Origin of the sequence: uncultured Pelagimonas sp. (genome assembly GCF_947498515.1) — a bacterium.
In the GTDB taxonomy this organism is placed as follows: Bacteria; Pseudomonadota; Alphaproteobacteria; order Rhodobacterales; family Rhodobacteraceae; genus Pelagimonas.
In genome coordinates this window covers 1-365845 of record NZ_CANMKO010000004.1, presented here as the reverse complement: position 1 = coordinate 365845, position 365845 = coordinate 1, and the positions used below count along the sequence as shown (strand labels likewise).

At 55.1% G+C, this 365845-nt stretch carries 325 protein-coding genes, 3 tRNA genes, 1 pseudogene and 1 riboswitch; of the genes and pseudogenes, 192 read left to right on the top strand and 137 right to left on the bottom strand.

Going from position 1 to position 365845, the window contains the following annotated elements; genetic code table 11:
- Window positions 1–47 precede the first annotated feature (47 nt).
- Together Q1A43_RS10485 and Q1A43_RS10480 are read right to left on the bottom strand one after the other, a co-directional pair.
- Window positions 48–227, bottom strand: coding sequence for a hypothetical protein (locus Q1A43_RS10485; protein WP_299930108.1), 180 nt, complete (start codon window positions 225–227; stop codon window positions 48–50).
- A 113-nt stretch (window positions 228–340) separates the two neighbouring features.
- A complete protein-coding gene (locus tag Q1A43_RS10480; protein WP_299930108.1) occupies window positions 341–520 on the bottom strand; it encodes a hypothetical protein in 180 nt (59 codons plus the stop codon).
- Window positions 521–916: 396 nt separating this feature from the next.
- Between Q1A43_RS10480 and Q1A43_RS10475 the strand changes: the two genes are divergently transcribed.
- Window positions 917–1720 carry a lytic transglycosylase domain-containing protein gene (locus Q1A43_RS10475; protein WP_299934833.1) on the top strand — a complete coding sequence of 268 codons (804 nt, stop codon included), beginning with the start codon at window positions 917–919 and terminating at the stop codon, window positions 1718–1720.
- Here Q1A43_RS10475 and Q1A43_RS10470 read toward each other — a convergent pair whose 3' ends face one another.
- From Q1A43_RS10470 to coxB, 10 genes are all read right to left on the bottom strand, one after another.
- Complete coding sequence (locus tag Q1A43_RS10470; protein ID WP_299934817.1) at window positions 1721–3133, bottom strand: FAD-binding oxidoreductase; 1413 nt, start codon at window positions 3131–3133, stop codon at window positions 1721–1723.
- Window positions 3134–3315: 182 nt separating this feature from the next.
- A complete protein-coding gene (locus tag Q1A43_RS10465; RefSeq protein ID WP_299930114.1) occupies window positions 3316–3903 on the bottom strand; it encodes a GNAT family protein in 588 nt (195 codons plus the stop codon).
- Window positions 3903–5165, bottom strand: coding sequence for a pitrilysin family protein (locus tag Q1A43_RS10460; protein ID WP_299934814.1), 1263 nt, complete (start codon window positions 5163–5165; stop codon window positions 3903–3905). Before Q1A43_RS10460 ends, Q1A43_RS10465 begins: the two co-directional genes overlap by 1 nt.
- Window positions 5162–6550, bottom strand: coding sequence for a threonine synthase (gene thrC, locus Q1A43_RS10455; RefSeq protein ID WP_299934811.1), 1389 nt, complete (start codon window positions 6548–6550; stop codon window positions 5162–5164). The genes Q1A43_RS10460 and thrC overlap by 4 nt, the downstream gene beginning before the upstream one ends.
- Window positions 6551–6554: 4 nt before the next feature.
- Window positions 6555–7226, bottom strand: coding sequence for an SURF1 family protein (locus Q1A43_RS10450; RefSeq protein ID WP_299934808.1), 672 nt, complete (start codon window positions 7224–7226; stop codon window positions 6555–6557).
- Window positions 7227–7311: 85 nt separating this feature from the next.
- Entirely contained in the window at window positions 7312–8118 is an 807-nt protein-coding gene (locus Q1A43_RS10445; RefSeq protein ID WP_299930125.1) for a cytochrome c oxidase subunit 3, read from the bottom strand.
- Between the two features lie 19 nt (window positions 8119–8137).
- On the bottom strand, window positions 8138–8722 hold the full coding sequence (locus Q1A43_RS10440) for a cytochrome c oxidase assembly protein (RefSeq protein WP_299934806.1): 585 nt from the start codon (window positions 8720–8722) through the stop codon (window positions 8138–8140).
- The gene (locus tag Q1A43_RS10435; RefSeq protein WP_299930131.1) at window positions 8712–8879 is read right to left on the bottom strand and encodes a cytochrome C oxidase assembly protein; all 168 of its coding nucleotides are present in this window, start codon (window positions 8877–8879) and stop codon (window positions 8712–8714) included. The genes Q1A43_RS10440 and Q1A43_RS10435 overlap by 11 nt, the downstream gene beginning before the upstream one ends.
- Window positions 8876–9811: a heme o synthase gene (gene cyoE, locus Q1A43_RS10430; protein WP_299930134.1), complete on the bottom strand. Its 936-nt coding sequence runs from the start codon at window positions 9809–9811 to the stop codon at window positions 8876–8878. Before cyoE ends, Q1A43_RS10435 begins: the two co-directional genes overlap by 4 nt.
- An 88-nt stretch (window positions 9812–9899) precedes the next feature.
- Window positions 9900–10766, bottom strand: coding sequence for a cytochrome c oxidase subunit II (gene coxB, locus Q1A43_RS10425; RefSeq protein WP_299934804.1), 867 nt, complete (start codon window positions 10764–10766; stop codon window positions 9900–9902).
- A 181-nt stretch (window positions 10767–10947) separates the two neighbouring features.
- On the opposite strand from coxB, the gene tldD reads away from it, so the two are divergent.
- On the top strand, window positions 10948–12369 hold the full coding sequence (gene tldD / locus Q1A43_RS10420) for a metalloprotease TldD (RefSeq protein WP_299934801.1): 1422 nt from the start codon (window positions 10948–10950) through the stop codon (window positions 12367–12369).
- 191 nt (window positions 12370–12560) lie between these two features.
- Window positions 12561–13766: a DNA-processing protein DprA gene (dprA, locus tag Q1A43_RS10415; protein ID WP_299934798.1), complete on the top strand. Its 1206-nt coding sequence runs from the start codon at window positions 12561–12563 to the stop codon at window positions 13764–13766.
- 2 nt (window positions 13767–13768) lie between these two features.
- Here the strand turns inward: dprA and Q1A43_RS10410 are convergent, their stop codons facing one another.
- Entirely contained in the window at window positions 13769–14212 is a 444-nt protein-coding gene (locus tag Q1A43_RS10410) for a hypothetical protein (RefSeq protein ID WP_299934796.1), read from the bottom strand.
- Window positions 14213–14377: 165 nt separating this feature from the next.
- Between Q1A43_RS10410 and topA the strand changes: the two genes are divergently transcribed.
- On the top strand, window positions 14378–17086 hold the full coding sequence (gene topA, locus Q1A43_RS10405) for a type I DNA topoisomerase (RefSeq protein ID WP_299934795.1): 2709 nt from the start codon (window positions 14378–14380) through the stop codon (window positions 17084–17086).
- Between the two features lie 40 nt (window positions 17087–17126).
- On the opposite strand, the gene Q1A43_RS10400 is transcribed toward topA, so the two are convergent.
- Both Q1A43_RS10400 and Q1A43_RS10395 read right to left on the bottom strand, forming a co-directional pair.
- The gene (locus Q1A43_RS10400; protein ID WP_299934792.1) at window positions 17127–17504 is read right to left on the bottom strand and encodes a DUF6768 family protein; all 378 of its coding nucleotides are present in this window, start codon (window positions 17502–17504) and stop codon (window positions 17127–17129) included.
- Complete coding sequence (locus Q1A43_RS10395) at window positions 17497–18039, bottom strand: sigma-70 family RNA polymerase sigma factor (protein ID WP_299934790.1); 543 nt, start codon at window positions 18037–18039, stop codon at window positions 17497–17499. The genes Q1A43_RS10400 and Q1A43_RS10395 overlap by 8 nt, the downstream gene beginning before the upstream one ends.
- A 262-nt stretch (window positions 18040–18301) precedes the next feature.
- Here Q1A43_RS10395 and Q1A43_RS10390 point away from each other — a divergent pair, with 262 nt between their 5' ends.
- Window positions 18302–19006: a CoA transferase subunit A gene (locus Q1A43_RS10390; RefSeq protein WP_299930158.1), complete on the top strand. Its 705-nt coding sequence runs from the start codon at window positions 18302–18304 to the stop codon at window positions 19004–19006.
- A complete protein-coding gene (locus Q1A43_RS10385) occupies window positions 19006–19632 on the top strand; it encodes a CoA transferase subunit B (RefSeq protein WP_299930161.1) in 627 nt (208 codons plus the stop codon). Before Q1A43_RS10390 ends, Q1A43_RS10385 begins: the two co-directional genes overlap by 1 nt.
- 59 nt (window positions 19633–19691) lie before the next feature.
- On the opposite strand, the gene Q1A43_RS10380 is transcribed toward Q1A43_RS10385, so the two are convergent.
- The 3 genes from Q1A43_RS10380 to phaC form a co-directional block, all read right to left on the bottom strand.
- Window positions 19692–20054, bottom strand: coding sequence for a hypothetical protein (locus Q1A43_RS10380; protein WP_299934788.1), 363 nt, complete (start codon window positions 20052–20054; stop codon window positions 19692–19694).
- Between the two features lie 217 nt (window positions 20055–20271).
- On the bottom strand, window positions 20272–20712 hold the full coding sequence (locus Q1A43_RS10375; protein WP_299930231.1) for a phasin, PhaP: 441 nt from the start codon (window positions 20710–20712) through the stop codon (window positions 20272–20274).
- Window positions 20713–20835: 123 nt separating this feature from the next.
- A complete protein-coding gene (phaC, locus tag Q1A43_RS10370) occupies window positions 20836–22638 on the bottom strand; it encodes a class I poly(R)-hydroxyalkanoic acid synthase (protein ID WP_299930166.1) in 1803 nt (600 codons plus the stop codon).
- 132 nt (window positions 22639–22770) lie between these two features.
- On the opposite strand from phaC, the gene phaZ reads away from it, so the two are divergent.
- Window positions 22771–24063, top strand: coding sequence for a polyhydroxyalkanoate depolymerase (gene phaZ, locus Q1A43_RS10365; RefSeq protein WP_299930169.1), 1293 nt, complete (start codon window positions 22771–22773; stop codon window positions 24061–24063).
- A gap of 112 nt (window positions 24064–24175) precedes the next feature.
- Here the strand turns inward: phaZ and Q1A43_RS10360 are convergent, their stop codons facing one another.
- The 5 genes from Q1A43_RS10360 to Q1A43_RS10340 form a co-directional block, all read right to left on the bottom strand.
- Window positions 24176–24715 carry an adenine phosphoribosyltransferase gene (locus tag Q1A43_RS10360; protein WP_299930172.1) on the bottom strand — a complete coding sequence of 180 codons (540 nt, stop codon included), beginning with the start codon at window positions 24713–24715 and terminating at the stop codon, window positions 24176–24178.
- Between the two features lie 102 nt (window positions 24716–24817).
- A complete protein-coding gene (locus tag Q1A43_RS10355; RefSeq protein WP_299934786.1) occupies window positions 24818–25441 on the bottom strand; it encodes a LysE family translocator in 624 nt (207 codons plus the stop codon).
- Between the two features lie 3 nt (window positions 25442–25444).
- Window positions 25445–26086, bottom strand: coding sequence for a DUF2927 domain-containing protein (locus Q1A43_RS10350; RefSeq protein ID WP_299934784.1), 642 nt, complete (start codon window positions 26084–26086; stop codon window positions 25445–25447).
- A 32-nt stretch (window positions 26087–26118) separates the two neighbouring features.
- Entirely contained in the window at window positions 26119–27003 is an 885-nt protein-coding gene (locus tag Q1A43_RS10345) for an S-methyl-5'-thioadenosine phosphorylase (RefSeq protein ID WP_299930182.1), read from the bottom strand.
- 135 nt (window positions 27004–27138) lie between these two features.
- Window positions 27139–27588 (bottom strand): helix-turn-helix domain-containing protein, encoded by a 450-nt coding sequence (locus tag Q1A43_RS10340; RefSeq protein WP_299934782.1) that lies wholly within the window; start codon window positions 27586–27588, stop codon window positions 27139–27141.
- Between the two features lie 50 nt (window positions 27589–27638).
- On the opposite strand from Q1A43_RS10340, the gene Q1A43_RS10335 reads away from it, so the two are divergent.
- Window positions 27639–28145, top strand: coding sequence for a DUF2938 family protein (locus tag Q1A43_RS10335; RefSeq protein ID WP_299930189.1), 507 nt, complete (start codon window positions 27639–27641; stop codon window positions 28143–28145).
- Here Q1A43_RS10335 and Q1A43_RS10330 read toward each other — a convergent pair.
- The gene (locus Q1A43_RS10330; protein WP_299934780.1) at window positions 28114–28434 is read right to left on the bottom strand and encodes a hypothetical protein; all 321 of its coding nucleotides are present in this window, start codon (window positions 28432–28434) and stop codon (window positions 28114–28116) included. The genes Q1A43_RS10335 and Q1A43_RS10330 overlap by 32 nt on opposite strands.
- A 3-nt stretch (window positions 28435–28437) precedes the next feature.
- Window positions 28438–28683, bottom strand: coding sequence for a hypothetical protein (locus Q1A43_RS10325; protein WP_299934778.1), 246 nt, complete (start codon window positions 28681–28683; stop codon window positions 28438–28440).
- 178 nt (window positions 28684–28861) lie between these two features.
- On the opposite strand from Q1A43_RS10325, the gene Q1A43_RS10320 reads away from it, so the two are divergent.
- Window positions 28862–30496: a SulP family inorganic anion transporter gene (locus Q1A43_RS10320; protein WP_299930198.1), complete on the top strand. Its 1635-nt coding sequence runs from the start codon at window positions 28862–28864 to the stop codon at window positions 30494–30496.
- 53 nt (window positions 30497–30549) lie between these two features.
- Here Q1A43_RS10320 and Q1A43_RS10315 read toward each other — a convergent pair whose 3' ends face one another.
- Together Q1A43_RS10315 and Q1A43_RS10310 are read right to left on the bottom strand one after the other, a co-directional pair.
- Window positions 30550–31191, bottom strand: coding sequence for a CatB-related O-acetyltransferase (locus Q1A43_RS10315; protein WP_299934775.1), 642 nt, complete (start codon window positions 31189–31191; stop codon window positions 30550–30552).
- A gap of 154 nt (window positions 31192–31345) precedes the next feature.
- Window positions 31346–31927 carry a flavin reductase family protein gene (locus Q1A43_RS10310; RefSeq protein ID WP_299934773.1) on the bottom strand — a complete coding sequence of 194 codons (582 nt, stop codon included), beginning with the start codon at window positions 31925–31927 and terminating at the stop codon, window positions 31346–31348.
- 87 nt (window positions 31928–32014) lie between these two features.
- Here Q1A43_RS10310 and Q1A43_RS10305 point away from each other — a divergent pair, with 87 nt between their 5' ends.
- Both Q1A43_RS10305 and Q1A43_RS10300 read left to right on the top strand, forming a co-directional pair.
- Entirely contained in the window at window positions 32015–32512 is a 498-nt protein-coding gene (locus Q1A43_RS10305; RefSeq protein WP_299934830.1) for a GNAT family N-acetyltransferase, read from the top strand.
- Between the two features lie 50 nt (window positions 32513–32562).
- On the top strand, window positions 32563–33342 hold the full coding sequence (locus Q1A43_RS10300) for an EcsC family protein (RefSeq protein ID WP_299934771.1): 780 nt from the start codon (window positions 32563–32565) through the stop codon (window positions 33340–33342).
- A gap of 367 nt (window positions 33343–33709) precedes the next feature.
- On the opposite strand, the gene ptsP is transcribed toward Q1A43_RS10300, so the two are convergent.
- The 6 genes from ptsP to Q1A43_RS10270 form a co-directional block, all read right to left on the bottom strand.
- Window positions 33710–35950, bottom strand: coding sequence for a phosphoenolpyruvate--protein phosphotransferase (gene ptsP, locus Q1A43_RS10295; RefSeq protein ID WP_299934769.1), 2241 nt, complete (start codon window positions 35948–35950; stop codon window positions 33710–33712).
- A gap of 205 nt (window positions 35951–36155) precedes the next feature.
- Window positions 36156–37391 carry an aspartate kinase gene (locus Q1A43_RS10290; protein WP_299930216.1) on the bottom strand — a complete coding sequence of 412 codons (1236 nt, stop codon included), beginning with the start codon at window positions 37389–37391 and terminating at the stop codon, window positions 36156–36158.
- A 175-nt stretch (window positions 37392–37566) separates the two neighbouring features.
- Window positions 37567–38214, bottom strand: coding sequence for an SDR family NAD(P)-dependent oxidoreductase (locus Q1A43_RS10285; protein ID WP_299934766.1), 648 nt, complete (start codon window positions 38212–38214; stop codon window positions 37567–37569).
- Window positions 38214–38672, bottom strand: coding sequence for a DUF1178 family protein (locus tag Q1A43_RS10280; RefSeq protein ID WP_299934763.1), 459 nt, complete (start codon window positions 38670–38672; stop codon window positions 38214–38216). Before Q1A43_RS10280 ends, Q1A43_RS10285 begins: the two co-directional genes overlap by 1 nt.
- 70 nt (window positions 38673–38742) lie before the next feature.
- On the bottom strand, window positions 38743–39933 hold the full coding sequence (locus Q1A43_RS10275; RefSeq protein WP_299934760.1) for a glycosyltransferase N-terminal domain-containing protein: 1191 nt from the start codon (window positions 39931–39933) through the stop codon (window positions 38743–38745).
- Between the two features lie 1003 nt (window positions 39934–40936).
- On the bottom strand, window positions 40937–41350 hold the full coding sequence (locus Q1A43_RS10270) for a VOC family protein (RefSeq protein WP_299934757.1): 414 nt from the start codon (window positions 41348–41350) through the stop codon (window positions 40937–40939).
- A gap of 543 nt (window positions 41351–41893) precedes the next feature.
- Here Q1A43_RS10270 and Q1A43_RS10265 point away from each other — a divergent pair.
- Entirely contained in the window at window positions 41894–44977 is a 3084-nt protein-coding gene (locus Q1A43_RS10265; RefSeq protein ID WP_299934754.1) for a PAS domain-containing protein, read from the top strand.
- A 37-nt stretch (window positions 44978–45014) separates the two neighbouring features.
- Here the strand turns inward: Q1A43_RS10265 and cls are convergent, their stop codons facing one another.
- On the bottom strand, window positions 45015–46424 hold the full coding sequence (gene cls / locus Q1A43_RS10260) for a cardiolipin synthase (RefSeq protein WP_299934751.1): 1410 nt from the start codon (window positions 46422–46424) through the stop codon (window positions 45015–45017).
- 516 nt (window positions 46425–46940) lie between these two features.
- Window positions 46941–47015 (bottom strand) — tRNA-Thr (locus tag Q1A43_RS10255).
- 151 nt (window positions 47016–47166) lie between these two features.
- Here Q1A43_RS10255 and Q1A43_RS10250 point away from each other — a divergent pair.
- From Q1A43_RS10250 to Q1A43_RS10185, 14 genes are all read left to right on the top strand, one after another.
- Window positions 47167–47340 (top strand): hypothetical protein, encoded by a 174-nt coding sequence (locus Q1A43_RS10250; protein ID WP_299927777.1) that lies wholly within the window; start codon window positions 47167–47169, stop codon window positions 47338–47340.
- A 5-nt stretch (window positions 47341–47345) separates the two neighbouring features.
- A complete protein-coding gene (gene murA, locus Q1A43_RS10245) occupies window positions 47346–48617 on the top strand; it encodes a UDP-N-acetylglucosamine 1-carboxyvinyltransferase (protein ID WP_299934748.1) in 1272 nt (423 codons plus the stop codon).
- Window positions 48614–49093 carry a DUF2948 family protein gene (locus tag Q1A43_RS10240; protein WP_299927771.1) on the top strand — a complete coding sequence of 160 codons (480 nt, stop codon included), beginning with the start codon at window positions 48614–48616 and terminating at the stop codon, window positions 49091–49093. The genes murA and Q1A43_RS10240 overlap by 4 nt, the downstream gene beginning before the upstream one ends.
- Window positions 49090–49584 (top strand): GNAT family N-acetyltransferase, encoded by a 495-nt coding sequence (locus tag Q1A43_RS10235; protein ID WP_299934745.1) that lies wholly within the window; start codon window positions 49090–49092, stop codon window positions 49582–49584. Before Q1A43_RS10240 ends, Q1A43_RS10235 begins: the two co-directional genes overlap by 4 nt.
- 50 nt (window positions 49585–49634) lie before the next feature.
- Window positions 49635–50936, top strand: coding sequence for a histidinol dehydrogenase (gene hisD, locus Q1A43_RS10230; RefSeq protein WP_299934743.1), 1302 nt, complete (start codon window positions 49635–49637; stop codon window positions 50934–50936).
- Window positions 50937–51052: 116 nt separating this feature from the next.
- Window positions 51053–51532 carry a UPF0262 family protein gene (locus Q1A43_RS10225; RefSeq protein ID WP_299927763.1) on the top strand — a complete coding sequence of 160 codons (480 nt, stop codon included), beginning with the start codon at window positions 51053–51055 and terminating at the stop codon, window positions 51530–51532.
- A 4-nt stretch (window positions 51533–51536) separates the two neighbouring features.
- Window positions 51537–51980 carry a low molecular weight phosphatase family protein gene (locus Q1A43_RS10220; protein WP_299934741.1) on the top strand — a complete coding sequence of 148 codons (444 nt, stop codon included), beginning with the start codon at window positions 51537–51539 and terminating at the stop codon, window positions 51978–51980.
- Window positions 51981–52149: 169 nt separating this feature from the next.
- Window positions 52150–52368 carry a translation initiation factor IF-1 gene (gene infA / locus Q1A43_RS10215; RefSeq protein ID WP_005620785.1) on the top strand — a complete coding sequence of 73 codons (219 nt, stop codon included), beginning with the start codon at window positions 52150–52152 and terminating at the stop codon, window positions 52366–52368.
- A gap of 160 nt (window positions 52369–52528) precedes the next feature.
- Entirely contained in the window at window positions 52529–53119 is a 591-nt protein-coding gene (locus tag Q1A43_RS10210) for a nucleoside triphosphate pyrophosphatase (RefSeq protein ID WP_299934738.1), read from the top strand.
- A complete protein-coding gene (locus tag Q1A43_RS10205) occupies window positions 53116–54159 on the top strand; it encodes a ribonuclease E/G (RefSeq protein WP_299927749.1) in 1044 nt (347 codons plus the stop codon). The genes Q1A43_RS10210 and Q1A43_RS10205 overlap by 4 nt, the downstream gene beginning before the upstream one ends.
- An 8-nt stretch (window positions 54160–54167) precedes the next feature.
- Entirely contained in the window at window positions 54168–54350 is a 183-nt protein-coding gene (gene yacG, locus Q1A43_RS10200) for a DNA gyrase inhibitor YacG (RefSeq protein ID WP_299927746.1), read from the top strand.
- Between the two features lie 98 nt (window positions 54351–54448).
- Entirely contained in the window at window positions 54449–55192 is a 744-nt protein-coding gene (locus Q1A43_RS10195) for a carboxyltransferase domain-containing protein (protein WP_299934735.1), read from the top strand.
- A complete protein-coding gene (locus Q1A43_RS10190; RefSeq protein WP_299934733.1) occupies window positions 55189–56193 on the top strand; it encodes an urea amidolyase in 1005 nt (334 codons plus the stop codon). Before Q1A43_RS10195 ends, Q1A43_RS10190 begins: the two co-directional genes overlap by 4 nt.
- Window positions 56193–56972, top strand: a complete 780-nt coding sequence (locus Q1A43_RS10185; protein WP_299934731.1) for a 5-oxoprolinase subunit PxpA — start codon at window positions 56193–56195, stop codon at window positions 56970–56972. Before Q1A43_RS10190 ends, Q1A43_RS10185 begins: the two co-directional genes overlap by 1 nt.
- A gap of 38 nt (window positions 56973–57010) precedes the next feature.
- Here Q1A43_RS10185 and Q1A43_RS10180 read toward each other — a convergent pair whose 3' ends face one another.
- Window positions 57011–58054, bottom strand: a complete 1044-nt coding sequence (locus tag Q1A43_RS10180) for a zinc ABC transporter substrate-binding protein (RefSeq protein ID WP_299934729.1) — start codon at window positions 58052–58054, stop codon at window positions 57011–57013.
- 97 nt (window positions 58055–58151) lie between these two features.
- Between Q1A43_RS10180 and Q1A43_RS10175 the strand changes: the two genes are divergently transcribed.
- The 3 genes from Q1A43_RS10175 to Q1A43_RS10165 are packed head-to-tail and all read left to right on the top strand — an operon-like array spanning window position 58152 to window position 60174.
- Complete coding sequence (locus tag Q1A43_RS10175) at window positions 58152–58631, top strand: Fur family transcriptional regulator (RefSeq protein ID WP_299927732.1); 480 nt, start codon at window positions 58152–58154, stop codon at window positions 58629–58631.
- On the top strand, window positions 58628–59392 hold the full coding sequence (locus tag Q1A43_RS10170; protein WP_299927729.1) for a metal ABC transporter ATP-binding protein: 765 nt from the start codon (window positions 58628–58630) through the stop codon (window positions 59390–59392). The genes Q1A43_RS10175 and Q1A43_RS10170 overlap by 4 nt, the downstream gene beginning before the upstream one ends.
- On the top strand, window positions 59392–60174 hold the full coding sequence (locus Q1A43_RS10165; RefSeq protein ID WP_299927726.1) for a metal ABC transporter permease: 783 nt from the start codon (window positions 59392–59394) through the stop codon (window positions 60172–60174). The genes Q1A43_RS10170 and Q1A43_RS10165 overlap by 1 nt, the downstream gene beginning before the upstream one ends.
- On the opposite strand, the gene Q1A43_RS10160 is transcribed toward Q1A43_RS10165, so the two are convergent.
- The gene (locus Q1A43_RS10160; RefSeq protein ID WP_299927723.1) at window positions 60171–60641 is read right to left on the bottom strand and encodes a GNAT family N-acetyltransferase; all 471 of its coding nucleotides are present in this window, start codon (window positions 60639–60641) and stop codon (window positions 60171–60173) included. The two genes, Q1A43_RS10165 and Q1A43_RS10160, sit on opposite strands and share 4 nt — an antisense overlap.
- Window positions 60642–61139: 498 nt before the next feature.
- Between Q1A43_RS10160 and Q1A43_RS10155 the strand changes: the two genes are divergently transcribed.
- Window positions 61140–62123, top strand: a complete 984-nt coding sequence (locus tag Q1A43_RS10155; RefSeq protein WP_366944257.1) for a murein L,D-transpeptidase catalytic domain-containing protein — start codon at window positions 61140–61142, stop codon at window positions 62121–62123.
- Between the two features lie 342 nt (window positions 62124–62465).
- Window positions 62466–63146 (top strand): ATP-binding protein, encoded by a 681-nt coding sequence (locus Q1A43_RS10150; RefSeq protein WP_299934727.1) that lies wholly within the window; start codon window positions 62466–62468, stop codon window positions 63144–63146.
- On the opposite strand, the gene Q1A43_RS10145 is transcribed toward Q1A43_RS10150, so the two are convergent.
- Entirely contained in the window at window positions 63111–65306 is a 2196-nt protein-coding gene (locus Q1A43_RS10145; RefSeq protein ID WP_299934724.1) for a methyl-accepting chemotaxis protein, read from the bottom strand. The genes Q1A43_RS10150 and Q1A43_RS10145 overlap by 36 nt on opposite strands.
- 705 nt (window positions 65307–66011) lie before the next feature.
- Between Q1A43_RS10145 and Q1A43_RS10140 the strand changes: the two genes are divergently transcribed.
- The gene (locus Q1A43_RS10140; protein WP_299927714.1) at window positions 66012–66656 is read left to right on the top strand and encodes a L,D-transpeptidase; all 645 of its coding nucleotides are present in this window, start codon (window positions 66012–66014) and stop codon (window positions 66654–66656) included.
- A gap of 27 nt (window positions 66657–66683) precedes the next feature.
- On the opposite strand, the gene Q1A43_RS10135 is transcribed toward Q1A43_RS10140, so the two are convergent.
- The gene (locus Q1A43_RS10135) at window positions 66684–66929 is read right to left on the bottom strand and encodes a hypothetical protein (protein ID WP_299927785.1); all 246 of its coding nucleotides are present in this window, start codon (window positions 66927–66929) and stop codon (window positions 66684–66686) included.
- Window positions 66930–67130: 201 nt separating this feature from the next.
- Between Q1A43_RS10135 and Q1A43_RS10130 the strand changes: the two genes are divergently transcribed.
- From Q1A43_RS10130 to manD, 8 genes are all read left to right on the top strand, one after another.
- Window positions 67131–67472, top strand: coding sequence for a hypothetical protein (locus tag Q1A43_RS10130; RefSeq protein WP_299934721.1), 342 nt, complete (start codon window positions 67131–67133; stop codon window positions 67470–67472).
- Between the two features lie 204 nt (window positions 67473–67676).
- Window positions 67677–68411, top strand: a complete 735-nt coding sequence (locus Q1A43_RS10125) for a glycosyltransferase (RefSeq protein ID WP_299934718.1) — start codon at window positions 67677–67679, stop codon at window positions 68409–68411.
- Window positions 68412–68417: 6 nt separating this feature from the next.
- Window positions 68418–69737: an LssY C-terminal domain-containing protein gene (locus Q1A43_RS10120; RefSeq protein WP_299934716.1), complete on the top strand. Its 1320-nt coding sequence runs from the start codon at window positions 68418–68420 to the stop codon at window positions 69735–69737.
- Window positions 69738–69763: 26 nt separating this feature from the next.
- The gene (locus Q1A43_RS10115; RefSeq protein WP_299934713.1) at window positions 69764–71161 is read left to right on the top strand and encodes a ferric reductase-like transmembrane domain-containing protein; all 1398 of its coding nucleotides are present in this window, start codon (window positions 69764–69766) and stop codon (window positions 71159–71161) included.
- Complete coding sequence (locus tag Q1A43_RS10110; protein WP_299934710.1) at window positions 71142–71819, top strand: response regulator transcription factor; 678 nt, start codon at window positions 71142–71144, stop codon at window positions 71817–71819. The genes Q1A43_RS10115 and Q1A43_RS10110 overlap by 20 nt, the downstream gene beginning before the upstream one ends.
- Entirely contained in the window at window positions 71800–73128 is a 1329-nt protein-coding gene (locus Q1A43_RS10105) for a HAMP domain-containing sensor histidine kinase (RefSeq protein WP_299934708.1), read from the top strand. Before Q1A43_RS10110 ends, Q1A43_RS10105 begins: the two co-directional genes overlap by 20 nt.
- Window positions 73129–73203: 75 nt before the next feature.
- Window positions 73204–73395 carry a hypothetical protein gene (locus Q1A43_RS10100; protein WP_299927693.1) on the top strand — a complete coding sequence of 64 codons (192 nt, stop codon included), beginning with the start codon at window positions 73204–73206 and terminating at the stop codon, window positions 73393–73395.
- 212 nt (window positions 73396–73607) lie between these two features.
- Complete coding sequence (gene manD, locus Q1A43_RS10095) at window positions 73608–74834, top strand: D-mannonate dehydratase ManD (RefSeq protein WP_299934706.1); 1227 nt, start codon at window positions 73608–73610, stop codon at window positions 74832–74834.
- Between the two features lie 348 nt (window positions 74835–75182).
- Here manD and Q1A43_RS10090 read toward each other — a convergent pair.
- Window positions 75183–75266: transfer RNA gene (locus Q1A43_RS10090), tRNA-Tyr, on the bottom strand.
- A gap of 129 nt (window positions 75267–75395) precedes the next feature.
- On the opposite strand from Q1A43_RS10090, the gene rlmB reads away from it, so the two are divergent.
- The 5 genes from rlmB (at window position 75396) to nusB (ending at window position 78963) form a co-directional block, all read left to right on the top strand.
- On the top strand, window positions 75396–76181 hold the full coding sequence (gene rlmB / locus Q1A43_RS10085) for a 23S rRNA (guanosine(2251)-2'-O)-methyltransferase RlmB (protein WP_299927687.1): 786 nt from the start codon (window positions 75396–75398) through the stop codon (window positions 76179–76181).
- A 208-nt stretch (window positions 76182–76389) separates the two neighbouring features.
- Window positions 76390–76716, top strand: coding sequence for a hypothetical protein (locus tag Q1A43_RS10080; RefSeq protein ID WP_299927685.1), 327 nt, complete (start codon window positions 76390–76392; stop codon window positions 76714–76716).
- 86 nt (window positions 76717–76802) lie between these two features.
- Complete coding sequence (gene ribB / locus Q1A43_RS10075; protein WP_299927682.1) at window positions 76803–77930, top strand: 3,4-dihydroxy-2-butanone-4-phosphate synthase; 1128 nt, start codon at window positions 76803–76805, stop codon at window positions 77928–77930.
- On the top strand, window positions 77930–78481 hold the full coding sequence (locus tag Q1A43_RS10070; protein WP_299927679.1) for a 6,7-dimethyl-8-ribityllumazine synthase: 552 nt from the start codon (window positions 77930–77932) through the stop codon (window positions 78479–78481). Before ribB ends, Q1A43_RS10070 begins: the two co-directional genes overlap by 1 nt.
- Complete coding sequence (gene nusB / locus Q1A43_RS10065; RefSeq protein WP_299934703.1) at window positions 78478–78963, top strand: transcription antitermination factor NusB; 486 nt, start codon at window positions 78478–78480, stop codon at window positions 78961–78963. The genes Q1A43_RS10070 and nusB overlap by 4 nt, the downstream gene beginning before the upstream one ends.
- Window positions 78964–79123: 160 nt before the next feature.
- Here nusB and Q1A43_RS10060 read toward each other — a convergent pair whose 3' ends face one another.
- The 3 genes from Q1A43_RS10060 to Q1A43_RS10050 all read right to left on the bottom strand — a co-directional run bounded on the left by Q1A43_RS10060 (window position 79124) and on the right by Q1A43_RS10050 (window position 82715).
- Window positions 79124–79546, bottom strand: coding sequence for a PaaI family thioesterase (locus tag Q1A43_RS10060; protein ID WP_299927673.1), 423 nt, complete (start codon window positions 79544–79546; stop codon window positions 79124–79126).
- Between the two features lie 86 nt (window positions 79547–79632).
- Complete coding sequence (gene pdeM, locus Q1A43_RS10055) at window positions 79633–80298, bottom strand: ligase-associated DNA damage response endonuclease PdeM (protein WP_299934700.1); 666 nt, start codon at window positions 80296–80298, stop codon at window positions 79633–79635.
- Window positions 80295–82715 (bottom strand): ligase-associated DNA damage response DEXH box helicase, encoded by a 2421-nt coding sequence (locus Q1A43_RS10050; RefSeq protein ID WP_299934696.1) that lies wholly within the window; start codon window positions 82713–82715, stop codon window positions 80295–80297. Before Q1A43_RS10050 ends, pdeM begins: the two co-directional genes overlap by 4 nt.
- A 184-nt stretch (window positions 82716–82899) precedes the next feature.
- On the opposite strand from Q1A43_RS10050, the gene Q1A43_RS10045 reads away from it, so the two are divergent.
- Complete coding sequence (locus Q1A43_RS10045; RefSeq protein ID WP_299934692.1) at window positions 82900–83982, top strand: CaiB/BaiF CoA-transferase family protein; 1083 nt, start codon at window positions 82900–82902, stop codon at window positions 83980–83982.
- On the top strand, window positions 83979–84647 hold the full coding sequence (locus Q1A43_RS10040) for a nitroreductase (RefSeq protein WP_299934688.1): 669 nt from the start codon (window positions 83979–83981) through the stop codon (window positions 84645–84647). Before Q1A43_RS10045 ends, Q1A43_RS10040 begins: the two co-directional genes overlap by 4 nt.
- Before the next feature lie 10 nt (window positions 84648–84657).
- Here Q1A43_RS10040 and Q1A43_RS10035 read toward each other — a convergent pair whose 3' ends face one another.
- Window positions 84658–85590: an aldo/keto reductase gene (locus Q1A43_RS10035; protein ID WP_299934685.1), complete on the bottom strand. Its 933-nt coding sequence runs from the start codon at window positions 85588–85590 to the stop codon at window positions 84658–84660.
- Window positions 85591–85735: 145 nt separating this feature from the next.
- On the opposite strand from Q1A43_RS10035, the gene Q1A43_RS10030 reads away from it, so the two are divergent.
- Window positions 85736–86386, top strand: coding sequence for a VWA domain-containing protein (locus tag Q1A43_RS10030; protein ID WP_299934682.1), 651 nt, complete (start codon window positions 85736–85738; stop codon window positions 86384–86386).
- Between the two features lie 366 nt (window positions 86387–86752).
- Here Q1A43_RS10030 and Q1A43_RS10025 read toward each other — a convergent pair whose 3' ends face one another.
- From Q1A43_RS10025 to xdhA, 10 genes are all read right to left on the bottom strand, one after another.
- A complete protein-coding gene (locus Q1A43_RS10025) occupies window positions 86753–87502 on the bottom strand; it encodes a sulfite exporter TauE/SafE family protein (RefSeq protein WP_299927652.1) in 750 nt (249 codons plus the stop codon).
- A 72-nt stretch (window positions 87503–87574) separates the two neighbouring features.
- Window positions 87575–89725 carry a response regulator gene (locus Q1A43_RS10020; protein ID WP_299934679.1) on the bottom strand — a complete coding sequence of 717 codons (2151 nt, stop codon included), beginning with the start codon at window positions 89723–89725 and terminating at the stop codon, window positions 87575–87577.
- Window positions 89726–89913: 188 nt separating this feature from the next.
- Window positions 89914–90987: a BMP family ABC transporter substrate-binding protein gene (locus Q1A43_RS10015; RefSeq protein WP_299927647.1), complete on the bottom strand. Its 1074-nt coding sequence runs from the start codon at window positions 90985–90987 to the stop codon at window positions 89914–89916.
- Between the two features lie 4 nt (window positions 90988–90991).
- Window positions 90992–91735 carry an ion transporter gene (locus tag Q1A43_RS10010; RefSeq protein WP_299927644.1) on the bottom strand — a complete coding sequence of 248 codons (744 nt, stop codon included), beginning with the start codon at window positions 91733–91735 and terminating at the stop codon, window positions 90992–90994.
- A 9-nt stretch (window positions 91736–91744) separates the two neighbouring features.
- Window positions 91745–92668: an ABC transporter permease gene (locus tag Q1A43_RS10005; RefSeq protein WP_299934676.1), complete on the bottom strand. Its 924-nt coding sequence runs from the start codon at window positions 92666–92668 to the stop codon at window positions 91745–91747.
- Window positions 92669–92759: 91 nt separating this feature from the next.
- On the bottom strand, window positions 92760–93845 hold the full coding sequence (locus tag Q1A43_RS10000) for an ABC transporter permease (RefSeq protein ID WP_299934673.1): 1086 nt from the start codon (window positions 93843–93845) through the stop codon (window positions 92760–92762).
- On the bottom strand, window positions 93832–95355 hold the full coding sequence (locus Q1A43_RS09995; RefSeq protein WP_299934671.1) for an ABC transporter ATP-binding protein: 1524 nt from the start codon (window positions 95353–95355) through the stop codon (window positions 93832–93834). The genes Q1A43_RS10000 and Q1A43_RS09995 overlap by 14 nt, the downstream gene beginning before the upstream one ends.
- Window positions 95322–96260 (bottom strand): xanthine dehydrogenase accessory protein XdhC, encoded by a 939-nt coding sequence (xdhC, locus tag Q1A43_RS09990; RefSeq protein ID WP_299934669.1) that lies wholly within the window; start codon window positions 96258–96260, stop codon window positions 95322–95324. Before xdhC ends, Q1A43_RS09995 begins: the two co-directional genes overlap by 34 nt.
- The gene (xdhB, locus tag Q1A43_RS09985; protein WP_299934667.1) at window positions 96250–98574 is read right to left on the bottom strand and encodes a xanthine dehydrogenase molybdopterin binding subunit; all 2325 of its coding nucleotides are present in this window, start codon (window positions 98572–98574) and stop codon (window positions 96250–96252) included. The genes xdhC and xdhB overlap by 11 nt, the downstream gene beginning before the upstream one ends.
- The gene (xdhA, locus tag Q1A43_RS09980; RefSeq protein WP_299934664.1) at window positions 98571–100052 is read right to left on the bottom strand and encodes a xanthine dehydrogenase small subunit; all 1482 of its coding nucleotides are present in this window, start codon (window positions 100050–100052) and stop codon (window positions 98571–98573) included. Before xdhA ends, xdhB begins: the two co-directional genes overlap by 4 nt.
- 499 nt (window positions 100053–100551) lie before the next feature.
- Between xdhA and dnaE the strand changes: the two genes are divergently transcribed.
- Together dnaE and Q1A43_RS09970 are read left to right on the top strand one after the other, a co-directional pair.
- Window positions 100552–104052 (top strand): DNA polymerase III subunit alpha, encoded by a 3501-nt coding sequence (gene dnaE, locus Q1A43_RS09975; RefSeq protein WP_299934661.1) that lies wholly within the window; start codon window positions 100552–100554, stop codon window positions 104050–104052.
- Between the two features lie 117 nt (window positions 104053–104169).
- Complete coding sequence (locus Q1A43_RS09970; protein ID WP_299934658.1) at window positions 104170–105312, top strand: MFS transporter; 1143 nt, start codon at window positions 104170–104172, stop codon at window positions 105310–105312.
- Window positions 105313–105357: 45 nt separating this feature from the next.
- Here the strand turns inward: Q1A43_RS09970 and Q1A43_RS09965 are convergent, their stop codons facing one another.
- Entirely contained in the window at window positions 105358–106521 is a 1164-nt protein-coding gene (locus Q1A43_RS09965) for an alpha-hydroxy acid oxidase (RefSeq protein WP_299934656.1), read from the bottom strand.
- 158 nt (window positions 106522–106679) lie between these two features.
- On the opposite strand from Q1A43_RS09965, the gene Q1A43_RS09960 reads away from it, so the two are divergent.
- Both Q1A43_RS09960 and Q1A43_RS09955 read left to right on the top strand, forming a co-directional pair.
- Entirely contained in the window at window positions 106680–107225 is a 546-nt protein-coding gene (locus tag Q1A43_RS09960; RefSeq protein ID WP_299934653.1) for a heme NO-binding domain-containing protein, read from the top strand.
- Window positions 107226–107227: 2 nt separating this feature from the next.
- Window positions 107228–108577: an ATP-binding protein gene (locus Q1A43_RS09955; protein ID WP_299934651.1), complete on the top strand. Its 1350-nt coding sequence runs from the start codon at window positions 107228–107230 to the stop codon at window positions 108575–108577.
- Here the strand turns inward: Q1A43_RS09955 and trpA are convergent.
- On the bottom strand, window positions 108565–109356 hold the full coding sequence (gene trpA, locus Q1A43_RS09950; RefSeq protein ID WP_299934648.1) for a tryptophan synthase subunit alpha: 792 nt from the start codon (window positions 109354–109356) through the stop codon (window positions 108565–108567). The genes Q1A43_RS09955 and trpA overlap by 13 nt on opposite strands.
- Window positions 109357–109539: 183 nt before the next feature.
- On the opposite strand from trpA, the gene ppk2 reads away from it, so the two are divergent.
- Window positions 109540–110568 (top strand): polyphosphate kinase 2, encoded by a 1029-nt coding sequence (gene ppk2 / locus Q1A43_RS09945; protein WP_299927612.1) that lies wholly within the window; start codon window positions 109540–109542, stop codon window positions 110566–110568.
- Window positions 110569–110583: 15 nt separating this feature from the next.
- Here ppk2 and Q1A43_RS09940 read toward each other — a convergent pair whose 3' ends face one another.
- Window positions 110584–111228 carry a TIGR02453 family protein gene (locus tag Q1A43_RS09940; protein ID WP_299934645.1) on the bottom strand — a complete coding sequence of 215 codons (645 nt, stop codon included), beginning with the start codon at window positions 111226–111228 and terminating at the stop codon, window positions 110584–110586.
- A 121-nt stretch (window positions 111229–111349) separates the two neighbouring features.
- On the opposite strand from Q1A43_RS09940, the gene Q1A43_RS09935 reads away from it, so the two are divergent.
- The 4 genes from Q1A43_RS09935 to Q1A43_RS09920 all read left to right on the top strand — a co-directional run bounded on the left by Q1A43_RS09935 (window position 111350) and on the right by Q1A43_RS09920 (window position 117236).
- Complete coding sequence (locus Q1A43_RS09935) at window positions 111350–112711, top strand: MATE family efflux transporter (RefSeq protein WP_299934642.1); 1362 nt, start codon at window positions 111350–111352, stop codon at window positions 112709–112711.
- A gap of 54 nt (window positions 112712–112765) precedes the next feature.
- Entirely contained in the window at window positions 112766–113863 is a 1098-nt protein-coding gene (gene ychF / locus Q1A43_RS09930) for a redox-regulated ATPase YchF (protein ID WP_299934639.1), read from the top strand.
- A gap of 154 nt (window positions 113864–114017) precedes the next feature.
- Window positions 114018–116132 carry a calcium-binding protein gene (locus tag Q1A43_RS09925; protein WP_299934636.1) on the top strand — a complete coding sequence of 705 codons (2115 nt, stop codon included), beginning with the start codon at window positions 114018–114020 and terminating at the stop codon, window positions 116130–116132.
- Between the two features lie 126 nt (window positions 116133–116258).
- Window positions 116259–117236 carry an SLAC1 anion channel family protein gene (locus tag Q1A43_RS09920; protein ID WP_299934633.1) on the top strand — a complete coding sequence of 326 codons (978 nt, stop codon included), beginning with the start codon at window positions 116259–116261 and terminating at the stop codon, window positions 117234–117236.
- Window positions 117237–117240: 4 nt separating this feature from the next.
- Here Q1A43_RS09920 and Q1A43_RS09915 read toward each other — a convergent pair whose 3' ends face one another.
- Both Q1A43_RS09915 and Q1A43_RS09910 read right to left on the bottom strand, forming a co-directional pair.
- Window positions 117241–117915 carry a GntR family transcriptional regulator gene (locus tag Q1A43_RS09915; protein WP_299934630.1) on the bottom strand — a complete coding sequence of 225 codons (675 nt, stop codon included), beginning with the start codon at window positions 117913–117915 and terminating at the stop codon, window positions 117241–117243.
- A 103-nt stretch (window positions 117916–118018) separates the two neighbouring features.
- Window positions 118019–118636, bottom strand: a complete 618-nt coding sequence (locus Q1A43_RS09910) for a TetR/AcrR family transcriptional regulator (RefSeq protein ID WP_299934627.1) — start codon at window positions 118634–118636, stop codon at window positions 118019–118021.
- 106 nt (window positions 118637–118742) lie between these two features.
- Between Q1A43_RS09910 and Q1A43_RS09905 the strand changes: the two genes are divergently transcribed.
- Together Q1A43_RS09905 and Q1A43_RS09900 are read left to right on the top strand one after the other, a co-directional pair.
- On the top strand, window positions 118743–120311 hold the full coding sequence (locus tag Q1A43_RS09905) for a trimethylamine methyltransferase family protein (RefSeq protein WP_299934624.1): 1569 nt from the start codon (window positions 118743–118745) through the stop codon (window positions 120309–120311).
- A gap of 11 nt (window positions 120312–120322) precedes the next feature.
- Window positions 120323–122368, top strand: a complete 2046-nt coding sequence (locus tag Q1A43_RS09900) for an NADH:flavin oxidoreductase (protein ID WP_299934621.1) — start codon at window positions 120323–120325, stop codon at window positions 122366–122368.
- A 27-nt stretch (window positions 122369–122395) separates the two neighbouring features.
- On the opposite strand, the gene Q1A43_RS09895 is transcribed toward Q1A43_RS09900, so the two are convergent.
- Window positions 122396–122968, bottom strand: a complete 573-nt coding sequence (locus Q1A43_RS09895) for a TetR/AcrR family transcriptional regulator (RefSeq protein ID WP_299934618.1) — start codon at window positions 122966–122968, stop codon at window positions 122396–122398.
- Window positions 122969–123162: 194 nt separating this feature from the next.
- Here Q1A43_RS09895 and Q1A43_RS09890 point away from each other — a divergent pair, with 194 nt between their 5' ends.
- The 6 genes from Q1A43_RS09890 (at window position 123163) to Q1A43_RS09865 (ending at window position 129384) form a co-directional block, all read left to right on the top strand.
- Window positions 123163–123636 carry a nuclear transport factor 2 family protein gene (locus tag Q1A43_RS09890; protein WP_299934616.1) on the top strand — a complete coding sequence of 158 codons (474 nt, stop codon included), beginning with the start codon at window positions 123163–123165 and terminating at the stop codon, window positions 123634–123636.
- Between the two features lie 10 nt (window positions 123637–123646).
- Window positions 123647–124264: a pyridoxamine 5'-phosphate oxidase family protein gene (locus Q1A43_RS09885; protein ID WP_299934613.1), complete on the top strand. Its 618-nt coding sequence runs from the start codon at window positions 123647–123649 to the stop codon at window positions 124262–124264.
- Between the two features lie 28 nt (window positions 124265–124292).
- Complete coding sequence (locus Q1A43_RS09880) at window positions 124293–125255, top strand: alpha/beta hydrolase (RefSeq protein WP_299934611.1); 963 nt, start codon at window positions 124293–124295, stop codon at window positions 125253–125255.
- A 63-nt stretch (window positions 125256–125318) separates the two neighbouring features.
- Window positions 125319–126155 (top strand): PhzF family phenazine biosynthesis protein, encoded by an 837-nt coding sequence (locus Q1A43_RS09875; RefSeq protein ID WP_299934608.1) that lies wholly within the window; start codon window positions 125319–125321, stop codon window positions 126153–126155.
- A gap of 127 nt (window positions 126156–126282) precedes the next feature.
- On the top strand, window positions 126283–128091 hold the full coding sequence (gene nhaA, locus Q1A43_RS09870) for a Na+/H+ antiporter NhaA (protein WP_299934605.1): 1809 nt from the start codon (window positions 126283–126285) through the stop codon (window positions 128089–128091).
- A 57-nt stretch (window positions 128092–128148) separates the two neighbouring features.
- On the top strand, window positions 128149–129384 hold the full coding sequence (locus Q1A43_RS09865) for a glycerate kinase (protein WP_299934602.1): 1236 nt from the start codon (window positions 128149–128151) through the stop codon (window positions 129382–129384).
- Between the two features lie 3 nt (window positions 129385–129387).
- Here the strand turns inward: Q1A43_RS09865 and Q1A43_RS09860 are convergent, their stop codons facing one another.
- Genes Q1A43_RS09860 through ltnD form a run of 5 tightly spaced genes read right to left on the bottom strand, consistent with a single transcriptional unit; the run spans window position 129388 to window position 133340 of the window.
- Window positions 129388–130155, bottom strand: a complete 768-nt coding sequence (locus Q1A43_RS09860; RefSeq protein WP_299934599.1) for a TIM barrel protein — start codon at window positions 130153–130155, stop codon at window positions 129388–129390.
- On the bottom strand, window positions 130152–130802 hold the full coding sequence (locus Q1A43_RS09855) for an aldolase (protein ID WP_299934596.1): 651 nt from the start codon (window positions 130800–130802) through the stop codon (window positions 130152–130154). Before Q1A43_RS09855 ends, Q1A43_RS09860 begins: the two co-directional genes overlap by 4 nt.
- Window positions 130799–132070, bottom strand: a complete 1272-nt coding sequence (otnK, locus tag Q1A43_RS09850; RefSeq protein WP_299934594.1) for a 3-oxo-tetronate kinase — start codon at window positions 132068–132070, stop codon at window positions 130799–130801. Before otnK ends, Q1A43_RS09855 begins: the two co-directional genes overlap by 4 nt.
- Window positions 132067–132444, bottom strand: coding sequence for a methylglyoxal synthase (locus tag Q1A43_RS09845; RefSeq protein ID WP_299927558.1), 378 nt, complete (start codon window positions 132442–132444; stop codon window positions 132067–132069). Before Q1A43_RS09845 ends, otnK begins: the two co-directional genes overlap by 4 nt.
- A 2-nt stretch (window positions 132445–132446) precedes the next feature.
- Window positions 132447–133340 (bottom strand): L-threonate dehydrogenase, encoded by an 894-nt coding sequence (gene ltnD, locus Q1A43_RS09840; protein ID WP_299934591.1) that lies wholly within the window; start codon window positions 133338–133340, stop codon window positions 132447–132449.
- A 105-nt stretch (window positions 133341–133445) separates the two neighbouring features.
- On the opposite strand from ltnD, the gene Q1A43_RS09835 reads away from it, so the two are divergent.
- The 10 genes from Q1A43_RS09835 (at window position 133446) to Q1A43_RS09790 (ending at window position 147817) form a co-directional block, all read left to right on the top strand.
- Window positions 133446–134429, top strand: a complete 984-nt coding sequence (locus tag Q1A43_RS09835) for a LacI family DNA-binding transcriptional regulator (protein WP_299934588.1) — start codon at window positions 133446–133448, stop codon at window positions 134427–134429.
- 141 nt (window positions 134430–134570) lie between these two features.
- Window positions 134571–135911: an NAD(P)-dependent oxidoreductase gene (locus tag Q1A43_RS09830; protein ID WP_299934585.1), complete on the top strand. Its 1341-nt coding sequence runs from the start codon at window positions 134571–134573 to the stop codon at window positions 135909–135911.
- Complete coding sequence (preA, locus tag Q1A43_RS09825; protein WP_299927546.1) at window positions 135911–137215, top strand: NAD-dependent dihydropyrimidine dehydrogenase subunit PreA; 1305 nt, start codon at window positions 135911–135913, stop codon at window positions 137213–137215. Before Q1A43_RS09830 ends, preA begins: the two co-directional genes overlap by 1 nt.
- 542 nt (window positions 137216–137757) lie before the next feature.
- Complete coding sequence (locus tag Q1A43_RS09820) at window positions 137758–140610, top strand: S8 family serine peptidase (protein WP_299934582.1); 2853 nt, start codon at window positions 137758–137760, stop codon at window positions 140608–140610.
- A 445-nt stretch (window positions 140611–141055) separates the two neighbouring features.
- Window positions 141056–141451, top strand: coding sequence for a hypothetical protein (locus Q1A43_RS09815; protein WP_299934580.1), 396 nt, complete (start codon window positions 141056–141058; stop codon window positions 141449–141451).
- The gene (locus tag Q1A43_RS09810; protein ID WP_299934825.1) at window positions 141447–142196 is read left to right on the top strand and encodes a hypothetical protein; all 750 of its coding nucleotides are present in this window, start codon (window positions 141447–141449) and stop codon (window positions 142194–142196) included. The genes Q1A43_RS09815 and Q1A43_RS09810 overlap by 5 nt, the downstream gene beginning before the upstream one ends.
- Before the next feature lie 799 nt (window positions 142197–142995).
- A complete protein-coding gene (locus tag Q1A43_RS09805) occupies window positions 142996–143763 on the top strand; it encodes a hypothetical protein (RefSeq protein ID WP_299934577.1) in 768 nt (255 codons plus the stop codon).
- Between the two features lie 105 nt (window positions 143764–143868).
- Window positions 143869–145209 carry a radical SAM protein gene (locus tag Q1A43_RS09800; protein WP_299934575.1) on the top strand — a complete coding sequence of 447 codons (1341 nt, stop codon included), beginning with the start codon at window positions 143869–143871 and terminating at the stop codon, window positions 145207–145209.
- Window positions 145210–145763: 554 nt separating this feature from the next.
- Window positions 145764–146552 (top strand): hypothetical protein, encoded by a 789-nt coding sequence (locus Q1A43_RS09795; protein ID WP_299934572.1) that lies wholly within the window; start codon window positions 145764–145766, stop codon window positions 146550–146552.
- 803 nt (window positions 146553–147355) lie between these two features.
- Window positions 147356–147817, top strand: coding sequence for a hypothetical protein (locus tag Q1A43_RS09790; RefSeq protein WP_299934569.1), 462 nt, complete (start codon window positions 147356–147358; stop codon window positions 147815–147817).
- A gap of 244 nt (window positions 147818–148061) precedes the next feature.
- Here Q1A43_RS09790 and Q1A43_RS09785 read toward each other — a convergent pair whose 3' ends face one another.
- Together Q1A43_RS09785 and Q1A43_RS09780 are read right to left on the bottom strand one after the other, a co-directional pair.
- Window positions 148062–149807, bottom strand: a complete 1746-nt coding sequence (locus tag Q1A43_RS09785) for a hypothetical protein (RefSeq protein ID WP_299934567.1) — start codon at window positions 149805–149807, stop codon at window positions 148062–148064.
- Window positions 149808–150269: 462 nt separating this feature from the next.
- On the bottom strand, window positions 150270–150788 hold the full coding sequence (locus Q1A43_RS09780; protein ID WP_299934565.1) for a hypothetical protein: 519 nt from the start codon (window positions 150786–150788) through the stop codon (window positions 150270–150272).
- 199 nt (window positions 150789–150987) lie between these two features.
- On the opposite strand from Q1A43_RS09780, the gene Q1A43_RS09775 reads away from it, so the two are divergent.
- The 3 genes from Q1A43_RS09775 (at window position 150988) to Q1A43_RS09765 (ending at window position 155142) form a co-directional block, all read left to right on the top strand.
- On the top strand, window positions 150988–151362 hold the full coding sequence (locus Q1A43_RS09775) for a hypothetical protein (protein WP_299934562.1): 375 nt from the start codon (window positions 150988–150990) through the stop codon (window positions 151360–151362).
- 161 nt (window positions 151363–151523) lie between these two features.
- Complete coding sequence (locus Q1A43_RS09770; protein ID WP_299934560.1) at window positions 151524–152219, top strand: HNH endonuclease signature motif containing protein; 696 nt, start codon at window positions 151524–151526, stop codon at window positions 152217–152219.
- Between the two features lie 301 nt (window positions 152220–152520).
- Window positions 152521–155142, top strand: coding sequence for an AAA family ATPase (locus Q1A43_RS09765; RefSeq protein ID WP_299934557.1), 2622 nt, complete (start codon window positions 152521–152523; stop codon window positions 155140–155142).
- 174 nt (window positions 155143–155316) lie between these two features.
- On the opposite strand, the pseudogene Q1A43_RS09760 reads toward Q1A43_RS09765, so the two are convergent.
- The 5 genes and pseudogenes from Q1A43_RS09760 to Q1A43_RS09740 all read right to left on the bottom strand — a co-directional run.
- Window positions 155317–156534: pseudogene (locus tag Q1A43_RS09760) on the bottom strand (transposase); the annotation flags it as partial.
- A 197-nt stretch (window positions 156535–156731) separates the two neighbouring features.
- Window positions 156732–159776, bottom strand: a complete 3045-nt coding sequence (locus Q1A43_RS09755; RefSeq protein WP_299934555.1) for an efflux RND transporter permease subunit — start codon at window positions 159774–159776, stop codon at window positions 156732–156734.
- Window positions 159777–159786: 10 nt separating this feature from the next.
- Entirely contained in the window at window positions 159787–160833 is a 1047-nt protein-coding gene (locus tag Q1A43_RS09750; RefSeq protein WP_299934552.1) for an efflux RND transporter periplasmic adaptor subunit, read from the bottom strand.
- The gene (locus Q1A43_RS09745) at window positions 160830–161297 is read right to left on the bottom strand and encodes a MarR family transcriptional regulator (protein ID WP_299930520.1); all 468 of its coding nucleotides are present in this window, start codon (window positions 161295–161297) and stop codon (window positions 160830–160832) included. Before Q1A43_RS09745 ends, Q1A43_RS09750 begins: the two co-directional genes overlap by 4 nt.
- A gap of 38 nt (window positions 161298–161335) precedes the next feature.
- Complete coding sequence (locus tag Q1A43_RS09740; RefSeq protein WP_299934550.1) at window positions 161336–161857, bottom strand: hypothetical protein; 522 nt, start codon at window positions 161855–161857, stop codon at window positions 161336–161338.
- On the opposite strand from Q1A43_RS09740, the gene Q1A43_RS09735 reads away from it, so the two are divergent.
- Window positions 161835–162989, top strand: coding sequence for a glycosyltransferase family 4 protein (locus tag Q1A43_RS09735; protein ID WP_299934547.1), 1155 nt, complete (start codon window positions 161835–161837; stop codon window positions 162987–162989). The genes Q1A43_RS09740 and Q1A43_RS09735 overlap by 23 nt on opposite strands.
- Before the next feature lie 16 nt (window positions 162990–163005).
- Here Q1A43_RS09735 and Q1A43_RS09730 read toward each other — a convergent pair whose 3' ends face one another.
- Together Q1A43_RS09730 and Q1A43_RS09725 are read right to left on the bottom strand one after the other, a co-directional pair.
- A complete protein-coding gene (locus Q1A43_RS09730; protein WP_299934544.1) occupies window positions 163006–163671 on the bottom strand; it encodes a sulfotransferase family 2 domain-containing protein in 666 nt (221 codons plus the stop codon).
- A 3-nt stretch (window positions 163672–163674) separates the two neighbouring features.
- On the bottom strand, window positions 163675–164358 hold the full coding sequence (locus tag Q1A43_RS09725) for a hypothetical protein (RefSeq protein ID WP_299930510.1): 684 nt from the start codon (window positions 164356–164358) through the stop codon (window positions 163675–163677).
- A 224-nt stretch (window positions 164359–164582) separates the two neighbouring features.
- On the opposite strand from Q1A43_RS09725, the gene Q1A43_RS09720 reads away from it, so the two are divergent.
- From Q1A43_RS09720 to Q1A43_RS09700, 5 genes are all read left to right on the top strand, one after another.
- Entirely contained in the window at window positions 164583–165281 is a 699-nt protein-coding gene (locus Q1A43_RS09720) for a hypothetical protein (protein WP_299934541.1), read from the top strand.
- A gap of 289 nt (window positions 165282–165570) precedes the next feature.
- Complete coding sequence (locus tag Q1A43_RS09715) at window positions 165571–168465, top strand: hypothetical protein (RefSeq protein ID WP_299934538.1); 2895 nt, start codon at window positions 165571–165573, stop codon at window positions 168463–168465.
- Entirely contained in the window at window positions 168465–170114 is a 1650-nt protein-coding gene (locus Q1A43_RS09710; protein ID WP_299934536.1) for an SWIM zinc finger family protein, read from the top strand. The genes Q1A43_RS09715 and Q1A43_RS09710 overlap by 1 nt, the downstream gene beginning before the upstream one ends.
- 331 nt (window positions 170115–170445) lie before the next feature.
- Window positions 170446–172344 carry a reverse transcriptase family protein gene (locus Q1A43_RS09705; protein ID WP_299934533.1) on the top strand — a complete coding sequence of 633 codons (1899 nt, stop codon included), beginning with the start codon at window positions 170446–170448 and terminating at the stop codon, window positions 172342–172344.
- Between the two features lie 252 nt (window positions 172345–172596).
- Window positions 172597–174687, top strand: coding sequence for a PAS domain-containing hybrid sensor histidine kinase/response regulator (locus tag Q1A43_RS09700; RefSeq protein WP_299934530.1), 2091 nt, complete (start codon window positions 172597–172599; stop codon window positions 174685–174687).
- 78 nt (window positions 174688–174765) lie between these two features.
- Here the strand turns inward: Q1A43_RS09700 and Q1A43_RS09695 are convergent, their stop codons facing one another.
- Window positions 174766–177414 carry an SH3 domain-containing protein gene (locus tag Q1A43_RS09695; RefSeq protein WP_299934527.1) on the bottom strand — a complete coding sequence of 883 codons (2649 nt, stop codon included), beginning with the start codon at window positions 177412–177414 and terminating at the stop codon, window positions 174766–174768.
- A gap of 911 nt (window positions 177415–178325) precedes the next feature.
- Between Q1A43_RS09695 and Q1A43_RS09690 the strand changes: the two genes are divergently transcribed.
- The 9 genes from Q1A43_RS09690 (at window position 178326) to Q1A43_RS09650 (ending at window position 191052) form a co-directional block, all read left to right on the top strand.
- Window positions 178326–180347, top strand: coding sequence for a Hint domain-containing protein (locus Q1A43_RS09690; RefSeq protein ID WP_299934524.1), 2022 nt, complete (start codon window positions 178326–178328; stop codon window positions 180345–180347).
- Between the two features lie 640 nt (window positions 180348–180987).
- A complete protein-coding gene (locus Q1A43_RS09685) occupies window positions 180988–181716 on the top strand; it encodes a FadR/GntR family transcriptional regulator (protein WP_299934521.1) in 729 nt (242 codons plus the stop codon).
- 88 nt (window positions 181717–181804) lie between these two features.
- The gene (locus Q1A43_RS09680) at window positions 181805–182941 is read left to right on the top strand and encodes a sugar ABC transporter substrate-binding protein (RefSeq protein WP_299934518.1); all 1137 of its coding nucleotides are present in this window, start codon (window positions 181805–181807) and stop codon (window positions 182939–182941) included.
- 27 nt (window positions 182942–182968) lie between these two features.
- Window positions 182969–184525 carry a sugar ABC transporter ATP-binding protein gene (locus Q1A43_RS09675; RefSeq protein WP_299934515.1) on the top strand — a complete coding sequence of 519 codons (1557 nt, stop codon included), beginning with the start codon at window positions 182969–182971 and terminating at the stop codon, window positions 184523–184525.
- Complete coding sequence (locus Q1A43_RS09670; protein ID WP_299934512.1) at window positions 184522–185565, top strand: ABC transporter permease; 1044 nt, start codon at window positions 184522–184524, stop codon at window positions 185563–185565. The genes Q1A43_RS09675 and Q1A43_RS09670 overlap by 4 nt, the downstream gene beginning before the upstream one ends.
- Window positions 185562–186518 carry an ABC transporter permease gene (locus Q1A43_RS09665; protein ID WP_299934509.1) on the top strand — a complete coding sequence of 319 codons (957 nt, stop codon included), beginning with the start codon at window positions 185562–185564 and terminating at the stop codon, window positions 186516–186518. Before Q1A43_RS09670 ends, Q1A43_RS09665 begins: the two co-directional genes overlap by 4 nt.
- 43 nt (window positions 186519–186561) lie before the next feature.
- Window positions 186562–188355, top strand: coding sequence for an IlvD/Edd family dehydratase (locus Q1A43_RS09660; RefSeq protein WP_299934506.1), 1794 nt, complete (start codon window positions 186562–186564; stop codon window positions 188353–188355).
- Window positions 188356–188391: 36 nt separating this feature from the next.
- A complete protein-coding gene (locus tag Q1A43_RS09655; protein ID WP_299934503.1) occupies window positions 188392–189534 on the top strand; it encodes a fumarylacetoacetate hydrolase family protein in 1143 nt (380 codons plus the stop codon).
- An 18-nt stretch (window positions 189535–189552) separates the two neighbouring features.
- A complete protein-coding gene (locus Q1A43_RS09650; RefSeq protein ID WP_299934500.1) occupies window positions 189553–191052 on the top strand; it encodes an aldehyde dehydrogenase (NADP(+)) in 1500 nt (499 codons plus the stop codon).
- Window positions 191053–191081: 29 nt separating this feature from the next.
- Here the strand turns inward: Q1A43_RS09650 and Q1A43_RS09645 are convergent, their stop codons facing one another.
- The 3 genes from Q1A43_RS09645 to Q1A43_RS09635 all read right to left on the bottom strand — a co-directional run bounded on the left by Q1A43_RS09645 (window position 191082) and on the right by Q1A43_RS09635 (window position 194969).
- A complete protein-coding gene (locus Q1A43_RS09645; protein WP_299934498.1) occupies window positions 191082–192002 on the bottom strand; it encodes an SMP-30/gluconolactonase/LRE family protein in 921 nt (306 codons plus the stop codon).
- 340 nt (window positions 192003–192342) lie between these two features.
- Window positions 192343–193620, bottom strand: a complete 1278-nt coding sequence (locus tag Q1A43_RS09640; protein ID WP_299934495.1) for a ribulose-bisphosphate carboxylase large subunit family protein — start codon at window positions 193618–193620, stop codon at window positions 192343–192345.
- Window positions 193617–194969, bottom strand: coding sequence for a four-carbon acid sugar kinase family protein (locus tag Q1A43_RS09635; protein WP_299934492.1), 1353 nt, complete (start codon window positions 194967–194969; stop codon window positions 193617–193619). The genes Q1A43_RS09640 and Q1A43_RS09635 overlap by 4 nt, the downstream gene beginning before the upstream one ends.
- Window positions 194970–195100: 131 nt before the next feature.
- Between Q1A43_RS09635 and Q1A43_RS09630 the strand changes: the two genes are divergently transcribed.
- Both Q1A43_RS09630 and nanR read left to right on the top strand, forming a co-directional pair.
- A complete protein-coding gene (locus tag Q1A43_RS09630; RefSeq protein ID WP_299934489.1) occupies window positions 195101–195928 on the top strand; it encodes a phosphogluconate dehydrogenase C-terminal domain-containing protein in 828 nt (275 codons plus the stop codon).
- Between the two features lie 85 nt (window positions 195929–196013).
- Window positions 196014–196739: a transcriptional regulator NanR gene (nanR, locus tag Q1A43_RS09625; RefSeq protein WP_299934486.1), complete on the top strand. Its 726-nt coding sequence runs from the start codon at window positions 196014–196016 to the stop codon at window positions 196737–196739.
- 5 nt (window positions 196740–196744) lie between these two features.
- On the opposite strand, the gene Q1A43_RS09620 is transcribed toward nanR, so the two are convergent.
- The 6 genes from Q1A43_RS09620 to Q1A43_RS09595 all read right to left on the bottom strand — a co-directional run bounded on the left by Q1A43_RS09620 (window position 196745) and on the right by Q1A43_RS09595 (window position 203763).
- Window positions 196745–198478 (bottom strand): hypothetical protein, encoded by a 1734-nt coding sequence (locus tag Q1A43_RS09620; protein ID WP_299934484.1) that lies wholly within the window; start codon window positions 198476–198478, stop codon window positions 196745–196747.
- Window positions 198475–199491 (bottom strand): Gfo/Idh/MocA family oxidoreductase, encoded by a 1017-nt coding sequence (locus Q1A43_RS09615; protein ID WP_299934480.1) that lies wholly within the window; start codon window positions 199489–199491, stop codon window positions 198475–198477. The genes Q1A43_RS09620 and Q1A43_RS09615 overlap by 4 nt, the downstream gene beginning before the upstream one ends.
- A 9-nt stretch (window positions 199492–199500) precedes the next feature.
- Window positions 199501–200562 carry an ABC transporter permease gene (locus Q1A43_RS09610; protein WP_299934477.1) on the bottom strand — a complete coding sequence of 354 codons (1062 nt, stop codon included), beginning with the start codon at window positions 200560–200562 and terminating at the stop codon, window positions 199501–199503.
- Window positions 200562–202100 (bottom strand): sugar ABC transporter ATP-binding protein, encoded by a 1539-nt coding sequence (locus Q1A43_RS09605; protein WP_299934474.1) that lies wholly within the window; start codon window positions 202098–202100, stop codon window positions 200562–200564. Before Q1A43_RS09605 ends, Q1A43_RS09610 begins: the two co-directional genes overlap by 1 nt.
- Entirely contained in the window at window positions 202100–202750 is a 651-nt protein-coding gene (locus Q1A43_RS09600; protein ID WP_299934471.1) for a DUF2291 family protein, read from the bottom strand. The genes Q1A43_RS09605 and Q1A43_RS09600 overlap by 1 nt, the downstream gene beginning before the upstream one ends.
- Window positions 202751–202815: 65 nt before the next feature.
- Window positions 202816–203763 carry a D-ribose ABC transporter substrate-binding protein gene (locus Q1A43_RS09595; protein WP_299934468.1) on the bottom strand — a complete coding sequence of 316 codons (948 nt, stop codon included), beginning with the start codon at window positions 203761–203763 and terminating at the stop codon, window positions 202816–202818.
- A gap of 514 nt (window positions 203764–204277) precedes the next feature.
- On the opposite strand from Q1A43_RS09595, the gene Q1A43_RS09590 reads away from it, so the two are divergent.
- Window positions 204278–204562, top strand: coding sequence for a hypothetical protein (locus Q1A43_RS09590; RefSeq protein WP_299928848.1), 285 nt, complete (start codon window positions 204278–204280; stop codon window positions 204560–204562).
- Between the two features lie 362 nt (window positions 204563–204924).
- On the opposite strand, the gene Q1A43_RS09585 is transcribed toward Q1A43_RS09590, so the two are convergent.
- From Q1A43_RS09585 to Q1A43_RS09565, 5 genes are all read right to left on the bottom strand, one after another.
- The gene (locus Q1A43_RS09585) at window positions 204925–207393 is read right to left on the bottom strand and encodes an EAL domain-containing protein (protein WP_299934465.1); all 2469 of its coding nucleotides are present in this window, start codon (window positions 207391–207393) and stop codon (window positions 204925–204927) included.
- A 307-nt stretch (window positions 207394–207700) separates the two neighbouring features.
- Window positions 207701–208675, bottom strand: a complete 975-nt coding sequence (locus tag Q1A43_RS09580; protein WP_299934462.1) for a glycosyltransferase family 4 protein — start codon at window positions 208673–208675, stop codon at window positions 207701–207703.
- A gap of 21 nt (window positions 208676–208696) precedes the next feature.
- On the bottom strand, window positions 208697–209683 hold the full coding sequence (locus Q1A43_RS09575) for a glycosyltransferase family A protein (RefSeq protein ID WP_299934460.1): 987 nt from the start codon (window positions 209681–209683) through the stop codon (window positions 208697–208699).
- 24 nt (window positions 209684–209707) lie between these two features.
- A complete protein-coding gene (locus tag Q1A43_RS09570; RefSeq protein ID WP_299934458.1) occupies window positions 209708–210628 on the bottom strand; it encodes a glycosyltransferase in 921 nt (306 codons plus the stop codon).
- Window positions 210629–210630: 2 nt separating this feature from the next.
- A complete protein-coding gene (locus Q1A43_RS09565; RefSeq protein WP_299934455.1) occupies window positions 210631–211869 on the bottom strand; it encodes an oligosaccharide flippase family protein in 1239 nt (412 codons plus the stop codon).
- A gap of 189 nt (window positions 211870–212058) precedes the next feature.
- Between Q1A43_RS09565 and Q1A43_RS09560 the strand changes: the two genes are divergently transcribed.
- Window positions 212059–213282: a polysaccharide biosynthesis/export family protein gene (locus Q1A43_RS09560; RefSeq protein WP_299934453.1), complete on the top strand. Its 1224-nt coding sequence runs from the start codon at window positions 212059–212061 to the stop codon at window positions 213280–213282.
- On the opposite strand, the gene Q1A43_RS09555 is transcribed toward Q1A43_RS09560, so the two are convergent.
- The 3 genes from Q1A43_RS09555 to Q1A43_RS09545 form a co-directional block, all read right to left on the bottom strand.
- Window positions 213275–215824, bottom strand: coding sequence for an ATP-binding protein (locus Q1A43_RS09555; protein ID WP_299934450.1), 2550 nt, complete (start codon window positions 215822–215824; stop codon window positions 213275–213277). The two genes, Q1A43_RS09560 and Q1A43_RS09555, sit on opposite strands and share 8 nt — an antisense overlap.
- Before the next feature lie 27 nt (window positions 215825–215851).
- Complete coding sequence (locus Q1A43_RS09550; protein ID WP_299934447.1) at window positions 215852–216340, bottom strand: molybdopterin-dependent oxidoreductase; 489 nt, start codon at window positions 216338–216340, stop codon at window positions 215852–215854.
- 101 nt (window positions 216341–216441) lie between these two features.
- A complete protein-coding gene (locus Q1A43_RS09545; RefSeq protein ID WP_299934444.1) occupies window positions 216442–217851 on the bottom strand; it encodes a sugar transferase in 1410 nt (469 codons plus the stop codon).
- A 248-nt stretch (window positions 217852–218099) separates the two neighbouring features.
- Here Q1A43_RS09545 and Q1A43_RS09540 point away from each other — a divergent pair, with 248 nt between their 5' ends.
- From Q1A43_RS09540 to Q1A43_RS09530, 3 genes are all read left to right on the top strand, one after another.
- A complete protein-coding gene (locus tag Q1A43_RS09540) occupies window positions 218100–218714 on the top strand; it encodes a response regulator transcription factor (protein ID WP_299934441.1) in 615 nt (204 codons plus the stop codon).
- A gap of 110 nt (window positions 218715–218824) precedes the next feature.
- Complete coding sequence (locus Q1A43_RS09535) at window positions 218825–220294, top strand: hypothetical protein (protein ID WP_299934438.1); 1470 nt, start codon at window positions 218825–218827, stop codon at window positions 220292–220294.
- The gene (locus tag Q1A43_RS09530) at window positions 220291–221553 is read left to right on the top strand and encodes an O-antigen ligase domain-containing protein (protein WP_299934436.1); all 1263 of its coding nucleotides are present in this window, start codon (window positions 220291–220293) and stop codon (window positions 221551–221553) included. The genes Q1A43_RS09535 and Q1A43_RS09530 overlap by 4 nt, the downstream gene beginning before the upstream one ends.
- A gap of 345 nt (window positions 221554–221898) precedes the next feature.
- Here the strand turns inward: Q1A43_RS09530 and Q1A43_RS09525 are convergent, their stop codons facing one another.
- Both Q1A43_RS09525 and Q1A43_RS09520 read right to left on the bottom strand, forming a co-directional pair.
- Entirely contained in the window at window positions 221899–222300 is a 402-nt protein-coding gene (locus Q1A43_RS09525; RefSeq protein ID WP_299934433.1) for a hypothetical protein, read from the bottom strand.
- A complete protein-coding gene (locus Q1A43_RS09520) occupies window positions 222297–222728 on the bottom strand; it encodes a DUF1489 domain-containing protein (protein WP_299934431.1) in 432 nt (143 codons plus the stop codon). Before Q1A43_RS09520 ends, Q1A43_RS09525 begins: the two co-directional genes overlap by 4 nt.
- A gap of 157 nt (window positions 222729–222885) precedes the next feature.
- Here Q1A43_RS09520 and Q1A43_RS09515 point away from each other — a divergent pair, with 157 nt between their 5' ends.
- Entirely contained in the window at window positions 222886–225174 is a 2289-nt protein-coding gene (locus tag Q1A43_RS09515; protein ID WP_299934428.1) for an adenosylcobalamin-dependent ribonucleoside-diphosphate reductase, read from the top strand.
- Between the two features lie 249 nt (window positions 225175–225423).
- On the opposite strand, the gene Q1A43_RS09510 is transcribed toward Q1A43_RS09515, so the two are convergent.
- Window positions 225424–225681 carry a helix-turn-helix transcriptional regulator gene (locus tag Q1A43_RS09510; protein ID WP_299934425.1) on the bottom strand — a complete coding sequence of 86 codons (258 nt, stop codon included), beginning with the start codon at window positions 225679–225681 and terminating at the stop codon, window positions 225424–225426.
- A gap of 195 nt (window positions 225682–225876) precedes the next feature.
- Here Q1A43_RS09510 and Q1A43_RS09505 point away from each other — a divergent pair, with 195 nt between their 5' ends.
- The 3 genes from Q1A43_RS09505 (at window position 225877) to Q1A43_RS09495 (ending at window position 228373) form a co-directional block, all read left to right on the top strand.
- Window positions 225877–226299 (top strand): hypothetical protein, encoded by a 423-nt coding sequence (locus Q1A43_RS09505; RefSeq protein ID WP_299934422.1) that lies wholly within the window; start codon window positions 225877–225879, stop codon window positions 226297–226299.
- Window positions 226300–226319: 20 nt separating this feature from the next.
- Window positions 226320–226889, top strand: a complete 570-nt coding sequence (locus Q1A43_RS09500) for a metallophosphoesterase (RefSeq protein WP_366944255.1) — start codon at window positions 226320–226322, stop codon at window positions 226887–226889.
- Window positions 226890–227530: 641 nt separating this feature from the next.
- Window positions 227531–228373 (top strand): IS5 family transposase, encoded by an 843-nt coding sequence (locus tag Q1A43_RS09495; protein WP_299934418.1) that lies wholly within the window; start codon window positions 227531–227533, stop codon window positions 228371–228373.
- 351 nt (window positions 228374–228724) lie between these two features.
- On the opposite strand, the gene Q1A43_RS09490 is transcribed toward Q1A43_RS09495, so the two are convergent.
- A complete protein-coding gene (locus Q1A43_RS09490) occupies window positions 228725–229171 on the bottom strand; it encodes an SRPBCC family protein (RefSeq protein ID WP_299934415.1) in 447 nt (148 codons plus the stop codon).
- Window positions 229172–229283: 112 nt separating this feature from the next.
- Here Q1A43_RS09490 and Q1A43_RS09485 point away from each other — a divergent pair, with 112 nt between their 5' ends.
- Complete coding sequence (locus Q1A43_RS09485; RefSeq protein WP_299934413.1) at window positions 229284–229976, top strand: YafY family protein; 693 nt, start codon at window positions 229284–229286, stop codon at window positions 229974–229976.
- 293 nt (window positions 229977–230269) lie between these two features.
- Here the strand turns inward: Q1A43_RS09485 and Q1A43_RS09480 are convergent, their stop codons facing one another.
- Entirely contained in the window at window positions 230270–231226 is a 957-nt protein-coding gene (locus Q1A43_RS09480) for an RES family NAD+ phosphorylase (RefSeq protein WP_299934410.1), read from the bottom strand.
- 1026 nt (window positions 231227–232252) lie between these two features.
- On the opposite strand from Q1A43_RS09480, the gene Q1A43_RS09475 reads away from it, so the two are divergent.
- The 9 genes from Q1A43_RS09475 to murD all read left to right on the top strand — a co-directional run bounded on the left by Q1A43_RS09475 (window position 232253) and on the right by murD (window position 242904).
- Entirely contained in the window at window positions 232253–232771 is a 519-nt protein-coding gene (locus Q1A43_RS09475; protein WP_299934408.1) for a hypothetical protein, read from the top strand.
- An 862-nt stretch (window positions 232772–233633) separates the two neighbouring features.
- The gene (gene mraZ / locus Q1A43_RS09470; RefSeq protein WP_299934405.1) at window positions 233634–234152 is read left to right on the top strand and encodes a division/cell wall cluster transcriptional repressor MraZ; all 519 of its coding nucleotides are present in this window, start codon (window positions 233634–233636) and stop codon (window positions 234150–234152) included.
- A 4-nt stretch (window positions 234153–234156) separates the two neighbouring features.
- Window positions 234157–235146 carry a 16S rRNA (cytosine(1402)-N(4))-methyltransferase RsmH gene (rsmH, locus tag Q1A43_RS09465; RefSeq protein WP_299934402.1) on the top strand — a complete coding sequence of 330 codons (990 nt, stop codon included), beginning with the start codon at window positions 234157–234159 and terminating at the stop codon, window positions 235144–235146.
- A 1-nt stretch (window position 235147) separates the two neighbouring features.
- A complete protein-coding gene (locus Q1A43_RS09460) occupies window positions 235148–235498 on the top strand; it encodes a cell division protein FtsL (protein ID WP_299934399.1) in 351 nt (116 codons plus the stop codon).
- Entirely contained in the window at window positions 235495–237285 is a 1791-nt protein-coding gene (locus Q1A43_RS09455) for a penicillin-binding protein 2 (protein ID WP_299934396.1), read from the top strand. The genes Q1A43_RS09460 and Q1A43_RS09455 overlap by 4 nt, the downstream gene beginning before the upstream one ends.
- A gap of 45 nt (window positions 237286–237330) precedes the next feature.
- Window positions 237331–238821 (top strand): UDP-N-acetylmuramoyl-L-alanyl-D-glutamate--2,6-diaminopimelate ligase, encoded by a 1491-nt coding sequence (locus Q1A43_RS09450; protein ID WP_299934393.1) that lies wholly within the window; start codon window positions 237331–237333, stop codon window positions 238819–238821.
- Window positions 238818–240236, top strand: a complete 1419-nt coding sequence (murF, locus tag Q1A43_RS09445; RefSeq protein ID WP_299934390.1) for a UDP-N-acetylmuramoyl-tripeptide--D-alanyl-D-alanine ligase — start codon at window positions 238818–238820, stop codon at window positions 240234–240236. The genes Q1A43_RS09450 and murF overlap by 4 nt, the downstream gene beginning before the upstream one ends.
- 11 nt (window positions 240237–240247) lie before the next feature.
- Window positions 240248–241330 (top strand): phospho-N-acetylmuramoyl-pentapeptide-transferase, encoded by a 1083-nt coding sequence (gene mraY / locus Q1A43_RS09440; RefSeq protein WP_299924092.1) that lies wholly within the window; start codon window positions 240248–240250, stop codon window positions 241328–241330.
- 179 nt (window positions 241331–241509) lie between these two features.
- Complete coding sequence (gene murD / locus Q1A43_RS09435; RefSeq protein ID WP_299934387.1) at window positions 241510–242904, top strand: UDP-N-acetylmuramoyl-L-alanine--D-glutamate ligase; 1395 nt, start codon at window positions 241510–241512, stop codon at window positions 242902–242904.
- Window positions 242905–242918: 14 nt separating this feature from the next.
- On the opposite strand, the gene Q1A43_RS09430 is transcribed toward murD, so the two are convergent.
- Together Q1A43_RS09430 and Q1A43_RS09425 are read right to left on the bottom strand one after the other, a co-directional pair.
- On the bottom strand, window positions 242919–244103 hold the full coding sequence (locus Q1A43_RS09430; RefSeq protein WP_299934385.1) for an NAD(P)/FAD-dependent oxidoreductase: 1185 nt from the start codon (window positions 244101–244103) through the stop codon (window positions 242919–242921).
- Between the two features lie 39 nt (window positions 244104–244142).
- The gene (locus Q1A43_RS09425; RefSeq protein WP_299934382.1) at window positions 244143–244691 is read right to left on the bottom strand and encodes an XRE family transcriptional regulator; all 549 of its coding nucleotides are present in this window, start codon (window positions 244689–244691) and stop codon (window positions 244143–244145) included.
- 101 nt (window positions 244692–244792) lie between these two features.
- Between Q1A43_RS09425 and Q1A43_RS09420 the strand changes: the two genes are divergently transcribed.
- From Q1A43_RS09420 to recN, 19 genes are all read left to right on the top strand, one after another.
- On the top strand, window positions 244793–245515 hold the full coding sequence (locus Q1A43_RS09420; protein ID WP_299934379.1) for an AzlC family ABC transporter permease: 723 nt from the start codon (window positions 244793–244795) through the stop codon (window positions 245513–245515).
- The gene (locus Q1A43_RS09415; protein WP_299924076.1) at window positions 245512–245808 is read left to right on the top strand and encodes an AzlD domain-containing protein; all 297 of its coding nucleotides are present in this window, start codon (window positions 245512–245514) and stop codon (window positions 245806–245808) included. Before Q1A43_RS09420 ends, Q1A43_RS09415 begins: the two co-directional genes overlap by 4 nt.
- A gap of 105 nt (window positions 245809–245913) precedes the next feature.
- On the top strand, window positions 245914–247080 hold the full coding sequence (gene ftsW / locus Q1A43_RS09410) for a putative lipid II flippase FtsW (protein ID WP_299924073.1): 1167 nt from the start codon (window positions 245914–245916) through the stop codon (window positions 247078–247080).
- 100 nt (window positions 247081–247180) lie between these two features.
- Complete coding sequence (locus tag Q1A43_RS09405) at window positions 247181–248305, top strand: UDP-N-acetylglucosamine--N-acetylmuramyl-(pentapeptide) pyrophosphoryl-undecaprenol N-acetylglucosamine transferase (RefSeq protein ID WP_299924070.1); 1125 nt, start codon at window positions 247181–247183, stop codon at window positions 248303–248305.
- A gap of 56 nt (window positions 248306–248361) precedes the next feature.
- On the top strand, window positions 248362–249759 hold the full coding sequence (murC, locus tag Q1A43_RS09400; protein ID WP_299924141.1) for a UDP-N-acetylmuramate--L-alanine ligase: 1398 nt from the start codon (window positions 248362–248364) through the stop codon (window positions 249757–249759).
- Window positions 249760–249969: 210 nt separating this feature from the next.
- A complete protein-coding gene (locus Q1A43_RS09395) occupies window positions 249970–251145 on the top strand; it encodes an amino acid permease (RefSeq protein ID WP_299934377.1) in 1176 nt (391 codons plus the stop codon).
- Between the two features lie 11 nt (window positions 251146–251156).
- Window positions 251157–251393 carry a hypothetical protein gene (locus Q1A43_RS09390; protein WP_299934374.1) on the top strand — a complete coding sequence of 79 codons (237 nt, stop codon included), beginning with the start codon at window positions 251157–251159 and terminating at the stop codon, window positions 251391–251393.
- A 64-nt stretch (window positions 251394–251457) separates the two neighbouring features.
- Entirely contained in the window at window positions 251458–251718 is a 261-nt protein-coding gene (locus Q1A43_RS09385) for a DUF2484 family protein (RefSeq protein WP_299924061.1), read from the top strand.
- A gap of 144 nt (window positions 251719–251862) precedes the next feature.
- A complete protein-coding gene (locus Q1A43_RS09380) occupies window positions 251863–252129 on the top strand; it encodes a hypothetical protein (protein ID WP_299934371.1) in 267 nt (88 codons plus the stop codon).
- Between the two features lie 138 nt (window positions 252130–252267).
- Complete coding sequence (locus tag Q1A43_RS09375; protein ID WP_299934369.1) at window positions 252268–253824, top strand: hypothetical protein; 1557 nt, start codon at window positions 252268–252270, stop codon at window positions 253822–253824.
- A gap of 415 nt (window positions 253825–254239) precedes the next feature.
- Window positions 254240–255166 carry a UDP-N-acetylmuramate dehydrogenase gene (murB, locus tag Q1A43_RS09370; RefSeq protein ID WP_299934366.1) on the top strand — a complete coding sequence of 309 codons (927 nt, stop codon included), beginning with the start codon at window positions 254240–254242 and terminating at the stop codon, window positions 255164–255166.
- Window positions 255167–255309: 143 nt separating this feature from the next.
- Window positions 255310–256224 carry a D-alanine--D-alanine ligase gene (locus tag Q1A43_RS09365; RefSeq protein ID WP_299924052.1) on the top strand — a complete coding sequence of 305 codons (915 nt, stop codon included), beginning with the start codon at window positions 255310–255312 and terminating at the stop codon, window positions 256222–256224.
- Window positions 256212–257096: a cell division protein FtsQ/DivIB gene (locus Q1A43_RS09360; RefSeq protein ID WP_299934364.1), complete on the top strand. Its 885-nt coding sequence runs from the start codon at window positions 256212–256214 to the stop codon at window positions 257094–257096. Before Q1A43_RS09365 ends, Q1A43_RS09360 begins: the two co-directional genes overlap by 13 nt.
- Before the next feature lie 6 nt (window positions 257097–257102).
- Entirely contained in the window at window positions 257103–258431 is a 1329-nt protein-coding gene (ftsA, locus tag Q1A43_RS09355) for a cell division protein FtsA (protein ID WP_299924047.1), read from the top strand.
- A 152-nt stretch (window positions 258432–258583) separates the two neighbouring features.
- Complete coding sequence (locus Q1A43_RS09350; protein WP_299934361.1) at window positions 258584–259744, top strand: calcium-binding protein; 1161 nt, start codon at window positions 258584–258586, stop codon at window positions 259742–259744.
- 399 nt (window positions 259745–260143) lie between these two features.
- The gene (gene ftsZ, locus Q1A43_RS09345; RefSeq protein WP_299924041.1) at window positions 260144–261796 is read left to right on the top strand and encodes a cell division protein FtsZ; all 1653 of its coding nucleotides are present in this window, start codon (window positions 260144–260146) and stop codon (window positions 261794–261796) included.
- 334 nt (window positions 261797–262130) lie between these two features.
- On the top strand, window positions 262131–263060 hold the full coding sequence (gene lpxC / locus Q1A43_RS09340) for a UDP-3-O-acyl-N-acetylglucosamine deacetylase (RefSeq protein WP_299924038.1): 930 nt from the start codon (window positions 262131–262133) through the stop codon (window positions 263058–263060).
- A 132-nt stretch (window positions 263061–263192) separates the two neighbouring features.
- Window positions 263193–264047: an outer membrane protein assembly factor BamD gene (locus tag Q1A43_RS09335; protein ID WP_299924035.1), complete on the top strand. Its 855-nt coding sequence runs from the start codon at window positions 263193–263195 to the stop codon at window positions 264045–264047.
- Between the two features lie 37 nt (window positions 264048–264084).
- A complete protein-coding gene (gene recN / locus Q1A43_RS09330; protein WP_299934358.1) occupies window positions 264085–265737 on the top strand; it encodes a DNA repair protein RecN in 1653 nt (550 codons plus the stop codon).
- On the opposite strand, the gene Q1A43_RS09325 is transcribed toward recN, so the two are convergent.
- Together Q1A43_RS09325 and Q1A43_RS09320 are read right to left on the bottom strand one after the other, a co-directional pair.
- Window positions 265734–266249, bottom strand: coding sequence for an anthrone oxygenase family protein (locus Q1A43_RS09325; RefSeq protein ID WP_299934355.1), 516 nt, complete (start codon window positions 266247–266249; stop codon window positions 265734–265736). The genes recN and Q1A43_RS09325 overlap by 4 nt on opposite strands.
- The gene (locus Q1A43_RS09320) at window positions 266246–266605 is read right to left on the bottom strand and encodes a hypothetical protein (RefSeq protein WP_299934352.1); all 360 of its coding nucleotides are present in this window, start codon (window positions 266603–266605) and stop codon (window positions 266246–266248) included. The genes Q1A43_RS09325 and Q1A43_RS09320 overlap by 4 nt, the downstream gene beginning before the upstream one ends.
- 80 nt (window positions 266606–266685) lie before the next feature.
- On the opposite strand from Q1A43_RS09320, the gene Q1A43_RS09315 reads away from it, so the two are divergent.
- Window positions 266686–267279 carry a TetR/AcrR family transcriptional regulator gene (locus Q1A43_RS09315; RefSeq protein WP_299934349.1) on the top strand — a complete coding sequence of 198 codons (594 nt, stop codon included), beginning with the start codon at window positions 266686–266688 and terminating at the stop codon, window positions 267277–267279.
- Window positions 267280–267284: 5 nt separating this feature from the next.
- Here the strand turns inward: Q1A43_RS09315 and Q1A43_RS09310 are convergent, their stop codons facing one another.
- Window positions 267285–268658 (bottom strand): FAD-linked oxidase C-terminal domain-containing protein, encoded by a 1374-nt coding sequence (locus Q1A43_RS09310; RefSeq protein WP_299934346.1) that lies wholly within the window; start codon window positions 268656–268658, stop codon window positions 267285–267287.
- Between the two features lie 82 nt (window positions 268659–268740).
- Between Q1A43_RS09310 and Q1A43_RS09305 the strand changes: the two genes are divergently transcribed.
- Window positions 268741–270420, top strand: coding sequence for a chloride channel protein (locus tag Q1A43_RS09305; RefSeq protein ID WP_299934823.1), 1680 nt, complete (start codon window positions 268741–268743; stop codon window positions 270418–270420).
- A gap of 6 nt (window positions 270421–270426) precedes the next feature.
- Here the strand turns inward: Q1A43_RS09305 and Q1A43_RS09300 are convergent, their stop codons facing one another.
- The 8 genes from Q1A43_RS09300 to cobS form a co-directional block, all read right to left on the bottom strand.
- Window positions 270427–271065, bottom strand: coding sequence for an SH3 domain-containing protein (locus Q1A43_RS09300; protein ID WP_299934343.1), 639 nt, complete (start codon window positions 271063–271065; stop codon window positions 270427–270429).
- Between the two features lie 251 nt (window positions 271066–271316).
- Window positions 271317–271661: a DUF427 domain-containing protein gene (locus Q1A43_RS09295; RefSeq protein ID WP_299924014.1), complete on the bottom strand. Its 345-nt coding sequence runs from the start codon at window positions 271659–271661 to the stop codon at window positions 271317–271319.
- 61 nt (window positions 271662–271722) lie between these two features.
- Window positions 271723–273489 (bottom strand): aminopeptidase P family protein, encoded by a 1767-nt coding sequence (locus Q1A43_RS09290; protein WP_299934340.1) that lies wholly within the window; start codon window positions 273487–273489, stop codon window positions 271723–271725.
- 151 nt (window positions 273490–273640) lie between these two features.
- Window positions 273641–275518, bottom strand: coding sequence for a cobaltochelatase subunit CobT (cobT, locus tag Q1A43_RS09285; protein ID WP_299924009.1), 1878 nt, complete (start codon window positions 275516–275518; stop codon window positions 273641–273643).
- Between the two features lie 45 nt (window positions 275519–275563).
- A complete protein-coding gene (locus tag Q1A43_RS09280) occupies window positions 275564–275968 on the bottom strand; it encodes a hypothetical protein (protein ID WP_299934337.1) in 405 nt (134 codons plus the stop codon).
- A 115-nt stretch (window positions 275969–276083) separates the two neighbouring features.
- Entirely contained in the window at window positions 276084–276491 is a 408-nt protein-coding gene (locus Q1A43_RS09275) for a hypothetical protein (RefSeq protein WP_299924002.1), read from the bottom strand.
- 161 nt (window positions 276492–276652) lie between these two features.
- On the bottom strand, window positions 276653–276973 hold the full coding sequence (locus Q1A43_RS09270) for a hypothetical protein (RefSeq protein ID WP_299934334.1): 321 nt from the start codon (window positions 276971–276973) through the stop codon (window positions 276653–276655).
- A gap of 65 nt (window positions 276974–277038) precedes the next feature.
- On the bottom strand, window positions 277039–278025 hold the full coding sequence (gene cobS / locus Q1A43_RS09265) for a cobaltochelatase subunit CobS (protein ID WP_299923996.1): 987 nt from the start codon (window positions 278023–278025) through the stop codon (window positions 277039–277041).
- A gap of 96 nt (window positions 278026–278121) precedes the next feature.
- On the opposite strand from cobS, the gene Q1A43_RS09260 reads away from it, so the two are divergent.
- The 12 genes from Q1A43_RS09260 (at window position 278122) to Q1A43_RS09205 (ending at window position 288632) form a co-directional block, all read left to right on the top strand.
- Window positions 278122–278670 (top strand): sigma-70 family RNA polymerase sigma factor, encoded by a 549-nt coding sequence (locus tag Q1A43_RS09260; RefSeq protein ID WP_299934332.1) that lies wholly within the window; start codon window positions 278122–278124, stop codon window positions 278668–278670.
- A complete protein-coding gene (locus Q1A43_RS09255) occupies window positions 278667–279011 on the top strand; it encodes a hypothetical protein (RefSeq protein ID WP_299923990.1) in 345 nt (114 codons plus the stop codon). The genes Q1A43_RS09260 and Q1A43_RS09255 overlap by 4 nt, the downstream gene beginning before the upstream one ends.
- Window positions 279012–279142: 131 nt before the next feature.
- Complete coding sequence (locus Q1A43_RS09250; protein ID WP_299923987.1) at window positions 279143–279577, top strand: hypothetical protein; 435 nt, start codon at window positions 279143–279145, stop codon at window positions 279575–279577.
- 159 nt (window positions 279578–279736) lie between these two features.
- Entirely contained in the window at window positions 279737–280519 is a 783-nt protein-coding gene (gene rpiA / locus Q1A43_RS09245) for a ribose-5-phosphate isomerase RpiA (RefSeq protein WP_299923984.1), read from the top strand.
- Window positions 280520–281305: 786 nt separating this feature from the next.
- Window positions 281306–281728 (top strand): hypothetical protein, encoded by a 423-nt coding sequence (locus Q1A43_RS09240; protein WP_299934330.1) that lies wholly within the window; start codon window positions 281306–281308, stop codon window positions 281726–281728.
- A 205-nt stretch (window positions 281729–281933) separates the two neighbouring features.
- Window positions 281934–282299 (top strand): hypothetical protein, encoded by a 366-nt coding sequence (locus Q1A43_RS09235; RefSeq protein ID WP_299934328.1) that lies wholly within the window; start codon window positions 281934–281936, stop codon window positions 282297–282299.
- 154 nt (window positions 282300–282453) lie between these two features.
- Window positions 282454–283815, top strand: a complete 1362-nt coding sequence (gor, locus tag Q1A43_RS09230) for a glutathione-disulfide reductase (RefSeq protein WP_299923974.1) — start codon at window positions 282454–282456, stop codon at window positions 283813–283815.
- 68 nt (window positions 283816–283883) lie between these two features.
- Entirely contained in the window at window positions 283884–285038 is a 1155-nt protein-coding gene (gene hflK / locus Q1A43_RS09225) for an FtsH protease activity modulator HflK (RefSeq protein WP_299923971.1), read from the top strand.
- Window positions 285038–285922 carry a protease modulator HflC gene (locus tag Q1A43_RS09220; protein WP_299923968.1) on the top strand — a complete coding sequence of 295 codons (885 nt, stop codon included), beginning with the start codon at window positions 285038–285040 and terminating at the stop codon, window positions 285920–285922. The genes hflK and Q1A43_RS09220 overlap by 1 nt, the downstream gene beginning before the upstream one ends.
- 10 nt (window positions 285923–285932) lie before the next feature.
- Window positions 285933–286121: a DUF2065 domain-containing protein gene (locus tag Q1A43_RS09215; RefSeq protein ID WP_299924136.1), complete on the top strand. Its 189-nt coding sequence runs from the start codon at window positions 285933–285935 to the stop codon at window positions 286119–286121.
- Window positions 286122–286146: 25 nt separating this feature from the next.
- On the top strand, window positions 286147–286986 hold the full coding sequence (locus Q1A43_RS09210; RefSeq protein WP_299934326.1) for a hypothetical protein: 840 nt from the start codon (window positions 286147–286149) through the stop codon (window positions 286984–286986).
- A gap of 176 nt (window positions 286987–287162) precedes the next feature.
- Window positions 287163–288632, top strand: coding sequence for a DegQ family serine endoprotease (locus tag Q1A43_RS09205; RefSeq protein ID WP_299923962.1), 1470 nt, complete (start codon window positions 287163–287165; stop codon window positions 288630–288632).
- A 73-nt stretch (window positions 288633–288705) separates the two neighbouring features.
- On the opposite strand, the gene Q1A43_RS09200 is transcribed toward Q1A43_RS09205, so the two are convergent.
- A complete protein-coding gene (locus Q1A43_RS09200; protein ID WP_299923959.1) occupies window positions 288706–289218 on the bottom strand; it encodes a peptidoglycan-binding protein in 513 nt (170 codons plus the stop codon).
- Window positions 289219–289262: 44 nt separating this feature from the next.
- Window positions 289263–289631 carry an OB-fold nucleic acid binding domain-containing protein gene (locus Q1A43_RS09195; RefSeq protein WP_299934324.1) on the bottom strand — a complete coding sequence of 123 codons (369 nt, stop codon included), beginning with the start codon at window positions 289629–289631 and terminating at the stop codon, window positions 289263–289265.
- A 136-nt stretch (window positions 289632–289767) separates the two neighbouring features.
- On the opposite strand from Q1A43_RS09195, the gene Q1A43_RS09190 reads away from it, so the two are divergent.
- The 4 genes from Q1A43_RS09190 (at window position 289768) to Q1A43_RS09175 (ending at window position 293657) form a co-directional block, all read left to right on the top strand.
- Window positions 289768–290091, top strand: coding sequence for a 2Fe-2S iron-sulfur cluster-binding protein (locus tag Q1A43_RS09190; protein ID WP_299923954.1), 324 nt, complete (start codon window positions 289768–289770; stop codon window positions 290089–290091).
- 65 nt (window positions 290092–290156) lie between these two features.
- The gene (locus Q1A43_RS09185) at window positions 290157–290891 is read left to right on the top strand and encodes a VCBS repeat-containing protein (protein WP_299934322.1); all 735 of its coding nucleotides are present in this window, start codon (window positions 290157–290159) and stop codon (window positions 290889–290891) included.
- Between the two features lie 86 nt (window positions 290892–290977).
- Entirely contained in the window at window positions 290978–291790 is an 813-nt protein-coding gene (locus Q1A43_RS09180) for a TIGR00282 family metallophosphoesterase (RefSeq protein WP_299934321.1), read from the top strand.
- A gap of 88 nt (window positions 291791–291878) precedes the next feature.
- A complete protein-coding gene (locus Q1A43_RS09175; RefSeq protein ID WP_299923945.1) occupies window positions 291879–293657 on the top strand; it encodes an SLC13 family permease in 1779 nt (592 codons plus the stop codon).
- Window positions 293658–293758: 101 nt separating this feature from the next.
- Here Q1A43_RS09175 and Q1A43_RS09170 read toward each other — a convergent pair whose 3' ends face one another.
- Entirely contained in the window at window positions 293759–294493 is a 735-nt protein-coding gene (locus Q1A43_RS09170; RefSeq protein WP_299923942.1) for a glutamine amidotransferase, read from the bottom strand.
- 147 nt (window positions 294494–294640) lie between these two features.
- Here Q1A43_RS09170 and Q1A43_RS09165 point away from each other — a divergent pair, with 147 nt between their 5' ends.
- Entirely contained in the window at window positions 294641–295384 is a 744-nt protein-coding gene (locus tag Q1A43_RS09165) for a YebC/PmpR family DNA-binding transcriptional regulator (RefSeq protein WP_299923939.1), read from the top strand.
- A 71-nt stretch (window positions 295385–295455) separates the two neighbouring features.
- Here Q1A43_RS09165 and Q1A43_RS09160 read toward each other — a convergent pair whose 3' ends face one another.
- The 3 genes from Q1A43_RS09160 to Q1A43_RS09150 form a co-directional block, all read right to left on the bottom strand.
- Window positions 295456–295911, bottom strand: coding sequence for a hypothetical protein (locus tag Q1A43_RS09160; RefSeq protein ID WP_299934320.1), 456 nt, complete (start codon window positions 295909–295911; stop codon window positions 295456–295458).
- Window positions 295908–296819, bottom strand: a complete 912-nt coding sequence (locus Q1A43_RS09155) for an alpha/beta hydrolase (RefSeq protein WP_299934319.1) — start codon at window positions 296817–296819, stop codon at window positions 295908–295910. The genes Q1A43_RS09160 and Q1A43_RS09155 overlap by 4 nt, the downstream gene beginning before the upstream one ends.
- A gap of 238 nt (window positions 296820–297057) precedes the next feature.
- A complete protein-coding gene (locus Q1A43_RS09150; RefSeq protein ID WP_299934318.1) occupies window positions 297058–297402 on the bottom strand; it encodes an SH3 domain-containing protein in 345 nt (114 codons plus the stop codon).
- Window positions 297403–297560: 158 nt separating this feature from the next.
- Here Q1A43_RS09150 and Q1A43_RS09145 point away from each other — a divergent pair, with 158 nt between their 5' ends.
- Window positions 297561–298316: a hypothetical protein gene (locus Q1A43_RS09145; protein ID WP_299934317.1), complete on the top strand. Its 756-nt coding sequence runs from the start codon at window positions 297561–297563 to the stop codon at window positions 298314–298316.
- Here Q1A43_RS09145 and Q1A43_RS09140 read toward each other — a convergent pair.
- Window positions 298307–299188: a LysR family transcriptional regulator ArgP gene (locus tag Q1A43_RS09140; protein WP_299934316.1), complete on the bottom strand. Its 882-nt coding sequence runs from the start codon at window positions 299186–299188 to the stop codon at window positions 298307–298309. The two genes, Q1A43_RS09145 and Q1A43_RS09140, sit on opposite strands and share 10 nt — an antisense overlap.
- 87 nt (window positions 299189–299275) lie before the next feature.
- On the opposite strand from Q1A43_RS09140, the gene Q1A43_RS09135 reads away from it, so the two are divergent.
- The 11 genes from Q1A43_RS09135 (at window position 299276) to Q1A43_RS09085 (ending at window position 310215) form a co-directional block, all read left to right on the top strand.
- On the top strand, window positions 299276–299869 hold the full coding sequence (locus tag Q1A43_RS09135; protein ID WP_299934314.1) for a LysE/ArgO family amino acid transporter: 594 nt from the start codon (window positions 299276–299278) through the stop codon (window positions 299867–299869).
- 77 nt (window positions 299870–299946) lie between these two features.
- On the top strand, window positions 299947–300840 hold the full coding sequence (locus Q1A43_RS09130) for a DMT family transporter (RefSeq protein ID WP_299923918.1): 894 nt from the start codon (window positions 299947–299949) through the stop codon (window positions 300838–300840).
- Window positions 300841–300954: 114 nt separating this feature from the next.
- Entirely contained in the window at window positions 300955–301152 is a 198-nt protein-coding gene (locus tag Q1A43_RS09125) for a hypothetical protein (protein ID WP_299923915.1), read from the top strand.
- Between the two features lie 259 nt (window positions 301153–301411).
- Window positions 301412–301984, top strand: a complete 573-nt coding sequence (betI, locus tag Q1A43_RS09120) for a transcriptional regulator BetI (RefSeq protein WP_299923912.1) — start codon at window positions 301412–301414, stop codon at window positions 301982–301984.
- Window positions 301981–303486, top strand: a complete 1506-nt coding sequence (gene betC, locus Q1A43_RS09115) for a choline-sulfatase (protein WP_299934312.1) — start codon at window positions 301981–301983, stop codon at window positions 303484–303486. The genes betI and betC overlap by 4 nt, the downstream gene beginning before the upstream one ends.
- 88 nt (window positions 303487–303574) lie before the next feature.
- Window positions 303575–304216, top strand: coding sequence for a glutathione S-transferase family protein (locus tag Q1A43_RS09110; RefSeq protein ID WP_299934310.1), 642 nt, complete (start codon window positions 303575–303577; stop codon window positions 304214–304216).
- Window positions 304213–305682 (top strand): betaine-aldehyde dehydrogenase, encoded by a 1470-nt coding sequence (gene betB, locus Q1A43_RS09105; RefSeq protein WP_299934308.1) that lies wholly within the window; start codon window positions 304213–304215, stop codon window positions 305680–305682. Before Q1A43_RS09110 ends, betB begins: the two co-directional genes overlap by 4 nt.
- A gap of 217 nt (window positions 305683–305899) precedes the next feature.
- Window positions 305900–307552: a choline dehydrogenase gene (gene betA, locus Q1A43_RS09100; protein ID WP_299934306.1), complete on the top strand. Its 1653-nt coding sequence runs from the start codon at window positions 305900–305902 to the stop codon at window positions 307550–307552.
- A 54-nt stretch (window positions 307553–307606) separates the two neighbouring features.
- Entirely contained in the window at window positions 307607–308284 is a 678-nt protein-coding gene (locus Q1A43_RS09095) for a thermonuclease family protein (RefSeq protein WP_299934304.1), read from the top strand.
- A gap of 100 nt (window positions 308285–308384) precedes the next feature.
- A complete protein-coding gene (locus tag Q1A43_RS09090) occupies window positions 308385–308621 on the top strand; it encodes a YdcH family protein (protein WP_299923896.1) in 237 nt (78 codons plus the stop codon).
- Window positions 308622–308916: 295 nt separating this feature from the next.
- On the top strand, window positions 308917–310215 hold the full coding sequence (locus tag Q1A43_RS09085) for a flagellin (RefSeq protein WP_299934302.1): 1299 nt from the start codon (window positions 308917–308919) through the stop codon (window positions 310213–310215).
- A gap of 28 nt (window positions 310216–310243) precedes the next feature.
- Here Q1A43_RS09085 and Q1A43_RS09080 read toward each other — a convergent pair whose 3' ends face one another.
- From Q1A43_RS09080 to Q1A43_RS09070, 3 genes are all read right to left on the bottom strand, one after another.
- The gene (locus Q1A43_RS09080) at window positions 310244–312058 is read right to left on the bottom strand and encodes a M3 family oligoendopeptidase (RefSeq protein ID WP_299934300.1); all 1815 of its coding nucleotides are present in this window, start codon (window positions 312056–312058) and stop codon (window positions 310244–310246) included.
- A gap of 173 nt (window positions 312059–312231) precedes the next feature.
- Window positions 312232–313194 carry an alpha/beta hydrolase gene (locus tag Q1A43_RS09075; protein ID WP_299934297.1) on the bottom strand — a complete coding sequence of 321 codons (963 nt, stop codon included), beginning with the start codon at window positions 313192–313194 and terminating at the stop codon, window positions 312232–312234.
- Window positions 313194–313481 carry an SCP2 sterol-binding domain-containing protein gene (locus tag Q1A43_RS09070; protein ID WP_299923884.1) on the bottom strand — a complete coding sequence of 96 codons (288 nt, stop codon included), beginning with the start codon at window positions 313479–313481 and terminating at the stop codon, window positions 313194–313196. The genes Q1A43_RS09075 and Q1A43_RS09070 overlap by 1 nt, the downstream gene beginning before the upstream one ends.
- A 282-nt stretch (window positions 313482–313763) precedes the next feature.
- Here Q1A43_RS09070 and Q1A43_RS09065 point away from each other — a divergent pair, with 282 nt between their 5' ends.
- The 5 genes from Q1A43_RS09065 (at window position 313764) to Q1A43_RS09045 (ending at window position 318535) form a co-directional block, all read left to right on the top strand.
- A complete protein-coding gene (locus Q1A43_RS09065) occupies window positions 313764–314129 on the top strand; it encodes a tetratricopeptide repeat protein (protein WP_299923881.1) in 366 nt (121 codons plus the stop codon).
- Between the two features lie 28 nt (window positions 314130–314157).
- Window positions 314158–316977 carry a helicase-related protein gene (locus Q1A43_RS09060; RefSeq protein WP_299934295.1) on the top strand — a complete coding sequence of 940 codons (2820 nt, stop codon included), beginning with the start codon at window positions 314158–314160 and terminating at the stop codon, window positions 316975–316977.
- Between the two features lie 26 nt (window positions 316978–317003).
- Complete coding sequence (locus Q1A43_RS09055; RefSeq protein WP_299923875.1) at window positions 317004–317372, top strand: RNA-binding S4 domain-containing protein; 369 nt, start codon at window positions 317004–317006, stop codon at window positions 317370–317372.
- A gap of 51 nt (window positions 317373–317423) precedes the next feature.
- Window positions 317424–317762 (top strand): ferredoxin FdxA, encoded by a 339-nt coding sequence (gene fdxA, locus Q1A43_RS09050; protein ID WP_299923872.1) that lies wholly within the window; start codon window positions 317424–317426, stop codon window positions 317760–317762.
- A 263-nt stretch (window positions 317763–318025) separates the two neighbouring features.
- A complete protein-coding gene (locus tag Q1A43_RS09045) occupies window positions 318026–318535 on the top strand; it encodes a CarD family transcriptional regulator (protein ID WP_299923869.1) in 510 nt (169 codons plus the stop codon).
- 128 nt (window positions 318536–318663) lie between these two features.
- Here the strand turns inward: Q1A43_RS09045 and Q1A43_RS09040 are convergent, their stop codons facing one another.
- Window positions 318664–320544, bottom strand: a complete 1881-nt coding sequence (locus Q1A43_RS09040) for a cation:proton antiporter (RefSeq protein WP_299934293.1) — start codon at window positions 320542–320544, stop codon at window positions 318664–318666.
- A gap of 120 nt (window positions 320545–320664) precedes the next feature.
- Entirely contained in the window at window positions 320665–321510 is an 846-nt protein-coding gene (locus Q1A43_RS09035) for an alpha/beta hydrolase (RefSeq protein WP_299934292.1), read from the bottom strand.
- A gap of 502 nt (window positions 321511–322012) precedes the next feature.
- Between Q1A43_RS09035 and Q1A43_RS09030 the strand changes: the two genes are divergently transcribed.
- The 7 genes from Q1A43_RS09030 to Q1A43_RS09000 all read left to right on the top strand — a co-directional run bounded on the left by Q1A43_RS09030 (window position 322013) and on the right by Q1A43_RS09000 (window position 330982).
- The gene (locus Q1A43_RS09030) at window positions 322013–322429 is read left to right on the top strand and encodes a rhodanese-like domain-containing protein (RefSeq protein WP_299934290.1); all 417 of its coding nucleotides are present in this window, start codon (window positions 322013–322015) and stop codon (window positions 322427–322429) included.
- A 19-nt stretch (window positions 322430–322448) separates the two neighbouring features.
- Entirely contained in the window at window positions 322449–324659 is a 2211-nt protein-coding gene (locus Q1A43_RS09025; RefSeq protein WP_299934288.1) for a methyl-accepting chemotaxis protein, read from the top strand.
- 394 nt (window positions 324660–325053) lie between these two features.
- Window positions 325054–325131, top strand: a riboswitch (SAM riboswitch).
- A 44-nt stretch (window positions 325132–325175) separates the two neighbouring features.
- The gene (metZ, locus tag Q1A43_RS09020; RefSeq protein WP_299934286.1) at window positions 325176–326354 is read left to right on the top strand and encodes an O-succinylhomoserine sulfhydrylase; all 1179 of its coding nucleotides are present in this window, start codon (window positions 325176–325178) and stop codon (window positions 326352–326354) included.
- 101 nt (window positions 326355–326455) lie between these two features.
- Window positions 326456–327511 carry a GTP cyclohydrolase FolE2 gene (gene folE2, locus Q1A43_RS09015; protein ID WP_299934284.1) on the top strand — a complete coding sequence of 352 codons (1056 nt, stop codon included), beginning with the start codon at window positions 326456–326458 and terminating at the stop codon, window positions 327509–327511.
- Between the two features lie 160 nt (window positions 327512–327671).
- Window positions 327672–327899 carry a hypothetical protein gene (locus Q1A43_RS09010; protein ID WP_299923849.1) on the top strand — a complete coding sequence of 76 codons (228 nt, stop codon included), beginning with the start codon at window positions 327672–327674 and terminating at the stop codon, window positions 327897–327899.
- Between the two features lie 45 nt (window positions 327900–327944).
- Window positions 327945–329396: a TrkH family potassium uptake protein gene (locus Q1A43_RS09005; RefSeq protein ID WP_299923846.1), complete on the top strand. Its 1452-nt coding sequence runs from the start codon at window positions 327945–327947 to the stop codon at window positions 329394–329396.
- A complete protein-coding gene (locus tag Q1A43_RS09000) occupies window positions 329396–330982 on the top strand; it encodes a thiamine pyrophosphate-binding protein (RefSeq protein ID WP_299934283.1) in 1587 nt (528 codons plus the stop codon). The genes Q1A43_RS09005 and Q1A43_RS09000 overlap by 1 nt, the downstream gene beginning before the upstream one ends.
- A 150-nt stretch (window positions 330983–331132) precedes the next feature.
- On the opposite strand, the gene Q1A43_RS08995 is transcribed toward Q1A43_RS09000, so the two are convergent.
- Complete coding sequence (locus tag Q1A43_RS08995) at window positions 331133–334207, bottom strand: valine--tRNA ligase (RefSeq protein WP_299934282.1); 3075 nt, start codon at window positions 334205–334207, stop codon at window positions 331133–331135.
- Window positions 334208–335378: 1171 nt separating this feature from the next.
- Window positions 335379–335597, bottom strand: coding sequence for a DUF1127 domain-containing protein (locus tag Q1A43_RS08990; protein WP_299934280.1), 219 nt, complete (start codon window positions 335595–335597; stop codon window positions 335379–335381).
- Between the two features lie 223 nt (window positions 335598–335820).
- Between Q1A43_RS08990 and Q1A43_RS08985 the strand changes: the two genes are divergently transcribed.
- Window positions 335821–336882 carry an Mrp/NBP35 family ATP-binding protein gene (locus Q1A43_RS08985; RefSeq protein ID WP_299923835.1) on the top strand — a complete coding sequence of 354 codons (1062 nt, stop codon included), beginning with the start codon at window positions 335821–335823 and terminating at the stop codon, window positions 336880–336882.
- A 233-nt stretch (window positions 336883–337115) separates the two neighbouring features.
- On the opposite strand, the gene Q1A43_RS08980 is transcribed toward Q1A43_RS08985, so the two are convergent.
- The 4 genes from Q1A43_RS08980 to Q1A43_RS08965 form a co-directional block, all read right to left on the bottom strand.
- A complete protein-coding gene (locus Q1A43_RS08980; RefSeq protein WP_299934278.1) occupies window positions 337116–338228 on the bottom strand; it encodes a DNA polymerase III subunit delta' in 1113 nt (370 codons plus the stop codon).
- Window positions 338225–338863: a dTMP kinase gene (tmk, locus tag Q1A43_RS08975; RefSeq protein ID WP_299934276.1), complete on the bottom strand. Its 639-nt coding sequence runs from the start codon at window positions 338861–338863 to the stop codon at window positions 338225–338227. The genes Q1A43_RS08980 and tmk overlap by 4 nt, the downstream gene beginning before the upstream one ends.
- Window positions 338860–340029, bottom strand: a complete 1170-nt coding sequence (locus tag Q1A43_RS08970; RefSeq protein WP_299934274.1) for a D-alanyl-D-alanine carboxypeptidase family protein — start codon at window positions 340027–340029, stop codon at window positions 338860–338862. Before Q1A43_RS08970 ends, tmk begins: the two co-directional genes overlap by 4 nt.
- A gap of 133 nt (window positions 340030–340162) precedes the next feature.
- The gene (locus Q1A43_RS08965; RefSeq protein WP_299934821.1) at window positions 340163–341035 is read right to left on the bottom strand and encodes an SPOR domain-containing protein; all 873 of its coding nucleotides are present in this window, start codon (window positions 341033–341035) and stop codon (window positions 340163–340165) included.
- Between the two features lie 220 nt (window positions 341036–341255).
- On the opposite strand from Q1A43_RS08965, the gene Q1A43_RS08960 reads away from it, so the two are divergent.
- From Q1A43_RS08960 to Q1A43_RS08935, 6 genes are all read left to right on the top strand, one after another.
- Window positions 341256–341345 (top strand) — tRNA-Ser (locus Q1A43_RS08960).
- 867 nt (window positions 341346–342212) lie between these two features.
- Window positions 342213–344027 (top strand): caspase family protein, encoded by a 1815-nt coding sequence (locus Q1A43_RS08955; protein WP_299934272.1) that lies wholly within the window; start codon window positions 342213–342215, stop codon window positions 344025–344027.
- Window positions 344028–344040: 13 nt separating this feature from the next.
- Window positions 344041–344925, top strand: a complete 885-nt coding sequence (locus Q1A43_RS08950) for a hypothetical protein (protein WP_299934270.1) — start codon at window positions 344041–344043, stop codon at window positions 344923–344925.
- Complete coding sequence (locus Q1A43_RS08945) at window positions 344925–346319, top strand: S8 family serine peptidase (protein WP_299934268.1); 1395 nt, start codon at window positions 344925–344927, stop codon at window positions 346317–346319. The genes Q1A43_RS08950 and Q1A43_RS08945 overlap by 1 nt, the downstream gene beginning before the upstream one ends.
- 108 nt (window positions 346320–346427) lie before the next feature.
- The gene (locus Q1A43_RS08940; protein ID WP_299924124.1) at window positions 346428–346982 is read left to right on the top strand and encodes a rhomboid family intramembrane serine protease; all 555 of its coding nucleotides are present in this window, start codon (window positions 346428–346430) and stop codon (window positions 346980–346982) included.
- A gap of 48 nt (window positions 346983–347030) precedes the next feature.
- The gene (locus Q1A43_RS08935; RefSeq protein ID WP_299934266.1) at window positions 347031–347597 is read left to right on the top strand and encodes a YdeI family protein; all 567 of its coding nucleotides are present in this window, start codon (window positions 347031–347033) and stop codon (window positions 347595–347597) included.
- A gap of 30 nt (window positions 347598–347627) precedes the next feature.
- Here the strand turns inward: Q1A43_RS08935 and Q1A43_RS08930 are convergent, their stop codons facing one another.
- The 3 genes from Q1A43_RS08930 to Q1A43_RS08920 form a co-directional block, all read right to left on the bottom strand.
- Window positions 347628–347999 carry a hypothetical protein gene (locus Q1A43_RS08930; RefSeq protein ID WP_299934264.1) on the bottom strand — a complete coding sequence of 124 codons (372 nt, stop codon included), beginning with the start codon at window positions 347997–347999 and terminating at the stop codon, window positions 347628–347630.
- A gap of 28 nt (window positions 348000–348027) precedes the next feature.
- The gene (locus Q1A43_RS08925) at window positions 348028–348576 is read right to left on the bottom strand and encodes a YaeQ family protein (protein WP_299934262.1); all 549 of its coding nucleotides are present in this window, start codon (window positions 348574–348576) and stop codon (window positions 348028–348030) included.
- A 249-nt stretch (window positions 348577–348825) separates the two neighbouring features.
- The gene (locus Q1A43_RS08920; protein ID WP_299923691.1) at window positions 348826–349251 is read right to left on the bottom strand and encodes an Lrp/AsnC family transcriptional regulator; all 426 of its coding nucleotides are present in this window, start codon (window positions 349249–349251) and stop codon (window positions 348826–348828) included.
- Between the two features lie 146 nt (window positions 349252–349397).
- Between Q1A43_RS08920 and ctlX the strand changes: the two genes are divergently transcribed.
- The 9 genes from ctlX to Q1A43_RS08875 all read left to right on the top strand — a co-directional run bounded on the left by ctlX (window position 349398) and on the right by Q1A43_RS08875 (window position 358724).
- Window positions 349398–350333 (top strand): citrulline utilization hydrolase CtlX, encoded by a 936-nt coding sequence (gene ctlX, locus Q1A43_RS08915; protein WP_299924121.1) that lies wholly within the window; start codon window positions 349398–349400, stop codon window positions 350331–350333.
- On the top strand, window positions 350330–351259 hold the full coding sequence (gene rocF / locus Q1A43_RS08910; RefSeq protein ID WP_299934260.1) for an arginase: 930 nt from the start codon (window positions 350330–350332) through the stop codon (window positions 351257–351259). The genes ctlX and rocF overlap by 4 nt, the downstream gene beginning before the upstream one ends.
- Before the next feature lie 10 nt (window positions 351260–351269).
- A complete protein-coding gene (locus Q1A43_RS08905; RefSeq protein ID WP_299934258.1) occupies window positions 351270–352319 on the top strand; it encodes an ornithine cyclodeaminase in 1050 nt (349 codons plus the stop codon).
- A gap of 73 nt (window positions 352320–352392) precedes the next feature.
- Window positions 352393–352911, top strand: coding sequence for a DUF2478 domain-containing protein (locus Q1A43_RS08900; protein ID WP_299934256.1), 519 nt, complete (start codon window positions 352393–352395; stop codon window positions 352909–352911).
- A 216-nt stretch (window positions 352912–353127) separates the two neighbouring features.
- A complete protein-coding gene (locus tag Q1A43_RS08895) occupies window positions 353128–355665 on the top strand; it encodes an ATP-binding protein (protein WP_299934254.1) in 2538 nt (845 codons plus the stop codon).
- A 221-nt stretch (window positions 355666–355886) separates the two neighbouring features.
- On the top strand, window positions 355887–356120 hold the full coding sequence (locus Q1A43_RS08890) for a hypothetical protein (protein WP_299923674.1): 234 nt from the start codon (window positions 355887–355889) through the stop codon (window positions 356118–356120).
- A gap of 67 nt (window positions 356121–356187) precedes the next feature.
- Complete coding sequence (locus tag Q1A43_RS08885; protein WP_299934252.1) at window positions 356188–356793, top strand: carboxymuconolactone decarboxylase family protein; 606 nt, start codon at window positions 356188–356190, stop codon at window positions 356791–356793.
- 203 nt (window positions 356794–356996) lie between these two features.
- Entirely contained in the window at window positions 356997–357827 is an 831-nt protein-coding gene (locus tag Q1A43_RS08880; protein ID WP_299934250.1) for a MaoC family dehydratase N-terminal domain-containing protein, read from the top strand.
- A gap of 135 nt (window positions 357828–357962) precedes the next feature.
- Entirely contained in the window at window positions 357963–358724 is a 762-nt protein-coding gene (locus Q1A43_RS08875; RefSeq protein WP_299923665.1) for an SDR family NAD(P)-dependent oxidoreductase, read from the top strand.
- Between the two features lie 75 nt (window positions 358725–358799).
- On the opposite strand, the gene Q1A43_RS08870 is transcribed toward Q1A43_RS08875, so the two are convergent.
- The 6 genes from Q1A43_RS08870 to Q1A43_RS08845 all read right to left on the bottom strand — a co-directional run bounded on the left by Q1A43_RS08870 (window position 358800) and on the right by Q1A43_RS08845 (window position 365725).
- Window positions 358800–360209 carry an exonuclease domain-containing protein gene (locus Q1A43_RS08870; protein ID WP_299934248.1) on the bottom strand — a complete coding sequence of 470 codons (1410 nt, stop codon included), beginning with the start codon at window positions 360207–360209 and terminating at the stop codon, window positions 358800–358802.
- Window position 360210: 1 nt separating this feature from the next.
- Window positions 360211–360711, bottom strand: a complete 501-nt coding sequence (locus Q1A43_RS08865; protein ID WP_299934246.1) for a hypothetical protein — start codon at window positions 360709–360711, stop codon at window positions 360211–360213.
- Window positions 360712–360833: 122 nt separating this feature from the next.
- Window positions 360834–362657 (bottom strand): DUF294 nucleotidyltransferase-like domain-containing protein, encoded by a 1824-nt coding sequence (locus tag Q1A43_RS08860; RefSeq protein ID WP_299934244.1) that lies wholly within the window; start codon window positions 362655–362657, stop codon window positions 360834–360836.
- A 220-nt stretch (window positions 362658–362877) separates the two neighbouring features.
- Complete coding sequence (locus Q1A43_RS08855) at window positions 362878–364662, bottom strand: sodium:solute symporter family protein (RefSeq protein ID WP_299923654.1); 1785 nt, start codon at window positions 364660–364662, stop codon at window positions 362878–362880.
- A 5-nt stretch (window positions 364663–364667) separates the two neighbouring features.
- Window positions 364668–364955 (bottom strand): DUF4212 domain-containing protein, encoded by a 288-nt coding sequence (locus tag Q1A43_RS08850; protein ID WP_299923651.1) that lies wholly within the window; start codon window positions 364953–364955, stop codon window positions 364668–364670.
- An 86-nt stretch (window positions 364956–365041) separates the two neighbouring features.
- Window positions 365042–365725, bottom strand: coding sequence for an adenylate kinase (locus Q1A43_RS08845; RefSeq protein ID WP_299924119.1), 684 nt, complete (start codon window positions 365723–365725; stop codon window positions 365042–365044).
- Window positions 365726–365845 lie beyond the last annotated feature (120 nt).

The following is a 365845-nucleotide window of genomic DNA, read 5'->3' as shown; positions in this document are numbered from 1 at the left end:
CATGGCCCACTCGCCCCGGATCACGCGGCCCTCAGGACCGCATCAACTTAGAAGTCGTTTTCAGCCGCAACTGCGCCGCCTGCAGCGGTGATCAGGGTTGTGGCGTTTGTCTCGATGGTCGAGTAGGCAGCGATGGCCAGGCCAACAACAGCGGCTGTCAGAACAACCCAGTCAACGGTTACTGCGCCAGCTTCGTCTTTGCGGAAGTTTTTGATGAACTTGATCATTGGATTTTCTCCGGTTGCCCATTCTGGGCGGTATAAGGGAACGTCTAGGTCAGGAGGCGCGCGGGGCTAGACCCACGCGCCGGTCTTGTAAGCGGCCTTAAGACCGCACCAACTTAGAAGTCGTTTTCAGCCGCAACTGCGCCGCCAGCAGCGGTGATCAGGGTTGTGGCGTTTGTCTCGATGGTCGAGTAAGCAGCGATGGCCAGGCCAACTACGGCGGCTGTCAGAACAACCCAGTCAACGGTTACGGCGCCAGCTTCGTCTTTGCGGAAGTTTTTGATGAACTTGATCATGGTCTCTCTCCAGAGTTTTCGTGTTTCACTCACCGCCTTGAACGTTGTGGGCCTCTCTCACTTGCCCCGTCCGCTGCGGTATGAACACGTTATCGACTTGCATTGGGGCGAGAATTTGACCCGAATGCAGTGATTTTTGGCTTTCCAAGAAAATTGAAAAATTTCTGAGTAACGTGCTGAATAAAAAGGATTAAAAAGTTAACGATAGTTAAATCTTTAGCTTTCACCTATCCATTTGGGTATAAGACTATGGCGGAATGTTCACAGTTCAGAGACACAGATGGATTTTGACCCCGGATTGTGCCATATATGGAAAAAACACACCCTAAATAGGGGACGAGCAGACCCATGTTTTTCAGATTTATTTCTGTCGCATTGATTGCGACGGCGGTTTTTATGCCGATTCCGGTAACGGCTCAGGCGGATTCGACGGGCTTTTCAGCGAAAAGGGTTAAACCGCCAAAGCCCGGAGCGCGCCGGATCACTGTTCAGGTGGCCCCTCGGGCGAATCCAGCGGTCCCACCGCCGCCAAAATCCAAAGCAACGCCCGTTGTTGCGGCTCCAAAAGCGCCAAATGCGGATGGGGCAGTGGTGGAAGCGAAACCAAAATCGCGCTATTCATGGTATTGGGATCAAGTGTCACCAAATCTTGCTTCGGCTGGGGCAGGGCGTCTTGAACCAGCTTTGGTGAGCCTGACCAAAGGGCCCTCTGGCCAATCTGTGGCCGCCCCTCGTTTGCAAGCGCTTCAGGAAATTGCCGCAAAACATGGTCGGGCGATTTTGCAATCAACCGTTGGAACGCGTGTATCACCGGCGCTGGCGCTCGCCGTCATTTCCGTTGAATCATCTGGCAAGGCGGACGCAGTGAGCGGAGCCGGGGCACAGGGGTTGATGCAATTGATGCCAGCCACTGCCGAACGCTTTGGCGTGACCGATAGCCTTGATGCCACTCAAAACATCAAAGGCGGGGTGAAGTTCCTCGACTTTTTGATGGAGAAGTTCGAAGGCGATCCGATATTGGTTCTGGCCGGATATAATGCCGGGGAGAATTCGATTGGCAAACATGGTGGCGTGCCGCCCTTTTCAGAAACCCGAGACTATGTGCCCAAAGTTTTGGCCGCGTTTCAGGTCGCGAGCGGCCTATGCCTTACACCACCGCAATTGGCATCGGATGGCTGCGTCTTTCGCATCTCGCAGTGATCAGCGTAAAACAGCGCCGGGGTTCATAATGCCGAGCGGGTCAAGCGCGGCTTTGATGGCGCGCATGGCCGACAGCTTGGCCGGGTCACCATAACGTTCCAGATCATCAACCTTAAAACGTCCAATGCCATGTTCGGCGCTTACCGATCCGTCTAACGCATGGACGAGATCGTGAATGCAGGTTTTGATCGTGTCACGCTGCTCATTATATATATCGCGATCTCGGTCTTTCGCGGGGAAGACATTATAATGCAGATTGCCGTCCCCCAAATGACCAAAGCAATTGACGCGGAAGGTGCCAATTTGGTCCAGCGCCGCTCCGGCTTGGTCAATAAAGGTCGGAAGGGCCGAGAGTGGGACAGAGATGTCGTGACTTGAGATTGACCCAATCACCCGATTGGCTTCGGGGATGTGTTCCCGCATGTCCCAAAAGCTTTGCGCTTGGGCCAAAGATTGCGCGATAAGCCCATCGCTTACCAAATCGGCCTCAAAAGCTTGGGTCAGAATGTCTTCTAGTACGGTTTGAGGAGATAAGCCCGAGGGCAGGCTTATTTCCATCAAGACGGACCATTCCGGGGCCTGCGCCCAGGGTTGGCGGACGTCTGGCAGGCAGTCTGACAAAAAGTCAAAGCCGGTGCGATGCATGAGTTCGAACCCGGTAACCGTGTCACCGAGCCTGTCCCTAGCTATGGCAAGCAGCGAAAGCGCCGCCTTGGGCGAGGCGACCGTCAAAAGCGCGGTTCCAACGGCGGCAGGACGGGGGAACAGTTTGAGACTGGCGGCGGTGATGACACCCAATGTCCCTTCGGAGCCAAGCAATAGGTGGCGGAGGTCATAGCCCGTATTGTCTTTGCGCAGGCGTTTCAGACCATTCCAGATTGATCCATCGGGCAAGACGGCCTCAAGCCCAAGCACGAGATCGCGGGCATTGCCATAGCGCAGAACATTGGTGCCCCCGGCATTGGTGGCCAGCAACCCGCCAATGCGGGCCGAGCCTTCGGAGGCAAGCGACAGGGGGAAGAGCCGATCTTGGCGTTCGGCGGCGGTTTGGACATCGGATAAGATTGCTCCGGCCTCAACCAATGCGACGTTTTCCAAGGGGTAAATGTTGCGGATAGCGGTCATGCGTTCGAGGGAAAGCAGGAGCGGAGCCGGGCTATCCGGGGCAACTTGACCACCCACCAAACCAGTTCCGCCGCCATACGGAAGCACGCCAACCCGATTTTGCGCGCAGGTTTTGACAATTGTCGCCACCTCTTGGGTGTTGCGCGGCAGAGCGACCCAATTGGAACAGCCATGCCAGCGGCCACGTGGTTCTTCGAGGTAACGTGGTTCGGTGCGACGCAACGTGTCAGGTGGGAGGTCAGCCGAAAGGCGTTCGGCGAACGGGGCATCTGCGGCGGATAAATGCATTGGGCATCCTGGGAGCGCTAGGAGTGTTTAACAAACTGATAGCCGTGCCTGTCGCAGAACCCAAGGGGGTGGTGCCCAAAAGGAACGCCGTGTCGGCGTGCTTGGTGTTGGCCCCCTAACCTGTCCTTCCCCCTTGGGGGGAAGGGAGCTTGGCGCAATCGACCCCGGAACGAGCTGTTTGGTTAGAGACCGGCGTTGCTTTTGCCGCGGCGATCCATACGCAGGGCGGCGTAAAGAACATGGGTGCGCCAGCGGCCGTTGATTTGCAAATAGCTCTGCGCGACGCCTTCATATTTGAATTGCGATGCTTCGAGTAACCCGCGTGAGGCGACGTTTTCGGGCAGGCAGGCCGCTTCGATCCGGCTTAGCCCGAGTTTTTCGAAACTGTGATGGACAACGGCTGAGATGGCTTCGCGCATATAGCCGTGGCGCGCATAGGGTTCGCCGATCCAATAGCCCAAGGTTCCGGCCTGCGCGGGGCCGCGTCGGATATTGTCGAGGGTGATGGCTCCCAATAGCGCGCCATCGTCACGGCGGGTCAGGAACAGCGGAACGGCGGTGCCACCGGAAACCGACCGCGAGGCCCAATACACGCGGTTGGTAAAGGCGCGTCGGCTTAGGTGGTCAGCGGACCAGCTGGGTTCCCATGGGGCAAGGAAATCGCGGCTTTGAGAGCGTAGGGCAGACCACGCCGCATAGTCACCATGCACCGGCAGGCGTAGGGTCAAGCGCTCGGTTTCGAGCTTTAACTTGCGCCGTAGTCCTAGCATTAGGCGACCCTACGAGCCTGTAGATCTGCCAACGTTGGGGCGTTGGATACCGGACCGTAAAGCGCCAGAGATGGGGATGCGCTTGCCGCTTGGGCCTGCGCAAAACGCAGAACATCGTCCAAGGTGACCGCGTCGATGCGGGCGACGGTATCTTCGATCGGTGGAACACGATCCCAAATTTGAACCATCCGGGCCATACGTTCAGCACGGCTTGCCGGGCTTTCCAGCCCCATAAGCAGACCGGCCTTCATCTGAGCGCGGGCGCGGTCGATCTCGGCTTGGCTCATATCGTCGGCGGCGCGCTTCATCTCGTCGATGGTTAGCATTGCCAAATCACCAAGTTCTTCACCGCTGGTGCCAGCGTAGATCGTTGTCATGCCGGTGTCGGCATAGGCCCCGCTTTGGGCAAAAATCGTATAGCACAACCCGCGCTTTTCACGAATTTCCTGAAAGAGCCGCGAAGACATACCGCCGCCCAAAGCGCTTGAATATATCTGGGCGGCATAGAAATCATCGTCTCGATACCCCGGACCTTCAAAGGCCAAGGCCATATGCGCCTGTTCCAGATCTTTGAGTTCACGGCTTTCGCCACCATGATAACGCGCTTGATCATAGGCGGGGGCGGTGCGGGCCGGGATATGACCAAACAGTGTCTCGGCCTGAGCAACCAGAGTGTCGTGATCCACGGCACCGGCGGCGGACAAGATCATCTGACCTGGGCCATAATGCTCGGAAATAAAGGTCGAGAGATCATCGCGCCCAAAGCTACGCACCCGATCTGCTTCGCCCAAAATTGTGCGGCCAATGGGTTGATTGGGATATGCCTTTTCTTGCAACCAATCGAAAATCACATCGTCCGGTGTGTCGCGAGCCTGACCGATTTCCTGAAGGATCACGTGTCGTTCGGTTTCAATTTCGCTTTGATCAAAAACTGGATTGAGCAGGATATCAGCAATCACATCCATCGCCAGAGCCGTATCGGCGCGCAACACGCGGGCGTAATAGGCGGTCACTTCGCGCGATGTATAGGCGTTGATATAGCCGCCTACATCTTCGATCGCTTCGGCAATTTGCAGCGCGCTGCGGGTGTCCGTTCCCTTGAACGCCATATGTTCAAGAAAATGCGCCACGCCGTTTTGTTCAGGGCGTTCATGGCGCCCGCCAGCGGTGACCCAGATGCCAAGGGCAGCGGATTGCAGCCCCGGCATGTGTTCGGTCACGATACGAAAGCCATTGGATAGCGTGGCGAGTTGGACGGTCACTTGGCAATACGCTCCTGAATGAGGGTTTCGAGGGCTGTCAGGTCATTGGGAACCCGGGTCACCCGTTCGGACCGCTCATAAAGGTCTGCCATGCGATTGGGAAGAGGCGGGCGAATGCCAGAGGCGTTTTCCACCGCGTCGGGGAATTTCGCCGGATGGGCAGTAGCCAATGAGACCATAGGTGTCGCCGGATCGCGGTTGTCTTCGCCGATTTTGGCAGCAATTGCAGAATGCGGGCAGAGCAACTCGCCCATTGTGGCGTTGGCTTCTTTGATAAAGGCCAAGGTTTCGTCCTCAGAGACACGGCCCGAATCAAAATCTTCGCGCAGGGCTTGCAGTGCGCCTTGAGAGACAGAGAAGCCCCCATTGGCCAGCTCATCCATCAGTTGCGCCACGGCGGCACCGTCTTTGCCATAGGCAAAATACAGAGCGCGTTCGAAATTGGAGCTGACCTGAATGTCCATCGACGGGCTGATCGACGGCGCGACATCGCCTTTTTCATAGGCTCCGGTCTTCAAGCAGCGATCCAGAATGTCGTTTTGGTTGGTGGCGACCACCAAACGATCAATAGGCAGGCCCATTTGTTTGGCGATATATCCGGCAAAGATATCGCCAAAGTTGCCGGTGGGGACCGTAAAGCTGATCTTGCGATCTGGTGCGCCGAGGCTGGCGGCGGCGGTGAAATAGTAGACGACCTGAACCAACACCCGCGCCCAGTTGATCGAGTTGACCCCGGCCAGTTTCACACCGTCGCGGAATTCGAAATGGTTGAACATATCTTTGAGGCGGGCCTGACAATCGTCAAAATGCCCGTCCATCGCCAGCGCATGGACGTTGGACTCTGGTGGAGTGGTCATTTGACGGCGCTGCACTTCGGACACGCGACCATGGGGGTAGAGGATAAACACATCCACCGCGTCCAGACCTTTGAAGGCCTCAATCGCCGCAGAACCAGTATCGCCAGAGGTCGCGCCAACGATGGTCACGCGCTCGCCTCGTTTCGAGAGTTCGACCTGAAACAGTTGGCCGATCATTTGCATCGCAAAGTCTTTGAAGGCCAGCGTCGGACCGTGGAACAGCTCCAACAGGAAATGATTGGGAGCCAGTTGCACCATCGGCGCGCGGGCATTGTGGCCAAACCCGGCATAAGCGCGTTCAATGCACCCGCGCAATTCGTCGTCGCTAAAGCTTTCTCCGACAAAGGGCTGGATCACGCGAAAGGCGGTTTCCTCATAGCTTAACCCTTGCAGGGCGCGAATGTCATCGGCGCTCATCTGTGGGATTTCAGCGGGAACATAAAGCCCGCCGTCACGGGCCAGCCCGGTCAACATGGCATCGGCAAAAGTGAGTTCCGGCGCATTGCCACGGGTCGAGACGTATTTCATCAATTCAGCCTTTGTGCATCAGGCGCCGTATCCAGACGCCAGTCATCAAAATCCATATCCCGGCCAGAGAGAACCAGGTTACGGCGTATTGCAAGTGATCGTTGGCCACGCCGGAACTGTCGACGGGCAGGGGCGTCATCCCCTTGTCCGCGGGTGATAATTCACGCGTGATGACCAAGAGAGGTTCGGTGTCGAGGGTTTCAGCCATTTGCTGAATATCGCGGGCGAACCATGTGTTGTTGGGTATGTCGTTGTCCGGGGTCGAGCTGTTGCGGTCGTCCGGCCAATGCATATTGCCAAGAACCGTTGCCGGACCAGCCGCCAAAGGCGCGTCCTTGGCATCGGTTGGAACAAAGCCCCGGTCGAGCAAAACCCTGCGTCCATCATCCGTTGTGAAAGGGGAAATCACCCGCCAACCCGGACCGCGCCGTTTTACAGAAACCAACACGAAGAGCGCGCCGTTTTCGATGGTGCCGGCCATGGTCACCGGCATGTAACGCTGTTCCGAGGGAGAGATCACCCGGGGCAGGGGCTGTGGGTCACCGGCAATCTTTTGATCGATCTCGGCAAGGATGTCTGACTTCCAGCTTAGCCTCTGGATCTGCCATGTGCCCAGAGCCACCAAAATGGCGGCTCCGATCAGGCCAATCAACAAAGGGGCAATCAGACGTTTCACAGCAGGTCCTATACAAAAGGCGCGCCGTTGCGGGCGCGCCTTGTTTTTTCATTCCATGGGTTGGGGTGCAACCTCAAACGTCAGCTTAGCCGCCCCAGACGTAGACTGCGACAAACAGGAACAGCCAAACAACGTCCACAAAGTGCCAGTACCAAGCCGCGGCTTCGAAACCGAGGTGGTTGGTCGGCGTGAAGTGGCCGCGATAGACGCGCAGCAGGCAGATGAACAAGAAGATGGTGCCGACGATGACGTGGAAACCGTGGAAGCCGGTCGCCATGAAGAAGTTCGCGCCATAAATGTTGCCGCCAAAGCCAAAGGCCGCGTGGCCGTACTCATAAGCCTGGAATACGGTGAAGATCAGGCCAAGGCCGATTGCAAGGATCAAGCCGGATTTTACGTCTTTGCGGTTATCTTCGTGAACCAAGGCGTGGTGAGCCCAAGTCGCAGCCGCACCAGAGCACAGCAGGATCAAGGTATTGATCAGCGGCAGGTGCCATGGGTCAAAGGTTTCGATACCGACTGGGGGCCAAACGCCATCAATCGCCGGGCTCAACCCGTCGGGATGCATCGGGTACATCGCGTGCTTGAAGAAGCTCCAGAACCACGCAAAGAAGAACATGATTTCCGACATGATGAACAGGATGAAGCCGTAGCGCAGGCCAATCAGGACAACCGGTGTGTGATCGCCAACTTGGTTTTCCGCGATGGTTTCCGACCACCAACCAAACATGACGTACAAAACGCCAACAAGCCCGATGAAGAACATCCAAGGGCTGTCGTTGGCCATCCACATGACGGCGCCGAAAAGCATGATGAAACCTGCAACCGAACCCAACAGGGGCCAGATGGAGGGGTTCAGAATGTGATAATCGTGGTTCTTGGCGTGGGCCATATTCTGTCCTCGTTTCGCGTTAGTTCAAAGACGTTTTGACGTCTGTTTTGGGTGTCAGAGCGGCTTGCGCATTATCGGGCAGGTCGATCTGGTAAAAGGTGTAGGAGAGCGTGATGTGACCGGTGTGTTTGGCATCGCTGTCATTGATGATGTCAGGATCAACAAAGAACACGACCGGCATTTGCACCCGCTCACCGGGCAACAGCACCTGCTCGGTAAAGCAGAAGCAATCGATTTTGGAAAAGTAACCGCCCGCCGAATAAGGGGCGACGTTGTAAGACGCCTGACCGGCAACGGGTTTGTCGGTTGGGTTGTAGGCTTCGTAAAAGGCCATGCCTTCTTCGCCGATGCGCAGGGTCATTTCACGCTGCATGGGTTTGAATTCCCATGGCATGTCGCGTTCCAGAGACGCATCAAAACGGACCTTGATGGTTTGCTCTAGAATTTCACCGGCGGGCCCTTCGGCCACGTTTGTCGTGCCGCCAAAGCCCGTGACCCGGCAGAACCAGTCGTAAAATGGCACCGAGGCCCAAGCAAGCGCACCCATGGTGGCGACAACGCCAACCAACTGCAGCACCGTTTTGGTTTTCGGATCAGTTGCCATTTGCACCCTCCGCTGCGGGCATCCGGAATTCCGGGCTGGTTACTTTGACAACGGTCAGGCCCATGATAATCGCCACAAAGGCGGCCAGTGTCAGGCCGAGGCCAACATTGCGGCCTTTGCGGCGCGCATGTAGCTCGTGTTGTTTGGTCAGGCTCACAGCGATGCTCCGAATTTATCCAGCCCAGCTTCGATCAGAATGGCACCGAAATGCGCAAAGAGATAGAGCAGCGAAAGCTTAAAGAATTTACGCTCAACGGCAAAGTTATCCGCTTCGGACATGGCTTCGTCGCGGCGATAGATGTCATAGGCCCCTTTGAGGAACAGCGCGTTGAGCACAAGCGCAACGCTAAGATAGACCCAGCCGCCAACTTGGGTAAAGCCAAGCGCAATCGCCAAAGTGGCAAGCATAACAGTGTAGCCAAGGATGTGGCGACGGGTGGCCGGGCGGCCATGAGTGACGGTCAGCATTGGCACGCCAGCATCGTCATAATCGCTGCGCATAAAGAGGCACAGCGCCCAGAAATGAGGAGGGGTCCACATGAATGTCAGGCAGAACATCAAGGTGGAGGCCATCGAAATCTCACCCGTGGCAGCGGCCCAGCCGATCATCGGAGGGAAGGCCCCGGCGGCCCCGCCAATCACGATGTTCTGCGGTGTCAAACGCTTGAGCCACATGGTGTAGATCACGACATAGAAGAAGATAGTAAAGGCCAGCAAACCACCGGCGAGCCAGTTGGTGGCAAGACCAAGGAAGACGCAGGCAAAGACCGACAGGGTCAGGCCAAAGGCAAAAGCCTCTTGGCGGGTAACGCGGCCTGATGGGATCGGACGACCCTTGGTGCGCTTCATCACCGCGTCGATATCCGAATCGTACCACATGTTCAGCGCACCAGACGCGCCGCCGCCAATGGCGATGAACAGGATCGCGCAAAAGCCAACAAAGGGGTGGATCGGGGTCGGTGCGGCAAGCAGGCCAACAAAAGCGGTAAAGACCACAAGCGTCATCACACGTGGCTTGAGCAGGGCAAAGAAATCGCCGAACTGTGCCTCGTTTTCGATGGGCTTGCTTTCAAAGCTGGCGTCGCTCATGTGGTGTGTCCGCTTAGGTCAGAGAAGGAAGAGGGCGCGAAATCCGCGCCGCTCGTTTGGTATCGGTGGGGCAGGGCCCCGGCCAAGATCAGTTGGTCAGGAAGGTGTTGACGTCGACATAGTCAGCGCCGCCTTTGTTGGCCTCAACCCACTGTTCGTAAGCGGCTTCGGACACAACTTTGACCGTGATCGGCATGTAGGCGTGGGCAATGCCGCAGAGTTCGGAACACTGACCGTAGTAGATGCCTTCGCGCTCAGGTGTGAACCACAGCTCGGCCAAACGGCCAGGAACAGCATCCTGTTTCACACCAAAGGCCGGGATGGTCCAAGAGTGGATCACGTCCGCACCTGTAACCTGCATCACAACTGTTTTGCCGATGGGCACAACAACGGCGGTGTCGGTGGCCAAAAGGAAGTCTTCCTTGCTGTAGCCAGCTTCGACAAGCTCGGCTTCGACTTCGGGTGACATGCGGTTGTCACCAGCGCCAATCATGTAGCTTTCAAAGGCCAGCTCGTCTTGATCAACATACTCGTAACCCCAGTACCACTGGTAACCGGTTACTTTGATGGTGATGTCACCCTCGGGAATTTCTTGCTGTGCGAAAAGCACGGGAAGCGAGAAGGCGCCAATCACAACGAGAATCGCGATTGGAACGATTGTCCATGCGATTTCGAGTGGCGTGTTGTGGGTAAAGTTGGCGGGGGTTGGGTTGGCGCGGCGGTTGTGACGGACAATCACATAAGCCAGTAGGCCGGTCACAAACAATGTGATGATGGTGATGATCACCAACAGCAGATTGTCGAGGCCTTGCAGCTGCTCAGCTAGGCTAGTTGCCGCAGGCTGCCAACCCATTGCGCCATCAACGGGTTTCCCCACGACTTCGAGCTCTTGTGCCAGCGCGGGTGCGGCCAGGAAAGTGGCCGCCAGGCCCGTCAGCGTCGTCTTCAGTTGCATATCTCACCCTGATCGGTTGCGAATTCTATTACTTACGGAAAAAGGAGGGCCTCGGTAAAACCGACTCCCTCACCTCCCATTGCGTTCTGCTCTGTTTAAAATCATATTCTGATGCACCTATAAAGTACCCCCCTTGCGGCAAAGCGCCGCTTTTTTTGATCCAGATCAAATCGAGGCCCCCATGAGTGACGCACCTTTCCGCCCGTTTGAGACCCATCTAGACCTCGACAAGAGCACCGCTTTGTTGCGCGATGCCTTGGCCGGGGCCGAGGATGGCGAGCTGTTCCTAGAGCGTAAGCGCTCGGAATCATTGGTGTTTGACGACGGTCGGGTCAAAACCGCCAGCTATGACGCCTCAGAAGGGTTCGGTTTACGGGCCGTAAATGGCGAGGTCGCGGGCTATGCCCATGCGACCGAGATTAGCGAATCCGCGCTGAAACGTGCCTCAGAAACCGCGCGGCTTGCCGTCGGGCAGGGCGGCGGTGTTCTTGCCCCGCCCCCTGCGGGCACAAATCGGCGCCTCTATACGGACAATGACCCGATCGCCGGGGCGGATTTCCCAGTGAAAATCGCAACTTTGCGTGAAATCGATGCCTTTGCTCGTGATCTCGATTCGCGTGTGGTCCAAGTCACGGCCACCATCGCCGCGTCCTTGCAGGAGGTGGCGATTCTGCGACCCGAAGGCGGATTGGTCACCGATGTGCGCCCGATGACGCGGGTGAATGTGTCGGTCATCGTTGAAAAAGATGGTCGGCGCGAATCCGGAACCGCCGGGGGTGGCGGTCGTGTTTCTTTGGATGGGTTGCTGGACCCGCAAGATTGGCAATCAAAAGCCCGCGAAGCCTTGCGCATTGCTCTGGTCAACCTCGAAGCGGAACCGGCTCCGGCTGGTGTGATGGACATCGTGCTTGGCCCGGGTTGGCCGGGCATTTTGCTTCACGAAGCCATTGGACATGGGTTGGAAGGCGATGCCAACCGCAAGGGTTCGTCGGTTTTTGCGGGCCTTATGGGCCAACAAGTGGCGGCCAAAGGCGTCACCGTTCTGGACGACGGGACCATCCCGGATCGCCGCGGCTCGATCTCAGTTGATGACGAAGGCACCCCGTCGGGCAAAAACGTGTTGATCGAAGATGGGGTTTTGGTCGGCTATATGCAAGATCGCCAAAACGCCCGTTTGATGGGCGACACACCAACGGGCAATGGTCGGCGCGAAAGCTATGCCCATGTGCCGATGCCGCGCATGACCAACACCTATATGTTGGGCGGCGATGCCGATCCGTCGGATATTGTCGCCGATCTCGAAGATGGGATTTGGGCGGTGGGTTTTGGTGGCGGTCAGGTTGATATCACCAACGGCAAGTTCGTGTTTTCCTGTACCGAAGCCTACCGGGTTAAAAACGGTAAGGTTGGCGCGCCAGTGAAGGGCGCGACATTGATCGGAGACGGGTCCAATGCGTTGAAGCGTATTCAGGCGCTTGGCAACGATATGGCGCTTGATCCGGGCATGGGAAATTGCGGCAAAGCGGGGCAGTGGGTTCCGGTGGGTGTTGGCCAGCCAACTGTGCGCATTGGTGGTTTGACGGTGGGCGGAGCAGGAACGTGATGGTTTGCTAGCGTTCGATTCGGCGGTTTTTAGGTGCAAAGCAGGCATTGTCTTCGCGAGCGTTTTTGATTTGTTCTCAAAAACAGCGAAAATTCAACGCTTTGTAACTAAAACTGCGGAAACTTGCGGAGGTTTACCTGCGGTTAACCCTCTTCGCGCTACCTCTATAGGTGCAAGACGACGGGGCTAAGATGCGCGACCACAGCTACTCTTCCACTCACCCCCCACTCCCACCCACCACGGAAGATGATCGGGTGTCGTGGCTCCGTCTCTTGCGGTCACGCCGCGTAGGGGTTTCAACCTTTTGGCGTTTGCTTTCCGAACATGGTGATGCACAGACGGCGCTTGATGCCCTTCCCGATGTGGCGCGGTCCGCTGGCGTTCAGCGCTATGAGGCTTGCCCGGAAGGCGTGGTGTTGGCCGAGCTCAAAGCCGCCCGCGCACGTGGTGCTAAGTTGGTTTGCCACGGTGATCCTTTTTACCCCATAGAATTGGCGGCTCTGTCCGATGCGCCGCCCATGCTTTGGGTTGTCGGCGATCCCGCCGCATTGAAACGGCCGATGGTGGCGCTGGTTGGTGCCCGCAATGCCTCTTCTTTAGGTCTTCGAATGGCCCGTTCCTTAGCTGGCGGATTGGCACAGGCCGGGTATCAAGTCGTGTCGGGCTTGGCGCGTGGGATTGATACCGCTGCGCATGTCGAAACAGTTGACACAGGCACTGTGGCCGTCATGGCGGGGGGCGTAGATGTGCTCTATCCATCTGAAAATACTCGGTTGGCCGAGGAGATAGCGCACAAAGGCGGCGCTTTGGTGAGTGAACAACCCATCGGGTTGCAGCCCATGGCGCGGCATTTCCCAATGCGCAATCGCATCGTCTCGGGCCTGTCGCGTGCCGTCGTCGTCGTCGAGGCGGCGGCTAAGTCAGGGTCCCTTATCACGGCACGATACGCGCTGGATCAGGGTCGCGAAGTGTTGGCCGTACCCGGTCACCCAATGGATGCGCGGGCCAGCGGTTGTAACATCTTGATCCGAGATGGCGCGCGTTTGGTTCGCAATGCCGAAGATATTCTCGAGGCTTTGCCACCACGTGAACCAGATGTGCAGCCTGACCTTCCTGGCTTTGAAGAACCGGCTGGGAATTCAGCCGTTACCCCAGAAGTCGCTGAAGGGCCGCCACCGCCGCAACGCAGCTTGCGCGAAACCGCTGCCCTGCATTTGCAAATCCTTGAACGGTTGGGGCCGTCGCCCGTGGCAGAAGATCAACTGATACGCGACCTTGGGGCGACGTCTGGGCGTGTCTCCCCCGTTTTGACGGATCTCGAACTTGACGGCAAAGTTGAACGCAAACCGGGTGGGTTCCTATCACTGGTGCCGGATAGTGATGGCACCCGGCATTAAGGTCAATTGGCGCAAACTTCGGGAATTACACTGTGCCATTTGGGGCAAAACTGCGGATCGGCCCACCAGACGTCGGTCGCACCAAAGGTTTGATGAGTGGCCACCCATGTACGGCCCTGAAGTTCATATAGAGCCTGCATGTCGGCCCCGCCCCAAAAGTCACGATCTTCATACGATTGATAGGCTGGAGACAAATCATCAAAACCGATCTCACCGCCACCGGGGCGCACCGGTCTCAGCATTGCAAAGGCGACATCGCCGTGAACACGCAGGTCATCGACAACAAAGACCACTGGAGCACCAAACACCGCTTCGGCATGTGGCCGCATGGCATCCATCAAATCAGCGCGAAGCTCACTGCCACGTTTCGGGACCTCCCATGCAAATGCTTGGAATGGCAGTGTTGCAGTCATCGCAATAGTGGCAACAAGTGTCCGGAATCGCATTGGAAACTCTCCTTATCATTCGGCCATTTTTACAGCGTTCTTGTAAATCTTTCCACGCGGCTTAGTTGCCCACATTGACAATTCCCCCTTGCGCCCCTCACTCTGCGCCGCCATATGCGGCCCGAAAAGAGGCCCAACGAATTTTACGAAGAGGTTCAGAGTTATATGCCAGTCGTTGTTGTGGAATCCCCGGCTAAGGCCAAGACAATCAACAAATATCTCGGCTCCGACTATACGGTTCTGGCCTCTTATGGGCACGTGCGGGATCTCCCGCGCAAGGGGACTGCGGTCGACACTGAGCAAGACTTTGAGATGACGTGGGAAGTCCCCACCGATTCGCGAAAACACGTTGCGGCGATCGCAAATGCGCTAAAAACCGATGATGAACTGATCCTCGCGACTGACCCTGATCGCGAAGGAGAAGCGATCAGTTGGCACCTCAAAGAGGCGTTGACAAAACGCCGCTCGATCAAAAAGTCCACCCATGTTAGCCGCGTGACGTTTAACGCGATCACCAAAGCGGCGGTGACCAAAGCCATGGCCGAACCGCGCGACATTGATATGCCGCTGGTTGAGGCCTATCTGGCGCGTCGTGCGCTGGATCGTCTGGTTGGGTTTGGCCTGTCGCCTGTGTTGTGGCGCAAACTTCCCGGTGCCAAAGCCGCAGGTCGGGTGCAATCGGTTTCACTTCGACTGATCGTTGAGCGCGAGATGGAGATCGAAGCCTTCAAGCCGCGCGAATACTGGACGATCAAGGCCCAGCTGACCACGCCACGTGGTCAAAGCTATGAAGCACGTCTGACAACATTGGCGGGCAATAAGCTCGACAAATTTGACATCGACAACGTCACACAGGCCGAAATGGCGGTCCAGGCGATCACGTCTCGTAGCCTGTCGGTCACTAAAGTAGAAGCCAAACCGGCCAGCCGTAATCCATCTGCGCCGTTCATGACTTCGACGCTTCAGCAAGAGGCGAGCCGCAAATTTGGCATGGGTGCGCGTCAAACGATGAACGCTGCGCAACGTTTGTACGAAGCCGGCCACATCACTTATATGCGGACGGATGGCATCGACATGGCCCCAGAGGCCGTGACCGCTGCGCGGGACGCTATTGCCGATCGTTACGGTGCCGAATACGTCCCCGACAGCCCGCGTGTTTACAAAAACAAAGCCAAGAACGCCCAAGAGGCGCACGAGTGTATTCGCCCAACCGATATGACGCGTGACGCGTCGAGCCTGAAGCTCTCCGAAGATGATCAGCGCAAGCTCTATGACCTGATCTGGAAGCGGACATTGGCCTGTCAGATGGCCAGTGCCAAACTTGAGCGAACCACCGTCGAAGTTGGCAGTGAAGACGGTCAAGTTGGCTTGCGCGCCAGTGGTCAGGTTGTGCTATTTGACGGCTTCCTCAAGGTCTATGAAGAAGGCCGCGACGAACCTGTTGAAGACGACGACAAACGCTTGCCACAAATCATGATGGGTGAGGCGGCTGGCTTTGGTGCGGGTGCCCTTCAGGCGGCCTATGAAAAGGCATCTGGAACCGGGGGCGCATTGGTCGACGATGGTGGAATGCAGCGGTGTGATGCCGCCGTCATGTCCGAAGATGCAGCAGTTTTGGCGCTGCAAAGCTTTACCCAACCGCCGCCCCGTTACACCGAAGCGACCTTGGTCAAACGCATGGAAGAATTGGGCATTGGTCGCCCGTCAACCTACGCCTCGATCCTGACACGCCTCGAAGACCATGCCTATGTTCGCAAAGAACAAAACCGTCTCTTCCCCGAAGAGCGCGGTCGCATTGTTACGATCTTCTTGCTCAACTTTTTCAAGCGCTATGTGGAGTATGATTTCACCGCGGCCCTAGAAGATGAGCTTGATCACGTGTCCTCGGGTGAGACCGAATTTGTTGAGGTTCTCAGCAAATTTTGGCGCGATTTCAAGGTTGCTATCGAAGAGACAACTGAGCTTCGGGTTTCTGAAGTTTTGGATGTTCTGGACGACGCTTTGGCACCACAGTTGTATCCACCACGCGAAGATGGCTCCGACCCGCGGATTTGTCAGAAATGCGGGACCGGCCAGCTGCACCTAAAAACCTCGCGCACCGGCGGGTTTGTTGGCTGTGGGAACTACCCCGAATGCACCTATACCCGTCCGATTGCGGGCGAAGGGGCAGAAGGCGAAGAGAAGCTTTTAGGCGAGGATCAGGGCGATGAAATCTGGCTGAAGGATGGGCGCTATGGCCCCTATGTTCAGCGCGGCGAAGTTACGCCTGAAAACAAAAAGCCAAAGCGGACATCACTGCCGCTTGCCCGCAATGGTGGCTGGCCAAAAGAGGAAACCACGCTTGAGCAAGCGGTTCAATTGCTGAGCCTGCCGCGCCATGTTGGCGATCACCCCGAGGGCGGCAAGATCAGCGGAAATTTGGGGCGGTTTGGCCCCTATATCATGCACAAAATGCCCGGCGATGAACGCCCGGTTTATGTGAATTTCAAGACCTACCCTGAGATGCTTGACGTTGGCATGAACCACGCGGTTGAGCTTTTGGCGCATAAACGGGCTAATCCGGGGCGTGGCCGAGGAGCCGCCAAAAAACCGCTGCGCGAGCTTGGCGATCACCCGGATGGTGGCGCGATGAACATCTTGGACGGGTCCTATGGGCCTTATGTGAAGTGGGAAAAGGTCAATGCGACCATTCCCAAAGGCACAGATCCCAAGGATGTGACGGTTGAAATGGCGATCGAGTTGATTGCCGCTAAGACCAAAAAAGCGCCCAAAAAGAAAGCGGCCGCCAAAAAGGCCCCGGCGAAAAAGACAGCGGCAAAGAAGACCACGGCGAAAAAGCCAGCTGCTAAGAAAAAGGCTGCAACTGACGAGTAAGCCAAAAGGCCCGGCCAAAAAGTCGGGCCCTTTCGTTAGCCTATTCGCCTTTGGCCGCAATCATCAGTTGCAGTCGCTTCACCTCTCGGATCACGCGGTCAGCTTGGATTTGGGGCATGAGGCTTAGCTTTATTTGCAACGCGCCAAGCATCAAAACAGACGCGCTAAAGCCCCATTTTAGGGCGGGCATGACGTCCGTGGCGCCAAAAAATTTGATGGCGCACCAGATTGCGGCGACGAACATCAGGGTCTGGACGACCATCAAGACCCAAGTCACCCAGCCCAATTTACCGCGAAATTGCTTCAAACCCAACTGAAACCACCCAAGCTCTTGGGTTGCATCCAATATTTCGCGATCTTGTTCAGTAAGGGCGGCTTTGATCTGGGCATCCAGATCCTTTTCGAATGAGTCAGACATCGGTTTCTCCTTCCAATGCGGATTTCAAGTTTTTTCGGGCCTCTGATAGCCGTGATTTGATTGTTCCAACCGGGACATCTAAGGCGATGGATACTTCGGTTAGGCTCAAGTCTTCGATATAGAACAGCGCGATTGTTGCGGCCTGAGCGGGGGGCAAGGCGGCAATGGCACGGGCGAGGTCACGTGTCTCGGCAGGTGCCGGTTCCATGTATTCCAAGCTGTCTTCGGCAAAACTGGCGGTGATCGACCTGTCACGTTGTTTGCCTTTTATGAGTGCCGCGCATTTTCGCGTGACAATCCTAAGCGCCCAGACGGGAAAAGCAGCGTCGCTGCGCAGCGACCGCAACCCTTTGAAAACATCGACCCAGGCGTCTTGAACGGCGTCTTGCGCCTCCTCATGATTCCCCAAAAGCCGGGTCGCATGGAGCAATAGCCGTGGGCCACGCAGCTCGACCAAGGCAATGGCTGCTTTTTGATCGCCTGCTCGGGTGCTTGCGACCAAGAACTCTTCATATGCGCGTCTGGCGTCGCTCATTTTATCTCCTAACGTGATGTTACAGAGTGCGCGCGGAACTGCAAAAGGTTCATTTTGTTCCCAAAAGAGTTATAATTCAACCAATAAGGGATTATGAAAAGTGAATTACCCTTCTATAAAATGGGAGCTAAAATGCACCGCAAGAAATGCAACTTAAGCGAAAGTATTACAGCGCGTGTGCTGCAATGCGGCGAAACAGTTGACAGGTTAAGTAACCTCAGGTCACAACCCCTGTCATCCAAGTGTTCCAAGGGAGGACATCATGAAAAAAGTTTACGGCTCGGCCGCAGAAGCGCTAGACGGCGTGCTTCAGGACGGGATGTTGATTGCAGCGGGCGGTTTTGGCCTCTGCGGCATTCCGGAGTTGCTTCTTAACGCGATTAAAGAGAGCGGCGTTAAGGATCTGACATTTGCGTCCAATAATGCGGGTGTCGACGATTTCGGTATCGGAATTCTTTTGCAAACCAAACAAGTCAGCAAAATGATCTCTTCCTATGTTGGTGAAAACGCAGAGTTCATGCGCCAGTATCTGAGCGGAGAGCTTGAGCTTGAGTTCAACCCACAGGGCACCTTGGCCGAACGTATGCGTGCAGGTGGTGCGGGGATCCCCGGTTTTTATACCAAAACTGGCGTTGGCACAGTCATTGCCGAAGGCAAAGACCACAAAGAGTTCAACGGTGAAACCTTTATCATGGAAGAGGGCATCTTTGCCGATCTGGCCATTGTAAAGGCTTGGAAAGCTGACGAAACCGGTAACCTCGTGTTCCGCAAAACCGCCCGAAACTTTAACGCTCCGGCGGCCACATGTGGCAAGCTTTGCGTGGTTGAGGTCGAAGAGATTGTCCCAACCGGCTCGCTTGACCCCGACAACATTCACCTGCCTGGCATCTATGTGCATCGCATCATCAAAGGTGATCACGAAAAGCGCATTGAGCAGCGCACTGTACGTCAGAAGGAGGGTGCATAATGCCTTGGGATCGTAATCAAATGGCGGCGCGCGCCGCTCAGGAATTGCAAGACGGTTGGTACGTGAACCTCGGCATTGGCATTCCAACATTGGTGTCGAACTACATCCCCGAAGGGGTTGAGGTGACACTGCAATCTGAGAACGGCATGCTTGGCATGGGGCCTTTCCCTTACGAGGGCGAAGAAGACCCGGACCTGATCAACGCAGGCAAGCAGACCATCACTGAATTGCCGCAGACCGCTTATTTCGATAGCGCCCAATCCTTTGCGATGATCCGCGGCGGCAAGATCGCCATGGCGATTTTGGGCGCAATGGAAGTGGCCGAGAATGGCGATCTGGCGAACTGGATGATCCCGGGCAAGCTTGTCAAAGGCATGGGCGGAGCCATGGATCTGGTCGCGGGTGTTGGCCGAGTGGTTGTCGTGATGGATCACACCAACAAGCATGGTGTCTCCAAGGTTCTCAAGGAATGCACCTTGCCACTGACCGGACAAAAAGTTGTGGACCGGATCATCACCAACCTGGGTGTGATGGATGTCGTTGAAGGTGGTTTGAAAATCGTTGAACTGGCCGACGGTGTCAGCGAAGACGAGTTCCGCGCAGCTACCGAGGCGACGTTGGTTTAAAACCGATCTGAGTTATTGTGATTGGGCCGCCGGGGAAACCTGGCGGCCTTTTCTATTGGTTAGGGGAGGTCGATCGGCCCGCCGATCCGACCGTCTTCGAGCATCACTTGCAGCCCTGAAAGTGGACCGGTGCACAGAGCTCCACCCGGGCTTGGTTCGGTTCCATCCGGGCAAGTTTCAGCGGCTTTGGGACAGGCACACCCCGCTTCTCGCACGGTACAGCCCGCTTGGCAGGCCTGAGGTGATACGATCAAACTCAACGCTCGCATTCCTTGTAACTCAAACCCAGAGGCCTGAAGCTTTTGCAGGACGGCGTCGGTGGTGGTCGGATCAAGGTTTTGCCAGCGCAGCACCCGATCTTGCGCCGAAGCGGGGAGGGTTGTGAGCGTTAGGATCGACATGAGGGCAATCAGGCGAAGCATGTTCTGCCTCCGGTGTTGTGGAGATCACCGTGATTAGAGCATCTCAAAACGTCCGGCGCAAAATGGCATGATTGTTGGTCAGCCATTCCTTACCTTTGCGCGAAACCCATCGCGCAAAAGAAAAGGCAGGCTCCGTTAGGAACCTGCCTCTAGGAAATTGCGCCAGATTGGGAGGAGGGGCGCAATTATCCTGATCAACCCATCCGGGTTGGTATTCTTAAGCAGCCGCTTTTTTGGCAGCTTTGGTCACGTCGTCAGTTGCTTTTTTGACGGCGGCAGTTGCATCTTCCTGCAGGTCTTTGCCAGCAGCCATCAGCAGCTCAACTGTGTCCATCTGAACTTTTTTCGCGATTTCAGCGAAAGCGGCCATGTTTTCAGCAGCAACTTCAGCCTGAGCCGATGCGAAATCGGTTGCGGCTTTGGCGTAGTCAGCAGGCTCTGCTTTTACGGTGGACATCTCGGCCAGTTTGGCGAGAGTGTCTTTGGTCCAAGTTGCGGACAGTTCGGTCGACTTTTCAGCAGCTTCCAGCGCAACGCCGGCCAGCTTTTCGTTCATGGTCGCTTGCGATTTGAACGCATCTTCCATGGCTTTGGTGTCAACGGGGAATGCACCCAGAACGTCTTTGAGTACAGCGGTGAAATCTTGTGCTTGTGCCATCTTACAAATCCTTGTTTCCGCTGCCTCCGGGCCCACCCCGTCTGCTGCAGCTGCAAACAATATGCATGCTGCATCGCAGCATTTCAAGTGAAATTTCTGCGACGCAGCATGAAAATGGCTAAGTTACTGTTTTTGCTTCACAGCTTTTATCTGAACATAGGTTCCAGGTGCCGGGGCGAGTGATTTGTAAGACGAATCACCCGGAACGCGAGCCGTTGTTTTCTTGCCTGAACGCTTCTTCAACCAAGCTTCCCATTGCGGCCACCACGATCCGTCATGCCGCGTTGCAGCATTTTTCCACTCATCAAAGTCCAAGCTGAGGTCATCATGAAGGAAATGGCCGTATTTGACCTTGGTCGGTGGATTTACAATTCCAGCAATATGCCCCGATTCCCCCAAGACATAGGTTTTGGACCGTGACCCCATCTGCTGCACACCGCGATATACGTCCCGCGCGGCGGCAATGTGGTCCGTTTCCGTTGCAATAGACATCAAAGGAATGTCGACATCCTTGAGAGACAGGGTTTCGCCAAAGAGTTCGAACGTGCCCTCGGCAAACTCATTACGCTGACACAAGCCGCGCAAATACTGCATGGTCATCTTGCCGGGCAAATTAGCCCCGTCACCATTCCAATAGAGCAGATCAAAGGCAGGAGGGGTTTCGCCCATCATGTAGCTTTTGATCGCGGGACCATAGATCAAATCATTGGATCGTAAGAACGAAAAGGTCCGTGCCATGATAAAGGAGGACAGCATACCCTTGTTATCGATCTCTTCTTCGATGCCGTCGATGAAATCGTTCTGCAAGAAGGGGGTAAACTCGCCCTGATCGCTGAAGTCGGTCAGAGTGGTGAAGAAGGTCGCGGACTTAACGAGCTTTTGTTTGCGCTTTTTGAGAAGCGACAAGGTCAGCGACAAAGTTGTGCCAGCAATACAGTAGCCAACGGCGTTAACCATTTCTGTGCCACAAATCTCCCGCGCGACATTCATCGCCGTGAGGTAACCTTCCTCGATGTAATCTTCCAGTCCAACTTGGCTATAGGCGTCATCGGGGTTGATCCAGCTGACCACAAACAAAGTGTAGCCCTGATCGACGATCCAACGGATTAGACTGTTTTTCTCTTTTAGATCAAGAATGTAGAATTTATTGATCCAAGGCGGGAACAAAACGATGGGTAGCTCATGTACCTTTTCGGTCGTGGGCGAATACTGGATCAGCTCCATCATCCGGTTCCGAAAGACCACTTCGCCTTTGGCGGTCGCAATGTTTCCACCAACTTCAAAGGCGCTTTCATCCACTAGGCGGACAATCAGTTCACCTTGATTGGCCTCAACATCGGCAACCAGATTTTCTAACCCTTTGACAAGGCTTTCACCGTCGGTCTGAATGGCCTTTTCCAGCGCATCAGGGTTTGTGGCGAAGAAGTTGGTCGGGGCCATCATGTCGGTGATTTGCTGTGCGAAATAACGCAGGCGACGTTTTTCGGTCGCGTCGAGATCATCAATGCTCTCGACAGCCTTGCGAATCGCATCGCCATTGATCTGGTACTGTTGCTTGATGAAGTTGAAGTAAGGATTGGTTTCCCAAAGCGGGTTTGAAAACCGCCGATCTTTTGGCCCCGGATTTTCGGGTGCCTCCATTTTGCCGCCTGAAAAGGCTTTCTGGGCCTCGGCAAAATGCTGCATTGTTTGGCCCCAATACTGAACTTGCTGTTCAATCAATTTGGCCGGATTTTGCAACGCCTCCTGCCAATAGGCTTGACTTGCCTTTGCGTAAAGCGTGGCCTCCGGCCCATTCAGTGAGGTTGGAGTTTGTTGCTTCTTGGTTAATGCCGATACAAGGCGCTGTTGAAGCTCCTCGATTTTAGACAAATTTGCTTCCATTCGAGCGCGGCTCTGGCCTGCGTCAACGTCGTTCGTTGTCATTGATGCAAATTCCCCCTATCTTCGCATCTGCAGAATAGCGTCGTGATGCCTATGCGGCAAAGCGACGAATTGGCTCGGGGCGAATGGCGCGGCAAAAATGCGCCACCTTTGACACGGTAAGGAGTGGCATGCATGCGCTATATGGCGACCTATGATCTGATGGAAACGGTCCGCAACACCAATCAATGGCTGGGCGCGACGGCCAAGACCATGGCGTCTTATCCGATGTTTTCGGTGTTTCCGAACCCGGCGTTGGAATGGGCTGCGGCCTGGGGTGAGGTGACCGAGCGCACCTTTGAGCGGATGGTGGTTAAGCCCGATTGGGGCATCCGGACCTTTACGTGTGAGGATGGCAAAGACCATCTGGTCAATGTTGAAACCGTTGTTGAAAAGCCTTTTGGTGACTTGATCCATTTCGATGTGTCCGGCCGCAAAGAGCAACCGCGCAAAATCTTGATTGTTGCACCGATGTCTGGTCACTACGCGACCTTGCTGCGGTCAACGGTTAAGTCGCTGATTGTAAACTGTGAAGTTTACATCACTGATTGGCATAATGCGCGGGATATTCCGGTATCGGCGGGTAAATTCGATGTCGAAGATTACACGCTTTATTTGATGGAGTTCATGAAGGAGATGGGGCCAGATACGCATGTGATTGCGATCTGTCAGCCAGCGCCTTTAACCTTGGCCGCGACGGCCTATTTGGCAGAGCTCGACCCAGATGCTCAGCCACGCACATTGACGTTGATCGGTGGACCGATTGATCCCAATGCGACCCCAACCGAGGTGACAGACTTTGGTCATCGCGTAACAATGGGGCAGCTTGAGGAAACGATGATCCAACGGGTTGGCTTCAAGTTCAAAGGCGTGGGCCGGATGGTTTACCCGGGGCTGCTTCAATTGGCCTCGTTTATGAGCATGAATGGCGACCGTCACAGCCAAGCATTCCGTGACCAGATCATGCGGGTTTGCCGTGGCGAAGCATCAGATCACGATGCGCACAACCGATTCTATGATGAGTATCTGGCGGTTATGGATATGCCAGCCGAATTCTACCTGTCGACGGTTGAGCGGATCTTTAAGAACGGTGAAATCGCCGCCAATGAGTTTGTGGTGGATGGTCACAAGGTTGATATTGGTGCGATCACCAATGTCGCTGTGAAAACCGTTGAAGGGGCCAATGACGATATTTCGGCACCAGGCCAATGTGTGGCGGCGCTGGATCTTTGCACCGGCCTACCTGATGACATGAAGGCGTCGCATCTGGAACCGGGTGCTGGGCACTACGGTATCTTTGCGGGCAAAAGCTGGCGCAACAATATCCGCCCGCTGGTGTTGGACTTCATTGATTCCAATGCGGGACCCAAAAAACCTGCGCCTAAGAAGAAGGCCAAGCTTAAAGCGGTGAAAACCGACGCGGCCTAATTTGCAAGGTCAACGCTGTTATAAGGGGCGCGCCATCGGCGCGCTCTTTTTGTTTCGTCCGATGCCTTCGGCATCGTCCTCAGGCTGTCATCCAGCCTGAGTCAAGCGCGGCTTACAAGCCTTCGAATTCGCAGAGAACATGGACATCCATGCCCATGTCTTCAAGTTTTTTGCGGCCGCCAAGCTCTGGCAGGTCAACGATAAATGCGCAGCCAATGATTTCGCCGCCCAAACGTTCGATCAGCTTGATACCGGCTTCGGCAGTGCCACCAGTTGCCAGCAAGTCATCGACCACAAGCACCTTTTCACCCGGCTGGATGGCGTCGTCGTGGATTTCAACAATGGCCTCGCCGTATTCGAGTGTGTATTCTTCGGAAATGACGGCGCCGGGCAGTTTGCCCTTTTTGCGGATTGGGACAAACCCCGCTGAGAGCTGGTGCGCCACCGCTCCTCCCAAAATAAAACCACGTGCCTCGAGGCCAATCACCTTGTCAAAGCGCACGCCAGCATAGGGGTGCAGCAATTGGTCAATAGCCATGCGAAAACCGCGTGGGTCGGCAAAAAGCGTGGTAACATCCCGGAACAGAATGCCTTCGTGGGGGAAATCCACGATGGTGCGGATGTAGTCTTGGACTTCGGGCTTTTTGGGCATTGCAGCCTCCTCGCGGTGAATGGAGCCGCTCTGCAATGTCTTAGGGAGGGTGGCATTTCAAGGGGGCGCGGGGTCGCGGTTTTGAGTTGTGGCTATGGAGTGTCAGGTTGCACGGCGCAAAGTGGCGGTGAGAACGCCCATGGCGATCAAGACAATTCCACCGGCGCGGGTGATCCAAGTGATGACGGAAGGGCGTTTTATCACGCTGCGCAAGCGGTCGGCGGCCAGCGCGTAAACCAGCGCGTTGATTGTCGCCAGTGTGACAAAGGTCGTGATCAGAATGGTGAATTGCGGCAGCAACGGCGCGGCATCGTCAACAAATTGTGGAACAAAGGCGATAAAGAACGCGATGCTTTTGGGGTTAAGCGCCGTAACTGCGGCGTTGTGGGCAAAGATGCCTTTGGCCGAGACGTTGGCTTCGGGGAGGTCAAGCCCTTGAGACGGGGCGGAGCGGATCAGTTTGATACCGAGATACACCAAGTAGATGGCCCCAACCCATTTCAACACGGTGAAAAGCGTGGCGGATGTGGCGACCAAAGCCCCCAAACCTGCCAGGGACAAGCTCATGGCGATGAAATCTCCAACGGCGACCCCGGCGGCCGAGGCCACAGCAACAGAGCGGCCTTTGCTTAGGGCGTAACTTAGTACCAAAAGGATCGTTGGGCCGGGGATCATCAGGAGAAAAATGGTTGCTGCACAAAAGGCGAGCCAAAGGTCGAAACTCATGACTTACTCCGTTGGATAGTGGCGTTGCAGTGCGATAATGTCCTGCGGGCCAAGGGTTTTTGAGGCATTGCTGTCTTGTGAAAAGATCGAAACAGAATCGTAGGCAGGGTTGCGAATATCGGTCAACAGGCCAAGCGCCTGGGTCAGTTCCTCGAGCATGGCGCTTTCGTAGCTGCGGATATGCAATCGGGTGCCAAAAATGATCGTGCTACGGTTGATAATGCCGTTTTGGGCCCAGACGGACACGCGCGCGCCATGAACGGTTTGGCCATCGACACCGCTGATGTTTGTTCCGGTAATAGGAGTGCTACCATCGGTGTTAACGAAATAGATGCGGATGTCGGCGTCAAGCTCTGGGGCAACCTGAACTAGCGACAGATTCATGTCGACACGGTTCAAATGTTGGAGCGCCCGGACCAAAGCGGCGCGGGCTCGCTTTTGTTTTCCGCCTAAAAACACGGGGGCAAGCGGTTCTAGGCTAACCCTCAGGGTTGCACCAAGCGGCCAGTGCAACTGCTTTTTCTGGCAAGGGTTATTTGGCGGTGCGGCGCAGGAGACCAGACGATAAAACTCTTTGTCGCTCAAGGTGCCGCTGGTTTCGACAAACTCTTGTGCGGTCGCAGACAAAGGGAAGCAAAGAATCATACAGAACCAACGCCACATTTAACCTCGCGAGCTTAGCCCGCCTCCCTAAGGACACGTCCGGCCACGGCATCCAGTTTGGCCACCAAAACCGGGTCACGTTTGTCGGGGGCCGTCATCACAGCAAATTCCAAGGCTCGATCACAACCGTGTTCGCACAGTGCGCGGTCGCGCCCCAAAAGGGCAGGAAGACGACGCACCATATCGCGCCCTTTTTCAGAATTGCCCATCAATGTTTTGATGATGTCATTGACGTCGACCTCACCATGATCCGGGTGCCAGCTGTCGTAATCGGTGACCATTGCGATTGAGGCGTAGCAAAGCTCGGCCTCTCGCGCCAGTTTGGCTTCGGGCATATTGGTCATGCCAATTACATCCGCGCCCCAGTGTTCGCGATACATCTTGGATTCAGCCAAAGTTGAGAATTGCGGACCTTCCATGGCAAGATAGGTGCCGCCCTTGTGAATGGTTATTCCCGCGTCCAATCCGGCTTGGAAACAGGCCTCACCCAATCGCGGGCAGGTCGGGTGCGCAACGCTGACATGTGCCACGCAACCCGTCCCAAAGAAGCTTTTTTCGCGTGCGAATGTCCGGTCAATGAACTGATCGACAACGACAAAATGCCCGGGGGCATATTCCTCTCGAAAGGAACCACAGGCGGAAACTGAGATCACATCCGTAACGCCAAGGCGCTTGAGCGCATCAATATTAGCGCGATAGGGCACGGTGGTTGGGCTATGGACATGGCCACGCCCATGGCGCGGAAGAAAGGCCATTTTAACACCGTTCAATGACCCGGTCAGAATTTGGTCAGATGGTGTTCCCCAAGGGCTATCTACATCGACCCAGGTCGCCTCTTCTAGGCCGTCGATGTCATAGAGTCCCGAACCGCCAATCACGCCGATCATTGTGTGTGTCATGTTTTGTTCTGCCTTTGTCTGAGCGGGCTTTGATTGACGTTAAAGTTGCACAAGGAGAGGGGAAAAGAAAAGCGTCCGCTGTTCTATACGCTTACATTGGCGGTGATTTTTCCGATCACGTTCGCGTTTTTGACATCAGCCATGCTTTGTCCTGCTTTCCAGCTTTCCTGCCGCATGGTCACTTGAGGTTAACTCTTCCAACGTGGCGCGAAAGGATGGGCATTCTGCATGGCTTGGCGCATCGCAATTGGCAATGTGGCGTAACATTTGGCTTAGTTTTTGTAGATCTGCGATTTGCGTGTCGATGTCATCGGCGCGGGCCGTAATCGTTTGACGATCCAAGGTGAAATTGGCTTCTGACGGCAAAAGAGCGGCGGTTTGTTCCAATGTGAACCCCGCCGTTCGACACAGTCGGATCAGAGCAAGGCGCGGTAACACCGATGCCTCATATTGGCGACGCAACCCTTTGCGCCCCAAGGCCTCAATCAACCCACGCTTTTCATAGTATCGCAGCGCAGACGGCGTAAGGCCCGAATGCGTGGCCACTTCGGCAATATCGAGAAATTCCACGTTGACCTCAATCATGGTTCAAGTGGCAGTTTGCCTGTTCTTCGCGAAAGGACAAGGAGTTTGAAATGGATTGGATTGTGTTGGCAGGCGTCGGCGTGATGGCAACGATGTTTATGGATGTGGTCGCGTGGATGCGCATGCGAATTTGGGGCATTGCCGGGCTCGACTATGCCTTGGTCGGACGTTGGTTAGGGCATCTGATGGTTGGGCGCATATGTCATCGAACGATAATCACATCGCCAACAGTTGTAGGAGAACGCGTGCTTGGTTGGTTTGCCCACTATGCGATTGGCGGTGGGTTGGCAGTTGGGCTTGGGCTGTTGGTTGGGCCCAAGGTCGCTCTGTACCCCTCTGCGCCAATACAAATTGGATATGGCGCGACGACCGTGTTGGTACCTTTTCTGCTGATGCTACCGTGTTTTGGATTTGGTTTTTTCGCCCGTAAAACTCCAAACCCAGCCTTGGCACGTTGGCGCAGTGTCATCGCGCATGGCAGTTTCGGCACCGGGCTGTTTTTGTCTGTTTTAGTCGTGGATTGGCTTAGGAAATTGCCTGAGGTTCAACCGGTTTGAAGCTGCTTCTATCGAGCAAATCTGGGTTTCGTTCCAGAAACTGAGCTGCACCTTCGTCACCAGACATCCGACTGGCGATCAACGCCATGGCACGAGCTGTTATCGGGGCGCTGAATTTTTCGGGGACTCCGGCGCGCTCAGTCAGTGCTTTGAGATGGCGTGTATAGATGGCATTTGCTTCGGTCAGCGGGTGGCGTTTTAGTATCTCAAAACCAACGATGACATGGGCGCGATGATCAAACTCTTCGGGTTGGATCGTATCGCTGAGAAATGCGTCTAGTAGGGGCAAGGTCTAGTCCACTTCCTGAGTTGTGTGGCTATCGGCTGTGGTTAGGTCAAGGTCATAAACCGCGCGCAGCATCTCGATTTTGGCGCGGGTTTCCGGTGAAAAAGGCGCTTTTCCCTCAAATGCATGCAAGGCTATGGCTTCGATTAACTCGGCAGTTGAAATGTCGAGATGCTCGGCCAGAGCTTTGAGAACTTTCAGCAGCCGTTTTTCCAGCCGAAGGCCGGTTTGGATTCGTTCAATTTTGGTCATGCGTCGTACCTAGGTACCAAGGTTTGATTCGTCAACAACCCATCAAACGAGAAAGGTGAGGTGCCATTGCCCCAATGGGCGGTGTTTCGCTACGAAATAGAAACCAAACTGGCATAACACTGGTCTTTCGAGCGTTAGTGCAGTAACGCGGCCTGCGCGACCATGAACAGGAAACCCTATGAAACGCTCTTTGTTGGCGGCCTTGTCGGACCGTTTTGCCATGCCTGACCTAAGCCTGATGCCCAAAGAGGGGCTGACCGTTTCGCGAATGCGGATCGAACTCTTGGCGGGTCTGACTGTCGCTTTGGCCTTGGTGCCCGAGGCAGTGGCCTTTGCCTTTGTGGCTGGGGTTCACCCGTTGGTTGGGCTCTATGCGGCCTTTATGGTTGGCCTTGTCACGGCCCTATTTGGCGGGCGGCCGGGGATGATTTCCGGTGCGACCGGCGCTTTGGCCGTTGTCATGGTGTCGTTGGTTGCGCAGCATGGTGTTGAATACCTCTTCGCAACGGTTGTCTTGATGGGCTTCTTGCAGGTTTTTGCCGGCGTGATGCAGTGGGGCAAGTTCATCCGATTGGTACCGCATCCGGTTATGTTGGGCTTTGTCAACGGCTTGGCGATTGTGATCTTTCTCGCGCAAATGGCGCAATTCAAAGTGCCCGGATCGATCCAACAGACCGCAGAAGGCATGACCAGCGGTGAATGGCTCTCGGGCTTGCCGATGTTTCTGATGCTAGGCCTGACCGTGCTGACCATGGCGATTATCTGGGTCATGCCCAAGATTAGCCGGGTCGTCCCGGCACCGTTGGCCGGGATTGGCATCGTTGCCGCGCTGGTTATTGGCTTTGGGATAGACGTTCCGCGCGTGGGTGACATGGCGTCGATCCAAGGCGGCTTGCCTCCGTTCCACATTCCTCAGGTTCCGCTGACGTGGGAAACCCTTCAAATCATTCTGCCCTACGCGGTCATTCTGGCGGCGATTGGCCTGATCGAATCGCTTTTGACGCTGAACCTTGTGGGTGACATGACCGGTGAACGCGGCGGTGCGTCACAAGAGTGTATCGCCCAAGGTGGGGCCAATATCCTAACCGGTTTCTTTGGTGGTATGGGCGGTTGCGCGATGATTGGTCAGTCGATGATCAACGTGAAATCCGGGGCCCGCACCCGCATTGCCGGGATCGCAGCCGCGCTGTTCTTGTTGATCTTTATCCTCTTTGCGTCACCTCTTATCGAACTCATTCCTTTGGCCGCATTGGTTGGGGTGATGTTCATGGTTGTGATCGGCACCTTTGCTTGGAACTCGCTTACCATCCTGCGTAAAGTGCCTCTAACCGATGCCTTTGTTATCTTGCTCGTGACCGTTGTCACCGTCATGGAAGACCTTGCGGTTGCTGTTGTGGTTGGCGTGATCGTTTCCGCGCTGGCCTATGCATGGCAGAACGCGACACGCATTACCGCAACCAAACGCGAATCTAAAACAGAAGAGGGCGCGCAGGTTTACGAAATCCACGGGCCGTTGTTTTTTGGGTCGGCGGATGGGTTCACCGAACTATTTGACGTGGCCATCGACCCCGAGGTTGTGATCATTGATTTCGCCGATAGCCGTGTTGCGGACCAATCAGCGTTGCAAGCAATCGAGGCCGTAGCCGGTAAATACGAAATGGCGGGTAAGAAAATCCAACTGCGCCACCTCAGCCGTGATTGCCATCAGCTTCTGAACAAAGCCGGGCATCTTATGGTCGATAGTGACGATGACCCCGACTATCAGATTGCGGCCGATTATAGCGTTAAGACCGGCATTCTCGGCGGTCACTAAACCCTTGCGAAATAGGTCCGGCGTGCACGCCACGCCGGATCCTTAGGCCTTCGTTATTGCGGGGCAAACACCTTCAAATCATTGACTGATCCGGCTTCCAGCGCGGATTTAGCCATGGCAATGCGCTCCGGTGGCCAATCCCACCATGCCAAGGCCAAGAGGTCTGAAATCTCTTCTGCGCTATAACGCATGCGAACGACGCGAGCGGGATTCCCAGTGACAATTGCATAGTCCGGAATTGATCCGCGCACGACGGCACCAGCCCCGACTATCACGCCATTCCCAATGGTTGCCCCCGGTAAAACCTTGGCTTCAAAACCAAGCCAGACATCATTTCCAATGGTCATGTCGCGTGTGTCCGGTTGATAGCCAAGCATAGTATCGGGTTCAAACACCGCAAAAGGAAAGGTGCTTGGCCCCTTGGTTTCATGGTTGCCGGAGCTGCCAATAAAACGGACGCCATGGGCGATTTGGCAGAACTTTCCGATGCTCAAAAGCTCTTTGCTAAACGGAAAAAGATAGGGGGCCAGCCGAGCGGCCCAATCGTCGGGCGGATCAAAATCCGACGCATAGGTGTAATCCCCAATATGCATGCGCGGATGATCGATGACTCGATTCAGAAAAACAGTGCCCTTGTGGGCGGACCCATCAGGCAAGGTGATGGGATAGGTGCGTGTGGGATCAGGCAAAGACATGTCGCCTCCTTCGAAATCTGTTGGTGTCAGGGTTTCAAAGGGTCTGATCCATCATGGCCTCCATCGGTTATGAGGCCAGCCTAGCGGTCTTCAGGTATCGCGTCCAGTTCGGTTTCTCCTGACCGGACGCGATTCAAATAGGTGATGCCTCAGCTTACTCGCCCGGCCGTTTCAAGCTGAACACGTCGCGTACTGTTGCGAAATCTCGATAGCCAAGACGAGATACGGGGTTGAAACTAAGCACATCAAAGATGCCATCGCGCAGGCAATCATCACGCAAATGGACCCCGGTGACTTCGCCGAAAACGGCAAAATTGGCCTCTCCAGGTAGGTCAAGAATTTGCGTCAGCTTGCATTCCAAAGCAGCAGGCGCATTGGCAACACGCGGAGCATCGATGGTTTCACATTCGGCTTTTTCGATTCCAACATGCGCGAATTCATCGGTGCCACGGGGGAGGGCCGCTGAGCTGTCGTTCATTTGCTCTTTTAGGGCTTCCGACACAACGTTTACGCAAAACACGCCGGTCTCTCGGATGTTGGCAAGGCTGTCTTTGGCGCTTGTCGAAGAAAACATCACTTGCGGCGGAACATATGCAACGGCGTTAAAGAACGAGTAGGGTGCGATATTGTCGCCCTCAGACCCTCGTGTGGATATCCACCCGATGGGGCGGGGGGTGACAATGGCGTTAAATGGATTGTGGGGGAGGCCATGGCCATTTTCGGGTCGATAGAACATCCGGGCTTCTTCCTGTTTGCGCGAGGATTTCTGCCGTGATACGCCGCTTTGCGCCAGAATGCACATCAGATTGCCCGAGAGACAGAATTGTTTACGCTTCGCCCCGAAACACCAGATGATTGGTGGGAGGTCGAGAACCTCTATGACACCTGCTTTGCGCCGGGGCGTTCGGCCTTGTCGTCCTATCGGTTGCGCGACGAAGTTCCCCCGGTCGAGGGGCTTTGCGTTGTTGCGCGCGACGGCGATGGCATCTTGGGGGCTGCGATCCGGTATTGGCCGGTTTTGGTTGGCGCGGACAAGGCGTTGTTGCTTGGTCCTATTGCCGTCCACCCAACTGCGCAGGGCGAAGGGCTCGGCTCATCTTTGATCCGCGATACCTTGGCACGTGCGGCGGAAGCCGGGCACAAACGGGTGATTTTGGTCGGTGACGCCCCCTATTATGCTCGCTTTGGGTTTAAGCCATTGCAGGGGGTTGTCATGCCTCCGCCGACTAACCCGGATAGGGTTCTTGGCGTCGAATTGGTTTCCGGTGCGTGGCAAAATACAAAAGGGCCTGTTTCCAAAGTCGAAACGCCTAAGGGTTGAAATATGCCTTTCACGCTCACATCTTTGTGAGAGCGCTAAAGGAGATTTTCATGAGTGAACCCACATTGCCAACACGTTCGTTGCCCGCCGAGATCGCCGTCTTGGCCGAGCGACACAGGGCTGCGAACTCAGCTGGTATCCAAGTTTTGAACCTTTTGGGCAGCCAAGCTGATAGCTTGCTTGATCGTTTGCCAGTTGGTGTGAAATCCGGCTTGGAAGAAGCAACCCGTGGGGCGTTAAATGTTGCCTTTCACACGGCGCGTTATTCGCGCAGCAAGGTCGGCGACAAACGTGGCTGGTTGAACACGGCCTTTGCCACAGCCATGGGGGCCGTGGGCGGAGCAGGTGGCGTTGTGACGTCTTTGGGCGAGTTGCCGGTCACCACAACTGTTTTGATGCGGGCGATCCAAGGCATTGCCGTCGAACATGGATTTGATCCGGACGAGCCGGAGATTGCGAGAGAATGCTTAACGGTCTTTGCCTCGGCGGGTCCCTTGGAAAAGGATGATGGTGCCGATATCGCGTTTCTATCCGCGCGCTTGGCCCTGACGGGATCTACGGCACAGCGTGTGATCGCAGCCATTGCGCCGCGTATGTCAATTATTATGGGACAAAAATTGGCCACGCAGGCGGTCCCTGTTATCGGGGCTGCAGCGGGTGCTGCGGTGAACTTTGCCTATACCAGCTATTATCAGCAAATGGCGCATGTGCATTTCGGCCTGTTGGCTTTGTCGCGTGACACAGGTGCTCCAATGGTCACCCTTGTCGGCCAATTGCGCGATGAGCTCGAAGACGAGACTAAAAAATCTAAAAAGACCGAAGACGCTTAAACAAATTTTAGGGGAATTGACCTAGCTTTGTAATTGCAAAGAGGAAACCAAGTCCTCTGTTTTGAAGAGGTCTGATCTTGGGCCAAATCGCGCCTCCGGGGCAGAACGGAAAAGCGCATCGCCCAAGGTGAAAACAGACCTGAACCGCGTAGAAAAGCGCGACATAGTGCCTTTGGCCAGAATGGTAGAGGGTGCAGACGTAAAGTCATCGACTTCACGCCCGGCTGTTGGAAGTACTCCGCAGCCGGGTGTTTTCATGTTTCAACATATGAATGATTTTAAACGCGCGTTGCTCGCGCAACCAAAACTCTTGCAAGAGTTTTACAATTTCCGTGCGCGGAAATTGGGCGACCGTCTCACACAACGATCACCCGTTTTCGCGAAGATAATCCATAACAGCTGCGCGCACGGATTGTTCTCCTCTTGCGCCCGCGTCTTCGATCACGTTGCGGATTTCCGTCAAACTGTACCGCATTAGCAAACTCTTGACCGGGCCAATTGAGGCTGGTCGCATCGACAGGTTCCGGATTCCCATCGCTGCAAGGCAGAGAGCTTCAACCGGGCGTCCGGCGTCTTCACCACAAAAGCTCAGGTGTGTGCCCGATCCTTCGCAACGCTCAACAACTCCTTCAAGAAAGCTCAGAAAGGACACGCTAAGCGTATCATAACGCCGTCTCACACGTTCGTTTTCCCGATCCGCCGCAAAGAAGAACTGCTTGAGGTCGTTGCCCCCAATCGACAGAAACTCAACTTCGTCAAAGAATTTCTGGGGTGCGTAGGCCAACGAGGGTGTCTCCAACATTGCACCAATTTCGAGGCTCTCGGGAACGGCATGCCCAAGGCGTTTTTCGCGTGCCAAGACGGTGTCGACCTCATTGCGCGCCTGCTCGTACTCGCTATATTGGGCGATAAACGGGAACATCACGGTCAAAGGTCGCCCTTCGGCGGCGCGCAACAAGGCCTGAAGCTGCATGCGCATCACACCCGGTTTGTCCAAAGCAACACGAATAGCCCGCCAGCCCAAGGCCGGGTTGGGCTCGTCCTGCGGTTTCATATACGGCAGAACTTTGTCTGACCCGATATCCAATGTGCGAAACACAACGCGCTTGCCATGTGCGGCGTCTAAAACGCGCTTGTAGAGCGCTGCGAGTTCAGTTCGCCGAGGCATTTGATTGCGAATGAGAAATTGTAGTTCGGTACGGAACAGCCCGACGCCTTCAGCGCCTGAACTGTCTAGAGACGGCAGGTCCGCCATCAATCCGGCGTTCATATGAAGGTGGATTTGTTGATTGTCAGCCGTGATACAGGGGGTGTCACGGATCGACGCGTAGCGTTCTTGTGCCTTGGCCTGCATGGCCATTTTATCCCGAAACGCGCTGACAACTTGTTCGTCGGGGCGGAGGTGAACAATGCCTTGATCGCCATCAACCAAAATCTGGTCACCGGTGAGCGCCTCATTGGTGATTCGCTCTGCATGGATAATCAACGGGATCGCAAGAGCACGGGCAACAATAGCCGCATGTGAGCCAACCGAGCCTTCTTCTAGGATAACTCCTTTGAGCCCGCGCCCATATTCAAGCAACTCAGCCGGGCCGATATTGCGGGCAATCAAAACGGGATCAGACGGCATTTCAGACCCGGTTTCACGCCCTTGGCCCGTCAGAATTCGCAGCAGGCGGTTAGAGAGGTCATCGAGGTCATGGAGCCGTTCGCGCAGGTAACCGTCGGTGATTTGACGCATGCGCGCACGGGCCTGCGATTGTTCTTTCTCGACCGCCGCTTCGGCCGACAAACCACGCGAAATATCCTCTTCCATGCGCCGCATCCAGCCTTTGGAATTGGCAAACATCCTGTAAGCTTCGAGCACTTGCATTTGTTCGGTATCCGCCGAAGCACCCGCGAGCATTTGATCAACCGAGACCCGCAATGTGTCGACGGCCTCATGAAGGCGCTCTCGTTCCGAAGCGGGATCATCTGCCACCAGATTTGTCACAACAACACGAGGTTCGTGCAGCCAGACGTGGCCCATGGCCGTACCTTCCTGACCTGTTCCACCGCGTAGCAAAACCGCTTGTGTGTGCCGGGCTTTCAACGCGGCCCCTTCGCCGACAAAGGCCCCAAGTTCCGCCATTTCGGCCAAAACCATCGCGACGACTTCCAAAGCGTAAACATCATCGGCGGTGAAACTACGTTTCTCTTTGCTTTGTACCACCAACACGCCAAGCTTTTCGCCAAGACGTTGAATTGGAACACCTAAGAAGCTGGAATAGATTTCCTCGCCGGTTTCGGGCATGTAGCGGAACCCAGGCTCGGAAGGCGCATCTTCGGTGTTTACCACGTCGCCGGATTTGGCCACGCGCCCAACCAGACCTTCGCCCATTTTCATACGGGTTTCGTGCACGGCCTCTTGGTTTAGACCTTGCGTCGCACAAAGCTCAAGTGTTTCCGCATCCCGGAACAGATAGATCGAGCACACCTCGGTACGCATACTATCCGCAGTCAGGTGCGTAATCTTGTCCAGCCTTTCCTGACCGGCGGCCTCTTCGGCCATCGTGTCACGCAGCCGTCCAAGCAGTTTACGGCTTTCGCTCTCAAGATTGTCAGCCATTTGGCCTCGCTCCTCACCTCTTCGAATACCAGCTATAGGCGAGTTCCCGGGTCAAGGGAAAGCACAATGCCCCGCCGCAACGCAGCAAAAATGCAAGGTTTTCAAGGTTGCTGAAGCCTTGGGCACATAGATCAATTGCTGGGGCCAGAAATGAGAACGCCGCGCTCATTTCAGAACGCGGCGTGTCACCAATTGTTCGCAGTTGTTAAGCTTTTTCAAGCTCAAATGCGTCATGAAGCGCCTGAACCGCCAGCTCCATGTATTTGCGTTCAATCAGAACCGAGACTTTAATCTCTGACGTGGTGATCACTTTGATGTTGATGCCTTCGTCCGACAGGACTTTGAACATTTTCGACGCAACACCCGCATGGCTGCGCATGCCTATTCCGACGATCGAAATCTTGGCAACGCTCTCGTCGATGTCGACGCCTGAGAAGTTCAGCTCGCCCGAAGCTTTGATCCCGTCGATGGCCTTTTGCGCCCGCGCCACTTGATCGGTCGGGCAGGAGAAGGTCATATCAGTGCGACCATCTTCAGAGATGTTCTGGATGATCATATCGACATTGATGCCCGCTTCGGCTAGCGGGCCAAAGATGGCGGCGGCAATCCCCGGACGATCGGCAACCGAGACCAGCGTCATTTTGGCTTCGTCCCGCGAATAGGCCACACCGGCCACGACATTGCTTTCCATGATGTCCTCCTCGTCGCAAACGAGCGTTCCGGCTTCGTCCGACTGTTCCTCAAAGCTGCTCAATACACGCAGCTTAACCTTGTAGCGCATCGCAAGTTCGACCGAGCGGGTCTGCAATACTTTGGCACCAAGCGATGCCAGTTCCAGCATTTCTTCGAACGCAATCTTATCAAGTTTGCGTGCCTTGTCACAGATGCGTGGGTCGGTGGTATAGACCCCATCCACATCCGTATAAATGTCGCAACGCTCGGCCTCAAAGGCGGCGGCAAAGGCCACCGCTGTGGTGTCCGATCCGCCCCGTCCAAGGGTTGTGATACGCCCGTCCGGGCTGATGCCTTGGAAACCGGCGACGACGGCAACCTTCATGCCTTCGTCGAATTTCTGCATGATGTTGGCAGGCGGTATCTCTTCGATCCGCGCGGCAGAATGGGCATCGGTGGTTTTCACCGGAACTTGCCAACCCTGCCAGCTGCGCGCCGGCACGTCCATTTCCTGAAGCGTCAACGCCATCAGCCCTGCCGTCACATTTTCACCCGAGCTGACGATCGCGTCGTATTCGCGGGCGTCAAACAGCTCGGATGTTTCGTTGACATAGCCAACGAGTTTATTCGTTTCGCCAGACATGGCCGAGACGATGACGATCACGTCATAGCCCTTGGCAACCTCAACACCGACACGTTTTGCAGCGCGGCGGATGCGGTCAAGCGTGGCGACAGAGGTGCCGCCAAATTTCATTACGAGAACGGGCATGATGCGCCTTTCCTGTCAGATCGGGCGGGGGTGTACGCGTTGAATGGTGTTTGTGCAAGGGCGCAAAACGCGCGATTGCGTGTTCTGGGTTTAGATTTGGCCATTTGCGAAAGACTGGTCAATCTGACGCAAGTTTCTTGCGTCAAACTTCATTGGTCATGTTGTCAGGGCTTGGTTAATAGGGGTGGTCCCGCCCGTCCCACGTTTGAAAGCACCCGGTGTTTTGCAACGTCAACTGATCGAACCGGGCGATAAGCCCATCGGCGGCTTGTTTCGGAGTGATTTCACCATCGGGGCCGCCCATGTCGGTCTTGACCCAGCCCGGGTGAAACACGCCAACGGCAATGCCAAGGGCCTTTAGGTCCGACGCAAGATTAAGCCCGAGATTGAGTGCCGCGGCTTTGGAGGAACGGTAAATATACTGGCCACCGGGGGAGCGGGTGTCAGAGCCCATCTGGCTGGAAATAATTGCGATCTTTGGATTTGGTGACATCTGAAGGTTGGGCAAGAGGGCTTGCACCGATAGAAATACACCGGTGACATTGACGGCAAAGCTTTCGGCCCACATTTGGGCGGGGAACCCATCAGCGAGGTTTTCGTTTTTGTCCAAAAACACACCAGCATTGCAAACCAAGCAGTCGATTTGCTTACCTTCGAGTTCCAGTGCCAAGTCGCGATGAGATGTAGGGTCCGATACGTTTAGCTGCAAGTATTCCGGGTGGTTTCGGGCCGTGCCAAGAACCGTATCGCCGCGTTGTGTCAGTTGCAGGTCAAGTTCTGCGCCAATGCCGCGATTGGCACCAGTTATCAAGAAAACCGCCATCAGTTGCTTTTGCGCGTTGGCACAAAGGGGAGGGGGGCGACCGGAATGCCATCATCAACGAGCGCCTTGGCGTCTTCTAACTTGGCCTCGCCCCAAATCGCGCGTTCGGGTGTGTCGCCGTCGTGCATGGCCCGTGCCTCGCTGGCAAAGTCCTTACCCACGTAATCCGAGTTTTTTTCGACATGCTCTTTGAGCTTGGCAATGGCAGTTTCTGCTTCAGAGCTCGGAGCCGACAAGGCCGGCTTTTCAACTTCAGGCGCGCTTGTTTCGCTTTTGGGACAAGTGGCAAGTTCTGATGTTGTAACCCGAGGGGCCATTAACGCCTTTTTGACCTTTTCAGAACCGCACACCAAACAGGCCACATGGCCTGCGGCCTGTAGCTTGTCAAAGGCACTTGCCGATTGGAACCAACTGTCGAACTGGTGTCCATCGGTACATTTGAGGCTGTATTGGATCATGTCGCTGTCTGATTATCTGCTCTATTGGGCCGGTTAAAGATAAACAAAAGGTTTACGTGCGCAAGCAAAGCTAAGCATTTGGCAAGATTTCCAGCAGAGTTTTGCACAGCCCGTCTAAATCGGTCTCAACTCGCAAGGCGCTTTGCGCTTTTTGCCCCATTTCGACTTGTCCATGATTTAGGGCGATTAATGCGTCAGCCAAGCCTTGTGGCGTCGATACCTCCTTGGCGGCGTTTGCTTTGGCTAGGCGATCCCGTGCCGCCGAAAAGTTGGCCATATCAGGCCCATGTATTAGGGCGGCACCAAAAGCTGCGGGCTCGTATGGGGTGTGGCCGCCACGATCGCTCAAGCTACCACCGATGAAAACCCGACCAGCCAGTTGATACCACATCGGCATTTCGCCCATCGTATCAGCCAAATAAACTTGGGCTTCTGGCGGTTCATCCGCGCTTCGCCGAGCCACGGTCAAGCCACGGTCTTGAGCAAGTTTGAGGATGTCCGGCGCACGCTTGGGATGGCGCGGCGCTAGGATCAACCGAAGCTTGGGGTCTTGCTTGATCGCCTCGACATGTGCGTCAAACACAACCTCATCGTCTCCTTCATGGGTGGAGGCTGCGAGCCAAGTCTGGTTGCGTTGAAATGTAGCTTGAAGCGCAGAATCTGGAGCCTGATTAATTGGGGAGTAGAGCGCCTTGAGATCAGCGACAGGGCCGATGGCAGTTTGTGGCAATCCCAGTTCAACCAATCGATCACGTGTGTCGACATCTTGCGCCGATGCAAAGCTAACCCGTTCAAGAACGCGTTGGGGGAGGTCGCCCAACTTGGCCCAACTTCTGGCTGTGCTCGCACTCATTCTTGCGCCCAGTAGGATCGTTGGCCCTTGGCAGGCAAGCGTGCGATGGGGCCAAATTTCGGATTCTAATGCAATATGTGCGCGTACATCCCAGTCACGCAGCATACGCTTGGCCACCCAAAAAAGGTCAACCGGGGCAAGGCGAACAGACGTTCTAGGTAGATTCCACGCGGCAACCATTGTCCGAGCGGTATCTGTGTTGCAGGTGATAAGCCAGTTCAAGTCCGAACGCTCTGCGATCAGTTTTTCCAACACCGGGCGTGCAGAGTGCAACTCGCCGTTTGAGGCCCCATGGACCCAAACATGTGGTCCTGACGCGGCGACGGAATGCCCCAGTCGTGCGGCAACGTCACCCTTGGTCAGAACGGCCGTCGCAAACAGGCTAAGAAGAAAACGATAGAGCAGCACTATGACATCCGGTTTGTTGTGTTGGCCGGGATTAGGCCCGCCGGGGTGAAAATGGCAAGAGCTCTCTGCTGGACCTCGTTGGGGGCAACGTCGGAATTGGTCGAAAACTGCCAACTGAGGACTTAAAATGTGGATAAGTTGGCCGAGGAACAATATAGAGCTTTGAAACAAGGTCTTGGGCCAGCCATCTAAAGTGGATAGTTTGTGGATATCATTTTCACGGGGCTGCTGGGTGCGCGTGAAAGTTGTACTTTTCAGGTCTTACTTTGATATTTTTTGGGATTTTCCTCCTAAAAAAGTCACAATGGCGATGTGGTCTGGGAATTGTCCACAAAGAAAGCTAAGTGAGATGTTGATATTGTGAAAGCCATAGCTTTCCGGTCTCATCTTTTTCGTTCAGGCAGAGCCGCGTTGTTTCTTAAGTGGATATATTTCAATACTTTACGGTGTGAAATTCACGTCATATGTCAAGAAATTTTCGGCACCTTGGCAGCGGCTTGCGCTGCGTCTGCTCGTCTCTTTACCTTTCGGGTCTATCAGAGCGAAGAAGCAATGCTCAGATGGCGCTGAGAAGCTGATACTTCTTGGTTTTTTCGCATCCTTCTGATGATCTTGGTTGCAGTTGCAAAGCCTTCTGACGATTTGTATTTTTTCGGCAAAGGTCCTGCCGAGCGACCAACCTGTCGAAAAAGAAGGGTCTCTTTAGTTTGCTGTCGCAAATGAAATTTCCGAAAGGATCAACCATAGAATGGCTGACAAACGCTAGGAGCCGGACTGTTTTCAAACGAAATCGCGCCGGATTGACGTGGGGCGGGGTCAAAGCATGTCAGTTTTGAACATACAACATAGAAATCCGAACATCGGTATAGGGCGGTGATCTCATTGCCGAAACTGCAAGGAGCTTAGGTTTTAACGGCGCTCCCCTCCAAAGCTGGGGAGATAGCGATCCTAGCGGACGCAAAGGGGGAAACCAATAATCAGCTTTGCCTGCGATGTTGGCCAACTAAGAGCTAAACACAGCATTTATGTTAGAAAATCCTTTTATTTCAATAGGATTTCCACTGGGGTCAAAAAAGAACATGGTTGCTTGCTCGCCGGGTTCTCCCTCAAACCGGACAGTTGGTGAAATCACAAAATCGAGCTTTGCCGAGGTAAGCTTTTCTGCCAAGGATTGCCATTCTGGCATTTGCAAAATGACGCCAAAATGCGGCATGGGGACCATGTGTTCGCCGACGTGACCTGTGGCTTTGCTTTCAAATGGTTGGCCAAGATGCAGCGAAAGTTGATGACCAAAAAAGTTGAAATCAATCCAGCTTTCAGTTGATCGACCTTCTTCGCAACCAAGAAGGTCACAATAGAATTTACGAGCTTCGCCAAGATCAGTTACGTTGAAAGCTAGGTGAAATGGGGTCAACATTTTAAACGTCCTATGAAGGTGGCGCGGACAACGAAAGTGCGACGCCAATAACCAAGTGAGCCCCCTTCGACGAAAAACAACCTAGGGAGAAACTGTATTTTTTGCCGCTAACTAGCTTGCTCTATTAGAATATCAACCCACCAGATATCTCTGATCTGTCGACCACACACCACGCGCCAGTTGCTATCAATTTAACTGGTAACTCGTTCAATGGCCAAATTGAAGCGGCATTTTAAGGCTTCCACAAGTGCCAACGTCACCAATGACCTTGCGTTGTTCGGGAAAGATGACTTCCCGCGAGGAGTTTCTCTTTGGTTTGTTTAAACGGTATCATCGGTTTTAGGCTTTGAGGGGCTGAAACGGGTGGGGAAATTTAAAAGCGTTTGACCAAACTGACGCATCAACAATCTTTATCATCTTCGCTTATCGTTTAGGTTACAGTTGCGATTGGAGTTCAGTTGATCAGAAGAGGCCATTCGCCTTTTTTGGTTTCACGGTGAAATACAGGATAAACAGTTACTTATGGCGTTGAAGACGACATTCATGATCCCTTTTGGAGTGGCTTTGGCGACTTTGGTTGCGTCTGTCTTCTTTTATAATGTGCATTTAAGTATCCAAGATGACCGCCTGGCCTCAGAAACACGAGTGGTGAGCTCAAACTTTGCCGCGAGGTTGGAAACACATTTAGCGGCGCGTCTGAATGCGGCAGAATTGCTTCGAAGCCATTTTAACGGGCGGGGGGCGCTGAATCTCGATGTTTTTCGGGCTGAAACCGGCCTTTTCCACCAGCTTTTCGGAGATTTGCAAGCGTTGAACTGGGTCGATGCAGATGGATTTATTCGACTTGTTACACCCGAGGAAGGCAATGCCGCGGTTTTGGGCTTGGACCTAAAAACACTGCCTGTTCCGTCGGAAACGCTTGCGCGGGCTGACAAAACGGACTCTCTTCAACTCACTCAGCCGATCACCTTGGCCCAAGGCGGCACCGGGTTTGTTGCCTATTTGCCGTTGGCTTCACTAGGACAGCGAACCGGCTACCTAAACATTGTTTTTCGCACAGCCCCATTGATGAGGAGCGCAATCACCGAAAATCCAATCGACAATTTTAGCATTCGTGTCGAGGACAACGGGCAAACACTTTTCGCGACAACTGATGCCGTCGCTGATGATGACACCGCTGATGTCAACGTGATCAAAGTCGGAGGTCGCGAGTGGACTGTGTCAGTCGCGCCTTTGCCGAGCTACACGCTCAAGACCAATTCCCACATTGATGAGCTCATCTTGGCGATTGGAACCGCTCTCGCGATTGTTCTTGGGGTGTTAACGCATCAGTTGATTGAACGGCGTATCTCATTGGTCCACAGTCAGAAACGGTTTCAGGAATTTGCGTCGGCAAGCTCGGATTGGTTCTGGGAGATGGATCAAAACCTTCGTGTCACATGGTTTTCGGAAGGGATCGAAACGTTTTTCGGAGTAACTCATAAGGATTTCATCGGCCGAAAACGCGGCGATTTTCGGCATTCTGTTGGGGATGATCAAAAATGGCAGGAGCATTTTGAGGATCTAAAGCAGTGCCGTCCTTTTAAAGATTTTGTTTATGCCATTGAGGTTCATGGTGACCAAAAATGGGTTCGAACCTCGGGTGTGCCAACCTTTGATGACCAAGGTGTTTTCACGGGGTACCGGGGTGTCGCAACGGATGTGACGGAAACCGTGCAGGCGCAAACCCAAGTTGAACAAGCCAACACCTTTTTGGCCAGTGCTGTGGAAGGTTTAGATGAGCTATTCAGCCTCTGGGATAGGGATGACAAACTTGTCCTCGGGAATCGCATGTTTCGGGACCTAAACAAGCAGACGCCAGAAGTGACCGTTCCGGGAATTAGCTTTGAGGACTTTTTGCGCGCCAACATTGAACAGGGTTTGGTGGCAGGGATCGACGGTAAGGAAGACGCCTATCTTGCCAATAGCTTAGCGCGCCGTCAAACTCAGCAAGCCGCGCGGTTCGAAGTTGTACGAACCGACGGTGTCATCTTGCAATTGTATGAGCAACGCCTCGACAGTGGCGGTCTTGTGACGGTGGGCCAAGACGTGACGAAGCAGCGCCAAAAGGACCTCGCTTTGCGAGAAAGTCAGACGCGTTTGGCCTTGGCCGTCGAAGCAATTACGATCTGGGACTGGGACCTTGAAACCCAGAACTTTTACATGTCGCCGGGGTTTGCGCAGGGATTGGGGTACAGCGAAGAAGACTTTCAGAAACTGATGCAGGCCTCCCTCGCGCCGATTGTGCATCCGGATGATCTCGAAACCTATCTTAGCGATGTGAAATCCCACCTCAAAGACACCGGGGTCGCGTTTTCCTCTGAATACAGACTGCGGTCCAAGTCGGGGGAGTATCGGTGGTTCCTGGCGCGAGGGCATGCGACGGCCAACCTAGAGGGGCGTGCGGTTCGAACATCGGGCATTCTCACGGACATAACCGACCGCATTGATTTGGAAGACCGTCTACATCAAGCGCAAAAGATGGAAGCGATAGGTCAGCTCACCGGTGGTGTGGCGCATGATTTTAACAACCTTTTGGCTGTTATTCTTGGGAATGCCGAGCTGCTAGAAGACATTGTTGATGACAAATCTACCGCCCCACATATCGCCTCTATTATCCGGGCTTCTGAACGCGGAGCCGAGCTTACTCAACGCTTGTTGGCTTTTTCTCGTCGCCAACCGCTGCGGCCAATCAAACTAGACTTGTCCAGTTTGATGACTGTGCTGCCGTCCTTGCTCAAACCCGTAATCGGCGAAACCATTGATTTAAAACTTAACGTTGAGCCCGATATATGGTCTGCTTTGGCCGACCCGGGGCAGGTCGATAACGCACTCTTGAACTTGGCATTGAATGCCAGAGACGCCATGCCCACAGGCGGGACGTTGTCAATTTCATGCTTCAACACCACCTTCGATGGCACTTCTTCTGACAAGGCGTTGGTGATCGACGCCGGTGATTATGTCGTTTTCTCCGTGGAAGACACTGGAACCGGCATGTCCCAAGAAACGATTGAGCACGCGTGTGAGCCCTTTTTTACCACAAAAGGTGTCGGAGAAGGCAGCGGGCTTGGCTTGTCAATGGTTCTTGGGTTTGCGCAGCAGTCTGGTGGGCAAGTCTCTATCACCAGCGAACTTGGGGTCGGAACAACGGTAAATTTGTATCTACCTCGCGCGATGGAACGTGAGAGCAAACCCGACACTAAAGAGATCAAAGAAACTCCAAAGGGACAAGGCGAAACCGTTTTGGTGATCGAAGATGACCCCGCCTTGCGGGATTTGGCGGTACAAATGTTGAGAAATCTTGGCTATAAACCGGTTTCTGCGGAAGATGCCGCCGCTGGTCATCTGGTCTTGTCGCAAAACCCCGAGACGTCGCTCATTTTGTCTGATGTGGTGCTGCCAGGTGGCAAAAACGGCCCCCAATTCGTTCAAGAGGTTATGCTGATCCGCCCTGATATCAAAGTGATCTTTATGTCTGGGCACCCGGCTGAGGCACTCGGCAAAAGCGGGAAAATTGCGGTTGGTACGACTCTTTTAATCAAGCCATTCAAAGTATCAGATTTGGCCGAGGCGATAGAGGCGTGTTGACCCAAGTCTTGTTAGAGCTCAGCTGTTCGCCAATGCGCTACAACAGCGGTGAGAAAATCCGAGAAATTGGCGCACCAACTCGGATAGCCAACCGTTGATCTTTAAGCTTTTTCGTCAACTGCTCGGACCGCTCAAAGTCTGCAAGCAAAAAGGCCTCCGTCTCAGCGGCGGCTCTTGGATCGTACATCACAGCCATGGCTTCAAAGTTGAGCCTGAATGAACGGTTGTCGAGGTTTGATGTCCCAATTGCAGCAAAGCTGTCATCAACGAGAACTACCTTTTGGTGCATGAACCCGTCTTTGTAGCGCCAAATCTGGGCACCGACATCTTGGATTTCATCGAAATACGCAAAAGCCGCTAACCACGGAGTATAGTGGTCGATCACATCCGGAACCAGAATTCGCACGTCGACACCGCGTAAAACCGCATGTTTCAGGGCGGTCAGCACGTCTGTGTCGGGAACAAAATATGGGGTGGCGATCCAAATTCGTGATTTTGCCGCGCTGATCGCTGAGAAGAAAAACAAGGCACCGGTTTCCAAATTGTCACCGGGCCCGGTTGAGACGATCATGCCTGTCATATCCCGGTCATCATGGGCGCTCACCCAGTTCAGATTTGTCAACAGAACTTGCTCCGTTGCCCAATGCCAATCTTCGGCGAAAATGAGCTGCAACTGAGAAACGATTGGCCCTTTCAAACGAACATGAGTGTCTCGCCATGCGCCGAATTTCGGGCTTTTACCCATATATTCATCGCCAACATTCAATCCACCCGTGAACCCAACCGTCCCATCGACGATCACAGTTTTCCGATGGTTTCGGAAATTGATTTGAAAGCGGTTTTTGGGCCCTCTCATGTCTCGCGGATCTACCGTTTGAACACCAGCGGCGCGCAGGTCCTGGAAATAGTGGCGGGGCAGGGCGACGCTACCAACCGCATCGAACATAAACTTGACCTCAACACCGCGTTTTGCAGCAGCGATCATTCGTTCCTTGAGCTGTTTGCCTAAGGTGTCGTTGTGAACAATGTAAAATTGAACCAACACGTAGGACTGAGCTGCGTCGATTGCTTCAAAAATCGCCTGAAAGGTCTGATCGCCGTCGATGAGAATTTCCATATTATTGCCGCGCACAGCAGGCATTTCCGAAATTTTCTCCATGATTTGTACAGGAAATTCGGGGGCAGTCTCCGGGGCGTTTTCATCTCTAAACTTTTTCAGACCTTCAACGGCTTCTTCACTGTCCCGTCGTGCAATGACATAGCCAGAAAACTTATGATGACCGAACAGCAGGTAAAGTGGGATGCCAAGCAGAGGCATTGTCACGAGAAAGATAACCCAGCCGATTGCCCCCTGGGGGGTGCGGGACGATGAGATAGCTTTCCATGAAAACCACAGGGCGATAATTTCAAGGATCACCAGTATCGCGGGGAAAAGAGACATAGACATAAAAGTGGCTTTCTTTGGGGCTATTTCGTCACCAAACGGCGGCTTAGTCTGATCACCTGTTTGGCATTAAAGTCAATGTTTTCCACCATTCTCGTCGGTCTCAAATGTCCGCCATCTGAGGTTCCGAGGTCAAAGGTCGCCTTCTCCCAGAAAGAGCTTGTTTTGGTGTAAGGATCTGATTGTGCGCAGTTTTTAGCCATGGGCGACTAAAAATGAGCTGCTTTTACGGCAGATCAATGCCGTTCATTGGCGGCTTGATGGGGATGCTGGATTGGATCAAAAGGGGCGGCAAAGCCTGCTTTGTCAGCGGAAGGTTTTCGGGGGCAAGGGCTTGGCATCAAGTTTTCATTGAGGTTTTGCGGTAACCATCTGAATTTTATTAGCAACCCAGATCCGGGCATGCGCCAAGCTATGCGTCTATGGCCGGTTCAGGGCCCATTTTTGTAGACGAAATGAGGTTTTCGGAACTCCGAATGGCTCATTCGCGTTTAACTGCAAGGGGAACAGGAATAATAATGGTGCTGCTGGAGAGAATTGAACTCTCGACCTCTCCCTTACCAAGGGAGTGCTCTACCTCTGAGCTACAGCAGCAACGTGAGCGGGCTTCTAAACGCGGTTTTCGCGGCGCGCAAGGGCGGAATTTGAAAAAATGTCATCTTGGATGGATTTCTTTTGGCCTATGGTCGCGGGGGTGTTTGCGCCCCACTGGACCCATAGGGCTTGCTGCGTTAAAGCAAATGGCATGAACGATAACAAACCGACCCCGAAAAAGCACAAGGATGCTGAACGCGAAGACCGCTTGAAAGCGGCGCTTAAGGCCAATATGGGGCGCCGTAAGGCGCAGGCCCGCGCGCGCAATGCGGCAGAGCAAACAGCGGACAAAGCGGGGCCAGAGGCGGTACAGGACAAGGACTGACAGGCATGGATTCAATTATTGTGACGGGCAATGGCCCATTGAAAGGTGACATTCCGATTGCGGGCGCAAAGAACGCGTGTCTGACGCTGATGCCTGCAACCTTGCTGAGCGAAGAGCCGTTGACGCTGACCAATGCGCCGCGCTTGTCTGATATCCGGACCATGACGACGTTGCTGCAATCGCTTGGGGCCGAGGTCACCAGCATGCAAGACGGTCAGGTTCTTGCCATGAGCAGCCATGATTTGACCAGCCAGCGCGCCGAATACGACATCGTGCGTAAAATGCGCGCCTCGATCCTAGTGCTTGGTCCGCTTTTGGCGCGCTACGGCTATGCCGAAGTGTCGCTTCCCGGCGGTTGCGCGATTGGCGCGCGTCCGGTTGATCTCCACCTCAAGGCATTTGAAGCCATGGGTGCGGAGCTTGATCTGCGTGACGGTTATGTCCATGCCAAGGCCCCCAAAGGCGGGCTACGCGGTGGCGTTGTCGATTTTGCGTTTGCCTCGGTCGGGGCCACTGAAAACGCGCTTTTGGCGGCGGTTTTGGCCAAGGGAACAACTGTTCTGAATAACGCTGCTCGCGAACCTGAAATTGTTGATCTGGCCGATTGCCTGCGCAAAATGGGTGCCCAGATCGAAGGCGATGGCAGCAGCACAATCACCATTCAGGGCGTTGATCGTCTAGGCGGCGCGACCCACCGTGTTGTCACAGACCGTATTGAACTTGGCACATACATGCTTGCACCGGCGTTTTGCGGTGGCGAAGTCACCTGTCTTGGCGGTCGTCGCGACCTGCTTGCGGCCTTCTGTGATAAGCTCGAAAAGGCCGGTGTTTCGGTGACCGAGTCCGAAAAGGGCCTGACCGTGACACGCGGCGCGGACCGGATCAAAGCCGTCGACATCACAACCGAACCTTTCCCCGGTTTCCCAACCGATTTGCAGGCGCAGATGATGGCGCTTTTGTGTACTGCCGAAGGGACCTCGGTTCTCGAAGAGAAGATCTTTGAAAACCGGTTTATGCATGCCCCTGAATTGACCCGAATGGGGGCCGATATTGAGGTCCACGGCGGAACAGCGACAGTCAAAGGTGTGGAAAAACTGCGCGGTGCACCCGTCATGGCAACCGATTTGCGGGCTTCGGTATCGCTTATCCTTGCGGGTCTGGCGGCCGAAGGTGAAACCAAGGTGTCGCGCGTCTATCACCTAGATCGCGGATACGAGCATGTTGTGCGTAAATTGTCGGCGGTTGGCGCCAAGATCGAAAGGGTCAAAGGCGAATGAGTGAAGATGCTCGGTTTGAAGATGGCGGCGACCACCCGCTAAATTTGGGTGCTTTGGATAGCGACAACCTCCAGGTTATTTCGGCGCTGGTGCAGGATTCCGTTCTGCCAGTGACCGAAGTCGCGTATCAAAAGCGCCATCATAGGCTGTGCCTGCTTTTGAACCGTGTGCGTCACGAAGACCTTGAGGCGGCTGCCAAACGTGGCCGCCCGGTCGAACGGGTGCAATCGCTTTTGACAATCGAAAATGCATTGTCGGTTGCAACGCAAGGGGTTGATAAATCGGACAAGGACATGATCCTTTCGGTTTTATCAATGAGCTTTGAACCCGGTGAAGACGGGGCAGGGCATGTGTTGTTGACATTGGCCGGCGATGGGGCTGTGCGCGCATCGGTCGAAGCGCTCGAAGTGACGCTCAAAGATGTGACCCGCCCTTACAAAGCCCCGTCAGGCCAAATTCCAAACCATCCCGAATGATCCGTCCTCTTGGGCCGGATGACTTGGACGCCTATCGGGCCCTTTGGCTCGATGGATTGCGCCGTGTGCCCGAGGCTTTCTTGTTAACCGAAGTTGAGGCTTTGGGCCTGTCCGATGCAACCTTGATCGCAAAACTGGCGGCGGGGCAATTCTGGGGTGGCTTTTCCGAGGATGTTTTGGTGGCCCTGATCGCTATGCATCAGGGTGGGCCAGAGCGGATGCGCCACATGGCGGACATTGGTCCGCTATACGTTCATCCATCGGCGCAAGGGCTGGGTTATGCCAAGCGGTTGTTACAGGCGGTTGAGCAAACCGCCCGAGATCGCGGGTTGTTACAGCTAGAGCTATGCGTTGATGCGACAAACTCCCGTGCGATTGAGTTGTATCGGGCGGCTGGTTTTGTTGAATTTGGCAAACGCCCGCGATCTGTGATCGTCAATGGTGCGGCGCGCGACGATTTGCTGATGATCAAGATGCTCGACGCGACTTGAGGCCGGGCGATGCAACGGCTATGCAACCGGCGTAACACCGGAGATGCCCCATGCCCGTCTTTCTTGACAGCGCCCAAGCCGATTTCGAGACCGCGTTCACCGCATTGCTGAATGCTAAGCGCGAAGACAGCCCCGACGTGGATGCGGTGGTTGCCGAAATTATTGCCGATGTACGCGCCCGCGGCGACGCAGCGGTTCTTGAGCTGACGGCCAAGTTTGATCGCCTTGAACTTGACGCGGCTGGGATGCGGTTTTCAGCCGAGGAAATTGACGCCTATTGCGCACAGGTTCCCGAGGCCGAGCGCGTCGCGCTGGAAACGGCGGCTGACCGTATCCGGGCCTATCACGTTCGGCAAATGCCAAGCGATGAGCGCTGGACAGATGAGATCGGGGCCGAGCTTGGCTGGCGTTGGACGGCGGTGTCTGCGGCCGGGCTATATGTTCCGGGCGGCTTGGCGTCTTACCCGTCATCGGTGTTGATGAACGCGATTCCCGCCAAGGTCGCAGGGGTTGAGCGTCTCGCCATCGCGGTGCCAACGCCGGATGGTATTGTGAACCCGCTGGTGATGCTGGCCGCCAAGATTTCGGGTGTTGATGAGGTCTATCGGATTGGCGGGGCGCAGGCGATTGCCGCTCTGGCTTATGGCACCGAAACCATCGCACCGGTTGATAAGATCACTGGCCCGGGCAATGCCTTTGTGGCCGCCGCCAAACGCCGGGTTTTTGGAAAAGTCGGTATTGATATGATTGCCGGACCATCAGAGATTTTGGTGATCGCCGATGGTGACAACGACCCGGATTGGATCGCCCTTGACCTGATGAGCCAAGCGGAACACGACGAAAGCGCACAGTCGCTTTTGATCACCACCGACGCGAGCTTTGGGCGCGCGGTGGCCGACGCCGTCGAAAAACGTCTCGAAACGCTTGAGCGCCGGGCGATTGCCGGGACGAGCTGGCGGGATTACGGCGCTGTGATTACCGTGCGCGATCTGGACGAAGCCGCCGCGTTGTCGAACCGCATCGCCCCGGAGCACTTGGAACTTTGTGTGGCTGATCCAGACGCGTTGGCCGAAAAATGCCCACATGCCGGTGCGATTTTCCTTGGTCAATGGACGCCCGAAGCGATTGGCGACTATGTTGGTGGCCCCAACCATGTGCTGCCCACGGCGCGTTCTGCGCGGTTTAGCTCGGGCCTTTCGGTGATGGATTTTGTCAAACGTACCACATTGGCGCGCATGACTCCGGAAGCGCTACGTGCCATCGGCCCTGCCGCCGAAGTGCTCGCCACATCCGAAAGCCTTGAAGCGCACGGATTGTCAGTAACTGCCCGGTTGAAAAAGCTGAACGATTAGGCTGTCTCCGCATTATTGGGCATGGCGGAAAGTCGCGGTTCAAAATGGGGCCTGTTCATTGCTCCTTTGTTACTCCCGCGTTACACCTTTGGGTAACAGGATAAGTGACTATTGCTATGACCCGTATCGCGCATATCGAACTTGATGACGCCAACTTGCCGCCGCCTACGCCGGAAATCGAACAGGAACGCCGTGTGGCGATGTTTGATTTGATGGAGGAAAATTCGTTTTCCCTGCCCATCCGCGATGATCGCGTGGTGCCTGACGGCCCATACAACGTTGGTCTGTCGATCCGCGAAAAACGGCTTGTTTTCGACGTCACCACCGAATCCAAAGAAAAAGCGGCCGAGTTTCATTTGTCTCTCTCGCCGTTTCGGCAGGTGGTTAAAGACTACTTTCAAATCTGCAAAAGCTACTTTGACGCTGTGAAAACCCTTCCGCCGAGCCAAATCGAGACCATCGATATGGCCCGCCGTGGCATTCACAACGAAGGGGCGCGGATTTTGCAGGAACGTCTAGACGGCAAAGCCGAAATTGATGATGCAACGGCCCGCCGTTTGTTCACGCTGGTCTGCGTGCTGCATTTTGGGGGCTGACCGGGTGGCGGCGTTGCCTCAATCCGTTTTGTTTTGCTGCGACCACAACGCAGTGCGCTCTCCGATGGCCGAAGGGGTGATGAAGCAACTTTTTGGCTCGGAAACCTATGTGCAATCGGTTGGGGTTGTGAATGACCTTGAAATTGATGGGTTCGCCATTGCGGTTTGTTCCGAGATCGGGGTCGAACTGTCGCGCCATCGGTCCCGATCCTTTGAAGAGATGGAAGAAAATGGTGAAGCCTTGTCAGGGTTTGACGTGATCGTCACCTTGTCACCTGCCTCCCAACGTCGGGCATTGGAACTGACGCGCTACTATCACCTGACCGTAGAATATTGGCCGATCATGGATCCGACAGGCATTGGCGAGACTCGAGAGCAAAAGCTCAATGCCTACCGGCAAACCCGCGACCAGCTGATGGATAAGCTCAAGGAAAAATGGGGCGCTTAGCACCCGATTCGGTTTGTGTTATGCCCAAATCGTAGCAAAAGCGGTTTCGTAGGCCATTTTCAGCCCGCATTAACCCTGTAGCTGCTATATGGTGGGTTGAAAAACCGAGCCAAAAGGCTCATATCGCTCGTGCCCTGCGTCTGGTGGGGTGGCAATTGTAGGAGAAAACATGGCCAAGGAAGATACGCTCGAATTTCCTGGTGTCGTGAAGGAACTCCTGCCGAATGCGACATTCCGGGTCGAGCTTGAGAACGGCCATGAGATTATCGCACATACGGCAGGCAAGATGCGCAAAAACCGCATCCGGGTTCTGGCCGGCGACCGGGTACAAGTTGAAATGACGCCTTATGACCTAACAAAAGGGCGCATCAACTACCGCTTCAAGTAAGCGTAGATATGCAAACCGCCGGGCCAGTTGCCCGGCGTTTTACTGTGTCCTCGAAACTGGGCGCTTCCAAAATTCTTGCAAGAATTTTGCAAAAGTTTTCCAAAACTTTTAGTCGGCCAGCCGGACCCTTCTGACCCCAACACACTTTGCGGAAATTTCGATGACAGACACGCCTCGCCTCATTCTCGGTTCAGGTAGCCCGCGCCGCCGCGAGCTTTTGGCTCAACTGGGGGTCGTGGCCGATGACATTCGTCCGCCTGACATCAATGAGGACCCACACAAAAGCGAAGCGCCGGGCCCCTATTGCGTGCGATTGGCGCGTGAAAAGGCACAGGCGATCCCGTCTGATCCGTCCGAAATCGTACTCTCTGCGGATACCACTGTGGCTTTGGGGCGTCGCATTTTGGGTAAACCGCGTGACGCCGGAGAAGCAGCGGAATTCTTGACCAAACTGTCGGGCCGCCGTCACCGCGTCATTACCGCCGTGGCCGTGCGCAAGGGCGATCAGATATGGGAGCGCGATGTGGTGACCCAGGTGAAGATGAAAAACCTCTCGAACGAAGAATTGAACGCCTACCTTGCGACTAACGATTGGCAGGGCAAGGCGGGCGGCTATGCTATTCAGGGACCTGCCGGGGCCTTTATACCGTGGATCAACGGCTCTTTCACCGCGGTCGTTGGATTGCCGCTGGCGGAAACGGCGAATTTGCTTCTGTCCGCTGGCTATCCTCTCTACAAGGCAGAGTCATGAAGGGTACAACCATTGCACTTGACCATTGGCAGGGCCGCGAAGCCGCGGCGTTGATTGTGGATGGTCAACTTGAGGATCTGCTGATCGATACCGATCTGCCGCGTCCCGGAACCATTTATCGCGGCATCGCCGACCGGCCGGTCAAAGGGCAGGGCGGTATGTTCCTGCGCACGCCAGATGGAAACGCATTTCTGCGTCAAGTCAAAGGGTTAAAACCAGGTCAGCCGCTTTTGGTTCAGGTGACGGGCTACGCGGAATTGGGCAAAGCCATTCCCGTGACCCAGCGCATTTTGTTCAAATCGCGCTATGCGATTGTCACGCCCGGTGCGCCCGGTATCAATGTCTCGCGCCGTATCAAGGATGACGATGCGCGGGAAATGGTCAAAGAAGCGGCGCATGAGGGCATGGCCGAGGTACCCTTGCCCGAGGATGCCGGTTTGATCCTGCGGTCCTGCTGTGCCGATGCCACCCCCGAAGACATCACCGAAGACGTTATCGCGATGTGCCAACTGGCCACCGCCGTTCTGTCGGATGCCGGGTCTGAGGCCGAAATTCTATCCGAAGGCGATGGCCCGCATGCGCAGGCGTGGCGGGAATGGACCGATCCGGCCCATGTTGCCTCTGAAGAACACAGTTTTGAACATCATGACGTCTTGGATATGATCGATGCGGCCCTTCAGGCCCATGTGCCCCTGCCGGGCGGCTATTCGATGATCATCGAACCGACGTCAGCGTTGGTTGCGGTTGATATCAACACCGGCGGCGATACGTCGTTTTCTGCGGGTCTCAAGGCCAATTTGGCCGCACTTAAGGACTTGCCACGCCAATTGCGGTTGCGTGGGTTGGGGGGGCAGATCATCGTTGATCCGGCTCCATGTCCGAAAAAGGAACGCAAGCAGCTCGAAGGTTCGCTGCGCGCAGCCCTGAAGCGGGAGTCGACCGAGACGATTTTGGCCGGCTGGACACAGCTAGGTTTGATGGAAATTCAGCGTAAACGCGATCGGGTTGCCCTGAAAACGTTGCGCAAAAACAAGGGGTAGGCAAGGCTATGAGTTGCCCGATTTGTTCCAAAGACACGGATGCGAAATACCGTCCGTTTTGCTCCAAGCGTTGCGCGGATGTCGATCTGGCCAAATGGCTTGGCGGGGCATATTCGACCCCGTCAAACGATCCCGAAGATATGGAAAAGGCCGCTTTGGCGAGCATTGAGGCTCAGCGCAAACCGCATTAACGCCCCACCCAATCGCGTTTTCCCAAGGCATTTTCGCAACCCCTCTGGACAGTTTTGATGTCTCGTGGTTGCTTGGCCTTTCAAAGGAATTCGCGACCATGCAACCCAACACCCGCCCTCAATTTCCGCGCATTGATCCCGTTGGTTTGGACGGTATTCTGGTGCGGTTTGCGGACACTCTGTCAGAACCGGCAAACCGGGCGGCGCTTGCCTTTCGGGCCGCTTTGGAGCGGGCAGGCTGGGATGGCGTTGAAGAAAGCGCGACATCGCTAGTCTCGACCTATCTACGATTTGACCCGATGCATGTGGATTTATCGGCCTTGAGCGGGCTGATTCATAGCCTCTTAGACGAACAAGATTGGTATGACGCACCTTTGCCTGACGGGCGTCGTTTACACCGGATTCCAACGGTTTACGGAACTGATTTAGCTCCTCAGCTTGACGAGGCCGCTCAGGCCGCTGGCCAAAGCAGGGGGCAGGCCATCCAAATCCTGTCTGGGACACAAGTTCGCGTTACCACAATCGGGTTTGCCCCCGGCCAACCCTATTTGGGAACTTTGCCCCCCGAATGGGATATTCCCCGTCAAACGGCGTTGACTCCTCAGGTGCCGGTTGGGGCCTTGGTCGTGGCAATTCGGCAGCTGGTCTTGTTCTCGGTGTCGACACCAACAGGGTGGCGTCATATCGGCCAAACAGCTGCGCAATTGTTCCAACCTAGCTCTGAAACGCCCTTCTTGTTGCGCCCAGGCGATGAAGTCTTGTTTCCTGCGATTGAGCGCGGGGCTTTTGAAGCCCTGAAATCGGATCCAACGGGCGGCATCGTCTCCGAGGTTTTGACATGACCGAGCTGATGGTTCATAGCGCAGGCCCCGGAGTAACGGTTCAAGATGACGGGCGAGGTGGATACTTGGCCTTGGGGCTGTCACGCGGCGGGGCGGCGGACCGGATTGCCTTGTTCGAAGCGGCGGCTTTGCTGGCGCAACCTATTGGGGCTGTGCTTGAGCTGCCGGGTTTTGGCGGGCGGTTTGAAGTGACGCAAGCGACGCGCATCGCCCTTTGCGGTGCGCCCATGCGCGTGCGTATTGATGGTGTGTCGGCCGTGTGGAATGCCTCGCACCTTTTGCCAGCAGGGGCGATTTTGGACATCGGGGCGGTGACCCAAGGGGTTTATGGCTATCTGGCATTTGGTGGTGGCCTTGCGACTCCGCAAATCCTTGGCGGGCAGGGGACGCATTTGACCGCTGGCCTTGGCAGGGTGCTTCAAAGTGGTGATCGCCTGCCACTTGGCCCTGACAAAGGCGGGGACGTCGGGCAAGCATTAGACCCTTTGCCACGATGGGATGGCGGGACTGCGCGCGTTTTGCCCAGTTTGCAAACCGAGATGTTTAGCCCCGACCAGCGGCAGCGATTTGAAGCCAGCCCATTGACACGTGACACCCGCGCCAACCGAATGGGGGTACGAATGCTGCCTGATGGAGAAGGTTTCGGCCTGACCGCAGGCGGCACGATCTTGTCCGAGGTGATCACACCGGGCGACATTCAAATCCCCGGCGACGGTGCCCCTTATGTTTTGCTATCAGAATGCCAAACCACCGGAGGATATCCGCGTATCGGAACGGTAATTCCCGCCGATCTGCCGCGGGTCGCCCAAACCCCCGCCGGAGCGCGCTTGCAATTTCGGTTTGTCACCCGCGACGACGCGATGGCGGCAGAGGCCGAGTATCGCCGTTCGCTGTCCGATCTTCCTCGCAAAACCTACCCTTTGGTGCGTGACCCGTCGGATATGCCCGACCTATTGTCCTATAGTCTAATCAGCGGCGTGACCGCCGGAGAGGAGATGTAATGACCCAGCTTACCGTCGATTTGAATGCCGATATGGGAGAAAGCTTTGGCCCGTGGATCATGGGGCAGGATGAGGCCCTGCTTGAGGTGGTGACCTCGGCCAATATCGCCTGTGGCTTTCACGCCGGTGATCCCGATGTGATGGCCCAAACGATTGCGACGGCGCATAAAAACGGGGTTGGAATCGGTTGCCATCCCGGTTTCCCAGACCTGCAAGGGTTTGGTCGGCGCAACATGGTTCTATCACCAACATCTTTACGCAATTTGGTTCAGTATCAGCTAGGCGCGTCGCTGGCGGTGGCACAGGCGCAAGGGGCAAAGGTGCGTCACCTCAAGCTGCATGGTGCCTTGGCCAACATGTGTTCCGCAGATGAGGCTATGGCGCTTGCCTGTTATGAGGCGGCTTTAGAGGTGGCACCGGATATCATCATCATGGTGTTGGCCGCGACTGCTCAGCAACGCGCGGTGGAAAGGCTTGGCTGCTTGTGGGCCGGCGAAATCTTTGCCGATCGCGCTTATAACGCCGATGCAACTCTGGTGGATCGTAGCCTGCCGGGCGCGGTGATCCATGATGCCGACCACGCCGCAGGCCGCATAGTGAACATGGTAAAAGCTGGGGCGATCTTGCCCGAAACCGGTGACCCAATCCCGGCGGCGGTTGATACGATCTGCCTGCATGGTGACGGGGCCACGGCCTTACAGATTGCCCGTAGTGTCAAACGAGAGCTGGAAGCAGCGGGTGTCACGCTCAAACCCTTTGTCGGTCAGCGCAGCACATAATGCGACAGGGCGGGGTTGCCCCCGCCCAGTGCGTTTTTTTAGTCGGCTACGCAGTCTGCAATGCGTTGCGCCGTGTCCTCGATCAGGCTGGTATAAAGCGCTGCGCCTTGTTCCAAATGCCCGCCAAGCGGATCCAATCGCGCAATAGGCTCTTTGCCACTGTCACTGTCCAAAAGACCGGCCCAGCCGACGCTCATGATCAAACGGGCATTGGCCCCCGGTTCCATCAAAAAGCATTTGGGCTGAAGCTGTTCGAATTCGCTACGCAGGGTTTCAATACGCTTGGCCCCCGGTTGCACGGCATCACTGTCGGAAATCGCACCAATGACGTTCAAGCCAAAAGCGTCTTCGAAATACTGATAGGCATCGTGGTAGGCCGCCAAAGGAACGTCATGGATCGGCTCAAGAATGGCCTGAGCCTGCTCTTGGGCTGCTTTGATTTTCTCTGCTGCTAGGGATGCGTTGTAGAAATATTTGTCCTGATTGTCTTGATCAATCTTGCCAAGCTCTTGCGCGATCACATTAACCCAAAGAACGGCGTTTTCGGGCGATAGCCAGAGATGCGGGTCAAACTCACCGTCGCCGTGGGCGTGGTGGTCATCCGAATGCTCCTCATGATCTTCGTCGTGCTCGTCATGTTTTTCATGATCGTCATCGTGATCTTTGTGGTCCTCGTCGTGATCTTCGTCGCCATGATCTTCATGATCCTCGGCATCATGATGGTCACCGAAAAACGCCTCGTCACGGTAAGGTAAAAGATGCGCACCCTCGGCATTCATCAACTCTAGATGAACGGCCTTGGACGCCAAGCTTTCGACATGACCTTCGACGGCCGGATTGAGTTCTGGCCCGACCCAAATGACAATATCAGCGTCGCTGAGCATCTGTGCCTGGCTCGGCTTCAAAGCAAGATCATGGGCAGAGGCCCCGGGTTCAATCAACAGGTCCGGAGTGCCAATTTGGTCCATGACCATAGCAACCAGACTTTGAATAGGGGGAATATCAGTCACGACTTTTGGCACCTCGGCCAGTGCAGCGGAAGTCGACAGAAGAAGCGCTAGGCTGGTGGTGCGAAGAATCATAAAGGTCTCATTTTCGTGTTATGATATAACAGGTGCGCCTTGTAGATTGTTAGAATATAACATATCAACCCCCAAAATGCAGATTGATGAGGCCAAAATGACAGTTAAGGGATTCGAGACACATGATCATGCTCATTGTATCGCCTCATCTCTGGAAGTGGCCGAAGAGGCGTGTCGCCAAAGCGGGGCGCAACTCACCCCAATTCGGCGGCGCGTTCTAGAAATCCTGTTGCAAAAGCATAGCGCCATGGGGGCCTATGAGGTGCTTGATCAGCTCAGGTCCGAGGGCAAAGGATCGCAGCCGCCTGTTGCCTACCGCGCTTTGGATTTTCTGGTCAGCAATGGGTTCGCGCACAAGATTGAACGGCTGAACGCCTTTGTGGCCTGCGCGCATCCGGGTGAACAACATGCCCCGTGTTTCTTGATTTGTCGCGATTGTTCCACCGTTGCAGAGACACCGGGAAAACCAGTTGCCAATGTCGTGTCAAAATCGGCCTCAGAGCTTGGGTTCGTGGTCGAGAAGGTTTCGATTGAAGCGGTTGGGCTATGCCCTTCATGTCAGGACAGCGCCGCATGAGCGCGCTGATCCGGGCCGAGGGGCTTTCGGTGAAACGGGGCGCGACGACGGTGTTGCGCGACGTTGACTTTTCCATTGAAGCCAAAGAGATCGTTACCATTGTTGGCCCCAACGGCTCAGGTAAATCCAGCTTGATGAAGGCGCTAATCGGTGCCGTTCCCGCAAGCGCGGGCAAGGTAACGCGCAAGGCCAAATTACGATTGGGTTACGTGCCCCAGAGCTTGAGTGTCGATCCGTCGATGCCCATGACCGTCGAACGGTTCTTGGATTTGCCACATCAAGCCACGGCGCAAGATCGCGCCGAGGCATTGGCCGAGGCCGGGGCAGAGGACCTTGCGACCCGTCAGTTGACCGATCTGTCGGGCGGGCAGTTCCAGCGCGCCATGTTGGCACGGGCTTTGTTGAACCGCCCCGAGATCCTTTTGTTGGATGAACCGACAACTGGATTAGACCAGCCGGGGCAGGCGGATTTTTACCGCAAGATAGAAGAGTTGCGCGATCAACTTGGGTGTGCGGTTTTGATGGTGAGCCATGATTTGCATGTGGTCATGAGCGCCTCGGACCGAGTGTTATGCGTGAACGGCCATATCTGTTGCGAAGGACACCCCGAAGTTGTGGCCCAAGCCGAAGAATACCGGGCACTGTTTGGCAGCGGCACGGGGGGCACGCTTGCGCTCTATCGTCACCAGCACAGCCATCATCACCATCACGACGGGCCATGTGACCATGACCACGACACACCGGCGCAGGACGCGAACTGATGTTTGACCACTTTCTGACCCGTGCCATTCTGGGTGCCGTTGGAGTTGCTTTGGCAGCGGCTCCTTTGGGCGTTTTCGTCGTTTGGCGGCGGATGGCATATTTCGGTGACGCAACTGCGCATGCTGCGGTTTTGGGGGTCGCCTTGGCCTTGGCCTTTTCCACCCCAATTTTCGCGGGCACCTTGCTTGTCTCGCTGGGCATGGCCTTTGCGGTGGCGCGATTGACGGGCCGCGGGTTTGGCGCGGACATGATCTTGGGGGTGGCCAGCCACGCGGCACTGGCCTTTGGGTTGGTGGCGGTGACATTGGTCAAAGGGCCGCGCCTCGATCTGCAATCTTACTTGTTTGGCGATATTTTGGCCGTGGGTCACACCGATCTGGCGTTGATCTGGCTGGGGGCAGTCCTTGTCTGGGGTTTGATCCTATGGCGGTGGACCGGGTTGCTCTTGTCAACCTTGTCACCTGATTTGGCCTATGCCTCGGGGATCGACCCGGGCCGCGAAAAATACGTGATGATGATTGCTTTGGCCTTGGTGGTTGCCGTGGCGATAAAGATTGTGGGGGCGCTGTTGATTGGGGCCATGTTGATTATTCCAGCGGCCAGCGCACGCCCCTTTGCCCGCACGCCCGAACAAATGCTGGTTGGCGCGGCGGGGTTGGGGGTTTGCGCATCCTTGTTGGGTCTCTGGTCCGCTTGGGAATTTGACACACCAGCGGGTCCAAGCATTGTCTGTGCGGCCACGGTTTTGTTTGCACTGAGCCACCTTTTGGGGCGGCGCTAAAACACCAATGTCATAAATGTGCTAAGCGGATCAGTACGATAGTTGCCAAAAGGCGGGCAGGTTTCGAAGCCAACGCTTTTGTAAAGCGCGCGTGCCGGGGCAAAGCTTTCGGCGGTGCCGGTTTCAAGCCAAGCCTGTTTGGCCCCTTGCGCTTTGGCTTGGCTTAAAAGATGGGTCAGAACCTTGCGACCATACCCGTTTCCACGCGCCTCACGGGCGGTGTGCATGCTTTTTAGCTCAACCCCGCCGTCTATATTCTGAAACGCTCCGACTGCGCACACGGCACCATCTTTATCGTGCAACGCAAACAAATGCGCACCGGTGTCTCGCAAAGTATCTGCGGTCACAACGTGGCAGCTTTCCTCGGGGGATCCGGCCCGCATATCGGCAAAATGTCGTGCCAGTAGGGCATCGACTTGGGCGTCTTGGGATACAACTTTGGCTATCGAAAAACTCTGATCAATCATAGCAAGACACTAGGGCCGTTCTTTTTATCAACCAAGTCTTGAAGGGGAACTTGAACCTAAAACCGCAAAGTTTCGTCTAAATTTGTAGCGGCTGGGCAACCTGAAATCAAACGATGGACCAATTTGGGGATACGCATCGCCAGAAGATAAATCGATCTTCACTTACAGAGATGCGGCCATAGTTGTTGGACCACTTACGGAAAACCATGACTGATTTGTCCATAGGCGGGAGTGTCTGTCCCTATTTGGTGCCGCCATGACATCCCGCGCTCGAACTTTGCACAACGGCACGTGGGCCTTTGTCTAGAGCTTTGGATAATGATCTATTCGTTTGACCTCTCCGAATATCCGCTTGTTGAATGGCGAAAAGAAGGAAAACGCCGGTTGCGTTTGCGTCTGACTGTCGAGGTATAGCTCGGCATTTTGATCATTAAGTTACTGTTTTGGGAAAGATCTGATATACTAAACCATCGGGTTTATTCTACCGGAGGTTTTGCAATGCTTCTATGGTTTCGGTGCGGTACGTTAGGAACAGTTTTTGCTGTGGCTAGCACTTTGATGATGAATTCGGCTTTTGCAGAGCAGCAATCTGATGAAGTCCCACCGTGGCTACAGAAACATGTTGGAACGGCAGAGGGGCAGATCGCGCCTGTTGTCCTTCAACGTGCGCGCGCCTTGTACAGGAAAAAAAGACAGACGGGGGCGACGCGGAACCCATGCTATTTCGCGATGGATGCAACGCGCCCAAGCACAGGGCCCAGCGGAGCGCCCGGACAGCGGTTTTACATCATTTGTGAAAACAACAAGACCTTTCGCGCCGTGTCATCCGGGTATGGAAACGGTCGCAAGCTTCCTCAGGCGAACTTTGCCAATGGCCGACACTGTGCTCGACATTTCAGCAATGCCGAAGGATCGAAGCTCAGCGCGGGTGGTTCTTACATGACGGCAGAAAAACGTACGTCGTTCAAAGGGTATTACACACGATCCGGCAAACGCGTTCCATTCTACCGCACCTTCCTTTTGTTTGATGGCGAAGGTGAAACCAGAAATGCGCGGGAGCGTGCAATTGGCGGACATCAGGCGACGTTCCTAAAGTGGCAATGCCGGATGCAACAGCCCGACAGTTCGCACGCAGATGACAATGGATATGTCCCTGTTGGTCGCCTTGTGGATTACACCAGTGGCCGCAGCAATGGTTGCACAACCTGGTCCGAAGAGGTTTCAAGCGAGATCATTGCGCTGGTTGAGGGCAATCCAACATCGCTATACATTTATCCTGAAGGCCGTGACATCAAAGCGGTTGAACGGGCAGTCAACAATAAGAGACCCGTCGCTCAGGCAGGGCTTTATTGGAATGCCCAATGCCTAAAGCAAATCGGAGCCCCTAAGTTTTGGCCTAAGAGAACCTTGCAACCGGTTATCAATCGGTGGCGGCGATCTTTGCCCAAGCAGCCGCAAAGGGAGTTGCCAGTCTGTCGCTGACGCTTTAGGGGACAAACATGCGGCGCAGTCATATCAACGCGTTGAGACGTATTGTTTCGTCGATTAGGCCGCCATTGGTCTCAAAAAACTGACGACGGACACGCACCGCAGTCGTTGGCAGTGGATGCAGCGCTTTGCCAGTTGGGGTACGTTCAACGTGTATCTTTACGAGCAATGTCTCAAACGCTAGCTCACGGTCAAAAGATCAGATTTGGCAACCAATTACAGGCCGATCTGACAGCGATGCCAGGCTTGCACACCGCACTATTTGTGGCCTGTGATCAGCGCAGCGGGCACGTCACGTTAGCATCTGTGGCGCACGGTGGGGGCAAGGATTGTTGAATGCCCGCTGCTTTTGGACGGCGCGAGGTCCGGATCAAAGGCTTTGTGGATCGGGGTGACATTGGCTGTGCGACGGTGGTGATCGCAGAACATTTCTGCCCCTACGACCAAGACGGCAACACCTTCGACCCAGTACTATCTGGTCTTGTTCGATCAGGCTGCTCCGGTGCAAGATTGGGCCCTCTATCCATGCCTTCCCAAATACGAACGGCATCGTCCAACATAGGCCTGATGGCCCGGCTCACTGAGCTTGAACAGATCGATCATGAACGTCGGATGATCGAACGCAGGATCAAGCTGGCCAAACTCCCTGCTGTCAAAAGCTTCAACGGTTTTAACGTCAAAGCGATCCCGCGACTGAACAAGAGGATGATACTGACCCTAGCGCGGCGCGATTGGAATGATAGCCGCAACAACGTCTTTACCCTTGGTCTATCCGGCACCGGCAAAACCCATATCTCCCTTTGGCTAGAACTGGCCGCTTGCCCAAAGGGTATGCCCGCTGCCCTCGCCAAAGTCAGTCTGCTACTCGTCGTTGAACTCGGCTTTGTGCCGCTCCGCAAAACTGGCGCTGAGCTTCTGTTTGAACTGACCTCACGGCGCTACGAGCGTGGGCCTCATCTTCTGGGTATGGCCCCAGCCTCATCACCGAGACATTGCGATCTTAGTGTCCTGCGGTAACTCATCATCCTCAAGGGTAAATGCACCTACCGCTTCTGCCAATGCACGCGATTGATCATTTAGACTTACGGCTGTTGCGCTTGTTTGCTCTGCAATCGCTGCATTATGCTGGGTCGAGTTTTCGAGTTGAGTTGCCGCGTGGCTAATCTCGGTGACACCGCTGGCGGTGCTCTGAGACGAACTGACGATCTCACTTATCTTATCAACGGTACTTTCAACACCTTCTACAATTTCACCAAAGGCGTTTCCTGATTTTTTCACCAAATCCGATCCGCGTTGGACGGTTTCGCCCGAGGTTTTCACCAAATCCGTAACTTCGCGGGCGGATTCTGCTGTTCGTTGAGCCAAAGCGCGAACCTCAGATGCAACCACCGAAAACCCTTTTCCGGCTTCCCCTGCGCGTGCGGCTTCCACACTTGCATTCAACGCCAACAAGCTGGTTTGAAAGCCAATGTCCTCAATCACTTCAATAATGCGTACAATCGCATCCGAGGAGGTTTCGATCTCCTGCATGGCCGACACGGCCCGCCCCATTAGTTCACGACCCTCCAGAGCCTTTCGAGAGATGTCGCCAGCTGCAGAATGCACTTCCTGTCCAGATACCGCTGCAGATTTGACCGCTTGCAACATTTTGCCAATCGCTGTTGCCGTCTCTTCTAATTTGGCAGCATTTTGTTCCGTTCCAATAGCGAGATTCTTGGCGGCTTCAGATATCTCGCTTGCGGACCCGTCCACCTCAAAAGACGACGAAGAAATATCGCGCATTGTTTTAGAAAGGCTTCGGGCTGTCGCATTCATGGACAAGGCAATTTCGCCGAAAACGCCCTGAAGGTGTTCCGGCATACTTGCAACGAGCTCTTGTCGTTCAAAACAAGCCAATCCCGCTTGAACAGCATCGAGACCTTCATTCGCGGCCTCACCAATTTGGTTCACGCGGTCACAAAGTTCGCCAAATAAGCCATGCTTGTCATCCGTTTTGATACGTTGGGTGAAATCACCCTGTGCGCAGGCCGAAACCACAACTGCTATCTCCTTGGTGGTTTCTTTTTCTAATTCACGCTGCTCCATAAACAGCGCCATCGCGGCATCCAATTCCGCAATTTCTTTTGCTGTGCTTGTGTTTTCACGGGGCTCGGGATCGTCGCCTTTGGCAATAGACAAGAGCGCATTGGTGTTTTCTTTTAGAGACCTCATTTGGCCGCGTACCCAAAGCAACATCATCCCCAGAAACAGCAGCGCCATAGCCAAAAGAATGCCAGTGGCAAACTGTATGGTCTTCACTTTCAGAGCTTGCTGAGAGGTAAAATCAGAAATGAGGTAGAGCGTTAGATCGGCCTCATCAGCTGTTTTTCCAAGGGTGTAGCGCGAGATTACAAAGGTCTTGGGGCCAATCGTTGAAACACCAACATCAGACGGATTGTTGGCAAACAGATGAACCGATGTGTCGAGCAAAACTTCGGGAGTAGGGGCCGTTTCCGACGTGGCTTCTCCGTCATCAATTTCGGTGGACTGGGCAGGGGTTGCAGAGCTAAATCCGCGGATTTCCCATTCGGATCGATTGGTCGTTTTGGACAGCGCAACTTGGCCTTTAATGGCCTGTGCGATCTCTGGCAAAGAGGTTTCAACGTCAAGGGCAAGAACGCCAACCCCGATTGTTTGACGCCCTTTAAACAATGGAAAGGCATAGGTCGCAGCATATCGATTGGCATCAATCCGCACGATATCGAATTGACGCTTTTTCGTTTCGAGAACACTGGCAACAATCGCCGGGTTCGTTTCTAAATCTTCGGCCCCAGACGCCGGACCAAAGGACGTGAACATAGAGCCTTGCTCATCAAATATGATCAAATGGCTAATTTCGCCGGAGCCGGAGATGCGATTGAACGTAGAGGCAATCAGCTCGTCCAAACTCGTACGGTCGCCGTCGACAATAGCGGCTATCGCGCCTCGATCTCGCGAGATCGCCTTGCTATGCGTCTGTAGGGTTTTCTCACTTCGGCTCAGGACGGCCTCAACCGCCGCGCTTGCGTTTTCGCTGGTGAGGGACAGCAATGCGTTTTCGACCCGGTCCAAAACAACTTTTCCACTGATGGCAAAACCGGCTGATAGAGCAAGCGTCAAAAGGGTCACGCCCAACAGGATGCGGTTTGTAAGTGTCATGTTATGTCCCTTTACGGATCAATTTTTTCGACCATAAATCCTGCAACTTCCCTGGTGGAATACCCGGTGCGTAAATCGCAAACTTTGGAATAACCTCAGTTGCTTGCCACATGGTTGACGATTGATGACCAGAGGCAGGTTACATTGCTGCGCCATAAGTCATTTGCGAGGCCTTGTCAGACGTGCCTGATCTAGCAGCCGGGTTAAAAACAGACGCCGACCCAAGTGTTCTTGAGAAAAAAATCTTAGATTACCTCCAGTGTCGAAAGCTCGAACTGACCCTAAGTTGGGAGAATTAGGAGGCCGTAAACATATGCCGCTTGCCCCATACAAATGCCAAAAATCCTATCTAAGATTGTAATGGTTCCGCGTAGGAGCCACTCAAAACAAGAGGAATTAGTGCTGAGTGGCGGCGAGATCGCCGTCGGTGGGACAAACAGGCGTCGGGCGAATCGTTTGCCGACAATGCTAGGGCGTCTCGCATGTTTGGCGGCTTGAATAGCCGCCCTAAACTGCCCGACACGACCAACGTTCCCCAATAGTGATGGAACACTTCTTTGTGAGCTGCGATTCCGGGCAACACCTTGCTGTTTTGGCGTGATATTCCGTCAAAAATGCAGCGACCTGTCCAGATTGCGGTTGCAGACGTCGCGGGTTTAACAGTTTCATTGTCAGCACCGGTCTGACAGGTTCGAAAGGTCTTACATGTTTACCAGACGACATATGATTGCATCTCTTGCCGCTTTGGCTGCGCCGGGAGTTGTCCGGCCTGCCTTTGCAGCGCCCAGTGACTGGGATGCTTGGGATAGGCAGGTCACACCAGAGGGTTTTGACCTTGAGACGAGCAATCCGTGGGGGCTGCATCCGCGTTTCCTACCGGTTCGGGTCAAAGCCAATCCTGGGCTGACGCCAGGTGATATTCACGTCGATGCGGTCGCCCGCTACCTTTATCATATTCAGGATGACGGATCGGCGATGCGGTATGGCGCGGCCATCGGGCGTGACGGTCTATATGAACCGGGTGTTTATACGATCAGACGTAAAACAAAGTGGCCGCGTTGGACCCCGACAAGTGCGATGATCGCCCGCGAGCCCGACAAATATGCCCGCTGGACCGATGGAATGGACCCCGGACCAAGCAATGCGCTTGGGTCGCGTGCGATGTATCTTTATGTCGGCAACCGCGACACTTACCTGCGCATCCATGGCACACCGGCCCCAAGATCAATTGGAACGCGGGCAAGTTCGGGCTGTGTTCGCATGGTGATGCCGCATATCAATGCGCTCTATGATCAAGTCGAAACAGGCGTTACGGCCTACCTGTATCCAACGGACGGCGGGAACCTCTAAAAGACCGAGCCGCCCGTCGATTGGCCCTCAGGTTGCGGGTCTGGTGCAAATTGGGCTGCCGTTGTCTGTTCTCAGCGGCAGTTCTGTGGTCTCAACGGGCCCACGATGAGTGTACCAATAACACCCATCCTGTTGGCGAAGCCGGGCTGTCGATAGATCCTGATGTGAGGCGGCGATAGAGGACACAGACTCTGGCACTGTGACAAGCCCCTGTGGTTTCGCGCCGTCGGCCGTAGGCACCGGTTCGCAGGCCGCAAGGCCCAATAGGAACATGGGGCCGGTTAGAATTATGGAGGGTCTGATCATGGGGTGCTCTCTATAGTCCAATAGTCTTGATAGTCCGATTGTCTTAGCGCCACGGTCGCATTCAAAGACCAAAACCGCAAGCGCTCTAGCAGGACCATTTCGCGACACTTGGCGGAATGGACAAGGCGTTTCAAGTTGGGAGCACTTGCCGCCAAATGGAGGTGGAAAATGATCAGGCTGGCTATTGGTGTGGTTCTAGGTGTTTCTTTCTTTGTTGTGGGGCTTGTTATCTTTGGTGCAAGTGTGGATGTCTTTGATCGCAAAGGCGTCACTGAGGATTTTTGGGCGGCACTCATCATTGGCGTGACGCTGATACTGCTAGGTTTATTCATTGTCCGGATTAGCTTCAAAGCGCGCCGTAGGCGGCAGGCAATTGCAATGGGGCACAAGCGTGCAACCCACGATACCGGCGAAGCCGAGGGTGTGATGATGGGTCTGGGCATGGCGCATCTGATGAACTCGGATGACACGGACAACAGCGGTGACGACGGTGGCGATTTTTTCGATTAGGGGCCGGTGGTAGGCGGTATCTGCCTCTGGGTTCCAAGGTCGATATGTGTCGTAAATCCAATGGTCATTGAGTTGAGCCGAACCTTTGGGTTGAAATCGACGAAACTTACAAAATTGTAAAACCTAGGAAATCCCCTGTGTAGGAAACTGTGGTCCAACAGGCGAAGTTGGGCCGCAAGCCCTTTGAACTTCTCGGGGATCACCATGACCACACCGCATCTTTCAATCGTCATTATCACACTGAATGAAGAAAAACGCCTGCCGCTTTTGCTGTCGGATCTTGCTGCTCAAACATGGACCGATTTTGAGGTCATTCACGTCGATAGCAAAAGCACCGACCGAACGGTTGATGTGTCGCACGGGTTGGCGCACAGTTTTGAGCATTACCGTGTCATCGAAATGCAAAACCGCGGCGTCAGCCTTGGCCGCAACACCGGTGCCGCCGTCGCACAGGGCAAGCGGCTTTTGTTCCTTGATGCCGACACGCGCCTTGGGTCGGATTTTCTGCGCACTGCATTGGGAGAGCTTGAGGACGAGCAGGCTGCCGTTGGCATTGTCACGATGTCCACAGACGGATTGGCCATTCTCTACAAGCTTGGATTTAATCTGTTTAACGCAGGTATTCGGCTCACCTCTGTGTTTTTCCCAACCGCAATTGGCGCATGCTTGTTTTCAACACCCCAAATGCACGCCGCCATCGAGGGGTTCGACGAAAGTCTAAGCCTATGTGAAGATTGCAATTACGCGCTCAAGGCCCATCGCCGGGATCGACGCGCCGTCAGCGTGCTGCGCCAACAGTTTCATTTTGATCCGCGGCGCTTGGAACAGGATGGATTTGCCACGACGGGTCTCACGTATCTGCGGGCCAATATCCGGAGATTTTTCAGTGGAGAGCTCCACAATCAAGAAATTCCCTATGAATTTGGCCACTACAAATAGGCCGATATGATGTTGGAGTTGCTTTCGTCAATTGACACCCTGCCTGCCTATGCGCTTCTCGCCCTTGTTGCCTTTTGCGATACCTTGATTGGGGTCGGTTTCTTTGTTTTCGGTGAATTCGCCTTCCTTGCGTCGGGCGCGGCGTTTTCGGCAACGGGCACTGTCTGGCCGGCGGTTGTTGTGCTGGCCTTTGCTTGGGCCGGCGACTTGGCCAGCTATCAAATCGGCGCGCGCTATGGGGCGCGATTGTCTTTGCGGTATCTCAACCGGTTGAAGCGCCGAACCGCATGGCGAAAAGCCAAGTTGGCACTGGAAACCAAAGGTGCGGCGTTCGTTGTGGTGTCCCGTCTTTTGGGGCCCGTTGCGTGGATCACTCCGTTTCTGGCGGGGGCGATGAAAATGCCGCGTCGGAGCTTTGCACCCGCCGCAGCATTGGGTGTTTTTCTCGGCGTTGGTCAGTTTTTGGTTTACGGCGCAGTGGGGCAACGGGCCTTGGATCATGCTTTGCCTTTCATATCGAACCACATTGGCGCGATTGCGCTTGTCCTCTCTGTTTTGTTGGCCAGCATTTTCGTCTGGCGGCGCAGCGAAAAGCCGTTGTGGAACCGCGCCGTCAAGATCGCGGCTGTTGGCGGGGCTATCTTTCTAACCTCTAACTTGGTCTACTTCTTTGTCCTGAATACGCACAGGCTTCCTGAAAATCCCCGTGGCACTTACACCGACATTTGTGATGCGTCTCAGGGGCCATTCCTTGTCTATCCCGGTCAAACCGGGCTGCACCTACCGCAACCGGTCAATGTGGTTCTCCTGACAAACAGCTCGGATAATGAATTGATGGGGCGGTTGGGGTGGGAAAAGAACCTGACCTTTTCAAAGGACAACATCGGGTTTTCAACTTATCTGCGCTTGTTGCTGCAAGAGACGCCACCGGTGTCGGAACTCTATTTAGATGAATTCCCCGCCGACAGTGCCTTTCAAATGCCCGGCACGCTTCAATCGAGAGAGCATATTCGGTGGTGGGATATGGGCCGGGGGGTGCATTTTGGTGCGATAAGCCGAGATGACGAAATCGCTATCAAATACTACGGTCATTTGCCCGTCATACTTCATGACATCGACCCGCTGGTCGACAAATCACGCGATCTTTTGGCCGCACAAGTGGGTCAAAACGCTCATTACGACGTTGTCGGAATTGCCGAGATCGCAAAGCCGGTCGCGGATGGTGAGTTTAGCGATTTTGAAACGGACGGGGGTGTTCTGGTGCTCGCTGAGGCTGGCTATCAATTACCCTCTGATGTGGCGGACTGCCTGAACATCGCGCCTTAATGGCAAGTCTTACAAAAATGTAACCTTTGGAACAGCTTGGTGTGACTCTGTTCTCCTATTTGTGGATCAACCAAGAATTGGATGGACCGATGAACAAAAAGACACTCTTGATGGCCGTGACCTTTGCTCTGGCGCATATCGCCATTGTCGCCCCATTTGTACCGCTGGCGAATATCCTTCCGGCGGGGTTTGGTGCCTTGTCGATGTCTTCGATGGCGTTGACGCTGATCCTTGCTGCGCGCTGGCGCATTGTTGACCGGATCATGGGGGGACCTGACAAGTCCTACGGCGCACATCGATGGCTGGGGTTCTTTGCTCTTGGGGGGGCTTTGGCGCATTGGGCGTTGGCGTCCTCCGTTGGGGCAGGGGTGTTGCCTGATCTGGCTGAAACTGGCGAAGAGGTCGGCAACATCGCCGCAACAGGGTTGATCGTACTGTCGGCCGCTGCCATGGTGAAGGTGATCCCATATCACCTCTGGAAGGCCAGCCATATGTTGATGGGGCCGGTTTTCTTGCTCGCAGCATACCATACGTTCTTTGTCGCAAGCCCTCTGGCCGTTGGGGCCGCCCCCTGGACGTTGATGGCTGTGGTCTCTGTTGTCGGGTTGATCGCATGGGGGCAAACCCTGCTGCGCAAAGTTGCCCCGACACGTTTGGTAACAGTCGAGCAGGCAACACCCTTTGATGGCGGAGTTGATGTGACCCTTCGCTCAGAGACGGCTTTGCCCGCGTTTCAACCGGGCCAGTTCGCCACGATTGCCCATAATTGCGCCCGGGCCGAAGCCCACCCATTTACCATCGCTGGCGGGGATGACACATCACGCCGTTTTGTCATTCGCTCGGCCGGTGATTGGACGGAGCAATTTGTGAACTCAGTGAAACCCGGGGACCAGTTTCGGCTTGGCAGGGGCGTCGGGCGTTTTTTGCCTCAGGGTGACGGGGCCCGCAAGGAACAGCTTTGGGTCGCGGGCGGAGTTGGTATCACGCCGTTTCTTGCAGCGCTTGGCCGGATGCAGCCCGACAATGGCGCACGCGTGACCTTGATCTATTGCATCCGGTCAACAGAGACCGCCGGCGTTTTAAACGACATCGAACGTCATGCAGATAGGTTGCCGCAACTTGACCTGATCGTGCTATCGGATGGTCGCAATGAGGGGCTGAACCCCGACCGGCTTTCCGACATTGTTCGGGCCATGTCTCAAGATGCGCAGGTCTATCTCTGTGGGCCGGAGGGCCTGAAAAACATGGTGACGCAGGTCTGGGAAACCATAGGTATGACAGGGCGCGTTCACAGTGAACGCTTTGATTTCAGAGGAGCCTTTGGATTGACCGATTTGATCTATATAGGCAAACCTGTGCTGGATGCCGCCCGTGATCTTGCGGCCCGCGCCAAAGGAAGCTCACATGCGCCTACTCGTTCTTGAAGATGACACAACGCTTGGCCCCTGGGTTGAAAAGGGGCTGAGTGAAGCCGGGCATGTGGTGGATCTGTTTGTGAACGGCAAGGATGCCCTGATCGCGGCCACAACCCAAGACTATGATGTGCTGGTACTTGATCGGATGGTGCCGGGATTGGATGGGCTTTCGGTTCTGAAAGCCCTGCGCCAAGCCAAAGTAACCGCCCCCGCGATTTTCCTGACGGCCTTGGATGAGGTCGAGGATCGGGTCGAAGGGCTGCGCGCCGGGGGCGACGATTATCTTGCAAAACCCTTCGCCTTTAGCGAGCTTTTGGCGCGGATTGAGGTTCTTGTGCGACGGCAAGGCACCGTCGTTGAACAATCATCAAAGATCTCTGCAGGGGACATCACCATTGATTTGCACAAACGATCCTGTACCCGGCAGGGGCAGGAAATCGACTTGAACCCAAAAGAGTTCCTTTTGCTTGAGGTGTTTTTACGCTCGCATGGGCGGGTGCAAACGCGCACCATGCTTTTGGAACGGGTGTGGGATATGAATTTCGACCCGACCACAAGCGTCGTTGAAACCCATATCAGCCGACTGCGCGGCAAGATCGAAAAACCATTCGGAGACAAGCTTATCCGTTCGATACGAGGCACCGGTTATGTATTTGAACCGACTTAGGGTGTTTGCCCGCCTCTCGGCGGTGCGCCTCACGCTTAGTCTTCTTCTGGTTTTTGCGGTTGTGACAACTTTTGCTTGGGTGGGAACGTTTTGGTTGGTGCAACGCGAGATGAACCGGCTTGTTGATGCGCGTTTGCAGGCACAAATGGCTGAGGTTAGCGAGGCGGTTCGGACGGGGCAAACGCTTCCGCAACCCTCGGCGAACCAAGAAGTCATCGTTGTTTCAAACGGTATAAGGACAGGATTTTTACCGTTCCCGGTGCCCGACCTGCCGGATGGCCCCCACAACTTTGACCCAGGCAGACAACGTGATGCCGAATTTCGTTTCCTTGTCCGAAATACACCTGACGGGCGGATCATTGTCGCAGAGAATGTTGAGCGGCACGAAGAACTGCGCGAGGTTCTGGCGGGGGGCATGCAGGTTTCGCTCTTTGGGACACTGATAATCGGCATGTTGTCTGGGCTTTGGTTGGCGCGGCGTGAACAACACCGTCTGAACGTGATTGGCGACGGTCTTGCACAGGTGGCGCGCGGCCGTCTTGAGACGCGGATATCCCTGCCGGGACGCCCGGATGACTTGAGCCTTTTGGCTGATAGGATCAATGCCACAACGGCCCGACTTGAGCTGACAATGGAGCAAATGCGGGTCCAATCATCCAATATCGCACACGATTTAAGGACGCCTCTTGCCCGGTTGCGGGCCCAAGTCGAAACCAACCTCATTGACCTGACAGAGAAAAATCGCGCCGTTCGCGCTGATGAACTGGAAGCGGCTATCGAACAAATCGATCACATCAGCGAAACTTTTAACGCCTTGTTGCGGTTGGCCAGGATCGAAAGCGGCGCAGGCAAAGCTGCCTTTGGTCCTGTTGATTTGGATGCGTTGGTAAGACAGGTCGCGGAAACCTTTGGCCCGGTTATCGAAGATGGCGGGCAAACCCTGCGGTTGGATATTGAGAACCCCGAGCGGATCGTGGGAGATCACGATTTGATCGTGCAAATGATTGCCAATCTGATTCAAAACGCCATGCGCTATGGGCCGTCTGGGCAGGAAATCACATTGGGCGTTCATGGCGCGCATATCTTTGTCAGCGATCAAGGGCCCGGCATTCCATTTGCACAGCGCGAAAAGGTCCTGCAGCCTCTCTTTCAGCTTGAAAACGCGCGACAAAACGTTGGCTTTGGCCTGGGCCTCTCTATTGTTCAGGCCATCAGCGCCCTGCATGAGGCCCAGCTTAGCCTTGCAGATGGCCCACAAGGACGCGGGCTGACCGTTTCTGTTCGCTTTAGCAAACTTACAAAAATGTAAATCTGCGGTCAGGCAGTTGTGAGGGCGCGCCCCTATCTTTGTTTTATCGAAACAAAACAAAGAAGGATCTCGACAATGGACCGCATCAAATCTGCCGCTCTGAATGCCCTTGGTTTGGTGGTTGCACTGGCCGCTTTAGGCTTTTTCGCCACCATAGGCTTTGCATTTGTCGGCCTCTTCGCGGCCTTGGGTCTGATCGGCGCAGTTGCTGGTGGGATTGCAGGGATGTTGGCCTCGAAACAAGAACCCGACATCGCCAAAGCGTGATTTATGGGCGATCGCAGAGGTCCTTAGGCCCCCGTTAGTAGGGCCAAAGTCTAGCGCTACTAAGGCGGCAACCTATGTAGATGCTGGACTTACACCCCCTCGCAATCCAACATGTTAACGGGCGGTCGTACCTGCGCCACGATATCTAAGAACCGCCGTTTTAGTCCGATGTCTAAGCCCACCAATAGGGGGCTGCTGCGGAAGGGGCCGACATGAAAATTACAGATGCAAAAGTGTTCGTCGGAGGTCCGGCTAAAAACTATGTCACTCTGAAAATTATGACAGACCAAGGTGTTTACGGGCTAGGCGATGCAACGCTCAACAATCGTGAAACCCTACCGGCGGCTTATTTACAAGATTACCTCATTCCCAATCTGATTGGGATGGACCCCCGAAACAGTGAAGACATCTGGCAGTTCTTTTATCGGGGGGCATATTTCAGACGGGGGCCAATTGCGATGGCGGCGTTTGGGGCCATTGATATGGCGCTTTGGGATATCAAAGGCAAATTGGCCAATATGCCGCTTTATCAACTGTTTGGCGGCAAAAGCCGCGATGGCGCTTTGGTCTATGCCCATGCAACTGGGGCGGATTTAGACGATCTGATGGATAGTATCGCGGCCTATGTCGCGCTGGGCTACAAGGCCGTTCGGGTGCAATGTGGCATTCCCGGAATGCCAACAGCCAGCTATGCGGTGCCTGACAAGCCCGGTACAAACAATAATTACATCAGTGATTTCAGCGGCATCCGTCCAAAAGTTGAGATTTGGAACACCGATCTCTATATGCGTTTCATGCCGGGTGCTCTTGCTGAAATACGTGCGCGATTTGGCCCCGATCTTAAAATACTCCATGACGTTCATCACCGTCTGACCCCACGCGAAGCCGCCGAGTTCGCCAAGGCTGTCGAACCGGTAGGGCTGTATTGGCTAGAAGATCCAACACCGGCAGAAGACCAGAATGCGTTGCGAATGCTGCGTCAACACTCGACTGTCCCCATCGCCATTGGCGAAGTCTTCAATTCGATTTGGGACTGCAATAAATTGATCGAACAAGAGTTGATTGATTTTATCCGCGTTGCCGTGACCTACGCTGGCGGTATCACGCATGTGAAACGCATCGTTGATCTTGCCGGGCTACACAATGTCCGCACGGGATTTCACGGCGCGCCAAGCCACTCGCCCATAAGCATGGCGGCGCAACACCACCTGAACGCATGGGCCCCTAATTTTGGGATTCAAGAGTATTTGGTTCTTGGAACGCCGGCCTGTGATGCTCTTTTTCCATCCGGCCACAAAATGGAAAACGGAATGGTTTTTGTAAGCGAAGCGCCGGGGTTAGGTGTTGATTTTGATGAAGCCGAGGCCTCGAAGTACACATATTCACCGGGAAGCCACCCGGTTGTTCGACTAGAAGATGGGACAATCTGGGATTACTGAAACGGAATTTCGTCGGCTTATTTTGATAGGTTTTGCTGTGGGTTCTGCATCTTTACAAACCTGCGGATCTGGTGCGAACGCGCGCTCTATCCGTCACATTTTGCGAGGGTACACTTGGGGGTAAGGCCTCGAAATTCGCTTGGCCGTAGCTTTTCGCATTGGACACAACCCATGCAAGCCACAAAAATCAAATCAAGATTGGTTTGAGATCTTTGGTTTTCTGCGACCCAGGCGACGGCAGAGAAAACTCGTCATTTTCAAATCGACACATGGGAAAACACACTAAGGCGGGTCAAACCCGCCCGCATCCAAAGCGATCACATTGCTATCGTAACTGTATGATTTAAATGGTGGGCGACCCTGGAATCGAACCAGGCGTGAGTCGCCTCGAGGGAGTTACAGTCCCCTGCCACACCTTGCGGCCTGTCGCCCACCGTTTGCCAACATTGTTGGCGTGAGGGGGGGATTACAACCGCACAAAAGCGGCGTCAACAGGAAAATAACTTGGCAAGCGCGCAACATGGGTGCAAGGAGAGATCCAAGCAGAAAAAGGCGCGTGATATGGCTGAAAAACCAAAATGGGTGATTGAAAAAGAACAGGCCAAACGTGCCGCCGCGGCGCAAACCGTCTGGTTGTTCGGCTTGCATGCGGTGCGTGACGCGCTTGTTAACCCTAAACGGGAAAAGCTGCGGCTGATTCTGACACCCAACGCCGCCTCAAAACTTGAGGATGCGGTGAGCGAAGCCGGGATTGAGCCCGAAATTCACGATCCGCGCCGTTTTAAAGCGCCGATTGATCCGCAATCGGTTCACCAAGGCGCAGCGCTTGAGGTGAAGCCGTTGAATTGGGGGCGTTTGGAAGAGGTCGCGATCACTTCGGGTGATGATCCACTGCGCTTGGTCCTGTTGGATCGGGTCAGTGATCCCCACAACGTCGGTGCGATCCTGCGGTCGGCCGAGGTGTTTGGGGCCCAAGCCGTTGTCGGAACACGCCACCACGCCGCCCCCGAAACCGGAGCCTTGGCGAAAACGGCATCTGGTGCGTTGGAACGTCAACCCTATCTGCGCGAACGCAACCTTTCGGACACGATCCTAGAGCTGCAAAAACTAGGCTACTTGGTTCTGGGGCTGGACGGAGAAGCGGAACAAACCATTGAACAAGCGCTAGAAGGGCGGCGGGATGCGCCGGTTGCTCTTGTGCTTGGGGCCGAGGGGCCGGGGTTGCGGCCCAAAACCAAGGAAACCGTTGATCAATTGGTCAAGATCGATTTCGCTGGTGAATTTGGCTCTCTCAATGTCTCCAATGCTGCCGCCGTGGCCTTGTATGCGGCGCGTCCAAGGGGCTAGGGGGCGGCCCCAGCTTCCAAGATTGATGCGGGGGAGCAATCGGCAATAGCAACCGCCTGATCAAAGGCGATCCAAACCGTTGAAATCCAGTCAAGCCTCCTCATGGGTTTCACCAAAGGATGCGGATTGTATCGGCTTTGAAATCTGCAATCGGGCAGGGGTTTTATCACCGTGCAAGGCTTCCTATTTAGGTCAAAAGGAGTTGCCGATGCACAAAGACCCCAAAATTGCCACGTGTTGTTACTGCGGAACCCGCGCTGCTCTGGTGCTGGAAAAGGCGCGGCATGAATTGGTGTGCAGCTCCTGTGGGGCTCCGCTTCACAATCTCAAACGCCTCAAGGCGGACGCCGTTGGCGATGCGCGGGGCGCGCTCGGGTATGGCGCGGCGCGGCCCCATCCGCAAAAATCCTCCAAAAAGCGCAAAGACAGCAAGGCCGACTACCAACGCAAGCGCAAAAAGCCAAAGAAGCGCAAAAGCTTTGGAGCCAAGCTTTTTGAAGAAGCGTTTGATTTTCTTGAGGACATCATCGATTAGACTTTTGCGCCGCTTGCGCCGTCACGTTTCCTCTGGTCAAAAAGGCGCTCGCGCGCTATCTGCGCGGGTGACATTCAGGAGGCGACATGGCTGATTACGAGAACCCGGGCCCAGTTGAGGAAAACTGGAAAGACGCCATTTCTTCGGTCGAAGAGATTATCGAAGACGCGCGCAATGGACGTATGTTCATTCTGGTTGATCATGAAGACCGTGAAAACGAAGGGGATTTGGTGATCCCGGCGCAGTGGGCCACGCCCGATGCGATCAATTTCATGGCGCTCTATGGCCGGGGGTTGATTTGTTTGGCGATGACCGGCGATCGGATTTCTGAGCTGGGTCTGTCGCTGATGTCGACGAACAACTCGTCGCGCCACGAAACCGCCTTTACCACCTCAATCGAGGCGCGCGAAGGCGTGACCACCGGCATTTCCGCCGCCGACCGTGCGCGCACAGTTGCGGTGGCAATCGATGCCTCCAAGGGCGAAGCCGACATCGCAACGCCGGGCCATGTGTTTCCGCTGCGTGCCAAGGCCGGCGGTGTTCTGGTCCGCGCCGGACATACCGAGGCCGCCGTCGACGTGAGCCGTTTGGCGGGGTTGAACCCGGCCGGTGTGATCTGTGAGATCATGAACGAAGACGGCACCATGTCGCGTCTGCCGGAGCTTGTGGCCTTTTCTCAACGCCACGGTTTGAAAATCGGCACCATTTCCGATCTGATCGCCTATCGTCGCCGTCATGACAACCTTGTCAAAGTGCGCAACGAAGAAGTCATTCAAAGCGAATTTGGCGGCGAATGGAACATGCGGATTTATACCGACGAAACCCATGGGGATGAGCATATCGTTCTGACAAAAGGCGATCTTTCTGGTGATGAGCCGGTTTTAGTGCGGATGCACGCGATGGACCCGATGCTCGACGTGATCGGCACCGGCCCCAAGGGGCGCGCGCATGAGTTTGAGCACGCCATGGCCGAGGTCGCCAAAGAAGGGCGCGGCGTTGTTGTGCTGTTGCGCGACACCTCGATGAAGCTTGACCCGGTTGAAGGTGTTTCGCCCAAAACCCTGCGCCAATACGGTTTGGGCGCGCAAATTTTGTCGTCATTGGGGTTGTCGAAACTGACGCTTTTGACCAACTCCAAAGTGCCAAAGGTTGTCGGTCTTGATGCCTATGGTCTTGAAATTGTTGGCACTCGTAAAATCTCGGAGCTGGGTTAATGGCCTCTTCTATCAATCACCACGTCATGCCACGGGCCGAGTTTGATAAGCCGGTCAAAATCCTGATTGTAACCTCGCCCTATTATAAAGACATCGCCGACGAACAGGTCGCCGGTGCCAAGGCCGAGATCGAAGCGGCGGGTGGAACCTGGGATTTGGTCGAAGTTCCCGGCGCGCTGGAAATTCCAACGGCGATTGGAATTGCCGAACGGATGAGCAACTTTGATGGCTATGTCGCGCTGGGCTGTGTCATTCGCGGTGAAACCACCCATTACGAAACCGTCTGCAACGACAGTTCGCGCGGAATTACGCTTTTGGGATTGCAAGGTCTTTGCATCGGCAATGGCATCTTAACCGTTGAAAATTATGAACAAGCGCGTGTTCGTGCCGAAGTGGCCGAACAAAACAAAGGCGGCGGGGCGGCGGCGGCGGCCTTGCATCTTGTGGCGCTTGCTCGTAAGTGGGGCGGTCCGCGCAAGGGGGTGGGTTTTGTGCCTGCTTCTGATGAAATCCAAATCGCGGGCGCTTCAAAGGGACCTGACCTCGCATGAGCCAAATCGGTGACAATCTTTCTGGCAACCAGAAACGCAAAATGAAATCGGCGTCGCGGCTCTTTGCCGTGCAGGCGTTGTTCCAGATGGAGCAGTCCGAACAGGGTTTGGACAAGGTCCGTCAAGAGTTTTTGGATCACCGTTTCGGGGCCGAGCTTGAAGCCGGTGTTGACATGTTGGAAGGTGATATTTCGTTGTTTTCCAAGTTGTTGGAAAACGCGGTGAGCTATCAGGCCAAGGTCGATCAGATGACCGACCGTGCCCTTGTTGCGAAATGGCCAATTGATCGGATCGACACAACCATGCGTGCGTTGTTCCGCGCCGCTGGGGCGGAATTGGTGGCGATGGACACCCCACCCAAAGTGGTGATTTCGGAATTTGTCAGCGTCGCCGAGGCGTTTTTCCCAGAGGGCAAGGAAGGCAAATTTGTTAACGCGGTGCTTGACCACATGGCCCGCGAAGCCAAACCAGAAGCGTTTTAACGGTTTCACCCCTCATGAAACACGACGCCCGGGGCCGACAATCGGACCGGGCGTTTTTGTATCTGTTGGCAATTTGTACAAAACCCTACGCGTTTGGGGGAGATTGCCCGGTGCCAAATCAGTCTTTCGGATTGTCACGTTTGCCGCGGCGTTGACGACGCTAAGGCGCATCCAATGCAATCGGCACCATGGTTCCGGTTAAGGTGGCGATGTGTTTTTCAACACCGTCTTTGAGCGCGAAGACATCAGACGAAGACACGATCTGACGCCGTCCCGGTTTGATCACTTTGCCCCGCGCAATCAGAACATCGCCAATGGCCGGAGAGAGCAAATGCACCCCGATTTCCGACGTGACCACCGCTTGATCGGTGCCAAGCAAGGTCATTGCGGCACAGCCAGCGGCGGTATCGCCCAGGGTAAAGGTCAGGCCCGCATGGCCAAACCCATTGTGTTGCAAAAAACCGGGTGAGAGGGGCGCGCTGATTTCTACGGTGCCTTCGCCAACGGCGGTTAGCTCGGCCCCGATAGTTTTCATCATGCTTTGCAGGGCAAAGCCGCGGCGGATATGGTCTTCTATTGTCATAAGGTGATCGGACCATGCGGGAGGAGAGGCGGCAAGTTTTCCGCTACGTCACTGGATGCGTCACCAACCACCGTCACCAACCACAGTCACCGGCGCGGCATTGGAATGGCGCATGGGGTGGCTCCGGTTAGAATGGCCTGCGCATCGGGGCGCATCAAATCGCACAAGGTGCTGCTATCGCTCCGCAACCCCCCGGTATAGGCCCCATAAGCCGGTAGGATGAGCCGATCCTGATCAACAAGGAAACAGGCCCGCGTGAGGCTTTGCCCCCGCAAAGATAGCCGGGCTTTGGGGTGGTAGTGGCCCGAAACCTCGCCGCTTTGTTCGGGATCGGCGATATGGCGAAAGGTCAGCGCGTCAATGCCATGTTCGGCCAGATGGGCCCCCCCCAACGCTACCGGGCCGGGATCATGGTTGCCCTCGATCCAGACCCAATCGCGACCGGCCTGTAGCTTGGTGATCCAAAGCCGGTCTTGTTCGGGCAGGGCGGTCTCGACCTCGGGCGCATCAAAACTATCGCCAAGACAGATCACTTTGCGGGCCTCGGTTTGGGTTAGGTCGGTTTCGAGGCGCTGCAATGTCTCGCGGGTTTCATAAGGGGGCAATTGGGCACCACCCATCGAGGAAAGTCGCGCCGATTTGCCAAAATGCAGGTCCGACACCACCAAAAGCGCGTGATCGGGCCAAAACAACGCCCCGGAAGACAGGGCGACAAGATCGGCGTTGTGGAAGGAAAATACGTGTCCTGTCATGAGTTTGCCCCGCTGACTTGCGCCAATCCGCTGCCCTGCATCAAGCGATCCAGCTCCTCGGCCAACAGACGCTCTTCGGCGGCCCCTTTGACTGGCACTTTGCCAATCTCAAGGAGCATCGGTGCCGCGAGAGGTGTGACGCGATCCAATTGGATGTGGTCAATCCGCCCCTGAACGCGGGCGCACATATCGCGGATACGGTCGAAATCAACGAGGCCCCGCATGGCCTCTTGGCGGGTAATCTGCATCAGCAGATGGTCGGGGTCATATTTCAGCAAGGTGTCGTATAAAATGTCCGAGGACATGGTGGCCTGACGTCCGGTTTTGCGCTGGCCACCGATTTGGCGTTCGATCAACCCGGCAATGGTGGCCGAGCTGCGAAAGGTGCGTTTCATCACGGCATTTCCTGCCAACCAGCCGTCTAATCCAGCCTCTAACATGTTCAAATCAAAGAGCGGAGCCGGGTCATTGACCGCATCCAACCCCCAAATCAGCGTAGCGTAATCGGTGGCGACAAACCCCATCGGCGCAAGGCCCATGTCCTCCATGCGTTTGGTGAGCAAGAGGCCAAGCGTTTGTTGCGCGTTGCGCCCGGCGAACCCATAGATGACCATGTGGTGACGGCCATCCATAGGAAAGGTTTCGATCTGCAACCGGCCGGGGCGGGGCAGGCGTGACATCTCGGCCTGAAGGCGCAACCAATCAGCGGTGTGGACGGGCAGTGCGCTAAAATCTTCGGCGGCGAAATAGCGCAACACCCGCTGGGAAAGCTGGGTCGAAGTGGAGAATTTGGTGCCGGTAAACACCGCAACCTTGGGTTTGCGACCGGGATCGCGGCTCACCTCGACGGTTAGTTCGCGTAGACCCTCGTAGCGGACAATCTGGCCACCAATCAGGAAGGTGTCGCCCTTGGTCAGGCTGGCGGCAAAGCTTTCTTCGATCTCGCCAAGCGCCGCGCCGCGCCCGCGCCATTTGACCTTGAGAAGATCGCTGTCTTGGATGGTGCCGATGTTTTGGCGGATGCGGGCGCTGGCCCTTGGATCGCGCAATTGCCATTGCTTATCAGGGCGTTGCAGCAGCCGTTGCCATTGATCATAGGCCCGCAGCGCATAGCCGCCGGTGGCGCAAAAATCGAGGCAAGCGTCAAATTCTGAGCGGGTCAGCGTCGCATAGGGGCCAGCGGCGCGCATTTCATCAAACAGATTGTCGGCATCAAATGGGCCAGAGCAAGCCGCGATCAGGATATGTTGGCAGAGCACATCGCGTGGCCCAGCCCCGCGCGGATCGCCATCAAGGTCGCTTTCGCGCACCGCCTCAAGCGCGGCGAGACATTCGACAACTTCGAAGCGGTTTGCAGGCACCAAAAGCGCCTTGGAGGGGGCATTGTAGCGGTGATTGGCGCGGCCAATCCGTTGCACCAACCGTTTGACGTTTTTCGGCGCGCCGATCTGGATCACCAGATCAACGTCACCCCAATCAATGCCAAGATCGAGGCTCCCCGTGCAGACAATGGCGCGCAGATCGCCGCGCACCATCGCCGCCTCGACCTTTTCACGTTGGGCGCGATCAAGCGAGCCGTGATGAATGCCGATTGGCAAGGCGTCGTCATTGGCCATCCAAAGGTTGCGGAAAAAGATTTCGGCCTGGGCGCGGGTGTTGTGGAAAATCAGCGTGGTTTTGTGGTTTTTGACCTGTTCTAACACGGCGGGAATGGCGTATTTCGCGCCGCCCCCGGACCATGGCGGGGCCTCATCGGTCTGTAACATCTGGATGTCAGGGGCCGGGCCGGGATCGGCGTGAATGATATGGCAGGGGTCGGGGTGTCGGGCCAGAAAGCGCGCGATGGCGGCGGGGTCTTCGACCGTGGCCGACAGACCAACGCGACGCAGGCCCGGACACAGGGTTTGCAACCGCGCCAGCGCCAGCATCAGCTGATCGCCACGTTTGCTTTCGGAGAGGGCGTGGATTTCATCGATCACCACCCGTTGCAAACCTTTGAAGGTACGTTCGGCGTCCTCATAGCTTGTCAAAAGCGCGAGCGATTCCGGCGTGGTCAAAAGGATATGCGGCGGGTCCGCGCGTTGGCGTTTCTTGCGGCTAGATGGGGTATCACCGGTGCGATCCTCGACCCGGATAGATAGGCCCGCCTCATCAATCGGGGTTTGCAAGTTGCGCTTGATGTCTGCTGCCAAGGCCTTGAGCGGGCTGACATATAACGTGTGTAGCCCCGGTTCAGGCTTGTCGGAAAGTTCCGCCAACGTCGGCAAAAAACCCGCCAGCGTTTTGCCGCCGCCGGTTGGAGCGACCAGCATCAGCGCCGGATCATTCGCACGCGCCAGCATGTCGGCCTGATGCGGGTGCATCCGCCAGCCGCGCGATTGAAACCAGTTGGACAAGGAGGTGGGAAGGGTGGTCATGGGCCTAAGCTAGCGGCGTGGGAACAAAAGGGAAACCGTTTGTTGTGATGTCGGCGGGGCGCTGCCCCGTCTTGAGCGTGGCTCGTGACTTCCCGGGATATTTTGGGAATGAAGAAACCTTGGGGTTTTCACCAGAGGCGGTTCGGGGTTTGGTGTGGCCGAGGAGATTTCGGGGAGGGGTGCCATGTTGAGTGGGATCAAGATTGTTGAGTTTGAGGCTTTGGGGCCTGCGCCGTTTGCTGGCATGCTTTTGGCGGATTTGGGGGCCGAGGTCACGGTGATCCATCGCAAAGCTGCGGCGGAGACGCCGGGCAAAGAAGAGCGCAACCTGTTGGATCGTGGCAAACGCTCGATCGCGTTGGACCTTAAGAATGGCGGTGATGTGCAGGTGGCCAAGGCCCTAGTGGCACAGGCCGATGGGCTTACCGAAGGGATGCGGCCCGGCGTGATGGAACGGCTGGGTTTTGGGCCGGATGAGATGTTGGCAATGAACCCAGCGCTTGTTTACGGGCGGATGACCGGGTGGGGGCAGGACGGGCCGCGCGCCAAACAGGCGGGGCATGATTTGAACTATCTTAGTCTGAGCGGGGCTTTGTTTTATGGTGGCGTTGCCGGCGATACACCCGGCGTGCCGCCAACGATGTTGGGCGACATTGGCGGTGGCGCGATGTATTTGGTGGTCGGCATGTTGGCCGGATTGTTGCGGGCGCGCGAAACCGGGCAGGGGAACGTTGTTGATGCGGCGATTGTGGATGGGGCCAGTCACATGATGGCCCTACTCTTGTCGATGGGGGATCAGTTTTCGACAACGTCCCGTAGGGCAAGCCTTTTGGATGGGCCGCATTGGTCGCGCTGCTATGCCTGTTCTTGTGGCGGGCATGTGTCGGTTCAATGCCTTGAGCCAAAGTTCTATGCGATGTTTCTAGAGGCCATGGGCCTCACCGATGATGCCGGTTTTGTAGCGCAGTTTGACGCCGAACAATGGCCGGTCCAAACCGCGCGTTTGGCGGGGATGTTTGCGGGCAAGCCACGGGCGCATTGGGCGGAAATATTCGCGAATTCAGACGCTTGTGTCGCGCCGGTATTATCGCCGGACGAGGCGCGAAGCGATCCGCATGTTGTGGCGCGCGGGATTTGGACGGCGCATGGCCCGGCCCCGGCCCCACGCTTTGATAGCATGCCACTGCAGCAGCCAAGCCCAAGCCCGGCGCGTGGGCAACATAGCGGCGAGATACTGAAAGATTTGGAAGATAGAGGTTTGATATGAGCCAACCCGAGAGTTTTGCGGCCCTGTTGCGCGCCCGCGCGTCTTGCCGTGGGTTCCTAAGTGAGCCGGTGGCGCATGAGGTAATTGCCGAGGTGTTGCGCGATGCCCAGCATGTGCCGAGCTGGTGCAATTCACAACCCTGGCAAGTAACGGCCTGTGGGGCGGAGGAAACAGCGCGACTGGCCGTCGCCCTTTATGAGCATGTCGGACAGGCGGGACACGCCAGCGACATTGATTTTCCCAGCGCCTATGAGGATGAATACAAGGCGCGGCGGCGCGAATGTGGTTGGCAGCTTTATGAGGCAGTTGGCATCGAAAAGGGCGACCGGGTTGGATCAGCGGCGCAGATGCGTGAGAATTTCCGTCTGTTTGGTGCGCCGCATTTTTTGTTGATCACCACGCCCAAGGCGCTTGGGCCCTATGGGGTTTTGGATTGTGGGGCCTTTGTCACGGCGGTTTTGCTAGGGCTTGAAGCGCGGGGGTTGGGCGGTATCGCCATGGCCTCGGTCGCCGGGTTTGCGCCGTTTATGCGCGATTGGTTTGACGTGGGTGACGACCGGGATGTGCTTTGCGGTATTGCGCTTGGGCACCCGGACCGCGACGCCGCCGCCAACAGGTTTCGCACCACCCGCGCCCCGGAGGGCGAGGTGGTGACTTGGCGATAAGGGCTTGAAACTACGCCTCTTCCAGCCGGTCCGTGGCGGGTGGGGGCGTCGGGCTTAGGGCCGAAATGCGCGCATAAAGATCGTCATCCATCGGGTAACGCATCCCCTCGATTGAAGGGCGCAATTGTTCGGCCGAGCGGGCCGAAAGGATGGGGACGGGGCGCGCGGAATGATGGGCGGCCCAAGCCACGGCGAGGGTGGCGGGATCGCTTCCGACCTCTTCGGCAAGGTCAACCAAGGCCTGAGCGGTGTCGTGCATTTGCTGTTGTCCATAGCGCGCGCCATAGCGGTCATCTTCGGTCAAACGACCGCCGCGCCCACCGGCGTATTTGCCGGTCAAAAGCCCGCCGCCAAGCGGCGAATAGGGCACCGGAAGGATGTCTTCGGAGGCACACATCGGCAGGATTTCGACCTCGGCCTGACGTTTAACAAGGTTGTACATCGGTTGAATGACATCAATGCGGGTGCCAAAGGATTTGGCAATGCTCTGGGCCTTCATCACCTGCCAGGCTGCAAAGTTTGAAACGCCAATATAGCGTGTCTTTCCAGCGGTTTGCAGTTCGGCCAATGTCTCAAACGTTTCTTCGAGCGGTGTGTCATCATCAAAGCGATGCAGATAGAGCAGGTCGACCACATCCATACCGAGCCGGGTTCGGCTTTCATCAAATGTTGTCAAGATGTTAGAGCGGCTGTTACCGCCGACGTAGCCCGCCTTGGTGGCGATGAAAAGCTGGTCACGTTCGGCGGCGGCGCATTTGCCGAGAAGGGTTTCAGACGCGCCGCCGGTATAGACATAGGCGGTGTCAAAATGGCGGATACCAGCGGCGCGGCAGGCGTCAAAGAGCGCGCGGCTGGCGGTTTCATCGGCTTTGCCACCAAATTGCATGGTGCCAAAAGCAAAACGGGCCGGGCTATCGCCGGATAGGGTGGTCAGATGTGTCATGGCAAAAGGGTTGCACAAAGCGAGCGACGCGAAAAGCCCCTAGCAAAGGAGGTGGCACGAAAGGACACTGGACAGGGCTTACTCAAAGGGGCAGTCTGGCCTTATGCGCGTAGTCCTTTCATTTGCTTTTCTCCTGCCTTTTTCGATGGTTAGCGCCAGCGAGATGTGTACGGAGGATGCGATGATCGTCTTTGATGGTTCGGGGTCGATGGCGGAAATGGGGTTCAACGACATCGATGAACCACGCATTTTTGAGGCGCGTCGCGCATTGCATCAGACCGTTCCCGCGATAGGGCAGGTCCGGCGCTTGGGGCTGGTGATTTATGGCCCCGGTGGTGAGGGCGGATGCGGCAATGTGGATGTGCGATTTGCACCGAAATGGCAGGCGGCCCCGCAGATTTTGGACGAGGTTGATCAGCTTGAACCCGATGGGGATACGCCCCTAACCGAGGCGGTGGCTGCGGCGGCTAATACTTTGAATTACAAGGAACAACCCGGCGCGATTGTTCTTGTTACCGATGGCAAGGAAACCTGTGGTGGCAACCCCTGTGCGCTTGCGGCAGAGCTATCGGCGGAAGGCCATGACCTCACCGTGCATGTGATCGGCTACAAGGTGCGTGGTGATCAGTTTGCCTGGGAAGGGGAAGGGCATAATGACTATAAACAGGCGACTTCGGTGGCGCGCTGTTTGGCGGATCGAACCGGTGGTCAATATGTCAGTGCGGAAACCGTGAACGAGTTGATTGGCGCGTTACGGGTGACGCTTGGTTGTTCGGTGATTGGGCGGCTGGATTAACACGGCGGTCGGTGACGGTAACGGGCCGTTCGGCCCATGCGCAACGGGGCATTCCGTCCAAAACAGTGTGAGTTTGGGGGGGATTGCCCCCTTTGGTTTTTGAACCCAAGAGGCGGGTTTTGGAGCAATCTGTCCGATTCCAGCCCGGTTTTGGGGGAGATTGGCTCCGTTGGATTTTGGGGAGAGCCCTCGGGCGGCCTGAAAGCCGGGTTTTTGGTTAAATTCGGGGTAGGGATGGTTAACCGCGCTGAGGGTGCGGTTTTGAGACGGGCGTAGAGAGGGGCCAGCCCCTCTTGCCGCGCGCGGCAGTTCACCCCGGAATATTTTGGGAAACAAGGAGCCGGGGGCAGCGGGGATTGGCAACCGTTAGGGCAGGAAGAAGATCACCGTGGTGATGGCCCCGACACCGGTCACAAACCAGCGCAGGTGGTTTTGGTTTTTGATGCGGCGGCTTTGGCTTGCCCCGACATAGCCACCGATGGTGATGGCCACGGCGATGACCAAGGCGGGTTTCCAGACGATCAGGCCGGCAGAGATAAAGGCGACGGAAGAGACCACCGAAATGATTGCCGAGATCAGGTTTTTCAGCCCGTTCATACCGTGCAGGTTTTGGTAGCCCAGCAGGCTAAATGCCGCGAGCAGCATGATGCCAAGCCCGCCGTTGAAATAGCCGCCGTAAATCGCGACCAACAGGATTACGAGAGCGGAGACAAGAAGCCCGGCCTGACCGATGCCACGGCTTTTGGCGAACCTCAGGATGGCAGGGCCAGCGCCAAACAACACGGTGGCGAGCAGCAGGAGCCAAGGGACGACACCGGTGAATACCTCGCTTGGGGTGACGATGAGCAGCAGCGCGCCGATGACTGCGCCAAGGGTGGCGAGGGCGATAATCGCAGGAAGCTTGAGGGGGCCTTCGGCGCCGACATCATGGCGAAAGGCCCAAGCGGCCGAGGCATAGCCGGGCATGGCGGCGAGGGTCGAGGTGGCATTGGCCAGCACGGGTGGCAGGCCAAACCAGACCAAGGCCGGGAAGGTCAAAAACGTGCCGCCGCCAGCGACAGCGTTCAAAATGCCCGCCACAAAACCCGCCACGAACAGAACTGTCATTTCCAGCATGTCTCGCCCTCCCAAAGCTGATCGGTTATGAGGGGGTGTTTTGGGTTTGGCAAGGGGTGTTGGACGGCGCGGTCAGGAGGTGGCTTTGTCCTGAGTTCCCATCGCTTTTGCAACGGCATCCAACAAATCGCGGCGCCGGACCGGTTTCATCAACCGGATGTCTTCGGGGCGCAACCCGTTGCCGTGAACCGTGGCCTCAGCCGCGTAGCCGGACATGAAGATCACCGGCAATGACGGGTCAAGTGCGCGCAACTCTTTGGCCAAGGTTGTGCCCTTGATATGGCCGGGCATGACGATGTCGGTCAAAAGCAAGTCAAAGCGCGGGTCAGCTTCGAAGAGCTCCTTGGCGCGATCCCCGGAGGCGGCGGTTGTCACGGCATAGCCAGCGGTTTGCAACATTGAGGTTAGCACTTCGAGCACGGCGGCTTCGTCTTCGGCAAGCAGGATGCGTTTGCCTGTTTGTGCGTTATTCGATGTTGGAGCGGTGTTTGGGTCTGACTCGGTGATGTCTTTGGTGACGGCGGGGAAATAGAGTTTGAACGTGGTGCCAACACCGAGTTCGGAATAGACTTGGACCGTGCCGCCCGATTGGCGCATGAAGCCCAAAACCATAGGCAGCCCAAGGCCAGAGCCGCTTCCGGCCGGTTTGGTGGTAAAGAAGGGATCAAAGATACGCTCGAGCGTGGTGTCTTCGATGCCATCGCCGGTGTCGGACACGGCGACCATGACATAGCGCCCGGGATCGAGTTTTTCGTTGCGGCTATCGATATAGGTTTGATCAATGCGCACATTCGCGGTTTCGATGGTCAGTTTGCCGTTCTCAGGCATCGCATCACGGGCGTTGAGGATCAGGTTGAGAAGAGCGCTTTCGGCCAGACCGGGGTCAACCTCGACCGGCCACAAACGGGCCAAAAGCGAGGTTTCCACGTCGATATGAGAGGGCAGGGTGCGGCCGGCCCAGTTTTTGGTGTCACGCACCAATTTGTTGAGATCGACGACCTGAGGTTGCAGGGGCGCGCGGCGCGCATAGCTGAGCATGCTGCGAGTGAGATCGGCGCCGCGCAGGGTGGCGTGGATGCAAGCGTCGAGATGTTGGGCGCGTTTTTCGTCGTCTTTTTCGTCCTGAAGCAATTCCAGATTGCCCAAGGTCACGGCTAGCAAATTGTTGAAATCATGTGCCACGCCGCCGGTCAGTTGGCCGATGGTTTCAAGCCGCTGTGAGGCGGCGAGTTGCGTTTGCAGCAGCTCTTGTTGCCGCTGATCCTCAAGACGTTTTGAAATGTCGGCGACGTTGGCCCGGATGAGGGTTTGGTCAAAAGGTGGCATGCGGGCAAGCGAGACTTCGCAGGGGATTTCCGTGTTGTCGCCAGTCAGATGGGTCCATTCAAATTTGGGATGACCACCCTCCATCGCTTGTTGCAGGAACTTGCGGGCTTGGTAGGCGCTTGGATCGCCAGAGGGTTGTAATTGTGGGCTGAGGTCAGACAGGGTTGTGCCGTTGAGAAGTGTCTCGCGGGACAGGCCAAAGAGTTTTTCGGCACGGGCATTCACCGACACAAACCGGTTTTGGTCTACGTCAAAGATCATGATGGCGTCGGGCGCGTATTCCACCATGGTTTCAAATTGACGGGTTCTATTGGCGGCGTCGAGATCGGTTTCTTTCCAATACCGGCTGAGATTGTCGACAAGGGCAATGATCAACACGTTGGTCACCACAAGGGTGATGATCATGATGACCCAATTGGCGGTGCTTTGGTTCCATGTGGAAAGCGGCACCGGGGGCGAGGTGAAATAGCCCTGCACAAAGGCATAGGCCATGGCCGTGACCACCGCCGTAAAGGCGGCAAAGACCATATAAGTGGTTTTACGATCAAACAGTGCCGCACAAAGCGCCATATGGAATGGGAAGGCAACAAAGGCCGCCGCGCCAAGGCCCAAACCCGTAATGCCAACAAAATTGGCCACGACATAGCCGGTGACCATCATGCCGCCGCGCAGCGCCAGATGTTTATCATTGCGCAGGAATAGCGTTGGTAGGATGCACAGGACGGCCAAGAGTCCGGTTGTGGTTATAAAGAGCGGGCCAAATTGACCAATGCGGAATAGGTTGATCAGGACAACAAGCGCGGCCACCCCCGACATGATGTCGATGACAATCCGCAGTGTCTTGTTGACCCCCTCGTTATAAGAGGCGGTTGTCTGGAAATTGCTATTCAGCACCATCTAACGCTCCTAAAACTCTTTCACCATAGTTTCAGAGCGCTGTTTCGCAACACATAAATCGAATTGTTCCCGAGCAGAGTAGGACAATTGGTGTTGCCATCACAGATGACAATAAGCGTGTGGGGCCGAAATGAAAAAGGGCCACCCGGAATGGGCGGCCCTTGATCGGTTGGAACCGGGTTCCGGATTTAGTTAGGCACGTCGCCGGTGATGCCTTCGACGTAGAAGTTCATGCCCGCCAAAGTGCCGAGATCGGCGGTTTCGCCCTCAGCCAGCCAAGCCGAACCGTCTTGCTTGTTGAGCGGGCCGGTGAAGGGGCTGTATTCGCCGGTGCGGATGGCTTCGACCATCGCCAGAGCGGACGCTTTGACATCAGCGGGAACCGCCTCAGAGATTTCACCGATCTCAACCATGCCGGTGTCGATCCCATCCCAAGTGTTCTTGGATTCCCAAGTGCCGTCGATCACATCCTGAACGCGCTGGATGTAGTAGGGGGCCCAGTTGTCGATGATCGAGGAGACGCGCGGCATGGGCGCATAGTCACCCATATCAGAGGCCTGACCAAAGGTGATCACATTGCCGGCCTCTTTGGCGGCGGCCTGAGGTGCGGTGGAATCGGTGTGCTGAAGAACAACGTCAGCGCCGTTTTCGATCAGAGCGCGCGCGGCGTCGGCCTCTTTGGCGGGGTCAAACCACGTGTAGGCCCAAACAACCGAAAACTCGACGTCAGGGTTGACCTTTTTGGCGTGGATATAGGCGGAATTGATGCCGCGAATAACCTCGGGGATCGGGAAAGACGCGATGTAGCCGATCTTGTTGGTCTTGGTCATGTGACCGGCGATGTGGCCCTGAACGGCGCGGCCTTCGTAGAAACGCGCGCTATAGACGGACACGTTGTCGGCCTGTTTGTAGCCGGTGGCGTGCTCGAATTTTACATTCGGGAACTTGGCGGCCACGGCCAGCGTGGGGTCCATGTAACCAAAGGAGGTGGTAAAGATGATGTCGGCCCCGGCAATCGCCATCTGGGTGATGGCGCGTTCGGCGTCGGCGCTTTCTGGCACGTTTTCTTGGAAGATGGTTTTCACCTTACCGTCAAAATGCGCTTCCATTTTCTGGCGCGACTGGTCGTGCTCATAGGTCCAACCGCCGTCACCCGGTGTGCCGATATAGATAAAGCCCGCTGTGACGTCTTCTTCGGCAAAGGCCGCGCCGGCAAAGGTGGCAGCAGCGGCAACAGTGGCCAGCAAAGTTCTGCGTTTCATATGATTATTCCCCATTGGTGGTGGTTTCAGTCTCGGTTTCTTCTTCGGGCGCATTCAGCAGGCCTGAGGTGATCAGCCCCGCCGGGATCGCCACAATCCCCAATCCAATTAAAAGAGTTATCGCAGTAAAGACGCGCCCGCCAGTGGTGACTGGATAAACATCGCCATATCCGACGGTTGTTAGTGTCGCGATGGCCCACCACGCGCTTTGCGGGATCGATCCGAAAATCTCGGGCTGGGCGTCTTTTTCGAAGTGATAGATGCCGACGGCGGCAAGAAAGAGCACGATGGCGGCCAGCACGCCAAAGAGCAGCATTTCCTCGCGGTTAGAGCTAATCGCATGTTCGAGGCGCAAAATGGCGCGGCGCATGCGCAGGAGTTTCAGAAGGCGAAAGATGCGCATCAGGCGCAGGGTGCGCAACACGGTGCTATCGGGAAGCAGGAAGAGCAGGGCGGGCAGGATCGATAGAAGGTCGATCAAGCCCCAAAAGCTAAAGATATAGCCAAGCCGGTTTTCGGCGCTCCAGAAGCGCAGGCAAAACTCGGTGACAAAGATCGCCAGAAGGACGGCTTCGAGGCCGAGCAGGATCTTTTGCATGTCGGTGGAATGGCCCGGCATGCTTTGCAGGGTGATGGTAAAGGCCGACAGAACAATCGCCATATGAAGCCCCGCCAACGGCAGTTTGCCGTAGCGGGGATCTTCGCCCTCAAGCGCGAGAGCAACGCGATGTTTCAACCCTGACGCCATGTGTGTCCTTTAGCTTGAGGCGTGGAAGGAGCGGCCAAGCGAGGCCGGGGCCCCATGCGCGCCGCGCGCCGAGATGATGACCAGAACCAGAATGGTGATCAGATAAGGCGAGGCAGAGAGAAGGGCGACCGGCACCTTGGCCCCGGCGGCCTGAAGGTTGAGCTGCAAAACGGTGACGCCGCCAAAGAGGTAGGCCCCGATAAGGATGCGCCACGGCCGCCAGCTTGCAAACACCACGATGGCCAAGGCGATCCAACCGGCCCCAGCGGTCATGCCTTCGGTCCATTGCGGCACCCGCACGAGGCTAAGGTAAGCCCCGCCAAGACCCGCACAGGCCCCGCCAAACAGGATGGCGATCATGCGCACGCGCACCACCTTGTAGCCAAGCGCATGGGCGCTATCGTGGCTTTCACCCACCGCGCGCAGGATCAGCCCGCCGCGGGTGAATTTCAAGAAGGCCCAGACAAGGATGACCATCAGGACCGCGACATAGACCATGATGTCATGACGAAAGAACATGGTGCCAAGGGCGGGAATGTCCGAAAGCGGCCCAAGGTCGAGTTTCGGCAGAGTGGGGGATTTGACGCCCTCATAAGGTTTGCCGATCAGCGCCGAAAGGCCAAGGCCCGCAAGGGTCAGGCCAAGGCCCGTGGCGACTTGGTTGGACAAGAGGTATTGGGTCAGCAGGGCAAAGACAAAGCTAAGCGCCGCCCCGGCCCCCGCAGCGGCAACAAAGCCGACAAGCGGGCTGTCGGTGTTGACGCCAACCGCAAAGCCGACCACCGCCCCGGTGATCATCATGCCCTCAACCCCGAGGTTGAGCACGCCAGCCTTTTCCACGACCAATTCGCCAATCGCGGCAAAGAGGATTGGCGTGGCCGAGACCATGATCGAGGCGACGAGGAGGATGGGGGAGATTGAACTCAGGTCCATTTAAAGGCCTCCTGTGGGACGGTGACATATTCTGTCGAGGACTGTGTCGGACACGACGTCAAAAGAGGTGTTGCCATGTTTCTATGTGTCATCACACCGCCTCCTTCTTGGCCAGTCGCAGGCGGAAGTTGGTGAAGACGTCAGTGGCCAGCAGGAAGAACAACAGCATGCCTTGGAAGAGCTGGATCGCCGCGCCGGGCACGCCGAGCATGAGCTGGGCCAATTCGCCGCCGATATAGGTCAGCGCCATAAGCAACCCGGCGAGCAAGATGCCGATGGGGTTCAACCGGCCAAGAAAGGCGACGATGATCGCGGTAAACCCGTAGCCCGCGTTGAAATCAATGGTGATCTGACCCGCCGGGCCGGTGACTTCAAAGAACCCGGCAAGACCAGCCAGCGCACCGGAAATACCAAGGCAGAGGATGACAATGCGGGAAGGATTGACGCCCGCAAAACGCGCGGCGCGCGGCGCTTCGCCGGTGAGACGGATGTTAAAGCCTTGGATATGGCGGCTCAGCAGGACATAGGCCGCAATCACCGCGATAAAGGCGGCGACAACACCCCAGTGCATGCCAGTTCCTGCAATGAGTTCGCCGTTATAAACCGCGTCCCATTCCTTGAAATTGCGCGACCCGGGAAAGCCCATGCCCTCGGGATTGCGCAGGAAACCAGAGGCGGCAGAGGCGAGAATGGTTTCGGCCACATAGACCAGCATCAGCGACACAAGGATTTCATTGGTGCCAAGTTTGGTTTTCAAAATCGCCGGGATCATCGCCCACGCCCAGCCGCCAAGCGCCCCGGCGACAAGCATCAGAGGAAAGAGCAGCACGCTATCGGACGGGTAAAGCGCAAGGCCCGCCGCCGCACCGCAGATCGCCCCCATGATGTATTGGCCTTCGGCCCCGATGTTCCAAATCCCGGCCTTGAACCCAATGGAAAGACCAATGGCGATAAGGATCAGAGGCCCGGCCTTGACCAACAGTTGCGGACGGGTAAAGCCCGAGAATTGCTCGGAAAAGATCGGGTCCCAAAAGATGGTGCGGATCGCTTCAAACGGGTTGGCACCAAGCATGGCAAAGAGAATACCGCCGACAATCATAGTGAGGATCACCGCCAAAATCGGCGAGAGCACCACCCAGGCGCGCGATGGCTGGGGGCGTTTTTCAAGTCGCAGCATGTGCCGCCTCCATATCATGGGCTCCGCCCATCATCAGACCAATCTGTTCCATATCAAGCCCTTGCACGGGGCGCGGAGTCGACAGACGCCCTTCGTTCAACGCGCCAAAGCGGTCAGAAATTTCCATAAGTTCATCAAGGTCTTGGCTAATTACCAAGATCGCCGCGCCGCCATGGGCGAGGTCAAGCAATGCCTGCCGGATCGCAGCGGCGGCGGCGGCGTCTACGCCCCATGTGGGTTGGTTGATGACCAAAAGCTCGGGCTTTTGCACGATCTCGCGGCCCACCACGTATTTTTGCAGGTTGCCACCCGAAAGTGCCCGCGCCGCAACATTGGGGCCGGGGGTGCGCACGTCGAATTTTTCAATCACATCCTCGGCAAAGAGCCGCGATTTGGCCCAATCAATAAAACCGTTTTTGACAAGACCGGCGCGTTTTCCGGCGGTTAGAACGCCGTTCTCGGTCAGGCTCATGTCCGGCGCGGCGGCATGGCCAAGACGTTCTTCGGGGGCCGACAACAGACCGGGAAGGCGACGCTCTCCGGGGCCTTGGCGGCTCACGTCCTTGCCCTGAAAATGCACCATGCCGGGATCAGAGAGCCGTTCGCCCGACAGCGCCATGAGCAATTCGTCCTGACCATTGCCAGCGACGCCACCAATGCCCAAAACCTCGCCCTTGCGCAGTTCAAACGAGATGCCGCGCAACGGCGTGCCGATGCCATCAAGGGCGGGCAGGGTGAGGTTATCAACCGTAAGCACCACCTCGCCCAGCGTCACATCGCGGGCCTTTGGGGTGGCGAAACTAGACCCGACCATCATCTCGGCCATTTCGCGCGCCGAGGTTTCGGACGGCGTACAGGTGCCAACGTTTTTGCCGTGGCGCAAAATGCTGGCGTGATCACATAGGGCGCGAATTTCTTCGAGCTTGTGTGAGATATAGAGGATCGAGGTGCCTTCGGATTTCAGCTTGCGCAGGGTTTCAAAGAGGATGTCCACCTCTTGCGGGGTCAAAACGCTTGTCGGTTCGTCCATGATCAGCAGGCGCGGATCTTGCAAAAGACAGCGAATGATTTCAACGCGTTGCCGTTCGCCCGCCGAGAGGCTTGCAACCTCACGCGAGGGATCAAGCGGCAGGCCGTATTGTTCGGAGACCTCGGAAATCCGTGCGGCAAGATCGCGGGGCTTGGGCGGGTTTTCCATGCCAAGCGCGACGTTTTCGGCCACCGACAGCGCATCAAAGAGCGAGAAATGTTGAAAGACCATGGCGACACCGGCCTGACGGGCAACCGAGGGTTTTGGCGGTGCAAAGGCGTTGCCATCCAAGGTCATGGTGCCGCGATCCGGGCCAACCAGCCCGTAAATCATTTTGACCAGCGTCGATTTACCAGCGCCATTTTCACCTAGCAAAGCGTGAATTTCACCTTTGCGGATGTCAAAGGAGACGTCGTCATTGGCCACAACGCCTGGGTATGCCTTGGTTAGGCCCTGGATGCTGAGGAGTGTATCGTCCACGCGCTCTCTCCTTTGGTTTCAAGCGTAAGTAGCTGGGAGGCCACGCCTATGGCAATGGCCTGAGGGTGTTTGCCGAGCTGTTTTTGACCAATTGGGCAGGTTATGCGCGCAATTTGGGCGGGTGTATGGCCCAGAGCGGCCAGCCGTTTGCGAAACCGCGCCCATTTGGTTTTTGACCCGATGACCCCGGCAAAGTTGAAACCGCGGGTAAGGGCGGCGTGGCAGAGCTGAAAATCAAGCTCGTGACTATAGGTCAGGATCAGATGCGCGGCGGTTTGCGGCGCATGGGCCATAAGCCGCGCGGGTTCAACAGCGGGAAGAATGGTGACGTTGGGCGGGATGGCGTCGGGAAAGCGGTCGCGCCCGGTGTCGACCCAAGTCAGGGCCAGATCGGGCATTGGGGCCAGTGTGTTCACCAAGGCGCGCCCGACATGGCCCGCCCCCCAAATCCAGACATGGCGCGAGGGGCGTAGAACCGGTTCGATCATCCAACCCTGATGCAACTGTGGTGCGGGTGGTTGGCCTTGGGCGCGGGCGCGGTCCAGCAGGCGTTGAACCGCCAAGGGCCGGGTGCCGGGGCCACGGGCGATGATGGTTTTGTCGTGAAGATCGGCGAGGGTTTCGGCGGTATAGTGTTCGGTCAAAAGCGTGACCGCACCGCCGCAACATTGGCCAAGCTCGGGGCCAAGCGCATGGCGGCTTATCCCGGTTTTGGAAAGGGCGACCTGCGCCGCTTGATATTCAAGCGCGCCGCCACCGATGGTGCCGCTTTGCCCGCCGTTCCAGACAAGCATCGCCGCGCCAACATCGCGCGGGGAGGAGCCGGCCACATCGGCAATCACCACGCGGGCGACCGTGCCATGTTGGTCAACGGCGGCGCTCAGGGCGTCAAGATCAAAGCCCATCGCGCACCTGTTGAACCGCCTTAAGCACCCGTTCCGCCGTGGCCGGGGCATGGAGATCAGGGTAGCGATCGCCACAGGCCGAGACCGCATCCGACAGCGCCATCAGAACTGAAATCCCATGCATAAAGGGAGGTTCGCCCACGGCTTTGGAGCGGTAAATCGTGTCTTCGCGGTTCTCAGAGGCCCAAAGGTCAACGTTGAACACATCGGGGCGGTCAGAGCAGGCGGGGATTTTGTAGGTCGAAGGCGCATGGGTGCGCAACCGGCCCTTGTCATCCCAGACCAGCTCTTCGGTGGTGAGCCAACCCGCGCCTTGCACATAGCCGCCCTCGACCTGACCCACATCCAGCGCCGGATTGAGCGATGACCCAGCATCATGCAGGATATCGCTGCGCAAAATGCGGTTTTCACCGGTCAATGTGTCGATCACCACCTCGGTGCAGGACACCCCATAGGCAAAGTAGAAAAACGGCCGACCGCGCCCGGCAACCGGATCCCATTCCAGTTTCGGTGTTTTGTAAAACCCGGTGGAAGAGAGGCTTACGCGCCCTTCGTAACACCGTTTGGCGGCCTCGGCGAAAGAGACATCTTTGCCATCAACAAAGACAACACCATCTTCAAAGGCGACCTCGGTGCCAAGGAATTCGGCCATGCGGTCGCGAATGGTTTCGCAGGCGATTTTCACCGCCATCCCGTTAAGGTCCGAGCCGCTCGACGCCGCCGTGGCCGAGGTGTTGGGCACCTTGCCGGTGTCGGTGGCGGTGATGCGGATGCTATCCATCGGCTGGCCAAAGACCGTAGCGGCGACTTGCGCCACCTTTTGGAACAACCCCTGACCCATCTCGGTGCCGCCATGGTTGAGCTGGATCGAGCCATCTTGATAGACATGCACCAAGGCACCGGCCTGATTAAGATGAGTGAGGGTAAAGGAAATCCCGAACTTGACCGGCGTCATGGCGATGCCGCGTTTCAAGACCGGATTGTTGGCGTTCCAGTGATCGACCGCCGCGCGCCGGGCTGCATAATCGGCGCTCTCTTCGAGGCGGGACACCATGGCGCCCAGCTCGAAATCTTCGACCGGCTGACCGTAATGGGTGACGCCCCTTGGTTTCTTCTGTCCAGACATATCCTCGGGAGGGCTCGGCTCTGCCGAGTGGGGGGCGGATGGCCCCCCTTCGACATAGAAATTCGCCCGCCGCACCGCGAGGGGATCACGCCCCAAGGCATGGGCAATATGATCCATCACCCGCTCAATTCCCAACATGCCCTGCGGCCCACCAAAGCCGCGAAAGGCGGTGGCGCTTTGGGTGTTGGTTTTCAAGCGATGGCTTTCGATGCGCATATTGGGAAGGAAATAGGCATTGTCCGCATGCAACATGGCGCGATCTGCGACTGGGAACGACAGGTCTTGCGCCCAGCCACAACGGGCCAGTTGCAAAAAGTCGAGGCCCAAGACACGGCCCTGATCATCGTAGCCGACCGTATAGCCGATGCGAAAATCGTGGCGTTTGCCGGTGATGGTGAAATCATCGTCGCGGTCATAGCGCATTTTGGCGGCGCGCCCGGTCTCCGCCGCCACCACGGCGCAGGCGATGGCAAGCGCGTTGCCTTGGCTTTCCTTGCCGCCAAACCCGCCCCCCATGCGTCGGGTTTCGACCCGGACGCCGTGCATCGGAAGGTGCAGCGCATGGGCGACCTTGTGTTGGATTTCGCTTGGATGCTGGGTCGAGCTATGCACCAGCATGTCGCCGTTTTCCTGCGGGAACACCAAAGCGGCCTGACCTTCGAGATAGAAGTGTTCCTGACCGCCCATCTCGATTTCGCCGCTGATCTGATGCGGGGCCGCGGCGATGGCACTGGCCGCATCGCCCGACTGCCAGATGCGCGGGCTGCCGTCGAATTGGCTTTGGGCGGCCATGGCATCGTCGATGGTCAGGATCGCGGGCTCTTCGCTATAGGTGATTTGGCCGAGCTGCGCCGCCTTGCGGGCCGCAAGGTGCGAAGTGGCCGCCACCAAAAACACCGGTTGGCCGAGATACATGACCCGATCGCGCGCCAAAAGCGGTTCGTCATGCACGGAAGGCGAGCAATCGCACTCTGAGGGCAGGTCTTCGGCCTCCCAAACGCCGATAACCCCCTCGGCGGCGCGCACCGCGTCAAGGTTCACCGAAGTGATGGTGCCAAAAGCGATTTCAGCGGTGCCAAAGGCGAGATGCAGACAATCAGCAGGCGTAGGAATATCATCAACATAGCGCGCGGCCCCGGTGACATGCAGGCGCGCGGCGTCATGGGGGAGGGGTTTGCGGACACTCATGGGCGCACCTCCAGAACATTGGTTGCGGCCCCGAGGCTATCGAGAAGGTAACGCGACAACATATTGCGCGCGGTTGAGAGCCTGTAGTCGGCGCTGGCGCGCATATCGGACATAGGGGTGAAATCCTGATGCCACGCGTCCCACGCGGCGGCGATGATGTCTTCGCTCCAGGGGCGATCTAGCAGGGTGTCTTCCACATGGGTGGCGCGTTTTGGTGTCCCGGCCATGCCACCAAACGCGATGCGGGCGTTGGTGACCTTTCCGTCCTCAATCGTCAGGTTGAAGGCCCCGCAAACGGCAGAGATGTCTTGATCAAAACGTTTCGAGAGCTTGTAGACGCGCAGGGTGTCGGGCTGTTTGGGGAGGCTGATCGCTTCGACAAATTCGCCGGGATAGCGATCTTGTTTGCCATATTCGATATAGAAATCTTCGATCGGCATTTCGCGGCGGGTATCCCGGAAACGCAGATGCAACGTGGCCCCAAGGGCGATGAGCGCCGGAGGGTTATCGCCGATGGGCGAGCCGTTGGCGATATTGCCGCCGATGGTGGCAGCGTTGCGCACTTGGGTTGAGCCATAGCGGCGGATCATTTCGGCGTAAGACGGGTGGTGTGTGTCCATCAGGCGATGCACCCGGTCCATAGTCACGCCAGCCCCAATATGGAGGGTTGTGGCGGTTTCGGTGATGTCTTGGAGATCTCGGCAGCGATTTAGGAAAATCGCCGGGGTGATGGGGCGGTGTTGCTTGGTGACCCAAAGCCCAACATCGGTTGCCCCGGCCACAAGGGTCGCCTCGGGGATTTTGGCATAGAGGTCGGCGAGGTCATCCGAGGTTTCGGGGGCGTAGACGTCGGAGGGGGTTTGGGGGACGGACGCTAGGCTGTCTGCCGGATCGGCAAGAGGGGGGCTGTCTGCCGCATGGGTAAGAGGGGGGCTGTCTGCCCCTCGGCCCTCGGGCACCCCCGAGGATGTTTTTGGAAATAAGAAACCGGGGCTGGTTTCGGGATAGCCGGGTTTGGGGGTGGTTTCGATGGATTGGGCGGCGCGGATAATCGGGGCGTAACCGGTGCAGCGGCAGAGATTGCCCGCCAGCGCATCATCGTGGTTTTGATCATCATTGAGATGGGCCACGGCCATGGAAACGGCGATGCCGGGGGTGCAAAAGCCGCATTGGCTGCCGTGATGAGTGATCAGGGCCTCTTGGGCGGGATGAAGAGTTTTGCCGTCTGGGGCGAGACCTTCGACCGTGCGGATAGCTTTGCCGTGGAGTTGCGGCAGGAGCAGGATGCAAGCGTTGAGCGCACGTGCTCCGCGTTCATCCGTGACCATGACGGAGCAAGCGCCGCAGTCGCCTTCGTTGCAGCCCTCTTTGGTGCCGTTGAGGTTTTGGGTGTCGCGTAGCCAATTGAGGAGCGTGGCGTCGGGGGAAACGCCTTTTAACTCCACGCTCTCTCCGTTGAGAAGAAAGGTGATATTCATGGGTTTTGCCTGCCGCCTTACCATGTCCTCTGTTGGGTCTTGCCTATGAAAGGTCTTGCCCGGTGTCAGAGTGCGCGCCCTCGATGCGGCGTAGAAAACGCGCTTGTTCCCTGTTGTGAAGCTCAGGCTAGGGGCGGCTGGGCGGTTTTGGCAAGCGAAAATGTGCATTTGCGCGGCGGCTTTGTTGGAATTGCCTGTTTTTGAGGCATGCGAGGTGAGGGTCAGGATGTGTTGATTTGACGTATTTGGTTTGATGGGGCTCGTTCCTGACTAGGCTCATCGCAGTTGGAAAACTGATTTTATTTCAAGGCGATGGAACGCGGATCAGGGGCGCGAGCTACAACATCGTGCCGACAAATGGACCGCTTGAAATTAACCCCGCCAGTTCCTGTGCATTTACCCCCTGCGTTATTGCCCGCTATGCGTCAGGGCCGGCAGATCAAGGCATCTTGACCCTATCTGTTTGCCCCCGGTGGTGGCGACGACATAAGGTAGCCAAATGACAGAGCCTCGATTCATCCACCTGCGCGTCCATACTGAATATTCCCTTTTGGAAGGGGCCATGCGGTTGAAAAAACTGCCCGGCATTGTGGCGGGGATGGATATGCCCGCCGTGGCGGTGACGGATACCAATAACCTCTTCTCGGCATTGGAGTTTTCCGTCGGAGCGGCGGGGGCCGGGGTGCAGCCGATCATGGGTTGTCAGCTCTCTGTGCGCTATGTCGATCCGGCACCGGGTGAGCGGCCCAAGCCGCCCGCGTCGGTTGTGGTTCTTGCCCAGACCGAGCGCGGTTATGAGATGCTGATGAAGCTGAACTCTTGCCTCTATATGCGGCAGGGAAGCGAGTTGCCCTACGTCACCTTGGAAGAGCTGCAAGAGTTTTCCGAGGATGTGATTTGTCTATCGGGTGGGCCGGATGGGCCGGTGGGGCAGATGTTGCGAATGGGGCAACATGATGCCGCCGAGGCCCTGATGAAACGGTTCTTGGCGATTTTTGGTGATCGGCTTTATGTCGAATTGCAGCGCCATCCAGAAGAGGATGGAACCAAGCCCGAAGCCGAGCGTTTGAGCGAGCGTGGATTTCTTGAGATGGCTTACGCGCTGGATATTCCGTTGGTGGCAACCAATGACGTTTATTTCCCCAAGGCTGAGATGTATGAGGCCCATGATGCGATGATCTGTATCGCCGAAGGGGCCTATGTCGATCAGATCGAGCCGCGCCGCCGTTTGACGACGCAGCATTACATGAAGACACCACAGGAAATGGCGGTGCTTTTCGCCGATCTGCCAGAGGCCTTGGAAAACACGGTTGAGATCGCGCGGCGGTGCGCGTTCATGGCCTATCGCCGTGATCCGATCTTGCCGAAATTCGCCGATGATGAGGTGGCCGAGCTCCGCCGGATCGCCAATGAGGGCTTGCAAAAACGCCTTGCGGTGATCCCACATGCGGACACGGTTGAGAAATACCAAGAGCGGTTGGATTTTGAGCTTGGCATCATCGAAGGCATGGGGTTCCCCGGTTACTTTTTGATCGTTGCCGACTTTATCCAATGGGCCAAGGATCACGACATTCCGGTCGGTCCGGGGCGGGGATCGGGCGCGGGGTCTTTGGTGGCCTATGCGTTGACGGTGACCGACCTTGACCCATTGCGTTATTCGTTGCTTTTCGAGCGGTTTTTGAACCCGGAACGGGTTTCGATGCCCGACTTTGACATCGACTTTTGCATGGATCGCCGCGAGGAGGTGATCAAGTATGTGCAAGAGAAATACGGCGCGGATCGGGTTGGTCAGATCATCACCTTTGGGGCGCTTTTGTCCAAGGCGGCGGTGCGCGATATGGGCCGAGTGTTGCAAATGCCCTATGGGCAGGTGGACCGGCTTTCGAAAATGATCCCGGTTGAAGGGGTGAAACCGGTTTCGATTGAACAGGCGTTGCAACAAGAGGAGCGGCTTCGCGAGGAGGCGAAGAACGAAGAGGTTGTTGACCGGCTGCTGAAATACGGCATGCAGGTTGAGGGATTGCTGCGATCGGCGGGGACACACGCGGCGGGGGTTGTGATTGCCGACCGTCCCACGGACGAGCTTGTGCCGCTTTATCGCGATCCGCGCTCCGACATGCCCGCGACCCAGTTCAATATGAAATGGGTGGAACAGGCCGGGTTGGTCAAGTTCGACTTCTTGGGTTTGAAAACCCTGACCGTTATTCAAAACGCCATGGATTTGATTTTCAAATCTGGGCGCGATTTGCATGTGGCGGCGGATGGCACGCAGTTATATGAGCCAGCTGAGGGGGCACAGAACCAGATCAACGCCATTCCGCTTGATGATGAGGTGACCTACAAGCTCTATTCTGCGGCGAAAACCGTGGCGGTGTTTCAGGTGGAATCGACGGGGATGATGGATGCGCTTAAGCGCATGAAGCCGACCTGTATCGAAGACATCGTTGCGCTTGTGGCGCTCTATCGCCCCGGCCCGATGGAGAATATTCCGACCTATTGTGAGGTAAAGAACGGGCTCAAAGAGATCACATCTGTGCACCCGCTGATTGACCATATCCTTGAGGAAACTCAGGGGATTATCGTTTATCAGGAACAGGTTATGCAGATCGCTCAGGTCATGGCGAAATACACGCTTGGCGGTGCGGACCTGTTGCGCCGGGCCATGGGTAAAAAGATCAAAGAGGCGATGGACGCCGAACGCCCCAAGTTCGAAAAGGGCGCGGGCGAAAACGGGGTTCCGGCCAAAAAGGCGTCGGAGGTTTTCGACCTTTTGGAGAAATTCGCCAACTACGGATTCAACAAATCCCACGCGGCGGCCTATGCGGTTGTGTCGTATCAAACCGGGTGGCTCAAGGCGAACCATCCGGTGGAATTCATGGCCGGGGTGATGAACTGTGATATTCACCTAACCGACAAATTGGCGGTGTATTTCGAAGAGGTCCGCAAGGGGCTGAAACTGCCCTATGTGCCGCCCTGCGTGAACCGGTCTTTGGCGACATTTGACGTGGTGAACGGCGAATTGGTCTACGCGCTGGGCGCGCTGAAAAACGTTGGCGTTGAGGCGATGAACCTTGTGTCCGACGCCAGAGGGGACCAGCAATTTGTCAACCTCTTCGATTTTGCCCGCCGGGTGGAATTGAAAAAGGTCGGCAAACGGCCGCTTGAGATGATGGCGCGGGCCGGGGCCTTTGACATTCTGGATGGCAACCGCCGCCGGGTGTTTGATAGCCTTGATGCGCTTGTTGCTTATTCGACGGCGATCCATGAACAGCGCGGATCGGCGCAGGTGTCTTTGTTTGGCGAAGCGGGGGATGATTTGCCCGAACCGCGCATGTCGCCGGTGCCCGATTGGTTGCCAGCGGAGCGGTTGGCCGAGGAATTCAAGGCGATTGGTTTCTATCTCTCGGGGCATCCATTGGATGACTATATGCCAGCGCTGAAACGGGCCGATGTTTTGACGTTGGACGAGGTGATGGTCAAAGCCGAACGCTCGCCTTTGGTGGCCAAGCTGGGCGGAGTTGTGGCCGGACGGCAGGAACGCAAATCGGCACGCGGCAATCGCTTTGCCTTTGCGCAATTGTCCGATCCGACCGGGGCCTATGAGGTGACGCTGTTTTCCGATGCCTTGGAGAAATGCCGCGAATATCTTGATACCGGGTCCAAGGTGGTGATCACGGTCGAGGCGACGATGGAAAGCGATCAGCTGAAATTGCTGGGGCGGTCGGTCATGCCGGTGGAAAACGCCGTGGTCGGGAATTCGGTCGCCGGGATGCGGATATTTGTCGAAAACGCCATGGCCTTGCCCCAGATCGCATCGGTGTTGGAGCGCGCCAAGGAACAAATGCCCAAGGCACAACGCGGCCCGGTGCACCTATGTTTGAATGATCATGGCCTTCCGGGCGAGGTTGAGCTTGACCTGAAACAGGCCTTTCCCGTGACGCCGGAAACCAAGGGCGCGGTCAAATCTCTTGATGGGGTTTTGGCGGTCGAAGAGTTCTAGGCGCGTCCAAATTATTGGGATTGTGAAGGCCGGGGATATGGCTTTCAAAGCGCTTTGACACAGAGCGTTGCAATTCGTGTTTGGACGCTAACGCCAACCCGTGCCACCACTCGGCCTATGTTACGTGATATCTATATGTCTCGCGGTCCATTGGCCGCTTTCGCCGCCGAAGGGTTGTTCTGGGGCAGCTTTGCCGCCTTGGTGCCCGTCATCAAAGCCCAAGCCGGATTGAGTGACGGCGATTTCGGCGTGGTTATGTTGATTGCCGCCCTTGGTGCCGTGAGCGCCATGTGGTTGGCGCCCCGCGCCGAAGCCAAATTGGGGCGCTGGACCTTGCCGGTATTGGCGGCGGTGATGGCGGGGGCGTTCTTGTTTCCCGGCTATGCCACAAACGGGGTGTTTTTGGCGGTGGTGATGATGGGGGCGACCATTGGGTCGGGGTCCTTGGACGTCGCGATGAATGCGCGAATTTCGATCCTTGAGGGGCGTTCGGGGCGGCCATTGATGAACCTAGCGCATGGAATTTTCTCGGTTGCCTATGCGGTGTCGGCGCTTATGGCGGGGCTTGGCCGCGAAATCGGCTGGACGCCGTCCGAGATTTTCGCCGCTGGTGTTGCCCTATGTGGGCTGTTGATTTTGCAGATGATTGCCGCCCCGGTGCCGGACCCAGAGCCGGTCTCCGAAGAAGTCGCCAAACGCCGCCTGCCTTGGGTGTTGTTATTCCCGGCGGGAATGATCGTCTTGCTCGGCTTTATGACCGAACAGGCAACCGAGGGGTGGTCAGCCTTGCATCTTGAGCGCGGGCTTGGGGCAGGGGCCGCCGAAGGGGCGCTTGGCCCGGCGATCCTTGGCATGACCATGGCGGTGGGGCGTCTTTCCGGTCAGGTGATCGTGCATTATTGGTCCGAAGCGGCGGTGATCCGCGTCGCGACGGTGATAGCGGCGCTTGGCTCGGCGATTGCCGCCTGGGCCCCAAGCCTCGTGATCGCCTATCTGGGCTTTGGCCTTTTGGGGATTGGCGTGTCGGTTGTGGCACCGATGGCCTTTGCTTGGGTCGGGCGCATGGTGCCCGATGACAAAAAGGCGCTGGCGATCTCGCGTATTGCGGTTCTGGGGTATAGCGGCTTCTTTATCGGACCGCCCTTGATGGGGTTTTTGGCCGAAGGGTTTGGCTTGCCGGTCTCCTTTACCGCCATCTCGGTGCTTTTGTTGCTGGTGCCCGTGGTTCTTGTGCCAATGGTGGCGCGCTATCGCCCCTAAGGTGCGCGCGCAAAGAAAAGGCCGGGTCATTGCCCGGCCTTTCGTTTATCGCCATTCGTTTGAAAAATCCTTGGGGATCATCAAGATATCCTTGTCGACGGTGGTGATATCCGTGTGACCAGACAGAGCCATCGACATGTCCAACTCCTTGTGGATCACCTCAAGTGCCTTGGTCACTCCGGCCTCGCCCATCGCGCCAAGACCATAGACATAGGCCCGGCCGATCCAGCAGCCCTTGGCCCCCATGGCAACGGCTTTGAGCACGTCCTGACCCGAGCGCACACCGCTATCAAGATGCACTTCAATCTTGTCTCCAACCGCATCCATGATCTGTTCAAGGGCGCGAATGGAACTGATTGCGCCGTCCAATTGCCGCCCGCCGTGGTTGGAAACGATGATGGCATCGGCCCCGACGTTGCAGGCCTCAAGCGCGTCGCGCGGGTCCATGATCCCCTTGATGATCAGCGGTCCATCCCACATTTTGCGGAACTCGCGGATGCGGTCCCAGTTGAGCGATTGGTCAAAGGCTTCGGCCGTCCAAGAGGAGAGCGACGAGGCATCTTCAACACCTTGGGCATGACCAACGATATTGCCAAAGAAGCGGCGCTTGGTCTGCAACATGCCAAGTCCCCATTGCACCTTGGTCATCATATTGGCGACCGATTGAGGGGTCAGTTTGGGCGGGGCGGACAACCCGTTTTTAAGATCTTTGTTGCGCTGGCCCAAGAGTTGCAGATCGACCGTGATCACCGCCGCCGAGCATTTGGCATCTTTGGCGCGATCAAAAAGACGCTGCATGAAATCATCGTCTTTGAGGGTATAAACCTGCATCCAAAAGGGGGCGTTAGAGTTTTCGGCGACATCTTCGATCGAACAGATCGACATGGTCGAGAGGCAAAACGGAACCCCGAATTTTTCGGCGGCTTTGGCGGCTTTGATTTCACCATCAAAGTGCTGCATGCCCGTTAGGCCAACCGGGGCCAGGGCCACCGGCATCGCCACATCCTGACCAATCATCTGGGTCTTGGTTGAGCGCCCGGCCATGTCAACGGCAACGCGTTGGCGCAGGTAGAGCTTGTCAAAATCGGAACTGTTTTCGCGAAAGGTCTGTTCGCTCCAGCTTCCGGATTCGCAATAGTCATAAAACATCTTGGGCACACGACGGCGGTAGATGCGTTTGAGGTCTTCGATTTCGGTTATGACGGGCATGGCGCTCTCACAAATGGTCGAATTGGTAAAGGATGATTACCAATATGGCGAATAGATTGCAATCAACGAAATTGGCTCTGCGTCAATAGAGCCATTTTAAGATGCTGTTCATCGCGATGCCGTAACGATGATTGCAACGTGTATGTCAGAGGGCCGCTATGAAGGGCATGGTGTTTACGGAGCTGTTGGACATGGCAGAACAAGCTCTGGGTGAGGATGTGGTTGACCAGATTTTGGATGATCTGGCGCTGGAAAGTGACGGATCCTACACTTCGGTCGGCAATTATCCCTGTCGAGAGTTGATGCAAATCGTCGGGGCGATCAGCGATCGGAGTGGTGCCTCGATAGAAGAGTTGCAACGTCAGTTTGGCGCTTGGATGCTCAAACGGTTTTCGCAGGGCTATCCTGAGTTTTTTGCCGGAAAGACCAATGTTTTAGATATGTTGGATGCGATTGAGAATGAAGTTCACGTAGAGGTGCGCAAGCTTTACCCCGATGCGGAGCTCCCCAAGTTTGATACGCGTCGGCCGGATGCAATCAGTTTGGAGATGACCTATCAATCGGAACGCCCTTTGGTTCCGTTTTGCCGGGGTTTAATCGAAGAATGTATCACGCATTTTGGTGATCCGGCAGAGGTAACCGTGGACGATCAAAGCGCAAATGGTACGGGGCGGGCCGTGTTCTTGGTCCGATTGGCGGCCTAAGCGTGGCTGTTGTTGACCCCCAAACTGGCGACGACAAGGTCTCAAGACGGCGCTACACACGGGAACGGGCCGCCCGCGAACAGGCCGAGCGTATTTTGGAAGCAAAAAGCCGCGAACTTTTTGATGCGTATCAAGAGCTTAAGTCTCAGGCCGAAAACTTGGAGGCAACCGTCCAAACCCGCACTGCCGATTTGGAGCAGGCCAAAACCGTGGCCGAGGATGCCAGCGCCGCCAAGAGCAGCTTTTTGGCCATGATCAGCCATGAAATTCGCACGCCTCTGAATGGGATTATCGGAATAGCCACCGCTTTGCGGGAAACGGATTTAGACGCGCCGAGATCGGACATGGTGGGGGTTATCCAATCCTCGGCGGATGTGCTTTTGGCGCTGTTGAATGACCTTTTGGATCTTTCCAAAATCGAAGCGCGTCAGATGGAAGTTGAATCGGTCAGCTTTGATTTGCCCAAGCTGATCCGTGAAACGCACAAGTTATTTGGGTCAAAGGCCACGCAAAAAGGGCTACAATTTGATCTGGAATTCGGGTCCGGGCTTCGTGGTCATGTCAATGGTGACCCGACGCGCATCCGTCAGGTTCTGACAAACCTGCTGTCAAATGCGGTAAAGTTCACCGAGACCGGCGGTATCAGCGTCGAATCCTTTATCGTTGAAGGTATGCTCACCTTGGTGGTGAGCGATAGCGGCGCGGGGATTGCGACCGAAAATGAAGGCAAACTGTTTCAGGCCTATCAACAAGAAGACGCGTCGGTTGCCCGCAAATTTGGCGGTACGGGGCTGGGGTTAGAGATTTCGCGACAGATGTGTCGGTTGATGGGGGGGGACTTGACTTATCACCCCAACAATACCCGCGGATCGGTGTTCACAGCGACGATGCAAGTGGAACCGGGGGAGCGGGATTCAAGCCAAGATACCGACAAACCGCTTGATGCCGACACGGTTTTGAAACGCAAAAAGTGGCGCGTCCTTGCCGCGGAGGACAACCAGACCAATCGTATGGTTTTGGAGTTGCTGTTGAAACGCTATGATTTTGACATCGAAATCGTCGAAGATGGCGCGCATTTGGTCAAAGCCTTTCAGGCATCGCCCGCCGACATTATCTTGATGGATGTGAATATGCCGGTTCTCTGCGGCCTTGAAGCAGCGGCGCGCATTCGGGTGTTTGAGCGCGCCAAGCGCATGAAACCGGTGCCCATCGTTGCACTAACCGCAAATGCCATGACCCATCAGGTTTCAGATTACTTGCGACGCGGTATGGATGCGCATGTCGCCAAGCCCATCCGACGAGAGGAGCTTGCTGAAGTCATGGCCGAGTTGCTTTTGCGTCAGGCCGAGTGAGCGCCGTCGGCAAGGGATTTCACAAAGGCAAGAACGTCGCTAACCGGTTTGCCAGAGGCCATTTCGCTCACAATCGCCGATCCGACCACACAACCATCGGCGACCGATGCGATATCGCGCGCTGTTTCTGGCGTGCGGATGCCAAAGCCCACAATGACGGGCAGATCGGTTTTGGCTTTGATCCGGCTGACTTCGGGGGCGACATCGGTTGCCTGGGCCGCAGCTGCACCGGTGATGCCGGTGATCGAGACATAATAAACAAAGCCCGAGGTGTTTTGCAGAACCTTGGGAAGGCGTTTGTCATCGGTTGTTGGCGTTGCAAGGCGAATAAAGTTGAGCCCGGCCTTTTGCGCCGGAATGCAAAGCTCTTCGTCTTCTTCCGGGGGCAGGTCGACGATGATCAAGCCATCAATTCCGGCCTCGTTCGCATCGACTAGAAAACGGTCAACACCGCGCGAATAGATCGGGTTGTAATAGCCCATCAATACAATCGGAGTGGTGTTGTCGGTCGCCCGGAAATCTCGCACCATTTGCAGGGTTTTATCGAGCGTCATGCCGCCATCCAGCGCGCGTTGGCCCGCCAATTGAATGGTTTCACCATCGGCCATCGGGTCAGTAAAGGGCAAGCCAAGTTCGATAACATCAACGCCGGCCTCGGGCATTCCCTTCATCAGTTCGAGCGAACGGTCCACATCCGGGTCACCGGCCATGATGTAGGCGACAAAGGCTTTTTTGCCTTGTTCTGCAAGCTGGGCGAATTTGGTGTCGATACGAGTCATGGGGCTCTCCGCAGGATGGTCAGGCCGTGTTGCCGGAAGCGCGCCGGAAAATCAATGGCATCCGAGCAATCGGATGAATTGATCGCAATAGATGTGCGATTTGTGACGGTTTTTTGACAGGGGTCAAAGTGAGGCCGCGTGGTTTGCGTTAGGGTCTGCACAAACTCAGTGAAAGGACTTTTTATGACCACAGCTCGGACCTCAACCAGCACCGCCAAAGCCCCTGCCGCCCAGAACAAGACCGTGTCAACGGCCAAGCCAAATGGCGCAGCAGCGGCCAGCCCAAAACCGGCCGCCGCACCGGTGACACCGGCTGTTGAGGCCACAGAAGCTGTGGCTCCTATAGGCAATCAACCGTCCCAAGATGACATCCGCCGGGCCTTTGAAACTGGCGAATACCCCTACAAGACTAAGCTGTCGCGCAAGGAGTATGAGAAAGAAAAGGCCATGTTGCAGGCCGAGTTGCTCAAGGTGCAGCTCTGGGCGCAGGAGACCGGTGAAAAGTTTGTTTTGCTTTTCGAAGGCCGTGACGCCGCAGGTAAGGGCGGGACGATCAAACGGTTTACCGAGCATTTGAACCCACGGAATGCCCGCGTTGTTGCCTTGAACAAACCAACCGACGAAGAGCGCGGCCAATGGTATTTCCAGCGCTATATCGACCATTTGCCAACCGCCGGTGAGATCGTTCTTTATGACCGGTCTTGGTATAACCGCGCCGGTGTTGAGCGGGTCATGGGGTTCTGTGAACCAAATGAATACCTTGAGTTCATGCGCCAAACCCCTGATCTTGAACAGATGTTGGTGCGTTCGGGTATCCGTCTTTACAAATATTGGTTCTCGGTCACCCAAGATGAGCAGCGCTCGCGCTTTGAAAGCCGTGAAACCGATCCTCTCAAACAGTGGAAGCTTAGCCCAATTGACAAAGCGTCGCTTGGCAAGTGGGATGATTACACCGAAGCCAAAGAGGCGATGTTCTTTTACACAAACACCGCAGATGCGCCTTGGACCGTGGTGAAATCCAATGACAAGAAGCGCGCACGCTTGAATTGCATGCGTCACTTCCTGTCGACATTGGATTATCCGGGCAAAGACCTGTCGATCGCCAAACCTGCGGATCCGTTGATTGTTGGCGGTGCTGGCCATGTGATCCACCGCTCGGACCACATTTTAGGCACTGCTCTGCACCCAACATCGCGTAAATCAACGTCCTAATCCAAAGGGCCGCGCCTAGGTCAGGGCGCGGCCTATCCAATCCAGCACAGGTGTCAATTCAGCAAAAGCCGCTTGCAGGGCCTGTTGCGGATTGTTGTGCAAAGCTTTGTCAAGGTTGTCGCGCCACACAACCAACCCTTTGCGACGCAAAAGATCACCGCGATCATGCGTTGACGGGTAGGGGGCGGGGACGCGTTTAAGTTCGGGCTCATCCAACCGCCAATTGCCAACCGCTAGAAGCTCGGTCAGCTCTTGCCCAGCCTCGCCGTCAACGGCGGCTCGGTAGTGATCAATCTGACCCTTTTCAAACCCCATCACACCGGCACCGGCGGTAGCGTATGTGGGCGAGAGACCGAACATCCAGCTGCGCCCATCAGGCAATGACCACATGAGATGAAGATGGGTGTGGTAAGGGGTTTTGTCCTTTGAAAACCGCACATCCCGATGCGGTCGAAACAATTTTGGTTTGACACCAACGCCTTGGCTATCTTCAAACCAATGGGCCATATCGCTTGCCAGTTTTTCGGCAGGCCTTTTTAACAGGCTGTCATAGCGCAGCTTATTGGCGTGAAACCAATCGCGGGAATTGTTGGCGCTTAGATCAGCCAAAAAAGCCGTCGCATCTTCAAACAAATTTGCCGTCTCTACACTGTCCGACATGTCAAAACCCTATCGTTGAAAACACCTCCATCCTATCACAAATCGTGACGGGCGGGGGAGGATCGTGACAGATGATCGGAGAATCCTTGCGCAACCTGAGATGCAGCTTTAGGCCCGTGGGATGATTCAAAAAGAAATGACATATGTGCAGCACGGACGCGCCGTGCTGGTCCTTGGTTTGCCTTTGGTTGGCGGGCATTTGGCGCAATTCGCCATTGGCCTGACTGATACGATTATGATGGGCTGGTACGGGGTTTCGGAACTTGCGGCGATGACGCTTGCGGGGTCTTTTTTCTTTTCACTGCTGCTCTTTGGATCGGGTTTTGCCTTTGCAGTGATGCCGATGGTGGCGGATTTTGCCACGCGTGATGACGATCAGCAAATCCGCCGGTCAACTCGTATGGCACTGTGGTGGTCGATGATCTTCTTTGGCGCCGTTATGCCGCTTATGTGGTTTGCCGAACCAATCCTTAGCGCCATGGGACAAGAGGCCGAGGTTGCCCAAAACGCCCAAACCTATCTGCGGATTGCCGGGTGGGGCATGCTGCCGGCGCTGGGCGTAATGGTGCTCAAAAGCTATCTGGCCGGGCTGGAACACACGCGGATCGTTCTTTGGATCACGCTGGCCTCTGCCGTTGTGAACATTTTCGCCAACTATGCGCTGATCTTTGGCAATTGGGGCGCGCCCGAGCTTGGCCTGCAGGGGGCGGCGATTGCCTCTGTGCTGTCGACCTCGGCCGGGTTGGTTCTCACCATTCTCTATGCTCTGCGAAAACTCCCGCATCATCAGCTATTTGTACGTTTCTGGAAGCCGGACACAGACATGTTTTTGCAGGTCTTCCGGCTTGGCCTCCCGATTGGGTTGACGACTTTGGCCGAAGTGGCGTTGTTCGCGTTTTCCGCCGTTCTTATGGGCTGGCTGGGCGAAGTGCCCCTCGCGGCCCATGGTGCGGCGCTTCAGATCGCCAGCGCGACCTTTATGATGCACGTCGGCCTTTCCAACGCGGCCACAATCCGAGCCGGGAATGCCAAAGGGCGCGGTGATGGGGCGCATCTGGTGCGCGGGGCCAAGGTGGTGATTGTGCTGTCGCTGGCATTGGTTGCGCTTGCCACGGCGGGTTTCCTGTTGTTTCCCGAAACCCTTTTGGGCGTGTTTTTTGACCCAGAAGAGGCACAGCTTGGTGAGTTGCTGCGTCTTGGCACCATGCTTTTGGCGCTTGCGGCTTTGTTCCAGCTGGTGGATGCGATGCAGGTGATCCATCTCGGGTTGTTGCGCGGCTTGCTTGATACCAAGGTGCCGATGGTCATGGCGACCTTTGCCTATTGGGTGATCGGTCTGCCCTCGGCCTATATCTTTGGCTTTGTCTTGAACTGGGGCGCGGCGGGGATTTGGATCGGCTTGGTGGTTGGTTTGGGCCTAGCGGCGGTGTTGTTGGCGTGGCGTTTTTGGACCCATGCGGTGCCACGCTTCGGAACCGCTTGAGTTGGGCGCGGTTAGGCCCTAGAAGCAGCCCGTCATATCAAAGGAGTTGCCAGCATGGGCTTTCGGATGGGAATCGTGGGTCTGCCCAATGTGGGCAAATCGACCTTGTTTAACGCATTGACCAAAACCGCCGCGGCGCAGGCTGCGAACTTTCCGTTTTGCACGATCGAACCGAACGTCGGTGACGTGGCCGTTCCGGATGCGCGCCTTGATAAATTGGCGGCGATTGCCGGGTCAAAACAGATCATTCCAACGCGCATGACCTTTGTCGACATTGCCGGTCTGGTCAAAGGCGCGTCCAAGGGCGAAGGCTTGGGCAACCAGTTTCTCGCCAATATTCGTGAAACCGACGCTATTGCCCATGTGTTGCGCTGTTTTGAAGACGAAGACGTGACCCATGTTGATGGCCGGGTTGATCCGGTGGCCGATGCCGAAACCATCGAAACCGAGCTGATCATTGCCGATATGGAATCGCTGGAAAAACGGCTCCAGACCATCACCCGCAAGGTGCGTGGTGGTGACAAAGAAGCGGTTCAGCAAGAGCGTTTGATGAAAGACGCCATGGCGATGCTTGAAGAGGGCAAACCGGCGCGTTTGGTTGAGGTTGACGACGAGGACATAAAAGCCTGGAAGATGCTGCAATTGCTATCGACCAAGCCGGTTTTGTATGTTTGTAACGTTGACGAAGGTGAGGCATCGACCGGCAACCATCTATCTGAAAAAGTTGCGGAAATGGCCGCAGCCCAAGGCAACACCCATGTGGTGATTTCGGCCAAGATCGAAGAAGAGATCAGCCAGCTTGAAGACGAAGAAGCCGAGATGTTCCTTGGCGAACTGGGGCTGAAAGAAGCGGGTTTGGATCGGTTGATCAAAGCTGGTTATGAGCTTTTGCACCTTGAGACCTATTTCACCGTCGGCCCCAAAGAGGCGCGCGCCTGGACGATCCGTCAGGGCACATTGGCCCCTCAGGCGGCCGGTGTCATCCACGGCGATTTTGAGCGTGGGTTTATCCGGGCCGAAACCATCGCCTATGACGACTATTTGGCTTGTGATGGCGAAAACGGGGCCAAGGATGCGGGCAAGATGCGCGCCGAGGGCAAAGGTTACATGGTCAAGGATGGTGACGTGTTGCACTTCTTGTTCAACACCTAAGACGCCGTTTACTACGAATACCAAAGCCGCATGAGAGATCATGCGGCTTTTTTGTTTGGCAGGCATCCGGTGGCTTGACGGACTTTCGTCGCGGTGATTCAAATGCACTCAACCTGAAAGGGTGAATTAGCGAGTGCATTTGAGGAGAGCATAGATGCCAGTCGGAATTTCTATACGTGGCAATAATAAAGACAATTTACTAGAAGGTGCCCTTGGAGATGACTCCTTGGTCGGGCGCGGCGGGGATGACACCCTGATCGGTGGTATTGGCAACGACACACTTAAAGGTGGCAATGGCGACGACAGCGTCCTTGGCGGTGAGGGTGATGATTTCATCAACGGCAACAAGGGCAATGACACGTTGTTGGGCGGTGACGGGTCCGACACGTTGAACGGCGGCAAGGACGATGATTACGTATCGGGCGGCGCGGGCAATGATATGGTCAAAGGCGGCATCGGCAGCGATACCTTGCTAGGCGGGGAGGGCGATGACACCCTGCGCGCCTATGGTCATGACGGCAATGACACGCTGGACGGCGGCGCGGGCATTGATCTGGCCTATCTCAAAGGCAATCGTGCCGATTACACAGTGAGCCATATCGGTGGTGGTGCCTTTGAATTGGCGCATGTGGACGGCTATTCTACCACGATTTCAAATATCGAAAACATCCGCTTTGACGACGGAACGGTTGATCTCGAAACCTTGATTGATGCGCCGACGTTCAATCTTTCGATCAACAATTTCAGGGTTTTGGACGAGTCGGACTTGCGCGGTGGCGGCGTCATTTACACGCGCTATGAGGTGACGGCGGATATTGAGCCGGTCGAAGGGCGGTTTTTGACCACAGTGTATTTTGCGACCGAGCCAAGCTTTGATGCAGCCTATAGCATTGGTACCTATCAAGAAATCGACACCCCGACCTATAGCTTCTCAAGAGGCGCGGGCTATAACTTGCCGCGGTTTGAAGAAGACCGGACCTATTATGTGGCTGCGGTTGTTGATACCGGCAACGATCTTGTTGAATTTGACGAAACCGACAATGCGACCGAATGGATAGAGGTCCATGTCGCGGGGCGCGGCCCGGACGTTATTGATTTCTCGGCCGAGGCCATTCGGGTCATTGGGCCGGGCGAGGGGCTTGTTGATATTTCTGCTCCGGGGGCCACACTTGCGCTTGAGGTTGATGTTGCCCGTGATACCGCGCCGAGCGAGGGCTCAGAATACGTCGGGTATCAGGTGATCCTGAGCGAGGATGCGGTGTTTGACGCGGGCGATACCGTTTTGCAAACACGCAATATGTCGGTCGACCCCGGTGAGACCAGCACCGCAAGTTTTTCAACTTCTTTGCCAAGCGGGATCGAGACGGGGAGCTATTACGTTGGCATCGTTCTGGACGAAGACAGCACGTATTATGAATGGACGGATGGCGATCTGACCAACAATACGGTCTGGACTGAGGTTACCTTTGTCAGCGGTGTGATCACCGGCTCAGACTACGGCGATTGGCTGTTTGATGAGGCTGGTGACAACCATGTCTTTGCCTTGGACGGCGATGATCGCGTCTATGGCGGCGGCGGGACCGACTATTTTGACGGGGGCGAGGGCCACGACATCTTGCGGTTTAGTTACTCACCCTATTCCGACGGAATCGTCGTGGGGGATTTCACCACAAACCCCAACGGAATTTCGATCGAATCCGCCGCCGGAAGCACGGCCAACCACTTTGCCGAAGCCTATAATTTTGAGGAACTGATCGGCTCAAGCGGCGATGATTTGTTCCTTATTGGGCTTGAAGTCGAAGGGATGATGTTCCGCGGCCATAGTGGCAATGACACGATCCTCGGGAATGATTTTAACAATCATTACGATCTTGGCACCGGCGACGACCTTTTTGCCGGTGTGCAAGGGGTGAATACCGATGGGGAGGCCGCCGATGTGATCGAAGATGGCAGCGGCAATGACACTGTTATTGGCGGTGTTGGTGATGATCTGATCATCACTGGTGCGGGCAATGATCAGTTTGTCTTTTCAGGTGATTACAACGAGGGCAACGACACGATCCAAGGGTTTGATACCAATCAGGATGAGATTTTGGTGAGCTATTTCAACGGCACTCCGCTACCTGACCTTGCAGCGATGCTTAGCCAAACGGACCAAGGTGCATTGGTCAGCTTTGGGAATAACTCTGTCTTGCTCGAAGGCGTCGACATTGCCGACTTAAACGCAACAAATGTGGTGTTTGAGCATGAGGTGTTAAACGAGTTCTAAACGCCCAATCCGGTACACTTTAAAGGCATCGCAAGACTGCGGTGCCTTTTCGCTTTGACCAAAGGAGGGGAGAGGCGTAGTGATATTCGGGAATTCATATGTAACCACATCGAATTGAGACGCGTCATGACCGCCGAAACCGAAACCCCCGCCAAAGGGTCGCTCAAGCACCTGCCGATCACGTTGTTTGCAACGGTCATGGGATTGGCCGGCCTGAGCTTGGCGCTGCATATGGCCGAGACCCAGTTTGGCTGGCCCCCGCTGGCATCGCGCGTTGTGCTTTGGGTGACCATGGCCGATTTTGCGGTCGTCGCAGCCCTTTATGTATTGAAAAGCCTTCGGTTTCCGGCGGCTGTTGTCGCCGAATGGGGCCACCCGGTGCGCATGGCGTTTTTCCCGGCGATCTCCATTTCCCTAATGCTAATTGCTACGGCGATGTTGCCGACAATGCCGGGCATTGCCTCATGGGTTTGGAGCATCGGGGCGCTTGCCCAAGCGGGGCTTACCCTTGCGGTGATTTCCGGTTGGATCGGTCGGCGTCCCTTTCAACCCATGCATATTTCCCCGGCGTGGTTCATTCCGGCGGTGGGCAACGTCGTGGCCCCAATTGCCGGGATTCCGCTTGGGTTTGTTGAGCTGAGCTGGCTTTTCTTTGCGACCGGGATGGTGTTTTGGATTGTGCTGCTGACCTTGGTTATGAACCGTTTGATCTTTCACGATCCGCTTCCGGGTCGGTTGTTGCCGACGCTTGCCATCCTCATCGCACCGCCCGCTGTTGGGTTTTTGGCTTGGCTTCAGCTGAATGGCGGTGCGCTTGATCCGTTTGCGCGGGTGCTGTTTTACACTGCGATTACCTTTACGGCGATTGTCGTGGTGCAAGCGCGTGGTTTCGTAAAACTGCCTTTTGCATTGTCCTTTTGGGCGCTGAGCTTTCCGGTTGCGGCGCTGACGATCGCAACTTTCCGCTATGCCAATTTAAGCGGATCGCAGGCACATGTTGCTTTGGCGGCTGTGTTCCTTGCGGCCCTTGTCTTGATTGTCGCGGGCTTGATCGCGCGGACCGGGATGGCCGCCGTACGAGACGAAATTTGCCAACCTGAATAAGGGGTTATTTCTCTGCAAACAGGGCGGGGTTTTCTTCTCGGATCTGGGGCAGCATGTGCTGGACCTTGTTGAGATGCGCCTTGAGCAGGGATTTGGCCCGATCGGTTCGGCCAATTGTCAGCGCGTCCAAAATCCCTCGATGCTCTGTCAGTGCCTCATTTTGGTGAAAGGCAAGGCTGAGCCAGCGCACTCGGTCCAAATGCCCCTTTTGCTCAAGGATCAATGACCAGATATGCCCGCGCCCGGCCAGTTCGCAAAGCCGTTGGTGATAACTCTCGTCAAGTGCGTTGAACTTGGGCCCATCTTCTGCCTGCATCGCAATGTGTTGTTGTTCCAGAATGTCAGACAGTGATTTAATCTGATCGGCGCTTAGGGCTGGGACGTCTTCGATGCAGGCGCATTCAAGTGCCATTCGGATGAACATCGCATTGAGCACCTGTTCCTCGGATATCCGGGTGACCAATGTGCCGCGCTGCGGCAGAATTTGAACATAACCCCGTTGAGACAGCCGAAAGAACGCGTCTCGAACCGGTTGGCGCGACACGCCAAGCTGATCTGAAATCTCAGCCTCGGACAGTTTGGCACCGGGGTGCAATTCCAATTGGGTGATGGCTTGAAACAGGTGGTCAAACACGCGATCGGTGATCGACAATATTTGAGGTGAAGAAAGTTTTTTCATCGGTTGGCAGACCTGACACAATTTGTGACAGTATAGTGCTCAACAAAATTGTTACAATTCGAACCGTTAAGAATGGTTAACGTATTGCCGATTTCAGATGCAATTATGGGTTATGGTTGTGGCGCGCAAAAAAACGCATGCAATCAGTGTGTTCCACGGGCTGACCCGTATAGACTTCGATGTAATTTGGCATGGCATTGATCCGCTCGGCGCGGTCTTCGTGGACCTGCATAGATATATAACCGATCTGGGTGTAGATCACCGTCATTGCCCGCGCCTGAGCTTGTTGGGGCGAAAACCCAAAGCGTTCAAACATCGCTTGGATGGCTTTGGCGCGCGCGGCGTCTGCCTTGTCCAAACGCAATTGCAAAGCCGGGTCGTTGCGGGCCCAATTGCGAATGGCCAAATCCAGTTTCGCGTCAAACAACCGCTCATCCAGCCAGCAATCAAACAGATTGAACATCGCCTCGGTGAGGGTCTCGGCATAGGCTTGGGTTCGGGCGATCAGATTGCCGGTGTTTTTGTCTTCCCAACGTTGGATCATCGCATCCAAAAGGGCATCGCGATCTTTGAAGTGCCAATAAAAGCTTGTCCGTGACAGGCCCAGCTTTTTCGCCAAGGGCATCACCTTGACGGCACCAACGCCACTTTCGGTCAGCATGTCATAGGCCGCATCAAGCCAGACAGCATCGCTGCCCTTTTGTCTTGGGTGTTGGGTCATGGGGCTTCCTAACATTCGGATCGCCACTTCACAAGTTTCTTGACATATGTGTCGAGTTTGAATGACGCTGGTGTCACGAGAGACTCAGGCAAGAGGAGGGCCCGTCATGCAATCAGAGACCCAAGACAGGGCGCGCCGCCGCCGTCGGTCTGGTTCAAAGCCGCAAAGAAGCGGGGTGCCGGGGCACAATCCACAAATGCATGTGCCTTATATTACTCGTAAAATTGCACCTTATGATTTGCTGGGGGAAGAAAGCCTTATCCAAATCGAGGCCGCCTGTGATCGTATTCTGGCAGAGATCGGCATTGAGTTTCGCGATGATCCCGAAACGGTGGCCTTGTTCCGAAAGGCCGGGGCTGAGGTCTCTCCGGTGTCCGAAACCGCTTGGAATCTGCGGTTTGAACCGGGGATGATCCGCGACATTCTCAAAACCGCACCGGCCTGTTTTACCCAACTTGCCCGCAACCCGGCCAAGTCGGTTGAAATCGGCGGTGATGCGACGGTTTTTGCGCCGTCCTATGGGTCGCCTTTTGTGATGGATTTGGATGAGGGGCGGCGCTACGGCACGATCCAAGATTTTGAAAACTTTGTGAAACTGGCGCAATCGTCGCCTTGGTTGCACCATTCTGGTGGCACCATTTGTGAGCCGACCGATATTGCTGTGAACAAACGTCATTTGGACATGGTTTATGCCCATATGCGCTATTCTGATCGGCCGTTCCTTGGGTCGATCACCGCGCCAGAGCGCGCCGCCGATAGTATCGAGATGTGCCGCATTCTTTTTGGGGCCGATGTTGTGGATCAGCATTGCGTCATCATGGGCAATTTCAACACCACCTCGCCATTGGTCTTGGATGGGGTGACCACCCAAGGCATCAGCGAATACGCGGCGGCGGGGCAGGGGAGCATTCACTTACCGTTCTTGTTGGGCGGGGCGGTATCGCCGCTCACTATGGCCGGGGCCTGTGCGCAATCCTTGGCCGAAAGCATGGTGTCTTGCGCCCTAACCCAATTGGTGCGCCCCGGCTCCCCGGCGGTATTGGCGGCGTTCCTAAGCTCGATGTCTTTGCGCTCAGGCTCGCCAACCTTTGGCACCCCGGAACCGGCGCTAGGGTCGTTGGTTATGGGGCAATTGGCGCGGCGGCTCAACATGCCGCTAAGATGCGCAGGGAGCTTTAGCACATCGAAACGCCCCGACGCCCAAGCCATGCAGCAAAGCATGATGTCGATGATGTCGGCGGTGCAATCGGGCGCGCATTACATTTTGCACTCGGCCGGATTTCTCGATGGGTTGTTGTCGATGTCCTATGAGAAATTCATCATGGACAGCGATATGTGCGGCGCGATGCATGCCTATCTGAACGGGTTTGAGGTTAACCAAGACACATTGGGGGTCGAAGCCTTGGCCCAGAATGGGCCGGGTGAACATTTGTTTGGCACCGATCACACGCTGCGCCACTATGAAACCGCCTATTGGGATAGCGCGTTGAACGACGATCAACCCTTTGAAACCTGGGATGAACAGGGCAGTGTGGATGCAGCCGCGCGGGCGAATACACGGTGGAAAGAAACTCTGCGCGATTATGAAGCGCCGCCGATGGACATCGCCACGCAAGAGGCGTTGCAAGATTACATGGCCCGCAAAAAAGCGAGCATGATTGATATGTGGTATTGAGGACAACACAGATGTCAAACGACCCGCTTTTGCAACCGTATCAGCTTAAACATCTGACCCTGCGCAACCGGATTATGACCACAAGTCATGAACCCGCTTACCCCGAAGATGGCATGCCCAAGGAACGTTATGCCGCTTATCACGCCGAACGTGCCAAGGCCGGGGTTGCCCTTGCTATGACCGCCGGATCTGCGGCGGTGAGCAAAGACAGCCCGCCGGTTTTCAACAATATTCTGGCCTATAAGGATGAGGTCGTGCCGTGGATCAGGAACCTTACCGATGCCTGTCATGAGCATGGCTGTGCGGTGATGATCCAGCTGACCCATCTGGGGCGGCGCACCGGTTGGGCCAAGGGGAATTGGTTGCCGTCGGTTGCGCCGGGGCCGCACCGTGAACCGGCACATCGCAGCTTTCCCAAGGTGATTGAAGATTGGGACATTGATCGGATCATTGGCGATTTTGCCGATGCCGCCGAACGCATGCAGGCCGGGGGCATGGATGGGATTGAGCTTCAGGCATATGGCCATTTGCTTGAACAATTTTGGTCGCCACTGTCGAACCAGCTTGAGGGGCCTTATGGGGCCGACACATTGGACAATCGCCTGCGGTTTTCGATGGATGTGTTGTCTGCGATCCGCAAGCGGGTTGGCGATGAGTTCATCGTTGGGTTTCGTTTTACGGCGGATGAGGATCAGCCCGGTGGCACAACCCCCGAAGAGGGGTTGGAGATTGCCAAGCGGTTAAAGGCGACGGGGCAGGTGGATTTTCTCAACGTGATCCGCGGGCGCATTCATACCGATCCGGCAATGACTGATGTGATCCCGGTGCAGGGTATGAAAAACGCGCCGCATCTGGATTTCGCCGGTCAGGTGCGCGCGGCGACCGAAATGCCAACCTTTCACGCCTCGAAAATTCCCGACGTGGCAACGGCGCGCCATGCGGTGTCGGCCGGGTTGTTGGACATGGTTGGCATGACGCGGGCCCATATGGCCGACCCGCATATTGTCCGCAAAATCATTGAAGGGCGCGAAGAGGACATTCGGCCCTGTGTTGGGGCAACCTATTGTCTTGATAGGATTTATGAGGCGGGTGATGCGCTTTGTATGCACAATGCCGCCACGGGTCGCGAGCTAAGCATGCCCCATGTTGTGCCCCCTGCGGAAATGCGTAAACGGGTGGTTGTTGTCGGGGCTGGACCGGGCGGGCTTGAGGCCGCGCGCGTTGCCGCTGAACGGGGCCATGAGGTGACAGTGTTTGAAGCGCAACCGGACCCCGGCGGACAGGTGCGTTTGACCGCATTGAACGAGCGCCGCCGCGAGATGATCAGCATCATCGATTGGCGTATGGCGCAATGTGCGGCGCGCGGGGTTGCGTTTCATTTTAACACCTGGGCCGAGGCGGCCGATGTGACGGCGCTATCGCCGGATGTTGTGATCATCGCCACCGGTGGCATGCCCAATGCGGTGTTGTTTGAAAGCGGCAAAGAGCAGGAGTTGACCGTCAGCAGTTGGGACATCATTTCCCGCGATGTGAAGCCGGGCAGCGATGTTTTGGTCTATGACGAGAGCGGCGATCATCCCGGTTTGATGGCGGCGGAGGTCTTGGCCAAGGCCGGGGCTAAGGTCGAGGTGATGACCCCGGATCGGACATTTGCCCCCGATATTATGGGGATGAATCTGGTGCCCTATATGCGCAGCCTTCAGGACAAGGATGTGACCTTTACGGTGACCCGGCGGTTGTTGGATGTGACGCGGGATGGCAATCTTCTCCGGGCTGAGGTCGGCACGGATTACAGTGATTTCACCAAACACAAGACCTATGATCAGGTTGTGGTGAACTACGGGACCATGCCGCTTGCCGATCTGTATTTTGATCTCAAACCGCTCTCATCCAACGGCGGGGCGGTGGATCATGACGCTTTGATCAACGGGTTTCCGCAGCAGATTGAGCGTAATGAAGAGGGCACGTTTCAGCTCTTTCGGATCGGCGATGCGGTGAGTGCTCGCAACACCCATGCGGCCATTTACGATGCGCTGAGACTGGTCAAGGACCTCTAATTTCGACCGTGCAGATTGACCGATCAGTTAGGGGTCGTTTTTCGGATGGTTGCGCAGCAAGACCTGCGCAGCCTTGCGCGCGTCCGAAGCCGGGTCGCAGCTATGGGACATGGCGGCCAGAACAATGGCCCCTTCTTTGAGAACAAGGATTTGGCAGGCCAGATCACGCGGATTTTCGAATCCTGCTGCCTCTGCAAGAGCGGTGAAATGCTCTAGCAGCAACCGTTTGTGCTCCATGGCTTGCACATTGATAGGGTGTTCTTTTTGTTGAAATTCTGCGCTGGCTTTGATGAACATGCAGCCCTGAAACCCAGCCTGTTGAAACCATTCCTCAAGCGCGTCAAAGAGCGCCATTAGCTGCCCCTCTGCGGTGTCAGATAGGTCTTCCATGCGCCGGATCAAGCGGTTGCGGAAGTCTTCGTCGCGAAGGCGTAGCACCGCTAGGATCAGGTCTTCTTTGGTGCGAAAGTGCTTGTAGATCGAGGTTTTCGACACACCGGTTTCCTTGGCGACCAAATCCATGCCGGTCGCGTGAAACCCATTTCTGTAGAACAAATCGAGCGATTTTCGAATCAGCTCTGTGCGTTTGTTACGGCTCATCTCACCCTCATATTTACCGATCTGTTTATGTTGTGCGTTTTGTTTCTTGTCAAGTTGCCTAATGAAACAAGGGGTTTGGAGGCGGTTTTTCAAGTGTGATGACAGGCATCACAATTTTTGAATTGAAAAGATTGACCGATCTGTTCATGTTTGATCTCAAGATTAACCGATCAGTTCATGTTGGATGCCGCACAATGCCCTTAGACAACCGCCCGCCTTTACCGCCGTTTAGCCGGTCTTCCGCCTGTCAAAAGGTGCGGGCGGCCGAAGATGCTTGGAACAGTCGTGACCCCGATGTTGTGACGCCCGCCTATAGTGCGACTAGCCAATGGCGGAACCGGGCGACGTTTCTATCCGGTCACACGCAAATCCACGCGTTTCTGACCCAAAAATGGCAACGCGAGCACAGCTATCGGTTGATCAAACATTTGTGGACCTTTGCCGATCACCGCATCGCCGTGCGCTTTGCCTATGAGTGGCATGACGATGGTGGCCAGTGGTGGCGCTCGTTTGGCAATGAGAACTGGGAATTTGCCGCCGATGGCCGGATGCGTCGCCGCATTGCCAGCATCAACGATTTGCCCATCGACCGCGGTGATCGTTTGTTTGACTGGCCGCTCGGGCCACGCCCCGCCGATCACCCCAATCTCGAAGATCTCGGCCTTTAAGGAGACCACCATGCCCTATGCATTTGCATCCATTGCCTTCACGCCAACGGTTTTGGCGGAACAACAGCGCAACGGCGCGGGCCAATACGCCCGTTTCCTAGACGCAGACCGCAACGGCGGCGACACCCTTGGCCCCGAGGAACGCAGTTTCATCGAAGCGCGCGACGGGTTTTACCAAGCCACGGTGTCGGAAACCGGCTGGCCCTATGTGCAGTTTCGTGGCGGTGCGCCCGGGTTCGTAAAGGCGGTGGATGAGACCACAATCGCCTATGCGGATTTGCGAGGGAACCGTCAGTACCTTAGCACCGGGAACCTCCGTCAAAACGATCGTATCTCTCTGATTTTGATGGATTACCCAAATGCCCGCCGCCTCAAAATCTGGGGTCGGGTCGAGCTAAAAGACGTGAGCAACGGTGCGCAGGAGGCCTTGTCTCCCTTGCTCCGTGGTGTCTCAGCGGAACGCATTGTGACCATCAAGGTCGAGGCCTTTGACTGGAACTGTCCGCGCCACATTCCACAACGATTAACAGTGCAGGAGGCGGGCAACGAAATCACAGCCCTGCGCGAAACCAATGCCGCTTTGCAGGCCGAAATTCGGGCATTGCGCAAGGCGTCTGAAACCACCTGACGATCATTTTTCAAAAAGGAGTACTGCCATGAAACTTGAAATTCTCCATTCCACGGCCGCCGCCCTATTGGCCGGCAGCCTTTTGTTGCCAATCACCATGCCGGGTCAGGCCCGCGCCGCCGAAAGCCCTTTTGCGGTTCATATGACCACGATGGAAATCGACGGTATGAACATCGCGTACCGCGAGGCGGGGGACCCGAATAACCCAACCGTTCTTTTGCTACACGGGTTCCCGACCTCGTCGCATATGTTTCGCGAATTGATCCCGGAATTGGCCGAGCGCTATCATGTTATCGCCCCTGACTATCCGGGGTTTGGGGCCTCGGATATGCCGGATGCAGACAGCTATGAGTATAGTTTTGCCAATACCGCCGAGATCATGATCGAGCTGTTGGATCGCAAAAACGTCGGTGATTACGCGGTCTATTTGATGGACTACGGCGCGCCGATTGGCTACCGGATGTTCGCCCAAAACCCCGACCGGGTCAGCGCCTTTGTGATCCAAAACGGCAATGCCTATGACGAAGGGCTGCGCGAGTTTTGGGACCCGATCAAAGCCTATTGGGCGGAAAAATCCCCGGAAAACGGCGATGCTTTGCGCGGGTTTTTGACGCTTGATGCCACCAAATGGCAATTCACTCATGGGGTTGGCGATGTTTCGAGCGTGAACCCGGATAACTATTGGCATGTGCAGTACCTTCTGGATCGTCCGGGCAACCAGGAGGTGCAGCTTGAGATGTTTTATGACTACGGCAGCAATGTTGGCGAATACCCAAAATGGCAGGCCTTGTTTCGGGAACACCAGCCGCCTGCGTTGATCGTTTGGGGGCAAAACGATATGATTTTCCCGGCCGAGGGCGCGCATCCCTACAAGCAGGATTTGCAGGATGTGGAGTTCCATTTGCTCGACACCGGACATTTCGCGCTTGAGGAATATGGCGACGTGATTGCCAGGGAAATGCTCGAGTTTTTGGACAGAACAACACGTTGATTCAGCGTGGCGCGGCTGATTGCTCGGCTGCGCCAAATCGACCCGAGATGGGAGAATGAGACTATGGAAACGATCACGGTTCAACGGTTCGCGGCATTTAGCGAGGGTGAAGAAGGTGGCAATCCGGCGGGGGTCGTCGTGGCCGAACACATGCCAACGGCGGATGATATGCAACGTATTGCCCGCGATGTGGGCTATTCGGAAACTGTGTTTGCGGCCCCGGTGGGGGAAGGCTGGCGCGTGCGGTATTTTGCACCCGAAGTTGAGGTGGCCTTTTGCGGTCATGCCACGATTGCCCTTGGGGCGGCTTTGACGCGGGCGCATGGGGATGGGCGTTTTCCCCTTATGTTGAATGACGGGGCCATTGAGGTTTCCGGTGAAACAACGGACAAAGGTTTGAGTGTCGCGCTCAAATCGCCCTCGACAACAAGCCGCCCGGCCAAGGCCGAGATGTTGGCCAGCGCCTTGGCTTTGTTTGGGATGGATCACCGCGATCTGGACCTTGCTTTGCCGCCCGCAATTGCCAATGCCGGGAATGACCATCTTATCCTTGGCTTGTCGGAACGCGGGGCCTTGGCAGCGATGGAATATGATCTGGATGATGGGGCGGCCTTTATGAAGGCGCATGGATTGACCACCATCAACCTTGTCCATGCGCAAACACCGCAACAGTTCCACAGCCGCAATGCCTTTGCGATTGGTGGGGTGTTGGAAGACCCCGCAACTGGGGCGGCGGCTGCGGCCTTGGCTGGGTATTTGCGTGACTTGAGTTGGCCGCATCTAGGTCAAATCGAGATTTTACAAGGCGTTGATATGGGGGCCCCGTCGCGGCTTCTTGTTGAAATTCCGCCAGAACTCGGTTCGCCGGTTTACGTCTCGGGTGATGTCCGAGAGCTCTGACAGGGGCAAAAGGGGGCCTGGCCACGGCTTGGCCCCCGTATTTGCCGTTCCGGGATTGAACCACTGGTTCCTGCGGACACAAAGGGTATAAGACTTTTGACCCTTTTGCGGAATTTCAGGAACCAACATGACAGACCGCCCGGCCTCATACCCGAACCAAGACCGAGACCTTTTCCTTGGTGATGTAGAAAACGATGGTCGGGCCGAGCTGGTTTGGTACGTGGATTTTACCGATCCGCTCTCTGGCCGTATCCGCGATGTCATGCGGCGGACCGTCGAACGCTTTGGTCGCGGCAAGGCCACGTTGGCAATTCGTTTCCTGCCAAGTCAGGACGCGACATCGGGGGCGGAACTTGCGGCGCGCGCCGGGATATCGGCGCACCGTCAGGGCCGTTTGACCGATATGAACGGACCGTTGTTTGAACTCGAAACGCCGATCTATCATGAGCATGTTGTTGCTCTGGCACGCGAGCTTGAGCTCGATATTGAACAGTTTGAGGATGATCTGTTTTCGCAGGCTACCGATGCGCAGCTTCAGGAAGACCGCGAAACCGCCGAGGATTTGGGGGTCACTGAAACGCCGACCCTCTTTATCGACGGGCGCGAATATCTGGGTGCTTGGGATGAGCTATCCTTGGTCGAAGCGGTGGAAAAACCCATCGGCGTGCGCATTTCATTGGCCAGTACGGATTTCTTCCATTGGGCGGCTTCGGCGGGTTTTGTGTTGGTTTTGGCGACGCTTTGCGCCTTGTTCATTGCCAATATCGGGTGGCACGAAGCCTATGAACACCTGCGCGAAACCATCATCGGCATCAAAGCGGGGGGCTGGTCTTTTGATCTCTCGCTTGAGGCGTGGATCAATGACGGGTTGATGTCGCTATTCTTTTTGCTTGTCGGGATCGAGATCAAACGCGAGATGGTCGATGGCGAGCTCTCGGATATGCAGCGCGCCGCCTTGCCGATCATGGGGGCAATTGGCGGAATGGTGGTGCCCGCGGGTATCTATCTGGCGATCAACTGGGGACTTCCCACCGAAAAAGGGTGGGGCATTCCAATGGCGACTGATATCGCCTTTACCCTTGGAATTATGGCGCTTTTGGGGGATCGGGTGCCGACATCGCTCAAGGTGTTTATCTCGGCCCTTGCGATTGCTGATGACCTTGGTGCGATCTTGGTGATCGCGGTCTTTTACGGTCATGGCTTTGATACGCACATGTTCGCCGCGGCTACGATTGTCTTTGCGATCATGCTCTTGCTCAATCGCGGCCGGGTTTATTCGCGCATCCCGTATTTGTTCCTCATGGTATTGCTCTGGTACTTCATCCACGAAAGCGGGCTCCACGCCACGTTGGCTGGCGTGTTGACGGCGGCGGCTATTCCGTCGCGCAGGTCGGCTAATATTGACGGCATCGCCGCTCAAACGGCGATGATTTTCCAAAGCCGCATGACCGGTCAGGAAAATCAGATTAGTCACGGGGCGCTGAACCGGTTGCAAGAGGCGATAGATCGGCTTCGCGATCCCGGATTCCATTTGCAAAACGCTTTGGAGCATTGGTCGAACTTTATGATCCTGCCGCTGTTTGCCTTTTTCAACACCGGGATTTTGATCTTTGGCTCAAGCTTTTCAGCAACCGCGCCGGAATCCCTTGGGGTGATCCTAGGCCTTGTGATTGGCAAACCTTTGGGAATTTTCCTAATCGTGTTTGTGGCGGTGAAACTGGGTATTGCGCATATGTCTTCGGAAATCAGTTGGTCACAGCTTATTGGAGCTGGGTTTTTGGCCGGTGTTGGTTTTACCATGTCGATCTTTATTGGCTCCGCAGCCTTTGAAGGGGCGCAATTGGAATCCGTGAAATTGGCGATTTTGATCGCCTCGGCCTTGGCCGCGGTGATTGGGTCTATCATCTTGATCAAGGCGGCCCCCTCTGAGCGCTAGCGCTAACCAAATGGCTGGGATATGTCTCTGACCAGATGTCAGGAGGAGACAAACCCCATGCCGATCAGTGACCCCGTTCCCCATTTGCGCAACCTGTTTGACAAGGCTGTTGAGGTCGCCGACCCGATGCAGTCGTTGGCCAAGTACCTGCCGCCAAAACCGGCGGGTCGCGTCGTGGTGATTGGGGCGGGCAAAGCCAGCGCGCGCATGGCCGAAGCGGTCGAGGCCGAATGGGGCCCGTGCGAGGGGTTGGTCATCACCCGTTACGGATATGCGCGCCCCTGTCAGGGGATTGAAATCGTCGAGGCCGCGCACCCCGTTCCCGATGCCGCCGGCGAGCGTGCGACCGCCCGTATGCTTGAGCTTTTGGAGACGCTTGATGAGGATGTTGTCGTTCTGGCGCTGATTTCTGGTGGCGCGTCGGCCTTGTTGACCGCGCCAATTGACGGAGTGTCTTTGGCGGAAAAACAGGCGGTGAATGCCGGGCTTTTGGCCTCTGGCGCGCCGATTGATCGGATGAACACGGTGCGCAAACACCTAAGCCGCGTCAAAGGTGGGCAATTGGCGGCGGCGGCGGCCCCGGCCAAGATGTTGGCGCTGATGATTTCCGACGTGCCGGGGGATGATCCGGCCTTTATCGGCTCTGGCCCAACGGTGGCTGAAAACAGCAACCCGGACGAGGCATTGGCGATTTTGAAGCAATGGAACATTGATGTTCCAATTAGCGTGACACAGGCATTAAAGGCCGGATCGTCGGTCATCCCAACCGATGATCCTCGGCTAAGCCATGTCACCAACCATCTATACGCTGCGCCCTCGCAATCGCTTGCCGCTGCGGCGGAATTGGCGGAATGCGAGGTCCGGATGCTGGGGGATGCGCTTGAGGGGGAGGCGCGGGATTTGGCAGCTGAACAGGCGGCCTTGGCTTTGTCGCTCAAGGGGCAGGGGCCGATCTTGCTTTTATCAGGGGGCGAATTGACGGTGACCCGGCGCGGCGATGGGGTCGGCGGGCCAAACGCTGAATATTGTTTGGCGCTGGCCATAGCGTTGCAGGGGGCCGAGGGGATTTATGCGCTGGCCTGTGACACGGACGGTGTTGACGGTGCCGCCGAGGTGGCCGGGGCCGTTGTTACACCGGACACCTTGGCCAAGGCCAAAGAGGCAGGTGTGGACCCGTCCAAGGCGCTTGCCGACAATGACGCGCACAGTTTCTTTGCCGCGATCAAGGATCAGGTCGTGACCGGCCCAACGCTGACCAACGTCAATGATTTTCGGGCAATATTAGTGCTTTAGCGCCTACATCTCGCGGGCATCATGCAGCCATCCCAAGGCCCAATCGGCATTGCCCGGCTGTTTGTATTCTGCACCAAGCGGCTTGTCATAGCCGAGGTCTTGGATGACACGAAATACATGTTTGTAGTTCAACTCACCACGATCCGGCGGGCCACGATCCGGCACAGATGCAAATTGAATATGGCCAATGATCGGCATTAAATCCGGGAGGCGATGGCTCAGGTCACCTTCCATCAATTGCACATGATAGCAGTCAAACATCAGCTTGAGGTTCAGCGCAGCGATTTCTTCGATCAACCCACGGGCTTGGTCGGTGGTGGTAAGGAAATAGCCCGGCGCATCATGGCGGTTCAACGGTTCAATCAGAATGGTTAGCCCAAGTTGCGCCGCCTGCGCACAGGCATAGCGCAGGTTGGTAACAAAGGTGCGATGCGCCTCGGCACCGCTGGCAAATCCGGCCATGACGTGGATGTTTTGCGCACCAATGGCGGCGGCAAAACGGATGGCCTGATCAATCGCGGCGCGGGCGTCTTCTTCGCGTCCTGGAAGGGCGGACAGGCCATTTTCACCCGCACTCAGATCACCGCGTGAGGTGTTGAGCCCGAGCATCGGAATACCGGTTTCATCCAGCGCGGCTTTGATATCTTGGGGCGAGGTGTCATAGGGCCAATGGCATTCCACCGCGTCAAATCCGGCGGCATGCGCCGCGCGAATGGCATCCGGGAGCGGGCGGTCAGCCCACAGAAAACCGAGGTTGGCGGAAAATTTCATACGTCCCACTCCACATCGAATTTGGTCACAAGGTTTTGGACGTGTTCCGGCGTCAAGCCGCGCGGGTTCATGCCGCGTGTCATCATCGCTAGACGCGCGGTGTCTTCCAATTCTTCGATGGCATTGCAGGCGGCTTCGATATCTTTGCCAGCGACGACAGGCCCATGATTGGCCAACATGACCGCACTGCGTTTGCCGGCCAAGCCGCGCACAGCGTCGCCCATTGCCGGGTCACCGGGCATGAAAAACGGTAAAAGCTGCACTTTGCCAAGCTTCATGATGCCATAGGGAGTTAGGGGCGGTAGGAAATTGTCGGGATCAACATCGGGCATCATCGACAATGCAACCGAATGGCAGGAATGCAAATGCACCACCGCCCCGGCGGTGCTTCGTGTGTCATAAAACGCCGAATGAAGCGGCATTTCCTTGGTTGGTTTGTCCCCGTCGATGTGCCGCCCGGTGGCGTCAAATCGGCTCAGCCGACCGGGATCAAGGCGGCCAAAGCTTGTCCCGGTTGGGCTTACCAAGAGCCCACCATCTTCGGTACGAGCGGAGATATTGCCAGTTGATCCGCCGGTCAGGCCGCGATCAAACATCGACTTGGCCAAGAGGCAGATTTGTTCGCGCAGATGGGCTTCGGAACTCATGCGATCTCCAGCTTTCTGAGGGCGTCGGTGAAGAACCCTTCGTTGCCAAAGTTTCCGGATTTCAAGGTCAACGCGATCTGATGGCCACCTGATTTGGCAAAGCACCACGGTACGCCCGGCGCGATCTCTGCTCCGATATCCAGCTGGGTGACGTCCAAGGCCTTGGTGATTGCGCCCGAGGTTTCCCCACCGGCAGCAATGAAGCGACGCGCACCGAGATCACGGGCGGCGACGGCACAAGAGGCGAGAACCTGTTCGATCATCTCACCGGCCTGTGCGACGCCCAATTTGGCCTGCGCCGCTTTGACTGATGCGGGATCGGCGGTGGCATAGACAAGGGGCGCTTGGCCAAGGTCTTGGTCTGATAGCCATTCCAAAACAGGTGCCGCGCCATTTTCAGCAAGTTCCAGAGGGTCGAGCCGATAGGCCGGAGCACCGGTTTCAAGATAGGTTGCGACCTGTTTGTTGGTCATCGACGAACAGCTTCCCGACAAAACGATGCTTTGCGCGGCGAGGGTTGGTGTCGTGGCTTTGGGGGCGTCGGCGGACAGGGTGCCATCGGCCAGATAAAGTGCGGGCAGGGGCATCGCCACCGCCGAGCCCCCGGTCATCAAAACCATATCCCGACAGGCCTCGGCAATGGTTTCGAGGTCAGAATTGGCCACTGCGTCAACAACCACATGGGCGACGCCATCGGCCTTGTGCGTGTCCAACACCGATTTCAGCGCCGCCGCGCCGCGCGCAACGGTCAACCGATCGGCAAGGCCAACCGGTTTGCTCACCTGCGGGTCCAAAAGACGCATCAGGTTACTGTCACGCATCGGCGTGAGCGGGTGATCCTTCATCGGGCTTTCGGCAAGGGGTTGTTGGCCAACAAACAGATTGCCCATAAAGATCGCCCGGCCGTTTTCGGGAAAGGCGGGGCAATAGATGGTTTGTTCGACCCCCAAATCGGCCATCAAAGCCTCGGCCACTGGGCCGATATTGCCCTCGGCTGTGCTGTCAAAGGTTGAACAGTATTTCCAAAAGAACCGCTTAGCCCCGGCGCGTTGCAACCAACGCAGCGCTTTGCGGGTTTCGGCAACTGCGTCAGCCACCGGCGCGGTCCGTGACTTTAGCGCGATGACTTCGAAAGCGGCTGTGTCGGTCGGCTCTTGGTCGGGCACGCCCATGCGTAAACTTACCCGCACGCCCGAGCGCGCCAAAAGCCCGGCAAGGTCGGTTGCCCCGGTGAAATCATCGGCAATGGCCCCAAAGATCGTTGTCATTTTGTAGCCTCAGATAGATCGCCTAGAACGGCGTTGGCGGAACTGCGGTTGATCGCCAGCGGCGTGTCATACAAGATCGCCAGTCGCAAAAGTGATTTCACATCAACGTCATGGGGCAGGGCCGACAGAGGGTCGATAAAGAAGATCAGCGCATCAAGCCGTTCTTCGGCGATCATCGCCCCCAATTGGGCATCGCCGCCCAATGGGCCACTTAGCAAGCGTTCAACCGTTAATCCCGCATCAACTTGCAACCGTCCACCGGTGGTTCCGGTGGCGTAAATGTAGTGCTGGCTTAGGGCTTCGCGGTGGCGGGTCGCCCATTCAACGATCAGGTCTTTCTTGGCGTCATGTGCAACAAGGGCAATTTTGGCCATGGTTACTCTCCCGGTAGGGTTATCCCGGCTTGGCGGGCATAGGTTTTGGCGACGGCGGCGTCATCTTCGGCGGCAAGCCCCATGTCAGCGGCGGCTTTGAATTGATCCAGCGCCGTTTGGGTGATGGGCGCATTGAACCCGGTTGATTTGGCAATATCCAGAACAATCCCAAGGTCTTTGGGCCAGATTGCCACCTGACTGCGCGGGCTGTAGTCACCCTCAACAATATGGGGTGCCCGGTTTTCCAGCATCCAGCTGGTGCCTGCACATTTGCTAATCACATCAAGGAACTGCTCGGGTGCAACGCCTTGGGTCATCCCAAAGGTCATGGCCTCGGCCATGGCGGCGATATGCACACCGGCAAGCAATTGATTGACGGCTTTCATCGCGCTTCCGGGGCCAGCGTGATCGCCCAATTTGAACACGGTTTCAGAGAGGCTGTCTAAGGCTGGTTTGGCGGCGGCAAAGGCGTCGGGGTGCCCCGAAGCCATGATTGATAGCCGTCCCTGAGCGGCCTTTCCGGCCCCACCTGAAATCGGCGCGTCCAGATAGAGTATGCCAAGCGCTGTGCAGCGCGCTTCCATGTCTTTGGCAAATTCCGGGGGGACGGTGGCGCAGCCCATGACCACCGCACCTTTGCGCAGTTTGGGGGCGATACCATTGTCACCAAACAAGACGTCTTCGGTTTGCGCGGCGTTTAGAACAACAACGGCCACTACGTCCAACTGGGGTGCGGCCTCGGACAGGGGAGACGTTTCGCCGCCTTCGACCACAAACTCGGCCTTGCGTTTGGCGGAAAGGTCGTCGCCCCACACGCGATGTGCACCGCGCACCGCCGACAGGGCCATGCCAAACCCCATGGAGCCTAGGCCAATGATTGCAATGTTCTGAGACATGATTTCCCCCACGTGATGTGTCGTTGGTATCGGTAACGGTACCGATACCGGTTGTCAATCTCGGCGTTGCATGTATGGTGTTTTGAACAAGAGCAGAGGCGCGCGATGACGCAGAAAGTAACCTTGGCTGATGTGGCCGCTGCCGCAGGTGTCAGCAAGATGACCGCGTCGCGGGCTTTGCGCGGTGCGGCGGATGTCTCCAAGTCTAGCCTAGATAGGGTGCAAAAGGCGGCGCGTGACATTGGTTATGTGGCCAATCCGTTGGCCGCATCGCTTTCGACCCAGCGCACCCAATTGGTTGGCGTGGTCGTGCCGAGCCTCACCAACACGGTCTTTGCCGAAATGCTCACCGGAATTGCCGAAACCATCGAGGGCAGCGGGTTGCAGCCGGTGTTTGGGGTCACAAATTATGACCCCGAAACAGAATTGGAGGTTCTGCGTAATATGCTGAGCTGGCGACCGGCGGGGATGATTGTCACTGGCTTGGATCACCCGGATGCGGCGCGCCTATTGTTGGCGCAATCCCAAGAGCCGCTGGTTCAGGTCATGGATGTTGATGGGGAGGCGATCGACAATTGCGTTGGGATTTCGCATCGCCAAGCTGGTGCCGATATGGCCCGCGCGCTTTTGGCGGCGGGGCGGCGCAAAATTGGCTATGTCTGTTGTACACAACTCTATGACATCCGAGCCCAAAAACGTCTCGAAGGGTTTCAGTCGGCCTTGGCAGAGCAGGGCGTTGATTTGGTCGCGACCAAAACAACCGATGCGCCCTCATCGGTGCCCGCGGGGCGGGCGTTGACAGCCGAATTGTTGGGTACAGCTCCGGACTTGGATGCGATCTATTTTTCCAATGATGACCTAGCAGCAGGGGGGGAGTTTCATTGCCTTGCTGAAGGTATTTCGGTGCCTGAACGCTTGCTGCTCGCTGGGTTCAATGGTCTGGAATTCATCGATGCCTTGCCGCGTCCAATCGCAACCACGCGCACGCCGCGGCGCGAAATTGGTCAGATCGCAGCACGTATGGTTTTGGATCGCGAAACTGGGTCCAAAGTCACTTTGCCGTCTGAAATCCGATTTCCAGACGCGTAAATTCAAATCCTTGGCAATGTTTTTTGCCTGTTTTTTGAACAGCTTCATCGAAAATATACCAAATGGTCAAAATTTATCGTTTGATAAAATTCAGAATCATGTGAGGCTAGACCCAAGCAATACCGACAACAGGGGTTAGCCATGAGTTCCAAACAATTCGAGGACGGGATCACCGCCGGGCGTTTAGACGCCGCCGCGCTGGAGACCAATTTCTCGGATCTGCATCCCGCCTATGACCCGCATGAGGCGCTGGTGGCCGCAGATCGCTGCTATTTTTGTCACGACGCACCATGTCAGGTGGCCTGTCCGACATCCATCGACATTCCATTGTTCATTCGCCAGATCGCGACCGGCACACCGGAATCCGCCGCACGCACGATTCTAGAGGACAATATCCTTGGCGGAATGTGCGCCCGTGTCTGCCCAACCGAAACGCTTTGCGAAGAGGTTTGTGTGCGTGAAACCGCAGAAGGCAAGCCAGTTGAAATCGGTCGTTTGCAACGCTTTGCGACCGACACTTTGATGGCCAAAAGCAGCCAACCGTTTGAACGTGCTGCCTTGACGGGCAAAACTGTAGCGGTTGTTGGGGCGGGTCCGGCCGGGTTGGCCTGTGCGCACCGTTTGGCCATGCATGGCCATGACGTTGTGATTTTCGAGGCCCGCAAAAAGGGCGGTGGCCTTAATGAATTTGGCATCGCGGCGTATAAATCGACCAATGATTTCGCGCAGGCCGAGGTTGATTGGCTGCTGGGCATTGGCGGGATCGAAATTCGCTATGACGCGGGACTAGGCGGGGCAATTTCGCTTGACGGATTGCAGGCTGATTTTGATGCGGTCTTCCTTGGGATGGGTCTTGCCGGTGTGAATGCGCTTGGCCTTGAGGGTGAGGACAAAGACGGCGTTATGCCCGCGACCGAGTTTATCGAAGAACTGCGTCAAACAACCGATCTGACCGGTATGGCCATTGGCCGCCATGTTGTGGTGATCGGTGGTGGAATGACGGCGATTGATGCCGGGGCGCAGGCGCGTTTGCTTGGCGCGCAGGACGTCACAATTGTCTATCGTCGTGGCCAAGAGGCGATGGCCGCCTCGGAGTTCGAACAGGATTTGGCGGCGCAAAAGGGCGTGCGCATCATCCACAATGCGACCCCGGTTGGGGTTGAGGGCAATGGCAGCCTCACCGGGGTGCGCTTTGTCTATACTGAAACGCAAGATGGCAAGCTGGTCACATTGGACGACGGCTTTACCCTGCCGGCGGATCAATTGTTCACCGCTATCGGTCAGAGCCTAAACGGTGCGCCCGAAAGTCTTGACGTCGCTGGTGGTAAGATCACCGTGTCGGATGCTGGCCAGACCTCGGTTGCCGGTGTTTGGGCCGGGGGCGATTGCGCCTCGGGTGGCGATGACCTGACTGTAACGGCGGTTGCCGAAGGGCGCGACGCCGCCGAAAACATCCACGCAACTTTGATGGGAGAGGCATGATGGCTGATCTAACAACAGACTTCCTTGGCATCAAAAGCCCCAACCCATTCTGGCTTGCCTCGGCTCCGCCCACGGACAAAGAATACAACGTCCGCCGCGCCTTTGAGGCCGGTTGGGGCGGTGTTGTTTGGAAAACTTTGGGGTCCGAAGGCCCACCGGTGGTCAACGTCAACGGCCCGCGTTACGGCGCGATCCATGGCGCAGATCGTCGTTTGTTGGGCTTGAACAATATCGAACTGATCACCGATCGGTCGCTTGAAACCAACCTCGAAGAAATGACGCGAGTGAAAAAGGATTACCCGGATCACGCTTTGATCGCGTCGATTATGGTGCCCTGCGAGGAGGCGGCGTGGAAAGCCATTCTGCCACGGGTCATGGAAACCGGCTGTGACGGGATCGAGCTGAACTTTGGCTGTCCGCACGGTATGGCGGAACGTGGTATGGGGTCGGCCGTTGGGCAGGTTCCTGAATATATTCAGATGGTTACTGAGTGGTGCAAGAAGTACTACGACAAGCCTGTGATCGTAAAACTCACACCGAATATCACCGATGTGCGTTTCCCGGCCCGTGCGGCCAAAGCGGGTGGCGCAGATGCGGTAAGCTTGATCAACACCATCAACTCGATCACCTCGGTTAACCTTGATGCCATGTCGCCCGAGCCAATGATCGACGGCAAAGGCACCCATGGCGGCTATTGCGGCCCGGCGGTCAAACCGATTGCGATGAACATGGTCGCCGAGATTGCCCGCGACCCCGAAACGCATGGTTTGCCGATTTCAGGCATTGGCGGCATCACCACATGGCGCGATGCGGCGGAGTTTATGGCGCTCGGCGCGGGCAACGTTCAGGTTTGTACCGCGGCGATGACCTATGGGTTTAAGATCGTTCAGGAAATGATTTCCGGGCTGTCGCAATGGATGGATGAGCAGGGCTATACCAGCACCTCGGATTTCATTGGCATGGCGGTTCCAAACGTCACCGATTGGCAATATCTGAACCTCAACCACATCACCAAGGCGCGCATTGATCAGGACGCCTGTATCAAATGTGGTCGCTGTTATGCCGCCTGCGAAGACACCTCGCATCAGGCGATTTCGATGACCGAAGACCGGGTGTTTGACGTCAAAGACGACGAATGCGTGGCCTGCAACCTCTGCGTCAATGTCTGCCCGGTTGAAAATTGCATCACGATGGAGGTGTTGGAACCCGGCGCGATGGATGAACGCACCGGCAAGCCGGTCGAGGCCGACTACGCCAATTGGACAACCCATCCCAATAATCCATCCGCAACTGCGGCTGAATAACTCGAAAGTAAATTCTCCCTGATACGCCCGGTTTTTAACCGGGCGTTTTTTTGCCATGCCGATTGTGACGGCCAACGGCTTTGCTTTAATCCGTAGGGCCGCGCGGCAAATACTATTCTAAAACAGCACTGCATCTACCCCGAATGTCCTGTAAAATGCAGGCTGTAAGTTAAGCTTAAAATTACGGTGGTATTGACTAGGCCGAATGGTTTCGCAAGACATTGCAAACCCAGCCAAACATTTGTTTTCGCGCATAACCGGCTTGAAACAACAGAATTTCGAAGAGTTGCAAAAAAAAAGCTGGTCTAAATGAGCCAAAAACTTAGCCCAAAGAAATTCGAGATTTCACGTCATCGGTTGGTTTTGTGAAACGATCGCCTTAGGTTGGCGGGGGCCAAATTATTGTGGTTAGTTAGTTAAGTCCTCTGGTTCCTATAAAGGAGGTTATGTCGGATTCGTGTTGAGTGTCAGCGTGATGAGTTGTAAATCCATTTTGAACACCCGGCCAGGTAATTTAAGACGGTCGGCATTCGAGGTAAAAGATGATAGTAGACGCTAATCCAAACTATAGTGACCAATGGCATTTCGATCATTTGGGTGATATCGAAACGGTCTGGGGCGACTACACGGGGAGCGGCATCAACATTGCCGTTTACGATACAGGTGTCGAACGTACCCACCCAGATTTAGTCGATAATTATAATGATGAGTTGCATGTTGAAGGGGATGACGGGCAACCGCTCGGCTCCACGCGGGGTCATGGGACATCTGTGGCTGGCTTAATTGCCGCTGCCAACAATGCTATCGGCGGTGTCGGCGTTGCTTTTGATGCAAATATAACGGGTATCAATTTTTTGGATACGCTTTCCGAAGACCCGGTCACTGAGAACCAGGCCTTGGCTGAAATGGTGAATTTTGACGTCGTCAACCATTCATGGGGTCATGTGCCTGTGTTTCACCCAAATAATAGTCTCGGGGGTACGTGGGGTCGTTTTTTAGATTTGGAACCCGAATTTTCATTTGCTGTCAACAATGGTCGAGATCAACTTGGAACAATCATCGTTTCGTCAGTTGGGAATTGGGCGGTCAACGCGCAAGGAGACGGGTTCAACAACCTCCACACAGTTATTGTAGTGGGCGCTACTGACATTCGTGGACGTGCGGAAAACTATTCAAATTGGGGAAGCAACATTTTGATTTCCGCACCTGCTGCAAGTCACACCTCCGACATGACAGAAGTTTTGCCCAACCAGCGTAGCGGGTATGCTATGGGGGATTTCACTACGACTTTTGGCGGCACTTCAGCGTCCGCCCCAATCGTTTCTGGTGTGATCGCATTGGTTCTTGAAGCAAATAGTGAACTCGGCTGGCGCGATGTTCAGAATATTCTGGCCCATTCCGCAAGACACACCGGCTCAGAGTATGGCCATGCAACAGGATTGTATCATGAGCACGGTGTCTGGGCGTCCAACGGGGCCGAAAATTGGAATGGCGGCGGGCTAAGCTATCACTTGTCCTACGGCTTCGGGGCAATAGATGCTATGGCCGCTGTCAGAATGGCAGAGGTTTGGAGTAGGCTATATGAAGCGCCGGAAACATCCATCAACGAAATTGCAATTGAATATGAGATTTCTGAGCCGTACCTCAATACTGAATACTCTATACCTGTTGTTGTCTCCGAAGACCTATCGATCGAGCATATCTACATATACGTCGAAGCCGACGCTGAATACGAAGATTCTGAACTCCGGTTGATATCACCCACTGGTGAAGTGTACGAACTCATTTCGCCAGGCGGCCAACACGATCAAGCGCAAGCAGAAGGCGAATGGGTTTTCGGTGTTGCTTTGGCTCGGGGCGTCCACTCAACTGGTGAATGGACATTGGAGCTTTCCGGGGAGGGCGTTGACTTTGTCACATCTCTAGGGATTGAGTTCCGAGGGTCTGAGATTAGCAACAACACTGTCTATCACTACACACAGGATTATTTGCACTATGCGTCCGTTGATCCAGAGCGTCGCGTAATCGAAGACACGGATGGCGGTGTGGATTGGCTCAACCTTGCAGCGGTTTCAAGCGGAGTAAACCTTGATTTGACAGACGGGGCGCAGTTGCGCGTCGACGGACGGCTTTGGGCCCGGATTGCCGATGAGACGCACCTAGAAAATGCCGCGCTTGGTGATGGGGATGATAGGGTAACCGGCAATAGCTTCGATAACCTTGTTCTTGCGGGTCGCGGCCAAGATACCATTCATGGTGATAGCGGAAACGATACCCTGGAGGCGGGACGCGGCAACGACCTTACAACCGGCGGTGATGGGAGCGACAGCCTGTTAGGAGGCGGCGGGTCTGACCGTCTTTTTGGCAATGCTGGCTTTGATACATTGTCCGGTGGTAGCGGCAATGACAGCTTGTACGGTGGCACAGAAAATGACCGGCTTGTTGGCGGAGGCGGACACGACAGTATGGTCGGCGGCACCGGAGAAGACACACTCTATGGTCTCAACGGAGATGACATCCTGAGGGGCGGTGGTGTTGCTGACAATTACCTTTCCGGTGGTGCAGGCAATGACATGCTTTCTGGTGGCGACGGGAGTGACGTTCTTTTCGGGGGCGAAGGGGATGACAGGCTGATCGGAAATGGTGGTAATGATAGTTTGCGCGGCAATGTCGGGAACGACACTCTTTTTGGCTTGACTGGTGACGATACTCTGAGGGGGGGCGGCCAGTCGGACAACTACCTCTCCGGAGGGGCAGGCAATGACGTTATGTCTGGAGGAGGCGGTGCAGATACGATTTATGGGGGAAGCGGTGACGATAGACTTGTTGGGAATGAAGGCAACGATAGCCTCAGTGGCAATACAGGGCATGACACGCTCTATGGGCTAGATGGAAACGATGTTCTGCGGGCCGGGGGGACCAGCTCTAACTATTTGTCGGGCGGAAATGGCGACGATCGTGTCTATGGGTCGGAGGGCAGTGACGTCCTATTTGGCGGCTTAGGCAATGACAAGCTCGATGGTGGAGCCGCAAATGATGACATGCATGGCGGGTCCGGCAACGATACGTTGATCGGTGGCCTTGGACGCGACACATTGGTCGGAGGAGCCGGGAGCGATGTGTTTGTCTTTGCCAGTATTTCCGAAAGTAGGCACGGCGCGGATCGCGATGTCATTGACGATTTCGACCAAGGAGACGACCAGATAGACCTTTCTGGTATCGACTCTGGGTTGAGCTTTATTGGCATTGCGGATTTTAGCGGAACTGAAGGTGAAATTCGATATAACGGCACCATTGGTCGGCTCTATCTTGATGTCGACGGTGACAGCGTCGCGGATTTGTCCATCGATATTGTCGACGCACCAGAGATCACCGCTAACGATTTGGTGCTCTAAACACCCGGCACCGGCAGCTCATGCTCGTCAATTTTGGAGCAATTGGGACGTTCAAGAGCGTCACTATTTGTCTGGGCTTGTCTCGTCGGTCAAACCCCATTCGAGTTCTACGATTTTTAGCCTGAAATCAGGGCGTCACGTTGGCCACCCGTATCTTGCGTGGGCCTTCCTTTTGACCAATGCGCATGCGCAGATATTTGTCGGCCTCCCCAAGTGACCTGATCCACTTCGAGCTGCCGTTTGCAATACATGCATGGTCGATATTTCAGATTGAGGGCCGCTGCCATTCAGAGATAAAATGCCCTGAGCGTCAATGCCGAATCTGGTGGCAATGCTGAGCATGACCTACCGGATTTATTTCCGGCATAAAACAGATTTCCAAAAACAGACAAATGTGGCAAGAAAAAAATTCGTAATTGGATGTGGGTAACAAGGAATTGAACGTATGAGTTTTCTGATTGTATCTCTTTTTGCTGCGATTGCCCTTGGAGCGGTGTTTTTTCAAGATGATGATAACTCTGACCACGAAACAGAGTCATCCACAGACTCGCCAGACCTCGACCCTATTACTTCAATTCCATCAGAGGGTGACGACAATCTAGAAGCGTCGTTGAACGGAGATCTTTTGGATGGGCTGGGCGGCGATGACACGCTGATCGGATCAAGCGGCTCAGATACGCTACTTGGGTCAAGTGGAAATGACATTTTGACGGGCGGCGATAATGCCGATGTGCTTTGGGGGGGCGAAGGCAATGATACGCTTGATGGTCAAGACGGGGCTGACACCGTTAACGGAGGCGCTGGCGACGATGTCGTGACCGCCGGAGACGGGGGACATTGATTCGGGTGACGACGGCAATGACACCCTAATGGGGAGCGCTGGGAATGAACTTTTGCACGGTGGCAGCGGGAATGACGTTATTTCCGGAGACACAGGGGCAGACAGTCTAATGGGAGGGGACGGCTATGATTTGCTCATCAGCGGCTCATCACGCTTCTATGAAGCCGATTATACGCCTCGGTTTGACGGTGGGCTCTTTCAATCTCTGGACGTTACGGCTGATGTTCTTGAGGGTGGCGATGGAAATGACACCTTGTTTGCCGGGCCGGGGACTTCTGTAACAGGAGGGGACGGTGACGATGTCATCCGCACTTTTGCTTTGGACTCCCAATTCGTTCCTGACCATGATCCGGAATTCAGTTTTAGTGAGCCTTTGTTCATCACCGGCTTTGAACCGGTAGAAGTCCAGCTTTTGGTCGGTGCCGTAGATCCGATCGCCCTTAATGATCAGTCGACCTTTGCCACGCTTACCTACGACCCGATTCAAGATCAGACTGCCCTATGCTGGGGCGGGCAGAGTATTGCGGTTTTGAATGGTCAACATGATGGCTTGATCATTGTTTATGACGAAATTGACATTGGTGAGTTGGGTTTTGAAGAGGTTGTTACCACGGACGGAACCGTATTGTTTGATCTTGCTGAGGCAAACGATGCATTGCAACGGGCCGATATCGTTATTGGTGGATACAATAGCACCAACGAGTTCATTGACCCCTATCAGGGCGGAGGTTGCCGCGGGGCCTGATGCGAGACAAAATTGGGGATTTTGCAGAGCGACTTTTAATTGAGTGCTTTTGTTGCGTTGAAATACAATTGCCGAACTGTCTGTGTTGAACCCAACTTTGCCCCAAGATTAATCAGTTTGGCCGCCTCAAAACTAGGTGAATAGATCGGGTTCCGGACGCTCGATATCATAAAATCAAGGGTTCCCTTTCAAAGGAAAAAAAATTTTTTTCTATTTGCGCTGGCTGCGGACCTTGGACGGCCAGCTAGTGCAAGTTGAGCTAATCTCCGCGTTGTCAAGTTGACGGCAACGACAACGGCAGCTAAGCGCAGAAAGCGACATTTGCAAAGCCTGGCTGAATTCCCAAAAGCAGACATTAAGACAGACATCGAGGTAGGTCGCTATGAACCTACTGCAGATTTTGCCGGTGATCCACAGGGCTGCAAGCGCATTCGTCTGTTCGCAGCCAGTCCTGAGCATTCATCCTCGGCGCAGTATGAAACTTTGCCTGAACAATCCTGGGCGGAAACCAGCCCTTTGCTGCGGTCCTCGCCAACGGCAGTCCTAGACAGGTCGCGATACAAGGCTAGTCGAGTACGAAGAAAATTCAGTTATGGTGACGAATTACTTGGTTTTCTAAGCTGCCAACTCTTCATCCTCATGCATACTGTATGTCGGTATGCATACCGAATATTGTGCTGTATCTAAGGCCAAAATACGAAACGATCTTAAATTCAAACCCACGGATTTCGACATGAACTTAACTCACAGAGTAGTATACATTCTCGTTGGGCTACTACTTGCTGTAGCTTGCGGATGGATGACCGTCCTAGCAGTCCAGAATCAATCCCTAACCCCTGGAAGTTCGTGGCTAGGGATGCCAGCATCCACTTGGATAGGAATCCTCAGTTCTCTTAGTGCATCAGGCATATTTTTCGCGGTGGCAGAATTTCTTAGATTTATCTTTGACAAGACTGCATCTAGAAACTTCGAAAAATTGCAATTCTATGAAAGAACCCTTGGAATAAAGGAGTGTTTTTCCCAGAAAGGTAGCGACGAAGCTAACCGTGACTACGGCCAAGCGATTGCGTCGGCAAAATATCGCGTTTGGGCGTTTGGAATTTCAAATGGAGAATTTCTCACCCAGCATCTTGATGATTTGATTTCAAAAAAGAAGAAAAAGCCGGCGCTAGATGTTTGTATTTGTTTCGTTGATCCAGACGCGAGAATTTCAATCGAAGCCAATCCTCCACTGTCGCTAGTATCATTGTTCGATATTACACGTGACCCTACATTAACAACCGGCGCTCACACTAGAGTTGCGGAGCGGATCGCATTTGCTCGAACGTCCATTTTGCAGGCTGACGTGGAGATAAGCCTGAAGTTGATTTCAGCTGCAGGATATGTATCTGCGATGGTGGTAGATGACATAATATACGTGTTTCCGTACACGGCGATTTCTAAAGACAACACGCGAACGCCATATTTAAAAATAGTTGTGGACTCACAGCTTGGAGACGCTTTTTATACGTATTTCGAAAGTATAATCGAGCATCCGAAACTATCACGTGTGGTTCCCTTGGAGTGATCTTAAAAAAGGTGCCGCCAACATGCAACAGTTCTGGTATGCTGCATTTCTAGTAAAACTTCCGAACAATGATAGCCTATACACGAGTTTTGAAGAGGACGTTACGTGAGTAAAATTGTAGCAGTTTCGGCCGGCATGCTGTCACCAAAAAAGGGAAACGAACCCTACAGGCGCGCTCACCGGTATCTCAATTACGGTTTATTAGGATTAGCGTCCAAATTCCGGGCCAAAGTGCCCGTTTACCACGGTCACTTTGATTCTCCCACTGTGTTTTTAGAAAAGTATCCGGAAATTCTACTCGCGGACACCGTTCTGCTTTCACTCCCCAGTTTTTATGCGGTGGAGTGGTCTCAAATTCTTGTTAGAAATTTGTTAAAAAACAATAAAAATGTGAAAGTTCACATTGGTGGTCGTTGGGTAATTGATCAAAACTGGGACTATATAGTTGCAAAATTTCCATCTGATGTAGTGCTACACAAGGGGATGGGCGAATTGATAGTCTCGCAGATAGAGACATCAAAACCAGATGCACCTATCCGTGCAAACCCTGCATCACCAGCACCACTCAATTATCGCCTTTTGGTAGATCGAAATGCCTTTCAGCCCAGCGTTGAGGTGTCAAGAGGATGTGGACTTGGATGTGCGTTTTGCGAAGAGGCAAATGAGCGCCTTACGCCAATGAAACCGGCAGTGACATTGTTGGATGAGATTGAGGACATACTGTCGTGCTATGACGATACAAGGAATTTATATTTTGAGAGCTCTATGTTTGCACCTAGCACTCGTTGGGTTCAAGAGTTTTCACGAGAATATCACCGTAGGAATATGTCTTTCAAATGGAGAACTGAATCTCGGGTGGATGTATTGGACGCAGCGAAACTTTCTAAGTTATCAGGCGCAGGTCTCGACGTTTTGGATTTGGGTTTGGAGACGGCTTCTCCCAGCCAAGTTGTAAACATGGGGAAATCAAAAAATCCAATAGCATACCTAAGTAAGGCTCGAGAGATTCTTTCCGCTTGCGAAATTAATGATGTCAAGGCAAAGGTTAACATCTTGCTCTATCCCGGAGAAAGCCAAAAAACGATCGATGAAACCCTTGCCTTCCTTGTGGAAAATAAAAACGCTGTTTTTGGTGTTTCCACCTACCCAGTTGTGGTTTACGGAATGGGTGAGCGAGCAATATATTTTTCCGAATTGTATAGCAACCAGGGTGCGTTAGGAATTCAACCAACAGATACTGAAGGTGTCTGGAGCGTAGAAATTTCTGAAGAGATAGATGCTCAGCGCTCTAAGGAAATCGCTTTGGAAATTGCGCAGACTTTCATGCCTGCCGAAAATTATTTTGCACTTAAAAGCTTCTCATACCTAGATCCACGTTACGGCCGGGATGATTTTCTTCATGACGCTTCAACTTTGAAATGTGAGGAGCGGCCCTTTGGGGAATAGGTTTGTACCTTTGTGCCCAAGACTTATCTATCGAGTATAACGTGGCATCTGTGTTGTTGCTAACATCTGCTTTTGGATAGGTCAGGTGTATCAGGAACACCAATGTAGCCTACTTAGGCCATAGTACTTTCTGCGCAGCGCGGCCGCGAAAGGTCGTTATTGCAGCGACGGCAGTGCGTGTCAGAAAGCTCCCGCAACGTGGTCGATGCTGCTTAGCGTTGCAAAGGTCTGCTTTTAAAGAGTGTAGCTCTGAATCGAGGACTGCTTTGGGCTGACACCGGACGCTCCACATGTGTGTGAACGGTCCGGCGCGCCACCGAAGCACGCGAATGTCAGAGAAGCGCAGATAACGGAGTTTGCAAAGTCGAGTTATGACCCCAACAACCCAACAACGACACGCTGCAACGCCGCGTTGTAACCGGTCATTGGTGAACCTTGCTACAGAAGTCTTAGTTGGATGACAGTTGAGCGACCCATGTTGACTTTCATTCAATTGGCATCCGCCCTATGCTCGTTCCCGAGTTCGAGTGTGATTTACAGTTTAGGTTCAGGTTATGCCAAACAAACCGGAAAGAGCTAGCTGGCGAAAACACTCGGGCAATTCTGTTAGTATACTGCTCGTGGTTTTTTCTTTATTGCTGGCACTATCTACCGCCTCCCATTCCGCGCCATATGAGGTGCTTCCGGAGGGGACGCTTGTACGTACGGGCAAGTGTCCCAACCTCATCCATGGCGACGAAGTTATTCTAACCAGGGTTCACGCCGCAGCGGACTTTGATGGTCCTATTCCGCCAGCAAGCTTTGCTCATGAGTTGGTTGAAAAATTGCAACCCGTGCGTGCAAAAGTGGTGCAAACAGTTTTCCCTGCAGAGCTTGATGATTTTGGGACGGAGCCATTGTCCGAGAGCCAAGAAGACAGCTTCTTCACTGAGGTTGCTATACTGGATGAATCTGAGAAATGCGTCTTTTCGCTTCTTTTTCCTTCCAACGTTGGGTCTCTATCGGTCGCAACAGGAGACTTTATCCTCAATATCGGCGTCAATGGGCATTCCCAAATGCAGCGAGGCCAAAAACGTTTGCAGTCGTTTATCTGTGGTCCTGAGAGGCTCAACCTTGGCCTAACTGCTTTTTCATCTGATCTCTCACTCTATCTCAGTGAACGACGTCTCGAGTTCCAACAAACCGATGATCAAGGCGAAGACCCGAACTGTCGGCAATACGCTGTCTATTTGGAAAACTTCTATTCATTGTACATTGACTTTCTTCTCGTAGACGGCGCTGGGAAAGTGGAAAGACGAACTTATTTACTGGTGAGCGACAGCCTTCTCATCAGAGTCGAGTAGTTCTGTGGCCTTTATTGAATTCGCGAATTGAATGCAATTTTGGTCATTGAAACTTGTCTTTTTCGGTCTGGAGGTCAACTCTCCGGAAGTCGAGACAAGTTGTTTGCACATGCGGTAATCTTGGATTCAGTCCTGCGACACTGGTCTGCTTTGGGCTGACATCCGCCGTTCCGCGTAGGCTTGACCGGTCCTGAGCGACACCGAAACACGCCAATGTCAGCGATGCGCAGTCGTTTTGCCTTGAGGCGGCTGGGGAACGTACGGCCCACAGCGAACGTTGGCTGGGCTGCGAGCTTTTGCACCGCAGCATTCCAAAGGCCGCCATAGCTTTCGATCTCAAAGTCTAGTCTTAGACACCATCGACTTCCGACACCGGGAAAAACAGCCGTAAGATTATGATTGACGCTAACACCGACGTTGCCAAGGCCAACAACCACCATGGCCATGGAGAATGTTCCCTTGCCGTAGCCATTTCTCCAACAATGCAATAAAACTCGTATGTTATGTATGCGAATGCCGAAAGGACACCCAACAAAACAACGGGTTCAAATACTATAATGACTTTTCATCCTTCTAACTAAGTTGCCAAAACGGCCCGGAGCTGCCGTACGAAGCAAGGTGCAGCATTTTGGGCAGGACAAAGCCTGCTTTACGGCACAGAGAGGGCAAGGACCGATTCCTACGTTCCTAAAAGTAGGCGGATTGATCATTGACGTGCTCAAACTTGTCTGAGTAGGCTGTAATCATCCAGATGACCCGCATCTAAAACTAGCAACGAGGTCTTGATTTTGAAGGCGAATTGAATGACAGATTTTAGAAAGAAGCTCCCTGCGCCATTTTTGGACGGCAGTGAGGTAGTAGGTGAAAAGATTAAAGGTGAATCCGAAAATACTAAGTTAAAATCCGCAAGCTCTACTTCTTTGATTATTGATAAATACACTATTGAAATTGGAAATTACGTAGAGAATGCGGGACAACACCCTGTTGCCCAAAGCGTTATGTATTGCAGGCAGAACGCCACGGAATTAACTCCGTGCAAGTTCTTGAAGATAAATTTCGTTCAAACAGGAGATCCAAACACTCCTTTACGCAGCCCCAAAATGGATCCAGCGACCGGAGATATGGAGTTTTTCATGCATGTGTCTATGGTTGCTGCGGTCTTGACGACGTTGCAACTCGGGCCTTGCAGCGCGCATTTTGAACCGCAAACTTCTACAAATACACCTTTCGGAAAAATTGGTCTCATAAGTGCCGTAGAAGTGTGATATTTAACTCGACTGAGACTTGAAGAGCCGTTGCAGCATTTTCACTAATTGATCGTAACCAGTTGGTCAAAAAAAGGCTGAAGGTAGCTTTCGGCCCAAACCGACCTTTGGGGGGCTGGTCGGTTTCTGCGTTGCAGCTTCGCCAATCCTGCCGTTTGGCATGGTTTGCAGCATTTGGGGCACCCAACGGGCAAGACTGCAGGCGAGTCGAATCCTCGCTGAGGTTGTAAAGCCTCTAACCTTCCTAGTGCTGGGTAAGTGAAATACCAGCCTTGAGGATCAATTTGGCGAAGGCTCGGTCTTTGCGAAATCCGTCGCTACCAGCACGGTATTCCTGTGCTAGAATCTCGCAGCTTGCACCCACTCCCTCTAAACACGCGCGCAAATTCAATTGAGGGTATTGGGTTGGATCGGCGTTCCCGTACCCATTCAGCTCGCGGCACCCGTCGAAAACGTCTAGGTCACATGCTCGCTTTGCGTATCTAATTCGGACTTGTTCATTAAGAAGCTCATCTTCGTCGCTTGACTGTTCAAGCCCGTATTCGAACGCCAAACGCTGACAGCTATGCCCTGCTCCCATGTCGCAGGCACGTTGCCAAGCACGCATGTATAAGTCAGGTCGATCTTCATCACCCCGGCCTGTATGGCTATAACCAAATTCGTGGCAAGCCAATGCATCGCCAGCATCACATAGATGCAGCAACAAAGAGCGTTTCTCTTGCAGCCCTGAAACGATATCACCGTAATCATCGCTTAGCCATAATCCAGTTCCGAAGCCTCCCTCGTACATCTCCGCGAGATTGCGGCATGCGTAAGCCTGCCCCAAAACACATGAGCGAGAGACACGCCGCAATTTACCGTAGTCCTTTGGGTGAAACATAAAGTATTCAGGGCTCTGCGTAGCGGCTTCGAACAGCGCACGACCTTCTCGGTTCTCGGATTGCATTCGCTCCAAGTCATCTCGACCATCAGCAAGGTCAGGTAATTGCCCAGGCATATACGAACGACACAAATGCAAATTGTAAATATCGTTACAATTATAAAAGGCAGAGTAACGCGGTAGAGGCTGATGCCGTGACCGGCAGGCGGACTGATGACCCAGAGTGCAAGCGAGATCATCCGGATGCATTGGGTCATCAAAAATGGGCTCGTGTGGAATTGGGGTACCCAATTCCAGCTTCATCGAGTTAAACTGTGTCTTAACTTCTTTTGCTCCACAACTATTTGGATTCCTCAAGGCACATCCTGCATTCAGTGCTTGAACCAATTCTTGTTTCACCGCCTCGGGAATGGGATCCTTTTGATAACGATAACGCGACTCCAGGATGTTGTATTGCAGGAAACAGTTTTGCCCATTGCCTTTGCGACATCCAACGCGCGCCAAATCTAACGCCATATCGTTCAGTGTACTTGCAAGATTTGTATCCTTCGCAAGTCCCACCCGGCCGTTGCCATAGGCATAGGCCAAAGTGTAGCAGGATTGGGCGGATCCGTTCATGCAGCCTCGAGTCAAAATCGGTTCATGCGGGCCATAATCTTCAAAACGAAAACCGGATTCGCAGGCCGCTAGCCCCCCCCGGTGGCACGATAGTTCAACCATCGCTTTGCCAAGTTCTTTATCAATCCAAACACCGGCCCCATAAAAATAGAAGAGCCCCAATTCTGTGCAGGCTTGCGTATCACCTTGACTACATGCGATCCGGTATTCTTTGACATGCGCGCGGAGCTCCGGAATGAATGCTGTATCTGCTGCGGGCATCAAGACTTGGGCTTGCATTTTTTCCAGCGCGTCTATTTCTGTTTGGATTTGCCGCCCACGTCGCAGATTGATCCGTAGGCGGGCCTTATCAACGAGTTTTTCAAACTCCGCCGGCCTCAAATTCCGCGCTTCGACGTGATCCAACCCAGGCCATGCATTTATTGGCAACGCCTCCTGCGCTTTGGCTGCCGCAACAAAAAGAAACAAAAACACAAGGCCAATACGGATCATTATCCACCCAATAGATCAAAACGGTCACAGTTTTTTAGATGGTCAATGTGTAAATAGTTTGTCCGAACATTGGCGCGTTTTTGCGTTATGACACCGGCCAATGCCGATATCCTGACTGCCCCGAAATACTGCGAAAAGGGCATTTCAGTTTGAACCAAAGCTGCGGTTCCGGGCGGCCATGCCACTCGCCTTGAGTCAGTTCGCTGAAACGCAACTTCCCTAAGCTGCCCATCTCCGGAACCACTGCCTGCGTTTGACTGACATCGATACCAGCGAAGTGTGGGGTGTCAGACAGTTAGAATATTTATTGTTGAATGACCGTTTTCGCTGTTATCTGTAACTGTCCATGCTCCCGTAGTTAATGACCGCAATCCGCCCCCTAGTGTCGAGTGTAGTGAACGGCCCAGACCGGACATTGATCATGGCGATTGGCGCTGCGGTGCGGCTTCCCCAAAGCCGACATTACTTGAGATGGCCGAAGGGTGGTTTTTCCGGTTCAATTCGGTATCTTTTACCGAACTCGCTGAGCACCATTTCTAGCGTCGCCTCAAAGGTGCTCTGGTCAAACATCATCGTTTTCTTCGCTTCATGAAGATACCGCCAGTCGACAAATGCATCTTTGTGCTGTGAAAGAATGTCACGAATACCGTAACCGATTAAAATGAAATTGGGATGATGTGGGCTCACTGATCGCTTGAACTCCTCATCAAGCCTCTGCTGGCTTTCGGGCAGTAAAGCATCAAACAGCTTTGTCAGGTCATGCGACCTGACTACATTTGGATCGTCATGGTCGAAAACGAACCATGCTTTGAGCGCTAATTCCATCGAAAGTGCCAACAGCATAGGCTCCACGCCGATGTGTTCGCGGTCTGCCCTGTCTTCAGCTTCCCCAAAATGTTGGTCAGGAAAACTCTTTGTCTTTTGCAATATCGCCCTAGCGGCATCGCCAATCCTGATTGCTGTCGATAAACGAGCGCTCATAGTTAATCCTCTAGCTTGCCCGTACATAGATTGGGAACCAAACGTCACTTATGCAAGAAGGCAAAACCGGCCCTTACCGGACATTTAATGCACGGCTTGTCTCTACGATGCAGCTTCTTCGAAGCAGACGTTCGCCTGATGGGTTGCAACACCTGCTCGACACGGTTTTAATGATCAGTATGCGACATGGAGACCCGGTGTGCTGAAAGATAAGGAGAAACTGCACGAACAACTCGCTAGGCCTGTAGATGATAGCGTTCGAGCCGTTTATTTATTACTGGCTCAAGCCAAGCTACCCGACGGTTTAATTGTTCGGCCTGCAGGGCACGGATTTATTGAGAGCGAGTTGCGCTTCGAACTTGACGAACGGTGGTTTTTCTCTGCGGTCCTCAACAAGTCATGGGTGCTTTGGTATTTCAGGAGACCGGCTTTGGCTGAGTTGGCAATAGACCCCGAAGAGCTGCGGCAGATATTTCCTGGCGCTGAGTTGACCAAGAAAAAAGAGCTCAAGCTTCACATTCGAAACTTGGAAACTGCTTATGCGGTTTTAGGGTGGGTGCTCCAGAACGGATAACCGGCCCTAAGCTGCCATTTGATTGAGTCGATTTTGCTGTGATGCAGTATGTCAAAAGAAGACATCATCGCGCAGCCCTGTGACAATTGTAAGAATAATTGCCAACTTACGTTATTTCAGTCGGTACTTTTGAAACACAACTCAATCGGCTAAAACGGTGTATGAGCAAACAAAAACTGAGCACTGCGCAGCGACAAGCGATCTGGACCATTCATGGAGAGAGGTGTTACCTCTGTCACCAACTTTGTGCTTTCTCTGATACAGAGATTGACCACGTTATACCGGAACGTCTTGCTGGCACGGATGAGCTTCCACAAACTCTGGAAGCTCTCGGTCTTGATGCTGCCTTCAATCTGCTCTCCTACGAGAATTTTCTGCCGTCTCACCGTAGCTGCAATAGACGCAAGTCTGGCCACGCTTTCAAAGCATCTCCCATCATACAACATGAGATTGAACGCGCGATTGAAAAGAAGACATTGGTCGAGGAACTGATTGAGAAAACAGACAAACGACGGAAGAAAGACAAGGTTTTTGCGGATGCACTTATCCTAATTGAAGCAGGGGAAATTGATGAGAAGGACATTAAGCTTTTGCACGAGGCCGAATTAAGCCTGCGTGAAATTAACGCGCCGTATCGCGAGCCTGATCGAACTGACCAACCACTGATGCTCACGCCTCAATTACAAATCATTCACCAAGACCAATACCGAACGATTGTACAACACCCGTCAGGGCGGGTGGGTCATACAGCTCCGGCAGGCAAAGGTAGTCATTGGAACTGGAACTGCCCCAATTGCGGTGTCACGGGTTGGTCTGGAGCTATGTGTATCCAGTGTGGCATGATGAGCGACGATTGAGAGCGGCAATTATTAGAAAATGCGGTCCCTAGCTGCCGTTCGTAACATTTGGATTAACAGCAAAGCGGCTTCCCGAAAGCGGGCACCCACGAAGCGGTCGTTGACGGGCGTGTCATAAACAGTGAGATCGTATACTACGATTGAGAACACTTCGCCTTCAGCGGCGTTGATTTACGGTGCCATGGGTCGAAGCTCTGCCTTCTTTACACGCTTTAGCCGTGGTATGGTTGGGATTATTTCTTGCCAAATAACAATTCTAACGTACCTGACTCAGTTTATAGGATGCGAAACCTGATTGCCCATGCCGATAACAAAAAACACAAATCAGAATACTCCATTCACACAAAACTCTGCAATGCACGAAATAGTTGACTGGTCTGAAAGCCGCCCTGACTGGCAACGAGAAGCTTTAAAACGCTTGGCAACCGGAACACCCACCGATGAGATCGACTTGGACCGTCTCGAAGCAATTTGCGTTGGCGAAATTACGGACTTCGACCCACTCACATCCAATGACGTTGCGCTTCAAAGTTCAAGCTCGGAAGCTGTGGCAATTTCGAGTGTGAACTCGGTGGTCGGTGTGAACGCCCTCGCATCGGACCAGTCGTTGGATTTAGCAAAGACAGGCATAACTATTGTCTACGGAGACAACGGTTCGGGTAAATCTGGCTATTGTCGCGTCCTGAAGAACGCATGCAGAACCCGAGATGAGAAGTTCTCGATTTTGCCGAACATTGATGATGCCAAAGAGTCGCCTCAATCTGCATTGATTGAGTTTGCGGATGGTTCAATTGACAAAACATTTGCATGGTCGCCAGACGCTGTGCAGGAAGCTTCCTTGGCAAAGGTCAGCATCTTCGATTCCAGAAGTGCAAATACTCATGTTCAGGCAGAAAACAAACTTGCATATACGCCATTCCCTATGAGATTGCTCCAGTCTCTTGGAGACCTGTGTGATGCCCTGAAGGAACGCTTGGATCGGCGTGTTGGCCAAATAGAAGCGAAGACACCTCTCGCTATTTCAAATCACCATCTAGCTGGTGACACTCCAGCGGGCAACTATCTAAATTCGCTATCAGAAAAATCGGATTTATCCCTTTTGGCGCTGTTGTGCGAGTTTAAGGCGGATGAACAAATACGGCTTGAAAATCTACGCAACGATCTTTCGCAGGACCCGCAAAAAGTCATCAACTCCCTTTCTGCACAAAAACTGCGTGTGGAAAAACTGATTGCGGCAGTGCAAACTCTTCACGCCGGAATTTCAGCCGAGAGCGTTACCAAGTTTCAGCAGTTAAATCAGGGTTACGAAGATGCGAAAGGTGCATCGGCTCTTGCATCTAGACAACTTTTTGAAGCCTCTCCGCTCCCTGAAGTGGGGTCTGCTATATGGAGGTCACTTTGGGAAGCAGCGCGTACCTTTTCAAACGATGTCGTCTATCCAGACAAAAAATTCCCGACTGCCACTGCAAACAAGGACCGATGTGTATTGTGCCAACAGGAATTGAGTGCAGAGGCTGTCGAGCGTCAGTCCACATTCGAGGCCTTTATAAAGAGTTCAACGCAAGCCAAAGAACGAAGGTGTCAGGCATTACTCACGGATCGAGGTGATGAGCTGAAAAAATCCCTTCTTACCGCGGAAGCCGTTGAAGACGCATTTACATTTGTGAGTGATGAGCTGTCTCGCAGTCAGGTGGCAGGTGGTGTCAAAACTTGGCTGGAACAAGCGAATAGGAAGCTTGTTGCGCTTTTAGCGAATGATCAGCTTCCATCTGTCGACGCTATGAATCCTACAGTGAGCTTGAACGCTCTTCTATCGGAAATTGGTGAACGCATAAGCCAGCTCACCGATGCCCAAGACCCTGAAGCCCGAGCCAAACTAATGGACGAAAAACGTGCACTCGAAGACCGACAGAACTTGGCCAACATTCGCGAGGACATCGAAGCAGAGATTTCACGATTGGCTGAGATTTCCAAAATAAAAAAGAACACAAAGACGACGTCTAGAGTTGCGGTAACCAATAAGAATAAAGAGCTTTCGGAGATGTTGATAACGGGTGCACTGCGAAGTCGCTTTGCTCGTGAAATGACCAAGTTAGATCTCAACGCGACCCCTATGGAACTTGTGAAAACAAGAGACCGCAAAGCTCAATCATTCTTTCGCGTAGAATTTGTTGGCTATGCTGGACAGCCATTGGGCGAAATTTTGAGTGAAGGAGAGCACCGCTGTGTGGCTCTTGCTGCGTTCTTGGCAGAGCTGGTCACATCGCGTGATCATTCTGGGATCGTTTTTGACGATCCGATGTCATCACTCGATCACATATACCGTGAGCGGGTTGCAAAACGATTGGTTGAAGAAGCACGGCACAGGCAAGTTGTAATTTTCACTCATGATCTCGGCTTCTTGTTTGAAGTAAAACGTGAGGCAGAAGCCGACGATGTGGCAGTTCACTATCAACATGTAAAACGGCGAATGAACACACCAGGCCATGTGACGGACGACCTGCCACTCAAGGCAAAAGAAGCGCCCGCTCTCGTAGCTGCCCTTAGGACTGAGTTGAAAGACATCAAAGGTCAGCTCGACACCGTGAGCGAGACTAAGCGGGTGATTTTAGTGAAAGGTGTAATTGAACAGCTTCGCGAGGCTTGGGACCAAGTAATTGCGGATTTTATCGCACCGGTGCTTGGTCGGTTTGATAATCAAATCAAAGGTAACAGCCTGTTTAAATTGCTGGTGCTTACGCAGGACGATGTTGACCTCATCAAAGCGGCAAGAGGCAGACTATCGGAAGGCCTGCACAACGCCTCAGGTGCATTGAACCCAGCCGAAGTTTCTCATGACGCACTATCATCTGAGGTGACAGTCATTCATGAATTTATTGAGAGCTTAAAGAAACGGCCAGCTCAACCATCACAAAAGGGATAAAGGTCGTTACGTCCGCTTTGCCGCATTCAAATAGATGGACTGCACCCGCAGCGAAAGTCCGGTTTCCGCCCGATGAGGAAAAACAACGTTTTGCGGGTGCGGAAAGTGGTCCGTGAAGACGGCGCACGCGCCTTTTCCGTCTCGCCTTTCTTGGATGCTGTGTGCCGGAAAGTTCTTCACCAATTTGCAGAGGTTCTGGGCGGTAGCGGCGAGGAGGAGCTCGTCATTTGCACCGTATGGGCCGCGTAATCGGAGTCGCTCCAAGCCTAGGATGCGCTTGAGGTGTGCAAAGAGCAATTTCGACCTTCTTTCGACGCTTTGAAGAGACCTAGTACGGGACCTTTTCCTGATGGCGCGGGCCACATCTCTGGCCTCTTCGTGGGTGATCTTGCTGGCATCCGCATTGGGGCAGCACTTCATGTTCGATGGGCAGGCTTCGCGGGTGTGTTTCAAAGCTTGGTCCTAAGCGACGCCCTTACCAGAAGGTTTGCGGTTAGGATCAGAATAATTGCGGCGGAGATGCTGGAGTGGTTCACATCGGGGCAGATGCGCTGGTTGTTCTTAGGGTCCCATTCAAAGTCGACACGACTCCAAGTCCCGTCGGTCCGCCCGCCTTGATCAGGACAGGAAGGTGGGGTTCAATATCGCGATCTATGCGCCGACCAAACACCGGACTGATCCATAGGCCGTATCTCCGCTCAGGGTCGATCAGATAGTTGGTAGAATGAGCAAAGAACGCAGGGCCTTTGCGCGCTGCCACCCACTGGCTCGCGGGATCAGAATACGACGTGAACTTGGGCTCTACAGTCTATGCCGCTTCAAATGCAGCATCGTCCAAAGCGTCGAGATACACGTAAACGGAGCGTGGGGCATCAATTGGATCAATGGCACAGTGCTCCGAGCCCTCCTTCGACGTGGAGTTCTGTTTGTTCGCATCAGCCTCGATCAGACTGGCATCTTCCGCAAGGAGCTGACCGCTCACCAAGCCATCCGCGATGCACCGTTCGACAGTCCTCGCAAACAGATGCCGCTGCAAAGCGCTTTCACGAAAACGCCCCTGCCGGTTCTTGGAAAAGGTTGATTGGTTCGGCACTGGATCGGACAAATCGAGACGACGGAACCAGCGATATTCGAGGTTCAGATGCCCCCCCTCGCACAACCGGCGCTCTGACCTAATCCCAAAGTAAAAGCCGACCACCAGCATGTGGATCAGCAACTCAGGATCTATCGATGGGCGACCAGTGTGGCTGTAAAACTCAGCTAGATACCGGGGATGTCGCCCAGATCGACGATCCGATCAGTCGTGCGTTGCAAATGATCTAGCGGGACGTGCTCTTCCTAAAAGAACTCAGAAAATAGCGCCGCCTGTGCTTCCTGCTTTGGTCCCATTATCGCTAAATCCCCCGCCAATAACAGAATCGAAACAGCCATTGCTTCTGCGATCAAGGAGGCGACTTTCAACAAAATTCGCCCATTTTGTCGAGTGTAGCGAACGGCCCTGGGTCGAAATTGACGGGAGGCCAAATCGTTTTGATTTAGCTTCCTGAAACAGGCCATCTGCGTTCATGTGATACAACCTTTTCCTTCTATCATGACGATGCCATAGCCAATCGGCGGCGTTCGTCCCGGCGGAAAAACACCATATAAAAGACTGGAGCCGCGACCAAAGTCAGGACTGTGGCAAAGGCCAAACCGCCCATGATCGTCACTGCCATCGAGACGAAAAACGCGTCGGTCAACAAGGGGGCCATCCCAAGGATTGTCGTGATCGCCGCCAACAAAACTGGCCGAAGTCGTGACACACAGGCCGTAACAATTGCGTCATTCAACCCCAACCCAGCTTCACGTTGAAGGTCGATTTCTTCAACCAGAACAATGCCGTTTTTGATCAACATCCCCGATAGGCTTAGCAGCCCCAAGAGCGCGGTAAAGGTGAAGGGCAAACCCGTTCCAACCAGACCGATAACCACACCATTCACCGACATCGGAACCAAGAGCCAAATCACGATGGGTTGGCGCAACGCGTTGAACAACAGTATCGAGATCAGCACCATTATCAGAAGGCTGATTGGCAGTTGCCCAGCAAGGCTTTCTTGGGCATCACGCGAACTCTCAAACTCCCCGCCCCATTCCATTTTGTAACCAAGAGGCAATTCCATCGCCTCGATGGATGCCCTGATCTCGGCGTGGACAGTGGCAGCAGTTTGATCCGGCGGAATATCGGCCCCGACGGTGAGAGTGGTCACACGATTTCGTCTATGAACCAAGGTGTTTTGAACGGAATAATCGAACCCATCCAAAACCTGTTCAATGGGCAAGACCCCGCCGTTGCTGCTTGAGTAAACCAGTTGATCCATCAGCGTTGTGTCGTGTTCACGTGGCGCACGCACAATGATCGGAATGAGGCGCTCTCGCTCACGAAACACCCCCGCGGTCGCGCCATCACTGGCGAATAGCAACGTACCTGCAACGTCTTCTCGGGCGATGCCGGCCGTTTGGGCGCGATTGGTGGCGTAGACAGGTTGCAACGCTAGCTCTTGCTCGCGCCAATTGGTTCGTAAATCCAACAGTTGGTCAGAGCTTTGTGCGAGAATATCAATCGCCTGGGCCCCCAACTCTCGCAGAACTTTGGGATCACTGCCGGAAAAGCGCACCTCGATGGGATCGCCGCCACCTGGGCCAAAGACCAGCCGTTTGGTGCGGAACTCACCCTCGGGAAAGGCACCACGGCCAAAGGTTTCGAGGTCGGCCTGAAGGGCCGGAATGTCGTCAATCGTCTCGGTGCGAATGATCAAATGCCCATAGCTGGGGTTGGGTTTTTCTGCGGAATAGGTCAGCATAAACCGCGTTGCACCTTGCCCGACAAATGTCGTGGTTGAAACAACGTCGTCGCGCTGTGCCAGCCAGTTTTCAACGGTTTTCAGGTGCTCGGACGTGGTTTCAATCGAAGTTCCTTGTGGCAGTTTGTAATGCACAAAGAAAAGCGGCGTGTTCGAGTTGGGAAAGAATTGCTGCTTCATCAGCCCAAAGCCAGCGAAACACGCCACGGTCACCACAACCAACATAGGAATGACCAGCCACCACAGTTTGAGCGCAAGCCTTAGACCCCAACGATAGGTTCGGAACAACAGCCCACCGTAGGCTTCGTTGGTTTCATGCCCTTGCTTAAAGAAATAGTGCCCCAATAGCGGAGTGGCGGTAAGTGCCAACACCCAGCTCAGCATCAGGGAGATCCCAATCACCGCAAAAAGCGAGAACAGGAATTCGCCCGTCGCATCCGGCGACAGGCCAATCCCGGCAAAGGCCATGATGCCAATCACCGTTGCCCCGAGTAGGGGGATTTGGGTTTTAGACGCCGCATCATCCGCCGCGTCGCGCGAGTTCTTTCCATGCAGCATTGAAATCTGCATGCCCTCGGCCACAACGATGGCGTTGTCGACCAACATCCCCATGGCGATGATCAAGGCACCCAATGAAATACGCTCCATCTCGATGGAAAAGAGGTTCATAAACAACAAGGTACCCACAACGGTTAGCAGCAAGGTTGTCCCGACGACGACCGCCGCGCGCCAGCCCATAAAGAGGGCAAGCACCAAGACAACGATCCCAACAGACATTGCCAAGTTGATGAGGAAGTCATCAGAAGCGGTTTCGACGACGTGATGCTGTTGATAGATCGAATGCTTTTCAACGCCGTAGGGGATATCTTGGGTCAGCTCGGCAATACGTGCGTCGACACGGTGGCCGACCTCGACAATGTTTTCAGAAGCAAGTCCGGCGATGCCGATCGTAAATGCCTCTTTGCCATTGTAGCGCACTTTTAGGCTCGGGTCGGGTTGGCGATCCCGGAATACGGACGCGATATCATGCAGATTGACGACCGTCCCGGCGGTGCCAATCGACAGACCCGCGATGGCATCGACGCTGTCAGACCCTTCTGGGGCCAAGATAATCGATTTGATCCCATCCGTATCTACACTCCCTGCGTCCGAAACAGAATCCGCTGTGGCAATCGCATTTGAAATTGCGACCGGCGGGATGTTTTGATGCGCCGTCAGTGCCAAATTTGGTTCTACAAAGATCGCCTCATCCGGCAGACCCGACACAACAACATCGGCAACACCATCAACAGCAAGCAACTCGCGCCGCAAATAGGTGGCGAGCTCATGCCGCTCGGCATCGCTAAACCCTTCGGCAGTGACCGCGTAAAAGATACCAAACACATCGCCAAAGGCGTCGTTCACAAAGGGCTGGCTCACACCGCTGGGGAGGCCCCGCGCAGCGTCGCGTATTTTAGCCCGCAGCTTGGTCCAAATCGCCGGCAATTCTGTTCCGTCGTAGGTTGGTTTAATCTCAACCTCGATGATCGACAGGCCGGGGTAGTTGACCGACGTGATCTTGTCGACCTCACCCATTTTCTGGATGGCGGATTCCAGCGGTTCAGAGACCTCAAGCGCCACCTGTTCCGCGGTGGCCCCGGGATAGGCGGTCTGAATTGCGGCGACTTTGATGGTAAAGGCCGGGTCCTCTAGCCGCCCGAGCGAATAGAACCCCCAGATGCCCCCAAAGAGGCAGATGAGCATGATCAGCCACGTATAAAGCGGCCGCTCGATAGATGCGCGTGCAATATTCATTGGGCCGCCCTCAGTTCGCAAAACCGGTAAAACGACGCGCCGATTGACCGTCGGCTAGCTTTTGAACCCCCGTCGCGACAATTTCGGACTGGTCTTCTAGACCTGATGTCACAATGAATTTCCCGTCATCGGTGGGTTCGACTGTGACCGGTGTCAGTGTAAGAGTGCCCATCTCTGCTCCGGTAGGTGCAAAGACCATAACGGCAATGCTATCGTCGGCGCGCGTCAATAGCGCGGTGGTTGGCACCGGTATCCCGATACTGCCAACTGAGTTGGCGCGTGCGCGCACTGTGACTGACGACCCCGGCAACACCTGCAACCCGTCAGGCAAGGCCATGCCCAAGGTAATGCGAAAGGTCTGACCGACATTCGATGCCTCGGCGTTGTATTCGCGAAGTATCAGCGGATATTCTTTCTCGCTGGCGGGGAAAATCGCCACAAACTCGACATCTGTGTTTTCAGAAGCGCGTTGAAACAACAGTTCGGGAACATCAATGTCGATCCGCAGTTCGGACATGTCATGAAGGCGTACAACCGGTGTGCCGGCACTGATCGTAGTGAAATTGGCCATGTTGCGCGTGGCAATCAACGCATCGAACGGCGCGCTCAATGTGGCGTGTTCAAGCGCGTATTCCGCATTGCGCACAGCGATCAGAGACAAACCTGCCTGCGTCTCAGCATCGTCAACCGTCACTTGGCTAACTGTGTTTCCACGCAAGGCGGACAGACGGGCCAAGTTGCGATCGGCTTGCTCTTTTTGAAGCACCGCTTGGTCGAACTCTAGCTCAAACGGTTCGGTATCCAGTTTGGCAATCAAGCCACCTTTGGGCACGACACTGCCTTCTACAACCGGGAACTCGACAATTTGGCCGCCAATTTGAAACGCCAGATCAACCGATTGCTTTGCCACCACCTGACCGTAAAAGTGACGGGTCAGTATGTGCGTTTGAACGGACGCGGTGGTGAGTTTAACGGGCCGCACACCAGCTGCATCGTCTTGGGAAAAACTAGGGGCGGCCAAGGTCATCAAAGCCATGGCTAAAGGAATGATTTTCACTCTTGTGGTCCTTTTGGCAGCCCGGATTCCATAATTTTCGATCGGATTTTCAAAGCGATTTCTAAGAACTGAGAAAAATCAGTTTCAGAGAGTCCTGAGATTTCCCGGAACACATCTCCGGCTTTGTTGGCCAGTATCCGGCGCAACTCATGACCTTCTGCTGTTAGGCTTAGCAGCCATGCACGGCGATCTGACGGGTCCCGCTCGCGGGTAAGCAAGCCTTTTGCTTCTAACGCATCGGCCATGGCCGTTACGGTTGAGGGCAATGCCAACATTTCGCGCCCCAGATCACCCATTCGGCGCGGAACTTCCAAACACACCAACATATGCCGCTCTAGTTTCGCTAGGGGAGTGTCCAAAGTTACGGTTTCGGCACACTCCTCTATCTTCCAATAAAGCAGGTAAATGCCCTCCAGCGCGTGAATGTCAAAATCTGAGTTTCGGTCTTCTGGGGGGGCAATCATGGCGACTCCAGTTTTGTATTCTCGTCTAATACTTCAGATTATGAAACATTCAACAGAAAAAGCTTTTTCATTTTGAGGTAATCGAGCCTTGTGCTGATCCTGTCGCGATCAACGCGCCAATCCAACATCTGTCCAAACCCATAGACGCGGCCTGCAATTAATCGCTCTGCAACCAGATCATGGTGATCGTTGATCCGCTCCGGCATGGAACCACCATATTGCTTAGTCCAGAGGCAAATCGTTTGCTCAGAAACCGGCACATGACGAAGAGCATTGACGTGCGGCATCACTTGGCTGTGTCGCATCTCAACCTGTTGTGATTTTGCGATAATCTCTTCCGGCTTGTGTCGACTTTTCCGTCTTCGACCCTCTATTTGCGAATGATAGGGGTGCCCCTTTCGGAGGGGGAGGGTCACCACGGCTACCAAGCTAGAACAACGAGATGGATACCTACCGTCGATTTGCGCAACAAAGCCGTGTTGTGTCGCAAAATTCATCCTATAGAGAGAAGCGACACAAACATGAACTAGGCGACGCATGGCTCCCACAATTTTGCTCATAACCAAAGACGCTCCAACGCCAGATCGGCGCAAAGCCGGGCTTTTTCCTGTCGCCATCCGCCAACATTTGGGTCTGAAGGCTAACATTTTGTTGTTCGCGATTGAGGATGGGCTAAGCGATGATGCGTCACCGCTTAGCGGGTTTCCTGATCTCACTTATCTCAATCAAACAATGCAGCCGACAGGGCGCTTGGTTTCAAAATCACGGTTTTTGGCCAATGAATTGCTTTTTCGCCAGATGGCGCGTGTCGCCAAAGAGCACAACGTTGATGCCGTTATGGGGTTGCAAAGCGCACCTAGGACTGGGCTGTTGGCGCAGCGCATTGCCAATGTTGTCGGGTGTCCCTTTGCCTCGTGGGAGCATCTGACAAGCTATGGGCGTACGGATGTTGGTTTGAATGACCGGGCGTTGCGGGCCTATTTTGCAAAGGCAAATGCCGTGGCGGCTGTATCTGGCCGAACCCTTCGGGCAATCGAAAAACGCTACGATATGGTTTTGGAAGCAGGGGTGACCATTCCCAACCCGGTTCCTGATGATTTCGAGGCGCTTCCCCGACCCAAGGAAAACAATTTTGCCGACCATACAAATGGTTTTTTCACCTTTGGGGCCTGGACCAATTGGCGCGACATCAAGCGATTGGATTTGCTTTTGTCGGCATTTGCGACCGTCGCGGCGCAGCGGCCAAACGCAAAGCTGATTATTGCAGGGCCCATTCCGGACAAGATGGGAGGGTCTTTCGAGACCCACCCCGCATCCGACCGAATTGTACGGTTGGGCAATGTTTCAAGAGAGGACATCCGGCATTTGGCGTATGCTGTGGATTGTTGCTGTTTGCCCAGTGATCATGAAACATTCGGATTGCCGGTTGTCGAAGCTCTGGCCGCAGGAAAACCAGTTGTCAGTACCAACACAGATGGGCCGAGTGAAATTCTAGGCGATCACCCATGGCTCGGTCATTTGGTTCCAAAGGGCGATGCGTCTGCCTTTGCCGAGGCAATGACATCAGTCATGGACGAACAGGCGACCTATAGCGCTGAAAAACTACGAAAACATGCCATCGATGTTTATGGGCAAAAGTCCCAAACCGCGCGGTGGACGGCGCTTTATGCTTCAATGGGGCTCAGTGTTTAGGTTTTTGGCACGTATTTTAGAATGTGGTCCGCCCGGCCACCACGGATTGGTGCAGCGCTACATCCTGCTGGTAGAACTGTTCGATCTGTTCCCGCGAAGCGTCATCAACCGTCGGTTTGGTGACATGGCTGGCTTTTAACCTTTTAACGGACGGGCTTGCGCGGCCATCGGTGTTCTCATCAATCCAACGAAACACCGGTTGCAATCCGTTTTCAAACAGAAAAAGCCAGTCTCCTTTGGCAAGAAATGCGCATTGGGCGAGCATGTGATTGTCCCGCATGTTTGGGTTTTCTCGTGCTTCGTCAAGCGCAAGGGGAACCCATTCTGCAAAGGTCAGTGAGTGTTTTGTGCCGCGCACTTTTATGCGTCGTGCCTTGGGTCCGTCCCATGGGCGCGCAAGTCTCTGCAGTGGCTTGAGGGGAGCAGAGCGCCACATGAACTCGCTGACCATGCGAGAGACCGGGTCTCTTACAACGCCAAAGCATTGATCAAACTGTGGGAGGTCTGGAAGGCCCGCCACTGTGTCGCGCGCCAAATGCTGTAAATGCACTCCTCCGATTTTGGGTTCACCAAAGAGGCTTATTTCGCCCTTTTGCTGCAGATACGCCTCAACACTGGTGCCCCCGGTTTTGGGGATATGTGCAAAGAAGATCACCCTATCCAAATACGTGCAAATTGGCATAGGTCAGGATCGGAAAAGCTTAAAAAACGAGGGTTTCGACGTTTTCTTTTTGTCGCCGCTATTGAACTCTTTGAAATGCAAGATCTTTGGCTGGGCTTCGTCTTTTGTCCAAGATTTCAAGTATTTGGGGTATCGAATATTGTATTCCGGCGGGAGAATAAACAATCTCAGATCACTAAGCCAAACAAGTTCTCGAAGTGTGACCTGATCTTTGGCAAATCCGGCGGATGAAAAGGATTGAGCCCAGTCATCCAAAAGTGTCTGAACCTCTGGGCATTTGCGAAATAGAAGCACACCACCGTTCAATTGCGGAAACGCGTCAGGGATTTCGGTACGCCAAATCGCATTGGTTTGGCTACGATTGCGTGCATGCGCATGAGCCGCCGCAAAATCAAATCGATCGAGTATCTCAAACATGCTGGTCAAATCCGCTACCACACGAATGTCGCTGTCGAGGTATAGCGTTCGGTCAAACCTACTTTGGGGGAGGCAATCAACTTTTGATCTGCGGTGTGGGTTTTCAATCAAGTGGATTTGATCAAAGACGCCATCAGGCACGTCGGATGGTGTGTCACAAAACAGATCTATTTGCAGCGATGGGTTGGATTGTTTCACGCTGCGAGCAGCATCCACAGCGTCGCGCGTAAAGCTCTTTCCCGCAGTGATAAATACAACACCTGTTGTCACTGTGCAAAATTCTCCGTCAAATTGGTGCCTGCCACCGGCGGACCCTTGGCCAAAACCTCTCGACTACAATCACTGCAAAAAATCCTTGTCAAGCGAGAAGGCAAGACAGTTTTGCCGATGGTATGGCTTTGTTGTCTAGGGGGATTGTTCCCAGCATAGCGATCAAGCGCTTGTTCTGGTTTTCAGGATGTGGTGATGTGCGGGGTCAGTGCGAGAACAAGACCATGCGACCCAAAAATAACCACTCTTTGTCCCTGCGCATTCATCGCGCCGTCGAAGCCCATGTGTATCGACAAGTCCTTCGGGACGTGGCCAATAGGCTGCGCTATGGCAAGGCAGCCCCGCTTTCGGCGATGGCCATTTACCCGCGCCCTCGCGATATCACGCGGGCTTATGCCCGAGGGAATGGGTACCCCAAGCTGGGGCGGCAACAAAGCGGTCTGGTCAAACCGGGGGACTGGGACCAGCAGACCAAAGTGCTTTTGAACAACACCAAATTGCAAAGCTGCCACATGCGCTGGGTCGATGGGGCCGATTGGCAGGAAACGCCAATTTACAAACAGATGGTGGAGCAAATTCAACAGGGGCTTGCCCCGGATGAATGTCGGTCACCACAGGATGTGTTGGCGCGATACGTAGCGCTCGACAAGATTTTCGACGAGACGCGGGAACGCGGACGGCTTTTGGATATGGATGAACTGCCAAGGTACTATTATCGGCGTGCCCACGGGGCGACGCTTGTTCATGTTGCGCGGGATGGTATATGCCTTCGGAGCGGGGGTGGGGCGCATCGTTTCGCAATTGCCTATATTCTGGATTTGCCAGAGATGCCGGCCCAATTGGGGGTCATTCACCCAGACGCCATAAAAGACGGCCATTTAGAGCGCTTGCGAACGTCACGGTTGAAGGCCCCACAAGCTTAGGTGTTGGTTGGGACCATGTCTGCCGTTTGTTAAGGGATTGGGTGTTTTGATGAAAATCGATAAACTATGGTCCGAAGTGGCCACAGACATCCGTGCCCAATTTCAAACCCGCGCTGAAGCGCAGTCAACTCTAAATAGACGTTGTTATTGCCCCATATGTAAATTAGCCTGACCACCTATAAAATGTGTGTTTTAGGTCTATCTCACTATATCTGGGGTTTATATGGGCATTATTAAGTCTGTTCGGTTGATAAAGCCTGCCGGTCGAAATTTGGTTTGCGAAATTGAGTTGATAGACGCCAGCGCCGGTTTTCTTGTCAATTATCGCTATGGTTGGGCCGGGTCATCTCAGACCGAAGGTACACGGACCGAAGATGCTGTGCCTTTGGATCAAGCTCAGAGGATCTTTGATAGTCTTGTTCTGTCCTACAAAAAACGTGGATATTATGAAGACTCCGGTCAGGGGGCTGCACCACATGGTGCGCCTGTTGATGTTGGGCAAACCGACACGTATTCAGCCCGGCTTTTGTCTCGGCTAGAGCATTTACCCGGCCTCAATGACCAAGACGCTGCGCGGTTAATTTGGAGTCTGTCGCAACGGCGCGTGACACAAGCCCTACCACGGTTGATTGATCTCGCCCCCTTGCGCGATGGCGCGGCGCGGCGGCTTTTACCCTATGCTATCTGGCGATTGGGCGCGGCCCCGTGGTCCGAGGATGCCCTAGAACAAATTCGCAACTTGGCGCAAAGCTCGGACGCGCCTTGTGCCGAGGCCGCGCGGTTGGTTTTGGCGCAGATGTTGGGGGATGCAGAGGCCGCCGGTTTTACCGCAGATGCCGACCTTCGCTCATATCTCGATCAGTCCAGCCCAAGCGAAGACAGCGCGGCGGCTTTTCTGCGCCATGTTGTCCAGGTGAGAAAGGGTGACGAAGGGCCACGCCGCCTTTTGACGGCCTATGCTTGGTCGTGTCAAAGTGATGTCGCGCGGGGTAACTTTCTGATGCTCTTGCAAATTGTGCCCCTGCAACCCGGAGTGTTCCGCGCCATTCGCCGTGTTTTCAAAGCGGCAGAAGCGTTTGATGATGCAGAGGTCTATGGAGTCTTGGCCGATCGTTTTGCGACCCAAGGGCAAAACAAGTCGCCGGGTTACGTCTACTCCCGATCGACGCGGCAATACATTCCCTACAGGGATGCGGTGGTCACAGACGGTCGCCAGTATGCCTATAGCCGTCGCACGCGCCAATATCTGAACAAAAGGATATGGCGTAACTTGCGCGGTCTTGGCGGCTATCGACATGAGGCGTTTACGTCGATGGCGTCAGCTGTTCTGGTTTCCGCAACAAAGCGCACATCGTCGGCGATTGCCTTGAACGAAATTCTTAGTGATACGCGTGGATTTGAGCCGCAATGGTTGGCGGTTCCGAACCAGTCGCTAACGGTTTTGCAAGACGCGAACTTGGATGACGTTGCGGTTTTTGCCGCCAACCTCCTGAGAAAAGATGACGCGTTTTGCGTTGGTATGTCAGAGCAAGATTTGACTTCGCTACTCTATGACACCAGTCAAATCCGCCAAGATTTCGCCACCCATGTGTTCAAGCTTCAAGTGGAAGCTGGACAACTCACAGACAAAAAGCTGCGCCTATTGGCGGGCGCTTCCGGGCAAGAGGCGCAACGCCTTGCACAACTGGCATTTCAACTTGCTCCCGAGCGTTGGGCGACACCCATCGAAGACTTGGCGGCTTTGTTGCTGGCTTTTCTTCCAGATGCCCATGAGTGGCTGCGAGACGCTTTGCCCAAAAGCCGGGTTGATGGGGATACGTTGATCGAGGCCGTTTTGGTACAGGTGCAGACATTGCCCAAGCATGAAGACCCCGCAAAAGGCCCGGTGTTTGATATGGCCAAAGCCTCGGCCTTGGCGCAAACCTTGGGAGCACGTTACAAGTCGGCGGTTTTGGCCTGCGCGCCCGAGGTCTTCCAAGCGCTGTCTGAGCATGAAAATGATGCGGTCCAACTCTTTGCGCTACGTCTGGCGGCCATTCGACCCGATGGTATTTCGCTTTTTGATGCTCAGGCCTTGGCCGGGTCTGACAGGCCCGAGTTGCAAGAAACAGCAGCGGCCTTGTTGGCGGGGGCCGATGTCGCGGTGTTGAAGAATGCAGTTCCGTTGGTTGTTGAACTCTTGGTTCATGGAACCGCTGGAACCCGTGAACAGGCCAGACAAGCGGTGGTTCGGTTGGTACGTTCCGGCGGGGAAGGAGAGCGCGATATTACGCTGGCCGTTCTGCATGAAGCATATCAAACTGATTTGGACGATGACATTCAGGAAGAGCTTGTCGCGCTATTTGGTGCGCGCGCCCGAGTTGTGTTTGATGTTGCAACCGATGCCAGTCGTAACATGAGAAAGACCGTTGCACGCCAAGGTGTTGAGGTTATCTGGAGCCTGATCCGCGCTCGGTCTGAAACCGCGCGGCGCATAGGGGCGGTGGCGCTGGGCGAGATGTCGGCGCATGATTTTAGCCTGCGTAAACTGGCACGTATCGGGGCATGTGATCAAAAGATTGCCCGCGATTGGGCGGTTTCGGGTTTGGAGAGCCGTCGAGGAGAAGTCGCCGAGACGCCGCGTGAGATTTTCGCGCTTTTGGATTGTGACTGGGACGATAGCCGCGAAGCTGCCTATGCCATGATCCGTGCGCAGGGCACCGAGAATTGGCCGCCCGATGCGATCATTTCCTTGTGTGATTGCAACTCATTACCTGCCCAAGGGTTTGGACGCGAGCTTATGACCCGCGCTATGTCACCGGAAAATGCGCCTGCGTTTTTAAGCGGGTTGGCCGAACACCCCGGCAAGAGCTTTCAACTGACCCTCGCGCGGTTGGTTCGTGAGCACGCTGGTCAAGATGCAGCCCGTTTCCGCACGTTGGAACCGGCCTTGCGCCGCATTTTGATGCGCCCCCATGCCAGCCGTCCGGCCAAGGAACAGATTTGGCGTTATTTCGAAGAGCTGTTGAAGACCGGCCCCGCGGATTTGCATGCGCGATTGTTTGGGCTGCTCGAAGATATCAGCGCCTCGATCACCCGAACGGATCGGGATCGCGCGGTATCCCTGTTGGTTCAGTTGCGCCGACACGCCCCGGACCTTGTGGGCGAAACGGTTGGGCGAAGCATTGTTCAGGGAGGCCGCTGATGGAGGTTACACGTCAATATGCCGGCCAAAGTGGCACCCGCGACAATGGCATAGGCTTTGCCCCGGATTTGTCGCGTGATCCGACATGGTTCATCGGGACCTTGGGCAACACGGTTGCCTTCCGCGAGGCGATGTCGGTCTTGCACTATGTTGTGACCCATGACTTGCGCCCTAAACAGCCGGACCGGAGCGCCTATTTTGCATGGCTGGATGGTCACAAAGACCAACTTTTGGCCGAGGCCAAGATTTCCCAAGCCACGCTGGAAGCAGAACGCAAACGTATCTCGGCGGAATTGGCCGAAATGCGACAGGAAGAGCGAGAGGCGTTAAAACCCTATCGCGACGCGGAAAATCGTTATTTCAAATGGCTTTACAAGCATGACCGCAATGCGTGGATCATCCTTGATCCGATCATTGCAGTGCATCCGGACGAGGTGTCGTTTGAATGTTTTTCGATTGATGAAGCCTGTTACGGGCGCTTGTCGGTCGATCTCGATATGTTTGAAACGATCTCGGAAAGCCAGATTGGCGTCACCAATATCGATTATAGCCAAAAGCTTTATGATGGTTTCCAACAGTTGCGCAGCCGCAAGGAAACTGAACTAAAGATTGAACCGGATGGTTTCACAGCCACCACCGAGGGCGGGCAAGAGCTTCGCGAGGACAAGATCGATTTACCCGACAGTTGGGTGCGCGGGTTGCTTCAGGTCAGTTCGGCCATGACGATGCCGCTCAAACGGGTGCATCTCCATCCCATGGACATGCACAATATTTGCGCCACGCTCCGCAAACGTACTGAAAAGCAGGGGCCAAGATCAATGCGCCTGCGGATGAAGCCCGGTGCTCCTGCGGAATTTGTGTTCGAGCCGTGGAACGAGGTTCTTCACTGTCCGCGATCGTTTTGTGAAACCGGTGAGGCCGAGGACATTCGCATCTGGGGGCGTCGTCGGTTCCGTATCTTGGAACGGCTTATCCCGATAGCAAAAAAGTTCGACCTTTATGTTTTGGGGTCCGGAATGCCCTGTTTTGTTGTCGCTGATTTGGGGCCGATGAAATTCACCCTAGGCTTGTCTGGCTGGACGGCCAATGACTGGAGCGGGGCAGGGCGGTTTGATCTATTGGCCCCCCGTAGGCGTGTGCCCGGAGACCTAAGCCGCCGTGTGTTGGAACATCTTAAAACTCAGTGGGTCGGGAGTGTTGATGACATCGCCCGGGCCTTGGGATGTTCCCCCGAGGATGCCGGGTCAGCTCTAACGGCTTTGGCTCAGGCGGGCCGGGTCATGTTTGACCTCGACAAAGGCTTCTGGCGTTTGCGGGAATTGTTCCAAGACCCGATCAAGCTGAGTGACATGCGGTTCTCATCGGAGTTGGAACAGGTGGCAGATCAATGTGTTGCCGCCAACCTAGTAACCTTGCGCAAAATGGGCCCGCATGAGTTGCAGGGCATGGTGATGGAAAACGGTCGCGACCATTTGGTTACCGTTGGCTTAGATGGGGACGAACGTATTTCCTCGGGCGATTGCAATTGCTGGCACTTCCAATCCAATGCACTACGCAAAGGGCCATGCGCCCATATGCTGGCCCTGCGACGGGCCGCAGAAATTCGCAAATACGACACAACGGCGGCCCCGATGGAGGCGCAAGAGTGATGTTGAAAAACCGCTTGTCGCCTTGCAACCACAAGGCTAGTGTCGCGTATAAGACAAGAGGCCGGGGGCCTTGCAATCTGGGCGGTGTTTCGCCGTCCGAGCCTACTGACTCCTCATGCGTCGCTGGCTCGATCTTCACGATGCACCCCCAGCCCCCATATGGCGGTTGCTGTTTGAGTTCGCAGAACTCAACACGCCATATGGGGGCGGGGGTGCGGGGAGTTGATCGATCCAGCCCTAAGCGCTGTTCGAAGGCACCGGTCCTCTTGTTCTTAATCCCAAAACCATTGTTGCGGTCGGCTATGTCCGGCCCGAACCTGTTAGGTGTGTCATGAGTGCGAACCTGAGAGAGCGAATTCGCGAGTCCTCTTTGGATGAGGTGGTGCTGGAGGAAATGATCCGGCACGGGTTTTGGGATGAGCAGTCGGTAAAAAGCACGCTTCCGGCAGATTTCATCAAGCGCAAAGGCGAGTTGCAGCGCGAAATGCAGAACTTGCTGTCCAAAGATCGCGCTCTGGCTGATCCGGATCGCGCGCTGCAACTTATCATGAAGGATCGGATGCGCGAGGCCCGGTTGCGGCGGGTCGAGACCAAGCGCAAAGCTATTGAGGCGAAAAACGCCCGTGGTGCCGCCTTTGACGACTGGCGGCGTCGGCATGTGACCTCGCTCGGAGATGTGTCCTCGGGTCCTTTGACGGATCGGCGTGCCGACACAGAGCGGTTGGCCACATTGGGCCTTCCGGCTTTTGAAAGTGTCGAAGACATTGCCGCGAAAATGGGTATTCCGATCGCGGAACTCCGGTTTTTGGCATTTGATCGTAAGGTGTCAAAGGTTAGCCACTACCGGCATATAGAGATTCCCAAGAAAACCGGTGGGGTGCGGAAGATTTCCGCGCCGATGCCGCGCTTGAAACGGGCACAATACTGGGTGTTGGACAATATCCTGAACACACAGGACCCGCATGATGCGGCGCACGGGTTTCGCGTTGGCCGCTCTATTCTTACCAATGCGGAAAGGCATGTCGGTCAGGATGTTGTTGTCAATCTTGACCTTCAAGATTTCTTTCCAACGATCACGTATAAGCGGGTTAAGGGTCTATTTGTATCAATGGGATACGCGGAGGCCGAAGCGGCTGTTCTGGGGCTCATTTGTACCGAAGCCGAGCGTGAAACCATCACCGTTGATGGTGAAAAACTGTACGTCGCGCAGGGGGATCGCAAGACGCCGCAAGGTGCACCGACAAGCCCGGCTATCGCCAATTTGGTGACCAAGCGGCTGGATAAGCGTTTGACCGGCCTCGCGGCCGGTTTTGGCCTGACCTACACGCGCTATGCGGATGATCTGACGTTTTCGGGGGCGGAGTCGGGTGCCAATTTTGTTGGGCAGTTGCTCCGCGGCGTGGGCATGATCGTTGAGGATGAGGGCTTTGTCGTACATCCTGACAAAACCCGGATCATGCGAAAAGGGAGCCGTCAGGAGGTCACCGGATTGGTGGTCAACGACAAGGTTTCAGTGCCGCGCAAGGATCGCCGTGCCTTTCGGGCGTGGTTGCATCAGGCGCGCCAGAACGGTGGCCCTGCCAAGAGTTTCCGAAATGGTAACCCGCTCGACAGCGGCCGTGGTTATGCGTCGTTTTTGCATATGGTGGGTGGCCCCGAAGCGCATCGTTTGGCCGAACAGGCCTGGGCGCAATTGGGCCGTGACCCAAGCTTTGTTCCCAATCCCGCCAAGCCTAATAGCGCAGCCAGCTTCCGCAGCCTTAGTGCCGCGGGAGAAGCTCCGAATGAGGATTGGAAAGTAGCGCAAGAGCGTGCGGAATTTGTCCCCGAAGAGCTGCCAGGTTTTGATCGCCAAGATATGTCTCAATCGGCTGCGCCGACCACAGTGCCACGCGCAGGACGCAGACGCGGGCGGCCCGAACGCCCAGATGAGGGCGGTGGTGGCCAGACCCGTGGCACGCCTTGGTCAGGCCGCCGACAATCGCGCGTTTCCAAACCCCGCAAACCACTTTTGTGGTGCGCTGTTTTATCATTCTTTGCGCTGTTTTTGTTTACAATTCCAGCGGTGGGCCCGGTCCTGACGGTAGCTGCGTTCTATGTAATCTGGAAACCTCAGAGCCAAAGGGCCGGGGTGATGGGCTTTCTTGAAAAGGCCGGCAAGTCGGCTTTGTACGTGGCTGGAGCAATGCTAGTGTTTGGAATTGCTGCTGGAATTATCCTCGGGAGATAAAGTTTCTGATCTATGCTCAAGGCTTAGCGGTATCTTAACGGCCACAGGCTTAACATGCTTAGAACCTGAGCAAGCAAGAGACACCCAGATTTGGCAGCGGACAATGTGGATAAAGAGGCTTCTTCCCGAGAAGCCCGGAAGCGTTTGCTTTTGTCCCACGCGGATGAGCGCATTGATAGGTTTCCGGTGCGCATGCTTTTGTACACCGTGGGGTGTGGCCTTGGTTTTTTTGCCTTAGGGTTGCCACCCGCGATGTTGGCTTTTGTCATGCTTTTGGTGGTCGACCTACTCGACTGCTGGATTTTACACAGACCGGTACGGCGGCTTATCTACCATGATGATCTGAAAAAAGCTGAAAAAATCACTGTTTGGTCGGGCGCGATGCAGGGTGTGTCCCTTGGAGTCGCGACATCAATTTATTTCTTCCTAGCCGGAGAAGAAGCTAACATTTTGTTTGTTATCGGCGGTCTGGGGATGGGGGCCGTAAACTCCGCGATCTCTATGCCAAAATTTCCGCTCGTTGGGTTGGTGCGCTTGGGCATTTACGCGGCCACGCCTTGTGTTTTGTTGTCGGTCAAAGCTCTACAAATTCAAAGCTTTGATGTGTTCAACTTCACCGATGTCTCTGGCACTATGCTGTTGATGTGCATGGTCTATATGTTCGCGGCTTTTACCAAATCCGGAATGAACAACTTCCGTATCACTCAAGCACTGGAAACGAAAAAGACCGAGCTCAAAACAGCCAATGCTCGGATGCTCAACCATCAAAAAGAGCTGCGTAAACTGTCCTTGGTAGCGCGAAAGGCCAATGACAGCGTTGTTTTGTCCGATCCCAGCCGACGGATCATGTGGGTGAATGAAGCTTTTACCCGGGTAACTGGATTCACCTCGCAAGAGGCGATTGGCAACAAAATTGCTGATCTGTTGGCTGGCAATGACAATAGTCTTAAGCAGTTTCAGCCAATTGATGAGGCTGTTCAATCCGGATGCGCCTACCATGGTGAGGTCGAAAACATCACCCGAGATGGCCGGCGCATCTGGGTCGATGTCAACCTATTCCCAGTCCATGACGAAGAAGGGAGTATTGAGTTTTTTGTTGCGATCGAGCGCGATATAACCGAGGCAAAAGTACAAGCCATCGAGATGGCGGAAGCGCGCCGCGCCGCCGAAGAAGGGGCCCGTGCCAAGGCCGAGTTTCTTGCCAATATGAGCCATGAGATCCGTACACCGCTGACCGGAATAATTGGCATGGCGGATTTGCTATCTGAAACGCACCTGACTGAACTCCAATCCCAGTACACGCGAACGATTGTCGGGTCTTCCCAATCGCTGATGAGCGTGATCAACGATGTTCTTGATCTCTCACAACTTGACGCAGGACGGCTTGAATTGAGCCCGGTCGACTTTTGCGTCAATGCCTTTTTCAACGACACGATCGCTCTACTTGGGTCATCTTCTCAAAAAAATGGCGGCATTCAGATTTCGCTTGATGTAGACGAGACCTGCCCAAGGACGGTCAACGCAGATGAGAGCCGTTTGCGTCAAGTCGTCGTAAATCTGATTGGGAATGCGATCAAATTCACGGAACGCGGAAATGTGTTTGTTCGGGTTTGGTACGAAGACACCTTGGCAACTTCAAACCTGTGCTTTGAGGTTGAAGACACGGGCATTGGAATTCCAGAAGACAAGCTTGGCAAAATTTTCGACCGCTTCACTCAAGCTGAGGCGGAAACCACCCGGAAATTTGGTGGAACTGGGCTTGGCCTAACGATCTCAAAACACATCATCGACGTTATGGGGGGACAGATATCTGTCACGTCTAAGCCTGGACAAGGGTCTGTTTTCCGGGTGAAGGTTCCCATCATCAGCCAATTAGCCACCCAGGAACACCTGCCTGCGGACGACGAGGAAAAAGTTGTCAATTACTCAAGCCTTGAAGGGTTGAAAATACTGATTGCCGAGGACAACAAAACCAACAGATTGTTGCTGTCCAAATATTTGGATTCCTTGCCTGTCACTCTCAGCTTTGCTTGTGATGGGCTCGAAGCGGTTCAACAGGCGTGGGAAACACATCCAGACTTGATCTTCATGGATGTCTCGATGCCAAATATGAGCGGGCTTGATGCGACAAAAGAAATAAGAGCCCTCGACATTGATCAACCATGTATCGTTGCTTTGACCGCCCATGCTTTTGACTCAGAAATGCAGTCTTGTCTGGATGCCGGGATGGATCACTTTTTGACCAAGCCGATACGAAAACGTGAACTTGTGGATTGGATTGTGCATCACTGCCAACAAGGCACAGGACGCCGAATTTCAGAGGTCAAGAGATCTGGGACGTAAGGGTGTCAGGGCAACCGACCTGAGGGGGTGCGATGTGTGGGTTCAGGCGAGATTTCCCGCCTGAACCAGTCAACGATCTTAGCGACGGCCGCGCGAAAAATTGCCTCTTGAGCCTCGCGCTCCGCCCGACGGGCGCCGAGTGGGGGCGGCTCGTGTTGGTGTCCGGCGTTGCTGCGGCTTTGCCCTAGGCTGCACGCGTGGCTTTGGAGTTGCCCTTGGCTGAGTGCGTGGTTTCGGCGTGGCGCGCGGTTGAGCCCTAGGTGTGGGAGTCGCTCGTGCGGGGGCCTGCCGAGGGCGTCGGACTTCATTGCTACGCTGATTGGCTCGTTCACGCGACACTGAATCTCGTGAAACGCCGGCCGGAACACGTGCACCAGTTGGCTTTCGCACAGGCTTTCCATCAGCTTTGCGTTTGGCAATGGCCGCCGCGCCAGCGCCAGCCGCGGCCCCGCCACCACGGTTTTCCACTCTGTCACGGACTGTGGCCCCGGCATCTTGACGCTTCAAAGCCTCGCGGGCTGGGGGCTGAACCCCGTCCCAACCAGAGCCTGGATCCCATTTCTGCCAATCGTCACCAACCTTGCGGTAGACGTTGCCATCGCGACCGGCATAGGTATTTCCACGCCGATCGTTGAGCGCAAAACCGTCGCCACGCGAGCTATCCCATTTCACCCCCTTGCCACCGCCAGTGCGCTCACCAGCCTTAACATCAAGGTATTCTGACCCTCGTTTGACCGAGGCGGACCCCCATTTGCCATAGATGCTTTCGCCTCCGCGGGCTGTTAGGGTTGTGCCAGTGCGCGGATTTGTGGCGTAAACAAAGCCACGTGATCCGGCTGGGCCATAGACTTTTGCTCCACGTGCGTAGGTTCCCGTAGATGGATTCCAAGACGTACGGGCTTCGATTCCGCGATACGGACCATAGGCATAGCCATAGCGCCCAAACGAACCGCGGGCGGGATTGTAGTAGCTTCCACCGCCGTAGCTTACCGGGCGGGGGTGGTAAATCGGGTAGTGATGGTGGTGATGATCATCCCAATAGTCGTGCCAATAAGGTGGATAATACCAACCTGTGCCATGCACAAAGACGCCCCAAGACAAGAACCCAAACAGGTAGCCAGCGGTGAAGCCATAGGTCGCCTGATTATTGCTTTCGTTGGTTTCATAGACGCGCACATAGGTGACGTTATGCACCGGGGAGGACGGCGGGATTGTGTAGACGGCCTCGGGAATTTGTGTGGCAGCACTCCATGGGCCGGTTGGGCTGTTGGAGCTGAACCAAATGCCATCCACAACCAAGAAGTATGTCCCGGCCACCTCGATAACTTGCGACTGTGTGTTTGTCGCATAAGACATTTCGGTGCCGTCAATCGGTGCAAATTCAGGGGCTCCGATATAGCTCACTGTTGGGGCTTCTAGCGAAGAGAGGTCGACACGCGCCAGTTCCGGAATAGCGGCCCTAAGTCGGGCTTCGTTGGCCTCGGAAGTGCCCGGCACGCTGGCGCGGACGGTGTAGTAAGGCACGTCATCCGGGATGTTTAAAAAATCAACCGGAAGGTCAGGGGTGGCAAAATCCCAGGGGCCGGTTTCAAGGGATTTAGTGCTGAACCATCGCCCAGAGATCAGATAGTAATATGTGCCGCTTGGTTTGTGGCGAAAAATGTCAGCCTCGGTGTTTGAAGCCCATTCCAAATCCCCACCGGGAACGTCAACAAAGCCGGATTCGCCGTCAAACAATACCAATTCGCTCGGGCTATCGGCATAGAACACCACGGGTGCGCCTTGATCATAGGCAACAGGGGTCAAAGCGTCTCGGGCATCTGACCAATTGCCATCATCTGGCAAAGCGGTGAGTTCCTCAGGCAATTCAAGCGTTTCAACCCAAGGGCCATCGAAATTGCCAGATGTGAGCCAAGATGCACCATCCCGCAGCCAAAGCGCGTCATTCACCCGAAACAGATCCCAATTGGTGTTGACGACAAACTCAACCCCAGCTGCGCCTTGAACAGGGGCAAAGACAGCATCGCCATCCGTTTGCAGCAAACGACCAGCCTTTTGCGAGACAAAGATTTGCGGGGCCTCGGCCCTAAGCCCGTCAACATCCTCAAGTTGTTGGTAATTGGCCAATCCTGCAACCACACGTTCTTCGGGGATGGTGATTGCACCGGTTGGCAATAGTTCCCCCACACCAACGGACAGTTTCGCGAGCTGTTGACGATCAAGCGCCGAAAAATCCATTTGAGTGACGCTTATGTCGGAAATCACTACTGTGTGGGTCTCGGCATCTAAAACGGTGGTCCCACGCAGGCCAATCACGCCAAAGATTGGCTCGGCGTCCTTGGTTTCACGGAACTCAGCTGCGACCAGCGCGTCTAGCGTGGTGAAACTGTCCCAATCGCTGAACTGAGGTTCGTACAGAACCACAAACGCATCGCCCTCAAGGCCAAACGCCCTCGGCCAACGTTGATCAGGACTATCAGATGTTTCCGTGAGATATTTGCCGCTGACAAAGCCGGTCCGTCCTTCAAATTCCACCGCGCACCAGGACCCCGACCCGTTGCATTCCAAAAGGTTGACGGCGGAGTTTTGCGGAATGGTTCCCAAAACTTTGGACCCAGTTCCCGGTGCAGAACGTAAATTCAAATTGGCGGTTACCTGAGCGGGGCCTGCTGCCAAACTACTAACGGAAATAGCGAAACATGTCAGGGAAATTAGGGCCTTCTTCACGGTATTCTCCTACCTGCGAATTCTATCTATTAGTGTAGTCATGCAAAGCAATTTTGCAATTCATTCGACGCGCTAGGCACAATTATGCTCATTGGTGAGCGGCCTTTGTGCGAAGGGGGTTTGCCGATTTTTTTGTCTGTACGCAGGTACTTGGCAATGGGGGTGCAAAGGTGATCGAAATTTGCAGTAGGTTGAAAAAACTGGCGGAATGAAACACCTGTTTTGCAAATTGTGACTAGTTTTGAGTTGTGTTGGGAACTCATTAGATATGACCAAGTCTCCAAATGTGTTGACCCGGCTATTGTGTCCACTGGGAGCGGGATCATAAACGAGTTGGGGCTATCAACTGATCTACCTAGCGGGATTGTTTGAAAGCTAGAAAGTGGTGGCGCACATCCTTCCCACACACGAATTCTTATCACCCACCGAAAAAATGTCAGGCAGCAGAAACAACTACATGCGGAACTTTGCGTTTTTAAGGTAACATGTCGTTTGGCGGGTCCTCAAATATGCCTGCAAATTGCCTTGATGAAGAAGACCAACCTAACGGATGGGGGCAAGTGTCGTTCTCATTGCCTAAGCTTTGGTCGCGACGATGAACCCGAAATACTCTTTGATCAAATACCGCTATTTGGTCACACAGGCTCTTCCCTCAAACAGGATATCACAGGCTGGATGACGCGCGCATCGGCTGAAACTTGGCGACATAACCTGATCGGCAGGTCCAAACTAAAGCGGGTCACCAAATGTTCACCACTTCTCAGGTATTCTCAATCGGTGCAGGCGATATCTGAAACAACTGATTGGCAAAGCGGTGAAAACAACCCGGGAAAATAGGCAGGTTGTACAGCATGCGCCGGAGCTTAAGACGGCTGATCTTTGTGCCAACTCTATAACGGTCGCTCATTGAAATGGCGACCACATTTGATGTTATTTTCCTTGGTGCTGGCCCGCTCATCGACCCGTCCGAAGGTTCCGTTATTTCGGATGACATAACGAGCGAAAACGCCTCGGCGCTGGTTGGGAATACCTATGGGACGTCGGGCAATCCACTATACAGCAACATCCAAACGTTTTCACCAGGCTCCACTGGGTATGGCAACGGCGAAGCGGGGTATTACCATTCTGACAACTACACGTCTTTTTTGGACGACGAGGATACCTTCAGAATAAACGGGGGGGCGGATCAAACGTTTGATGCGGTCGTTGTTTACAATACGACGATTACCTATGCGGACTCTACAACGGCTTCGATTTCTGCTGTTGTTTTTCAAGATACCAATGGAAATCTCTATCTTGCGCCTGAGGTTATCAGTGGTCCCGATCAGGACGCGCTAGAAGCCAAGGCGATTCAGTCTTTGACGTTCGACAGTCTGCTGTCAGATACGAATGACATGTGGTCAGACAGAGTAGACAACAGTTTTGTCACTCCTGACGGTGAGATCGACGGCACTTCCGGCGACGACAGCATCGGCGCTGGCTATGTTGACGCCCAAGGCGACCGTGTTGACGGGGCCGATGGCGACGATGATGTCATCAACAGCGGTGATGGGAGTGATACTATCGCTGCCGGGGCTGGCGACGACACCATCGATGGTGGCGCAGACGATGATACAATTGATGGCGGCGCGGGGCATGACAGAATTGTGGCCGGGTCCGGCAACGATAGTGTGGACGGTGGTACCGGAGACGACCTTCTTAGCGGGAAATCGGGGGGCGATAGTCTATTTGGAGCCAGCGGGGCCGACATTCTTGAAGGCGAAGACGGCGCTGATAGCCTTGACGGGGGCGAAGGCAATGACACGATTATCGGGTACAATGCCAATAACGCGTTTGGTGGTTCGACAGACATATCGCATGATGATGGCGCTTCGGACACGCTTGTTGGTGGCGCGGGAAATGATGCGTTGTACGCGGGCATTGGCGATGACTCGTTGGCGGGTGGTGACGGTGATGACACCATGCTTGCCGGCGGCGGCAATGATACCCTAAGTGGCGGCGCGGGTGATGACCTAATAACCACTGGTGTTGGGGATGATCTCGTCATTCTTCAGCAGCTGGGGTCAAACGATATCATCACGGATTTCGATATCGGCGATACAAACGGCGACGGCAGGTCCAACGATCAGATTGATGTGTCTGGTCTTCGTGACTTGGATGGAAACCCCGTCAATATTTGGGACGTTGTGGTCACTGACAATGGGTCTGGGGATGCCCTACTGACGTTTCCCGAAGGCGAGACTTTAACGTTTCAAGGCATTTCACCCGCCCAGATGACAGGGGCGCAATTGGCGTCGTCGGGCATCCCTTGTTTTACTGCGGGAACGATGATCTTAACCCCAGATGGTGAGCGACACATCGAAGATTTGTGCGTGGGTGATCACGTCACGACCCGAAACAACGGGCCACAACCAATCCAGTGGATTTCAAACACCGCACTGGGGCCTGCGATCCTCAAAACGAACCCAGAGTTACGCCCGGTCAAAGTCGCGACGACTTGGTCAGGTTGTAAGCGAGATTTGTTGATCTCCCCGCAGCATAGCATCGTCGTTTCCAGACGAGGCAGTTCCAAAGATGTTTTTGTCAGGGCTGGTCAGCTGGCCAGGCTGAAAGGTGGGAAACTGCGGATCGCCCAAGGAATTCGCCGGGTTTCTTACGTACACCTTCTTTTGCCAACGCACGACATTGTTTTTGCCAATGGGCTAGCGGTCGAAACATTCTATCCCGGACCACGAGCGATTGAAAATTTGAAGCCCGAGGCGCTTTTGTCGTTGGCCATGTGCCTTCCAATGCTTATAGTCGACGGCTGCCATAAGGCTTATGGTCCACCTGCTTTGTGCTACATCAAAACCAAGGACTTACCAGCCAGACAGGATGTGTTGAATCCCCACAATGTGTCCACGGATCTTGTTGGGGGAATTTCGGTAGCGTAGAGCCAAAAACTCAGCCCTTGGGCTATGCGGATCGTTGGTCGAATGTTGCTTTCTTGACGACGTTAGATCGGCGAAAAAACGCTTCTGAACAAATCAATGCACGGCTGGTCATTTTCGCAAAACTTGGCTCTGCGTTCTCCGATTGTGGTTCTAAAGCGAAGCTGGAAGCCGTCCAGCGATACGCATCCTGTCGAGCGATTGCAAAGGGCGAACCACTTCTGTCTCGACAGCGTCTGATCTCGCGCTGCAAGCCGTCGAATGTTGTCTCCTTCGGCCAATATGCGCTCTAAATCGACCGTGGAAGAGCCGGGTCAGGTCCAGTCGAAAACTGAAGTACCAGTGGGCCTTTTCGAATGCGACGACGAGCGACATAGCAAAGTTGACATCACGCCCCTCGATAGCCTTCTCCAAGAAAACGTGACCCAAGCGAGGCGAGTATCCCGATCGCAGATGGGCAGAGAATTCAAGGCGCTTGAGTTTTGAAGTGGCAAGTTTTCATTTTCGCCACGTCTATTGTTGGTCAAATGAGCTGAATATGGCATTCTAAATCGATATATGAGCTGTATTGACAGCTTCTTGTTGGACAAATAGGGTTAAGTGAGAATCGGGAGAATGTGGTTCTGCCTGAGAAGGAAGCCTAATGAATACGTCGAACTCTGATGTTGAAGACCTTGAACCTCGATCCGTAGTAGACGACGTCGTTGCGCAGATGCGTGATCTGATCAGCGAACGCGGATTAACTGTGGGCGACCAGCTGCCCACCGAAAAAGAGCTTTGCGAGATTTTTGGAGCGTCGCGAAATACGGTTCGCGAGGCGATGCGCATTCTAAAGGCATATGGGGTCGTAAAAGTGCGTCCAAAGGTTGGGGCGACGATTGTCGACAACCGAATGTCTTCAGCAATGGACATGTTTTCGTTCAACGTAATGGACATCTCGCGTGACACATTTTCGGATATTCAGGGGTTCCGTTGTCTTCTCGAAGTGTCTTCAGTTGAGGAGATATTCGACAGTATTACCGATGAAGACATCGCAGACCTGCGTGAGATTAACGCCAAGTTGTTGAAAACGGGGGGGGTTGAGAGAGCTGCGGAGCAAGACTTTTTGTTCCATACGCGCTTGATCCGCGTGTTGCGCAATAAGGCGATCTTGGATGTCTATGGGCTGATGAAACCAGTGATCCTCAAGATCATTCAAAAGGGTAAAACGCGGCACACCTTCGAGAACAATACGTACCACGAACACGAGGCGGTCATTGACGCCATCGTGGCGCGGGATCGCATTGCCTATCAGTACCGAATGAAGACCCATCTCGAAGCCGGCTATGCCCATTTCAGCGAGACAAGCCCTTTCGCAGAAAACTCGAAATAAAAGAAGACGTTCAGACCACTGGTAAGCGTCCATTTCATGGTCGGCATTGCTGACACCAAATTCAATCTGAAGTTTACGGGAGACCAAAATGACACATAGAGTGAAGTTAATGGCAGTGGCAGCAAGCGCGCTTTTTGCAGCGTCAGCCGCATTTGCGGGACCAGCAGTCGTCGAGGGGCCGGGCGCAAACCCGTCGTGTTTTTCACCTTGGGATGACAGCACGTCCTACTTGAAATGGGACGCCCGAGAAGGTCCGTTTCGCATCGCCGTGGTGAATGGTTTTGTTGGCAACACATGGCGCATTCAAATGATCAAAACCGCAAAAGCATTTGCGCAAGATCCGACAATCGCTGACCGAATTTCGGAGTTCAAGGTTGTCTCAACTGGCACTGATGCGCCCGCGCAACTTGGGGCAATCGAAGATTTCATCAACCAAGGCTATGATGCAATTGTCACGATTGCAGTCAGCCCGGATGGCTTTGATCGGGTCATTCGTCTAGCCGACCGCAATAACGTGGTTTTGGTTCCGTTTGACAACGTGCTGGACACTGAAAAGGTCATGCAGGTGAACGAGGACCAGCTGGCGATGGGCCGGGCTTATGCAACGCATGTCTTGGCTGAATTGGCGGCCATCGGGAAAACGTCAGGCAAGGTTCTCGAAGTGCGTGGATTGGCTGGAAACTCGGTAGATCGCGACCGTTCCATTGGCATCAACACCGTGCTGGACGAGTCTGGCGGAAACTGGGAGCGCATCAGCGTTGTCGGCAATTGGGACGATGGTACCGCGCAAAAGGTCGTTGCGGATGCAATTGCGGTTCACGGTGAATTTGATGCCGTGCTTGCCCAAGGTGGGACCACCGGAGTTGTTCGCGCAATGCTCGACGCAGGTCATCCAATGGTTCCTGTGTCTGGCGAAGCCGAAAACGGCTTTCGCAAGTTGATGGCTGAACATGCAGATGCGGGTCTCAAGGGTATCTCGATTGGTCAGTCCCCTGGGCTTGTTGCCATTGCAATGAAGGCTGCAGTTTCCGCGCTTGAGGGCAATGTCATGCCGCAGTTGATTTCGGTGCCTCTGCCAACAGCAACCTATGATGAGCTGAAAGATGGCAAAAACTTCTGGACGGATTTGCCCGACAACTTCTTCACGGTGAACGAATTTCCGCCTTGTGACGTCAATATCTCTGGTCCTGCAATCATGGCCCAAGATGAAGCAGACGTGAACTAATTCTAGTTTGCATTGGTGGGGCGCGGCATGGCTGCGCCCCACGATTTTTCGAAAGATTGTGATCTCATGTCTTACACCACCGATATCGTTCAGCTGGAAAAGGTATCCCGCTATTTTGGAGGGGTAACCGCTTTAAAAGATGTAGATTTTTCCTGTAGCGCCGGATCAGTACATGGCATTTTGGGGGAGAACGGCGCGGGGAAATCGACGCTAATCAAGATTTTGTCGGGGGTTTTACCGCCAAGCGAAGGGCGGCTTTTGGTTGACGGTAAGCCGGTCCAATACAGCTCGCCATCTGAAGCCGCCGAAGATGGGATCGTATGCATTTTTCAAGAGTTATCGCTGATACCTGACCTGTCCGTCGCTGAGAATATCTTTATCGACCAGCCGCCGCGCAAGTTCGGTTTGATTGACGGATCTGCCCAGCGGCGCATGGCTGAACGGGTGCTAACCCGGATAAAGTGCGAAGACGTGGATCCAGACGCGCGCGTGCGTGATCTTAGTTTGTCGCGCCGCCAAATGGTCGAGATAGCCAAGGCAATTAGCAAAGACCCGCGGGTTTTGATTTTAGACGAGGCCACGTCGGCATTGACCAGTCGAGACGTGGAAACAGTGTACGAATTGCTTGCAGAGCTGACGGCCAACAACGTGGCAAGTCTGTTTATCAGCCACCGCATGCAAGAGGTCGACGCGCTGTGTGATCGGCTTTCGGTGTTTCGAAATGGCAGCCATATTCAGAGTTTCGACAAGGGCGATTTATCCGAAACAGAAATCGTGCGCCTTATGATTGGTCGCGACATCGACGCCCAATATCCGCCAAAATCACCCTATTCAAAAGCGACTGACACCGCTCTCACTGTGTCAGGTTTGCATTGGGAAAATAGCCTAAAGGGGGTCGATTTGACTGTCGGAAAAGGCGAAATCGTTGGGTTGGGTGGACTGGATGGTCAAGGCCAAAAGGAACTGCTTCTCGCGCTTTTTGGTGTTCTAAAAGGCGTCCAGGGCGAGGTCGACTTAAATGGTGTGGCTTTCGCTCCCACGTCACCGGCTGCATGCAAACACGCTGCGATGGCATTGGTCCCCGAGGACCGCAAAACCGAAGGGTTGATGCTTAGCCTCTCGATCGCCGATAACCTGTTGCTGCCCAATTACGCGGCGGTGTCACGCGGCACATTAATTGACTCAAATCTTGCCGATCGTGAGATCGCAGATGCAATCGCCAAGCTGCAGATCAAAGCCGCAAGCCCTGACGTTCCGGTTGAAACCCTTTCAGGAGGCAACCAGCAAAAGGTTGTTATCGCCAAATGGCTGGCGCTTAACCCAGACGTGATTTTACTCAATGATCCGACGCGTGGCATTGATGTGGGCACCAAACAAGAGATTTACACCCTGATCCGTGACCTCGCGAATGCCGGCAAGGCGATCCTTTTGTATTCGACTGATTATGCAGAGTTGATCGGATGTTGCGACAGGGTTTCGGTCATGTACGACGGCCATGTGGTGAGCGAGCTTCAAGGCGAGCAATTGACCGAACAGGCCATCGTCGCAGCATCACTCAATATTCAGACGGAAGAAGTGGCATGATGACACGACTTAATGCGTGGGTAGGGCGAAACCGTGGTTTCACTGGCGCGTTTATCCTCTTTACCGTGATTTTCATCGGCTACCAGTTTTTGCACCCGCGCGGATTTTCCACGGCTGTGTTCATCCAAAATGCAAATGAAAGCGTTGTGATTGGGTTTCTAGCGATGGCGCAAACCGTACCGGTTTTGATGGGCGGATTGGACCTTTCTGTTGGTGCTGTGATGACGCTGACGAACACAATTGCATCGCATCTTGTGACAGGGTCACCGCTACAGATGGTGGGCGGTATGGTGATCACACTGGCTGCGGGGACTGCCTTTGGGCTGATGAACGGTTTGATCGTCGTCATAGGGCGCATCCAACCGATCATCGCGACACTGGCCACCGGTGCCATTGCCAGCGGTCTGGCTCTGCTCATTCGCCCGTCCCCAGGCGGCGACATCAGCAGTGACCTGAACTGGGCGCTGACTAACTCGGTATTTGATTTTGCAGAAACCTATGGGTTTGCTGAAAACGGAAATGCCGCTTGGTTGCAGCCGATTGCGAATATTCCGGTGCCTTTGATCATTCTGTTGGTTTTGGGCATCGGCGTGTGGGTGCCGTTTAAACGCACGGTCACAGGTCGCACCGCATACGCCGTGGGGTCTGCCGAAGGGGCGGCGTATATGTCGGGGTTACCCGTGTCGCGCGCCAAGATTGCAGCCTTCACTTTGGCCGGGTTCTTTGCGTCCTGTGCGGGGTTGTATTTGGCCATACAAACGTCATCCGGCAACGCCGATATCAACCAAGCAGGGGCCTATACGCTTAACTCTATCGCGGCTGTTGTCTTGGGGGGCACATCGTTGCTCGGTGGTGTCGGCGGTGCCATTGGATCGCTGATTGGGGCGGGAATTTTGCGCGTTATCTCCTTTTATTTCCGAATCTTATCCATTGATCCACTGCTGCAGTCCTTGATCGAAGGCTTGGTGCTTTTGGCGGCGGTCAGTATTGGAGCCATCCGAACCTTTCGGATCAAAAACACCTTGGAGCTGTTTCGATGAGCAATTTCCTGTCTTTGACACCCGAAAATCGCCCCATTGCAATTGCAGCGGCTTTCACCGTGGTCATCATTCTAATCGGCACTGGCTACACACTGACGACGCAAGGCACAGCGCCGATGCTGACCCCGTCCTATTTGTTGCAACAGCTTCAAATAGGATCGTTCCTAGGGCTTTGTGCCGCGGGCATGATGATGGTGATCTTGCTGGGTCACATTGACCTGTCGTTGCCATGGACGTTGACCGCCGCCGCGATGATGGCGACGACGGTTGGTGGGCCATGGGCCATTCCTGCCGGGCTTTGTGTTGGATTGATTGTGGGCATTGTGAACGGTGTGGGCGTGTCTTACCTGCGTATTCCCTCGATGATTTTCACGCTTGGGGTCGACTCGGTGCTTCGTGGATTGATGATCGCGCATACTGGTGGCTTTGCACCGCAAACCGAAGCATCCCCCTTGATGCGCTATTTGGCGGCTGAGCGAATTTTGGGTCTACCGGTGGCGGTGTTCGTTTGGGGGGCGGTGTCCGTTTTGATCGCTGTTGTCCTGACACGGACAGGTTTTGGAAAGTCGATTTATGCAACCGGGGCCAAAGAAAGCGCGGCCTATTTGTCGGGTATCCGGACCCGTTGGGTGATCATTGGGGCTTTTGTCGTGTCATCGCTATGCGCGTCGATGGCGGGTATTTTGCTCGCTGGGTATTCGGCCAAAGCCTACCAAGGCATGGGCGCGCCCTTCCTGCTGCCCGCGATTGCCGCCGTCGTCTTGGGCGGGACGCATATTTTAGGGGGACGTGGTCGGTATTTAGGCACGCTCGTCGGCGTTGTTTTGATCGTTTTCCTCAACTCTGTCTTGTCGATCATGCAGATGCCCGAAGCGTTTCGACAAATCATTTACGGTGTCGTGATCGTTGGCATGCTCTTGGTTTACGGGCGCGAAAACAGCAAACGCCACTAGTTTTATGCCCGGCCATGGCCGCAAGCCTCAAAGGATTGATCAGATGACCGACAAGCCTCCAAAACAGACAAATACAGAAAGGTTGCGGTCACGGGAGTGGTTCGACAATCGTGACAATCCGGGAATGACGGCACTGCATCTCGAACGCTATCAAAACAGCGATTACACCAGCGAGGAATTGCAATCTGGTAGCCCAATTATAGGGATTGCTCAAACCGGATCAGAGCTGACACCCTGTAACAAAATCCATGTCTTTTTGATGGACCGGATCAAGGCGGGCATTCGCGCGGGTGGTGGCATCCCGATGGAATTCCCCGTCCATCCAATTCACGAAAACGGCAAGCGTCCCACGGCGGCTTTGGATCGCAATCTTGCCTATCTTGGCTTGGTCGAAGTCTTGCACGGCTATCCTCTGGACGGTGTCGTTTTGACAACAGGATGTGACAAGACCACACCTGCAATGTTGATGGGCGCAGCCACGGTCGACTTGCCCGCGATCGTCCTGTCGGGCGGGCCAATGCTTGATGGATGGTGGAAGGGCGAATTGGCGGGCTCAGGCACAATCATTTGGGAAAGCCGCCGCCTGCTTGCCGAAGGCGTCATCGACTACGATGAATTCATTCGACGTGCCTGTGCATCTGCGCCGTCTTTGGGCCATTGCAACACAATGGGCACCGCAAGCACGATGAACGCATTGGCCGAAGCCTTGGGTATGAGCTTGCCTGGATGTGCGGCCATTCCAGCCCCATTTCGAGAACGGATGCAGATGGCGTTTGAGACTGGTAGGCGAATTGTCTCGATGGTCCAAGAAGATCTGACCCCGTCCAAAGTGATGACCCGCAAAGCGTTTGAAAACGCAATCAAAGTCGCGACTGCAATTGGTGGATCGACCAATGCGCCGCCGCATATACAGGCGATTGCCCGTCATATCGGCGTTGAACTTAATGTCTTGGATTGGCAGAAATATGGCTTTGACCTGCCGCTTTTGGTCAATATGCAGCCCGCTGGAAAATACCTAGGCGAACGGTTTTTCCGTGCGGGCGGTGTACCTGCAGTGATGGGGGAAATGGCGCAGGCCGACATGCTTCATCTTGATGTGATGACCGTATCGGGCCAGACTTTGGGTGAAACACTGACCAATGTACGGAGCCTTGATCACGACGTTATTGCCCCTGCCAACAAACCTTTGCGCGAGCAGGCAGGTTTTTTGGTTCTCAGCGGTAACTTGTTCTCGTCGGCCTTGATGAAAACCAGTGTGATTTCAGAGGATTTCCGCACCCGTTTTCTGAATAAACCGGGCCGGGAAAACGTGTTTGATGCCCGGGCAGTGGTTTTTGATGGGCCTGAGCACTACCACGCGTCGGTCAACGACCCAGATCTAAAGATCGATAAAAACACGATCATGTTCATGCGCGGGGCAGGGTGCATTGGCTATCCCGGATCTGCGGAAGTTGTGAACATGCAGCCACCCGATACCTTGCTCAAGGCGGGTGTTAAACACTTGCCAACCGTGGGGGATGGTCGTCAATCGGGAACATCCGAAAGCCCCTCGGTGCTGAACGCCTCACCCGAGGCGGCTGTGGGGGGCGGGCTCGCTCTTTTACAGACCGGCGATATGGTCCGTATGGATCTGGAAAATCGGACTCTGAACGCGCTTGTGGACCCCGATGACTGGCAACAGCGCAAGGAGACATGGACACCTCCAGAATTGGTGAATCAAACCCCTTGGCAGGAAATTTACCGGTCCACTGTTGGGCAGCTCTCTGATGGTGGATGCCTTGAAATCGCGACGTCTTATCAAAAGGTTAGGCGTCATTTGCCCCGCGACAGCCATTGAGTTGGCCCGAGATTTGAAATTGAGAGTGAGAGCGACATGACAGATTTAGCAAAAGAAGGTGTCTTTCTTGGGCGGGTTTGGGACGCGCAGGCGCAAGGTCCCATCGTTGTGACGGTGCGTGGTGGACACGTCATTGATATCACGTCAAAAACTGCGCCTTTGGTGCGCGACATCTGTGAAATGGACAACCCGGTCGCCTATGTCGAGACTGCCGATGGTCCGGCAATTGGGACGGTCGAAGAGATCATGGGGCGTACTGTTGGCGATTTGGCCCAAACCCATATTCTTGCCCCGTGTGATCTACAGTCGATCAAAGCCTGTGGGGTCACATTTGCCAGCTCCATGGTTGAGCGGGTCATCGAAGAGCAAGCTGCGGGCGATCCACAAAAAGCCAATGCTGTCCGTCAAAACATCGGGTCCTTGATCGGCGATAACCTTCAAAGCATTCAGGCGGGCTCACCTAAAGCAGAGCAGGTAAAAGCCGCGCTGATCAAAGAGGGGCTGTGGTCACAGTACCTCGAAGTTGGAATTGGTCCAGACGCCGAAGTGTTTTCAAAATCACAGACTTTGTCGTCTGTTGGGTATGGGGCCGAGGTCGGGCTTCATCCGATTTCAAAATGGAATAACCCAGAGCCCGAAGTTGTGTTGGCGGTGTCTTCAACGGGCAGGATCGTAGGGGCGACGCTGGGAAATGACGTCAATCTGCGCGACATTGAGGGGCGATCAGCGCTGCTTTTGTCCAAGGCCAAGGACAACAATGCGTCCTGCTCTATCGGCCCAATGATACGGCTATTTGACGGTGGATTCACACTGGATGATGTGCGCAATGCTGAACTTGATCTGACGGTTGACGGGGCGCAAGACGGCTATGTCCTGCACGGCAAATCGTCTATGAAGGAAATCAGCCGCGACCCCTTGGACCTTGTTCAACAGACCATTGGCCGACACCACCAGTATCCCGATGGATTCATGCTGTTTTTGGGAACGCTTTTTGCGCCAACCCAAGATCGCGAAGTTCCAAGTGAAGGGTTCACGCACAAGCTTGGTGATGTGGTGACAATCTCTTCGCCAAACTTCGGCACGCTGCGCAATACGGTTCAGCTGTCGACGCATTGCAGCGAGTGGACTTTTGGCATTCGAGAGCTGATGCAAAACCTCGCGCAGCGCAATTTGCTGTAAACACGGACTGGAAAATCAATGCTGAAATCAAAACATCTCGTTTCAGGAGAATGGATCGATACGACGGCGCATTTCTCCAATCAACCAGTCAGTGGAAAGCCAGATGCTTTTGCGGTTGCTGATCCAGATTTAGTTGACCAAGCGGTGCAAGCCGCAGAGCGTGCGTTTTGGTCTTACGGGTATAGTTCTAGGATTGATCGGGCGGCATTTTTGCGCCAAATCGCCGTGGAAATTGATCTGCGCGGTGATCTGATAACCGAGATGGGCTGCAAGGAAACGGGCCTACCGCACGCGCGCCTCATCGGCGAACGTGGCAGGACCACAGGGCAGTTGAACCTCTTTGCCGAGCATATAGAAGAGGGCAATTATCTCGACCGACGGCATGATGTCGCCTTGCCAGATCGCTCTCCGGCTCCACGTCCGGATTTGCGCATGGTTCAGCGTGCAATTGGGCCGGTTGCGGTCTTTGGGGCCTCGAACTTTCCGCTGGCATTTTCGACGGCAGGGGGGGACACGGCCGCCGCATTGGCAGCCGGGTGTCCGGTGGTTGTCAAAGGTCACCCCGCGCATCCGGGCACCTCGGATATTGTGGCGCAGGCCATTGATGCGGCGATCAAACACTGTGGTATTGACGCTGGTGTTTTCAGCTTGATCCAAGGGGACGGGTTTATTGCTGGCCAAGCTCTTGTACAGCATCCGTTGATCCGGGCCGTTGGGTTCACGGGGTCCTTGCGTGGGGGGCGCGCCTTGTTTGACCTTTGTGCTGCGCGCCCAGATCCCATTCCGTTTTTCGGCGAGCTTGGGTCGATCAACCCGATGTTTGTTCTTCCCGCTGCTTTGGGTCATCGCGGTGCAGAGATTGCTGCGGGATGGGCAGGGTCATTAACCATTGGGGCCGGGCAGTTTTGCACAAATCCGGGGCTGGTTGTTCTGATCGATGGGGTCGAGGCCCAAGATTTTGTCGCCTCGGCAAAAGCCGCGTTAAAGGATACCTCCCCGCAGGTCATGTTGACGGATGGGATTGCCGCAGCCTTTGTGCAAGGCGGTGCAGAAATCGCTGCGCAGAATGGCGTTCAAAAGGTTTTGATGGATGGCGGCGAAACACGTCGTGCAACGCCGCAGCTATTCGCCACAACGGCCAAGGAATGGTTGGCAAATGATAAGTTGAGCGAAGAGGTGTTTGGGCCTCTGGGCCTTGTTGTGCTGGCCGAGACAGCGGATGAGATGATGGCCGTTGCCAAAGGGTTGAAAGGTCAACTGACCTGCACCCTTCACCTCGATGACAGCGACATTTCCATTGCCAAAAACCTAATGCCAATCTTGGAACGCAAGGCTGGCCGCGTTTTGGCCAACGGTTTCCCGACAGGGGTCGAGGTCAGTGATGCAATGGTGCATGGTGGGCCTTACCCCGCCTCGACAAACTTTGGCGCGACCTCTGTTGGAACGCTTTCTATCCGTCGGTTTTTACGGCCGGTTTGCTATCAAAACATCCCTGATAGTTTGCTTGGCGCAGACTGAAACAGCAGGAGCAGCGCCAAGTGATCCAATTAGGTTGGAAACCATCCGGTTGTCGGAAGCAGGACCGAATACACGCTTGTTGAGGCGGTGATAAATATGCGGTTCATTTTTGGCCCGCCAAAGCACAGGTTTGACACAACTTCAGGGACAAAGATTTTTCCGAGCAATGTTCCGTCGGGGTGATAGCAATGTACGCCGTCCTTGGCGCTCGTCCAAATGCGCCCTTGGGTGTCTAGGCGGAAACCGTCGAAAAACCCGTTTTCGCACTGAGCAAAAATCTCGCCTCCCGACAGGGTGTTATCGCCATTTACAGCAAATCTACGGATATGGTGTTCGCCTGACGGATAACGTGTTCCCCCTGAATCCGCGATATACAGGGTTTTCTCGTCTTGCGAAAAGGCAAGCCCGTTGGGGCACGTGAAATCGGTTGTAACCTGCGTAACGGTTTCAGTGGCAGGATCAAAGCGATAGACATGTTCGCCATCTAGCTCTGCCTCGGCTTGAAACCCTTCGTAATCGGATTCGATGCCATAGGCAGGGTCCGTAAACCAAATAGCGCCATCTGAATGAACCACAACATCGTTGGGGCTGTTTAGCCGCTTGCCGTCGATATGGCTCACTAGTGTCTTGACCGACCCATCATGTTCAATGCGGGTCACCGACCGCGTTCCATGTTCGCAAGCAATGATGCGACCTTGGCGATCCAAGGTGCTTCCGTTTGTGTAACACCCCAAGCCGCTGCGGATGTCTCCGACAGACCCGGTGATCTCGTCCCAACGTAGCCGTCTGTCGTTTGGGATGTCGCTCCATGTTAAACAGCGAAAAGCAGGAGAATAAACCGGGCCCTCGGTCCAGCGCCCCCCAGACCATAGTTTTTCGACAGGCTCGGCCAATTTGATGCTACGGGCGAAACGATCATCCCTGATTTCATAAAACTCAGATTTATTCATTTTGGGTCTATCCGTAATAACCAAGGAACTTGTTCCACCACGCTAACAGATTTGGCGTTGTATTCGTTCATTTCTTCGTCGTTTTAGTAGGATTTTTGAAACTGCCCTAGGGTAGATTGTCAGGGGCGCTGTTGCATTAAACACCATCGTGTTGTGCTTGTGTGGATGTTGCAGTGTTGACCTTGCCACAGTTTCGAAGAGGTGGGGGATGAATACATTTCGCCCATGACGTACGGGTGCTTGAACGTCGTTTTGCCTGGCATGACCCTCCAAAGCTCGGCTGGTTCGGCATCAAATCCACCTGAACTACCGGTTTAAAATGCCCGCCTAGGCGTCCTTTCTAAGTCTCGTCATCGTTGCACAGTGTTGGTTTGGGAAAAGCTTGCATCGCCCGGTCTAAAAGGCTGCCCTGTTTTACAAATTTCTCAAGCGGAATACCCTGCGATGCGGCCTGCGCAGCATCTCGAAGGGCCGAAACTCCGGCGCCGGGCCCATCTGGGTGGCTGACAATTCCGCCGCCGGCACAAAAGATGAAATCGTCATTGCCAAGCACCTGCCGCGCCGGATCAATTTGCCAGATCGTTTGCCCAGATGAATAGACTGGCATGGCAAGGTGATCAGGTCCCCCATGCTCGGAAACCGGAGATTGAACCGAACGTGCGGATTGGCTAACCACTGTATCGCTTTCAGTAAATTTGTTGCCGAGGCCATTTACATGAAGATGATCCGCCCCAGCGAGACGCCAAAGCTTTTGCATGACCACAAAGCTGATCCCGATGTTCGGTGACCGAGACAAAAGCCCCCAACCGGCCCGGTGGCCATGAATAAGCGCGGTCCCGTGATTTCGCACCGAACGCAACCCGGTTATACCAACAGACTGCATGCAAACCATCGCGCAGGTTGCGCCATGATCGGCCATCAAATCCAGGTTGCGCCGCATTTGATCGATTTCGTCGGTGACATTCACGGCATATAAAACCTGCTTGCCGGTTTTATCAGCGTGATCATTGATAACCTGCATGACGGCTGCAAGCCGGTCGTCAAAGGGACAATCTGGTCCATTCGCCTGAAGTTCATCGTCTTTGATGAAATCAATACCCGCTTGGACCAGTGATTTGACCAGATTGGCCGTTTCAGAAGGCCGCAATCCAACGCTTGGTTTGATGATCGTCCCAATAACCGGGCCAGCCTGGCCACCCATCAATTTGCGCGTTCCGGCTGCCCCATATTGAGGGCCGGGAAATTTCGACACAAAAGAGGCTGGCAGATTGATGTCCGTCAAGCGAATGGCCGACAGGTCTGCCAATTCAAATAGGTTTCCAGCTATGGTCGATAAAAGCGTTGGCAAGGAAAAGCCAATGTTGCCAATTGGCCAGCTGATCGTAACGGTCCCGCGTTCATATGTGTCGCCAGTTTTGCGGCAAGGCAGCGCGGGCTGGTTCGAGCGACCCGTTATAAGGATTTGGTCTACCCGCGCCGCTGAACGGTCACGCAAGGCATCAGTTTCGGCCGCCAACCGCACAAAGGTTCCAGTGGATTGTTCACCGGCCAAAACGGCGGCTGCTTTGGCCAATCCGACCGGGGTTTCGATGTCATATGTTGCAGTGATGCGTTTCATTTCGGGCCTCCTCCGTCACGAATCCAGCCAAAATAATCCGGACTGCCCATTTGCCCGCCCTTTAGCGCCAGCTCGAGCCCATCCATCGGACCATCGGCATGGGCCAGACAAAGTGATGCGCCGGGGATCGTCGGGGCCAGCGCCGTCAATGCAAAGATCCCCAGTTGCTGGGCCGCATATCCAGAGGTGTCACCGCCAGACACAACGGCGCGGCGAATGCCGCTTTGGGTTAGGACCCGGTCAAGCACCGTACCTAAGGACTTGCCAATAGATTGGTTCACCTCAGTGATGGGTTTCCCGGACCTCGCGGCGGCCTGTCGGAACCGTGCAACATTCGGATCATCGGGACCATGTGCGGTGTAAATCAGCGGGTCTAACCCGTCGGTTATGGCGGAAAGACTATCGTAAACTGCTCGTTCGATTTCGCGTGTTAAGCTCTCTGAACCTAAGCAAGCTTGCGACGCATCAAAGTGAATAGGCGCAAACCCATTTGCACGAGACCAAGCGATTTGCTCAGCCGTTGTGGGGGAAACTGATCCCGAAACTGAAACCATGCCGGAGGCACGCCCTACGCCGGACCTTGGGGGCGGTGGGGGTAGTTGATTTGTTTTAATCCAATGATTTACGATCGCATATTCGATGCCTTGCGACCCAACGACAAATCGATTTTTGCGACGGTTTTCCCATATGAACTGGCCCGCCTCGGCCTCAGACTGCGGGTCCATACAATCGAGGGTACATACAGAAATCTGACCTTGCGATGCCTCGCTACGGGCGGCATTTTTGTCTTGGGGCCACACCGACACTGACAGGCGATCAGACTGTGCCGATAGGTGTTTGCCTACGTCAGCTTCCTGCATTGGCGTGACCGGGTGGCGCGCCATGACAGGATGGCGATCAAGGCGGTAAACCTTGTCACCGTGACCGGCAAACAAGTGGCCAAAGATTTGGTATCTGCGCAGTTGCGGCGCTGCGACCAAGACCGGGACCATTTCAGGGGCCATGATTTTGGCGGCAATCTCGATGGCGCGCCCGATGGACCCTGTTGTCGGCGAAGAATCCAAGGTTGAGCAAACTTTATAGTGAAGAATCTCCGGCTCCAACGCCAAAAGGGCTTCAAAAGCAGGGGGGAGGTTGCGCTCCATCCAATCAGGAGAGTGCGCGCGCGCGGTCGAGGCAATTCCGAAGGCCCTTAGTTCCGGAAAGCGCGAGAGCTGTTCCGGTGTCGGAGCATCAAGAAAGAGCATCGCGGGAATACCAGCAAAGGTCAGAACTTCCAGAACGGCTGCAGCCCCGGTGAAATCGTCTCCATACCAAGCAAGCGATAGGCTTTCGGGTCGTGAATCCAATTGTGTGTCCTCTTGATGATGCATCAACCACGGCATTGGTTGCTTGACATGTTGGTATGCTTAGTACCTTATTATACCAGTTGTCAAATTTGGACGGTCCAACCGATCGGATATCCAAGAGGAGGTGGGAAGTGACGAAGATAGCTTTGTTTGGAGCCGGTGGAAAAATGGGGGTTCGCTTGTCGAGAAATCTTGCGAATTCGGATTTTGAAACGGCACATGTCGAAGTTTCGCAAGAGGGACGAGACAGGTTGAAATCAGAGCTGGGGTTTGATTGCCAAGACCCGGCGGAAGCTTTGGAGCACGTTGATGTTGTTGTGCTGGCAGTGCCCGATACCGCCATTCGAAACGTGTCGGCCTCGATCGTCGATATGGTGCCATCGGGTGCTATGATCATATGCCTTGATGCCGCGGCACCTTTTGCCGGTCACCTTCCCAAACGTGATGATGTGACCTATTTTGTCAGTCACCCATGTCATCCACCGATTTTTAATGACGAAGATACCAAGGAAGGTCGCAAGGACTATTTTGGTGGTATCGCCGCCAAACAAGGGATCGTAAATGCTCTGATGCAAGGCCCCGAAGCCGACTATAGATTGGGCGAAGAGGTCGGTAAAACCATCTTTGCACCGGTGGCTAGATCTCACCGCGTTACAGTTGAGCAGATGGCGCTGTTGGAACCTGGCTTGTCCGAAACAGTCTGCGCGTCGCTTTTGGACGTGATGCGTGAGGCAATGGATGAAGTCGTGGCCCGCGGCGTTCCCAAAGATGCTGCCCGTGACTTCTTGCTTGGGCATATGAACATTTTGGGGGCGGTTATCTTCAAAGAGGTCGATGGTGTGTTTTCAGACGCCTGCAACAAAGCAATAGAATTTGGAAAACCAACCCTGATGAAGAGCGATTGGAAACGGGTTTTTGAGCCTGAAGAGATTGCAGCCAGCATCGATCGGATCACATAGCACCAGATCGTATGATCCACTTGTAACGCCAGTTGCGAGGTCATATTCTGGACCTGGCAACTGGCTATTGAAAGAGTGGACGAAGATGAAAGAAGTCGATGGCAGTGGCACCAAAATCGTACGTTTAAAGCTGTCGGACCAAGTCTTTTTGCGGTTAAGGGAAATGGTCGCAAGTGGCGAACTTGCGGCCGGCGATATTGTGCCATCGGAACGCGCGTTGATGGAACGTTTTGGTGTTGGTCGCCCCGCTGTGCGCGAAGCTTTGCAAGCCATGCAAGCCAAAGGGTTGATCACAATCACCCATGGCGAACGCAGCCGGGTCAACGCCTTGACGGCCGGCGTCGCCTTTAAGCAACTTGATGATATAGCTAAACTATTGCTCTCTAGTGAACCGGCCAATATTGATCATCTGAAACAAGTCCGCCACTTCTTGGAAGTGGGTGCTGTGGGGATCGCCGCCTCAAAATGTACGTCAAAAGACGCGGCGGACCTTGCCGATTTAATTGAGGCACAGCGTAAAGAGCTTGGCAACGCAGATGGGTTTATGAAGGCGGATATTGCGTTTCACACCCGCGTTGCTCAGATCTCAGGTAATCCACTTATCCATTCTATCACTGAAATGATGCTGACGTGGCTGTTTGAATATCATTCCTCCCTTTTGCTGTGGTCCGGGCGTGAGGAAACGACCCTCCAAGAGCATGGTGTGATATTACGTTGCCTAAAGGAAAATGATGTCGACGGGGCCGTCCACGCCATGCAAGCGCATCTCGACCGATCTGATTCCAGCTTTGTTCCGATGGGGAAATCCTAGGCGCCTCAGTGGAAAATGTGCCAGTCGTAGGGGCCAAGGGGACCTTGTGTTTGTGGTGTCAGATTGGCTCTTATTTCCGCTGTCCCAACCCGGATTGACGCCATTCCGCTGGCGCAATTGGCAGAATGTACTGGCTGGCCCGCAAAAGCGGCCAGCTCCTTTAGTGCCAATGTCAAAGGCCAAGGGCCGGAGCGGCTGATCACACCCCGAGGCCCATATAATGCTCCTGGCGTCCAAACCTCTATGCCTGCGGGAGCAAGAGCTGCTGCAAGCCCAATAGTGTAGGCCGCACCAAATTCCCCCCGATGGCGCGGATCGTCATGTGCCATACAGATCCGGGTTTGATGGGGGTTCTCGATTGTCTTTTCACCGTAAGGATTTTGTCGCATGGCCAGAGTGGAGGGGCCAATTCTGTAGGGGCGGTCACCAATTATCGCCCGCGCTGATTTTGTAATATGTGGTATCGTTTCAAGGGTTTCCATAACCGATGTGTCATCTGCGGCGTGAACGATCGGGCACAACCCATGGCCGACAAAATCCAACATTTCGACAGGGGGGCGTTTGCGATTGAGTTCCGGAAAAAAGCTGACCATCCCACCACCGCATTTGATGTCGCCAAAGGCCAATCGAGCCGCAGCGTGGATACGTTCCAGCGGCGGGCAGGGCGGCCACTCGGATCCCGGAGGGGTGGATTGGCGGTCAACCGATGGGCAAACGAGAACACTGGACGGCGCAAACTCTGTCGCTTGCATTTGCTGGGCCAGACCTATCATTTCGGGCCTCGGATCGTCGGCACTCAGGCAGATCAGTTCTAGATCGTATGTCACGTTGGGGCAGGCGCGTTGAGCTTTTGCAAAGGCTTCGAACTGCTTTTGGGTGTTGCCTAAAGACGCATCGAGATGGCACAAGAGCCGCTGTGGGCGAACATTTTCGATGTCCCCGGGATTGGCCGCCAATCTGACAGCCTCATCGGGAGAGATGACCAGTGCCATTTCCGGAAAGCCACCTCGCGTTTTGGTCGGCTCAGGGCGCGGCGGAGCATAGGCTGAGGTAGGCGTCCAACTCAACACGACAGATTGGTCAAGCGTGTCCAAATCCGAGATTTCATAGGGCCAAGGCCGCGCGAGCGGGCGATTATAGGTTTTGAAGGACGCGTCCCCCCATTGGCGTTGGTCTTCCATTTCAAAAGTGTCGCCGCTGAATTGGCAGGTCACTTTCTGGTTGCCGGCCTGATGGGTTAACCCGACGATGTCCATAAAGGGCTGCCATGGGGCAATTAGGTCGGGGAAATGTGTAGTTTCAACCGATCCATCGCTATGGCTGACCTGCACGGGGTGGCCCGCAACCCCTTGAATCGGATGAAGAACCGTGAACCCCGCCCGGTTCGTTTCAAACGCCCCGATGGTCACGCCTTTGGCCACTACTTTTAGACCCCGCGTATCTGCGAGGATGGTAATGTCGACGTCCAACTGTGCATTGTTGCTGCTAAACCGCGCGGCATAGGTGATTTGAACGCTATCGGGTGTACACAGAATTTCCTCGTTTGTGATGTAGGGGGGCAAGGTCCCCCAATCGCGGTCGCGAACCAAGAAAGCGATACTGCGGATCGCTTCATTTCCGTACAAAGATACATGTCGCAACGCACCATTTTCATAGCAAAACGAAAGCGGCCCACAGGAATAAACCTGGCCAACAACGGTGGGGGCGTCACTGCCAAAAACTGCGATGCGATCGATCATATGTCGGCAAGGGTTACTGTGGCTCCAGATGAGGCTGACAAATACGCAGCTTCAACCAAAGCAAGGGTTTTTAGATTGTCGGCCCCCGATGTTTCAGGGGGGGATCCTGACGTGATGCAGTCTACAAAATGCTGCTGAATGGTCTGCACACTTTCTTGGATATTGTGCCAAGGCCGCTCTGCCCAGGGCAACAGGGGCGGCGACACATCAATGATCTGCTCGGTTTGGGTTTGTACAGTTAACCTGTAACCTGCGTCTAATCGGAGGGTGCCTTTTGATCCGTCTATCTCAAGAAGAGACTGCGGAAATGTCTCGGGTGTTCGGTGCGTTGCGTAAGAGCAATCGACAACACTGGTTGCGCCGTCTTCATGTTCCAAAAGCATGGTTGCGACGTCTTCGCCTGCGATGTTCGGGTTTATCCGGCGCGTTGTCGCAGATATTCGGCGGGCATCGCCGAAAAAAGCCCGCGAAATATCAAGGATGTGGATGCCAAGGTCTTCGATAATGAACCGCTGCCCTTCGGCCAAATAAGGTTGCCCTGAAAACACGTCATAGCCAGAGCGAAAACTGACGCGACCAAAAAACGGGTCGCCGATCGCGCCGGATTTCACCAATTGCAAAGCGGCTTGTATTGGCGATTGCCAGCGAAAGTTTTCATGAACCATCAGGGTTTTACCGGCTGAATTCACCGCCTCCACCATGGTGCGGGCATCCTGCATCGTCTCGGCAAAGGGCTTTTGGCAGATGACGTGCAAGCGAGCCTCAGCCACCATTTCAACCAGGGACCGGTGCGAAGAGACGGTTGTCGCGATATCCACAAAATCAAAGCCACCGTCCGCCAACATCTGTGTGGCATCCGTGTAGGTGCGCGCTATGCCAAAGGTCTTGGCCGTCGCATTCAACCGGTCTGTGTCACGGTCGCAAATGGCTGTGATCTCGACCCCTTTGATATCTTGCCAAGCGTGCATTTGATTTTGGGCGAAAAAACCGCAACCGATAAGGGCTCCCTTCATTCTGGCCTCCTATTTGTTGATGGCGGCCTGCGCCTGAAGCGCGACACGGGCTTGAACTTTTTGCTGGGCTTGGTCGATCACCACGGCGGCGATGATAACCAACCCTTTGATCACAGTTTGCCAGAACGACGACACGCCCATCATTACCAACCCGTCAGACAGAACTCCGATCACAAAGGCCCCGATGATTGTGCCGCCAATCTTTCCACGCCCGCCCGACATAGAGGTGCCCCCCAAAACTGCCGCCGCAATGGCGTTCAGCTCAAAGGTGTCTCCTGTTGCGGGGTGCGCTGCCACAAGCTGAGACGACACAATTAAACCTACCAGTGCAGCGCAAAACCCGGAAAATATGTAAACGAAATACTTGGTTCGAGTGACGTTGATACCGGACAGGCCCGCGGCCCGTTCGTTGCCGCCTACGGCGTAGATGTGGCGACCCAACGGGGTGCGCTTGGCGATGTAGGCCGCCAAAAGGCCGACTGCTATCAGCATGCAGATAGACACTGGAATTCCAAATATTTCACCGGCACCAATCCAACGGAAGGTGTCGGAACCATACTCTGGATTGCCGTTCAAATTCGGAAAGGTTCTGCCGTCTGAGCTAAGCATTGCCGCGCCGCGGGCGACATAAAGTGTGCCCAACGTGGCAATAAAGGGAGCCACATTGAGCTTGGTGATCAAGAACCCGTTTATGGCCCCAATGGCGGTTCCGACCAAGATGACCAAGAGACAGATTTCGAATGTATTAAACTGAATGGACCATCCCAAGCCAAAGTCGATCCCGTTCAAAACCAGATACCCGGCGACCATACCGCAAAGTCCCACGATGGACCCGACCGACAAATCAATGCCGCCTGACACGATCACAAATGTCATTCCAATGGCCAAAAACGCATTCAAAGCGACATGTTTGGACATGATGACCATATTGGCGGTCGACAAGAAATTGGGGGCGTTCAAAGCAAAGAAGGTGAACACCAAAATAAGCGCGATAAAGGTCCGGGCTTTTAGCAAAACCAGTAGCGCGTTGGGGCTTGATGGTGCGGGCACGGATGCTGTGAGATCAGCCATCATGCGGGCTCCTTAATATGAGTGGGTTGAGCGTGTCCGATGGCGGAGGCCTCTACGAGGGCGGTATTGGTGGCTGAATCTTGTGAAAACTCACCGGTGACCCGGCCGTTTGACATGACCAGAATGCGATCTGAGAGCGACATGACTTCCTCAAGATCTGAGGTCACGAAGATGATCCCAAGACCGTCAGCTGCGAGTTTTCGCATAACCCGAAACACTTCAGCCTTGGCGCCGATGTCGATGCCGCGCGATGGTTCATCCATCAGCAAAACCTTGGGGCTGGTCATGAGCGCTTTGGAAATGACCACTTTTTGCTGGTTTCCCCCCGATAGTGACGACACCGCATGTTCGGCTGAGGCCACTTTGACCGTCAGCCGTTTGATGTAGTCGATCACTGTGTCTCTCTCGCGCGAGAGGCTCATGTGAATGCCGCGGGTGAATTGCTCTAGGCTAGATAGGGTCATGTTTTCACGGATCGACAGAATTTGAACCAAGCCGTCGTTCTTGCGATCTTCCGGAATGAGCGCCAATCCCCGGCCAATGCGACCTGCAACGGTCTTTTCCGTCAGCAATTCACCTTCGATGAATATTTGGCCGACGGACTGGGGGTGGCGTCCAATGGCACATTCTAAAAATTCGGATCGACCCGCCCCCATCAGACCGTAAATACCTAGGATTTCGCCACTCTTGAGGGAAAACGAAACGTCATCTACCAAAAGCCCGCCAGCGGAACTACCAAGCGACACATGTTCGGCGCGAAACACTTCATTCCCAAAGGGGTGGCTGATTTCCTTGGCAAAATCCTTGCTGCTTTCGCCAATCATGTTTTGGACAATCCAGGAAATATCAACACCGTCCATAGATCGGGCGCCGGTTATGACGCCGTCTCGCAGGACGGTGATAAAATCACCAACTTGGATAAGCTCTTCGAGCCGGTGAGAAATATAGACAATGCCAACACCGTTGTTTTTGAGGTCTGCAATGACGCGAAACAAGATGTCGACTTCGACGGCAGATAGCGCCGAGGTTGGTTCATCAAGGATCAAAATCCGGGCATCTTGGGCCAGTGATTTGGCGATCTCAACGATCTGCTGTTGACCAACGCGCAAATCCCCGACCAGATCATCAGGGTCGATGTCCTGTTCTAGGCGTTTCATCAACGCGCGGGTTTTTTCCCGTTGGGCAGCCATATCAATATCGATACCGCCACGGGTTAACTCGCGGCCAACAAAGATATTTTCTGCGACGGTCAAGTTGGGAAATAGATTGAGCTCTTGAAAAACAATTCCGATCCCGTGTTTCGCCGCATCATCGGTAGTTCGCAAGGTCACGGGGTTGTCGTTGAGAAACAGCTGCCCGCTGGTCAATTGCTCAACCCCGGCGATTACCTTCATCATCGTGGATTTGCCAGCGCCGTTTTCGCCAACCAGCACGTTGACAGCCCCCATATGAAGATCGAAATCGACCTCGCTTAGCGCAACTGTACCGGGGTAAACTTTAGTGCCCTTGCGGATCGAAAGGCCTATTGGGTGTTCCATCATTGGCCCCCAAAACTCAGTTTCGTGGGGACAATTTCAGGGCTCGTTGTGACATTTTTGAATGTGAAAACACCTTCGAATGTCACCTGCATACCAGTCAGGTCGCCCTCTGGAATGGTCAGACGGTCGTGGGCAATTGCGTTTAAGCCACCGGCGAGTTTTGCAAACTCGATTTGGTCGCGAAAATTTGTGAATATTATGAATGGCATAGCGTCCCGGATGGCCGTTCCGCGGATGACCGGGCCAAGTTGAACAATAACATCGGGTACGCCGTCTGCGTCCGTGTCCACTTTGAGCTTTGCTGCCCGGCTCTTTGTGTTTGCCTCAAGGATCGTTCCGGTGCCAGCAACAGCGAAGTTCCATGGATTTGCCTCTCCGTCTGGCCGCATGCCATGTTTTTCACCGGCGGCGTCGATGTCCAAGGCTTGCGCGGATCTTAGGTCTGACAAAGGCACCAAATGTGTCGCGACAGCGGGTAGGACTTTTGAGTCCCAAATTTCGCGGGCATAGATGCCCATACGCTCCGCGTCGGTTTGATTGGCAGGGGCAGCGCCTTCGGCATTGGGGTCCGGGTTTTTCACGATCTTGCAGCCAGACATTGTCGTCAACAAAGCGATTGCCGCTGCCGTGAGTAGGATTGAGTGACGCATTTAACCCCCGTTGATTGCACAGGGCGCAGCGTGGTGCCGCGCCCTATAACTCTGGACTTTAACGCTTAGGCACCAAGCGCGAAGGTTTCCAAATCGGCAGCGTTGTCAGCATTGATCAAAACGCAATCCATCAACTGCTTTTCTTCCAAACCGGTTGATCCAGTTTCGATATATTTGTCAGCTTGTTCAACTGCGATCTGGGCCTGCCGGTATGCTGGCTGTAACACTGTTGCCTTGATCCCGCCGGCAAGAATGCTATCGCGGACATCGTTCGAGCCGTCAAATCCCACAACCAGAACATCGCTGCGTCCGGCGGCTTCTAGTGCGGCCCAAGCCCCCATCGCCATGGTGTCGTTACCACAAATCAACCCTTTGATATCAGGGTTGGCTTGCAAGATTGACTCCATCTTTTCAAAGGCTTCCGTCTGAGACCAATTGGCGGATTGCTGTGCCACCATGACCATATCGGGGTACTGGTCAATGATATCGTGGTAGCCAGACGAGCGGATGCCGGCATTTGTATCGGCTTCACGGCCAACCAATTCGACGTAGTTTCCGGTCTCTTCCATGATGCGGACGAATTCTTCGGCACCTAGCTGCGCACCTTGATAGTTGTTCGATACGATTTGGCTAACGGCAATGCCTGCCTCTTTGATTTCACGGTCGATCAGGAACGATGGAATCCCCGCATCTTTCGCACGTTGAACTGCTGCGACGGTTGCGTCGGCACCGGCATTGTCTAGGATTATTGCTTTTGCACCTCGGGCAATTGCCGTGTCGAACAGCTCGGACTGCTTGTTGGGATCATCGTCATGGACCAAAACAATGGTTTCATAGCCAAGCTCTTGGGCGCGTGCTTCTGCGCCTACGGCTTCTGCTTTGAAAAACGGATTGTCATGGCTCGGTGTCAAGATAGCGATCAGCCCTTTGCCTTCGGCCCAGCTCGCTTTGGTGGTTGCTAGCGTCACTACGCTTGCAAGACCGGACAGAAAAATGCGGCGATTAGTGTTCATGTTTGTTCCTCCCTAAGCATCAGTCCCACAACTGTCGCGACCGATTGACGGCAATTCTTCCGACATTGTCATCTTCTTGTCAACAGGTATGATGAGTATACGTGCAATTGGTGCGTGCCACTTTCTATGCCCCGCGTCAGGTTTTCGGGGCATCGTTGCGCGGGCTTGGTTGTGGCGTTGACGCGGCAAGGCCGCACGCGTGGCCATTCTGCCTAGCCTTGCCTCAAGGGTTTCGGGTTTTCTCGGTGTATCGCCCGTTACGCCGTCCGGGGGTACCAGCGGTTTGCACCAACACAGGCGACGACGAGAGTTGATCATGGAACGACTATGACGACGAGATGCGGGCTAGGTGGCAAAGCGCACCATGAGGATGGCGATCCAAATCACCCTGACAATGCGAGCAAAACAATGTATCAAACATTGCAATCTACTTGGTGATGCCTGACGGATGGGGGGGGCGAAATTGACCAAAATCCACTTTTTTGATGCCGCACCAATGAATGGGCGGGCTTGAATGGCCTATCACCACCCAATCGGCGATGATCACCCTTTTCCTCAAGTCCATGCGTTGGCGCAGCGTGAGGGTTTTGACCAACTGGAAATCGTGAACCTTTATGACGGGGCGTTGATACGTCTCTTTGTCGGCACGCCCAATATTGTTTTCAGGCTCGACGGCGACCCTGGTAGTGCTTTGGATCGCCAGCGTTTTGACTATTGGACCAAAATAGTTCTCACCCCCGCCTCACCTCAGGACCTATTGAAGGCCATCAAGTCGCATCTCGCGCAAGAGAGCGATTGATAGGCAACTTCTCAACCTGACGCGCTTTCGAGTAACCCGATCCCGATGTGGCAATTGACGAATGCGGGCATGGCATCTGAAGGATAACACCACCACAAACGGCCCGAAGTCGACCAATGCGCAAGCTTCACCCAAGGATCGCTCCCAGCCCAATCACGACATGCGTGCTATGCGCAGTATTGAGAGGGCCCCGCGCCAGTGGGCAGAAACCGGCCCTTCGCCTCATCCACAAGGTTTTCTAGATAGTCTGTTGAAGGCGGCCTTTCGCGTCGTAAATCCTCGGCGTTGAGCACCTCAAATAGGATCAACATCCAAACTGGCGCCCATTTTAGTCTCGTTTGGGTCTCCGCTGAATCGGTTCCTTAGTGATCCAAAAAGAAATCACAGTAGGTGTTTGTCAGATCAGAAAAAGGGACAGGTTTTCCGATAAAATAGCCTTGCAGGCGATCACATCCCAAAGCCGCCAAATCTTTTACTTGTTGGGCAGTTTCCACCCCTTCCGCGGTCACCCCGATTTCGAGTGTATGGCCAATCTCAACAATCGACTGAAGCAAGCGCAATCCGCTCTCTCCCTCTTGTGTGGCGGCGACGATGCGTCGATCAATTTTGAGGCGGTCTGGATTGACCTTTTGTAAAGCTATGACAGAAGCGCGCCCACTACCAAAATCATCGACCTCTATTTCTATTCCAATATCGCGCAGTTCATTGAGATCTCGCATGAAGCCGTCGTCTTGCTCTTCAAGAAACGTAGTTTCCAAGAGCTCAAAGGCAATTTGACCAGGGTACAAGTCCACATATCTACGCAACTGTTCGATGTGACCATCGCCAATGCGGTTGGTGCTGGCATTGAAAGACAAGGACGGGCAGGAAGGCAGACCTCTGAACAAACTTGAGCATTCTAAAATGGCCTTCTCAAAAACCATTTTATCTATTTTCGCAATAGCTTGAAGGTCTGAAGCGACGGACAGGAATGAGTTCGGAGATAGGGTTCCATTTGATGGATGTTGCCATCTTGCAAGCACTTCCAACCCAACCAAAGCACCAGAGCAAGCATCAACTTGGGGCTGATAGTAAGGAATAAACTCGGCCTGTTCGATCGCCCTTAGGATGTCATCAGCAAGAAGTTTGTTGTGATACACCGTTTCCAAGTCCGAGTGGTTAAACACTCCAAGTTGACCACGGCCTTGTCGCTTGGCTTTGTACAGGGCGACATCCGAGTTGGTAAGCAGTTGAGTTACGTCAACAAGAGGCGTTTGCGCCATCCCGACCGAAGCTCCAAATCTACATATCTTGTCGCCGATTTTGGCCGGGCGAGACAAATCTTTTAACAGTGTGTTGGCAAGCTTGTCGGCCCGATCATCAACAAATGGCGCGTACATTAAAACGACAAACTCATCGCCACCGATGCGGGCAACAACGTCTTCGGATTCAACGGCCCGGCATATGCGATTTGCAACATCAACAAGGACGGCATCCCCTGCCGCGTGGCCCAACGTGTCGTTTATTTGCTTGAACCGATCGAGGTCTATATGCAGCACCGAAATCTCGCCGCCCATGACATTTCGTTTGAAGGAGAATTCCGTCAACCTTTGCTTGAGGTAGCGGCGGTTTCCCAAACCCGTCAAGTCGTCATGAAAGGCCATGTGTGTGATAGCCTTGTTTGCGTCCTCCAAGCGCTGGGCATATTTTTCAACAGCACGTTTTTGACGCACCAATTCGGTGATGTCCAACCTGACAATGACCAAATCTCCATTGCTGGCGCGTGACCGCAAAAGCCGGTGATGAGTGTCGCCTTCAAGCTCAATGTCCTGCACCGGCTTTGCAACATCCTGTTTTTGATGCTGGTCCGATCCCCACTCGGCTTCTTGACCTCGGGCATCCACAATCTTGCCCGCATTGATCGCCGATCGGGCCACGTCTGTTCGGTGCATACCAACTTCTAATTTCATGTCGGTGGTGGCCATTGAGTGTTGATAGGCGTGGTTCCAGACCACCAGACAATCGTCGGAATCATAAATTACGAAGGGCGATGGGTAGGCGTTTAAGGCTGAGACAAGACGAGCTTTGGCGGCTTCGGCAGTTCGTTTTTGGCGAACAAGCTCCGTGGAGTTCAGCCGTACAACAACGTAATCGCCATTCGCAGACCGGCTTCTCAACAACCGATGGTGAATATCGCCATCAAGCTCAACATCTTGGTGGGGTGCGCTCAATGTTTCCTTGGACAAGATTCCATTAACCCATTCATCTTCCCGACCAACGGCTTCGGGGTAACGCCCGTTCCCTACTGCCAAAAAAAGCACGTCGCGAAGGTGCATCCCAAAAACAAGCTCTTCAGGATCATCTGATACTGAAGCCGCGTATCCTTGGTTCCAGCTCACCAACCGAAGGTCGGCCCCATATATAACAATTGGGTCCGGGTATGAGTTTAGGGCAGACAACAACCGATCATAAGAACATCGTTCCGGCGCGTCGCGGCCATCTTCTATGGCCTCAAAGCCGGAACCAAAAGTCACAAACCATTGCGGGTTTTGGGATGTGGCATCGGCAACCAAATCAATTGTTGCCAAGGCTTGAAGCTTGGTTCCATCACGACGCTCCAAATTCGTTAACTTGCGATGGAGAGGCCATTGTTTTTGCCCTGCACGCAAGTTGTCAGCAGCGTTCGCTAGGGATAAATCCTGATCGAACAAACCTTCAAACATCTCACGAGGGACTTCGCAAGCTTGCCAACCAAGTGCTGCCGAGAAAGCAGTATTTGCATAGGTCACCAACAGATGCTTTGCATTTAAATCGTACGTTAAAACCAAAATCGGAACCGAGGTGAACTTCAAAAAATTATGTTCAGGGTTCTGGATGCTCTCGCCCTCACGTTGAAAGGTTCAACGCGTAGTAGAACGCCAAAGCTTTGCAAAATAAACTTGTTTTTTGAATGCGTTGCCCAACCTAGGCGGGTTTTTTGCCAAGGGTCCGGCTTATGCGTTTTGATATTTGATGCTACGAAGGCCGATCAGGCACGAGCCCTCAATCCGGACCTCCCTTTGGGGCTCTCCAATCAGGCAGAGGCACTATTCAGATTTTATGTTGAGCCACCGAGCTCCGACCGCAGACACACCATGTATCAAACGTCGTCACTGCCCCTCAAGCTGAGCTGTACGTTCCAGCTAGATTATCGTGCCACTTGCCCAACATTTTTTTCTTCCAGACCTCTGCGTCGCTGTGGCAAATCGGGGCCAAGCTGAACCGATTTTCACAAAATGTTTTAAGCCCATTCACCCAAACACCTGTCCCATGACCGCGGACCAAAGTGATACCTTTTCTGTTTGGATCCTTTAGCGCATCTACATTTGCTGCCAAAACTGGGCGGCCTGCCGCAAATGCTTCTGCTGCCACCAGACCAAACGCTTCCCATCTTGACGGCATTAGGACAGCGTCGACTTGAGCGTAAATGTCATGTGAGGTTGATGAGTATCCGAGGAACTTAATACGCGTGTCGCCCAGCGCCAATTGTTTAAGCTGTTGTTCCTGCGGGCCGTTGCCAAAGACTTTTAGCTCCAAGTCCCGATCCTCGAGGTTTCTAAACGCCTTGATTGCGATGTCGAAGCCCTTTTGCCGATCCAGTCGCCCGACCAATCCCAATCGTTTTGGCCGTGGTCCAGCCGGGGGTACATCGGAAAAAGAGGTGAAATCGACAATGCTATTGCACGTTTCCAACGCATGCGATGCCACCAGATTGCGGCTACGCATCCACGTGGTTTGGGCCTCGCTCACACAAATAACGCTATCGAACAAGGAATAGCTTGTTTGTAATAGGGTAAAGAAACGCCCGCGGTTTGCCACGTTCATCGCAGTGAAGGATTGCGTGTAACTGTGCTCAACATGGATCAACCGAGCGCTCGGAAACCGCGCACGCATGGCCAAAAACGTCGGCAAGTTACGCCAACTTACTGCGAGATGCGACACGATAATATCAGGGCTTGGGTAGATGCGCCGCCAGTCTTGGAAATCCAATAAGCTATGGTGGCAGGTCGGGTCTGGTGAGCTGGTTAGAAATGACACCATACGCATCACACCACCCGGTGTGCGATCATCAATCAAATGAATGGCAGTTTTCATCACGGCCTCCTGAAGTTGGATTTAGAAACGTTTGATCGCGGTTAAGGCCGCCATGGCCTGCCGAATGCGCAAAGCACCAGTGCGCTTGAGGACTTCGGCAGCGGCAAGGGTTGAAAGTGTTTTGACCGGCTCTTCGGTCAGCGGCTTGCGCGACATCAGAAGCGATTGCCACGCAAAGTCATGAGCACGCCGCCCGAGGTTTAGGCTAATCGCGCGACGGGCGAGATAGCGATATTGATAGGCTCTGGCGGCACTGGCATGGGTGTCAAAAAACTCTGGGTTCAGATCAGTCAATTTCGTGACCATGCGTTCCCACGCGTCCAATTGCTGATCAATAGAAGCCGATAGGCCGTGGCTGCTGATGCGGTATTCGGTCAAAAGCTGCGCCACGCCTTCGATCTGCCAATCAGTGGTCAACATCATGCGCAGCCAGCATTCGATGTCTTCCGACTGGCGAAATGTTTCGTCAAAAACCCAATCCCGTTCGGTTTCAAAATGTGGTCGGTAAGCGATGTCGGTTAGCGCAACACGCCGCGCCACAACGGCGGAGCCGTTGCCAATAGGGTTGCGTTTAAACACATGCGCCGGTGTCACCCCCCGCCGTCGTGGTTTTTGGACAATACCAAGCGGCGCGCCGTCTTCATCAATAAGCTTAGAACCTGAATAGCTCAGCGCCACATCCGGGTTGGCATCTAGGTGCCTTATGTGAACATCAAGCTTGTGCGGCACCCAAAGGTCATCGGCATCGCAAAACCCAACATACGCGCCACGTGCCGCCGCGATGCCAGAGTTGCGCGCGCCTGCTAGCCCCCGGTTGGTTTGACGGACTATTCTGAGCCGTGGATCGTTTGGAAACTGCTCCGCTATTTGGGCTGTCTGATCGGTCGAACCATCGTCGACAACAATTATTTCGAAATCTCGGTACGTTTGACACAGCAACGAGCGCAGGGTCTCTGGCAAGGTTCGGGTGGCGTTATAGGCGGGGACGACGATGCTTGCGGTGGGCATTTGGCAGATCCTTTCGGGATGGGATTAGGAAAACAGAGTGCTGCGAAGCGTCTGAGGAAGAGCCAATGCAACGATAGACGCCGCTGCGGTTCCGGCTCCGCGATGCAAGGGGTCGAAAAAACCGGATGGGCTATGGTTGATACCCCGCAGGGTCAGCGCCAGTGCCTGAAACCGATGGGATTTTAGCCGCAAGGAGCGCCGCGCAAGATAGCGCAGATAAGCCGCCTCTGCTTTGGCATCACTTTGCACACCAAAGGTTCGGGCGCGCTCTAGGATCGCACGTCGACTTCGTTCCATTTCCTCAAGGTCCGATGACAATCCGTCAGGAGAACAGCGATACCAAACCTGCAGAACATCCGTGCCGAGGATCACCGCTCCAGCGCCCAAAAGGCGCACCAAAAGATCAAGGTCTTCGTTGTGAACAAAGCCCGGATCAAACCCGCCGATTGCGTCAAAACAAGATTTGCGCAGGCTGAGGTTTGACAATGTGCAAACCGGATTTTCCGACAGCATATCCGTGATTGTCAGCGCGGATGGTTTTACCGTTGATCGCCTGTACCCGTCACCGGGGGCGGTTCGAAAGAAACCGACTTTCGCATAGATGCCGTCAAGGTCATGCAAGCGAAACTGGTGATCTAATTGCCCAAGTTTGTCTGGTGTCCAAATGTCATCCGCATCGCAAAAACAAAGGATGTCGCCGCGTGCCGCCGTCAAGGCTCCAAAATTACGTGCTGCGCTCGGGCCTTTGCCCGGATTGCGCAAAAGTTGGATGCGCGGGTCACGGTTTTGATAGTCCTCGACCAGCTCACGGGTTCCGTCGCACGACCCGTCATCAACGCAAAGCGCTTCCCAGTCTGTGAAGACTTGTGCCGTTATGCTGTTCAGCGTTTCGGCCAATGTTGAGGCCGCGTTGAAGCAGGGAATGACAATTGAAAACCTTGGCATTGTTAGACCTCGTTTGGTTTTTGGGAAAACGCGTCAAGCAGGATGGGGGCTGCGAACCCTGTCATGATGAGTGTGCTCACCGCGAGGTAACTCCACGCCATAGTGGTGAGGCCATAGGGGGCGGTCACAACCGTGCTGATCCCGAGCGCCAGTGCCAGTATTGCACCCACCTTCAACTCGTCTTGCGGGCGACTGTTGGCGCGTAACAGGCCCGCGCAACCTGTCCAGATAAGACCGGGAATGGCAGCGAGGCAGAGGATCGACACCGGTTCGATCACCGCCTCCCACCCATCGCCGAGCAATAGCGGGACATAGACCGGGGCCAGCAGGGATTGCGCCAACACAAAGGGAGAGACGACACAGATTGAAACGATCAAGCTGTGGCGCAAAGCGACAGACCGGTTTGGTGCCGTGCAGAGATGTGGAAACAAGGCGACGGAAAATGCCTGCGTCACGGATGTTGCAAGGCTAAGACCAGCATTGAACGCCATGAAGTATAGCCCAAGGGCTTCGGCCCCGAGCAAAAGACCGACAATCAGTTTGTCCGCTTGCACACGCAGTACCTTGACCAATTCGATGCCTATAACGGCACTGCCAAACCGCAAAAATGGCGATATCGGGGCGGCTCCGACGGTTGGTTTTGACGTCCAGGGGCGCAGGCGACGCATACAGATCAACCAAATCGGAGCGGCGACAAGGCGGGGCAAGACCAAAGCCAAAGGTGACGGCCAAAGAACGGCAAGCACAGTGGTCGCCAGATTGGCCCCAACGATCTGTCCACCGGCGATGATGGCCGTTTGCTGCAATTTGCCTTCGCGCATAGCCAGGGCGGCCTGAACCAAGCCAGCAGGCATAAAGAGGTATTCCACAGCCAATATCGCGAGCAAAATGCCCAGCTCTTGCGCCCCAAGGGCAAACAGCCCTGCGGCGATGGCCCATTGAAAACCCGTTAGACCAAAACACCAAAGCCGAAAGAGTGACTGGGCCCGGTTGCACGTCGCTTCAAGCTCCGCCTGCGGGGCGGCGATGATGCGTTGGCCGACACCGTTTTCACTTAGTGCTTTAAGAATGTCGCCCGCAGCGAGGGCCGCAGCAGCCACGCCAATTTGAGCGGCATCCATACTGCGGGCGACAGCGATCACGACCAAAATACGCGAGACCTTGGCCGTGATCTCGGAGGCACCAAAAGCGAGGAAGTCGGGGATAAATCCGCGATCCTGTCCGTGAGTGTGTTGCTTCATGGGGTGCTCCGATCTGATGGTGCCCCTTTTTAACCCGTTGAAAAATAGCCGTCTTCATCCCCTCGGGATCAGGCCAGAACAAAAATGGGTGTCCCCCTATCCATTGGGATTGCATTGCCATCCCGATCCCCATCTCGCGTGGTTGGGGGGATTGGCACTAACCTGAAGCAAGCCCAAAAGGATGTATCCATGCCCCGTATTTTACCGATAACGATTGTCTCAACCCTTGCTTTGGCGCTGCTTCCCGGCTGCGCCAGTCTAAAAACGCCTGAGAACATTGAACCAGTCGCCGAAGGACAAGCCTATCAGGCACAGTACCGCAAACCGGCCACCGCCAAATCGCGGTATTTAGAGGCGCAGGAGATGAATGAAACACCCTGCTTGCCGCCGATTGGGGGCAGCATAGATGACACGATTGGCAAATGGTCCGCGCCTGCGCTCAGCCCGCTTTTGGGTGAAAAGCTCACCCGAAACGATCTTGTGCAACTGGTGGTCGAAGGCGATGACACCTTTAGCGGTGATTATGTCGTGTCCCGAGAGGGCGATCTGACCATACCGCATATGCCCCCTGTTCCAGCGCAGGGCAAAAGCACACGGGAGGTGGAGCGCGCGATACGGCAGGCCTTGGTCACGGCCGGCCACTATGGCACCGCGCCCCAGCTATCGCTGCGCATCTTGGATTTTGCGGATGTGAGTGTTGGCGTAACTGGGGCGGTTTTTGAACCCCATGCGGTTCGGATCGGGGCGGTTTCCGGCGATCAAGCGGATCGGATCCGGCAGGGCGCGATTGGGGCCTCAACAGAAGAGCGAAATCTCTCGGTGGCTTTGCGGGCCGCGGGCGGTGTACGCCCTGACGCAGACCTATCTTCGGTCGAACTGCACCGTGCCGGGCAAATCTATCGGATGGATTTGCGGGGCATTTTTGATGGCAGTGACCCGACCGACATCATGTTGTTGAGCGGGGATAGGATAGTCGTGAAAAGCCGCCAGTGCTTCCAAGACGACCTGATGCGCCCAAGCCCAATTAGCCCGCCGGGTGTGACGCTATACATGTCGAACTTAACGCAACCCGCCACCGGCAACGCGGAATCCGCCATCGGCCGGTCGGTACGCGAGGTGCCCTACGGTGCGCGTTTCCTACAAGCTGTCGTTGATACCAATTGCGTCGGCGGCGTGAAGCTCACCAATGCCAACCGTCATGCCGTGCTGTTTTCCCGCAATCCCGTGACGCAGGTGTCCGTTGTGATTGAGCGCAATATCGAACGGTTGTTGCGCCGGGCAGACCGGGACGATTACGATCCCTATGTCTTGCCCGGCGATGCCATTGCCTGTTATGACAGCACGGTGACTAACATCGCGGACATCGGGCGGGTCACAACGGTTGTTGGCGCGGCGGCGCTGGTTCTCAAATGAACGTTGCGCGCCAAGTTTCTAGCGCCGCACGACTGTCACGCCAACACTCTCCAAGCGCGGGCAAGCTACGGGTGAAGGCGTCTCGCTCGCCTGCTAAACAGAGTTTTTCGATGTCGTTGAGATGCAAGTGGAACTGCTGCGCTCCGAACATCGCGGCACTTCCGGCAACGTTATGCGCCAAGACAGCGGTTGCGGGTAAATCGGCATCAGGCCCCAAATCCGCGATCAATTTATCTGCGTCGGACATCATCCTTGTAAACAGGGTTTTTAACGCGGTTTTGTCCAAAGTCTTGCGCATTTGATCTAGCTGGCGCTGATCAAGGAGTTCGTTGGAATGAGCCAAGGGGGCGCTTGATCCATTTGCCGCCAATAACGCGTTTTGCAGAGCCTCAAATGTCAAAGGTTTGCCAAGAACGCCGGACAACCCGGCTTCAAGATAAGAGCGCGTGTCATCGGGCAACACATTGGCGGAAACGGCCAATATTGGAACATCGGATGACTCCCCACCGCCTTGACGAATATGGGCCGTGGCGGTGACACCATCCATGCCCGGCATAGAGATATCCATCAATATGACATCAAACCGCTTGGCCATCGCTTGCTGAACCGCGTCCAGCCCGCTGGTGGTGCAGGTTACTCCATGCCCTTCATGTATTAGCATCGCGGCCATGACGTCCAGATTGATCTGATTGTCATCGACGACCAGAATGTTCATCTTTGGCGGTAAAATCGCTTGGCGGTTCGAATCTTTCTCAACCTTGACCGGGGCAACGGCGCGTTTCACCGGCAAACTCACGTCAAACTGACTGCCTTTGCCAAGGGTGCTGGAGACCGCGATGCTTCCTCCCAACGCCTCGGCAAATCGGCGCGCGATTCCAAGACCAAGCCCAGAGCCAGGCGTGGCGCGATCCAACGACGCATCAAAGGTTTGAAAATCATCAAACACATTGGGCAAATGGTCTTGGGAGATGCCGATCCCTGTGTCGCAAACTGACAGGTTCAGTGTTTCGGAACCATCGGCCGTCGCTTCTATCGCGGCTCCTATCGCAATACGGCCATCGCCGGTAAATTTGATCGCATTGCCGACAAGGTTGAGCAAAATCTGTTCGAGCTTATGTGCGTCGGTAAGAACCCAATCCTTTTCACTACCGTTCCACGACCATTCGATCACATTGCCCCGTTCCGCTGCGGCCCCACCTAAAGCATCGACAATTTTTTGAATCAATACACCGGGGTTTAACACATCCTCTCGCACCGAAACGGTCCCGGCCTCTGCGCTGACAATGTCCAACACCGCGTTCACATGGCGTAGCAGTAACTGGCCCGAGATATCCATATTGCGACGCATCTTTTGCTGCGCCTGAGTGAGAGGTTCACGCGCCATCAACTGTAGCGTGCCCAATATCCCATTGAGCGGCGTTCGAATTTCGTGGCTCATGACGGCTAGGAAATCGGTTTTGGCTTTTTCCCCTGCCAAGGCTTGATCTCGGGCTTTTATCAGCTCTTTTTCATCGGCGTGCGCCTGAGACATGTCGCGCAAAAAAGCAACGAATACCTCGTCTTGATCTTCATTAACCGCCGAGAGCGCCATTTCAACCGGGAAAATTGATCCATCCTGACGGCAGGCCTCTAGTTGCACGCGGCCTTGTCCGATGACACGTCTTTCGCCGCCTTCCAACATGCGGGCCATGCCGGAGCGATGGGCCTGACGCAAATGATCCGGAACGATCAGATCGCCGACAGGAACCCCCCGGACGTCTTCCGCCAAATGCCCAAACATCTGTTCCGCTGCCGGGTTCAAAGTTAGGATTTCGCCGGTGTTTTTGGTGACGATAACACCGTCTAGAGACGTCTCTAGGATGCCCTGAAGGCGAGAGTTGGCTTGGGCGACTTTGGTGCTTTGACGGTGGGTTTGTCGATTGAAATAGAACAGCCCGAAACTCAGCACCGCCATCACAAAGAGCATGGCCCCCGTCAAGTATACTAGGTGCGTCAATGTTCCGGCGCTTTGATTGCGATCCTGATCGGACTGACGGGCGAAAAAGGCCACACCCTCAAGCGCCAGTTCCCGAACGTCGGACCGCATGGATAAGGCGGATTGTTGAATGTTTGGTAAGGCAAGGATCAGCCCCACATCAGGTCCATCCACAGGTTCGACCATCGCGTCGAGACGCCCCTCGATTGTATCAAGGAGAGGTCCAAGTTTTGCGTCGTCTTGAAACGCCGCAAAAAGCGCGCCTTGCTCAAACAGATCAATACGTGAGAAAAACAGGTCAAAGCGCAGACGGATTTCAGCAAGCTCTTGCGCCGTGGCCGTCTCTGGAGTGATCGACAAGGCTTCTAGAAACCGGAGATAATCCACCTCGCTCTGGCTCATCGACCATTCGACATTGTCCGTTTTGGCGAATTTCAGGGTCTCAAGCTCTTGCAGGGCTTCGGTATAGATGAACCACGAAAGGACAGCGAACCCAGCAACCGCAAACAACGTTCCAAGGATCGGAAGCCGGAGCCGATGGACAGCCTTTGACCTAGTGGCACTCATGTAACGACGACTCCCAAAAACGCGATTTCAGTCTACCACATCCAGGCTTTTCAATTGCCAAATGCTTTGGGAATAAACAGTTTCCGTACGGAACGCGGCATCCATGTCATAGGGAAAGACAATCCACAGCGGGCCTTTGCCACGTCGCGGGATCAAATCGCCATCCATGCGGTAGGCCACAATCGGGGCGGTATCAGTCAAAGACGAAATTGGAATGTCGACGGCATAGTCATTGGCGGCTCGTGCCCGGATCACCCCTTGGTTTACGCCAAAAGGTGCCATTAGCTGCGACAGGGCCACACCGGAAAACTCAGACACGCCTGAGGTCCAAATGGTCGATGTTTTAAACGTAGTCTGAGGCAAGGATTGTAAATCTGCCAAGGTCAACGCAATCGGTTCAGAAGATACACCTTGCTGGATAAATATGACTGGCTCTGTCTGGGTTTGGTCCGCAGCGGCCAAAAACGGTGTAAAACTCACGATCACGGTGAGAAGAACAACTAGCAATTTCGTCACAATATGTCTCCCTATCGGTTTGATCCAAGAATGCGCAAAAAAACCGCCACCCGGTACGGCTATTCCGGGTGGCGACCTATCCGTTCGGATTAGAGGGCGGTTTAATACGCGCCTTGCCGCAACAGAACCGCTCGAAAGGTCAAGGCCAGCAGCATCAAATCGAGCCAGATTGAGCGCGCTTTGATATAGGCCAGATCAAGGTCGATCATCTTGTCAAAGCCAATATCGGCCCGGCCCGACACCTGCCACAACCCCGTGATTCCCGGCTTGGCCAGCAACCGCCCGAGCGCGTGTTCTGGATAGGCCTCGACCTCACCGGGAAGTGCCGGACGCGGGCCAACAAAAGACATATCGCCCTTTAATACATTGAAAATTTGGGGGATTTCGTCCAAAGACCATTTGCGCAAAAACGACCCAACACGGGTGATCCGGGGGTCTTGGCGTGACTTAAAACATAGGCCTTCCCGATCTGACATGGCCAGGATATCAGCCCGCCGGGTTTCGGCATCCAAATGCATCGTCCTGAACTTAAAGAGTTTGAACTCGGCACCGAACTCACCAACTCTTGTTTGCGAAAACACGGCCGACCCGCGACTATCCATCCGTATGGCCAGCGCAATGAGACAAAGGATGGGCGACAGCAGAACGATACAAACACTTGCCAAGACCACGTCGAGCATCCGTTTCTCGATTGTCCCCGCTGCAAGGCCATTGATAGCATGCACGGATGCCCGTCCCAAAAAAGTGGCGTTGCCAATCAAATAGCGGCGGGCCATTCGTTTGGGTTCGCAACACAACCGGTACAGCCATTCGGCACGGGCTTTGCGGATCGGTTCTGGCGCGCGCGGCACCATACCAGACACGAAATCAAAGAGCGCCCCAACCCCCATAACCAGTTGAGCCTCTAGTTGATCGCGATGCTGATCAATCCACAACTCCTGAAGGGGTACACCCTTGGCAACAAGCACAATATCGGCACCAGAGGCGTTGATGTGCTCAACTGTCTGGCGATTGTCGGCGGATTGAGCATAGCCATCCCGGACACCCGCAATCACCAACCCCGGACAGCTGGCCTCAAGCCTGCCAGCCGCGGCTTGGGCGACATTAGGGCGTGCGCCAAGAAGAAAGACCGAAAGGCCCCGCCGCCCTGCCTCTTGCAGAAGGTCGGGCACCAAATCGGTGCCATTCAAGTTGGTTGTGACCTGATCCCCACACATCTTGGCGGCCATTTCCACGCCTATGCCGTCCGGAAAAACATAATTCGCCCGCGCAAGCGCCTGGGCATAAGATCGGTGCCGTGCCCGGATGTTTGCGCAATGCGCATTCAGGAAAAACACCGTATTCCTTTGCCCGTTTAAACATTGCGCAATGGCACCCTGCGTTGTCCCATCCCATAGGGGTTGATCTAATACGGCCAGTGCCTTGGTTGGCTGTGCTGTCTTGACCGTTTTGCTGAATCGCTCGATAGGCGTCGCGCCCAAACCAAAGTCTGCGTTTGATGAATGTTGCATGGTGATCCTCCCACAAGATGAGCTTGGGATCAGCATGACAAACACGGGCTTTTTTCCCAAAGGCGCAGGAGGATGCCACCGTGGGACATGAGGTGTGAGAGAGTGAAAAACAGGGTTAAAATTTCGCGAAGGACCGCCAGACCTATCCAATCGGATGGGCGGGTAGTTCCGAATAGAACAGCATTCCCATTGTCGCAGCCAAACATGCGGTGTCTAATCAAGCTGTCCAGAGTAGATGGAGTAGCCCAGTGAGACTTTTATTAGCCGATGATCATGACTTGGTGCGCGACACCCTAGTCGCCTACGTTGAATCCACGGGCGACATTGACGTCGATGCCGTCGCGGATTTCGATCAGGCCTTTGAGCGGATCAAAACCGGCGACGCTTACGATCTGGTTCTTTTGGATTACAAAATGCCCAAGATGAACGGTCTTGAGGGGCTGCATCGCATTCTCGATTTGGAGAATGCACCGCGTGTGGCGCTGATTTCAGGGGATGCCACCCGCGAGGTCGCCGAAGCCGCACTCGAAGCCGGAGCCGCAGGGTTTGTTCCCAAAACACTGGCGGCACAATCGTTGATCAATGCCATTCGGTTCATGGCAATGGGTGAACAATACGCCCCGATTGATTTCATGACCGCACCAGACACGCCCCCGGCCCATCCCCTGGTGGATAAGCTCACACAACGGGAATTGCAGGTGTTGGAAGGTCTGACCAAAGGCCAGTCCAACAAGGAAATCGCGCGAGGGTTGGATTTGGCCGAGCCGACAATCAAGCTGCATGTCAAAACTCTCTATCGCAAGATCGATGTCAATAATCGCACACAAGCGGCCCTGGTCGCGCGCGAAGCAGGATTGTTCTAAGACATATCCCATCGGGTAGAATGCCAATCCCAATCCCCGCAAAACCTGCCCGGGTGGGGCGAGGCAAAACACAGATCGGACCGGTAAACTCGTAAGCAAGGAGAGTGCTTATGAGTTTCCAGAACCCCAAATTTTTATCCGCTTCCACAAATGCCGCCACTCGGGTTAAGGCATCCGGCATGAGATCATGGGCGCGGCGTGGTAAACGGTGGGTGTACACCAAAACCCGCCGCAATTTGCGGTATGTGTCGATGTTCGGTATGGGGCTTGTGGCGGTTTGGTTGCCAAGCCTTGGCTATATCACAACAGCGACACCACAATTCACCTCACAGTTTTCACTGATCCTACCCGGTGCAGGTAGCTCGACATCGGTGAATCTCAACAAGTTCGGGCAAGCCTCTTCCTATGCCAATTCGGCTTTTGCCAACGGGTCGATCAGCCCAACGGAAACCTACAAAAGGTTGATTGTGGCCGACCGGATTTTGAACGCTGCGGCCATGGTCGAACAGGTCAGTCGCGAGGATTTTGGTCGTCCAAAAATCAAACTTGTCGATCAAACCAACCTGATCCACGTTGAGCTCTCCGCCGATGCGGCACCAGCCGCGCAGTCACGCGCACGCGCCTTATTGGCTTCGTTCTTTGCCGAGATTGACGCGCTACGGCAAGACGAAATTGTGCAACGTCAAGCAGGTGGCGAAGATGCAATCGCCGACTATGTCACCTCGGTTCGGGCCAATAGAACCTTAATTTCTGACCTGCGCGAGGACAGCGGATTGATGTCTGCCGATCAATTCAAGGGCCGAGTTGCGGCACTCGAGGTTTTGGCCGAACGGCTGCAAACCCTAAATGGCACGGCCGCTTCGCAAGCCTCGCGTGTGGCCAATCTGGAATCCGCTCTACAAATTTCGGCTCAGCATGCAGCGGCAACTTTGAAACTGTTTTCTGATGAAGAATACCGGGTTGCTTTGGCCGAACTGGCCGAGGCTGCCGCCCTTTTCGCCACTGCAAAATCCAAATTCGGGGCCCGTCATCCCGAACGCCAAGCCGCCCAAAGAACACATGAAACCGCCCAAAAGGCTGTGTTGACATTGGCCGCATCAGTGACCGGATTTTCGATGGCCGAGGTCCGCTCCCTTGATCGTGCCCCGGACGGCGCGCGGGCGGATTTGCTCTCGGAACTGGTGCGCGAACATGCAACTCTTGAGGCGCTGCGCAAGGAAGTGTCGACCCTTTCGGCGCAACACCGCAAAGACGCCGCTGAAATCCAACGCCTAGAACCGGTGGCCTCGGAACTTGAGGACCGTCAACGCGATTTTGCCGTTGCCGAAGCGGTGTTTGCCTCGGCCATCGCCCGCTCGCAGTCCTCCAAAACCGATATCTATGCGTCTTACCCTTTGGTTCAGGTGTTGGAGGACCCAAACCTGCCAACGCGACCGTCTTCCCCCAAAACCAAGTTGGTTTTGGCAGCGGCCATCGCGGCCAGTTTGATGTTGGCGATCGCCGCAACCTTGGGCTGGTATCGCAAAGCCCTCATTGATCGCATTTTGACCCGTCCGACCGCGTCGGCGGCGACACCGTGATCCGCCCCGACACCTTGCCTGAGCGCCTCGTTTTCTGGGCGCTTGTTGCCACTTGGCCGGTCTATTTGGTTGGTGGGCTCTATATTCTTGGGCCGGTTTTGGCATGGATTTTGGCGGGGTTTGCGTTGCTCTCGCTTTACCTTGGTCCGGCCATTCGGCCTGATCTGCGCGCCACAGGCCCTGTACCCTTACTGATTTGGGGTTGGATTATCGGCATGGCGGTGATGCTGATTGCGCTCTGGGTGGGGCACATGAATTGGGATATGGGGGTTAAGACAACCATCAAATCCACTATAGGATGGGCCAAAGGCTGGGCCTTGATGTGCCTATTCCCTTTGGCGGGCGTTGTTCTCCCTTTGCGCCGTGACATCCTTGTACGCGCCTACTGTATTTTGGGGGCCACAACGCTTGCCCTTGCCCCTCTAATGTTGCTGGCCCCATTCGTCGGACTTCCCGAACGGGTTTTCACCTCGCCTCTCAAGGTCGTTGGCGGGCCGGGGCCGGAATATTTCACCGTTTTCCTCTACACAATCGACCCCGGATCGGGGCAACCCCGCTGGCAGTTCTTTGCCCCCTGGTCACCCTTCGCAGCCCTTCTTGGTGTGATGATGGTTTTGTTTGCCCTAGAGGAAAAGGACCGACGCTGGATGTTGGCTGGCGTTGTGGCCGGGGTGCTAATGATATTGGCGTCAAAATCCAGAATGGGGTTGGTTGGGCTGGTGTTCTGTACGACCCTTCCCCGGCTCGCACCCTTCATATTTCGCGGGTTTGCTTGGTCTGCCTTGGCAGGGATGACTGCGCTGGCTGGCCTGTTTATCACACCGCTTCAACATGGCATTTTCGGAGCAATTGACGCGTTCAAATCCGCCCGTGCAGATAGCACCCGCGTCCGCGCAACCCTGCAAAGGATTGCCTATGAACGCTGGCAGGAAGACGCGGTTTGGTTTGGGCATGGCCGCGTTCAACCCGGACCGCATCTCGTTGAATATATGCCAATTGGCAGTCATCACACCTGGTTTGGATTGCTGTTTGTCAAAGGGGTTGTAGGTTTCGCCGCTTTTGCGGTGCCATTCGCCTGCCACGCATTGGTCGCGGTGTTTGACGCGACTCGTTCCAAACGCGGAGCCTTGCCGATGGGAATTTTTCTGACACTGGTTCTGTTGTCCTTTGGCGAGAATTTGGAGATCCAAACCTATTTGATTTGGCCGGCGTTAATCATGTTAGGAATTCATTGCCGAGAGAGACAGATTCAGCCGTAGGGGCAGCCAACATGCGCTTTTGTTTCGCGACCCATAATCAGCGCCACAAACAATCGGCAGGATTGGTTTGGCCGATCTCTCTTGTCGATAGGGGGAGCCGTGTGGCGAATGGTCAGAATGACGTATTGATGTTGATAGGAATTGCTAGTGGCAAGGGCACGAGTCCACATGCGCGGCTCTTGATCCTTTGGGCAACAATCACGGCCAGTGTCGCAGCAAGTCACACGCGTTTTATCCCTGTCTCCAATCCCTTGTTTTTTTACGCCTTTCCTAGGGCACTAGTATAGATCGTGGAGACAATCGCGTTTTTGACAGCGTACAAAGCAACAAAAATTTGCAGGACAGTTAAGGGGGCTGATCGTCGATCCACCTAAAATACTTTTCGTAAATCAATGTGTTGACGCATATGGGGAGAAGGGTGATGCCCCACATCAATGGTACCTGCGTCCAAAACGGTAGGGAAATGACATCGGTAAATTTGAGTATGGCAAAAGGGATATAGAGGGCCGAGAAAATCAGGATCATCCACAAGGCTTTCTTGTTTTGAAAGCGGCTTGAGGACCGCGCTGTGGCTTGGCTTTTACACCAAAACAGGCTGGCGGTTGGGCCAAAAATGATACCAGCGACCAGCGCGACATATTTGTGGCTCTGATCTATGTCCGGATTACTGAAAACGAGAAAGCAGAGGATTAGATGCAGCACGCTATAGCCGTTAAGCATGCGGTTGAAGCTTGCCTTGCGCTTCAAATCACACCGATTTCGGCCAAGGCCCCGGCAAGTGCTGGGGGAAGGGTGTCTTCTTGTTTTGCCGAACCCGACAGATCGGGCGGGGCGTCGGCAGGGGAAAGATAGCGCCAGCCTTGGAAAGGGCGGCGTTGCGCGTTGGCGGTGCGGATAATGTCAGGGTCGAGGATAATGGCACAGCGTTTGATGCCATCTTCGCCGATGACTTCGTCTAGGCGTCGGATGCGTTGGCGGCATTGGATCACGCCTTTGATCACCCAATAGATTGATCCGCCTGCCAGAATCGCGGACTCACGACGCGGCCACATGCGGGTGACATGGCGCGGCAAGCCCTCGGGGAGCTCCTTGCGGCGCATATCTTGCCAGGCCTGAAGGCCCTCAACGCTTTCGGTGCCGACGCTTAGTTTGATCAGATGTGTGATCTTATCCACAGATTCTTCCCCAGATTACGCTGTATATGGTATAACACTCACCTGCGCCTTCAAGCTGTAGCGTTAGGTTAGTTCAAAATATGTCTTTTCCAGCGCCGCCCGCTTGTCTATGAAAATCGCTCTACGCCACCGCCTGCTACAAAAGAGATTCGCTGCCATGACCCGATTTGCCGCCCCTATCGCCGAACAGATTTGGGATATGAAATACCGTCTCAAAGAAGCTGATGGCACAGCCATTGATATCACTGTTGAAGATAGCTGGCGGCGCATAGCGCGGTCTTTGGCCGAGGTCGAGACCGAGCCAAAGCATTGGGAAGACAAGTTTTATAGCGCGCTAGAGGATTTCAAATTTCTTCCCGCCGGGCGTATCACCGCCGGGGCAGGGACGGCGCGTAGTGTGACGTTGTTCAACTGTTTCGTCATGGGCACCATCCCCGATCAGATGGGCGGCATTTTTGACATGTTGCGTGAAGCGGCGCTGACCATGCAGCAGGGTGGCGGCATCGGCTATGACTTCAGCACCATTCGGCCAAAAGGCGCGCCAGTGGCGGGCGTGGCGGCGGATGCCTCTGGCCCGCTGTCGTTCATGGATGTTTGGGATGCCATGTGCCGGACCATCATGTCCGCCGGTTCGCGTCGTGGCGCGATGATGGCGACCATGCGGTGTGACCACCCTGATATCGAAGATTTCATCGCCGCGAAGGCAGATAGCGCTCGGTTGCGCATGTTCAACCTATCGGTGCTGATCACTGATGATTTCATGGCAGCAGTCAAAGCGAATGGCAGCTGGGAGCTAAAATTTGGTGACCGGGTGTATCATACGGTTGAGGCCCGCGATCTGTGGAACAAGATCATGCGCGCCACCTACGATTACGCAGAACCCGGTGTGATTTTTATCGACCGGATCAACAAGGCAAACAACCTGTCTTATGTTGAGACCATCGCGGCGACGAACCCCTGTGGAGAGCAGCCTTTGCCGCCCTACGGCGCGTGTTTGCTTGGTTCGATCAACATGGCGCGCCTGGTGGATCGCCCGTTTGAGGACGGTGCTGATCTTGACGAAACCCTTTTGGATGATCTTGTCGCGACGGCCGTTCGGATGATGGACAACGTGGTTGATGCGTCGCGCTTTCCCTTGGAAGAACAGCGGATTGAGGCGCAAAACAAGCGTCGTATTGGCCTTGGTGTCACCGGGTTGGCGGATGCGCTTTTGATGGTTGGTCAGCGTTATGGCTCCGAGGAGGCGGCGCGTCAAACCGAGGATTGGCTGAAACGGATCGCCCGCGCCGCATATCTTGCGTCGGTGGACTTGGCCAAGGAAAAGGGTGCGTTCCCCTTGTTCGAGGCCGAGCCCTATCTGGAAAGCGGCACCATGCGTGCCATGGATGACGACGTGCGCGATGCGATCCGCGAACATGGAATTCGCAACGCCTTGCTGACATCCATCGCGCCAACGGGCACGATTTCGCTCTACGCCGGGAATGTCAGCTCGGGCATCGAGCCAGTCTTTGCCTACAGCTATACCCGCAAGGTTCTGCAAAAAGACGGCACCCGTACCGAAGAAGAAGTCGTTGATTACGCTGTGCAAATGTGGCGTGAAAAGTTTGGTGACAAAGAACTGCCCGACTACTTCGTCAACGCCCAGACATTGGCTCCGCTGGACCATGTTCGCATGCAGGCCGCGGCGCAAAAATGGATTGATAGCTCAATCTCCAAAACCATCAATTGCCCCGAAGACATCTCGTTTGATGACTTCCAGAGCGTGTACCTTGAGGCGTTTGAAACCGGTTGTAAGGGCTGTACCACGTATCGCCCCAACGATGTGACCGGATCGGTTTTGTCAGTTTCTGAGGCGTCGGAAAAGACACCGGCAGAGACGCCAGAAATGGCGCAAGCCGCTGGGGCAGGGGCCGATGTGGTCTATATGTCCGAGCCGCTGGATCGCCCGCAATCGTTGGAAGGCGCGACCTACAAGTTGAAATGGCCCGATAGCGAGCACGCCATTTACCTGACGATCAATGACGTGATTGTTGGCGGCCATCGCCGCCCGTTTGAGGTGTTCATCAACTCCAAAAACATGGAGCATTTCGCGTGGACCGTGGCATTGACCCGTATGATCTCGGCGGTGTTTCGTCGTGGTGGCGACGTGTCGTTTGTCGTGGAAGAGTTGAAGGCCGTATTTGACCCACGCGGTGGCGCATGGGTGCAGGGTAAATACATCCCTTCGATTTTGGCAGCCATCGGCGGCGTGATCGAGAAACACATGGTATCGACGGGCTTCCTTGAAGGCGAAGGCATGGGGCTGAAATCTGACCCCCAGGCCGACGTCGTCAACATCGCCCAAACCCCACGCGGCAAAGCCTGCCCCAGTTGTGGGCAGTTCACAATGCGGATGGTCGAAGGCTGTATGACCTGTTCCGATTGTGGGCATTCGAAGTGCGGATGATGCTTGTCGGGTGAGATGTTGTAAGGTGTGAAATGACCCACAGTTTGCCCATTTCGTTCTAACTTGGGTCCACTATCTACACATAGGTTGTACATTGAGCGGCTTCACAACGATGCTTTCGGGGTGAAGCCTTCTCTATTTTGTGTATGGGGCTTGAGTAGATTTTGGACGCGAAAATCATGCTTCGGTCACATCCAAAGTCGTACAAGCCCTTTGTGGATTGCGTGAATAGTAAACGAAATCAGATATTTAAATCCGTTCACCCGGTGGCACTGCCTTAATGACGGCTTCGAAAAAGTGCTCCGTAGGAACATCGAGCGCTCGCGCAATGATCACCAATTCTGGCACATCAATACGCCGCTGCCCCGACTCGATCCGCGCGACGAACGATTGATGACACCTTAACCGCTCTGCCAAGGCTGCTTGTGAGAGATTTTGGGATTTACGGGCAGAAATGAGCGCTTCAATGAGCGCCAAATGTCCGTTGGTGTGGAGTGTTTTGGTCAATTGAGTGTCCGTAAGATGCTTCGGACACTTCCAGTAATCTCATTTTCAGATTATCTAAAAATCAGATTATACATATAAGGTGGGTAGTGATGCCAAATATACATATAACCCTTGCGGACCTGTATTGCGCTTTGGGTGTTTCACAAAGCTCTCTGGATTCAGCTGCCTTCGACGACATACAGGTTGGGTGTTGAGATGACGGGCGTGAAAGCAGGTGATGCCTCAAACACCAAGGAAGCTATCCTGTCGAAGTTTGCACCAGTATTGGCGCTAAAGTCGTCAGCACCGCAGCCCACTTCTAGTTTGCAAACATTGAAAATACAGGAGCTACATCAGGCATGGGCTGTCTTTACGGACGTATTGCCAACAATTCTTGCTCAGTGTTCTGGCCTTTCAACGCATCCAAAGAGTGGGGAGAGTCCGTTTTCCGAGCTCCTTTGGGATTATCTAAATGGGCGTGAAATTTGCATTTCCCTCAACAAATCTGGCGGCTTCGATCTAAGCATCAATGCTGAAAAAGTGCAGTGGATGGAAACGCAATTGCCTTTGGATCTGCTTCTTCTGAAATTATTGGCGCTGGATTACACGCCGGAGGAATTTCGCGCTCTGGCGGGTTAACTGAACCGAGAGAACACTCAATGACAATCTGGTATACGGCTGATACGCATTTCGGCCACGAAAACATCATGCGGTTTTGCAACCGCCCCTTCATGTCGGCATCCCAGATGGACGCGGCGCTGTTGGAAAACATGTGGAAGGTGGTTGGCTCGGAAGACCAACTTTGGATTCTAGGGGACTTTGCTTTTGGCTCCCGAGCCAAGGACAGCGCTTACGTTGAGCAGATTTTCAACCAGTTGCCGGGTGGTGAGCGTCACTTGGTCGTTGGGAATCATGATCACAAGCCAACACTGGAACTCCCTTGGGATTCTATCTCGCATTTCGTTGAATTGCAGGATGGTCCTCAAAACCAGCCCAACACATTGTGCCACTACCCAATGATTACCTGGAACCATGCCCGCAAAGGTGCACTACAGCTCTTCGGTCATGTTCACAACAATTGGCGCGGGTCTCGCAATTCTGTGAATGTCGGCGTTGATGTGTGGGACTTTATGCCGGTCACCTTTGCCGACATTGCGCGCCGGGCAAAGAAGTTGTCGCCGAATAAGCACTGGGGCGATGTTGAGTATAGGGCAAAACTCAACACTTAGTCAGCAATGAGGGCAAGGCATGAAGTTCTTTTCAACGAGCCAACGTAAGCGTTACAAGTGCCCCCGGCTTCAACACCTATCTGTACTTCCAACTCAGGCGTATATTGGCGCTACACGTTAATATGGAATAAAGTTTCTTGGCTCCACCAGCCTAAAATACACATCCCTTGCAGAGAATGCTGGCGCCTTGAAGCTCCCTAGAAGCGGAAATCAAATATATTTATCGAATGGAAAGGTGGTGCGAGTACGTGCGCACAAACAGGGTCGCCCCACTGATTGGAGATTACCGGTTCGGGTGGTAGGGTCACAAATAGATAATTGAACCGCCTCGAAGCGTTTCTCGAAGCAGTTCAGGCAATCATGGATGCCATCTTTCGCCAACCGCAGCTTGTTCATCTTGCCGACGCCCATCCCATTCGTACCCCTCGGCAATTGCTACCAGCGTTTCAGAAATTCTAGGATGCGAATTCCCAAATCGCGCCGCTAAATCACGATATTGTCCAGCAAGGCGTCTTTCTTGATCACCACCATCGTACGGACCTCGTGAGGTAACTCCCCTTGCGTTTCTTACTCCAAGAGGCTTTGTTGCACAAATGGGTTGAGGGATTCCTCTCGCGAATCCAGCATGATAGCTCGAGCTCATGAGCAGCTGGGCCCCTACGAAGTACAAGACCACGAACTGGTCGACCTACAATGACAGCTTAAAGCGACGTGGGTCGCTATCAATCTGGTTTGATCCCCCGATGGTCTGGATACCGCCGCCGACGGGCAAACGCGGTCGGCGACAACAATTCAGTGACGCCGCGATCCAAGCCTGCCTGACACTGAAAGTGTTGTTCGGAATGCCGCTTCGGCAGACGACAGGCTTCGTTAAGAGCTTGCTGAAGTTGGTAGGGTTGAGCTGGGAGATGCCGGATTTCAGCACCCTTTGCCGCCGTCAGAAGACGCTGAACGTAAACCTGCCGTATCGTGGTGGGACTGGCCCTTTGAACCTGCTGATTGACAGCACGGGGATCAAGGCAGAGGGCGAAGGCGAGTGGAATGCCCGTAAGCACGGTGGCCCCAAGCGGCGTATCTGGCGTAAGATACACATAGGGATCGATGAAGAAACACTGGAGGTTCGGGCGGTCGAGGTCACCACCAGCAACATCGGTGATGCGCCAATGCTGCCTGAGCTGCTGAAGCAAGTTCCGTCCGATCAGGACATTGGGTCGGTCACCGCCGACGGGGCTTACGACACGCGCAAATGCCACGACGCGATTGCCGAGCGGAATGCCCATGCTGTCATTCCGCCTCGCAAGAATGCCAAGCCATGGAAGCCTACGAGCAACGGGGCCATCGCCCGGAACCAAGCCGTGGAGGCGTCAAGATACCTAGGCCGCACCTTGTGGCGGCGGTGGAGTGGGTATCACCGCCGAAGCCGCATCGCCGTGCTAAACCGTTACACAGCTCTTGGCATCCCTGTAACAGAGCCCGTAGGATAAGTCCCTCCGGGGAAAGGGGAAGAACACACTTCACCCGATTTGTGCAACAAAGCCCTTTACCCCCCTCCCTTCCCTCAAGTAACAATACGCCCGGCCTCAAAAAGCTTTGCGGAGCGCAGGTTGGGGTCAGTTGCGAATAGGGCAAAATCCTGCGCTAACGAAATTTGCGGCTTCTATCCTACGTGAATTGGCAGGATTATCCACACCGTAAGCCTTTGATCTACCGCACAGCGCTTTTGGACAAGACAGGCAGTAATGCAACTGGGACAACGAAGGTCGGCAGTGCGGACAAAGAAGCCATTTGCTCTGTTCGGATAAATGGCCGCTTTGCTGTTACCGCTCAGGTCTAGCTTATCCGGCGCGTGCTTTGTCCGATAGACCCTTCAGGTTCACATCAATAATCTTACCCATCATCATCTTCATCATTGTTTGTCCCAACAACCAACCTAAAGGGCCATATTTGACGCGATAATCGAAGGTCCACGTGACTTTGGAACGTCCGCCTGTCGGAGTGATGCGAATTTCGGAACTTGCCTCTTTCAATGGCATCGCCGCCATATCTGAGAGCTGGACGGTGTATCCAGCTCCCGGCTTCCATTCCGTCACTTCTTCGACCAGCGATGTGCCGTTTGCGAAATGGTTCCGTCGCTTCGACCCCATCCCAACCTCTCCGTTGGTCAATGCGTCGACAGAGGTAATCTGGGGCGCGAACTCGTTGATATGCATGTACCGGCTGAGCACCGCCCACACCGCGTCAGGGGCTACATCGATGGTCAGGCTACGTTCATGATGGATCATTCTTAGGCTCCGTTTCGTTTAAGCAAGTTTTGCGCAATTTCAGTTTCTGAGACTGTTCTAGAATTAGGCTACTCTCACCGTTATGACAGTAGCCTGAGAGGAGAGGTGAAAAATGCGTCGCACAGAACGGTTGTTTCAGATTATCCAGATATTGCGGTCTACCCGGTCGCCCATCACAGGACGGGAACTTGCCGATGAATTGGAAATCTCTCTCAGCACGCTTTATCGCGATATGGCAGAGCTTCACGCCCAACGCATCCCGATCACCGGAGAGGCGGGTGTGGGATACATCCTTGACGATGGCTATGATATGCCCCCGCTGATGCTGACCGCAGACGAGCTGGAGGCCGCAGCATTGGGGGCGGCCTGGGTGGCATCTGAGGCCGACCCTTCACTGGCCCGTGCCGCTCGTGACCTTGTGTCGAAACTATCACTGGCCATTCCGAAGGAACTGCGGCCGGTTGTCCTAGATGGAAGTTCTAAACCCATTCAGACACGGGCCCGCGTGTCCGAACGCTTTGACAGTGCCCTGTTGCGGCACGCCATACGAGAGCGGTACAGATTGCAGCTTATCTACACGGATCGCGATGGCAGCACGACTGACAGGATTGTCTGGCCGCTGTTGATCGCATTTCTCGATCGGACCCGCTACCTCGTCGGTTGGTGCGAGATGAAAGAAGACTATCGGCATTTCAAAACCGAGCGGGTTCAGGAGCTCAGAGTTCTTGGAAAGAAGTACCCAGGCCGTCGAGCCACCTTGCTGAAAGGGTGGGAAGAGGCGACGACTAAACGTATGCGAAGCTGACGTTGGTACGTTTCGCAGCATTGGTTACAGGGGGCTCCTAGCCGCCTTGCCGCGGTGCCGCACCGCGTCTGCGGCGAAATCACGTGTGATCAACGCTGCCCAGTGACCGGCGTCAGCCCAACCTGGACATTCAATTGAGGCGCGGCGAGCAAAATTCTGCAGTCGCAAAAGGTGGCACCTGATTTTCCGACAGCGGACATTCAGCTTGGTCCCTACGATCTCGGCGATGCTGCGCCCCGCTTCAGGGGCAGCAATGCGCAGATTACGACCTTTGCAAAGTTAGCTGAGCGAAGTCACCAGTTGTTGCCTTGCAGGCTGGCTTGGAAGTCTTCACATACAAACTCTTCTATGTCCTCGGCGGTGACGGGACGCTGATGCACCGGCAAGGTCCACCGTCCATTCTTTCTGATGAACTGAATCCTCTTTTTGTCTTCAACTTTGAGAGGGATCATGTGCGGGTCGCCGGACCAAGCGACCTTACCATCCGAAAAGTCGTCAGCACTATCCAATACTTCCAGCTTGGGCTCTCCGCCTTCGCCTACTGCAACAATTCTTCCCTCCAAAACATGGCAAAGCTCAAGTCGCTCTACGGCAAAATTCGGCTTGAATGCGACGTTAAATGAGGTTTCTCGGCTCAATACAGACGAATACCTGAGACCAACGCTCCGATCATCACGAATGTCGTATTCAGACCCAGGAGTAAAGTTACTCATCAAGAACTTCGCTATGGCCGCCGTTAGCTTGTAGTCGTCTGCGAAGTCTGCGCCAATCTGCTTGGTGATGTGGGCATCAAAGAAAGTATAGAGTGCTGTTTCAGCGGGTGTTAGTTGCTCAAAGTAACCATCCGGCCCATTGGGTGCGAAAACGTGGTTAAACGGCATCTTTTGTTTAGCAATCCACTGCGACAGATAAACAGTATCTCCTATATCCACTCGAGTTTCTTTTAGAGCCGTCAGTCGATCTGATGCGGCATAAAAAATTGGTTCTGCGGGTCCGTTGCACCTTTGAAATCCAGTCACAAGTGCGGCCGGCGGAGCCATAAGCTGTTCAACGTCGGCAATTTTGGAACCGGGGTTCTTTCGAACCCGAAAGAAAAACTCTGTCGATGGTGACATCTGGATAGGAATAGCGGTGCCGTCTGAAAGTTTTCGAATTTCTTTCTGCAATGTACGAAAAGATGCCTTCGACAGGTCGATTCTGCCAAGTTGCCGTGTGCGACGAAGAATGTCTGTGTGGACCAATTTTTTCATACCGAGTTGCTAGCAACAAGGCTCTCTGCCCGCAACTTCGAAAACCAAATTCTGGACGTACCGCTATAGCTTGCCAATTTGCGTTCGAATATCTTTGTCAGGAAGACGGAGAAGTGATGGTAAGCAGGAATTGCGACGTCTGCTTTGGGCTGACAGTCGCCGTCTGCGAACTCCACCTTATATATACATGTGATCGCTTGTGGGATGGGTTTGCGTGACCGTGCGGGATTCACCTCGGGAATCTGGCGTGATACTGGGAGGTCACGGGGTGTCTCACCACCCCGTGACACGGGGCCTAATCGCAAAACCAAAACCCGCCGACCAGCAATCGCTTTATGGCCGCTCCTCTCCCTGATCAGGGAAGCGGCACCATGAGGTGAGTCGCCTTGAAGGTGCAATCGGTATCAAAGAACGAAACATCGTCGGATGACTGCATTGAGCCCAATGTTGCACTTTTTCTGCAATGCAGCCAAAGTCGGCTTTAAGTTGTTAGAGAGGGAAATTTATGACTTACGGCGAAGTGTTGCCAATATGGTGGAGCATGGTTTGGCGAGGCTTTTTTGGTGGAGCGGTCGCCGGTTTCATTGCGGGTTTTATCGTTGGATTTGTTGGGGCAATTTTAGGACAAACTGACGCTTCGGCTTTCTGGGGAGGAATCGCAGGACTAATCGTTGCAATCCCCGTAAGTCTTTGGGCTATGAGGGCGGCTATCAACAAGCACCATTTGCGACCTGCTCAAACATCAACATAATGACCAAAAGCCGTCATTCGATTTGGCAGTGATAACGGCAGCAAAGTCCCGCAGAACAGACTTTCGAGACAACAACGCCACTCATATATGTAGCCTCCTGTACCTCTGGTTCAGACTTTCGGGCTGGACTGATCCGCTGCGGCCCCTCTCGGCAGATTGCGTTGCAATCGCCTGCCAGGCAACGGGTAACGGGGTGGTCCCAATGGCAGCGGCGCGCGCGTACCTCGATTTGAAGGCTGAGTTGTTGGCGAGCAGTTAAAGCGCTTGCGCATGTGATGGGCGGTGATGCGGGCTTAGTTTGGCCGCATCACGGTTTTGCAAAAGGCACCATCATGACAATGTTGATATGGTTTTGCATAGGATTTGGAAGTGCGTCCTGTTTGTTGTTGTTCTCCAAACTGCAAGATGCATACGCAATTCGAAACACAATGATGGCCACTTGTGCAGGGAAGTTAGAGCCAGACGAAAACGGGAATGCCCACTTATTGGCTGGCCAACCCAAAACTGCTCAATCGAGCGCGCCGCCATCGCAGACATCTGCAATACGGCGACCTAGCCACGAACAACAGTTAGAGCGGAAAGACGAGTTGATTGAGCGCCTATCGGCCGCTTTGGACAAGCAGTCGGAGTTTGTTGATCAGACATTCGACCTGCGCAAAGAGAATAGGGAATTGAAACGGGTCTTGAATACTTGTCGCCAGACACATGATCTTTGTGATCAAGCGTTCCAGCGGCTCGACAAGGAACAAGGAGCTGAGGGCACAACGGCGCTCTCAAAACAGCCAGTGCATTAAACCGGCTTTAAAGAGGTGTTGAACGGATCAGGGCAGGGCGGTTGTTTAAACGGTTTTGCCTTGATCCCGCCGGAGCACCCGGATAATCCCATCTCAGCCCAAAACTGTTTTGCTGTAAAAACAAGTGTAATTTACTGTAAAACCAAGTGTCACGCTACACACGCTACAAAAACCAAGTGTCACGCTACAATCATTTTCTCCAAGAGGCCTCATGGGAAACTATGGGACCTGTTGTGGGGGTGGATGGGCAAAACTGATCAATCCGCCAAAACTTCCCAAAATGAACGGCGAAACTCTGCCGAATCGGTTCAAGTTTGTGTGTCAGGGGGTTCTATCCTGTGGATAACTCTCTATTTTCGGTGTGAGGAAACGCGAAACTTGACCAGTTGTCGACCAAAGTGAGTTTTTTTTGGGATTTTGTGGGCGAAGGCGAGTTTGTATCTGAATGCGCATATGTAGTAGTCACTTTGTTGCGATCCACAATTGGTGCCGAAGAAACTACAAAATGCCAAGAAATTTCAACTGCTGGGATAGGCGCTGAGGAGCCTCGCCGCCCAAATTCCCATAAAAAACTGTTGCGTCCCATGATTTCCCATGGCATCCATAACTCACACGATGAGAGACGGACAACGGGGCAACAACGATCCCCACACCGACTTCAAAAATAAAAATAAGAGCAGGTTCATACAGGCGTTCGCTCTCATCGTAACAAAGGATCCGGCGCGCGGGCGAGCAGACATCCCCCCAGGTGGCGCGCGCAGTCGGAGATACCCGCTCAGCGGGTCAGCGGTGGGTTGGTCAGTGGCAGCAGATCAACCCGCCGTTTTTCGTTTCAGGGGGTAAATAGGCGAGGGCCGGGACAGTGGGCCGTAGGCTGAGGTTCAGAGGTGAAAGTCGACATAAGGTCGACACGAAGGGGCGGGTATCCATTCCGGCCTCCTTTCGCCGTGTTCTTCAGGCGGGTGACCCCGATTGGGCCGAAGGTCTAAATCCCAACTTCGTTATTGTCTATGGCGACAGTCGCCGCAAATACCTTGAATGCTATACCGTGCAGGAAATGGAAGAGGTCGAAGACCGCATTTCCGGCATGAAGCGCGGCACTAAAAAACGCCGCATTCTGGAACGTCTGTTCCTAAGTCAGTCCACAACAACGTCCGTTGATGAAACCGGCCGCATCGTGCTGCCGGCGAAATTGCGTGAAAAGATTGGTCTGAGCAAAGAAGCACAATTCGCCGGTGCTGCGGATACTTTCCAGATTTGGGAGCCGGGCACATACGAGGCGGAAATGGCCGCCACCGAAGAATTCCTAGACGAGCAGGACGATGATTTCGATCCGCTGATGTTGCTGGATGGCGACGACGAAGAAGACGAGGACCTATAAGCGCATGTCCAAGGGCGCGCCACATATCCCGGTTTTATTGCGCCCCTTGATCGAGGCGGTGTCACCTGTTTCTGGCGTTTGGATCGACGGCACCTTTGGTGCGGGCGGCTATAGCCGGGCCTTGGTGGATGCCGGTGCTGAACGGGTGATTGGGATAGATCGCGATCCGCTTGCTCATGACATGGCGATGGATTGGATCGGCGACTATGCGGGTCGTCTTGATTTGGTCGAAGGCAATTTTGCTGATTTGGATCAAGTGGTTGAGGCGGCGGATGGCGTTGTGCTAGACCTTGGAGTGTCGTCCATGCAGCTCGACAAGGCTGAGCGCGGATTTAGTTTCATGAAGGACGGTCCTCTCGATATGCGCATGGCGCAGACCGGGCAAAGCGCGGCTGATTTGGTGAACTCGGCGGCCGAAGAAACGCTGGCCGATATTCTTTATATATATGGTGAAGAGCGGCAATCGCGCCGGATTGCGCGTGCAATTGTGGCTGATCGGGTCGAACAACCCTTTGAAACAACTCTCCAGCTGGCGGGTTTGATTGAGCGCTGCATTGGTCGCACCAAACCGGGGCAGGCCCATGCTGCTACCCGAAGTTTTCAGGCGCTGCGCATTGCGGTGAATGATGAATATGGCGCGTTGTGGAATGGGTTGATGGCGGCAGAGCGGGTGTTGAAACCCGGTGGTTTACTGGCCGTCGTGACCTTTCATTCCATCGAAGATCGTATGGTAAAACGCTTTTTCCAAGAACACGGCGAGAAGAAGGTCAAGGTGAACCGGTATGCCAAAGAGGCCCCGGTGATGACGCAACCTTTTGAAATCCTGACACGCAAGGCCGTCGGGCCGGACAAACAAGAACTGACGGAAAACCCGCGTTCGCGGTCGGCGAAATTGCGTGTGGCCCGTCGAACAACAATTGAGCCGCGCGGGATCGAACCCGGCGAGATCGCCATGCCCCTGGTTGAGGGGCCCGAGCAGAACAGGAGACACTGAGATGCGTAGTTTGCTTTTTCTTCTCAGCGCCTTGGCCGTGATTGGCACCGGCTATTGGGCCTATCATGAGAATTATCGTACGCAAGATGAGCTTGACCGGGTGGATGCCCTGCGCCGCGATATTGGTGAAGCACGGGAACGCTTGGCGATTTTGCGGGCGGAATGGGCGTATCTCAATCGCCCGGATAGGTTGCGTGATCTGGCGGATTTGAACTTTACCCGCCTGGGTTTGATGCCACTGCGCCCGGATCAGTTTGGTGGCGTTCGCGATGTGATTTTTCCAATTCCGGACACCAAGCTAGAGGTCACGGAACCGATTGACGTGACAAGCGCGGGGGCGCAGCAACCATGATGCGCACACCTCTGCGACCTTTGGCGCGTATCTTGGATGCTCGCCAAAAAGGTGAAAATCCGGACGCAATTGAAAAGGAAAACCGGCGTCTGCGTCATGAGCAAATGCGCGACAAAACCCGCCTGCAATCCGAAGGGCGGCTTTTGGTTTTGGGGGTTATGTTCTTTTGCGCCTTTGGCGTGATCGGGGCCCGTATGGGCACCATCGCCGCGACCGAGGCCGCTGAACCGCGCGCCACGTTGACCGGGGCCTCAATTGTCGCCAGCCGCGCCGATATTGTTGATCGTCATGGCCGGGTTTTGGCCACGAACATGGATACCCATAGCCTATACGCTCATCCTCAACAGATGATCGAGCCAGAGCGCGCTGCCAAAGAACTTGGCAAGATTTTTGACGACTTTGATGTTGAGGCGATGACCCGTCGTTTCAACGACCCCAAGAAGAAATTCATGTGGGTGCGCAAGAAGTTGTCGCCAGAGCAAATGCAGGCCGTTCACGATATCGGTGAACCCGGCCTGTTGTTTGGCCCCCGTGAAATGCGTCTTTATCCGAATGGTGCGATAGCATCCCACGTGTTGGGAGGTGCGGGTTTTGGCCGCGAAGGTGTGCATTCCGCCGAAGTTATTGGCACCGCCGGGATCGAGAAATTCTATGACGACGAATTGCGCAATCCGGCCCGAGAAGGTGCGCCGCTAGAGCTTGCCATTGATCTGACGGTTCAGGCCGCTTCCGAAGAAGTGCTCTATGCGGGCATGAAGCTTTTGAATGCCAAAGGCGCGGCGTCTGTTCTTATGGATGTACAAACCGGGGAGGTGATTTCCATTGTCTCGCTGCCGGATTTTGACCCCAATGATCGCCCCAATCCTCTGACCGAAGGCGATGCCTCGGACAGCCCATTGTTCAACCGTGCGGTGCAAGGCGTTTATGAACTGGGGTCAACCTACAAGATTTTTGCAGCGGCCCAAGCGATGGAATTGGGTTTGGTCAATCCAAACACAATCATCGACACACGTCCGCCGTTTAAGGTGGGTGGTCACAAGATTGGGGAATTTGACAACCACAACTATGGCCAGATCAGCGTATCCGAGATCATCATCAAATCCTCCAACCGTGGCACTGGAAAAATGGCTCTCGCGATTGGCAAAAAACGCCAACAAGAGTTTTTGCGTAAGCTGGGCATGTTTGAACCAACTCCGGCCGAGATTGTTGAGGCCCAGGGTGGTCAGCCGCTTTTGCCAAAACGTTGGACAGACCTAAGTGCGGTCACCATTTCTTATGGTCACGGGATTTCGACAACGCCGCTGCATTTGGCGGCAGGGTACGCGGCGATTGCCAATGGCGGCATTGCGGTGAAACCAACCTTGCTCAAACAGTCCGGCCCCCAAGATGGGGAGCGTGTGATGTCCGAAGCCGTGGCGGCGGCCTCGCGAACCATGTTGCGCAAGGTTGTCACCGAAGGCACCGCCAGCTTTGGTGAGGTCGCAGGCTATCATGTTGGTGGCAAAACCGGCACGGCGGACAAGCCCAAGGAACGCGGCGGCGGCTATTACAAAGACAAGGTCATCGCGACCTTTGCGTCGATGTTCCCGGCCCATGATCCCAAATACGTGCTGATCGTGACGCTTGACGAACCGGTCGAAACCTCTGGCAAGAAACCGCGCCGTACCGCCGGTTGGACGGCTGTGCCGGTTGCCGCTGAAATGATTGGCCGGGTCGCACCGCTTCTGGGCTTGCGTCCAGAGTTCAATACAGGGCAATTGGAAGGCGTCGTGCGCATCTCCCAATAGCGCGGGGCATAGGACCACACCAAACAAGAAGGCTGGGGGGCGTTCATGAGTATGACCAGCGGGCAAACGAAAAGCCTAGCGGAGCTGGGCCTCACCGCGCGTGCAGGGCGCGAGGCGCAGGTAACAGGCATGGCGGTTGATAGCCGCGACGTCAAAGATGGCTACCTATTTGCGGCTTTGCCCGGAACACGGGTGCATGGCGGTGAGTTCATCCAATATGCGTTGCGCATGGGGGCCGGAGCGATCCTTACCGATGCCAAAGGCGCAGAGATTGCCGCCGATGAATTAGCAGCATCAGATGCGGCGCTCGTGATTGCCGAAGATCCACGTCAGGCGCTGGCCTATACGGCGGCGCTTTGGTCGGGTGCGCAGCCCGACTGCGTGATTGCCATCACCGGCACCAATGGCAAAACCAGCGTCGCGACCTTTGCGCGTCAACTTTGGCAGGCCTTGGGCAAACGCGCCGTCAACCTTGGGACCACCGGGGTTGAGGGGGATTGGACCGCGCCGCTTAGCCACACAACGCCGGAACCCATCACGCTGCATAAAATGCTGGCCGCCGCCGCGCGCGAGGAAGTAACACATGCCGCGATGGAGGCCTCAAGCCACGGCTTGGCTCAGCGGCGTTTGGACGGTGTGCAGCTGACCGCCGCAGGTTTCACCAACTTCACTCAGGACCATCTCGATTATCACGAGAGTTTTGAGGATTATTTCGCCGCCAAGGCCGGGTTGTTTGCCCGTGTTCTTCCCGAGGATGGCACCGCTGTGATCAACATTGATGATCCGCGTGGCGTTGACATGCTGGCCATCGCCCGCGCTCGTGGCCAAGAGGTGATCACCGTTGGCCGTCACGCCGCCGATCTCTGTCTCGAAGGGCAGCGGTTTGATGCTACGGGTCAGGAAATCCGCCTAAGCTGGGGCGGGGCCGTGTATCAGGCACGCCTTGGGCTGATCGGCGGGTTTCAGGCCGAAAACATCCTTTTGGCCGCCGGTCTTGCCATCGCTTGCGGGGCCCCAGCCGGAGAGGTCTTTGACGTTCTCCCGAAGATGGGCACAGTGCGCGGGCGCATGGAATTGGCGGCGACACGAGACAATGGCGCGGCGGTTTTTGTTGATTACGCCCATACGCCCGACGCGGTGTCGACCGCGATCAAGGCCCTGCGCCCCCATGTGATGGGCCGTCTGGTTGCGATTGTCGGCGCGGGCGGTGATCGCGATGCTGGCAAACGCCCGTTGATGGGGCAAGCGGCGGCAGAGAACGCCGATTTGGTCATTGTCAGCGATGATAATCCCCGTTCCGAAGACCCGGCCACCATCCGCGCCGCCGTTATGGCGGGTGCACCGGAGGCCATCGAAGTGGGTGACCGCGCCGAAGCGATCTTGCGCGGAGTTGATGCCTTGGGGCCGGGGGACGCCCTGTTGATCTGTGGCAAAGGCCATGAAACCGGGCAAACCGTCGGCGACACGATCTATCCCTTTGATGATGTGGAACAAGCCAGCGTTGCCGTTGCGGCGCTAGATGGTAAGGGGTTGTGATGCTCTGGACAGCACGCGAAGCGGAACAGGCCACCGGTGGCCGTGCGATTGGCGATTGGTCGGTCAACGGTGTGTCGATTGACACCCGTACCATTGAAGCGGGCGATTTGTTTGTGGCGCTCAAAGCGGCGCGCGATGGCCATGACTTTGTCGCCCAAGCGCTTGCAAGCGGGGCAGGGGCCGCCTTGGTAAGTTGCATTCCCGAAGGCGTGCCGGACACGGCGCCACTTTTGTTGGTCGACGATGTATTGACCGGATTAGAAGCGCTTGGTCGCGCGGCGCGGGCACGGACCAAGGCCAAGGTTGTCGCGGTGACCGGGTCGGTTGGCAAAACCTCGACCAAGGAAATGCTGCGCACGGTTTTGGGCGCGCAGGGCAAGGTTCACGCCGCCGAGAAAAGCTATAACAACCATTGGGGCGTGCCATTGACCTTGGCGCGCATGCCACAGGATGTCGATTTTGCCGTCGTTGAGATTGGGATGAACCATCCCGGCGAAATCTCCCCTCTGGCGCAAATGGCGCGGCCGGATGTGGCGATGATCACCATCGTTGCCCCGGCGCATCTCGCGGCTTTTGATGGCATCGAGGGGATTGCCCGCGAAAAGGCGGCGATTTTTGACGGGTTGGAACCGGGCGGGTCCGCTGTGATCAACGGCGATCTGGATGTATCGCCACTTCTTGACGCCGCTGCGACCGAACGCGCCAACACCGTGATCCGCTTTGGCGAAACCGACATCAATGATCATCGGCTTAGCTCGGTTTCGATCCGCGATACCTGTACCGTGGCCCAAGGCGTCGCCGGAGAAGACCCGGTTTTGTTCAAAGTTATGGCCCCCGGCCGCCATTTTGCCACCAATGCCATGGGGGTTTTGGGCGTTGTCACGGCGCTTGATCTCGATCTGGCCATGGCGATCACCGCCCTTGGGCAATGGTCCGCTGGGGCCGGGCGCGGCGCGCGTGAGATCATCGATCTGGACGCCGTCGACCCAAACCTATCGGTCGAACTGATTGACGACGCTTACAATTCCAATCCGGCGTCTTTGTCGGCCTCCCTCGAAGTTCTCGCCGCCGCGACGCCCAAAGGGGCCGGTCGACGTGTGGCTTATCTTGGGGACATGGCCGAGCTGGGCGAGACCGAAATCGCTCTGCACCAAAAGATCGCAGAGTTGGACGCGATGGAAAACATCGACCTTGTGCATTGTGTGGGGCCATTGATGACATCCCTATGGCAGGCCCTGCCTGCCGACAAACAGGGGCGTCATTGCGCAACAAGCGACGAGATGGCCGCCACTGTGGCACAAGATATGGGGGCCGCTGATGTGGTCTTGGTCAAGGGATCGCTATCGATGAAGATGGCCCGCGTGGTTGACGCGATCCGAAAAATGGGCCAATCCCGCGCGAAACTGGACGGGTAAAGGGGTAGAGCATGCTGTATTGGCTGACGGAACTGAGCGACGGCGGGGACCTTTTTAACCTGTTTCGCTATATCACCTTCCGCGCGGGTGGCGCGTTTCTGACCGCTTTGATCTTTGGCTTTCTCTTTGGTCGCCCGCTGATCAATGTTTTGCGCAAAAAGCAGGGCAAGGGCCAGCCGATCCGCGATGATGGCCCCGAAGGGCATTTCGTCAAGGCCGGCACCCCAACCATGGGTGGGCTGTTGATTATCGGCGCTTTGGTGACCTCAACCTTGCTTTGGGCGCGTCTTGATAACCCCTTTGTCTGGATGGTTCTTTTTGTCACCATCGCTTATGCGGCGATTGGCTTTGCCGATGATTATGCCAAGGTCTCCAAACAAAACACCGATGGTGTCTCGGGCAAAATTCGGCTTGTCTTGGGCTTTGTCATTGCCGGGATCGCGGCCTATTGGGCGGCGCAATACCACCCCGAAGCTTTGGCCAACAAGCTTGCCTTGCCGATCTTCAAGGACACTTTGATCAACCTTGGCTATTTGTTTATCCCGTTTTCAATCATCGTTATCGTTGGCGCGGCCAATGCTGTGAACTTGACCGATGGGTTGGACGGGCTGGCGATTATGCCGGTGATGATCGCCACCTCGACCCTTGGCATTATCGCCTATGCAGTGGGCCGGGTTGATTTCACTGAATATCTTGACGTTCATTATGTGCCCGGAACCGGCGAAATTCTGGTCTTTGCGGCCGGTGTTGTTGGTGGTGGTTTGGGCTTTCTTTGGTACAACGCCCCCCCGGCGGCGGTCTTTATGGGCGACACCGGGTCATTGGCTTTGGGTGGTGCCTTGGGGGCCATTGCCGTGGCCACCAAACACGAACTGGTGCTTGCCATCGTTGGCGGGTTGTTCGTTGTCGAAGCGCTGAGCGTTATCATTCAGGTACTCTATTTCAAACGCACCGGCAAACGGGTGTTCCTGATGGCTCCGATCCATCACCACTATGAGAAAAAGGGCTGGGCCGAGCCGCAGATCGTGATCCGCTTTTGGATCATCTCGCTGATCCTCGCGATCATTGGTCTTGCCACGCTCAAGGTGCGCTAACCTGTCTTTTCGATTGAATTCTCCAGCCCTCGGTTCCTTTGGTTCCGGGGGCTTTTTCTATCTCGGTGAGCTTCCTCTTGCCATTTGGGCGGTTTCTAAGACAAACAGACCCAAACGAGGGCGGGTCAACCACGAACAGACCAAGCAAGTCGCCCGGACACAAAAGAAGAGGGCGCGTTATGATTCCGGTACATGGATTGGAAAATGCCAAGGTCGGTGTACTTGGTTTGGGCCGTTCTGGTCTGTCGGCGGCGCGTGCCTTGCGCGATGGTGGTGCGATCCCGATTGTTTGGGATGACAACGCCAAAGCCCGAGAACGCGCCGAGGCCGAAGGCTTTGACGCCCGCGATCTGCGCCGCGCCATGGATGAGCTCACCCGCTTGGTTGTCTCGCCCGGTATCCCGCATCTTTACCCGACACCCAATCCGGTGATCGCGGCGGCCTTGCAGGCCGGTGTGCCGGTCGACAATGACATTGGGCTATTCTTTCAATCTTTAGGGCGCGGATGGGACATGTTCGACACCGTGCCAAAGGTGATTGCGATCACCGGCTCAAACGGCAAATCCACCACGTCCGCCCTTATCCATCACATTCTGGAAAGTGCGGGCCGCGATAGCCAATTGGCCGGAAACATCGGCCGGGGTGTCTTGGACATCGATCCGCTTGGCGATGGTAGTGTCGTTGTTTTGGAACTGTCGAGCTATCAAACCGATCTGGCGCGCAGCCTGACGCCCGATGTTGCGGTGTTCACCAATCTGTCGCCCGATCACCTTGATCGCCACGCGGGGCATGGCGGATATTTCGCCGCCAAACGCCGCCTGTTTGCCGAAGGCGGCCCGGATCGCGCCGTTGTAGGCGTGGATGAGGCCGAAGGCCAATTTTTGGCCAATCAACTGGCCGAAGGGCCGGGGGATGATCGGGTGATCCGCGTGTCATCGGGCACGAAACTGACCGGTCCGGGATGGCAGGTGTTTGCGCGCAAAGGGTTCCTGTCGGAATACCGCAAGGGGCGTCAGATCGCGTCGATTGATCTGCGCAATGTTGCCGGGTTGCCCGGTGCCCATAACCATCAAAACGCCTGTGCCGCCTATGCTGCCTGTCGCGCCGTTGGCCTTGCGCCACGCATGATCGAGGACGGTTTGCACAGTTTCGCAGGCCTCCCCCATCGCAGTCAGATTGTCGGAGAACGCGGCGGCGTGCGTTTTGTGAACGATTCCAAGGCCACCAATGTCGACGCGGCGCTCAAGGCGCTTGAGGCCTTTCCACGAATTCGCTGGGTCTGTGGTGGGTTGATGAAAGAAGGTGGCCTAGAGGCGCTTTATCCGGGTTTGAAAAACGTCGTCAAAGCCTATGTGATCGGACGCGAGGCCGAGGCCTTTGCCCTGCAAATCCCCCAAGCTGACACTGAAGTTTGCACGACAATGGAGGCCGCCGTAGCACGAGCCGCAGAAGACGCCCAAGAGGGCGAGGTTGTCTTGCTTGCACCCGCCGCAGCCAGCTTTGATCAATACGATAATTTCGAAAAGCGCGGCGATGATTTTGTGGATCAGGTCAACAGGGCGCTTGGGCAATAAAACGCCCTTCGTTTCTAAACCGGTTCTGACTTGGCCGCTTGCCCTGCGGCCACGGCAGACGACCACGCCCATTGGAAATTGAAGCCGCCCAACCACCCAGTCACGTCAACGGCTTCGCCAATGAAATAGAGGCCGGGCACCGTTTTTGACATCATGGTTTTGGAATTCAACCCGTCCGTATCCACCCCGCCTAGGGTCACCTCGGCGGTGCGATAGCCTTCGGTGCCGGTGGGTTTGAGCACCCAGTTTTCCAAGGTCTGCACCAGATCGGCAATGCGGGTATCAGAGAGATCACCAAGGTTGCCGGTAAAGGTCACGGTTTCCGATAGGTGATCGATCAAACGCGCGGGCAAATGCCGGGCCAGTTCAGTTTTCAACGCCTTGCGCCCCTCGCTTTTGCGTTTGTCTTTTAGAACGGCACTCAAATCCAGCTCAGGCAGGAGGTTGACGGAAATCGCATCCCCATCGCGCCAATAGCTCGAAATTTGTAAAACCGCCGGGCCAGACAATCCGCGATGGGTGAACAACATCGCCTCGTCAAACGTGGTGTCATGGCAGGTCAACCGAACCGGCGCAGAGACCCCGGAAATTTCGGCAAAGCGGCCTTTGTCAAAGGTAAACGGCACAAGGGCAGGGCGGGTTTCGGTCACGGCATGGCCGAACTGGCGGGCGATGTCATAGGCCAACCCGGTTGCCCCCATTTTCGGGATGGATTTGCCACCCGTCGCCACAATGAGATTGGCGCAGGTGACAGAGATGTCCTTGCCGTCGCGTTCCAAGGTTACCTGAAAACGGTTGCCGTCGTGGCGAACCTCTTTGATTGAGGTCTTTAACCACAACTGCGCTCCGGCGGCCTCAAGCTCGGCCACCAGCATCGCTACGATTTGCGTCGCCTTGCCATCGCAAAACAGCTGACCCAGCGTTTTTTCGTGCCACTCAATGCCGTGCTTGCCGACCAGTTCGACAAAATCCCATTGCGTATAACGGGTCAGCGCCGATTTGTGGAAATGCGGGTTGCCGCCAAGGTAGTTTTCGAACCCGCAATACATATTGGTAAAGTTGCAGCGCCCACCGCCGGAAATGCGGATCTTTTCGCCGGGCGATTTGGCGTGATCTACCAAAAGCGTATCGGGCCCGGCATGGGCGGCGGCCATCAGACCGGCGGCACCGGCCCCAAGAATGAGGGTTTTGACTTTCATACCGTGGCCGTGCCCAAGATTGCGCCAAAGCGCAAGGGTTCAACGTGGAAATTCCATCGCCAGAAACAAGGTGGCCCGCTCTGACACGGCCTCATAGATATGGGCGACATCGCCGGGAAAGCGGAAATAATCCCCGGGGCCAAGCTCTTCTGGGGCGTCTTTGGGGCCTACGCGGGCGCGCCCGGATGAGACAATGACATGTTCGATGGTGCCTTGCGGATGCGCCGCCGCATCGCGCGCCGCCCCGGCAACCAAATCAAAGCGATAAAGATCGCGACGGCTGCCCGGAGGGCCATTTGACAATAAAACGGCCCGAAGATCCGTGCCTTCGGAATTGATCGGCGTTCCTTCTCCGGCGCGAACCAAGGTCATGTCCGGCGGTGCGGTGTCGAACAAGAACCCAAACGGCACGTCCAAAGCGGTGGCGATCGCCCAGAGCGTTTCGATGCTTGGGTTGCCCTGACCGGCTTCAAGTTGCGACAGTGTTGATTTTGCCAAACCGGCCTGTTCCGCCAATGCCGATAGGCTTAGCCCGGCTTTGGCCCGTTCTCGTTTTAAGGCGCGCGCTATAAGGGTGATCGGGGTCATGACGTCTCCGCAGGTTTCGTTCGGTATAATGACCGCTGTTCATCTTGACAAACGTTTCTGACGAGTTCATCAAAACGCACGATGTTCGATATGAGGGTGATATGACCGAGGCAACAGTGATCGAAAGCCATTGGCAAAGCGATATGCGCGACGGGTTGCGCGATGTTGCCCCGGTTTTGGGCGCTGTGGTGCCCTTTGCCGCTGTGTTTGGGGCGGTGGCCGCCGAAGCCGGTATGGGCATGGCTGATATCATGCTGGCCTCGGCCACCATCTACGCCGGGGCGTCGCAGTTTGTGATGGTTGAATTGATGGGGCAGGACTTGCCGATCTGGTCGATTGTTCTCGCTGTTTTTGCCCTGAACTTTCGCCATGTTTTGTATTCGGCGTCGCTCGGGCGCCACATGGGGGCGTTTGGGTTTTGGCAAAAGGCATTGGCCTTTCATCTGTTGGTTGACCCGCAATTTGCCGCTTCGGAAATGCGGGCGCTGAAAACCCGGCTGCGCCCGACCTACTATTTCTCCTATGCCACAGCGATCTATTCGGTGTGGTTGGGGGCCAACCTTTTGGGCATTCTGTTTGGCGCGCTGATTGACGATCCGGCGGCCTGGGGGATGGATTTCCTTTTGCCGCTGTATTTTATGGGGCTGATCATGGGCTTTCACGGCCGGGGGCATTTCTGGGTGATCCTAAGTACTAGCGCGGTGGCCTCGATCATTGTCCATCAAACTTTGGGGAGCCCTTGGCACATCACCTTGGGCGGTGGCGTTGGCCTTGTGGTCGCGGCGGCCCTTAGCAAACCCAAAGAAGCGGAGGCGGCAGCATGAGTGATACGGTTTTGATCATCCTGCTTTGTGCGGCGGCAACCTATCTAACCCGGATTGGCGGGCATCTCATCATGGTGCGCTTTGGTCAGGTCCATCACCGGGTCGAGGCCGCCTTGGCCGCCGTACCGGTTGCGATCCTCTCGGCCTTGGTCGCGCCGTCCTTGATGGCCGGGGGCGTGCCGGGGGTCTTGGCCCTTGGGGTCACGGCGCTATCGGCCATGCGCGTGTCGCTGGTGATTTCGGTGGGCTTGGGTGTGGCAGTCTTGCTTGGTTTGCGCGCCGCCGGGCTTTGAGCCAGCTGTTAACGTTAAAATTCTGGCCAAAAGATATGTTTTTGGCTACTCTACCCCAAAGCGACCCCGAAAACGGGGCGATGAGGCAGTAAAAGCGGTGATCTCATGACAGAGATGGTGTACGGCACGGTTCCCGTGCGTGATGTTGAACCTGTGTTGCCCAAGTGGTGGCGCACGGTCGATAAATGGACTCTGAGCTGTATTCTCATGCTGTTTGGTATGGGGATATTGCTTGGGCTGGCGGCCTCGCCGCCTTTGGCGGAACGCAACGGTTTGACCCCGTTTCACTATGTCCAACGTCAGGCCTTCTTTGGCGGCTTGGCCATGATGGTGATGTTCCTCACCTCGATGATGAGCCCGCTTTTGGTGCGGCGTTTGGCGGTCCTCGGCTTTATCGCGGCCTTTATCGCCTTGGCTTTACTCCCTTTTCTTGGAACGGACTTTGGCAAAGGCGCGGTGCGCTGGTACTCGCTTGGCTTTGCCTCGATCCAACCCTCTGAATTCCTGAAACCGACCTTTGTGATCATGGCCGCGTGGCTTATGGCCGCCGGGCTTGAGCTTGGGGGGCCTCCCGGTCGAACCTATAGCTTTATCCTTGTGGTGACGATTGTGCTTATGCTGGCGATGCAGCCCGACTTTGGTCAAGCGTCGCTGGTGCTGTTTGGCTGGGGCGTCATGTGGTTTGTTGGCGGTGCGCCGATGATCTTGTTGATCGGGCTGGCTGGTCTGGTGGTGCTGGGCGGCATGTTTGCCTATGGCGCGTCCGAACACTTTGCCCGCCGCATTGATGGCTTTCTCAACCCCGATGTCGATCCAACAACCCAGCTTGGCTATGCCACCAATGCCATCCGCGAAGGTGGTTTCTTTGGTGTTGGTGTGGGCGAGGGCACGGTGAAATGGTCGCTTCCCGATGCGCATACCGATTTTATCATCGCCGTTGCGGCCGAGGAATACGGGCTTGTCATGGTTTTGGCCATCATCGCGCTTTACGCCACAATTGTGGTGCGCAGCCTTGTGCGCCTGATGCGTGAACGTGATCCGTTTATCCGCTTTGCGGGGACCGGTCTGGCGGCGATGTTTGGTGTTCAGGCGATGATCAACATGGGCGTTGCCGTGCGGTTGCTTCCGGCCAAGGGCATGACCCTGCCGTTTGTAAGCTATGGCGGCTCTTCCCTCATTGCCGGTGGCATTGCGGTGGGCATGTTACTGGCCTTTACCCGCACGCGGCCTCAGGGCGAAATCGGTGACATGCTCCGATCACGCGGGCGGTAAGACACAGATGGGCAGGGTTTGGCGCAGCATGTAGCGTCATGATTGCCCAAATCGCGCCTATAAGGTATCTGACCCCGAAACTGGGTGTGGAGTAGGTAAAATGGCAGAGCGCAAGCCCTTGTTGGTGATGGCGGCAGGTGGAACAGGCGGACATATGTTCCCTGCTCAGGCTCTGGCTGAACTGATGTTGCGCCGTGGCTGGCGGGTCAAGCTTTCGACCGATGCGCGCGGGGCGCGTTACACCGGTGGCTTTCCCCACACCGTCGAAATCGAAGAGGTTTCCAGCGCCACTTTTGCCCGTGGCGGCATCGCGGCCAAGGCGATTGTGCCGTTCAAAATCCTTGGCGGCGTTGTGTCGACCTTTTTCAAATTTCGCAAGGATCGCCCGGATGTGGTGATCGGCTTTGGCGGCTACCCGTCTATCCCGGCGCTAGGTGCGGCGTGGTTGATGAAATTGCCCCGGATGATTCACGAACAAAATGGCGTTTTGGGGCGGGTGAACGAAATCTTTGCCCCCAAGGTGGATGTGATTGCCTGTGGCACATGGCCGACGGCCTTGCCCGAAGGTGTAGACGGCGTCCATGTTGGCAATCCGGTCCGTGGCGCGGTGATGGAACGCGCGGGTGCCGGCTATATCGCGCCGGGGCCTTATCCGATGTCGATGCTGGTGATCGGTGGGTCGCAAGGCGCGCGTATCTTGTCCGATATGGTGCCCCCGGCGATTGCTGCGCTGCCGCTGGATGTGCTCGGGAACCTCCGGGTGAGCCATCAGGCTCGCGACGAAGATGGCGAACGCGTAAATACCTATTACGCGGAAAACGGGGTAGACGCCGATGTCCAGCCGTTCTTCCACGATGTTCCCGCCCGCATGAGCGAGGCGCAATTGGTTGTGTCGCGCGCAGGCGCGTCGAGCGTTGCTGATATTAGCGTGATTGGGCGGCCCTCTATTTTGATCCCCTACAAACACGCGACTGGTGATCACCAAAACGCCAATGCGCAAGGCTTGGTTGATGCCGGGGCGGCGATCCGCATGCCCGAAAGCAAGCTCACCATAGAAAGCCTGAGCGAAGCGATTTTGCAGATTCTGACCAATGAAAAGGGCGCGATCCAAATGGCAAATGCGGCCCTAAGCGTCGGCAAACCCGAGGCCACCGAAGAACTGGCCGCTTTGGTCGAACAATTGGCCGGATATACAGACCAAGTTGATAACGAAAACCAAGAATAACGAGAAAACAGGCGGGGCAGCACATGAAAGATCTGGATTTTGAACGGAGCACTGCGATGACAGGGGCAACCAAACTTCCCGGCGACGTCGGGCCGATCCATTTTGTTGGCATTGGTGGCATTGGCATGTCGGGCATTGCCGAAGTGCTGTTGAACCACGGCTATGTTGTTCAAGGCTCTGACCTAAAAGAGAGCAAGATCACCAACCGTCTGGCCGAGCTGGGCGCGCATATCTTTGTCGGCCAAAAGGCCGAAAACCTAGAGGCGGCCGAAGTTGTTGTGATCTCTTCGGCAATCAAGCCGGGCAACCCCGAATTGGACGAAGCCCGCCGCCGTGGTTTGCCGGTTGTGCGCCGCGCCGAAATGCTGGCCGAGCTGATGCGCCTGAAATCCAACATTGCGGTCGCCGGAACCCACGGCAAAACCACCACCACCACCATGGTGGCCACGCTTTTGGACGCCGGTAACTTTGACCCGACCGTTGTGAACGGTGGCATCATTCACGCCTATGGTTCCAACGCCCGGATGGGCGAGGGCGAGTGGATGGTCGTCGAAGCCGATGAGAGCGACGGCACCTTTAACCGTTTGCCCGCAACTGTCGCCATCGTCACCAATATCGACCCCGAGCATATGGAACATTGGGGCAGCATCGAAAACCTGCGTGACGGGTTTTATCAGTTTGTGTCGAACATTCCCTTCTATGGTTTGGCGGTGTGCTGCATTGATCACCCCGAAGTGCAGGCGCTGGTCGGTCGTGTGTCTGACCGCCGGGTTGTGACCTATGGGTTCAACGCCCAAGCCGACGTGCGCGCCATCAACCTGACTTACAAAAAGGGTGTGGCGCATTTTGATGTGGCGTTCCAATCCGAAGATCTGGTGATCGAAGGCTGTACCCTGCCGATGCCGGGGGACCACAACGTTTCCAACGCATTGTCCGCCATTGCTGTGGCCCGTCATCTCGGTATGTCTGGTGATGAAATCCGCGAGGCACTAGCGGCCTTTGGCGGCGTCAACCGTCGTTTCACCAAGGTTGGCGAAGTCAACGGCGTCACCGTGATTGACGACTATGGTCACCACCCTGTTGAAATCGCCGCCGTGCTCAAAGCCGCCCGTCAGGCCACCGAAGGCCGGGTGATTGCCGTGCACCAACCGCACCGTTATTCCCGCCTGCATCACCATTTCGAAGAATTCTGCAGCTGCTTCAACGACTCTGATGTTGTTGCCATCGCAGAGGTTTTTGCCGCCGGAGAAGACCCCATCGAAGGCGCAAGCCGCGATGATCTTGTCGCCGGTTTGGTCCGCCACGGCCACCGCCATGCGCGGGCCTTGCATAGCGAGGACGATCTCGAACGCTTGGTTCGTGAACAGGCGCAGCCCGGTGATATGGTTGTCTGCCTTGGGGCCGGGACAATTTCGGCATGGGCCAATGCCTTGCCGGATCGCCTCAAAGGCTAATTCACGTCGAACCGCATCGCTAAATATGTCGACCCGCAGGACTTTCAAGACCTGCGGGTTTTGACTTTTTGTGGGGGTAATACTGCAGAACCGAACTTGTATCCCCATCCAAACCACGTTCTGACGCCACGTTTCATGCGGGACTTGTGATGTGTCAAAGAACGGCCCGGTCTTCACCGAATAATAGGGTCGAAAAGACCAGGGTGCATTATGTCAGAACAGCTCAAACGCCGTATCGGATTACCATTGCTCGTCGCCTATGGCGTGGGTGTCATGGTCGGAGCCGGAATTTACGTTTTGGTCGGCGCAGTTGCCGGGGTCGCCGGGCAATGGGCCCCGTATTCCTTTCTTTTGGCGGGGTTAATCGCGGCCCCCACCGCCCTGTCTTATGCCGAATTCAGCACCCGCATTCCCGAAGCTGCGGGCGAAGCGGCCTATGTCGGCGAAGGTTTTCGATCAGACACCTTGGCGGTTTTGGTCGGTCTGGCCATTGTCGTCGCCGGCACGATCTCGGCCGCGGCGGTGCTGCGCGGCGGCGCGGGGTATTTGCTTGGCCTGGTTGATATTCCTCTGGTCTGGGCCGTCATCGCAATGGGCCTTGTTCTTACCGCTGTTGCGATTGTCGGCGTGATGGAAAGCCTAAGCCTCGCCGCGCTATTCACCGCCATCGAAGTCATTGGCCTTGCCCTTGTTGTCTGGGCCGGAGCAACAAGCGAACCGGTTGCCCAAATTGGCGGAGCAGTGCCTTGGGCCGGGATCGGGGCCGGGGCTATGTTGGCGTTTTTCGCCTTTATCGGTTTCGAAGACATCGTCAACATGGCCGAAGAGGTCCGCGATCCGACCCGCACCATGCCGCGCGCCATCTTGCTATCCCTAATCATCACCTCAACCCTTTATGCATTGGTGGTTTGGGCGGCGTTGCGGGCGGTTGCCCCGGACCAATTGGCCGGTTCTGAACAACCCTTGGCACTGGTTTGGTCCACAGCCACCGGCGGTGACGGGCGTTTCCTCGCTGCGATTGCAGTCTTTGCGGCGCTAAACGGCGTGCTGGCTCAGATCGTCATGGCAAGCCGCGTGCTCTTTGGGTTGGGCAAACGCACCCCGGCCTTGGCCGTCTTCCACCATGCCCATCCGCGGTTTGGCACACCCGCATTGGCCAGTGTTCTTGTCGGCGGGTCGGTCATGTTGGGCGCCGTTTTATTGCCCGTGGCGGTTTTGGCCGAAACGACGTCTGCGGTGTTGCTGGCGGTCTTTGTACTGGTCAACGCGGCGCTGATCGCGGTGAAACGACGGGGTGTGGATGGACCTTTCAACGTCCCAATGTATGTGCCATGTCTGGGTTTGATCCTGTCTTTGGCCGCATTGGTCGGAAATTTCCTTAGTTAAAAGGCCCAGAAATGTTTGGAACGCTTGCCACACTCCTTGTGCTGTCCTTTATCGTTAGCGTGATCTTGGCGCGTATCGCGGGGGGCAAGATCGGCATGGGTTTGGTGATCCTTGCCGCAATTTGTATTGTTATTCTTGGCTTTAGTGGCCTCATGCCGATTGCGATTGTTGCGGCTGTTGCCATCTTGATCGGCGGCATCTTGGGCACAATGTTCGGGGCCACATGGAAAGACCGGGCTAGCCGTTAACCCCTTGCGCGACACCGCCTTTTGCGGCATTGTCAAAGCGCCTTGGGGGCCAGCGGAGTAGGATATGTCACTTTCTTTGATCCTCGCCTTCCTTTGGCTCATCATCGCCAATGTGTTGGGTATGATCCCGTCCAAAGACAACATGTGGTCGCGCGCCTATGGGCTGATCGCGGTTGGCATTCCGTTGTTGGGCTATGTCACCTATCAAAACGGTCCCTGGATCGGGTTGATCTTTCTGGCCGCCGGGATGAGCGTTCTGCGCTGGCCGGTGCGATACCTTTTTGCGTGGATCAAGAGGCTGATAAGCCGTCCGGACCCGAACTAAGCCACGATCAGCCGCCCGGAATGGCCTTTAAAACAGGGTCCTATGCAGATTTGCACAAGGTCTCTGCATCAAAGTGGGGAATTCCCCACTGGTTTTCCCCCTAAACCCCGCCCATCTTAAACTGGTGCAATCGGGGGATTAGCCATGCTTTTGATGATACCATTTTTCGCTTTTCTAATGGGCCTGATTTTGGGCTACGCACCGGTGCGCGCCTGCCGGTCTGATGTGACATGGGGCTATGCCGGATTGCTTGTCGCACTTGGCGGCTTGCTCTTGTTCAAAGAGGTCACCGTGCCGGGTTTAGACGGGGTGATTTACACGCTGGTGGGGCTATTCGTCGTGACGCCAAGCTTGATCGCAACATTGATCGGGGCAGGGGTGGCAAACCTGCGCCCTCGCGAAATGTGTTAAGCCGCGTTAACCGCCAATCGGTACAAAACACCTCGAGTTTGGTAGAGATTGCCTTGTGATTTTTTGGACGCCGAAAGTGACGCTCTGCCGCGTCATACCACCTTGCACAGCACCCCATAACCCGCCATCTTACCCGCGATGGTTGAGATTGCAGATATCAAAGATCGTGAGAGCCTCGAGGCTTGGCTAAACGCCCTTCCGCAAGACACGGAAGAGGAGCAGGCCCGCGCCCGGCGCATTGCGGTGACATTGGCATTTCGCGCGGCGGCGCGGGTTTTGCCGATTTGGTGGGAGTGGACGCTGACATCCGATCGGGCACGCAAAGGTGATTTGACAGCCCTGCCAATTCTACGCAGTCTTTTGATATCCTCGGTTGCCGCCATTGTGCCAACCGAGGATATCAGGAAAGCCGCCGCCGCCTCCTTCGCCGCCGCCGCCGCCTCCTTCGCCGCCACCACCGCCGCCGCCGCCACCGCCTCCTTCGCCGCCGACGCCACCGCCCGCGCCGCCGCCGCCTCCTTCGCCGCCACCGCCTCCTTCGCCGCCGACGCCACCGCCCGCGCCGCCGACGCTACCGCCCGCGCCGCCGACGCCGCCACGATGTGGCGAAACTTCCAATCGGATGCGGAGAAACTTGTGTCTTCCGACGCAAGGGCTAAGAGGCCGTTATGGGCTGAAACCTCGCCGGTACAAGAAAAGTGGACGGCTGTTCAAACCATCCTGCAAGAGAGTGGCCAATCCGATGCTTGGGCCTTTTGGATCAACTGGTACAACGGATTGCTAAACGGCACCGCCCCAGCCGCCGACAGCCCGATGATGGTTGAGATAGCTTTGCTTCCCAATGAGGTTTGGGAGGATGAAGAGGACGCGAACAAGCGGATCAATGAGATTTGGCAAGCGCATTTGAAAGCAGGCCTTGAACGCGAAAAGATTAACTACAACCCGGAAACAGACGTCTTTGAGGCAAGCGTGGCCGAGGTGGCTCGGCCAGACAGGCTTGAATTTGCAGTGCAACGGCTTACCGAGTTGCGGGGACTTGTTGATGTCTCGGGCAACCTAAGTGGTGCATTGCGTGGCGAGATGTTTTTGATTTCCAATGCGGTAGATACTCATCGCGAAAACGCCGCCATGGTTTGGAACAATGCGCGGTCCGCACTCGCCTTGTTAAAGGGAAATATTGCGTCAGGGGGATGCCCCAATGATGCGCAGGAACCCGTTGTTGGTTTGGTGGAAACCGCACTGGTTGAGGTTACCAATACATTGGCGGATGAACCTGCGGTTCTTAAGGTAACTTCGGAACCGGTGACAGAAGCGGATATCGTCGACGATGAAGCGCAAGCGGTGTTGAACCTTGCGGCTTATGCTGTTGCTGAGGTGATGGAACCTGCTTTGGCAGCCGAAACCAAAGAGGCGGCTGACCTTATGGTGTTGCCGGGGCAATCGCGTGCAATGAGGGTATGGGCAACGACACGGGTCGCAGGACGTGTGATGAGTGTTTGGATTGCGGCGCGGTATCAAAACCTAAAGTCTGTTATGGATGAAACAGGCGAGTTGGTTGAAAAAGTAGATCGGATCGTTGGGGGATTGGCGTCTATTGGCAAGAAATCCGCGGCTGCCAGCGCGGCTGTTGGTGCGGTTGTCTATTCGGAACAAATCGCGGCGGCCGTGCAAGCCATTCTGAAACTGGCCTTTTAGTTCATCATCGTCGCCTTGCGACGATTGCGCCCGAACCGCCGCCCACCCCATTTCGGGTGTGATATCGTGGATTGGGTGCGGCATTCGATTGGCATATGTCTCGTCCGGCCTTGTGCCGGGCTGCGCCTGACCCTCCCCATGGGAGGGCGCATTCTTGATGTTTCGCATCACACCAAGGAAGTTTGTGCTGATGTGGCGTGGATTTAACTTGAGTGGTCGCGCCCACCCAGGGTCAGGCGCTGCCCTTTGTTTCTTCTCTATTGCGAGTTGGAATGGGGATTGGAGTAGTTCCTGAAACGTCAGATTGCGACGATTGCGCCCAACCCGTGTCGGGCGCGATATTGCTGAGGGGGCGGGGGCCGTTGATCCTTGTTCTGGCTTGTCGTACACCGAACAAAAATGAGCGGTGGTTACTATGACTGTTGAATTCCCTGTGGTGCGGGGGCGTCTGACGCCTGATCGTGTGTTGAATGACCTGACCTGGTTGCGGGTTGGCGGACCGGCGGATGCTTTGTTTCAACCGGCTGATCTTGACGATCTCAAGGATTTTCTAAAATCCTTATCCCCCGACATTGCGGTGTTTCCGATGGGCGTTGGGTCAAACCTCATCGTGCGCGATGGCGGCATTCGCGCCGTTGTGATCCGCATGGGGCGGGGTTTTAACCATATCGAGGTTGAGGGCAATCGTGTGACCGCCGGTGTTGCGGCGCTGGATGCGCATGTGGCGCGCAAGGCGGCCGCTGCGGGTGTTGATCTTACGTTTTTGCGCACCATTCCCGGTGCGATTGGCGGTGCGGTGCGGATGAACGCGGGCTGCTATGGGTCCTATGTGGCGGATCATTTCGTTAGCGCCAAGGCGGTGACGCGGGACGGAGAGCTTGTCACGCTCACAGCCGAGGATTTGAATTTTCAGTATCGTCAAACCGATTTGCCCGAGGGCTGGGTGATTGTTGAGGCGGTGTTTGAGGGTGTGGCGGGCGATCCAGAGGAATTGGACGCCCGAATGACAGCGCAGTTGAAAAAGCGCGATGAAACTCAGCCAACCAAAGACCGCACAGCCGGCAGCACATTCCGCAATCCGGCGGGTTTTTCCAGCACCGGCAAGGCGGATGATAGCCATGAGCTAAAGGCGTGGAAGGTGATTGACGACGCGGGCATGCGCGGCGCAACCATTGGTGGTGCCCAGATGAGCCCGATGCATTCGAACTTTTTGGTCAACACTGGCGGGGCCACGGCGGCCGATCTCGAATCATTAGGGGAAGAAGTGCGAAAAAGGGTTTTCCAAAAGAGTCAAATAGAGCTAGTATGGGAAATTATGCGGGTTGGTGAACCGGCGCAATAATGGACGCAGGTCCAAGGGATAGGCCACAAGGCAACGCCCACGCGACGGATACCCACATGAAACGGCCACAGGCAGGTCGTATATAATAATTTAGGGGAAAGCCCGAAAAGGGATAAACCCCATGTAAATGAGGCGGTACTGGGATGTCGAGCAGGACACTCCCGAAAGTAGCGGTGTTGATGGGTGGGCCTTCTGCGGAACGCGAAGTCTCTCTGTCATCCGGGCAGGAATGCGCTGCTGCTTTGACGGGCGAAGGTTATGAGGTTGTAGAGATTGATGCGGGGGCCGATTTGGTCGCTCGCCTTCAAGCTGTTCAGCCGGATGTTGTTTTTAATGCGTTGCACGGCCGTTGGGGTGAAGATGGTTGTGTGCAGGGTATTTTGGAATGGATGGGGTTGCCCTATAGCCATTCCGGGGTTCTTGCCTCTGCCCTTGCGATGGACAAAGAGCGCACCAAAGAGATTTACCGCGCCGCTGGTTTGCCGGTGGCCGAGAGTGTTTTGGCCGGGAAGGCCGAGGTTGAGGCAGGGCATGTTTTGGCGCCTCCCTATGTGGTTAAACCCTATAACGAAGGGTCGTCGGTTGGCGTTTACCTCGTTAATGAAGCGGCCAACAGCCCGCCGAAATTGTCCGATGATATGCCCGAAACAGTCATGGTCGAGGCCTTTGTGCCGGGTCGTGAATTGACGACAACCGTGATGGGCGATCGCGCTCTGGCGGTGACCGATATTTTGACCGATGGTTGGTATGACTATGACGCCAAATACAAAGAAGGCGGGTCGCGCCATGTGTGCCCGGCCGAACTTCCCGAAGAGATAACCGCCGCCTGTCTTGATTATGCGTTGCGTGCGCATGACGCCTTGGGCTGTCGCGGTGTGAGCCGTACGGATTTTCGGTGGGATGACAGCAAGGGGATCGATGGTTTGATCCTTTTGGAGACCAATACGCAGCCGGGCATGACGCCAACGTCGCTTTCGCCTGAACAGGCGCAGGCGGTTGGGGTGAGCTTTGGTCAGCTTTGTGCCTGGATGGTGGAGGATGCCTCATGCAACCGTTGAACCGTAAAGCCAAAGTCGCCCGGCACGATCCCGCGCCTTCGCGTTTGAAATACCGAATGGAGCGGCTCAAGCTGACGCCGGGGTTTCGGTTTTGCATGCGGGTTGTATTGCCCTGTGCGGTGGCCTTTGGGGCGGTTTCGCTTTGGGCCTCGTCCGGCGACAACCGCGCTGCGTTTAATCAGATGATCGCCGATGTGCGCGAAACCGTCGAAAGCCGCCCAGAGTTTCAGGTCAAGCTGATGGCCGTTGATGGCGCATCGCCCGCCGTGGCCGAACAGATCCGGCTGGCGCTTCCGGTTGATTTCCCGATTAGCTCGTTTGACCTTGATCTTGGCAAGATGCACGAGACCGTGGTCGCCATGCATGCGGTGAAAACCGCGCAGGTTCGCGTGCGTCAGGGCAATGTTTTGCAGGTCGAAGTCGAAGAACGTATCCCGGCCGTTTTGCGCCGTGGTGAACGTGGGCTTGAGCTTTTGGATGACAGCGGGGCTTTGGTTGGCCCGGCGAAATCCCGTTCCAAACATGTCATGCTTCCGGTGATTGCCGGGGAAGGGGCCCATGACGCGGTTCCCGAAGCGCTTGACCTATATAAGGTGACCGGCCCGTTGCGGGCGCGGCTGCGGGGGTTCGAACGCATGGGCGCGCGCCGCTGGGATGTGGTTTTGGACCAAGGCCAGCGCATCATGTTGCCAGAGGACAATCCGGTGCGGGCGCTGGAACGCACCATCGCCATGGACCAAGCCATTCAAATGTTGTCTCGCGATTTGATCGTGGTGGATCTGCGCCTTCCGCGCCGCCCGACCATTCGCATGGGACAAGACGCAACTCAGGCCATGTGGGCCGCAAACACAATCAATGCTGCTGGGGAATAAGAAGAAATGATCGAGCTTTACGAATCCCAACGGGCGATGCGCAACATGCGCAAAGCGGCGATGCAACGCGGGGTGGTGGCGATTTTGGACGTGGGAAGTTCCAAGATTGCCTGTCTTGTTCTGCGCTTTGATGGATCGGACCCGACCGACGACAGTATCGGATCGCTGGCCGGGCAATCCGGGTTTCGGGTTATTGGCGCGGCGACCACCCGGTCGCGCGGCGTCAAATTCGGCGAAATTTCCAGCATGGGTGAAACCGAACGCGCCATTCGCACCGCTGTTCAGGCGGCGCAAAAGATGGCCGGTATTCGCGTTGATCATGTGATTGCCTGTTTCTCGGGGGCGGGGCCGCGCAGCTATGGTTTGGCGGGCAATGTCGATGTCATGGGTGTGACGGTTGATGAACAAGATGTCGCCCGTGTGCTAAGCTCTTGTGACGTGCCGGACTTTGGCCATGGTCGCGAAGTGCTCCATGCGCAGCCGGTGAATTTCGCGTTGGATCATCGCTCGGGTCTTGATGATCCGCGCGGGCAGATCGGCAATGAATTGGCCTGTGACATGCACATGCTCACGGTGGATGCGCAGGCGATCCAAAACATCGCCCATTGTGTCAAACGCTGTGATCTTGAATTGGCTGGTTTGGCAAGTTCGGCCTATGCGGCGGGTGTTGCGGCTTTGGTTGAAGATGAACAAGAGCTGGGCGCGGCCTGTATCGACATGGGGGGCGGAAGCACCGGTGTGTCGATCTTTATGAAGAAACACATGATTTTTGCCGATACGGTGCGTATGGGCGGCGATCATGTTACGTCTGATATTTCCATGGGCCTTCAGGTGCCTACGGCGACGGCGGAACGGATCAAGACATTTTATGGTGGCGTTGTCGCCACCGGGATGGATGACCGCGAAATGATCGAAACCGGTGGCGAAACCGGCGATTGGGAACATGACCGTCGCACCGTGAGCCGCGCCGAATTGATCGGCATCATGCGGCCGCGTGTCGAGGAAATCCTCGAAGAGGTGCGCGGTTGTTTGGATGCCGCAGGCTTTGACCATTTGCCAAGCCAACAAATCGTGCTGACCGGTGCAGCAAGCCAGATTCCGGGCTTGGATGGATTGGCCTCGCGGATTTTGGGCCATCAGGTGCGACTTGGTCGTCCATTGCGTGTGCATGGTCTGCCGCAGGCCGCGACCGGTCCGGGTTTTGCCGGGGCTGTTGGCCTGTCGCTTTTTGCGGCGCATCCGCAGGACGAATGGTGGGATTTCGAAATTCCGGTCGACAAGTACCCAGCCCGCAGTTTGAAGCGTGCGGTGCAGTGGTTCCGCGACAACTGGTAAGACGAAGGTCAGGAAAACCGGAGGTCGGGTTTTCCGCAAGTGACTGACATCAATGAGAGCTCTAGCGTGAGTTCAACAGGTCCTTTCAGGTTATCTGAGAGGACCTTTTATTTTGATGCGTCGCCCATGCGCCCGATTTGAAAGCTTGCGAAATGCCTTTTACGATTTTCCCCCACCCCTCGGCCTTTTTCCAACTGGATATGGACCATCCAATTTACGTGCATCCCAAAGGCGTGACCCATGGCACCGACACTGTCGACACCTGGACCGGTGAGAACAGCGCCGAATACTATATCGGTTGGGGCGGCAATGATGTGCTGTTTGGCTATGGCGGTGATGACACGATCTGGGGCGGGAACGGATCGGATAGCATCGATGCCGGTGACGGCGAGGATTTGGTTTATGGCGGGTCGGGCAATGACGTGATCACCGGATCGCAAGGGTCCGACACAGTATATGGCGGAAGCGGCAACGACCAGATTTGGGGCGACCATTCAACGGCGCCCGGCTCTGATGTCAGCCAAACCTATGACGATTTTCTAGATGGCGGAACAGGCGACGATTCCCTTTATGGCGAAACGGGTGATGACACGCTTTTTGGCGGTGACGGTGATGATGATCTCAGCGGCGGGGACGACGATGATTTTCTTGCCGGGCAAGATGGGGCCGACACCTTGAACGGCGGCAATGGTCAAGACACGGTGATTGGCGGTGCAGGCAATGATGTTTTGTATGGCTGGCACGGCAATGACGACATCGAAGGCGGCGGCGGTGACGATGTTGTCTATGCCGGATATGGCGCGGATACCGTCAGCGGTGGCAGTGGTGTCGATACGCTTGCCGGTGGGCAGGGTAATGATGTGTTGTCCGGCGATGATGGCGCGGATCTGCTTTATGGTGAGGCGGGGCAGGATCAGCTAAGCGGCGGCAATGGGGCCGACCTTTTGACCGGTGGCGCGGGGAATGATGGCCTATCAGGTGGGCGTCATGCGGATACACTTGATGGTGGGGACGGTGAAGACACGCTAAATGGCGGCGGAGGCAATGACGATATGTTTGGTGGCAGCGCTTTGAGTGAGGTCGATGTCTTTGTCTTCGCATCTGGGCGCGACAGCGTGTTTGACTATGAGGTCGGCGTCGACGAAATCCGCCTTCAGGGTGGGTTGTCCGCCACCAGCGGATATACATGGAGCACCGTGACGACGCTTTCGAGCGGTGGGACGCATTTAGACGGTATCGAGATCGACTTTGGCGGGGGGGACTTGCTTTTGATCGACAATGTCTTTGATGTTGCGGACCTGACGTTCGTCTAGGGGGCGGCGGCACGTGTCCTGTGGCTTGGTCCGCGCGATCTACTAGATATAGATGGTGCCCCATATTCCTTGGTGACAGCAGACATTTATTTTGGTAAGTTCGTATTAACCGCTCCGTTCAAGAGATGCGGCAATGGGATCGAGCAGAATCCCGACATTGTTATTCCTGACGTAGCGCATCTCCTCCCATGCGCCGCGCCTTTTGTCTTGTGTGTTGTTTTGCGAAACCCACACAATCTGTCCAGCTAAGCGAAATACCGCGAGTTCATGCCAAAAACATGCCATATTTGGTATGAAATGCGCGTTTTTTACGTGACGCGGGGCGTCTCTGTCGCTATTCTGACACGAAACGGGCCGAAAACAGGCCTGAGTGATTGTCAAAGCACAGGCGGAAAGCACATGACATTGAACCTCACCATGCCCGGTCAGGAAGAGTTGAAACCTCGTATCACCGTATTCGGCGTGGGCGGGGCAGGCGGTAACGCCGTGAACAACATGATTGAAAAGAACCTCGAAGGCGTTGACTTCGTGGTTGCCAACACCGACGCGCAAGCGTTGCAGCAGAGCGCGTCAACATCGCGCGTGCAGCTTGGTGTGAAAGTTACCGAAGGTCTTGGCGCAGGCGCGCGGGCCACGGTTGGCGCGGCTGCGGCTGAAGAAAGCATTGAACAGATTGTTGACCATCTGGCGGGCGCACACATGTGCTTTATCACCGCTGGTATGGGCGGCGGCACCGGTACAGGTGCGGCTCCGATTATCGCACAGGCCGCACGCGAGCTTGGCGTTCTAACCGTTGGTGTTGTCACCAAGCCTTTCCAGTTTGAAGGCAACAAGCGGATGAAGCAGGCGGAAGATGGCGTTGATAACCTGCAAAAGGTTGTTGATACGCTGATCATCATTCCGAACCAGAATCTGTTCCGTTTGGCCAATGAAAAAACCACCTTTACCGAAGCGTTCAGTCTTGCGGATGACGTTTTGTATCAAGGTGTTAAAGGTGTGACCGACCTGATGGTTCGTCCCGGCCTGATCAACCTCGACTTTGCCGATGTTCGCGCCGTCATGGACGAAATGGGCAAGGCGATGATGGGTACCGGCGAAGCCGAAGGCGAAGATCGCGCCATTCAGGCGGCCGAGAAAGCCATTGCCAACCCGCTACTGGACGAGATTTCGCTCAAGGGTGCCAAAGGCGTCTTGATCAACATCACCGGCGGCCATGACCTGACCCTGTTCGAACTTGACGAAGCGGCCAACCGCATCCGTGAAGAAGTTGATCAGGAAGCCAATATCATCGTTGGGTCGACCCTTGATGACGGTCTTGATGGCATGATGCGCGTTTCGGTTGTTGCAACCGGGATCGATGCGGTTGAAAGCCATGCTGAAACACCGCTTCCACGTCGTTCGCTGTCTCAGCCGGGATCGACAAAGGCCGTTGATGCGCCTGCTGTTGCACCGGCACCAATGGCGGCTGTTGCCGCCACTCCTGAGCCAGCACCGGCACCTGAAGTTCAGCCAGCGCCAGTTGCCGCTCAGTACCAAGAGCCAGAGCCATCATTGTTCCAAGGCATCGACGCAGAACGCGTCGCAGCCGAAGAGCAGATGGAAACCATCTTCGAGGAAGAGCAAGTTCTTGATGATGACGGTCTGCCACCCCCGGCCTATCAGCCAGCGGTTGCCGAGTTCCGTCCTCAGCCCGACACCATCGAAGCGGATCCACAGGATTTTGTCGCGCCACGTGGCCCGGCAGCCGGTGGTGCAAGTCCGGATATGGTTGCGCGCGTCAAAGCCGCAGCCGCCCGGAGCCGCGAAGAGCAAGCTGCGCCCCAGCCGGAAGTCGAGGCCGAAAAGCCGCGCTTTAGCGTGAACTCTTTGATCGGTCGCATGACCGGTCATGGTCAGCAGCCAGCGGCCCAAGAACCAGCTCCGGCCCCACGCCGCCAGCAGCCGCCCGTTCAGGCACAACGCCCAGCTCCGGCCCCGATGCCAGAAGCAGAGGCCGAACCAGAAGATGATCGCATTGAAATCCCAGCTTTCTTGCGCCGTCAGGCCAATTAAGCCAGCTTTCAACAGAGCATTAATGAACGCCTCCGGTCTTCCGGGGGCGTTTCTTTTTGTGACATATGTGTAGTTTCCGTGAAGTTATCATGAGTTTACGCTAACAATTGGGCGCAGTTTTCCTGTGGATAACCTTGTGGGTTGTCAAAAATAGCGACGCTTTTCTAAAGGGTTAGCTGGGGCAAGGGGCGGGTGCGCGGGGTTTCGCCCATAGCCATTTGCGGATGTTTCACTTGGTTACAATCTTTGATTTGAGCCATTGCCGCACATTGCGTATCTCATTGTCCAAAGCCGCACCCGAGTGGGGAGGGAGGCGGTAACCAAAGGATGCCACGTGCAGACAACCATTCAATCGGCAATCACCTTTCAGGGCTTTGGCCTGCACTCCGGGAAACCGGCCTGCTTGACGATCCGCCCTGCGGCTGCCGATTTTGGCATCTGGTTCCAACGCACAGACATTGAAACGGGCGACACCCGCATCCCAGCCCGTTGGGATGTTGTCGATGCCTCGCCACTTTGCACAATGTTGCGCAACTCCGAGGGTGCGAGCGTTTCAACGGTTGAACATGTGATGGCGGCCTTGTCAGGCTGCGGCGTCCATAACGCGTTGATCGAAATCGACGGCCCCGAAGTTCCGATTCTTGATGGATCAAGCATTCCCTTTGTGCGCGAAATTCTCGCCCATGGTTTGCAAAAACTTGACGCCCCCTTGCAGGTTATCGAAATACTAGCCCCCGTGACGGTGAAAACCGATCAGGGGTGGGCGCGTTTGAGCCCGGCCGTTCCCGGCCAAGGCTTGCAGATGGATTTCCACATTGATTTCGTGGATCGCGCAATCGGCCAACAGAACAAGCACCTGAACCTCGCCAATGGTACTTTTGTCCGCGAGCTATGTGATAGCCGGACATTCTGCCGCGCCGCGGATGTTGATGCGATGCACGCAGCCGGCAAGGCCTTGGGCGGCACCTATGAAAACGCCGTGGTTGTTGATGACGAGAAAGTTCTAAGCCCGGGTGGTTTGCGCCACCGGGATGAAGCCGTGCGCCACAAGATGCTTGACGCTTTGGGCGATCTGGCTTTGGCCGGGGCCCCGATTGTTGGCCATTATGAAGGGCACAAAGCCGGTCACGCGATGACAAACGCTTTGCTGCGCGAGCTGTTTGCGACGCCGACGGCGTACCGCGTGCGTGCTTGTGATAGCGTTTTGGCGCAAAACCTGCCTGGTGCAGGGGTTGAACAAGACGAAATCCCGGCTCTGTACTGACGTTTTTGTCATGCGCGGTCCCTTGCGCATGAAATACGCGTAAAGGCGTTTTGCACCGGAAAATTCTGTGCTAGACCAAGGCAAATAGGGTCGCGCAAGGTGACCAGACTTGAGATCAAAGGGTAGTCGCGCATGGCAGGGGGCAGATCACGGATTTTGTTGATCGGGACAGCCTTGAGTGTTTTGACACTGGCTGGCTGTTCGCAACTGGAGCCGAAAGGCACCGGGCCGGGTGGAACGCCGCTCGAAAGCTATACAGCTGAGCAAATCTTTGAACGCGGCGAATATGAGCTGTCGATCAAAGATTACGAGGAAGGCGCGATCTATTTTAGCGAGATCGAGCGTTTGTACCCCTATTCCGATTGGGCCAAGCGCGCTTTGATCATGCAGGCCTTTGCCCATCATCAGGACAAGAATTATGAAGAGGCGCGATCAGCCGCGCAGCGCTTCATTGATTTCTATCCAGCGGACGACGACGCGGCCTATGCGCAATATCTATTGGCGCTAAGCTATTATGACCAAATTGAGTTGGTTGGGCGCGATCAGGGGCTGACGTTCCAAGCGTTGCAGGCGCTAAGAACGGTCATTGAACGCTATCCCGATAGCGAATATGCGCGGTCTTCGATCCTGAAATTCGACCTGGCCTTTGACCATTTGGCTGGTAAGGAAATGGAAATCGGGCGCTATTACCTTAAGCGCGATCACTTTGGCGCCGCGATTAGCCGATTCCGTGTTGTGGTCGAGGATTTCCAAACCACCAGCCACACCGCAGAAGCGTTGTATCGTTTGGTCGAAGGGTATCTTTCTTTGGGTCTTGTCCAAGAGGCACAGACCGCAGCGGCGATTTTGGGCCACAACTATCAGTCGTCCGATTGGTACAAGGATGCGTTTTCATTGCTCAAAGGGCAGGGGCTTGAGCCCAAGCTATTTGGCGGCAATTGGATGGGAACCGCTTATCGTCAGACTGTGAAGGGCGAATGGCTCTAGGGATGGTGTGGACAGTGGTCCACACGGGCAAAGACTAATGCTGCGCGCACTTGAAATCAGAGACATGTTAATCATCGACCGGTTGGACCTCGCGTTCCAACCGGGTTTGAATGTTTTGACCGGGGAAACCGGGGCGGGCAAATCTATCTTGTTGGATTCGCTCGGGTTTGTTTTGGGCTGGCGCGGTCGGGCTGAGCTTGTGCGCAGTGGGGCCAAGCAGGGCGAAGTGACGGCGGTTTTCGATTTGAACGAGAGCCATGCCGCGCGTCTGGTGCTCGAAGAGGCCGGGTTGCCGGGCGGTGATGAATTGATCCTGCGACGGGTGAATACTGCGGACGGGCGCAAAACCGGCTGGGTCAACGACCGCCGGGTTTCTGGCGATGTGTTGCGGCAATTGTCGGCGACTTTGGTCGAGCTGCATGGTCAACACGATGATCGTGGATTGTTGGACCCAAAGGGGCATCTGGCCATTTTGGACAGCTATGCCGACAATGAAAAACAGCGTGACAAGGTACGGCAGACTTGGGCGCAGGTTGGCAAGGCCAAACGGGCCCTGACCAAGGCGCAAGAGGCCTTGGACGAAGTGCGCGCCGAAGAAGAATTCCTGCGTCATGCGGTGGACGAGTTAACGAAACTTGGCCCCGAACCGGGCGAAGAAGCGCAGCTTGATCAAAGCCGTCGCAAGATGCAGCAGGCGGAAAAAATCCGTGATGAGATCGCTCAGGCGTCGTCGGCGTTGGGATATGACGGGGCCGAAGGGGCGATGGCAAATGCGCTGCGCTGGCTGGAAGGGGCGTCGGACAAGGCCGATGGCCGGTTGGATGCGCCGCTAAATGCCTTGACCCGTGCCATGGCCGAATTGGACGAGGCATCGCGCGGAGTTGCGGATTGTCTGGACGGGTTGGAGTTTAGTCCGGTTGATCTCGAAGACACCGAAGAGCGGTTGTTTGCCTTGCGTGGATTGGCCCGAAAACATCAGGTGCAACCAGATGAATTGGCAAGCCTCGCCACCGAATTGACCGGGCGTTTGAATGCGCTTGATGCGGGTGAGGCGCAGATTGGTGATTTGAAAGCCGCGCTTGCGCAGGCGGAAGCGGCTTATGATGTGGCGGCGCGAAAGCTTAGCGATAACCGGCGCAAGGCGGCGAAGCGTTTGGACGTGGCAGTGGCTTCGGAACTGGCTCCGCTCAAAATGGAACGTGCGGTTTTTGTGACTGAAATCAGTGAGATGACTGCAGGCGGCGAAGGCCGGGATGCGGTGTGCTTTTCTGTCGCCACCAACCCCGGATCCCCCGCTGGGGCCTTGAACAAGATCGCCTCTGGCGGGGAACTCTCACGCTTTCTTTTGGCTCTCAAAGTCTGTCTCTCGGAAGAGCGCAACGATGGCGTCACCATGATTTTTGACGAAATCGACCGTGGTGTAGGCGGGGCGACGGCGGATGCGGTTGGACGACGTCTCAAGGCGTTGTCGGAGGGCGGGCAGGTCTTGGTTGTCACGCATTCTCCGCAGGTCGCGGCGCTAGGCGGGCATCATTGGCGCGTTGCAAAACATGTCACCGCAGGGGTCACAACATCCGATGTCTCGCCCTTGGATGAGGCCGAGCGCGAAGCCGAAATCGCCCGCATGTTGTCGGGCGATACGGTCACAGAAGAGGCGCGGGCGGCGGCACGGGCCTTGTTGGCCGGCTAAGCGCGCCCCGTTTCGGTTGTTTGGACCAAGGCCATTAAACCCAAAACACAGAGCAGCAATGTCATTCCCGACGCAATGGTGCGAAGGATATTGAACCGCTGCCAGCGGGGTGAATAGGCTTGCCAGATGTCTTGGGCTTTTTGTGGGTCGTCCGGGACGACCTGATTGGCCAGTGCGTCGTTCATTGGGACATTGAACACCATGGTTAAGACCAAACCACCGCATAGATAAAGCATTGAAGCCAATGTAAAATACATGGCTGCTTTGGGCGCCGAGCTTTGCCAAGAAAAGGTGGCCGCCATGGCGATAACCAAGGGTGTCGCAAAGAATATCGGGGCGAATGTGGCGTTGCGTACGCTGGCATTCATGGCCTGCATCGCTTGGATGGCGACTTCGGGTGGCGCGGCGTCAAGGCCCCACATGGTTGAGCAAATCCATGCAAAAAAGAAACCAAAGATTGCTCCGGAAAAGCCGATCGCGGCCACGGCTGAGACGCGTGCGAGGGCCTTCATGACACGATACCTTTTGGGCGGAACAGGTTGGCAGCGATGGCGAGGGCTGCGAGCTGCGCAGCAATGACAGCGGGCCAGATTTCAGGGAAAGCCGGGTCAAAGTATTTCTGCGGCCCAAAGCTTAGCAAAGCCATAACTGCCGCCAGCCCCGACAATACCTTGCCCCACAATCCGGACTTCAGGTTTAGGGCGGCCACCGCGCAAGCGATGGAGGCGGCCAGAAATGGGGCCATGGCGAACAATGCAATGGCCCGCGGTGGGTGGGGGGCGACGCTTGCAAAGAGGGCGGCAAGCATCACGCCTTGCAAGACAATCAAAACCCAGAGAGCGGCAGACAATGGTGGTGAGTGGGTCATATCAAGTATCCGTAATTTGGTGTACGTCTAGACATTGGCGTAATTGAGTGTACGGATGCTGTCAAGTGGAGGATGACAACATGCGCGCACAAGCCAAAGAGCAACGAGAAGATCAAATTGCCCAAGCGGCCTATGCGCTGATGGCGGAAAAGGGCTTTCAGGGCTTGTCGATGTTGGCGGTGTCCAAACGGGCAAAGGCCTCAAACGAAACGCTTTATCGGTGGTACGGGGATAAGCTTGGCCTGTTTCAGGCGTTGATTTCACGCAATGCAGCACAGGTTGCCGATGCTTTGGATGAAGCGCTGGAACAGCGGGATGATCCGCGCCAAACCTTGCAGAACCTTGGGCCAACTCTCTTGGGAATGCTGCTGTCGCCGCGTGCAATCGCCTTGAACAGGGCGGCGGCGGCAGATGCGAGCAATACGCTTGGTCAGGTTTTGGCCAAGTCCGGGCGAGGGGAGGTGTTTCCGCGCATTTCGACGCTTTTTCAACAGCTTGTTGAGACGGGTACCCTAACGGGCCCGGCGGAAACCGCCGCTGCGCTTTGGGTCGATTTGTTGGTGGGGGATTGGCAAATCAGATGCGCCACCGGGGCAATTGATCCGCCAACACCCGCACAACAACAGGCCAGAGCGCAATCAGCTGAGGCCTTGTTGTTTCAACTGCGTGGGTAGGGCGGTTAATTGCTTGGGACAAGCTTGCCGGGGTTCATGATGCCTCGCGGGTCAAGCGCGGTTTTGATTGCGCCCATCACCGCCCATGCCTCGCCATGTTCGGCCTGCATATAGGGTTTCTTGCCGATGCCGACGCCGTGTTCACCGGTTGAGGTGCCGCCAAGCGCCAAGGAGCGTTCCACCATGATGTTGGAGAGCCGCTTGGCCTCGGCCAGTTCGGCGGGCTGATCGGGATCAACAAGCAAGATCGCGTGAAAATTGCCGTCACCAACATGGCCAAGGATCGGGCCGGAAATGAGAGACTGGGCGATGTCGGTCTGGGTCTCTTCGACGGCGCGGGCCAGTTGCGAAATCGGAACGCAAATGTCGGTGACAAGGGCACGCGCCCCCGGTTTAGAGGCCAATATCGCGTAATAGCCGTTGTGTCGCATCGACCAGAGCGCGCGGCGTTCCTCTTCGCGTGATGACCAGCGAAAGGGCGATCCGTCATGATCGGCGACGATTTCAGCAAAGCGTTCCGCATCTTGGGCTGTGCTTTCGGGGCTACCATGAAATTCGACCATCAGGTGCGGGGCCTGATCCATGGAGACGCCAGCATAGTCGTTAAAGGCGCGGGCAGTGTCGGCGCAGGCAAATTCGATCCGCGCCATGGGAATGCCCATTTGGATGGTTTCCGTGACCGCGGCCACGGCGCTGGCCATGTCAGGAAAGCTGCAAATCCCAGCGCTGATGGCTTCGGGAATCCCGTGTAGTTTGAGGGTTAATTCGGTGGCGAGGCCAAGCGTGCCCTCGGAGCCAACCATCAGTGCGGTCAGGTCATAACCGGCGGCGCTTTTGCGAGCGCGGGTGCCGGTTCGGATGATACGCCCATCGCCCAAGACAACCTCCATCCCCATGACATTGTCGCGCATCGTGCCATAACGGACCGTCGTCGTGCCCGAGGCGCGGGTCATCGCCATGCCGCCAATCGAGGCATTGGCACCGGGATCAACCGGGAAAAACAAGCCAGTGGCGCGCAATTCTTCGTTCAAGGATTCGCGGGTGACACCGGGTTGAACGACAACATCCATATCCGCGGCATTGATGCGCAGAATCCGGTTCATCCGCGAAAAATCCACACAGATCCCGCCACGAATGGCGAGGCCATGCCCCTCAAGCGAGGTGCCCGCGCCCCAGCCAATCACCGGAACGCCATGTGTTGCGCAAATGCTTACAATCTTTTGTGTTTCTTCAGTGTTTAGCGGAAAAACCACCCCATCAGGTGGCGTTGTTGGAAAATGTGATTCGGAACGTCCATGCGCCTCCAGATCGGACTTGGACAAACTTAACCGTTCGCCTAGTAGGTTATGCAGTTCAGCAAGCGCCTGTTGTACGGGCATTCGGGCCTCCGGATTCAATTGGGGGCATGTTAACGAAGCTTAAACAGTGGCGAAACCCGCCGGATATGAGGAGGTCACTTTGCTGGGTCAATTGCGCAACCAGTTGCAGCAGGCCAGTCGGGCATTTGGCTCGGGATGGGATTTGGTGCGCCACAAGGCCCCAAGTCAGATTCAGTTCTGGTTGATTGCTTTGGTGTTGGGAGTTGTGTCCGGGCTGGCGGCTATCGGGTTTCGTGCCGCGATTGAATGGTTGCAGGCGACGGTCTACGGCACAGAAAACGTCAACGAGTTGCACAGTTTCGCCGAAGGCTTGCCGTGGTTTTGGGTGCTGATGATCCCGGCGATTGGCGGGATTGTTGTTGGGTTCATTCTCCATCACCTTACCCCGGATGGGCGGGTGCAATCGGTTGCCGATGTGATCGAAGGTGCGGCGCTAAATGATGGCCGGGTCGAGAAAAAAGCCGGTTTGGCCTCGGCTTTGTGTTCCTGGATCACCCTGTCGACGGGGGGCAGCACGGGCCGCGAGGGGCCGGTTGTTCATATCGCCGCCATGGCGTCTAGCTGGGTCGCCAATAAACTCAAAGTTGACGGTGTCACCGGGCGCGATCTCATGGGCTGCGCAGTCGCGGCGGCGGTGTCGGCAAGCTTTAACGCGCCTATCGCGGGGGCCTTGTTCGCGCTTGAGGTGATCTTGCGCCATTTTGCGCTCCATGCCTTTGCGCCGATTGTCGTGGCCAGCGCGGCGGGAACGGTGATCAGCCGCCTTGTCTATGGCGATGTGACCGAATTTATTTTGCCCGGCACCACGACGGTTGAATTCTACCTCGAACTCCCGGCGTTTTTCCTTTTGGGGCTGGTGTGCGGCTGTGTGGCGGTAGTGATGATGCGGGCGATCTTTTTCGCCGATGACGTCGAAACCGAACTGCAAAACAAGCTGAGCTTGCCCTATTGGTTGCGCCCTGCGGTGGCGGGGCTGTTGTTGGGTGGTTTGGCGATCTTCTTTCCGCATATCATTGGCGTTGGCTATGAAACCACCTCCTTGGCGTTGACCGGTAACCTCATGCTACATGAGGCCTTTATCTTTGCGATCCTCAAGGTATTGGCAGTGTCCTTAACCGTTGCCGGGCGCATGGGCGGCGGCGTGTTTTCACCGGCCTTGATGGTGGGGGCGTTGACCGGATTGACCTTTGGCCATATCGCCACGGGCTTGTTCCCCGATGTTTCCTCGGCCTTTACGCTATACGCTTTGGCGGGCATGGGGGCCGTTGCGGCGGCGGTGCTTGGTGCGCCGATTTCCACGACGCTGATTGTCTTTGAACTCACCGGTGACTGGCAGACCGGCTTGGCGGTGATGGTTTCGGTATCGATGTCAACGGCCCTTGCCTCGCGGTTGGTGGATCGCTCCTTCTTCCTTACCCAGCTTGAGCGGCGCAACGTGCATCTGGCCGCTGGTCCTCAGGCCTATTTGCTGGCGATGTTCCGGGTTCAAGGGGTGATGCGGCGACCCACCGATGACAATGCCGCCGATGAGCAGGCCTGTCTCGATCTGGTTGAACAGGGGCTTTATGTGCTTGATGATGCGACGCTTGAAACCGCGCTGCCGATTTTGGACCGCTCGGACCTGACGTTTTTGCCGGTGGTGAGCAAAGATGCAAACAACCCAAACAGCGCCCCGGTGTTGCAAGGGGCGCTGTTTCATGTTGATGCCTTGAAGGCCTACAACCAAGCACTGGCGGCGACGGCTGAGGAAGAACATAGCTAAGGCGGCTTACCTATTGCCGGGCAGACGTTGGGCCATGCAGTTGCGAAATGCCCGACCAAAGTTGTGTTCGCAGGCGTCAAAGGCGGCCTGAAGGTCGGAGTAAGGGCGCGGGTTTGGGACGGGGGTCGGAACCGGGGTTGGACGGCGCGGATTGTGTTTTGAGAGATAGGCCTTGTGCGCCCATCCGATCAGACCAGAGTCCAGTTGCACCAAGCGCCACTTGCCACTTTGACCCAACACATCAACCCGCATGCCGTTGTGGATTTTGCGCAAAACATTGTAATTTGTGCCCGGTCCTTTGCGCAGATTGAGATCACCGTAGGGCGCATCGACCCATCGTTGACCATTTGCATGCTGGGGCGGTTTGGGTTTGTGGGGTTTGTCGTGGCTTAAAAACCGACCATGCGCCCAACCAATCGTATCGGTCTTGTGGTGATAGAGCTTGGCCCATTGGCCCGGTTGAGCAAGCAGTGTCACCTTGCTGCCGTGGGCCATTTTTTCGAGCACGTGATAAGACGTCGCCGGACCGGTGCGCAGGTTCAAGAACCCGTCATTGGGCGCATTGATATAAAGGCGAGGGCCTTCGGTCGCGGCGGCGGCACTGGCCAGTCCAAAGGCCATGAGAAAGGCGAGGAGGCGAAACATCTGGGACTTCCTTTCGTGAATAGCGATGGGAAGACGATGGTGGCAGGGCGGTGTGATATACAATATCAGGCGGTGATTAGCAGATATCTTTCAGGGCGTATTTGAAATTTGTTCAGTTTTATAAGTGCCTTGAAGGTGATGCGAGCGCGGAGCAGCAATTGGGTGAGTTTTTTGTGGATACGCAAATGGGTTGCCTAAACGCAAAAGGCGGCCCGCAAAAGACCGCCTTTCTACAGTCTGAAAACCCACGTTTAAGGGATCTGTTCGATCGCCACACCTTCTTGGATCTGAAACGCCAGATACCCGGCGATTTTGTTCACATCGTCAATCGGGGCTTCATAGCTCCAAACCGCATTTTCATAGGTTTTGGATTTCGACATGATCGAAAAATACGAGGCCTCTCCTTTGAAGGGGCAGGTGGTTTTGTGATCCGTCGCCTCAAGAAAGGCCATGCCAATGTCTTCGCGCGGAAAATAGATGACCGAGGGATAGTCGCCTTCGGCCAATTCCAATGCCCGAGAGGATTCCCCCAAAACCGCGCCACCGGCACGCACAATCCATGTGCCCTCTGCTGGTGTGATTGTGATCTTGCTCATGTCTCTCCCCCTCTGCGAATGATCCCGGCCTCAAAGACACGGGAAATGTATCAAGAATATGTCAGATAGCGCGGCAAGCGCGCGACAGCCAGTCTTTTACGTCACCTTCGACCAAAGGACCAACCCGGCGCTCGACTTCGGCGTGATAGGTGTTGAGCCAATCACGTTCCGCCTGAGTTAGGAGATCAGGGTTAACAAGCCGTGTATCGATGGGCACCCAGGTCAAGGTTTCGAACCGCAACATCTCGGGCACCGTTTGATTTGGCAGGGCGGGGGCGGGTTCGACGACAATCAGGTTTTCGATCCGAATGCCAAATGCGCCCTCTTTGTAGAACCCCGGCTCATTCGACAGGATCATCCCAGCCTCAAAAGGCACGGTTCCAGTGCGTGCCAAACGCTGTGGCCCTTCGTGAACCGAAAGATACGCGCCAACGCCGTGGCCGGTGCCATGGCCATAATCCATGCCCTGTTGCCAAAGCGCGGTCCGGGCCAGAACATCCATATCGCGCCCGGCCAACCCGGTGGGAAAGCGCAGCGCGGATATGGCGATCATACCTCTGAGCACCAGAGTGAAGGCGTCGCGCTCTTCCTCGCCGACCTGACCGATTGCGATGGTGCGGGTGATATCCGTGGTGCCATCGACATATTGGCCTCCGGAATCGACCAACAAAAGCTGACCTTCTTCGACGGTGCGATTGGTGTCTTCGGTGACGCGATAATGCACGATCGCGCCATTTGGCCCTGCGCCTGAAATCGTTTCAAAGGAGATATCGCGCAATGCGTTTGTGGCGCGCCGTTCCCCTTCGAGCTGCTTGACCACATCAATCTCGGTGAGACTTTCCGCTGGTTGCTCATCAAGCCAGCTGAGAAATCGCACCATGGCCGCCGCGTCGCGCATATGGGCGGCGCGGGTGCCGTCAAGCTCGGCGGTGTTTTTACAGGCCTTGGGCAAAAGGCACGGGTCAGCGGTCTCCAACGGGTCCGTCAAAAGATCGGCCACACAGATCGGACAGGTCGCCGGATCAATTTGAACAGGTCCGGTCAGGTTTTCTACACTCGGCAAAAAGGCGTCGATGGGATGCACATCGACTAAGGGGCCGAAATGTCCGTCAAGCGAAGTGAGCTTCTCAGGCGCGCAGAAAAACGACACCCGGCCGGATCTATGCAAGACCGCAAAGCCATGCGGAACCGGGTTGCGAGGAATATCGCTGCCACGGATGTTGAGCAGCCAAGCAATCGAATCCGGCAAGGTGATAATGGCGGCGTCGGCCTTAAGATCGGCCGCCAACCGTTTGATCTTGGCGTCATGGGCTTCACCCGCCAAATCAAGCGGTTGTTCGAAAACCTTGCCCATCGGCGGGTCGGGTTGGTTGTCCCAAATGGCATCAACAAGGTTGTCTATTGCCCGCATTTCGTGATCTGGAAGCTTGGCGCTCATTGCGCGGTATTGATCCACCGATAGCAACCAAGGGTCAAAACCAACAATCCCCTCGGGCAGGGCTTCGGCGATCCAATCCCCAAGCGACACTTCGGGCCAATCGACCGGCTCAAAGTCATCCGCAACCTGAGTGCGCACTTGCACGCGGTAACGTCCGTCAACAAAAACACCGGCGCGATCGGCCAGTGCCACGCACCAGCCCGCCGAGCCGGTAAAGCCAGTGAGCCAAGATAGACGTTCGTCGCGCGGCGCAACATATTCACCTTGATGTGCGTCGGCCCGGGGTACCAAAAACGCATCGACTCCGGCATGTTTCATCGCCGCCCGCAAGGCCTGTAGCCGCGCCGGTCCTTGGCTCGGATCCGCGCTGTTCTCGAAGGTCTGATACATAATCCGCTCCATTTTTCGCGCAGCTTTGCGCGCGGCACCGCGGAATGCAACCCCGCCGCTCACCACGCCGAAAAGGTCTTCTTCTTTCCAAAATTTCCCGGGGGTGAGGCGCAGCCGAGGGGGCTGGCCCCCTCATCCGACGCTCAAAACCTTAAGACGCCTTGCGTATGCCCATCACCCGAGCACGGGCACGCGGATCGCTATCAAAGAGCGAGGCGAGCTGCTCGGTCATCGCACCGGCAAGCTGTTCGACATCGGTGATGGTCACGGCACGATCATAATAGCGGGTGACGTCATGCCCGATCCCAATCGCCAAAAGCTCAACCTGCTTTTTCTTTTCGACCATGGCGATCACGTCGCGCAGGTGTTTTTCAAGGTAATTGGCCGGGTTGACCGACAGGGTGCTGTCATCCACCGGGGCACCATCGGAAATCACCATCAGGATTTTGCGCGCCTCGGGGCGGCCCGCCATCCGGCGATGCGCCCATTCCAGCGCCTCGCCGTCGATGTTTTCCTTCAAAAGGCCTTCTTTCATCATCAGACCAAGATTATCGCGAGTCCGTCGCCATGGGGCATCGGCGCTTTTGTAGATGATGTGGCGCAGATCATTGAGGCGACCGGGTTGTTGATCACGCCCGGCATTGAGCCATTTTTCACGGGCTTGACCGCCTTTCCACGCGCGGGTGGTAAACCCGAGGATTTCGACCTTAACGCTGCAACGTTCGAGCGTACGGGCCAAAACGTCGGCGCAAATCGCGGCAATCGAAATCGGGCGACCGCGCATTGAGCCTGAGTTGTCGAGCAACAGCGTCACACAGGTGTCGCGGAATTCGGTGTCTTTTTCGCGCTTAAAGCTTAGCGGTGTGGTTGGGTTTGCAACAACACGCGCCAAACGGCCAGCATCCAAAATCCCCTCTTCGAGATCAAATTCCCAAGAGCGGTTTTGCTGCGCCTGCAGGCGGCGCTGTAGCTTGTTGGCAAGACGGGACACAGCCCCCTTGAGCGGCTCAAGCTGCTGATCAAGATAGGCGCGCAGGCGTTCCAATTCCTGAGCTTCGGCCAAGTCCTCGGCCAAAATCTCTTCGTCATACTCAGTGTCGTAAACGGCGTAATCCGGATCGGCTTCGGAAATTGGTTGCGGGGCAGGGGGCTCCATCGGGGCCTCGCCCTCGGGCATCTCGGCCTCATCCCCAAGCTCTTGGTCGGCCATTTCATCCATGCTGACCTGTGCCTGCGATGGATCTTGGGTTTCTTCTTGGCTTTGCTCGGGCGAGGCGTCGGCCTCATCCCCTTCGTCATCCTGACCTGAAGAATCGGGCTGTTCTTCTTCTTCCTGATCGTCTGATGATCCGTCTTCGTCGGAATCGTCCGACATATCGTCCGGGTCGTCGCCCAATTGGTCGCCATAGCCGAGATCAGTGATCATCTGGCGGGCAAATTTTGCGAATGCGGATTGGTCAGACAAGACATCTTGAAGATTGTCGAGCGTTCCGCCAGCCTGATTTTCCATAAACCCGCGCCACAGCTCCATCACATTGGCGGCGTCATCGGGCAAATCGCGCCCGGTGGCGAGATGGCGGATCAGGTACCCGGCGGCAACCGGCAAGGGGGCCTCGGAGGGTTGAGTGATTTGGCCGTACCCGCGACGAATGGCTTCGTGGCTGATCTTGGCGTCGATGTTTCCGGCGGTGCCGGGCATGTCGCGTGCGCCCATGGCTTCGCAACGCGCAGTTTCCATCGCCTCATAAAGCTCGCGCGCCATATCGCCGGGGGGTGCGTAACGCGCATGGGTGGTGTCGTCGTGATAGCGGCGTTGCAGCGCCAAGGCATCGGCGGTGCCACGTGCCAACAACACCTCGTCCCGTGTCATACGGCGGGAAATCTGGGGCAAGCGCATCGCATCCCCGGACACGCCAGAGGGGTCAACCGTATAGCTGACCGAAAGATCGGGATCGTCCGCCATGACCTTGGTGGCCTCGGCCAATGCCTTTTTGAACGGATCTGCGGGGTTGTCGGATGGCTTGCTCATACCGGTTTTATCGACAGAACGCGCCGCCGCCGCAAGGGGAAAAGACTAGCCAATGACCAATGTTTTACAGGCCAGAAGGTGGTTGTTTGCCAGCCGCGCGGAAATTTGACGGCGTCGATCATCGCGCTGAAAGGTAGCGGCCTGCATCAAGCGGGCCTGAGCCATCTTTGCATCAATGCGTTGGGCGAGGAGCTGACGGCCAGATAATCCTGCGGCCTGTGCATCGGGAGCCACCGCATCCAGCAAATCCTCGAACATGGAAAACCCGGCTTCGGCTTGCTGGTCTTCTCCGCCCATCAACCACGCATGTTCGCGCGCCGCAGAGTAGCGCCCCAGACATGACGCAAAGAATTGCGCTTGTTCACGCGGGGCATCGGGCATCGCAAAAGTGGGCAGTGCTGTGGAGGCCGCCAAAAAGATCGTCGCCGTGAATGTTTTCAAAACGCTCATGGATTGGAGCTTAGCCCCAAAAATGTGATTAAATCATGTGCAAATTGAAAACTTTTGGCGAGTGATCAGAAGATCACATGTCTATACGGCTCTATACGGCCGGCTGATCTGGCCATTATGGCTGTTGGTCGGACAGTTTTTGAACCAAAGGAAGAATTTCAGAGCACGCCAAACACAGTGGGTCCTGAGAGCAGGTTGTTATCTCGCCCTTGTCCGCCAAGTGGGTGAGCATGGAGAGACTGTATTCCTCAAAACGACCGGTTTTGCTTTCATAACGTTGCTGTGCGGGGGGGCTTTGAGCAGGATGTTGCGATGCGCTAAGCAACAGGTCGCGATTTGACGCCATGATTTCTCCATAGCCGTCTTCGGGTTCCATGACATCAAGCCATTTTGCCCGCGCATCAAACAGGCCGGCGCAATACTGCATCACATGCCTGTCGGCGTCGTTTGCCGCCTGACTTCTTGCGCCTGCGACGAGGCATATGGAAACACAAATCGCGCCTGTGATTTTTCTTGATGTCATTGTCCCAGCCCCCCGGCCCTGCGTCAGGGGAAGCTAAGCAGGGTAAATAAAACCTTACAAGAGTAAGTGGGGTTGGTGACGGTCTGTTCCCAAAATGGAAACTATGACTAAGGACAGAGCTTGGTTCGTCATTGCGCGCAAGGTCTGGTTACACATGCGCCTTAATGCTTGCCAAGCAGCGGCTGACAGAAGGCTTTGTCTTTTTGGTAAAGCTCTCTGTTCGGGATCAATGAAGGAATTCGAATAGGCGCAAATTCTTGCATGTAACGATCTATCCAAGCTTTTTCGTCGTCTGATAGAGTTCTAATTCTAGCAAATGGGACAGCCCAGTCTAACGGTGCGCCCTGAGCGAAATCTACACCCGTTATTGGATTGGCATTTAGAATGTTACGGATAGTCATTAAAGCGTACGCAAACCCTAAGCAGCGGATCTGCGCGACATCTTCTGTCAAAGACGGCTGCTCGTCTTGGATCGCTGTCATAGTCCCGGCCGCAGCCCCGCTAAAAGACATTAGCGCAAGGTGGACGGCCAGGAAGACGTGCCGCATTACCCCAAGCTAACGCTTGCCGCGCTTTCGGGGAGTTCTTCGTCAAAGCAACGCTGGTAGAACTCGGCGACGGTCTGGCGCTCAAGCTCGTCACATTTGTTGAGGAAGCTCAGGCGGAAGGCATAGCCGACATTGCGGAAGATTTCCGAGTTCTGCGCCCATGCGATTACGGTCCGCGGCGACATAACGGTCGACAGCTCACCATTCATAAAGGCGCGGCGGGTGAAATCGGCGACGGTGACCATCTGTTTGATGGTTTTGCGACCCGCTTCGGTGTTGTAATGCGGCGCTTTGCTCAGAATGATCTGGGTTTCGGCGTCGATTGACAGATAGTTCAACGTTGCGACCAATGACCAACGGTCCATCTGACCTTGGTTGATCTGCTGCGTGCCGTGATAGAGACCGGTTGTATCACCCAAGCCCACTGTGTTGGCGGTGGCAAAAATGCGGAAATACGGGTGGGGCGTGATGACTTCGTTCTGATCCAACAAGGTCAGTTTGCCGTCGGTTTCCAATACCCGCTGGATCACAAACATAACATCGGCGCGACCTGCATCATATTCGTCAAACACAATCGCCGTCGGGTTGCGCAGCGCCCAAGGCAGGATGCCTTCTTGGAACTCGGTTGTCTGTTTGCCGTCGACCAATTTGATCGCGTCTTTGCCGATCAGATCAATCCGCGAGATATGTGAGTCCAGATTGACACGAACCGCAGGCCAGTTGAGCCGCGACGCCACTTGTTCGATGTGCGTCGACTTGCCGGTGCCGTGATAGCCCTGAATCATCACCCGGCGATTCCGGTTGAAACCGGCCAGAATGGCCAGGGTCGTATCGGGGTCAAATTTATATGTACTGTCTTCTTCGGGCACGCGGGCGGTGCGCTCAGGAAAACCATGTACAATCATGTCTGTATCGATGCCAAAGACCTCACGGACGGAAATTTCTTCGGTGGGTTTCGCGTTGATATCGATCATGCCGTCCGCCATTGTAATGATGTCCTCTTATCCGGGCTCGAAAACTGCGCCCCCGTGGTGCATCATTTCGCCGGAAGGGGCAAGGGGAAGCGGGGACGTTCGAACGCAATGTCGACGGATGATGAGTTAGAAGCAATGTTGGCGAAGATCGCCAAAGGGGATCGGCGCGCCTTGCGCGGGCTGTATGATGTGACGTCGCCACGGCTTTATGGTCTGTGCTGGGGCATTTTACGCGATGATGATCGTGCGCAAGATGTTTTGATTTCGGTCTATGACGGCATTTGGCGCAGCGCGGGATATGTGCGGGCGAATGGGTCGTCCCCTTGGGTCTGGCTCTTGTCTTTGGCGCGTGACGCTGCGGTGGCCCGGCTCCGTTTGGACACGACGAATGGGCATGACAATCGGGCCCCTGGCATCGCGCGGCGATTGTATGAGGAGCCGGATCACCAACAGGATCGGCAAACAAGCGTATACTCTGGCCAACTTGCGGCATGTTTGGCCGAACTGCCCTCTGATCATGCGTCGGTGCTGCGATCTGTGTATCTCGAGGGGCTGTCCTATAGTGATTTGGCGGATCAGGCCGATGGTGATGCGCAGGCTCTTCGGCGGGAGATGCGCCGGTCTTTGGACCACCTGCGCGCGTGTTTAAGCCGATGACACAGGTCGATTTAGAGCGCAAAACCGGACCCGGTGGAGACGAAGCCACAGCGGCGGAGTATGTGTTGGGGCTTTTGACTGCGGATGAATTACACGCCTTTGAGGCCCAGTTGATCACCGACCCAGATTTGCAACAGGATGTGGCCGCGTGGCGGGCTTATTTCGTCACCTTTACTGAAACACTGCCTGACAAGTCGCCCCCCGACACGCTGCGCAATTTGGTTGAGCACCGCATTTCCGGAAAGAAGCGAAAACCGATATGGGTTCAGGTGGTTCCCTACGCGATTGGGGCCGTGATCGGGGCGATCCTGACATGGCTTGTGCAATCAACCCTGAGCTAGGAGCTTGGGTTTTGTTCGGTTGCATTTTTGCACAAAGGTGCAGGTTTAAGTGGTGTGAGTGATGTCTGATCTGGCGCTAGTTGGCGTCGCATGTTAGGCCGCCTGTATTCAATTTGAACGACAGGAAGATCATGTCTACGACGTTAAAGACCGGTGTTTGCGCCGCAATTGCAATGTTTTGCGCGATGCCCCTTGCGGCCAAATCCCCTGAAATCACCATTCCAGTAGATGACAAGTTTCAAGTATCCAGCTCGAACTGGTCGAGCGGATTGGGCAAAACGCATTTGGCGTGGCGCATTAAAACCCACGACGGCAAACCCTATGTTTGTGGCGCTATGGTTGCCGACAAAACATCCTCAATGGCGGCGCACAATCGGGCGATTTTGCGCAAGGGCTTTATCAAGGTACAGGGCAAAAAGGTCATCCGTGATCTTAGCTTTTTCACGGTGGCCAAACCGGGAAGCAATTTGATGGATGCCAGGGCCGGGTGCCGATCCTTGCCCGTTAAAGGCGATTCCAAGACCCGCTACCAGTTGGGGTTTGATCCGGTGCGCGTGCGCGGATAATCCGGTTAAGCGGACAGAAAACGGTGCCAGATAAAGGCCCCAGACAAAGGCCATTGTAAAACGAGATAAATCTTTCTCGCGCAATGGCCTTTCCGCTTTTATAAAGGGGGCGTTCGCCTTTTCACCCACAAGCCTAACTCCAAGACCCGAGGGACCATTATGACCGGAGAGCTGTCACCGATCGACAAAGCCAAATTCGTGGCCGCCAAACGCGCCGCCGATTTTGTAGAAGACGGCATGCGAGTCGGCCTAGGCACCGGGTCCACGGCGGCGTGGTTGGTGCGGTGTTTGGGCGAGATGGTGGAACAGGACGGGTTGAAAATCCGCGGCGTTCCGACATCGACCCGCACCGCCGAGCTGGCGCGTGAGGTCGGGATCGAGGTGATTTCGCTTGATGAGGCGCGCTGGCTTGATTTGACGATTGATGGTGCGGATGAGTTTGATGCCAACCTGTCGCTAGTCAAAGGCGGGGGCGGGGCCTTGTTGCAGGAAAAGATCGTCGCGACCGCGTCGGATCAGATGATCGTCATCGCCGATGCCGCCAAAGAGGTGGAACACCTTGGGTCGTTCCCATTGCCGATCGAGGTCATTCCGTTTGGCTGGCAAACCACCCAAGCCTTGGTCGAAGAAACGCTGGTGTCGATGGATGTGATGGGGCGCCAAGCGTCTTTGCGGATGAATGGCGAGATTCCGTTTATCACCGATGAAGGCAACCATATTCTTGATCTGCATCTGGGCCGTATCGGCAACGCCCGGCAATTGGCGATGGTGCTGAACCAAATCCCCGGCGTGGTAGAAAACGGGCTGTTTATCGACATCTGTGACAAGGTGGTGATCGGCTATGGCGATGGCCGCGTCGAAACGCGTGACATCAACGAGGGCACGGTATCCGAAGACCGCTTGGATTTTGTCGAAACGGATAACCTGTTCCGCGATATTTGAGGACGTTTAGGTGGCGGGCGACACAGTTGTATTCGAAGGTTACATTCGCGAAAAAGGGGGTGGGATTACGACTGGCCGCTATGCTTTGGGTTTGGCGGTTGCGCATGTTCTCTGGATCTACACCGGTGATAGTTCATACCCGTTTTACTTGGTGATTGGCGATTTTTGCCTATTGGTCATAATCAGTTTTTCTATTTGGGATTTAGTGAATGAGCGCTTTCTGGGCGGCAGTCCACGACTTGCCAGCAGGGCGATAGGTGTGGCGGTAACTGACAAAGGTCTATGGCTCCGTGATGTCGTATATGACCAACCCGACAACCTGTTATGGTTGCCTTGGGACAATATTCGCAGTTTTGAAATTATAAGAGATGCTAAGGGCCGTTTGGTTAGTGCATTTGTGAGCCACCAAGGTGGGCCGACGAAACGTTCAAACGTTTTGTCGTTTTCTAAACTGTCCCCAGACGAGGCAAATGACTGCCTAAGGGCAATTTTGGAGTTTTGGCCGGATGCTGAAGACTCTTGGCAAGATCAATTGAAACGGCGCGGATTGTTGAGAGGGTACAGAGGGTACATTGGGGGGGAGCGCCCAAACTCCCGGAGTTTATCTGGCAAGATGAAGGGGAGGTGGCGGTTTGCGCGATGGGGCGAGTTGTAGATAGCCGGTTTGAAAACTGTTGGGGCGGATGATTTGTTTAGGGGTTTTTAAGTGACTTCAAATTTGATGAGTTTTCGCGGCACAAAGCGCCCCATGGTCAGGCTTCGCTGGATCGGGCTTTTTTCTTGGGAATGCTGGCGATTGCCGTCGTTCAGATTGCCTATGAGTTTTGGACAGAGAGTAGATGGAATTTTGAACACCTCCCTGCAATTTCGATAGACTTTTCAATTGGGGCTGCGGCGTTCTATTTCATAAATGATATGATCTTTTGGATTGGTCCCGACGGTGTGAAAATTGGCGTTCCAAAGCGGGGTATTCGGGGTATGAGGATGATCCCATGGTCGGACATTTGTTGTTTTGACATTGCCGACGATTTAAAGGCACCGGGAGCTGAGAGTTCTGTAACGTTTGTCTGGCAGTCAGAAAGGGTTACAGCGCCGTTGGCCCTGCAGGACTTGACCAAAGAACGATCAAAGGTTGCACTCGAAGTTATCAAAAAATACTGGCCTGATGCTGAAGCTGAGCCGAGAGTTCAATGTGATCGTCGGTCATGATACCAAAGGTAAGCCGGGGTGAACTTTGATCTAGACGATTGTGAAAAGGGGGGGGATGTATCATTCTGATTTTGAAGGCGAATTGCAAAGGCCCAAATTCCCATTCCGTGTGTTTCCGCCATTATTTGGGCTTACTACCGCGATCTTGTTTGCGACGAAGTTTGCGGATGATTGGCGTTTTTTGACCGACTCATGGGTATTGGCGGTGATATTTTTTCTTTCTCTGGCCGCTGTCATCTTCCGCGCGGCCCAAGATTTCCGTTCGTTTCGGGCGGCTTTGTCGAAACAGGGTACGATCTTGCGAATAGATGCAGATGGCTGGTCAATGAATGGCGAGCTGGTGGTTCCTTGGGACCAGCTGAGGTCTATTGAACTGCGCAGAGCGAAGAGGCGTCTGATCGGATCATATGTGAACTATTCGACACAAGATGGCGGACGAACAAGTGCTGTTTTGACCTTTGGCGCTTTGCCTACGGAACAGGCTGAACGTTGTCTGTCCGCAATCAAGCACTACGTCCCTGATGCCGATGCCCCTTGGCAAGATCAACTGGCCCGGCGCGGTTCGCGGTAGGGCACATCCCTCCAAACTGTAACGCTTTTAACAAACTCGTGCGCAACTCTGTGATGACATCCGGCTCTGGCCTTCCTATCTGCGCTATGGAATATCTTTGCACCACAGTGCGGCGGTGCAGGCGCGAGAAGACACAGGAAGACTGGGGACAGCCATGAGCGACTTTGATTTTGACCTATTTGTGATTGGCGGCGGTTCGGGCGGCGTGCGCGCGGCGCGGGTTGCGGCGGGGGAAACCGGGGCCAAGGTTGGCCTTGCCGAAGAAGACCGGTATGGCGGCACCTGTGTTATTCGCGGCTGTGTACCCAAAAAGCTGATGGTGTTTGCCTCGGGCTATCCCGAAAAAGTGGCCGAGGCGCAGGCCTATGGCTGGGACATGACGTCCGGTGATTTCAACTGGGATCATTTCCACGGCAAACTGGCGGCCGAGCTGGACCGCCTTGAAGGCATCTATCGCAAACTGCTGGCGGGGAGCGGGGTTGAAACCTTTGACGCCCGCGCCAAGGTTGTTGATGCCCATACAGTTGAGCTTTCGACCGGTGAACGTAAGACCGCCAAACATATCCTTTTGGCGATGGGCGGACGCCCAACAATGCCCGACATTCCCGGTGCGGAACTGGCGATTTCGTCAAACGAAATCTTCCACCTTCCTAAGCTTCCCAAGAATATCCTCATTGTCGGTGGCGGTTATATCGCGTCGGAATTTGCCGGGGTGATGAATGGCTTGGGTGTGAAAACCACGCAGTTTTATCGCGGCGCGCAAATTCTGCGCGGCTTTGACGACGAAGCGCGCGGCTTGATTGCCGAAGAGATGATTCAAAAGGGTGTTGACCTTCACCTTGGCACCAATGTGCTTGAGATGAAAAAGGTCGATGACGGCATTTGGGTCAAGGCCACCAATGGGTCCGAGCATGTGTTTGATCACGTGATGTTTGCCACCGGGCGCAAGCCAAACACCGATGACATGGGCCTTGAAGAGGTGGGCGTGAAACTTGGCCGCAAGGGCGAGGTTCTTGTGGACGAATACAGCCAAACCGCGGTGCCGTCGATCTATGCGATTGGAGATGCGACGGATCGGGTTAACCTCACACCGGTGGCGATCCGCGAAGGCATGGCCTTTGTCGAGACCGTTTTCAAGGGCAACCCAACCCCGGTGGATCACGAGTTGATCCCAAGCGCGGTGTTCACCCAGCCCGAATATGGCACCATTGGCCTTTCCGAAGAGGCGGCGCGCGAGCAGGAGCCAATCGAGGTCTATGCGACCTCGTTCAAACCGATGCAGTCAAGCTTTGCCGGATGTTCGGATCGGGTTTTGATGAAATTGATCGTGTCCCAAGCCAATCGCAAGGTGCTGGGCGTGCATATCGTCGCACCAGCGGCGGGTGAAATGATCCAATTGGCCGGAATCGCCGTAAAAATGGGTGCAACCAAAGAGGATTTCGACCGAGTGGTTGCAGTTCACCCGGTTATGGCCGAAGAACTTGTCACAATGCGGAACCCCACGCGGACTGGTTGAATTTTAACCAAATCACGCACAGGTTACTGTAAGAGAGACGCCAAACGACCAAAGAAGGACGACACTTCATGGCAGGAAACAGCGGCGGCCCCTGGGGGGGCGGCGGAAATAACGGCGGCGGCAATGGCGGCGGTCAGGGCGGCGGCAACAACGGTCGCGGCCCCCAAGGCGGTGGTGGTAAACGCCCCGACGATGGTCAGATCCCCGAAATTGATGAGCTGATGAAAAAAGGCCAGGAACAGCTGCGCGTCCTTATGGGCGGTCGCGGTGGCGATAACGGCGGCGCGAAACGCGGCGGCGGGTCGGGCGGTTCCGGTGGTGGCTTTAACAAAGGAACGGCCGTTTTTGGCGCGCTGATCCTTGTTGGTCTCTGGGCCTTTGGAAGCTTTTACACAGTCAAACCTGAAGAGCAGTCGGTTGAGCTGTTCCTCGGGGAATACTCCAGCACCGGTGAACCGGGTCTGAACTTTGCGCCATGGCCGTTTGTGACGGCCGAGGTGGTGAATGTGACGTCGGAACGTTCGGAAACCATTGGCGGGCGCGGTGGCGACGGCTTGATGCTAACCACGGACGCCAATATCGTTAATATTGACTTCCAAGTGGTTTGGAACATCACCGATCCGGCCAAATACCTGTTCAACATTGCCGACGCGCAGTTGACGGTTCAGGCGGTGTCCGAGGCGGTGATGCGCGAAATCATCGCGGCGACCAACCTTGCCCCAATTTTGAACCGCGATCGTGGTTTGATCGCCGATACGGCGATGGAAAACATTCAAGCCACGCTGGACGAATACGAATCCGGTATCACAATCGTTCGTGTGAACCTTGCCAAGGCTGATCCGCCCGATGAGGTTATCAACGCATTCCGCAAAGTTCAGGAAGCTGAGCAAGAGCGTGACCGTCTGGAACGTCAAGCGGATGCCTATGCCAACAAGGTTGTGGCCGAAGCCCGCGGTGACGCGGCGCAGGTTCTTGAACAATCCGAAGGTTACCGTGCCCGCGTGGTCAACGAAGCCTTGGGTGAAGCCGCGCGCTTTACCTCGGTTCGTGATGAATATGTGAAGGCCCCAGAAGTGACGCGCAAACGTCTTTATCTGGAAACCATGGAAAGCGTGTTGGGGGATGTTGACAAGATGATCCTTGATCCCAGCTTGACGGGGGAGGGCGGTGTTGTGCCGTATCTGCCTCTGAATGAGTTGAACCGGACCGGAGGCAAAAACTAATGCGTAAGACAGCATATTTACTCCCCGCCTTTGTCATCCTTTTGGTGATTGTTCTGTCAGCAGTCTTTGTTGTGGACGAACGTCAAAAGGCGCTGGTTCTGCAGTTTGGTCAGATTAAGGATGTCAAAGAAGACCCCGGCTTGGCGTGGAAAATCCCGCTGATCCAAGAGGTTGTCTACTATGATGATCGTATTCTGAGCCTTGATACAGATACCATCGAAGTCACCCCATCCGATGACCGTCGTTTGGTTGTTGACGCCTTTGCCCGTTACCGGATCGCTGATGTGGTCAAGTTCCGTCAGGCGGTTGGCGTTGGTGGCATTCGTGTCGCAGAAGACCGTCTTTCCGGTATTCTCAACTCGATGATCCGAGAAGTCTTGGGTGCCGATCAGGTAACCTCGGACCGGATTTTGTCGGTTGATCGCCGTGGGCTGACCAACCGGATCCGTGATCGTGCCCGTATTCAGGCGCTGTCTTTGGGTCTTGACGTTGTTGACGTGCGTCTCAAGCAAACCAACCTGCCGGCCACAAGCCTTGAGGTGACTTTTTCCCGGATGCGCGCCGAGCGGGAACGTGAAGCGGCGGATGAGATCGCCCGTGGTAACGAAGCGGCCCAGCGTGTTCGCGCGCTTGCCGATCGTACCGTGGTTGAAACCACCTCCGAGGCGGAAAAAGAAGCCAACGTGATCCGCGGTGAAGCGGATGCGGAACGTAACCGGGTCTTTGCCGAAGCCTATGGCGCGGATCAGGAGTTCTTTGCCTTCTATCGGTCTTTGCAGGCCTATGAGGCGGCGCTGCGCGGGTCGAAAACGACAATGGTTATGACTCCGGACAGTCAGTTCTTTGACTATTTCGGCAGTGAAAACGCCGCACCAGCCCAGTGACACCACGTCAGTGAGCTGGACGGACATATTAACGGGGATCGGTATGCTCCTCGTGATCGAGGGGCTGGTGTACGCACTGGCCCCTTCGCTTGTCGAACGCATGCTTGAGGCGCTGCGCGAGATGCCCTTGGACACACGTCGGGTTTTGGGGCTGGCAACGGTTGTGACCGGGGTTTGCATCCTGTGGTGGGTGAACTGAGTATTTTTCCGAGTGAGTTTTGAAAATGCATCAAGAGGTTTCGGGGCGCGATGGTGAGTTTCGTTTCGGTGGTGATGTCAGCCTATCCAATCTCCGCTCCATTCGACCTGATCACCCCCTCGAGTCGCTGTACTTGGAAGATTTCGCACTATTGCATCGGGATTTGGCCTTAGAACTGGTAAGCTGGCCTGGAATTGAAACGATGGTGCTTAACGGCCCGGTGACACGTCAAGCGATGCGCCAGCTTGTGAACACTCCCAGCCTTTCGCAGCTTGAAGTCAAAAACATCCATCAGCATGGACGTTTGGACGGGCTCGACATCCCGACGAGGCTTGCCTCGGTTAAGATCGGCTTTGGGGCCAGAGCAAAGGACATCTTTGCAGTCGCGAAAGGGAAAGGTTTGGCCGAACTTAGTTTGGAGCATTCGTATTGCAGCACCAAGGCAATGACGGCTTTGTCGACCTTGCCGTTGCTCAAAACCCTACATCTCGAAGGGGCGATGTTCACTGACGAACATGCGGCGGCGCTGTCCAAAAGTTCGAGCATCCGTCACCTTTATGTGCAAACCACCCAGATCGGGCGAGAGGGGTTGACCGACCTGTGCCGCATGGAACAACTTGAAACCCTTGATATTTGGGCAACTGGAGTAAAGGCCGAGGACCTTGCGCTTTTGCAAGATTTGCCGAATTTGACCGATTTGTCCGTTGGGCAATTCGAAGATGAAGGCTCGTTGACGGCGGAAGATGTCTTGCCACGGATTGCCAAGCTGAAGGGGGTAAAGCGGATATGGCTGGATGGAATAACGCTCTCTCAGGATCAGAAAACAGCCCTGCAAGAACGTTATGACCATGTGCAATTCTCCTGATTGGACGACCTGCGTCATGCGATATTTCGCTCACTCTCCCTTCACAATTGCTTGAAGTCAGGTTTTCCCGCCTTTGGTGTTGCGCAGGCGCACCTATCTTTGTCACACTAGCAGGAGGCAGGACGCGGCGCGCACCAATGCGGGCCCACACCTGACAATGACAAGGAGTGCCAAGTTTGAAACCCCAATCCCTCGCTTTGACCAAGGACGATGTGACGCCGCTCAGGCTGTTCTGGCTGACGACGCTGTCGATGGTTCTGATCTTGTCGCAATCTTTGATGGCGCATGCGCGTGGCGCGCCCGAAAGCTTTGCTGATCTGGCTGAACGCATCAGCCCATCGGTCGTGAATATCACCACTTCTACCGTCGTCGAAGGGCGTGCCGGCCCGCAGGGTATCGTACCCGAAGGATCGCCATTCGAAGATTTCTTCCGCGAGTTTCAGGACCGTGGCGGCGAAGATGGCGACCGCCCACGTCGTAGCTCGGCCCTTGGTTCGGGATTTGTGATTTCCGAAGACGGCTATGTTGTCACCAACAACCACGTGATCGAAGGGGCCGATGAGATTCTGATTGAGTTCTTCGAAGGCTTTGAATTGCCTGCGAAACTGATCGGAACCGATCCAAATACCGATATTGCGCTTCTCAAAGTCGAAGCCGAAGAACCGCTGAAATTCGTCAGCTTTGGCGATAGTGACACCGGCCGCGTTGGCGATTGGGTCATGGCGATGGGCAATCCGCTTGGCCAAGGGTTCTCGGTCTCTGCCGGGATCATTTCCGCCCGCAACCGCGCCCTAAGCGGCACCTATGACGACTACATTCAAACAGACGCGGCGATTAACCGGGGCAACTCGGGTGGTCCGCTGTTCAATATGGACGGTGACGTGATCGGTGTGAACACTGCGATCCTTTCGCCCAATGGTGGCTCGATCGGGATCGGCTTTTCCATGGCGTCCAACGTGGTGACCAAGGTTGTCGATCAGCTCAAAGAGTTCGGCGAAACCCGCCGTGGTTGGCTGGGTGTGCGCATTCAGGACGTGACCGATGATGTGGCCGAAGCTCTGGGTCTTGAAGATGCCAAAGGCGCGCTTGTGTCTGATGTGCCGGATGGTCCTGCCAAAGAGGGTGGCATTCTGGCCGGTGACGTGATCGTCAATTTCGATGGCGTTGCGGTTGAAGACACCCGTCAGTTGGTCCGCGTTGTTGCCAATGCCCCCGTTGGTCAAACGGTCCGGGTGGTTGTAAACCGTGGTGGTGAAACGCAGACACTCAAGGTGACCTTGGGCCGTCGCGAAGAAGCCGAGGGCAAAGCCCCACCCGCGCAAGAGGACACGCCAGAAGAGCCATCAAAAATGGAACTGATGGGCCTGACCCTCAGCCCGCTAACCGATGAGATCCGGGGTGAGCTTGGTCTTGGCAAAGACGCCGGTGGATTGGCCGTTGTTGCGGTTGATGAAGCCTCGCCCGCGTTTGAAAAAGGCCTGCGCGCCGGGGATTTGATCACCGAAGCCGGGCAAAGCCCAGTGGCAACATTGGACGATCTCGAAAAGCGGATTGATGAAGCCAAAGAGGGCGGTCGCAAGTCGATCCTGCTTTTGGTGCGTCGCGGTGGAGACCCCCGTTTTGTGGCGCTAGGCCTAGACGAATAATCATCCCTTACAAACGTAGAAAAAGGCACCCTTTTGGGTGCCTTTTTTGTTTGTTGGAACAGTGGCAGCTTGGTTACAAACTGCTGCGATCCACGGCGACAAGGCCGAGGCTGCGGGCGGTTTCAAGTGACATCTGGCCGCTGTCCAGACCACGTTCGTTTTGGAATTTGCGAATGGCGGCGGTGGTCGGGGCGTCGAGTTGCCCGGTGACATTACCGTGGAAATACCCGCGTGCGGCAAGGGCGCGTTGGGTTGAGGCAACAAAATCCGGGGTCATTTGATAGCCGCAGGGGGCCTCAAACCGCATCTCACCACGCGGGGTCACAACCCGTGGAACCGGTGCCTTGCGATAGATTGGCGGGCGGATCACGGTGCCATCTTCGGCGATTTCCGCCTGGACGACCTGAACCTCACCCATGACCTGTTCATAGACAGCAGGGGTGATTTCACGGGCCCAACAACGGCCATCGCGATCGGGTTCGGCCATAGGCGGCGGGCCAATGGGAGTGGCGGCACGGGTGACGGGCTGCGATGCAGTGCATGCAGCAAGTAGCGCCAACGCGGAAAGCGGTGCGGTCCATTTCATCAATCTGCTCGGGCCTCTTGTCGTGCCTTAGTTTGGCAGTGACGTTAGCCGGTTTTGCCGATCTCGCCAAGCTTTGGGTCCAAAAGCATATCCAACATGTCAGAAATATCTTCGATTGTGTCCGCAATGACATGGGTGACGCCATTGTCACGCTGAATACGGCCGGTGACGCGCAGCATGCGCCCGGCGATGACCGCACGGCGGAAGGCCTCGTACATTTTGCGCCAGACGATGACGTTGACGATTCCCGTCTCATCCTCAAGCGTGAGAAAGATCACCCCATTGGCGGTGCCGGGGCGTTGGCGCAGGATCACCAGACCGGCCACAGTGATGCGCGCGCCATTTGGCGGTTCAACCAAACGGCAGGCTTGCAGGGCCGAGGGGGGCAGGGGCCAGGGGGGCGGATGTCTCATGTGAACAAATATAGAACATTGGTGCGGCGAGGCAAGTTTGTTGTGCCCCGCGACATTGGAATGCCGCAAAGGGGCTGGCAGAGAGTTAAGTGGCACACTAGGTATGTGCGCAAATGTTTATTGGAGAGCGGTGAAGATGGCGAAAATCACCTATATCGAGCACAACGGCACGAAACATGAAATCGAAGTGGCCAGTGGGCTTACCGTGATGGAAGGCGCGCGCGACAATGGCGTGCCGGGCATCGAGGCGGATTGCGGCGGGGCCTGTGCCTGTTCCACATGCCACGTCTATGTTGATCCGGCTTGGGTCGAAAAGGTTCCGGCCAAGGATGATATGGAAGAAGACATGTTGGATTTCGCGTTTGAGCCCGATCCGGCCCGCTCGCGCCTTACCTGTCAGATCAAAGTGACCGATGATCTGGATGGTTTGGTTGTGCAACTGCCTGAAAAGCAAATCTGATGTTGAAAAGGGCGCCGCGTCTCCTGTTGCGCCCTTTGCGCCGCCTTGTGCGCGGCGGGATGCTGATGTCGAGCCTGTGGATGGCGGGGGCTGCCGCGGCAGACACGATATCGCGCGCCTATTACGAAAAGCCAACGGCGCGATACGCGCATGGTGTGCTTGGCGATGATATTGAATACAGCGCTTTGGTGATCCAATCGCCCGGTAAACCTGGCAAAGAGGCGTCGAAGTTGTTGGTGAACAAGCTTGTTGTTCGAACGAATAAGGTCATTGTTCGGTTGCCGGTGGACCATGTTTTTGAAGACATCGCGCCGCGCATCATAACGCTCAAGACGTCAAGCGGCCCCAAAGAGGCGGTTATGGTGGTCGAAACCGACGTCCGGCTTGGGGCGCAACTGGCGTTGTATTCTAGTTCCGGCGTAAAACTGGCCGCGACGCCGCATATTGGCCAACGCAACCGCTGGCTGGCCCCGATTGGGGCCGGCGATTTGGACGGGGATGGCAGGATCGAAGTTGCCTATATTGATCGCCCGCATCTGGCCAAAACCCTACGTGTCTGGCGATATGAGAATGGCCAGCTGAGCGAAGTGGCCGCGGCCTCGGGGTTTAGCAACCATCAGATCGGCTGGGATTACATCGAAGGCGGTCTGCGCGACTGTGGCAACGGCCCTGAGATGATCGTGGCGTCGGGAAATTGGCGCGAGGTTCGAGCCGTTCGATTTGACGGGTCCAAACTCTCCTCTCGGCGATTGGGGGCCTATAGCGCGGCGGCGATCAAACAGGCGATGGCCTGTAAATAGGCTTGGGTAAATAACCACAACCTCATTGCGGCTATTTTGCCTTGTCCTCTTTGCTTTCTATACAATTGGCGCTAGGGCATGGCGTTATGCGAATTCTGTTTCTAGGCGATGTGATGGGCCGTGCCGGGCGCGCCGCCATCACCGAAAACCTCCCCAAGCTGCGCGATGACTGGCGGCTGGATTTTGTTGTGGTCAACGGCGAGAACGCGTCGAATGGCATGGGTCTCTCGGGGGAACATGCCAAGCTGATCTTGGGCGCGGGGGCCGATGTGGTCACCTTGGGTGACCATGCGTTTGACCAAAAAGACATGCTCAGCTTTATCGAAAGTGAGCCGCGCGTGCTCCGCCCGATTAACTTTGCCAAAACTGCGCCGGGGCGCGGTGTTGGATTGTTCAATGACCGTCGAGGCCGCAAGGTTTTGGTGTCTCAGGTGTTGGGGCAGGTGTTCATGAAACGCGCCTATGATGATCCGTTTTCAGCCATGGATGATGTGTTCCGTCGCCACCCTTTGGGTGGTCAGGCCCAAGCGATTTTGGTCGATATCCACTGCGAAGCCACGTCCGAGAAAATGGGCATGGGGCATTTTTGCGACGGCAAGGCCAGCCTTGTGGTTGGCACCCATACCCATGTGCCCACGGGCGATGCGCAAATTTTGCCGGGCGGCACCGGATACATGAGCGATGCGGGCATGTGCGGCGACTATAATTCGGTGATCGGCATGGAAAAAGCCGAACCGATGCGCCGTTTTGTGACCGGCATGGTCAAGGGGCGCTTTACCCCGGCGACGGGCGAGGCAACGCTATCGGGGGTTGTTGTCGAAACCGATGACCGAACCGGCAAAGCGACGTCTATCACACCGATCCGCCATGGTGGCCGTTTGCAAGCCTCCGGGCTCTGACTGCGGGGAATTGCCCTTAAACTTGGCCTTGTTACCATCGCGCCGGTCGGCCACAATGACCATCGGTTGAGGGATAACAGAGCAGAGCATGCATTTTATTGAACTGAGCCAGACGGGGCAGGCAGGCGTTGCCATTGCTGTGGTCATCGTGATGTTTGCGTTGTTTTTGCGCGACATTTACCCGACAGAAGTTACCGCACTTGGTGGCGTTGCGGTTCTATTGATCACCGGCGTTCTTCCCTATGACGATGCCTTGGCGGTGTTGTCGAACCCCGCACCTTGGACCATTGCGGGCATGTTTATCGTCATGGGGGCCTTGGTGCGCACCGGGGCGTTAGACGCCTTTACCAACTACGCTCAGGCCCAGGTGCTTATCCATCCGCGCACCGCAATGGCGGCAATTTTGGCCGTTGTGGTGGTGGCATCCGCCTTTATGAACAACACGCCAGTTGTGGTTGTGATGCTGCCGGTCTTTGTCCAATTGGCCAAAGCGCTGGGGTTGGCCCCGTCCAAGCTGTTGATACCGCTAAGCTATGCGGCAATCTTGGGGGGGACGTTGACCCTTATCGGAACCTCGACCAACCTGTTGGTTGATGGGGTGGCGCGGACCCAAGGGATGGAACCGTTTACGATTTTCGAAGTCACGCCATTGGCGGTCATTTTAATCGCGTTTGGGATGGTTTACCTTGCGGTCATCGGTCGGTTTTTACTACCGGACCGTACGTCAATGGCCGGTATGCTTTCAGACAGATCGCGCATGAAATTCTTTACCGAAGCCATCGTCCCACCAGATTCCGATCTGATCGGCCGCGAGGTGCTTGGGGTCCAGCTGTTCAAACGCGATGGTGTGCGCCTTATCGACGTGATCCGCGGCGATGCATCCTTGCGGCGCAACCTCGAAGGCGTCGAATTGCAGGTCGGTGATCGCGTGGTTTTGCGCACCCAAATGACCGAGCTGTTGTCGCTACAACGCAACAAATCCCTTAAACGGGTCGATCAGGTGTCGGCCAAGGAAACCACCACGGTTGAGGTGCTGATTTCCCCCGGTTGCAAGATGATTGGGCGCAGCCTTGGGGCCCTGCGTCTTCGGCGGCGCTATGGCGTTTACCCTTTGGCGGTGCACCGGCGAAACCAAAACATAGGCCGTCAGCTTGATGATTTGGTGGTGCGCGTTGGTGACACGCTTTTGCTCGAAGGCAACCCGGAAGACATCCAAAGGCTGGCCGAAGACATGGCGCTTGTTGATGTGTCGCGCCCCTCGGCAAGAGCGTTTCGTCGTGGCCATGCGCCCGTCGCGTTGCTGGCTTTGGCCGGGATCGTCATTCTGTCGGCGTTGGGGGTGGCTAAAATATTGCCACTTACGATTATTGCGGTCGCCATCGTTCTATTGGCACGCTGTATCGACGCTGAGGAGGCGTTTTCCTTTATCGAGGGGCGCTTGCTGGCGCTGATCTTTTCGATGTTGGCGATTGGCGCGGCGTTGCAGGCGTCCGGTGCCGTCCAGATGATCGTCGAGGCCATCGCCCCGCATTTGATGGGCCTGCCGCCGTTTTTGTTGATCTGGGCGGTCTATTTTCTAACGTCTGTTTTAACCGAAGCGGTGAGCAACAACGCTGTTGCGGTTGTGGTGACCCCCATCGCCATCAGCCTTGCCAGCGCAATCGGCGTCGACCCGCGCCCTTTGGTGGTTGCGGTAATGGTGGCTGCGTCTTGTAGCTTTGCCACGCCAATTGGCTATCAAACCAACACGTTGGTCTACGGTCCTGGTGGCTACAAATTCACCGATTTTGTCAAAGTGGGCTTGCCATTGAATATCTGCATCGGCTTGATTGCGTCGTTGTTTATTCCGATGTTCTGGCCGCTCTAAAACCACAATAGCCTCGCGAGGATCAGGTCTTCTTCTTTCCCTAAATCTCCCGGGGTGAATGCGCCCTTGGGCGCAGAGGGGCTGGCCCCTTAATCCTTCACTTAACCGTAACGCGCAACAAAAGCTGTCAAGATTTTTTCGGGCGCTGAAATGTCCGCCGAATGACAAATGTCGATTAGCCGGTCGGCGTCGTCTGGGGCGAAATAACCTTTGTGACGATAGAACTTGATCCGTGTTTCGAATTCTGCCCCATCGGCTTCGGGATGAAATTGGGTGGCGTAGACATTCGCACCATAGCGGATCATCTGAAACGGGCAGGGGCCTGAGGCCAGCAAATGCACCGCGCCCTTGGGCAGTTCTTGCAAGGCTTCTTTGTGACCAACCAAAGCGTCAAAAGCCGCGGGTACATTTTGTAAAAGCGGGTCTTTTGCGCCATCAGGGGTAACTTCACATGTCGTCGGCCCAACGGGTTCACCATAGCGTGCCTTGGACACGTCCGCCCCAAGGTGATGGCCCAAAATGCCAATCCCATAGCAACAGCCCATAAACGGCACATCCGCTGCGGTGATTTCAGGCATCAAAGATAGACATGCGGCTTCGATGCACGCCTCAACCGGCGTTTTGTCTTCGGGCGCATCCGACACACAACCCGGACCGCCGCCGACAATAACGCCGGCATAACCATGCACATCCAACCCCGTGGGGAGCTCTTCCCGGTCAAGGCAAATGCGATGAACACGCGCGTCATCCAGTCCGGATTTGTCCAGCATGGCGCGATATTCGCTGTCGCTGACTTCGGGTTCCGGGCGCAGTTGCAATAAGAGAAATTTAGCCATGTTGCATCGCCTAGCGCAGCCTGCCGGGCTTGCCAAGCCCAAGCCCAATCCAATCTCGGGTCTTCCATCGGCAAAGCCGCCTTGGAAACCCGTGCCCAATAGCCTATAGAATGCGCCAAACAGGACGATCAGATACGAGGCGACACCATGGCCGGCCATTCCAAATGGGCAAATATTCAGCACCGCAAAGGTCGTCAGGACAAATTGCGGGCCAAATTGTTTTCCAAGTTCTCTAAGGAAATCACCATCGCAGCCAAGATGGGTGATCCTGATCCAGAGAAAAACCCGCGTTTGCGTTTGGCCGTAAAAGAAGCCAAGTCAAATTCGATGCCCAAAGATAACATCGAACGCGCGATCAAGAAATCGGTCGCAGGCGAAGGTGATGATTACGAAGAAATCCGCTATGAGGGCTATGGCCCCAATGGCGTGGCGGTTATCGTCGAAACATTGACAGACAACCGTAACCGCACCGCGTCGACCGTGCGCTCGACCTTTACCAAAAACGGCGGCAACCTTGGCGAAACCGGGTCGGTTGGGTTCATGTTCGATCGGGTTGGTGAAATCGTTTATCCGGCGGATGCAGGTGACAATGACACCATTATGGAGGCCGCCATCGAAGCGGGGGCCGAAGATGTCGAAAGTTCGGAGGATGGCCATGTCATCATTTGTGCGGACACCGATCTAAACGAGGTTTCGACCGCTTTGGAAACCGCGTTGGGCGAATCCGATTCAACCAAATTGATCTGGAAGCCGACCACCACGACCGAGCTGGACTTGGACGGAATGGAAAAGTTGATGCGATTGATCGATGCGCTTGAGGATGATGATGACGTTCAGCGCGTCACCGCCAACTTTGAGGCCTCTGATGAGGTTATGGAACAGCTCTCATAAGCTGAGATATATCATGTGCTGCAGGCAGACATGCCTGCGGCCACGGCCACAATTACGGCCACAATAACCTGTTATGCCTGGGCTGCTAGGCTGGCCAAAGACAGGTCGGGAAGACCGAGAAACGCGCAAGCGCTTTGATCTGAATCGACGATTTTGACGTCTAATTCATTCCCCTTAACATCTACAAGTGACGTGAACATCCGGGCCAATCCATAGACAAGTGGGCCACTCTCGATCAACGCCACCTTCGGAGTTTCTCCCATTTCTTTATGATGGCTGAGGAGTTCCGATACGTAGTTCAGCATATCCCTGAATTTTATATCAACATGAGTAATCGCGCGTAGATCGTCGATTTCACACATGCCAACGCGGTAGCAGGGGTGGCTATAGGTCTCTTGCTGACTGCGTTGAACGTCGGCAAGTGTGACGAAGCCGGAATACCGGATATAGACCAAGTTATATTCGGGGATAATTTTTGCACGTACAGGCATAATGAACTCTTCTGGAATGATGGCCGACGTCTTCACTTTTGTTTGTGGGTTCCACAAAAGAAATTGAGCAAATGGGCTAGGGTTTCCTTGGGGGCTTCTTCCGGAAGGAAATGACCACAGGCAAGGGCCTTGGCCTCCACCGTTTTTGCGTATTGGCCCCAGACTTTGGGCACATCGTAAAGCGTTCCGACAACGCCGTTTTCCCCCCAGAGAACTTGAACCGGCATGGATAGCTTTGTCCCGGCATCGACCCGATCGTGTTCGAGGTCAATGGTCGCGGCGGCGCGGTAGTCTTCGCAGGTCGCATGGATACAGGCGGGATCACGAAAACAGCGCATGTATTCCTTGACCGCTGCGGGATCAAAGGCAGCAGGGATGTCTTTGCTCCAAGCTTTGAGTTTGCTGTTCAGATAGTAATCGGGGTCGTGCCCAATCAAGGTTTCGGGAAAGGGGGCGGATTGGATCAGGAAAAACCAATGGTAATAGGCGGTGGCAAAACGCTGGTCGGTTTGCGCATACATATATTCGGTTGGAGCAATGTCGAGAAACGACACCGCTTTGATCCGGTCACCATAGTCCCGCGCCAAACGGTGGGCGACACGCGCGCCACGATCATGCCCGGCAACGCAAAACTGATCATGCCCAAGGATCGTCATCAGCTCGGCGATATCCGTGGCCATGGCGCGTTTGGAATAGGGGGAGTGGTTGGCATCTGAGGGCGGCTTGTCGCTATCTCCGTAACCGCGCAGATCGGGCAAGATCACTTTGAACCCTGCCGCTACCAGAGATGGCGCAACCTTGTGCCAACAAAGATGGGTTTGCGGGTAACCGTGTATCAAAACAATAGCCGGCCCAACTCCGGCTTGCCGAACCCGAAGCGATATCCCAGATGGCAGTGTTACTTTGTGATCGTCAAACCCGTCCAACATATAGCGGCCCCCCATGCGCACAGGTTTTCAGGTTCACAAGTGCGTGGCAAGCAATGAGTTTTCCGCGCCGCCAATGTCCGCGGGTTGGATCGCGAGGGCTTCTGCCAAAAGGGTGTGGAAGATGCGCGAGATGACCAAAGACACCCACGGGACCAAAACGATAAAGTCGGCTGATTTCTGGTCGTGTCGAAGGAGATATTGGGGAGGGGGCACAAGAAAGGTCCGGCCCAATCAAAGGCCGGACCCAAATGCGCTATGGGCATACACCGCCGATGTCTAGGTATTTGCCATAGACCCAGCCATTGGGGTCAGGTTGCCCCCATAGTGGGTTGAGGCATCTGCCGGACATGCATTGCACACGGTACCAGTTCCCGGCGCGATCCCAGACGGCAATTTCGTCACCGCGATACAACTCACCGATCTGTTGATACTTGGACCCCGGACCAGTCCGCACCGCCAAAAAGCCGTTGCCTTTGGCGTGGTTGTATTGGCTGATCGGGCGAACTCCGGTCACATAGCCTGTACAATCTCCGGCAAGGGCTGCACCGGCGGTCATCGCCACAGCGGCAGCTGCGGCAAGGGTGATAAGATGTTTCATGGTTGTCCTCCCCTCATTTGTGAGCGTCGGAGTGTCAGAGGGCTTCGACCCCGACAGGCAAATAATACCGGACAAGACATATTCCGTCGTTGATATGAGTCATACTGTCGAAGCGGGCAACGCTTGCCGACGTGCCAAAGCTGGCCTATCAAACCGTCATGTTATTTCGCGCGATCCTTTTGCTAACTGTGGTGGTTTTACTCTCTGCCCTTGCAACATGGTACTTTGGCAAGGACGTGTTGATCGCTTTGGGGCTGATCCTTGTTCAGCTCAAGATCATCTTCAAAAAGACAGCGACCTTGGAATTGCCGGTCTTTATGATCTGGTTGAAAACCCATGCTTCGGCGTTTTTCAAAATCGAGTTGATCAAGAAATGGATCATGTCGACGCTGATGCCGATGGTCTTGGGCAAGGCGGTGTTACGCCGTCTGGCCGGGTTTTTCACCCGCTACATCGAGGCGGTGCAGGCACGTTATGCAAAATTGTTCCAATGGTACCAAAGCCTGTCCGGTATTGAGAAATTTGTCTCGGGGCTGATTTTGGTTTTTGCGGCGCTGGCCTTGTCGGTGAGCACCGTTGGCCTTTGGCTGATCCTGTTTTCGGTTCAAGTGCCGTTATGGATTGTTGCCAGTGGCACGGCTTTGGGGCGTCTCATCTGGGTCAGTGTTCAGAAAATGGCGTTTAAGGCCGTGGCGTTTTTGCAATTGGGGTTGTTGTGGAAGGGCGTGCAAAAGCTGCTTCCGGAAAGTCTGCTCAAGCGCAAACGCGCCTTTGACTACCGGGTCGCGCGGGCTGTGATCCGACGGCGGCGTATGACCGTGCGCCAATTGGCCGATCGCAAAGATAGCCTTCCATTCCGGATGGGGTTGATGGTGGACTATCTGTTTGGCACCGGCAAATCGGATCAGGGTTGAACCAAAGCCGCGCGCGCGCTTTGAACAACGGCATCAGTGACCGGTTTCAACGCCGGGGCAAGAACGCGGCTCACTTGCCAGACAAGCGGAACATCCCACGTGGCCTGATCATTCAATGGCACAAGCCGACCACGGCGCAAAGCCCGGCGCACCAAAGGTTCCGGGTTCATGCCCCAGCCAAGACCGGCAACAGCGGCATCAACAAAAGCATGGGTTGAGGGCAAATAGTGGCTTGGGGGTGTTGCACGCGGGGCCCCTTGGGCGGCCATCCAATCCCGTTGCAGACCGTCCTTGGTATCAAACACCAAACAGGGGGCTAAGTTGAGACTGCCTTGGGTGATACCCTCGGGGAACCAACGGTTGTGAAACTCGGGCGAGGTGGTGGCGACATAGCGAATGGCCCCAAGAGGATAGGCGTCACAGCCCGGAATGCTTGGGGTCGAAGTGATTGCGGCGCTCACCGCCCCGCGTTTGAGCCAATCGGCGCTATGGTCCTGATCGTCCAATTCAAGATCAAACAAGATGTCGGGCAATTGCACCATGGTTTGAACAAACCAAGTGGCAAGGCTGTCGGCATTGATCGCGATCCGCAGGTGGCGTTGGGCGTCAGAGGCTTCAAGCTGCAAATCGCGGGTCAGGGCGTTTTCCAACAAGCCGATATCCTCGGCATGTTTGGCGATGCGAAGCCCATGGGGCGTGCCGGTACACGGTGTTCCACGATTGATGAGGGTCGAGCCGACCCGCTCTTCCAAGGCTTTGATCCGTTGGGAAATCGCCGACGGGGTGACATGAAGCGCATTGGCGGCGGCGTCAAAGCTGCCATGGCGCAAAACGCCCGATAGCGCGGCGAGGTGGTGGGGATCAAATTGCATTAGTCAAACTAATCTACCTGTAGTTTCTTTAATTTGATTGCTGGAAAGTCCTGACGTAGTCAAGCCTGACGACAAGGAGAATTCGGGATGACAGCATATTTTGCAGGCTTTGCGCTGGGCTTTAGTTTGATTTTGGCCATCGGGGCGCAGAACGCTTTTGTTTTACGCCAAGGGTTGATGCGCCAACATGTTTTACCGGTTGTCCTTGTCTGTGCGATCTCGGATGCCGTGCTGATTGCCGCCGGGGTTGCCGGCTTTGGGGCTTTGGTTGCGGCGGTGCCCGGGCTTGAATGGGGAATGCGCTTGTTTGGGGCCGCCTTTTTGGTGTGGTACGGGTTGCGCACGTTGAAAAGCGCCTGGGACGGTGGACACAAGATGGAGGCGGGCGAAAAGGCCGGGAGCCTGCGTTTGGCGGTCTTGACCTGTTTGGCGCTGACCTGGCTCAACCCGCATGTCTATCTGGATACGGTTGTCTTGCTTGGGGCGGTGTCGGCACAATACGACGACAAGCTAAGCTTTGGGCTTGGGGCCGTCTGTGCGAGTTTCGTGTTCTTCTTTTCTCTGGGATATGGCGCGCGCCTTTTGGCACCGGTGTTTGAAAAGCCGGGGGCGTGGCGGGTGCTTGACCTAGGTGTTGGCCTGACAATGCTGGCAATCGCAGCGGCTTTGCTAATGGGCTAGGTACCACTGTTAGGAGGCATCACAAATTCGAGACATACTGGCCTTGTGCCTGATGGTGAATGCGTTAAGTAATTCCTATGGATCAAGCGCGCCCCAGTGTTGGCATTTTCTGGATGGTGGTGACAGGGCTGTGCTTTGTCGCTGTTACGGCCTTGGTTAAAACCATGCATGGCCGCGTACCCGCCCCCGAAGCCGCATTTTTGCGCTATGTTTTGGGGCTGGTGTTTGTCATTCCGTTCTGGCGCGAACTGCGCAACATGCGCCCAACTCGTCGCCAATGGAAACTAATGGCGGTGCGCGGGGTGTTTCAATCACTTGGGGTGGCGTTTTGGTTTTTTGCTATGACGCGGATTCCCTTGGCCGAAGTCACCTCGATGAACTACCTCAACCCGATTTTTGTAACGCTGTTGGCGGTGCTCTTGTTGGGCGAAAAATTGGCATTGCGGCGCATCTTGGCGATTGCGGTTGCGATGATTGGTGCGCTTATCATCCTGAGGCCGGGGTTCCGCGAACTTGACCCGGGGCATTTGGCCATGCTGATCACCGCAAGCTGTTTTGCCGCGTCCTATTTAATCGCCAAAATCCTTTCGGCCGAGGTCAGCCCAGCGATGGTTGTGGCGACTATGTCGGTGTCCGTCACGATCGGATTGGCCCCTTTAGCGATCCCGGTTTGGGTCTGGCCAAGTTGGTGGGACGTTGGAATTTTGTTCCTTGTCGCCTGTTTCGCAACGGGGGGGCATTACGCCATGACTTTGGCCTTTAAGGCCGCGCCGTTGACCGTGACCCAACCGGTGACGTTCTTGCAGTTGGTGTGGTCTGTGGCCCTTGGGGCGTTGCTATTTGACGAAGCCGTTGACCCGTGGGTGATTGCCGGGGGCGGGATCATCATGGGGGCCGTGGTTTTCATCACTTTGCGTGAGGCCGCGTTGAACCGGCGGGTAACGCCGGGTGTTGTGGAAACGAAACACTGATCTTGGGCCTATTGTCTCCATTTCGTTAAAAATCCATGTATTGGCCGCACTTGTGCCCAAATCCCTAAGCAATTTGTCAACCATCAGAAGTTAACGTGAACGATGGAGAAACAAATGTTTGCGGAGAATAAATTGACCGAGAGTATGACCGAGATCGAGGCCTTCTTGCTCAAAGAACGTGCCAAAGTGCTTTCCGAAGCAGAGTGGCGTTTCCGGATGCGTGGCTATGGCTACAATCTGCGTCGCACAAACGATGGTGTCGAAGTTGCGCGCCTTCCACAGAACAAAGTTCTAGGAACGTTTGAAATGTAAGCTGCGGCCTTATTGGGCCGGAGACATGCGCGCGAGTCGTGCGCACAAAAGAGATGCTGGCCGTGTGGCCAGATCAGAGTTGGCCCAAGCTGAGCCAGCCATGGGAGCGCCTGAATTTTTGGGAATGCGTTCAGGAAGCGACCCTTTGACAATGTTTTACGACGCGCCTTTCAGCTTGTTGTGAGGTGTGCATGGGCTGTCCAAAGCTGCCGTTGGATTTTGATTGACTTGTCAGTCAATAACCGGCAGCAATTCTTGTATGCCTAAGATTGGACAAGAACCCAAAAGACGCGCCGCCTTGGTCGCAGCCACGGTCGAAGAGATCGGGGCCGCTGGATCGCTTGAGGTGACCGTTGGTCAAATCGCCAAACGCGCCGGAATGTCGAGCGCCTTGGCCCACCATTACTTTGGCGGCAAAGCCCAGATTTTTCTGGCAGCGATGCGCCATATCCTTAATGAATATTCACGCGATGTGCGCGCAGCCTTGGCATGTGCGCAACCGGGTAGACGGCTAGAAGCCATCATCGATGGAAGTTTTGACCCGAATTGTTTTGACCCTGCGGCGGTATCGGCTTGGCTCAACTTCTATAGCTTTGCGCAACGCGACAAGGATGCAGCCCGGCTTTTGCACATTTACCAAAGACGATTGCACAGCAACCTGGTGCATGCGTTGCGGGGCCGGTGTTCTAACCCTCAGTCGACGGCGCGGATTATCGCGGCCCAAATCGACGGGGTCTATCTGCGCGCTGCATTGAACAATGGCGATATGTCCGGCGCGGCAGAGCAAGTCAAAGCCGTTGGACACGCCCTGATCGGGGAGGCATCGGCATGAGTCCGAATATCTTGATCATCATGGTGGACCAGTTGAACGGAACGCTGTTTCCCGATGGTCCCGCCGACTGGCTACATGCCCCAAATCTTAAGGCTTTGGCAGCGCGTTCGACCCGTTTCGTGAACAGCTACACAGCAAGCCCGCTTTGCGCGCCGGGGCGGGCAAGCTTTATGTCGGGGCAATTGCCAAGCCAGACGCGCGTCTATGATAATGCGGCTGAGTTCGCCAGCGACATTCCAACCTATGCACATCATCTGCGCCGGGCGGGGTATTACACGTGCCTTTCTGGCAAGATGCATTTTGTCGGGCCGGATCAGTTGCACGGGTTCGAAGAACGCCTGACCACCGACATTTACCCCGCCGATTTCGGTTGGACCCCGGATTACCGCAAGCCAGGCGAGCGAATTGATTGGTGGTACCACAATATGGGGTCGGTCACCGGGGCAGGGGTGGCTGAGATCAGCAACCAGATGGAATATGACGACGAGGTCGCGCATTTCGTCAAGATGAAGCTTTATGATCTTGCGCGCGGTTTGGATGATCGGCCTTGGTGTGTCACAGCGAGCTTTACCCACCCGCATGATCCCTATGTGGCACGCAAGAAGTATTGGGACCTCTATGAGGATTGCCCGCATCTGGAACCTGAGGTTCCATCAATGGGCTATGACAACCACGACCCGCATTCTAAGCGTATTTTTGACGCCAATGACTGGCGCTCTTTTGATGTCAGCTCCGAAGATATTCGCCGTGCCCGGCGCGCCTATTTCGCCAATATCTCCTATTTGGATGACAAGGTAGGTGAGTTGTTGGCGGTGTTGGAAGAGACTCGCCAGGAGGCGGTTGTGGTCTTTGTGTCGGACCATGGAGATATGCTCGGAGAGCGTGGGTTGTGGTACAAGATGTCGTTCTTTGAGGGATCGGCGCGGGTACCGATGATGATTGCCTTGCCCGGTGGGGAGGGGAAAAAGATTGACGCGCCGGTGTCCACCATTGACCTATGTCCTACGCTTGCCGCCTTGGCCGAGGCGGATATGGGGGAGGTCGCGCCCTGGACCAGTGGCGAAAACCTTTTACCAGTGATGAATGGTTCCGAACGCACGGCCCCGGTTGCGATGGAGTATGCTGCGGAGGCATCTTATGCGCCTTTGGTGTGCTTGCGATATGGGAAATGGAAATACACCGCTTGTTCGCTTGACCCTGAACAGCTTTTCGATTTGGATATTGACCCGCATGAGTTAACCAATCTAGCCGATAACCCGGCCCATGCCGGAACGTTGGAAGCGATGCGGGCCAAGGCCGAGAAACGCTGGGACCTAGCGCAATTTGATGCAGAGGTCCGTCAGTCACAGGCACGCCGATTGGTGGTCTATGACGCCTTGCGGCGAGGTGGGTATTACCCTTGGGATTATCAACCGCTGCAAAAGGCCTCCGAGCGCTATATGCGCAACCACATGGATTTGAACGATCTCGAAGAGAACAAGCGCTTTCCGAGGGGTGAGTGAGCATGGAGAGGTTGTGCCGCCGCTTTGACGCGCCGCCCACCCACCCACCCCGACGCCTCAAAGCGGCATTGGTGGGTGAGGGCAGGACATGATGACCGTTTGGGGGCGGGCGACCTCGTCAAACGTACAGGCGGTCATGTGGAGTGTGACTGAGCTCGGGCTTGAGGTTGATCGTCGCGATGTTGGCGAGGGTTTTGGCGGATTGGACAGCGCGGAATTCTTGGCGATGAACCCCAATGGATTGATCCCGGTGTTGCAAGACGGAGCTGTGACGGTTTTTGAAAGTGCGGCCATCATTCGCCATCTTGGCCGCACCTATGGCGACGACGGGTTTTGGCCGCGTGATACCACCGCCTTGGCAAAGGTTGACCAATGGGCGGAGTGGGCCAAGCAGATGGTGGCGAACCGTTTTACCGGCCCGATCTTTTGGCGGGCTGTTCGCACACCCGCTGAGCGCCGGGACTCGGAGGCCATCGCCCAGGCGGTTTCGCGTTTTGAAACCGGATTGGCCGTGGCCGAGGAGCGGTTACAAAACCACGCTTGGTTGGCGGGGGATCACATGACACCGGGGGACATCCATCTTGGGCATGTTCTTTACCGCTATTTCGACATCGACATCACGCGGGCCGATTTTCCGGCGCTGCGGAGCTACTTTGACCGGCTGACCCGGCGTCCTGCTTATCGGGAGACGGTGATGCTTTCTTATGAGAGTTTGCGAGACACAATATGAGCACGAGCAAAAGCTACGATACGCAACCCACGGCCAGCCATTTTGTGAATGGGGCCTATTTGGAAGACACCGCCGGTGAGCTTATCGAGGTGGTGTACCCGGCCACGGGTAAGGTGATTGCGCGTGTGCACGCCGCGACGCCAGCGGTGATTGAGGCGGCTCTGACGTCGGCGCGCGCGGCCCAGAAAGAATGGGAAGCCAAGTCAGGTACAGAGCGAGGACGGGTCTTGCGCCGAGCGGCGGACATCATGCGGGAACGCAACCGCGAGCTGTCTGAGCTTGAGACCTATGACACCGGCAAACCGATGTCGGAAACTTTGTATGTGGATGCGACATCGGGAGCGGATGCGCTTGAGTACTTTGGCGGATTGGCCGGAAGCCTAACCGGTGAGCATGTCAACCTTGGCGGTGATTGGGGTTATACGGTGCGCGAGGCGCTGGGCGTCTGTGTTGGCATCGGGGCGTGGAACTATCCGACCCAGATTGCTTGCTGGAAGGGGGCTCCGGCATTGGCTTGCGGCAATGCGATGATCTTTAAGCCCAGTGAAAACACGCCGCTTTGTGCGCTAAAGGTCGCCGAGATTTTGGTCGAGGCGGGATTGCCAGCGGGTTTGTACAACGTTGTGCAAGGCATGGGGGCGGTTGGTGCGTCGCTGGTCACCGACCCGCGGGTCGACAAGGTTTCGCTGACGGGTTCTGTGCCGACGGGGCGCAAGGTTTATGCCGCCGCCGCCGAGGGGATGAAACACGTCACGATGGAGCTGGGCGGCAAAAGCCCGTTGATCATCTTTGACGATGCCGATCTGGAAAACGCCGTGGGTGGGGCGATCTTGGGGAACTTCTATTCCTCAGGTCAGGTTTGTTCCAACGGGACGCGGGTCTTTGTTCAAAAGGGGATCAAAGACGCGTTTCTAAAACGGCTTTCGGAGCGTTTGGCGACGGCCAGAATTGGTGATCCGATGGACGAGAGCGTCAATTTCGGCCCGATGGTCAGCAAAGCACAGCGTGAGATTGTGATGTCCTATATTGCCAAAGGCAAAGAGGAGGGCGCGCGTCTTGTCTATGGTGGCAATGAGATTTCCGGTGATGGGTTCTACATCGAACCGACGGTGTTTGCCGATGTCAGTGACGAGATGACCATTGCTCAAGAAGAGATTTTTGGCCCGGTGATGGCGGTTTTGGATTTCGACAGCGAGGAAGAGGTGATTGCCCGTGCCAATGACACGCAATTTGGTCTATCTGCCGGGGTTTTCACCAACGACCTAACCCGTGGCCACCGTGTGATTGGGGCGATGGAGGCGGGGAGCTGCTTTATCAATTCCTACAATGATGCGCCGGTCGAATTGCCCTTTGGCGGATCGAAAATGTCGGGTGTTGGGCGTGAAAACGCCAAAGGCGCGATTGAGCACTATTCACAAGTGAAGTCGGTTTACGTGCGTATGGGTGACGTCGAGTCGCCGTTTTAAGGCCTTGATCTCGTTGGGGCCACTGCCCCGGCGAGCGGCCCACCCGCCCACCCCCGTCTCGCCGGGGCAGTGGCGGTTGGCCTTGGACGATGATGAAATTGCAGCGATTCAGGGTGTTCCTTGAAACGTCAGGAAGAGGTCGCCCTAGATTGGGGCGGCTTGATCGAATGATGCCTGACCGTTCATTGACCCCGAATGTCTTGAAGGATGAAAAGGCATGAAAGCGGATTATGTGGTGATTGGCGCGGGCAGCGCCGGGTGCGCAATGGCCTATCGGCTGGCAGAGGCCGGGAAGTCGGTCATTGTGATTGAACATGGAGGCTCTGACTGGGGCCCGTTCATCAACATGCCCGGTGCGCTGAGCTACCCGATGGGGATGAAAACCTATGACTGGGGTTTTGAAAGCGAGCCTGAACCACATTTGGGCGGGCGCCGGTTGGCCTGTCCACGAGGCAAAGTTATTGGTGGATCTTCCTCGATCAATGGCATGATCTATGTGCGTGGTCATGCGATGGACTATGACACATGGCGGGACATGGGCGCGCAGGGGTGGGGCTATGCGGATGTCTTGCCCTACTTCAAGCGTCAAGAAGATTGGCATGATGGCGGGCATGGCGGCGACGCCGCTTGGCGTGGCAAGGGCGGTCCATTGCATGTGACGCGCGGCAAGCGTGAAAACCCGCTGGTGCCCGCCTTTGTCGAGGCGGGACGTCAGGCGGGTTACCCGGTGACCACAGATTACAACGGCTATCAGCAAGAGGGGTTTGGCCCCTTTGACATGACCGTTTGGAAAGGCGCGCGTTGGTCGGCGGCCAAAGCCTATCTGCGCCCAGCTGAAAAGCTTGGGGCGACGGTTGTGCGTGGGTTGGCGCGCAAAGTGGTGATCGAAAATGGCCGTGCGACGGGTGTTGAACTGCGTCGCAAGGGCCGGATCGAAGTGATCGAAGCCGGCAAAGAGGTGATCATCGCCGCAAGTGCCATCAATTCGCCTAAACTATTGATGCATTCCGGCATTGGCCCAGCGGCGCATTTGGCCGAGCATGGGATTGAAGTCATCGCGGATCGGGCCGGTGTTGGTCAGAACCTTCAGGATCACCTTGAGCTATATATCCAACAAGCCGCGACCCAGCCTGTGACCTTGGCGAAATACTGGAACTTGATCGGCAAGGGCTATGTCGGGGCGCGGTGGTTGTTTGGTCGCTCGGGGCCGGGGGCGTCAAACCAATTTGAAAGCTGCGGGTTTATTCGATCCGGGGCAGGGGTCCAATATCCTGATATTCAATATCATTTCCTGCCGATTGCGGTCCGATATGACGGTCAAGTTGCCTCGGAAGGGCATGGCTATCAAGCCCATGTTGGACCGATGCGATCGCCATCACGCGGGGCGATCACATTAAAATCCAGTGATCCAGATGCCGCACCCAGCATCCTGTTCAACTATATGAGCGAGGAAAAAGACTGGGAGGATTTCCGCACCTGTATCCGCCTGACTCGCGAGATTTTTGGGCAAGAGGCATTTGCCCCATTTCGCGGCCACGAAATCCAACCGGGTGACGCCTTGCAAAGCGATGATGACCTGAATGGGTTCATCAAGGAACATGTCGAAAGCGCCTATCACCCGTGTGGAACTTGTAAAATGGGCGCTGCCGATGATCCGATGGCGGTGGTTGATCCAGAGGCGCGGGTGATCGGTGTTGATGGGTTGCGCGTTGCGGATAGTTCGATTTTCCCACAGATCACCAACGGCAATCTAAATGCGCCATCGATCATGGTCGGTGAAAAGGTGTCTGATCATGTGTTGGGCCGCTCTCTGGCGGCGGAAAACGCAGAGCCTTGGATACACCTTGAGTGGGAAACCGCGCAGCGTTAAGCAATATTAACAGAAACGGTTGATTTCGGGACACTGCATCCCGAGATTAGCCATATGTTAAATACTCGTTTTTGCCTTGTTCTGTTGGCGTCCGTTTTTGGGGCCGATATCGCGTCAAGTGACGTCAGCGGGACCATGCGTGTCAAAGATGCAGATACGATTGAGATCGGCGGAACGTCTATCCGGCTACACGCCATAGACGCCCCGGAAATCAAGCAACGCTGTGGCGGCAGTGGTCAACCTGTCTGGGCCTGCGGAGCTTGGAGCAAAGCGCAGGCCGTTGCGCTTTATGATGGCAAATTCGCTCAATGCGAGCAGCTTGACAAAGATCGCTATGGCCGGGTGGTCGCGCGCTGTTTCGTTGATGGTCAGGATATGGCCCAGGATCTGGTGCAAAATGGACTGGCCTTTGCCTATCGCAAATACGGTTGGGACTACGACCTTGACGAAAAAGCCGCAGCGGTGGCCGGACGTGGGTTGCACAGCACAGAGGTGACAGTTCCGGCAACCTACCGCGCACAGGGCCGTGACGCCCGGGCGAAATGGTCGCTAGTGGCATCGCCCAAAGGATGCCCCATCAAGGGCAATATTTCCAAAACTGGTGAGCGCATTTATCACCTGCCGGGGCAGAATTGGTACAACGTTACCATGATCCGTGCCGACAAAGGGGAGCGGTGGTTTTGCTCGCAAAGCGAGGCGCGCATCGCCGGTTGGCGCGCTGCAAAAAAATAGGACAAAAAGAGACAGGAATAGCTCCGGGTTGATCCGCGTCAAAGTGAGCGGCTTAGTGCTGTGTCACCTTGCTTGCGAAAACGAACAAGGGGAGACGCAAATGTCTAATACACCACATGAGTTGGCCGAAGAATTTCCAGAGTATGTCGAAAAAATGAGCGGTCTGAAACAGTCAGACGCGCATTTTGCCAAGCTTGCGGATGAGTATCACGATCTGAATCGTCAGGTTCACCGCGCAGAGACAAATGTTGAGCCCATGAGTGAACTGGCCGAAGCGGAATTGCGCAAGAAACGGGCCGCACTCAAGGACGAAATTTACGGTATGCTGACAGCTTGACGTGAGCTGTGAGTTTTCTGGAAGGGGTCAGTCGGGGAAATTCGGCTGGCCTTTTCGTTTGTCTTTAATGAGTTATGGCGCAAATGAGGCATCGTTGCCATAATTTAGCCACAAATGTCTCGATTTTGCTGATCGTGATTATCGCCGCTTTAAGGACCTCAGGTGAGGCTGACAGTCATCCGAGTTTTGTTGCAAGCCTTGTGAAAAAGAAGGTTTGCCGAGGCAGAATGCCACCTGTGACCACTTCTTGATCGGTTTCGCGCAGAAGCGTGCCCGAGGAGCAAAGGCGTGAAACATGTCGAGTATTTTGACCAATATCGGTGCCCTGTCGGCGCTCAAAACGCTGCGGCGTGTCAATTCTGATCTGGATGCCACAATGTCCGAAATCGGAACCGGGAAACGCGTATCCAACGCCTCCAAAAACGCGGCGGTCTGGGCGGTGTCCAAAACGATGGAATCCGATGTTAAAGGGTTTCAGAAGATTTCCGATAGTTTGGGCATGGCGCAGGCAACGCTATCGGTGGCGCGCCAAGGCGCGGAAACGCTCAGCGATTTGTTGACAGATCTCAAAGGCAAGATTGTTGTCGCCCATCAAGACAACATTGATCGGGATAAGGTTCAGGCCGATGTTGATGCCCTGCGCGATCAGATCTCAGCGGTTGTTGAAGCGACGCAGTTTAACGGTCAAAACTTGCTCAAAAACGATAGCGACGAAGCGGGTTCGGGAACGATAAACATTCTCGCCTCGATTGCTCGCAGTGGCAAAGGTGTCAAGACGACGGATATTACCTTAAAACGTCAGGACCTTCGGACTGATGCCGCCGTTGTTGCCGCATCCGGGGGAACCTATGTAGCGGGCGCAGTTCAAGCGACGCTGAATGCAACACAAAGCGCGACCATTGACGTTAGCGGTTTAACTGTTTCGACGGGCACGGCTTTTGGGCTGTCGGTGTTTGGAACCGACGCAGATGGATCAGGGTTTGATCAGGCGGCCTATCGAACCTCGGCGGCCGGGGCAGAGACCCAATCGGAAATGGCGGCCGGGAGCTTGGCCTATGTGGCCCGTGAAGGGGACAGGATGTCGGATGTCGTCACGGGATTGGGCCGCCGATGGGAGGCCTATGCCAACGCAAATGGTATTGATGCTTCGGTGCTGTCGATGAGTTTCAAGGGAACCAATATCATCGCCAGTTCCGATGTCAGTAGCGCAAGCGACACATTGCAAGTGAGCGTGAATACGGTAAGCGCGAATGCCGGCAATACAACTGGTGGCGAGCTTGGGGATATCGCATCCTTGGACGTAACAACCGCATCTGGTGCGGCGGATGCCCTTGGACGTGTTGATGTGATGATTGAGGCGGCAGTTGATGCAGCCGCCGAAATTGGTTCGGTTCAGGGGCGGCTTGGCACGCAGGCGAGCTTCACATCAAAACTGATCGATAGCTTTAACACGGGCATCGGTTCACTTGTGGACGCAAACCTAGAAGAGACATCGGCCCGCCAACAGGCCTTGCAGGTCCAACAGCAATTGGCGGTTCAGGCCTTGTCGATCGCTAATCAGGCCCCGCAATCGCTGTTGTCACTGTTTAGGTAAGGAAAAGGCCGCTTTCGCGGCCCATTCGTTAGTCTTCCATGGCTTCCAATTCGTCGATGAAACCTTCGATCATCGACAGGCCTTTGTCCCAGAAACTTGGGTCCGAGGCATCTAACCCAAAGGGCGCCAGCAATTCGGAATGGTGCTTCGACCCACCGGCGCGGAGCATCTCGAAATACTTGTCTTGGAAACCCTCGGGGTGTTCCTGATAGGCCGCGTAAAGCGCATTCACCAACCCATCGCCAAAGGCATAGGCGTAGACATAGAACGGTGAATGAACAAAATGCGGGATATAGGCCCAGAACGTTTCATACCCATCCATATACTCGAACGCAGGCCCGAGGCTCTCGGCTTGGACACTCATCCAAAGGGCGTTGATATCGTCCGGGGTAAGTTCGCCACCACGACGCGCGTCATGCAGTTTGCATTCAAAGTCGTAAAAGGCGATCTGGCGTACGACCGTGTTGATCATATCCTCAACTTTGCCAGCGAGCATAACCTTGCGCTCGGCCTGGTTTTTGGCTCCGTCCAACATTTGGCGGAACGTGAGCATTTCACCAAATACAGACGCCGTTTCCGCCAATGTCAGCGGAGTTGATGAGAGCATTTCGCCCTGACCCGCGGCAAGAACCTGATGCACACCATGGCCAAGTTCATGGGCCAAGGTCATGACATCACGCGGTTTTCCGAGGTAGTTGAGCATCACATAAGGATGCACATCCGTCACCGTTGGGTGCGCGAAAGCGCCGGGGGCTTTGCCGGGTTTCACACCGGCATCGATCCAGCCTTTGGTAAAGAACGGTTCGGCCAGCTCTCCCATACGTGGATCAAACGCAGTGTAGGCGTCCATCACGGTTTTTTGGGCATCTTCCCAGCCAACGATCTGGTCGCTTTCCATCGGCAATGGCGCGTTGCGATCCCAGACTTGCATGACATCAAGACCCAGCCATTTGCGCTTGAGCTCATAGTAGCGGTGGCTAAGGCGCGGGTAGGCGGCGACAACGGCGTTGCGGAGCGCTTCGACCACTTCGGGTTCAACATCGTTCGACAGGTGGCGACCGGTCTGCGCACTTGGCATACCACGCCAGCGGTCAAGGATTTCTTTTTCCTTGGCTTGGGTATTGTGGACGCGGGCAAAGGTTTTGACATTGTCGGCAAACACACGGGCCAGTTCGCGCGCGGCATTTTCGCGTTTGGAACGGTCCTGATCGGTTAGGAAATTGAGTGTGGCTTCGATGTTGAGCTCTTCGCCCTCAATATCAAAGGTCAGACCGGCAATGGTTTCGTCAAACAGGCGTTCCCAGGCGTCGCCTACCACGCCAAGGTCGTGCAAAAATTTCTCCAGCTCGTCGCTAAGCTGGAAAGGTTTCATTTTGCGGACCTTGTCGAAGATAGGCTTGTAGCGTGCGAGATCCGCGTTTTCAGCAAACAATCCATCGAGAAAGTCATCGTCCAAACGATTGATTTCCAGTGTGAAAAACACAAGAGGCGTCGAAAAGTTGGTGATGCGCTCTTGGCAGTCAGATAAGAATTTAGCCCGTTCTGCATCGGTGGTCAGCTGGTAATACCGCAGACCCGCAAAGGACATGATGCGTCCGGCAACACTATCGATACGCTCTTGGCGTTTGATCGCTTCAAGCATCCCTTGGGGATTTTGGCTTGCCAGTTTGCCTTCATAGTCATCGGCGAATTTCAGGCAGGCTGACTCCAGCCAATCCAGATCACGTTTGAGTTCAGGTGACTCATCAGATGTATAAAGATCACTCAGATCCCATTCTGGCAAAGGACCAAGCGAGCCATCCCCGTTTGAAGCGTTGATGTCATAAAGCGGCTGGGTCGGCATGCGCGTCTCTCCTTGATATCTTGAACCAGAGCTAATCCCGCATGGGCAGGAGGTTCAAGGGGCAGCGGCCCTTATCCTGTGGATAGGGGCAAAAACTCTGAAAATGTCGGTAGAATTTTCGTGAAAATGCAGCGCCAGTTCCCGTTAGCAAGCTCAGGCGTGAACGATCATGTTCACGCGGTTAGCGCTGTGTCTGAGCCTGCGCGGTCAAAAAGAGCACAAATCTGGTCCGCCACGCGTTTACGTTTTTTAACATCTTCCATCAGGATTTCATGTTCGCCATCAGTGATTTGCACCAGTTGGCCGCCGGGCCATTGTTCCATCCGCGACGTGATGCGTGATGAATCGACGATTCGTTCATTTGTTCCAAGGAAGGTTAAACAAGGTTGAGCCGGCGACGAGCGGCGCGACAATTCTCGTGTTTCAGCCAAAGCTTCGTGAAGCCAATTCAGCGACGGGCCACCCAGTTGCAATTCAGGCACGGCAGTCACCTGTCGCTTCATATAATCCCACATTTCCCGATCTCGGGTGAGCAGGTTGTTTTCAAAGGATTCCGAGGCGACATAACTTTCGGGTTTGGTGCCGGGCGTAAAAACATGGCCAAGCCCGATTTGCTTGCCCCACCAAGATAAAGCCCAAGCGGCGGGGCGAATTGGATCAGCCATACGAATGCCCCACATTGGCCCGGTGAAAACACAGCTTTCGACCGGTAGACCATCCATAACTGCGCGCAAACCAATGCAGCCACCCATGGAATGACCAATCATATGCAATGGGCGCGGCAGCCCCAAGGCCCCAACGCTTTGCAACATCGCCGCAACATCACGTTGGTAATCTTCGAAGACATGGACATGACCGGCCATCGGTTCATCCAGCATTCTATCTGCCAATCCCTGACCCCGCCAATCAATGGCGAGAACGTGATACCCACGCTCGGTCAGGTCTCGCGCCGTGCGGCCGTATTTCTCAACATATTCTGTACGACCAGGCATAAGGAGCACGGTGCCCCGCGCCTGTTCCGCCGGAAAATGCGCCACTCGCAGGCGCAAACCGTCGTCAGCTTCAATCCACCAGGCACGGCTATTGGCCGGGCTATCAGATAAATCAGCGTGAAAGGGCGCGGGTACCAAACTCATTATGCTAGGGCCGAGGCTAGGCGCATCGCGGCGGACATGTCGCCATCAATGGTCAGTTTGCCAGACATGAAGGCACCGGTTGGGTTCAGGTCACCCGACAGAATCTGTTCGAATGTTTCCACATCTGCGGTCAAAGTCACGTCTGCATCGTCGTCGCCTGCGCGTACGCCGTTTTCGTCTACGATCACGCTGCCTTCGTCACCCAGCACAAATTTGGCCGAGGCATCAAAGCCATCGCCAAGCTTTTCGTTCAGTGCTGCAACAGCAGAATTGATAGTGTCGCTCATGTATTTTCCTCTCTACATCAAGTGGACGCTGGAAATCTTGCGCACCAGCGCTACACTCAGGACACGTTATGAGCACGGGTCACCATGGTTTTCAAATCTATCCTCACGGCACTTTGCACCGTAGTAATGATTTCCCTACCTTTCGGTTTACGGGCGGAAAATCGCGCGCCCGATTTATCGAATGAACTTTTGGAACAGCTTTCCGTAGCGGAAGATGGCGTTTCTGCTCAGCGATTGGAAACTCAATTAATAGCAGAGTGGTCTAAATCTGGCTCGCCTGCAATGGATTTGCTTCTTAAGCGGGGGCATGACGCCCTTGAAGTTGCAAAGGTTGATGCGGCGATTGAGCATTTTCGCGCGCTGACCGACCATGCCCCCGATTTTGCCGAAGGGTGGCATGGGCTGGCTTTGGCTTATTTTCAAGCAGAGCGGTTTGGCGTGGCCATGGAGGCGCTGGAGCGCACATTGGCCCTTAACCCGAACCATTTTGCTGCCTTGCGTGGGGTCGGAGCGATTCAGGAGCAGGTGGGCAAACCGGCCCTTGCCTATGAGGCCTTTGCCCGTGTACTTGAACTTCGGCCGCATGACGACGATGTGCTAAGGGCATTGGCGCGGCTGGAACAAGAGGTGAAGGGCGTAAAGCTCTGACAACAAAGGCAACCCCCTGGGAAATACTATGGGCATGACTGCGCGGATCGCGGCCGTTCTTGGCCCGACCAACACTGGCAAGACAACCTATGCCATCGACCGGATGCTAAGCTATCGCACCGGGTTGATTGGCTTGCCGTTGCGTCTTTTGGCGCGCGAGGTGTACGATCGTGTGGTTGATATTCGCGGCCCCTCGGTCGTGGCTTTGGTCACTGGCGAGGAGCGAATCGTCCCGCCGCGCGCCACGTATTGGATCAGCACCGTCGAAGCGATGCCCGAGGGGATGGGCGCCGATTTCGTCGCGATTGATGAGATTCAGCTTTGCGCTGACCTTGAGCGCGGACATGTTTTTACCGACCGGCTTTTGAGAATGCGCGGCACCCATGAAACGCTGTTTCTTGGCTCTGATACGATGCGCGGGCCAATTCAGACACTTGTTCCAGATGCGGAATTTATTTATCGCGACCGAATGAGCCAATTGGCTTATGCAGGGTCGAAAAAGATCAGCCGCCTGCAACCCAGAAGCGCTATTGTCGGATTCTCGGTTGATAATGTTTACGCCATTGCGGAATTGTTAAAGCGTCAAAAGGGCGGTGCGGCTGTGGTGATGGGCGCGCTTAGCCCGCGTACCCGCAACGCGCAGGTCGAGTTGTATCAGAATCGCGAGGTCGATTATCTTGTCGCCACGGATGCGATTGGGATGGGCTTGAACCTCGATATCGACCACGTCGCGTTTTCATCGCTGAGTAAGTTTGATGGTCGACGCATGCGTCAGCTGCAACCAAATGAGCTTGCTCAGATCGCCGGACGGGCAGGGCGCGGCATGTCGGATGGCACTTTTGGGGTGACCGGAGACGCGGGCCAGATTCCCGAAGATTGGGCGGAGGCGATCTGCAATCACCAATTCACACCGCTGAAAAAGCTGAATTGGCGGAACTCAAAATTGCAGTTTGGAACCATCGAGGCGCTTGAACGCAGCCTAGATCAGGCCCCGAAAGATGAGAATTTGGTCAAAGCGCGCGAGTCAGATGACCTGCGGGCACTCAGAACACTAAGCTCGGAGGCGGAAATCCGCGCACGGGCATCGGACGGACAATCCGTCCAACTTTTGTGGGATGTTTGCCGTGTTCCGGACTTTCGGGGCATCTCTCCGGCCGAACATGCGGGTCTATTGCAGGTGATTTTCCAATATCTGCATGAAAAAGGACACGTTCCGGATGAATTTATGGCGCGGCAAATCAACCGCATTGACCGGACGGATGGCGACATTGACACATTGTCGAAACGTCTGGCCTATATTCGCACATGGACATATGTTGCGCAGCGCAATGGCTGGACACGAGACGAAGACCATTGGCGCGGGGCAACTCGCAAAGTTGAAGACAGCCTGTCAGATGCGCTACACCAGCGCCTGACACAAAGATTTGTTGATCGGCGCACATCTGTGTTGTTGCGCCGGTTGAAACAGAAGGAGGCCCTTTTGGCCGAAGTGAACGATCAAGGTGAAGTTACCGTCGAAGGAGAATTCGTCGGTAAACTAGAGGGCTTCCGATTCCGTCAGGATAAGGATGCAACTGGGCAAGAAGCCAAAACGCTGCGACAGGCGTCGCTGCAGGCTTTGACTCCGCATTTCCATTTGCGGGCAGACCGGTTTTACAACGCACCAGACAGTGAGATTGATTTCACCGAGCAGGGCGGCCTTATGTGGGGCGACCAAGCGGTGGGCAAGCTTGCCAAAGGGGATGACGCACTCAAGCCGCGCATCGTTGTTTTTGTCGATGACGAAGCTGGTGCAGATGTCGCGCAAAAGGTGGAACGCCGTTTGCAGCATTTCATGGATCGCAAGATCGCGGCGCTTTTTGAGCCGCTGGTCAAAATGCGTGACGATGAAACGCTTACCGGTCTGTCACGCGGCTTCGCGTTTCAATTGGTTGAGGCAATGGGTGTTGTCCAACGGTCCGATGTCGCGGATGATGTCAAAGCCTTGGACCAAGACTCCCGCGGGACTTTGCGCAAGCATGGTGTGCGGTTTGGGCAATACACCATCTTTATGCCACTGCTTCTCAAGCCTGCTCCGACGCGGTTGCGTCTGGTTTTGTGGAGCTTGTCTAACGATTTGCAAGAATTCCCTGAGGCACCACCGCCTGGTTTGGTGACTGTTCCAAATGTGGAGCAAGTGCCCGGTCGTCATTATGCATTGGCTGGGTATCGCAAGGCGGGCGCGCGCGCGATCCGCATTGATATGCTCGAACGTCTGGCGGACATGCTACGCACTGAAGACAGCCGCGCAGGTTTTGAAGCCAAGGCCGACATGTTGTCGATTACAGGAATGACGCTTGAACAGTTCGCCGATCTTATGGGCGGGTTGGGCTACAAAGGCGAAAAAGGCGAACGGGCCAAGGTCAAAATTGCCCCGGTGCCAGAAGCCAAAGCCGAAGTTGAGACATCTGCTGAAGGTGACACACCTGCGGAGGCCTCGGCGGATGCGGCTGAGACATTGGTCGCAGATGCGGCCGAAGTTACAGGTGATGTCGATACGCTCGAAGCTCCTGTTGCTGAAGTGGCGACACCCGACGCGACGGAACCTGAGATGGAGGTGTTCTACACCTTTACCTGGGGCGGCAACCGAGGTGGTCAGCGTCGTGGTGGCGGCAAGCCGCGCCGTGATGCACGTGGTGGCGGTGACCGCAGCAAGGGTGGCAAAGGCAAGCCACGCGGCAAAGGCCCTAAGGGCGGCGGCGATCGTGGGGCCAAAACCTTCCAATCGCGCCCACCGAAAAAGGAAAAGCCCATTGATCCCGATAATCCGTTCGCAGCGGCGCTTATGGGGTTGAAGGACAAGACCTAATTGGTTGATCAGCATGGAAAAATTCGGTGACGAAAATCCGAATTGATAAATGGTTGTGGCAGGCTCGGTTCTTTAAGACCCGTAGCCTGTCGGCCAAATCCGTGTCTGGCGGGCATTGCCGCGTCAACGGAAGCCCAGTGTCAAAGCCAGCTTTTGGGGTCAGTGCAGGTGATGTGCTGACCTTTCCCAAAGAAGATGATGTTCGGGTGATCAAAGTGGTTGCCTTGGGGGACCGTCGGGGCCCTGCGCCTGAGGCGCAAGCCTTGTACGAAGATCTTGCCCCGCCCAAACCGCGTGAGCGACCAGATCAGGCCCCAAAATATGATGGGGGCGGGCGACCAAGTAAACGGGATCGCCGTGCTCTCGAACAGTTGCGCAGGGATGTGCTTGAATGATGGCGCGGCGTGGTCTAGTCACGCGTCAAGCTTTTTGAAGGATCGAGACTCATGACCTACGTGGTGATCGACAATTGTATCGCATGCAAATACACCGACTGTGTTGAGGTGTGCCCCGTAGACTGTTTCTACGAGGGGGAGAACATGCTGGTTATCCACCCCGATGAATGTATCGATTGCGGGGTTTGTGAGCCAGAATGCCCTGCGGATGCGATCCGTCCAGACACAGAACCAGACATGGAGAAGTGGGTTGAATTCAACCGCAAATACTCCGAAGCTTGGCCTGTGATCATCGAAAAGAAAGATCCTTTGCCTGACTACGAGGCAAAAGACGGCGAGCCAGATAAGCTTAAAAAATACTTCTCCGAAGCACCGGGCGAAGGCAGCTAAACGAATCGTTTTTCGTTTTCAGCGACCTGCGTGGCAGCGTCGCTAGGGCTTTGAAAAGAGATAAGAAAAGCATCTTGTCCCCAGGCTATGGGAAAGGGTGCTTTTTTATGATATACTGCTAGTTCAAATGACGACGTTTCGTCGGGATGCGGGGCCTGCGAGGACTTGCAAAATATCACTATGAGAGATGGCCGGGTATCAATCTGATCCCCGCCGTCTTTCTTGTCGCCCGCTCGAAATGCGCTGTAAGGAATGAGACTTATATGACCAAAGCGAAGAAACCCGATTTCCGTCCGAATGAATACGTTGTTTATCCGGCCCACGGCGTTGGCCAGATCGTTTCAATCGAAGAGCAGGAAATCGCTGGCATCGAGCTGGAGCTTTTCGTGATCTCTTTTGAAAAGGACAAAATGACCTTGCGGGTTCCAACCCATAAGGCGACAGAAATCGGTATGCGCTCGCTCAGCTCTCCGGATGTGATTGATGCAGCGATGAAAACCTTGCGCGGTAAGGCCAAGGTTAAGCGCGCCATGTGGTCGCGCCGGGCGCAGGAATACGAACAAAAGATCAACTCGGGCGATTTGATTGCGATTGCCGAAGTTGTGCGCGATCTGCACCGTGCGGACGACCAGCGTGAACAAAGCTATTCAGAGCGTCAGCTTTATGAGGCGGCGCTTGAGCGTTTGACGCGTGAAGTTGCGGCTGTTGCTGGCGGTGACGAAGTAGGTGCTGCCAAGCAGGTTGATGACGTTCTAGCTCTGCGCGCCGCGTAAATTGTTCTCAATGTGAAATAGCGCGCCTTTTGAAAAGAAGGCGCGCTATTTTTGTTGCGAAACCAAATTCCGTACACGGAATTTGCAAAACTCATGCAAGAGTTTTGGAGCGCTTGCCGATCGGGTAACTATGCCATCTCTTTCTTTCCGCGCTCCTCAAGGGCGGTAAACAACGCGGTTTCAAGCTCTTTCTCTAATTCTTGGGCGCGTTGAATATAGGCATCGTTTTCCGCAGGTAAGATTGTTGGATCCCACAAAAGCGCCAGTTCACGAATGGTATGGCGGTCGTGATGGTAAAAGGTTTCCTCGGCGATAGCCGCCTCGTATTCGCTCATCCCAACGTTTTCTAAAACATACCGTCCGGCGCGTAGAGAACTGTCGAACATCTCACGGACAATGTCGTTTGCCCCAGCTTGATAGAGGGCGAAAACATGGGTTCGGTCATGGGCGCGGGCGACAATGTGCAGGTCTGGCCGCAATCTTCGTGCATAAGACACCAGTTTGACTGTTGCCTTTGGATCATCCAGAGCCGCAACCAAAACCTGTGCGTTTTCAATACCCGCGGCGTGTAGCAGCTCAGGCCGGGTTGGGTCCCCAAAGAAGCCTTTGTAGCCAAAGCGGCGCATCAATTGGATCGTCTGCATGTCATGATCGAGAACAACGGTTCGAAAGCCGGAGTTTTGCACCAAGCGGTTGACGATTTGGCCAAAGCGCCCGATGCCGGCAATGATAACTGGGCCATCAGTGTCGATTGTGTCGGCTTCCACGGTTTCACGCGGAACTTCGACCTTTTTTGAAACCCATTCGAAAATGAGGAACAAAAGCGGTGTAATGAGCATCGAAATCGCCACCACCAATAGGAGGCGGTCGCTCAGGGCGTCTGCCAATACTTTTTGCTGGCGTGCATAGGAAATGAGAACGAACCCAAATTCACCGGCTTGGGCAAGGCCGAGGGTGAACAACCATTGGCCCCGGCTGCTCAGTTGGAACAGGCGACCGATTCCATAGAGGATGATGCCCTTGGTGACAATAACGCCTATCGCGAGGGTTAAGATCGAGACAGGCTCCATCAACAGCCGGTCGACATCGATCCCGGCACCAACAGTGATGAAGAACAATCCCAACAGCAGGCCTTTGAACGGCGCAATATCAGATTCCAGCTCGTGTCGGAACTCCGAGTTGGCCAATACTACGCCAGCCAAAAACGTGCCTAAAGCGGGGGAAAGACCCAGAAGCATCATCAAAAAGCCAATGCCGATCACAATCAGCAAGGCAATGGCCGTGAACATTTCCGGTAGGCGGGCCGAATGGATGTATCGAAACAGCGGGCGCGCGCCGTAAATACCGGCCAGAATAATCGCCAAAATGACGCCTAAAGTGACGAGAGCAGCCCCCCATCCCGGCAAGCCTTCGACCAAGGACATGGTTTGGTGCACATCGTCGGCATGGGGCACAGCAGTGCGTTGAATAGATCCATCTGCCGATAGGGTGACGGCTGGCCCGATGGCGAGCAGGGGCATCACCACCAACATTGGGATCACGGCAATGTCTTGTGTTAGCAAAACTGAAAACGACGCCCGTCCACCCGAGGTCTGCATCAAGCCTTTTTCAGACAGGGTTTGCAATACAATGGCGGTCGAGGAAAGGGACAGGATCAAGCCGATGGCCAATGCGGTGTGCCAAGGTTGCCCCATCGCCATCGCGCCAAGGGTAAACGCCGCCGTTGTGCCAACAATCTGCAACCCACCCAACCCAAGCAAACGGTGGCGCATATCCCAAAGTGCGCGCGGTTCAAGTTCCAGACCGATGATGAACAACATCATTACGACGCCAAATTCGGCGAAATGGCGAATGTCATCCGTATCGACGACCAAACCCAGCCCCGGACCAATGGCCAAACCCGCCAACAAGTAGCCTAAGACGGACCCGAGCCCCATTCGAGATGCAAGTGGAACAGCAATGACTGCAGCGGCTAGAAATACTGACGCCTGAAACAGCATGGATTCCATATTTGGTTGCTACCTTTGACCCAATTGCCCCTATGATGCGGTATGCAGCACAGGACGCGCAATATTTAGAGGTACCTATAGCAGCTTTTCTGTTAACGAAGAATGCCTGATCCTACGTTCTTAACCAAGATTCATGGCAGACTGATCAGTTTGTAGGCGTGGCCGCGGAATTCGCAACCGGGACCATCGCGGCTGTGACTCGCTTGGGAGCTCAGCGCGCATTTTGCAGACCGGGAGCTCATCTTTCAAAAAGGCGCGATAGAGTGGAAAAATGCCGGGTCGCAGATAGGGCGACCAGTGGCAAATCCGTCGTTGCGGTTTCGCGATTGGATAACCGGCGGATCGCATCACTTCTAGGCTTAGCGGATCATCCAGTTGTAGCGTTGCCATATTGGCAAGGGACAGACTTCCATGCCCGAGCATCCGATCATGGGGTTGGGGACGCGGGATCAGACGTTCCAGAAGGTAGTCAAAAACATCGTTCTCCCGGCTTGAAACATTGAGGACATTCACGCGTTGTCCTGAGGGGGAGCGGAGGGCGCGCTCCGCAATGGACTGGTATTCGGCGGCGGCCATGAGGATGGCATGCGTCACCACACCCGACCGGGATTGGTGAATGGCTCTGATAGCGACACGAGCGCCAAGCGAATGGGCGATCAACTGGATTGGCCTATCGGGTGCCAATGTCGCGATGTTGTCGATCAACCGCGCCAACGCGTCACCCGCAGATTGCGCCGCCTCATAGGCTTTCCAAATGGAACCGCGTGCGTTCCATCCAAATGAGAGACCGAGCCCTTCGCCTTTTTGACCACGCAAGCCTAAATGGCGTGGCCAACTGATCATACGAGCGGCCTTGCCCGTCGGATGTCGTGACAAAATCCCGTCATGTGGGCAAAATCCGGGATGCCCTGGCAGGTATTTGAAACCGTGGATCATGATTTTGACCGGCCCGTGATCTTGGCTCATCGCGTGCTGCAAAGTCGGGGCCAAAGGGGCTAAGGACCCGTGAATGCAGGGAAGGCTATCTCTAACGGAAATACGCAGCATCGGCATTTGGGAACCCACGAATATTAGTGATTGCGGTCGTACCCACAGGCTGCGACGAATTCGTGAACGGATTGTTACAGCTCCGTGACGCGGTTTTAGGACGCTGGTAACAGTCGTGTCCGATGGATGGGCGAAGGCGATGGATGGGCGTTGTTGGTTTCCGAAAAAGCCTTTGAATGCTGACATAGCTAAATAGCAGCGGCCGTTCTGGTTTTCCAAGCGTTGGGACACTTTTAACCTGCAATGTCATTGGCATCAGAAGCCAGCATCGTTTGGCTTGAAACCTAGCCAGTAAAGGCCACAAACCATTTAGTTCCAAGACTACATCAAATTGTCGACTAAAGGGCGAGCCACGCGAAAGCTTTTGTTTACGCGGTGCTCGCTAGTTTGCGCCTACCAAGTGTTGTTTTAGGAGACAAAAATGTTCGAAAACCTACGTTCCAGCTTTTTGGCCGCCACCCTGGTTGCCATGCCAGCAATTGCTGTTGCAGTCGAAGAAGCTCCAATGACTGTTACGGGGGCAACCACTGTCACAGTTGATGAGTCGCTAGAATTATTTGATCAAGGCGTCGCCTTTGTCGATGTGCGGAAACCTTCTGATTTTGAGGCTGGGCGGGTCGCAGGGGCAATCAACCTAGACTTGAACGATGGGTTTTCTCAAGAAAGCCTGCTTGAGGTCGCTGGGCTACAAGATCCGGTGGTCATCTACTGCAATGGTGCGGCCTGTCTGAGATCGTCCAAAGCAATCGCTCAAGCCGTCTCTTGGGGATACGAAACTGTCTACTACATGCGCGATGGATACCCTGTCTGGGACATCGCCGGCTTTCCAGTAGAATGAACCAAGAATAGGGGCGGATATGACACTGACCAATCGGATCGTTATCAGCATTCTTTTATTTACAACCGTTTTAGCGTTCGGAGTCGTTTTTAGCGGTATGAGGATTCTGGAACGTGTTGAGTCCGCCCTTTTGAGCGTCAATGCTCAAAATGCCAATGCAGCTGTTCACTCTATTCTGACTGGTGCAGAAGACAATTTGGCAGTTCATAGCAAGACTGTCGCGCGCGATCGGGCTACGATAAAAGCCATTGTCGAAGGGGACATGGAGACCATCAAGTCTAGCATGGCGTCAACGTTCAACCGGATCTCAGCAACAAAGAAACTAAGCGATTTGGCCATCTATGATCTAAATGGCAAGCCGCTGGTGAAGTTTTCGATTAATAAACAAGACGCCACCTCTGATCATTTTCCAGAAATTCTTAAAACGACTATGGAAACCGGCCGACGTCAATTTGCGGTTGGGCAACTGGATGAATCTAGGGTCGCTTCAATTTATGTCGTACCGTTGTTGTCAGGGCGGTCACCTGTGGGCTTTGCTTTGCTCGCCTTGGACGCAAATTCACAATTGGGTCATATCGCACAGAACATGGGCAACCGATCGTTGTTGGTCAACAAGTCGACGGATGGCACTGTGACGACGAAAGCCTATGCAGAATTCGTCGAAACGGATCAAATGCCCGATGAGGGGGAGGCCAGTTCAGAAGAACCGACAACGGACCTACTCATCGAAAAGGTTGTCGAGGCGACAACTCATGGAGACGAGGGATTTGAGGTTATTGAAGTCGCCACACATTTCTTTGTTGTAACCCATTCCCCATTTCCACTCGAAGGGGAAAACGGAGAGGTTCAAGTTATTTCGATTTTGGATTTCACAAATCAAACGCTTGCAAGACATGCCGCACTTAAGACCGCTGCTATGACTTTGGGCGGGATTGTTTTTGTTTTGTTGGGATTACTTTTGTTGGGTTTGAACTTGCAACTGCGCCCGCTACGGGAAGGAACGCGAGCGTTGGCCGCCGCTGCGCAGGATGAAGAACCTGAGCCGATCAAACACAAGAGTTCAGCACATGAAATTGCCGAGTTGAACCGGGTGATTGAACGGATGTTAGCAAAGCGTCAGGTCGAGATATCCGCCGCGTCGGAGATTTCCGAAGTTGTTGGAGCATGTGCGAACGGAGATTTTTCGCATAAAATTCAAATGGGTGACAAAGAGGGAATGTTTGCCGATCTCTGTGAGAACGTGAATAGTATCAGCCATTCCGCGAACGAAGGGCTTGAGGCCATCCGTATCGGTTTGGACCATTTGGCAGTTGGCAACCTAACACACAAAATGCCAACAGATTTACCTGGAATCTTCGGCGAAATCGCTGGATCAATGGACAGCACAACTTCCGAACTTGCGAAAGCTCTTGGAAGTGTGTCGGCAGCGTCATGCGATATCTATTCGAGTGCCGAAGCCCTTTCGCGCAATACTGAAGTTCTGTCGATGAACACTGAACGAAATGCCGCAGCCCTTGAAGAAACGGCGGCAGCTTTGGAAGAGATGTCTCGAACCGTTTCTCATGCGGCCGGTTCGGCTGATGATGTGCGCAACAATGTTCTTGGTGTTACTGAACATGCTGAAAAGGGATCTACCTTGATGAAAAGTGCAATGGTTTCCATGGACGACATCAAAAATTCATCCACCGAAATCAACAGAAGCCTTCAAGTGATAGAAGACATCGCCTTTCAGACAAACCTGCTTGCTTTGAACGCGGGAGTCGAAGCCGCGAGAGCCGGACATGCCGGGCAAGGCTTTGCAGTCGTGGCAGGTGAGGTCCAGTCTTTGGCACAAAGGTCAGCAGAGGCGGCTATTGAAATTGGCAAAATACTTGCGTCTTCCAATGAGTCAATTGTCACTGGTGCTGAGGTCGTCCAAAATTCCAACGTTGCCTTCCAAGAAATTGTAGGCGCCCTTCGCAAAACGGAAGACTCAGTGGCAAAAATTGTTCACGCCACTGAAGAAGCTGCTCGTGGAGTAAGCGAAATTAGTGGAGCAACAACTGAACTGGATCAATCTACTCAGAGAAACGCTGCCAGCTTTGTGGATTCACGCGAATCAGTCACCTTGGTCGACGAGAAAGCGAACCGGTTGGCTGACACGGTTGCCATTTTCAAATTGCCTGATGACTATCTTCTTATGGCTTTGCCCGATGAGTTCGGACATGGTCTTGAGAGAAGCGGAACCTAGAGACGTTTAGAAGCAGTGCCGCTCTGTTTTCGCTTTAAGAAACTGAGCTTCTGGAGTGCCGATTGAAAGGTTGGCGTCCCATTGGTCGAGTTCAAGAAAACCCTGAGAGCCTTTGTTGGTGGAAAAAACATCCTGTTTGCGTTTCGGAAACTTGGCCTGTGAAATGCGACATAGGATGCTTTTTCACCCTTGCCTTTCAAGGCAGATTGCGACTTATAAGCGGTATAACCTTCAGTGACAGTCACAAACTGCTTACCCAATGGTGTGCCCCGATCAGGTTTCTTCAGCGGGTATGTCAACGAACCAAACTGCGAGATCGCACTGGCATGTCAAAAGAGTTAACACTCTGAGATGCCGTTCGGGAGTTGGTAAGTGTTTAAGAGATCATTTTGATGGGCGATGCCGTGGCGATTTGTAACCGGATTGCGGGCCACGTTAAATACACCGCTAAAGAGGTCAGACGAAGGGCTCCTTTCGCTTGACCGCGATCGGGGCTTTTTTGTTGCGGAGGCAATTATGACTGAACATGGAACACGAACCAAACTGGTACATGGTGGGACCAAACGTAGCCAGTGGAATGAAGTCAGCGAAGCGATTTTCCTGACCCAAGGGTTTGTTTATGACACCGCGGAGCAGGCCGAAGCTCGGTTTTTGGAAACTGGCCCGGATGAGTATATCTATGCCCGCTATGGCAACCCAACCGTTGCGATGTTCGAAGAACGCATGGCCCTTTTGGAAGGTGCCGAAGACGGGTTTGCCTGTGCGTCTGGCATGGCCGCCGTAAACGGGGCTTTGACCTCTTTGCTCAAAGCAGGTGACCATGTCGTCTCTGCCAAAGCTCTTTTTGGATCATGTCTTTACATTCTTGAAGAGGTTTTGACCCGCTATGGAGTCGACGTCACTTTTGTTGACGGTGCCAACTTGGACGAATGGCGCGCGGCTATGCGCCCTACAACCAAGGCAGTGTTCTTTGAGTCCATGTCCAACCCAACTTTGGAAGTGATTGATGTCGCTGGTGTCTCCGAAATTGCGCATTCGGTTGGGGCCAAAGTGGTCGTCGACAACGTTTTTTCAACTCCCGTCTACTCAAACGCGATTAGGCAAGGCGCTGATGTTGTCGTCTATTCCACGACCAAACATGTTGACGGGCAGGGTCGTTGTTTGGGCGGGGTGATCCTTGGCTCCAAGGAGCATATCCGCGGAGTTGTTGAACCCTACATGAAACATACCGGCGGATCTTTGAGCCCATTTAATGCGTGGGTCATGCTCAAGGGATTGGAAACAATTGCACTACGTGTACGCGCTCAAACGGAAGGGGCTTTTGCGATTGCTGAGGCCACAGATGGCCATGAAAAGCTGGAAAGATTGATTTATCCGGGTCTCAAAAATCACCCTCAGCATGATTTGGTCATGCGTCAACTCGGGGCAGGCGGCACAATGTTGTCTCTTGTCCTAAAGGGGGGCAAAGACGCGGCGTTCCGTTTTCTCAACGCGTTGGAAATAGCGATTATTTCCAACAATCTGGGCGATGCCAAATCAATCGTGACCCACCCGGCAACAACAACCCACCAACGTCTTTCTGATGAACAGCGTGCGGATTTGGGGATAAGTGATGGTTTGGTTCGCTTTTCTGTCGGGATTGAAGACCCAAAGGATTTGGTTGCGGACGTCATGCAAGCCCTCGACAAAGTCTGACCTGACGGACTGTCGCAAACAGGTGTGTTTACTGCGCAAGTGGACTTTGCGCAGTGCTCCCCTATCTATAAGGTGCGATAGGACGAAAGAGGGGAAAACCCATGAATATCCAGTCGGATATCTCTGACACGCCCAGCCGGGAAGAGGCTGACAAGGCATTGGCGTTGCTAAGACGTTATGCCGGAAGTGACGCGGTATTGGCGGAGCTGACTGGTGTTTACCCTGACTTGCACGCCATCTACCCAGACAATTTTGTTGTCGATGCTGCTTACAAGGACGGCCTGCCGGACCTACAAAATGGTCCCGCCTCCCTCATCCGTGGTGCGCAGCGGGTGATCCAGCATGTCGGTATTTCCAATTTTCGCCTGCCGATTCCGTATCGGACCCGTGACAATGGCGATTTGACCCTGGAAACATCGGTCACCGGAACGGTGAGTTTGGAGGCCGATAAAAAAGGGATCAACATGAGCCGCATCATGCGATCCTTTTATACTCACGCGGAAAAATCCTTTAGTTTCGAAGTTATGGAAGCGGCGCTGGACGATTACAAAAGCGACTTAGAGAGCTTTGATGCGCGTATTCAGATGCGATTCAGCTTCCCGATGAAGGTGGAAAGCTTGCGATCCGGTCTTACCGGTTTTCAGTACTATGATATTGCGTTGGAGCTTGTTGAAACCGCGGGACAACGTCGCAAAATCATGCACTTGGACTATGTTTACAGTTCAACCTGCCCTTGTTCGCTTGAACTTTCGGAACATGCGCGCCGAACGCGCGGTCAATTGGCGACCCCGCATTCACAACGTTCTGTCGCTCGGATCTCGGTTGAGGCATTGCCGGGCAATTGTTTGTGGTTTGAAGACCTGATTGATTTGTGCCGGCGCGCGGTGCCGACTGAAACACAGGTCATGGTTAAACGTGAAGATGAGCAAGCCTTTGCTGAGCTGAACGCCGCGAACCCGATATTTGTCGAGGATGCGGCGCGGTTGTTTGCCCAAGGCCTAGAAGATGACCCGCGCATCGGGGATTTTCGCGTAGTGGCCAGTCATCAGGAAAGCTTGCATAGTCATGATGCCGTGTCAGTTTTGACCGAAGGCACCTTGTTCGCAGACCAAAGCTTGGACCCAAAACTGTTTGCGACACTGTTTCATGTTGGGTGACTCTCGCCAATGGAATTAGCGAACCCGTCGTGTTGGGGGGAATTTATGGGCACTTGTGAAAAAGTTAAATGCGGGGCCCGTTCCCTTTACACTAAAGACATCTTTATTATGGCAAGCTGTCAGTAGGGAGGAAACCAACGTTCTACGAAAGGTTTCCGATATGACGCGCGATAATGTACAAATGGCTATGGGCAACGTCTCTTTGGGCCGCAAGATTGACCAGTTTTTTACTGAACGCGGGTTCGGATTGAACCCGGCGGGGTTACGACGAGCCCGGTTAAGGCAAATCATCCAGCTTGAGGCACAGAGCGATCATGACTTGGCTCAGATTGGGCTTAAACGCGATGATATCTTGCCGCATGTTTTCCGGGACATCCTCTACTGCTGACGGTGTCGCTTGACATAGCGCTCAGGTGCATTCAACCCTGCGCTTATGTTCGATATTCGCCCCGTCGCCTATGTCATTGGCCTGCTTGTCGCTTGCCTTGGTGCCACAATGTTTCTGCCTATGTTGGTGGATTTGGCTGAAGGGCGCGGACAATGGCCGGTGTTTCTTGAAAGTGCTTTGATCACCATTGTGACCGGTGGCTTGATCGCATTGGCCTGTTCCAATGCGGTCAAACAAGGCTTGTCGATCCAACAAACCTTCCTTTTGACCACGGGTGTTTGGGTGGCGTTGCCGATCTTCGGAGCGCTCCCGTTTGTATTGGGGGCGACCGATAGCAGCTATACAGACGCGTTTTTTGAGGCCATGTCGGGTTTGACAACCACCGGGTCGACGGTCCTGTCTGGCCTCGATGAATTGCCCAAAGGGCTGTTGCTCTGGCGCGGGTTGCTGCAATGGATTGGTGGCATTGGTATCATTGTTGTCGCCATGGTTTTCCTACCTGAGTTGCGGGTTGGTGGGATGCAAATCTTCCGATCCGAAGGATTTGATACCATGGGGAAAATCCTTCCTCGTGCGACACAGATTTCATCGTCGATTTCGACGATTTACGTCTCTCTCACGCTTATCTGCGCCGGGGCTTACATACTTTCTGGGATGGACCCATTTGACGCCACAGTCCATGCAATGACCACCGTCGCCACAGGTGGGTTCGCCAACTATGACGCCAGTTTTGGGGCATTCAGCGCATCGGCGGAGTACGTTAGCGTGGTGTTCATGCTATTGGCGGCCTTACCGTTTGTTCGCTTTGTCCAAATGACGGCGATGCGCGATGTGCGCCCCTTGGCCCAAGATAGTCAGGTTCGGGCGTTTTTGGCCACGGCGGTTGTGATCGTCGCTTTGGTCACTATTTGGCGCTATTTTGGGGGCGATGCCACCGGCGAAGAGGCCTTTCGTAAAGTCTTATTTAATGTCGTATCGATCCTAACGGGCACGGGATACGCAAGCCAAGACTATGGGCTTTGGGGCGGTTTTGCCGTCGCGCTATTCTTCTTTGTCGGCTTAATCGGTGGTTGCGCGGGGTCGACCGCCTGTTCCGTCAAAATTTTCCGGTATCAGCTTTTGTTCGCATCCATCCGCACGCAACTAAGCCGCATCCGTTCGCCTTCGGGCGTTTTCACGCCGCGTTATGCCGGAGTTCCGGTCGGGGCAGAGGTTATGTCTTCTGTCATGTCGTTCTTCGTCTTCTTCGTTGTGTCGATGGGGGTGTTGTCCGTTGCGCTTAGCTTGACCGGTTTGGATTTCATCACATCGGTGTCGGGCGCGGCGACGGCTTTGGCCAATGTTGGTCCGGGGCTGGGGGATGAAATCGGACCGTCTGGGAACTTTGCAGGGGTCGGAGATACGGCAAAATGGATGCTTAGCTTTGCCATGTTGGCCGGGCGTCTTGAGCTTTTGGCGGTCTACGCCATCTTCACAATCCGCTTTTGGAGGGCGTAATGCAAAGACCATTGGGTGCGCAGATTTCTCACATGCTCAAATCTCGGGGCGTTGACGTCATATTCGGGATTCCCGGTGTCCATAACGTCGAAATGTATCGCGGCATCGAAGAAGCCGGGATCACCCATGTATTGGCGCGCCATGAACAGGGTGCTGGATTTATGGCCGATGGTTACTCCCGTGCGACCGGAAAGCCGGGGGTGTGTTACCTGATCACCGGTCCCGGGCTGTGTAACGCCATGACCCCCTTGGGGCAGGCCTATAGCGATAGCGTGTCTGTGCTGGCAGTCACGTCATGTCTTGATAATGTCACCGGAAAACGCGGCCAGTTACACCAAATGTTGGACCAACGCGCGGCAGCGGGCACCGTTTGCGAATGGTCAGAAGAAGCCCGCGATCCGGAAACTGCCTATCGTTTGGTGGATCGCGCATTGACGGGTTTTGCGAGCAAGCGCAAGCGGTCGTGCCATATTCAAGTTCCGATCCAAAGTCTTGGGGCGATGGCAGATGCGGCACCTGAGGCAGCACAGTTGCCGGGGTTGCCAAAGGCAAGCAGTGAAGACATGCGCGCACTTGTCGATCGTGTATTGGCCGCGCAAAAGCCGATTTTTGTGTTTGGCGGTGGGGCCCTTGGCGGTGCTGAGGTCATCAACGACGTCTTGCGGATGACCGGTGCGGCGGCCTTTTGCACCTATGCCGGGCGTGGATTAGTGTCGGCAAAATACCCGCTGTATTTCGGCTCGTTTTTGGCGCGTCCCGATAGCGCCTCGGTGTTCGCAGAGGCCGACTTGGTCGTTGCTATGGGAACCGAGCTTTCAGAATGCGATATTTGGCGGGATGACTTGGGCCATACGGCCCCGATGATCCGTGTCGATATCGACCCAGAGATTCTTGCACAGGCAAGGCCCGGTGATGTGCCAATTTTGGGTGATGTTGGTGCAGTTCTCAAGGCAATGGCGGTGGCCATACCGGCGCGTGTCGATGATCGCGCCCCTTGCTGGGATGTTCAAAAAGTCGCCGCGACCAAGGCCCGTTGGCGTGCCGAAGTGATGACAGAGCGCCCCGGCATTGTTGAGGTCGCTGAGGCGTTGAAGGCGGCTTTGCCGGATGATTGCATGATCTATTCAGACATGACGCAGTTTGCCTATGCCGCCAAGGAAGTGTGGGACATGCCCCGTGCCGGGTATTGGCATCATCCCTATGGCTTTGGAACTTTGGGCTACGCGTTGCCTGCGGCGATTGGTGGGGCGGTTGCACGGCGGGCTTTGCCGACGCTGTCGATCCTTGGGGATTATGGGTTTCAATATACCGTGCAAGACCTAGGGACGGCTGTGGAATTGGGCCTAAGCTTACCAATCATCATCTGGGACAATGGCAAGTTGGCCGAGATCGAAGAAAGCATGATCCAGAGCCAGATCGCCCCCAATGCGGTTGTTGCACAGAACCCTGATTTTCTGGCGCTGGCGCGCGCCTATGGGGCAGGGGCGGTTGAACCAAAGAGTTTGGAAGAGATGCAGCAGGCCGTGCTTGCGGCCTTTGATGCTCCGGTGCCGACTGTAATTCGGGTCACACCGGGTGTTCTGTAAGAAATTAATGATCTGACGATCATCGCCTGCGGCGGGCATATGCGAGGGGCGCTGCCCCTCGCGCTCCCCGGTGCTCCTTCGACCAGAAGAAAAAAGCCCGCTCCTTTTAACAGAGGCGGGCTTTTTCTATTGTCATTTTTCTGGCGGGCGTTAGCCGATTTCAGCCAGACGGGCCAAAGCCTCTTTTAACTTGGCCTCATCCCCTTCACGCGCTGCAAGGTTGGCTTTAGCTTCCTCGACAACCTCGGCCGGGGCGGATTCCGCGAATTTGGGGTTGTTCAAACGGCCACGCAGCCCCCCCAATTCCTTGGCCAGCTTGCCCAGAGATTTTTCGAGACGGGCCTTTTCGGCGTCCACGTCGATGATGTCGGCCAATGGCATGCCGAACGTGGCCTCGCCGACGGGCACAGTGATGCAGCCTTTGGGGAAGCCATCGACAAGGTCGAGGTTTTCGACCCGTGCCATGCGTTTGATGATGGCTTCGTTGCGGCCCCAAGCGGCCTTTTCGGTTTCGCCAAAGCCGGTGGCCAAAAGCGGCACGAACAATCCTGCTGGAACGTTCATTTGCGCGCGCGCCGAGCGGACCCCCTCGATCAAGCTGATGACCCACGAAATCTCGGCCTCGGCCTGTGGATCAACCAGATCGGTGGTGTATTCCGGCCAATCGCCATGCACCAACATCTTGTCGCGTTTTGCGGTGTTATCCCACAACTCTTCGGTGATGAAGGGCATAATCGGGTGCAGCATGATCATACATTGATCAAGAACCCAGGCCATAGTGTCCCGTGTTTCTTGGGCAACCGCGACGTCATCGGAGCCAAACAAGGGTTTGGAGAATTCCACGTACCAGTCGCAAACCTTGCCCCAAACAAAGGCATAGAGACCAAGCGCGGCATCGTTGAAACGATAGTCAGCCAAGGCTTTGTCGGTGGCTTCGCGGACTTTGGCAGTTTCGCCGATGATCCATTTGTTCAACGTCGCCTGCGGATTTTGTGGCATACCTTTGGGTGCTTTGTCCGCGCCAACTGCGTCGTTCATTTCGGCAAAGCGGGTGGCGTTCCAAATCTTGGTGCCAAAGTTGCGATACCCGGCGATGCGGTCTTTGGACAGTTTCAAAACGCCACCAATCGACGCCATGGCCGTATTGGTGAAACGCAATGCATCCGCGCCGTATTCGTCAACGATCTCAAGCGGATCAATGACGTTGCCGGTGGTTTTCGACATCTTCTTGCCCTTCTCGTCGCGGACGAGCTGGTGCAAATAAACAGTATCAAACGGCACTTGATCGACCACGGCGAGCTGCATCATGATCATCCGAGCGACCCAGAAAAACAGGATGTCTTGGCCGGTGATCAAGGTGCTTGTTGGGAAGAAGCGTTTCATCTCATCACTGTCTTCGGGCCAGCCGAGCGTGCCAATGGGCCAAAGGCCAGAGGAGAACCACGTGTCGAGAACGTCGGCGTCGCGGAACATCGGAATGACCATCGGCCCTTCGAATTGACGAATGGTACCTTCGTCCTTGGTATCCATCAGGTCAATATCGGCTTGCAGAACGCCGGCGGCCTCTTGGGCGTCGGCAACGATGCGGAAATCGGTACCTTCGGGGAACCGAAGGGCGGCTTCTTTTAGGGCTTCTTCTTCATTTGCTGCGCAGATCGCATACCAATCTTCCTCACCCGGAACATACCAAACCGGAATCTGATGACCCCACCAAAGCTGACGCGAAATGCACCAAGGTTCGATGTTTTCGAGCCAGTGATAATACACTTTCTCACCGGACTCTGGCATGATTTTGATGTCGCCATTGCGCACGGCATCAAGCGCCGGGCCAACGATCTTGGCGGCATCCACATACCATTGATCGGTGTGCATCGGTTCGATGACGACCTTGGAACGGTCGCCAAAAGGTTGCATGATCGGCTTAGCCTCGACCAATGGTACGGCAACAACCTCGGGGGCTTCCTCGCCCTTTTTGAGCTTTTTCTTGGGGCCAAGGCGCGGGTCGTCCGACATCGTCATCACGGCCAGACCTTCGGCGGTAATCTCAGCGACCACCTTGTCGCGGGCATCAAACCGGTCAAGTCCGCGAAGATGTTCAGGCACAAGATTGATGGCGTCGGCTTCGGCCTCGCTTAGCGTGCGTTTGCCATTGGCAACGTCACCGGCGATTTTGGCGTCGTGGTCATAGGTGGCACCGTCGGCCCGCATCGCACCGCGCGTATCCATCAAGCGATACATCGGAATGCCGCCACGTTTGGCAACCTGATAGTCGTTAAAGTCATGCGCCCCGGTGATTTTCACCGCACCGGACCCAAAGGTCATATCGGGGTATTCATCGGTGATGATCGGAATCAGACGGCGATGTTCTTTGGGACCAACCGGGATTTCACACAGCGTGCCAACGATGGGCGCATAGCGTTCGTCATCCGGGTGAACCGCCACCGCGCCATCACCAAGCATGGTTTCAGGGCGGGTTGTGGCGATGGAAATATAATCACGCTCTTCCTCAAGCGTGACGTTCCCGTCTTCGTCTTTTTCGATATAGGTATAGGTCGCGCCGCCCGCGAGCGGATATTTGAAGTGCCACATGTGACCGGCAACTTCGATATTCTCGACCTCAAGATCGGAAATTGCGGTTTCAAAATGCGGGTCCCAGTTGACCAAGCGCTTGCCGCGATAGATCAACCCCTTGTTGTACATTTCAACAAAGACCTTAATCACCGCGTCATGGAAATTCGGGCTATTTTCGTGGCCAACACGCGGATCACCCGCCGCACCGGCCATGGTAAAGGCGTTGCGATCCCAATCGCAGGAACAGCCTAGGCGCTTGAGCTGTTCAACAATGGTACCGCCGTATTGGCCTTTCCATTCCCAAACCTTGTCAAGAAAGGCTTCGCGACCCAATTCGGCGCGGCTTGGCTGCCCGGTTTTGGCAAGCTCTTTTTCCACCATCAACTGGGTGGCAATACCTGCGTGGTCTTGGCCCGGTTGCCAGAGCGTGTCGAACCCGCGCATCCGGTGCCAGCGCGTCAGAATATCCTGAAGCGTGTTGTTAAACGCATGGCCCACATGGAGCGCCCCGGTGACGTTCGGGGGCGGGATCATCACACAAAAGCTTTCTTCGCGCGACTTGTTGGCACCGGCGGCAAAGGCCTTTTGGTCCTGCCACTTCTTGTTGATCCGCGGTTCTGCCTCGGCGGCATTGAACGTCTTTTCCATGGGCATCGGAAATTCCTCGTCTTTGGTTGACGATGCTGTAGCGAAAGTGGACGCGAAGGGGAAGGAGTCGAGGAAGAATCCCGACAGGAAAGCTAAAAAGTTGAATTCCTAGGCGGTGAAACGGGAAACGCGAGATGGCTATGGATCATCCTTAAACCAATCCCGCCTAAAGACGTAAACGAATAGCAACGATCCGCTGACGATTGTCCAAAGCGAAAACGCGAGTCTGAGTGCGTTGCCAACTAGCGTGGCTGGTTGGCTGAGCTCTACCATTAGTACAACCAGGCCAAAGTAAGAAGCGACGGTCAAAAACGCTCCCCTTACGGGCATTTTCTTTAATAGAGATATGTACCACATCATTGGCTTAGGGCTCCAAATTCGGTTTAACACCGAGTTTGCACTCGCAAAGCTGCATCAATGTATGCTGGCTAAATCTCGAGTCCACAAACAAAACGGCGCTGCTCAGGGAGGTGAGCAGCGCCGTTTCCAGTTTTTGAAACCCATAACAATTCTCTGGGAGGAGGAAGAGAAAGGCTCAAATCAGATGGGTCATGCGACCCTTGGTTTTGGTGCGGTGGCTCCAGGGAGGAGGAGAGGAGCCACCGCGATCATGAGAGGCCCAGGGAGGAGGAGAGGGCCCGTCATTCCGTTGGGCCGTTTGGCCCGAATTCGCGTTGCGGTGATGCCGGGAGGAGGAGTGGCATCACCGCGAGCTTTGAAGGGTCCAGGGAGGAGGAGAGGACCCAGCAAGGCGTTGGACCGTAGGGTCCGAATTTGGTTGCGGCGGCTCCAGGGAGGAGGAGAGGAGCCGCCGCGTCTATGAAAGGCCCGGGAGGAGGAGTGGGCCAGACATGTCATGTGGACCGATTGGTCCGAAACTCGCTGCGGTACCTCCAGGGAGGAGGAGAGGAGGCACCGCTTGTGATGAGAGACCCAGGGAGGAGGAGAGGGCCTGTCATTCTGGTGGGTCGTAGACCCGAAATTCGCGGCGGTGACCCCAGGGAGGAGGAGAGGGGCCACCGCTTGTGATGAGGAATCCAGGGAGGAGGAGAGGATCCGTCATTCTGTTGGGCCGTTTTGCCCGAATTAGGCGGCGGCGGTATCAGGGAGGAGGAGCGATACCGTCGCCGAAGCCGCAAGAAACAGGGAGGAGGAGAGTCCCTTGCGGTGTTCTATGTTATACTTCGTACGCGGCCTGATAAGCGACGCGACGGATGATTGAGCGGTTCAGTCCCAGATCCGCCAATTCGCGGTTCGACAGGTTCTGCAACTCACTCAGAGTTTGGTTGTACACTTTGCGGCGGGCCAGACGGGCGCGCAGGTCAATCAAAAGCCCGGAGAAACGGGCGCTGAAACCGCTTTGGGTTCCGGTGGTGATCTCAGTTGCGTATGCCATGTTCGTCGTTGCCTCGTCGGCTGTGTTGTTTGGTTGCGCTAAACATGGGGGAAATGCTGCACCTGCACAACGCCCGGAATTAACAATGCTGCTATGCAGAAAACGCATGAAGGACCTAAGGTAAAGTTAACGCGGTGCTGGTTTTTTACACTTTCAGCTAATCTGGGTTGCAGTGACGGGCGGTCACAGCCAGTTATTGGTGTAACTGAGATGGAGATTTAGAATGACTGACACAAAGGCCGCGATTCGAGACGCCCTTGCCCGGCTTGAATTGCCCGACGGTGGAAACCTGATTTCTAGAGATATGATTCGAGCCTTGACGGTTGAGGGGGGGTCAGCCCGCTTTGTGATCGAAGCGCCAAGCGCCGAAATTGCCAAACACATGGAGCCATTGCGTCAAGCGGCCGAAGCTGCGGCAGGACGAGTCGAAGGGGTAACATCGGTCAGTGCGGTTTTAACTGCCGAAGCCAAATCTCCGCCGCCACAATTGAAAATGGGCGGGCACCCCAAGCCTCAAGAAGGGGTCATGAAGCCCGCAGGGGTGAAAACCATTCTGGCGATTGGCTCGGGCAAGGGCGGCGTCGGGAAATCGACGGTCTCGTCAAACCTTGCCGTCGCTTTGACACGCGCGGGTAAAAAGGTTGGCTTGCTTGATGCCGATATTCATGGCCCATCTCAGCCGCGTATGTTTGGCCTCACGGATAAACCGGCAAGCCCGGATGGCAAAACCATCATTCCGCTCAAGGCGCATGGCGTCACTGTTATGTCGATCGGGTCAATGCTGGCCGAGGATAAGGCCGTGGTTTGGCGGGGACCTATGTTGATGGGCGCGCTGCAACAGATGTTGATGCAGGTGGATTGGGGCGAGCTTGACGTTTTGATTGTCGACCTGCCGCCGGGCACTGGGGACGTTCAATTGTCGCTTTGTCAAAAGTCTGAGGTCGCTGGTGCAATTGTGGTCAGCACGCCGCAAGACGTGGCGCTTTTGGATGCGCGCAAAGCGCTTGATGCCTTTGCGACGCTGAAAACACCCGTGCTGGGTTTGATCGAAAACATGGCTGTGTTTACCTGTCCCCATTGCGGCAAGGACAGCCACATCTTTGGGCACGGTGGCGTTGCGGATGAGGCGCAAAAAATCGGCGTGCCATTGTTAGCGCAGCTGCCCATCGACCTTGATACACGTCTTGGCGGTGATGGCGGAACTCCGATTGCCACGGGTGATAGCACAATGGCCAAATCCTATGCACAACTGGCCGATCGTTTGATTCAAGGCGGTATTATCTGAGGTCACCCTCCTCGGGGGGGGGCCATACACGATGTATGTCATACCGAAATCGGGGCGGGTAAAACGTCTGCCCCGATTTCGGTTAAACCCCAAATTCACACGCACAATTCCCGGCCCGTTGCTCGAATACGGCGTTGAGCACAGTTTCGGAGGAGGCCAAGGGAGCCTCGGCAATCTTGAAGTCATTGCGGCGGGAGCCGGACCCCAGATGTCGCGGCGTTTGGTGTTTAACGCTAGGTTTTTAGCTGCAGAAACAGGTCTGTTACCAAAGCTGCGGGGTCAACATTGACGGCGCGGGCATGTCGGGCGCGATCGCTCGCTTGACCCGCCAAAGTTGCCCAGTGCCGACCGGTTTGCGGATCGGGTGACAGACGTGCCAAAATCCCGGCCTCTTGAGGGGCCGCTTCGTGCAATGGCGGATGGCCGGTCACACCCGTGCGAGCAAGGCGGGCGGTAAGTTGGTCGACAAGCGTCAACAACAAATCAAGCCGCGCTTCCTTGCCTTTGCCCGCACAACTATCTGATAGGGAGAGCATTCTGGCACGGTCAAAATTGGGCAGGCTACCAAGAACCGCCAATATGTCCGAATAGAGCTGCAACCCGCCTAGATTGATAAGGCGCAAGGCCTCACCGACCGATCCTTGCGACAATTCTGTCAGGGCGGGCGCATCAGCCGGGGCGACATGGGCATCGGCCTGAGCCAAGGCGATGGTCATGTCATCGGGTGACAAGGGACCAAGCCGCAAAACGCGACAGCGCGAGCGGATCGTCGGCAGCAGTCTGGCCGGTTGGTGGCTTATCAATAAGATCGTTGTGTTGGCGGGCGGCTCTTCGAGCATCTTTAAGATCGCGTTGGCGGCTTGAATGTTCAACTCGTCGGCGCTGTCGACAATCACCACGCGGCGACCGCCATCTGCAGCCGAAAGGGAAAAGAAATGGCCGAGCTTGCGCACTTCGTTGACGCGGATTTCTGCGGCCAGTTTGTCGCCTTTGTCCGTTGGACCACGACGCAACAAGAACAACCCCGGTTCGGATAGGGCCAAAACGCGGTGCGCCACCGGATGGTCGGGGGAAATATCAAGCGTCTCGGGGGGGGGCGGGGCCCCGAACATGTCATGTTTGTCGACTAGTGGGGTCGCCAGCAAAAACCGCGCAATGCGCCACGCCAGAGTTGCTTTGCCAACACCGCGCGGGCCGGTGAGCATCCAACCATGGTGCAAGCGACCGGTGTTGAACGCGGTTAGAAAGTCGGCCTCGGCGCGGCTTTGACCAAACAATTCGGGCGTTTCGCGAGGATGTAACGCCCCTTCAATGCGATCGGGTTCCGGCAGTTCAACGTCGCTCATGTCAGGCGGGCCGAAACGCGCGCCAAGGCATCGCTGAAAATGGCGTCAATGTCACGTGCTGCGTCGATGACTTCAAACCGGTCGCTAAATTCATCGGCCAGAGCCAAGAAACCGGCGCGCATCTTTTCCTGCAAACCAACGCCGAAATCTTCAAAGCGCTCTTCCACAGTCGCGCGAGATTTGGCCCGCGCCAAGCCGGCGCTGGGGTCCATATCGAACAACAATGTCAGGTCCGGTTCCATGCCAATCATCAGGTCGTGAAGTGCGTCAACTTTGGCGCGCAGATCGCCGCGCGACAGCCCTTGATACATGCGGGTGCTATCGGCGAAACGATCACAAATAACCACCTTACCGGCGGCAAGGGCAGGGCGAATGGTGCGTTCCAAATGATCGCGCCGTGCGGCGGTAAAAAGCAAAAGCTCGGTCTCCGCTGACCATCGGTCAGGATCGCCCTGCAACACCAAGGCGCGAATTTCTTCGGCTCCGGGGCTGCCACCGGGTTCGCGCGTCAACACAACATCGCGGCCAGCTTTCTGCAACGCCTCTGCCAAGAGCCGCGCCTGCGTTGATTTTCCGGAACCGTCTATGCCTTCAAAGCTGACAAACAGCCCTATTGCCCCGTTTTTGGTCGTCACAATTGCTCCTTTGGGCCGTCCTGCAGGCGCTTTAGCAAAACCTGTGACACGGTCAGCATCCGATCCATAAACCCACCCCCGGCAATCGCTTTTTCTGCGACCAAGGGCACACGGGTTTCAGGCAACCCGTCTGGGCTTATGATCAACTCCGCCAATTTTTGGCCCTGTTCCACGGGGGCCTCAATCGGGCCGGTATACACCACCTCGGCCTTGACCCCACCCAATGGATTTACCGGCAATAGCAATGTGATATCTTGTTTGGCAACCAGTCCAACTTTGTCCTCGGCCCCCAACCAGATATCGGCGTCTGCGACGGCTTTGTCCTTGGTTACAATTGTTTGTTCGGCGAACTGACGAAAGGACCAGTTCACAATCGCTTCGGATTCCTCGGCGCGGGCGCGTTCACTGTCTAGCCCGGTAATTGCAAAAATTACCCGGCGTTTGCCGTTGGTTGCGGAACCGACAAGGCCGTACCCGGCCTCGCTGGTGTGGCCGGTCTTTAACCCGTCGGCCCCAATTCCAAGTGCCAAAAGTGGATTGCGGTTGTTGACGTTGCCCGGGGCTCGGCCATCAAAGGCAAAGGTTTTCTCGGAGAACATTTCGTAATGCTCGGGGAAGTCCTTGATCAAGAGATTTGCCAACAACACGAGGTCACGCATCGACATGACATGACCCTGTGCGGGCCAACCCGACGCATTGCGGAAACTCGAACTTGTCATGCCCAATTGCTGGGCGCGTTGGGTCATGAGTTTGGCAAACCCTTTTTCCGTGCCATCCGGACTAAGGGTTTCGGCGATAACGGCGCAGGCGTCGTTGCCCGAAAGAACAATGATACCGCGCAACAGGTCGCTGACTTTGACCCGATCCGTGGTGTCCAAAAACATCGTTGATCCGCCATAAGACATGGCATGGCTGGAAACGGGGAGCTTTTCGTCGATCTTCAAACGCCCGTCACGAATGGCCTCAAACGCAATATAAAGCGTCATAAGCTTGGACATCGAGGCGGGGGGGAGCGCTTCGTCAGCGCGCTTTGCGAGCAAAACCGTTCCGGTGGTTTGGTCTAGAACGAAAGCCGCCTTGGCGCGGGTGTCAAATGCCGAAGCAGGCGCGGCCAATAAGGCAAAAACAGCGGCACTAGCCAAAAAGCGGCGGGGCAAAAAGCTCATGTGGCGGCTCCTGTCCAAACAATCGGGTCAAAACGTTAAACTGTTTATTGCCGGAAACAGACGGGCTGTCACCCGCCTGCTTGTGATTGGTTGCGTTTTCTTGCCGACGGCGTCGAAAATGCGCGTGTTTGGCTTAGTTTGTCACCGCATAGGCGTCGGTGAATCCGGTGCCTTTGATGGTTTTAACAAGCGTCGACAGCTCGGATTTGGTTTGAGCTGGGCCAACGACAACGCGCCAGAAGGTTTTACCCTTGGAGTTGTGCTCTTTGACGGTTGGAACCATACCGGCTTGGCGCATTGCAACGGCGGTATTGCGGGCGTTTTGTTCTACGCTGAAGATACCGATTTGCACATATGGCTTGCTCAGGGACGATGTGGCTGGCTTCGCGCTCGGTTTGGGGGCTGCTGACGTGGCCGTAGGGGCGAGGGCCGCAGTTTCGATCGCTTTTGCCGCGCCATCCAATACGGGATCAAGCGTCCCTTCGGAAATTTCCGGCGCTGCTGGCATGGCGGCTGCGTCATTCATGGGTTCGAGAGGCGTATCTACGGCCACTTCTTCGCGGCGCAAGGCGACCACGTTCAAGTTAGACGGCTGACCGGCCAAAACGCCAAGCGCAGCGGCTGCATCTGAAGAGATCTGCAAACGCGGCCCTGGTGTTTCACGTTCGCGACGGAATAGTGCTCCGATAACGAACTTGCCATTGCTTTCGTTTCGAATGATGGCGCGTTCTGGGTCTGTGACATCAGGATGCGCGATCCAGACACCGCCTAGCGAGGGGCGACCATCCCAAAGACCGGCTTCGGTCGTTTGGAAAATCTCGGGCGCTTCCACGTCGCGTTCTGTTGTAGCCCCCGAGGTCGCCGCGCGGGCAACAACCTCATCTGTGCCACCTGCCTGGGGTTGAAGGAACCCGGGCATCTGCCCATCGGCACATGCCGAGAGCATCAAAAAACTGGTGAACGCAAAGGTTGCGCGCAGAGTCCGATTACGTTTGGGCGAATTCATACCGCTCATGCTGTGCCTCATGCCTGTGTCTGCGCGGGCGTTGCCACGCTCAATGCCGGATTTTCCGGTCACTACTGCCTCTTCGGGAGCTTTTGCCCCCTTTTCCCGTCAGAGTAACGTGTTGCGGGCCATATGAAAAGCCTGCAGTTTGAGAATGCGCGGATTTTTGGAGTAAAGGACTTTTAGAATCGAAAAAGGGGTATTAAGGATGCCCGAACGCGGAGGTTTGGCAGAGTGGTCGAATGCACCGGTCTTGAAAACCGACGAGGGTGAAAGTCCTCCCAGGGTTCGAATCCCTGAGCCTCCGCCATTTTATCTTTTTGTTGATCTCATTCGACCCCCGCAAGGTGTGTAAGTTCCCGTTATTTGTGGGAAAAACCCGCGTTTTCCATTCTAATACTTGGCCCGATATTTCCCGGCTTGCTTTCCTTGGGTCGTATGACAGTTGATAGTTTTGTGGCGGCACTTGCGGGAAAGCTCGCAAAAAGCCTGTCGCAAACTTGGGGGCAAGGCGGCACGGCAAAGGGGCGGGCCTATATCTGGTTGTTGACCCAATCTTGAGCTCGTCGTTGGGGTCTTCGTGTCACAGTCAGAGGTCAGAAAAACCAGAAGGGCGCTTTGTTTGGGGCTGATTTTGCTCCGGACGGCGCAGACGTGTTTCCTTTAAATCAGCCACGTGAACGGGCGCAAAAGTAACGCCCCTTGGGTAAGGCAGGTTTGAACCCACGTTTCAGCGTCCAGTTCTAAGGGCCAACCGTCAAAGAGCTGGCGGGTCAAGTTCCCATTGACCGATCGCTTACGTTGAGAAAGCAAAGTAGAGCCAACAAGGCCGCAACGGCCTACAAGCGTTCCGGGAGTTGCTGAATCATTAGGTTTTCAGGAGGGGGAAGGCCAGTGACCACGGTGAGGGAAGCTGAGAAATTGCCTATCGTCAGAGCCAAGGCGTTGCAATTCAAGTCGCGATTATTGCAGCCAACGAGTGCGCCAACAAAGGCCCATCCCTTTGTTTTTACGTTCCAACCCGTGTCTGGATCATGAAAGCACATCAAGGGTTTTGCCGCCTAACAAGTGTGATTGCTCTTGGGTGGAACGTCATCGGTCTGCAGCTTGGGATTGTCAAAAACGGAACCACTCGCCTAGACTGGCTGTCTCATAAGCTTTTTTGTGCGAGGTGTTCATGGCCAAGCGATTATTAGTTTCCATTGGCGTTCATGCTCCGATTGGCGCAGACGAACTTCCCGGTGTTGAAGAGGCTGTAAAAGGCATGGCGGCCTACGCGCAGAATAATCCAACCTTTGATGATGCCATTGTTTTTATCGATGCACAGAAACCGGTAACGGCCCAGAATATTCGGGACAAACTAACATCGGATGTTTTGAAAAATCGACCGCGTGTGGTCGTGCATTTTTGTGGCCATGGTGCGCAACTAAATGGCAACGAAATCTGGTACCTGTCCGGCGGCCTAAACGATTGGATGGAGCGAGTGAACGTTATCCAGTTTAGGGACATGATCCTGAGCCATGGGGCCAAACAGGTTTGCATTTTCAGCGATGCCTGCCAGACACCGGCGTATGATACAGCCGACGGCACACCGGTTCTTGTGCGTGGTACCCGGCGAAGGAACACCTTTCGGGCGGACATGTTTCGGGCGACGCTTCCGGGCAAGTCGGCCTTTGCGGCGGCCGATGGTGGCCCTCTTTTTTCGAACACTGTTCTGGACGTCCTAGGGAAAGACCCACCACCGATGGATGCGCTATCAAAGACGCATTTGGAAAAACACGAATTCGTCGTTTCCAGTCATAGCCTAGCTGAGTACGTTGAAAAAGAGCTCCCAGACAAGGCCGCCGGTGTTCGCAAAAGCCAATATGCGGCGATGCAACCGGGTCTTAATCCGTGGCTCGACGATTATCTCAAAGTCGATCCAGAGCAAGTGGGACCAGAGTGGCATGACTTACTGCCAAAGCCTACATTTGGGCTGCAAGGTCTCACCCGGATGTCCGATCTGGTATCTTTGAACAAACTTGATCTGCTTTCCGATAGTGACAAAGCGGACCTCATGGAGGCGACGACGTCGGAATGGCGGCAGGTGTTCTGGGATGAAAGCCGCTCCGTTGCTGAGAGTGCTTTTGATCAAGGTATGCGCCTTGTCGTTCACGTAGGGTCAAAGGAGCTCAATCAACATGAATTGATCTGCCATTTGCCGGATGGTCAGCGTGCTTTTGGTGTGAAGTTGGAGGCAGAGCAAGCGATAGGTGGGCATTATTGGGGCTTTGATGTCGCCACGAGCGCCGCAGTTTTTCAAGCAGGGGCGCATTGCGTGCCGATTCAGCCCGGGTCGTCGGATGTCCTGAATATGACCTTCGCTCTGAGTGACACCGGCGTGCATGCCCTTGGTTGGCACGAAGTGGGGCTTGGCGGCTTCGAGGGCAAACGCGCCTTCGATCCCATGCGTGCGCTCAAAGGATTGGTCGAAGGCACGTTGCGACCACGCCATGTTGGGTTTGTTGCGGCCGAATTGCGACTGAAAAAGCATTCCGATCCTCTTTATGGGATCGTTGCCGCCTACCTTTATGATCAGGTTGGCGACGTTGCCTCGATTCGGCGCATGTGTTATTTTTATGCTGAATTTGAACAGGAAATACCGTTCGATATTGCAATGCTTGCGCGTGTCCCATGGCGTTTGACCCCCAGTGGGTTTGTCATTGATCTCCCAGAGGTGGAACATGACATACTCGCCATGCGGGACGGGTTGCCTGACTATGCTTGGCGTGGGACTGAGGCGGTTGTACATTGCCCGGTTGCCGGGTTTGCACCGGTTTTTCTTGCGGGATGGGGCAGGGTCGAAACGATCCTTGAAGAGGCAGAACGGTTCTCGGTGCTCGCCAAAATCAGACGGCACTCGGCCCCTTCGCCTTTCCCAAGCTTTGTCGGTCACGACACATTGGACGTGCTTATTGAGATGATGAACGGAGTTTACAGTAACGATAATTAGAGGGGGAGCAACAATGCGTTTGGCATTTGTTCACGGCATTAACAACGAAATGAACACGCCAGAAATTCTTGAGGCAGATTGGTGGCAAGCGATCACCGACGGTTGGGCGGATCTTGGACTTCCCCCAAAACCGAAACCGAAGATTGATGTCGGCTACTACGGTAAGATTCTGGCGGACGCCGCAAAGGGCGTGAAGCCCGAGGTCGTCGCACAGGGCGATGAGACCCAGCGCCGGTCTGCGGCGCTTGCGTTTTTGCAGGCCTACCAAGTCGAGAATGAGATTGAGGATAGCGACGTTCGCGACGCTCTGGCCGATATGGGGGTCGTCCAAGAACCTGTGATCGCCCAAGGATGGTTTCAACGCTCGCTTGTCTCGGCTGGGTCGGCCATTGAGCGGGTGTTGTCCAACAGAGGGCAGTGGTTGGCGAGCGGCTTTCTACCTCAGGCCACCCACTACATCGAGGATGAAGGCCTTGCCGCTCAAATCGGGTTGATCGTCCGCAAGGCGATTTTCGATGTCCATAATGAGCCAACTATTGTGGTGTCACACTCGTTAGGAACCGTCGTGAGTTTTGCATTGCTTATGGACGAACGCCAAGAGGACCGGGATATTCCGCTTTTCCTGACGATTGGATCGCCGTTAGCCATCGGCATGATGGAGCAGATTTTGCCTCGTCGTGAGGATGTCCCAAACAATCCGATTAAGAAATGGACAAATGCCTATCGCCGCGATGACCCTGTGACGCTTGGCCGTCCGATAACGCAAGCGACGCTTGGCATAAAGGGCGTCGAAAACATCAGTGATGGGCTGATTGAGAGGTTCAACACCCATTCGCCGACCGCTTACCTTCGGTCCGCACCTGTCGCGGCCCGCATCTATGCCGCGTTGCCAGCGTGATGGAGATTGAGTTACAGCTGGCGTCCGCTTCTGTCGAAGAACTAGAGCTGTTGGACCAATTCGACGTGGATACGGGCCGGTGGAAACTGCCTTTGGTCGGGTTGTTCTGGGAGACGATCAAAGCGGCCCACAAGGATGGGCTAACGGGGGCCAACAAGCGGATCGTGATTATCGATGCGATGCCGGATATTTCCATTCCGGCGCTGTCCTCGGTCAAACTGCACACTTTGGTCGATGACGCGCCACATCCTCACGGAACGCTTGTCGCGCTCTTGGCCAGAACAGCCGCACCAGACGCCGAAATCGTTCACTATGCCATTTGCAAAGGCAACACACCCCAGCTTCCTGCATTGATGCGTGCCGTGTCCGAGGCCCTAGCGCTTGACGCTGATACGCTTTGCCTGAGCCTTGGCGCTGTTCAAAAGATGGAGCCCGGGCCTAACGCGGAACTGGCGTCATTTGTAGACGTGGCCGATTACATCGGAGCGGCGCGTTATCTCACTGGGTCCGAACCTGAGATGCCTGTTGTGACCTCTTGTGGGTTTCCAGAGTGCCTGTGCGCGCTGATTGCCCAAGGCCTGCGTCCAACATCGCCTGTTGTCTTGTGCGCAGCAGGGAACGACGCCGGATTGTTCTGTCCGGCCCGCGCGCCCGAGACCATTTCCATTGGATTTCAGACCGAGCGCGTCTGGTTTGAGAATGGCCATGAAAAGAGGGCGTGGCAAAAGCCGGACTTTGTTCAATCCGGTCTGTTGGACTACACGGTCTTGCAACTCGAAGGCGCGATTGGCTCAAGTTTCGCGGCCCCGCTGGTTGCCGGGGCCCTAGCCCTGCGTGAGACCCCACGTCCGGTTCGGGATTTGCTGCGCGCAAACGAAGTCTCGGCGATGGCACAGGACATCGAGAAGGATGTAAATCTTTGGACGGAACGCAAAGAGGATGTGCCGCTCTGGGTCGCTCGCCAATTGGCAACCATTTATGACCTTGCATTTGATCCGCTCGGCGATGTGGGCAATTTTGATATTTCTGCGACTCGACGGCTTGAGGCGCGCCTGTTCTTTGCATCGACAGTCATGAACAAAGGCCTTGTGTTGAAAGACTGTCGAGAGCTGGGGCTTCTTGATCGCGCCATCAATATGTTCCACTGGACGGCCTGGCTGATGCCGTGGGATCCCGCTCCACGGGCCAATATCGCAAGCTCGCTTTTGTCTATCGCCGACGCCGGGCCAAAGCTGGGGATGGAAAAGCGTGAGATCGCAAAACTTCTGCTTCAAGCCAAAACCCTATTTGACCAAGTGTTGGATATCCATCCAGATAACGAAGCATACGTTGCCGGCCTTCGAGACACGCATGTTCTTATGACGCAACTTCTTGTCGCTGATCAAAACGGATAACCAAACCGGGTTCTTAAAGCGATTTTTCGGCTAGCGCCCAAAATAGTCGCCCCATTTCCCACCTGTCCGGGCTGTGGTACCCAAGGGAAAACAAGGAAAGGGTTTTTGGTGCTGTCTTTAGGGCGTTTCTATTGGCTTGCTGTTTTGTTGGGCGTCATCTGGGCTGTCGAGCTTGTCAACATAGCCACGGGCTACGTGCTCAATGGTTGGCTCGGATTGCTGCCCCGATCACTTAGCGGCTTGGACGGGGTGCTTTTTATGCCGTTTCTCCACGGCTCATTTGGCCATGCCGCCGCCAACACAATTCCACTTGTCGTCCTAGGAAGTCTTGTTGCGATCACAGCTCAAAGACTGGTTTTGATGGCGTCACTTATTATCGTGGCTCTCGGCGGGATTGGCGTGTGGTTGTTTGGTGCCGCAGCGATACATGTCGGGGCATCTGGATTGATTTTTGGCTGGTTTGGATTTTTGGTGGCGCGGGGCGTCGTTGAAAAACGCGCAGTCCCCCTTTTCGTCGCCCTTGGGGTTGTTTTATTTTATGGAACAATGATTTGGGGCGTTTTACCCGGTCAACCGGGTGTCAGCTGGGAATCCCACTTCTTCGGCTGTGTTGCAGGCGTCTTTGCCGCCTATTCTTTGCGAAATTCTGGGCAAACCTCATGAGACCATTCGACCTTGAAATAGCGGCTTTACACCTGCGGAGGTTTGCAGATGAGTGAGGTGTTTTTCTTCACCACACAAGACGCATTTAGCGGTTGGTTGACAGCCAACTCAGACGCCAAGGACCTTTGGGTCGGCTACTACAGGAAAAACACCGGTCGGCCGAGCCTATCATGGTCTGACTCCGTTGATGTCGCCCTTTGTTTTGGATGGATCGACGGGGTTCGACATTCCATTGATGATCAAAGCTACAAAATCCGCTTTACGCCACGCAAAACAAACAGTGTTTGGAGCGCGGTCAACGTCAAAAAGGTAAAAGAGCTCATTCAATCGGGCAAGATGAGGCCAGCGGGTTTACGCGTCTATAACAACAGATCGGATGAACTAGGTTACACGTCTGACGATCGAAACATCCCCCTTTCCAAAGAGTTTGAAGTGCGTATCAAAGCGAACCCGTCGGCCTGGCAGTTTCTAGCCAATTTAGCGCCGTCCTATCGGCGGGATTCCATTTGGTGGGTCATGAGCGCCAAGAAAGAGGAGACGCGTTTGAAACGGCTTGGCATCTTGATTGAGTCATCACAGGCGGGTTTGAAAATACCGTCTCTGCGAAAGAAGTAAGGCCTGTTGACGATTATGAACCGTCGCCGGTCACCTTCGGCCGCACCAAAATTTGACGGCTAGGTCGAATTCTGTTGCGTGGAAAGCTGCAGGGTCGTCATAGACACGGCCAGAACGCATAGCGCTGTCAAAGAACCCCGGAGCCGGTAGAACACCGCGCGCTTTGCTGATCACCAGCGCCGCGATCAATGGGTGCCCCGCGGCGGCATCCTCGGCGATCAAGTCTTCCAAGGCTGTGGTCAGTTGAAGGATTGTGTTCGGCGGTGATAGCTGCAAATTCTTGGCAAGCGCCTGATAGGATATGGGTAGGGCATTTTCGGAGAGGCCACAAAGAAACGCCCGGACACGAGGTGCCAGAGCGTCTTTCACATGTTCGGTTGGGGTTTCTTGAGGCTCAGACATTCTCACGGCTTTCTTCCTCGGGGCGCACTTAGCGGTCTGTGTTCTTCCAAATGACCGGCGTCAAATAGATAGCGTTGTCATCTGCGCTGACCATCACATCGCCGTCTTGGATATTCACCTGCAGTTTCATCGAACGGCTCGCCAATTGTTCCAATGCGCGGCTGTCCTGTTCGGAAAAGTTGACGACTTTGAGATTGTCAAACCGGGTGGTGGTGCCTTGGATTTTGTCCCACCAAACGTCGGCTGTTTTGCCGCCATAGCTATAGATGATCACCTCATCGGCTTTGCCGCAAGATTGGCGAACAATCTTCTCACTTGGAAGCCCAAGAGTGACCCATAACTCAAGCTCATTGCTCAGGCTTTTTTGCCAGATGTCTGGTTCATCATCGGTCGAAAGCCCCTTGGTCAATTCCAGTTGCTCATCGGCATTCAAGGCAAACGCAACCAAACGCAGCATCATCCGTTCGTCGGTTTCGGATGGATGTTTGGCAACGGTTAGCTTGTGGGTCTCGTAATAGTGACGATCCATATCAGACACGGAAAGTTCAACTTTGTAGATGGTAGATTTCTGTGCCATGAGCCTGTCCTAGGAGTGTTCGGATAAAGGTGACTAGTCCGCCTGCCGATTGAGTGAAAGGAAATAACGGAGCTCGTCACGAAAGATCGGTTGATGACAGCGTTGAGTTACCTCGTTATTGCTCGCCATCGGATCGTTTTGCCGGACCCTATGCTTATGCGCCGCGGTGCCAAAGCGGATTCGGGATCTTCGAGACCAGAAGGCCAAGCCGTCATGCGAACCATTGGGTAACGCAACTAGATCGATTGCTCACACTGAACTTAGCAAGATTGATGTCTCACTATTGGTGATCCCCTCGATCTGGCGGACGACACGCAAAACACGGTCAAATTCCGGTAGGCTATCGGCGGTGAGTTGTGCGACCAAATCCCATTTGCCATTTGTCGAATGCAATTGCCTAAGCTCGGGCACACCGCGCAATCGGCGGATCACGGCGCTGGTTGAATGACCCGAAACTTCGATCATCATCACCGCATGAACTCCGTCGGGGCCGTGTTCTTGACGTGCGCGAATGGTAAAGCCAAGCACGGCACCGCTGTCGATCAGTTTATCCAGCCGCGCCTGTACGGTGGCGCGTGTCACCCCTAGGATGGTGGCGAGTTTTGAGATCGGGGCGCGGCCATCTTCACGAAGGATGGCAACAAGGCGGCGGTCGAGGTCATCAAGAATTTGCATAGCTATTTGTTAAATTGGCATGTGCATAATGTCAAATGTGACTACGAAGAAAGCACCCCATGCCTATATGATTTGCTCACTTCCGGCCTGTAGAGTCTGTTCAACGCCCAAACAGTACCCGACTAGAATAGGAAGTTGATATGGCTCTGCGCTCGCTCCAAGCGCCCGAAGCGGTTGTGATGATCCGACCACATCATTTCACCCCAAACGCGCAAACCGCCGCCGACAACGCATTTCAAACGCCTGCATCGGGGGATCGTTCCGTGATTGCAACAAAGGCTTATGATGAGGTTTCACAGGCGGTAAAAATCCTGCAATCGCATGGTGTTGCTGTCCATGTGTTTGAGGACACCGGAACTGATACGCCAGATAGCGTTTTCCCCAATAACTGGTTTTCCACCCATGCCGGAGGCCACGTCGCCTTGCATGCGATGTATTCCAAAAACCGGCGCGCCGAACGCCGCGCAGATGTTGTGGAAATGCTCAAACAGCGGTTTCGGGTGCAGGATGTGATTGATTATTCTGGGCTGGAACAGGATGGCCTGTTTCTAGAAGGGACGGGGGCCATGGTTCTCGATCACCTTGAGCGGGTGGCCTATGCGGCGCGATCGAACCGTACGAGTGAGATTTTGTTGGAGCGGTTTTGCACCCATTTCAACTATGAACCGGTGGTGTTTGATGCCGTGACCATTGATGGCGCGCCGATCTATCACACCAATGTCTTGATGTGCATCGCAACCGATTTTGCCCTCATAGGAAGCAGCATGATCCCGGATGCGACCCGGCGGGCCGATGTGGTGTCACGTTTGGCCGATGGCCCACGTGATGTGATCGAACTCACCCCGGTCCAAATTGGCGAGTTTGCCGGGAATGCGATTGAGCTTCAGGGTCGCGATGGCCGCATTCTGGCCATTTCTTCACGCGCGGTTGCCTCGCTGACGCCGGATCAAATTCAACGCATCGAACGCCATACCAAGATCGTCGCGCTGGACATTCCGACCATCGAACTTGCCGGTGGGTCGGTGCGGTGCACCATCGCGGGCCTTCATCTGAGTGCGCGACCCGAGGAGATTGCAGCATGACCAAGATCGTTTTGTTAGGGGCCCCGATCGAAGCCGGGGCAGGGCGGCGCGGCTGCCTTATGGGGCCGGATGCTTATCGCACCGCCGGGCTGGCCGAAGAGCTTGAGGCCTTGGGTCACGAAGTAACGGATTTGGGGGATGCGGAGCCGGAACCGGTTGATCACATCACAACCGCGCATAACCACCTGAAACAGCTTGAAACTGTTGCCGGCTGGACGCGGGCCTTGCACAAAGATGCGCGAAAACTGGCACGGTGTGAGGCTCTGCCGATCTATCTGGGGGGTGATCATGCGTTGTCCGCCGGAACTGTGTCGGGGCATGCCACAGTTGCCGCCGAAGAGGGGCGGCCGTTGTTTGTCTTGTGGCTCGATGCCCACGCCGATTTCAATACATTCGGATCAACCCAAAGCGGCAATCTTCACGGTACTCCCTTGGCCTTTGCCTGTGGGTTGCCGGGGTTTGAAAGCTACCTTGATGCGCCCCTTCCTGCGGCGGTTGATCCGGCCAATGTTTGCATTTTAGGCCTGCGGTCTGTTGACGGAGAAGAACGCCGTTTGTTGCAAGACACCGACGTCACCGCCCACGATATGCGTGCCATTGATGAGCATGGAATAGCGCCTTTGCTAAAGGCATTTTTGGATCGTGTTCAGGCGGCAAAAGGTTTGCTCCATGTGAGCCTTGATGTCGATTTTATCGAACCGGATATCGCCCCGGCGGTTGGGACAACGGTTCCCGGTGGCGCAACCTTCCGCGAGGCGCATCACGTTATGGAAATGCTCCATGACAGCGGCCTTGTTTCGTCGCTCGATCTCGTCGAGCTCAACCCATTTCTTGATGTCAAAGGCCGCACCGCGCGGCTGATGGTTGATCTCACGGCAAGCCTGTTTGGCCGCCGTGTTCTTGACCGCGTGACCCGCAGCTACTGAGGCTTTTATCATGGCACCACAACCTTCTGATCTGGCCTTTGTGCCGTTTGTCTCTGTCGATAACATGATGGCGTTGGTTCATCATATCGGGATCGAAACCGTTTTGCGTGATTTGGCAAACGCCATCGAGGCGGATTTTAAGCGCTGGGAATTGTTTGATAAAACCCCGCGCGTGGCTTCTCACTCCGATGTCGGTGTGATCGAACTGATGCCAACGTCTGATGGGGAGATGTATGGCTTTAAATACGTGAATGGCCATCCCAAGAACACCAAAGAGGGGCTTCAAACCGTCACCGCCTTTGGTCTTTTGGCGGATGTGGATAGTGGCTATCCGAAACTCCTCTCCGAAATGACCTTGCTAACGGCGCTGCGCACTGCCGCGACAAGCGCAATGGCCGCCAAACATCTGGCCCCCAAGGGCGCAACGGTGATGGCGATGATCGGCAATGGCGCACAATCGGAATTTCAATGTCTGGCCTTCAAGGCGATTTGCGGCATCACCGAAGTTCGGCTTTTTGATACGGACCAAGGTGCCACGGAAAAATGCGCCGCAAACCTTGCGGGGATGGGTCTTAACGTCGTGCCTTGCACAAGTGGCGAAGAGGCGATGGAAGGGGCGCAGATCATCACGACCTGTACCGCCGACAAGCAGAATGCCACGATCCTGACCGACAACATGATCGGCTCTGGGGTGCATATCAATGCGATTGGCGGCGATTGCCCCGGCAAAACCGAACTGCATCGCGACATTCTTCTGCGTTCTGATATCTTTGTCGAATACCCGCCCCAAACCTGGATCGAAGGCGAAATCCAGCAATTGGACAAGGACCACCCGGTAACCGAGCTTTGGCAAGTGATCACCGGTCAGGTGCCCGGACGACGTGACGCCAAGCAGATCACCTTGTTTGACAGCGTTGGTTTCGCGATCGAAGATTTTTCGGCCTTGCGATATGTGCTCGGGGCTATCCAAGGTACCGATTTCTATGCGCAATTGGATATGTTGGCCGACCCGGATGACCCGCGTGATCTCTTTGGAATGTTGCAACGTTCCAAACATTAGCGCGTTGGGTCGCATGGCCGCCACGGTTTACGTGACCTAGATTGTGCACATCTAGGCCAAAAATGGGGGCGACATGAACATCGGAGCGGTTGGAGCCGAAGGGCGTGGCGAAACGGATCGGTTGATTTCGCAAGCCGCGCTGGAACTGGAACGTCGCGGGTTGCGTCTAAGCGGGATTATCAAAGTCCTACAGGATATGCCCGACAACAGTCATCAATGCGATATGGATGTCCGTGTTTTGCCCAGTCAAAATACCATTCGGATCACGCAATCCTTGGGCCACGGCTCAAATGGCTGTCGGTTGAACCCGGCGGCCATTGCCGATGCGGTCGGGGCGGTCGAAGCCTCGCTTGATGGGCAGAAACCGGATGTTTTTGTCCTCAATAAATTCGGCCCAGAGGAGGCTGAAGGGCGCGGGTTCCGCGCGGCGATTGCAGCGGCTTTGGAACAAGGCATCCCGGTTTTGGTCGGCATGAGCGGGGGGCAGGCTAACAAAGTTGCCTTTGCTGATTTCACCGCCGGTATGGCCGAATCTCTCCCTATCTCTGTAGATGAAATTGTCACCTGGTGTTTAAAGGTCTCTAGGAAATAGGACCGGGGATCTAAGCCAAAGACTAGTAAGGTTACTTTTGCGTGCATCTTTGTTTTCGCGCTGTGGATGTTTTCCACCTTTGGGGCTCAGATTTGGGTAGAATCGCTCAATCTCTTTTGGCCATTTTCGCATGAGCAACACCGTCCAGAGAGTTGATTTGTTTCGCGAAGGCCGCTTTTTGCGCTAGCCTGTGATCAAAGCAGAAAGGTCACGGGGATGGTGTTTTTACAGATCATACAAAACATCACCTTCCTACTGTTGTGTGGCGTCGGGCTTTATGTGATCCGCGCATCAGACAAATTGAAAGACAAACCCAGACTGTCGCGGGCGCTGATTGCGGCGGTGTTTGGTTTTGTGTTTGTCTTGATCTCCACCAATTCTGTCCCGCTGACCGGCGACATTGTCCATTTGGATGGTGGCGCGGGACCATTGCTTTTTGCCGGCTATTTGGCAGGTTGGGTTGGCGTCTTGCTTGCCTCCCTTGCCGGGCTGGCGGTAGGCATGCTGGGACATGAAACTGATTTAACAATGGCGCTGCCACTTTACTTTTCGATTGCGGCATTGGGCGCGGTGATCAGAATTTACACGCCACCCGGCAAAGAGCAGGGCTTTGACCGCAGGGTGGTCGTTCCGGCCATCGGGGCTCTTATTGTGCTCCATATCATAATATGGGCCGCCAACGCGCTCTTGGGTGGGGCCAAGGAGACCATACGAGAGCTGATATCATGTTTGGTTTTGGGCGGTTTATCAATTTTGGCGACCGCAATCGTTGTTGCGGTTTCAAGTCAGGTCAACCGAACAGAGCGGTCGGCCGCCGAGTTGGGACGGCGTTTGAGGATGGCGACGCAATCGGGGCGCATGGGGGTGTTTGAATACCGGGCTGAAAACAAAAACGTGATTTTCGACGATGGCATGATGCGTCTTTTTGAGCTGCGAGGGCGCGCTGGCGACGTCCCGGTTGAAAGCTGGATGGCCCGCGTCCACTCCAACGATCAAAAACACGTGTTGGACACAATTTCGGAAGTTGCTCGGGACGGCAGCGACACAGATCAGATTGAGTTTCGCGGTGTGATGCCGGACGGAAGCGTACGCTATTTTCGGGCCAATTGGGTGACCGACCGCGACAAAGACGGCGGGTTTGTTCGCGCCGTTGGCATTCAAGTTGATTTGACTGACTACAAACGCTCCGAAGATCGCAAGCTTGAGGCGGAACAGAGATTGGCCTCAATTGCCGCTGGGTTGCCGGGGGCTATAGTGAGCGCCGAATTGAACAAAGGGCAGCCGCCGCGAACGGTTTATGCGAGCGATCACGTCGTTGATATTTGGGGATACACGTCTGAAGAAGTCCTTACAGAGACCAACCTTTTATTGGATTCTTTGGACGAAAGCGAACGCGAGAAGATGCGTGAAGATCTACGGATGGCCACGCTTAGCCTGACGCCGATGACCCGCCGCCTGAAGGTCACCGACAAGTTCGGCGACACAAAATGGATTGACTACCACGGCAATTCGGTCCGGGTCGGCGATGACCACTATCGAACTGACAGCATTATCTTTGATGTCACAGCAGAGGTCGATGCGGAGCAACAACTCAAAGAGCAAAGCGCCTTGGCCATGCAAGCGCAGAAAATGGAAAGCATTGGGCAGCTAACCGGCGGCGTAGCACATGATTTCAATAACCTCTTGGCGGTCATCGTTGGCAATTTGGAATTGTTGCGCGATGAGGTTGTCGATCAGGATCACCGTCAAATGATTGGGGCTGGCATTGCGGCTGCCATGCGTGGGGCCGATTTGACCCGCAAGATGTTGTCCTTCGCCCGGCGGGCCCGGCTAGAGCCTCAAGCGATTGATCTTAATGCGATTGTTCGGGAAACAAAAAACTGGGCTGGGCGTACCTTGCCGGCCAATATAACGGTCGAAACGTCGTTGCAGACCGACTTGGGACTCGTTTTAGCAGATCAGGCGTCTACTGAAAGCGCCTTGCTTAACCTGATCCTAAACGCGCGGGACGCCATGCCCAACGGCGGTCAGCTCACGCTTGAAACGGTGAACGTCCGAATTGACGACGGCTTTATCGACTCACGCGGAGAAAACCTCGTACCTGGGCAGTATGTTGTGCTGTCCGTTTCGGATACCGGGACTGGGATTAGTCCCAAAATGTTGGATTTTATATTTGAGCCCTTTTACACGACCAAGGCCCCGGGGGCCGGGTCCGGCCTTGGGCTTTCGATGGTTTTGGGTTTTATGCACCAAACAGGGGGGACGGTTCGCGTTTATTCCGAACCCGGCATCGGCACCACGTTCAAGCTCTATTTTCCAATAGGAGAAGCCCAAGCGCTCAGCGATGCGTCAAACAGTGATAGCCCTGAAAAAGCTATCACCTCCGGGGCCAGAATTCTTTTGGTAGAAGACCAAAAAGATGTTCGGGAAATTCTCGTTTTGATCCTAGAAAATGCGGGCTATGACGTGACTGCTGTTTCAAGTGGCGATCACGCCAAGGTCGTTTTCGAAAATGACCCGGCCTTTGATTTGCTTTTGACCGACATTGTCATGCCTGGTCGGTTGCAGGGGACAACTCTCGTCAGAGAACTCCGCGAAACTTGGCCAGGTTTGCGGGTTGTTTTCATGTCTGGATATGCAAGCGAAGCCACCGTTCATGGTAATGGCCTGAAGCCGGAAGACATTCGCCTGATGAAACCGGTCCAAAAACGCGATCTGCTTGGGGCAATTGAGAAAGTGTTGCGGAAACCCTGATCTCGTCTGGGGATTTTTTTTGAGCACAAACAAGTTTCCCGACCAACACGAAAGATCATTGAACAGTTTTCTAAAAATACACGTTAAAAGTGTATTTCATCTTGAAAGTGTAAACTATTGATAGATAGTCTTGAGGTTGAGAGACGATGAACAGGATTCTGTAACGAACCTGTTTCAGGGAAAATCCGTGTTTCTACAGGAATATATAACGGGACACACAAATGAGAAGAGATGCACCAGAGGTTTTCGGACCCCTGAATACCAGAGAAAAAAAAGCGGGGGAAACCGTGACCATTCCTGAAGTGTCAGACATTGCTTTCAATCTAAAGGAAGCGGCAAGGTTGATTGAGAGCTCGGCGATTTCCTTGGCCGGAGAGGTTTCCGGAGGGCAAGTCACACATTTGATGCTCATGTCGCAGCAACTTGAAAGGATTTCTCGGGCTTTGGAAAAGTAAGCTTTAGGGCTTTCCATTTTCTGGTCCTCTATGCATATCCACGAAAAGTCGCGGATAGGGGATGAAGATGGGCCAAAGTATCAGCACAAAGAACGTGAGCGACTGGGACCCATGTTTGACGCCTATTGCGGACGACATGCAAGGCGCTCCAATTAATGTGCATAAGCTGATGGCGCATAACCCTGCCTTGCTCAAAGCGTGGTGGAGTTTCCGCAATCATTCCGTCAATGGTGGCAGCTTGGGTCCCCGCTCTGGCGAGTTGGTTATCCTACGTGTCGCAGTCCATTTGAGTGCATGGTATGAATGGGGTTCTCATGTTGATCGAGCCTTGCGCTGTGGATTGAGCTTGATCGAAATTGAAGCTGTCTTGGACCGTTCGATCGGGCCAGAATGGGCGACACCAGATGCGGCGTTGCTCTGCGCAGTTGATGACTTGATCCAAACGCACCAGATTTCTCAACCTACCTTGGCCAAGTTAGAAACCCACTTCGATACCGCTCAAATCATGGATGTGATCGCCATTCATGGGATGTATGTTATTCTTGGATGTATGATCAAAACATGGGGGTTGCCCCTTGATGACGCAGTGCAAGAGCGCATTTCCGGCCTAAGCAGCGAGGCGGTTTTTGAGACGGCCGCGCGCAGTTTTCACAAATTTAAGCACTCGGACTAGCCGCCCGATGCTCTGCGGTAGTCTTGGCCAAGTATGATAAATTGGCCAAGTTGCCGTTCTGGCCCATCCATAAACGCGCTTTATCGCGTTTTGGTTGCCAGCGAACAGGGCCAAGCAAATTGATGAGTTCGTCCCGTTTCTCCGCCATTTAGCTGTGCTACACCGACTGTGTAAAACACACCGGAGGGGCAGCGGAGGCCAGAATGACAATAGATTTCACCAAATGGATTGGCAAAACCGAAACGCGTCATGACCACTTGCGTTGTGGCCCGGCCGATTTGATGGCGGCCACCTTGGGACAGAGCCTGGTCTTTCAAGAGGGGGATACTCTGCCACCGCTTTGGCATTGGTTATATTTTCTCGACGCGTTGCCTCCTCGTGAATTGGGGCGGGACGGCCATCCTAAAAAGGGTGGGTTTCTGCCCCCTGTGGCTTTACCGCGTCGAATGTGGGCCGGGGGGCGGTTTGAGTTTCTTCAGTCATTGCGATTTGGGTCTGCGGTTGAAAAACGCTCCTCCATCGTGAGATTGGAAGAGAAAACAGGCCGGAGTGGACCGTTGTGTTTTGTAACGGTGCGCCACACTTTGTCTCAACACGGTCAGGCTGCGGTGATCGAAGATCATGATATCGTCTATCGCGAAGATCCCGATCCAAATCAACCTGTCCCGGCCCCGGCAAAAGCACCGGAAAGTGCCGCATTTTCAGAATTGGTTCAGCCTGATCCGGTCCTATTGTTCCGCTACTCGGCTTTGATGTTCAATGGGCATCGTATTCACTATGATGTTGATTACGCCCGAGACGTCGAAGGCTATGACGGATTGGTTTTTCACGGACCTTTGACCGCCACGCTTTTGGTTGACTTGGCCACGCGGCAAGCGGGTCGTCCGCCGAACCGCTACGAGTTTCGCGGAGTGGCCCCGATTTCGGGAAATGCGCCGTTTCATATCGAAGGACGTCAGTGTGATGACGGTTACGAATTATGGGCAAAACGGGCTGATGGCGCTTTGGCGATGCGGGCGCAGGCGTTTTTCTGAACATTTGTTCAATTGTTAGCGGTGTCGGCATTGACTGGTCGGTTGGTTTTGGTCATTCAAAACAAAACTAGGTCATTTTGACGCCGTTCGGGCGCTTCGTTTGGCCTTTGACATGCAGTGCGAATGGAGGGCGCTATGGATATCACGGGTCAGATTGCGGTTGTTACAGGTGGGGCCAGTGGTTTGGGGGCCGCGACTGCAAAACGGTTGGCAGCTAAAGGGGCCAAGGTTGCCATCCTTGATTTCGATGCCGAAGGCGGAGCGCAAATGGCCGCCGAGATTGGCGGTATTGCAATCAAAACTGATGTCGGCGATGAGGCCTCGGTTGCGGCGGCCTTTGACACGGTGTTTGCAGAATTGGGCAAGCCGCGGATTGCCGTCAACTGTGCCGGTATTGCCCCGGCCAAACGGATTGTTGGGCGCGAAGGGGCGCTTTCGATCGACGCATTTGAACGCACGATCCGGGTCAACTTGATCGGGACGTTCAACGTAATGTCCTATGCGGCGCGCGCGATGATGGATCAGGACGCGTTGGAGACCGGAGAGCGCGGCGTTGTGATCAACACAGCTTCGATTGCCTATCAAGATGGTCAATTTGGCCAATCAGCCTATTCCGCATCAAAGGGCGCGATAGCGGCCATGTGCCTGCCTGCAGCGCGGGAAATGGCAAAACAAGGTGTGCGGGTGATGGCGATTGCGCCGGGCTTGTTCGGGACACCAATGATGGAAGGCTTGCCCGATGATGTGACTGCGGGGATCGTTGCGAATATTCCATTCCCGCACCGTTTGGGTGACCCGGCAGAATATGCTCAGATGGTCTGTCAAATCTGCGAAAATGCCTATTTGAATGGCACAACCATTCGCCTTGATGGGGCAGTTCGTCTCCCTCAACGTTGATCTTGGGACGGGGCGTCGCTTGCTCGCGCGGCGAGCATCGCCCCACCCACCGTCCCACAACCGGGCGCGAGATGGTTAATTCAGATCTTCGAGCAACCGACCATGCCGCCGTGTTTCTTCGACAACCTCGCCAAAGGTCGTCAATCCGCGCGCCTCAAGCATAGGCAGCATGCGCACCAGAACTTCGGCGGTCGCTTGGGCATCGCCGAGGGCTGTGTGGCGCAACTCAGGCGGTATGGTCACATCCAGTCGATCACAGAGCGCATCCAAAGTGTGGGTTTGCGAGGCCCCAAACAAAACAGCAGACAGCAGGACTGTATCGAGGATTGGATGATCCCATTCGACGCCCATGCGGGTTTTGTCGCGATGCAAAAAAGCCATATCGAACGGGGCGTTATGGGCGACGATGACCGATTTGTTGGCAAAGCGGTGAAATTGCGCCCCGGCGACACCGATATCGGGAGCACCAGCGACCATAGCGTCAGTGACATGGTGCACCTTGGTTGAAGCGGGTGGAATTGGGCGGCCCGGATCCACAAATTGATCGATCCGTTCCCCGTCGACAATCCGGCTATTCACAACCCGAACGGCACCGATTTGCACGATGTCGTCTTTGTGTGGCAACAAACCGGTGGTCTCGGTGTCAAAGACCGCAAAGGTCAGGTCACGCAGTTTGGTTTGGTCGCCCAAATCCTCTTCTCCACGTTCCATCAGATCGAAATCATAGACAAGAGGGCGGGCGGCATCGGGGGCGATATTGACGTGTTCGGCGTCAATCATCAGCATGTAACCGCCACCATCCATGGGCTTCATCCGGGTGTCAAAGCTAAGCCTGTCATGGGCCCCTTTGGCAGAAAAGGTCACTTCCATTCCGGTTTTATTGAGTTTGTTTTGTGCGGATGTCAGGCTGGCCAGATCGAAGTATTCTGAAATGGGTGCATTCAAACGCGGGACGCCGATTTGTGACAAGACTTCAGCGGCTTGGCCGTCATACAGAACGATCTGATTGTTGGCATTTACCAAGATCATCGCCACGGGAATTTCGGTGAGCAGGGCGGTGAGCCGGGCCTTTTCGGCGGCCAACCGTTCGGTCTCTGCGGCGACTTTTTGCGCAGTCGAAAGTGCGGTGTCGGACAAGGCGGTTGTCACCGCGCTAGCTGCTGGGGCCAAATCACCCAAGTAACGCGCGGCATTGGTATCTACATCGCTTCCAACACCAGCGTGGGCACGAGTGCGCATTTCGGAAGCCAGCTTTTCAATAGGTTTGGCGACATTTTCATCAAACAACAGCCAAATCCCGGCGGTCAGCCCTACGGTACCTAAGATGGAGATGATGCCGGCAAAGACAAACCCATCGGTGACCGAGGTCGAGGCCACGCGGGAATGACCAATCCAAAGCGATACCAGAACCAAGCCCGTGCCACCCAGTGCGATCAGGCAAAAGAACAGAAAAACGCGTAAACGCAGGCTTAGTTTGGTAAACATGTCATCCCTCCTTGCAGACTGTTTTGACGACGGAATCTTGTGGTCCGACGTCGCGCCAAAGCGGATCGGAGCCATCACCAAGGACCGGATCAGCACGCCGATGTCCGATGCAATCAACCATAACTTCGACGACCTGAACGGCGCGCCAACGACCAAAGAAGTACAGGTCGACAAGGTACAAACCGTCGGTGTCGCTATTGGCTTGCATGTTGCCCGTATCGACCGCGACAAATCGGTTGGTCATCGGAAACACATAGGTCCAAGGGCGCCAAAGGGCTTTGCTTTCGCCGGTTTCCGCGATTTCGATGCCTTCGGGCAGGTTGCCAGATGTGCGGCTAAACCAGCTATATTCGCTGGAAATACCGGCGATCAGCATCGCGGCACCTGCACCAACCGGAACCAGCCATTTGGGCAGGCGGCCACCCGAAATTTTGCCGAGCAACATCATTGCACCGGCCCCAGCGAACCCTGCGATAAAGACCGCGATCAGTTCTAGAAACATTCAACCTCCCCAACACCGATTTCCGGTGTTTTGTTTTCTCCCTCGCCGGGTGCGCCATCAAAACTCTTGCAAGAGTTTTGCAAATTCCATGCATGGAATTTGGTCGCCGTCTGTGGCTGACCTCACCCGAGCATTCCCTTCCCATGTCCTACGGCAGATTGCAGTGACTTCACCACCACAAAGGCGTCGCGCAAATGGCTTCGCTCAAAATCAGATAAATCCGCCGGGGCCAGATAATTGTCAGGAGCTTGCCCTGATTTGACTTGTTCGGCCTGATGCTCCAGACGTGTTTCGGCGATCAGATCATAGGCATCCAACAGGTCCTGTCCGCCGGTCTGGCTTAGCACACCTGCGGCCATCGCGCCCTCTAGGCGTGCGCGGGTATTGGCTTCGGCCAACTTCCCTTGAAGCGCATAAATCCGCCCCAAATCCACCACTGGCACAACGCCGTTGTGTTTGAGATCAAGCTGGTTTTTGTGTTCGCCCGACCGAATGGTCGCAAAACCGCGCAGCAACCCAAGAGGCGGGGTGTGCTTGAGCGAGTTGGACAGCATATGTGCCACAAAGATCGAGTTCTTGGAGGCCGCTTCCAAGGTCGTTTCTTGCAAGTCCGCAAACAATCCAACGGTGCCGCCAATCGGACGTAGGTCAAACATCACCGAGGCCAGCATCTGGGCCTCGGGTGACGGTTTGTTGATCCAGCTGCGGAAATAGTCGCGCCACACGCGCACCGGTTGGCACCAACGCGGATTGGTCGCCATCATATCGCCCGGACAGAACACATAGCCACAGGTATCAAGACCGGCACAGACAAATTCGGCCATCTTGGCAAAATAGGGCATTTGGTCGTCTGTCACAGCGTCGTCGATCAAAAGGCAATTGTCCTGATCCGAAACACCGGTTTGCTCTTGGCGACCCTGACTGCCGCAGGCGAGCCACAGGTAGGGCACGGGAGGGGGGCCGAATTGTTCTTCGGCCAGTGCCAACAATCGACGCGTTGCTGTATCGGCAATGTCGGTGATCAGGCGGGTGACAACCTCGTGGCGATTGCCACCGGCGACAAGCTGCAACAGCAGTTGCGGAATGCGGGCTGTGACCTCGGCCATGGCCTCGGCGGTATGGGCGTGGGCGATTTCCGAAACCAGTTCGGCGGAGCTGACCGCTTGAAACCGGGTTAGATCGGTTTGTGTGACAATTCCAACAAGTTTGCCCGCTTCGGTGACGGGTACATGCCCGATCCGGCGTTCCATCATCATGTGGAGCACGTCAGATCCAATGTCAGACGGCGAGAGGGTCACGGGGTCCGGTGTCATGATGTCCTTTATCGGCGTGTCAAAGGGCAGGGCACCGCCAACAACTTTGCCCGATAGGTCGCGAATTGTTGCAATGCCGAGCAGTTCGGTGCCTTCCAGAATACAGACCGAAGAAATATGGCGCGAATGCATGATCTGCGCGGCTTCTTTGACGGTGGTTTGTGGTGGGCAGGTAAGCGGGGCAGGGGCCATCAGGGTTTCAACCCGGCTAGTCGCTAGATCGGCCTTTTGTGGTTTTGCAGCCCGCTTGCGATCAAAGAATCTGCGAGCGGCGTCCTCTTGGTCAAGCAGCGCGTGAAACGCATCACGGGGCAGAATAACCAATAGGCAATCTTCGATCGCGCGGGCCGAGGTCACTGATTGGCCATCGCGCAGCAATCCGCGTTCACCAAATGAGTTCCGACGCCCCAACAAGGACACAGGCACATCGTTTTCGTCGCGAATTTCGACCTGTCCTTCGTGAATAAGGTACAGGCCCTCTAGGTCACACCCAAGGCTGTATATCTCATCGCCTGCAAAATAGAGGCGCGACTCAAAGCGGGGCAAGAGCGCGGTCAGCGCCTCTTCTGACAGCGCATCATAGGGATGCACGGCACTCAGAAATCGGGCAAGGGCTGCGGTGTCTAGAGGCATTGGAAAGGCTCTTTTTTACTGGGGCATATGTTGGGAAAACTAAACGCTGAATTGCAAGTCCGGGCCTTGATTTGGAGCAAGGTTTCATCGGTCTCGCGGGAATTTTTTGCCGAAAGTTTAAGGGCTTCGACCCCCGTCAATAAAAACGGGGCACCGAATGGGTGCCCCGTCTGGGTCATGAGTTGCCCGGCTGAATGGGAGACAGCTGGGCAATCATTGATTAGTGGTCCACAGCTTCGCCAGCACCACGTGGTACGCGGACGCTTTCGACCAGCTCTTCGATTTCCTTTGGAATAGGCGCGGAGAACTTAGACACAGTGAAGGCCACACAGAAGTTCACCATTGCGCCAACCGCACCGAAGGATGTCGATTTGATTGTACCCAAGAGTGGGTCTGCGTCGGTGAAGCTGTTTGTACCTGGAACGAAGAACCAACCTTTGTGCAGGAAGATGTACAGCAGGGTGATACCCAGACCAGCCAACATACCAGCAACCGCACCTTTGTTGTTCACCTTGGTAAAGATGCCCATCATCAGCGCAGGGAAGATCGACGCAGCGGCCAGACCGAAGGCAAGGGCCACGGTTTGAGCAGCGAAGCCCGGAGGGTTCAGACCTAGCCATGTCGCAACGGCGATGGCAACGGCCATGGCGATACGAGCGGAGAGCAATTCACCTTTTTCCGAGATGTTCGGGTTGATCGAACCTTTGATCAAGTCATGCGAAACCGCAGAAGAGATCGCCAGCAACAGGCCCGCAGCGGTTGACAGAGCAGCGGCAAGACCACCAGCAGCAACCAGACCAATAACCCAAGAAGGTAGGTTCGCAATTTCAGGGTTCGCAAGAACCAGGATATCGCGGTTGAACTTGGTCAGCTCGTTTTCAGAACCCCAACCAGCAGCTTCCATTTTGGCAACTGTGTCGGCGTCTTTTTCGTTGAAGTAAGCGATTTTACCGTCGCCGTTCTTGTCTTCCCAGCCCAAGAGGCCAGTTTTCTGCCAAGTCGCCATCCAGTCGTACTGGGCTTCGTCTTCGATCATTTCGACCGAAACCGGATCACCAGACGTGCCATTTGGCCACATCAGCTCAGTGATGTTCAGACGTGCCATGGCACCAACCGCAGGGGCGGTGAGGTACAGCAGCGCGATGAACACCAGCGCCCAACCAGCAGACCAACGTGCGTCGGCAACTTTAGGAACGGTGAAGAAACGCATGATCACGTGGGGCAGACCCGCGGTACCGATCATCAGCGACAGAGTGAACAGAACCATGTTGAACGTGTCAGCGTGGTGGGCTGTGTACTCATTGAAGCCAAGCTCGGAAACGATTTGGTCAAGCGTGGTTAGCAGTGGAGTACCCGATGCAGCGTGATCACCAAACAGACCCAGAGCAGGAACAGGGTTACCTGTCAGCTGCAGCGAGATAAAGATCGCTGGGATGGTGTAGGCCATGATCAGAACAACGTACTGAGCAACCTGAGTGTACGTCACACCCTTCATGCCGCCGAAAACAGCGTAGGCGAAAACCACACAGGCACCGATCAACAGACCAGTGGTGTTGGACACTTCCAAGAAGCGACCAAAGGCAACACCAACACCGGTCATCTGACCGATAACATAGGTTGTTGACGCAACGATCAGACAGATAACCGCAACAACACGCGCGGTTGGGCTGTAGAAACGATCGCCGATGAATTCGGACACGGTGAACTTGCCGAACTTACGCAGGTAAGGCGCAAGCAACAGAGCCAGAAGAACGTAGCCGCCTGTCCAACCCATCAAGAACGAGGAGTTGTCGTAGCCGGTGAACGCGATAAGACCGGCCATCGAAATGAACGAGGCCGCTGACATCCAGTCAGCCGCTGTCGCCATACCGTTGGTGACCGGGTGAACGCCGCGACCCGCAGCGTAGAATTCGGATGTGGAACCCGCACGGGCCCAGATCGCGATGCCGATGTAGAGCGCAAAAGACGCGCCAACAAACAGCAGGTTGATGGTAAACTGATCCATTGCGCTTATTCCTCTTCGACGCCGTATTCACGGTCGAGCTTGTTCATCCGCCAGGCGTAGAAAAAGATCAGGCCCAAAAAGACGATGATTGAACCCTGTTGGGCAAACCAGAAACCTAGGTCTGTTCCGCCAACGCTAATGCCGCTGAGCATTGGGCGTAGCAAAATGCCGAAGCCAAAGCTAACGACAGCCCAGATAACCAGGCTAACCAGAATGATGCGCACGTTGGCGGCCCAATAGCCCTGATCGGACTTTTCGGCGGCTTTCGCGTCTTGAGATGTGTGATCCGTCATGCGGGTCCTCCTCTTCCTCCTTGTGCTTGTCCAAAAGACAAGCGTGGCTGCGCCCCCCGTCCCAAGGGGCGCCAGGGCGCAATTGCTTACGCAACAGCACCCCGAACAATTGCGCCCATTTCGGACGCGATTTCAGTGATGTCGCCCATGGCGGCAACTTTCTTGAGCGCGCCATGACCGTTGTAGTAATCAATCAACGGTGCGGTTTGCGCGTGGTAGGCCTCAAGGCGGCTGGCCACGGTTTCGGCATTGTCGTCGGCGCGGCGTTTCATCTCCGTGCCACCGCAATTGTCGCAAACACCGGTCGATTTTGGCTGTTTAAAGGTGTCGTGATACCCTTCGCCACAACCACCACAGGTGTAGCGCCCGGAAATCCGGGTCACCATGGCGGCGTCATCAACCTCAAGGCTGATCGCTGCGTTGATGCGCTGACCTGAATCCTCCAGAAGGCGGTCCAAAGCTTCGGCCTGAACCGTTGTGCGCGGGAAGCCATCAAGGATGACACCTTTGGCACAATCGGTATCGTTCAAACGGTCGCGCAGGATCGCAATGACGATGTCATCGCTCACCAATTCGCCCGCTTCCATAACCGCCTTGGCGCGTTTGCCGGCGTCGGTTCCGGCGGCAACGGCGGCCCGTAGCAAATCACCGGTCGAAAGCTGAACAAAACCAAATTCTTCTTCCAGCATCCGCGCTTGGGTGCCTTTGCCGGCCCCGGGGGGGCCAAGCAGGATCAGAACTGGGGCTGCGAGAGTGGTGCTTCCATCCATCATGGCTCAGCTCTCCCGGTTCATACGGTTGTCGACAAGCTCTTCCACCACGCTTGGATCTGCGAGTGTTGATGTGTCGCCAAGGCTACCGTAGTCGTTTTCGGCGATTTTGCGCAGGAT

Excerpts from the sequence above, each read along its gene's own strand:
- Q1A43_RS10485 (WP_299930108.1), bottom strand. The coding sequence starts at position 227 with ATGATCAAGTTCATCAAAAACTTCCGCAAAGACGAAGCTGGCGCAGTA.
- Q1A43_RS10480 (WP_299930108.1), bottom strand. The coding sequence starts at position 520 with ATGATCAAGTTCATCAAAAACTTCCGCAAAGACGAAGCTGGCGCCGTA.
- Q1A43_RS10475 (WP_299934833.1), top strand. The coding sequence starts at position 917 with ATGCCGATTCCGGTAACGGCTCAGGCGGATTCGACGGGCTTTTCAGCG.
- Q1A43_RS10470 (WP_299934817.1), bottom strand. The coding sequence starts at position 3,133 with ATGCATTTATCCGCCGCAGATGCCCCGTTCGCCGAACGCCTTTCGGCT.
- Q1A43_RS10465 (WP_299930114.1), bottom strand. The coding sequence starts at position 3,903 with ATGCTAGGACTACGGCGCAAGTTAAAGCTCGAAACCGAGCGCTTGACC.
- thrC (WP_299934811.1), bottom strand. The coding sequence starts at position 6,550 with ATGAAATACGTCTCGACCCGTGGCAATGCGCCGGAACTCACTTTTGCC.
- Q1A43_RS10445 (WP_299930125.1), bottom strand. The coding sequence starts at position 8,118 with ATGGCCCACGCCAAGAACCACGATTATCACATTCTGAACCCCTCCATC.
- Q1A43_RS10440 (WP_299934806.1), bottom strand. The coding sequence starts at position 8,722 with ATGGCAACTGATCCGAAAACCAAAACGGTGCTGCAGTTGGTTGGCGTT.
- cyoE (WP_299930134.1), bottom strand. The coding sequence starts at position 9,811 with ATGAGCGACGCCAGCTTTGAAAGCAAGCCCATCGAAAACGAGGCACAG.
- coxB (WP_299934804.1), bottom strand. The coding sequence starts at position 10,766 with ATGCAACTGAAGACGACGCTGACGGGCCTGGCGGCCACTTTCCTGGCC.
- tldD (WP_299934801.1), top strand. The coding sequence starts at position 10,948 with ATGAGTGACGCACCTTTCCGCCCGTTTGAGACCCATCTAGACCTCGAC.
- dprA (WP_299934798.1), top strand. The coding sequence starts at position 12,561 with ATGCGCGACCACAGCTACTCTTCCACTCACCCCCCACTCCCACCCACC.
- Q1A43_RS10410 (WP_299934796.1), bottom strand. The coding sequence starts at position 14,212 with ATGCGATTCCGGACACTTGTTGCCACTATTGCGATGACTGCAACACTG.
- topA (WP_299934795.1), top strand. The coding sequence starts at position 14,378 with ATGCCAGTCGTTGTTGTGGAATCCCCGGCTAAGGCCAAGACAATCAAC.
- Q1A43_RS10400 (WP_299934792.1), bottom strand. The coding sequence starts at position 17,504 with ATGTCTGACTCATTCGAAAAGGATCTGGATGCCCAGATCAAAGCCGCC.
- Q1A43_RS10395 (WP_299934790.1), bottom strand. The coding sequence starts at position 18,039 with ATGAGCGACGCCAGACGCGCATATGAAGAGTTCTTGGTCGCAAGCACC.
- Q1A43_RS10390 (WP_299930158.1), top strand. The coding sequence starts at position 18,302 with ATGAAAAAAGTTTACGGCTCGGCCGCAGAAGCGCTAGACGGCGTGCTT.
- Q1A43_RS10385 (WP_299930161.1), top strand. The coding sequence starts at position 19,006 with ATGCCTTGGGATCGTAATCAAATGGCGGCGCGCGCCGCTCAGGAATTG.
- Q1A43_RS10380 (WP_299934788.1), bottom strand. The coding sequence starts at position 20,054 with ATGCTTCGCCTGATTGCCCTCATGTCGATCCTAACGCTCACAACCCTC.
- Q1A43_RS10375 (WP_299930231.1), bottom strand. The coding sequence starts at position 20,712 with ATGGCACAAGCACAAGATTTCACCGCTGTACTCAAAGACGTTCTGGGT.
- phaC (WP_299930166.1), bottom strand. The coding sequence starts at position 22,638 with ATGACAACGAACGACGTTGACGCAGGCCAGAGCCGCGCTCGAATGGAA.
- phaZ (WP_299930169.1), top strand. The coding sequence starts at position 22,771 with ATGCGCTATATGGCGACCTATGATCTGATGGAAACGGTCCGCAACACC.
- Q1A43_RS10360 (WP_299930172.1), bottom strand. The coding sequence starts at position 24,715 with ATGCCCAAAAAGCCCGAAGTCCAAGACTACATCCGCACCATCGTGGAT.
- Q1A43_RS10355 (WP_299934786.1), bottom strand. The coding sequence starts at position 25,441 with ATGAGTTTCGACCTTTGGCTCGCCTTTTGTGCAGCAACCATTTTTCTC.
- Q1A43_RS10350 (WP_299934784.1), bottom strand. The coding sequence starts at position 26,086 with ATGATTCTTTGCTTCCCTTTGTCTGCGACCGCACAAGAGTTTGTCGAA.
- Q1A43_RS10345 (WP_299930182.1), bottom strand. The coding sequence starts at position 27,003 with ATGACACACACAATGATCGGCGTGATTGGCGGTTCGGGACTCTATGAC.
- Q1A43_RS10340 (WP_299934782.1), bottom strand. The coding sequence starts at position 27,588 with ATGATTGAGGTCAACGTGGAATTTCTCGATATTGCCGAAGTGGCCACG.
- Q1A43_RS10335 (WP_299930189.1), top strand. The coding sequence starts at position 27,639 with ATGGATTGGATTGTGTTGGCAGGCGTCGGCGTGATGGCAACGATGTTT.
- Q1A43_RS10325 (WP_299934778.1), bottom strand. The coding sequence starts at position 28,683 with ATGACCAAAATTGAACGAATCCAAACCGGCCTTCGGCTGGAAAAACGG.
- Q1A43_RS10320 (WP_299930198.1), top strand. The coding sequence starts at position 28,862 with ATGAAACGCTCTTTGTTGGCGGCCTTGTCGGACCGTTTTGCCATGCCT.
- Q1A43_RS10315 (WP_299934775.1), bottom strand. The coding sequence starts at position 31,191 with ATGTCTTTGCCTGATCCCACACGCACCTATCCCATCACCTTGCCTGAT.
- Q1A43_RS10310 (WP_299934773.1), bottom strand. The coding sequence starts at position 31,927 with ATGTTCTATCGACCCGAAAATGGCCATGGCCTCCCCCACAATCCATTT.
- Q1A43_RS10300 (WP_299934771.1), top strand. The coding sequence starts at position 32,563 with ATGAGTGAACCCACATTGCCAACACGTTCGTTGCCCGCCGAGATCGCC.
- ptsP (WP_299934769.1), bottom strand. The coding sequence starts at position 35,950 with ATGGCTGACAATCTTGAGAGCGAAAGCCGTAAACTGCTTGGACGGCTG.
- Q1A43_RS10290 (WP_299930216.1), bottom strand. The coding sequence starts at position 37,391 with ATGCCCGTTCTCGTAATGAAATTTGGCGGCACCTCTGTCGCCACGCTT.
- Q1A43_RS10285 (WP_299934766.1), bottom strand. The coding sequence starts at position 38,214 with ATGGCGGTTTTCTTGATAACTGGTGCCAATCGCGGCATTGGCGCAGAA.
- Q1A43_RS10280 (WP_299934763.1), bottom strand. The coding sequence starts at position 38,672 with ATGATCCAATACAGCCTCAAATGTACCGATGGACACCAGTTCGACAGT.
- Q1A43_RS10270 (WP_299934757.1), bottom strand. The coding sequence starts at position 41,350 with ATGTTGACCCCATTTCACCTAGCTTTCAACGTAACTGATCTTGGCGAA.
- Q1A43_RS10265 (WP_299934754.1), top strand. The coding sequence starts at position 41,894 with ATGATCCCTTTTGGAGTGGCTTTGGCGACTTTGGTTGCGTCTGTCTTC.
- cls (WP_299934751.1), bottom strand. The coding sequence starts at position 46,424 with ATGTCTATGTCTCTTTTCCCCGCGATACTGGTGATCCTTGAAATTATC.
- Q1A43_RS10250 (WP_299927777.1), top strand. The coding sequence starts at position 47,167 with ATGAACGATAACAAACCGACCCCGAAAAAGCACAAGGATGCTGAACGC.
- murA (WP_299934748.1), top strand. The coding sequence starts at position 47,346 with ATGGATTCAATTATTGTGACGGGCAATGGCCCATTGAAAGGTGACATT.
- Q1A43_RS10240 (WP_299927771.1), top strand. The coding sequence starts at position 48,614 with ATGAGTGAAGATGCTCGGTTTGAAGATGGCGGCGACCACCCGCTAAAT.
- Q1A43_RS10235 (WP_299934745.1), top strand. The coding sequence starts at position 49,090 with ATGATCCGTCCTCTTGGGCCGGATGACTTGGACGCCTATCGGGCCCTT.
- hisD (WP_299934743.1), top strand. The coding sequence starts at position 49,635 with ATGCCCGTCTTTCTTGACAGCGCCCAAGCCGATTTCGAGACCGCGTTC.
- Q1A43_RS10225 (WP_299927763.1), top strand. The coding sequence starts at position 51,053 with ATGACCCGTATCGCGCATATCGAACTTGATGACGCCAACTTGCCGCCG.
- infA (WP_005620785.1), top strand. The coding sequence starts at position 52,150 with ATGGCCAAGGAAGATACGCTCGAATTTCCTGGTGTCGTGAAGGAACTC.
- Q1A43_RS10210 (WP_299934738.1), top strand. The coding sequence starts at position 52,529 with ATGACAGACACGCCTCGCCTCATTCTCGGTTCAGGTAGCCCGCGCCGC.
- Q1A43_RS10205 (WP_299927749.1), top strand. The coding sequence starts at position 53,116 with ATGAAGGGTACAACCATTGCACTTGACCATTGGCAGGGCCGCGAAGCC.
- yacG (WP_299927746.1), top strand. The coding sequence starts at position 54,168 with ATGAGTTGCCCGATTTGTTCCAAAGACACGGATGCGAAATACCGTCCG.
- Q1A43_RS10195 (WP_299934735.1), top strand. The coding sequence starts at position 54,449 with ATGCAACCCAACACCCGCCCTCAATTTCCGCGCATTGATCCCGTTGGT.
- Q1A43_RS10190 (WP_299934733.1), top strand. The coding sequence starts at position 55,189 with ATGACCGAGCTGATGGTTCATAGCGCAGGCCCCGGAGTAACGGTTCAA.
- Q1A43_RS10185 (WP_299934731.1), top strand. The coding sequence starts at position 56,193 with ATGACCCAGCTTACCGTCGATTTGAATGCCGATATGGGAGAAAGCTTT.
- Q1A43_RS10180 (WP_299934729.1), bottom strand. The coding sequence starts at position 58,054 with ATGATTCTTCGCACCACCAGCCTAGCGCTTCTTCTGTCGACTTCCGCT.
- Q1A43_RS10175 (WP_299927732.1), top strand. The coding sequence starts at position 58,152 with ATGACAGTTAAGGGATTCGAGACACATGATCATGCTCATTGTATCGCC.
- Q1A43_RS10170 (WP_299927729.1), top strand. The coding sequence starts at position 58,628 with ATGAGCGCGCTGATCCGGGCCGAGGGGCTTTCGGTGAAACGGGGCGCG.
- Q1A43_RS10165 (WP_299927726.1), top strand. The coding sequence starts at position 59,392 with ATGTTTGACCACTTTCTGACCCGTGCCATTCTGGGTGCCGTTGGAGTT.
- Q1A43_RS10160 (WP_299927723.1), bottom strand. The coding sequence starts at position 60,641 with ATGATTGATCAGAGTTTTTCGATAGCCAAAGTTGTATCCCAAGACGCC.
- Q1A43_RS10155 (WP_366944257.1), top strand. The coding sequence starts at position 61,140 with ATGCTTCTATGGTTTCGGTGCGGTACGTTAGGAACAGTTTTTGCTGTG.
- Q1A43_RS10150 (WP_299934727.1), top strand. The coding sequence starts at position 62,466 with ATGCCCGCTGCTTTTGGACGGCGCGAGGTCCGGATCAAAGGCTTTGTG.
- Q1A43_RS10145 (WP_299934724.1), bottom strand. The coding sequence starts at position 65,306 with ATGACACTTACAAACCGCATCCTGTTGGGCGTGACCCTTTTGACGCTT.
- Q1A43_RS10140 (WP_299927714.1), top strand. The coding sequence starts at position 66,012 with ATGTTTACCAGACGACATATGATTGCATCTCTTGCCGCTTTGGCTGCG.
- Q1A43_RS10135 (WP_299927785.1), bottom strand. The coding sequence starts at position 66,929 with ATGTTCCTATTGGGCCTTGCGGCCTGCGAACCGGTGCCTACGGCCGAC.
- Q1A43_RS10130 (WP_299934721.1), top strand. The coding sequence starts at position 67,131 with ATGATCAGGCTGGCTATTGGTGTGGTTCTAGGTGTTTCTTTCTTTGTT.
- Q1A43_RS10125 (WP_299934718.1), top strand. The coding sequence starts at position 67,677 with ATGACCACACCGCATCTTTCAATCGTCATTATCACACTGAATGAAGAA.
- Q1A43_RS10120 (WP_299934716.1), top strand. The coding sequence starts at position 68,418 with ATGATGTTGGAGTTGCTTTCGTCAATTGACACCCTGCCTGCCTATGCG.
- Q1A43_RS10110 (WP_299934710.1), top strand. The coding sequence starts at position 71,142 with ATGCGCCTACTCGTTCTTGAAGATGACACAACGCTTGGCCCCTGGGTT.
- Q1A43_RS10105 (WP_299934708.1), top strand. The coding sequence starts at position 71,800 with ATGTATTTGAACCGACTTAGGGTGTTTGCCCGCCTCTCGGCGGTGCGC.
- Q1A43_RS10100 (WP_299927693.1), top strand. The coding sequence starts at position 73,204 with ATGGACCGCATCAAATCTGCCGCTCTGAATGCCCTTGGTTTGGTGGTT.
- manD (WP_299934706.1), top strand. The coding sequence starts at position 73,608 with ATGAAAATTACAGATGCAAAAGTGTTCGTCGGAGGTCCGGCTAAAAAC.
- rlmB (WP_299927687.1), top strand. The coding sequence starts at position 75,396 with ATGGCTGAAAAACCAAAATGGGTGATTGAAAAAGAACAGGCCAAACGT.
- Q1A43_RS10080 (WP_299927685.1), top strand. The coding sequence starts at position 76,390 with ATGCACAAAGACCCCAAAATTGCCACGTGTTGTTACTGCGGAACCCGC.
- ribB (WP_299927682.1), top strand. The coding sequence starts at position 76,803 with ATGGCTGATTACGAGAACCCGGGCCCAGTTGAGGAAAACTGGAAAGAC.
- Q1A43_RS10070 (WP_299927679.1), top strand. The coding sequence starts at position 77,930 with ATGGCCTCTTCTATCAATCACCACGTCATGCCACGGGCCGAGTTTGAT.
- nusB (WP_299934703.1), top strand. The coding sequence starts at position 78,478 with ATGAGCCAAATCGGTGACAATCTTTCTGGCAACCAGAAACGCAAAATG.
- Q1A43_RS10060 (WP_299927673.1), bottom strand. The coding sequence starts at position 79,546 with ATGACAATAGAAGACCATATCCGCCGCGGCTTTGCCCTGCAAAGCATG.
- pdeM (WP_299934700.1), bottom strand. The coding sequence starts at position 80,298 with ATGACAGGACACGTATTTTCCTTCCACAACGCCGATCTTGTCGCCCTG.
- Q1A43_RS10050 (WP_299934696.1), bottom strand. The coding sequence starts at position 82,715 with ATGACCACCCTTCCCACCTCCTTGTCCAACTGGTTTCAATCGCGCGGC.
- Q1A43_RS10045 (WP_299934692.1), top strand. The coding sequence starts at position 82,900 with ATGTTGAGTGGGATCAAGATTGTTGAGTTTGAGGCTTTGGGGCCTGCG.
- Q1A43_RS10040 (WP_299934688.1), top strand. The coding sequence starts at position 83,979 with ATGAGCCAACCCGAGAGTTTTGCGGCCCTGTTGCGCGCCCGCGCGTCT.
- Q1A43_RS10035 (WP_299934685.1), bottom strand. The coding sequence starts at position 85,590 with ATGACACATCTGACCACCCTATCCGGCGATAGCCCGGCCCGTTTTGCT.
- Q1A43_RS10030 (WP_299934682.1), top strand. The coding sequence starts at position 85,736 with ATGGTTAGCGCCAGCGAGATGTGTACGGAGGATGCGATGATCGTCTTT.
- Q1A43_RS10025 (WP_299927652.1), bottom strand. The coding sequence starts at position 87,502 with ATGCTGGAAATGACAGTTCTGTTCGTGGCGGGTTTTGTGGCGGGCATT.
- Q1A43_RS10020 (WP_299934679.1), bottom strand. The coding sequence starts at position 89,725 with ATGGTGCTGAATAGCAATTTCCAGACAACCGCCTCTTATAACGAGGGG.
- Q1A43_RS10015 (WP_299927647.1), bottom strand. The coding sequence starts at position 90,987 with ATGAAACGCAGAACTTTGCTGGCCACTGTTGCCGCTGCTGCCACCTTT.
- Q1A43_RS10010 (WP_299927644.1), bottom strand. The coding sequence starts at position 91,735 with ATGGCGTCAGGGTTGAAACATCGCGTTGCTCTCGCGCTTGAGGGCGAA.
- Q1A43_RS10005 (WP_299934676.1), bottom strand. The coding sequence starts at position 92,668 with ATGGACCTGAGTTCAATCTCCCCCATCCTCCTCGTCGCCTCGATCATG.
- Q1A43_RS10000 (WP_299934673.1), bottom strand. The coding sequence starts at position 93,845 with ATGCTGCGACTTGAAAAACGCCCCCAGCCATCGCGCGCCTGGGTGGTG.
- xdhC (WP_299934669.1), bottom strand. The coding sequence starts at position 96,260 with ATGGGCTTTGATCTTGACGCCCTGAGCGCCGCCGTTGACCAACATGGC.
- xdhB (WP_299934667.1), bottom strand. The coding sequence starts at position 98,574 with ATGAGTGTCCGCAAACCCCTCCCCCATGACGCCGCGCGCCTGCATGTC.
- xdhA (WP_299934664.1), bottom strand. The coding sequence starts at position 100,052 with ATGAATATCACCTTTCTTCTCAACGGAGAGAGCGTGGAGTTAAAAGGC.
- dnaE (WP_299934661.1), top strand. The coding sequence starts at position 100,552 with ATGACAGAGCCTCGATTCATCCACCTGCGCGTCCATACTGAATATTCC.
- Q1A43_RS09970 (WP_299934658.1), top strand. The coding sequence starts at position 104,170 with ATGTTACGTGATATCTATATGTCTCGCGGTCCATTGGCCGCTTTCGCC.
- Q1A43_RS09965 (WP_299934656.1), bottom strand. The coding sequence starts at position 106,521 with ATGCCCGTCATAACCGAAATCGAAGACCTCAAACGCATCTACCGCCGT.
- Q1A43_RS09960 (WP_299934653.1), top strand. The coding sequence starts at position 106,680 with ATGAAGGGCATGGTGTTTACGGAGCTGTTGGACATGGCAGAACAAGCT.
- trpA (WP_299934648.1), bottom strand. The coding sequence starts at position 109,356 with ATGACTCGTATCGACACCAAATTCGCCCAGCTTGCAGAACAAGGCAAA.
- ppk2 (WP_299927612.1), top strand. The coding sequence starts at position 109,540 with ATGACCACAGCTCGGACCTCAACCAGCACCGCCAAAGCCCCTGCCGCC.
- Q1A43_RS09940 (WP_299934645.1), bottom strand. The coding sequence starts at position 111,228 with ATGTCGGACAGTGTAGAGACGGCAAATTTGTTTGAAGATGCGACGGCT.
- Q1A43_RS09935 (WP_299934642.1), top strand. The coding sequence starts at position 111,350 with ATGATTCAAAAAGAAATGACATATGTGCAGCACGGACGCGCCGTGCTG.
- ychF (WP_299934639.1), top strand. The coding sequence starts at position 112,766 with ATGGGCTTTCGGATGGGAATCGTGGGTCTGCCCAATGTGGGCAAATCG.
- Q1A43_RS09925 (WP_299934636.1), top strand. The coding sequence starts at position 114,018 with ATGCCAGTCGGAATTTCTATACGTGGCAATAATAAAGACAATTTACTA.
- Q1A43_RS09920 (WP_299934633.1), top strand. The coding sequence starts at position 116,259 with ATGACCGCCGAAACCGAAACCCCCGCCAAAGGGTCGCTCAAGCACCTG.
- Q1A43_RS09915 (WP_299934630.1), bottom strand. The coding sequence starts at position 117,915 with ATGAAAAAACTTTCTTCACCTCAAATATTGTCGATCACCGATCGCGTG.
- Q1A43_RS09910 (WP_299934627.1), bottom strand. The coding sequence starts at position 118,636 with ATGACCCAACACCCAAGACAAAAGGGCAGCGATGCTGTCTGGCTTGAT.
- Q1A43_RS09905 (WP_299934624.1), top strand. The coding sequence starts at position 118,743 with ATGCAATCAGAGACCCAAGACAGGGCGCGCCGCCGCCGTCGGTCTGGT.
- Q1A43_RS09900 (WP_299934621.1), top strand. The coding sequence starts at position 120,323 with ATGTCAAACGACCCGCTTTTGCAACCGTATCAGCTTAAACATCTGACC.
- Q1A43_RS09895 (WP_299934618.1), bottom strand. The coding sequence starts at position 122,968 with ATGAGCCGTAACAAACGCACAGAGCTGATTCGAAAATCGCTCGATTTG.
- Q1A43_RS09890 (WP_299934616.1), top strand. The coding sequence starts at position 123,163 with ATGCCCTTAGACAACCGCCCGCCTTTACCGCCGTTTAGCCGGTCTTCC.
- Q1A43_RS09885 (WP_299934613.1), top strand. The coding sequence starts at position 123,647 with ATGCCCTATGCATTTGCATCCATTGCCTTCACGCCAACGGTTTTGGCG.
- Q1A43_RS09880 (WP_299934611.1), top strand. The coding sequence starts at position 124,293 with ATGAAACTTGAAATTCTCCATTCCACGGCCGCCGCCCTATTGGCCGGC.
- Q1A43_RS09875 (WP_299934608.1), top strand. The coding sequence starts at position 125,319 with ATGGAAACGATCACGGTTCAACGGTTCGCGGCATTTAGCGAGGGTGAA.
- nhaA (WP_299934605.1), top strand. The coding sequence starts at position 126,283 with ATGACAGACCGCCCGGCCTCATACCCGAACCAAGACCGAGACCTTTTC.
- Q1A43_RS09865 (WP_299934602.1), top strand. The coding sequence starts at position 128,149 with ATGCCGATCAGTGACCCCGTTCCCCATTTGCGCAACCTGTTTGACAAG.
- Q1A43_RS09860 (WP_299934599.1), bottom strand. The coding sequence starts at position 130,155 with ATGAAATTTTCCGCCAACCTCGGTTTTCTGTGGGCTGACCGCCCGCTC.
- Q1A43_RS09855 (WP_299934596.1), bottom strand. The coding sequence starts at position 130,802 with ATGAGTTCCGAAGCCCATCTGCGCGAACAAATCTGCCTCTTGGCCAAG.
- otnK (WP_299934594.1), bottom strand. The coding sequence starts at position 132,070 with ATGACAACGATCTTTGGGGCCATTGCCGATGATTTCACCGGGGCAACC.
- Q1A43_RS09845 (WP_299927558.1), bottom strand. The coding sequence starts at position 132,444 with ATGGCCAAAATTGCCCTTGTTGCACATGACGCCAAGAAAGACCTGATC.
- ltnD (WP_299934591.1), bottom strand. The coding sequence starts at position 133,340 with ATGTCTCAGAACATTGCAATCATTGGCCTAGGCTCCATGGGGTTTGGC.
- Q1A43_RS09835 (WP_299934588.1), top strand. The coding sequence starts at position 133,446 with ATGACGCAGAAAGTAACCTTGGCTGATGTGGCCGCTGCCGCAGGTGTC.
- Q1A43_RS09830 (WP_299934585.1), top strand. The coding sequence starts at position 134,571 with ATGAGTTCCAAACAATTCGAGGACGGGATCACCGCCGGGCGTTTAGAC.
- preA (WP_299927546.1), top strand. The coding sequence starts at position 135,911 with ATGGCTGATCTAACAACAGACTTCCTTGGCATCAAAAGCCCCAACCCA.
- Q1A43_RS09820 (WP_299934582.1), top strand. The coding sequence starts at position 137,758 with ATGATAGTAGACGCTAATCCAAACTATAGTGACCAATGGCATTTCGAT.
- Q1A43_RS09815 (WP_299934580.1), top strand. The coding sequence starts at position 141,056 with ATGAGTTTTCTGATTGTATCTCTTTTTGCTGCGATTGCCCTTGGAGCG.
- Q1A43_RS09805 (WP_299934577.1), top strand. The coding sequence starts at position 142,996 with ATGACCGTCCTAGCAGTCCAGAATCAATCCCTAACCCCTGGAAGTTCG.
- Q1A43_RS09795 (WP_299934572.1), top strand. The coding sequence starts at position 145,764 with ATGCCAAACAAACCGGAAAGAGCTAGCTGGCGAAAACACTCGGGCAAT.
- Q1A43_RS09790 (WP_299934569.1), top strand. The coding sequence starts at position 147,356 with ATGACAGATTTTAGAAAGAAGCTCCCTGCGCCATTTTTGGACGGCAGT.
- Q1A43_RS09785 (WP_299934567.1), bottom strand. The coding sequence starts at position 149,807 with ATGATCCGTATTGGCCTTGTGTTTTTGTTTCTTTTTGTTGCGGCAGCC.
- Q1A43_RS09780 (WP_299934565.1), bottom strand. The coding sequence starts at position 150,788 with ATGAGCGCTCGTTTATCGACAGCAATCAGGATTGGCGATGCCGCTAGG.
- Q1A43_RS09770 (WP_299934560.1), top strand. The coding sequence starts at position 151,524 with ATGAGCAAACAAAAACTGAGCACTGCGCAGCGACAAGCGATCTGGACC.
- Q1A43_RS09765 (WP_299934557.1), top strand. The coding sequence starts at position 152,521 with ATGCCGATAACAAAAAACACAAATCAGAATACTCCATTCACACAAAAC.
- Q1A43_RS09755 (WP_299934555.1), bottom strand. The coding sequence starts at position 159,776 with ATGAATATTGCACGCGCATCTATCGAGCGGCCGCTTTATACGTGGCTG.
- Q1A43_RS09745 (WP_299930520.1), bottom strand. The coding sequence starts at position 161,297 with ATGATTGCCCCCCCAGAAGACCGAAACTCAGATTTTGACATTCACGCG.
- Q1A43_RS09735 (WP_299934547.1), top strand. The coding sequence starts at position 161,835 with ATGGCTCCCACAATTTTGCTCATAACCAAAGACGCTCCAACGCCAGAT.
- Q1A43_RS09740 (WP_299934550.1), bottom strand. The coding sequence starts at position 161,857 with ATGAGCAAAATTGTGGGAGCCATGCGTCGCCTAGTTCATGTTTGTGTC.
- Q1A43_RS09730 (WP_299934544.1), bottom strand. The coding sequence starts at position 163,671 with ATGCCAATTTGCACGTATTTGGATAGGGTGATCTTCTTTGCACATATC.
- Q1A43_RS09720 (WP_299934541.1), top strand. The coding sequence starts at position 164,583 with ATGCGACCCAAAAATAACCACTCTTTGTCCCTGCGCATTCATCGCGCC.
- Q1A43_RS09710 (WP_299934536.1), top strand. The coding sequence starts at position 168,465 with ATGGAGGTTACACGTCAATATGCCGGCCAAAGTGGCACCCGCGACAAT.
- Q1A43_RS09705 (WP_299934533.1), top strand. The coding sequence starts at position 170,446 with ATGAGTGCGAACCTGAGAGAGCGAATTCGCGAGTCCTCTTTGGATGAG.
- Q1A43_RS09700 (WP_299934530.1), top strand. The coding sequence starts at position 172,597 with ATGTTGGCTTTTGTCATGCTTTTGGTGGTCGACCTACTCGACTGCTGG.
- Q1A43_RS09690 (WP_299934524.1), top strand. The coding sequence starts at position 178,326 with ATGGCGACCACATTTGATGTTATTTTCCTTGGTGCTGGCCCGCTCATC.
- Q1A43_RS09685 (WP_299934521.1), top strand. The coding sequence starts at position 180,988 with ATGAATACGTCGAACTCTGATGTTGAAGACCTTGAACCTCGATCCGTA.
- Q1A43_RS09680 (WP_299934518.1), top strand. The coding sequence starts at position 181,805 with ATGACACATAGAGTGAAGTTAATGGCAGTGGCAGCAAGCGCGCTTTTT.
- Q1A43_RS09675 (WP_299934515.1), top strand. The coding sequence starts at position 182,969 with ATGGCTGCGCCCCACGATTTTTCGAAAGATTGTGATCTCATGTCTTAC.
- Q1A43_RS09670 (WP_299934512.1), top strand. The coding sequence starts at position 184,522 with ATGATGACACGACTTAATGCGTGGGTAGGGCGAAACCGTGGTTTCACT.
- Q1A43_RS09665 (WP_299934509.1), top strand. The coding sequence starts at position 185,562 with ATGAGCAATTTCCTGTCTTTGACACCCGAAAATCGCCCCATTGCAATT.
- Q1A43_RS09660 (WP_299934506.1), top strand. The coding sequence starts at position 186,562 with ATGACCGACAAGCCTCCAAAACAGACAAATACAGAAAGGTTGCGGTCA.
- Q1A43_RS09655 (WP_299934503.1), top strand. The coding sequence starts at position 188,392 with ATGACAGATTTAGCAAAAGAAGGTGTCTTTCTTGGGCGGGTTTGGGAC.
- Q1A43_RS09650 (WP_299934500.1), top strand. The coding sequence starts at position 189,553 with ATGCTGAAATCAAAACATCTCGTTTCAGGAGAATGGATCGATACGACG.
- Q1A43_RS09645 (WP_299934498.1), bottom strand. The coding sequence starts at position 192,002 with ATGAATAAATCTGAGTTTTATGAAATCAGGGATGATCGTTTCGCCCGT.
- Q1A43_RS09640 (WP_299934495.1), bottom strand. The coding sequence starts at position 193,620 with ATGAAACGCATCACTGCAACATATGACATCGAAACCCCGGTCGGATTG.
- nanR (WP_299934486.1), top strand. The coding sequence starts at position 196,014 with ATGAAAGAAGTCGATGGCAGTGGCACCAAAATCGTACGTTTAAAGCTG.
- Q1A43_RS09620 (WP_299934484.1), bottom strand. The coding sequence starts at position 198,478 with ATGATCGATCGCATCGCAGTTTTTGGCAGTGACGCCCCCACCGTTGTT.
- Q1A43_RS09615 (WP_299934480.1), bottom strand. The coding sequence starts at position 199,491 with ATGAAGGGAGCCCTTATCGGTTGCGGTTTTTTCGCCCAAAATCAAATG.
- Q1A43_RS09610 (WP_299934477.1), bottom strand. The coding sequence starts at position 200,562 with ATGGCTGATCTCACAGCATCCGTGCCCGCACCATCAAGCCCCAACGCG.
- Q1A43_RS09605 (WP_299934474.1), bottom strand. The coding sequence starts at position 202,100 with ATGGAACACCCAATAGGCCTTTCGATCCGCAAGGGCACTAAAGTTTAC.
- Q1A43_RS09600 (WP_299934471.1), bottom strand. The coding sequence starts at position 202,750 with ATGCGTCACTCAATCCTACTCACGGCAGCGGCAATCGCTTTGTTGACG.
- Q1A43_RS09595 (WP_299934468.1), bottom strand. The coding sequence starts at position 203,763 with ATGAACACTAATCGCCGCATTTTTCTGTCCGGTCTTGCAAGCGTAGTG.
- Q1A43_RS09590 (WP_299928848.1), top strand. The coding sequence starts at position 204,278 with ATGGCCTATCACCACCCAATCGGCGATGATCACCCTTTTCCTCAAGTC.
- Q1A43_RS09580 (WP_299934462.1), bottom strand. The coding sequence starts at position 208,675 with ATGAAAACTGCCATTCATTTGATTGATGATCGCACACCGGGTGGTGTG.
- Q1A43_RS09575 (WP_299934460.1), bottom strand. The coding sequence starts at position 209,683 with ATGCCCACCGCAAGCATCGTCGTCCCCGCCTATAACGCCACCCGAACC.
- Q1A43_RS09570 (WP_299934458.1), bottom strand. The coding sequence starts at position 210,628 with ATGCCAAGGTTTTCAATTGTCATTCCCTGCTTCAACGCGGCCTCAACA.
- Q1A43_RS09565 (WP_299934455.1), bottom strand. The coding sequence starts at position 211,869 with ATGAAGCAACACACTCACGGACAGGATCGCGGATTTATCCCCGACTTC.
- Q1A43_RS09560 (WP_299934453.1), top strand. The coding sequence starts at position 212,059 with ATGCCCCGTATTTTACCGATAACGATTGTCTCAACCCTTGCTTTGGCG.
- Q1A43_RS09555 (WP_299934450.1), bottom strand. The coding sequence starts at position 215,824 with ATGAGTGCCACTAGGTCAAAGGCTGTCCATCGGCTCCGGCTTCCGATC.
- Q1A43_RS09545 (WP_299934444.1), bottom strand. The coding sequence starts at position 217,851 with ATGCAACATTCATCAAACGCAGACTTTGGTTTGGGCGCGACGCCTATC.
- Q1A43_RS09535 (WP_299934438.1), top strand. The coding sequence starts at position 218,825 with ATGAGTTTCCAGAACCCCAAATTTTTATCCGCTTCCACAAATGCCGCC.
- Q1A43_RS09515 (WP_299934428.1), top strand. The coding sequence starts at position 222,886 with ATGACCCGATTTGCCGCCCCTATCGCCGAACAGATTTGGGATATGAAA.
- Q1A43_RS09505 (WP_299934422.1), top strand. The coding sequence starts at position 225,877 with ATGACGGGCGTGAAAGCAGGTGATGCCTCAAACACCAAGGAAGCTATC.
- Q1A43_RS09500 (WP_366944255.1), top strand. The coding sequence starts at position 226,320 with ATGACAATCTGGTATACGGCTGATACGCATTTCGGCCACGAAAACATC.
- Q1A43_RS09495 (WP_299934418.1), top strand. The coding sequence starts at position 227,531 with ATGAGCAGCTGGGCCCCTACGAAGTACAAGACCACGAACTGGTCGACC.
- Q1A43_RS09490 (WP_299934415.1), bottom strand. The coding sequence starts at position 229,171 with ATGATCCATCATGAACGTAGCCTGACCATCGATGTAGCCCCTGACGCG.
- Q1A43_RS09485 (WP_299934413.1), top strand. The coding sequence starts at position 229,284 with ATGCGTCGCACAGAACGGTTGTTTCAGATTATCCAGATATTGCGGTCT.
- Q1A43_RS09480 (WP_299934410.1), bottom strand. The coding sequence starts at position 231,226 with ATGAAAAAATTGGTCCACACAGACATTCTTCGTCGCACACGGCAACTT.
- Q1A43_RS09475 (WP_299934408.1), top strand. The coding sequence starts at position 232,253 with ATGGGCGGTGATGCGGGCTTAGTTTGGCCGCATCACGGTTTTGCAAAA.
- rsmH (WP_299934402.1), top strand. The coding sequence starts at position 234,157 with ATGTCCAAGGGCGCGCCACATATCCCGGTTTTATTGCGCCCCTTGATC.
- Q1A43_RS09460 (WP_299934399.1), top strand. The coding sequence starts at position 235,148 with ATGCGTAGTTTGCTTTTTCTTCTCAGCGCCTTGGCCGTGATTGGCACC.
- Q1A43_RS09455 (WP_299934396.1), top strand. The coding sequence starts at position 235,495 with ATGATGCGCACACCTCTGCGACCTTTGGCGCGTATCTTGGATGCTCGC.
- Q1A43_RS09450 (WP_299934393.1), top strand. The coding sequence starts at position 237,331 with ATGAGTATGACCAGCGGGCAAACGAAAAGCCTAGCGGAGCTGGGCCTC.
- mraY (WP_299924092.1), top strand. The coding sequence starts at position 240,248 with ATGCTGTATTGGCTGACGGAACTGAGCGACGGCGGGGACCTTTTTAAC.
- murD (WP_299934387.1), top strand. The coding sequence starts at position 241,510 with ATGATTCCGGTACATGGATTGGAAAATGCCAAGGTCGGTGTACTTGGT.
- Q1A43_RS09430 (WP_299934385.1), bottom strand. The coding sequence starts at position 244,103 with ATGAAAGTCAAAACCCTCATTCTTGGGGCCGGTGCCGCCGGTCTGATG.
- Q1A43_RS09425 (WP_299934382.1), bottom strand. The coding sequence starts at position 244,691 with ATGACCCCGATCACCCTTATAGCGCGCGCCTTAAAACGAGAACGGGCC.
- Q1A43_RS09420 (WP_299934379.1), top strand. The coding sequence starts at position 244,793 with ATGACCGAGGCAACAGTGATCGAAAGCCATTGGCAAAGCGATATGCGC.
- Q1A43_RS09415 (WP_299924076.1), top strand. The coding sequence starts at position 245,512 with ATGAGTGATACGGTTTTGATCATCCTGCTTTGTGCGGCGGCAACCTAT.
- ftsW (WP_299924073.1), top strand. The coding sequence starts at position 245,914 with ATGACAGAGATGGTGTACGGCACGGTTCCCGTGCGTGATGTTGAACCT.
- Q1A43_RS09405 (WP_299924070.1), top strand. The coding sequence starts at position 247,181 with ATGGCAGAGCGCAAGCCCTTGTTGGTGATGGCGGCAGGTGGAACAGGC.
- murC (WP_299924141.1), top strand. The coding sequence starts at position 248,362 with ATGACAGGGGCAACCAAACTTCCCGGCGACGTCGGGCCGATCCATTTT.
- Q1A43_RS09395 (WP_299934377.1), top strand. The coding sequence starts at position 249,970 with ATGTCAGAACAGCTCAAACGCCGTATCGGATTACCATTGCTCGTCGCC.
- Q1A43_RS09390 (WP_299934374.1), top strand. The coding sequence starts at position 251,157 with ATGTTTGGAACGCTTGCCACACTCCTTGTGCTGTCCTTTATCGTTAGC.
- Q1A43_RS09385 (WP_299924061.1), top strand. The coding sequence starts at position 251,458 with ATGTCACTTTCTTTGATCCTCGCCTTCCTTTGGCTCATCATCGCCAAT.
- Q1A43_RS09380 (WP_299934371.1), top strand. The coding sequence starts at position 251,863 with ATGCTTTTGATGATACCATTTTTCGCTTTTCTAATGGGCCTGATTTTG.
- Q1A43_RS09375 (WP_299934369.1), top strand. The coding sequence starts at position 252,268 with ATGGTTGAGATTGCAGATATCAAAGATCGTGAGAGCCTCGAGGCTTGG.
- murB (WP_299934366.1), top strand. The coding sequence starts at position 254,240 with ATGACTGTTGAATTCCCTGTGGTGCGGGGGCGTCTGACGCCTGATCGT.
- Q1A43_RS09365 (WP_299924052.1), top strand. The coding sequence starts at position 255,310 with ATGTCGAGCAGGACACTCCCGAAAGTAGCGGTGTTGATGGGTGGGCCT.
- Q1A43_RS09360 (WP_299934364.1), top strand. The coding sequence starts at position 256,212 with ATGCAACCGTTGAACCGTAAAGCCAAAGTCGCCCGGCACGATCCCGCG.
- ftsA (WP_299924047.1), top strand. The coding sequence starts at position 257,103 with ATGATCGAGCTTTACGAATCCCAACGGGCGATGCGCAACATGCGCAAA.
- Q1A43_RS09350 (WP_299934361.1), top strand. The coding sequence starts at position 258,584 with ATGCCTTTTACGATTTTCCCCCACCCCTCGGCCTTTTTCCAACTGGAT.
- ftsZ (WP_299924041.1), top strand. The coding sequence starts at position 260,144 with ATGACATTGAACCTCACCATGCCCGGTCAGGAAGAGTTGAAACCTCGT.
- Q1A43_RS09335 (WP_299924035.1), top strand. The coding sequence starts at position 263,193 with ATGGCAGGGGGCAGATCACGGATTTTGTTGATCGGGACAGCCTTGAGT.
- recN (WP_299934358.1), top strand. The coding sequence starts at position 264,085 with ATGCTGCGCGCACTTGAAATCAGAGACATGTTAATCATCGACCGGTTG.
- Q1A43_RS09325 (WP_299934355.1), bottom strand. The coding sequence starts at position 266,249 with ATGAAGGCCCTCGCACGCGTCTCAGCCGTGGCCGCGATCGGCTTTTCC.
- Q1A43_RS09320 (WP_299934352.1), bottom strand. The coding sequence starts at position 266,605 with ATGACCCACTCACCACCATTGTCTGCCGCTCTCTGGGTTTTGATTGTC.
- Q1A43_RS09315 (WP_299934349.1), top strand. The coding sequence starts at position 266,686 with ATGCGCGCACAAGCCAAAGAGCAACGAGAAGATCAAATTGCCCAAGCG.
- Q1A43_RS09310 (WP_299934346.1), bottom strand. The coding sequence starts at position 268,658 with ATGCCCGTACAACAGGCGCTTGCTGAACTGCATAACCTACTAGGCGAA.
- Q1A43_RS09300 (WP_299934343.1), bottom strand. The coding sequence starts at position 271,065 with ATGTTTCGCCTCCTCGCCTTTCTCATGGCCTTTGGACTGGCCAGTGCC.
- Q1A43_RS09295 (WP_299924014.1), bottom strand. The coding sequence starts at position 271,661 with ATGAGCAAGATCACAATCACACCAGCAGAGGGCACATGGATTGTGCGT.
- Q1A43_RS09290 (WP_299934340.1), bottom strand. The coding sequence starts at position 273,489 with ATGTATCAGACCTTCGAGAACAGCGCGGATCCGAGCCAAGGACCGGCG.
- cobT (WP_299924009.1), bottom strand. The coding sequence starts at position 275,518 with ATGAGCAAGCCATCCGACAACCCCGCAGATCCGTTCAAAAAGGCATTG.
- Q1A43_RS09280 (WP_299934337.1), bottom strand. The coding sequence starts at position 275,968 with ATGAGCGTTTTGAAAACATTCACGGCGACGATCTTTTTGGCGGCCTCC.
- Q1A43_RS09275 (WP_299924002.1), bottom strand. The coding sequence starts at position 276,491 with ATGACATCAAGAAAAATCACAGGCGCGATTTGTGTTTCCATATGCCTC.
- Q1A43_RS09270 (WP_299934334.1), bottom strand. The coding sequence starts at position 276,973 with ATGACAGCGATCCAAGACGAGCAGCCGTCTTTGACAGAAGATGTCGCG.
- cobS (WP_299923996.1), bottom strand. The coding sequence starts at position 278,025 with ATGGCGGACGGCATGATCGATATCAACGCGAAACCCACCGAAGAAATT.
- Q1A43_RS09260 (WP_299934332.1), top strand. The coding sequence starts at position 278,122 with ATGTCGACGGATGATGAGTTAGAAGCAATGTTGGCGAAGATCGCCAAA.
- Q1A43_RS09255 (WP_299923990.1), top strand. The coding sequence starts at position 278,667 with ATGACACAGGTCGATTTAGAGCGCAAAACCGGACCCGGTGGAGACGAA.
- Q1A43_RS09250 (WP_299923987.1), top strand. The coding sequence starts at position 279,143 with ATGTCTACGACGTTAAAGACCGGTGTTTGCGCCGCAATTGCAATGTTT.
- rpiA (WP_299923984.1), top strand. The coding sequence starts at position 279,737 with ATGACCGGAGAGCTGTCACCGATCGACAAAGCCAAATTCGTGGCCGCC.
- Q1A43_RS09240 (WP_299934330.1), top strand. The coding sequence starts at position 281,306 with ATGCTGGCGATTGCCGTCGTTCAGATTGCCTATGAGTTTTGGACAGAG.
- gor (WP_299923974.1), top strand. The coding sequence starts at position 282,454 with ATGAGCGACTTTGATTTTGACCTATTTGTGATTGGCGGCGGTTCGGGC.
- hflK (WP_299923971.1), top strand. The coding sequence starts at position 283,884 with ATGGCAGGAAACAGCGGCGGCCCCTGGGGGGGCGGCGGAAATAACGGC.
- Q1A43_RS09220 (WP_299923968.1), top strand. The coding sequence starts at position 285,038 with ATGCGTAAGACAGCATATTTACTCCCCGCCTTTGTCATCCTTTTGGTG.
- Q1A43_RS09210 (WP_299934326.1), top strand. The coding sequence starts at position 286,147 with ATGCATCAAGAGGTTTCGGGGCGCGATGGTGAGTTTCGTTTCGGTGGT.
- Q1A43_RS09200 (WP_299923959.1), bottom strand. The coding sequence starts at position 289,218 with ATGAAATGGACCGCACCGCTTTCCGCGTTGGCGCTACTTGCTGCATGC.
- Q1A43_RS09195 (WP_299934324.1), bottom strand. The coding sequence starts at position 289,631 with ATGAGACATCCGCCCCCCTGGCCCCTGCCCCCCTCGGCCCTGCAAGCC.
- Q1A43_RS09190 (WP_299923954.1), top strand. The coding sequence starts at position 289,768 with ATGGCGAAAATCACCTATATCGAGCACAACGGCACGAAACATGAAATC.
- Q1A43_RS09185 (WP_299934322.1), top strand. The coding sequence starts at position 290,157 with ATGTCGAGCCTGTGGATGGCGGGGGCTGCCGCGGCAGACACGATATCG.
- Q1A43_RS09180 (WP_299934321.1), top strand. The coding sequence starts at position 290,978 with ATGCGAATTCTGTTTCTAGGCGATGTGATGGGCCGTGCCGGGCGCGCC.
- Q1A43_RS09175 (WP_299923945.1), top strand. The coding sequence starts at position 291,879 with ATGCATTTTATTGAACTGAGCCAGACGGGGCAGGCAGGCGTTGCCATT.
- Q1A43_RS09170 (WP_299923942.1), bottom strand. The coding sequence starts at position 294,493 with ATGGCTAAATTTCTCTTATTGCAACTGCGCCCGGAACCCGAAGTCAGC.
- Q1A43_RS09165 (WP_299923939.1), top strand. The coding sequence starts at position 294,641 with ATGGCCGGCCATTCCAAATGGGCAAATATTCAGCACCGCAAAGGTCGT.
- Q1A43_RS09155 (WP_299934319.1), bottom strand. The coding sequence starts at position 296,819 with ATGGGGGGCCGCTATATGTTGGACGGGTTTGACGATCACAAAGTAACA.
- Q1A43_RS09150 (WP_299934318.1), bottom strand. The coding sequence starts at position 297,402 with ATGAAACATCTTATCACCCTTGCCGCAGCTGCCGCTGTGGCGATGACC.
- Q1A43_RS09145 (WP_299934317.1), top strand. The coding sequence starts at position 297,561 with ATGTTATTTCGCGCGATCCTTTTGCTAACTGTGGTGGTTTTACTCTCT.
- Q1A43_RS09140 (WP_299934316.1), bottom strand. The coding sequence starts at position 299,188 with ATGCAATTTGATCCCCACCACCTCGCCGCGCTATCGGGCGTTTTGCGC.
- Q1A43_RS09135 (WP_299934314.1), top strand. The coding sequence starts at position 299,276 with ATGACAGCATATTTTGCAGGCTTTGCGCTGGGCTTTAGTTTGATTTTG.
- Q1A43_RS09130 (WP_299923918.1), top strand. The coding sequence starts at position 299,947 with ATGGATCAAGCGCGCCCCAGTGTTGGCATTTTCTGGATGGTGGTGACA.
- Q1A43_RS09125 (WP_299923915.1), top strand. The coding sequence starts at position 300,955 with ATGTTTGCGGAGAATAAATTGACCGAGAGTATGACCGAGATCGAGGCC.
- betI (WP_299923912.1), top strand. The coding sequence starts at position 301,412 with ATGCCTAAGATTGGACAAGAACCCAAAAGACGCGCCGCCTTGGTCGCA.
- betC (WP_299934312.1), top strand. The coding sequence starts at position 301,981 with ATGAGTCCGAATATCTTGATCATCATGGTGGACCAGTTGAACGGAACG.
- Q1A43_RS09110 (WP_299934310.1), top strand. The coding sequence starts at position 303,575 with ATGATGACCGTTTGGGGGCGGGCGACCTCGTCAAACGTACAGGCGGTC.
- betB (WP_299934308.1), top strand. The coding sequence starts at position 304,213 with ATGAGCACGAGCAAAAGCTACGATACGCAACCCACGGCCAGCCATTTT.
- betA (WP_299934306.1), top strand. The coding sequence starts at position 305,900 with ATGAAAGCGGATTATGTGGTGATTGGCGCGGGCAGCGCCGGGTGCGCA.
- Q1A43_RS09095 (WP_299934304.1), top strand. The coding sequence starts at position 307,607 with ATGTTAAATACTCGTTTTTGCCTTGTTCTGTTGGCGTCCGTTTTTGGG.
- Q1A43_RS09090 (WP_299923896.1), top strand. The coding sequence starts at position 308,385 with ATGTCTAATACACCACATGAGTTGGCCGAAGAATTTCCAGAGTATGTC.
- Q1A43_RS09085 (WP_299934302.1), top strand. The coding sequence starts at position 308,917 with ATGTCGAGTATTTTGACCAATATCGGTGCCCTGTCGGCGCTCAAAACG.
- Q1A43_RS09080 (WP_299934300.1), bottom strand. The coding sequence starts at position 312,058 with ATGCCGACCCAGCCGCTTTATGACATCAACGCTTCAAACGGGGATGGC.
- Q1A43_RS09075 (WP_299934297.1), bottom strand. The coding sequence starts at position 313,194 with ATGAGTTTGGTACCCGCGCCCTTTCACGCTGATTTATCTGATAGCCCG.
- Q1A43_RS09070 (WP_299923884.1), bottom strand. The coding sequence starts at position 313,481 with ATGAGCGACACTATCAATTCTGCTGTTGCAGCACTGAACGAAAAGCTT.
- Q1A43_RS09065 (WP_299923881.1), top strand. The coding sequence starts at position 313,764 with ATGGATTTGCTTCTTAAGCGGGGGCATGACGCCCTTGAAGTTGCAAAG.
- Q1A43_RS09060 (WP_299934295.1), top strand. The coding sequence starts at position 314,158 with ATGGGCATGACTGCGCGGATCGCGGCCGTTCTTGGCCCGACCAACACT.
- fdxA (WP_299923872.1), top strand. The coding sequence starts at position 317,424 with ATGACCTACGTGGTGATCGACAATTGTATCGCATGCAAATACACCGAC.
- Q1A43_RS09045 (WP_299923869.1), top strand. The coding sequence starts at position 318,026 with ATGACCAAAGCGAAGAAACCCGATTTCCGTCCGAATGAATACGTTGTT.
- Q1A43_RS09040 (WP_299934293.1), bottom strand. The coding sequence starts at position 320,544 with ATGGAATCCATGCTGTTTCAGGCGTCAGTATTTCTAGCCGCTGCAGTC.
- Q1A43_RS09035 (WP_299934292.1), bottom strand. The coding sequence starts at position 321,510 with ATGAGCCAAGATCACGGGCCGGTCAAAATCATGATCCACGGTTTCAAA.
- Q1A43_RS09030 (WP_299934290.1), top strand. The coding sequence starts at position 322,013 with ATGTTCGAAAACCTACGTTCCAGCTTTTTGGCCGCCACCCTGGTTGCC.
- Q1A43_RS09025 (WP_299934288.1), top strand. The coding sequence starts at position 322,449 with ATGACACTGACCAATCGGATCGTTATCAGCATTCTTTTATTTACAACC.
- metZ (WP_299934286.1), top strand. The coding sequence starts at position 325,176 with ATGACTGAACATGGAACACGAACCAAACTGGTACATGGTGGGACCAAA.
- folE2 (WP_299934284.1), top strand. The coding sequence starts at position 326,456 with ATGAATATCCAGTCGGATATCTCTGACACGCCCAGCCGGGAAGAGGCT.
- Q1A43_RS09010 (WP_299923849.1), top strand. The coding sequence starts at position 327,672 with ATGACGCGCGATAATGTACAAATGGCTATGGGCAACGTCTCTTTGGGC.
- Q1A43_RS09005 (WP_299923846.1), top strand. The coding sequence starts at position 327,945 with ATGTTCGATATTCGCCCCGTCGCCTATGTCATTGGCCTGCTTGTCGCT.
- Q1A43_RS09000 (WP_299934283.1), top strand. The coding sequence starts at position 329,396 with ATGCAAAGACCATTGGGTGCGCAGATTTCTCACATGCTCAAATCTCGG.
- Q1A43_RS08995 (WP_299934282.1), bottom strand. The coding sequence starts at position 334,207 with ATGCCCATGGAAAAGACGTTCAATGCCGCCGAGGCAGAACCGCGGATC.
- Q1A43_RS08990 (WP_299934280.1), bottom strand. The coding sequence starts at position 335,597 with ATGGCATACGCAACTGAGATCACCACCGGAACCCAAAGCGGTTTCAGC.
- Q1A43_RS08985 (WP_299923835.1), top strand. The coding sequence starts at position 335,821 with ATGACTGACACAAAGGCCGCGATTCGAGACGCCCTTGCCCGGCTTGAA.
- Q1A43_RS08980 (WP_299934278.1), bottom strand. The coding sequence starts at position 338,228 with ATGAGCGACGTTGAACTGCCGGAACCCGATCGCATTGAAGGGGCGTTA.
- Q1A43_RS08970 (WP_299934274.1), bottom strand. The coding sequence starts at position 340,029 with ATGAGCTTTTTGCCCCGCCGCTTTTTGGCTAGTGCCGCTGTTTTTGCC.
- Q1A43_RS08965 (WP_299934821.1), bottom strand. The coding sequence starts at position 341,035 with ATGAATTCGCCCAAACGTAATCGGACTCTGCGCGCAACCTTTGCGTTC.
- Q1A43_RS08955 (WP_299934272.1), top strand. The coding sequence starts at position 342,213 with ATGGCCAAGCGATTATTAGTTTCCATTGGCGTTCATGCTCCGATTGGC.
- Q1A43_RS08950 (WP_299934270.1), top strand. The coding sequence starts at position 344,041 with ATGCGTTTGGCATTTGTTCACGGCATTAACAACGAAATGAACACGCCA.
- Q1A43_RS08945 (WP_299934268.1), top strand. The coding sequence starts at position 344,925 with ATGGAGATTGAGTTACAGCTGGCGTCCGCTTCTGTCGAAGAACTAGAG.
- Q1A43_RS08935 (WP_299934266.1), top strand. The coding sequence starts at position 347,031 with ATGAGTGAGGTGTTTTTCTTCACCACACAAGACGCATTTAGCGGTTGG.
- Q1A43_RS08930 (WP_299934264.1), bottom strand. The coding sequence starts at position 347,999 with ATGTCTGAGCCTCAAGAAACCCCAACCGAACATGTGAAAGACGCTCTG.
- Q1A43_RS08925 (WP_299934262.1), bottom strand. The coding sequence starts at position 348,576 with ATGGCACAGAAATCTACCATCTACAAAGTTGAACTTTCCGTGTCTGAT.
- Q1A43_RS08920 (WP_299923691.1), bottom strand. The coding sequence starts at position 349,251 with ATGCAAATTCTTGATGACCTCGACCGCCGCCTTGTTGCCATCCTTCGT.
- rocF (WP_299934260.1), top strand. The coding sequence starts at position 350,330 with ATGACCAAGATCGTTTTGTTAGGGGCCCCGATCGAAGCCGGGGCAGGG.
- Q1A43_RS08905 (WP_299934258.1), top strand. The coding sequence starts at position 351,270 with ATGGCACCACAACCTTCTGATCTGGCCTTTGTGCCGTTTGTCTCTGTC.
- Q1A43_RS08900 (WP_299934256.1), top strand. The coding sequence starts at position 352,393 with ATGAACATCGGAGCGGTTGGAGCCGAAGGGCGTGGCGAAACGGATCGG.
- Q1A43_RS08895 (WP_299934254.1), top strand. The coding sequence starts at position 353,128 with ATGGTGTTTTTACAGATCATACAAAACATCACCTTCCTACTGTTGTGT.
- Q1A43_RS08890 (WP_299923674.1), top strand. The coding sequence starts at position 355,887 with ATGAGAAGAGATGCACCAGAGGTTTTCGGACCCCTGAATACCAGAGAA.
- Q1A43_RS08885 (WP_299934252.1), top strand. The coding sequence starts at position 356,188 with ATGGGCCAAAGTATCAGCACAAAGAACGTGAGCGACTGGGACCCATGT.
- Q1A43_RS08880 (WP_299934250.1), top strand. The coding sequence starts at position 356,997 with ATGACAATAGATTTCACCAAATGGATTGGCAAAACCGAAACGCGTCAT.
- Q1A43_RS08875 (WP_299923665.1), top strand. The coding sequence starts at position 357,963 with ATGGATATCACGGGTCAGATTGCGGTTGTTACAGGTGGGGCCAGTGGT.
- Q1A43_RS08870 (WP_299934248.1), bottom strand. The coding sequence starts at position 360,209 with ATGTTTACCAAACTAAGCCTGCGTTTACGCGTTTTTCTGTTCTTTTGC.
- Q1A43_RS08865 (WP_299934246.1), bottom strand. The coding sequence starts at position 360,711 with ATGTTTCTAGAACTGATCGCGGTCTTTATCGCAGGGTTCGCTGGGGCC.
- Q1A43_RS08860 (WP_299934244.1), bottom strand. The coding sequence starts at position 362,657 with ATGCCTCTAGACACCGCAGCCCTTGCCCGATTTCTGAGTGCCGTGCAT.
- Q1A43_RS08855 (WP_299923654.1), bottom strand. The coding sequence starts at position 364,662 with ATGGATCAGTTTACCATCAACCTGCTGTTTGTTGGCGCGTCTTTTGCG.
- Q1A43_RS08850 (WP_299923651.1), bottom strand. The coding sequence starts at position 364,955 with ATGACGGATCACACATCTCAAGACGCGAAAGCCGCCGAAAAGTCCGAT.
- Q1A43_RS08845 (WP_299924119.1), bottom strand. The coding sequence starts at position 365,725 with ATGGATGGAAGCACCACTCTCGCAGCCCCAGTTCTGATCCTGCTTGGC.